Here is a 461,373-nt window from a genome sequence, read left to right on the forward strand (position 1 = left end):
GAAGAAGGTGCGGATATGGTGATGGTGAAGCCAGGCATGCCGTATCTGGATATTGTTCGTCGCGTGAAAGACGAATTCCAGGCGCCGACCTTTGTGTATCAAGTCAGCGGCGAATACGCCATGCACGTAGCCGCCGCTCAGAATGGCTGGCTGAATCTCGACGATGTGATGATGGAATCTCTGATCTCATTCAAACGCGCAGGTGCCGATGGCATTTTGACGTACTTCGCCGTAGAAGCCGCCAAAAAGCTAAATCAGTAACACGGTAGTGATCAGTGTTCTCATGACTACCGGCAACACTGTCATCGATTGAAGGACAAAAACGTTATGACAACCCAGGCGACAGAAGAAAGTATGGCCACCAACTTGGATCATCCCGAACTTTACATCAACCGGGAGCTAAGCCTGATCAAATTCAATGAGCGCGTCTTAGCACAAGCGATGGATGAGCGTCATCCCTTGCTGCAACGACTGCTGTTTTTGTGCATTTTCAGTTCTAATACGGACGAATTCTTTGAAATTCGTGTCGCTGAATTGAAACGCCAAATTGAATTTGGCCAAGCGAAAATCCTTGCCGATGGTCTGTCGCCAGAACAAACTCTGGAAGAAATCAGCGATCAATACCACCCGCTGGTAGAACGACAATATCAAATTCTCAACGATATTATTCTTCCAGAAATGCGTCAGGAAGGCATACGTTTTCTACGTCGAGAAGAATGGACTGAGGAACAAGAAGCCTGGATTAACGACTTCTTCAACGAAAGCGTGATGCCGGTGATGAGCCCGATTGGGCTCGATCCATCGCATCCTTTCCCTCGTTTGGTAAACAAGACTCTGAACTTCATCGTTGAACTGGACGGTAAAGACGCCTTTGGTCGTGAAACCGGCCTAGCGATTCTACCGGCACCACGTTCATTACCTCGCGTCGTTCGTTTACCCGACGAAATATGCAAAGGCGATGGCGATAACTTGGTGTTCTTGTCTTCCATCATTCACGCCCATGCGGGAGACTTGTTCCCAGGCATGACCATCGATGGCTGCTACCAATTCCGTCTTACCCGGAATGCCGACCTTGAGATCGACGAGAACGAAGAAGACCTCGCTAATGCCCTGCGCAGTGAATTGTTGTCGCGTCGTTATGGCGATGCCGTACGTTTGGAGGTGGCCAACAATTGTCCAAACGATCTGGTCGAAGAACTGTTAAAACGCTTCAATCTTAGCGAAGACGATTTGTATCGTGTTGATGGCCCGGTCAACCTTGCTCGCCTGATGCAAACCTTGAGTTTAGTAAAACGTCCGGACTTACAGTACGACCCGCTGACACCAGGGCTTTCCAAATCCTTAAAGCAGTCCGGCAAAAACAACATCTTCGATGAAATCAAAAAAGCCGATCGTCTGTTACATCACCCGTTTGAATCTTTCACGCCTGTAATTAATTTCATCATGACCGCCGCGAAAGATCCCAACGTTATTGCCATCAAACAAACACTCTACCGCACCGGTGAAGATTCAGACATAGTCAAGGCACTGTGTGAAGCCGCCCGAAACGGCAAAGAAGTCACCGCCGTGATTGAACTACGAGCGCGCTTCGATGAAGAAGACAACATCAACCTAGCGAGTCGATTACAAGAAGCCGGCGCCTTGGTCACCTATGGTGTGGTTGGCCATAAAACGCACGCTAAAATGATGTTGGTTCTGCGCCGTGAAAATCAACATCTGAAACGCTACGCACATTTAGGCACAGGCAACTACCATTCCGGCACCGCGAAATTGTATACCGACTACGGTTATTTAACTGCGGATGATGAAATCACCTACGATGCCCATCGAATCTTTCAACAGTTGACGGGTATGGGCAAAATCCAGAAAACCAAGAAATTGATGCATGCGCCGTTTACGCTACATAAAGGCCTGATCGACATGATCAACACGGAAGCTGACAACGCTAGAGCTGGAAAACCCGCCAGAATCATTATCAAGTGTAATGGGCTAACAGAACCTAAGATCATTCGTACCCTGTATAAGGCGTCTCAGGCAGGCGTGTCTATTGACCTTATTATTCGCAGCATGTGTTCGCTTCGCCCAGGTATTCCCGACGTCTCTGACAATATTCGAGTTCGTTCGATCATCGGCCGTTTCCTTGAACATACCCGAGTGTTCTATTTCGAGAACGATGGCTCACCCAAGGTGTATGGTGCCAGTGCCGACTGGATGGAACGAAACCTGATCAATCGAGTGGAAACCTGCTTCCCGATCGAACCGTCAAAACTGAAGAAACGCGTCATCGATGAATTGAATCTTTATCTGAAAGACAATTGCCAAAGTTGGGAGTTATCCGCGGATGGAGATTATCTTCAGAACCAACCAGCCGAAGACGAAGACGAAATCTCAGCACAAACGAGCCTGCTGGATAAGTTGGCACTGAGAGCTTAACCAACGGAAGCTCATTCTGAGCAATTCATAGTCAATAAAAAAGGTAGCCTAAAATGTGCTACCTTTTTTAATCCACTAATAACTTTTTACCCACTAGCAACGTCGTTTATTCTTCGAGCAGTAAGCTTCCTTCTAAACCTACTTTTGGCCACAAGGTCATTTCTTCTCGAAGCATTTCCAGCGCCAACGGATAATTCTCCGGCCAACTGTCGTTGAATGAAAGACGAATCACGCCTTTATCCAACACCGCTTTTACTTTTGGCGCTTCAGTCATAAATCGAGGCGCACATAACGTAATGGCCGTTCGCAGGATAATGGCCAGACGCTTTAATTCCATCGCTCTGGCGGGTTCAATATTATCGAGCACCACCAGAGAAATCTTACGCCGATGCAAACGTACTAAAATCGCCAGTTCCATTTGCTCGCCTCGCGTGAAGCCAGCTAAATCGGATTGCTCAATTAAATAGGCCCCGTGTTTATGAAACTGACTGTGAGCAATCACTCGACCCACTTCGTGAAGACACGCAGCCCAGCTCAACAACTCGCGATCCTGAGCGTTTAAATCCCAATCGGCTTGCAATTGATCAAACAAACTCACCGCCGTTTGTTCACAGACCGCAGCATGATCTTGAGTTACATGAAAGCGCTTCATTAACGCCAAGACAGTACGTTCACGCACATCTTCATGACTTAAACGGCCAAGCACATCGTAAAGAACACCTTCGCGAAGTGCGCCGTCGGAATATTCCATACGCTCAATTCCCAAAGCATCGAACACGCCCAATAAAATCGCCACACCGGAAGGAAAGACGCTTTTACGCTCAGGCTTCAAACCTTCAATATCCAATTCATCCACATGACGATAGGAAAGAATTAAACTGCGCAGTTTATCCAGCGACTCACGTGTGATGCCGCTTTCAGTCCAGCCTCTGGCCACGACAACACGCTCAATGTTGCGAATCGTGCCCGACGAACCAATCGAATCCTGCCACCCCGTCGCCAAATAGTGATCACGAATACTTTGCAGCTCCATACGTGCCGCCAACACCGCCTGATCAAAGTTTTTGCGTTTGATCTTGCCATCTGAGAAGTAACGGGTGCGATAAGAAACACAGCCCATATGCAGGCTTTCCATTTCTATGGGTTCAAACCGCTCACCAATAATAAACTCGGTACTGCCGCCGCCGATGTCGACCACCAATTTAGCTCCGGCATCATCAGACAAGGTATGGGAAACACCGAGATAGATCAGTCGTGCTTCTTCACGCCCTGCAATCACCTCGATTGGAGAACCTAACATCTCACGAGCTTGCTGAATAAAATCACTGCTGTTCTTGGCAACCCGTAATGCATTGGTGCCAACAATGCGAACTCTGTCTTTCGGAACATTTTTCAATCGCTCAGAAAAACGCGCCAGACATGCCAAGCCTCGTTCTATGGCTTCGTCACTGAGTCGTTTATCTTTTCCTATTCCTGCTGCCAGCTGAACTTTTTCACCGAGTTTCTCTTGAACCCGAATCTCTCCTTGCTCTTCACGAGCCACCACCAGGTGAAAGCTGTTGGACCCTAAATCAATGGCCGCAATGGCATTTGTATCGACAGACATAACTTCTCTTTCGTGACTAAAAGACTTGTAATTCATCTCTGCGCCCATATAGTACAGAGAATCTAGCAATTTAATTGACGGGCTTAATCATGCCACTTTTTGTTTTATTTCGCAGCCGCCCGTTCGAGTATTCCCTTGAGATAACGCAGGGAACTTAATAGTTTTAGCTTTCTCCAATAGGTTAATTGGCATCGAGACAAGCAGAAACTTAAGCAACGAATTTCTTAAATCATTACATTAACTAGTTAGGATACACATCATGAGCGACACTATTGTGAACGTAACCGATGACACTTTTGAAGAAGAAGTTCTTAAGAGTGATCTTCCTGTAATCGTAGACTACTGGGCACCATGGTGCGGCCCTTGTAAGATGATTGCTCCGATCCTGGAAGAGATCGCGAACGATTACGAAGGCCAGATCAAGATCTGCAAATTGAACATCGATGAAAACGAAGCAACGCCACCTAAGTTCAACATCCGCGGTATCCCAACGCTGATGATTTTCAAAGGCGGTAACGTAGAAGCGACAAAAGTAGGCGCGCTTTCTAAGTCTCAGCTGACTGCGTTTATCGACAGCACAGTCTAAGAGATACGTTTAAGAAGCTTAGCTCCTTTAGGGAGTTAGGCTTTAGTTAACTAAGCCCATAAATCGTTCAATACAGCCCCACAACCTCTCTTTTATTTGCATCTACCTCTAAAAGACCTACAATTTGTACAAAATTTGGTAAATTTTTCTGGACTGGCGCCGATTATCCTTCTATATTGGGTTTCGGATGGCCCGAGACTCGTCCAATAGTCTCATATTCACTATAAAAACATCTGAAACCTACCAAATTAAACCTCTTTATATTTAAGTAAACTACTCACAGGAAATTCATGAATCTTACAGATCTCAAGCAAAAGAGCATGCCTGAGCTCTTAGAAATTGCTGCAGAAATGGGTCTCGACAATCTAGCAAGATCCCGCAAGCAAGACGTTATCTTCACTATCCTGAAAAGACATGCTAAGAGCGGTGAAGACATCTATGGCGATGGTGTATTAGAAATCCTTCAAGATGGCTTCGGCTTCCTTCGATCTTCTGGTAGTTCTTACTTAGCTGGCCCGGATGATATTTACGTTTCTCCAAGCCAGATCCGCCGGTTTAATTTGCGTAAAGGCGACACCATTTCTGGCAAGATCCGACCACCGAAAGACGGCGAACGTTACTTCGCAATGCTTAAGGTTGACAAGATCAACTACGACAAGCCAGAAAGCGCCAAGAACAAAATTCTCTTCGAAAACCTCACACCTTTATTCCCTGATGAACGATTAAAACTAGAAGCTGGTAACGGTTCGACCGAAGACCTATCTGCTCGTATCATTGATCTGACATCACCTATCGGTAAAGGTCAGCGTGGTTTGATTGTTTCTCCGCCAAAAGCGGGTAAAACAGTCATGCTTCAGAACATTGCGCAATCCATCACTCGTAACAATCCAGAATGTCATTTGATTGTTCTTCTGATTGATGAGCGTCCTGAAGAAGTAACTGAAATGCAACGCACCGTACGCGGTGAAGTGGTTGCAAGTACCTTCGATGAACCACCGGCACGTCACGTTCAAGTAGCTGAGATGGTCTTGGAAAAAGCAAAGCGCTTGGTTGAACACAAACAAGACGTTGTTATTCTGCTTGATTCCATCACACGTTTAGCTCGTGCTTATAACACCATCGTTCCTTCATCCGGTAAGGTATTGACGGGTGGTGTTGATGCTCATGCATTAGAACGTCCTAAGCGTTTCTTCGGTGCGGCACGTAACGTTGAAGAAGGCGGCAGCTTAACCATTCTTGCAACCGCATTGATCGACACTGGTTCTAAGATGGACGAAGTAATCTTCGAAGAATTTAAAGGTACGGGTAACATGGAAACCCACCTTGATCGTAAGATTGCTGAAAAGCGCGTTTTCCCTGCTATTAATGTTCGTAAATCAGGTACTCGTCGTGAAGACATCCTGACCACAGAAGACGAACTGCAGCGCATGTGGATTCTTCGTAAGCTTCTGCATGAGATGGAAGACATCGCAGCCAGTGAGTTCTTATTGGATAAGCTTAAAGGCTTCAAGACCAATGAAGAATTCTTTATGTCGATGAAAGGCCGTTAATAAACAGACCTTTAAATGACTGTCCTAAAAAGCCGCCTTACAGCGGCTTTTTTTTGCGTCGAATTTACTTTAAACCTTTCATCTGAACGCCAAGAAAAAAGCAAAAAGTAGAACTAAAGTACTACTATCATCAAAAAGCGTGTCCAGAAATCGCTTTTTGTACCATTAATAACAACTTATTGTTCCTTATATGATTCAAAACGGTAAGTATGTCTCGAAAAAAATGGCCTGAACATGAAACATCCACTGCCTCTAATTTTGTTCATTAGCTTTCTTTTCGTATGGGGACAGGTACAAGCAGACAACCCAGATAAAGATTTATCAACTGGGTTGACCATTGACCATACAGTTAGTCGTTTTGGACATGATTTTTACCGATACTTAGCCGACCATCGAAGAACTTATTTTTCAGACGCCACAGAAAACTTGATCATTCGAGAACGACCTTCTGCGCGTTGGGGAAGTATCATTTGGGTAGAGTCGTATGGCAATCAGGTCTACTACAATCGTATCGGGGCCGGCGGTACGGACATTAAAAGCTTAGCAGAAAGCGCTTCCATCCAAATCAATAAGCGTTTACAAAAACTCAAAGTAGAGCGGATGTTTAATAAGTCCGTTGATTTGGCCGAAGATGAAATACAACTATAAAACCAGAGACAGGGGTAATAACATGGACAGTCCACGCTCACTGATACGAGCATCAATTAGAGCATTACTCTTAAGTTCGGGATTCGTTGGAGCCACCTTCTGCTATGGAGGAGAGTTGGTTTATCAACCCGTCAATCCCAATTTTGGTGGTAACCCTTTGAATGGCTCTTACCTGCTGAGTAATGCCCAATCTCAAAATGATTACGATGATCCCGATGCCCGAGGTTCATCATTTTCTCAGAGATCAGCACTTGATCGTTTTACCGACTCTCTGGAGTCTCGTCTACTGAATCAATTACTAACCGATGTCGGAGAAGGAAACTCCGGGACTTTAGTCACTGACGATTTCATTGTTGACATTATCGATGACAGTGGAAGTTTAAGCATTCAGATTGAAGACAGAGTTACCGGCGAGAAAACAGAAATTCAAGTAGATGGGCTGGACCCAACCAACCCATAGCTATCAAGGACGACCAATGAAACGCTTTATATCACTGACATGGGCAACCTTATTTTTAAGCCTTTTAATTCTTCAAGGTTGCTCAACCACTGATGCTTTAATAGGACAAGGCATTCAAACGGCTGGCTTAACACCTCGCTCCAATACTTACCAAGAGTTGGTCGCGCTTCCAAAACCGAAAGGAAAAATTGTTGCTGCTGTCTATAACTTTAGGGATCAAACAGGCCAATACAAGCCAGCACCAGCCAGTAGTTTTTCTACTGCCGTCACTCAGGGTGCAACCTCTTTTCTATTAACCGCGTTACGTGATTCGGGTTGGTTTATTCCAGTAGAACGAGAAGGTCTTCAAAACCTATTAACCGAACGCAAAATCATTCGAGCTACAGAAAAGAATATTAATGAAGACTTTGAGCTACCGCCTTTAATGCCTGCCACGGTTGTAATAGAAGGCGGGATTGTCAGTTACGACTCCAACACCAGGACGGGGGGAGCAGGTGCTCGCTACCTAGGTATTGGAGGGGCTGAGCAGTATCGTCAAGATCAAGTCACCATTAACTTACGTATGATCAACACTCGTTCAGGTGAAGTCCTGGATAGCATCATGACCACGAAAACAATTTTCTCTCAGGAAATTACAACTGGTGTCTTCCGCTTTATTGAGTTTAAGAAGCTGCTGGAATTGGAAACAGGGACAACCACCAATGAGCCAATTCAAGTATGTGTTATGTCAGCCATCGAATCAGCGCTGATTCATCTCATAGCCAACGGCCTGAAGAACAATAATTGGCAGTTAGCTAACCCGGAAGATGTGAATAACGCCATTCTTCAACAGTATTTATCCTCAAGCTCCCCAATCCTCGATCTATAACGCACATCTAAAGATGATCTAAGAAGCCGTTTAAGAAACCGTGTAAAAACCAATATGCATTCTCTTATAACGGCTTTTTCATTATCTCGATTCCTACCTAAGTATTAAGACATATCTCACACACTTAAATAGCCATCTCCCAAATCACCCACTTTTTTAATACTTATTTCTGATACCTAAACCCATAAATCGCCTCCTATAATTAGCCCCATATAAAAAACAATAAGTTCCAATAATGGAACAATATAATATTTTTAGGTTGGAAGATGTTTAGTAAGTCACTCAAAAATCGTGTCATGCTGTTGGCATGCATGCTCGTATTTCTATGCATGCATTCCATTGCCTCAGCCATGGAAGACCTCCTTCCAGAGAGTCGCTATACAACTCTTTATTCTTCCTATAACCACATTGATCTAGTTCAAGAAGGTTACCTGAACGAAGCTCAAATCAGCCAGTTTGGCTACAACAACCTTATCCAAGCAGAACAATACGGCACAGATAACCGATTAGATATTGTACAGAGAGGTACAGCCAATAATTTACTGGCTCAACAATCCGGTTACGGCAATCAGATAACAGCCAGTCAGTTTGGCTTGGAAAATGAACTTGAGCTTTCCCAGCAAGGTTATGAAAACAGCATCTATACCATGCAAGCTGGAACCTTGAACTACGCAAATATTATTCAGTCAGGTTATGACAACCTGGCAGTTGTACAACAATTTGGCTATGGGAACTCGGCAACGATCGAGCAGTACGGAACCGGCCATCAGGCAGCGATTACCCAATACGGCCACAACCAAATCGCTGTCGTAAAGCAGTACTAAAACAATAATTTACTTCGAGATAACCGAGGAAACAAAAATGAAAAACTTAACTCCATTAGCGTTAGCTATTGCTCTTGCTTCAGGCTCTGCATTCGCAGGCACTAACAACCAAGCATCTGTCAATCAAGATGGCAATGACAACTACGCGTCTGTTGATCAATCAGTAAACAGCCAAGACAATTCTGCATCTATTGCACAAGAAGGTAACGAGAACAGCTCTTCAATTGCTCAAGCAAGCACTTCAGAAGCTGAAGCAACGTCTCTCCAAATCGGCAACAACAATACCTCTACCATCACCCAAACAACTCAAACTTCCGGCTCTTTGGCATCTGTTACTTCTGAAGGTAACAGTAACGAAGCTACCATTACTCAAGAAGTTAATAACGGTGATGCGCTTGCAACTGTTGACCAAGTAGGTGACGCTAACATTGCTACCATTTCTCAAAACGATGGCGATCAAGCAATCTCTACCATTTACCAAGAAGGTAATGGCAACACCGCTACTATCGACAACTACTGGTCTGACTTCGCAAACGCATCTATTGACCAGGTAGCAGGTAACGGTAATAACGCTCTTATTAGCCAAAACAACTCTGACGGTGCAACGGCTGAAATCCGTCAAAGCCTAGGTGATGGTAACAGCGCGACCATCAACCAAAACACTGGCAGCTTCAGCTATGCGCCAGAAGCCACTTTCGCAAGCATCGATCAAGAAGGTAATGGCAACTTGGCATTAATAGATCAAGGTAACCTAGCTAACTCGGCTGAAGTTATGCAAATTGGTGACAACAACAACGCTACAGTTAATCAACTAGCATCTTCGAGCTCTACTTCTATTATTCTTCAAGCTGGTTTTGGTAACACAGCAACGACCACTCAAGCTGGTAGCAACCAAAACGCGAATGTTGAGCAAGATGGTGAATCAAACCTAGCAAGCATTGACCAATCAGGTGAATCAAACCTAGCTGATACTTACCAGAACGGCACTAATAACAGTGCAACCGTTTCTCAAGCTGATTTCTCTAACGAAACAACAGTTGAGCAACTAGGTTCTGACAACCTAGCAACAGTCACTCAGATTGGTACAGATAACATTGCTGATGTAGCGCAAGACGGTGCTCTTAACAACGCGACGATCGATCAAGCAAACGAAAACAACATGGCTTCTGTTAATCAAACAGGTAATGGCAACATTGCAACCATCGATCAAACTGCATCTGTATCAGGTCTGGCGTCAGCGGAAGTAAATGGTGGCAACAACAACATGGCTACTATCACTCAAAACGGTGAGTTGAACGAAGCCGCTATTGTTAACAATGGCAGCGGTGCTATTGCTGAAATCACTCAGACTGGCAACAACAACGAAGCATGGGGCGGTACTTGGGGTACAGATACTACTCTTACTATCACTCAAACCGGTAACGACAACTACGCTTACGGTGATTCTTCAAGCAACGCATCTGACGTTGATATCACTCAGCTTGGTAACGAAAACTACGCAATGGTTGAATCTTTCTGGGGCCAGGGCAACGACCTTGACGTTCTTCAACAAGGCGACAACCTAACTGCTAACGTATACAGCAACGGTGACTTCAACACTGCTACCGTTACTCAGTATGAGTCATTCAACACTACGGATGTGACTCAACTAGGTAATGGCAACACTGCTGTTGTAGTTCAAGGTCAACTATAAGAAGACTTTGAGTTGTACATGAGCCGCTCTTAGGAGCGGCTTTGTCGTCTCTACAAGATTGTAGAAGGAAAAAAGTCATGACAATAAAACCTCTGTCTTTAGCCATTGCGATTTGCACGGCAAGTACTGCATTTGCAGATAATCAAGTAACCGCTGTTCAACAGGGTGACAATAACTACTTGTCTGCAAAGCAGCTGAATACACAAGATGCCAGTGCATTCATTGATCAAGCAGGTGAGCGTAACCGAGCTAATCTACTGCAACGCCGTACCATCAACAGTGAAGCGCAACAAACACAAGTAGGTGATCGCAACCGTTCCACTGTTCACCAACAAACTGGCGACAATGTGTTTGCTTCAACCCATCAAGAAGGTTCTCGTAACCGCGCACTTATTTATCAAACAAGCCAACCAGAGAGCTTGGATGCCAGCATTAACCAGTTTGGTACTAAAAACTATGCGCGTATCGATCAAAACCAACAGACTCACTTCAGCTCTGCATCCGTTAATCAAAGCGGTCTAAACAACTACGCTGCATTACGTCAGACCGGTGATGCTCTGAACCTTAACTTGACTCAGTCAGGTGAAGACAACGCCGTCTATGCCTCGAATAAAGTCGGTGACTTTGACGGCGGCCAGTACGGCCAAGATCTTTCCGCATACATTTCTCAAACAGGCAACGGTCAAGTACTGAACTTCATTCAAACCGGTGACTTCCAGTCAGCGAACCTCAGTCAAGTTGGTGATACCAACGTTACAACCTTTTCACAGCAAGGCACTCTAAATACAGCGCTCTTTGCTCAAGAAGGTACAAATAGCCAGGCAAGTATTATTCAAGACGGTTCCGATAACAGTCTTGAATACTTTCAATCTGGCGACAATAACCTACTTACCATCAATCAAATTGGTAACGGAAACGAACTTGTAGGTGAATCCATTGGTTCTGATCAAGAGGTAATCTCCAATCAGACGGGTGACAATTTGCTTGCAGAAGTGTTTCAGGAAGCGGGCAGCCTGAGTGATGCGATTATTGATCAATCCGGTGAGAACAATTACATATATGTGAATCAAGCCGGTCATGATCACATTGCTCACATCACTCAATCCGATGGTCAACAAAACGCCTTCGTGATGCAAACCGGTTCTGGCAATATAGCGACCATTACTCAAGGCTCGATGTAATAGGTGCGGAACCAAACAGGATGCTCCTACCTCTAAGGAGTATCCTGACTCCATAAGGGAAGAGAAATGAACACAGTTAAAATACCGTCACTGACCTTATCTCTTCTTTTCATTCTTAGTGTATTTGCCGCCAAGGTGACTGCTATGGAAATAGAGTTCAATCAAATACTAGAAGACAATCTTCTCACAGTTCAACCCACCGCCGTATGCGATTGTCAACAAACCTTTATTTATAAACTCACATCAAAGAAAAGCGGCTCTTCAGGTACCAGCACCAGTAGCCAATCAGGACGATTTGATACTCAACCAAACCAACCAACAGAACTGTCCTTGTTGCGTTTCAACATTTCAGCTGACAGCCAATATAAGTTGGAGCTCACAGTTACCGATATAGAAGGTAAACTGATGGCAGAAAAGACACTAGAGTACCCTTAACCCCCTCCTATTACTAACTCAGTAATATCAAAAATCATACCTCTTCTATAGCTCATATCTGCAACAGTATTTCTAATTACCACCTGTCCGTTCAAGCTAATTTCTCAGCCCAATCTCATATACTTTAGTTACCACTCGGATCACTCATAACTAATTACTTTATGTATTCGAGCAGAGAATGCGAGGCAGTCACAATGGAATTGCCAAGGGTTGGTGTACTTATCTTTTTGGCAAACGCCATTTGTTGTCATGCTCAAGATTTGCTTCCTGATCCCAGATATTCAGGAATTGAATTTGACCGAGCTTATAACGCATTTGGAGGAAATCATTCGATAGACGTCTACCAAGACGGCTCAGAAAATTTCCTACACAGTTATCAGGTTGGCCATTCAAATGATGCATCTGTATTTCAAAGTGGTTACTTGAATCAGATAAGACTTTTACAAACAGGCATTCAACATTTTGCAGACATACAACAGCGAGGTACCAATAACCAGTTAACGAACATTCAAATCGGCATTCATCACATGGTTAATGTCATTCAGGAGGGTCAGAACAATCGGGCATACATTCTTCAAGTAGGCGCATGGAATCGAGCCGAAATACATCAAAGAGGGAGTAACTTAAATGTGTCAGTAAGGCAATACGGTGCATTTCATGACACTTATATATTACAAACTAACTAACAGAGATAAATCGAGGGTAGAATCATGAGAAAAATAACCCTTTTAGCCCTATCCATTGCAGCCAGTTCGCAAGCTTTTGCGGCAGGCAGCACCGCCACCGTCACTCAAACCGGTGGTACAAACACGGCAGCGGTCACGCAAACGGCAGTTAGTGCGGCCGAAGCTACAGTCACACAAGACGGTGATCTAAACTCTGCAACTGTACTGCAAGAGAGTAGCGTCCTGCCTATGTATGCAATTATTGATACAACTGGTACCGGTAACAGTGCTGATATTCATCAAAGAGACTCTTGGCTTTCAACCTCTGAAATCTACCAAGATGGCTCGGATAATACCGCTGAAATCGACCAAGTAGACATTTCGGACTTCACTCTTGCATCCATCAATCAGTTGGGCGGTACATCGCTGGATAGTGCTTACATTTCACAAGATCATGCTCACACATCAACCGCTACTGTTTATCAGCTCTCTAACTTTGGGGCGTTAAATACTGCGACCATTGTTCAAGATGATGCGGATGATTCCACAGCAACGATCACACAAAGCGCGACTCAAGGCGACACAGCCACCATTACACAAACCGGTGACTTCCTAACCGCAACCATCCTACAGGATGACTCCTGGTTCTCAAGTGCAGGCATACATCAATTAGGGGAAGAGAATACAGCAACAATTACACAAACATCCATCAGTGACTTCACATCGGCGACTGTCAGCCAAGACGGTATGTTCTTAATGGCCACGGTTGATCAAACCTTTGCGATCGGCTCTACCGTTATGGTGACTCAATTTGGTGAAGAGAACGTCGCAACTGTCTCGCAGACCAGCGACTCCAGTTTGGTGGATACCTTCCAAACGGATTCACTTAATGAGTTGGATGTCACACAAGACGGTGCATACAACACTACAGACATTGATCAATTTGGCACAGAACAAATGGCTACTGTAGTACAAACCGGGGTAGGAGCTTCAGGTTCCGGCAACTTGGTCAGTGTCACTCAGTCAGGTGCATTGAACACAGCTACCGTGGTTCAAGGTGGAGGTGGCGGTAATACAGCCATCGTCGCACAATTCTAACCTCTCTCGCCTGCCCTTCATGGGCAGGCTTTTCTTTACCTTACCTCATACAAAAACCAATCAAATCACTAAGCCTTTCTTTCACTTTCGGAATCCGCGATAATTCCGCGCTACTGATTAATGTACGAGCAGACCATTACTCTTTAATAAGAGCACTTAATCAGCAGTGCTTGAGATACAGTGCTTAATAATACGTACTTAATAAAAGTAGCATTCGGGTTAGAAACGATTCTTATGAAATACAACGATTTGCGAGACTTCATCGACGCTCTCGAAAAAAGCGGCGATCTGGTTCGGGTAAAAGCAGAAGTTGATCCCAACCTTGAAATGACTGAAATCTGTGACCGGACATTAAGAGCAGGCGGACCAGCCATTCTCTTCGAAAACCCGAAAGGCTATGACATGCCAGTGTTGGCGAACCTCTTTGGTACACCACAACGCGTTGCTCAGGGCATGGGGCAAACCGACGTCACCGCATTGAGAGACATAGGGCAGTTACTCGCATTTCTTAAAGAACCTGAACCACCGAAAGGCCTAAAAGACGCCTGGTCGAAACTTCCGCTATTCAAACAAGTACTCAAAATGGGCCCAAAAGTGGTGTCCAAAGCCCCTTGTCAGGAGGTCGTCATTGAAGGTGAGGATGTTGACCTGACTAAGATTCCGATCCAAACCTGCTGGCCGGGTGACGCCGCACCGCTTGTGACCTGGCCTTTAGTCATTACCAAAGGGCCACACAAAGAACGCCAAAATTTGGGCATATATCGTCAGCAATTGATTGGTAAGAACAAGCTCATCATGCGCTGGTTGTCTCACCGTGGCGGAGCCTTAGATTTTAGAGAATGGCAAGAAACACACCCTGGTGAACCTTTCCCTGTGTCCGTAGCTCTCGGAGCAGACCCGGCGACTATTCTGGGAGCCGTGACTCCGGTTCCAGATACCTTATCGGAATACGCATTTGCCGGTTTACTCAGAGGCAGTAAAACCGAATTAGTAAAAAGCATCAGCAACGATCTGCAAGTCCCGGCCAGTGCTGAAATCGTGCTGGAAGGGTACATTTACCCCGGTGAAATGGCCGACGAAGGGCCTTACGGTGACCACACCGGTTACTACAACGAAGTAGATCAGTTCCCAGTATTCACCGTCGAGCGTATCACTCATCGTAAAAACCCGATTTATCACAGCACCTATACCGGTCGTCCTCCCGACGAGCCAGCAGTGTTAGGTGTAGCTCTGAACGAAGTATTTGTTCCAATCTTCCAAAAGCAATTCCCAGAAGTGGTCGATTTCTACCTACCACCCGAAGGCTGTTCTTATCGACTTGCAGTTGTGACTATGAAGAAACAATATCCGGGTCACGCCAAACGAGTGATGATGGGCGTTTGGTCGTTCCTTCGTCAATTCATGTACACCAAGTTTGTGATTGTCTGTGACGACGATGTGAATGCACGTGATTGGAATGATGTCATCTGGGCGATGACCACACGCATGGACCCGGCACGCGATACCGTGATGATCGAAAATACCCCAATTGATTATCTCGATTTCGCCTCACCTGTGTCTGGATTAGGGTCCAAAATTGGCTTCGACGCCACCAACAAGTGGCAGGGTGAAACAGACCGAGAGTGGGGACGTCCGATTGAGAAAGATCCTGAGATAGTAGCTCGAATCGATGACATCTGGGATAGTTTGGGTATCGACTTACCTGACGGCAAGCCCTTTTAAAGACGGATGACAAACACAACAAACTTTAAGATCACAACCACCAGTTCACACACGTTCTTCTGTAAAGACGATCAGACCGTTCTGGAGGCAGCACTCCAACAGCATTGTTTTGTGCCCAATGCCTGCACCAATGGTGTATGTGAAGTCTGTTACGGTGATCTATTAGCGGGAACAGTTCGTTTAAAGAGTGGACAAACTGTTTCAGCACCACCAACTCAGCATAACCTCTTATACTGTATAGCAACGCCACTTACAGATTTAACCATTGGTATTAAGGCCTTTAGAGGCCCTGGAGAATTTAAATTGCAAACCATAGCCTGCCAGATCGAACAAGTGACTCAATTAAATGAAGACGTCTTCCAAGTTGCCCTGCTTGCACCAGCTGGGAAATACCCTGAGTTTCACGCAGGCCAATATTTAGAACTACTGCCTGAAGATGGTAACAGCTATCCATTTACCATTGCCTGCGCACCAAGAGGCCGCACCATTGAGCTTCACATTCAGGTCCATCAAGAAAACCAAAGCGCGCAATACATCATTGAACAACTGCAAAACCGTCCTTCAATTCGGGTCAAGTTACCTATGGGGAATTGCTATCTCCCAATTGAACGTCATACCCTCAAAAAAGACGTTTTATTAATTGCAGCGGGAACTGGCTTTGCTCAAATGAAAAGTTTAATTGAAGCTCTGGCTGAAGAAACGGATCGACCAACCCTTCATCTGTTCTGGGTTGGTAAACAACCCGCTGATCTCTACGCGACAGAACTAGCACAACAATGGCAAGAACAGGGGTTGATTCACTACTACCCGATTGTCCGTGACACCAATCAAGGCTGGGATGGTTACAGTGGTCTAATCGAAGACCTCATCATGGAACGATTTCAAAATCTATCACAATGCTCTGCCTTCTTTTGCGGCTCACCCAACTTTGTCTATGGCATTCTGGACGCCCTAACCGACGATGGCCTGAACCAACGAGATTGCTACTCAGACGTGTTTGATTACGCTCCTCGTACTTAATCACCCGTCAACTTCACCGCTTTGATTCTAAACTTAAGAACTGAGCTTAGAGGCAAAGCAGTGAACACTTCCCAGATCATCCTGCCTGTTTTTCAGACAACCAGCGCCTCTCCTTACAAACTTTTTGTGACATTTTAATTTCATTTATTTTACACTGCGCGCCAAATGAGCAATCGGCTCCAACTAAAGATGCACTGAGAGTTCTTTTATGGAATTTAGAAACCTAAACCAACTCGAAAAAGCTACAAACTCCTATCAGCCAGAACTTATCCGTCTGGGTCTCTGTTTACTCTTCCTTGCAGGTATTTTCCTGTTCACAGCTTTCCGTACTGAAGGTATTGAAGGCGGTTATCTCTTAATTTTTGCAGCCATGATCGGTGGCTATATGGCCATCAACATTGGTGCTAACGATGTTGCCAATAATGTTGGACCTGCTGTTGGTTCAAAAGCGTTAACGCTCACCGGAGCGCTCATCATCGCAGCTTTATTTGAGGCCGGTGGCGCCTTGATCGCTGGCGGAGATGTCGTCGGAACCATTAAAAAAGGGATCATTAACCCTGAGTCGATATCAGATCCAGACACCTTTATCTGGTTAATGATGGCGGCCTTATTGGCTGGAGCGCTTTGGCTAAACTTAGCAACGTACTTAGGTGCACCCGTTTCGACGACTCACTCAATCGTTGGTGGTGTGTTAGGAGCTGGTATTGCGGCTGGCGGATTCGGCATTGCCAACTGGTCTAAAATGGGCGCAATTGCTGCCAGCTGGGTGATTTCACCGGTATTGGGCGGTCTGATTGCAGCCCTCTTCCTCTATATTATTAAACGCACAGTGGTCACTCGACACAACATGCTGGCCTCAGCCAAGCGAGTTGTTCCTCTCCTGATCATGCTGATGGTGTGGGCGTTCTCTACCTACTTGATCATGAAAGGTCTTAAGAAGATCTGGAAACCAGGCATTGAAGTCGCAGCACTGACAGGGTTGGGTATTGCTTTCGCAACCTGGCTAATTTCAAAGCCACTCATCAGCCGAAAAGCAGACAAGATCGAGACTAATAACGTTCTGGAAGAAAAAGACGGTGTAAACAGCCTCTTTACTGTTCCCCTAATCATTGCCGCTGCGTTGTTAAGTTTCGCTCACGGTGCAAACGACGTAGCTAACGCGATTGGCCCATTAGCAGCCATTAATGAAGCGGTTCTTAGCCAAGGCGTAGTGACCAAAGCTAGCATTCCTTTATGGGTCATGATGGTGGGAGCATTGGGTATTGCCCTTGGTTTAGTCTTGTTTGGCCCTAAACTGATTCGCACTGTCGGCACAGAAATTACTGAGCTAGATAAAACCCGCGCCTTCTGTATTGCGATGGCGGCAGCGATTACCGTGATCATTGCATCCCAGTTGGGCTTGCCAGTAAGTTCGACCCACATCGCCGTAGGTGGCGTATTCGGTGTTGGCTTCCTTCGTGAGTATATGAAAACCAGCTACGCGAGCCAGCTTCACACTATCGTTGATCACCACGAAGGCGCAGAAAAGGAACGTATCGAACATTTCCTGGCAGACTTCAAGAATGCGTCCGTTGAAGAAATGGCACAAATGATTCGCCAACTGAAAAAGCGCAAGACAGATGTTTTCCTGAGCAAATCAGAAAGAAAGCGTCTAAAACGTGTTTATAAGGAAGAGTTGGTGAAACGTTCTGCTTTGATGAAAATTGCTGCGGCATGGATCATTACCGTACCTGCGTCAGGTATCTTAGCAGCCATCATCTTCTTCACCATTCGTGGTATGGCATCCAGCTAATCTAAGTTGTCATCATGATCAAAAAAGCCACCGTTAGAGGTGGCTTTTTTATTTCATCTTCATATGTACCCAACCCTAATCAAAGAGCGTATCAACTTACTCTTCAAGATCAGGATTGAACTCAAACTCACCCACGCCACTTCTAGGTTTAGGCATAGGTAAATCAGGTAAACCGTCCGTCATCATGGAAACGGCCTGACGAAAATATTGGTTGGATTTCTCGTACTCGCCTAAGTGACCGAGCAAACGGCACATTTCGCCGTAAATCTCGGCATTCTGATCCAATCGTAAGCTGATTTCGAAGTACTCGCGCGCTTTACCCCACAGCTGATTCGCCAAACACAAACGACCAAGTGTTAACATCAGCACCGCACTGTGAGGACGTTCCTGTAACCAGCGTTCTGCTTCTAAAAGCTGACGCGCCACATCATCACCTTTGATTTGACCGTAGAGGTAAACTAACTTATCCACCCACTCATCCCGCAGGAAGTGACGAATCACGCGCTCTGCCTGAGCTTCCTGATCCACTTGCCGCAAGAAATTCACATAATGGATAACAGTGCGGGAGTCAGTCTGCATAGAAACAGGCAGCGACCGCCAAAACCTTTGAAGCTCCTGATACGCTTCTTCCTTATCCGAGGATTTAGACACGGCCTGCATTTTATCGGTCAGGAAGGACTTAGTGATACGACGTTCCAGTGTGTTGATTTCACTGTCCGTCAGCGCCTTACGCTTCTTCAGCTCTGGTAATAAGTTTTTAAGGTGCACCCAATCTTTGAGTTTCAGATATGCGGTGCTTTGTAGTTTCAACAGGTACCTATGATTCGGAGCCAATTCACGCGCTCGGACTAACGTAGCCAAAGCCTGTTCGTACATCCCTCTGTCCAGCTGAATTTCCGCCTGTGCCAGATAAATAGCCAACTCATGCTTGGGACATTCGTTCAACGCTGTAGCCAACAAGCTGTCGCATTCCTCAGTTTTACCTTGTTCTTGAGCGGCCCGAGCCATCGCTAAGTAATGGATAATCCGGTGCTTGGAATCTTTTAAACTGCCTTTTAATAGCTTCTCCGACTTACTCCAGTTGGCCTGAGTGTATTCCACCAGTCCTTCCATCGCAGTAAATAAGGCACGCTTCCGAATACGCTCTTTATTCCAAAAGCGAATGGTTTTTGGGGCTAATACCAAGATATTAAAGACACGGATAACACAGTAAAAAATACTTAAACCAACCAAAGCCATTAAAAGCGCGAACCAGAAGCTGGTCTCGAACGTATAACCAGAGTAACTCAGTAATACATAGCCTTTGTCATCACTGGCTAAATAAACGAAACCGCCACCAATCAACAGGAACGCAACCGCAAACAGCACGATTCCTCGCATATCAGTTTCCTTCTTCCTTGTTGCCGGATGACGAAGCCTCACCCTTTCCTTGAATCATAGAACGTTGTACTTGTTCATAAATCGCACGCTGAGCTTCTTCAAGATACGCCTTAAGCACTTTATGAGAGCCACTGATATCCACATCCGCCATAGTTATCTGGCGTGTTTGCAACTCAGAAAGCTGTTCAATAAAAGATTGAGTGTCTTTACGCCCTAGATAAAGAGTGTCGACCAACTCTTTGGCTTGAGCCAAGGCACTGTCATAGACTTTTTGATCTTCAGACATGAGCGCCTGCTGGGCATGCAACAAACGCAAGGTCAACATGGCATTAAATTGCGCCTTGGCATCTTGTGATAACCAACTGGCTTTCGGTTTGACTTCGCTGGCCGTAATACGCACGAGGCCTTCCAGCTTTTTGGACACCCAATCCACAAAGCCCATTGAATCGGCAGAGGCAATTTCAACAGGCTTAACTTCGAACTGTGGCTTATCCGGTTGTAAGGACGGGACGTAATCAATCAAGGCATCAAGGGCAAGATAAGTACCGGCACGATCACCACGCTCAACCTGATTCAACAGTAATAAATCTTTAGCCACCTGCTTACGAACTGGCAATAACCGTGGGTCATCAAGTGTGGTCAAATAAACGTCAGCCGCCAACAACGTAGATTTAGCCCCTTCAAGATCACCATCTAACTGCAACCGCTGGGACGCTAGGCGTAACAGGTATTCTAAGCGGGCAATTTCCCAATCTTGACGACGGACACCGGTCAAACTGGCCATCTGTTCAGACAAATATACCATCTGCTTTTTCTGGCGCTCATTATCAACCATGAGCTCTGTCAGAGATGCAACCGATGCTGTTTGGCCAGACGACAACTGTTGAACGCCCTGATCATGGTTATTTACGGTAAGCTTAAGCTGGGCTTGAGTATTTTTAAGAGTAACCAGTTCATCCTGGAAGCTTTGTAGATTCATCCACAACCAATAACCCACGCCACCCATAGCCATCAGCAGCACAAGTAAAGCCCCCACCAGCAAGCCAGAAGCCTTATTCGAAGATGTCGGTGGTACCGACCGAGAGGTCGCGGAAGCATTATGAGATGCACCAGGTTTTGGCGCTGTAGGTTGTATAGGCTTAGTCGATGTATTCTCGGCCGCGGCAGATGCCTTGTCTGGAGACGTTATCGATGTGTCAGACGACGCCTTAGACAACGAAGGCTCATTTTGTTGATCCGTTTTAGTATCATCTGATTTGTCAGTAGAAGGGTTATCAGAGGCTTGTGAGCTATCCTCACGATTATCATCCACCTGATCAGGCTTATTCTGTTTATCTGAATCTTGCATCCAAGCGCCTCTCCTTCAGCCAACACATTCATCTAAAACAATCATATCGGGAATGAACCGCTCATACTCGCGGGTTACACAACACATGATACGTTATTAGCAAAGTATAACCTTGTCGTGTGGAATTAAGCGACTTTTAAGCCACGTCTTTTGATAGGTAAGCTCTCAATGATTCGCTATCAAACCTTCAACAGCCGTTAACACTGCGTCGTTGGAGGCACCATCACAAACTCTAATCGCAGATTCGGGAATACCGTTGGATACCAAAACTTGAGCAACGCGTACACTCGGAACCAACCAACAGAGTGTGGAAGAATACAGACATTGACGATCTATTCGCCCTTCCAGCATAGCTACCATATTCAAAAAGCTGTCGCCACTGGCCACCTGAATGATGTCCAAAGGTTCGCGGAATGCCTCTGCTAAGGTTTCGGCATGTGCCATTGCAGGCTGTCGTTGGTAGAGCGGTAATTCCGTCACCTTGGCGCCTCGTTCGACAACAGTATTTCGAATCAGGTCACGACCACCTTGGCCTTTCACCAACAACGCCTTCTTATCTTTTAACGTCTGAAACACATCGAGATGCATCAAAGCTTCACTGTCAGTGCCACTGGGCACATGAATGTCTGAAGCCACCAGTTCTGGAATGTGTTTGGATAAGGCATTGGCCGTCGCTTGGCCGATCGCCACCCATTCAATACCAATGGGTAACTGTGGCCAGTAATGATCAATGTGCGTGGCCAATAATTCAGCGGCATTAGCACTGATCACAATGACGATATCAAACGTATCGAGATTAAGTAGCTGACTTTTGGACACCCCGGACAAGGCGAGAGGCTCAATGACCATCACTGGAACATGAAATGTATCGACGCGGATGGATTGCGATCCCAGCTTTTGGAGCGTATCCGAAAGCTGGGTTGCATGGGGTTCAGAACGAGTGATCAGTAATTTCATAGGATGAAACTGAGGATGTTTGGAGTCAGATCAAAAACGACTTACTCCTGATCTGAATTATAGACTTCATCAAGAATATCTTGCGCACCTTGCTTGAGTAATTCCTCAGCAACCTCAATGCCTAATTTTTCAGGATCAGCAGCATCACCACGTATTTCATGACGAAGCACCGTTGTTCCATCCGGCGAGCCAACTAAACCTCGTAACCAGATTTGATCACCTTGCAACTCGGCATAGCACGCAATAGGTACCTGACAACCGCCTTCCAAACGACGATTCATGGCGCGTTCTGCATAAACACGAGTCGCTGTCGCGTCATCATGCAAGGGCTTCAGCAATTCAATGGTCTCGGCATCATCCACTCGACATTCAATACCAACTGCGCCCTGACCACCTGCGGGCAAACTGGTATCGGTACTGATGCGTTCCGCAATGCGATCTTCCATCTTCAGGCGTAACAGACCGGCAGTTGCCAAAATGATCGCATCGTACTGACCGTCATCCAGCTTCGATAACCGGGTTTGAACATTACCACGTAACCACTTAACTTCCAGATCCGGGCGTTTCTGCATCAACTGACACTGACGACGTAAACTTGAAGTGCCCACCACGGACTTTGGTGGTAACTCATCAAGGCTCTTATAGTGGTTCGACACAAAGGCGTCTCTTGGGTCTTCGCGCTCACAAATCACCGACAAACCTAAACCTTCAGGAAACTCCATCGGCACATCTTTCATTGAGTGCACGGCAATGTCGGCTTCGCCGTCTAGTAGACACCGTTCCAACTCCTTCACAAACAAGCCTTTGCCACCGACTTTAGCCAAAGGCGCATCCAGGATTTTGTCGCCACGTGTCGACATCGCAACCAACTCAACAGTTAATTCTGGATGAACAGCCAACAAGCGTTCTTTCACGTATTCCGCTTGCCATAAAGCCAAAGGACTTTTGCGCGTTGCAATTCGAAGGGTTTTGGTAGTCATAGTATTCTCAAACCAATATTTCTAAAGAGACCCTATGCTACCAGAGAGGTAAGATCAGTAAAAACTGAAATACTGACAGACATCAAAGAGTTTGCATCAATTTTCTCAAACCAGAAACGTGGCGACGGCTGACATCCAAACTTTCATCCAGCCCACGAATCTTTACTTTGTGCTGGCCTTGCGTTGATCGTTCCATGGCTTCCAAGTGATTCACGGAAACCAGACAGTTCCGGTGAATGCGATAAAAGCGCGCCTCAAGCTCTTTTTCGAGATCTTTTAGGGTTTCATCAATTAACACTTCACCGTGATGATGATGAACCGTCACATACTTCTGATCGGCCCGAAAGTAGAAAATGTCTTCAATCGGTATGAGCTCCAATCCTCGATGAGTTCGAGCACTGATATGCGAACGTGCAGGTACTTCCTCTTGATCCTTAGACGGTTTACCTAGAGCTGAAAGCTGTGCTTTATTTAACTTTGTGGCTCGCGCCAGCGCCTGGCCCAACTCTTCTTTGTTCACAGGCTTCATTAAATAACCTAACGCCTGGACATCAAAGGCTTCGACTGCATATTCGTCATACGCCGTACAAAAAATCACTGCCGGGGGGTGCTTCTGATCAACCAATTTAGCAGCCGCCTGTAAACCATCCATTTCCGGCATACGAATGTCCATTAACACTACTTCTGGGCGAGCAGATTCCACTTGTCCAATTGCATCATTACCATTTTCGGCAGTGGCAACGACCTGATAGTCAGGTAATTCATCCACCATTCGTTTGAGTCGTTCACGAGCTAATGGCTCATCATCAACAATTAGAACTCGCATATACTAATCCGTACCTATTCCGTAATTCTTGGCTCGTATTCTTGAGGGATCAAACATTGGGATTTGCACTATTTCAAAGAATAGATGATTGTCGACACATAACAATCTTCCGTATTGCGTCCTTCGACTTTAGCACTCTCGCCATATATTGCTTTTAGTCTAGCGCGAATATTATTGAGCGCCATGTTCTGGCCTTTATGCTTAATATGAGCCGTATCAGGAATGGAGTTCGATACCACGATAATAACGTTCGAGTCGGTCTTATCGTAGCTGGCTTTCACTTTGATCCAACCCGGCTGTGACGAGGTTTGAATACCGTGGTAAATGGCGTTTTCAAGAACTGGTTGCAGAGTAAGTAACGGGATCGGCGTAGTTTTAGAGAGCCCGTCAATGTCCCATTCGATGTCAAGACGATCCCCGAGCCTTAAACTTTCCATCGACAAATATTTTTTGCACAGACTGACTTCTTCAGAAAACGCCACCTGAGACTTGTGTTCTCCCAAAGTGGCCCGAAACAAACTCGACAGGTCTTCTACTGCGCGCTCTGCTTTTTCTGGATCAACCATTATTAAGCTGGCAATAGTGTTCATACTATTGAACAAAAAATGTGGTCGAATTCGCGATTGCAAAGCATCGACTCTCGCTTCAAGTTCTGCTTTGGCCCGTTGAGTCAACTCTGCTCTGACATACAAATAGCGAATCAATAAGGCACTGATCAGTGCAGCAACCAAGCCATTCTTAAACACATGCGTCCAATCGATGGCATCTTCCTGCAACCACACTAACAACATGGACATGATCATAACCACGGCAACAATAACAAAATAACTAATGACCGCCGAAACCGCATCCGGCAATTGCATCAGGTATTTCCGCATGCTACAAAGCAACGCCGCACATGTTAGTGTGACCCATTGCAGGAACAACGAAAGCCAGCCTAACAACTCAAGTGAAATCTGATCCCACGGTTTTAACAACAGCACCACAAACGCAATGGCTTCAGCAAGGATCACTAGTGCGCCCAGGCTGGCACTCTTACATAAGTCAGGTAAGAAATAAGTAGGATTCTTACTGTCCATTTTGTACCCATCCAATATTAAAAATGCCAGAAACCAATAAATAAGTTCCCTAAATATCAACAACCTACCGCAAATGGTAATACAAATCCGGAATTAGGTTTAACTTTCAAACCCGAAAAACCCAAATAACGAAACACATAAAAAAACAAGTAGACTAAACTGTAGAAATTGATTCTCATTCAAATTTAGTTAGTAGCGCATTCATTCACCACTAAATTGCCAGATTCTTTTGAAAAGGACTTTTTATGTCTGTGCTTAAGAACTACAGAACGTTTAGTTCCCTGTTCAAGAACGCATCAAAGCTAAGTATTTTCCTTTTGATGCTTGCATTGCCATTCACCGCTACAGCAGCCAAAGACCACCTAACCCAAGGGGCTCCCATTGCTGTTTGTGATGATGAAAATCTGTGGCCACCTTACGCGTTTACCAAAAACAAGCAATTGACAGGTGCCATGATTGACGCAACTGAAGCGATATTTACAACCGCCCAGCTTAATTATCAAATTTACCTCAAACCATGGAAGCGCTGTCTTTCCCAAGTGGAACATTTCTCAGGGGAACCGGCATTCGAGGTCTTTATTAATGGCTCATACAGCGAAGAAAGAGCCCAAAAGTTTTTAGTGTCAGAACCGGTTTACAGTACAGGCAATGCCTACTTCTACTCAAATACTATGTTCGATGAAAAACCACACATCAATAACCTGGCAGACTTAAAAGACTTCTCCGTGTGCGGTGTACACGGATTCAACTATGAAATGTATCAAATCAAACCCAGTCAGCTGTCTGTTGTCGCAAGCGACCTGCATGCGGCCTTTCGTTTACTTAAAAGCGGACGCTGTGAAGTAATACTAAACGCCTATGCTGTGCCTTTTGGTTCTCAGTTCACTGATAGCCCGATGATTGATGACACCATCAAGGCCGAGATTTTTGATGAACTGCCGTCACAGAGCTTCCATGTCTTTGTTTCTCGGAAAACCCCGCGGGCCAGCTTCCTTATTGACCAAATCAACACCGCAATTCAACGCTTAAAAAAAGATGGCTCGCTCGATAGAATTTTCCGAACCTACCTACCGGATTGTGGTGCAGAATGTTAAAACTGTGTTTTTATCGGCCAGAACGTCAAGTTTTCGTACACAAATAAAATAAATTAATGTCAAAGAATGAACGTCCGATATACATATGTAACAGGCCTCAATCTTTTTTTGTATTGGTACGAAAAACCAGTTAAATTGAGTACTGTCGTCTATATTGTCAGTATCAGGGCTAATTTCTACGAAGCTATCGCAGGGATGCTTCAAAGGGAATTACATAATACTTAGCTAGCCGGTCAGAGTTGTATAGTGGGTGTAGAAAAAAAGATTCAACTTTCTCGAAGAAAATTCCTGGAGTACGCTACTTCTGCGTCTGCAGTTGCTTTCGGCAGTGCCTATACCATTTTAAAGCACGGCAACCCTCCTGTACCTGAAATTCAGGTAACGCCTCAAGTTGTTGCGACACCAGAAGTTCCAGAAATTATTACTCCACCAGAAACCCCGATCATTGCTGATGCCTCTCAAGCCATTGAAGAAGCAGAACGTCAACGCATGCTAGAGAAAGTTCAGCGCTTTGACGAAGATCTGGAAGGCGATATCTGGGTGACAGAACAAGAATGGAAAATTCTTAAAGCAACTTACGCCAGAATCGAACGCGTCAAGAAACACGTTGGTTATGGTCATTTCAATATTCTGTCTTTCGATGACATGCTGAAATACGCCAAAGCTGCACCGTCCATTGGTGAATTCACCAAGACCGAGCTCGCTCTTCTTGAAGGCTCGTTCTACCGAGAAGCCCAAGAACTTGGCTTTATGGGTACCAAAGTTGTTAAGAATCTCACCAACCAGATCAAATCGTCACAAGTAGTTAAAATTCCAGGTTCCGGACATTACCTATTTAAAGGCGACTCAGAACACTTCTTAGCGACGCTGCAAAAGAAAGTCGGCGACGACCTCATTCTCACCTCAGGTGTACGCAGCGTTGTTAAACAATATCAGCTCTATTTCCGAAAAGTCATCGACCGCAAAGGCAACCTATCCCGCGCCTCACGCTCTTTGGCGCCTCCTGGATACTCCTTCCATGCATCAGGCGACTTTGATGTTGGCCAGCGTGGCTATGGCAAGCTGAACTTTACCGCCGAGTTTGAAAACTCAGTTGTCTATAAAGAGTTGAGCAATCTAGGCATTATTCGTATTCGATACACCGCAGACAATATGCTGGGTGTGCGTTACGAGCCATGGCATATTCAACTGGCGTAAATGCGTTAGTTAAAACCATTCTCGCCTGCTGGTTTATCCCTCCCCTTAGCTCTTATCCAACTCATGAGCATGAGCTTTTATTAGTTGATCTGCCCGTTTTTGATCTTTAGTTAACATTAAGGTCTTTAGCGTGGTCTCTAATGCCGTGCTATAATCCGCCGCAATTTTGAGCATATGGGACGAGAAACTGAGTTATGTCTGATTCATCCAACACACCAAAAACAACAAATACCCAATGGGGCGGACGTTTTTCTGAGGGCGTTGATGCATTCGTTGAAAAGTTCACCGCGTCAATCGAATTCGACCAGCGTATGTATCGTCAGGACATTGCCGGCTCAATCGCCCACGCCACCATGCTAGAGAAAGTAGGCATTCTCACTTCCGATGAACTTAACCAAATTGTTCAGGGCTTAAACGAAGTTCAGCAAAACATTGAAAGCGGCAATCTTGAGTGGTCCATTCCACTAGAAGATGTGCACATGAACATTGAAGCACGCTTGACCGATAAGATCGGTATCACAGGTAAAAAGCTGCACACCGGCCGCTCAAGAAACGATCAGGTTGCCACCGATATTCGTCTTTATGTTCGTGACGAAATCGATTTCATCTGTCAGGAAATCACACGCCTTCAAGAAGGTTTAATCATGCTGGCAGAGCGTGAAGCCACCAGCATTATGCCTGGCTTCACTCACCTTCAAACGGCACAGCCGGTTACCTTCGGTCACCATATGATGGCGTGGAATGAAATGTTGGAACGTGATTTCGAGCGTTTCCAGGATTGCCGTAAGCGTGTTAATCGCTCACCACTAGGTGCAGCGGCGTTGGCCGGTACAACCTATCCAATTGACCGCCACATGACAGCAAACTTGCTTGGCTTTGACGCGCCTACTGAAAACTCACTGGATTCGGTCAGTGACCGTGACTTTGCCATCGAATTCTGTTCGGCGTCATCACTTCTGATGACTCACCTATCCCGTGCATCTGAAGAGTTAATTCTTTGGACTTCAGCTCAATTTAACTTCATCGATCTACCAGACCGCTTCTGTACAGGTTCTTCCATCATGCCTCAGAAGAAAAACCCGGACGTACCAGAATTAGTGCGCGGTAAGACAGGCCGAGTTAATGGTCACCTGGTCAGTTTGCTGACACTGATGAAAGCGCAACCACTGGCGTACAACAAAGATAATCAGGAAGACAAAGAACCGCTGTTTGATGTAATTGATACCGTGAAAGGCTGTTTACGCGCGTACGCCGACATGGTGCCTGCCATCCAGGTAAACGAAGAGGCCATGCGTGAAGCCGCACGTCGAGGTTTCTCGACCGCCACTGATCTTGCCGATTACCTGGTGCGTAAAGGCATGCCATTCCGCGACGCTCATGAAGTGGTTGGTAAGTCAGTTGGTTACGGCATAGAACAAGGCAAAGACTTGAGCGAAATGTCGTTGGAAGAGCTTCAACAGTTCTCAGACACCATCACCGAAGATGTGTTTGATATTCTGACACTGGAAGGCTCTGTCAACGCCCGCGATCACATTGGCGGGACCGCACCAGCACAAGTACTGGCGGCGGCAGGCCGAGCCAAACAGAAGCTGCAAGCCCGATAATCCTCAGGGTTTAAAGCCAATTTTTGGCGGTGTCGTATTCTGCGACATCGCCATGTCCTGTTCCATTATGTTATTCCTCTTTACATGCCTCCTCCTTTTATCCATCAAAACTCGCCATTCCTCTTCTTTTTAATTTTGTGCCTTTAAAAGCCCTTACACTTGGTCGATATATCTGTAAGAATCGAATCATTTTCAAGTGAATAATCACCCTGGTTTGCTGTAGGAATCTCCATATTTCAGGATCTACGGCTATACTCAGGTTAGCAATCAATCTTTACCCTTCTCCGGAGTGCGTGTGCAGGAACAACTTGTGGAATTGCCCGATATTAATGCCATTCAGGACATTGAGGACACGTTCCTACAGGTTAATGCACTTCGTTTACAGCGCACCCGTGACTCACTGACCATCAGACAACAAGGTTTTATCGACTTACTGCCACTGTTGTTCCACTTTAACAATCCGTCACTGCCCGGCTATTGCCATAAAGATACGCCTTGCGGCATCAGTCGTTATCGCCCAGGACGGGAATCACTGTCATTGCCTCGCAACGTCACCATGTCCTTGAAACGGCAAAAACAGCAACGAGGCCACAGAGCCATTGAGGCCATTTATCTGATGGGCAGCACCGGCACCATTGCTCATTCCCGACGCAGTGACTTTGACGTCTGGATTTGTACTCACCCAGAAATGCCTCTGGAAGAACAGGAACTGTTAAGTCGTAAGTGTGAAAAGATTACTGAGTGGGCACAAAAACTTGGCGTCGAGGCCTATTTTTTCCTGATGGACCCAATAAAGTTTCGTTCAGGTTTACAAGGCGAATTGACCGAGGAAAGCTGCGGCAGCACCCAGCATTTTTTACTCCTAGATGAGTTCTATCGCACTGCCATTCTGGTGGCTGGAAAGAAACCGGCATGGTGGTTTGTCCCCTTATCACAGCATCATATTTACGATGCCTATGTGAAAGACATCTTCGATCGTCGATTGGTGGAACCCGAAGAGTATTTGGATTTTGGCCCGATCAATGAATTCCCCATCAGTGAATTTCTTGGCGCCGGCATGTGGCAGCTATATAAAGCCATTGATTCACCCCATAAGTCCGCAATCAAGTTGATGATTGCCGATGTTTATGCCTCGGAATACCCCAACACCATTCCATTGAGCCAACGTTTTAAAGAAGCGTTGCATAATTCCAAGCACGAATTGGTGGATTTCGATCCCTACATCATGGCGTATCGAGTCATCGAAAACTTCTTGAAACGCAAACCTGACCTTCCAAGACTGGAAATTGTTCGTCGCTGTTTTTACTTCAAAGTCGGTATTAAAGCCAGTAAGTTTTCGGAACAACCACACCTCACCTGGCGAGAGAACTTACTGCAACAGTTGCTGGAAGAATGGGGCTGGTCACAAGAAAAGCTGGAACAGCTCGACAATGTAGATCATTGGAACGTACATCAAGTGGCCGCCGAGCGTAAAGCCATTGTTTCGGAACTGATCAAAAGCTATACCTCACTCACCGACTTTGCACGCCAATACGGTACTGCGTCTACGATGAGCGCCCGTGACATCAGTATTCTCGGCCGGAAGCTCTACGCCGCCTTTGAACGTAAACCCGGCAAGATTGAGTTTATTAACCCTGGGATCACCAAGTCTCTTGAGCATCAAGACCTCACCTTTAGTTACCACAAACACAAAGAAAGCCAACAGCACATCTGGGAAGTGTACGCAGGTCGCAGTGTCAGCTTAATTACACCGCCCATTTATCGCGCAAAAACCCTGATTAAAACGCTGTCCTGGTGCCGAGTGAACGGTATTCTAAGTAAGAACAGCTACACCTATTTAGACACCAACACCCAAGCCATCAGTCAAACCGATCTCCACCAGCTGGTCGATATCGTGTTGGATCAACTTCCGTTTCCACAGGAAAAGCTCAAACAAGAGGTTTTTTCGCAACCCGCGTATTACAAACAAATCATCATTGTAGCCAACACCGGGAAAGCCCTGCCAACCAACTTGAGTTTAGCCGACAATGCCAATCCGCTCAGTTATGGCAAAGAAAAGGTGAATCTGGTGGAATCGTTGGAACTGGTGATGATCAACTCCTGGAATGAAGTCATCACCAAACACTTCAGCGGTGATTCCGCCATCAAGCAGTGCTTATATCTGCTGATCAACTGCATCCCGAAGCAGAAAGAAAAGCGCCCTCAGATCTCGGTGCGCTGCTTGGGTTCGCAATTTAATGCGTTGATCCGAACCAAGCTCAAACATTTAGCTGAACAAATTTCCCTGATCTACGGGAACATACACAACTCAGAAAATACCCGTCTGATTGTCGAGTGCGGTAAAGAGTATTTAGTCCTTCAAGCCGAAGAAAATGAGGGAAATATTCAGTCCTACCTCAATATCTCGGAGCTGTTTAATGCACTCGGTGCACCCCAATCGAGTTTCAGTCCGATTGCTCTCGACAGCAACACCTTGAAATCTACACCATTGGATGCCATTTCACGTGTTATTCAAAAAGACCATATTCAAGTCTTCTATGAACTGGAACCGGCCATTACCCGCGCCAAAATTTATATTGTCGATGAGTGTGGTTCCTTGTTGTTTTACACCACTCCCTTCAACAACCCGGAGTCGTTACTGAATCCATTGATGCGATTTCTACGATCCGTACTCTTCCGGCAGCAAACACAATTAACCTTAAATGAAAGTCAGCTATTAAGCCGCAACATTCATTTCTGGGAAATTATCCGCACCCAACAACAAAGCTTCCAACTAAGACCCGTGGACATTGCACCGAGCAATAGAATGGACGACTTCTTTAACGTGCAAGCCATTGGTGATGGTTCCACCGAAGCTCGCTTGAAATTTACGCTGTATTGTAATCAGGAAGAGTTTTCTGAACTTGAGTATGGCGACCAGCTTTACACTGAAGTGGCTAAATACATTCTCTCAATTCGAAAAAATAAAGAGCGTTACCCCTGCTACCTTACTGATCTCGAATTGGCTAAGTCGGACAGCACACCGTTTCCTCCGGGTAGCCTGCAAACCATTCATTACCTCCGACAAAAAAGTCGCTTAGAAAAGCGCCTGAATCACGCTTTACAATCCGTTAAAATATAGCTTTCTGATAACACAGAACGGTTCGAGATATTTAAACTCTTCTGAATGAGTCGCTATCGAACCTTTCTTAACAAAAGTTATCGAAGGAAAGATCCCTAAAGTGGAGAATATGCGTCTATTCTTACTCCATAAAAGAATATTGCTGTCGCCGTCCTGGCGAACATCTCCATCGGTATACATTGAAAAGGAATATCATGACTATTCGAAGTAGAGTCCTAGGCTGGGGCACCTATGTTCCGCCTCGTATCGTAACCAATCAAGACCTCACCCAATGGATGGAAACCAGCCACGAATGGATCGTCGAACGTACAGGTATCGAACAACGCCATTGGGTTGAAGAAGGCGAGTCCGGTGCAGGTATGGCCGCCAAGGCCGCGAAAAAAGCCTTAGCCGAAGCTCAAGTTGAAGCCGATGAAATCGATATGATCATCTACGCCACCTTATCACCAGACGTCGACTTCCCGGGCACTGGCGTGTTTTTGCAACGCGAGCTGGGCTTGAAACCGCTGTCTGCTCTGGATATTCGTCAGCAATGTACCGGCTTTATTTATGGGTTATCGGTTGCAGATAACTTCATCAAAACCGGCATGTACAAAAAAATCATGGTGGTAGGTTCAGAAATCCATTCCACCGGTTTGGACATTTCAACCAAAGGTCGTGATGTCGCGTCTTTATTCGGTGATGGTGCCGGGGTTGCTATTGTTGGCGTCAGCGATGATCCTGAGATGGGTATTTTGTCCTCGCATCTCTACGCTGACGGTACTGATGCTGAAGCCCTATGGTTGGAAAAACCAGGCAGTAAGTATTTCCCAAGAATCAGCCATGAAGACATTGATGCTGGTCGTCACTTCCCGACCATGCAAGGACAGAAAGTCTTCAAGCAAGCGGTAACACGTTTACCACAGGTCATTTTGGAATCACTGGAAACCAATGGCTATAGCATTAATGACTTAGACATGCTGATTCCTCATCAAGCCAACCTGCGAATCAATGAGTTCGTCGCCAAAAAGCTGAAACTGGATGATACTCGTGTTCACAACAACATTCAGAAATACGGCAACACCACAGCAGCGACTATTCCTCTGTGCTTCAATGAAGCCTTGGAAGCCGGCAAGATCAAACGTGGTGACCTTGTCTGTTGTGCCGCCTTCGGTTCCGGCTTCACCTGGGGCTCAGTACTGATGCGTTACTAATACCGCGCCCTTTCAGCAAAGCTAAGGAACCTCATTCCTTAGCTTTGCAGGATCTTTCTCCTACCCAGTTACGCCTGTCAAAAATAGTGCTAGTGAATTTTCGCTTCAAGGCTATAATCCCTAGAATGCCAACTTATTGATTCTAATAGCCTATACCAGCACTTATGATCACCCTGTATCAATTCACCATATCTCAGTTCTGCGAGAAAGCCCGTTGGGCACTCGACCATAAAGGATTGATCTTCACCACGGAGAATTTATTACCGGGAACTCACGCGCGTAAAGCCCTGAAAGTGGCCAGCAGTACGCAACTGCCGATTCTAAGACATGGAATGAATTACATTCAGGGATCCGGCAACATCATCACCCATCTTGATGACGCCTTCCCAACCCGCCTTCTCACGCCCGAAGACCCAGAACTCAGAAAAGAAGCCTTGGAACTTGAGCGCCGATTAGACAAAGACGCCGGTTTACACCTTCGTCGCTTCTTCTACACCTATATGCTGCAAGACTCTCGACAACTGAGAAAACTGATCACCTTATATGGCCCGTGGTACAGCAATAACTTCTATACCCTTATGCTGCCAACCATTAAGAGTCGACTGGTCAGAGACATGAAGCTGAACGCATTAGAAGCCGAACGCTCTCGACTCATTCTTAATAATTTGTTGGTGCATCTGGATCAAAAACTCGAAAACAAAGAGTATCTCGTCGGTGATCGATTCACACGTGCAGATTTAACGGCCGCAGCCTTGCTAAGCCCGATCTGCCAACCGCCAGAACACCCTTACCACACAGAGAATTTACGGCTTCCCCATGACTTAGCCGAATTCCAGGATCGCCTCAAAGACCGCCCTTTCTATCATTGGGTGCAGCGACTCTATCAACAGCACCGCTGGGAAGTAAAACCCGCAGACCGTTATATGCTTTAACGCTTTCGGCCTTATCGAAACACCACCTCAATTTAACGATTTTTTCACTAAGCGACATTGAAATTCCCTAATCCATTTATATAGATTTGCTGATATAATCGACGACATTTCGCTTTCGGATGTATAAGACTATGACACATGCCACTTCACCATTTAGCGCCTTAAAGCCCATCTCCGGCCTGTTTGTCATTCTGGTACTTTCACTGTCATCCGGCTGTGGTCAAAAAGGTGGCCTGTATATTCCTAAAACAGACTTACCAGAAGCACAGACCACACAAACATCCGAAACAGCTTCTCAAGAGACAAAGAAAAAAGCTCAATCCGCCTCTTCAAACGATTGATACTTAAAGACTACGGCCTCCAGGACACGAAAAATCTATCATGACTCAAGCATTTGAATACCGAAACAACCAGCTTTTTGCAGAAAACGTAGCCGTTCAAGACATCCATCAAAGTTACGGCAGCCCTTGCTATATTTATTCACGCGCTGCGTTCGAGAACCATTTCCTGGCTTATGAGAACGCACTGCAAGATGTACCTCATTTGGTTTGCTACGCAGTGAAAGCCAACTCAAACATTGCGGTATTAAATGTATTGAGCAAACTTGGTGCAGGCTTTGACATTGTTTCCGTAGGCGAGCTAGAACGTGTAGTGGCTGCCGGTGGTGACACCTCCAAAGTCGTGTTCTCGGGCGTTGCTAAAACAGAAGCTGAAATCAAGCGTGCCTTAGAGCTCGGTATCTACTGCTTCAATGCGGAGTCTGATGCAGAATTGGATCGCATCAACAAAGTCGCCGGTGAGCTTGGCAAAGTGGCTGATATTTCGCTACGAGTGAACCCTGATGTCGATGCCAAAACGCACCCGTACATCTCGACCGGCTTGAAAGAAAACAAGTTTGGTATCAGTGTCGATCAAGCCATCGCCTGCTACCAACGTGCACACGCACTAGACCACCTTAATGTTGTTGGTATGGACTGCCACATCGGCTCTCAGTTGACTGAAATCCAACCCTTCATTGATGCCATGGATCGCTTATTGAAGATCATCGACTCACTGGCTGAACAAGGCATCGTTATTGAGCATTTGGATTTAGGCGGCGGCTTAGGCGTAGTCTATGACGATGAACAACCGCCTGCTGTTGCTGACTTCATTGATGCCATCAAACAACGCATTGAAGGTCGTAACCTTAAATTAATCTTTGAGCCAGGTCGTTCGATTGCGGCCAATGCAGGCATCATGACGACACAAGTCGAGTTCCTGAAACCTACCGAACATAAGAACTTTGCCATCATCGATGGTGCGATGAATGACCTGCTTCGCCCATCTTTGTACGGCGCCTGGCAAGCCATCGTTCCGGTATCGATTCGTCCGGACGCAGAACAAGATACCAAGCTTTGGGATTTAGTCGGGCCTGTGTGTGAAACTGGCGACTTCCTAGGTAAAGATCGCGAGCTGGATCTACAAGCAGGCGACTTGTTGGCCGTTAAATCCGCCGGTGCTTATGGTTTTACTATGAGCTCAAACTACAACAGCCGTAATCGCGCAGCCGAAGTGATGGTCGATGGCGACAAAGTACACTTAATTCGTCAACGTGAAACCATCGAACACCAATTAACGGGCGAACAACTGATTAACGACTAAGGCGCATTCTTAAGCGCTGAATGGAAAGATCTCAATGCGATTAAAGTTTACAAAGATGCACGGTTTAGGCAATGACTTCATGGTGATTGACCTGGTGACTCAACATTACAAAATGGACGAGGACACGGTTCGCCAGTTAGCAGACCGTAACTTCGGCATTGGCTTTGACCAAATGTTGATCGTCGAACCCCCGACGTCGCCCGATGTCGACTTTACTTATCGCATATACAATGCTGACGGCAGCGAAGTTGAACAGTGTGGTAATGGCGCTCGCTGTTTTGCTCGCTTCGTCAAAGACAAGCGCCTTACCGCCAAGAATGAGATCAAAGTCAGCACCAGCAGCGGTAAAATCACCTTACATCTCCAGTCCAATCGTGAAGTGACTGTGGATATGGGTGAACCTGTGTTGGAACCCAAGGCCATTCCTTTTGAAGCGGATCAATTTGCGTCCGAGTACGACTTCGAAGCCAATGATCAGCAACTCACCCTCGGTGCCGTGAGCATGGGTAACCCCCATGGCGTATTGGTCGTTGATTCCGTTAAAACAGCACCTGTAGAATCACTTGGCCCAATCATCGAAAGTCATCCACGGTTTCCGCAGCGAGTGAATGTTGGCTTTATGGAAATTGTCAGCCGCAACGAAATTAACCTTAGGGTTTACGAGCGTGGCGCTGGGGAAACCTTAGCCTGCGGTACAGGCGCATGTGCGGCCGTGGTTTCCGGGCAATTACGAGATTTGCTCGATCCTGGTGTTAAGGTTAATCTACCAGGTGGTAGCCTGTTCATTGAATGGGCCGGCAAAGGTCACCACGTCAACATGACAGGCCCGGCAACGAGAGTCTTTGAAGGTCAGATTTATCTTTAAGTACGAAAATCACAGTACACAACTTCATCTGGCGGGCATTACAAAATAATAACGCAGAGCAGTAAGCATGACGGAACAGCTACAAGACATCACCGATCAACAGGTGGAAGACTACTTAAATAAACACCGGAACTTCTTTGTTGGACGAGACAAGCTCCTCTCCAAGATGCGTATCCCGCATGCTACTGGTGGCGCTGTTTCGTTGGTTGAACGTCAGCTTAATTTGTATCGTGAGCGACACACACAACTCGATCAACACATGCGCGACATGCTGACCATCGCCAGAGAAAATGATCGTTTGTTTGAGAAGACTCGACGCCTGGTACTCGATTTACTAGACGTTCAGTCATTGGACGATTTGTTCCTCTCGTTGGAAAACAGCATTCTTTACGATTTCGAACTCAATGCCTGTTCACTGTTTGCGTTTGGCATCAGTGACGATCAGCCAAGAGAACACAGCACCAACAGTTATATGAGAATTGTGCTGCAATCGGAACTGCCGGAAACCTTGGCACGCTGGGTTGCATCTGGTCAGCCTTACTGTGGCGTGTTGGACGAAGACTTAACCAAGTTCCTGTTCCCACAAGGATCGGATAAAATTCAATCCGCAGCAGTAACCCCCATCCGCCGAGGTCACGACCTGGGAATTTTTGCTATCGGCAGCGAACACGATGATCGATTCAGTGCAGGCATGGGTACGTTATTCCTGAATTACATCAGCGATGTATTGGCGCAAGTGTTACCACGCTTTGTACAACACGCATTGGACGAGCATTAAATGGCCGACAGCGTATTCAACTCCGCACTCAACGAGTTCTTACGCTATCTGACCGATGTTCGACAGGTCTCTCAACACACCATCAGTAACTATCGCAGAGACCTGACTCGTTTCATTCAATTCCTTGAAAGCCAAAAGCTTAAAGCTTGGGAACGGGTCGATGCAGGCCACATTCGTTTCTTCAGCGCATATTTAAAACGGCAGAACCTTTCCAGCAAAAGCATTCAAAGAAACTTATCTGCCTGTCGTAGTCTCTTTAGCTATCTCAATAAAGAGAACATTTGCAAAACCAATCCTGCGCAAGCCGTCAGTGCCCCCAAAGCCGATCGAAAGTTACCCGGCACCTTCGACGCAGATCAAATTAATGCCCTGTTAGATTTCATCCCAGAAGACTGGATCGAGTTTCGCGATAAAGCCATTATGGAACTGTTTTATTCATCCGGTTTGCGTCTCTCAGAGCTGGTAAGCCTTAATGTCCAGGACCTTGATCTCAGAAGCGGCCAATTGGTGGTCACCGGTAAAGGACAAAAGACACGCGCCTTGCCCATTGGCCGACATGCTGTTTCAGCGTTACAAGACTGGATTGAACAACGGCCATTGGACTCAGGACATGCCCTGTTTACTACACAACAAGGGCAGCGACTCAAGCAGCGTAGCGTTCAAGAGCGTTTAAAACACTGGGCAATGAAACAAGGCATATCAGGAAACCTTCATCCCCATAAACTCAGACACTCGTTTGCCAGCCACATGCTGGAATCGAGCAGTGATCTCCGAGCAGTCCAGGAATTACTCGGGCATGAAGATATTTCAACAACGCAAATCTATACCCACCTGGACTTCCAACACTTAGCCCAGGTTTACGATAATGCGCATCCCCGCGCGAAGCGCTCTAAAAAGTAAGCACTAACGATACAAAGGCCATCCAGTGATACAACTCATTACCTTCGACCTCGATAACACCCTGTGGGATTCCGATCCCGTTATTTTGTCGGCAGAGCAGGCCTGCTGGGATTTTCTATCCCAATATTACCCGAAGATAAATGATCACTTCACCAAGCTAAGTTTACGAAAGCTGAAGTTTGAATTGGCCGATGAGATTCCAGCTTTGGCACATCGCGTCAGCGAAATTCGCCGTTTTTGCCTGCAAAAAGCCTTGGAGCGAGCAGGCTATACCCAAGCTCAATCCGAAGAAGGCAGTCAATTGGCGTTTACAGCGTTTTTAACAGAGCGCCAAAACATTGAGCTCTACCACGATGCACTTGAAATGCTTAATGATTTAGCCAAGAGTTATCGCCTCGCAGCCCTGACCAATGGCAACGCCGATCTCAGCAAATTAGGCTTGGAAATGTTTGAATTTGGGCTTAACGCCGAGAATTTTGATGCCGCTAAACCTGAGCCCTTTATCTTTGAGGCCGCATTGCAACGCACAGGCTTACAGCCTCAACAAGTACTGCATATCGGAGACCACCAAGAGCACGATGTTTATGGGGCAGCTCGATTGAATATCCATACGCTGTGGTTTAATCAACACCATGAAATGTGGGAACGGGATGATTGCCAACCAGATCTGATCGCGTCCACACTGTCAGATATTCCCGAGCTAATCAACCAGTATCTTAAGACAATACCTTAAAACGACGTAACTGATCAGCTGCCTTTGATGCGATCCAGCGCCTGAACACGTCGAATTTCATTGTCTTCGAACAGGCGCGTTTGCAAGCTTTCTATTTGATCGGTCTGCGCCGCTTCCGAAAGACCTTCACTTTCGATTTCGGCCTTTTGATCAAGATAGTCCTGATACCTCGAGTCCCATTGCGCTTGCGCTGTCTCTACCTGCTGTAAGCGTGTCGCAGCGTCTTCACCTAGAACCTGCGCACGAGCTTGAAACACCTCTTCATCACTGGCTCCAGAGGCTTTTAAACTTGCCACTTCGACATTCAACTTTTGCATCTGATAATCGTCTTCTAAGCGCGGTTTAATGCTTTCAGGTGCGTCTTCCATCAGCTTCACTAACGCCTCTGATCGCTCAAGATCAGACAGCTCGGTATTGCCATTTAATGCCATTTTGTCGAGCATATAACGATCAAAATCTTCATTCTCACCAAAGAACGCACTCGCCGCCTCATCACCCAAATACTGAGTACGAAGACTACTCAACATATCCAGCCGAGCTCTATGTTGTGCCAGTGGTGAATCACCGTATTGAGATAAACCTTCTCCGACCTCTTGCTCTAGATCCAACAGCGCCCGTTTGAGTGCAATGTAGTTATTCAATAGCTGCACGGCTTCTTCTTTGGCTGGCGATTCCAGCCGGGATTCAATTAAGGCAACCATGCGATCAATAACTTGTTCTAAGCTTTCTTCACCCAGAGTGGATAGGAAGTACTCGAAGAAATCTTTATTGGCTTTGGACAGAATTAGGTGACCATCAGGGCCTACCTCAAACCCTCCATTAATATCCGTCCCCCTCAAAGAACGAGGTAACGACTGCAAGATTTCCTGCTCTCGTCGCAATTTCACCGTATCATTTGAGGTAATCTCTGCACGAACAACAGATTGGTTATCAACAATAACCTCAGGTGCAGGAGCCGACACATGGTTATCAGAAATGTAATTGAAATCGGACAGATCACGAACGTCTGGTTCGGACTGGGTAAACCAGAAACTTAATCCACCTAATGTCAGAAAAAGAAGAGCGAGAATAGAAAGGGTAATTCGCATGGGCTACTGCTCCACTGCCCAATGCGATGTAGCAAGCTAGATGGGGCGACTTCCGTATTTACTTTCAGGCTTTTTCGGTGGATCCGCCATAACGTTGGGTTCAACCACCGTTACTGCGCCTCCGGCCTTCAGAAAATTTTCGATATCGCTCTCCAACTGAGCTCTCAGGTCTACATGATTGGACCTTGATTTTTGTTGTTCGTCATTCGAGAAAAAATCTTTGTCGTTATAATTTGCCATAAACTTCCTCGCTTCTCCGTAGGCATTCAGTTACCAACTAAGCAATATTAAGTTATAGACAATTTTCTCGAATTTACTAAATGTTTGTACGATTTTAGAGTGATTTTCACTCAATTCAGACGTCTTCGTCCATCTCAGAATCGTCCATTACACCAAGCATCTGTTGCTTGAAGTCTTTGCTGACAGGCTGAGGGCCAATCCAGACTTTCAACAAGGCGTCATAGAAATCTTTGCCTTCCAGAACCGCATCCTCACGACCAGGCATATGAACTATTGTTCCTGTTCCAGGGACATAATCAATGGTCACTTCATCCCCTTTATGCAAACGGATGTCATCAAATAAAGACAAGAACAGGTCAATTTGAGGCTTTAAGACTTGATGCTCCTCCTTGCTGATATTGATAACCAAGGCTTCGTTCAAAGCATTAGCCACCTTCCGGGCACTTACGCGCTTAAGCAATACATGAAACATCATACGCTTATAAGTATCCGCACTGATGATGGTGTCGGGGTCTTGAGATGCTTCTTCCAGATACAAACCGCCAATGTAGACATCAACAATCAGGTATTTTTTCCTGAGCGCGGCGCCATTCAGAACCAACTGAGTCTGTCCACTTTCTAAAGAAACGGTATCCGCAACTTCCACATCAGAAATAAGCGCAGCATGGAGAGACCATGAACACAAAAGCACAATCACCAGGATCGCATTTCGAAACCAGAACATGAGAGGAACCTCGTTAGCATTTATTGTTATTATTTTCATGCGACATCTAACTACAGCCTTTAATCCAGCTTTATGACGCTTTGATTAATTTTCAAACACATTGTGCCCATGTGCCGACCGAAAGGACAGAGTATAACGACATTTTGTGACTGCAATCACATAGCAAGCGCCAAGATCCTAAGCTTATCCGACAACAGGTAAAGATCACTTGACGCAATTGGTTGGTACTATTGGTTGTTGCCAAAGTTATGCACCACCTCATATTCATCTGCTCAATGCAGATACGCACTTACCGACCTAGGCAGTACCGGACAGAAAACTGAGCTGAACCCGTTCTACTTCATCGCGCACATGCTGTTTAAGATAAGGTCGCTCCAACGCAAACACCTGGTAGATTCCACGACGAAGACGATCACGTGTAATCTGATCTTCCAGAGAGATATCATAATCAGCGGTTCGTAAATAAGTTGCCCAGGAAGTCGCCACTAACCAGCTATTAATAGCCAACGCCTTAATCTCTTCATCTGAAATTTCAATGATACCGGCACGTCGCAGCCCATGATAAATAGCTCCGACTTTTTCAAGACAGCGACGACTGAACTCTGTGTAACGCTCTCTCAGTCGCTCATCGTTATCGATGAAATAGGCCAGATCCCGATGTAAGAAACGAAACACCCACATACCTTCAAAAACCGCTTCCAGATAGTGCGCTTTATCTTGAATGGTTAGGTCATGATCGTCAGGAACGTCAAGTGTTTGATCCACCAGCTGTTCATATTCTTGGTAGATTTCATAAACAATCTCGGATTTATTCCGAAAGTGATAGTAAAGATTTCCCGGTGAAATCCCAAGATGCGCAGCAATATGATTGGTGGTGACATTACGTTCACCCTGTTCGTTGAAGAGCACCAAGGCCGCTTCGAGAATTCGTTCTTTAGTATTCATGTAATCGCTTAATTGCCTACATCACTAGGATAAGATTAGAGCCCAAGCTCTATCTTCACTTATCTTATCGCTAGGGTCAAAGCTTATGCTTGTGATTACGCTGACTCTCTTCATACCACTCACCCCGATTGAATATAAAATAAGCAAAACAGTTGCATTTCTCATTTAGAGCAATTACTCTAAACAACATACAGGGTAAATTTTGACGGTTTGTCGCATCCACGAGTTATTGAATAACCGTGATCTACAGCCTAGAGAGGAGCAATATTATGGTTGCCAACGTTGTTGCATTATCGGAATCAAAACGCGAAATTCAGAACCTAAATCAAGTACTTAGCACTCAAAAGCAAGCATTTCGAGAAAATCCAATGCCAAGTCTGAACGAACGTTTGGCCAATCTAAAACGCCTCAAGGCCATGGTATTGAAATATGAAAACGAAATTTGCGATGCCATCAATGCTGACTTTAGCAGCCGTTCAAAAGATGAAACGCTGATTGCAGAAATCATGTCGGTTGTCTCTGGTATCAACTATTGCATGAAGAACCTCAAACAATGGATGAAACCTGAAAAACGCCACGTCAATCTGCTCTTCCAACCAGCGTCTGCCAAAGTGGTTTATCAACCTAAAGGCGTTGTCGGAATTGTTGTTCCTTGGAACTACCCTGTGTTCTTATCGCTTGGCCCACTGTGCTTCGCTTTAGCCGCAGGTAACCGAGCTATGGTTAAGATGTCAGAGTACACACCTCGCACATCGGCGCTATTGGATAAGATCATTGGTGAAACCTTTGATAAGAGTTTAGTGAGTGTTATCACCGGTGAAGCCGATGTAGCCCAAGAATTTACCAAGAAACCGTTCGATCACATTCTATTTACGGGCTCAACGCTAGTCGGCAGCCATGTAATGCGTGCCGCAGCAGAGAATCTGACCCCTGTGACATTGGAGTTAGGTGGTAAATCTCCTGCGATCATTGCACCGGATGCACCAATGCACGATGCGGTTGATCGCGTGTGTTTCGGTAAGTCATTCAATGCAGGTCAAACCTGTGTAGCTCCGGACTATGTGCTGTGTCCAACTGATAAATTGGATGAATTTGTAGATTACTACAAAGAGACCTTTGCTCGTCTTTATCCATCGATTAAAGACAACCACGATTACACTGCGATTGTAGATGACCGCCAATATCAACGCCTCAGAACCTGGATCGAAGATGCACGCAGCAAGGGTGCACAAATCATCGAGATCAACCCAGCAAACGAAGACCTAAGCTCAGGAACACGCAAACTGCCGTTGCATATCGTGCTTAATCCAACCCCAGATATGACAGTGATGCAGGAAGAAATTTTTGGCCCCATCCTGCCAGTGATTACTTACAACAGCATGAATGAAGCGATCAACTTCATTAATGATCGTCCACGTCCATTAGCCCTTTATTACTTTGGCTACAACGTTGAAGAACAAGAGCATGTGTTGGCTAAAACGCACGCGGGTGGTGTGTGCTTGAACGATGCCATCATGCATGTAGCGCTTGATGATCTACCATTTGGCGGCATCGGCCCATCCGGCATGGGCGCCTATCATGGTCATGAAGGGTTCTTAACCTTTTCCCACGCTAAGTCAGTATTAAGTAAACCTCGCCTGAACAGTGGCAAACTGGCCTATGCCCCTTATGGGAAGATGATTCATAAAATGATTTATAAGTTCTTTATTCGTTAATCCGTTTCGAAAACCTCTGTCCCTGGAGTGTATGCCGACATCCACTGGGTGTCGGCATTTTTTTATCCCAATCCAGATAAGAGCAAACTAATTAACGAACTAAATCGATAAAAAAGTTACCAATCCTTTGATTTGGAGCGAGGAAACTCCTCTGAACTCTTACCAAGCGCAGTAAATTTCGGTAACATGCCCGTTCAAATCTACAGCGTTTATGCGGAATCATATATGAATATTGTCGTTTATCCGGGTACTTTTGATCCTATTACCAATGGCCATGCCGATTTGATTGAACGTGCAGCTCGCTTGTTCGACAAAATTATTGTGGCCGTCGCCGAAAGCCCGAAGAAACGTCCTACTTTGTCTTTGGATACTCGTGTTCAGTTAGCGCAAGAAATTACCGCGCATCTTGATAACGTTGAGATTGTAGGTTTTAGAAACCTATTGGCAGACTTTGTAACCGACGTGAACGCAAATGTTATTCTGCGAGGCTTAAGAGCTGTATCGGATTTCGAATACGAATTTCAGCTGGCCAATATGAACCGTGTATTAGCGCCGACTGTAGAGAGTATGTTTCTAACGCCAGATGAAAAAAATTCCTATATTTCATCTACACTAGTAAGAGAAATTGCCGCACTTGGTGGAGATATTTCAAAATTTGTTCACCCGAAGGTTGAACAAATTTTACGAGAGCACGTGAGCAAGAACTCAAATTGAAGCACTGCAGACTTTTAAATTTAGCGCTTCAATTTAAACTTTATACTGCCACATGCTTTCAACAGCCAAGTCGCAGGAGACTTCAGTATGTCGCTTCTAATTACTGACGAATGCATTAACTGTGACGTTTGTGAACCTGAGTGTCCTAACGCAGCCATTTATCCTGGAGATGTGGTCTATGAAATAGACCCTTCCATGTGCACTGAATGCGTAGGCCACTACAATGAACCTCAGTGTATTGAAGTATGTCCAGTAGATTGCATCCTTATAGATCCGGAAAATCCAGAAACCCAAGACCAGTTAATGGACAAGTTCAAGAAACTGACCGGAAACTAACACTATTGAATCGCTTGTTAACGCCCTCTGTTAAGCAGCACTTCATCTTCCTTATTTTTGTCAGTTTCGTCTTTAGCAATCCGGTCATTGCCTCCAACTCTGAGACACCACCTCAGAGTGCCATAGCATCGGCACATCCTCTGGCCACACAGGCTGGCATCAAGATTCTTCAGCAAGGTGGTAATGCCTTTGATGCAGCCATCACCGTTGCTTCTGTCCTAGCCGTGGTCGAACCTTACAGTTCTGGCTTTGGCGGTGGCGGCTTCTGGCTAATTCACGATGCAAAACAGCAGCGTAACGTGTTTATTGATGGTCGTGAAACGGCACCCCAAAAAGCCCATCCAAAGCTTTACCAAAACAATCAGAATGAAGTTATCCGCTCATTGTCCATCAATGGACCGCTCGCCGCAGGTATCCCAGGACAAGCGGCAGCATTAGCCCATCTCGCTAAGCATTACGGCAACCTCCCACTTTCTACAACACTATCAGATGCTATTCACTATGCCGAACAAGGCTTCCCTGTGGATAAAGTCTATCGGAAACTGGCTGCCTACCGCCTTAAAGCGATGCAGGAAGAAAGAACAACAAACGCAATCTTTTTAGTCGACGGAAAAATACCTGAGCTTGACCACCTCATTAAACAGCCCGCCTTGGCCCAAACCTTAAAGCGACTAGCTAAAGCAGGCCACACAGGTTTTTATCAAGGAGAAACAGCTCAGTATTTAGTAAAAAACATGACAGATCATGGTGGCATCTGGACATTAGAGGATTTAGCGAATTATCAAGTGATCGAACGCGCCCCCATTGAGTTTGATTATCAAGGTTATCATTTCATTTCTGCACCACCACCTTCCGCAGGTGGTATCGCACTGGCTCAAATGTTCGGCATGCTACAACACCATACCATGCCTCAACATCAAAGCGTCGAACAGATTCAGTTACTGGCCGAAGTAATGCGTCGCGCTTATCGAGACAGAGCTGAATACCTGGGTGATCCCGCGTTTACTGACATCCCCAGCAAATTAACGAGCAGCTCTTACCTCCAACAGCTCAGCAATTCGATCACACCGAACAAAGCAACACCGAGTAGCGAATTAAAACCTGTGCTTCCGCCTAATCAAGGAACCGATACTACGCATTATTCTATTCTGGACGACCAAGGAAACCGAGTGTCTGCCACGCTAAGCATCAACTTACCTTTCGGTTCAGCTTATACCGACCCAGATACTGGATTACTCTTGAACAACGAAATGGATGACTTCTCTAGCCAACCAGGCGTACCTAACAGTTATGGCCTAGTTGCAACTGAGGCGAATGCCGTAGAAGCAGGTAAACGACCATTATCCAGTATGACTCCTACCTTCATTGAAAGCCCAGATTCACTCGCCATACTTGGAACACCTGGTGGAAGCCGCATCATCACCATGGTCTTTCTAGGAGCCTTGGAACACCTCAATCAAGCGCCAGTGGAAAACTGGGTAAGTCGCCCGCGATTCCATCATCAATATTTACCCGATGTAATTCAACACGAGCCCGAAACCTTTAGTTCTGCAGAGAAGAAACAACTAGAAAGGCATGGCTATAAATTAAAGCCCGTTGGCCGAACATATGGCAACATGCAGGCCATACTCTGGAATCTAAAGGAAAAGAAAGTCACTGCAGCTTCCGATCCGAGACGAATCGGAAACTCTTTAACCTTAAACCATTAAACGAAGGGCTCTACTAAAAAGCATAGACCAGCATAGCTTTGGCAGTTAATGCTGTAAAAGTATAGTCTTTGGTTAGGTAACTGGTCGCGTTTTGACTAGTAGAAGCCTCTAAGTTAAATGTTGTTATATCTAGCTCAGTTCTAATCCGGAAGTTTTGGTTGATATAGAACTGACTTCCTCCGCCTAAGATAAAAGATTCCGATGTCTGGTCTTCACCCACTCCGAACTGAGCTTGTCTGTACGAAAAGTCCGATTCGCCAAATCCCAACTTACCATACAAATCCAACTTCCCTAAAAAAGTTTCTTCGAAGGGTAAAGCCATCAAACCTGAAATATGCCATGCTTGCATATCAACATCACTTAATGAATCCACACCGTATTCATTGTAATCATAATCCTGGTAACTCCATTCTATTGAAAAGTTGTTGGAGAATTTATAACCAGCAACAAAGCCGTATGCGGTGCCAGAATCATCCCAATCACCATTGCCCTGATTATCTTCAATAAAGCCATCGTCATAAAACTTAGTGATACCAGCACCAATGCCAACATATGGGCCCATTTCGGCATGAACAACAGATGCGAAAGGCAAAATAGAAACAAGTGATAAGCAGGCCAGCGTTCGAGTAGTTATCATTATTTTTCTCCTTAAGTGCGAACGCTGGCTATTGTCACACAGAAAAAAGGCCTCTTACGAGGCCTTTTCCACAATTTTTTGGCTTACAGAATATTATTCAGCAGGCGCTTCTTGTTTTACCACTTCATACTTTCGCTCTGGCGTGGAACAACCAAGACAACGAATAAAGGTCATTTTAGCTGGCTTCACAACCAATTCATCCGCTGCATCCTCTAAATTTCCACCTAACAATGAAAACGGAGACGTTACTATGAACACAGCCGTACCCAAGATAGTCAAACCAAGCATAATAGGGCGAACCACAATGCCATCAAGCACCATTTCAGCCGGGCCAGGTTCATTCAGTTGCTTTTGCTTAGATATAGAATTTGCCATCGCCTGAGTTGGCAACATAAGCTGAATCATCAGCACAGACATAGCTAAGAATTTGGCAATTCGGGTAAATAATGTGTACATAGTTCTTATATTCCTTCAATCTGTACTCGGTGACATCTAGAAAACTAGTTCATCCCCTAAATAATTATGAACTAATAATAGGCCTTAAAAAGAATCTTTGTCAGCTTTTTTAGCGACCTTTTTGGCATTTTGGACAATAAACGCTAGATCGGCCCTGCATACGGATTTCTTCTAAGACGTCACCACAAACATAGCAACTTTCTCCTGCGCGACCATAAACTTGTAACTCCTGTTGAAAATACCCGGGCTTACCGTCACCACCAACAAAATCTTTTAAGGTAGTACCGCCCTCTTGAATCGCTTTACTCAACACCTTTTTAATACACAACACTAAACGTTGATAGCGAGTATAACCTATGGCATTGGCACTCAATGACGGTCTGATTCCAGCCATGAATAAAGCTTCATTGGCATAGATATTACCGACACCGACCACCACCTTGTTATCCATGATCAGCTGTTTCACTGGAACCGTTCGCTTTTTGCTCTGTTTGTGCAGGTAATAGCCCGTGAACTTATTTGATAACGGTTCTGGCCCTAAATGCTTTAGGTAATCTGATTCTTCAACGTTCTCAAGCCATAACACCGCACCAAATTTTCGAGGGTCATTGTATCTCAGAGTTACGCGCTTCTTACCTTTTTTACCTTCAAATACGATATCAACATGATCGTGCTTGACTGCAGGCACATCGTCTTTCAACACGCGTAAACTGCCTGACATTCCAAGGTGAATCAGTAACGTGCCATGCTCAAACTCTAATAGCAGATACTTCGCACGGCGATTTACCGCCAATAGTTCACGCCCAACCAACTGAAATTCTAAAGAATCAGGAACAGGCCAACGCAATTTGGACTCTCTAACAACAACAGAGTGAACCGTCTTATGAATAATATGAGGACGAATTCCCCTTCGTGATGTTTCAACTTCAGGTAATTCAGGCATAACACGTCTCTCAAATAGATAGGCGTAACAAGCTAAGTTACGGCCGTATGAACTGGGAATTCAGCACAATGACGTTACTATTTCGTTTCACTGTATTTCTGAAATAGTTGCACCTCACTCAGGTAATTGCCACTGAATAGGCGACTGACCACGCTGAATTAAATACTGATTTAACGTTGAGAAATGTCGGCATCCCAAAAAGCCACGATGTGCTGACAATGGTGAAGGATGGGTCGTTTCAAGCACCAAGTGTTTCGTTCTATCCACCTGCTTCCCCTTTTTCTGAGCATGGCTGCCCCACAATAAGAACACCAGTCCTTCGCGATTATCGCTTAACGCCTGAACGGCTTTATCGGTAAAGTATTCCCAACCCTTGCCCTGATGAGCTGCCGCTTGCCCTTGCTCAACCGTTAACACACTGTTCAGTAACAAGACACCTTGTTTAGCCCAACTTTCAAGGTAGCCATGAGTCACAGGGTGAATATGCAAATCCGCTTCCAGCTCTTTGTAAATATTTCTTAAAGAGGGCGGAACCGCCACACCAGGCTTTACAGAAAAACTTAAACCATGAGCTTGGCCTGGACCATGATAAGGGTCTTGCCCTAACACCACCACCTTAACCTGATCGAACGGGGTATAGTTAAAAGCATTAAAACAATCATCAGACTCAGGATAAACCACCGCACCAGCGCGTTTCCGTTCCTTTAAAAAAGATCGTAGTTGTTGCATATAGGGTTGTTCAAATTCACCACCTAAATGATGCATCCAACCCTGTTCTAGATTTACTGAAGACACTCTTTTCTATCCTGCTGTTTATTGTTTTCAGGGCAATATCTTACATTCTTTAGTAATGCCCACCCACATACCTTTGATCATGCTGATACTATACTCAATAATGTTTCTCATTTGATCATAGATTCCGGTTGATTCTTATAGTGAAATCAACGTATAACAGAGGCATTCTACCTCTCATTTCAAGGCTAGGACGGCCACTTATTATAAGGAAGTAGGTAACGATGTGGAGTCTCGATAATCATTATAAGGTTTATAAAGACTTACTTAACGGCCGAGTCAAATTACCTTCACTCAGCAAGCACTTCATTACGCTGAAAACAGAGGTTGATGATCTATCGAAACTGTCCCCCCTAAATTCTCATCCGGCAATTCTTGAGAAGTTATCAGCCGATCCTGACTTATGTCAGTTACTGGTAAATGCCGCCAACTTTGATCGATATTACGGAGCGCCAGCGCTAAGCACCATAGAACAAGCGCTGGAAAACCTATCCGCAGCCCAGGTGTCCGAATTCATTACACTGTTCGGTATTCGCAACCTAGTGTTAACAGACAACCTACCTGCAAAACATACAATTCGCCAACTGTGGGAAGAAAGCCTACAAATCGCTTCTATATGTACAGCACTCTATACCCGCTTGGGGCAATATAACCATATGCCTGCAGAACCCAGCATGTTGGCTGGCTTAGTTTATCATTTAGGTACTATGTTGCTGATCAACAGCTTTCGCAATAAAGGACTTGCCACACCGAATCTGCAAGACGCTCAAAACATTCCCGCACCACTGGCCAGTAACATGTCTTCTTTAGCAGCCATTCAATGGCGGTTGCATTCGTCAGTCTGTGAATGCGCACTGCAACGCAATTACTTCCAGGAAGTTAATCGCCAACCGTTCAGCATGATCGACATTTTTCACATGGCCATAACCCATCATCAAAACTACAACAAACAAAACCCGAACGTTGTAGCCTTAAAAGACAGTCTGCCGTTTATTAAAGCGGTTAAAGAAAAACTAATTCGAGAAGAAGCCCAACACTTTACACAAATGGTCGATGGCCACGCATTAATCATCTTCCGAGGCCTATCGCCTCTGATCAACAAATTTCCCATTACCTCCTTTTCAGCTAACTACTCACCCAACTACCGTCAGTTTGGATAAGTTCAATCTATAGAACCACTTTGTGCAGCTCTTCTACTGACAGATTTGTTGGTAAAACTGCTTTTTGTTTTCAAACGAATGTTTTAGTATGAAGTGCATGTCTAATAATTATTCATGACAACTAGAAAAAATAATAACAATAAATAAAAAGAACAAACGCACTTGGGAAAGTGAATTATGTGGCGCTCAGGCATTCAATTTAAGGTTTATCAGGACATTCTCGCCGGGAAAATAAAGCTTCCGAATTTACCCGACACCACCATGAAGTTAAGACATACCTTAGCCAACCCCAATTTCCGGGTTAAGGATCTGCTACCGCCATTACACGCCAACCCTGAAATCGCCTCGGTTATTATGCAGGCAGCCAATTCAACGGCTTTCTATGGCACCAGACCCTCTTCCGATCTTAACGGCGCCATCATTCGTCTAGGCACAACCTCGGTGACCTCCATTGTACTGACGCACTCAATGGAAACGACCTTCGTTAAACGCAGTTTACCTTCCCGTCATGTCATTCGTGCATTGTGGCAAGAAAACTTACGTATCGGCAGTTTGAGTTCAGCCATTGCCAGTCGCATTGCGGACTACGGCGTACGAGTGGATGCTGACTTAGCACTGTTAGCCGGTTCCATGTACCACGTGGGCACCTTGATGTTGCTGTCCTATTTGCAGAACAACAAGATGGCGGTTCCGTCCCCAGAGGAAATAGACGACATTCCGTCTCAGATATCATCCAACATTGGGGTCGTCCTCGCCAAACATTGGCAGATGGATGAGCAGGTCGTGAATTGCATCCGCCATCGAGATCAATTTGAAGAGCTGACGTCCGGACCATTCAATCTGGTGGATGTGTTCCAGTTCGCCACCTTAATTCATCGTATTAGAGACAAGAACGATCTTAGTCTGCCTCAATTGGAAAAAACTGTGCCTGTTAAGAAAGCCGCATTACACGGCATTTTGGGAGAATCATTAGATCACTTCGTTACGTTAGTCGATGCCAAAGCCAACTTATTACTTAATACCTTATCCGGTAAAGGCAATGCAATGGAACAACCCCCTGTCACGTCTGCGGCCGACCGCTATGGACTTACCAGCCAATCATCAACATCCGACTCGCAGTCGTCAGGAAAAGTTACACCGATCAGTGCCGCTCGCCGATACTGCGCCTGATAACACCGTCGATGTCTCGCGCAAGGGTCGAACGCCAAATTCGGCGTTTGTTATGAATATCCTATGAAGCTAGGGATTTTCACTTGTTCCAAGTCTAACCCCCCCTTAGAATTTCACTCATTACATCGTATCAATAGATTCCTTCATCAGAATACTCTTATAAGGACACCCCATGTTTCTTGGCGTTGACACTGGCGGCACATTCACTGATTTCGTTTTATTTGATGGGCAGAGCATCCAAGTTCATAAAGTCCTCTCAACGCCAGATTCGCCCGACCGCGCAATATTACAAGGTATTCAGGAACTCGGCCTTACGTCTCTCATAAAAGAAGGCAAGATCATTTTAGTTCATGGCAGTACCGTGGCGACCAATGCGGCGCTTGAAGGGAAGGGCGTACGAACCGCCTACATTACCAATCATGGTTTCAAAGATACCCTGAGCATTGGTCGCCAAACTCGTAAAGAACTCTATAACTTGACTCCCAGTGAACAGGCCCCGCCAGTCTCAAAAGCGTTATGCCTAGAAACCGGAGGTCGCCTTGACGCAAATGGAGAGGTGTTCGATCCGTTAACCGAGGCTGATGTAGAAGAAATCAAAGCCCAACTTAAGACACTTAATCCCGAGGCCGTGGCCATTAATTTCTTATTCTCCTTCTTGGATGATCGCCATGAAAAAGCGCTGGAAGAGGCCATCAAAGACGATTACTACGTCAGTCGTTCATCCTATGTTCTGCCGGAATATCGTGAATACGAACGCGGTATGGCCACTTGGCTGAACGCTTGGTTAGGGCCTTTAGTATCAAACTACCTTACACAACTCAGTGACAATGTCGCTCCGACACCGCTTTCGATTATGCAATCCTCTGGCGGCACCATTGATGCTTCCCAGGCAGCTAATCGCGCCGTCAACCTGTTATTGTCTGGACCTGCAGGAGGATTAGCCGCCGTCCGCGCCTTGGCCAAAGACATCAATGAAGAGCGCTTACTGACCTTTGATATGGGCGGAACCTCCACCGACGTCGCAGTCATCGACGGTGATATTCGTTTGACCAATGACGGACACATTGGAGACTATCCGGTCGCTGTTCCCATGGTCGACATGCACACCATTGGCGCTGGCGGTGGCTCAATTGCCTATATCGATCAAGGCGGTCTCTTGCAGGTTGGGCCCGAATCCGCTGGCGCCTTTCCCGGTCCGGCGTGTTATGACCGAGGCGGAGAACAGCCAACGGTGACCGATGCGAATACCGTGCTAGGACGACTTCGCCCGGAAGCTTTTCTTGGCAAACAAATGACCCTGGACCTCGAAAAAGCTCGTCAGGCGGTCAGCACCCTTGCAGAACCACTAGGGCTCACCGTAGAACAAGCTGCGTTAGGCATATTAACCATTGCCAATGAACACATGACACGCGCACTGCGAAACATTGCCGTAAAGCGCGGTGAAGATCCCAGGGCATTTCGTCTAACCTGCTTTGGTGGTGCAGGGGGCTTACATGTCTGTGACATTGCTGAATCACTCAACATTAAATCAGCGCTTGTTCCTCGACTCGGCGGGGTATTGTCTGCCTACGGCATGTTGGTTGCACCCCACGAACGGCAATTATCCAAGACCGTCAATCAAGATTCATCGTCTCTAAACTGGGACAAGCTCACCGAAACCATCGATATCTTGGCCGAGCAGGGCAAATCCCAACTGCTCTCTGAGGGTGTTCAGCAAAATCAGTTAGAGCAACACATCTCGGCAGATCTTCGTTATCAAGGGCAATCGTTTACGATTAACCTTCCGATAGGTCCTAAAGAGTCCATCATTGAACGTTTCCATCAAGCACACCAAGCTCGTTTTGGGCACAGCATGGAAATGAATGTTGAATTAGTGACGCTAAGGGTACGCGTCTTTGCCTTCACCCACAGCATCAGCATGCCACTATTAACGAGTGCTGAAGAGGGTACAAAGAGCACCCCCAAAACACCAGCTCCAGATGGGCTGGTAGATCTCTATCAACTCTCAGATAAAGTGCCTCGCTATCAACGAGATACACTGGCAGCCGGCTGTATCATTAGCGGGCCCGCGCTGATCAGCGAACAGGTCTCTACTACACTGATAAAACCTGGCTGGACAGCCACGGTCAGCAAGCATGGACACCTTTTATTGGAGCAGCATTAGTAGCTAAGGCAATGACAGAGTTAATCATCTACGGTTTGGATTTATTCGGGGTTGCGGTGTTATCGGCATCCGCCACCTTAGCTGCACGCGGCAAGGGCATCGACTTTTTCGGTCTGATCGTATTGGCTTTGGTGACCTCTGTCGGCGGCGGCACATTCCGCGATCTTGTGCTAGGGAACACCCCTGTATTTTGGGTGAAGAACAACATCTATGTATTCGTAGTGCTGTCATCTGTGATGCTGACGGTGTTATTCGCCAACCACATCCACCGTAAGCGCCAATGGTTGCTTTACATGGACGCCATCGGTCTAGCGACCTTTAATCTTATCGGTATTCAAGTCGCTCAATCTCTGGATGTCAGCCCAACCATTTGCATCATCATGGGAGTCATGACAGGCACGGTCGGAGGAATGATTCGGGATGTGCTGACCAATGAAATTCCACTGGTTCTACGAGAAGAGATTTACGCGTTAACTGCGATTGCTGGCAGCCTGTGTTATTTCTTAACCGAAGCCATCCTTGATGAAGAATGGCGACTGTTAATGACGTTCTGCATTACTTTCGCGTTGCGCACTGTCGCTATTCGCAAGCATTTGAGTCTGCCAACTTTCAGCACGAAAGGTTAATACAAACCCAACTTACATGCTTTGTGACTGGACGTAGTGCACCACACCGTCCAGGAACATTTGTACAGAAACCATCACCAAGATCATCCCCATCAAACGCTCAATGGCCGCCAGACCACGTTGTTTCAGCAATTTAAACAACGGCTTGGAGGCCAGCAGAATAATCGATGTTAATAACCAGGCACAGAATAACGCCAACGCCCACTCCAATTGGCGCTCCGGTTCGTTATTCACAAACAAGATCAGCATCGCCAATATCGAAGGACCGGCAATCATCGGGGTTGCCAGTGGTACAATGAAGGGCTCGCCTTCCGGTTGCGCGCCCATGACACCACCACGCCCAGGAAAGATCATTCGAATGGCAATGATAAACAGAATAATACCGCCGGCAATGCTGACGGATTCTTGTTTAAGACTTAATGCATTGAGAATCGCCTGACCCGCAAACAAGAACAGCATCATGATTGCCAAAGCAATCAATAGCTCCCGACGTAATACTGCTGAACGACGCTCTTCCGGCACCGACTTCAGGATCGACATGAAAACAGGCAAATTCCCCAACGGATCCATAATCAAAAACAGCATCAGAAACGCATTGAGAAATTCCATATTCACCTCAATCAATTCATTCTCAGGAACAGTGTAGACAAACTCTGGGTAACAGAGAGAGATTAACGCGTATTATAAATCGCAGAAACGAAAAAACCCGGCATAAAGCCGGGTTCTCGCTGGAAGCTTAAATCTTACTTGATTTTAGCTTCTTTGTAGATCACGTGCTTACGAACAACAGGATCGTACTTTTTAAACTCCAACTTGTCTGGAGTGTTACGCTTGTTCTTGTCCGTAGTGTAGAAGTGACCAGTACCAGCAGATGAAACTAGCTTGATTTTATCACGCATGGTTCAGGCTCCTTAAATTTTTTCGCCACGAGCACGAAGGTCAACAAGTACAGCCTCGATGCCCTTCTTATCAATGATGCGCATACCTTTAGTAGATACACGTAGCTTAACGAAACGCTTCTCACCTTCAACCCAGAAACGGTGCGTTTGCAGGTTTGGCAAGAAACGACGCTTGGTTTTGTTGTTTGCGTGTGAAACGTTGTTACCAGTGACTGGACGCTTACCAGTTACTTGACAAACCTTAGACATTGTTTCGCCTCCAACGAATTAAATTCGTCGTCATAAATTCTGTTAACTAATGATGCCTCTGTATATTAAACCGTCGAATTTCAGTCAATCCGACTAATATTTTGGGCGCCGACATAAATCGAGCGGGCATTTATACCAGAGCGACTACCCAATAGCAAGTTTTATTGCGTATTTCCTGTACAAATGGGTAGATTACCATGGAATTCAAGACAGAGGGTCGCTTCATTGTTCTCTGATGGTTCTCTGGTCAATTTGATCGATTAAAACGTTATTTATTAAAAGAACATCCTCACAGAAGACCCCGTTCCGCAAAACTCACCAACTCAAGATCTCCCACCACAAAATGGTCCAACACTCGAACCTCAATTAACGACAACGCCTGAATTAATTGCTGCGTGATTTGACGATCCGCTTCGCTGGGTTCGGCAACGCCACTGGGGTGATTGTGCGCAAAAATCACGGCACTGGCAGATAGTTCCAAGGCACGGCGCACCACCTCTCTGGGATACACACTGGCAGCATTCACCGTTCCCCAAAACATCCGCTCAAATGCAATCACTCGATGCTGATTATCCAGAAACAGACAGGCAAAGACTTCCCGCACCTCATCTCGTAATTCGCTAGCGATGAGCTCTCGCGATTGACTGGGTGAGGTAAGTGACTCCCCTCGGTTTAATCCTGTCGCCAACACCCGTTTACTCATTTCCATTACAGCCTGCAGCTGTACATATTTGGCTTGCCCTAAACCATGGGACTGGCAAAAGCGCTCCTGAGACGCTTTCAGCAACACGCGCAAGTCGCCGTATTCGCCCAATAATTCCCGGGAAAGATCCAGAGCTGTTTTTCCTTTCACTCCGGTTCTTAAAAAGATCGCCAATAATTCAGCATCCGATAAAGCATCGGCACCGCGTTCCAACAGTTTCTCTCGGGGGCGCTCGGCCAACGGCCAATGAGTAATTGCCATAATTTATATTTTCCTTATTTAGCTCGATCCTTGTCATACCCTGTTAGTCAGTATCAGCTTGGGTTAACAGAGAACATCCGCTTATTGTCTGAATTTATCCTCAGCCGTGATATATTTTGCTCTTTTAGATCATAGATAGGACGGACTACTCGAATGAACTCAGGAAATCTTCTGTCTCGTTTGCAAAACAAACGCATTCTATTAGGCATCACTGGCGGGATTGCCGCCTACAAATGCGCCGAACTTGTCCGTCACTACAAAAAAGCCGGCGCCGAAGTACATGTGGTAATGACTCGTTCAGCTCAAGAATTTGTGACGCCTCTAACGCTGCAAGCGTTGTCGGGGAATCCGGTTCATACCAGTCTGTTAGATCCCGAAGCCGAAGCAGGCATGGGCCACATCGAACTGGCACGATGGGCCGATTTAATGGTCATCGCACCTGCTACAGCAAATTTCTTGGCAACCTTAGTGCAAGGCAAGGGGGATGATTTACTCAGCACCATTTGCCTCGCAACCAATGCCCCGATCGCACTCGCCCCCGCCATGAATCAACAGATGTGGTTCAGTCCGGCGACACAAAACAACCTATCTCAGCTCAAAACCATGTTTGATCCCGAGCGCTTAATCTGGATGGGACCAGCCGAAGGCGAGCAAGCGTGTGGTGATGTTGGGCCTGGGCGTATGTTAGAGCCGGAACAAATTCTTGAACTCAGTGCAGCCTACTTCGAAGAAGGAGCCTTCACAGGAAAACATATCGTTATCACTGCCGGCCCAACCCAAGAAGCCATTGATCCTGTTCGCTACATTTCTAATCACAGTTCCGGGAAGATGGGGTATGCCCTGGCGCAAGCAGCGGCAAATCAAGGCGCTCGTGTGACTCTGATTTCAGGCCCAACCAATTTACCTTGCCCTGAACGCGTCGAGCGCATTCAAGTGAAGAGCGCAGAGCAGATGCTCGAAGCCAGTTTGCAGCAGATCGGCGAAATGGATATTTTCATTGCATCTGCAGCTGTCGCCGACTATCGTCCGTCCGAAATCGCCGAACACAAGATCAAAAAGGTTGATGGTGAAGAACAGATGATCATCAAACTTGTCAAAAATCCGGACATCGTCGCGACCATCGCACAACATCCGGAACGCCCATTCACCGTTGGTTTTGCGGCAGAAACCCAAGAGGTTGCGCAATACGCACAAGCGAAGCTGGCGCGCAAAAAACTCGATATGATTGTGGCGAATGACGTCTCTAATACCAACATTGGTTTTAACAGTGATAATAACGCCGCCACTATCTTCTGGGCTCAAGGCAGTCACGACTTAGACTTCATGTCCAAGAGCAACATGGCCAATGAAATCCTGGCCTGCATAAAAGCGCAACTGTCGTAAGGGCTCACTATCATTACAACGCCAAGCAAATCACATGTTTAACTAACTGATTCGGCTACAAAATCATACAATTTTGGGCATTCATTTTTCGATCCAAAATGAAATACTACTCACACTTTGAACATTTAAGGGTACATTTATGTCAGTCACCGTTGACCTGAAAATTTTAGACGACCGTTTGGGCCACTCCATTCCAATGCCAACGTACGCTACGGATGGCTCTGCAGGATTGGACTTACGCGCCTGTCTAGAAGAAGCGTTGACGCTTAATCCTGGCGACACACATCTAATTCCAACCGGCATGGCCATTCATCTCGACGATCCTGGGTTGGCAGCGATGTTGCTACCGAGATCAGGGCTTGGCCATAAACACGGTATCGTATTGGGCAATTTAGTGGGTTTAATCGATTCAGACTACCAAGGACAACTGATGGTATCTGTATGGAACCGGGGCAACACTGCCTTCACCATCGAAGTGGGTGAACGTATTGCACAGATGGTCATCGTTCCGGTAGTCCAGCCAGAATTTAAGATAGTGTCTGATTTCGATGAATCCGACCGTGGCGAAGGCGGCTTTGGCAGTACAGGTAAACACTAATCATTAACACCCAATACACACCATTCACATTGAAGTGGTTTGTATATTTACCCAGCGATTAGGGATAAGTAATTTAGACAGTAAATAATAAGCTATGCTTATCCCTTACACGGACTCAGTAACTACGCAATTAAGGACGGTAACGTGGGCCTGTTTAAGAAAAAAGACGCAGATACAGACATTCAGCAACCAGAGAAAACACCCAAGCCTGCAGCCACTAAGAATAAGCAAAAGAGTGGGCTCATCGGCCTTGTTACCTTGTTAACAGGCTTCATTCTCGTTGCCATTGTTATCAGTACCGGCGTACAGTTTTTTAATGCCAGCCAGGCCAATCAACGACATCTGATAGAGACTCAAAACGCACTGGGTCAAACTTATCTGAATCAACTGAATGCCAACCTGACTAATATCCAGCAATCAACCGAGCAAACTGCGGCTCAGGAAAGTCTGTTCTTGCTCTTAAGAGTTCAAGACAAAGCCTTGAAACAACGGACGGAACAACAAATTACGGCGACCCTGCCATTTGCTAAGAAAACACGCATTATTCCGGTAGGACAAGCACAGCTCGATACTCAATCTGAAATGCCATTGACCTTTGCCGGACTAGATATGGTCAAGCGATTAGAAAAAGGACAGTCCGTTCCTTTAGAGTTCCATCGCCTGAACAACACCTATTACCTGCAAAGCATTGCGCCGATTAAAAACGATCAAGGGCGAATGGTTGCTTCGTTATTGGTGACCTATGAAACCGTTGCCATTTTTGGGGCTTTCTTTGAAATGGACACGTCACTTGGTGAGTTACTGATTGAACAGACCTTTTCCAACAACGCACCGACCATGTTGTTTGCACAAGGGGAAGGCAACAAGGATAAGCTAGCATTCAGCAAAGCCTCTAACGTTCCCCATCTGACACTGACCTATAAAATCTCCAGCACTCAAATCAATCAGCCACTGATTAATCAAAATCAAACCTTCATTGCGGGCTTGATTGCGATTTTGCTAGTACTGGTGGGTATGGCTATGTTCCATTATGTGATGAACAGCCGTCTAAATAAGAACATGCACTTGTTGTCAGAGTTCACACTCTCAATTGGAAGTGGCCGAAAACCTAAAATACCAGACTTCACATTGGGCCAATTTACGACCTTTGCTCAGGCTCTGTTCCAACAAACCCGTCGCAGTAATTCCAGTCTTGAGGAAAGCATTATTCCCGATGCTTTCTCTAACTCAACACCAGAACATTACGAAGAGTCCAACGACCTGCACCTCGACCTGGATCTCGATGAAGAGTCCATGGAACTTGAAGAAGCCGAAGAAGGTGCAATTTCGCAGCAAATTTTCCGAGCCTATGACATTCGTGGCCGCGTTTCCGACCAGTTAACGCCGGAAGCAGTTGAGTTAATAGGCCAAGCCATAGGCAGTGAGGCTTATGAGCGTGGACAACAAACCATTTATGTTGGTCACGATGGACGGTTATCCAGTCCCGATCTCGCTAATGCCCTAATCCATGGACTGAAGTCCACGGGTCGAGATGTCATCGATATCGGCCAGGTAGCGACACCTGTAGTGTACTTTGCCGCGTACACCCAAGACTCAAACTCCGGCATCATGATTACCGGCTCTCATAACCCACCGGAATACAATGGCATCAAAGTCGTGATTGATGGCGAGCCATTGCATGAAGACGGGATTCATCGCTTGTATAACCGCATTGTCGAAAACGACCTGCTGTCCGGTGAAGGAACTTATCATAAGATCAACCTCGACCAGGAATATATGGATCGCGTGATCTCTGATATTGCCGTCGCTCAGCCACTGACTGTCGTGATTGATGCAGGCAACGGGGTTGCAGGCCAATATGCACCCAAATTGTTTGAAGCCATCGGCTGTGATGTCATTCCCCTGTATTGTGATGTTGATGGTAACTTCCCGAACCATCACCCTGATCCAACCATTGAAAGCAACCTGAGCGATTTAATTGCTACGGTGCAGGGCAAACATGCCGATCTCGGCATTGCATTTGACGGCGACGGTGATCGCATCGTCGTTGTCGATAACGAAGGACACATCATTCAGCCTGATCAGTTGATGATGCTGTTTGCTAAAGATGTATTAAGCCGTTGTCCAGGCACCGACATTGTTTATGATGTGAAGTGTTCAAATAAATTAGGGGCGTATATTAGCCAACATGGCGGTCGCCCTGTGGCCTGGAAATCCGGTCACTCCTTAATTAAAACCAAAATGCTGGAGCTTGGTGCGACCTTTGGTGGTGAAATGAGCGGCCACCTGGTCTTCAACGAACGCTGGTATGGCTTTGATGACGGTCTTTATGCGGCTGCACGGTTATTGGAACTGCTCAGTACCGACAATCGTCCTGTTAACGAAGTCTTTAAAGACTATCCTTTAGGCTTGATCACACCGGAATATCACATCGAAACCAGTGAACACGCCAAGTTTGAAATCGTCGCCCGGCTTAAAGACTTGCTTAGCTCTCCTGCCGCGACGTTGACTGAAATTGATGGCGTACGAGTGGATTATGACAATGGCTGGGGTATTGTCCGAGCCTCCAACACCACGCCGTCACTGACACTGCGCTTCGAGGGTGACGATCAAGACACCCTCTCGATGATCATGGATCAATTCAAGGATGCCATTACTCAAGTGGATCCAGCGTTGCAAATTCCATTCTAAGGGGGTTTAATCCCCCTCCCAACCGAATCAAACTATTATCGTAGCCAACCTGAGTTTCAGGAGTCATCATGACCCTCGACAGAGCACAAGCACTTAACACAGCCCAAGTACTTAGTACCGCCCTTCCTTATATCCAGAAATTTACTGGTAAGACACTGGTAATCAAATACGGCGGCAACGCCATGGTCGATGAAGAATTAAAAACCCAATTTGCCCGTGACATCGTGTTATTAAAAACCGTGGGTATTAACCCTGTGGTTGTACACGGCGGTGGCCCACAAATTGGCGACCTCCTGGAAAAGCTGAATATTGAATCCAAGTTCATCGACGGTATGCGCGTAACCGACAGCGCCACCATGGATGTGGTTGAGATGGTGTTAGGCGGTCAGGTGAATAAAGACATTGTGAACCTGATTAACAATGAAGGCGGCAGTGCTATCGGTCTGACAGGTAAAGACGGTAAATTAATCACCGCTGATAAGCTGAAAGTGTCTCGCAAATCACCCGAGATGCAACAGCCTGAGATCATCGATATAGGCCATGTTGGACAAGTTCGTTCCGTCAATACCGACCTGATTAACATGTTGGTAAACAGTGACTTTATTCCCGTGATTGCCCCCATTGGGGTCGATGAAAAGGGCCAGTCCTATAACATCAATGCGGATTTGGTCGCCGGTAAAGTTGCTGAAATTCTAAAAGCAGAGAAACTGATGCTACTGACCAACACACCAGGTTTGCTGAACAAGCAAGGCGATGTGTTAACCGGCCTGAATGCCAAACAGGTTGATGACCTGATCGCCGACGGCACCATTTATGGCGGCATGCTTCCTAAGATTCAATGTGCTCTTGATGCCGTGAGAGCTGGCGTGAAGCGCGCGCATATCATTGATGGACGCCTCTCCCATTCAATACTATTGGAAATTTTTACCGATCAAGGTGTTGGCACCCTGATCACCAACGAGAACCTGAGCTAATTGCAGGCCGTGCAGCATTCGGAGACATGCCATCGAATGCTGCCTTTCTCGAAACGCTTTAGAACCGAACACATGAAAAAGACTCGCTGACGCCTTATGGCTAGGCATTCAAAAAAGATAAGTTCCAAGCTGTAACGTTCACTATTCCGATCAAGGACACTTAATCTATGACAGACACCGCCAAGAAACCCTCGCGTAAGTTGCAAATTCTGGAAGCTCTGGCAGCCATGTTAGAAAGCAGCCCAGGCCAAAGAATTACCACTGCCGCACTTGCGAAAGAAGTCGGGGTTTCAGAAGCAGCGCTTTACCGCCACTTTCCCAGTAAAGCTCGCATGTTTGAAGGCCTGATCGAGTTTATTGAAGAAACGCTGTTTTCAAACATCAATCGCATTATGCAAAACGAGACCAGCACTCTCACGCGTTGTGAAAAGGCGCTTAGCCTAATTTTAATGTTTGCTGAGCGTAATCCGGGCATGTGCCGAATTCTTAATGGCGAAGTGTTGGCTGGCGAGAAACCTCGCCTCAGAGAACGCTTAGAGCAGCTCTATGAGCGCTTGGAAACACAGTTTAAGCAAATCCTCAGGGAAGCAGAAATTCGGGATCAAAAAACCACACGCGCGGGCGTTCAGGAAACGGCTCAGCTGTTACTCTCCTTCGCAGATGGTCAAATCAACCAATACGCTCGCAGTAACTTTCAAAAGAAACCGACCAGTAATTTTTCCGCCCAGTGGGATGTGCTACAACAAGGCCTGTTGATCACTAAATAATGCGCCGGACATAAAAAAGGCTGAGCAAACGGCTCAGCCTCATACTTCCAATCACCGCACTATTCCACTTCACTTAACCGACGCTGCAGCCTCTTCTGATGCTCTTCATTGAAGATTTCAATCATTCGGTCGATGTCTTTTTGGAATTGAGCTCTCACCGTATCCTTACTGGCTTCAATGGTAGCAATGTAGCGGTTAGCTTCTTCAATTTGTCGGTTAAAACGTTCGATTTCCTGAATCGTTTGTTCTGACACCGAGCGACCAGAACGTTCACGCTCTGCCGCGATTTCTTCAAGCCTGGCTTTTTTGCTTTTATAGGTGACCAACTGACCACGTTTTCGACTGATCTGATAATCAATTTCTGCCAACTTACGTTCCATCGCACGCTTGGCGTCGTCCGGATGGCTATACAGCTTCTTTAAGCGCTCATCGACTTGTTGCTGCACCACTTCACGCTTTCTCTCTTCAGCTGCTAACCGCTTGGCTTCATCCCTGGCTGCCAGTTCTTCTTCGGTTGGAGCAGGGGGTACGGTTTTAATTATCTGTCCTCTTGGCGTGATCACGTCGTAGCCATACTTTACGAATTCCGGCGGGATATAGGTATTAATGACCTGAACACCATTCTTGTCTTTATATCGATAATATTCTTCTGCTTTGAGCGACGTACTCACAAACGTCAGTCCCCACGCAAGCAGTGAAATCAAAAGGTATCGAGTTGAAGACAAATATTTATTCATAAAACCGCAAATAAGAATTCAAACGTGTTCATGGGGTTGCATGTTAGACTTGCCAACCATCGACCTAAAACCTTGTTTAGATGCAGATATTTGCCAGCCTCCTAGCGCATCTAATTACTATAGCAATACCAATACCTTATGACTATTGACCTAACCTTAATTATTGCCTTGTTTGTCATTTCTTTTATCGCCAATGCCTTTTCGGCTATGGCCGGAGGAGGAGCAGGGTTACTGCAACTGCCGGCATTACTCTTTCTGGGATTAACCTTCACACCGGCTTTGGCCACCCATAAAATCGCCAGCGTCGCTCTCGGTATTGGCGCCACTATACGACATATCAAAGAGGGTTCGATCAACTGGCGTTTCTCGGCCTTTATTTTAGGCTGTGGACTGCCTGGGGTAATTCTCGGCGCCAGCGTTATCATTCACATTCCGGATACCTATGCACAATTAGCACTAGGGCTGCTGACTGTCGGCCTGGGCATTTACTCCGCAGTAAAACCCGAGCTAGGCAAAGAAGCGAAGCTTATTCCCTACAATACCGCCCGTTACGCGTTTGGCGGCGCAGTCATCTTCTTCATTGGCTTTCTGAACGGCTCTTTAACGTCAGGCACAGGGCTATTCGTCACTCTATGGTTAGTTCGCTGGTTTGGCTTGGATTACCTACGCGCCGTCACCTACACCCTAATCTTAGTCGGTCTCTTCTGGAACGGTACCGGGGCACTGACCTTAGCGTTGCAAGCCCCGGTGGAATGGTTATGGTTACCGAGTTTGTTACTCGGTTCATTGCTGGGCGGCTATGTTGGAGCACATTTATCCATTGCCAAAGGCAATAGTATGATTAAGCGGGCTTTTGAGTGGATGACGATAGCCACCGGCCTGAGCTTAATAGTGAAAGCGCTTTGGGTTTAAATCTACAATACCGCGACTACAAAAAAGGCCGATCACCAGATCAGCCTTTTAATGGAATTTGCTTTGCTCTACACGCCATAAGTATCGCGATAAGCGCGTACGGCATCCACATGCGCAGCTAAGGCTGGCTCACCTTCGACGAACGCCAGCACTTGCTCAAGATTAACAATGCTCGCTACCGGCATTTGATAATCGCGCTCCACTTCCTGAATCGCAGACAACTCACCTTTACCGCGTTCCTGACGATTTAAGGCAATCACCACGCCGGCCGGTTCTGCACCATTATCTTTGATGATCGACATCACTTCTCGAATGGCGGTGCCCGCGGTAATCACGTCATCAATGATCAATACTTTACCTTTCAGCTCAGCACCCACCAAGGTACCACCTTCGCCATGCGCCTTGGCTTCTTTGCGATTGAATACGTAAGGAATGTCGCGCCCATGGAACTCTGCCAAGGCAAACGCCGTCACGGCAGCAAGAGGAATGCCTTTATAGGCCGGCCCGAAGATCACATCAAATTCGATTCCTGAATCAACTATCGCTTGTGCATAGAATTTGCCCAAGGCGGCTAACGCTGCACCGGAATTGAACAACCCGGCATTGAAGAAATAGGGACTGATCCGACCGGATTTTAGAGTAAACTCACCGAATTTAAGGACTTCCTGGTCGATCGCAAACTTGATAAATTCCTGCTGATAGTCTTGCATGAGAAGTAGGCCTCTTTTTTGCTGTGAGCGTATTATGGTGATTCCAGCCCCACAAGCAAGTAGAGAAGAGCTGGGATACAATTAATTAACAATAAAAATAAGCTTTTTTGACTCGGATTATTAATCTCAAGCAACGAGTCAGGTATTATACGCACTCTCGAAATTGGGAGCTTTCAATGAGGATAATCAGTCTTAACGTAAACGGCATCAAACAAGCAGCCGAAAAAGGCTTTTTCGAATGGATGATCAAACAAGATGCGGATGTAGTTTGCGTACAGGATCTACAGGCTAAAGAATATCAGCTCAGCGAAGAGATGATTAACCCTGGCAATTACTCAGGGTACTTTTTCGACGCTGATGAAGATGGCTTTTCTGGGGTTGCGGTTTACTGCAAAGAACCACCAAAAGCCATTATGTTTGGGTTAGGCAACCCGGAATTTGATATGGAAGGACGCTTCATTCAGGCAGACTTTGAAAAAGTGAGCATTGCATCGGTGCTTTTCCCATCGGGAGTGGCAGGCACACCACTGCAAGACCACAAGTTTCAATTTATGAAAGCCTTTATGGGCCACTTGAAGAAGACATTGCGTAAACGCCGTGACTTCTTATTCTGTGGCACCTTCTATGTCGCTCACAAAACCCACGACGTGCATGACTGGAAAAACCAACAAGGTAAATCCGGCTTTATGGACGAAGAACGCGCCTGGATGGATCACATCTTTGGCCCGATGGGCTATGTCGACTGTTTCCGTGAAGCCAATTACGACCAGGATGAGTTCTCCTGGTGGCCACAGGAAGAAGGCGCATGGGAACGCAACGAAGGCTGGCGCATCGATTATCAGCTCGGCACGCCTGGGCTAAAACGTCGTGCCGCGCAAGCTAAAGTCTATAAGAACAAGCGTTTCAGTGATCACGGCCCAGTTATCATTGATTACGATTATGAACTGAACGGTGAAGAAGACTTCGATTTCTTCTGATCTGGCAACATTCGTTTCGACGAGCAGTTCATAAAAAAGGCAGCTCACTCGGCTGCCTTTTTTCGTTACTCGGTTTTTAACCCTTTTCCAACAGCCCTCTAAACCATTTCCAGTAGATCTTCATTGACCTTAGCAAACGAACAATTCCGGCCGCTTTCCTTGGCCTGATACAAATACTTATCAGCCACTGAAATCATGTCATCCCATCCACAATGTTCCGTCGAAGACACAACCCCGGCGCTCACCGACAATTGCAGCGCATGACCGTTGATTTCAAATGCAGTCGCCGCCAACTCATAGCGCATTCGTTCGATGATATTGATGCCTTCTTTAATGTCAGTATTTGGCAATAACACCAAGAACTCTTCACCGCCCCAACGCACTACCACATCGCTGTCACGCAACGAGTGTTGTAGCGAAATTGCCACCTGCTTTAACACCTTATCACCAATTTCATGACCGTATTGATCGTTAATTTTCTTAAAGTGATCAACATCGCAAATAGCCAGTGTGGTTTGCTTTTCGATACGCTTTTCGAAGATGTTGCGAATGGCTCGACGGTTGTATAAACCAGTCAATTCATCGCGCGTCGCCATAGTCTTCAATAGCGCATTCGCGCGATTACTCGAACGCTGCGCCTTCACGCGAGAGGTCTCCATCAGATATCCCAAGGCAATCACAAACAACATAGAACCGATAAAACGCAGTTTAATATCCAAAGAATAATTCGCCTGTAGCAAGCTAAATTCCGGATACATTAAGATAATCACCGAAAGTAAGTACACACTTACAGAAAGTATCAAGCCCAGCCTAGCCCCAAGTAAGGTAAACACAATTAAAGGGTAAGTGTAGAACCACAAAAAACCGGTATCGCCTTCGCCACCAGTATGCAGTAAGAAGAGATTGATCACCGTAAAACCAACGGTGATGGTGAAATGTAAAATCTTTCGATTACCGGTGTAGCCGAAATACAGCACCAGAGCACTGGCACCCACGGCAAAAATACCCAAGGTCAGGCCATAACTGTATAGCCCAGCAAGATAGGACTTTACTGCAAATAAACACAGAAAAAAGGCTCCCAACACGCAGATCGCAATGCAAAATCGATCATTGCGTTTTTCATAATCCTCGATGGCTACCTTATTCTCGAGACTCGATAACACTCAATACACTCCAAGCCACACTACTACTTCTAAGCTTCGAATATACGTTGTGATGGAGTTCACACTCCATTTGGTTTTAGTGAACAAATGTAAAACACTGTTTCCAACAAATAAAAACTATTGCAGAAGCGTTACGGTTGCGCAGCTTCAAATGGATCACACTGAATATCCTGCATCTTAACGCCCCGCATAAAACACGCCTTTTTCAATTGCTCCACCATTGTCGGCGCACCACAGAGATACACTCGATAATCTTTGAGAGAGGAGTGTTCTGCTAACACCACATCCTCAACATGCCCCTCTTTTACTTCTTCAAGTGCTGCCTCTTCGAGTACTGAATCTCTACGTCGCACCACTTTGTGCAGACGTAGCTGGGGGTAAGCCTGTGCCAAGGCCTCCAATTTATCCAGATAATAAAAGCCCTGATAGTCTCCTGAAGCCACATAGAGTTCAATTTGACCTTGATGATGATTTGCTAATGCCTCTTTCAACACCCCATAAATGGGTGCCAATCCAGTACCTGTGGCGACCATCAACATATTCTGCTGATAACAGGCCGGGTCGTAGACACACTCACCAAATGGAGCTTCGATACGGAGTCGATCTCCCACTTTCAGTTGATGTTTCGCCCACTGCCCAAAGCGCCCATCCGGGTATATTCGTATGTGCAACTCCACTACACCATCCATAGGCCGACTGGCGATGGAGTAGCTACGAATCACGGTATCGTCTTTCACACAATTAATCACTTGCCCTGCTTGCCATTTGAAGTCCGTATCTAAGCGCAGACACAACACATCGGCATTCAACATAAAATGATCCAGCACCTGCGCTTCATGACTGATTCGAGCCGTATCCACCAACTGAACGGAAATATTCGACGACGGGAAACAACAACATGCCAGAAAGATTCCGGCATCGCTTTGTGCTGCAGGCAAACCTTGTTGCGCCTGCGGATTAATCACACCATCCACCAACTGAACCTTACACGCCTGACAAATCCCGGCACGGCAAGAGTTTGGAACTTGATGACCGCGATTCAACAGATTTTCCAGCACACTCTGAGACGAATTCATCTCGAACGTATCATTTTTGAAGGACAACTTAGGCACGGGCAAAAACCTTTAAAATGTAAATAGGCTTATCCAAACGAAGAAACCTCTGAGTCAGCCTCTTAAAGAACCACAAGCACTATAAGAGTGCATTTTAATTCTGGTTTGTTTGGATCTCAGATATAATGACCCCAAATTTTCTACTGGGATATCGCCATGATAAAACAAAAGATAGTGATTGTCGGTGGTGGAGCAGGAGGCCTTGAACTAGCAACCAAACTAGGTAACAAGCTAGGCAAAAAAGGCAAAGCAAACGTAAAACTGGTGGATGCCAGCGATACGCACCTTTGGAAACCTCTTCTCCACGAAGTCGCCACCGGGTCCATGGACTCAGGCATCGACGAACTCAGTTATCGAGCGCACGCTTATAACCACGGGTTCACATTCCATCTAGGCCGCATGGCTGGTTTAGATCGGGACACCAAAGAAATCATCCTTTCCCCCATCATGGAAGGCGACAAAGAAGTCCTTCCCGAACGTCGACTCAACTACGACATACTGGTCATGGCCATTGGCAGCGTTACCAACGACTTTGGCACTCTAGGCGCATCGGATAACTGTTACTTCCTCGACAGTCGACTCCAAGCCGAGCGCTTCCACAAAAAGCTCCTCAATACCTACCTCAAAGCCAATGCTGAAGCCAAAGGTCGCGATGACTTTGCCCTTAATATTGGTATCGTCGGAGCAGGCGCTACCGGGGTTGAGCTGGCGGCGGAGTTACACAATACCGCAGAACAACTCGCGGCTTACGGCCTCGATAACTTAAAACAAGATCAGTTAAAAGTGACCGTGATTGAAGCCGGAGAGCGCATTTTACCCGCGCTGCCGCCACGGATTTCCGCATCAGCGCACCGTGAGCTCGAAAGCCTGGGTGTAAAAGTTGCCACCAACACCATGATCACTCAAGTGACCGAGCAAGGGTTTGAGACCAAAGACGGTAGCTTGATTGAATCGGATCTGCGAGTCTGGGCCGCAGGTGTCAAAGCGCCTGAGTTCTTAAAAGACATTGGTGGGCTGGAAACCAATCGCGTCAATCAATTGCACGTTAAACCGACGCTGCAAACCACTCGCGATGATGACATTTACTCGATTGGCGATTGCTCATTCCTATTACAGGACAATGGCAAGCCAGTACCGCCGAGAGCACAAGCGGCTCATCAGCAGGCCAGCCACGTCTATAAGAACATCATGAATCGCTATAATCATAAGCCTCAGACAGACTACAGCTACCATGATCATGGTTCTCTGGTATCACTGAGTCGTTATTCGACGGTGGGCAGTTTGATGGGCAACCTAACTAAAGGCTCGATGATGGTGGAAGGGCGCATCGCACGCATCGTTTACATTTCATTGTATCGATTGCATCAGATTGCGTTACATGGCTACTTCAAGACCTTGCTGATTGGACTTTCCGGTCGCATTAACCGAGTGATTCGTCCTCGCCTGAAGTTGCACTAGCCATTGTTGACTGGATAGCGTTGCTGGATCGCGCTTCTGCAGGTGTTTTATTTTAATTAAACACCTCACTTTAAAGCTGGTTTGCCGCATTCCTCTGCGGCAAACGAGCTTCAAACCCAAGCCGTTTTAACCCCAAATCGGATTAAAACCCAAGTTCATCCAGATTTTGGATACAAACGAATCAATCCCTGTTTGCCCACCAAATCCGGGATCAGCCAGATCTCATGAAAGGGATGAATCTTTGGCACTTTCAGCTTTGATATCGCTACCTCAAAGTCTCGCCGCTGCCATTTAGGCGAGGCATTACGAATCACTAACCACGGATTCTGACTGCGATAATACTTGGTGGATTTTTTATTCAGCAAATCAGATAAGGCATCAAGAAGATTGGACTGTAAAGGCGTCAACGGCACCATGCTTCTGATCGACAACAGTGTATTATCGGGAAGGGAGGGATCAACCAAACTTTTCAATTGCTTGGCTTCTTCTTCGTTACTGTAAAGATGCGCGATCTCAAGATCTTGCTCCTCGCCATCAATGCTGACCGTGACATCCGGCTTACGGGGCATATTTAAATGCTCGAACGACGCCGGCACCCGATACATCCCCGAATAGGCTTTGCAGAAGGTGTGAGCTGCGGTCACTTCTAAATACTCTTTCTCATCCATGAGTTTTAGCCTCTGGCGTGTTGAAGGCAATTACCTCACGTTAGCAATCAATCCCAACGTCATACGTTCATTTTTATAAAGTCAGACGTATGCTTTAAGCATGGCACAAAATTTCACCAATGGCAGACTTCTATATCAGACTTCTGCGTAACGATCCCCATGGCCAAGCCAACGACGGATTAATGGATTGACTCGATCAGGCGCATGTCTGATCAACCAGTCGGCGGCCGTTTTAACATCGTTGAGCATGTCTTTATCACGCAATAAATCCGCAACACGCATACTGACCAAACCGGTTTGGCGTGTGCCCATGACTTCACCAGGGCCGCGAATTTCGAGATCTTTCTCCGCGATTTTAAAACCATCGTTGGTTTCCCGCATCACTTGCAAACGTGCCTTACCGTGATTGGATAACGGCGCATGATAAAGCAACACACAGAAGGACTCGGTAGCTCCCCGACCGACCCGACCACGCAGCTGATGGAGTTGCGCCAAGCCGAGACGTTCCGGGTTTTCAATGACCATCACACTGGCATTAGGCACGTTCACCCCCACTTCAATCACGGTCGTCGCCACCAACACTTGAATAGTGCCCGCTTTAAACGCCGCCATCACATCGGCTTTCTCTTTCGGCTTCATACGACCGTGCACCAAGGCCACCGACACATCCGGTAACGCTTGCTGCAACAAAGCACAGGCGTCTTCTGCGGCTTGCGCTTCCATTTCTTCATTTTCTTCGATCAGCGTACACACCCAATAGGCTTGGCGACCTTGCTGGCAGCTGGTTCGTAACCGGTCAATGACCTGATCTCGGCGTTGATCTGAAATCGCCACCGTTTCCACCGGCGTTCGGCCTGGCGGTAACTCATCAATCACAGAAACGTCGAGATCTGCATAGGCGGCCATAGCCAGTGTGCGGGGAATCGGGGTTGCCGTCATCACTAACTGATGTGGCCGTAAGTGTTGGATGTGATGACTTTGATCGTCTTCCAGTTGTTGGTCGCTCATAATGCCCTTATCCCGCAGCGCCATACGCTGATCAACACCAAAGCGATGTTGCTCATCAATCACCACCAAGGCTAAGCGATCAAACACCACGTCTTTTTGGAACAACGCATGCGTTCCTACCATGATGTCGAACTCGCCGTTCGCTAACTGCGCCAAGGCTTTTTCGCGTTTCTTGCCTTTGACCTTGCCAGCCAACCAGCCCACTTTAATGTTGAGTGGTTCGAACCATTCACAAAATTGCTGATAATGCTGCTCCGCTAGAATCTCCGTCGGCGCCATAATCGCCGCCTGTTGCCCGGAACTGACGGCATAGAGCATCGACATCGCCGCCACCGCTGTTTTTCCTGAGCCCACATCCCCTTGTACTAAGCGCAACATCGGATGACCGGAGGCTAAATCTGAAGCAACTTCCTGAACAACACGCGCCTGTGCATTAGTGAAGGTAAAGCCCAGCTGATTCATAAAAGCGTGTTGAGTATCAGGCACTATATGAAGCACTTTAGCCTGATCTTTTCGCGTCTTATGACGTAAACGCAACAAACTCAGATGCTGCGCCAACAACTCTTCAAACGCCAAGCGACGCTGGGCCGGATGCATTCCATCCTGAATCGAGTGTTGATCCACATCTGGCGGAGGTGCATGCAATAAACGAATACTGTCATGCAGGCTGGGTAACTGCCAATGTTGTAATAACTCATCGGGCAAAAAGTCGAGAATCGAGTAGGGGCTGAGCTTCTTCAACGCTTGCTCGCAGAAACTGCGCATCCTCGGCTGTTGAATACCTTCCGTCAGCGGGTAGAGTGGCGTCAGATGATCTTCGACCGGCTTGCCTTGCTCTTCTTTAATGATTTGATACTCAGGGTGCACCATCTCCAAGCCGTTCGGGCCTGGACGAACCGAACCATAGCAACGCATCTTAGCACCCGGCGTCATCTGATTCTTTTGTGCGGCAGAGAAATGAAAGAAGCGTAAAGTCATGAAACCAGAGCCATCACGAACCTTACACAGTAAGCTGCGACGACGGCGCATCACCACATCAGCCATCACCACTTCTGCTTCGATGACCACATCCATGCCCGGAGACAAACTGCCAATGGGGTAAATACGGGTTCGGTCCTGATATCTCAACGGCAGATGAAACAGCAAATCTTCGTAATTCGCTAAGCCAAAACCTTGCAGTTTTTCAGCCAGTTGCGGCCCAACGCCTTTGAGCTGACTGACTGAAATCGACGAGAGCGGCTGGGACATATCAGGTTAATCCTTTAACTCAACTCGTCTTCGTTAATCCGCACCAACCACACGACACTGACGCGTCGCCTGTGTCAATATATCAATGGCTTTCGGGCGTGCAAAGCTGACGCGCCAAGCCAAGGCAATCGAGCGATAAGGCTGAGGATTAGTTAACGGACGGGTAGTAATAACATCGTCGGAATAACTGGTCATGCCCGTTGCGGTATATGGCAACAAGGTGATTCCGATACCAGACGCCACCATGTGACGCAGAGTTTCAATGGAGCTGCCTTCGGCAATGCGGGTATTGGTGTCGCGATTGCGCTCAATCAGCTTTGGACAAAACTCAAGAATTTGATCCCGCATACAATGCCCTTCGCCAAGTAGCATCACGTCTTCACTGGTTAAATCTTCTATAGCAAGGGATTTCTTTTTCGCTAAGGGATGTTGTGCTTGCATCAAAACTTCAAACGGCTCGTCGTACAGCGCTTGAGTCACCACTTCCGGTTCATGGAACGGCAGCGCAATGAAGATGGCATCCAACTCACCTCGGCGTAGCTTTTCACGCAGTACAGCGGTGTAATTCTCTTCAATGTACAACGGCATACCCGGTGCTAAACGACGAACTTCAGGCACTAAATGAGGAAAGAGGTATGGGCCAACCGTATAAATGGCACCGACTTTCAATGGCCCGCTCAATTGATCTTTACCGGCATGCGCTAATTCTTGAACGCGTTTGGTTTCCACCAGCACTTTTTCAGACTGTTGAACCACTTGCTCACCCACTTCGGTCAATCGAATCGAGCCTGAACTACGTTCGAACAAGGCGACGCCCAGTTCATCTTCCAGCTTTTTAATCGCCACACTCAGGGTTGGCTGACTGACAAAACACTTACTGGCCGCTCGACCAAAGTGAAGCTCTTGGGCCAAGGTGACTAAATATTTCAGTTCGGTCAGAGTCATAATCGTTCGTCCGTTTACTCAATGGATTAGCAAGGCTCGAAGGCGCATCGCCTAAAGCTGTATGTATAACCAGTTTTTAATTGCAAGACAAGTTAAAATATTAAAAAAATCTATTGAAGTATCGTTTCTGATAGATAAAGAGACAAGCGATAATTTTGTATCTCAGTTACCCTGCGTCTTCCCGTACCAATTTCTTTTAGGAACCTCAGACATGGCTGCCTCTCTTTCTGTACTCATTGCCGGATTTGGCGACATTGGTCATCGAATTGCCGACGCATTAACCGACCAAGCTGAGGCCGCCACCATTCCTATCACCCTAACTGCGATTCGTCGCCAACCAGAGCAACACCCTCAGGTGGAAGTACTTAATTGGGATATGCAGTCTCCGGCCATTTCATTACCTACAGTGGATTACGTCATTTTTTGCGTCTCCGCCGACGAACTCACGGAGCAAGGCTATCAACGCAGCTATCTGGATGCGCAAACCCAACTCATTAACGCACTGACAACACAGAATGTACCGGTACAACACTACTTCTTTTGTTCCAGCTCCAGTGTCTATGGTCAGAATAACCATGAATGGGTGGATGAACAGAGCCTAGCCGAACCTACGCGCTTTACCGGCAAGAAGATGTTAGAAGCCGAAGCTATAGCGTTTAACTCGCCATGGCCGAGCACAGCCATCCGAGCAACGGGGTTATACGGGCCGGGTCGAACTCGAATGATGAGCCAAGTACTCGAAGGAAAAATCGCCGCTGCAGAGCCCGAGTGTTACAGCAACCGTATTCATGTAGATGATCTTGCGGGCTTTTACGCTCACCTGATCATCGAGCATCACACGCACAATTTAGAGCTCGCACCCATCTATTTAGCCTGCGACGATGCCCCTGTGGCGTTGCACCAGGTCCAAACCTGGATGGCCGATCAATTAGAAATAACACAACGGGAAGAAGTCCCTGCAGGCAGAACCGGCAGTAAACGAATCAGTAATGCGTTAATGAAGAGCACGGGGTTTCGCCTAACATACCCCAGTTATCAGGAAGGCATGCCACCGTTATTGGCTGCGCTGAAGACTGAAAAACAAGCTTAATCGGCTTCTCGTTGGTTATTGGAGTTATTGGGGGCTTTTGAATCAGTGGTACTTGAATTGCGTGCTCTGAGACGACCATACGTCAGTTCCAGCAACGCCATGCCAACCCCGGCCAAGCTCCCGAACAGATGCGCATCAATGGCCACCATGCCACCGATTTGAGCTTCGGTGGCGGCATTAAGCTGCGGCCACACTTGTTCTACTAACACCTTCATCGCCACTAAGGTTAAGAACAGTGCCTTAATCCTTTTCGGTAGACTGTGATCAATCAACGCTCCGTAGAACAACAGGCCATAGAGCACACCGGACATACCGACATAGCCATCTAGGTCGGTCGCCAACAAACTGATTCCGATCACCAGGCCTATGCCCACAAAGCCCAATAGCCATCGCGCTTTGAGCAACAACATCGGCAGCAGCCAAAGAATCAGCACCAACCCCAGCTGATTCATCAACCAATGATTCCAACTGAGATGCAACCAATGGCCGGACAACACCCGCCAATAGTCACCTTGGTATATCAAACGCTTTTGCCAGGACACATCTAACCAGCCCTGATCAAAGGACAGCATCAGCAACGAACTAACGCATAGACACAACGCACTGACCCAGCACCAGGTTTTCAGGTGGCTCTGCGGAAGATCAGTCGTGTTGTGATCAGTCATGGGTTTTGAAGAAGTCACAAAATCTTGGTTCAACATAAATGAAAAAGTTACGGCCAACGCCCCAGACGAATGAGATCTTCTACTTTTGAAATACTGTCACTCAGATCCAAACCATGAGCCGCCAACCACTCATCGTTGTAATAGGTATCGAGGTAACGTTCACCCGAATCACAAATGAGAGTCACGATACTGCCCGCTTCGCCTTGTGCTGCCATGTCAGCAGCTAAACTCAAGGTTGCATAAAGATTGGTACCGGTCGAGCCACCGCATTTACGATTGATCAAGGTCTCCAGCACACGAATGGTCGCCAACGCATCGACATCCTCAACTCGCATTCCATGGTCGATCACTGACGGGATAAACGACGGCTCAACTCGCGGCCGCCCAATGCCCTCGATGCGAGACGAGCTGGTTAAGGTAAGATCGGGATCACCGGTTTGATAGTGCTCTAAAAACACCGAGTTTTCCGGGTCGGCCAAACACAGCTGAGTCGGAAAGCAACCATAACGGATATAACGCCCGATGGTCGCAGTGGTACCGCCTGTGCCAGCACTCATCACCACCCAGCTTGGAATCGGAAAGGGTTCGGCCGCCATCTGGGTAAAAATCGACTGAGCTATATTGTTATTGCCTCGCCAATCCGTTGCTCGCTCCGCGTAAGTGAACTGATCCATGTAATGGCCGTTGAGCTCTTTGGCTAAGCGATGCGATTCGGAATAAATATCTTTGGCATCCACCAGATGGCAACGCCCGCCATAAAACTCAATATGATCGATTTTCTCTTTGGAAGTGGTTTTGGGAATCACTGCAATAAAGGGCAATTGCAACAACCGAGCAAAGTAGGCTTCGGATACAGCGGTACTGCCGGAGGAGGATTCAATAACAGTGGTGCCTTGCTTTATCCAGCCATTACACAAACCATAAAGAAACAGTGAACGCGCCAATCGATGTTTGAGGCTGCCGGTAGGGTGCGTCGACTCGTCTTTTAAGTAGATATGAATGTCTTTGAACGCAGGCAGATCTAACTTGATCAAATGAGTATCTGCTGAACGATTGAAATCCGCATTAATGGCCTGAATGGCCTGTTGAACCCAGACATCCATGTACTATTCCTCTTGGCTATGAATTCACTTACAGCACAGTATAGATGTAAAAAAGGCTCTTTTGAGCGAGTCCCAAAAGAGCCTTTAATGATCCAAGGAACCTCTGAGCTAGAGCGGACTTATTCAGAGGTTCCCTAGCATCAATACGTATTACATAGAGAAGTGATCTGACGACGAGCTGCCCACTTCCAGGATACCGTCCATTTCCACACCAGCACCTTTTGGCAAAGCCGAAATCTCAATGGCCGCACGTGCAGGGTAAGGCTGTACAAAATGCTTCGCCATAATCTCGTTGACCTTAGCGAAGTTGCCTAGATCTGTTAGGAAAATGTTCAGTTTCACCATGTCCTGAAGCGACCCACCAGCGGCTTCCGCTACAGCAGTTAGGTTCTTAAAGACCTGCTCGATTTGATCTTCAATGCCAGTATCAACCAACTCCATGGTTTCAGGAATCAGAGGAATCTGACCTGATAGATACACAGTCGTACCCACTTTCACCGCTTGTGAATAAGTACCAATGGCTTCTGGTGCTTTGTCCGTTTTGATGATGGCTTTGTTTGACATGATTTCCGTTCTCACAAATGTATGAATTCAACCAACCCAGCATAGCGATCTATACCAGATTATCTAGGATCAGTACGCTCACGCGAAATACTGACCACAGCTTTATTAACTTTCAAACGTTTCATGACCCGCGCTAAATGCTCGCGGCCCTGAACGTTAATAACCAGATCGACCACGCGAATTCGTGCGTCATGATCTTCCAGCGTAATCGATTCAATGTTGGCATCCGCTTCCGTCACTGAGGTTGCAATGCCTGCAACCACACCACGGACGTTTTCAACACCGACTTTCAATTCCACCGAGAATTCTTGTTCGAGGTTCTTCTCCCAGGTCAGAGAAACCAGCTTCTCATTGTTACCCCGGAATTCGTTCAGGTTCTTACAAGCTTCATTATGAATTACCAAACCACGGCCTGAACTCATGTGGCCAACAATCGGATCACCCGGAATCGGACGACAACACTTAGCGTACTTGATGACCATGCCTTCGGTACCGGTAATCATCAATGGCGCTGGCGTGTTCTCCGCCCCCTCTTGTGGCTGATTCAATTCCGTTTCGGCAAGTTCCATCAACTGTCGCGCAACCAAATAGGCCATGCGATTGCCTAGGCCAATTTCTTCCAGCAAATCCTCAAGCGTCTTAAGACCGGCTTGTTCTAACCAACTGTCCGTGACTTTCGAACTAATATCATCCAGATTAAGTTCAAAATGATTCAGCGACTTGTTCAACAAGCGACGTCCCAGCTCCATAGACTCAGAACGTTTCTGATTCTTAAGGAAGTGACGAATGGCACTGCGCGCTTTTGCCGTCACCACAAAATCCAACCATGCAGGGTTTGGCTGAGCCCCCGGCGAGGTAATGATTTCTACCGTTTGCCCCGACTGCAAAGGTTGACTCAATGGTGCCAAATGGCGATCGATTCGACAGGCCACACAGCTGTTGCCGATGTCGGTATGCACGTTGTAAGCAAAGTCCACCGCCGTCACGCCCGTAGGCATTTCGAGAATGTCGCCTTTCGGCGTAAACACATACACCTCGTCTGGGAACAGATCCAGCTTAACGTTCTCAATAAACTCAAGAGGATTACCGGCGTTTTTCTGAATTTCGAGCAGGCCTTTAACCCATTGACGCGCACGCGCATGGTGGTTATGCAGCAGGCCGTTCGTTTCATCCGGCTCGTCTTCATTCTTATAGAGCCAGTGGGAGGCGATCCCCATATTGGCAACCGCATCCATTTCTTCAGTACGAACCTGAACTTCAATGGGAATACGATAAACACCAAACAGCGTGGTATGCAGCGACTGGTAGCCGTTGGCTTTCGGAATTGCGATGTAATCTTTGAAACGATCCGGCACCGGCTTGAACAGATTATGAATCACACCCAAGACACGATAACAACTATCGACGGTGTCCGTGACAATGCGGAACGCAAACACATCCATGATTTCATGGAACGACTTTTCATGACGATCCATCTTTTGATAGATACTGTAGAGATGCTTCTGACGCCCTTCGACTCGACCAATCAAGCCTTCACTTTCAAGTCGATGTTCAATGTCGTGTTTAATGTCCGCCACAATTTCTTTGCGATGGCCAGAAATCTTATTCACCGCTTTTTGGATCATCCGGGCACGCATCGGATACATTGCCTGGAAGCACAAATCTTCCAGCTCAACGCGGAAATCGTTGATCCCTAAACGGTGCGCAATCGGCGAATAAATATCGAGCGTTTCACGGGCGATGCGGCGACGCTTATCCGGACGAAGCGCGCCCAACGTCCGCATGTTGTGCATACGGTCGGCCAGTTTCACCAAGATCACGCGAATATCACGCGACATCGCCAAGGCCATTTTCTGGAAGTTCTCAGCCTGAGCTTGTTCCTTACTCTCGAAATGAATCTGTGTCAGTTTCGAAACGCCATCGACGATCTCAGTGACTTCCTCACCAAATTGCTCCAACAAGGCCGCTTTCGGCACTTCCGTATCTTCAATCACATCATGCAACATGGCCGCCATCAGGCTTTGATGGTCCATACGGATTTCGGAGAGGATCTGGGCAACTTCCAATGGATGGATAACGTAAGGCTCGCCGCTTCGGCGTTTCTGACCTTCGTGCGCTTGTTCGGCGTAATAGTAAGCTCTGCGTACCAGATTAATTTTATCTGGCGGTAAATAACTGGTTAATTGTGTCGCAAAGTCATCTATCGTTAGCAATCTGGCAAACCTTTCAAGCGAGGGAGTATAACTCTAATTAAATAACCTATTTGTGGTACTGAGTCTAGAAGGAAGTGATGTCAGGCAGAGACAAAAACGCCGACTCAGAAAAGTCGGCGTTCAATAACTATTACTCAGCGGAAGCGCGTTCTGCAGCTTCGATCATTGCAGGAGTCATAGTGCCTTCAGCAATCTCACGCAATGCGATAACCGTTACTTTATCGTTATCTTCAGGAACCGTAGGCTCTTTACCACCTGTGGATATCTGACGAGCGCGCTTGGTCGCTACCATCACTAATTCAAAACGGTTATCTACATGATCCAAGCAATCTTCTACTGTAACTCGAGCCATTTCTGGGTAATCTCCACTGTATTGGATATTAATATCGACCGCAGTAACAACAGCAATCGACTAAATTCGGAAAGACCTGACATTTTAGCTAAGCAACTGAACAAATACCAGACAATTCAGCGGCTGTTTCAACGTCTTTCCTGTGATTTAGGCCAATAAATCCGCCATTAACGCACCTTGCGCCGTTTGCTGCTTCTCGATCGTCAATCGGCTGGCCGTAAATATTGCCTGCAATTGGCTTAACGCCGTATCGAAATCATCGTTAACAACTAGGTAATCAAACTCCAAATAATGGCTCATTTCAGTCTGCGCTTCGGACAAACGACGCGCGATAACATCGTCTGCGTCCTGACCACGGTTGGTCAAACGACTGCGCAATTCGTTAATGGACGGCGGCACGATAAAAATGCTGATCGCTTCCGGCACCAACTTACGTACTTGCGCTGCACCTTGCCAATCAATCTCAAGGATCACATCCACGCCTTCCGCCAGCTTCTGCTCCACCACTTTGTGAGAAGTGCCGTAGTAATTACCAAACACCTCAGCGTATTCCAGGAAGTTCGCTTCTTTGATTTCATCTTCAAATTCATCTTTAGACACAAAATGATAATGAACACCGTTCTCTTCACCGTTACGCATTGGGCGTGTGGTATGAGAAACAGACACCTCAATTTCCGGCTGACTTTCCACCAGCTTACCAACCAAACTGGTTTTCCCCGCACCGGACGGTGCTGAAATAATAAATAACGATCCGCGTTTCATGACTTTCTCTAAAATTTAAACAGTATTTTTTCTGATTAATGAGTATCTAAAAATGTGTACGTACAAAACCAATTATTCAATGTTTTGTATTTGCTCTCTCATCTGCTCGATCAACACCTTCAACTCCACCGCACATTGCGTGGTTTCGGTAACGATGGATTTCGACGACAAGGTATTGGCTTCGCGATTCATTTCCTGCATCAAAAAATCCAAACGACGACCTACCGGGCCTTTTTGATCCAACACACGAGTGACTTCTGTAACGTGCGCATCCAGACGATCCACTTCTTCGTCCACATCGGCTTTTTGAGTCAACAACACGATCTCTTGTTCGACGCGCTGATTATCCAGTTCGCCCGACAGCTCATTAAGCTTCTCTTGAAGGTTTTCACGTTGACGTTGAAGGATATCCGGCATCTTTGCACGCACTTGCGTTGTGATGTCAGCAACACTTTCCAAACGTTGTTTAATGAAGGTCTTTAGTTCCGCCCCTTCACGAGCACGGGTTTCTTTAAGCTGCTCCAAGGCGTCATTAAGTACTCTCGCTGCATCGGCCAGAATCGCTTTACGATCCAGCTCCGGCAACACCTGCACGCCCGGCCAATTCAAAACGACAGACGGGCTGATCGAACCAGCTTTCGGCAAGAACTCATTCACTTTCGATAACGCAGTAATGACTTCCTGAGCGCGTTCGCTGTCCACCTCAATGGCAGCACTGGCGTCAAGATTGGTCTGAACTTTCAGCTGAAGTTCGACTTTGCCTCGATTCAGATACTTACGAACGGTTTCACGCACCACTTGCTCAAGGTCTCGATACCCCTCGGCCAACTTTGGATACACTTCCAAATAGCGATGGTTAACCGATTTCAGCTCCCAAGTAAGCGAACCCCATTCAAAAGTGCCCTCGGCGCGAGCAAAGGCGGTCATACTGCGTGTCATAGTAATTCCCATTTACTGGTTCGGTTGTCTGTGTCGTTATGAATAACACCGCATAACAAACATGCCGTTTATCGAACCCGTATGTATAAATGATGATTTATGGATAAAGCGTGTGCTGAATTGTAGCGGTTTTCTGGCAAGACTTCAGGTCAATGTTATAATGCCGCTCTTTTATAGATTTCATCGTTCAAACTTTTCACACTTCAAAATAGGAATTCTCTATGCGCCCAAGCGGACGATCTACCGACCAATTGAGAGACATCAAAATCACTCGTAACTTCACCCGTCACGCTGAAGGTTCGGTGTTAGTTGAATTCGGTGACACCAAAGTGATTTGTAACGCCAGTGTTGAATCGCGTGTACCAGGTTTCTTGAAAGGTCAGGGTCAAGGTTGGGTAACGGCAGAATACGGCATGTTGCCACGCTCAACAGGTAGCCGCATGGTTCGTGAAGCGGCAAAAGGCAAGCAGAGTGGTCGCACAGTTGAAATTTCTCGATTGATTGGTCGCTCACTGCGCGCAGCGGTTGATTTGGAAGTGTTGGGTGAAAACTCCATCACCATCGACTGTGATGTCATTCAAGCCGACGGTGGTACTCGTACGGCATCCATCACAGGTGCTTGCGTAGCCATGGCTGACGCAGTAAACCACATGCTGAAAGAAGGCATGATTAAGAAGAACCCGATCAAACAAATGATCGCGGCGGTTTCTGTGGGTATCTACAATGATCATGCGGTATTGGATTTGGATTATCCGGAAGACTCTAACGCCGAAACCGACCTGAACGTGATCATGGCGGAAGACGGTGGTTTTGTGGAAATCCAAGGTACGGCAGAAGGCAATCCGTTCCGTCCTGAAGAGCTAACCGCGATGTTAGATCTTGCCAAGAAAGGCATTACTGAAATCGTAGACGTTCAGCGTAAGGCGCTTGATGCAGAATAAGTACTGCCATCATACCTGACCCAAAAAGCATCACTCTCGTGGTGCTTTTTTGTACCTGCTCTTTTATCTCTAAACGGCAACAAGACGTTTTGCCAACTCGATGCTACTCATTCCGATTCTAAGCCAGCACAACAAAACGTTACGCTTGAACTACACTTTTCATTCAGGCAATTCATTAAACTTTCCAGGCGAATTGGCCGATAACCCCTAAACCTCTGAATTAATTGGCTTAATATTAACAAGCTCAAACAGCATCACGATTGCGAGTAGTCTATGTCCGAACGCTGGCGCATCAGCCTTATTCTTACTGTTGTTATTCTGATGTTGTCGGTACTGTCCGGTGGGCTGATCAATCATCTTCAATCTCAGTTTGTCGACGAACAACTACTGCAAAGCAAACAACAGGAACGCAATCACTTCGATCAATTGGTGGCTCGCCAAGTCAATGCTCAACTGGATCGCTATGCACAAACGCTCAACGAATTAGCCAGCCAGGATTGGACTCGAGATGCCTTCACCCATTTTGAAATGGGCATTTCCTTTTTGAACAACATGGCTCTCACCGAAGATCAATTTCTTACTGCCTTCTATCAACGCGAAACCAGCCAACTGTTCGCTCAATCCAATACATCTAACACTCAGTGGTTACATTCACTTGATGACATCGCACAGCAGTTGCAGATTCGATACCTCGCTGGAAATATCTACTCAGCGCAACAAGCCATCAACTTCGAAGGGCCAGACAATCAAGACGACTATGATAAAGTTCATCGTACGTTTCACCCGGCGTTTGAGCGTGTGGTGAAACTCAGTAACGCCAGTGACTTGTTACTGATCGATAGAGAGCTACGGGTTATTTATTCCGCCAAAAAGCGCATCGACCTAGGCAGTCATCTCAATAAAAGCCCAAGTACCGATAACAACCTAGCGTCCTATGTTCAAACGCAATTGCAAAAGCGCAGTAACCTCAGCGTACACAACATTCCTTTTGGTCGATATCTACCGGCAGGAAATCAGCCACATGCCTTTATGTTGGTGAAGCTCGAACAAGACCGTCAAACCCAAGGTTATCTTGCGCTCAGTTTTTCTTTGGAGGCCCTGATTCAAACGATCTCGTCTCATCCTTTGCCTGACAGTACTTATCAACTGAAACACGCCGAGGCAGCCAACGATAACAGCGTTCGTCTATTCAAGACCTGGCATCTCGATCTGACCGCCAATCACCAGGCTATCCAAGTGGACGCCTCCAACAACCTTTGGACTTGGCTAATTAGTATCACTTCGGCGTTGATCACGCTTGGTATTGCGCTGTGTCTGATTCGAAATCTTCAGCATCAATCATCACACGCGACGCAAGCAGACTCGTCTAAGTCACCAACACCAGAACCAGCGTCTGCTGCCATCGACACACTCGCAGTAGAGCAATTAGCAGATTTAATAGCAGAAGCGGAGACCATCCACACTGAGCTAGGCGCTGCCCCAGAAGCACCTCAACAGCTGATTACAAAATCCCAACAAGACTTGCTTCGTACCTTATCGCAATTGGCCGAAGACATTACTACGTTAGAGTCCTCACAAGCGGCATTAATTGCAGCACACACCGAACAAGAAGCTCTTAGACAGGCGCAGTCTCAAACGTTGGAAGCTCAGATCTCAGGGTTAGATTTCTCGGACGCTTGGAACAGCATTCTGGAGCCAACCTCGGGCATGGAAACCGAGCTGAAGAGCATTCAGGAAATAGCCGATCAAACCAACTTACTGGCTCTGAACGCAGCCATCGAAGCCGCGCGAGCCGGCGATCAAGGCCGAGGTTTTGCCGTCGTTGCCGATGAAGTTCGTAAACTGGCTCATAAATCTCAGGAAGCAGCGCTGACGGTGGAAAGCCACATCAAACAGTTAAGAGCCGCTACCGATCAAGTCAATCAGACATTAAGCAACAGTCTCAATCAACTTAACGCGCATTTCAGCACGGACAGGGAACCAGAAACCACAGACCAGGAGCGTTCATCATCCACTCACCCTGAGTTTCATAGCGTTCACAGCCTGCTCAAAGAGTTAACCATTCTGGTAAATGAAATCAGTTCCTATAACGACCAGCCAGAGCCACAGCAAGACCGCATGCGCCTAGTAATCGCCTCCATCAAAGATCAACTGGATCAAATAATCTCCCTCCACAACCAAAATTAATTGAAGAATTAGTCTAAACTAAGGTAAGTTATTTTTTTGATCAGAAGTTGATCGTAAGACGTTGTTTGCCGGAGCTTATATGTCAATTGCAGCCTCATTAAAGCTGTTACTTACCAAGAATCAGATCGAATATACCGTCGAAGACCAATTACAAAATCTCGACGGTCTTATTCAGGAAGATCAAGTGTTACGCCACTGCACTCGTTCTACCATCTTAGGAGACCAAGTAGGGAAAGTTCAGGTTATTACGCCCTACAACAGTTTTCTCGATCTAACCTTATTGAACAATGCCACCGGCCGACAACTGACGCCATCCAAGCAAGACACCATCACTCGTATGTGTAAGACCATTAACGTCGAGAGCTTACCTGCGGTACCGGCGCTAACGCGTCTCGATGTCATTATTGATAGAAGTTTGCTTGAACTGCCGTATCTGTATATCGAATCCGGCAAAGACAATAACTGGATTCGCCTGGATACGCGTGACTTCCTGAAGCTGTGCCCTAAAGCGCGCCCGGAACACATTACCACCACAGTCGAAATAAAAAACTGCGGCATACAAGATACCACCCATGAGCAAGATCGCGAGACCATTCAGAGTGCGGTAATAGCCTTCAATCCAACACGTATGAAACAGCGTTTGGAAGAAACCATGGAGATTCCGCCGCTGCCAACCTCGGCACAACAGATCATTAAACTGCGTACCGACCCTAGCGCCGACATCGACAAACTCACTGAAATCATCGAAACCGACCCAAGCTTAGCGGCTCAGATTGTCAGCTGGGCTTCGTCTCCGATTTATAATCCCCCAGGTACCGTGCGCTCTGTCCATGACGCCTGCATGCGGGTATTGGGCTTCGACATGGTATTGAACTTATCTCTGGGTCTGTCCTTAGGGAAAACCTTACCTATGCCCAAAGAAGGCCCGAACGGCTACACCCCGTTCTGGTACGAATCGGTGTTTGTTGCTGCCTGCATTGGTGGTTTAGTGACCGCGATTCCACGAGAGAAACGACCTTCATTCGGGCTCAGCTATCTAACCGGTCTTCTGCATGAATTGGGTTATCTGGTGCTGGCGTATGTCTTCCCACCGCACTTTGAAAAGCTGTGTCGTCATCTTGAAGTGAATCGTCACTTACCGGATGTCGCCATTGACGATAAAGTTGTGAATGTAAATCGCTATCAAATTGGTAGCTGGCTGATGAACTATTGGCAGATGCCGGAAGAGATTTGCTACGGCATGAAGCACCAGCTTGATCCTAACTACGATGGTAAATTCCACACCTATGCCAACCTGATATATCTGGCTAAAGCCAAGCTAAAACAGCAAGGCATCGGAAATGCGGCGTCAGGATATGTGCCACCAGCACTCTATGATAGACTGGGCCTTGATCCAGAGAAGGTCGATGAAATCATCGAAAAAGTGATCGAATCCAGTACCGATCTGAAGAATATGGCCCAAGCATTGATGAAATAATTGCGTTAACGCCGACTTCTCCAGACACCACTCTGGAGAAGATTCCAAACGCGCCACTCATCCTACAGCAGTAAACATCCAGTACTCCCTTACATGGCAAACGACAAACGTATTTATTTTTTACTCAGCCAGGCTCAACATAAAATGAGTCTTCAGGTGGATCGCGCCCTGATGCAAGTGTCGGGCATTTCCGGCCCACAAGCCGGCGCGTTATTCTATTTAGAAAAACACGATGGCTGCCAACAGAAAGACATGGCTAAAGGTCTAAAGCTTGATACCTCGGCCATTACCGGCATGGTTGAACGTCTTACCAAGAAAGGACTGATTGAGAAACAACGATCGGAACTGGATAAACGCGCCTTCACCTTACACTTAACCCAGGAAGGCAGAGCGGCATTGAACAAGGTTCAGCCGATGTTGGATCAATTCAATCAACACATGCTCGACAAATTTGGTAAAGAGAAGCTGGAACATTTTTGTGAAGTGCTTACTGAGCTGATGTCTCTGGGTCAGAAAGGCTGTTTTTTACCCGCAAACGCTGAAAATGAAACGTCAGTGCCTTCCGAATAAGCGCTAACATAGCCTGATATTGTTCATGCTCGTAGTACGCAATGGCTTGTCGTATCTGCTGATCACTGACATTGCGTAGCACATAGGTCAGACGATTAATCACCTGATGATAATTTTGCGTCTGAAAGTTATCTTCCTGAACATCAATCTCCGTCATTAACCAATGATTCACCTGATCTTTTAAATCGCCATCAAGCGCTTCCTGATTATGAAAGCTCCAGCGTTCCGCTTGCTGAACCATGTAATGACCGATGAATTTCCGGGTCTCTAAACGCAAGCGATAATTAAGGCTCGACAAGCCATACACTTCATCCAAACGTCGAATCAGATAGCGACGAGCTTCACGCATTCTTACCCACATTAAACGACGAATATAAGCATCAACTTCTTGCTCGTCTACGCTCAGGGTTTGATGCAAGATTTTCGACAGACTTTGATCGGAGTGCGTCTCAAGATGACCATAGAGGCTGGATAATTCCTTACCCCGTAATTTCCTACGTACGTAGCGCGCAGCATAATGATTGAGATCTTTTGAAGCGATCAGCTGATAGCCATCCATGTAGGTGAGGTAGGTGGGAGCGTCCTGCATTTCCATCAACAAGTTCGCCCAGGACTCCATTTGCGCTTCAAATTGAGAAACCACCATGGGGTTGGGCGAGTGATTGACAGCAGATGCAGACTTACAGATTCGATCACAATCGGTATCCGCACGGGACACCGCTGCGATCAGCACCAAACCAATAATCAGCATCCATTGCTTTAAGTTCATAATGATTTAGTGACTAGAGGGTTATTTATCGTTGTAGGCGTCCAGCTTATCCTGACTGGTAATCTGACGATCCAAAATACCCACATCCAAGACCGGCGAAGCATCAATGTGCTGGGCATCCATCATATGAGCAACACGCTGTAAGGAAGCAATAATCATCGTCTGCTCCCACTCCTGCAAATCATTAAACTGCTTGGCAAAATGATCTTGCAATGGCGTTGGCGCATCTTTCAGCATTTCACTGCCCGCGTCCGTTAAAAACGCGTGTACTTTACGTTTATCGGTAGAAGAACGTTCACGATAAATCAATTCACGCTTTTCCAAACGATCCAGAATGGTGGTTACCGTTGCTTGGCTGAGACTAACTTCCGCCGCCAGTTCACCAATGGTCACTTGGCCTTTATCGCGGATGGATTGCAATAATAAGATCTGCGGCGCGGTTAATCCGGTCGTCTTTGATAAGTACTTTGAATGCAAATCGGTTGCACGAATGACACGGCGTAGAGCCACCAAGACTTCATCAATGTTTTTCAATTCATCAACCTCTGATACAGCACTTTTCTTTAATTCCAAGAAGTATACCTCAGCTATCTACACAGGTAAGTAAAAAACACCAAATGCCACCGCTAATCAGTGGTATTACATAATTCACAGCCTGTCGGCATGAGCTATGCGATGTTCTCATCAGAATTCTTTCAACCAACGGACACAGGCTTTCCCACAATCCAGAACAATCATTAAGCGTTCATCAAAATGCATCGTTCCCTGAATCAAATCGGAGTCTGTTTGCTGGGTATTACGATCAATATCCTCAGCTTCAAAGTTCACTAAGACATCCACCGAATCTACGATCAAACCAAAGCATCCATCAGGATAATCAAACAAGATAATGCGCCATTGCTCGCTTGGCTGCACATCGGGTATGCCAAGCAAACGCCGACCAGAAAAGATCGAAACCGGCTCACCACGAACATTCAGAATTCCAAGCATGCCTTCAGTGGCACCAGGCACTTCTTGCGGTTCTTCATACAGAACAATGCTTTTGATGCTCGTTACATCGTGCACATAGCACTCATCCGCAATGATAAAGCTTAGCCACTGTTCACTTGAACTCGTTTCGCCCATAAATTTTTCCACTAAAACAATAGATAAATTTGACTAATATTATTTAGTACACAATATTTATAACACTAAACAAACATTCGGATTTTAGGAGGTTTTTAGACTCAAAATCAAACAAATTGGACATAATAGACTAAATTACATACAATATTTTGCGAACTTATCAAAAAGAGCGCAAATTAATATTTAGAAATCTAAATATTTGACGTATAAACAGATGGATATTAATAAGATAACCTTAAAGGTTCCAAACGCAGGACTGGGTTCTTTAGTACACAAACTTATTTCTGAGTGCCCACCACTCGATACAAACTCGATGTACTGCAATTTATTGCAAACACATCACTTCGCGGCGACTTCCGTGGCTGCCATCCACCAATCACAACTCATCGGCTTCATTTCTGGCTACATCATTCCTCAAAGACCAGACACCTTGTTTATCTGGCAAGTCGCAGTATCACCAAAAGCACGAGGAATTGGCTTGGCCTCCAGAATGCTGAGCGACATATTGCAACGCCCGGAATGCATTCATATCAACAACCTTGAAACCTCTATCACGGCATCGAATACCGGCTCCTGGAAGTTATTCGAACGCCTGGCCAGAGATCTGAATGCGCCTCTCGATAAATCGATCTTGTTTGATCGCTTCCATCACCTCAATGACGAGCACGATACGGAACACTTGGTTCACATAGGGCCTTTCGAGAAAGAACACATCGCTGCACTTAATTCATAAGTTGTTGAACAGAATAAGGACACTCCAAGGAGTAAAATATGAAAATTTTTGATGAAATTGAATCGGAAGTACAAAGCTATGCACGCTCTTTTCCACGAGTATTTAACCGCGCTCAAGGCGTTCACATGTGGGATGAAGAAGGCAATAAATATCTAGACTTCCTGGCCGGAGCAGGCACGCTCAACTACGGACACAACAACCCTAAATTTAAAGATGCCCTCATTAATTACATCCAGAACGACGGCATTACTCACGGCTTGGATATGCACACCAAAGCCAAAGGCGAATTCCTGGAAACGTTCAACGAGCGCATCTTAAAGCCTCGCGGCATGGAATACGTAATTCAGTTCACTGGCCCTACAGGCACCAATGCCGTAGAAGCAGCCATGAAGATTGCGCGAAACGTTACCGGCCAATCCAACATAGTAACCTTCACGAACGGTTTCCACGGCGTGAGTCTGGGCTCATTAGCTGCAACTGGTAACTCTCACCACCGTAATGCTGCTGGCGTAAGTCTGAATGGCGTCCACCGCATGCCATACGACGGTTATCTTGGCGAAGACATCGACACCACCGCCTATCTTGATAAAGTCTTGAGCGATTCCAGCAGTGGTATTAACTCACCAGCTGCTGTGATTGTAGAAACCGTGCAAGGCGAGGGCGGCATTAACGCAGCCAGTGTCGAATGGCTCCAAAACCTACAAACGGTGTGTCGTAAGCATGGCATCCTGTTAATTGTTGATGATATTCAAGCGGGTTGTGGACGCACCGGGGATTACTTCAGTTTCGAAGAAGCAGGTATCGAACCTGACATCATTACCCTATCTAAATCGTTAGGCGGTTACGGTCTGCCATTTGCCGTGGTACTGATGAAACCGGAAATTGACCAATGGAAACCCGGTGAACACAACGGTACCTTCCGCGGCAATAACCTGGCGTTTGTGACCGCTAAAGAAGCATTGGATCATTACTGGGCCGATGATAGCTTCTCAAAAGAAATTAAACGTAAGGGAGAATACATAGGTCAACGCCTTGAAACCATCGCATCACAATACGGCGAAGGTAACTTCACGGCAAAAGGTCGAGGTATGTTCCGAGGCATTAACTGCGTCAACGGGGAATTGGCCAGCAAGATTACCAAGAAGTGCTTCCAAAGCAATTTAATCATCGAAACCAGTGGTGCCGATGACCACATTGTGAAGTTCCTTTGTCCTTTGATCATCAGCGATGAAGATCTGAAAGCAGGCATCGACATCGTAGAGCAGGCCATTAAAGAAGTGTGCGCTAAAGAGGATTCCATTCCTGAAGAGTACGACTACTTCGATCAGAGCCACAACAGTAACGCAGCTTAAATCGACCTCCTAAGCATTGCGTAGAGCTCTATGCCATTACTGCCTCATCTTTTTATGAGGCAGTAATTCACAACAATAACTCAATGAAAAGAACATTATGATCGTACGTACGTTACAAGAAGCAGAACAAAACAACCGTCATATTAAAGATCCTAAGGGTAATTGGGACAGCACTCGCCTATTACTCAAGGACGACAACATGGGCTTCTCATTTCACATTACTACTATCTATAAAGGCGCTGATTTCCAGATGCACTACCAAAACCATTTGGAATCTGTGTACTGCATGTCAGGCGAAGGTGAAGTTGAAACTCTGGCCGATGGTAAAGTTTATCCGATTAAACCAGGCACCGTTTACATCCTGGACAAACATGACAAGCACATTCTACGTGCCTTCTCCGAAATGAAGATGGCCTGCGTATTTAACCCGCCACTGAATGGCAAAGAAGTACATAACGCCGAAGGGGCTTATGAACTGACAGCGGAAGCTATTGACTGATGCTACAGCAAACGTTATCTGACAAACCACTCAATCAATCTAAAAGGAGCACATTACTTTATGTCTGTCTCAGAGCTCAGCCCACTGAACTCTACATCCGATCTTTATCCGTCACGTAAGGGCAAACCGGCAAAGATCATTACACGACAAGACCCCATTATTTATGCTGACCGTCCAGACACGTCTGTATTAAACCAAGAGCACCTGGATTTTTATCAGCAAAACGGTTTTTTGGTGCTGCATAATTTCTTCTCTGCAGAAGAAATAGAGCTCTTCAATGAAGAGCTCTCCCGTCTTTCTGGTCTATCGACCAAAACTGCCGATTCAAGATTCATTCTTGAGAAAGACTGTCAGAATGTTCGTTCAATCTTTGAAATTCACGTTATCAGCAACGTATTTGAAAGACTATGCAGCGACCCTAGACTGACTCAATTAGCTAAACTCATTCTGAACGATGACATCTACATCCATCAATCTCGCATTAACTACCAACCTGGCTTTAAAGGAAAAGGGTTTCAATGGCATTCAGACTTTGAAACCTGGCACACAGAAGATGGGATGCCAAGGATGCGTGCGGTCAGCATTTCTATTCCGCTGACAGCTAATACCCCAAGCAACGGTCCATTGATGTTTGTTCCTAAATCTCATAAACACTTTTTAAGTTGCAGCGCTCAAACACCCGCAAACAACTTTATTTCATCGCTCAAAGAACAACGCATTGGTGTACCAAATGAGAGACATATTTCCGACTTAGTGCGGCAATATGGTATCGTTCAGGCCCTAAGTCAGCCTGGCAGCATAATCCTATTTGACTGCAATACATTACATGGTTCAAACAGCAATATATCTCCATTACCAAGATCGAATCTGTTCTTTGTATATAACGCAGTCAGTAACCAACTGGTTAAGCCATATGATGAGGCACCTTCCAGACCGGAATACCTTGCCGCCAGAAGGTCAATGCGACCGCTTGAATAGGAGTGCCTCATGACACGTGAAGAGCACAAAGAGATCAGGGAACTTATTGAACTCAGAGTTCATTTGTTACAGACATTGGTTGAAGAAAATATTCAATCCGCCAGCAACACCACAACGGAGGGCTGGCCTCTGTCTCCCAAAGACCCTCTACCAAGCGTCGAACAAAAAGTCATTGAAAATGCTCAACATGAAATTTTAGAGCTGACTCAAACTCTTATATGGCTAGATACAGAACACGCCGGACTTTGTGAACAATGCGGCAACGCCATTGAGTTAGACAAGCTTAAGTCAGCACCAACCAATCGTTGTTGCGCATACTGTACCGAACAAAATAGCTTAGAAACTATAGGTAAATCATGAATCAACATAGCGTAGAAAAGATCGGCGGCACGTCCATGAGCGACTACCCAGCCGTACGAGACAACATCATCAAAAAGCACGGCTCAGATTCACCCTATGGCAGAGTCTTTGTAGTTTCTGCTTACGGCGGCATCACCGACAAACTGTTAGAACATAAAAAAACCGGCCAACCAGGCATTTATGCGCTGTTTTCTGACAGCATTAATGACAATGACTGGCTCAACCAGTTAGATGCGTTACAACATCAATTGTTGGCGATTAATAGTGACCTATTTATTAACGTGGAGCGCCGACAAGAAGCCAATCGTTTTATCGAAAGCCGGATCAAAGATGTACGGGATTGCCTAAGCAATTTACAAACGCTGTGCCAGCATGGTCATTTCTCTATCAGCGAACACCTCGACACAGTACGTGAAATGCTTGCCAGCTTAGGGGAGGCGCACAGCGCCTGGAACATGGCTCATTTACTTCAGGAAGATGGTTTCAATGCCCGCTTTGTAGATCTCACTGGCTGGGATACCGACAAACAAGTCTGCCTCGATGAGCGCATCAAAGCGGCTTTCGAAGACATCGATATTTCCACAGAACTTCCGATTGTCACTGGCTATGCCCATTCCGAAACTGGCCTGATGTCGACCTTTGATCGGGGTTACAGCGAAATGACCTTCAGTCGGATTGCGGTTGTAACCGAAGCGGCCGAAGCGATTATCCACAAAGAGTTCCACCTGAGCAGTGCCGACCCACGCTTGGTTGGTGAAGGCAATGCGGTTCCGATTGGACGCACCAACTACGATGTTGCCGATCAATTAGCTAACCTAGGGATGGAAGCCATTCATCCAAAGGCGGCCAAAGGCTTAAGACAGAACGCCATTCCACTACGAGTGAAAAACACCTTTGAACCTGAACACACCGGCACCCTAATCACCAGTGATTACGTCAGCGACATTCCAAGAGTGGAAATCATTGCAGGCTGCAAAGGCGTCTATGGCATCGAGCTCTTTGACCAAGATATGGCAGGCAACATCAGTCCTTACGACACCCGCGTTTTAGCCATCCTGCAACGCTTCAAAACAGGCGTCATTGCCAAAGACATCAACGCCAATACCATTACCCATTACGTTTCAACAAATCTGAAAACGGTGAAGCGCATTGTTAAAGCGTTGCAAGAAGAATTCACCGATTCAGAAGTCAATCAGCAAAAAATTGCTATAGTTTCAGCTATCGGTAGTGACATGCAGGTACCAGGGATTCTGGCTCAAGCCGTAGACGCCCTGGCCGAACAGGACATTTCCGTGTTAGCAATGCACCAATCAATGAGACAAGTGGATATGCAATTTATTTTAAATGAGGCAGACTATGATAACGCTATCCAGGCACTTCACCGTCGTCTGGTAGAAATTCATGACCACGGACAGGCCATATGTCTCGCTTCCTAATTGCACTGTTTTTTGTCTCACTAACATTCATGGGGAGAGCCGAGACGGCTCCCTCCACTGAAAAAGATTCTTCCGCGATCAATGAAGAGATCATCGAAGATAAAATCAACGAGCTTGAAAAACCACTCTACAACCCCTTTGTTGAACGCTATGTACTCGATGAATTAAAGCAACTGCGAGTCGAACTGGCCGCACAGAAAGCGGAATTGATCCAGCAAATCGTCGACCGGCAAATCAACTCTATTGACCGTGGTGTCACCTATGCAACCGACACTGTCACGTACTTTTTCTATCTGATCGCCGCAGCCAGTTCCGTGCTGGTGTTGGTGGGCTGGAACTCCATTCGTGATATCAAAGACCGTGTTCACTCCTTAGCCGACGAGGAAATCGCCCGACTGGTCAAAGAATACGAAGAACGTCTGTTTATGATTGAGAAGCAACTCAACCAGAAAACCCGTCATATTAAAGAAAACAAAGAGGAGATTGAGTTAACTCAGGAAATTCAATCCCTGTGGTTACGTGCCGGCCAGGATAATAATATCCACAATAAGATCACCATCTATGATCAGATTCTTAAGTTGAAACCTGAAGATTGCGAGGCCATCACCTATAAAGCCGATGCCGTTCTTGAGCTTAATGAACCGCAATGGGCAGCCAATCTATGCCATCAAGCGTTAGCCATTGATCCGGAGAACAGCCATGCCTTTTATCAATTGGCCTGTGCTTATGCCTCTCTCGATCGCCCTGACGAAGCCATGCAATACCTCAATGAAGCACTAAAACGTTCTGACACCTATAAAGAAAACTTATTGTCTGACGAAGCATTAACACCATTGAAAGACCTTCCTGAGTTCCAAGAGCTAACCACCAGCTAAATGCATAGTCCTGAAATGTTTAGTACACTATAAATATAATCTAAACATTGGGGGAATTATGTCTGACCAATTCGCCACCGATCATGAGATCGGTGAGAACAACGTCACTATCATGGGGTTTGATATTCACAACCCCGTCTTTGCAGTCAGCGCACTGCTAGTCATTCTCTTCGTAGCCGGCACGCTAATGATGCCCGCCGAAGCCAAAAGCATTCTCGATGCCGCTAAATCCTTCTCCATCAATAACTTTGATTGGTTATTCATGTCGGCCAGTAACATCTTCATTCTGTTCTGTTTTGCAATCATGATCCTGCCTACCGGTAAGATTAAAATTGGCGGAGAAGATGCCACCACCGAGTTCTCATTGCCATCTTGGTTTGCCATGTTATTCGCCGCAGGCATGGGTATTGGCTTGATGTTCTGGAGTGTCGCTGAACCCGTGGCATACTACACCGACTGGTGGGGCACACCATTCAACGTAGACCCTAAAACCGCCGAAGGGGCAGAGATGGCGATGGCTGCCACCATGTTCCACTGGGGGTTCCACCCTTGGGCGATATACGCCATCGTCGGCTTATCTCTCGCCTTCTTTGCGTTCAATAAAGGCATGCCACTGACCATTCGCTCGGCGTTTTATCCTATCTTTGGTGAACGAGTATGGGGTCGAATAGGCGATATTATCGATGTACTGGCGGTTCTGGCGACCATCTTTGGCCTGGCAACGTCACTAGGTTTAGGGGCACAACAGGCATCCAGTGGTCTGCATTTCTTGTTTGATACACCAGACAGCATCACTACTCAAATCCTGATCATTGTCGCCGTCACCAGTGTTGCCATCATTTCAGTGGTTCGCGGTTTGGAAGGTGGGGTCAAAGTCTTGAGCAACATCAACATGATGCTGGCCTTAATCTTGTTACTGTTTGTGTTATTGGTCGGACCGACCTTAACTATTTTGAGCTATATAGGATCCACCAGTATCGGCTACCTAGAAAACATTATACCTCTAAGTAATTGGATCGGACGTGAGGACGATAAATTCTTCCACGGCTGGACAGTGTTCTACTGGGCATGGTGGATTTCCTGGTCACCATTCGTTGGTTTATTCATTGCTAGAATTTCAAAAGGTCGTACCGTTCGAGAGTTTATCTCAGCAGTATTAGTCGTACCGGTTGCCGTGACCGTGGTATGGATGGCGGTATTCGGCGGTTCAGCTCTGGAACAAACCATGAGTAACGTGGGTGAACTGGCTAACGGCATTGGCAGTGTCAGCCTAGCCATGTTCCAAATGTTGGAGAACCTGCCGTTCGCAACGATTTCATCCTTTATTGCGATCTTCCTGGTATTAGTTTTCTTCATCACCTCATCCGATTCAGGATCACTGGTGATCGACAGCATTACCGCCGGTGGCAAGCTTGATCCACCAGTTCCACAGCGCGTCTTCTGGGCCGCGATGGAAGGGGCGATTGCAATCGCCTTGCTGTACGGCGGCGGAAAAGAAGCCCTGAGCGCATTGCAAGCAGGAGCGATTGCCACCGGCCTGCCTTTCACCGTTGTCCTACTGGTGATGTGTGTCAGCTTGTATAAAGGTCTAAATGCAGAACTTAAGCCTGCATCCTAACAACCGCTTTGCCTCTGAAATAGAAAGCCGACATGGCTTTCTATTTCTTCTTTCGTAAAGCGTCAGATTATCTACCTGTGACAGTTGCCAGCAATTTCTTTGGTTCAATAAGGCTGTGTATGGGTAAGCCATCTCGAGAAATATAAGCACTGACAATGTGATCTACATGTACATAGCCATTGATGTCTTCTGTGGATGACACCACTTCATCTGTAGAGCACTCAAGAATGCCACTGACTTCATCCAGCTCAATCGCGAACATCTGGTCATTGGCTTCTAACACCACCAGCACAGGACGAATCATATCGTTCAGTCGTTGTGCAGCCTCATCAAATAAATCCAAAAGCCGCTTTAAGGTGGTAGTTCGCTCAATACCTAAGCGTCGAATCGCTTCCTGCTTTTCTCCAGAAGAAGACAAAGATAACAATATCTCAGCGCTGCCATGAATACGCTTATGAGGCTCATCGAATTTTTTGAGAATATCCGACAACAAATCGTCATCGGTTTCAAAGGCATCGTACCAAAGGCCGAAAGCACATTGATCGGGATCGGTCGCCTTACTGAACGGTTCATCAGTCAGTAAGCAGTGTTCCAAGGAATCAAGCCAACTGATGTGATCTTGTCGTCGTTGCTGCAAGAGCTTAATGACCCTCCGAACTTCCTCCACTTGAGAACTCGCACCAATCAAACGACTAAAATCAATAATCTGAATGACCTGACCATTGAAGTCCATAGCTTTGCGGGTCTGATGATCGGTTGAACGCAAGTTTACGTTGTTGCCCTGTTCCGACATGATGTAATTCACAGAGTTTATTGGCAGCGCAAAGAAACGGTCATTACACCGAAACGTTAATACAGTACAACCTGCAAGTTCTATGAGTGCAGAATTGGCCATAGGATCACCTCTTATAATTATGGAAGGCATTCTTGTGAATCACGTTCTGTCTTATCCAGTTTAATAACAGAGGCAGATTGCAAACATAAAAAAACCGGGCAATCGCCCGGTTCTTCTCGATACAAATACTATGGCAAGATCGATTAGTTCACAGCTTCTTTTAAAGCTTTACCTGCTTTAAATGCAACATAATTACTTGCAGGAATTTTGATCGCTTCACCGGTTTGTGGATTTTTACCGGTACGCTCGTTACGACGACGTGTTTCAAATGTACCAAAGCCAATCAACTGAACCGCATTACCATCACTTACCGCACGAGTGATTTCATCTGTTAACGCAGTAAGAACTTCGTTTGCTTTAGTTTTGGATAGCCCAGTGGATTCTGCAATTGCCGCAGCAAGTTCTGGCTTACGCATAATGTTCCCTTCTTTATTGTTATCAAAGTAGCACTTAATCTTTTGATCAAGTATTTCTGATTACACCTCATTCCAAATGGAATGTATAGAGCCTAGAACAAAAAGATTCATTTACCAAAAATAAAATGAAAAAAATGCGATAGCCATGGGCTTGATGCAGTAATTGAGCATTAAAAAAGGGAAAGTCTCACATCAACTTTCCCCTTTCACTGAAGGCACTAATCTACCGAATATTAAGCTAATAACGGCGGCAATTGCTTCGACAAATTCAACTTATCAACCACCTTAGCACCTGTTAACACAAAGCCTTTCAGATTACCTTCGGCATCCAGGAATTTACAACTTAAATCCTGGCCTTCACCTTCCACAACCCATTCACCTGCTTGATCCACAGGCGCAGCAATCACAGTTGGACACGCCGGCGTTTTAACCACCACAGGCATGGCACCGTACTGAACATCTGTAACATCGCCATTCAGAGTTTTCGCCAAAGCTCGTGCCGACGCCATCAGAGGCAGCACATACAACAGCACTAAGCCATCTACTTCTGCACAGTCACCCAAGGCGTAAATATCTTGCTGGGATGTCTGGAGGGTTCGATCAACCACAATGCCTTTGTTGTACGAAAGGCCAGCTTTGCTCGCTAATTCCACACGCGGTGTCAAACCAATCGCGGATAATACAAGATCCACTTCGAGTTCTTCACCGTTGGACAAACAGACTTTCACGCCATCGTCTTGGGTCACAACGCGGTTAGCGAGTGCTCCCAAATGAAAACGAACGCCTGCAGCTTCCAGACCTTGCTGTAACACCTGCGCAGCAGCCTCAGGCAACATGTTAGGAAGTACTGTCTGGCTTGGAGCCACCACATCAACGTCGTAGCCGCCGTTTCGCAAATCGTTTGCAAACTCACAACCAATCAAGCCAGCACCGATAATGGCCACTTTCTTTTTACCAATGGCCGCTTGACGGAAACGATCGTAATCCACCAAGTCATTCACAGAGAATACGAAATCGCTGCCATCGCCTTCAATAGGTGCTTTATGCGTCTTAGCACCCATTGCCAAGACCAACTTACTATAAGGAATTTCTTCTTCGCCCAGAGAAAGGATATGGGCCTCAGTATCAATTGCTGTAACTTCTGCTTGTGTACGAATCGACGCTTTTAGCTGAGTAGCCATCTCCCCAGCATTTGCCATCGCCAACGCCGCAGCCGTTTTATCCTTGGTAAAGCCTGCTGAAAGCATCGGCTTGGAATAGGAGCGGCCATCATCGTGCGTAATGATCAGTAATGGCGTTTCTGTATTTAACTTACGAAATTCTTTCGCAACACCATATCCGGCTAAGCCCGAACCAATGATTACGATAGGCAGTTCTTTGTTGTCTGTCATGCAGTCACCCTTAGTTAGAAATAATAAAGCGTGAAATCAGCGCTTCATTTCAAGGAGGATCTTTGGATGGACACAGTTTCGCTTTTGACGAATTTCCTTTGTGTCTGAAATTGCACCAAGGGTAGTGGGTTACGCAATTTCTATCATTTCGAAGTCTTCTTTACCAACTCCGCAATCTGGACATTCCCAATCGTCCGGTACATCTTCCCAACGAGTGCCAGGTGCAATTCCTTCTTCAGGACAGCCCAGCTCTTCATCATATACCCAGCCACACACGACACATTGCCATTTTTTCATACAGCTTCCTCAGAGTTTTAATAATTATGTATTCCAGGAGAGGGTATCCCATTGATGCCTTTAATGAAAAACACCGTAAGAACAACATCCTCACGTAAGGAGTGCCGTGACATTCTAACTTTAATTAACAGATCAGATGTGAAAACAGCTAATACCTAAAGTAGATGTCGGCTCGTGGTTGAGGCACTATATCACCTGAAATTTGTAAGCGCATTCTAATTCAATCAATATTGTCTTACAATCCTACAAAAGATAATCTCCTGAAACTCCAGTATACTGCGACCTCCAAAGCAAACCAGATAAACGGAATTTATGGCGTCGGTTATTCATGCCTGAAACACCTCATTACATACATCGTTGGACATCAGCGTATAAAAAGTACGCCAACCTTTGGTCTAATTCCCAACGTAGCTGGCTGTTACATCGAGGCTCATTGACCAAACGTCTGATGGCTCAAAGCACTTCCTCTTTTGAAGTAAAGGTTAATAAAGAAGGCATCAATAAACTCTTCCAACATGAAAAGAGCGTTTTGGCCTGTTCTTCTGACTTCGGCTGGATCAGGGAAGTCGACCTAATTGTGGATGGCGCTGTCTGGGTCAGAGCGCGTAGTGTTGTGCCTCTTTCGACGTTAACCGGACCTGACATCAAGCTCCGACATTTAGGCAGTAAGCCGCTCGGTCATTTACTCTTCAGTAGCCCGCGATACCGAAGAAAGCAGTTTGAGATAGGGCGTTATCAAAAAAACCGGGAAATTCACTGGGGTCGTCGATCAATTTTCACCTGTAATGGCAGCCATAAAACCTTATTGGTAACGGAAACCTTTATGCCCGTTGTCTTTTCTCGGCAATCCTCCTAGTATTCCCATGATCAAAACGGAGTACGCAAGTTTAAGACAATGGACAATCTAGCCAAGCACATCAAACTACAATTTCCTGAATACCTACAATTGATGCGCATTAATAAGCCCATCGGTATTTTTCTGTTGCTTTGGCCGACTTTATGGGCACTGTGGGTAGCTGCAGAAGGCGTTCCACACGTTTTAAATTTAGTGATCTTCGTTCTAGGTGTCGTGTTTATGCGTTCCGCCGGCTGTGTTATTAATGACTACGCCGATCGCGACTTTGATTTGCATGTTCGCAGAACTCAAGATCGTCCTTTGACATCAGGCCGTGTCACCACCAAAGAAGCCTTATTGCTCTTCGCTACGTTAGTGTTCACATCGTTTGTATTGGTGCTTTTTACCAACCTAGAAACGATCTATATGTCTTGTGGCGCACTCTTCTTAGCGGCACTTTACCCCTTTATGAAACGCTACACCTACTTCCCGCAGGTGTTTCTGGGTGCCGCATTTGCCTGGGCTGTGCCAATGGCCTTCACCGCAGAAACACAATCGGTTTCAGAAGTCACTTGGTTGTTGTACGCCGCAACCTTATTATGGACAATTGCCTACGATACCCAATACGCCATGGTTGACCGTGAAGATGACTTAAAGATCGGCATCAAATCAACGGCCATTCTATTTGGCGACATGGATAATATCGCCATCATCAGCCTTCAGGTGCTGACCCTCTGCACGCTGTTATTAGCAGCAAACCAGTTATCCGCAGGTATTTTCTTTTATCTTGGATTACTCGCCGCCACCGGCTTCTTTGTCTATCAATACACCCTCACGCAACACCGTGATCGCGATATGTGTTTTAAAGCATTTCTGAATAATCACTGGGTTGGCGCAAGCATTTTTACCGGTATTTTTATCGACTATTTAGTACGCTGATTAACTGGCTTAAACCGCGGATGGGCCATACTTATGGCGTATTTACGCCCTCCAAAAACCAAATGCTTGACTCTACTTTGTGCAAGCTTTGCAATTAATGTCATACTTCTGTAACAAAACTGTCTTCTAATACGCTTGTCTTAAATTTTTGTTATTCAATAACCCAACACAGGCATGAGTGATGGCGGGAAAAAAAGTTCTAATTGTTGATGACGAAGCCCCGATCAGGGAAATGATCATGGTTGCGCTGGAAATGGCTGGCTATAACTGCCTTGAAGCCGAGAACACGCAATCTGCGCATTCAATCATCGTCGATCAACAACCAGACCTAATTCTATTGGATTGGATGCTGCCTGGCGTATCCGGTATTGAGTTTGCACGACGACTCAAGAAAGACGAATTAACCTCGGATGTACCTATTATTATGCTCACCGCGAAAAGCGAAGAGGATAATAAAATCCAAGGTTTGGAAGTGGGTGCTGATGATTACATCACCAAACCTTTCTCACCACGAGAACTGGTTGCTCGTCTTAAAGCGGTACTTCGCAGAACCACGCCTCAAGGCGTCGAAGAAACGGTCAGCGTTAATGGTCTGGAGTTAAATCCGGTGTCTCACCGCGTTTTAGCCCACGGAGACTCCATTGAGATGGGGCCAACCGAATTTCGTTTGCTGCAATTCTTTATGACACACCAAGAACGTGCTTATTCACGCAGTCAATTGCTGGATCACGTATGGGGTGGCAATGTGTATGTTGAAGAGCGAACCGTAGACGTACATATTCGTCGTCTGCGAAAAGCACTTGCGGTGACAGGGCACGATGGCCTAATTCAAACCGTTCGCGGAACCGGTTATCGCTTTTCGACAAAGGCTGCTTAGAGTAAGCTGTCAGCAACAATAAGGATAAGTACTGCAATCGACTTATCCTTTCTTTTTATCTTGTGGCTGTTGAGGGCACTCGGTGTTAAGTAATTGGTATATTGAATTACAGCGGGTAACGCTGCTGGTACTGGCTACATCTCTCATCGGATATTTCTTTGGTTTTCCTCTGGTCGGGCTCATTTTAGGTCTTGCGGCCTATGTACTGTGGAATATCCGTCAGATGTCCCGTTTGGAATCCTGGTTACAACATCAAGAGCTGGATAAGCTCCCTCTCAGTGAAGGTCTGTGGGGAAAACTCTTCGACTCCATCTATCGGCAAGAGAAAGAACACCAATCAGGCAAACGCCGCCTTCAAACCATTATTGATCGTATCCAGCAATCTACGGCAGCACTGCAAGATGCCGTCATCATGGTCGAATACGATGGCACACTGGAATGGTGGAACCGTTCAACAGAGGCCTTGCTTGGCTTTCGTTCACCAGATGACGGAGGCCAACAGATCACCAACTTGATTCGTGATCCCGACTTTGTGGAGTACTTTGAGTACGGTGATTACACCACGCCTTTGGTACTCAACAGCCCGATCAACCCCACGATGGTCTTAGAGATCTCAGTAACACCATTTGGTAACGACGATAGATTGATCACCGCACGAGACATCACTCACATTGAACACCTCGAACGCATGCGTAAGGACTTTATTGCCAATGTCAGTCACGAACTTAAAACTCCGCTGACGGTACTGATTGGCTATCTGGAAACCTTAATTGACTACACCGACGACAATGATCGTTGGCTACGCATCTTCCATCAAATGCAAACACAAGCTACCCGTATGCAAGATCTGGTACAAGATCTGTTAATTCTGACGCGTCTTGAAACCACTGAAATCAATCTTGAAGAGCAACCGGTCAATCTCAAGCATCTGCTGGATAACATTTCCGCGGAAGCAAGAACTTACAGCAACGGCGAGCATGAGATTATCCTAAGCTGTGAAGACAACATTGAAATGAGCGGCAGCTATGACGAGCTACGCAGCGCCTTCAGCAACTTAATCATCAATGCCGTAAAATACACTCAAAGTGGCGGACGCATTGAAGTCAAAGGCTATCATGACCGAACCAGTATCCACGTAGACGTGATTGATAACGGCCCAGGCATCGACCAAAAACACATTCCGCATCTGACCGAACGCTTTTACCGAGTGGACGAGAGTCGTAAATCGGATACTGGCGGAACGGGGTTAGGTCTCGCCATTACCAAGCACATCATTATTCGCCACAATGGTCATTTAGGCATCGAAAGCCGCCTGGGCTACGGCAGTAAATTCAGCTGTGAATTCCCACTCTCGTTATTGAGCCATCACTGATCATTGAATCTCAAAAAGGCCTCGATCAGTTGTGAGTTCAATGCCGGAATGCGGTTAGTGAGTGGTACGATCCATCAACTTAACCCCTTGCGGTAAGCTGACATCGATAGCGACCGGTAAATGGTCTGAAATTGGATGATCCAACACATCAATTGCGTGTGTTCGTAAGGTCGGACTGATAAGAATATGGTCCAGCCCCTTCTGAGGCGCCCAGCTTGGAAAAGTACTGATTCCATCCGTCGCCAACATAAGTTCACTGTCTTTTAACGGCGAGTTTTCTACCAAGCGCTCTGCATGGCAATTCAGATCCCCCATCACAACAACATGCTGATGATCCTGCACGCGTTCTTTCACATAGGCCAACTGATTCATTTGCGCCCGCTGAGACAACGACAGATGCATCATTACCACTAATAAAGGCTCATCGGTGTTGGTCTGGAACTCGATAAACATCGCCCCTCGGCCAGGAATTAAGGAGGGTAAAACATGGTTATCCACCGATTTCGGAACGATGCGACTTAACACGCCATTGCCGTGTTGTGCCAACAAACCAAAGTCACGGTTCAATTGTTGATGCCAAAAACTGAATTGACCGCGATCCGCCAGATACTTCACTTGGTTAACAAAACCGCTGCGAAGACTGCCGCCATCCGCTTCTTGCAAAGCAACAATATCGAAGTGTGATAACACATCGGCAATGCGATCCATGTTATCGATACGATTAGAGTAGGGGAAAAGATGCTGCCAGCTGCGAGTCAAATAGTGGAGATAACGTCCCACTGAATTGCCCACTTGGATGTTGAAGGAGATCAGTCTCAGGTGTTCAAGACCATCATCTTCAATGACTGGCAGATACTTTTGAACGGGATAGTCAACTTGAGCGCCAGCGACGTCTTTATACACAGATAAGGAGCGGATCTCATCCACCGCTTCCTTTAGCTGTTCAACGCGTTTTCTGACCTTCTTCAGCATCATTATCCCTTAATAAATCACCCAAATCTGTGGTCTGTGTGAGCGACTACTTATTTAGCAGCACGCTCTTTTTCAATCAGGAAATCCACCACTTTAAGCATACGCTCGAAGCTGCCTGCAGAACGCGTATCAACTCGATATTTGCCATTAACAACCATCGCAGGAACACCTGTAACACGGTAACTTCTGGTACGCGATTGTGCCATGTTTACCTTACTTTGAACTGAGAACGAATTCCAAGCTTTAGTATAGTCTTCTTCAGATACACCGAGCAGCTTAAAGAAGGCAATACGCTTTTCATCACTACGCAACTTACTACGCACCACATGATATTCGTTAAACACCATGTCGCGACCTTTTTCCAACACACCCAGTGCTTCCATGGCATAGTGCAGCTGCGTTTCAGTAGCCCAGCCACCAAAGTCACCAGGCTGTTGGTAGAAATCTACGTCGTCCGCTACCGTTTTGGACCAGGCATGGACCATCGGCTCAAACTTAAAGCAGTGACCACAGCCATACCAAAAAAGCTCAATCACTTCGATTTTGTTTTCATCACGCGTCGGAACCGCGTAAGGCACCTCCTGGTAGTCTTTCCCGGCAACAAAACTTTCAGCAGACACAAGCTGCGACATCACAAGTAAAGTCGCTGTGAGAAGAGAAGTGAGCAAGGCTTTCATTAAATACTCCTATTATTGATCGTATCATCAAACCGCATCAGTCGGATCGAACCTTTCAGGTTGATCCCTTCAGGTCGAATCCTTTCCATATCCAACCATCTGGCCAGAAAATAAAGGGTCAATGTAGCTTTTATCCAGACAAAAGAAAAGGGAGTCTAAGACTCCCTTTTGGTAGGATCATTTGCTTGGAACTTGGTTCCTTTTAATCCCGGTCAACGCCTCAAAAAAAATGATTCTTTGTTGACTTGGATCAATCGAGCAAAGGCACTAAAGCTTAGTGAAGACCCTGAATGTACTGAGAAACCGCTTCGATTTCATCATCACGCATAGTGTAGATGTTGTCGCGCATCATGCCATTTGGATCGTTAGCACGCTTTGAGTCGCGGAAATCTTTCAACTGCTTAACCGTGTACTGTGCGTGTTGACCACCCAATGCAGGGAAACCTGCAGGGGCATTACCTTTACCTGTTGGCGAGTGACAACCAGCACAAGCAGCAATTCCACGGTCTGCAATCCCTGCACGGTAGATCTTTTCACCCAGCGCGGCTTTCTCTTTGTCCGCATAACCTACAGTACCGTTCTGAGATGCAAAGAACGCAGAGATATCCGCCAAGTCTTGATCGTTAAACCCGTTTAAAAGGCCCGTCATCTCTAGCACTGCGCGGTCACCCGATTTAATTTCTTTCAACTGCTTCAACAGGTATTTTTCACCCTGACCAGCCAATTTCGGGAAGTTTGGAGCAGCACTGTTACCATCAGCACCATGACAAGCGCCACATACAGCAACCTTTGCTTTACCCGCTTCGGCATCACCAGCTGCGTGACCATAGCTAACAACACCCATTGCAATTAGAGCAGTCAGAATGATTTTCTTCATTGTTAAGACCCGTTTATTGTCTCTAACGTGTGAACGGAATAGGCGTATACTCGCTTTTTCCGCTCTCCTCATCGTTATATTTCTCTCGATCCTGGTACTATGCCAAGACCCCGCCAAAAAAGTGCGGGTATTATATACTATCTATTCTAAGTTCCAAAAGGTTATTCCTAAGCGTACTTAATCCGTTTTTGCTCATTCCGTTCAAATATTAACCAAACAAAACACGAACAACTGCTGAAACCTCTCTGTATTCCGAGTATCATTCCCGCACATTTTCTTTGGATGAACACCTATGTCTGATCGAATCACCATCAAATTCAATGCTGCCCAGTTTCTTACGAGTGCACCGACACTCAAACACTGCCCACCCGACACCGGTGCAGAAGTGGCATTTGCAGGTCGATCAAACGCAGGTAAGTCGAGCGCGATCAATACCTTAACTCAACAAAAGAAACTGGCTCGAACCAGTAAAACCCCTGGTCGCACTCAGCTGATCAACTTCTTTACCTTAGGGGAAGAACAAACCCGCCTGGTGGATTTACCGGGTTATGGTTTTGCCAAAGTCCCTCTGGAACAGAAACTCGAGTGGCAAAAACACCTCGCCAAATACCTCGAAGAGCGTAAATCACTAAAAGGGTTGGTGTTAGTTAGTGACATACGCCATCCACTTCAAGAGTTTGACCGCATGATGATTCAGTGGGCTGAAGACAGCCAAATGCCACTGCATATTCTGTTGACCAAAGCGGATAAACTTAAAAAAGGGCCTGCTAAGAACACCATGCTGGATGTGAAACGAGCACTTAAAGATTTCCAAGGTGAAGCCAGCGTTCAAACCTTCTCTGCACTAAAGAAAGAAGGATTAGATCAACTTAAAAGTCGCCTGACTGAGTGGCTTACCCCCGACGAAGCCGATCAAGCCATCGAAGAGCTCATCGATCAAGACTCTGAATAAGACGGAACAAGAGACAAAAAAAGCCCCGATATAATATCGGGGCAACTACCTGAAAACAGAGAATAACGAGGAAAACACTACACACTTAATTTGCTGCGACCCTTCAAATGCTTGACTATCTTCGGAATCACTCAGATTCAATGTGAGTTACTAGGTTAGAAGACCAAACTGTCTATTAGTTCAAACTTTTTCCTCATTAAATTAAAACGCCTGTTTAAATACTAAATAAGCATCCGATTGAGCACAAAACGCCAGTTCAACAATCAAAGAAGCGTCATGAGCGTAGGCTAGACTAGGCAAAAGTCAGCGAAAAAACGGAGTCTACATAGAGTAAATGAGTATTTTAAGCTGACTTTTAACAACGTATAGTCGAGCGCAGTAGCTTCGAATTAAATGTTAATGGGCTTCATCCCAGGAATCACCGACACCCACATCAACTATTAATGGCACATCCAACGACGCGGCATTCTCCATGCGGAAACGCACGCCATCACGCACCAATTCCACATCCGCTTCAGCCACTTCCAACACCAATTCATCGTGTACCTGCATCACCAACTTGGCATCCACCTTGGCTTCGCGTAACCAGTTATGCACATCGATCATCGCCATCTTAATGACATCGGCCGCCGTTCCCTGCATCGGCGCGTTAATCGCCGTACGTAATGCACCTTGCTTGACCATTTGATTGGATGAACGAATACCCGGCAAATACAAGCGACGACCAAACAGTGTTTCAACATAGCCTTTATCTTCGGCTTCGCCACGGGTTTGATCCATGTATTCTTTAACGCCTGGGTACTTCTCGAAGTAGCGCTTTACGTACTCTGCTGCTTCACCACGGGGAATGTCCAATTGCTGAGCCAAACCAAAGGCCGACATCCCGTAGATCAAGCCAAAGTTAATGGCTTTCGCTTTACGGCGTTGATCCGCCGTCACTTCGTCCAATGTTTCGTGGAAAACCTCAGCAGCGGTGGCTCGGTGCACATCCAGATCGTGTTTAAAGGCATTCACCAAACCTTGGTCGCCAGACAAGTGCGCCATAATACGCAACTCAACTTGAGAATAATCCGCCGCCATGATTTTGTAGCCCGGGCGCGCCACAAAGGCTTTACGGACTTTACGGCCTTCTTCGGTACGGATCGGAATATTTTGAAGGTTGGGATCGGTCGACGACAAACGTCCTGTGGCGGCCACCGCTTGTTGATAAGTCGTGTGCAGACGCCCCGTTTCAGGTCGAACCAACTCGGGCAGGGCATCGGTATAAGTAGACTTCAGTTTCGCCAGACTACGATGTTCGAGAATCAACTTAGGCAGTGGAAATTCCTGCGCCAATTCCTGAAGCACCGGCTCTGCAGTAGAAGGTGCACCTTTCGGCGTCTTTTTCTTCACCGGTAATTCAAGCTTCTCATAGAGAATCTCACCGATTTGTTTTGGTGAATTCATATTGAACTCTTCACCAGCTAGGTCGTAGGCCTGCGTTTCAATAGTTGCTAGCGTTTCTGCCAGATACTGGCTTTGATTGTGTAATTCCGTCTGATCCAGCTGTACACCATTGGCTTCGACATCGGTTAATACCGGCGAGAGCTTACGTTCAATCCATTGATACACCCAATCCAACTGCGATTCTTGCTTTAACTTCGCCAACAACACCTGATAAGCACGCAGTACCATATCCACTTGAGCACAGGCAAACTCAGCCATTGCATCAATTTCCAGCTGACTCGGTGCTAACCGCTTCTTGCCTTTGCCTAGAATCGCTTCGTCGTTCTTGAGCGTTTCATTGAGATGCAACGACACGATTTCGCTCAGTTCATGTTTGCTCTCTACCGAGTTCAATACATAAGACTGCAGCATCACATCATGAATCTGTCCTACAAAGCGCTGTTGATAGTTTGCCAACACATGGGCCACACGTTTGGCGTTGTAAGCCACCTGATTAATGGATTCGCCTTTCAGCAGAGGAGCAAGAATCTCTAGCGCTTTTTCTGGGTCGAGCTGCTCAGGCGCTCCCACATAATCGTGCGTTAACGGAACATAAACGGCTTTGCCCGGCTCAACACTGATGGCTAAACCAATAAAGTGTGCGGCGCGATAATGGTCGTCAGACACCACAGGATAAAACGCATAAATCGGTTTAGCTGCAGACAGGCTGACCCAACTCTTTAATGAAGCTTCATCTAACAGCGTCTGGTACTCAGTCTCTGATACCTCAGGAATCACGACTTCCTGAGCCTCATTACTTGCTTCACTATCAGCACCTGAAACAGCACCTGACACAGCAACATCCGCCGCTTTTACGCCTTTATTTTTGAGCTCTTCGGCCCAACTTTTAAATCCAAAGGTATTGAAGAAACCAAGCAGAGCTTCGTCGTCGATATCACCCAATACCAAATCTTTTGGCCCTTGATCCAACTCGACATCACACTTAATCGTGGCCAAGGCTTTCGACAACGGCAGCTGTTCTAGATTCGCGCGAAGTTTCTCGCCAATTTTTCCTTTGATTTGTTCAGCATTGTCGGTGAGGCTTTCCAGCGTCTGGTATTCAGCCAGCCACTTCACTGCTGTTTTCGGGCCACACCCAGGTACACCAGGGATGTTATCGACTTTATCGCCCATCAACGCCAGATAATCGATGATCTGTTCAGGCGCTAAGCCAAACTTCTCAATCACCCCTTCGCGGTTCATGGTGGTGTTGGTCATGGTATTCACCAGCGACACATGAGCGCTGACCAACTGCGCCATATCTTTATCACCGGTCGATACTATGGTGTCGACGCCTTGTTCGGTGGCTTGAAGACAGAGCGTTCCGATCACATCATCCGCTTCCACCCCTTCTATGACTAATAGCGGGATTCCCATAGCACGAATGATTTCATGGATCGGCTGGATCTGGACTCTCAAATCGTCCGGCATGGGTGGACGATTAGCTTTGTACTCTTCATACATGTCATTACGGAAGGTCTTACCTTTGGCATCGAAAATCACCGCCATGTGACTGTCCGGGAAATCCGCCATCATCCGACGCAACATGCTGATCACCCCTTTTATGGCCCCGGTTGGATGACCGTCTTTATTGGTCAATGGTGGCAATCCATGGAAAGCCCGGAACAAATACGATGAACCATCAACTAGAATTAAAGGAGCAGGGCTTTGATCAGTCATAGCAAAGAAATATCCGTAGGTATCAGAGGGAATTCGGTGTACACCGGCCATTCATGGCCGTATTATCGGATGCAGGAACCGTATCATTAAAAGCACCAAATAGTAGCAGACACACGAGGGATAGACCATGCGTCTACAGACTTCACTCAGACTCAAAAGAATACTTCAGGCGTCTCTAATGATGCTTGCCATGGTTGTAAGCGCGCCGAATTACGCGGAAACCGAGAACGACATTTCTGAGCCAGAAGTCATCATTAAACAGACGGATAGTAAGAAAATTTCGGAATACTATGTGAATGGAATCTTGGTGGAGATCAAGGTCGAGCCGAAGAATGCACCCACCTACTATTTGATACCTGCTGAGAATGGTCAGATGCTTCGAACCGATGAGTCGCAACTGTTGATTCCAACCTGGAAAATTCTTGAATGGTAACAGCCAAACGAGCCCTACAGGCATAGCTAATACTGTCTGCCTGATTCTTCCACTTTCTGTAAAACTCTGCATAGCGATACTCAACCATGTCCGTGTATACCCAGCTTTCCCAACAAGACTTTGGATTCATCTGCGAAACTTACCAGCTGGGTGAAGTCGTCAGTTTTAAAGGCGTCGCGGACGGCATTGAAAACACCACCTACTTCTTTATCTCCGAAAAAGAAGGGCTTCAAAGTGAGTGGGTATTCACTTTGTTCGAATACACTCAGGAACAAGCCCTGCCATATTATTTGGAACTGTACGATCATCTGTATCAGCAAGGGGTGCCTGTGCCCGATCCGTTATTGAACACCGAAGGTTCACGACTCATTACTCTCTATAACAAACCCGGTGCAGTTTTTCCAAAGTTGCCAGGGCGTACTCCGAAACAGCTGACGGCGGACTTATGCCATCAATGCGGCGTTGAGCTGGCTAAGTTCCATCGTGCCGGAGAAAGCTACAAACAACATCACCAGTGTCCGAAAGGCTTGGCCTTCTGGCAACACAGTGTCGAGCACTTTGATGAGTTAAGCAGTGAAGATAAAGCCCTGATTCAAGACGGCATTAAGCGTTACCAAGACGCCGCTCAAGGTTTGCCCAAGACATCCGTTCATGGCGATTTATTTCATGACAACGTTTTGGTAGATAACAACAAGATCACTGCAATAATCGACTTGTTCAATGCAAGTTATGACTATGCAGTCTACGATCTAGCCATCACTTTGAATGACTGGACTTTAGATGAACAACACCACATCCTTCGTGATCGCTACCAAGCCATGTTAGACGGCTACGAAAGTGTGAGACCCTTATCCGATAAGGAGAAAACCGCGCTTCCTATCATGCAACAAACCTCGGCCATGCGTTGGTGGTTAAGCCGCATCGACACGGCACGAACCTTCCAAACTCAACAAGGCGACGACACCTCGTCTAAAGATCCGAACCAAATGAAGGCACAATTGCTAGCGCTGCACAAACAGCTCGGCTAATCACCGCTCGAACCTGCCATGACATTCCCGGATAGCATAATCATCAATTAGTTTCATTCCCTATAGGAATATCAACTAATCTAAGGATTCATTTTTTTCTCCGTTCACGACTCGCTAAATTACCCAAAACCCAGATGGGAACCTCTAAGCACAAGGGTGACATTATGCGACGTAAACAGAATAACAACAGCATTACCAAGAAACATCAAACGCGCAGTAAAGTACGACTATCGATGGCTGGCGCATTAATCTCCGCCAGTCCATTGTTCACATCGCCTGCCCATGCAGTCGGTCTTCAGCTGATGCCCGGCTCTTCAAACTTCGGTACCGCCGGCGCAGGACACGCAGCAGAAGGTAACGGCGCAGGCTCAAGTTGGGCAAACCCGGCCACCATGTCATTGGTAGAAGGCAACCAAATAGGTTTTGGAGCCATCGTCGCCGACACCGACTTACAATTCGACGCAGCAGATTCAACCCAAGAAAGTGGCGGCGATTCCGGTAGCACCGTATTCATTCCCTCCTTTGCCTACGTTCACAGTCTCAGTGAAGACGTAAAACTGGGCTTTTCAGTCTTGGCTCCATTCGGCAGTGAAATCGATTACGGCGGCCAATGGACCGGCAGTAATGCGGTAACCTCCGCCAGTGTACAAACCATTCAGGCACAGCCAACAATTTCTTATCGAATCAACGACCATTTGTCCTTAGGGGGTGGAGTTAACATCAACTACACCACTGCCGAACAAGAATTGTCACCAAGCTTTACTCAGAACTTACCAGGCCCAATCGATCCGACAGTTGAAGCCGATATGGCCTTGGACGCACACGGTATCGACTATGGCTGGACAGCGGGGGCTATGTGGGAATTCAATCAGGATCATCGCATAGGCGTGGTCTATCGCTCCGAAGTGGAAACCGATTTGAAAGGCGACGCCGACATTACGGCTAACATTGGCGGAACGCCCTTAATGGACAGCAGTGCCACCACGCGTCTGAACTGGGAAAATCCAGCCAGTGCCGTAATCAGTGGTTACCATCAAGTGACCGACAAAACCGCACTCTTATGGGACTTAGGCCGTACCTTCTACAGCAACTTTGAAACCACCACCATCAGTGCCGATTTGGGCGGTGGCTTAGACATTCCGATCGAACGCAATTGGCAAGACGCCAACCGTTACGCCATCGGTGGTCATTACCAGTTAACTCAAGATCTGACCCTACAAGCCGGTTTCTCGTACGACGAAAGCCCGGTAGAAACGGAAGACCGCACCGCGGATCTACCGTTAGATGACATCAAGCGCTACACCCTGGGCGCCATGTATCAGATGAACGATCAAACCCAAGTCTCACTGGGTGTGGAGTACGCTGACCTTGGCAACACCAAGATTGAAGAACACGAAGGCCTATTGGCCAGCCCAGCCGGCGACTACGACAACAGCGCCATCGCAGGCTCACTGTCGGTGAACTACAAGTTTTAAACAGCAACGCAACCTTTCTATGTAACCCCCTTACTAACCATTTTGCCCCGTGATTTGCTTCCTTATCACGGGGCTTTTTTGACTGCGACATAGAAATTACTCACACTATCTCTTCTGTTTCATTATCACTTTCTATCAATACATTCACTATCAGCCCAATAATTAATCCATTTTACAATATCGAATAATTATGATTCGTAACTGCGCATTGACCTCACCGGGTAGTTCTACAAGGATGTGTGGCTTATATAGCCCACAGGAATAACCTAATTCCAATTGAAGACAAGGATCACGTCTGATGAAGTCGAATGTATTAACTCCTGCCTTGCCATTTAAAACCCTCGCATTAGCTTCTGCGTTGACCTTAGCCGGTTGTGGCGGAGGCGGTGGAAGCTCCAGTGGCGGCGGCACTCCAACGAATCCAGGCACATCGAATCAGGATATTACCGTCATCGACGGCTACTTAGAGAATGCCCAAATCTGCATCGATCGAAATCGCAACTCAAGCTGCGATCAGGGTGAAACACTGGACGAGACGACCAACGCTCAGGGTAAAATCGCCATTGATGACGCGGATAAAGAGTATCCGATCATCGCTCGTATTATCGCGGGTCAAACGCAGGACGCCGACCACATTGGCATGATCAGCAACTCCTACGAGTTGGTTGCCGAAGCTGGCTCAAGTGTTGTTACTCCCTTCACAACCTTGGCCAAGCAACTGAATCTATCGACGGCTCAACTGGCAGCCTTGTTAAATGTTCATGAATCCGTGGTTGCAGAAGATTACGTTGAATTGAAGGCAAATGCCGACCTCGCCGACGATGCGCGTCAAGCCCATTTATTTGCTCGAAGTATTATTCCGGCTCTGTCAGAAGAAATGGATGCAGACGACTTTAATACTCTGGTAACTCAGTTTGCGCAGGCACTGGTTAATCAGCAAAACTTGGGGACAGATCTTGATTCCATTCGATTCAACTTATCAGAAACCGGCGCGGAAGTAGAACCTGTCGATCAATCTGTCGAACACTTGTTTGATCGGCAACTCTGGTCACTAGTGCACCTTACTAGAATCATTGGGCTCAAAGAATTTCACAACAACATCACCTTTGAAGACGGAAACGTGAACGGAATTCTTACTATCCCTGCACCTTACGAATTCGATGGCCATCGCCTAATCTTTGGTAATAATGATGAATATTCCCATGAGGTCGTTTATCAGTCTGAGAACCTGATCCTGATCTTTGATGATCGAGACCAACCTTACACTTACATCCCTACAGACGCACCGAACTACTTTTATGGGAAGCCCTTAACCGCTGAGCACTTTGCCGACCAAACCTGGTATCACTTACGAGATATCCAAAGCGATGTAAATAGTAACGAACCCATTATAATTTTTACTCGGATGGAATTTACTGACAACACCGTAACACTAACACCGGATGGCTACCCCCCAATCGAAGCTGACTGGGAAATTGAAACGCACGACGACACGGCAGATACTCTGACAATCCATTTACCCACCAGAGAACATGAAGCCTTCCCCGGAGAAGAAAAAGTTACCTTGTTAGCATACTCTGACACTGACGAAAATGTACTGCTGGTCTTTCATGATTCAACACAAAAATACGTGAATAACTTATTGTTTAAAGATCAATCCATGGCCGAGGCTGTCACCACGCGTTGGAGAGCGGCCCCGCCAATAGAGTTTGATGAGTTACGAAGAATAATGCAGTAATTCAACCTTGTTTTGACGTAATTCAATCATTCACCCCCCAGGAAACAACCGTTGATGGATCTGGTTTTCAAACCGGGTCTATCAAACGGCCCCCACATCCGTCTACACTAGACAAACATTCATAAAACACTTAACCCACACCATGAAACTCGAAGAACTGGCTCGATACGACATCAAACTGTTAGTGGCGTTCCAAGTATTACTTGAGGAGCAAAATGTTTCTCGTGCGGCAGAGCGAATGCACGTCACACAATCCGCCATGAGTAAAATGCTAGCGCGTTTGAATGATATGTTTGGCGAAGAACTGTTCTTTCGCACCACACATGGCATTCAAGCTACTGATCGAGCCTTGGTATTAAGAGAGTCTCTGTACAATACCTTGGAGCAACTTAAACAGCTACTTGATCCCCCGGTATTTGACCCACTGCACTGCGACCGAACCTTTCGCATCTCGTTGATGGACAACCTTGCCGCGCGTATTTGTCCCGCGCTAATGCGACAACTGAGTCAAATTGCACCGAATGTAAAAGTTCAGGTAGTACCTTGGTCTAAAGACAGCATGGACGAGCTCAGCGTTGGTCAACTGGATCTGGCGATTAATTTAGTAGACGTGGAACGAGCCAACTTTTATCAACACAGCTTTGCTAATATTTCGCCTTGTGTACTGGTTCGCAAAGGACATCCTCTGTCCACCAAAGAAATCATTACCTTAGATGAATACCTTTCTTATCCTTTCATAAAGCTGGTAATTCCCGAATTTAACGACACCCAGCAGAAAGACCGGGAAGCCCTAGAACGTTTAGGGCGTAAGCGCAATATTCTGTTAGAGACCCATAATCTCAACAGCGCCATACAGACCTTACTCGTCACAGATTTTGTGATGCTGGGAGGAAAAGGGTTCAATGAACAAGTGTTTGAGCAACTGGGCTTGGCTACGTTGAAGTTACCCACTGAATTAGAGGCCCCCTCCTTCAATTACAAAATGATTTGGCACCAAAGACAGCACAAACCAGAAGAGCAAAAGTGGTTTCGAACATTGATTGCTAACAGCTTGTCTTTACTCAAGGAACAGGCTTCTTAGAAAGCGTTTAGACATTTCGTTCTAACAGCGCCTTTCAGCGGATTAATGGCATAATTTCAACCGATTGACCAATTTTCTATATACTCAACTAGTTAATCCTTATTAAAATCGCCCCTGCTTAACCTTCTGCCTCTATGACTAAGGGAAAATTTTATGAGTAAACTAGCCGTTCAATTTCTCTTAGGTCTGGCATTTTCCCTGTTTGGTATGCTGAGTTATGGTTATGAGCTGACCATTAAAAATCACGAAACAGCACTCCACTTATCTCAGGAACAACTAAAAGACCTGACTCAAGAGACACTTAAAACCATCACGCCATGGACAAATGAGCCCGAAGTTTACTCGGGGGTCAGCTTGAGCGCCTTAATCGCACATTACCAAATTCAGGCAACTAAGGTACGCGCCAGGGCACTTAACGATTATCAAGTCGAGATTGATCTTCAGCAAGCGATCAATTCGGGGGCATTTATCGCATCCCATGCCGAAGGACAACCTATGAGGTTAAGAAACAAAGGGCCTTTTTGGATCGTATTTCCCTGGAGTAAATATCCTCACTTAATCGAGCGTAAATACCAAGACTGGTCGATTTGGCAGCTAACCGAACTATCCTTTTACTAATATTCTTGTTTAACCTGTAGAAAAGTCTGCCTACGAATGAAGCGGTATAATTTCATTAATTTCTGGTTCTTGATTTTGTTTACGGTCACCATCTGGTTAGCCGTCATCTTTATCCGTATCTCCGGCGAGATTCAGCAATACTCAGAACAAATCACCGATAACCGTCCTTGGCATCTCTCACAATTCCAACTAGAGCTGGAGCGACTCAACAGTTCGCTCATTCAATACATTCACCTCAGCAACGAAGAAAATCGTAATCGAGCGGTCTTTAAGCTGGAGTTGCTGTGGAACCGAGCGGATATCCTGGTCGGAGGTGAAGCAGGCCAGGAGTTAAAGAAGTACGATCAAACCTCTTTTCGCTACCTTAAGAACATTCAAACCTACTTAAACACGCATGAAGCGCAACTCTATGAGATGTCGCCTGAGTACGCGATAGCGCTTCAAGAAGTGAACAGTGCTTGGTCGCAAGAATACAAACACCGAATTCGGGAAATCTTTCAGCGCAGTTATCAAAATTTCCATGACGTTTCCAAGAAAGTGTTAGAAACCTATGAGCTCACACGGGTGCTCATTCTGGGGCTGGGTTTGGTGATTTTCGTGCTGACCTGGGTCTTGTACCGCGAGTTCAAACGCAGCAACCACCTACGGATTACAGCCGAAAACGCCAGTCAGGCTAAGAGCCAGTTCCTCGCTAACATGAGTCATGAAATCCGCACGCCTCTCAATGGCATCATCGGCAGCATTCAATTAATGCGAGCCTCGGAAGACGTCAGTGATTGCGCCGACTTAATGAAAACCCTGGAACAATCGTCTGAAGCCTTGCTCGCTCAAATCAATGATGTGCTTGATTACAGCCGTATGGAATCGGAACGTCATGTTGTAGAACAGGTCCCCTTCGATGCCATCAGTTTGGTTCGCTCTGTCACCTCTATCTACAACGCTCAAGCCAAGAACAAACTCCTGACGCTCAGATTCAACGATGAGACACAACCTCATCAGGTTGATAGCAACCAAAATCATGCATTGCTGGTCTTGGGAGACCCCAATAAGCTTCGACAAATATTGTTAAACCTGATCAGTAACGCCATCAAGTTTACTCATGAAGGTGAAGTCTCAGTCAATCTGCGCCTGGAAGAAGATCGCCTAATAATCTCCGTCTCAGACACTGGCATCGGCATCGCACCGAATAAACGCGAAGCCATCTTTAAACCGTTCGGACAGGAAGATTCTTCCATCAGCCGACGCTTTGGCGGCTCTGGTTTGGGCTTAGCCATCAGTAAGAAACTGGCTGAAATTCTCGATGGTGAACTACAGGTAAGCAGTGAAGTAGATCAAGGCAGCACCTTCACCTTGTCGATTCCTTACTTACCTGCCCAGCAAGAAGATGTCTATCAAGACACACCTGAAGATCAAAGTAATGCGGCTATGAAACTCTCGGGCAAAGTACTGCTAGTCGAAGACAACCCGGTAAATCAAAAGATAGCTAATGCCATGCTGAAGAAACTGGGTCTGGAGGTTTCTCTGGCTGGTAATGGTGATGAAGCCGTCGATGCAGTGACCATGGAGCATTTCGATCTGATTTTGATGGATCTACAGATGCCAGAAAAAGATGGCTTACAAGCAACGCAAGAAATACGCGCTTTAGGTCACACCATGCCGATCATCGCATTAACCGCTAACAGCACCATTGAAAGCCAGCAATCGTGTTTTGAAGTCGGAATGGTCGGCTTTATCTCTAAGCCGTTTAAGATGGAATCCCTGTATCAAGCGATTCAAATGCATTTAGGTCAGTTCGCCTGATCGTGATGGATCAGGCGAAAGCGGCTCCAGACTTAATCCTTCTAAGCAAGATCCCCACGTAAGTCTTTCACCTTACTTTCCAGCAACGGCGCAGACACCTGCTCAGCCGCCACCAGGTCACCGGCCCAGATATCCACTTTTGACCAGAAACGTTTGGGAGGACTGGCCAAAGCAGCACCATTCCCATGACTGAAGAAAGACCCCCACAGACCGCGTAGCGCCACAGGCAACACAGGTACCGGGTTGCGTTCAATAATCAACTCAATACCTCGGCGGAAGGTGTCGATTTCACCGTCCCGGGTCAGACGACCTTCCGGGAAAATACACACCACTTCACCATTGGCTAACGCGTCACTGACCTGATTCATCGCTGCTTGATAGGCCTCTGGGTCACGTCGCTCAGAGGTAATCGGAATGGTCTTAGCCAACTTAAAGAACCAGTTCAAGCCTTTGCTCTCATAGATCGGCTTATCCATCACAAAGCGTAGCGGACGACGACAAGCACCAGCGATCAACAGCGCATCCACAAAGCTGACATGGTTCGCCACGATTACCGCAGCACCTTCATCCGGTAAATTTTCCAGGTTCTTATGGTTTACCCGGTACATGGTGTGAGACAGCATCCAAATGTAGAAGCGCAACACAAACTCCGGCACTTGCGCATAGATATAACCAGCCACCACAAGGTTCATAATCGCCAATACACAGAAGTATTCAGGAATGGTCAGTTCCAAAACACTCAAGAACAGGATCGCAAACAGGGCACTGGCCACCATAAATAAAGCCCCAAAGACATTACTGGCGGCAATCACCTGAGCACGTTCTTTTTCATCCGAGCGCTCTTGAATTAACGCATTCAAAGGTACGATGAACAAACCAGAAGAGATCGATAACAGCAACAAGTCCGCCATTAAACGCCAGTTGTCAGGATTCTGAATAAAGGCAACCGCACCAATATCGGCAACCGTTGTCTCCGGAACGGCAAAGAATAAATCAATCCCGAAAACACTCATCCCCAACGAACCAATTGGCACAATGCCCAACTCAATTTTTCGCCCGGACAAGCGTTCACACAACAAAGACCCCAGAGCGATACCAATCGAGAACAATGTTAATAGCAAGGTCACAACCTGCGCATTGCCTTGCAGTACGTCCTTAGCAAAGTTCGGGAATTGCGTTAAATAGCTCGCCCCCATAAACCAAAACCAGCTGATCGCCATGATCGACAAATACACCGAACGGTTATCAAGCGTGCGCTTCCACACATCAATCAGTTCGGTTGCCGGATTCCAATTAATTTTCAGTTCAGGCGATGGTGCTTCACCTTTTGGAATGCTGCGACACGCGAGATAACCAAGTACGGCAAACACCATCACCGAGATAGATACCGTCACCTTGGCATCAGTGGCATCCACCAAATAGCCCGCCAAAATGGTACCTAACAGAATCGCCAGGAAAGTACCTGTTTCTACTAAGGCGTTGCCACCCACCAGCTCATCTGAGCGCAAGTGTTGAGGCAGAATGGAGAACTTCACCGGCCCAAAGAAAGCGGACTGTGTTCCCATGGCGAACAAGAGTAAGATCATGCCCATGATCGACTCTTGCCAGATCGCGAAACACGCCAGCGCCATCACACCAATTTCAAACAATTTGATCTTACGAATCAGCTGCGATTTTTCGTACTTATCGGCAAATTGCCCGGCTAACGGAGAGAAAATAAAGAAAGGTAGTATGAATAAGCCTGCCGCCAAATTATTAATCAGGTTCTTATCCATTCCTGATCCATCCGACGTCATCGAGCTAAAGGTTCCAAACGCAACAAATAAGAGGAGGGCGTTTTTATAGACGTTATCGTTAAACGCCCCGAGTGCTTGGGTTAAGAAATAAGGCAGGAAACGGCGCTTTTTCAACAGCGCAAATTGCCCTTGCTCGTCGCTTTCCTGAGTACTCATATTGCTAGAATTATGATCCGTCATCATGCTCTCCTTATCGTGACTCAGTATCCGATAACCAACCCGTTAGATAGTTTCTAATCAAGGTCGTTACCATCTCAGAATGATTAAGTTTGGCAGGTGAGAAGAGTTTATCTTCTACCGCCAGAAAACTAATGCCATGAACTCCGGCCCACATAATACGAGCCGTTTGTTCAATTTCCCTATTCGAGGCGTCAGGCTTTATGCCAGTCAGTAAGCCTTTTACCTGATTCAACAGTTGATCAATTCTCTGCTGTTGCCAGTCAGGAATATCCTCGTCCGTCGCCAACTTTAATTCAAAGATCAATCGCCAGCGCTGGGTGTGCGCCATAGCAAATTCAAGGTAACACAAGGCCATTGCATTCAACTGCTGTTCCGGCACCGTATCATTGGTGCTGGCAGCTTTCATCTGTTCAGAAAGCTCATCCAAGGTATCAGCATTTACCCTCAATAGCAGATAGCCATAACTACCGAACAGATTAATTAAGGTACCCGGCGAATAGCCTATGCCTTTCGCCACCTTGCGTAAACTTAAACTATCAGACAAATCGCTCTGCAAGTGGTGTTTCACCCATTGCAATGCCATATCGGTTATTTCTTCACTGCTGTGATCAAAGCGTCTAGCCATCATTTCACCGCGATCGTTTAAAAACTCGGACCTTGTTAAGCGTCCAACTCACTTAATTGAACACTGTTTAATTTGAGGCTATTGAACACCGTTCAAAATAAGATTGCAAGCAGTATTTGGATGTTTTTTACTCTACAAACTGCAACACAACTTCCTTGATGTTTCCTTATTTCCTTTCATTTTCGTGCAATTTGTTCACGTAGAGTGAGTTGTCACAGAGCATAAACCGCTTGGCTTGAATGAGGGGAAATCCCATGTACAGCACAATAACAACGAAAACGAATACAGACGTGCAATCACACTCTATTAAAGAACCTAATCAAGAACAGAACCAATACATATCTGCAGTCACTGGGTGGATTAAATGGCCACTACTGATCTCATCTTTTGCCATTCTCACCGCGTGTGGAGGCGGAGGCGGCAGCGGCTCAGACAGCACTACCACATCAGAAGACACCACCACAGCCGCAGACGAGGAAACAACGGTAGAACTGACCGCAAACGATGAAGCCCTGCTACAAATCATCGCCGACAGTAACCTCGATCAAAGCTCTGTCGATGAACGAAATTTACCAGACATCGAATCACCAATGGCCCAACTAGGGATGAAACTCTTCTACAGCAAAAGCTTAGGCGGTGACTTCGACAGTGCCTGCGTTACCTGTCATCACCCAGTACTGGGTGGCGGCGATGATTTATCTCTGCCAGTGGGAGTGGAAGCCGTATCAAGCGATCTATTGGGAGAAGGGCGAGAACATCAAGACGGTTTACCCTTGGTGCCCCGTAATGCGCCCACTGTCTTTAACATTGGCTTCTGGGACACCGGCCTGTTCTGGGATTCCCGTGTGGAAAGCTTAGGGCAGGAAGAAAATGCCAACGGTGCCAGCTCCGGTATTCGTACACCAGACACAGCCTTTGGTGTAGCCGATACTAATGCAGGTAACAACTTAGTGACTGCTCAAGCACGCTTCCCAGTCACCTCGGTCGAAGAAATGAAAACAGCAGCTTTTGAAAACGGCAGTGACAACAACACCATTCGAGATCACTTAGCAGCACGTATTGGGGATTATGATGAAGGCGAGGGTGAACTCACCACCAACGCCTGGTTAAGTGAATTCCAAACCGCCTTTGGCGTTACTTCGGATGCGTCCACGCTGATCACTTTCGACAATATTGCCGAAGCCATTGGCGAATATGAACGCTCTATGGTGTTTGTGGATACCCCATGGCGCAACTATCTGGACGGCGATACCACCGCCCTGAGCGAGAACCAAAAAGCCGGTGCTATCTTGTTCTTTACGCGTGTCAGTGAAGGTGGTGCAGGCTGCGCTGCTTGTCATAGTGGTGAACTCTTTTCCGATGGCGATCATCACACCGTCGCCTTCCCACATTTTGGCCCAGGCAAAGGCGATGGCAACGACGATGACTTTGCTCGTGAACGCGAAACCGGTGACTCTACGGACAGATACCGTTTCAGAACGCCGTCACTTCTAAACATTGCGACTACTGCACCCTATGGTCACGTTGGCGCTTATCAAACACTGGAAGAAGTGGTTCGCCACTATACCAATCCTACAGGTCGTGTCAGAGACTTCTTTGACGACGGCGGTTGGTGCCAATTACCTCAGTTTGAAGAGGTAACTAATTGTGCCTCTCTCTATCCTAATGCCGAAACAAACTCCAACTTGGCACTGAATAAACTGGCTCAAGATCGCGCCAATGATGATACCCGTTTCCCAGAAAACCCGCGTCTGAATAACACCGAAGTAAATCAGCTCGTAGCCTTCCTCGAAGCACTGACCGATCCATGCGTGGAAGACAGAGCGTGTTTAGACCCATGGATTCCGGATACCTCAGATACCGGCCCGGATGGCAATCAACTAAATGCCATCGATCGAAACGGAGAGTTGCTGTAATTACCGCCATCCATTGATAATCAATAAATCACTCAATACCTGCGCGGAGAAACCACCGTTCCTCCGCGTAAACTTTGCACTGTTAAAAGTCTCTTTTGTAAGTATCTCTTCGAGATAATTGCCAACCAACGTCTTTACACACGTCTGTAGAATTCACGATAAGCGGTCAAACACGCAAGTCAGGTTACCTATACTTGTATTACTAACGTTACCTGCTTATCTAAGGTTCGCCATGCAACGCAGCCGTTGGAACATCGCACCATTATTACTCAACCTCGTCATCGGGTTGGCTTGTGCTCATGCGGTTGCAAACACACCCGCCCCCTCAACTACCGCACCATCTCAGTTAGTGTTTTGTCATGAAAACGCCAATGCCTTTCCTTGGGTAATGACTGTCGGAGGAAAATCCGAAGGTTTGGACATAGAATTACTAAATCTCCTAGCTCAAAAGCTTCACATTCAGATTGATTATCTATCATTGCCCTGGAAACGCTGTTTAAAACATTTGGAGCAAAATAAAGTGGATGGCGCCTTTGCTGCCAGCTTCAAACAAGAACGACTGAATATGGGTCGCTACCCAGTCACAACCAAAGGAAACCTGAACGCTAATAAACGGATTCATACCTCAGGCTATTCGCTGTATATTCCAAAGGGATCAAATCTGGGATGGAATGGCGAAACCTTTATCAACCTAAACGGTATCATTTCCTATCAGAACGGCTTTTCTATTGGTGATCGACTCACTGCTTTAGGCATTAAAACCGCCGAATTTCATGGGCCCTATGCCAATTTAGTCAAAGTGAAAGAAGGGCGAGTGGCAGGCACCGCCTTACAAACAGATCGCGCTGATCAGGTGCTTAACAACAGCCCTGAATTGGCCAGTACACTCCTTAAGTACCCCATTCCCATATCCAGCAAACCTTATTATCTGATGCTGTCGTTCCAACTGGTGCGATCTTACCCTGGGTTTGCCGATCATCTATGGGATACTCTAGCTGAATTACGTGATTCACCCGAGATGAGTGACATCAGAGAGCAGTTTTATTCAACTCACCAATAAATTCAGCCGTTTCAGCAGTCGATGAAAATTACCGCGATCCACTCCCAGAGCTTTCGCCGTTTTAGATTTATTGCCCTCAAAATGGGTCAGTAATTGCTGGATGTATTGGCGCTGATTAATGTCCACCCACTCCTTCAACGGAAGTATGTTGTCACTATCACCGACGCTTACTGAATCAAACATCGATGTAACCGCTGGTTCGAGCGCTTCAGTATCGAGATCCAAGTGCTTGGGTTGGATCTCAATCAGCCGTTGCTGATCAGCTCGTTCGGCGTAAGCTTTTAATGACGCCCGATGAAGCAAGTGCTCCAACTCCCGAATATTTCCTGGCCAGTGATAATGATAGAGTGCGTGTTCCGCCTCGGAGGACATCGCCAAAGTAATGTGCCCAAGCTTGCGTTGAAACTGACTCAGGAAATACCCCGCCAATGGGCTGATATCATCACGACGTTCGGCCAAATCAGGGACCTTAATCGGATAAATACTGAGTCGATGGTATAAATCCGCACGGAATCGACCTTCGGCCACTTCTTGGGATAAGTCTCGGTTCGTTGCGGCAATGATACGCACATCCACTTTGAAAGTGTTGTCGGCGCCAACCCGCTGAATCTCACCTTGCTGAATGGCCCGCAGCAGTTTGGCTTGCACCACCAACGGCAATTCTCCGACCTCATCCAAAAACAACGAGCCACCATCGGCCAGTTCAAACTTACCGCTGCGATTCTTGGTGGCGCCGGAAAAGGCACCGGAAACGTGACCAAACAATTCACTTTCCACCAGATGCTCGGGCAGAGCGGCACAGTTCACCGCCACCATGGCATTGTGATGACGGGCGGATTGATGATGAATGCTCTGCGCCACCAACTCCTTACCGACGCCGGTGGCACCGGTAATTAATACCGTTAGGTCAGATTCAGCCACCGTAGTAATGTCTCGCTCAAGCCGTTGAAAGGCCGCACTGCGACCCACCATCTTAAAGTCGCTGTGTTGATCAGACATGGCTTGAACCACCTGTGTTTGATGTTCAGCGCGCCGTTCCAGGTTCTCAATCAAGTCCGCAGTTTTGATGGCCGCTTCGGTAATCCGCACTAAGGTGTGTAACAGCGTTGGTTCCACCTGATCAAAGGTACCGGGAATTAACGCATCGAGCGTGATTACTCCCCACGGTTGATCGTCAATGTACAACGAAGCCCCCATGCAATCATGGACATGCAACAAGCCATCGTCGGTAGGAATCAAACCATCGTACGGATCAGGAAGGTCTGAATTGAGATCGAACCGCACGTATTGGCGGTTGTGTAAGATCTTGGCCAGTCTCGGGTGCTCAGAGACACGAAACTGACGACCGATTAAGTCCTGACCAAAGCCTTTTACGGCGCGAGGAATCAGCTGCTCGCCTTCCAGTTTCAACAATGCACAGGCATCGCTGGGCACCAATTCCAACCAAGCTTTCAGCAATTTTCGATAGCGTTCATCACTGCCAATGTGCTTGGATAAATCACCAAGAATTTCTGCCAAGACTTGATACAAAGACGTGGTCACTCACCATTCCTTATTTAGCGTAATGTCAGACCCAACTCTTTTTGTGCAATCAGCCGCGCGATGTAACTGAACTTGAACAGGGTCGCTAATACAATATTAGCTAGATGAAAGGCTATGGTAAGCGCAAACGACTGCAAGGGTAAAACAAAGGCGCAGAATAAGGAGCCCACAAACAAGATCAACGACAACACCATCATTCGATTAGAACAACTCAACATCAATTTATAGTTCATTGTTTCTTCCTCATCACAGGAAACAGAGGCTGACGCTAACTCAGCCTCTGTTATCGTTAGAATAATCAGGCGGTTTCAAACACCTCATCAGCAGACTTAAACACCACCTGTTGAGCTTCAGGCTGTATTTCTTCTAATGGCCCAAAGAACTCGTAATGTATCTGATCTTGCGGAATGCCCAAGTTAGCCGCCATATTAAGCGCGCATTGCATGAAAGGTTTTGGCCCCAACACATAGAACTCTACATCACTGACATCACCCAGGTGTTGAATGAAATGTGTTTCGTTAAGCAACCCAAAAGCATCCGCTGAACCTGTACTGCCCTTAAGATCCGATGCCAACGGGTCACTGTAGATCACAGTTTTTCGCACACTCGCATCGCTATCAGAGATCCGCTGAACATACTCGCCAAAGGCATGATGCTGACTGTTTCGGGCACAATGGATAAAGTGAATATCGCGACCTTCCATACGATGGTCAGAGGTAGCAGCTGTCAGCATGGAAATGGCTGGAGTAATCCCCACACCCGCCGTCACCAACACCATGGGTTTTGTGTTTTGTTTGAGTACGAAGTTACCGTAAGGCGCTGACACCTTAAGCTGATCCCCCATCTTCACATCATCATGCAAGTGATTAGACCATTGGCCATCTTCTTCACGCTTCACGCTGATTCGTAACGTCGTTTTACCCGGCTTATCGGAGAGGCTGTAATTACGGCGATGCTCCAAACCATCGAATGCCTGCAGCAAGGTAATGTACTGTCCCGGTTCAAAGTCGATCACCTGTTTATCATCGGCCTGAAGTACAAAGGAGGTAATGATCTCACTCTCTTTTTCTTTGGCGATCACGTTAAAGACTTTAAACCCTTCCCAACCACCGGCTCGTTGTTGATGACGAGAATAAATATCTTGCTCCACGCCCATCAAGATATCTGCCAATTGCTGATACGCCGCCCCCCAAGCCGCAATGATGTCATCGTTAACGGCATCACCCAGCACTTCTGCAATCGCCGCGAGCAAACATTCACCCACAATCGGGTAATGCTCAGGCAAGATACCTAATGAGCAATGCTTGTGAGCAATCAGACTCACACGTTCTCCCAACTGATCGAGTCGGTCCAAATTTTTCGCATAAATAATTACCGCATTGGCTAAGGCGTGACGCTGTGTGCCCCGAATTTGGTTAGCCTGATTAAAGTAATTCAAAACCTGTGGATAACGTCCAAACATCAAAGGGTAAAAGGTCGAAGTAATATCAAAAGCGTGTGCTTCTACGGCGGGTAAGGTCTGTTCAATAAGTTGTCGCTGTTGTTTTGTAATCATGAGTCTTCCAAACTGGCAATAAAATAGGTCGGTTTAATGGATGTAGCTTTATCGGATTAAACGTTGCTCGGTGATGGATGCAGACGACGGCCTTGCACCACAACGTGATCACCAATCTGCCATTGCCGATTAGGGGAGCGAACCACCGATACATTTCCTTGATCATCTTTTACTTGGTAGGCGGATTCACTGAAGCCGCTGATCTCCTGTGCTTCACCTCCGACCCACGCACTGGCTAAGCCACCAGCAATGGCACCAACCGGACCTGCAACCGCGCCGCCGAGTAAAAAACCAGACCAACCTCCGAGGGTTTGACCTACGAGATTATTGGGTGCGCGACCCACAACTTCATCGGCGTAACCGACCGTTGCTGCACCATAAAGAAGAACTAACGAAATAAGCGTAGTTTTGTTCATTGTCTAATTCCCTCCTACGAAATCGAGACAACAAACTATTCCAAGAGACGTGCCAGTTATTAACTAACTGTTTTTATTGAGATTATTTATTTATGATGTGTTTTAAACAACACTAGATAAGATGTTAATTACACAACAGGATGTTAATTTGATAACACCAAAATCATCGCCCCACAGAGTGCAGGGCAGAAGAACGGAAAACATGATTTACGCGGACTAAGAGCCGCGTAACTGATCCAACAAGCTTTTAGGCGTCGGAAGCGTGGAGAGCTTAGCCTTAACATCTTCCAGCCCAGGCACCTTACCAGAGATCAATTCTGCAACCGCTGGTACTTTCGGTAAGGTTTCCGGCCAAACATTGACCAGCCCCATCGCATATTTCATTACCAACTTTTGACCAAAGACGAAGCGACCCGCAACACCCAAGCCGAGATTTCTGGCCATTTTCAACGGTACGATGTCGTTACTGAAGGTGTGGTAGAAGAGATCCATAATACGCATCATCATGGCATTTTGTGGACGACGCACACGCTCGTATTGCTGCAATACATCCTCGGCCCAGAATGCCTGACTTTTATCCCGCGCTTCAATAATAATCGAGGTCAGAGTGTTCACATCCTGAAAGCCCAGGTTCACCCCTTGGCCCGCCAATGGGTTAATGGTGTGTGCCGCATCACCCGCCAACACTAACCGATGCTGACAATAGCGCTCTGCATGACGACGAATCAGCGGGAAACTGCCACGTTCCAACACCTCAGTAACTTCCGGCAGATCTTCCGGGAAGCTACGCTGTAACTTCTTCTTAAATGGTTCATCGTTCAGTGTCGAAAGAGACTCAATGTTTTCAGGCAGGTTGTACCACACCAACGAACCATAATGTTCGCCATTGATGTCGGGTAAAGGTAAGAAGGCTTCCGGCCCGGTAGAGGTAAAGCCCTGCCAGGTAATGTCTTCCTGACAACCTTGGTATTTTACCGTCACCACCATAGCGTGCTGCTCGTAAGGTTTGGCCTCAGTCGCAATGCCCGCCCACTGCTTGACCATGGAATTGGCACCGTCCGCACCGACCAGTAATTCACCGGTAAATGTCTGACCATCAGCTAACTCGATACGCACCTGATCGTCGATTTCAATCTGAGCCACTTCCGCCGGAACAATTAACTTCACGTTATCCAGTTGCGCCATTTGTTGATGCAAAGCCAATTGCGTCACTCGGTTTTCAACAATCACGCCCAACATCGGTTCATTCAGTTCTTGCGCATCAAACTCAGTGCGGTTCAATCGGGTGGGGATATCTTTGCCGGTGATTGGGTTTTGTAGTTTTTCCCATACCGCCATACGTTGGTAAGGCGCATAACGCATGGCTTCGATATTCGGCCAGGCTTTCACTTTTTTCAGTAATTCAATGGACGCTGGGCTTAATGCAGAGACTCGTAGATCGGGGGTTTGGTCTTGCTCAAACGCTTTAGGCAGAAAACGATCAAAGACAGCAACTTTCATCCCCACTTGTCCTAAACGACACGCGATGGCACTGCCAACCATTCCACCACCCACAATCAATACATCGAAATGATTCGTCTGCTGTGCGCTGCCTTCCATTACCTCAACCTCTTAATTCACCCAGCCTGTCTGAGCTCGGAATAATGGCAGGCTCGCAGATAGAAATCAAAGCAATCCACTGATGCAAGGCAGGAAAGTTGGAAATAATTGAGGAGTATAAAATCAGGAAACAAAAAAGCCGCTGTTAAAGAGCGGCTAAATAAGTGTATAGCGTGGAATCTAAAATGAGCATCCATGCTCAGCGATCCATGTTAGTTTGCGAAGTACATACCTTCGAAATAGTCTTTCAAGGCACGCATGCTTTCACGTTCGGTTTCGGTTGAGGCTAGGCACACAACAAAGCTGCTTTCGTCCATCATGATAGTTCTCCTGATAGTATTAAGAATTTTGACACCTTTACTTACGCATCAGCCGTACCCAAAAATATTTTTCTCTTGTTTTTCAATCACCTGACTAAATTTTAGCCAATTTATCGAATAAAAATGTGATCAAAAAACGAACTAGTTTTGAACAAGAGTCTGAGTGTATGCACCGATGTGGTTAATTAGTAGACAGGCAAACTATAGGAAGGAATTATGACGCTTTCTTTACTAAATTTAGGAAGAGCCAATGTCTTACAAAGGCTACTGTCAAAACCCTACAAAGGTAGGGCTGAAACGTAGAAATAGGCATCATAGCCAGGATGAATCGGAGCGGTCTTGGGAGATTAAAAACGCCGCTGCACCAAAATGATCAACCGCCTTGCATGTGCCTTAACAGATGAGAAAAGGCTTCGGCAATGCTATCCGCCGCTTTTGGATTCGCTTCCAGTTCCAACCATTGTTTACCGGTTTCGGGATGACGAATCCAACACTGATCACCCACGCTGTCACAGTGCGTTGCCAGATAGGGGTTTACCCCATAAATGGAGAGCTGATCCTGATTGAGACTGTAGCCACCTTGATCGTTCGAGCGTTTTTCCATCACTGAAATTTGACCACGACGCACCTGTACCTGATACAAGCTGCCCCGCCAATCACGATCACTGCGGTAACGACCAGGAATGTATCTGTGGTTAGAAAGCAGGGTATTGATATGCAACTCCAAAGCATCTCTGGCGGAATCCACCAGATACAACTTTTGGAGTTTCTCAAGGTATGAAGAATGACCACGGTCTTCCAACACCAGTTGACTGGCCATCGACGAACGTACTTGCTCTTGTTTTGCCCTATCTTCTCGCTCTTCAATTTGATTCAACAACATCAAACTGTCGCGGTAATGCTGCCCTTCTTTGCCTTCTTGTTCGAGATAGCGCTCCAAGGCCTGACGCGCACCTTTATCATCCGCTAACTGCAACGACACTTGCCCACGGTAAAAGTAAAAGCGTGAGGGTAGATCATCTTCCAACGCCTGAACCGCAATCAACCGGGCATTGGCTTTATCCCATTGCTGTTGTTCAACCGCCGTTTCTACACCTAATAACAAGCGATCAATTTCGATTTCTTTTGGCAGGGCGAAAGATGCACTGCTCCAACCGAAGCTGAGCAAAGCACTCAACAACACAACGCTCTTCACGATAGCGATAAAAAAAGCACCCGAGATATTGCGAGACGTCATGGACTGTTCCTACCTGGTTCGTGGATTATGGAATGAAGATACTATTAGTTTAGAAAACCATCTGGTTTTAGGAAATTGATCCAGTTTAGAAAATAGATCAAAGCTTCGATAGGCATCCCGTCAGATCGCCGACCAAACGACTGATAAACTCGATGTACTGCAATGTATCCGATGACGGTAGCGACTGTTTAGATCCTAACGGATCAAGCAACTGATAATGCAACTGCGCCGTGGTCACACGATCCAATTTTACCTGTTGAAATTCAGGCTCATAAAACACGCACGCCTGCGTTACACCGGACAGCTGACGCGATAACTGACCGAGCTTTTTAGCACTGGGTTTCACCCCAGGGTTCACTGTCAACACAGCCACACTGTCGAGACCCAACTCACGTTCTAAGTAGGCATAAGCGTCATGGTAAACAAAATATGGCTGGCCAATGTAAGGTTTAACTTGTACTTGCCACGCCAAACGAGATTCATCAATGGCGGCCATTAATCGCTCGCTATTCGTTTTGAAATCATGAGCATGGGCAGGCGTCATTGCTGACAAATGATCCCTCAGCACGGCTACATATTCTTGTACCGCTGTCGGACTCATCCACAAATGAGGATCAACACTGTTGTTATGGCCATGATGGGAGTGACCCGCATGATCATCAGATGCGCCATGCTCCTCGTCAGGATGTCGGTGATTTTCTTCACTGGTATGCGCAATCAGCGGCAATGACGTGGCCTTTGAACGATTCACAAAGCGCACCAAGTATTGTTCTAACTCTTGACCGACCCATAGAATCAGATCGGCATCGAGCAACATCTGAATATCCGACGGGCGCATGACTTTATGATGTGGCGACCCATTTTGGCTGATCAAGCGTACATCGGCTTGCTCCCCCATCACATCTTCAGCAATGAATTTTAACGGCGGGATAGACACAACCACTTGCAACTTCTGCGGGGTTTCATTAGCGGATACGTTCAATGTCATAAGACTTACACATACCCCAAACAACACAGCCCACCCAAGGCTAGACCAACAGGCAACAACGCCTTTCGATAGGGTTTGCAGATAACCAGAAAATTGCATTCGATACTCTCACTTGATGCTCTAAAATGTTATAGTATTACATTATCACTTTTTTAGGCGGCTTAAGAAAGATGGAAAAGGCGTTTTCACAACATAACCACCACCACTGCCAAGCCTCGGCCGTAGAGCAGGCCCGTTCTCTTTGCGAGAAAGAAGGCGTTCGCTTTACCAAATTACGGGAACAAGTGTTTGAATTAATCTGGCAAAGCCACAAACCCATTACGGCCTACCAGCTGCTGGATCAAATCAAAGACAGCGACTTCTCCGCAACACCGCCCACGGTCTATCGCACCCTGGATTTTCTTCTTGAACAAGGGTTGATTCATCGCATCAATTCACTGAATGCGTTTATTGGTTGCTGCCACCCGGGAGATCGCCACACAGGTACCTTCATTATCTGTGAAGAATGCGAACAGGCCGAAGAGGTCAACAATCGCGACATTCGCAACGTCATCAAATCGGTATCCGATGCACATCACTTTGAGATGAAAAGTTACGTGACCGAAATCTATGGCATCTGCCCTCAATGTCAGTCAACCGCTTCTGAACATACCTCCGAAGGAAATCACGCATGAGCCTGCTATCGGTATCAGGTTTATCGCTGAAAATTCAAAAGCGTTCAATTCTGCAAGACGTCACCTTCGACATTGAGTCGGGTCAGATCGTTACCTTGATTGGGCCAAATGGGGCAGGTAAGTCATCACTGATTCGCTGTATTTTAGGACTTCAAAAATACCAAACCGGGCGAGTACAACTGGCGTCCAATCTTAAGATCGGTTACATGCCGCAGAAAATGCACGTTGAGCAAAGCCTGCCGATCACAGTAGATCGCTTTCTGGCGCTGGGCCCAAAGACCACCAAGGTACAGCGAGAACAAGCTCTAACCCGTGTTGGGGTTGCCAACATTCAACATTCGCCGCTGCAAACCATTTCGGGCGGAGAGCAGCAGCGCGTGCTGTTGGCAAGAGCCATGCTCAATCAACCGGATTTGTTGATTCTTGATGAACCGGCACAAGGCGTGGATATTAACGGTCAGGCCGAACTGTACGATCTGATCAAATCGATACGCGACGAATACGGCTGTGGCGTGTTCATGGTGTCTCATGACCTCCATCTAGTCATGTCAGCCACAGATCAAGTACTGTGCCTCAACCATCATATCTGTTGCTCCGGTCACCCGGACGAAGTCACCAAAAGCGATGAATACATTTCCATTTTTGGTGAACAACGACTGCACCCGGCGTTGGCGCATTACACCCACCATCACGATCATAAACACGATCTCCACGGTGACTGTTTAAATTCAAACACGTCTGACTCTCTACAGCCAATAACAAACGAGCAGCAACCACTAACAAGCGAACAGCAACCAGCAACAACAGAGTTAAACGCCGACGCCTCACCGGCTTCGGCAACGCAACAGAATAATGGAGATCAACACCGCCATGCCTGAGTTTATGTTATTGGCCTTACTTGGCGGCTTAGGCATCGCCTTAATGGCCGGCCCGTTGGGTTGCTTTGTGGTTTGGCGCAAAATGGCTTACTTCGGGGACACCTTGGCGCACTCCGCCTTACTGGGTATCGCTCTCGGTTTGTTATTAGAGATTAACCTAATGCTGGCAGTCACCGCCGGTTGTGTGTTGCTGGCAACCTCGCTAGTGATACTACACAGCCGCACCATTGCTATGGATACGCTGCTCGGCATCATGTCTCATACCACCTTATCCTTGGGCCTGATCGTCACCGCCTTGATGGAAGACGTGCGTATTGATCTGATGGCCTATCTGTTTGGTGATTTGTTATCGGTGGAACCTGTGGATCTTTATTGGATTCTCGGGCTGGCAGTGGTGATCATCGGCTTACTGATCAAGCTGTGGCAGGGCTTACTGTCGATTACCCTGCATCCGGAATTGGCGGCTGCGGAAGGCTATCCGGTGCAATGGCTACAATGGATTCTGATGGTCATGGTCGCCATCGTGATTGCGCTTGCGATGAAGATTGTCGGTATCTTACTGATTACCTCACTGTTGATTATTCCCCCGGCCATTGCTCGGGTGTTGAGTAAATCGCCCGAACAGATGGCAATGATCGCCACCGCCTTTGGAATGTTGGCCGTCAGCGCCGGCTTAGCCGGTTCCTGGTTTATGGATTTACCCGCTGGCCCCGCCATTGTTACCAGTGCCGGTTTGATGTTCCTGATCACTCACAGCGTGGTGCGTCTGGTTCAACCCAATTAGGCAGCCAAATTAAACCGCCACACTAGACAGTACACTTTAGACAACAGAACTAGGCCACCCTTTTGTAAGCATGTCCTCATCGCACTCGTCCTCCCTTCACCATAGGCTATGGCACCTTGCCTGGCCTATGATGCTCAGTAACATCACCGTACCCTTATTGGGGCTGGTGGACACGGCGGTGTTAGGGCATCTCGACAATGCCAGCTATTTAGCCGGTGTCGCCTTAGCCAACACCCTGTTTACCTCGGTGTTCTGGCTATTTGGCTTTTTACGCATGGGCACCTGTGGCATGACCGCACAAGCGGTCGGCAGTCGCGATGCATCACGGATTCTGGAATTACTGCGTTCCGGCATCTGGTTTGCCATGGTCATGGGCATAACCTTGATTCTATTCAGCCCTTTGTGGCTGGATCTCGGCCTGCAACTGTTAGCCGGCGACCCCAGTAACAATCACGCGCTGAGTAATTCATTCAACCAAGAACAATCACTCAATCAAGACCTATCACTCAATCAGAACCCATTACTCACTCAAAACCAATCACTGATACTGGCTCAAGCGCATCTCTATGCCGAATGGCGGGTTTTGGGTGCGCCCTTTGTGATGATGAACTACTGTTTGATTGGCTGGTTTGTGGGCCGTCAAAACACCCGAGTGCCCTTGATGATGCTGATCACCGCCAACCTCATCAACATCCTGTTAGACGTGATCTTAGTGGTCTATCTTGAGATGGGCGTCACCGGTGTCGCCATCGCCACTCTGGTGGCGGATGTTGCCACCGTCATTCTGGGGGGGCTGTTTGTGCTCTTATACTATCGCCAGGAGCTTCACCAGCTGCATCACTGGCTGCCAAACTGGCCAGTGATTCAGGAAATGGTACGCGTCAATCGCTACATCTTTATCCGAACCGGAACCTTGCTCTTTACCTTCGCACTCTTCACTAGCCAAGGGGCTCGTTTAGGTGAAGACTACCTGGCAGCCAACGCAGTATTGCTGACCTTTCTACTGCTGATTTCCAGCAGTCTCGATGGGTTTGCTCATGGCGCCGAAGCCTTAGTCGGCGAAGCCTGCGGTCAAAAGAATCATCAGCAGGTAAATCGTGTCATTCGGGTCAGCTTGTTGTGGTCGGCGATATCTGCGGTGTTTTTGGTGCTCGCTTTCGGAGTCGGCGGACAATTGCTGATTTCAACGTTGACCGATCTTGACACCATTCGCAGCTTAGCCAGCCAGTATTTGCCTTGGCTGATCGCCATGCCTGTGATTGGGGTCTGGTGTTACACCTTCGACGGCGTCTTTATTGGCGCCACCAAAGTACGTGATATGCAGAACGTGATGCTGTTCAGTAGCTTCCTGATTTTTATTCCTCTGCTCGGCCTTAATCACTGGTTCTTGATCTCGAATGAGAGCGTTGATGAACGCCTAGCCAACCACGGATTGTGGCTGGCAATGATGCTATTTATGTTCTGCCGAAGTACAGGTATGGGATTGATCTGTTGGCGCTATTCAACGCGCCAGAGCTGGCTTAGTCACTAACTCTGTACTCTCATTCTGAGCCATCTTATTCTTAACAACCTTATTCTGAAAAACAAAGGCACGTATCAACTCTGCAGACGCCTGAGGTTGTTCCGCCGGTAACCAATGACTGTTTTCTTCAAAGAAATGCACTCGCTCAGTTCCAAAGGAATGTGCCATATTTCGACTAATGTAAGGGTCTTTGACTCCCCACAGTACCTGCATCGGTACGTCCGAATTTAACGCTTGTAATTGTTGATGCCAGCCTTTGAACTTACGAGGCGACATTGCTCTATACAACTTCAACAAGTTTTTATGAGTGCTGGGCGTTAGTTGATCAAAGCTGGCAACAATATCTTCTTTGGGATAATGAGGCGCCGCACTTCGAATACTGTGGATAAACGCACGTTTGCTCATGCTCTTGAGACTGAACTCTCCCAATAAAGGCGTACGCCAAACTTTACCCAGCGTATGCCAACGATATTCTGGCGTGAAAATGGTATTAAAGATTGTGATCGAACGAATGCGTTCAGGATACATCACCGCCCAGGCCAAACCAAAGAAGCCACCAACATCATGCACCACCAAATGAACAGGCTGATTCAAATCGAGCGACGCAACAAATCGCTCTAGATACTGAGCTTGTTGATCAAGGGAATAATCAAAGCCGTCCGGTACTTGGGATTGTCCATACCCCGGTAAATCAGGCGCAAGACACAGGAAATCACCTTGTAATTCCCCGATAAGACGATGCCACATATAAGAGGTATCGGGATTGCCATGAAGAAACAACATCGGCTCGCCAGAGCCTTTTCTTTCAAAATGAACGTGTTTTCCTAATATCGTATGTTTCATAGCGGTCTCCTTATTGAAGGAAACACAATAAAATAATTGTTACGACATAAGAGATGTAAGAAGCGACAAGGCCGTTGTCAAAAGCGACCTTGTCACATCCATATTGGGATGGGCATTAATGGGTAAGATTAATGCTTAGATTCGGAATTAGAGTGGAATTGCAACACCTGAACTTCTTCATCACGTACCGCTTCTTGCTCCGGCGTCACGCGTGTCGCCAATTCCTGCTGCTGTTCCAAATCTTTCATATTTTCAGAAAAACCACAGGCTACACATTCTTTGGTTTGAACACCGTTATCATCGGTGTACATCACAATCTTGTCCATTTCACTGCAGCGAGGACAAACCGCACCTGCGATAAAGCGTTTTTTCATGATTCTCTCATTTTTAAAGACTCTGTCTTATAGTGTAACGAATCTCATACGCTTGAGCATGTTATTCATCCAACTTAACGCTGATTGAATACCAAAAAGGCGACGGTTAAGCCCTTGGAAAATGAATCCTACAGAACCACCATCGCCTTGATCGTCAGAGACAGACTATCCGAGACTTACTTTGTTATTCCTGAGTGACGCAACAAAGCATCAACCGTCGGTTTACGACCACGGAAGGCCACAAATAAATCCATCGGCGCACTCGATCCACCTTTCTCCAAAATATTACTCAAGAAAGAATGACCTACTTCCGGGTTAAACAAGCCTTCCTCTTCGAAGCGACTGAAGGCGTCTGCCGACAATACTTCCGCCCACTTGTAGCTGTAGTAACCGGCCGCATAACCACCAGCAAAGATGTGGCTGAAACTGTTCGGGAAACGATGCCATTCCGGTGGAATAATCACCGCCACTTTTTCGCGCACCTGATTCAACACCTCTTGAATGTCGGTGCTGTCATCAAAATCACGATGCAGAATGAAGTCGAACAGGCTGAACTCCAGCTGACGTACCATCTGCATTCCAGACTGGAAGTTCTTGGCCGCAATCATCTTGTCGAACAATTCTTTCGGTAACGGCTCACCCGTTTCATAGTGACCCGACATAAAGGCCAACACTTCTTCTTCCCAACAGAAGTTCTCCATGAACTGAGACGGAAGCTCTACCGCATCCCACGCCACACCATTAATGCCCGATACCGCCGAATAATCAATTTTGGTCAACATGTGGTGTAGACCATGACCAAACTCGTGGAAGAGGGTGGTTACTTCATCGTGGGTTAGCAATGCAGGTTGATCGCCCACTGGAGGCGTGAAGTTACACACCAGATAGGCTACTGGCAGCTGCAAAGAACCGTCTTCACGAACACGACGTACCCGACATTCGTCCATCCAGGCACCACCGCGCTTTTTGGCACGCGCATACGGGTCTAGATAGAAACGCGCGATAGCTTCACCGTCTTTTTGAATCTCGTAGAAGTAGACTTGATCATGCCAACGATCAAACTCGCTGATCTCGATGACAGTCACGCCATACAGGCGCTCCACCAACTGGAACATCCCGGCTACTACTTTCGGGAACGGGAAATACGGGCGCAATTGCTCTTGGCTGATGTCGTAACGGGCGTGCTTGAGTTTTTCACCATAGAAACCTACATCCCACGGATTCATCTCGTCGACACCAAAGTTTTCTTTGGCAAAGGCTTTCAATTCATCAAGATCTTGCTGTGCCACCGGCTTGGACTTTGCCGCCAAGTCATACAAGAAATCGACCACCTGATCGGTATTCTCAGCCATCTTAGTGGCCAGTGAACGCTCTGCATAGTTGCTAAAACCAAGCAACGCCGCCAACTCTTTACGACACTTCAGGATGTCGTACATGATTTGAGTGTTGTCGTATTCGTTGGCGTTCGGCCCTTGATCCGAAGCTTTGGTGGCGTACGCTGTGTACATTTCCTGGCGTAGTGCCTGATTTTCACAGTAGGTCATCACCGGCAGGTATACAGGAATGTCCAAGGTCAGGCGATAGCCTTCTTGTTCGGCTTGCTCCGCTTGTTGCTTCATCAAACCCAACGCGGACTCAGGAACACCTGCTAATTCATTCACGTCGGTGATCAGTTTTGACCAAGCGTTGGTTGCATCCAGTACATTTTCTGAGAACTTGCTGGTCAGCTCAGACATCTGCTTTTTCAACTCGGCATAACGCTTCTTTTTGTCTTCCGGTAAATCCACACCGGATAAGTGAAAGTCACGCAGTGCGTCATTTACGACTTGTTTTTGTGCGGTATCTAAATTCGCATAATCGTCACTGTCAGCTAAGGCTTTATAGGCTTTGAACAGATCCTGGTTTTGACCTAGTTTGGTGGAATATTCAGAAAGCAATGGCAGACACGCATTGTAAGCATCGCGCAACTCATCGCTGTTAACCACGGAGTTCATGTGACTGACCGGCGACCAGGCTTTGCTCAGCACATCATCCCATTCATCCGAGACCGAAATCAGGTTATCCCAGGTCACGGTATCGAGTTGTTGCAACAGCTGTTCAGTGTTCTTTTCGTTAGTTTCAATCAATTGTTGAATGGCTGGTTGAATGTGTTCCGGTTTGATTTCAGAAAACTGGGGCAATTCAGGGTTTTGTAATAACGGATTTGCTGGATTCGACATAATGTTCTCTTAACCTGCCTGTCACGGAGACGCGCTAGAAATAGTTCACGGAAAACCGCAGTGTTGGACTATCGTTCACACCATTTATTTATCTAGATGGTATCAGATTCCCCTTATTTCAATAGAGGACTTTTCTTTTATTTATTAAGCTCTAAGGAATCTCTAGAAGGTTTGAGTCTATACTTGATTTCAAAGTTTCATTAATAACTACAATATAATCATAATGACCATTCGCTCTCAGCTGCTCATCAGTTTTCTTATTACTTCACTGCTTCCACTGCTGTTGGTCATGTCGATCGCCTTATATCAGGGTGTTTCAGAAACTCACATGTTAAAACGCCGGGCCATGGTGGCCACCATTGAGCACGGTGCCGAATCCATTAATCGTTTTTTCACCGCCCGCATTGCCGAGCTATCCATGTACTCAGAACATGACGATGTACGTAGCATGGACTTTACCAAGATGCGGCCGTTTTTAATGAACAAGCTAGAACAGCACGACACCATTTACGAGAAGTTTATTGTCGGTACACCGAAAGGTTATTTCTATAACACCGCTGGGGGAAACCCTCATGTACAAGGCTTAAGAACCTTCGACGATACATCGCCCAAAGCCCGCCCCAAACACATTCGAAAACGTGATTACTGGAAGCGAATCATAGGCGAGAACAAAGACCAAGAAGCCCTGACCTATATCTCAAACCCCATGATTTCATACACCACGGGTGTAAAACAGGTGGTCATCGCCTCATCAATTATGGATCAAGACCTCGAGCTGGTGGGGTTACTCGGGGGCTCCCTACCTTGGAAAACGATTCACCAGCTGATACTAGAAACCAAAGCCGAAATTCTTCAGGAATTTCCTGATAACACCCGCTTCATGCTGATTTCCAAGAACGGCACATATTGGTATCACTGGGACCCGGAACGAGTGATCCGGATTGAAACAGATCAGGGCCAAGCCATCAAGAATGACATCGGCGAGAATCAAGAAAGAATCCGTAACATTCTCAAAGAACCCAGCGTACAACTGAGTAATATAGGCAGCAAAATGCTGTCCGGTATTTCTGGATCTGACTTCATCAGAGATCACCGACAAAACCTCGATGGCTATTTATTTTATGCACCAATTAAAAATGCCGGTTATTCGTTAGCTGCTTATGTAGAGGCTTCCGTAGTTCATTCGGCATCTAAAGCCTTGGTGTACTTCTACATAGTGCTGACGCTTGTCACAATCCTGGTTATCGTAAGTCTGTGGTGGTATTTGTCACGACAGATAACTCAGCCCTTGATTCAACTGAATGACACCTTGGAACACCAAATCAATCAAGAAGACTGTTCCCCAATTCCGATCAATGATCCCAAGGAAGTTGAAAACATCAAACATTCGGTGAACGCCTTACTGACTAAGGTTCGTTTTTTAACGTCAGCCAAAAACCAAGCATCGCAACCACACGCCCCGAAGGAAAAGCCTAATGATGCAGAGACCGAGTAAGCCAAACCTAAAGCCATAAAGCTCACATGAACCAAATTGCTACACTTACTATTGCACGCGAATTTAAACACCTACTTAAAAAACGAAGCGCAATACAGACGGAACAACATGGTTAACAACTCAGCCACGACGCACCTCAAATCAAAAAAAACGCGAACCAAACCGACGCGTTTTATTTTGGCCTGTCTGATTGCCGTTGCTGTCGGTCTTTTGATGGTACGCTCACTGCACGTACCTATGCTGCAAGCACAGCAACATCAGTCGTATCACCAAGCGTTGAATTCAGCCGCATCAGACATCGCTCACTTTATTGAGTCCCGCAAAGCCGAAGTACGCCTGCTCGCGGATTTACCTCAACTAGGTACTATGAACTGGCAAACCATTCAGCCTCTGTTAACAACGCGATTGAACGCAAAACATCAGGATTTTGAAAAGTTTGTGCTGGCGCTACCGAATGGTAATTTTTATTCCTCAGTGACAGGTAATCCACGTCAACAGGGCCTTGTCACTCAAAACGACGCAGACCCGTATTCTCCGAAAATTACTTTGTCAGAACGCGATTACTGGCGCGTGGTGTTGCATAATAATCTGGAACATCAACAAATTACCTACGTATCGAATCCGATGATTTCTTACAGTTCTGGAGTCAAACAAATCATGATTGCTTCCAGCATTCATCATCAAGGAAACGTTGTGGGTTTACTCGGCGGCAGCATTTCCTGGGATCGTATCACTCAATTGATCGATCAGATCAGCCCTGAAGCCACTATTGACGCCAGCATGGAAAATCACAAAACACGTTTCATGCTCGTCTCTAAAGATGGCAATTACTGGTATCACTGGAACCCAAAGAAAGTCATTCGCAAACAGACCGATCAAGGCGCTCATAACAACCCACAGGGAAGACCTTCGGCTTTGTTGTTCAATATCCTCGCCGAAGAATCGGAAGCGCTGAAAAGTCTCGGACGAAATATGGTTGCCGGTAAACACGGTCATACTCAGCTCACCCTAGACGGCCGAGCAAAAGAAGTCTTCTACATGCCGATTCAAAACACTAATTACTCATTAGCCCAAGTGGTCGACAGCAGTGAATACAAAACCCTGACTCGGCAATTCAATGTGTACTTACTTGTTGCGCTGATCGCCAGTATGATGGTCTATCTTTTTCTGGTGTATCTCATCCCAAAAGAGGAGGGCTCATGACCACGGATTTTCTCGTCTCTTCAATTCGCAATATTCGCTCATTCAAGAAATGGATCCCTAACTTTGGCACCCGATGTTGGGTCGATCCAAGTGCTCAAGTCATTGGTAATGTCACTATGGGCGATGATTGCTCGGTGTGGCCAACGGCAGTAGTGCGAGGCGACATGCATGCCATTCGCATTGGAGATCGTACCAGCATTCAAGACGCTTCGGTGCTGCACATTACTCACGCCAGCGACTACAACCCGGAAGGGCATCCGTTAATCATTGGCAACGATGTCACCTTAGGGCATCGAGTGCTGTTGCATGGTTGTACCCTCGGCAATCGTATTCTGGTTGGCATGGATTCAGTGATTATGGACGGCGCGGAAGTACAGGATGATGTGATTATCGGCGCGGGCAGTCTCGTCCCCGGAGGTAAGGTCTTGGAATCTGGTTACTTATACATGGGGCGCCCGGCGAAACAGGTGCGACCACTCAAAGAAAGTGAATACGCCTATCTGCTCTACACCGCCAAGAACTATGTGAAGCTTAAGAATGAGTATTTAGCTGAGCGTTAAGGGTGAACACACATTCACCCTTATCAAATACTTATTGCATCCAAACTTCAACACGACGATTTTTAATACGCTGAGTCAGAGAGTCATTACCCGCTACCTGCATCAACGCGCCATTGGCAACGGTCTGAATTCGGCTACGCTCGATTCCTTCTTTGATCAGCTGACGACGAACCACTTTTGCACGTAGTTTGGACAACAACACCGCGTACTCGTTTTTCAGACGAGGATCAGACGAGCCGATCAACACCACTCGTTTACTTTGATTGCCATCCTGGTTCATAAACTCAACCAAACGTTGAACATCGGCATAGGCTTTATTATCCAGTTGAGCCTTACCGTGCTTGAAGCGAAAGTTCATCGACAAACGATCAGCCCCCTCGACAGCATCTTGATAGTAGCTTGGCAAATCAGCGGACACTGCTAGGTTATGAGTTTCAATGTTCTGCGAAATATAACCAATCTCATCCACCAGCAATTGCCCTTGCTGACCCATTGCAAAGTTCAGGAACTCATCAACCATCGGTTTACGGTTGATCGGAGATGCGTATAAAAACAAACGGCGCGCTAGTGGGTAGTCTTCGGTACCCACCGTCAATCGCGTTGGATACATCGCAGGTGACGATTCACCATCGGCCACCGCCAAGAGCTTGCTGTCCCCCACCGAACTCAAACCAGAAAAGCCAATCGCATTAGGGTCTAGCGAGACCTGGTGTGACAACTCGTCGTTCGATACATAACGCTTTGCGGAAGGACTCAACTTATATTTTTTCGCCAAGACCAGGTTTTTGAAGGTATCCCAAGTACCCGATTCGTTATCACGTGCATGCAGATTTACAGGAAGATCCGAGCCGCCCAATTGCGACCAATTGGTGATTTGACCGCTGAACAATTGCGCAATTTCTGTCACCGTCAGAGATTTGATGGGATTCGACGGATGCACAATGATCGCCAAGCCATCAATGCCTATCACGAACTCGGCTTCTTTCGAAGTCATATTGCCCAGCTTCTGTAGCTTATCCACTTCTTTCATTTTGATAGGACGGGACGCCGCGCCGATGTCTGCGGTGCCCTTGACCAAACCTTTAAAGCCGGTGCTTGAACCGTATGACTCGATGCGAATCTGCACGTATTTTCCGGTTTCAGGGTTAACGCCTTTGATGTACTTATCGTACTGATCACGACCTGTGGTGATAGCAATATCCTGGATGCCTTTGGTTCGCATAAAGTCCACCGCAATGGACGGCGTCAACCGCTCACCCACGGTGTTCGACCCCTGCATATGAATCCAGGTCTCTGTTTTTTCTGGTAATTGATGGAAATCCAGTTGCGTCGTTGACGCCAATAACGCTGGTTGCGCGTTTGCATGAGCACTGGTCAACAGCAATGCAATCTGACACATCACCCAGATAAAAGCGGTAGAAGTCCAGATGATGAAATTGGTGATCGTAAGCGAATGTGCTGGTCTCATCGAATGCCCCAATAGTAATGGTTCGTTGAATTCGACAGACAGACAAAAATCTAGCGCTTTCACTTAATGAAGAAACAAATCATGGATTTGCAAGGAAACTTGTTCCAAAAGTAACTCGCGCTGAAGAAACTCAGTCCAACGTCTGAATGTCAGTCAGCGCGAAGAATAAGAAGGTTTTATGAAAGTTTTGTTAAACCCAAGCACTTTTCTCTGAGTTAAAGGTTACGATGTGTAATCCATAGAGATATTTATTCGCCAGATAAAGAATCCGGCTGCGCACTGTTCATCAATCCATTCCAATCACCGCCGCCTAAATACGTCTCATACACCTGATGAATATAACCTTGTTCAATTAACCGCTTTACCAACCGATCGTACTCTTTGATCACCCGGTTCTTCATAGGATGATTCGAGTGTTTCACAATCACATTAAAATAGGGTCGCTCAATGAGAGGCTTAGGCAAGTAAGCTATTTGATCTTGTAATCCCCGACGTTTGAGATCATAGAGTGTTTCCAGGGTATTCATCGGAGCCAAATCAACCCGTGACCTTAGCAGCATAGTAATCAACAACGTATGCTTACTTACCGGCATGATAGTCAACCCAGAATTCCAAAACTCAGGGGTATAGGCCCACTCATTTACTGCACCAATATCAGCACCATGAAGGTCCGATAAGCGCTCAAATTGATAGTTTGAATACTTATCCTTATGCACAAAGAAATGCCAGGACACTTTCTTGTAGGATTGCTGGGGATAAATTAAATAATCGGTTCGGGAGGGCTTAAATGAAAAGCTCATCACCATATCAATTCGACCAAGCTCAGCCTCTCTGATAATACGAGCGCCCGATTCAATCAATTGGATGTCATAATCAATGTCCAATTGTTTCATGATATGAGAGACAATACTGACATCAATGCCTTCAATACCGAAATCGGTCTTCATTTTAAAGGGCGGCTCAGACGTGCCAGCAATAATAAAAGGGGGGGCTTGGGCGGCGGAACTACTCGGGAGAGTAACAGCGGAAGCAAATAAGAGGACAAACACCTTTATCAGCATGATCAATAAACCATGCTTCTTTTTGGATTTTTTGGGGCGAAACACGTACAACACGCCTCTTTGATGATGGATAATAAATCACTCTATCATCAGTCTAGAAGTCTCCATGAATATCAGCAATATAAAGCCTGAATCTATTCAAAGAGACATCCAAGAAAGCGATCAAACCAAGAGCAATCAATTTGCTAATGACGCTCGAAGCGCTTGTAAAACTGGCTGGGTATCAGGTCTGACACCACGCCAGATAAAGAAAGATTCAGCGGCTTGCTCCACCAACATACCTAAGCCATCAATCACTTCAGCAGCACCTAACTGCTGTGCCCATTGATTGAACACCGTCATCTCAGCGCCGTACATCATGTCATAACACACACTGCTTGGCGTAATAACCGAACTCGGAATCGGCGGAAGTTCACCGGCAAGACTGGCCGAGGTACCATTGATGATCAAATCGAAACTGCCTTCTACATCAGCAAAGCCAACCCCCACAAGACAACCTAAGTCCGAGAAGTCGTCTGCCAGCTGCACTGCCTTACTAACCGTACGATTGGCGATTACTACTTCTTGGGGCTTCTCCGCCAGTAGTGGCTCCAAGATGCCCCTCACCGCACCACCGGCGCCCAACACCAACACTCGCTTGCCAGAAATGGCGACCTCATAGTTGACGGTAATATCTCGTACAATACCAACGCCATCGGTATTTTCTGCAAAGACACTGCCGTCTTCTCTAAACACTAGCGTATTCACGGCTCCGGCACGCTTGGCTCGCTCAGAAAACTCAGACGCATAATCAAAAGCATCTTGTTTGAAAGGAACCGTAACATTCAAACCTTGCCCGCCTTCGCTACGAAACGCTTCGACGGAACCCGCGAAGTCCTGTTCATTTCCTAAAACAGCGCGGTATTCAACGGGCTCACCGGTAATCTCGGCAAACTGACCATGAATCCATGGCGACTTACTGTGTTTGATCGGTGAACCAATAACGGCGTATAAGTCTTTGTTCGCAGGTGTCTCTGCCATTTTGTTATACCCAATCCTGTTCTTTCAAATAACGCTCGTACAGCTCAGCTTCTTCGCTGCCAGATTCAGGCTGCCAGTTGTAATCCCAGTGCACAATCGGCGGTAACGACATCAGAATCGATTCCGTGCGCCCACCGGTTTGCAAGCCAAAAATGGTGCCTCGGTCATAGACCAGATTGAACTCCACATAACGACCACGACGATAACATTGGAACTTACGCTGACGTTCCCCATACGGCATGTCTTTACGACGAGCGACAATCGGACGATAGGCCTCGATATAGCTGTTACCTACAGCTTGCATAAACTCAAAACTCTTATCAAAGCCCCATTCGTTTAAATCATCGAAGAACAAACCGCCAACGCCACGAGGCTCATCACGGTGTTTCAGATGGAAATACTCATCACACCACTTCTTGTATTTTGGATAGATATCGTCACCAAACGGTGCGCAGGCATCTTTGGCCGTTTGATGCCAGAACTGACAGTCTTCTTGATTGCCATAGTAAGGCGTTAAATCGTAACCACCACCAAACCACCAAACAGGGGCTTCGCCTTCTTTCTCCGCAATAAAGAAGCGCACATTGGCATGCGATGTTGGAACGTATGGGTTCTTAGGATGAATCACCAAAGACACACCTAAAGCCTGGAAGCTGCGACCAGCCAATTCAGGGCGATTAGCCGTCGCAGAGGCCGGTAATTGCGTACCGAACACATGAGAAAAGTTCACACCGCCTTTTTCAATCACGGCACCATCAGCAATGACACGAGTACGGCCGCCACCGCCTTGCTCACGCGTCCAGGATTCTTCTTGAAAGCTCGCTTGACCGTCTTCCTGCTCTAGGGCATTGCAAATGCGATCCTGTAAATCCAATAAATAGTCTTTAACGAGGGATACCATGTCGGTCATGTTGAACTCCAAAAAGCAGGTTAAAAATGTCTAATGTGAGCAAAAAACTTATGTCTGAAGGGTTAGTTAATACTTACGCGCGATAGACCTGATCGGTCAAAATGTCCCGAATGACCGACGGCTGTGATAAACCTAAGGTTTCACCTGGCATGACATAATCCAGGTACGGATACAAACGTGCATCTAATTGCTGTTTGCTTCGGGCAGGCTCTTTACCCGCCAAGTTGGCAGACGTTGAAATGATTGGGCGCCCAAAGCGATCGCACAGCTGTTTAATCAATGGATGGGATGATACCCGAATCGCCACAGAAGAGTGCTCACCTCGGCTCCATTCAGGCACCCAACCCTCAGGATCAGGCAGCACCCAAGTCACCGGGCCGGGCCAACTCATTTCCAATTTAGACAATTGAGTTTTAGTTAAATGATCCAATAACGGCGCAACTTGCATCATATCGGAAGCCACTAAGATCAGCCCCTTCTGCCATGGGCGTTGTTTCATCTGTAACAGGTCAAACACAGCGTAATCACACCAAGGATCACAACCCAACCCCCAAACGGCTTCCGTAGGGTAGGCAATGACACCGCCATTTTCTATCGCTTTAACAGCCAGACCTAAATGAACAGGAGAAACATACATGCTTGATTACTCTTCAAGGCAACAATTAATTACAAACAATGAATCAATAACAATAACTCAAAAAGCATCTATGAAGATGCTTAACAGCCAATAATGTTAGGTATTAACACAAAGTAGATATACAACTGATACGCATATCAGTGAACATTGTCGGATGATGCCAACGACGCTGCAAGTCCCTTGTTTAAAAACGGCGGTTTACGTTCACAAGAAATCATTCTAAATCACATACAATTGTTCATTCACAATCAGTGCGATTTTAATGCATAGCCACCTTGCTTGGACTCGATCACTCCGGTTAACTCCAGCATCAACAGCTTTTGACTCAATTCAGCCCAGCTCATGCCCGTTCGAACTATGATCTCGTCCGCCGACGCGCCCTGTGAGCCGATTGCTGAGAGGATCGGATCATCAGGTACACTGTGCTGAGATTCAGGCTGCACCGTTGGCTCCACTAAAGATAGCGGTGCCGAATCCACGACTAACTCAGAAGGCACAAGCGTTTGTGACCGAGAAATAATAGGCTGAACTGAAACATCTACTTCTCGTCTATGTTCCGTTTTGCGTTTGAGTTGAGCCTGATGCCCGGTTGCATATTCTTCTAAAATATCCTCCACCGATGTTACCAACTTGGCGCCTTGCTTAATCAGACTATGACATCCTTCTGCTTGAGGATTAGTGATCAAACCAGGCAGCGCAAATACATCCCGGTTCTGCTCTAAAGCACAGCGGGCAGAGACTAAGGAACCACTCTTTTCGGTCGCTTCAATGACAAGCACTCCTTGGCTCAAACCACTGATGATTCGATTGCGACGAGGAAAATAATTGGCTTTGGCTTGCGTTCCTAACGGATACTCACTGATCACACAGCCCGTCTCCATAATACGTTGCTTCAGTTGTTTATGAGAGGAAGGGTAGGTGAGATCCAAACCGGTCGCCACCACGGCAACAGTAGAAACAGCTGCACCTTCTGACACGGCTTGAAGCGCCCCTTGGTGTCCAGCACCATCAATTCCTAATGCCATTCCAGATACCACCTGCCAACCTTGATGCACTAATTGATACGCAAAACTGTGTGCTTGCTCTACACCGTAACGGGTGGCTTTTCTGCTACCAACCATCGCCATAGAACATGAAGCCATAAGACTTTGACGTTGCCCCAGTCCATAAATGATCACCGGCGCATCATAGATTTCTTTCAATAACGGCGGATAGTCCGGGCTTTGCCAATCCAAGACAAAACCGCCTTGTTGAACCCACTCAAGCGTCTGCTCTAACTTTGGTTTAAGCGCAGCGTCTATGTCTTGGCTATGTTCAGCCAACCAGTGCTTAGCCGATTTTTGTAACGGTAGATTCCGCCATTCCCCCGAAGCCAACAGAATTAAGATGTCTTCCGGTTGAGGGTAGACCGTCTGTAACTTCATCAAAGTTCGGCAAGAAATGCCTGGGATCAGGCTCAGCTTGAGCCAGTGTAAGGTTCTAGAAGAAAAGAACAGCGAAGGATCGTGCATGGCGTAACCTGTGATTGCGGCTGAATAAACAACCTCTCAGACTAAGCTGTTTTCTCTGGCTATAAAAAAACCGAAGGCATCAAACCTTCGGTTTTCTTGAAAGGTCATTCCTAGGAATGACCTCAGTTAAGCCTTAGAGCTTACGGATTACGAACTTCATCCAACAAAGAAAGTACACGCTTGGAGCGAAGAACCAGTCCGTAACTCACCTTATCAAATACACGGAAGATCATCAGCAAGCCAGCACGTTCCGCTGGTAATTCAACGGTTTCTTTAGCAAACGGATCTTTCACCAACGCACCTTTACGATAGATCGCAAGTACGTTACCTGGTTTGATCTTCTCACGCTCACCTTTGTTGATCACAACCACATCGTATTGACCAATCTGGCTCACACCACCCGGAACCGCAATGATGTGACCACGAATCTCTTCTTCAGGAGAACTAGGGTGGAAGACTGTTTCCAACTTAGTTTCTTCTGCTTCTAATAAGCGGTCACCAATGCGAATGTCTTGGTTAGTATCCGTTAATAACATGGTCAATACATCGTTGTTCTGTGCCGTTACTTTGGCCGAACCAACGTCCAATGCTTCATAACCCAATAATTCTTTGGTCACCGGATCAACGTATTGCTGACCACCGCGGTAGATACCGTAGCGTTTCAGTGGCTTCTCATCAAAAAGACCGCGAGCATAAACACGGTCATCTTTACCACCAATCAATTGGCCTTCTTCACCAGAAATAATATAAGGCGCTCGTAGCAGCTGTTCTTCCTCAACAATTCGGTTGTTGACGATGAAACTGTCAATTGCATCCATCGGAATAGAAGGAATCGCCGTATCAATTGGCGTGATACGGGCCGTTGGTGTCAGTTTCACTGTTCGGCCTTGCGCGCCTCGACGCAATACCGTGAGCTTGGCTTGGCCATCAATATAAACAAGACCAATGGTATCGCCAGGGAAAATTAAATGCGGATTTTGAATTTGCGGATTAATGTGCCAAATCTCTGGCCACAACCAAGGACTGTCTAGAAATTTCTCAGAAATCCCCCAAAGAGTATCCCCTTTGATCACGATGTATTTATCAGGATGTCCATCTTTCATTGGGTCTTGGGCAGCAAAATCTGCAGCCATGGCATATAAGCTAAGAAAACACCCAATGGCAACAGTGAGAAGCCTGTTCCACATTTCAATTGTCCTTATTGTTGTCTGGTGATGAGATTCATATAAATGAATACTTCGCCACAAGCGCTTTTTGTTTGAGTTCTTGCTAAAATAGCATCAAAACCTAACGAAACGCGCGAAAGATTATTGGCATTGCTTAATATTAGCAGCCAAATCTACAGATTTACTACCTAATTTAAAATCAAGTTATGTCAAAGCTCACAATTTTAGAATTCCCGGATAAAAGATTGCGTACCATCGCGACTCCCGTCGAAACGGTAGACGATGAAATACGCCAAATCATCGATGATATGTTTGAAACCATGTACGACGCACCAGGCATTGGTTTGGCAGCGACCCAAGTGGATATTCATAAACAAATCGTTGTCATTGATGTTTCTGAAGACAAGAATGAACCGCTTGTCCTTATCAACCCAAAAGTCGAAGTGCTTGATGGTGACCCGGAAAGTATGCAAGAAGGCTGCTTGTCCGTCCCAGGCTTCTACGAAGAAGTAACTCGCACGGCACATGTTAAAGTGCAAGCGGTTGATCGCAACGGTGATACCTTCGAGATGGAAGCAACAGGCCTATTGGCGGTGTGTATCCAGCACGAATTAGATCACCTGAACGGTAAACTGTTTGTAGATTATTTATCGACGTTAAAACGCAACCGTATCAAGAGCAAGTTAGAAAAAGAGCATAAGCGTCAGGCAAAACTCGCTTAGTGAATCTGTTGATCGCTAACCTGCATTTTATTGATCTGGGCTGAGCTTTCATCAAGCCCAGATTCCTTCTTTCGCTATCTGAGTATTTTCAGGGAATCTATGTCTGCCAGTCCTCTTAAAATCATTTTTGCCGGCACACCGGAATTTGCAGCCGAGTCTCTTAGAGCGTTACTTTCGGGCCCGGATGACGTCATTGCCGTTTATACACAGCCCGATCGTCCCGCTGGTCGAGGGCATAAACTGAAACCTAGCCCAGTGAAAGAAGTAGCATTAGAGGCAGACATTCCTGTTTACCAACCTCTGAACTTTAAAGAAGAGTCAGATCGTGCTGATTTGGCAGCACTGGATGCCGACCTTATGGTCGTCGCAGCTTACGGATTAATTCTACCGAAAGCCGTGCTGGACACTCCGAAATATGGCTGTATCAACGTTCATGCGTCAATTCTTCCTCGCTGGCGAGGTGCTGCGCCCATTCATCGTGCTTTATTAGCGGGTGACCAACAGACTGGTATCACCATCATGCAAATGGATGTGGGTCTGGATACCGGCGATATGCTGGCTAAAGCTTACACCGACATTCTTGATTCCGATACCAGCGCCAGCTTAGATGACCGACTTGCACAGCAAGGCGGTGAAATTCTATTAACGGCCATTGAACAACTCAAAGCAGGTACGTTAGCTCCGGAAGTTCAGGACGATACTCAAGCGAATTACGCACATAAGCTCACCAAAGAAGAGGGTAAGATTGACTGGACGGACACCGCAGAAAACATCGCCCGTAAAGTACGAGGCCTGTTTCCTTGGCCATCCGCTTATACCTTTATGGATGAGCAGAATATTCGTATTCATCAAGCCTCTGTGGCACAGCAAAAAAGCGGTGAAGCAGCGGGTACTGTCATTCAAAGTGACAAGTCAGGCATTTTCGTAGCGTCTGGTGATGGCGTTGTTTGCCTTGAGAAGCTGCAACTGCCAGGCAAAAAAGCCATGACGGCCGAACAAATTCTTAATGGCAACAAAAACTTGTTTGCCAATCAAAAGACCTTCGCCTAATTCCAAAGTTGATTCTCTTGTATGAAACACGCCTTACTTGCGAAATGCGCTCAACTGATTGCCCCGATCCTTAAAGGCCAGGGCAGTTTGTCTCAAACGTTGGAGCCTATGCTATCCAACCTTGATCCCTCGGAACGAGGTTTGGCTCATCAACTAGTGCTCGGTACATTTCGTCAAGGCCCTCGGCTAGAACGCATCGCCCAACAATTGCTACAAAAACCTCTAAAAGAGAAAGACCAAGACGTCTACGCCCTTATGCTTTTAGGCTTGTATCAGTTGGATTTCATGCGTACCGCCGATCATGCCGCCATCAACAATACCGTCGATGCCACCCAGAGCTTAAAAAAGCCTTGGGCAAAAGCCTTAGTGAATGGTGTATTACGGAATTATCAGCGTGATCAGCAAGCTATCTTTGAAAAGCTGGATAACGACATTTGCTTCCACAGCGCCTTTCCCGGTTGGTTAGCAAAACGCGTTAAGAAATTCTGGCCAGAGCAAAAAGACGCCGTCTATCAGGCAAGTAACAGCCAGCCTGCGGTAACCTTGCGAGTTAACTCATCAAAGACAAATACTGATGCCTATGCTGAACAGTTAAGCGGTGAAGGCATTGAGTTTCAACGTTCTCCCAAAACAGGGGTCATCACCCTCAATCAAGCCATCGACATCACCCAACTACCGGGCTTTGCTGAAGGATTAATATCCGTTCAAGACAGCGCCGCGCAGTTTGCCAGCCAGTTAATGGACTTAGCACCGAACCAGCGCGTGCTTGATGCCTGTTGTGCGCCTGGTGGTAAAACCTGCGCGATGTTGGAATCACAACCCAATCTTTCTCAGATGGTTGCCATTGATCTTGAAGCCGATCGACTGAAGCGGGTTGAGCAGAACTTGAGTCGTCTCAATTTATCAGCGGATCTCATCGCCGGAGATGTCAGCAACACTGAAGCTTGGTGGGACGGCCAATCGTTCGACCGTATTCTATTGGATGCGCCCTGTTCGGCCACCGGCGTTGTTCGTCGACATCCGGACATCAAGTACCTGAGACGTCCAGAGGACATCAATGCACTTGCGGATACTCAATTTCAGCTTCTGAATGCACTCTGGCCTTTATTAAACTCCGGTGGAGTTTTACTGTACGCCACCTGTTCAATCCTGCCGACGGAAAACGAACACGTCATTGATCGTTTCCTTAAACAACACCAGGATGTAAAGATCGTTCCTTTGGATCTACCTCTTGGTTTTGCTCAGCAACACGGTTGGCAGTTCTTACCCGAGCAACACACCGACACCACGCCAGGACATGACGGTTTTTACTACGCTAAGCTAATAAAGGCCTAAGGTTTTCAACGTCAGGCCAATTAAAAAGCGATTAGAAATACGGTTTAAAAAGCGCCCTCGGCCAAAAATAGAACCTTTCCTCTAATCTCCTTGTTTATTTTGAGGGTTAACTGAGTACAATGATTGCCCTTAACGATTTCGTAAACACGAAGAGCCCGAGTATTCATCCCTATGAAGATCATCATTTTGGGTGCAGGCCAGGTCGGCGGCACATTAGCAGCGACTCTGGCAAGTGAAGATAAGGACATTACGGTTGTTGATCTTGACGCCGGTCGCTTAAAAGATCTCCAATCGAAACTGGACATCAGCACCACTCAAGGGATGGGCTGTCATCCTAATGTTCTCAAACAAGCAGGCGCCGATGACGCCGACATGCTGATCGCGGTGACCAATTCCGACGAAATCAATATGGTGGCCTGTCAGGTCGCTTATTCCCTGTTTCGTACTCCGAACAAAATCGCCCGGGTTCGTTCCGCCAACTACACCAACTTAAAAGATGCTCTGTTCAAGAAAGACGCGTTTCCTATTGATCATGTAATCAGTCCGGAAAAAGCCGTCACCAACCACATCAAACGCTTACTGCAATATCCGGACGCTCTTCAGGTTCTGGACTTTGCCGATAAGAAAGTGCAGTTGGTTGCAGTCAAAACCCGCAAAGGCGGGCCACTGGTCGGGCATGAGTTAAAAGACATTCGTGACCACATGCCAAACATCGACACCCGAGTGGCCGCTATTTTCCGTAAAGACAGTCCGATCATTCCTCATGGCGACACCATCATTCAGGAAAATGATGAAGTCTTCTTCATTGCCGCCCGTTCACATATCCGCGATGTTATGAGTGAAATGCGTGAACTTGAAGGCTCTTATAAGCGCGTCACCATTGCCGGCGGCGGTAACATTGGTGAACGACTGGCGAAAGAAGTCGAGAATCTTTATCGCGTTCGTTTGATTGAGCGTAATTACGACCGTTGTGAATACCTCTCCAACACCCTTCATAAAACCATCGTGCTACACGGTGACGCTTCCAACCAGGAATTGCTGCTGGAAGAGAACATCGAAGAAACCGATGTGTTCTGTGCGCTGACCAATGAAGACGAAGCCAACATCATGTCGTGCTTATTGGCAAAACGCTTGGGCGCGCGAAAAGTGATGGCTCTGATCAACAATCCGGCCTATGTAGATTTAGTGCAGGGCGGCGCCATTGATGTGGCCATCTCACCACAGAACAGCACCATCGGCAGTGTCTTGAGTAAGATTCGACGCGGCGATGTAGTGAGTGCTCACTCACTACGAAGAGGCGCGGCGGAAGCAATTGAAGCCATCGCTCACGGAGATAAACGCTCCTCAAAAGTGGTTGGTCGTGCCATTGAAGACATTAAGTTGCCTGAAGGTACCACCATCGGCGCGATTGTTCGTGATGAGGAAGTGATTATTGCCCACCACGATACGGTGATTGAGCAAAATGATCACGTCATTCTGTTCTTGGTGGATAAACGCAAAGTGCCAGAAGTAGAGCGCTTGTTCCAACCATCTTTCATGTTCTTCTAACCACTCAAACAATAATAAACAGGCGCTGCTATGCATCTCGTGCTGACTTCAAGAATCCTGGGCATCTTGCTAATGATCTTTAGCCTGGCGATGCTGCCACCGATCTTAGTAGCCTGGATCTACAACGATGGCGGCATGCAAGCGTTTAGCATCGCTTTCGGCATCAACGTTATTTCCGGTTTCCTGCTTTGGTATCCTGCTCGACGACACCGCAAAGAGCTCTCCGTCCGAGACGGCTTTATGGTAACGCTGATGTTCTGGCTGGTTCTGGCGCTGTTCGGTTCCTTTCCTCTGATGTTGTCAGATAACCCGGGCTTATCCTTCACCGATGCTTTTTTTGAATCCCTTTCCGGGCTCACCACCACCGGAGCCACGGTTATCACCGGCTTAGATGACTTACCCCACTCCATTCTTTTCTATCGCCAACAACTGCAATGGCTCGGCGGCATGGGGATCATCGTATTGGCGGTAGCAATTCTACCTATGCTCGGGATTGGGGGCATGCAGCTGTATCGGGCTGAAACACCAGGGCCGATGAAGGATTCGAAACTGACGCCGCGTATTACCGAAACCGCAAAAGCGCTTTGGTACATCTATCTATCTCTGACCATCAGCTGTGCGTTAGGTTATTGGTTAGCCGGTATGAGTGCTTTCGACGCCATCTGTCATAGTTTTGCCACCGTCGCCATCGGTGGTTTCTCAACCCACGATGCCAGTATCGGCTATTTCGATAGCCAAGCCGTGGAACTGATCTGTGTCTTTTTCATGATTGTGTCCGCCATCAACTTCAGCCTGCACTTTGTCTCTTGGCGGAGAAACACCTTCATCTATTACTGGAAAGACCCTGAAACCCGTTTTTTCCTGAGTATTCTGATCATTGCCGTGCTCATTACCGGCCTGACTCTGGCGACCACTCAGGCTTACCCTGAAAGCCAAGCCTGGAGCCGGGCATTATTTGAAGTCGTCTCGGTTGCAACCACTACTGGCTTTGGCGTCGATGATTTCTCCACCTGGCCAAGCTATTTGCCATTTTTGCTGTTCTCCCTTGCATTTATCGGCGGCTGTGCAGGCTCCACCGGCGGCGGAATGAAAGTGATTCGTATGCTGCTGATCTACAAGCAAGGCTTGCGTGAAATTCGTCGATTACTGCACCCGAGCGCTGTGATTCCGATTAAAGTGGGACGTAAACCTGTGCCAGATCGTGTAATCGAAGCCGTCTGGGGCTTTTTCTCGGTTTACATCATCACCTTCATTGGTTTGCAAATCATGCTCTTGATGACCGGTCTGGATATGGTGACCGCTTGGTCTGCCGTAGGTGCCTGCATCAATAACCTAGGTCCAGGTTTGGGAGAAGTAGCCGCAAATTACGGTGACATTAACGATGCCGCAAAGTGGATTCTAAGTGCAGCCATGCTGCTAGGTCGTTTGGAAATCTTTACCGTACTGGTGTTATTTATTCCTGACTTTTGGGAAAGATAAGGGGAGTGGAGAGTCCATCCACTTCCTCAGTCAAAGAAAAGCATCTTTTTCGACAGAAACCCCCGAATTTCTTAATAAACCCAGGCTTCTCCATTGCAAGGATGGGGGCTTTGTCTTTATCATTGTCCGTTTATTTAATTCGTACAGCGAACAACCAATTCCCGCAACGAATCCGGCAGCAAGCAGCTCTGATGTTTCATTAAATTCAGGGCAAAATCAGTGACCATTTCTCACTCGACGTTATGACATATCTGCCCCATATACTTGCGGAGAAATAATAAAGATCGAACAGTTAAGGGGTCTTCTGTGACCAAACCAACGTATCAAGAACCAGATGTTTTAACTTTCCAGGGCTTAATCGCCGCTCTACAGAATTTCTGGTCACAACAAGGCTGTGTGATTAACCAGCCTATCGACATGGAAGTAGGAGCGGGGACGTTCCACACAGCAACCTTCCTTCGTGCCATCGGCCCGGAAAAGTGGAATTCTGCTTACGTTCAACCATGCCGCCGTCCAACCGATGGCCGCTATGGTGAGAACCCGAACCGTCTTCAACATTATTACCAATTTCAGGTCGTAATGAAGCCATCTCCAAGTAACATTCAAGAATTGTATTTGGATTCCCTGCGCATGATGGGCATTGACCCAAGCGTGCACGACATTCGTTTTGTAGAAGACAACTGGGAATCACCAACCTTGGGTGCCTGGGGTCTAGGTTGGGAAGTATGGTTAAACGGCATGGAAGTAACTCAGTTCACATACTTCCAGCAAGTGGGTGGTTTGGAATGTTACCCGGTAACGGGTGAGATCACCTACGGTCTTGAGCGTATCGCCATGTATTTACAGGGCGTCGACAGCATCTTTGATTTGGTTTGGTGCTATGGTCCGGACGGTTCCAAAGTGACTTATGGCGATGTATTCCATCAGAATGAAGTGGAAATGTCCGCCTATAACTTCGAACACGCCGATACTGATTTCATGTTTAAAGCCTTCGATCAGCATGAGAAAGATTGTGCTCGTTTGATCGAGGCCGGCCTTGCACTTCCAGCCTATGAGCAGGTACTAAAAGCCTCTCATACCTTCAACATGCTGGATGCGCGTGGTGCGATCTCAGTAACGGAACGTCAAGGTTATATCCTGCGCGTTCGTACGCTGGCTCGATCCGTCGCAGAAGCCTACTTCAACAGTCGTGCAGAGCTAGGCTTCCCATTAGCGGAAGAGGGCATTCGTGATGAAGTACTATCAAAGTATCAAGCGGCCAAAGCGAAACAAGAAGCTCAACAGGAGAAAAACTAATGGCAACACGTGATTTCCTAGTTGAGCTAGGTACTGAAGAATTACCACCAAAAGCACTTAAGCGTCTTAGTCAGTCTTTTGCCGATGGCATTGAACAAGGCTTAGCCGAAGCGAATCTGTCTGGCAGTAAGATTGAATTATTCGCAGCACCACGTCGTTTGGCGGTTCGTATTTCTGATCTTCCCGAAAAACAGGAAGACAAAGACGAAGTCGTTTACGGCCCACCGGCCAAAATCGGTTTTGATGAAGACGGTAACCCAACCAAAGCAGCCGAAGGCTTTGCCAAGCGTTCTGGGGTCGATGTCTCCGAAATCAAAACTGGCGACAACGGTAAGTTAATGATCGAGCTGAGCATCAAAGGTCAGGAAACAACGGCCTTGCTACCAGCTATCGTTCAAACCAGCTTAGACAAGCTACCTATCCCTAAGCGTATGCGCTGGGGTGCAAGCCGTACGGAATTTGTTCGTCCGGTGCATTGGTTAGTGATGCTATTCGGCAACGATGTTGTTGATGGCGAAGTGCTTGGCCTGAAAGCGGGCAATACCTCGCGCGGTCACCGTTTCCATGCGCCAGATGATATTCATATCGAATCGCCGAGTGCTTATGAAGAAGCACTTCGTGGTGCCTTTGTGATGGCAAGCTTCGATGAGCGTCAGCAATTGATCAAAGAGCAAGTAACCGCAGAAGGTAAAAAGCTTGGCGGCGAAGCAGTTATTGATGAAGATTTACTCGATGAAGTTACCGCGCTAAACGAATGGCCAGTTGCGTTAGCTGGTAATTTCGAAGAGCGCTTCCTGGATGTACCGTCAGAAGCCTTGGTTTCTTCGATGAAAGAACACCAAAAGTACTTCCACGTAGTCGATGCTAATGGCCAGTTGAAACCAAATTTTATCACCATTGCCAATATCGAAAGTAAAGATCCGGCACAGGTGATCGCCGGTAACGAGAAGGTCATTCGTCCTCGTCTTGCTGATGCGGCATTCTTTTGGGATACCGATCGTAAGCAAACGCTTGAAAGCCGCTTCGATAAACTGAAATCAGTGGTTTGGGTTAACAAACTTGGAAGTATTGCTGATAAATCAGAGCGTATCGCAACATTGGCAAGCAAGATTGCTAACGCAACAGGTAGTGACACAGGGCTTGCAGAACGTGCAGCCAAGCTGTGTAAAACTGACCTTGTAACGCAAATGGTCTATGAGTTTACTGATCTTCAAGGGCTTGCCGGTCAATACTATGCTCAGAATGATGGTGAACATGCGGATGTGTGTGCAGCCATGGTAGAGCAATACATGCCAGCCTTTGCCGGAGACCAGTTACCAGCAACGGCTACAGGTACCGCCATTGCCCTTGCAGACCGTCTAGACAGCCTTGTTGGCTTGTTTGGCCTTGGTCAAATACCGACAGGTACCAAAGACCCATTCGCGTTACGCCGTGCATCTCTGGGCGTGCTACGTATTTTGGTTGAGAAGAAGATCGACCTGGATCTTGGTGAGCTGATTGACTGGGCAATGGACAATGAATGGCCAGTTGCACTGAAAGAGAACACCAAAGCCACTTTAGTTGAATATATGTTGGATCGTTTCAGCGCCTGGTATCAGGACGAAAACATCCCAGCAGAAGTATTCCAGGCCGTTCGTGCCCGAGGCATTACCAAGCCATTGGATATCAATAACCGCGTGCATGCGGTATTTGCTTTCTACAAACTGGACGCAGCACAAGCATTGGCTTCAGCCAACAAGCGTGTATCCAACATTCTGGCAAAAGCAGAGCAGGCCATCCCGGAATCTGTAAATAATGGATTGCTTCAGGAAGATACCGAGAAACAACTGGCAGAGAAGGTAGCATCTGTATCTTCCACGCTGGCACCGGTATTTGCTGAATCTAATTACCAGCAAGCCATGCAAACCTTGGCCGAACTTCGTGAGCCAGTAGATCAGTTCTTTGATCAGGTGATGGTAATGGCGGAAGACGAAGCCGTTCGTAACAACCGATTGGCATTGTTATCTCAGCTTCGTAACCTATTCCTTGAAGTGGCGGATATCTCCTTACTTCAAGCCTAATGGGTTAGATAAGCGAATAAGGTTTTCAATACTTACTGAAAGCCGACAAAAGGGCGAATGAAACTTCATTCGCCCTTTTTATTGATAAACTACTCTAACTTTTCCCGCTATAATCCCCGTCTCTAATAAGAAACTATCACGCTCGCAAAAACTCTAACCAAATATCGCTCTTCCCAATTTTGTTACGGCATCTCCCTCTGCTTGTTAACAAAAGCTAATTATGACGAAGCTCGCTTTGGCGATAATACGAGCCTTTATCTATATATGGGTGTCCTTGCTGTTATGTTGTTAGCACTAATCCGATCGATTATTTTTTATATCATCATCTTTTTCTTCTCGATTGCCCAAAACACATTGGGCATCATTATCGGCTTGTTTTTACCTTATGAGCTGCGCTATCGCTTTATTATCACCACTTGGACTTCCAGCTTCATTTGGCTACTGAAAGTGATCTGCGGTGTACGCTATGAGATTACCGGCAAGCACAACATTCCTGAGCATCCTTGTCTGATCAGTAGTAATCATCAAAGCTCATGGGAAACGTTTTTCCTACAGTCTATCTGTACCCCTCAAACACAAGTGATTAAACGAGAGCTGCTATGGATTCCGTTTTTCGGTTGGGCTTATTCGTTACTCAAACCCATTGCCATCAATCGCGGCGACAAGCAAAACGCCCGAGCACAGGTCTTAGAGCAGGGCAGTCGCTATCTGAATTCAGGCATTTGGGTTTTGATCTTTCCAGAAGGAACGCGTAACCCTCCCAAAAGCTTAGGCCGCTATGCCCGCAGTGGTGCCGCATTAGCGATTAATGCCGGCGTGCCAGTACTACCGATTGCGCATAACTCAGGTCATTTCTATATCAATAAAGGATTTATTAAGTATCCGGGAACCATTCAAGTTCACATCGGATCACCGATTAGCAGTGAAGGAAAAACAGCAGAGCAATTAACTGATGAGGTTCGAACCTGGACAGAAAAATCCTTACAAGTAATTGAAGGGGTAGAGCAGGTTTCTGTAAGCAATAATATTCAACAAATTTCTGGTTAATATAATAAGGCAATATAGATTATGAGAGTCTTAAGTATTATAAGCTCCCTACTATTTAGTAGTTCACTAATGGCTGAATTGAAACCGAATGAAAAGGTCTACCCCCTATTAAAGGCTGCAGACCTTTCAATCAGAGAGCATGTACTGTCTAAAAATTTATTTAATACTGAATCTAACGATCTTCCTATAGTGGTTTATGCACTTAACGATGAGAAAAATTATCAAATTCTAAGTAAATATGAAGAAGGTTTGGATGTAGATGATATTCATACACAAGCGCTCACTAATTTGTGTGAAGAACCGTATGCAATAGAAAAGCTCAACGAGTATTCATTAACCGCTTCAGGTAATGACTTTTCAAGTGAACTAATTTTATGCCCTGATTTTTTAATGAAGGCACAAGCATCTCTCAACGCTGAAAAAATAATTGTCTCTGTTCCTAGAAGGACAGTAATCTATGCAGGCGCTTCAAATATGCCTGAAGAGGAATTCAGAAAGTTTTTGTATCTTTCAATATACACATACCAAGACAACAGTTTTGGCAATGAAGTGATCTCAGATACTTTTTTAGAATTTGAAAATGGCAAACTGGTCAGCAAGTTTACACTCAGAAAGAACTAGTATTTCTCAGTCGCCTCACAACTAAAAAAGCCGGAATGAGAACTCTCATTCCGGCTTTTTTAGTATCAAATAGACCTAATTTCAATAAGAATTAGAAATCCAGATTCGATACATTCAGAGCATTCTTTTCAATGAACTCACGACGCGGCTCAACATCATCACCCATCAGGGTCGTGAACATCTGGTCTGCGGCAATGCCGTCCTCTACCGTTACCTGCAACATACGACGAGAATCAGGGTCCATTGTGGTTTCCCAAAGCTGATCAGGGTTCATTTCACCCAACCCTTTATAGCGCTGGATATTGAAGCCTTTACGCGCTTCCTTCATCAACCACTCCAGTGCCTCTTTAAAGCTGGTCACTTCTTGAGAGCGCTCACCACGCTGCACAAAAGCACCTTCTTCTAATAGCGTAGCAATGTGATTACCCAACTCAACAATCGCGCGATACTCAGGAGACTCAAAGAACTCATGATTAATCACGTAGTCAGAAGTAATGCCATGCTCTGTCACAGCAACTTGAGGTAGGAATAATCCACGCTCTGAATCCTGATGCTGAATGATCTCGTAGAGCGTTCCACTACGCTTTTCAGATTCCAGTTTGCCCTTAAACGCACCAATCCAGTCGTCCATGAACGCTTTGTCTTTTAAATTCTCAAGCGTCACGGTAGGGCGATAGATCAACTCTTCCATTATTTTTTTCGGATAGACACGGGCCATGCGCTCAATCATGCTCATGACTGAGCGGTACTTATCCACGATGGTTTGTAGACCTTCGCCTTTAATACCTGGAGCATCAGAATTAATATGAAGCGATGAATTGTCCAGTGCGATCTGAATCATAAAGTTCTCCAGATCTTTTTCACTGTCGATGTACTGTTCCTGCTTACCTTTCTTCACTTTGTACAAAGGCGGCTGAGCAATATAGATGTGACCACGCTCCAATAATTCACGCGTTTGGCGGAAGAAGAAGGTCAGTAATAGCGTACGGATGTGAGAACCATCCACGTCCGCATCGGTCATGATGATGATGCGATGATAACGCAGTTTGTCTGGGTCAAATTCTTCCGGACCGATACCACAACCTAGAGCAGTAATCAGAGTTCCTACTTCTGCCGATGACAGCATCTTATCGAAGCGGGCTTTCTCGACGTTCAGAATCTTACCTTTCAACGGTAAGATTGCCTGTGTACGACGGTCTCGACCTTGTTTCGCAGAACCACCGGCCGAGTCACCCTCCACCAGGTAAATTTCTGATAGGGCAGGGTCTTTTTCCTGACAGTCGGCCAACTTACCTGGTAAGCCAGCAATGTCCAAAGCGCCTTTACGACGAGTCATCTCACGAGCTTTACGAGCCGCTTCACGGGCACGCGCGGCATCCACCATTTTCTGAACAACTTGCTTGGCTTCGTTTGGATTTTCTTCCAGGAACTCAACCAGTTTAGATCCCATCTCTTGTTCAACCGCAGACTTCACTTCGGAAGACACTAATTTATCTTTGGTCTGAGAAGAGAACTTAGGATCAGGCACTTTTACCGAGATAATCGCTGTCAAACCTTCACGAGCATCGTCGCCGGTAGTTGCCACTTTCTGCTTCTTCTGAAGTTGTTCCTTCTCAATGTACTGATTCAAAGTACGAGTCAACGCAGCACGGAATCCGGCTAAGTGAGTACCACCATCGCGCTGAGGAATGTTGTTGGTGAAACAGAAAATATTTTCAGAAAAGCTGTCATTCCACTGCAGTGCCACTTCAACCGCAATGCCATCGTCACGTTCATTACAGAAGTGGAATACGGAGTTAATCGTCGACTTATTGGTGTTCAGATAATTAACAAAGGCTTCCAGACCACCGTCGTATTTGAAGGTTTCTTCTTTACCAGTGCGAAGGTCTTTCAGGATAATGCCGACACCAGAGTTCAAAAATGCCAGCTCACGAAGGCGCTTAGCCAAATGATCGTAGCTGAATTCAATCCCGGTAAACGTCTCTGCAGACGGTTTGAAATGAATTTCTGTACCCGTAGACTCTGAATCACCCACGGCTTTCAGCGGCTCTGTCGGCACACCATGAACGTATTCTTGTTCCCAGATTTTACCCTGACGACGAATCGTTAATTTTAGTTTCTCAGAAAGGGCGTTTACAACCGAAACACCTACACCGTGCAAACCACCGGATACTTTGTATGAGTTATCATCAAACTTACCACCGGCGTGCAGTACCGTCAGAATAACTTCTGCAGCCGATACACCTTCTTCTTCGTGAATATCAACCGGAATTCCACGACCATCATCAGATACGCTGATTGATTCGTCAGGGTGGATCATAACCTTGATGTCACTACAGTGACCTGCTAACGCTTCATCGATGGAGTTATCTACCACCTCAAATACCATGTGATGCAAACCGGTACCATCATCTGTGTCACCGATATACATGCCTGGTCTTTTTCTTACCGCATCAAGGCCTTTTAGAACCTTAATACTGGACGAATCATATTCTTGTTCTGACATAACATTCCTCTTAGCACATTCTAATCAGTGCTTGCTGTTATCTTCCCTTGTTTCACGTGAAACACTTGAGTCTGTTCTAAAATCGTTCTGCTAAAACCACCGAGATCAACCGATGTCATAAACACCTGACGGCCCATGGCTATCAACTGTTGCAGAACCTTATTACGATGCTCTTCATCTAATTCAGAAGGCAGGTCATCTAACAGCAAGAGTGTTTCGTTGTTTCCATGCCGTTCAAAAAGACGGCATTGCGCCAATACCAAAGCGCAGACCAGAAGCTTTAACTGTCCTCGAGAGAGGACTTCTTTTACAGGTAGACCATTCACTCGAATGATCAAATCAGCCCGATGTGGTCCGTATCGGGTATAACCGGCTTCCAAGTCTTTTTCTAAATTTGCGTCTAGATAGTCCGCATAATCTACTTCTTTAGACCATCCCCTATTATATCTTATCTCGACGTTTTCTAAATCAGTTAATTGCGCTACAACGCGTTCAAATTCATCTTTTAGTGCGCCAAAGTACTCAAGTCGAGCTTCCGACATAGAGTCTGCCAAATTCACCAACTGACGAGTAAATGTTCGAATAAGCGATGGAGCCGCATGAGAACGGAGCAGGGCGTTACGTTGTTTGGCCGCCTTTTTAAATCGAGAGGCCAGCGACCAAAACTCATGTTTCACGTGAAACACCCCCCAATCCATGAAACGGCGACGATATTCAGGGCTTCCAATCACAAGATCAAACGAACCCGGCTCTAACACTATCACAGGTAATAACGAACTGATGGTTTCTTGCGATTTAATCTTTTCACCATTGAGCCGCGCTTCGCCTTTACCATCTTTATTTTTAGTAACACCAATGGCTAGATCAGAGTCAGAATGGGAAAGGTAGGATTTAGAAAATATGGTGTAAGCATCAACCCCTTGTGCAATTAAATGCTTGAGAGAGGAGGAGCGAAAGCTGTTGCCCGTCGCCAAACAATGAATAGCTTCAAGGACACTGGTTTTGCCTGCCCCATTATTACCAATAAAAAGAGAGACTTTTCTGATGGGATCAAAGGACACAGAGCACTGTTTAAGATTACGTAAACCATCAATCTTTAATTGAGTGATGAGCATAGAAAAGGGGCCTTCAATCCATTATTCAACGTCATCCATTCTAACAAACAAACGACAAAAAAAATCCTCATATCTATGACTAGAAATGAGGATTTTTTGTCTGAAGGCCATTCATTCGAAGACCATTTATGGATAACTACAGTTACGATAACTATCTACATCGAACAATGAGTTAGCAAGCACCGTAGAATCACATGATTTACAGACCAGCCTTCTTAAGACGGTTAGCTTGTTGCTCATAAACCGTTACAGGGTCCGTTTCAAACAAGTGATGAACACCGATGAAACCGTTGATTTCGTCAAGGTGATTCATCGAGTAGTTGTCGCGAATTACATCTCCTAAATGCGAACTACAACGACCAACCAGACCATCGTTTGCTTCACCAGATTTCAATGCGAAAGCACCAGAGGCAAGCAACAGGAATGGGTCTGCTGGATCAAACACGTTGGTATAAGGAGAGGTACCACTCCAAGAGTAATAACGTACACCGTTAGATGCTACATGATCACCTTCACCGCAATAATTGCTCGGGATACCTTCTGGGTATTGAGCGTTAAAAGCAGCAGCACCTTCAGAATTCAAAGACGCCAAGGTTGCTAAAGAATCCTGATTACCATCCGTTGGATTATTCGACAGCAAATTAATCAAACTGCCCAAGCCATTAACGATAGCACTCACGGCCACTGTAACCACTTGACTGCCATCTGAAATATCTTGAACTAAGTCAGCTACATCAGAACCTTTGTGTGGGCTGCCAACACTGGTTACAGACGCCACCAAATCAGGACGAACCGATGCCACATAACGTGCCGTTGGCCCACCGTGACTGTGCCCAATCAGGTTAACTTTTTGTGCACCGGTCACTGCAAGAATCTGCTGAACTTGAGTCAGTAATTCTTCACCACGAGCTTCAGACGAATCCAATGCTGTTACTTGCACAGGAAATACCTTAGCACCTTTGTCTTCAAGCGCATCTTCCACACCGTAGAAGTAATCCATGCCTAATACACTGTCAAAGCCCAACATGCCGTGTACGAGTACAATCGGATATTTGGTTTTGGCATAGTCGCTATTGTCATCACAAAAGAACCAGCACCAAGCTGAAGCCGTTGAACTGACAATAGAAAGGGAGATAGCAACCGCAAAGCGAGCTGCCCATTGGGTTATAGCTTTCATGTTGTTTCCTCAATAATTATTTTTGTTACGAGGTTTCTTTTTGAGCAATGCTTGGAATCGAGAGCCAGCACCTTTTTAATGAAGCAATTGAATTCCTTACTCTAATCCTGATTATAGAAAGATATCCCACAATAAACAGGTCAATTCTGACCAATGGTAAAGGATTTCAGGTAGATCGAACCCTACCCAAACGGGTAAGACGAAAGACTAAAAAAGAGAGAAAAGCGTATAAAAGTGCAGAAGCGCAGGGCATAAAAAAGCCGGAACTTAATTCCGGCTTTAGAAGTAGTCTAAGGTAATATTCTAGCTTACAGCTTCATTGGCATCACAACATAAACGGAACTGCCACCGTCAAAATCTTCTACCAACGCACTGCTGTTGGGGTTCGACAACGTTAACTTAACTTGATCGCCCGACAACGCATTTAACACATCTAACAAATAGGTTACGTTGAAACCGATTTCTAAGCGCTCGCCTTCATAATCAACAGTTACGGTCTCTTCCGCTTGTTCTTGTTCCGGGTTATTGGCAATCACCTGCAATGACGCTGGTTCTGCAATCAAACGCACACCACGATATTTTTCATTCGATAGAATCGCAGTACGCTGAAAAACCTGACGCAGTTCTTGGCGAGAACCACACAGCACCTTATCACCGCCTTTCGGGACAACGCGCTCATAATCCGGGAATTTGCCTTCCACCAACTTAGAGGTAAACAGATAATCACCAGCATTAATTCGAATGTGATTAGAACCAACGGTAACTGTGATTAGCTCATCACTCTCACCTAACAAGCGTTGAAGCTCAATCACACCTTTACGAGGCACAATTACTTGCTTCTTATCACATGCAACATCAGCAGTACTGTCTGACATCGCCAAACGGTGACCATCGGTTGCTACTGTACGCACCACACCTTGAGTTACTTCCAACAACATGCCATTGAGATAATAACGCACGTCTTGTTGTGCCATAGCAAAGCTGGTCTGATCAAATTGATTTTTAAGATCTTCGGCTTTCATGGTGAAGTTTAAGTCAGCCGTGCTTTCTTCCACATTAGGAAAATCATCGGCTGGCAAGGTAGCTAATACGAAACGACTGCGACCCGCTTTCACCTGAGCTTTAGCACCGTCTGTAGAAAACTCTATCACCGACTGATCAGGAAGAGATTTACAGATGTCCAGTAGCTTACGAGCAGGAACGGTAATTTGACCGGATTCACCCGGTTCTTCAAGCGACAAAGCACCTACCAATTCCACCTCAAGATCGGTTCCCGTCAACTTAAGTTGACCGTCTTCCAATACCATCAAAATGTTCGACAAAATAGGCAGTGTGTGTCTTCGCTCAACAACCCCTGCAACCAACTGCAAAGGTTTTAATAGAGCTTCCCTGGAAATTGAAAATTTCATTAGCTCCCGCTCTCTTTTTATCTGAAAATATTTTTAAATTTAAAAATAATAATGCGTTCTATTATTCACTAATTTACCGACTGATGCTATCCATCTTCTATCAGCAAACCAAGCTAACTTCTAAAATCAACAAAAGTATAGAGTATCAGTAAGTTAACTGGGTATTTTTAGAAAACCTTATCACTAAGATTTACATCGAATAGAGACGAAGAAGGGCAGCAACCACTCGAAATACATGCGGCATCAAGTTGTCAGCATTCGAATCAACTTGCCGTAGTCATCGGCCATGTCTGCATCCGAGCTCTTCAACTCATTAATCTTACGGCAGGCATGTAAAACGGTTGTATGATCACGACCACCAAAGGCTTCACCAATTTCCGGCAAACTGTGATTGGTTAACTCTTTGGAAAGGGTCATTGCGATCTGTCGCGGTCGCGCAATCGAACGCGTTCGGCGTTTGGAATTAATGTCCTTCTGACGAATGTCGAAATAATCGGCCACCGTCTTCTGAATGTTATCAATACTGACTTGTTTGTCTTGAAGCGCTAACAAGTCCTTCAACGATTCTTTAATAAAGTCAGGGGTGATTTCGCTGCCGGTAAAGTGGGCGTTAGCAATCACACGCTTCAACGCACCTTCCAGTTCACGAACATTGGAACGAATTCGACGTGCAATAAAGAAGGCCGATTCATCTTTCAGATCCACACGTTGTTCTTCGGCTTTCTTCTTAAGAATCGCCACTCGCGTTTCTAACTCCGGAGGCTCGACAGCAAAGGTCAACCCCCAACCGAAACGGGAACGCAAACGATCATCCACACCATCAATTTCTTTTGGAAAACGATCCGAAGTCATGATGACTTGTTGACCGGCTTCCAACAGCGCACTGAAGGTATGGAAGAATTCTTCTTGAGACCGCTCTTTACCAGAGAAAAATTGAATGTCATCAATCAATAGCGCGTCAACCTGGCGGTAGTAACGCTTAAACTCGGTAATGGCATTGAGTTGTAATGCTCGAACCATGTCGGCAACAAACTGCTCAGAACGAAGGTAGAGAATCCGTGCATTTGGATTCTTCTTCAACATATAATTACCGATGGCTTGCATCAAATGGGTTTTACCTAAGCCCACACCACCGTATAAGAACAGTGGGTTATTGCTGCCACCCGGACTTTCCGCCACCTGCAGCGATGCGGCTAATGCTAACTGGTTCGACTTACCTTCAACAAAGGTTTCAAAGGTTAAGTTTCGATCCAGATTGGTTTCATAAGGTTGAGACTTAATTGCAGCATTCGATTCACGCGCCGCCGCCATAGGATTCTGAGTGAGGCTATGAGGATGGTGTTGATTTGAATGACTCTGATGCGAGTACGCATTACTACCAAAGCTTTGTCCTGACGAATGCACGATCGCGGAGGTATTCTCTAATACTGAAGCATATGCCGGAGCAGGGGATGACATATTCATCTGATCGGCATAATTATGCTGATCCCCGAAATCACTTTCTGCATAGTCACGACCTGAAGAAGCCAAGGTCTGCATGGCAGATTCGACACTGATTTCTGAATCACTGTCCGATAGGTTTTCCCTGTCTGCTCGAGGCGCAGAGGAAGTAGCCTGCGCATCGGACCAATTAGGCATACGCTGATTGGAGTACATTCCCTGCGGTGGAGTAAACGCTGGTTCACCGGTATCTGACGATTGAGCATGAGAATTCATTGGCGCGGAGTGTGGCGCTTGTGAATTCGATGCAGAGCTGACTGACTGGTTACTAAAGCGATTATTGGTTGGTCTGCTAGGGCGAGCCATACCGAAGTTAGCACGACCGCCTTGACGCACTTCGAAGGTTAGTCGAGGTGGAGCAGAGCTGGAAAACTCCATCATTAACCCTGAAATCCGACTTAAAAACTTGTCGAAAACCCAGTCTCGAATAAAACGGTTCGGAGCAATGATAACGAGCTCTTTTTCGTCACCTTCCACTTCTAATGGCCTTAACCAGGTATTAAATTGCTGAGAAGGCAATTCTTGCTCTAAGCAACCTAAACAGTGCTTCCATAGCTCAACAGACACAACACACTCCAAATTCAATACAGCCGCAAAATTGTACCTAAAACTATAGTCTAGAGACAACAAAAATCCGCTCTACCAACACAGATATCCACAAATATTTTCACCTCTAAAGAAAACACCAATAACAGTTAATTATTTATATTTCATATACTTACAATAGTTAACAACCCATTAAGAACAGCTTATCAAGAACTTATCCACAATATTACCAACAAACATATAAACAGATTTAAGGTCAAGACTTTCTTGGAACCATTTATCTGAACTACACTCTATTACACGATTTCTCTAGAGCCTGAGTTAAACATCTTTACTATATAGCGCTTTATTTCGGGGAGGGCATTACTACACCTCCTCAATGAACCACAACAAAACAACACAGAGACTTTTGGATGTATTCTCTTAGACCAGCCAAACAAACCGATTTGGACACTATATTGGCATTAGCCTGCAATCAGGGCGTACGCCAAGCCAGTCTGCCGAAAGAAGCCCATCAATTAAGGCTGTTTATTCAACAGAGCGAAGAAGCTTTTCGCCAACCCAACAACGCATTACCGTCTGGCAGCCAAGCCATTAAGACTAAGAATTTTGCATCCAATTACTTGTGGGTGGTTTGTTATACTTCAGAACCTGAACAGGATGCAGTGGTCGTAGGTACCGTTGCCGTTGAACCCTACACAGGCCAAAAAGAACCCTTCTACAGCTATCGGCAAGAAACGCTGATCAATGCCAGCTACCGACTTAAAGTCAAAGAAAAGATCCCTGTTCTGTATCAATCTCACGAACTGGCCGGGTTTTCTCAATTACATTCGATGACGTTATTAGCGGAGCACAGAAACAGTCAGGCCATCAGTTTGATGGTGCAGGGCGTGCTGTTGTATATGGCCGAGCACACGGAACTGTTCAGTTCTGCTTTACTGATCGAATTTCCCGGCTTTAAAGACGAGCGCGGTCATTCGCCCTTGTGGAAAGATCTGGGACAACACTTCTTCCAAATGACCTTGGAGCAGGCTTGTTACCATGCCAGCATTGAAGATAAAGCCTTAATTGCGCAACTGATGCCCAATCATCCGCTCTATAAAAACCTGCTTTCCAACACCACCCAAGCCACTTTGGGCGAACCTCAACAAGATCTGTTGGATTACTACCAACTGTTTCTACGGGAAGGATTTGCACCATCACAACACCTCGATATCTTCGATGGGGGGCCATGCCTGATTTGTCAGAACAACTCAGGCCATACCTTTAATGAGAATGCCCGTATTCGTCTCGAACATTTTCATTCGAACACCCAGCCGTGCATCGTCATGAACACCCAGAAACATCACCCTATGGCCATCTATGGCAACTTTGAAAGTGAGTGGAATTTGGAATCAATAGAAAACGTACTGAACATTAATCCACAAGAATGGATTCGCTATGTGCCTGCTCATTCAGGGGAGGAGACACTATGATCGTACGTCCCATCGCTCACAAAGATTTAGATGCCCTCTATGATTTAGCGAAAGCCGCTGGAGTAGGGATGAACAGCTTACCGGCCGATCGAGACTATTTAGCTCAGAAAATTGATCGTGCAGTAGAATCCTTTCAGCAAAGCATTCCACGTGAACAAGCCAGCTATTTATTTGTCCTCGCCAATGATGACGATCGGGCCCTTGGCGTGTGTGGTATTGAAGCATCGATAGGTTGGGATGAGCCTTGGTATACCTACCGCGTCAGCCAGATGGTACATGCCTGTCGCGACATCAATATCTATACCAATACTCCAACATTATTCTTAACCAATGATCAAATAGGTTACTCCGAATTGTGTTCACTGTTGGTCCACCCTGATGCCCGTGGCCATAAAAACGGTCCGTTGTTGAGTCGCTGTCGCTTCTTATTCATTCGACAGTTTCGTGAATTATTCGGCGAGAAACTTTTTGCTGAAATGCGAGGTTTCAATGATGAACAAGGCCATTCACCGTTTTGGGACGACCTCGGTAAAAAGTTCTTCAACATGGAATTTGAACGCATTGACTTTTTAACAGGACGTGGTCATCGATCCATCATTGCGGAATTGATGCCTAAATATCCTGTGTACAGTCACCTGCTTGCAGAATCCGCGCGCAATTGCATCGGTAAAGTTCATCCCAATACGCAACCAGCTTTAGAAATGCTTAAGCAAGAAGGGTTGAGGTATGAGAACTATGTGGCGATCTTCGATGGCGGGCCTGTGATGGAAGCCTACATCGACGACTTGCGCTTAATTAAGCAGGCTCAACAGTTAACCGCAGTAGCGACTGACCCGGCTGATTTACCGTCGGAACAAGCGCCTATTCTGTTATCTAACCAAAAGCTGGAAGACTATCGCTGTCGTCTATGCTTCAGTTATCGACTTGATGGCGAGCAACTCTATCTGCCGCAGAACATCATTGATGGATTGCTGTTAGAGAATCAAACAGTAACACTGGCCAGCCTCTATGCCAAAGACGCTAACATGCTGAGCTAGTTACGAACAGAGAGGCACATTATGAAAGCCTGTCACGATTTACTTATCAACGGTCAATGGCAAGTCGGTTTGGGCGAGAAATTTATCTCCAAAGAACCGGCCTCCCAGCAAGTCATTTGGGAAGGCTACAGTGCCAGTGGAGATCAGGTAAATCAAGCGGTTCAGGCCGCCCGAATGGCCTTTGAGCACTGGCGAAAGCTCGACATTTCAGAACGTTTGAAATACCTGCATCGTTTTGAACAAGTCATTAAGCAGCATAAGGATGTGCTGATCGAAGCACTGTGCCATGACACCGGCCGCCCATACTGGGAAGCCCAGCTGGAAATTCAAGCGGTCGCAGGAAAGGCCGAACTGGCCTTTGAAGCCTATCTCCAACGAACCGGAGAACGGGTGATGGCCACCTCCGGTGGTCATATTCAATTAAGGCATAAACCGCATGGAGCGCTGGCTGTACTGACATCGTTTGCTTTTCCTGCATCCATCGCTACCGGCTATATAATCCCCGCCTTATTGGCCGGTAACACCATTATTTTCAAGGGCAGCGAGCGCACACCGAAAGTCTCGGATCTGTTGGCGCAGCTCTGGCAAAGTACAGGCATTCCCGGCGGGGTGATTAATGTACTGCAAGGGGATGCCAACGTCGGCCACCACTTAACACATCATCCTGACATTAATGGCGTGCTTTTTACCGGCACCACAACAACCGGTATCTCCATCAACGAAACACTCGCGACAACGCCGGATAAATTAGTCTGTCTGAATATGAGTGCTAACAACCCTTTAATTATTGGGGAAGTGCAGAACACCCAAGCTGCGCTCTACCACATTCTTCATTCCGCATTTATTTCATCCGGACAACGTTGTTCAAACGCACGCCGTCTCTACCTTCCGGACAGCACGTTCGGAGATCACTTGCTTGAACAGTTGATCGAACAGTCCCATCTATTAATGATTGGTCATTATCATGAGCAACCTGCTCCCTTTATGGGGCCTGTGATTAATCTTGCCTCGGCGAAGAGCATACTTAAGCAACAACAACTGCTACTTTCGAAAGGCGCTCATGTCCTACTCAGTGCACATCAAGCCGATGAAAAAAGCGCATTTATGAGCCCTGGTTTGCTGGATATCACGTCCATTAAAGAGACATTCGATCAGGAAATATTTGGTCCTATTCTCCAAGTGTGCCGCTATTCATCGTTTGACGAAGCCATTGATCTCGCCAATAAAAGTAAGTACATACTTACTTCCGGTTTAATTAGTGATAATCAGGCTCAGTTTGATGAATTTGATTGCACAATCCAGTCGGGTGTAGTTAACTGGAACCAACCGATTACTGGCGTGAGTGGGGCAGCACCCTACGGCGGCGTGGGACTAAGCAGTAATCATCGACCAGGGGGATGGTATTCGGCCGACTATTGCGCGTATCCAACCACAACCATGTACCAACATGGAGTCTCTTTTCCATCCTCACCGATACCAGGCATTAACCTGAAAATAACGCCTTAATGACACAAGTCAGAGGTCGGACAACAAACATCCCAACAGCCAATCCTTAACGAACATTTTTTATTGAGGTCTGTATAACAATGACGAACAGATCGACATTCGATGATGTCATGGTTCCTAATTATTCGCCCCTTGCTGTTGTGCCTGTACGTGGCAAAGGCAGCCGAGTATGGGATGAAAACAACAACGAATACATTGATTTAGCCGGTGGAATTGCAGTTTCCTGCCTAGGCCATTGTCATCCTAAGTTAGTTCAACGACTGCAACAACAAGCCGAAAACCTATGGCATGTCAGCAACGTCATGACCAATCAACCGGCGTTACGATTGGCCAAAAAACTCACCGAATTAACCTTCGCAGAAAAAGTCTACTTTGCGAACTCCGGTGCTGAAGCCAATGAAGCGGCATTAAAACTGGCTCGTAAGTATGCCTTCGATAATTTCGGGGCTGAAAAAACTCAGATAATCTCCTTTGAGAGTTCTTTCCATGGCAGAACCTTGTTTACCGTTTCTGCCGGTGGCCAAGCTAAATACTCTGACGGTTTTGGTCCTCTGCCAGCCGATATTAATCATGCCACGTACAACGACTTATCGTCGGTTGAAGCGCTGATTTCAGACAACACCTGCGCAGTGATCATCGAACCGATTCAAGGCGAGGGTGGTGTAAAAGCGGCATCGAAAGACTTCCTGAAAGGCTTGCGCGAGTTGTGTGATAAACACAATGCATTATTGATCTTTGATGAGATTCAAACCGGTGCCGGTCGAACGGGTGAACTATACGCCTACCAAGGTTATGACGTCGTTCCTGACATTTTAACCACTGCCAAAGGCATTGGCGGCGGCTTCCCGATTGGCGCCATGCTCACTACCACTGAAATCGCGAGTGCTCTTGTAGTGGGTACTCATGGCAGTACTTATGGGGGGAATCCTTTAGGTTGTGCCGTAGCCGAAGTTGTGGTGGATATCATTTCCGACCGTCAATTATTGGATAACGTTAAAACCAAACATCGTAAGTTTATGGATGGTTTGGATCGTATCAACGAACGTCACAAGATTTTTTCTGACATTCGTGGCTCTGGATTACTGATTGGTTGCGAACTGAAAGAAGCCTTCCATGGCAAAGCAAAAGACTTACTCAGCGAAGCACTGGAACAAGGCTTGATGATTTTAGTCGCCGGCCCGAACGTGATGCGTCTGGCTCCCTCGTTGATCATTCCGGAGGAAGACATCGAGCAAGGCTTAATGAGCCTAGATAGTGCGATTGCCAACTTCCTTTCGAAACAAGACGCTTAAGCCATTAATGTTTTGACCCGCTGCTGATACACCCACGTATCAGCAGCGCCTTATTTCTTATCCAATTAATCAACATTTTATCCACCTGAAAGCAATCAAATACCCTGATCAGTCGTCTAGAGAAAACAACGGTTAGGGGAACTCAATGGCGATCCCAACATCTCAGTAAGCATGCTCTAACAACTCAGACACCTCGTGTCTCTACAAATAACGAGCATTCAAACCTGGGAGGGGATGAATCATGTTTAATGAACAACAACTGAACAAGCTGTACCAATACGCTTATGCTTTGACTCGTAACAAAGACGATGCCTATGACTTGGTCTACACCTGCGTCGAACGTTACCTGCGATTGAACTCCCCAAAACAAGAGGCGATGGCGTATCTTAAACGTTCAATAAAAAATGCCTTTATTGATCAAATTAAGTCGTCAGCCCACCAGAAAGAAGTGTTTTATGAGGAAGCAGTATCGGCAAAACTTCATGATAACGACAAGCAATCCACCTCCACCGTAGACAATTTTTTGGAACTGGATACCAATTGTTTGGAAGAGCTTCTCATCAATGAGCAGGAAGTCATCGCCTTCACTGAACACCTCAATGCGGAAGAAAATGAATTACTTTATTATTGGGCTGTGGAAGGCTATACCGTTCAGGAATTATCGGAAGTAACCGGTAAACCAAGAGGCACCTTATTATCCAAATTACACCGGATTCGTAAAAAAGCAGAACAATTTTTAGCCAAACATGAAGCAATACAAGCGAGCTTACATCATATTAGATCGAATACATGACCGAGAAGAAAACCCTAAAACAGGCGTTAAAAGCCCACTATCAACAAATCAAGTTAGATGATGAACAACGAACAGGTTTGGATCATCTTCAGCGCAGCTATCAGCCGAAACAGGAAACGGCGGACAGCCCCTCTCCTGCGCCTGAAGAAAAGGGCAGCAGACGGTCACTATCTTTAGCAATTGGCTTGTTCTCGGTACTTCTAGTTGGTTTTGTCTCTGGCCATCTACTGTCCAAATACCATTACCAAAAGCAACTGACAGAACACGATCAACAAGTTACTCACAACACAACTGTGTATAACACCAATCAGTTAATCCGCGATATCGCAGAAGAAATCACCTTCAATCATAGAAAGCTGAAGCCGCTGGAACTTAAAACAAATCATTTTGAAGAGCTGGTCAGCTACTTTGACATGCTCGACTTTCGACCTTATCACTCGCACCTCTTTAAACCGCAAGGTACGCTTATCGGCGGCCGATATTGCTCCATTGGTACTGTCAGTGCGGTACAGATCCGTTATCAAACGGAGCAAGGTGACGTAACCACGCTTTTCCAAACCACTTACAACCCGGAACACTTCAAAGGCTTACCCAATATCGAAGCAGGTGATCAACCCGTTACTCAATATTTGAACGGTTACAAAGTCACTCTTTGGATTGAAATGGGCATTGTCATGGCGAGCGTGTCGTCGCCCGATTAAACCAAACTAACAATTCCTGACCTCTATCAGTTCGCTATTCTTAAAGTTAGCTATATACTTGCCCAGCTAATTTGAAGGTGAGTCCATGAGCAAAGAAGAAATCAAAGAATACCTCCACAAAAATATTCCACTCGCGAAAGCCATGGGTGTGGAAGTGGTTGATATTGGTAAACGCTCACTCACTCTTAAAGCCCCATTAAGCAATAACAGCAACATGCACGGCACGGCCTTTGGTGGCAGCTTATCATCCATCGCATTGCTTACCGGATGGACTCTGATTCATACCAAAGTCTCAGGACAGTGGTTGCCTCAAGGCGATTTAGTCATTGCCGAGGCACACATTCATTATCAAAAACCTGTCGCGACCGACCTGGTAGCTCAGGCAAAAATGGACGAAGCCCAATTCCAACAGTTCATTGAGACCTATAAAGAGAAAGGAAAAGCGCGCCTAACCGTTGAAATAGAAGTAAAAACAGACAAAGGCCCAGGTTGTCGTTTGGAAGGTATCTACGCACTAATTCAAGCTTAAACAGCCTTTATTTCGGCGACCATCAAGCAACTGAACTATCGTTAAATAGACTTTTTAGGCGATAAATGGCTCGTTTTATCCAAGAAATTGAATATTTTTTAATCCCTACTTGCCTCTTAGTTGATATTTCTCTAGAATTCACGCCCTCAAATTTGAAATGTATACATTAAATTTGCCTTACATAGGTAGCTAGTTATGAAAAGAACTTTTCAACCTTCAGTACTTAAGCGTAAGCGTACACACGGTTTCCGTGCACGTATGGCAACTGCAAACGGCCGTAAAGTCCTTGCAGCTCGTCGCGCTAAAGGTCGTAAGTCTCTAACTGTTTAATTGCAGTTTTTGCTTACATGTCTGGTTATAGTTATCCCAAACAGTTAAGACTTTTAACCGCGCGGGACTATAACCAGGTCTTTAACCACTCTCAGTTTAAAGTCTCTGGCCCACTCGGCCTCTTCATCGCTTCTCCTAATCAACACTCTCATCCCCGTCTTGGTTTCGTTATTGCCAAGAAAAAAGTCAAACTCGCCGTTGATCGCAATCGTGTTAAACGTGTCATGCGCGACTGTTATCGTCTTAACCAAGACAAATTACCCGGCATTGATATCGTCTTTATCGCTCGTCCAGGTCTTGGAAACAAAGACAACATTGCGATTTCTAAGTTCTGCAAATACGCCTGGCACAAATTGTCGGAGCAACACAAGAAAGCAGCTAAATCCGAAAACTCCGACTAATTTTTATTCTATCGATCAATTTCGTAGCTTATTTCTGGCTCTTCGAGTGACAAATGAATAAAATGTGCGCTTTTCAAGAAAAGCTTACGTGATCCGTTACTCAGAAATTGACTCGTACGAACGCATTTAATTTCCAACGTACCATCACACTTTTCACAAACTCATAGATAACAGAAGTTTGGCCTATATTATGGATTTTCAAAGAGTCGTATTGGTTCTAGGTTTGGCTATCGTCTCATACCTACTGGTTCTGCAGTGGAATGAAGACTATGGACAACCTGCTCAAACCCAACAAGTTTCATCGGCTGCTGTCGTTGCGGATAGCTCAACGGCGTTACCAGCAGAAGATACGGTTGTTGAAAACAGCAGTGATGTTCCTACCGTAATCGAAGAACCTGAAGTTGCACCGCAAGCCGCACAAGCTACCAAAGAAAACACCAGCCGTGTAATTCGTGTGGTGACTGATACTCAGGAAATACTGATTGATACTTTGGGTGGCGACATCATTGAAGTTCAACTGCCTCTCTATCCGGTATCACTTGAACAAAAAGACACGCCATTCCGTCTACTTGAACAAACCGCTGCGCGTACCTACACCGCACAATCGGGTTTAATCGGCAAAGATGGGCCAGACAAATCCTCTAAAACCCGTCCGGTGTATCAAACCTCAGCAAGCGAATATCGTTTGGACGAAGGCCAAGATAAGTTAAGCGTTGATTTAAGCTACACCAAAGACAACATCACCATCACTAAGCGCTACATCTTCACCCGTGGCGATTATCTGGTTCAGGTTGAACACATCGTAAATAACCAAACGGACAAAGATTGGAATGCAAATGTCTTTGCCCAGTTAAAGCGTGATAAAAGCGCAGATCCAAGCCAAGGAACTGCAATGGGCATGCAAGCCTACCTTGGTGCTGCCTTGTACATGCCAGATCAGCCATACACTAAAATTGATTTCGATGACATGGACGAGAGCAAGTTCAGCGAAGAGATCAAAGGTGGATGGTTAGGTATGCTTCAGCACTACTTCGTCAGTGCTTGGATACCAGTATCTAAAGAAGAATATACCTATCAGACTCGCGTTTTGAAAAACCAAGGTCTGTACATCATCGGTATGACAGGAAAGCGTTTTACCGTTGAGCCTGGCACCACTGAAACGGTTGGCCTTCAATTTTTTGCGGGTCCTAAAATTCAGGATCGCTTAGGTGAAATTTCAGAAGGCCTAGAATTAACCGTGGATTACGGCTGGTTGTGGTTTGTAGCTCAACCTCTGTTCTGGTTATTGGATATGTTCCACAACCTCGTACAAAACTGGGGTCTGGCCATCATTCTAGTAACTATCGTGATCAAAGCCGTCTTCTTCCCGCTATCAGCAGCCTCTTACCGTTCAATGGCCAACATGCGTCGTGTGGCACCTAAACTGCAAGAGCTGAAAGAACGTTATGGCGATGATCGTCAGAAGATGTCTCAAGAAATGATGTCTCTGTATCAGAAAGAAAAGATCAACCCGCTCGGTGGCTGTCTGCCTATCTTGGTACAAATGCCGGTGTTCATCGCCTTGTACTGGGTACTGCTTGAAAGTGTTGAGATTCGCCAAGCTCCATTTATGTTGTGGATTGTGGATCTGTCGGTGAAAGATCCGTTCTTCATTCTTCCTATTTTGATGGGTGTGACTATGTTCATTCAAACGTCATTGAACCCAACACCGCCAGACCCAACTCAGGCGAAAGTAATGAAGATGATGCCAATCATGTTCACCTTCTTCTTCATGTTCTTCCCGGCTGGTTTGGTACTTTACTGGTTGGTGAACAACATCTTGTCGATTGCCCAACAGTGGTACATCAACAAACAAATTGCCGGTTAATCATTAGATCGGCAGTATAGAGAGGCTCCTTCGGGAGCCTTTCTTGTTTCTAGAGAACCTCTCCAAAGCGTATGGGTTTATAGCAGCTTCAAACCATTGACTGCATGGATGCTGTTATTTGAGCGTCCAGGGATGTATTACAGCCTGTTTGAAACGCTATAATCCATTATTCTCATTGAACCAAAAAGCCGTATTGACCCATGTCTAAACTTTACACTGAAGATACCATTGCTGCACAAGCCACTGCTCCCGGTCGCGGAGGCGTCGGCATCATCCGTATTTCCGGCCCCAAAGCCAAAGCTCTTTCAGAACAGCTCACACAGAAAAGCCTGAAACCAAGATATGCGCATTACGGCCCGTTTTATGATCTTAACGGAGCTCAAATAGACGAAGGCATTGCCTTATTCTTTCCGGGGCCCAACTCTTTTACTGGTGAAGACGTACTTGAACTGCAAGGCCATGGCGGGCCTGTCATTCTGGATATGCTACTTTCCACCATTGTTGCTGCCGGTGTTCGCATGGCCAACCCGGGCGAGTTTTCGGAACGCGCCTTTCTTAATGACAAAATGGATCTTACCCAGGCTGAAGCCATTGCTGACCTGATCGATTCCGCATCGGAACAAGCGGCCAAATGTGCACTGCGTTCACTGCAAGGGGAGTTCTCAAAACGTGTTAATGCCTTAGTGGAATCTCTGATTCAATTACGTATCTACGTGGAAGCCGCCATTGATTTTCCCGAAGAAGAAATCGATTTTCTTGCCGATGGAAAAGTGGAGGGGGATCTTAGAAACATTCAACAAGATCTGTTTAACGTACAAGCAGAAGCTAACCAAGGCGCATTGATGCGCGAAGGTATGACGGTAGTGATTGCCGGACGCCCCAATGCCGGTAAGTCGTCATTGCTGAATGCGTTATCCGGTAAAGACAGCGCCATTGTCACCGCCATTGCCGGCACCACTCGCGACGTTTTAAGGGAACATATCCACATCGACGGCATGCCTCTACATATCATAGATACCGCCGGTCTGCGCGAAAGCCCGGATGAAGTAGAGCAAATTGGCATTCAACGCGCATGGCAAGAAATTGAAAAAGCAGATCGCATCTTGCTGATGGTCGACAGTACCGAAACTGAATCCGATGACCCAGAACAGATTTGGCCAGAACTGGTTCATCAATTACCAACGCGCATTCCCATCACCATCATTCGAAATAAGATCGATCAGTCGGGAGAGTCCTCCGATCTAAAGGAAAACGACCAGCAACAAACCGTAATTCGTCTATCAGCCAAACAACAACAAGGCATTGATCTGCTGAAAGATCACCTGAAACAAAGCATGGGCTTCCAAAGCACCACCGAAGGCGGCTTTATTGCTCGTCGCAGACATTTGGATGCATTAGATCGAGCGGCAGCCTCTATTGAGAAAGGGCTAGATCAACTGGTGATGATGGGAGCGGGGGAATTACTCGCGGAAGACCTCAAAGATGCACAAAATCACTTATCCGAAATTACCGGTGAATTCACCCCCGATGACCTGTTAGGTCGCATTTTCAGTAGCTTCTGTATCGGTAAATAACGTTCAAACCTTCCTTTTTCTTCAATATTTTGGGCAGTCGGCTGTAACTCAATGAACAACGCCGTATTGCCCATCCGCTTGCTCTACAACAACCCCATATTACAAAAAGCAGTTATTCATAGTTTTATCCACATTTTTTATTTCAGCTATTCATCAATAAATTCAGTCGATTACAGCGATTTTTTAAAGTTCTATAAGCTATACATTGAATTTTATTCACAGGTAAAAACCAAATAACAACAAAATCCCCTAATGTGGAAAAGACTTTCACAATACCCGGTAAAAGTTACTCACAACCCCCCGGATGAAATGTGGAAAACATGACAATGTGCATAACATAGGAGTTATTCATCTCGCTATACATAGCTTCTGCACGGCTTATGATGAGCTTATGTAACGACTTATAACTTCAAAAAACACATACAAAACAATAAACTAAGATACTTATCAACAGAAATTCGGTACTCAATAAATAACAAAGATCTACTAAAAACAAATAAATATAAAACACTTATATATAAGAGAAGATATAAAGGTATTTAAATTCTAAAAAGAACATTCAAATAAAATTGGTCATTTATTAACCTTGCTATATAATGCGCCATCTTTTCAAATCTTAACCGACTAATACAGTTGGTCTTTATCACCTAAGAGTTTCCGAGGTAACACGAGTGGATTTCCCAGAACGTTTTGATGTCATTGTCGTCGGTGGTGGTCATGCAGGAACTGAAGCTGCATTAGCTGCAGCTCGTATGGGCAGTAACACCTTATTGTTGACGCATAATGTAGAAACCCTGGGACAAATGTCATGTAACCCAGCCATTGGCGGTATCGGTAAAAGTCATCTAGTCAAAGAAGTGGATGCACTGGGTGGTGCCATGGCAACGGCAACGGATTTGGGAGGAATTCAATTCCGAGTACTAAATTCCCGTAAAGGCCCTGCAGTACGTGCCACTCGTGCGCAAGCAGATCGTCAGCTCTACAAAGCGGCCATTCGTTCCATTCTTGAAAACCAAGAAAACTTGCAGATCTTTCAGCAATCCGCCGATGATTTGATAGTGAATGGCAACACCGTTGAAGGTGTCGTAACCAATATGGGCGTGAAGTTCAGAGCCCCTTCTGTGGTATTAACCACAGGAACCTTTCTGGGCGGTGTGATTCATATTGGTTTGGATAATCATCCTGGCGGACGTGCCGGTGATGCCCCTTCCATTGCGTTAGCAAAACGCTTGCGCGAGCTGCCTTTCCGAGTTGATCGTCTTAAAACCGGAACACCTGCACGTATTGATCGCAGAACCGTTGATTTCAGTGTGATGACGGAACAATGGGGTGATACGCCAACTCCAGTGATGTCGTATCTAGGATCTCGTGAGCAACATCCGCAACAAATCTGTTGTTACAGTACTTACACCAATGAAAAAACCCACGACATTATTCGTGGTGGTTTAGATCGTTCTCCTATGTACGCCGGGGTGATTGAAGGGGTTGGTCCTCGTTATTGCCCGTCCATTGAAGATAAAGTGATGCGGTTTGCGGATCGCGATCAACATCAGGTGTTTGTGGAACCCGAAGGTTTAACCACCAATGAGTTGTATCCCAACGGTATTTCCACCAGTTTGCCGTTTGATGTTCAGATCGAGTTGATTCATTCCATTAAAGGGTTTGAAAATGCACACATTGTGCGTCCTGGCTATGCCATCGAGTACGATTATTTCAATCCTCAAGACCTAACGTCTTCGTTGGAAACCAAACATATCCATGGTTTGTTCTTTGCCGGGCAGATCAATGGTACCACTGGTTACGAAGAAGCTGCGGCACAAGGGCTGTTAGCTGGTGCGAATGCATCACTTCGGGCACAACAGAAAGAAGCTTGGAGTCCTCGTCGTGATCAGGCGTATATCGGTGTGTTGGTTGATGACTTAATTACCTTGGGCACTAAAGAACCGTATCGCATGTTCACCAGCCGTGCGGAATATCGCTTGGTATTACGTGAAGACAATGCCGATCTGCGTTTGACTGAAGAAGGTCGTAAACTTGGCTTGGTGGATGATCACCGTTGGGCGGTGTTCTGTGAAAAACGTGAAAACATTGAAAAAGAAAATCAACGTTTGGCGTCTACTTGGGTATTGCCTGACACGCCCGAAGCGGAACGGATTAATCCAAAGCTTAAGAATCCATTGTCTCGAGAGTATTCTTTACTCGATTTAGTGAAACGTCCTGAAGTTGGCTATGACGACGCCGCTTGTTTGAAAGGTGAGCCGGTAACGCAGGATCCTCAAGTGGCAGAACAGGTGGAAATTCAGATTAAATACGAAGGCTACATTGCTCGTCAGCAAGAAGAAATTGAACGTCTTCGTAAAAATGAAAACACCAAGTTACCAGAAGACTTTGATTATGAAGGTATTTCTGGTCTATCTAATGAAATTAAGGCCAAGCTGCAACAGCTTCGTCCTGAGACATTGGCTCAGGCATCGCGGATTTCCGGTGTCACTCCGGCAGCAATTTCGTTGTTACTTGTGTATTTGAAAAAACGCGCGTTAGTTGAAAAGCAAAGTGCGTAAGTGAATTTCTAAGCTCTGGAATAAAATTAATGGAAGCGCAATTATTGCAAACCTTGAAGCGTGGCATTGACACGTTGGCTTTGGATTTAACTGACACACAGGTAACCAAGTTAGCGGATTACATTGATCTTTTGGTGAAATGGAACAAAGCCTATAATCTAACGGCGATTCGTGACCCGGAAGAAATGGTGGTTAAGCACCTTTTGGACAGCTTGGCGATCATTCCGCACATCGATCAAAGTCCATTATTGGATGTTGGTACCGGTCCGGGTTTACCCGGTATTCCGTTGGCAATTACGCGTCCAGAGCTGGACATTACTTTGTTAGACAGTAATGGTAAAAAGACCCGTTTTTTAACTCAGGCGAAAGTGAGTTTAGGGTTGGATAATGTCACTGTCATCCATGGGCGAGTGGAGCAGGCGGTCGCTGATCAGAAAACGGATAAAAGATTTCAGGTCGTCACTTCAAGAGCCTTTGCATCCTTATCAGATATGGTTACACTGGCTCGTGAAACGCTTGCCGAAGACGGCCGTTTTGTCGCAATGAAGGGCGTTGTCCCAGAAGACGAGATGGCTGAGCTGCCAGAATGGGCTAAAGTGGAGCAGATCATTCCACTGGCTGTGCCTAATTTACAGGCTGAGCGTCACTTAATCGTTCTCTCTGATCAGAAATAATCATTAGCTTGAGTTCTTATCCATAAGTTCAATGACGTTTGTGATTGGCATGGAGCATGCTGTTCTTAAAGGAAATTGTTCTTAACTGACTCTCGTCTACTTGGACCGAATAAGAACCCATTTAAGGAATCTGACTGTGGCTAAAATCATTGCGGTAACCAACCAAAAAGGCGGCGTGGGTAAAACCACGACATGTGTCAATCTGGGAGCTTCGCTGACCGCGACCAAACGTAAAGTGCTGGTTATCGATTTGGACCCACAGGGTAATGCCACCATGGGCAGTGGTGTCGATAAGCACGATTTGGAATTATCTGTATATGATTTGTTGGTGGGCAATGCACATATTTATGACATCATCAAAAAGCAAACGCCTGCAGGTTATGATCTGATTCCGGCCAACGGTGATTTAACGGCCGCCGAAGTTGAGCTACTGGAAACGGATTTTAAAGAACTGAGATTACGAAATACCTTGAATGATGTGCGTGAACTGTACGATTACATCATCATTGATTGCCCACCATCGTTGAACATGCTGACGGTGAATGCATTGACTGCAGCCAGTGGTGTGGTGATTCCGATGCAATGCGAATACTATGCGTTGGAAGGATTAAGTGCCTTGATGAGTACCATTCAACAGATCTCTGAGCGAGTTAATCCCGCTTTGAAAGTCGAAGGGATTATTCGCACCATGTTTGATCCAAGAAGCAGTTTGACCAATGATGTGTCGGATCAATTGACTGAATACTTTGGTGATAAAGTCTATACCACGGTTATTCCTAGAAACGTGCGTCTGGCTGAGGCGCCAAGCCATGGTTTGCCCGTTATTATGTACGATAAAAACTCTAAAGGCGCTAAATCCTACTTGGCGTTAGCGGGCGAAGTGAATCGAAAAACGAAAGAAGAAAGAGACGCCTTGGTGCCGGCGTAATATTTATTCGTCTTATTTGTACCAAGGATTGCACAACAAAGGTGAAAGTAGAGGCAATGACAACGAAAAAACGAGGATTAGGGCGTGGTTTGGACGCTTTGCTGGGCGCTACTGGCAATGTAAAAGCTGACACCAAAGATACTGCCAAGAGTGCTTTGTCTCAGGATGGTGCCTTAACTCATGTTCCAGTGGAATTTATCCAGCGAGGCAAATATCAACCTCGCATGGATATTGATCCGGCCTCTTTAGAAGAACTGTCTGCATCGATTAAAGCCCAAGGTGTTATGCAGCCCATCGTTATTCGTCCGATTAAAGCTAATCACTATGAGATCATTGCGGGTGAGCGTCGTTGGCGCGCTGCGCAAATGGCTGGCTTGGATAAAGTTCCGGCCATTGTTCGTGAAGTAGCGGATGAAGCCGCTATCGCTATGGCGTTGATCGAAAACATTCAACGTGAAGATCTTAATCCTATTGAAGAAGCCCGTGCTTTATCTCGTTTGCAGGAAGAGTTTGAGTTAACGCAGCAAGAGGTGGCAGAAGCCGTTGGTAAGTCTCGTACTGCAGTAACTAACTTACTTCGTCTAATGAATCTAGAGGAAGAGGTGAAAACCTTACTGGAACGTGGTGATCTCGATATGGGTCATGCGCGTGCATTATTGTCGTTAGAAGCCCAACTACAAACTGAAGTGGCTCGTAAAGTGGTTGCGGACAGTCTGACTGTTCGTCAAACCGAAGCTTTGGTGAAGAAAATTCTAAGCGGTGAAGAAACCAAACCGTCTCCGTCCAAAACGGTTGATCCGGATATTATGCGTTTGGAAGAAAACTTAGCTAAGCGTTTAGGGTCTCCGGTTAAAATCAATCATGGGAATAAGGGTAAAGGTAAATTGACCATCAGTTACTCAAGTTTGGATGAGTTAGATGGTATTTTGAGCCACTTAAAGTAACCAAATCACGATTCCCAACGCTAAATATTTCCTTTCTTTTCTTGAATATAGTGGAGTAAATGACCGCTTACTCCCTATATCTTGTGTTTGTTTAGAATTTAAACAGAATTCTGCTACATTTTTTCCCACAATTGTTGAACCTGCATAGCAATATCAATATACTTTGCGAACCCAAAATCAGGGGTACTGGAATCGGTCGCCTGTTTTCGTGTTTTTGAGTCGAGAAATCGAGTGGATTGGTAGGGAATTTTTGTTGTATGCAGTCAACCATACCTACCCCTAAAGTGCTTCGAATTATCCTCGCTCAATGTGTTGTAACCTGCTTGATGGCAGGTTTATTTTTGGTTTTTAAACACGAAAATGCAGCCTTATCGGCATTATTTGGCGGCATGATATATACGATTCCCAATGCGTATTTTGTAAGAAAGGCCTGGCAGTATACCGGTGCGAGTCAAACCGCTCATGCAGTCAGGTCTTTTTACAAAGGTGAAACATGGAAGATGGTATTATCTGCTTCGCTGTTTGGCTTGCTGTTTAAAAGTTATCCTCAAGCCGACTTGATAGCCGTGTTTATGACCTTTGTGGCAGCCATGATGTGTAACATTATGGCGCCTTTATATGTAAAGTTTTGATAACTACTAACCTTTAGGACGTTGAGAGAAACTATGGCCGGAGACGCATTAACCTCTACCGAGTATATCCGACACCACTTGCAAAACCTGACCTATGGTCAAAAAGCAGATGGTACTTGGGGCTTTGCTCACACTGCTCAAGAAGCTTCCGAAATGGGCTTTTGGGCGATCCATGTAGATTCCATGTTCTGGACTCTAACATTGGGTGTACTTTTCCTTTTCTTATTCCGTAGCGTTGCAAAGAAGGCTGAAACTGGTGTTCCTACCGGCTTCCAGAACTTTGCGGAAATGATCCTTGAGTTCATTGACGATACGGTAAAAGGTTCATTCCATGGTCGTAACCCGTTGATCGCTCCGTTGTCATTGACGATCTTCACTTGGGTATTCCTGATGAACCTGATGGACCTTATTCCTGTAGATTGGATTCCACACGTAAGCACGATGTTGGGTATCCACTTTATGAAGGTTGTACCTACCACTGACCCGAACATTACGTTGGGCATGGCGTTGGGTATCTTCGCTCTGATTATCTACTACAGCATCAAAATCAAAGGGATTGGCGGTTTCTCTAAAGAGCTTGGCCTACACCCATTCAATCACCCAGCTATGATTCCATTCAACTTGGTGCTTGAGCTTGTAAACCTAATTGCAAAACCTATTTCTCTTGGCCTACGTCTGTTCGGAAACATGTACGCCGGTGAAATGATTTTCATCTTGATTGCACTTCTATACAGCGCCGGTTGGGCTCTGGGTGCACTAGGTGGTGTATTGCAATTGGGATGGGCAATTTTCCATATTCTGGTCATCACGCTTCAGGCTTACATCTTCATGGTTCTTACCGTGGTGTACTTAAGCCAGGCGCATGAAGACCATTAATTAAAAACCTTAAACTTTAACTTAACTAACCTTTAAATTTAGGAGAAGAAAATGGATGCAGGTTTGATCTATATCGCAAGCGCATTGTTGATCGGTCTAGGTGCACTAGGTACTGCAATCGGTTTTGGTTTGCTAGGCGGTCGTCTACTTGAAGGTACTGCGCGTCAACCTGAGTTGGCTCCAATGCTTCAAGGTAAGATGTTCCTAATGGCTGGTCTATTGGATGCTGTTCCAATGATCGGTGTTGGTATCGCAATGTACCTAATCTTCGCAGTAGCTTAATTAATTTTTGGTTTACCCGAAATTTTTGGTTACCGAAAATAAATTCACTGTATTAGGGGTGTTGGCGTGAACATTAACTTGACACTGATTGGCCAAACTATCGCGTTTGCGGTTTTTGTCTGGTTCTGCATGAAGTATGTGTGGCCACCTTTGATGGCTGCCCTTCAGGAGCGTCAGAAAAAAATTGCTGATGGTTTGGATGCAGCAAATCGCGCTGAACGTGATCTTGAACTTGCTCAAGAAAAAGCAGGTCAACAATTACGTGAAAGCAAAGAAGAAGCTGCGCAACTAATCGAGCAAGCCAACAAGCGTGCAAATCAAATCATCGACGAAGCAAAAGAAGCTGCTCAAGCGGAAGGCGACCGTATTAAAGCGGGTGCTCAAGCTGAGATTGAGCAGGAAGTGAACCGTGCGAAAGAAGCACTTCGTTCACAAGTAGCGGCATTGGCAGTAGCTGGTGCAGCACAGATTCTTGAGCGTTCGGTAGATGAAAGTGCACATAAAGAGCTGCTCGACAAACTTGCGTCGGAGCTATAAGCAGAGGTTGATCAATGGCTGAATTAACCACACTAGCGCGGCCGTACGCAAAAGCAGCTTTTAAGTTTGCTCTTGAGAACAGCCAACTGGATCAGTGGTCAGCGGGCTTGGGCATGAGTGCTCAGGTTGTCGCAGACGAAGACGCGGCTCGCGTTTTGTCGGCGCCACAACTGACTGCCGACGAGAAAGCAAAACTGGTTATCGATATTTGTGGTGACAAAATTACAGACGGTCTGAAAAATTTCTTGTCTGTGTTATCTGCAAACCATCGTTTGGCATTATTGCCAGAGATTTCCGTTTTGTTTGATAAATTTAAAGCCGATCAAGAACAATCAATTAATGTGGATATTACATCTGCATTTGATCTGGCGAATGAAGAACAACAGAAGCTGGCACAAGCATTAAGCCAGAAGTTCAATCGTGAAATTAATGTATCAGGTCAAACTGACAAAGCATTGATTGGCGGTGTTGTCATTCGTTCAGGCGATATGGTTATTGACGGCTCAGTGGCTGGACGACTCAAGAAGTTGGCCGAAGCGATCAATTCCTAAGTTGCCTTTGAGCATTGAGGATAAAAGCATGCAGCAACTGAATCCATCAGAGATCAGCGATATTATCAAGAAGCGCATCGAAAGCTTGGATGTATCTTCTGAAGCCCGTAATGAGGGCACAATCGTCAGCGTATCTGACGGTATCGTACGTATTCACGGCCTAGCGGACGTGATGTACGGTGAAATGATTGAGTTTGACGGTGGTATTTACGGTATGGCGCTTAACTTGGAGCGTGATTCTGTAGGTGCAATCGTATTGGGTGACTACCTAGGTCTACAAGAAGGTCAGAAAGCAAAATGTACTGGCCGTATTCTTGAAGTACCAACAGGTGAAGGTCTACTAGGTCGCGTTGTTGACGCACTTGGTAACCCATTGGACGGTAAAGGTCCTATCGAAAATCCAACAATGGCCCCAGTAGAGAAAGTTGCTCCTGGCGTTATTGCTCGTCAGTCTGTTGATGAGCCTGTGCAAACAGGTCTTAAGTCAATCGACGCAATGGTTCCAGTAGGTCGTGGTCAGCGTGAGTTGATCATTGGTGACCGTCAGACTGGTAAAACTGCGATCGCAATTGACGCTATCATCAACCAGAAAGGTACTGGCGTTAAGTGTATCTACGTTGCCGTAGGTCAGAAGCAATCTTCTATCGCGAACGTGGTTCGTAAGTTGGAAGAGCACGGTGCAATGGATCACACCATCATCGTTGTCGCTTCTGCATCTGATCCAGCATCTATGCAGTTCCTTGCTCCATACGCTGGTTGTGCTATGGGTGAATACTTCCGTGACCGTGGTGAAGACGGTTTGATCGTATACGATGACTTGACTAAGCAAGCTTGGGCATATCGTCAGATCTCTCTACTTCTTCGTCGTCCACCAGGTCGTGAAGCATACCCAGGTGACGTTTTCTACCTTCACTCTCGTCTACTTGAGCGTGCGTCTCGTGTAAACGCGGACTATGTAGAAAAATTCACTAACGGTGAAGTAAAAGGTCAAACTGGTTCATTGACGGCATTGCCGATCATTGAAACCCAAGGTGGTGACGTATCTGCGTTCGTACCTACCAACGTAATTTCTATTACTGACGGTCAGATCTTCTTGGAAACTAACCTATTTAACTCAGGTATTCGTCCAGCGATCAACGCCGGTCTTTCTGTATCACGTGTAGGTGGTGCGGCTCAGACTAAAGTAATTAAGAAACTAGGTGGTGGTGTTCGTCTAGCATTGGCTCAGTATCGTGAATTGGCAGCGTTTGCTCAGTTCGCATCTGACCTTGACGAAGCGACTCGTAAGCAGCTTGAGCACGGTCAGCGTGTGACAGAGCTTATGAAGCAGAAGCAATATGCTCCACTTAGCGTTGCGGAAATGGCTGTGAGCCTATTCGCTGCCAACGAGGGTTACCTCGAAGACGTTGAAGTACCTAAAGTTGTAGCATTTGAAGCGGCTCTATTGAGCTACGTAAATGCAGAACACGCAACTTTGATGGCTCAGATCAATGAGAAAGGCGATTACAACAATGACATCGCTGCTGGTCTGAAAGAAGCTATCGAGAAGTTCAAAGCTACTCAAACTTGGTAATCAATGAGGCTCATCGCCAAGGCGGTGAGCGCATCATTACTGAGTGTTGTGAGTAGCCTGGATCAACGTTAAAAGGCAGTGACATCATGGCAATCGGAAAAGAGATTCGCACGCAAATAGGTAGTGTTAAGAGCACGCAGAAAATTACTAACGCAATGCAGATGGTTGCGACTAGTAAAATGCGTAAAGCTCAGGACAGAATGGCTTCCAGCCGTCCTTTCTCTGACCGTATGCGTTCAGTGATTGGTCACGTTGCGGAATCCAGTCCAGAGTACAAGCACGCTTTTATGCAAGAGCGTGAGGTCAAGCGAGTTGGCTATATTATTGTCAGTTCTGATCGCGGTTTGTGTGGTGGCTTAAACTCTAACCTGTTTCGTAAAGTGACTAACGATATGAAACAGTGGGTTGACCAAGGTGCGGAAGTGAGCCTTTGTACTATCGGTACAAAAGCGCAAAGTTTTTTCCGTGGTTTGGGCATAAAGATTGACGGCTCTGTTAATCAATTGGGTGATACTCCATCCATTGATCAATTGGTTGGTGCCGTTAAGGTGATGCTGGATGCGTATGCAGCTGGCGAAATTGACCGTCTTTATGTGTCATTCAACACCTTTGTGAACAGTATGACTCAGAAGCCAACGGTTTCTCAGTTGCTTCCTTTGCCAAAGGCAGAAGAAACGACTGAACGTGCTCACAACTGGGATTACATTTATGAGCCTGAAGCAAAAGAACTTCTTGAGAAGTTACTTCAGCGCTTTGTTGAGTCTCAGGTGTACCAGGCTGTTGTTGAGAATAATGCGAGTGAACAAGCTGCTCGTATGATGTCAATGAAAAACGCAACCGACAACGCAGGTCAGTTTATTAAGGAGCTTGAGCTTCTTTATAACAAAGCACGTCAGGCAGCGATTACCCAAGAGCTTTCAGAAATTGTGGGTGGTGCTGCAGCGGTATAATGATCAAAGAGATCATTCATACGCTTGGCGATTGTAAACGAATATATTTGGTTAATGAGGAACCAATATGAGCGGACGTATCGTACAGATTATCGGCGCCGTCATCGACGTGGAATTTCCACGCGACAATGTACCTAGAGTGTACGACGCGCTGAAAGTTGTAGGCAAAGAAACTACGCTTGAAGTTCAGCAGCAATTGGGCGACGGCATCGTTCGTACCATTGCAATGGGTTCAACTGAAGGCCTATCTCGTGGTCTTGACGTTGAAAACACTGGAGCTCCAATTGAAGTACCTGTGGGTGTAGAAACTCTAGGTCGTATCATGGACGTTCTAGGTGACCCAATCGATGAGAAAGGTCCAATCGGTGAGAAAGAGCGTTCAGCAATTCACCGTAAAGCGCCTTCTTATGAAGAACAAGCAGCTTCTAACGAGCTACTTGAAACTGGTATTAAAGTAATTGACTTGGTTTGCCCATTCGCTAAGGGTGGTAAAGTTGGTCTATTCGGTGGTGCTGGTGTAGGTAAAACTGTAAACATGATGGAGCTGATCCGTAACATCGCGATCGAGCACTCAGGTTACTCAGTATTTGCTGGTGTTGGTGAGCGTACTCGTGAGGGTAACGACTTCTACCACGAAATGACTGACTCAAACGTAATCGACAAGGTTGCGCTGGTATACGGTCAGATGAATGAGCCACCGGGTAACCGTCTACGTGTTGCTTTGACTGGTCTGACTATGGCTGAGAAGTTCCGTGACGAAGGTCGTGACGTACTATTGTTCGTTGACAACATCTATCGTTACACGCTTGCTGGTACTGAGGTATCTGCACTTCTAGGTCGTATGCCATCAGCGGTAGGTTATCAGCCAACTCTTGCAGAAGAGATGGGTGTACTTCAGGAGCGTATTACATCTACGAAAGAAGGTTCTATTACTTCTATCCAGGCTGTATACGTACCTGCGGATGACTTGACTGACCCGTCTCCAGCAACCACCTTTGCTCACTTGGACGCGACTGTTGTACTTTCTCGTCAAATTGCTGAGCTTGGTATTTATCCTGCGATTGACCCTCTGGATTCAACGTCTCGTCAGTTGGACCCGCTAGTTGTTGGTCAAGAGCACTATGAAATTGCTCGTGGTGTACAGACAGTTCTTCAGCGTTATAAAGAACTGAAAGACATCATTGCGATCTTGGGTATGGATGAGCTTTCTGAAGAAGATAAGCAAACTGTATCTCGCGCTCGTAAGATCCAGCGTTTCCTATCTCAACCATTCTTCGTTGCTGAGGTATTCACCGGTGCACCTGGTAAATACGTTTCTTTGAAAGACACTATCAGTGGCTTCAAAGGCATCTTGGCTGGTGACTACGATGCATTGCCTGAGCAGGCATTCTACATGGTAGGCGCGATCGAAGAAGCAGTTGAAAAAGCAAAGACTATCTAAGTAACCGGTAAGAGAGGCAACTAACATGGCTATCACCGTACACTGCGATATCGTCAGCGCCGAAGAGACTATGTTCTCTGGCTTGGTGGAGTTAGTGGTTGCAGCCGGTAAAATGGGTGACTTGGGTATTGCCCCAGGTCACGCCCCTTTGCTGACTGAGTTAAAGCCTGGTCCTGTTCGTGTTATTAAACAGAACGGCGAAGAAGAAGTATTCTTTGTTACTGGCGGCTTTATGGAAGTTCAACCTAATCTGATCAATGTATTGGCTGATACAGCATTACGTGGTGAAGATTTGGATGCTCAAGCTGCAGAAGAAGCTCGCAATCTTGCTCAAAGTGAGCTTGAGAACCGTGGCGATGACTTCGAGTACTCAGTTGCTGCGACAAAACTTGCTGAAGCTACGGCTATGCTTCGTACCATCTCCGAACTTCGTAAGAAGGTTGGCGGCGGTCATTAGTACCGGGCAGACGCAGAAAAAGGTGACTTCGGTCGCCTTTTTTTTTGTCTGATTTTTGTGATGTAGTCATTCTGCTCCGTGCGCTTAGACACTAACTATGTATAATGTTGCGGTTAAATATTCGTTACTCTGTCTAATAGATTGGATCTATTTCTTATGACCTTAAACGTCGTTGTTCTTGCGGCCGGCCAAGGAAGCCGGATGAAATCCTCCTTGCCTAAAGTACTTCACCCGATTGCGGGCCTTCCTATGGCTCAGCGCGTGATTAATACCGCTCAATCTTTGGAACAAACCACCATGCACGTGGTGATTGGCCATGGTGCCGATACGGTAAGAGATACTCTTGTTGGTAATGATTTACGTTGGTATTTGCAGGAAGAACAATTAGGTACTGGTCATGCCGTGATGCAAGCCTTACCTGGATTAGAAGGCCAATCAGGAGTAACTCTGATTCTATATGGTGATGTGCCTTTAACCCGTCGAGAGACGTTAGCCGAATTGATGTCAGAAGTGGCAGATAAAGATCTGGTTTTACTGACTTTGGATATGGACGATCCAACCGGTTATGGCCGTATAGTGCGCTCTGAAGATGGTTCGGTTCAGGCGATTGTAGAACATAAAGATGCAACGCCGGAACAACGTAAGATTACAGAGATTAATACCGGAATCATGGCTGTGAAAACTGAGTTACTGGCTCAGTGGTTACCAAAGTTGTCCAATGATAATGCTCAACAAGAGTATTATTTGACTGATCTTGTCGAAATGGCTGTAAGTGAAGGTAAGTTGGTATCTGCGACCCAGCCAGATTTTGCTTGGGAAGTAGAAGGGGTAAACAGCAGAGTTCAGTTGGCTGCTTTGGAGCGTATTTATCAGCAAGTTCAGGCCGAAGAGTTACTCATTAATGGCGTGACTCTGATGGACCCTGCTCGTATTGATCTCCGCGGAAACATTCAGTGTGGTAAAGATGTCACCATCGATGTGAATGTGATTCTGGAAGGTGATGTGGTGATTGAAGATGATGTCATCATCGAAGCAAACTGCATTATTAAAGATTCTGTGATTCGCAAGGGAACCCATATCAAGGCTAACTCAATGATTGATGAGTCAGAGGTTGGAGAGTCTTGTGATATCGGGCCATTTGCTCGCTTGAGACCAGGCACCAAGCTGGCATCTAAAGCGAAGATTGGTAACTTTGTAGAGACGAAGAAAGCCAATATTGGTGAAGGCAGTAAAGTAAATCACTTGTCGTATATTGGTGATGCCGAAGTTGGTGCTGGGGTAAATATTGGTGCCGGCACTATCACTTGTAATTACGATGGTGTGAACAAGTTTAAAACTGAAATCGAAGACGGTGTTTTTATCGGTTCGAATACCTGTTTGGTGGCTCCTGTAAAAGTCGGAAAGATGGCCACCACGGGGGCTGGTTCAGTGATTACTAAAGACGTTGGCGATAATGAGTTAGCCATTGCCCGTGGCCGTCAGAAAAACTTATCCACATGGAAACGCCCAACAAAACAGTCTTAGGACGGATTGGGTAAATCATTTTGGTAACGGAATAAATTTGGAATAGAGTATGTGTGGCATTGTAGGAGCGATTGCTCAGCGTCCTGTTAAGGACATCCTCATTGAAGGATTAAAACGCCTTGAATATCGTGGTTACGATAGTGCAGGAGTTGCCTTGCATCAGGGTGATCAGATAACGCGGGTACGTGCTGCCGGAAAGGTGGCTGATTTGGAAGCCGCGGCTGAAGAGCTTGTTCAACAAGGAAAGCTCGATGGTAAGCTGGGTATTGCTCATACCCGCTGGGCAACGCATGGTAAACCAACAGAACGCAATGCGCACCCTCACATATCTTTCTCAGATAACGGTGGTCCTAAACTGGCGATCGTTCATAACGGTATTATCGAGAACTATGAAACCATTCGTGAAGAGCTGAAGGCGAAAGGTTATGAGTTTACATCGGATACAGATACTGAAGTCGTCGCGCACTTGTTGAATAGTTTAATGGCGTCAGGTTTAGATCTGATGGCAGCGGTACAAGCTGCAGTTGCTCAGTTTGAAGGAGCCTATGCATTAGGTGTTATTGAATTATCTAATCCCGAACGTTTAATTTGTGCTCGTTTGGGAAGTCCTTTAGTGATCGGCGTCGGTTCGGGCGAAAACTTTATTGCTTCGGATGCTTTGGCACTTCTTCAAGTGACGGATCGTTTTATCTACCTTGAAGATGGTGATGTTGCTGAATTAACACTGGAAGGCGTTTCAATCCTTGATAGCAATGGCGACGCAGTAGAGTACCCAGTGACTAAGTTTGAACACGGTGTGGATTCTGCCAGTAAAGGCGAATATCGCCACTACATGCTGAAAGAAATTTATGAACAGCCTGAGGTGGTTAAGCACACGTTAGAAGGTCGTATCAGCCAAGATAAACTTCTAGAGCAAGCCTTCGGGCCTAAAGCCGCTGAATTGTTTGATCAAACCAAAGCCGTGCAAATTGTTGCCTGTGGCACCAGTTATCACTCCGGGCTAGTGGCCAAGTATTGGATCGAAGAATTAGCAGGGATTCCCTGTAATATCGAAGTAGCCAGTGAGTATCGCTATCGTAAAACTGTGTTGGTGGATGGCACCTTGTTCATCACCATTTCCCAGTCCGGTGAAACGGCGGATACCCTCGCGGCATTAAAAGAAGCGAAGAAGCGTAACTTGATGGGCAGCCTAGTGGTTTGTAATGTACCGGGCAGTTCACTTGTACGTGAATCGGATTTGTGTATTTTGACTAATGCGGGCCCTGAGATTGGTGTGGCTTCAACTAAGGCGTTTACTACACAATTAGTTTCTTTATTAATGATCACCATTGCCTTGGCTCGTCGCAATGGTCTGGCGGAAACCGCTGAAACCGAATTGGTTCGTCAGTTACATAAGTTACCTCAGCTGTTGGCGGATTCTTTAGAACTGGATCAAGCAATTCAGAAAGTTTCCGAACAATTTGCGGATAAGCATAACGCGCTGTTCTTAGGTCGTGGCATCATGTATCCGGTGGCATTGGAAGGTGCACTTAAGCTTAAAGAGATCTCCTACATTCATGCCGAGGCCTATCCTGCCGGTGAGCTTAAACACGGCCCTCTGGCGCTTGTGGATGCTGACATGCCAGTAGTTACTGTAGCGCCGAATAATGAGCTGTTAGACAAGCTACGCTCAAATCTCGAAGAAGTACGTGCGCGTGGTGGTCAGCTATTCGTAGTGGCCGACGATAAAACCGTAGGGCATTACTCGGATGACCACACCATTACCCTGAATGAAATGCACTCAATTCTTGAGCCGATTGTATTCACTATTCCGTTGCAGCTGCTGTCTTACCATGTTGCTGTGCTTAAAGGCACGGATGTGGATCAGCCTAGAAACCTGGCTAAATCGGTAACGGTTGAATAGGGTGGATAAATAACTGAACATAGAAAAGAGAGCTCCGGCTCTCTTTTTTTATTGCACTAGATTAAGTAACTAAGCTTAGGTGTTTTCATCTCAATCCCCTCAACCTAAACCTCAGGAAAGCTTGTTGCAAACAATGAGCTTAGCCATTCATATAAGGCATCGATTTTTTCTTTATGTCGGCTGTCTTTGGGGGCAACCAGCCAATAGCCATAGTGGCTATCTCGAACAGCCGAGCCGAGTATGGTAAGACGTTGGTTTACGACCCAGTTATTGATCACCGGCAGCATGCCTATGGTAATGCCTAATCCTTCTTCTGCAGACTTTACTGCCGAGAAATAAGAGTCGCAGATAACTTTTTCAGTGGGGTTGAGGTTGGGAAATAACTTTTTCCAGTCACTGAAGTGTTCGTTGGTTGAGATCAGGATATGACTTTCCAGATCGGATTGCGTGAACTCGGTCTTGGAGGTTAATTGGTGTTGCAGACTGTAAGCGGGGCTAGAGACGAACACGACGTCGATCGGGCACAGCTTACGACACTCCAATTCAGGCCAATGACCCTCGCCAAAACGGATAGCGGCGTTGATATCGTCACTGTCAAAGTCAACCAAATGATTGCCGGTATTGATACGCAATTCGGTATCCGGTGAATACTGACGAAAGCCAAGATAATGGGGAATGAGCAGTTCCTGTGTGATGAATAATGGAACGCTGATTTGTAGGGTCGGATTTTTAAAGGTGCGCTCAAAATTCCGATAGCCTTTGTGATGACTCTGAATAATGTCTTTGGCGATTTGATAGTAATAATCGCCCACAGGTGTCAGTTTCAGGCGACGTTCGCTGCGGTCGAATAATGGCTCTTGTAAGTAGTCTTCAAAGATTTTTATTTGTTGGCTTACCGCAGGAGGGGAAACGCACAGTTCTTCTGCTGCTTTTTTAAAACTCAGCAGCCGCGCGGCGGCTTCAAACACCGGGAGCCATTGGATTGGCGGTGCTTTGTGTTGCATACAGATATCCCGTTAGAGTGTTCATTAGATAAGTTCAGCTTATCTAAGCATCAGCTATAGTGAATTGTCACGCACCTTTTTTGCGAATAATGTAAACGGCAAGACGTTTATGCATCCCGGATAGCTTCTTATCCGTTGAATATGTTCTGTTGCCGATGAAGATCGCACGATAACAATAAGGTAATAGCTGATGAGCCGAACCGAAGCCAATAGCCAACAAACGCATGCGACCGCCTGCATTCTTTGCTCCCGAAATTGCGGTATTAGCATCACGACTGAAGGGGATCGCTTTACAAAGATCAAAGGAGATAAAGCCCACCCAATGACGGAAGGCTATATCTGTCAGAAAGCAGCGCGATTAGAGCATTACCAAGAACACGCCGATCGTTTATCGCACCCTCTTAAGCGCCAGGCTGACGGCTCCCATCAACCCATCAGTTGGGATCAGGCATTAACCGAAATCGCAGAACAATTATTAAGTATTCGCGATCAACACGGTGGCGATGCCTTTGCTTTTGTTGGCGGCGGTGGTCAGGGTAATCATTTGGGCGGCGCTTATGGGCAGCAGCTCAGACTGGCGATGAAAAGTCGCTATGTTTATTCCGCGCTGGCACAAGAGAAAACTCAGGATTTCTGGGTTAATGGTCGGTTATTTGGGGATCAGCGCTGCCACATCACCGAAGACGTAGAACACTCAGATTACGTGTTGTTTATCGGCTGTAATCCTTTCCAATCGCACGGTATCCCCAACGCCAGAGATACGCTCAAAGAACTGAAGAAAGATCCGAGTCGTACCATGGTGGTGGTTGATCCGCGCCGTTCTGAAACGGCCAAGATGGCTGATGTTCATTTGCAGGTTAAGCCCGGCACCGATGCGTTTTTAATGTCGTCGATTCTTGCCATTATTGTTCAGGAAGGACTGCACGATCAGGCGTTCCTTAACCAACATTGCACTGGGTTTTCGGCTTTAGAGCAAGAATTGTTAGCGATTCCGGTGGAAGACTATGTTCGGCAGACCGATTTAGCGTTGGAACAGGTTCAGCAAGTGGCGAGAGGTTTCGCTCAGGCAGAGCGTGGTTGTGTGCGTATTGATCTGGGCATTCAACAGACGTTGAATACGACACTCAATTCGTATTTGGAGAAAATGCTGTACGTGGTGACAGGTAACTTTGGTCGCCAGGGGGTGAACAACCTGCATAGCTTCCTGATACCACTTCTGGGTAATTCGGATGAACGTGCTGAAGCTAAGGGCAAACACATTCAACGCACCGCACATCATAAGATGATTCCCATTGCGGGCCTCTACCCACCGAACATTCTGCCCGATGAAATCGAGCACTCTGGCGATGACCGCATTCGAGCCGTTTGGGTGGACAGCGCCAATCCGTTGATGACTTACGCAGACACCCCTGCGTACGAACGCGCATTCAGTAAGTTGGAGTTATTGGTCGTTGTCGATGTGGCTTATACCGAAACGGCGCGTTTGGCGCATTACGTATTGCCAGCGGCGTCTCAGTTTGAGAAGTTTGAAGCCACTGGCTTTAACCTTGAGTTTCCGAAAAACTTCTTCCATTTACGTCACCCCATTAACAAACCCTATGCGGAATGCTTACCTGAACCGGAAATCTATACTCGTTTGTTGGAAAAGATGAAGCTGATACCGACTCGTTTTCCGATCCTGGAGCGCATTGCCAAGAATGAGCCTGAACTGACAAGCTATCAGGTCTATCTTGCGTCTTTGATGGCGACCCTTAAGTTGAACAAACAGTGGATGCGCTACGCACCGTCGATCCTGTATCGCACGCTAGGTGCTGCCTTACCGAATGATTCGGCTGCCGCAGCTGTATTGTTGCCGCTGGCGATTCAATACGCGTCTAAGCACAGCGAGGCCGTTCAACGAGCAGGTATTTCGGGGAATAAAGTGACCTTAGGGCCGAACTTGTTCCGAAAAATTTTGGCGTCCAAATCCGGTATGGTGATGAGTCAGCATCGTTATGAAGACGTCTGGTCCTTAATCAAGAATAAGGACGGTAAGATTCACTTAGCCATCGAGGAAATGCTCAGTGATTTAAGTGCCTTGAAGACGAACACACCTGCGGCTTCTGATCGTCCGTTTATTTTGATGGCGGGTGAACGTCGAAGCTATAACGCCAACCAGATTTATCGTGATCCTAAGTGGCGAAAAGTTGATAAAGACGGCAGCTTGCGTATGCACCCAGAGGATGCCCAACAGCTGATGGTCGACAGTGGTGATTCGGTGATCGTGCAATCGGATCGCGGTGAGCTGAGCGTGGTGGTTGAGGTGGATGACTCGGTTCGTACCGGCATGGTGACCTTACCCCATGGCTATGGCATGCAATACGATGGCGATGAGCGACAGGGCCCGGCTGTTAACTTGTTAACGGCGGCGGATCATTGCGACCCGTTCTCCAAAGTGCCTTATCACAAGTATGTGCCGGTCACGCTGTTAAAGCAGGTAAGTTAGTCTTAATGTGTTTCTTGGGAGAGCAGTAACGCTAGTTACTGCTCTTCGCTTTGCTTTCCGCCTTGTGATTAATCACCAACCCAAGCACCACCAGCCCACACGCCATCAGTTGATACAAGTTAAGGCGCTCATCCAACACCACAAAGGCGATCATCACGGTAAATACCGGAATCAGGTTAATAAAGGCGGACGCTTGTGTCGCAGGGACATACGCCATGGCGTAGTTGTATAAACCATAGGCGCCAATGGAAACAAACACCCCCAGATAAAGGATCGAGCCAATGGCGACCACGCCGATTTCGTCGGGCATCGGGAAATACAGTGCCGGGCCAAGGAAGAACAGCGCGCCAGTCCAGGATTGCAGCGCCGTTAGGAAGAGGGCGGAATAACGGGTGATCAGGTGCTTGACGATCAAGGTATAGCCCGCCGCGCAGACCATGGCCAAAAATTCGAAGAAATTACCGAGAATGGGGTTAGGAGCCGATTCAGTGCTGTCGCTGGTCAGGCTCAACAATACGGCGCCGACCATTGCCATCAAAAAGCCAATCCACATGATCGGATTCATTCGTTCTTTTAGGGCCAATACCGCGCCAACGGCAGTCAGTAACGGCAGTAAAGAAGTTACTACGCCTGCTTGAGAGGCGGTGGTGTTCTGTAGAGCGATGGATTCGAAGATAAAGTAGAGGCACGGCTCCATCACCACCATAGGTACAAAGAATTTCCAATCGCCCTTTTGATATTGAATCGGACGCATCCAGCGAATTAACAGCAGAAAACAGACACTGGCCGACAGCATTCGGAAAAATAATACCTGCGCCGGGTGCATCACATCAAAGCTGATCTTCAACGCAATAAAGGAACTGGCCCAGATGAACATGGCTAAGACTAAGGCGATAAACGGCGTTCTGGTGTTGGCTGTAAGGTGTCGATTCATAAAGGTACAGATCTACAGGAAAAAGCGAATCCTAGAGGCTTATATGGAGCTGATCAATGGGATTTTTATGTCAAATGGTAAACCCTGACCAATGGATCAGACCGCCTGTAAATTTATTGATCAAAACTCAAGCATAGCGACCTCTTCTATGGTATCGTGCCGCGCTTTCTTACTGGTCAGCTTTCCTGTTTTTAAGCCTTCTGTAGCGCAAGTGTATGGATGGTTGATGAATTGCCTGTTGACTGGAAAATGAACCCATTTGAATTCGAGAAAGAAGAATGAATGCAGTTGTTGTAGCAGTGGTACTGATGCTGGCTTTGAGTCTGGCACGTATGCACGTCATGTTGTCGATGATAATTGCGGCCTTTATTGGTGGCTGGGTGGGTGGTTTGGATCTGAAAACCACTTTGGATGCGTTCAACACCGGCATTGGTGGCGGCGCTAATATTGCCTTGAGCTATGCCTTATTAGGTGGCTTTGCGGTGGCGATTTCCTTGTCAGGGTTACCGCACTTACTGGCCGATGCCATTTTGAAGCGTCTGAACAAAGACGCATCCGGAACTCAAGTGATCTGGTTGAAGAACGGCTTATTGACGATGTTGCTGATTGCGGCAGTGTGTTCTCAAAACCTGATCCCGATTCATATCGCGTTCATTCCAATCTTGATTCCACCATTGTTGTTGGTGATGTCCAAACTGCAATTGGATCGCCGCTTGGTGGCCTGTGTGCTGACCTTTGGTCTTGTCACCACTTACATGTTCTTACCGGTTGGCTTCGGTAATATCTATTTGAACGACATCTTGCTGGCGAAAGTCGCTGACGGTGGCCTGAACGTGGAAGGCGTGTCGGTCGTGACGGCGATGGCGATCCCGGCGTTGGGCATGTTGGCTGGTTTAGTGTTGGCGATGCTGGTGAGCTATCGTGGTAAGCGCCAATACGATCTTTCTGTGATTGAAAAGACCGAACACACCGATCGTCAGTACGATAAGAAATCCTTGTTGGTAGCAACGGCAGCGATTGTTGTCGCTTTTGTAGTACAGCTTTGGTTGGGCTCTATGGTTTTGGGTGCCATGGCCGGTTTTGTGATTTTCTCGGTAACGGGTGTCGTGCGCTGGAATGAATCCGAAGGTGTGCTGGTGGACGGTATCAAGATGATGGCCTCTATCGGCTTCATTATGATTGCCGCGTCAGGTTTTTCGGAAGTACTTAAGACTACAGGTCACATTGATACCCTGGTCAATGGCGCGACCGGTTGGTTAGACAATAATAAGCCATTGGCCGCTTTCTTGTTGTTGGTTATTGGTTTGTTATTAACTATGGGCATTGGCTCGTCTTTCTCGACCATTCCTATCATTGCTGCGATCTATGTGCCGCTGTGTATTCAAATGGGCTTCAGCCCATTGGCGATTGTGGCCCTGATTGGTACGGCGGGTGCGTTGGGTGATGCAGGCTCTCCGGCGTCGGATTCAACACTGGGGCCAACCTCAGGTTTGAACGCTGATGGTCAGCATAACCACATGCGGGATACTGTGGTTCCGACCTTCTTGCACTTTAACTTACCGTTATTAGTGGCCGGTTGGGTGGCTGCGATGGTCTTGTAGGCCATCGTGTAGCCTCTCGATTTAACGTCAATAAAGCCTGGCGAATGCAAACGTCGTCGGGCTTTAGCTGTTCTCCAGATCTCTTTATCGTTTAACTACATTTCTCGTACCACTCGGAAACCGACCTTGTCTGAGCGTTCATTTATTGAGAACGCGTGTCGTGATGTCACCCGGACGTTTAAGTGGCCACTATTCCAGTGTCCGCCGCGAATAGTGCGTTGACTACAGCCTGCCGTGAGATACGCGCTGCTATCAGAAGTCGCGCCGTAATAGTTGGCCTTCCAACAATCTTGCGTCATTTCAGCGACATTACCCAACATATTAAACAGCCCAAAGCCATTAGCTGGGTAGCTGTTGACCGGGAAGCTTTTTCCGTCGTGAATCCAGGAGAAGCAATGACGGCAATTGATTCGAATGGCCTGTTTTTGTTTGAGCTTGTGAGCGCAGAAGGGCAATTGGTTGTGCTTGAATTTACGGGCGTCATCAATGCGGCTGATGGGCAGTTCCGAACATTGTGGCAGCTCGTCACTCCAGTGGTATCGGTTTGTCGAATTAGCACGCGCCAGGTATTCCCACTCGCTTTCACTCGGCAACCGATATCGCTGGCCGGTTTGTTGGCTTAACCACTCGGTGTAATCGACGGCATCTTGCCAACGAATATTGATGACCGGTTGATCGTCGCGCCCCCATGGGGCTGATGGGCTGGTTCGTTGTGTGGCTTGGCTGAAGCGATCGTAGTCGGCAAACGAGATTTCATGAGCTGATACCGCAAAGGGCGCATTGATCGTCACTGCATGGACGGGTTTCTCCTGCTTATTGCCGTCGTTGGAGCCCATGTCATAGCTGCCTGTGCCTATGGTCACCATCATTGGGCCTTGGCTGCCATTTTTCATTGCGTCCCGAAAGCTTGTCCAACGGTAGGCGTTGGGAGGGGGGGTGATCGGCGTTTCCAATGTTTTTAGATCTGGCAGAAGCTGCTCAGTTGGTTCCTGGTCTGTTACGTGAGCTGCTATGTGAGCTGTTTGAGAGGCTATTGGTGGAATGGGAACGGGCACTACAGACGCTGTCGAGGTTGAAACGTCGGTGGGTTGGAAATAAAAGTCCTGCGTTAACGAGGAAGAAATCCACGGTACTTGCTGTCCTTTGGTGGTTTTCTGTACTCGGTTGGCGATGTCCTGGAAGGTTAACAACACATGTTGCCCCGGCGTTTGAATGCTGGACATCAGGCTTTGCGCATACGGGCTGTTTTGGCCATCGCCATCCAGAGCCACTTCACCGGGTGAGGTGGAATAGGCAATGAGTAAGCCGGTGGGTGTCTGCTCCAATCGTGCTAAACCTCGACTGGCGGAACGAAAGCTGCGGGTCAGAGGATTATTGCGACAGGCATCGAGAATCACAATGTTGAGTGCGTTATCGGCGGCATCCATGGCGGCGATGATGCGATTGACGTTGATGGCATCAAATTTCAAATCCCGTTCCCGTTCGATGGTGTTTTTGACCGGTAGCAGATAATTGATGCCTTGGGATTGAATGCCATGACCAGCGTAGTAAAACAAGCCAACTCCGCCGTGTTTATTGAGGGTATCTTCAAATTCGTCGATGGCTTGTTCCATGGTGCGTTGGTTGGCGTTGAGCCTGAGTTGCACTTCGAAACCAAGGCGTCGCAGCACTTGCGCTAAATCCCTGGCGTCTTGAGTGGGATTGCGTAAGGGCGCCTTTGCGTACAGCCCGTTGCCGATGACCAGCGCGGTTCTAGCATGACCCTGGTGCGTTGGCTGATTCGCATAAGCTGGTTGATTAAACAACAGCAGCCCGAACAGGGCTGCCAATGTGAAGGGGTGAGTGATCGATTTCATCAAGTAATCGAATGATGCGACTAATTTTTCAGTTCTTGACGTTGAATGATGTCACCCGCTGGTGTCAGAACCAGATGGTAGTTATTGACACCAGATTTGAACAAATCAAAGCCGTCTTTATAGCCCGGACGGCTGAACTTCAGCTGATCAGTATGTTTGAGCGGGTCAGAGGTATCCATGTAATAGGTAAACGGCGTCACGCCCAGGTGCTTCCAGTGATCGAGGGTTTTCTTCTCGATTTTCTTGGTGTCCGGGTTAAACACATCGCGTTCTTTTTGGCGGAATACATAAACGTGCGAGCCTTGAGGATCGGACTGGAACGAAATCTCTTTGGGCTGGCTGCGCATGGTGATCTTGACCGTCATCTCTTCACCGATCGGCACAGTGATGTTCTGGTATTCGTTTTCATAACCAGGACGAGAGGATTTCAGCGTCAGGTCAATGTTGCCGGAGTTCCAGAAGGTATCGCGTTTGTACACTTCATCGTAGGTGAACTTACGAATGAACGGCGTTTTTCCTAAATACCCAAAGCTGGCGCCCGATACATTGCTGACGTCTTCCACCTCCACGCCATCAATGTCGCTGATGATCTTAATGCTGGTGTTAAACGGCTTGAGTTTGTAGGAAAAACTGTTGGACTCGTCCGGACGAATGGATATGTCATGCACTTCCGGGTTGTAGCCCTGCTTTTCAATGCGGATTTTGGCAATGCGATTGAAGAAGTTGTTGGCCGTTTGCGTGGTGTACTTCTGATCAAAGGGCGTTACTAAATTATTCTGTTTGATGGCTTTGGTGGTGTGGTCAACATCGCGTAGATGGTCTTCAATACGACTGGCTAGGTTGGGGTTTCTGACTGAGACGAACTCTTTGGCCAAGAACGGAATTTCGCGATTGCGGGTATCGTAGAATTTCACGGTAGCGCCCGGTGGGCTGGTTTCGATGGAAATGTCGGTGCTGAGTGGATCCAGTCTTACGATCGGCGAGCGCTCATTCTTCTCACCCAGTCTTAAACGAGTGGAGCTCAGTTGTGGTTTGTAGCCTTCCTTGATGGCCAGCATCAGAATGCTAGTGGTTTCGCTGTCTCTATCAAAATAATCTTCTTTATTCTTAACCACATAGTTAGTGTCTGAGTGAACGCTGTCTTTTTGTTCGCCCTTCTCGTTGAAGAGATAGACCTTGGCACCAGAAGGTTCGGTTTTAATGGTGACGGCGGTTTTGGCACAGCTGGTGAGAACCAGTGCGATGAGAATTGCATACGCAATATTGAGTTTGCTGAACATAATGGGCTCCTGAGCTTTCGCTTCTTTCCTTAGGGGTTTCCAGAGTTCCATTCCAAGGGTTAGGTTAACGTTCTTCCAATTCGATCAGTGTTACCGGGTTGCGCTTGTAGAGATAAAACTCTTGAATCAGGCTTTTCTCTTGGTAGTTATTTTTCTTCACTGTCAATTGCAGATTGACCGACGAGGTTTCCAACGCATCGTAGTCCTGTGACAGGCGTACTAATTTGTCCCATTTGAAGTCAAGTTTCAGGGGAGTGCGGCCTAAGAAACCAAGAGTTCGTTCATACACTTCGGCGCCACTGGGCATGGAATTGACCTGCAAGGTGGCAATGATTTCATTGAGCTGAAAGGAGAACCGGTTTTCCTTATGTGGTTCAATTTTGATTTCACGAGTCACTGGTTTATAGCCTTTTTGTTCTAACTCCACCCATAAAGTGCGGGTGCTGTCTGGGATCTCGTAGCGGCGGTTGGCAAAGTAGGCTTGTCGCGACAGTTTAGAGGTGTCTTCGAAATTCAGTTCCCCGCCTTGTTTGTCGTGCAGTTTCATTTCAGCACCGGGCGGAATGGTCTCGATATAGAGATAGGTCGGTGCCGAGTGCAGAGATACTAATATCGTTTGGCTGTGTTTGATGTTGAGAATATCGCGCTTTTCTTCCAAGTAGCCGGGCTTACTGAAGGTCAAATTAAGAGACTCGCGGGATTTCCCGGACGTGGAATACTTATCCGAAGCGACATATTCGAAGTCGGTTTCGCCCAAATAGCCTTGCTTAAGATCGGTGACTTTGGCGCCCGGCGGGTCACTCTTGATGGTGATGGTGTGGTTGTTGGAGCAGGCGGCCAGCAGAATACCGAGCACACATAAGGTCAGCCATGAGGGTTTTCTGAATCGACGAGTCATTGCTTCACTAGGCATAGAGATACTGCTCTTTTTTATCTAACGGTTAGTCAGGGTGACCAAAGATAGGGTCGCCTTGATAAGAAAAGCTTAAGAGATTCCTTAGGTGATTCTTTAATTGAAGTTGATCTGAAGGGTTTTATTTGTGGTTAATTGCTCATAACCGTGTGAGAGATTGACGGTATCTCAATTCAGGAAGGCATTAGGGAAGAGGGAGAAAAGGCAAGCAGAGCCGCTTGCCTTATGGAGTAAGTTATTGATTTGCTATGAAACGATCGAATAAGAATTCAGCCTGTTGCCCATCGATGACTAAGTTATAAAGTTCTTTCAACAGAGACGCCAATAGCTCAGGAGTGTCTATCTGGGTAATCTGTGTTTGACCGGCTTCGATGACAAATAACTGATTGTTTCTTAAAGACCAAATGGTGTCGTTTTCTTTGCGGCAAGCCACTAAATTATTCACAAAGCCGGCTGTGGGAAACTTGTAAGAGTAAAAGTTCCCCATGACACAATCGGCTTCGTTGTATTGATTCAAGTCGAAGGTGTACAGGGTGAAGAACTCCCCATCTTTGATCAGCTGGTACAACAAACGGCCGTCGTCGTGCTCGACAATGCGGTAAGTGTCGCTGAGTTGAGCTTGAGACTGATCACTCAATTTCACCGGGAACCAGGCACCGTAATGACCGAAACCGCAATCGACGATGTAATCTTCGCCGTCGAGGGTGACTAACGTCAGTCTGTGGGTACGTGGCGCGTCTGCATCCAGGTTGTTATAGACCACACGCGCCATCAAGATACGCGTTTCAAAGCCCAAATGAGTTAACACATCGTAGGCCAGCTTATTGTGCTCGAAGCAGTAACCGCCATTGCCTTCTTGTACTATTTTCTGGAATACATCGTTGCTGTCGATGTCAATGTCTTTGCCTAGTACCACAGCCAAACTGTTGAAACTGAACTCTGCAATGTGGCGGCTTTGGAGTTGATTCAGAAACTCAATACTGTGCTGAGGCTCAGGTAAATTTAGTGCTTGAAGGTAGTGTTCGGTGATTTTTTGAATATCCATTTTTTCATTCCTTATTCAGGCGTTCCTTGAATCTTCGACGCTGTATTTGGTTAAGATGATGACACTCTAACCCTTACTGTTGATAGTATGAAATTGATAATATTTAGTTAGTTGATAGGAATTTTCTATTTCTAAGGATGGGCATGCGTTCTACTCCGCAACCTTGGTACATCCCTCTAGGAAGCTTCTCTTGCTCTATGCTATGGTTGCTTCACGGATAAATACTGATCAACTGATCAAGCTAAGGAATCAGCACATGTTTGCAACCAATAGACTTTCTGCCATCGCCGCAGCCATTTCGTTGGCGTTGGTATCTCAGACTGCCTTGTCGAACGATAAGTTCGATGCCGATCGATACGATAATAATTTTTCAGAACTGGATAAATCGGTCAGTTGCAGTGTTCAAAAACAAGACGCATTGACGCAACAAAATCAACAACTGCAACAGCGCACTGAGTTACTGGAAAACCAACTGGCGAACTTGCAAGGTAAGCTGTCGGAATTGCGCAAGCAAGGAAAGCAGGCGAGAGGCTTGTCGCAATCGCAAGCTCAGTTGGTGGAAGAGAATCAACGTCTCTCTGATGCACTGGACAACCTACGCATCAAGACCGATCAATATCTGTTGGTGTGCAATGACTTTAAGAACCGTTTGGATAAAACCACCGAACTGAACGACACCCTCAAAGACAACCTGTCGTTAAAAGATCAGCGCATTGCTCAGCTTGAACACGGTCAGGTGAGTGGGCGTGATTGTCCAGCGCAACCTGAATGCCCGTCAAATCCGCCGTCTTCAAACATTGGCGTTTACAGCGAAACACTTCAAGCCGGTATTGGTTCACACAGTTATCTGAAGTTAGATGGTGTCTATCGCCTTCATAACGATAAGCGTGCCGACGCGATTCTCTCCGTACGTAAGTTCTTGCCAATGCCGTTGGATAAGCCAACTTACATGAAGCTGGTGGGTGAAGGGTTCTCTGATGATAAGTGGAATTGGGACGTGCGAGCCGAAGCAGCCAAACATCTGATTCGTTTCCGCCCTCGTGACCTTTCTTCGGCAGACATAAAGGCATTATTGGTGTCATCTGTGAATGAAAAACGCAACGCAATCCTGCAACACTTGTTAGCGGGGGCTCAGTACCCAATGATGTTCGATGGGGCGTTGTCTCTGATCGCGGGCTATTACGACCAAACCGATTACGCCCAAGATCGTAAAGCCGAAGCCATTCAGATGCTGTCATTTTACCTGCCGCGTAACCTCAATCGTGATCAGGTATTTAAGTTACTCACCGGCTTGACCGGGAAGGCCCGCTCGAGTGCGTTAGAGAGCCTAACCTCTCGTATTAGCACCAACCTCACTCATGAAGACAAACAACGCTTATTGGACGGCTTCTACAGCCAAAGTGATGCTGGTAAGAAGCAGTGGAATCGTGGTTACGATGCCCTGTCACCGGAAAAGCGCAGTTTTGTGTTTTAAGGTGTTTTCTCAAAATATCAGTTTTTTATTATTAATAGCATGACATGACACGGGCTTCACATAGTCAATCAATATGTGGCTCGTGTGCTTGTTTATGATCTTTGAACTCAAAACAACGGTGCCAACCTTCCTTTTTCGATCTCCCAACGATGTGATTCATCACACGTAAGACTGCTGAACCACCAAAAAAGCAGTTTTTATCACCTCTTTATTCTCCTTCTGTTCATATCGTAACCAAAACGTATCCTTGACTTTTCTATAAACCGCTTTGTCATTCTCGTTCGTACACACTTTTCAGATATTGGCACAATCCTTACGTATTTCTTGCACATTTTGCTTTTAGTCTTATAGGTCGACGTAGAGCAAAACCGAAAAAACGCAAAGTAAAAACTGTCTGCAAGGTCTCATTTTACTTTGTTGCTGATGCGGGAATCTGGTCTAAGCTGAACTATTCAATTGATTCAATTTAGGTTGCATGCAATCCGTTTCAGCCTTCAGGGAAACAACAATAATTAATTAGGACGAGTTAATTGGAACATTTGATATCTCCTATCTCTGACGAGAGTTCGTGTGGTGAATATCTTAAAGACAACCGGACGGTGTACCGGGGTCTGAGAAACCACTTCAACATGGCGCAATCGTCATTTCGCCAGTTACTTGAAACCCCGGATGCTACTGCCGATGAAGAGCTATTAAAGCAAAACTCGGATAACTGGCATGAGCTGGCTTCCCAATGCGATCAAATTTTAAGTTCTACGTCCAAAGACGTTGAAGTGTTTTGCTGGTTCATTACAGCTCAAATGTTCACTAATGCGCCGATGGCTAATACCGCAAAAGCGCTGGACGTGTTTGCCCAAGTGGTTCAAAGCTTCTGGTCTGATCTTCAACCGATCCTTCCGGAGAAGAAGCTTAAGTCTGAAGATGACGCTGGACGAGCAAAGGAAATTACTGAGTTTCGAATTAAGCCATTACTGCAGTTAGTGGGTGAGACTGAAAACAGTGGTTTGCTGTACATGCCACTGCAGCTACAGAGTTTAATCGGGGACATTGATTTTGCTCGTTACGCTCATGCTGAACGCAGTGGTCAGTTGGCTACATTAAAAGCGGAAGCGACCAAAGCGTTAGCGTCAGATCGTCAAACCGTGACAGCCACCGTGGTAGCGCTGGGCGATATGCTTCAACACCTTGAAAGTATTGAGCGTTTTATTGCTGAAGAGTGCCAGAAGATAGGTGCGCAAGGGTTAAGTTTCCGTTTTGTTAAGAAGAACGTCGAGAGTCTTATCAATGCCATCAAATATTTGGTGGGTGATCAGTTAAATCCTTGGCCTCTGGATAAACATCAGCCAACGGCAGAACAACCTGTGGGTAATTCTGAGCCCAGTGAGGTTGTCAATCAGGATGCCGGTGAGCCTACTGGCGCTAACTCTAACAAGGTGGTCAATGTTGTCACCAACGGCGAGATCGTCAGTCGGGATCATGCCTTCAATGAATTACGCAAAGTCGCGGATTACTTCTTAAAGACCGAACCTCATAGCCCGGTGTACATGCTTATCGAACGAGCCATTCGCTGGGGCTATATGCCTTTGCCTGAGCTGTTGCAGGAATTGGTCGGTGATAACGATGCCGTGATGGGGCGAATTACCAACCTGGCGGGGCTGGAAAGTACCAATAAGACCGATATTCCTCAAGTAATGGTGAGTGCTCAGGCGGTAAGTCAGACGGCTTCTGGAGCAGTAGCCGATGCTGGTTCTGAAAATAGTGAGTCAGAAACAGCAAATACAACAAGTACCACAGCAAATGATTCAAGCAGTTCTTCGGAATCCGAAGGCAGTATTTCGAATTTCGAATGGTAGTTTCTTACATAAGAGCAACACGGCTTTGATTGTAAGTGAGTAAGTTTCTTTTAACACAGCAGTTGAAATTCTTATAAATATTTGGAGAAAAACATGGCTTCTATTTTTATGCGCATTGACGGAAAAGATGCAATCAAAGGTGCTGCAACTATTGGTGATATTGGTGGTAAGAAAGGGTTCTTCGCCATCGATACTGTTTCTTGGGGTGCCGTCCGTGGTGTGAGCGTGGATGTAGGTAATGCGAACAATGCTGATAAAGGCATGGTGGCATTAGGGGAAGTAAGCATCTCTCGTACCTCAGACGGTGCTAGCCCACACTTGACAACGTTCTTATTTTCACCGGGAACCGAAGGTCAAAAAATTGAAGTATTGATGACCAAACCGTCACGTGAAGGAAACGGCGTTGACCCTTACATGATTCTGACGCTTGAGAAGGCGCGTATGTCATCTTACGACGTGAGCTGTTCAGGTGGCGATACCCCACAAGAAGACTTCAATTTGACTTACACCAATCTGAGTATCACTTACTACTATGAAGGCGATGGCGGCAAGATTGAGAAGGGCGACACCATTAAATATGACACGCTCACTGCAAAACTAGAATCTAAAGCCAAGTAGTTACCAGGCTCAGTGAGTTTCTGAAGGTTAAACAGGAGAAGGGAATATGGCTCTTAATGCACAGCATAAAAGGGTAAGTAAAAACCGCGTTAGTATCACCTATGACGTAGAAACGAATGGCGCTGTAGAAACCAAAGAACTGCCGTTTGTTGTTGGCGTTATGGGTGACTATTCGGCTCATAAAGAAGACCGTGAAGAGTTGGAAGATCGTCAGTTCTACTCGGTCGACAAAGACAACTTTGATACGGTCATGAAGCGAGTTGGGCCTGAACTCAAACTGAAAGTTGAAAACACCCTGAGTGATGATGACAGTGAGATTGAAGTGAATCTTGACTTTAAATCCATGAAGGATTTCGAGCCGGATGCCATCGTCAGCAAGGTTGATGCCTTACAAAAACTGGCGGATACCCGTTCGCAGTTAAAGACCTTGTTATCCAAGGCGGATCGCTCCAGGGATTTGGAGAAACTGTTGAAAGAAGTTCTGCAGAGTGCGGACACCATCAATGCATTGTCTGGTGAGTTAGGTCTTAACACGGAGGGGGGTGAGTAATGAGTACTGAAGAGAATCAAGAAGCGCAGGTCGCAACTGAAGAAGGCACACTGAGCTTTCTGGATCGCGCCATTGAAGCCACTACCCAAACACCGGCCGACACCACCAAAGAGCTGTTTTCTGTATTAGCAGAACAGGCATTGAGAGGCACAGTGGTTTGGGACAAAAACCTGACCAAGACCATCGAAAACGCCATTGCTGAAATTGATAAACAGATGTCGAAACAGCTATCGGCGATTATCCAGAAAGACGACTTTAAAACCCTTGAAGGGTCATGGCGTGGTCTGCAGAAGTTGGTGAAAGAAAGTGAACTTGGTCCGAGCTTGAAAATTAAGCTAGTGGACTTCAATAAAGAAGAGCTGCTCGAACAGTTTGAAGACGCGCCAGCGGTAGATCGCAGCCCGTTGTTTGATGCCTTGTACCAAAAAGAATACGGCACCGCTGGTGGCGAGCCGTATGGCTTACTGGTGGGCGATTATAACTTCACTCAGAAAGACGAAGACGTTGCACTCTTGCGTTACATGGGCGAAACCGCCGCTGCCAGTCATGCACCCTTTATTGCAGCTGCTGCCCCGGAAATGTTCGAGTTTGACTCGTTCGAAACCTTTGATGAGGGCAAACCGGTGGCCGCTGGTTTTGACTCCCCAAGTTATGCGGCTTGGAATGCTTTTCGTGAAAGTGATGAAGCCCGTTACGTTACATTGACGTTGCCAAAAACGTTAGCGCGCCTTCCGTATGGGGCGAATGGTCTGGGTACCAATGCGTTTGATTTCGAAGAGCTTTCGGTAGACAGCGCGGGCAACCCTAAACCAAAAGACAACAGTGAGTTAGTGTTCTCTAACGCTGCTTACGAGCTGGGTCTGAAAATGACTCAGGCCTACACCCAGTTTGGCTGGTGTACCGCTATTCGAGGCATGGACAACGGCGGTAAAGTGGAAGCGCTGCCTAACCTGACCTACCTGTCGGATGCGGGGGATATTCAACAGCAATGTCCGACCGAAGTGAACCTAACCGATGAACGAGAAAAAGAGCTGAGTGATCTCGGTTTCTTACCGCTGGTTCATTACAAAAACACCAACTATGCGGTGTTTATCGGCAGTCAAACCACTCAAAAACCGAAAACCTTTACTGACCCGGATGCGACCAGTAATGCCGCTATTTCTGCGCGCTTACCTTACATCATGGCCAGTAGCCGAATCGCTCATTATCTGAAAGTGATGGGTCGAGACAAACTGGGTTCCAACCTGGAAGCACCGGACATTCAACGTGAACTGCAAGCCTGGATTGATCAATACACCAACTCAGGGGCGATTGGTAACGAAGAACGTTCTAAAACGCCGTTAGCGGAATCCGTGATCAGCGTGGTTGAGCAGCCAGGTAAACCGGGCGCTTACTCTGCGATTGCGCACTTACGTCCTTGGTTGCAAATGGAAGAATTAACCACATCGGTCCGTATGGTCGCGAAGATACCGGGTTAATTTAAGTTAAAAGGAAAATTGGCCGACTGAGGTCGGTCATTGGGTGATCTATGTTTGGTGAAAACTGGCAGCAAGAGTTCAATGATCTAACGCTGGAGCAAGGCGATGAAACAGCCTTACGTCAAGCGCTTGAATTATTGCGTCAGTTGGACCCAAGTGCCTTGGAAAGCGTGGATGCCTTTCGAAGCTTTGTCATTCGAAGCATTGCGCAGTTAGATCGACAATTATCTAAACAGCTTTCTGCGATTATTCAGAACGACGAGTTTGGTCGCTTGGAAGCCCGCTGGCGGAACCTGCATTCGCTGGTCAGTTTACCGGTTAATTACCGACGCATATTGGTGAAGCTGTTGGATGTTTCCTGGGCTGAGATGTCTAGGGATTTAAACAATGCCAACACCATTAATCGCAGTACGCTCTATAACTTTATCGGTAATAAAGAATTGAATACCCAAGGCGGCTTACCCTTTGGGTTAATCGTGATTGATCATTATGTCTCGGTCGATATGGGTTATGACGATGAGTTCGATGATCTGTTCACTCTGGAGTTGGTTGGAAGCTTAGGAAAGTTGTGTTTGTGTCCGTTCGTGATGGCGCCTTCCTCCGAGTTTTTTGGCGAGCTCGGTGCTGATTGGTTATCGGACATCAAACGGGTTGAGAAAATTTTAGACGGGCCAGATTATCAAGGCTGGCAACGCTTAAGAAAGCATCCTGAAGCGCGTTACATTGGTTTAGCCATGCCAAGAGTGAAGTTAAGAAGCCGTTATCAGGATTGCCGAATCGGTTTTATTTTTGATGAAGAGGATACGAGCTCTTCTAAAGTGCCTAGTGGCTTATGGGGCAGCGCGGCATTTGCGTTTGCCTCCATCGTTATTCGTGAATTTAACCGCTTGTGTTGGTTCGGGTTTTTAAAATCCCGCTGGCAGGATTTGTATCAAGGTGCGGTGATTAATCTACCACCATCCAATCTGGCGCGAGCCAAATCCGGTCATCTTCATTTGGTGTCGCCGGATCCGGAAGTGCGTTTGTTTGGCAATTTATCGACCTTCTATGCCAAGCAAGGATTTATCCCGCTATCCAAGAGTGCTCTGACGGATAAATATTATTTTACCAACAACAATTCGATATGGCGTTCCGGCCAAAGTGACGACGATAAAGTAATTGCGCAACTTCAAACCACACTTTTGGCCTGCCGTATTGCTCATTATTTGAAAGTACAAATTCGCAGCATGATTGGTAACTTCAGCACCGCCAGTGAATGTGAGTTGTTTTTGAATCAATGGCTCGATAACTATGCCGGAAATGTCGTCGGTGAGGATGATCAAATACTGTCGAAGTTCCCATTGCGTAAAGCCTCTGTTGAAGTGAAAGAGGTCGTAGGTGAGTTAGGCGTATTTACCAGCGAAGTGGTGTTACAGCCTCAATATCAGTTCGACCACTTTGCGGGAGAAATTGTATTGAGCACCGATTTAGGGAAGGCGAGTTGATATGATTTTCTGGCGCGCCTTTTTAGCAAAAAAGAGCTATGACGATCCTCGACAAGAGTTGATTGAATCGGTTCGCTATCACTTAACCCGCTTGCTTGAAACTGAAGCGCCGTTGGTGGCGTTATCACCGAAATTGGTGGAATGTGAAACGTCGAGTTTTCGCTTTGGTATTGAAAATATTCAAACCATCAGTAGCCAAATGGATAAGGATCAGTTTGCCAACCAAGTGGAAAACTGGATTAAAACCTTTGAGCCTCGGTTGTCCGAAGTGGTCACCGAGGTGTTTGAACGAAATGACGACAGCAATGCCATTGATTTTTCGCTGTCTGTGCGTCTGAACGACGAACGAATAGAAAACGAGAAAGAGAGGGAATTGTCTTTTGAATCAAGATTAAGCCTTGCTCATCAGCAAATCAGTATGGAGGAGCAAGACTTTGGCTGAGACATTAATGCGCTATTACGAGCGTGAACTGGCGTATATTCGAAAGGCATTGACCGGGTTTGCTCAACGACACCCGGAACAGGCGGCGAAACTTCAGGGCAAACACAATAACGCAGAAGACCCGAACATAACCCGTTTGCTGGATGGTATGGCGCTATTAACCGCTAAAACAGAGCTGCGTCTGGATGAGCAGTTCCCTGAAATTGTCGAAAGCCTGTTAACCATTCTGTATCCAGGCTATACCCAGATTTTGCCAAGCTATACCAATTTAACCTTGGCTCCCGATCCTGAGCAGTTACAAAAAAGCCTGACGTTACCGAAAGGTAATCAATTTGTGGTGGGCTCGGGTGATCAAAACGAATGTGTATTTACCACCGTTGCGGATTTGGAAATCCATCCGTTTGTGTTGTCAGGCGTTGACTGCGACGTGGCGCCCTTTACCTTTATTCTGCCGGAAGGGGTGGAAATCACCGATGCGGTGATTCATTTGACGCTGAGTTGTTGCGACCCTGATGCCCGCTTCGATCAGCTTTCGTTTAATGATTTTGAATTTTTTGTAAATGGCTTCGAGCAAAACGCGTCTACCTTGATCGAGTTGCTCTTGCAGGATACCGCGTCGATCACGGTTTCCAACAGTGATTTTACCGACTTCACGGTCATTGATACCGACCGTCTACAGTCCAGAATCAGTGATCCTGAATTTCAGTGGTTACCGCGTTACGGTAACCAATTTGAAGGCTTTGATGCGCTGCGCGATTACTTCACCTATTCGGATAAGGGCGCCTATTTCCGAATCAAAGAGCTTGGTAAAGAGATTGGTCAATATCGCACCAACAGTGTCGTGATCAGCTTATTCGTGAAACAGCTGCCGATTGAATTTCTTCGGTTATTCGATACCCATGTATTCCGCTTGTACACCGTACCGGCGGTGAATGTGTTCGAGCAAGTGGGTGAACCGATGAGCTACGACTTCACTAAGTTATCGGTGCCTGTGGTGGCGGACTCGTCTAACGACACTGACGTTGAAGTGGTGTCTGTTAAGAAAGTACAGGAAGTTAAGTCTGATGGCAGCCGGTTCATTCAGCCTCTTTACGGTGAGCGCTACCTGACGGCCGGTCAGTCCTCAAGCCCTTTACATTGGCAAGCTAACCAGCATTGGAATGAGCTTGGAAAGCTGTGTATGGATCTGTCCATCGGCGGGATTCAAGCCAATAACCTGACAGAAGAAGCGTTGGTGCTGGCGTTAGACTTGGTGTGTTGCAACGGTACCTCGCCTTGTTTGTTGGTGGCCGGTACGGAAGCCGAATGTTTGGCGAGGGTTGATTTACCTGGTTCAGTCACGCTACTGACCACACCTTCGGCGCCAGTGTATCCGGTATTGGATGAAACTCTGGGTTGGCGGTTTATTTCATTATTAAACACCAATTTCCATTCGCTGTTGCATACGGATAATCCAACGCAGGCGTTAAAAGAAGTGCTAACCCTGTGTTGTCCGAGCGAAAGCTGTCGACAAGCGGACGCGGTTCGCAGTGTCAGTTACTTACCTCAAGTGGCAGCCATGCAAGTGTGTGGGCACAACATCTTTGCATCCGGTACAGAAGTGGTGGTAACTCTGGATGCGAGTCTCTTAAATGGTCAGATTGCGTTATTTGCTCAGGTACTCAATGCCTTGTATCAGCAATTTTGCAGTTTTGATCGTTTTATCCAGGTCAGTGTTCACTGTTTTGGCAGTGATGATTCAAAAATGATTTTTCCTAGAGTGCACGGGAGCCAATTATGTCCCTAGCGCTTAAAAAACAACGCAAGCAGACGGTTGTTAAACAATTGATTCAGCAACCAGAACGGTTCGAATTTCAACAAGTGGTGCGCTTGCTACACGCGATGGGACGCACCGGTGAGATTCAATGGACTGCTGATGCGATGCCGCATGGCGGTGACGATCAGGTAATGGCGTTCGAAGCGTTAGGTACGGTCAATAAAATCACGGTATGCATGGAAGCGCTTTCCGGGGCGAGAGGTGTATTACCGGATTACCTCTACGAAGAGCTATTGGCAAGTTTGCATGATGAAGAAGCTGGCTTGCATGATTTTCTGGACATCTTTAATCACCGGTATTACCAGTTAATGCACCGGACTCAGGTGAATGAATCACTGGTGATTCGTGCCGAACAACAAACACGGAAAGGTGCCCGTGTTCAACAAAGTGCCACTGGAAACACCTGTCTGACGCAACTGTCTGCGCTGCCGGACACAACCGGAGATCGAACCGGCTTGTTGCGTTTCAGTATTCTCATGGGATTAAAAGTTCGAAGCATCAGCAGCTTACGACAGCTGTTGAGTGAGTACTTCCCGTACAAAATTCATATTGAAGTAACACCGGCGCGAAAACAGCGTTTAACGGCGTCATCGTTTACCCGTATTGGTGTGTCTCAGGCACAAAACAATCAGCTAGGTTTGGGGTTTTTGTTGGGTAAAGAATGCAGTTTGAACTTTCAGCAGCTGCAAATCTTAATTGAACCTGCTTCGCGTGAAGAATTTGTTCAATTGAAGAATGATCAGAATTTCTCTCAAACCATACACACATTGGTGCGCGCGTATTTACGCGAGTCAGCGGATGTTCTGTTTTATCTGTATGTAAAGCGGGCATTTCTTTCTTTGCCGGTTTTGTCTGCTAATGCCGCGACTGCGGTTCAATTGGGCGAAAGCAACTGCTTGGAGCCTCAGGCAAAGCCGGAAGAGTACCAGAAAATTCTTTTGAAATAGGATAGGGCTGTCATGTCGAATGTGAAGTTAGGGAACTTGGTTGGTAAATTGGATACAGGCTTGAAAGAAGCTCTGGAACAAGCCGCCGCTGCCGCGATGAATCAGCACGTGGCTGCTATTGAGATTGAGCATTGGTTGGTTCAGATACTCGCTTCTCAAGACAAACACTTGAGTCGCTTCATTGAGCAACAACACATCGACTCTGAGCGTCTGTTGGCCGAATTAACGACGGTATTAGATAAGCTCCCGAAAGGTGCGAATGGTCAGCCAATGTTAAGTGGCCCGTTAGCGGACGCTATGAAAGACAGTTGGTTGTTGGCCTCGGTCGATTTCGGGCATGGTCAGGTCGTCAGTTTGCACTTGTTGCTTTGTTTGCTGCAACCGGATGCCTTTGGTATGCGAGCGTTGAGTTTAGTGTCTCTCAGTGAGGTGTCTCTGGAGACACTCAAAGCTCAAATTGAGCAGTTGGGGTCTCTTGGGGTGACTCAGTCGGGCGCGGCTCCCGTTATGACGGACGGTGCCGGTGGCCCTGCGTCTGGGCAGGCATTGGCGAAGTATACCGTGAACCTAACCGAGCAAGCCCGTCAGGGTGAGATCGACCCTATTTCCGGCCGTAACGGTGAAATCCGTAAAGCCATTGATATTTTGTGCCGTAAACGTCAGAACAATCCGATTCTGGTGGGTGAACCGGGTGTTGGTAAGACCGCAGTGGTGGAAGGCTTGGCCTTACGCGTTGTGGCCAACGAAGTACCTGCGGTGTTGCAGGGCGTTGAAATTCATTCGTTGGATCTGGGCTTGCTGCAAGCAGGCGCGAGTATCAAAGGTGAGTTTGAAAATCGCTTAAAAGACGTCATTAACGAAGTTAAAAATTCACCGACCCCGATTATTGTGTTTATTGATGAGGCTCATACTCTGATTGGCGCAGGTGGTACAGCGGGCCAGAACGATGCCGCTAATTTGCTTAAGCCTGCACTGGCACGGGGTGAGTTTCGCTCTATCGCGGCAACCACTTGGGCGGAATACAAAAAATATTTTGAGAAAGACCCAGCGATGACTCGTCGTTTTCAGGTCATCAAAGTGGAAGAACCGACGCCTGAAGATGCAACCCAAATGTTGCGAGGCATTGCCGCGTCTCTGCGTGAACATCACGGTGTATATATTCGTGATGATGCCATTGATGCAGCTATTCAACTGTCCATTCGCTACCTTCCAAGCCGTCAATTACCAGATAAGGCGATCAGCTTGTTGGATACCGCCTGTGCCCGCATTGCGTTGACGCAGGGAGCGAAGCCGGAAGTCATCGAAGCCTTGGGTCAGAAAATCCGTTATCTGGAAAATGAACTGGCCACGCTAGAGCAGGAAAATGCCCAGTTCAGTCATGCCGATCCAGACATTGCTGAGTTGAAAGAACTGCTTGAGCAGGAAATCGAACGAAAAGCAGAACTTGATACGCGCTGGGAAGAAGAAGTCAAACTGGTCGATCAAATCAAAGAAACCCAGAGCAAGATTTCAGAGGATTACGGCACAGGTACTGTGAATGCTGAAGATCAGAAAACCCTTCAGGATTTATTAACGCAGCTTGAGACAATACAGGGTGATACTCCTTTGGTCCAAGCGATGGTCGATAAGCAAGCCATTGCAACCGTCATTTCTAATTGGACGGGCATTCCGGCAGGCAATATGGTCAGTGATGAAGTGTCCAAACTACTGAGCCTGGAAGAGAAGCTTCAGGATCGTGTGATTGGTCAGACCGTCGCAATTTCCGAGTTGGCGAAGAGCATCCGAATTTCCCGTGCGGGTCTGACGGATAGCCGTAAGCCTGTCGGTGTGTTTTTGATGTGTGGCCCAAGCGGCGTTGGTAAAACCGAAACGGCGATGGCGTTGGCAGATCTGGTCTATGGCGGCGGTGATAACTTGACGGTCATTAACATGACCGAATTTAAAGAAGAGCACAAAATTTCCATGTTGTTGGGTTCGCCTGCCGGATACGTGGGATTTGGTGAGGGTGGTGTGCTGACCGAGGCGATTCGTCGAAACCCTTACTCTGTGTTGTTGCTGGATGAAATGGAAAAAGCGCATCCAGGCGTACACGACTTGTTCTATCAGATTTTTGATAAAGGCAGCATCAAAGACAGTGAAGGCCGCTCCGTCGACTTCAGAAACACCATCATTATCATGACTTCCAACGCAGCGGATCAGGCCATTTGTGATTATTGTGACCAACACGGTGATCAACATGAGAGCCGTCCAGAGCACAGCGAACTGGTGGAACATATCCGCCCTGATCTTCAGACCTTCTTTAAACCGGCTTTCTTGGGGCGTGCCACGATTGTCCCTTATTACCCGCTGAACGACGAAGAACTGGCGAAGATTTCTGAAATCTCATTGAACCGGATTCGTAACAAGCTGAAAGAGCAGTATCAGGCCGAGTTTGTTTACGATCAGGCGCTGATTGATTACGTGGTGGCGTGTAATACCGACCCGACTACCGGTGGCCGAGCCATTGAGCAAATCATCAATCGTACTTTAATGCCGAGACTTGCCGAGCAATGCATTGTTCGACTCAGTGAAAGTTTACCTATTACTAAAGTTACGGCGTGCATCAAAAATGGTACGTGTGAGTTAGAGATTGAATGATCTGTGATGCCGGGAATTTAACATCCATGACCAGAAAGCGTGACCACCATTTATCGACGATAGTTCTCTCCGGCTTGTTGTTTCTATTGAGCAATACGAGTCTGGGGGCTGAACGCTTGTTGTTGGCGACTCAACTTTGGCCGCCTTATCAAACCTATGATCATGGAAATATGGGGGGTATCGCGGTGGAGCGTGTGCAGTGCGCATTACAACGTATGCAGCAGCCGTATCGCTTCACCATGACTCGTTGGGATAAGGCCCAGTTGTTGGTTGAAAGTAATCGTATGGACGGCTTTTTTACCGGTTCGAACAACGCGTCCCGTAACAAGTACGCGGTGATGTCGACCCCTGTGATTAATGAAGAACTGACTTGGTTTATGGCGCCGGACGTGACCCTTGATCCCGAAGAAGAGTCGGCCAAATATCAGGCACGCTACGGTGCAAAATTTAACAGTACTAAGTGGCTGTATCTTAAGAAAAATGGCTACAACGTTGTTAAAAAGCCCCGAGATGCAGATGTGTTGTTGCAGATGTTATGGCAAGGCGATTTGGATGTGGCACTTGAGTACACAGGCGTATTTGAGCACTCCATTAAAAAGTTGGGAATACCCATGGATTACTTCCAGCGAGCACACCACAGCAATAAAGACCTGGGCGTCCATTTTTCAAGACAGTTTTTAAAACTAAATCCAGCGTTTCTAAATACGTTTAATAGCGCAATGGAACGTTGTAAAAAGAGTTCACTATGACCATAAGCATTCAACTTGTTGAAGTGCCTGAAAACGAACAAGTGCTCACCCGTCAGGTCGCTTTTCCCAGTATGGGGGGCACCATTGGACGCGCTTTCGATTGTACTTTGGTATTGCCAGACTTTAGTCGTTTTCTATCGCGGGTCCACGCTGAAATAGTGCCCTGCGCTGATGGCTCCGGTGGTTATGAACTGATTAACCGAAGTGCGAATGGCTTAACCGTCAATGTACAACCGTTAAGTAAAGGAAAGCGTATTGCCCTGTTTGATGGGGATGTGATCAAACTGGGTGGCTATGTGTTGTTGGTCAGTGATCTGAATTCAGCGTTATCTAAACCTTCGCCTGTAAAAGCATCAGGTGAATCCAATCAGACGCCGCTATCCCAGCCATCAACAGAGCAACCAACAGAGTCGCCATTTAAGCATAACCTTGTAGATCAGGATGATTTTATGTCGCCGTTCGGCCAAGAAGAAACTTTAGTCAGTCCATCAATGAGTACGGAAGAGCAGTCCGTCGGTGAATTTTCGGTAGAGCATGTTCAGTCCGATGATCCGTTTGGAGATGATCCGTTTTCAGAAAATGACATGACCTTAAAAGAACCCAGGGACACACGAGCTGACATGCTGGATGACGATTTGAATATTCCGGTGTTGGAGGCTCAGTCATTAGCGCGTGAAACTTCGCCATCGTTACGTTCCAGAGAACAGCAAATGTTCCAGGAAAATCTCAAGTTATTAACCAAGCTGGTGGAACAACAAAAGCCTGCCCGAAGAGAAAACATTGGGCGAGAAAAACTGATGGCGTGTTTGCAAGTCACCTTGGATCGTTTTTTAGAAACGCTGACCCCTCAAACTCTGGAAGAAGAGTTTGATGATTATCTGTCGGGGTGGGGTTCTAAAGATAAAAAGTATTGGGATTTATATCGCAAGCAATTTAATCGCAAGCTGAAACAGGGGGACTTCCGTAGACAGTTCCTTGCCATGTTTGTGGAAGAGTTGCGGGAAAAGGATCAGCAATCGTGAACAGGCTATTGAATTTACTCATCACCAAAAGCGCCGTTAAGTCGGTGTTTCAGATGGCGATGTTCGCTGTCGTGGTGGCTCTTTCGGGGTGTTCTTCGAATGATCCAATTCCACTGATCGTCTCACATAAGGTGATTATTTCAGTGGGCGATGAAGTAAATCCTTACGGTGGTAATAAGTCGCATCCGATTGTGTTGCGGGTCTATCAACTGTCGGAGTCGGGCACCTTCCAAAAATCCGGGTTTATTGATCTATACCGCAAAGACATTGAGGTGTTGGGGGGCTCTCTGGTGGATGTCCATAACGTACCGCCTTTAGTGCCGGGAGAACAATATACACTGGCGTTGGATATTCATCGTCAGTCACAGTATCTGGCGGTGTTTGCCGAGTTTGCAAATTACGACAACGCCAAATCAAAAGCTGTCATTAAGTTACCTCAAGACAGTGAGGCGCAATTGGTTATTCGGGTAAGTGGCTTATCGGTTTCGATTACCGAAGCAACGGACGATTAATCAGGACAACGTCAGGAAGAGACAAGAGAGGAAGCCTTTGGAACTTGAGCATAAAATCGTTTGGAGTGAGGGGATGTTTATCGCCCCTCAACACTTCCAACAACAAGACCGTTATTTTCACGATTACATCAGCAAATATACGTCTGCTGCTGGTGCGGGTCGCAGTGTCGGCTTGACCGAGCTACAGATTGATTTGGAACGGTTAAAAATAGGCAAGATTGCGGTAAAAAGCTGCAGTGGTTTGTTTCCGGACGGTGGCTATTTTCAGTGTTCAAGAGAGGTGTTGTTGGATGTACCTTCAACCACGGTAGATAAGCGTATTTATCTGGCGTTACCGATTTCAGTTCAGGGTGAACCTGAATACGGTGATAAAGGCGAGCGCCATCGTTATACGCTGGATTCGGTCAGCTTGTATGACGCATGCGATGCTACCAGCCGGGCCATCGACGCCAGCGTTTCGAAAATCAATATTGAATTGCTGATCGAAGGCGATGATATGACCGGCATGACCGTATTGCCGATTGCCCGCGTGCTGGAATGCCGCGAAGACGGCAGTGTCATTCTTGATCAACGATTCATTCCGGCGTGTCGCCATTATGGCGCGTCGACCTTCATTACCGAGCGTCTTAAAGAAATGCAGGTGCTGTTGTTGAGCCGCGCCAATATGGTGGTGAAGCGCATCAAAGCCGGTCAAAAGCATCAAAGTGAACACAGTTTGTTGCGTGATTATTTGCTTTTACAAACATTAAACCGATATGTCCCTTGGTTTAAGTTAACCCTGGAAAATACCTCAGTGCCCACCGAAGAAGTCTATGAGCAGTTATCGACGCTGTCGGCGGAGTTATGCAGCCACCAGCCATCGGTGGCAGACGATATGGAGTCCTTTCAGATTTCAAACATGCACCCGGCCTTTAACCAAGTGTTTTCAAGGCTACGTGAGCAGCTATCGCTGACACAAAATGACAGTGTTATGGAGTTTAAGTGGGATACCTCGTTATTCCAGAAACGTCGTTTGTTAAGGGTGGCGATTCAGGATGTGGCGGTACTGACCAACAGCCGCTTTATTTTGTGTGTGGAATCGAGCATGGGCTCGATGATGCTGGCTCAGCGTTTCCCGGAAGCCTGTAAGTTAAGTGCCAACAGCCAGATCGCCGAAGTGGTGCGCAACAGTTTGTCAGGCGTGACTCTAACGCCGTTATCGGTGGCGCCGAGCGAGTTAAAACCGAAGTCGGATGTCACCTATTTTGAGATCGATACGCATCACCCGTACTGGAAAGACATTGTTGATCGACGTGAAGCCATTGCTCTGCACGTCGACCTGAGCATTCCTGATCTTGAACTAACCTTGTACGCATTGGGGTAGGGATATGAGTTCGGATTTTCTGGATGAAGATACCATTGTTTATGACCAAAACGGCGATCCGGTTGGGCAGTCATCGCCTCAGAATCGTTCTACGGTCAGGCCCGATCCGGTTGCCGGTCAAGCCAAGCCCAGATCAGAGGCCAGGCCGGACACTTCGTTCGCTGGATTCAGTGCGGATCAGTTTGCCTCGGAAGACTTCAATAGTGATGTAAATGACGACTTTGCCCAGTCTCACTATCGTCCTACCGACAGCATTCGCATTCTGCTGGAAGGCAACGATGCGCTAAAGAACCAAATGAGAAACACCCAGGCACTGCAACACTATGGTCACAGCAAGAATAAGTTGCTGAACGCCTGTGCTGAAATGTTATCGATGTGTGTGGTGGTGACTCGAATACCGAAACCGGACGATTTACATCAACATCAGCAGGTACTTAAGGGCGCGATCAGCGACCTTAAACAGCGGATTGCGGCGCTGGATTACCCGCCATCGGTGGCTGATAAAACCTGCTTTTTGTTTTGTGTGGTGTTAGATGAATTCATCATGCATTGCGAATGGGGAGAGGACAGCGGTTGGGAAAACCATACCTTGCTCAGTGAATTGTTTGGTATGCGTAATGGCGGTGAGCAGTTTTTCCAGGTAACGGAAAAGGCGTTGCGCCAGCCAAATCAACTGATGGACTGGCTAGAGCTGGTGTATATCTTCTTAAAAATGGGGTTTCGGGGGCAATACCGTCTTCGGGGACGGGAAAAGCTCGATGCTTTGATGCATCAGTTAGAGCAGCTGTTGAACCCTTATCGTAAAGCCGAATCCATGGCGCCGGTTGCTCCGTTGGAATTGCCTTCTGTGCGTAAACCGCATCGCAGAGCTCGTTTCGGAGGCCAATTGTTGGTGTTCTTCGTCGCGATAGGTCTGATTTGGGGCGGTGCGTCATTCTGGTATCAGAATACCCTGGAACAACGGGCTCGCAGTTTCATTACCTTACCTAAATTCAGCGCCAACTATTTTGATGTCGGCCACGATACTGAATTCATCTATGACAGTACTGAAGAAGAAATGGAACGAGCGGAAAGGTTGTATGGCAAGCCGACAGAACAGCGCAATGATGCTGATGAATAATAGAAAAAATGACTCCCAATGGAAGGCTGGGCTCTGATTGATGAAGCGTTCAAAAATTGAAATAGTACTCTATGTCGTGCTTGCCTTGGTGCTGGCTGGGCTGTGTTGGTGGGCGTCAAACCTACTTGGCTGGTGGTTCTGGTCAAATACGTTGGAATTGGCTGTCAGTGGTTTGCTCTCTCTATTGTTGGGTGGCTTGGTGACGTGGTGTATTGCTTGGGGCATGAGTAAGGTCGCCGGTAAATCTAAGTCGGATGAACAGACTCAACGAGATAAAGACAAGCTGGATCAAATGTTGAGTGTGATCGAAAGCGATTTTCATCAACTTTGGCAACAAAGCCAGCGACACAAAGGAAAAAACAAATACGGCTTAATGCCTTGGTATTTCTTGTTGAATGAGCAACCTCAACAAGATGAAGTGTTGCTGAATCAAATGGGCTTTCAGATCGTTCAGCAGGACAAACTGAATTTGCCGATCACCTTCTGGGTCAGTGATTTTGCCATTGTCGTGGGGACGCACACCCGAGCTTGTTCTGACGTTGAGCTGGAAGCCTGTTTAGAGCTTGTACTGAAGTTGCTGAATCGCTATCGCCCAAGACAAGCGGCCAATGGCGTGCTGTTTACTTTGCCGGCAGCCAACTTATTGAATCTGAATAATGAAGAAGTCAGCACCAAAGCCAAAGAGCAACGCAATCTTCTGAACCGTCTGAACAAAGCCTTTGGTTTGAACTTGCCGGTGTATAGCGTCTTTACTGACATGGTCGAATTAGCCGATTTTTGTCAGTTCTTTTCTGTCATTGATGAACAAAAACTGGAACAGCCGTTTGGCGCTATGATGCCAGTGGCGGAGTCGACGGGTTATCAAGCGGAGTGGTTTAGTGATTCATTTGATCAGCTGCAAGATACGCTGTCGTCTCAGGTCTATTCGTTTTTACGTTTGCAGCTAAATACCGACTATCGCAAATCGATTCTGGTCGCACCGTATCAGTTCGGATTGTTGAAGACCGAAATCGAGTACTACTTTCAACAACTGTTCTTGGAAGAGCACTTTTCAACGGCTTTGAATTTCCGAGGCTATTACTTTGTGAATGCCAGCCGTGAAGGGATACCGGTGGATCGCCTTTCAATGTTGTTGGCGTCTCGGCTGGGCAATCAAACGGTTTCCGCAAGCAGCAGTGTGGTGTCTCATGGCAGCATGTTTGCGAAGAAGCTGTTCAGTCAGGACATCGTGCGTGAAGCCGGTCTGGTTGGAGTTAATGGTCGGCGTGAAAACTTATACACGCTGCTACGGTTTGGTGTCAGCGGCAGTTTAGCGATGACACTGGCCGGGTTTGTGTGGTTGTTGTGGGCAAACTTCGAGTATTACCAAGGGCTGGATGCTCAGGCGCTGAACCGGCTCGACAGCTATAAGAGCTCGATTACGGAAGGCAAGTTTAAGAGTGAGGACTTGCAAACAACGATCTTCAGCTTGTCCGAATTGCGGGACATTGCCCATGTCTATGATCAGCCTAAACCTTGGTATGTGGTGTCCTGGTTGCCTGATCCAAGCATTGCACAAGCGGTGGATCAGGCGTATCGCTCTGAGTTACAAAATATTCTATTGATTGCTCTTCGTGACTACCTGCGCAATGACCTGTATATCTACAACAAGCTAGGCAACAAAGTTGAAACGCTGGTGTTGTTTAACTTGCATCAGTTGTTGAACGATCATCAACGCGCGACCATTGAACCTCTAGTGAATTATTACCTCGGATCACTTCGTGAAGAAGGCGAGAGCGATGGCCCAACGTTAATACGTTTTAAAGAGTTAATTGAAGACTTGCTGAAAACCGGCGTGGTGCCACCAGAAGGTGATCAGGCGCTGATACAAGTGGTGCAAGAGTCGTTGTCGAATGAGAACGTCAGTGATCTGATGTATCAACACATCTTGGAACAACCGCCGTTTAATCGCCGTGTGGATTTACGGCCACAGCTGGGCAGTAGCTTTACCGAAGTTTTCCGCTTTAAAGATGGCTTCAGTGGCTATTTGGCGCCGTACATTTTCACCCGTGAAGGGTTTGAAGCCTTGATGTTGGATACCGATTTCCTGTTGGTTGAGAAAGCGCTCAAGGCTTATGAAAACATGGCCGGCAGCTCAGTCAGTAAGGCCGAGCTGAGCCGCATCACCCGCCAACTTAAGCGTCGCTATGTGGAAGAATACATTGCCTACTGGAAAACCTTCGCAGACAACATTGAAAGTGTAAACGTTTACAGCTGGAATGCCTTGTCTGAGCAACTCACCGCTACCGTTGACCCTGTGTCCTCGCCGGTGCGAAGTGTCTACGAAATGATTACCTTTAACACCCAACTGACCTCTGTGTTCGAGAGTGCTGAAACTAACAAGGCATTAGCGGCTCAGGTGGTGTCGGACAATATTGATGTGGCGAGTTTGTCCGAGAGCTTACCAGAAGGCGTGCTAGATAAAAGCGAATCCATCCTGGCGCAGAAACAACAAGACAAAGTCAAAGTCGCTAACACCATCAGTCAGCCTTTTAAGTATTACCATCAACTGATTGAAGCCGATAAGGCCGGTCAAAGCGCCTTGGATAAATTGATCCAGCATTTGGCCAGCTCGGCGGAGTGGGTAAAACGGGCAATGTTAAGTGAGGATCGCGGTAAGTTCTTCTTTAAGCAGTTGTCAGAGGCTGGCAATAACAACCCTCTCGCCCAGTTACAGAGCCTGTCGGATTACGACTACGATGTTCTGCTGCAAGGCATAACACTCTCTGTGGCAGAGCGCACCAATCAGTTTGCCATGGAAGATGTAAGAACTTATCTGAATAAGCGTTGGCAGGATCAGGTGGTTCGTTTTTACAGCAATAACATTCGTGCTTTGTACCCGTTTAATGCTAAGGAAAAATCGGGTGTAAATCTCAATGATTTCAAAACCTTCTTTGGGCCTCAGGGTACTTTGGAACGCTTTTCCAATACCTATCTGGGCAGTTTTGAGACACGAGACAATGGCTCTCCGGTTCAAAAATCTTTCTTACCTGGTGTCACTTTCGAACTGGCTTCGGGCTTTTGGAAAGCACAAGCCGATGCGCATCGTATTCAAAAAGCCTTATTCGAAGCAGACAACTTTACGGTCGATTTCACTCTGAAAACACAAAGTATGAGTTCCGGGCTGACGGAGTTCTCGATTCGAAGCGATACGCCATTGTTTGTTTATCGACATGGTCCGGCGTTCTGGACTCGCATGACCTGGCCTTTGGCAGAAACGCAAAGCAGAACCTTGGATGTCTGGTTAAAGAACAATGAAAGTACGCTGAGTAGTCAGTCGTATCAAGGCGATTGGAGCTGGTTCCGTTTGGCGGAAGCGATGGATGGCAAGTTAACCCGAGAGAAGAACATCAGTGCTTTAATCACTAAAAAGGATGGTCAATACATTGAGCTGCAGTTGCAGGTGGAAGGCGAAGTGAATCCATTTGTGAAAGGCTTCTTCAATCGCTTCCGGTTGCCGGAGTCTATCTAGCATGACTGCACTCATAGAGGTTCGTAATGCTTTGATCTCAGAGACTACTGGTTTGGCTCATGAAGAGGCGTTTGCGGAGTATCAGTCGTTACCACTTCCAATCGGTAAAGGGGTGTGGCGCTGGTGGCATATACCTTCGCAGCAGTGGCATTGCATCAAGGTACGCAGCGATAAGAGCGGGCGCTATTTGCTAGACCATGAATGTGAGGTTCTGGCTCAGATACAGCAGCCTTGCGCTCCGCAGTTGATTCAAAAAATAGTAACCCCGCATCAGACGATCATGATTACCCGTTACGTTGAGGGCAACACCTTGGCTGCGGTTATTCGACGCAAAGGACCGGGCTTCCAAGGTCATCAGCAGGTGATGATGCACTTGGTCGATGCTTTGGTGGAATGCCACAAGTCGCACATCGTTCATGGCGATATCAAACCGAATAATCTGATTCTTGCTGTTGGTGATGCTAGCGGTGTTGGGAATGGTGTGGGTAATGGTGATAGCGATGATTGTGATAGCACCGTCCGGCTGATCGACTTTGGCCATGCAATGGCGGTGGGTAGTAACTTGAGCCAGCTTTCTTACCGGGGCTTTAGCCCGTCGTATTCACATCCTTCACTCAAACAGGGGCGTATTCGAGTTACACCGGATCTTGATTGGTACGCCTTTTTCGTGGTGATGCATGTGACTTGCCATGGAACATTACCGACGTTGAATTGGGCTTCGGAGCAGCCTTTGATTGATGGCTTTTTGTCCATGATCCAAGGCAGTGGACTGCCAACATTCTATCAACGCTATCTGAGTCAACGACTGGCTGATCTGGATCTGTCGGTTAGTCATGAATTGGGTTTAAACAAACACAGGAATCAATGTAGTGAGTAATTGGGTTGTTCTAAACATCATGCTCAGAGCCTGCAGGCAGAGTGTCAGTGCGCTACTCGTTAGCCTTGCGTTATGCAGCATAACGGTATCCGTGCAGGCGGCAGATCGGGATATAAGTTGGTTGACGTTTTCAGAGGTTAATCATAAGCACTGGCGATCAAGCTTCGACATCATGGATTCCTCCAAGCTCTTGGTTACCCCCAAAGGGCAATCGCCGAGTGATGATTTGCATAAAATTCTGGTGGTTGTGGCCAAAAAATCCGGCAGTTATAAGTTGGCGATGAACCGATTGCTTGAGGTGTTTCATCAAGAACGGTTTCTGTCCGAGTTTGAAGTCATCAACATTAATCGTGACGAGATTGTTGGTCGACAATTATTGAACGATGCTCAGCAACGAGGCTTTGATCTGGTCTTCACCATGGGGTCGGAAGCGGCGGCGTTGGTGCATCGTTATTATAAAAACGGCCCCTTGCCCGTCGTAACATCCATCAATAAAGACCCGGTGACCTTAGGTCAGGTTAGCTCGTATAAAGAAGGCACAGGCACCAACATCGCAACCACAACACTGAATGTGCCCATCGATATACAACTGAATTATTTGTTCGAATTGAATCCAGAGTTGAAACATGTGGCCTTGCTTTACAACAAGAATCACACACAAGTGGTGAAGACCGAGGTATTGCCGTTTCGCCGAGCAATGGAAGCACAAGGCATTCGGGTGATCGATGTCACGGTGAACAGCAGAGAAGAGGCCAGAGCACAGTTATCCGAAGGCTTACCTGAAACGGTGAGAACACTGGAAAAACTTGATCCAACGTTAAAACACAGCTTGATGTGGATGACCAGCAGCACCGCCATTTTCTCCAACCTGGATATGGTCAGTGAGTTATCCAATGGCATTCCCATTGTATCAACTAACCCCAATGCGGTGAGAGAAGGGCGTCAAAGTGCGGCCGTCGCCATTGGTATTGATCGCAGAAATAACGCGCACTTGGCGGCAGTGTATGCGTTACGTATTTTGCGAGATGGCGTTGATCCTGGGAGTCTGGAAGTGGGGGTGGTTACTCCTCCGGATATTGCTCTGAATTTTTTAGTGGCCAGGGAGTTGGATTTAAAAGTGCCGTTTACCTTCTTGGAAGGCGCGGATTTTGTGTATGGCTATCGGGGTGAGTTGGTTCGGTCATTTGGCCAAAACCTCTGATACATCCAGTAATAACGATAACTCACCCTGAACCCACGTCGGGCTCATACCCTTCGAGAGTAGACACCAGGGTACGTAGTGATAGTAGTAGTGATTATGGTAGGTAGTGGATTCAATTTATGATCAAGCGTTTAAGAAACATTCGGTATTGCGTACCGATGTTAGTGATCGTATTCAGCACGTTGATGCTGTTGACTTATATTGGTTACAACGAAGCAAAGTTGAAGTATTTGCCGTTTCAATTGAACAAAATGTCGGCGCAAAGTGAAATTGTTAAAAACGGCTTTGACAGCTATCTGAATGCCGGACTTCCAGTCAGTCAGTTTTCCGGGTTTCGCACCCTTGCTTCAACGCTGATGAAGTCCGATGACAGTATTCTTAACATTCGTGTGATCGATCAAAATGGCGCGATCATCTTTTTTGAGTCCAAAGACGGAACGAAACAGGAAGATGTTAAACCGAATCTGGACGAGTATCGGGCTAACCCGATTGAGTTTGATTTTCCGGCATTTCAGAGTTTGGAAACTGAACGTAGTTATCTGATTTCACAGCAGCTCACCAGTAAGTTTGGCCCTGTGGGGGAAGTTCAGATTGAAGCTGACAAGACGCTTTTGGTGTCTGAACTGGATAGGCAATTTGCCTTGCCGTTTCAGGCGGTAATTGGCCTGACACTGCTCTATTTGGTGGTGATCGCCATTTATGAGCTGAGAACTGCCAGCTCTTCAAGTCGGTTGCGGGTACTCAAAATCACGTATGTGGTTTGCTACATGGCTTTGTCGTTGGTAATCAGTAAAACCGTATACAACGTGTATGAGCATGGTGCTAATGCCACCACGCGGGCGATGACCGATTCCATGGTGCAGCGGCTGACGTCGGTGCGTGATGTCGGTGTTCATCTTGAAGACTTGGCGGGCATCGATCGAATGCTCGATAAATATAAATCCGGTAACCGAACCATTGAAGCTATTGCCTTAATCAAAGGTGATACTAACTTGGCGCATACTGATCCCTCTCAAGTGGGTAAGCCCTATCAGGTATTGGAAGACTGCTACGAATACGTTAATGACCTGGGTCGCGAACAGGGTGAAAACATAAAGTTTCGGGTGGCGGTTAATATCCCAACGGATGTACTGATTCGCACCATCTTATCCAGTACCAAGGCCTTCATAGTATTGTTCATTGCCTGTGCCTTGTTGGCGTGGATCTTCCTCAATGCCGGCACGTCTTTGATTGAATTATTGGATAAACGCGCCCAGAACGCAGCTTCTCATCCTAATACTGATAGTAACGCGTCCACAGGGGCTGAAGACAAGGAAGGCAGTATCAGCTTTGAGATTGGTTTAAACCTAGTGCAACCGGCGTATTTTATGGTGGTGCTGGTCAATGCGCTATTCGTGCCTTTCTTACCCAAACTGATCGCGGACATGGCCGCCACTAGTGGCTCCAGTTTTGCGACGGCGTCCATGCCATTCACCTTGTACTACCTGTTTTTTGCCTTGGTGCTGATCCCCGCCGGTCAATACGCAGAACGAGGCAACCTGAAGAAACTGATGACCGTCGGTTTTCTGGCCGAATTCATTGGCATGATGCTGATCTTCCTCAGTGATGATTACTGGATTGTGGCCTTGGCGCGAATCTTCTCGGGCATCGGACAGGGGCTGTTCCTGATTGGTCTGCAATCCTATGTGATGGTGATTACGCCGAAAAGCCAGCGCAGTCGAGGCCATGCGGTGAAAGTGGTGGGCCGGAACTCTGCGCTCATTGCTGGTACCGCCATTGGCGCCTTGCTGTACGCCTACATCGATTATCGGATGATCTTCCTGATGGCGTCAGTGGTCAGCTTATTGTCCATTGCGTACCTGTGGAATCTGGTACCTCGGGCGGAATCCATTGCCGGTAATGTGGCTCAAGAAGTAACTGAGGAGAGTAAACACCCTTGGGAAGCGTTGCGCAGGAATATCGTCTCTGTGGTTAGGGATACTGAGTTTATGCGGACTCTGACGCTCATCGGGATAGTGGGCAAGATGTCGATTGCCGGTGTGGTGATGTTTGCCGTGCCTTTGGTGATGCTGGGGCAGGGCTATAAAGCCGATGACGTTGGCCTGATGTTAATGATTTATTACGTGGCCAGCATGGTGATGACTAAATACGTGACCCGTTTGGTCGATGGTCCAGGAATGTCCCGCCGAGTCTTGATTTGCAGTGCTATTGTCGGTGGCGTCGCGACGGTGTTCGTCGGTTTTGTTAGTCAGTCGGATGCTCATGTCGCTGGGTTGATGCCGGGGATGGAGTCGTTGTTGTGGTTGTCGAATCAAGCGAATGCGCTCGGTATTGGCGGAAATTCTCTGGTGCTGTACACCGCGATCATCTTTTTAGGCATTTCAAATGGGCTCTTAGCTGCCCCTGTGATGACGCACATTAATAATACCGAGGTGTCACAGCGCGAAGGTGTTAAGAAGATTGCTGCAACCTATGTCTTTCTTGAGCGATTTGGTCATGTGGCCGGTCCGGCGGTGATTGCGCAATTACTGTTCTTAAATAATAACTCGCCACTGGCTATGTCGTTGTTTGGCATTTTATCGGTGGTACTCGGCGTGCTGTACATGTTCTTTTCTCATTCGGGAAGACCAGTAGCCTTGGCTGCCAAAGAGGCATGAAGGGAGCATGAGTTCGATATGAAAATAAAAATAACAGGGTAGGAATTTCCAGAAAAGGGCCGTTGTTGATGATCTGCGATGGCGTTAATAAGGAATGAAAATAGGAATTTAAAGATGCCAGAACTAAAGATTCAGAATAAAGAAACAGTGAACTCGTCTTGTAAAGTATTGATGTCGGCGGCCAGTTTTAAGAGCAGTACAAAGTTGAAAGTGACATTGACGGGAAAGAGTCGATCGAATGAGAAACTGCTGAATTTCATCGATGCCAAGTTAACCACCATTAATAAGATTCAGGAAAAAGACGCCGATGCTAAGTTTGGCGCCGATGCTTTATTGATTATGGCTGAGTTGTATTATGCGCTGGATCGTTGGCTGGTACTGGCCGGCCGAGAAGATGAGTCAGTGAATACCCGACGTTCAAAGGGGGTGAATGCCTTGTTTGCTCAAGTGGTTAAATTGCTGAGTTATCAGCTGGATACGCCAATTAACCAGCTTCCCAACTGGTTGCAGGATAACTTCACAGTGGGTATGACCGATCACGGTTACGAAGTCGACTTTCAAAAGAAATCAGCGCTCTATTACAAAGAAAAAGACCGCGAAATGTACCGCTTGAAGATCAAAAATGGGGTGGTCTATCAGAAGAAGTGGTGGGTCTCTAAAGATTCGACGAAATGGGTGAAGATGAATTCGGAATTCACTCAAAGTACTGGCAGTAAAAACACCATTTCTGACAAACATTGCGGTTATGTGTTGTCGGTGGTGGGCGATTTTTACAGTGGCCCGCACTTATCGGGCACCACCTACAAGGAAACTGGGCAATACCACTCCAGTTACATGGGGGGCAAACCTGTCTTGTGTGCCGGTGAAATTGAAGTGGTGGATGGCAAGATCAAGCACTTAAATACCGGCAGTGGTCACTATGGTCCGGCGAAAGGATACTTGTTGAATGTGATCAATGCGTTGACCCTGTGCGGGGTTGATCCTAAGAGCTATAAGGTTAATTACCACGGCTGTAAGACGGCCTATACCGGCGCCAAAATGCTTGAGAAGATTGAGACAGAAGATAAGAAAGTGGGTGATGATAACGTCAGTCATCATAAGAGTAAGATCGCGGCTAAATACAACAACGGTGTATTGGGTCGACTGAAAGATAAGATGAAGAAAATTGAGGATCAGTTGGCGGTAATTGCTCACTTTGGAACCTCAGAGCATAAAGATGGCGTTAAAAAGATCAGTTATTCCAGAAGGGCGGTATGTGATATTTGCCGTAAAGCCAATTTGGATACTCAGCATCAGCAAAACCAGTACAAACAACGTGATAGTAAAGCGCTTCAGCTGGAATATGAAAAGCTTGAGAAGATAGTGGCGCGTATTAAGTAGTATTGAAATTCTTAAGTAGACGTTATTCATTATGATCCGCTGTATGGGCTGTGAGAGATTAGTTCATACAGCGGATCAAACCAAAGTGTTTAATTTCCTGCGTTAACCACCCACTAGCACTGTAGGCATTCCTACTACCACCGAGCCGCCGTGGCTACTGGTGTCGCCCATCCGAACACAAGGACGATTACCGATCAGGACGGTTGCACTGCCTTTGGCCGTAGCGTCAGGTGGACCGACACATACACATATATCGCCCACTACAGACGCAGGCATGTTGCCAATTAACACCGTAGGTATGCCTGGTCCTGAGATGGGGCCGCCCACATGAGGAATAGGTGGCGTGCCCGGGGTTTGCATACTGCAGACATGCATGTCGCCGACGCGTGATGCGGGTGTACCCATAAGTGATTTCCTTCCTATTCAGGTAATAAATAATTTAAGTTACAGGATTAAGGTTTAATAACCTCTGAATACGTTTAATGGATATTCCCCGAGCCGCCATTGGCCAGGTCTAATCCGATTTTAATGACTTTCTGGTAATACTCGTTGCTGCCATCCCAGGCAGGCATTACGGAGGCCATATTGATCGCTCCAGCCGCTGCTTTGGCGTAAAGATTTTCCGGTGGCATCACTGCCGGTTTTCCGACATCGGTGATGCTGCCACTGCCATTCCAAAACACTGCTTGTGCCAACCAACCCGGGGCACAATCGTGACCAATTTTATTGACGATATGTTCCGCCTGACGACGATGGGCTTCGTCTGGTTCTTTTACCCAACCTTTGGCACAGGTAATGGCGTTGGCTTGTTGAGGTGTCCAATCCTGCTGTCGAAGTTCCAATGCCAGACAGGCCCACCAAATGACTTCTCTGACCGGTAAGGCATGGCACAAGAACTGAACCAGATCATTGTCGAGTTTGGCGCTTTGTAACTGATCAATGACTTCAGCGGGTGGCATGGTGCCATTAATGAGCGCCAGACAGTCTTCACTGACGTCATAGCGCTGCAGAATGCTTAAGGACTGGTCTAACGGAATTTTTTTATACATTACTTAGCTCGTATTTCTACCTGATTAGTAGCATCTGACGTTAATAGGGGGCCTTTAATTGATCTTAACAATGGCCCCTTTGACTTCCGACATAACACTGCCGGAGAGTGACGCTTTGAGGTTGGATTTCAGTTCGGCACTCATTGCCCCCTGTGCCGTTAACGAGGCTTTAGAATCTAGCTTCACTGAGCCCTTACTGGTGAGCTCTGCGCTGCCGGAACCGTCCAGGGCTAGGGTCGTACCACTGGCTTTAAAGGCCGAGCTAGCGCTGTTGGTAATGTTCATAGCAGAGTTCTTGAGAGCACTGCTGGCGTCCACCGTAATGTTAGTGCTTTCAATTTTGATCGAAGAACTGGTGATGGTGATCTTACTGTCACCCACTTTCAATTGGATCTGGGTGTCGGCTTCCAATGTAATGTTTTTACCTTTCTCGCTGATGTCATCGGTAGCGGTCAGGGTGAAATTCTTTTTGGTGGTTTGGTTAATGTTCTCTGTGGTGGTCAGGGTGTAGTTCTTTTCTGTGGTGAGCGATACGTCTTTGGTGACGGTGGTCTTTTGTTCGCCGGTCACGGTTTTCGTGGCATCGTTTTCCACTTCCGTGAGCATGTCTTTGGCGGCATGAAAATACAGCTGTTCGTTGTCTTTCTTATCATCAAAGCGTATTTCGTTGGATTTACCAGCCAACTGGGTTTTGATCCCCGATTGTGTGGTGTCGGTGGTTTTATACGGCGGCGCATGTTTGCTGTTGTAGACCGTGCCGGTCACTACTGGCTGGTCGGGGTCGCCATCAATAAAACTGACCAATACTTCTTGTTCGGCGCGGGGAATGAATTGAAGACCGTAGCCATTACCGGCCATAGACTGAGCTACCCGTACCCAGCAACTGGTTTTATCGCCTTCAGCATCGGTATCCCAATGGAATTTGATGCGTATTCTGCCTTGGTCATCGCTGGCCGGTTCGTCTTCTTTTTTGCCTGCGACCACCGCACTTTGCATGCCTTGCACTTTTGGTTTTGGAATCGATTCCGGGTAATGGCCGTTGTCTTTAGGGACACAGGTAAAGCGGCCCTGATAGCTAAACGCGCTGGAACTATCGACGAAAAATACTTGCTCGACTTCGGTGATCAGGTAATCGCCTTGTTGGCTTTTATCGGGGTGCGAATTCACTGATACATAACGGCCCGGCACCAGCTCAACACTGTTGGTTTCTGCGTCAATCAGCTGGTAATTGCGTTCTGCCTGAGCCAACCGGGATTTCACCAAGCGGCTCGCAAGATCGTCCATCAGCCCTGAGACACTGGGGGTTGGAAAGTGCGACTGGGTTAACTTGGAGCTGTTGGAAATATTATGTTTACTGGTTTTGGTTTTACTGGTGGTCAGCTTGGTTTTGCTGTAATCGTAATTGGACAGTTCTACACCTGAGGTATGGAACTGAAACTTGGGTTGCCAGCTTAGCAGAATTTCATTGCTTTGCGTGGCGGTAAGCTTGTGGTCGAGGCTAATCTTACCGGACGTATCAAATGGCAGGGAGGCGTCATGCAATACCAGTTTATGGCTGCTGCTGTCTTGTTCAAAGTAGTAATGAATGCCTTCTTCGGCGAGTAAGCGCTCGACATAATCTTGATCATTTTCTTCAAATTGCAGGCAATAGGCGCGTTTAGTGGAAGGCAAGGAGCCGGTCGAGTATTTGCCCTTGAAGCCTAGGTCGCTGAAGATGCTGGTGACTATGTCTTCGGTGGATTTTTCCTGAAAGACCCGATTGCCACAATTGAATTCGAGTAAGGCAAACCAAGGCTTTAAGGTCAGGCGATGCAGCAAGTAACGTTGAGATTCACCGGCTGACAGGATTTGCGCTTCGGTGACGACACCGTGAAACTCTCTTTCAGCGTCTCTGGAAGTGCCTAAGGTATCGTAGTAATTGCAGTTGAATTCCTGACCCAGCCAAGATGATGCATCGGTTTCCTGCGCATACAAGTCTATTTCCAGAGTATAGGGTTCGGAGAGTGCGCCCCGGTAGACCAACCTACTGACTACGTATTCTGTGCCTTTGCTGCTTTTTGCGACAAGATTACTACCTTCCGGTTTTAAAAAATCGGTCATTACTTAATATCCATTTAAAGGCAGCAAAGACGTTTTCTGTTGTTAAGAGATGTCTTAATTTATAGGCTGAAACGTCAAAAACTGTATAAAAATCAGAGTGTAAAAAACTGAATGGAACCTCCTATTTCTAGTTCAATATAGGCACTCGGTCAAGCAAACACGGCCGCTTGACGATTGTTTTCACATTTGTAGAAACCGTAGTAGGGAAGCATGTACGAGTTGTTGAACTTGGATGACGTATTCATTGGATGACGTATGCAGAGGCTTCTTAACTTACATGACTCGTTGAAAAGTCACATTGTTGAAAGAGTTGCTGAATCTTATAGCGGTCTTCACTGAGGACTTTCTTACAGTGATCGCCAAACCATTCCAGTGAGGCATCCATGTTTAGGAATTTAGCATCGGCGTATTCTCTTAGGTAATTCAAAAAGCGTGAGTAATCGACTGCTCCTTCAAACAGTGGTACCAGCCCTTCGCGGCTGCCGGATGCCGAATAAACGTTGGGGGGTGAGAAGACACTTAATAAGTCGGCCGAGCTGATGTTTTTGAGATGAAAGTGTTCGATGTGGGGTTTCAGAACATTGAAACCATCGATCGGGTCTTCACCGGATTCCCACACGTGCAACACATCAAAGTTGATTTTGAGGTTGGGTTGATTCACTTCTTCCAGTAGTTGCAGTGTTGATGCCATGGAATCGGCCAGGGTGCCGGGGTGGGTCTCGACAATCAGAGTGATACCGTGTTGCGCCGTCCATTGGCAGATGTCTTTCATGCGGCGGGTGATGTCTGCTCGTTCCTGAACGGTGACGTCCTGGCTGCCTTTGTTGCTGGCAAAGGTGCGCAATTTGGTGGCACCCCAGTGTTTTGCCAGTAAGCAGAGTTGCTGAACTTTGTTGAAGGCGTCGGTTTCCGGGCCTTGCAGCGGCAGGTAATCACTGATCATCGAGGTGGTGAGCCCGAATCCGGCCAGCCACTCTTTATTGTAGCTCGGTTGTTCGGCAAGGTTCTTGGCATGCACCCCCCAAAGCTCGATGCTTTGGAAATGGTTGGCTTGCGCCCATTGCACCAGTTGATCGATGGATACTAACTGATGTCGGAACGAGATGGTGCAGATTGACAGTTTCATGCAGGCTCCGCCTCCGATTGATCCGTGTTTGCTGATACCGCATGGCCAGTTTGGCTGTCGACATTGAAGGTATCGACATTGAAGGTGCACTGACACCATTGTTCAAACAGCTGGTTAAGACGGCTTTTGACCTGAAACTCGCGGGCGTCCTGTTCATCCAGAATGGTTTGAATTTCATCCAGCAGTTGTTGTTCTTGATCACCAAAGGTCTCGGCTTTGGCCAGTTTCATCGCCCGGTATTGCACCAGCTTATAGCTCTCGACCAGCTGCTCAATGACGACACACAGGTCTTCAAACTCGTTGTCGTGTTCTGCGCCGAGGTCGTAACCAAGCGCGAGGTAGAAGAACGCAAGACCATGCTCGTAGGCGTATTTACGAATGGCCAGTACTGGCAGTTGCTTTAAGGCATCGGGTAAGGCGTCAAAGCGACCACTGGCTTGATGATGTTGCACCACCTGTCGAGCCGCATCAGTCATCGGGTTGTGATCCGGGTTGAAGCTGTCGAGGTAATAGTCACGAATGGCGGTGTTGGACGATGGCTTTATTTGCTGACTGTCGAACAAATAGCCTCCGGCCACTGCCGGTGATGCAATGGCGTGCAAAATCTTATCTTTCGGCAAACGGCCTTCCCAACGGAAATCGGGATCGAGCATCATCCATTCGTCCGGATCTTCGGTCTTTTCCAGCATCACATAATGCGGGAAAGGGTTCTGATTGAACTTGTTTTCACGCTCCGGTAAGCGGTACATATCAATCATCACCATCACTCGTTGGAGATCGCTTTTGGTGTCAAGCAGCGACAGTAAGGTGTTTATGTTGGCTTCTTTACTTTGTGACGCATCGTACCAAGGCTCGACGTCCACCGAATACAAGGCTTTGTACCAATGACGGAAGTTGTCATGATTGATGGTGTCTGAGTGGTAATCCAACTGATGTTGATCGTTGATCACGATTTCGGCGTCCCAGACCCCGAAGTAAAACGGACGATGGTCCACCAGCGGGCTTGGTTTCAGAATGTCGCAAATGCAACTTACAAAGCAATGGACTTTGATGTCCAGCTCTTCTTCGGACTCGTCAGACGATGCGTCTTGCACAGCCGTTTGTGCAACCATAGTTGATGGTTCGGACATCGCTGTTGATGTTTCTGACGTTGCCGCTTCGGTGTCATCCTGATGCTTCTTGGCAAGTAAAAAGTCAGCAAGATTTGCAACGGTTTCAAAGTCGTCTTTGGTCAGGGCGTCGTCGGGGATATCGAGACCAAGTTCGGTTTCCAGATTCAGGATTAGCTCCAAGACCAATACCGAATCGAGGTATAAATCCTGATTGAGCAGGGCGTCTTCGTGAAAGGCATCAATTTGCGGAATCATCATGTGCTCATTGAGCACGTCATAAATCGCGTGAATGATCTGAGCTTTGGTCAGTGTTGGTACTGTATTCATTTGGGCGTCCTGATCAGACATTTGTCATTGCTATCATTGGGTGCGTGCTGGTTTTTAATGCTGACGCTAAAGTAGCTAGGATCAGCATGTCGGCCCCCGTTCTTTTGGTGACGGGGTACCTGTTTTGTAACGGTTACGCCGGTTGAGTGGCTGTTTGCTTGAGCTCTTGTTTGGGCTCTTGTTTTAGCTCGGGTTTCGGTGGCTGCTTCGCCCTGGCCTCGGCTTTTTGTGCTTGTGCTTCCTGGAAGACTCGAGCGATGTGCTTGCGATTGACCTTACCATTGGCCAGACGCTCGATCTGTTCCACCTGATCGAAGTACTGAGGAATCTGGAAGCTGGCGAGGTTGGCCTGACACCAGGCTCTAAGTTCAGACGGTTCAAGATGTTGCTGTGCCGTGAACTGCAGGCCTACGCGCTGTCCGGCGTATTTGTCTTCCACTTTGAAAATGACCGCATCCTGTATCTCGGGGTTTGTGAGAACGATGTCTTCCACTTCTTGCGGATAGACGTTAAGGCCAGCCACTATGATGGTGTCATCAAGGCGAGAGACAAAGCTCAGCATGTTCTGACCATCGTCCTGTTCATTGAGATAGCCGAGATCGTTGGTGTGAATCTGATGGCCCGCTTCGGTGGTTACCACCACCTCTGCAGGCTGATCACTGTTGGCGCCAGCGGTTACCGTTAAATGTGGCAGTGGTGTCCCCACTTCGATGGCCGACGTCATGCGCTGATTAATGGCGATACAGCCGGCTTCTGAACAACCGTATTGTTGGAAGAAGTGCTCGATACGAGGTGAGAACTGATCAAAGGTATGTTTTGGCAGAATCGTGCCCGACGACATCGCTGCGTGTAATTTTTGCTCTTTGGGCAGTAAACGTAATACCCCTTGCAACATGGTGGGTGAGGTATAGAGCAACGGCTTGTCTGCCGCCTGAATCGTTTTTACCAGGTATTTCGGGTTGATGTTGGTAATGACTTTCGGGGTTTTACCGCGAGCTAGGGCCACCAACACGCCACAGATCAAACCGTAAGAATGGGTCACCGGGCAGGCGATCAGAGGAGTCATCTCATTGGGCAAGGTGAACACGGAAAGGTAGCTTTCAATTTCACGATCGATGGACGCCCAGCTGCGATCAATGCATTTGGGTTCGCCGGTGGTTCCGGAGCTCATCTGAATCAGCACACCGGGTTGATTTTCTTCGTGGTGTACACTGCCTGTTTCTATAGCTATCGCTTCTGATGGATTCAAACTGTGGAAAAACAGTGTGTGGCAACCGGCTTTCTTTGCCATACGCAGCGCAGTATCTTTCGGCATGGCCGGATGAATCGGCATCACTGAGGCGTTGATCGATTTGAGGTATAAACACAGCGCTAACCACTGTGCATTGTCTTCCAGGCAGACGGCAATTCTGGAAGATGCCTTCAAATGGAGCGCTTCGAACGATTGATGTTGAGTGGTCACGTACGTTTGATCGAAGAAATCATCGTTAATAAAAAACATGTCTTTACCTATAGGAATTAAACCGTCAGAGCAGGCTTGTTAGCAAAAGGGTTAGCGATCTGATGGTGAAAATGATCGGCTTCGATATCTGCCAACTTTTTCTTGATTAAGGACTCGGTGTAAATGGTCGGTTGATTAATTGGCATGCGATCCAGTCGTGCCTGGCTGCAGTGCCCTTGTTGAGCGTACTCCTGCAGACGTTGATAGATGGTGTCCCAGAAGCGGGCTTCGGAATAATCAAAGTGGCGTTCCAAAACACAGGCCAATTCGGATAAGTTAAATACGAAGAGGGTATCTATGATCAGTTCGCGCAATGCTTCGACCGATTCCATCCAGTAATAGAGGTTATCCGGGGCATTTTGATAGCAGGGGTTGATTTGGTCGAAATCAGGTTTGAGCTCGGGATTGGCCAGATAATCGTCGACGTATTCCACACTCTCATGGAAGTCTCTTAACACCACGGCGCTAGGCCAGCCATCCTGATGAATTAACACCATATTTTGGCCATGCGCTTCAACCGCTAAACCGTGTTTGACCAACAGATGCCACACCGGAATCACGGTGACATCAATCAGCTGGATCAGCCAGGTTTCTAGACCATATTGTTGAATGATTGGCTGAATGAAAGGTTGGCCTGTGGTTTCTTCCGCATACAGGGCGGTAAATGGCATGGCCTGTTGTCCGATATGCAAGTAAGGATCAATACTTTCACGGAAGATAACACCTAATTGGCCTCGTAACTGAGTTTGCCAGGCATGGTCATCGTTATTTTCCGGGATCAAGATACCGGCGTATTCATCCAGCAAAATCATCGGATGGGTCAGATAGAAATCGTCGTTTCTGACCACCTGTTTTAGCCAATGTGAAATAGCTGGCGCGGTGCATACCGAATGAGGTTCCAGTTTACGCAGTGACGATGTGTTGATCATGCTCAGCGGCAGTTTAATGTGCGCTTTTTCCGGATGCGTGATGTTGATCAAAGTGCGCACTGAAATAGTGGCTTGGTAGTGATCACCTGCGGCACCAAGATAGACAAGCTCTGCATTCTCAAGTGCCGGTCTGAGATGATTGTGCTGAAAGCGTTGCCATTGCCAAGGGTGGATTGGAAGCAGTGTGTAGTCTTGCCATGAAAGTTTGGCTGCTTGCATGGCTTGCTCAAGGTCTGACCAAGCTTCTGCCCCTACTTCCTGTTGCCAAAAGGCCAGGTCTGATTGATCTGACACAGCGCTTGGCAAGCTCTGCTGAATGTGTGTTCGTTTGACTGCTAACCAGTGCAATTGAATCGGCTGGGCGCATTCCGGGCCATAGCGCTGGTGGTCTTCCAAAGAAAAGCCGGTGCGTGCCTTAAAACATGGGTGGTACGGGTGGCCTTCGTCCAATTGCGATTCGAGATCGAGATAGTCCAGACCATAGCGGGAGCTGAGTTTCATCAGGTGATCCGCATTCCATTGGCACAAGAGTTGGGTTTGCTGCAATTGCTCGGTCAGCTTGTCTTTGATGGCTGCGGTGGTGGGGAGTTCTTCAATCACGTCATTGAGTTGAACTGGCTGAAGTACTCCATCGAGTCGTCTGTATAGACTGCTCGGGTTTAAGCGAATGCGGCTATAGCCCGCAACGTAACCTTCAACCTGGTATTGCGTTTTCCCCAGCGTGAAGTAAAAAAACGGCTGGTCATAGTGGTGCTCGATGACTTGCTCGAATAACAGCGCTTCGAACAATTGCTTAAGAATACGACGTTCCACAAGAAGCGTCGTTTCTGGTTTTGATTCAAGGCGCATAGGGGGATGGCTCGGGATCTGTGTATCAAACGGACTCACACGGCACCCTTTCTAAATCTTTGGCTAGTTGATCTTTGGCTAATGCGGCTTTTTTCGAGGCAGAAATCAGTGCTTGTAACCCATTCTCGGCGAACGCTTGATTATGACTTACTTTGTTCGGTGTCTCTGACGAGGCATTGGGATGAGCCGTGTCTGTAGCAGTCATGTGCTTGGACAGCGCAATGTCGCGGAATGGATTTCTGATTTTGGTATAGACCGCCAGTTCTTGATCGGACTGAAGTTCATCTACATCGTGAATCCGTGTTAACAGATTACCTTTGAAGGCGATGTCTTGTTGACAGAGGATCACTTCAACCAGGCGTTTTCCTTGAGCTGAGAGCGCGGGCTTTAACTCCGTTAGCAGTTCAACACAGCGTGTCAGGGTCTGCTGCTCTGGCAACAACTGGTCATTGCCCAGGCGGCTGATCACGGAGAACAATTGGTTAGCTATTAAGTAATAACTGAAGCGATTGATGATCATGTCGTCGTCATAGAACAGATCGTCGGTCTTCGCCAGAATTGGTTCCATGGCGATCAGCGATTCTTTATGGCTTTTGGAGAGATAGAAACCTTGGTTATCGCGGAAGAAGTAGCGTGATGGGTAGCCGTGGGTAACATCCAGAAGCGAGTTCTGCTGATGCGCTTCGAGAGCAATACCGTGTTCATCATAGAGGCGAATAGCGGGTTCTATGGCACTGATCCAGTATTGTTCGAACCACTCCTGAGCAACGTACTGAAGATCGGCGTGTTGAAGGTCCGAATGTTGCTCTTCTGCGATAGTGTGAATAAGACTGGCCAATCGCGATGGCTTTTCGGGATCAAGGCTGTCTTGAGTCAGAGCGGCTAAGGACACTACGGCCTGACGTTCAACTTCTGGCTGACACGCGCTGAATGGGTTTTCACGGATGATCAGTTCGAAACCACTTTCCTCTTGTTCCGGTAGGTTCAAGGTCAGATACGCCGGATCATCAATGGTTTGGAATCTAGGATAGGTAGTGCTGAACTGGGTTTGTCGGAACAGGCTGGCGACGGCAACACCTGCTTCCAGCTCATGGTGCATATTGATGCGCATGGAGTTGGTGACTTTCACTGGGATCGACAGCTTGATCATGAACCCCAGAGACTCGCAATATAGGGTGCGTACCGAAGACGTCGGTGTAAAACGGGCTCCTAATGGCCCAATGTCTCTAATTTTGCCACTTTCAAGATAGCCCTGTATGTAAGCTTGATGCAGTAACCACTGAGCCTGGAGCGGATGTGTCGGGACTAACATCATGTGTTCGTCTAGCTGCGGCAGTGTGTTGCTGTTCTCAGACGAAAGAACCTGATTAAGAATCTCTTCAGCGCTTTGACTCAGAATTGAACCTTGTTCAACTAAGGCGCGATCCACCGCAAAGTAATGCAGTTGGAAGTGGCCACACAGTTCGGGGGTGTAATCCTGATGTTGCCACTCATGAATGCCTTGTCGAGATTTAGGAGTAGGGTGTAGCCAATGACCAAAAAGAATGGATTGCTCTGAGTCGATAAAGCGGTTGCTGAATAATCTCTGATCTTGGTTTCTGGTTTCAAGATAACGCGTCATCACTTGTTGGCTTTCAATCAAGCGCGCCAGCAACTCCAGTTCTTGAGTCTTTTGAAGGTCGTTTTGACCTTGCCCTGAAGCCGGTGCGTAGATTTCTTTTACTAACAATAACATCACTGAAAAGAAATCGAGGGGCTGCCAATGAAATTGGTGCAAGGCTTTTTGATGAGCTTCGATCAGGGTGTGTCGTCCTACAATCGAGCGATAACTGATACCCAGAGCCAGTGTTAAATTCTGGTGGGGTAATTTAAGTTCTAGAACATGTTGGCATTGAGGTGACAGGGGTTGTCCGGTTTGTTGTTGCCAGCATTCTTTGTGATGCCAGACGCCAGGATCAACCTCCTTTAAATAACTGTTCATAAAGGCTTGAAAGGAGGCGTTATCTGCAATTTCGCGAGCTGACAGGGGCATGAGGTTTCCTCGTTTCCTATTTGAAATGGGGGAGCAGATGAATAATTCGTGCCACTTTAATGAGAATGCTTATCAATTGCAATGCTGTTTACAATTGTTACTTATGCCTCTGGTAAAAGGTTGAAGAGTGCTGAACTTAGAGGTTGTTTTGGCTCTTGTGCGTCACTATGACTGCTCGTTCGCCTGCACTTGAGGCCGATATTGATAACACAGTGTGAGTGCCAGAAGAAACGCCAGCCATTCGGCGATGGGGAGAGCAGTTAAAAATAGCCAGCCAGGAAACAGCCAATAGAAGCTAAGCAACAGCAGCGCCGGGAGTATGAGTGTGCGTGAGGCCGCGATTAAGGCCGAAGGATTGGGCTTGTGAATTGCGGTGAGATAGCAGGATAAGATGATGTTAATGCCGTTTACCAAGAACAATGGCCAGATCAATAAAATGAGTTGCTCTGACAGCGAACTGATGTGCTTCTGATCGGCGTCTAAAAAGCCTTGGATAATGGTTTCTCCCGCTAACAGTAGGGTGGTCACCAGCAGTAACCCGATGGTCAATACGGAAGCAAAAGCCGTGAATAAAAAATGACGAATTCTTGAGAAGTTCTGGGCGCCGTAGTTTTGGCTCACTAATAAGTGCAGTGCATCTGCTACGCCATAAGCCAGCATTAAGCTCAAAAAGATCAGATAGTTAACAACCGAGAATGCCGCAACACCGTCTACCTCCAAACGGCTGATGATCAGCCAGTTGAGCAAAAATATGATGATGCCCGCCGAAATTTCATTGATGAACTCAGACACACCATTGTAGGCGCTGGTCAAAATTTCACGCCAGTTATGCTGAATGAATGAAAACGACAAAGTGCGTTCTTTGCTTCGGAAATAAAGAGATAGAGCCGTTAGCTGTAGAACTTGTGAAATGCCCGTTGCGTAGGCGGCACCGGCTATCCCCCATTCCAGATAAGCAACAAAAACAATGTCCAGAATGATGTTGGTAGTTGCGCCTATGACTAATGCTGTGGTGGCGAGCACGGGATGTCCGTCGGCACGGACAAAATAGTAAAGCACCATGGTCACCAGTTGCAGGATCAAGATCCAGGTGATGACTTCAAAATAGCTTTGCATGGTATTGAAGAGGTTTTCCGGTGCCCCGAGAAGACTGAACAGGGTGTGAGACCCGAATGTACTGAGGATGGCAAAACTAAGGGCGATCAGGCCTGTAACGATCAGAGACTTACTAAAGACTGAAGAAGCTGCTTGTTGGTTATCTTCACCTATGTATTTCCCGGCGCTGACGGAGCCTCCGATGGCGAGCATTAAGGCAATGCCAAACAGTAAGGTGAAGTAAGGAATGAGTAGAGAGATTGCGGCCAGTGCGTCAGGGCCAATGACATTACCTACAACCGCGCCATCAACCAGATTGGCGGTTGTTATGGCGATCAGACCTATGATCGAAGGCACTACGTAATAGAAAAAGGTTTTAAGAATGGGACCCGTAAATACAGGATTTGATGTCGCCTGGGCTACTTCATCATGGGAAGTCTGGTGTGGGTCATGACTAGCGGAAGCGTCGAGTGATGGTAGCTCTGGAGTAGTGGACATGTGACTCTCTGTAGTGGCGGTGTATTGCTTTTACTGTAGAACTTGCGCATTTAGAACGTATTCAGGGGTTCCCTTGGTCTTTAGGCAATGGCGGGCATGGTAGTGAGAATATTAATTGAAATCAATAATCATTTTCATTTGTGATGTACGTGGCGAAGCTGAACGGTTAATATTGAAAATGAAAATAATTCGCATTAACATTTCCGGTCTTAGCACTTATATAGCACTTATATAGCACTTACTAACGCATTCTAATAAGACAAATCAGGCCACTATGATGACTGCAAACGCTCCCTCAATTTTAATTATTGAAGATGATCGTACTTTAAATAATCAGCTTGCTGATCTTCTTCAAGGTCGCGGCTTTAATACGCATCAATGTCATGATGGTGAACAAGGTTTGTTGAGCGCCTTAAGTGATAAGTTCGATTTGATCTTATTGGATGTGCTCTTACCTACAATGGATGGTTTTTCGGTCTTGAACAAATTGCGCAAGAGCAAACACACCCCGGTAATGATATTAACGGCGTGCGGTGCTGAAGAAGAACGTATTCAAGGGTATTCCAGTGGCGCGGATGATTATCTTCCGAAGCCCTTCAATTTTACTGAGCTGGTATTGCGAATTGATGCTCTGCTTAGACGTTCACTGGGCTTAATCAAGCCTCAGGCTCAGGCCAATTGCCAAACCGTCGACTTACTGATGCTGGATCGCATTCGCCAAGGGGTTACTTATGACGGAGAGAGCATTAGCTTAACGCCAATTCAGTTCAAACTGCTGTGGATCTTGGTTGAAAATCGTCATGAAGTGTTGTCCAAACCGTATTTGTATCAGTTGGTGCTAGAGCGTGAATTCAGTCGCTATGACCGAAGTTTAGATATGCACCTGAGTCGAATCCGTCGCAAGTTAATGGATGCCGGTATGCCAGCCGATCGACTCACTACCGTGCATGGTAAGGGATACAGCTTTACCTAGTTACGATTACTCAAGAGTTCCTGATTGCCTCAAGAGTCCTCTAAGAAAAGTAAATATGAATAGACCGTTAATGTGGAAACTGTGCTGGACCATCGCGGCTGGCACAGTAGCTTTGTTCTGGGCGATAGATTTATTAATCAATCGCACCGAACATCGAATGAGTTACATAGATCAAGAATACCAGGAAGAGTTATTGGCGCTAGGGCTTGAAGCGGAACACATTCTGACAACGCAAGGTGAGCAGGCGTTAGGTCTATGGTTAGAGGCGTTGCAGCAGCGGGAGAATACATGGGCTGGGGTTATTAAAGCGGATATTGAGGCGATTGCGAACAGTCATATTCCGCAACAATACCGAGATAACTTCCGTTTGGGACGAAATGTAGAGTGGAAGATTCATCTCTACTTCGAATGGAACCCGATCATGGATGTTACCTATCCAGGAGGCACCTTCGCAGAACAGAACTTATACCTGTTGGTTCAGTTGCCTCAGCGTATGCGTCCAGGTGCGTATATTCAGTACACCAATTGGATACTCAAACTTCTGTTGCCATTTTTGTTGTTGACTGCTTTGGCGTTGATTCTGTATCGCCATGTGATGTTACCGTTGAAGCAGCTTGAGAAAGCGACCCGACAGTTTTCTTTGGGGAATTATGATGTTCGCGTGAGGTCATGCTTGGGTAATAGAAACGATGAATTGGCTGCTTTGGCAGGAACCTTTGATGGTATGACTGAAAAAATAGGCTCGCTCATCATTACCCAACGTCAGTTGATTGCTGACTTGTCCCATGAATTAAGAACCCCGCTGGCCCGTATTGATATGGCGGTGGAATGCATAGAACACCAGATTAACCCTGGAGAGTCGATGGAGCGACTGAAAAAGGAATCGTCGACCATGCGTCATTTGGTGGAAGATACTTTGACTTTGGCTTGGCTTGAAAACGAAAAGCCGAGCTTGAATGAGGAAGCGGTGGACCTCATCGAGTTATTAGATTTGTTGGTCGAAGATGCACGCTTCGAATACCCGGATCGCGAAATTACTACCCACTTTACTGATCAGGCTGTACTCGAAAAAAGCAGCCACCGAGCTCTTGCTCAGGCGTTCGAGAACATTATTCGCAATGCGCTTAAGTATACCCCTGCGGGGGGCACGGTGAACCTTGCAATATCAAGACGCAACGACCAGTTTCTGGTGGAAGTCATAGATCAAGGCCCTGGTGTTCCGGCTGAATATATCAAAGACATCTTTAAACCCTTCTTCAGAGTAGAAAAGTCTCGACGGGGTAATCATTCAGACGTTGCTAACTCAGGACAAACCGGAGGATTTGGCCTTGGTTTGGCGCTTGCCCGAAGGCAGATCGAAGCCGTAAGCGGTTCAATTGAAGCTGTTAACTGTAGCGAGCCTGATGCCTCTTGTGGGCATAAAAAGGGACTCAAAATGCGTATCTGTCTTCCTATTCAATAAACCCAAATGTTACGAACAAAGTGAAATTAACTATGACTCATCAAGTTATTACCCATCAAGCTATGGACGATCAAAATAGCGCTGATCCCACTACGAAGAGGGATACCTCTCAGAACCGCGTACGGGCCTTCGATTTTGCTCGTGGCTTGGCTGTGCTGTTTATGATCATGATCCATGTATTGAACTCTTATGGTACCTCTGAAGTGCATGAAAGTGGCATTGGTATTGGTCTACAGGCCTTTATTGATTGGCCCTCGGCATCGGTATTTGTGTTTGTCATGGGCGGCTTGATTGTGCAGGCTTCTAAGGGCAGTTTATCCGCAGGATTGAAGCGGGCGTTGGGTTTGTTCTTGTTGGGTTACTTACTTAACTTCATGCGCAGCTCCTTGCCGATGTGGCTTTCCATTCAGATGGGGCTGGTAACTTATGAGCAACTTGGGAAATATACGCCAACCAGTGAATTTTTTGTCGGTGATATTTTTCAGTTTGCCGGCTTCGCTTATGCCTTTTGCATTACGATACGACACTACTTGCCCGATGCCAGATATTGGTTGGCGGCAGCAGTGCTCATAATGTTTGGTTCTCCGTATCTATGGGATCTATCTGTTGACTGGGGAGCAAGCAATGAGTTCTTCAAGTTGTTATGGGGTGACACCAGCCAGGGTGCGGTATTCCCGTTCTTTCCTTGGGTAACCTACTGTCTTGCCGGTATGTGTTTTGGTCAGTGGTTAAAACGATCTCAGGATCATCATGGTGTGTTTAATAAGGCCTTGTTGCTTGCTGTTGTGTTAATGGCAATAGGCGCTGCCATCATTTGGACAAACCCTGAGTTTCATGCGCCTCATCATTTACGTGCCGGCCCAGGTTTGCTGATCACGATTTCTGGTTATGTGCTGTTGTGGATGTTTATTTGTCAGCAAGTAGTTGTCCGAGTGCCGCCTGGTCGCTTTCTTGATACCTTCTATTTTTGGGGTAAGAACGTCACCGCTTTTTACATCATTCACTGGTTACTGATCGGTTGGGGGCACATGCTGGTGGGCGCTAATAGATTAGATACGACCAGCACTTTGCTATCCATGGTTGGTGTTCTGGTGGTGTCGCATTTCATTCTAAAGGGCTGGGTGGCGTTTTCAGAGGCTAAAAATTCAAAGGCTAAAAAAGCTGAGGTGGCCTCAAGATCCACACAAACACCTGCTTAGTACAGGTACTGCCAGAAAGTGTTCATGATTTAGTTTGACTCAGTCATCCAGGGAGGCCACTGTCTGTGGCTTCTTGTATTGTCGATAATTTCGACACTATTCATCTGCTCGTCGGTAAATATAATTTAGCGCTACGGTTTTTTCTCGACAACGTCAAAGCCTAGTACGGAGTTTACTTTGGTACTCATCATATGATGCGCTTTTTCATGGCGAAGGGCCGACTTTCTGGGGTGGAGGCGATGTGATGGACACTATCGTAACCCTCTGTATTTTGATGCATTTATGAGAGAAAAAAATCGGTTTAGAAATGTAACACTTGTAAAAGTTGTTCAAATTTTAGCTTTATTAATGATAATGGCCGCAATTGATAATAATTATCATTAACGAGGTAAACATGTTCCAGCTAGCACAAGCATCCAAACAATATAAGCTCAGTCTTTTAGCAGCATCTGTGGCTGCTGCAATGACAGCAACATCCGCATTCGCCGAAGAATCTCAAGAAAACGTTCAAGAAACTAACATGATTGAGATTAAAGGCCAGGCTACAGCAGGTCTTGATAGTTTGGTAACGCAGGAAGACTTGGAAAAAACAACCGCTTCTGACTTGGGCGAGATTTTCCGTTTAGACCCACAAGTTAATGCGGGTGGCGGCGTTAGCTTAGGACAAAAACTGTACTTGCGTAACATTGGCGAAGACGCACTGAACATTTCAGTAGACGGTGCGGAACAAGCGAACGCTATTTTCCACCACGCAGGTCGTGTTTCTGTTGAGCCTGAATTGTTAAAGCAAGTAGAAGTTGAAGCAGGCCCAGGTAGTGCGACAGCTGGTTTCGGTGCGCTAGGTGGTGCGGTTCGTTTTGTAACCAAAGACCCTAGTGATCTACTTGAGCCTGGCGAGCAAGCGGGTGCTCTGATCAAAGGTACTTATTACAGCAATTCAGAAGGCTATAAAGCATCATCTTCGGTATATGGACGTGACAGTTCAGATTCATTAAGCGTGTTAGCTACCTTTGTTCGTTCTGAGCATGATGTTTCTGAAGACGGTAATGGCGATGACATTAACGGTTCAGATGCGGATCAGAAGATGAGCTATGCCAAGTTGGTTGCCAACATGAGCGATGAGCAGAAGCTATCTATCAGCATCGAGAACATGGATGACAAAGGCGACATGCCATACCGTTCAGAGTGGATTGCGCCAACAGCAAAAAATACGATTAGCCCTACTGAAGCAAATCGTAGAACGGCAATTCTTAACTATGAGTATGACTCTATAAATAACGATCTGCTTGATTTGATGGTTAACGTTTATCAGACCAAAAATGAGCAGAATCGTTTTGCTGAGGTTGATGCTACTGCATTAGGCATAGGCGTTATTCCAACAGACAACCTGGGTGAAGTAGAAACCTTCGGATTCACTGTACAGAACACTAGTTTAATCGCTAACCATAAGCTTATTTATGGTGTGAACTACCGCGATGATGAAAGTTCTTTGACTACTACTAGAACTGCAAGTCTAGGTGTACCAGCGGTTGATGGCATGCTTGATGCTGCTTTTGAGATGCAAAGCAGTGAGGAAGAGGGTAAGGCTAAGGCGTTATACCTTCAGGATGTGATTGATGTAACAAATGACTTGGTTGTTTCTTTGGGTGTCCGTTATGACGACTACGAAGTTGATCAGGTTTCAGGTGAAGTTTCGGATGATGCCATTAGCCCGAATTTGAGTGCTAACTTCACTGTAAATTCTAATCTAAGTGTCAGTGCGGGTTACTCCCAAGCTTTTCGAGGGCCTGAAGTAGTTGATGCTTATCGTGCTTATGCTGCTGTACCAGCCTTCTTTGAAGACGCTGCACCGGCTCGAGACGAGAATATTGAAGGTGAAAAGTCTAATAACTTTGAAATAGGTTTTGACTTTAATTATGAGAACTTCGGTCTGTCTGCGGGTGCATACGTCTTAACAATTGAAAATGCTGTTTACCTTGAATATGACGCTGGACCAATTGGATTCAGAGGAAGACCAGTAGGTGAATACCAAAATATGGATGATGACATTGAAACTACCGGTTTCTATGTTAAAGCAGACTACCACTGGGAAGGTTTAATGGCAGCTTTGAGCTTCCATAGTGCTAAAACAGAAATCGATGACCAAGAAGCGTATCGTAATATTACCGGTTCTACGGCCACGTCTATCGGTGATAAGGTGATTGCTGATGTTTCGTACGAGTTTAATAATGATCTTCTAATCGGCTGGACAGGGGAGTTTGTTAAAGGCTTTAACATTTCAGTTGATGATGAGTGGAGCGAAGGTGCATATGATGAAGTGAACAAGCCTGGTTATGGTGTTCATGATGTTTATGCGCGTTGGTTGCCAACATCAGATGAAGACTTATCTTTAACCCTGACGGTTAAGAACATATTCGACAAACAATATCTAGATCATGCTAGTTCAGAAGACTTAACGAGCACATATCCATGGATTGTGGGCCAAAATGAGCCAGGTCGTGATGTTCGTCTAACTGCAGCGCTTCGTATCTAGTCGATGCGCTGAACCAATCAGCTTCTGAGATGGTTTGCTCTTTTAGAAAGGTTTTCTCAGGGACTTTTCAAAAGAGCATCTCAAATGGCGATGTTTCCTCCGATTATGCATCTCTCTTGTCGCCATCTTGGAAGCGCCTTTTCCTATTAAGTCGATCTTACCCTGATCAGGATGATTAAAGGGGTTTGGGTGAATCAGATCGTTAGAGCTAGGAAGCTCTAAAACGACACGCCCGTATTTTTACACAGGCTTCATAAGTGATATGAGAGATCTGTGATAAACCCTCCGAACCATTGGATGGGCATTTCCGTGATATTCAAATGATGAGTGATAGTGATGAGCATTCTGTTAAACCGCAGTGAGCTAAGTGGTATGTGTTATATGATGAATTTAATCAGGGCTATTTGTTTGTTCCCCATGGTTTTGTGTTCCGTGGTGTTTGCAGGGGAAGGACAGACAGTGACGGACTTGGCTGGTCGTGAAGTGGTGATTCCTGCCAACGTTGAACGAATTATTCTTGGCGAAAGCCGCTACATACCGGCTTTGGCCATACTGGATGAACAGCCGATCTCAAAAATCGTAGGGATGTTGGCAGATTTTATACAGACAGATCCTGCAAGTTATCGACAATTTAGCCGCAAATTCCCTGAAATTGATGACATTCCACAGATTGGTCATACCTCGGCAGATTCGTTCAGTGTGGAACAGGTACTGACCTTGAATGCGGATGTGGCGATTTTTGGCCTGGAAGGGCATGGCCCAACGGCGCGTCATGCTCATGTGATCCAACAGTTGGAACGTGCTGGTGTTGCGATCATTTTTGTGGATTTTCGTCGTGCGCCTTTGGTGAATACGCCTAAGAGCATGGACATTCTGGGTAAAGTGCTGGGTCGTGAAGATCGGGCTAAGGCCTTTAATCAGTTTTATCAGGCACAATTACAGCGTGTTCAAGAGGGGCTTGCCAAGAGAGCCGCTCAAGATCAGCAAGAGCATGCCCCCCGTGTCTTTATTCACAGCCGAGTTGGCCTACAGGATTTGTGTTGCGAAACCATGGTGAAAGGCATGATGGCCTCCTTTGCCGATACCGTAAATGGCAGGAATGTGGCTAAAGACATTGTTCCGGGTGCCGGTGGTGTGATGAATCTTGAGTACCTGCTGACCAATCAGCCGGATGTTTATATCGCGACCGCGATTGGTTCTACAGATACCTGGAAGCGCGCACATGAGGGTGACGATGCCAAAGGAGGATCTGAAGACAATGTACCTCCTTATATTGTGTTGGGGGCTGGTGTTTCAGAAGCCGTGGCGCGCCAGTCGTTTAAAAATGCGCTGCAGGCCTCCAGTTCTCGCGGTTTACAACAATTAGCTGCTGTGAAAGAAGGGAAAGCCTTTGCTATTTGGCATCATTTTTACAATACACCGATGAATGTTGTTGCCGTGCAGGCGTTTGCTAAGTGGTTGTACCCGGAAGCCTTTACGGATTTGAACCCGAAAGCAACCATGGCGGAGCTGTTTGAGCGTTTCCAACCAGTGCCTTTAAATGGGACGTACTGGATAAGCCTGGAAGAGCAAGATCTCAAGGTGACTGCTTCAAACTCATCTCAGCTGACAGAGGTGGCGGATGAGCAATAACGCCAAGGTCGCTGAATTAGCGGAAAACAATCGTTCAGATCAAGATAGCTTGTCTGGGCGTGATTTATCCGAGCGTTCTCTCTCTGGACGTACTTTATCTAAACAGTATCGCCAGTTCATTTGGAAGCGCCTGCTCTTATTGTCGATGCTGGTGCTGGCGACTTTGTTGTCTCTGGTAACGGATATTGCCACCGGGCCGGCTGATTTGTCCTTTATGGATGTGGTGTCTGGTCTGCTGACCGACAGTAAGGATGCCACCACCGATGTGATTATCTGGGATGTGCGCTTGCCCTACGCTTTGATGGCGCTGGTGGTGGGGGCTTGTTTGGGGCTGGCGGGCGCTGAAATGCAGACGGTTCTGAATAACCCGTTGGCCAGTCCGTTTACCTTAGGGGTGGGTGCAGCTGCGACGCTGGGGGCATCGTTAGTGATTGTGCTGGATTTGTCCTGGTTAGGGTTGAGTTTTACCGTGTTGTTACCTGCGTCGGCCTTTGTGTTTGCGTCGGCGGCGTCGATTTTGATTTTGGTGTTGTCACGTACGTTGGGCGCCAGCATTCATACCGTAGTGCTGTTTGGTATTGCTCTGATGTTTGGCCTTAACGCCATTGTCGGGTTGTTGCAGTTTGTGGCAGACGCCAGCTCATTACAGCAAATTGTGTTCTGGACGATGGGTAGTTTAGCGCGAGCCAGTATGGATAAGGTGACCATTGTCGCCAGCGTCTTTGGTATTTGTCTGTTGTGGAGTCTGACTCACATCTGGTCGATGACAGCGTTACGAACCGGCGAAGATCAGGCGCGCAGTATCGGCATTAATGTCGAGCGGGTACGTTTGGTGGTGCTGTTACGAGTCAGCCTGTTAACGGCCATCGGGTTAGCCTTTGTGGGTGAGATTGGCTTTATTGGCTTGGTTGGGCCTCATATTGCGCGCATGATGCTGGGCGAAGATCATCGATTCTTTTTACCGGGCAGTGCTTTAGCGGGTGCTCTATTGTTATCGCTGTCATCGATTGCCTCGAAAGCCTTGGTGCCTGGGGTGATTCTTCCGGTCGGTATTGTTACGGCCTTGGTGGGCATTCCTCTGTTTATTACTCTGATCATGAGTCGCGGTAGAGGGGCAGCGGTATGACGTTATCTGTCTCTGGTTTGAATATTAGCTATGGCTCGCGTCGGGTTATTTCAGACATTCATTTACCGGCACTACCTAAAGGGTCGCTGGTTGCTGTGGTTGGTCCGAATGCGGTGGGGAAATCGACGTTGTTGAAATCCTTTGCCGGGTTAGTGAAATATTCGGGTGATATTCACTATGAACAACAAACTCTGTCGGCCATGCCAAGAGCGCAATTAATTCGAACGCTCGGGTATTTGCCGCAAGCATTGCCTCAGGCCATCAGTTTGGTGGCTTATGAGGTGGTGTACAGTGCCTGTCGTGCAGTGCGAACGGATTTGACTGCTGCTCAGGTAGAAGCCTCGATAGAACAGGTGTTTGATCGACTGGGAATACGAGATCTTGCGTTAAGACGCCTGAGTGAAATGTCGGGGGGACAACGCCAAATGGTTGGGTTGGCACAAGTATTGGTCAGACAACCTAAACTGTTGTTGTTGGATGAACCAACCAGTGCATTGGATCTACACTGGCAGTTGAATGTGCTGGAGGCAATTCGTGATGAAACGGCCGATGCTGGTGCCATAGCATTGGTCGCCAGTCACGATTTGAATCTGGCGCTGCGGTTTTGTGATTATGTGTTGATTTTGGCCCGACAAGGCCTATTGGCATTGGTGAAGCCCGAGGAATTAACACCTGCGCATTTGGAAGAGGCGTATGGCGTTGAAGGGCGAATTGAAACCTGTTCTCAAGGATTTCCCATCGTCTTGGCCGACAGAGCTCTTAGTCGATAGGTATTTGAAACTAAAACAGTTTGAGACAGAAAACAGCTTGGGATCCTCTAAATAAGGAAGGTATTCATGGTGCAGAAAAAAGGGGCGGTTACAACCTCTGACGGTGGACGATACATTCATAAGTTGTGCAAACATTTTACCCACAGAGTACCTGCGACTTGGTCGGAGTATGAAGGTACGGTGAATTTTGACATGGGGGTTTGCGTGATGACGGCCGAAGCACAAACATTGACCTTTGTGTGTGAGGCCGAAAATAGCAGCGATCTGTCTGAAATATTGGACACCGTGAAAGGACATTTTGATCGTTTTGCGGTGAAAGATCAGTTGGTTTTAAATTGGCTTTAAAACCGCTAAAAATCTGGTCGACTGTGGTGTAAAAGCTGATAGAATCCGCGCCTCGAAAGACACACAATGCGATGCAACGAAGACGATCTTTCGGGATGTTGATCGAGAGCCGATTCAGAAGAGCATTCTGAACGGGTTCGATCAATAAAAGGCAACATTGTTGTTCTAAACTACCTACCTTGTAGGTCACTGATATTTGGAGTGTCTGGACTATGAAATCCACGCCGTTTAGCCATTGGGGTATCCAAACTGCCAAAGAAACTTATGGCATTGATCATTGGAGTAATGGTTACTTTGATGTATCTGACCAGGGTGAGGTGATAGTGACCTGTCCGGTGAATGGTCATACGGTGAATGTGTCCTTAATGGACATCATTGAAGGAATGAAAGACCGCGAGTTGCACATGCCGGTGTTGCTCCGAATTGAAAACCTGCTGGATCATTCGATCAGTCGCATCAACGAAGCCTTCCGTGGCGCCATTGAAAAGCTTGATTACCAAAACGTATACCGTGGTGTGTTTCCAATTAAGGTGAACCAGCAATGCCACGTGGTGGAAGAAATTGCTCAGTTTGGTAACCGCTACAGTCATGGTTTGGAAGCCGGCAGTAAAGCCGAGTTGATCATTGCCTTGGCCTATCTTGAAAACGAAGACAGTTACATCGTTTGTAATGGTTACAAGGACGAAGAGTTCATCGACCTTGGGTTGCGTGCTGTGCAGCTAGGGCGTAAATGCTTTTTCGTGGTGGAAAGCCCGACCGAAGTGGAAGTGATTATTCGTCGCAGCCGTGAATTGGGTGTTAAGCCGATGATTGGGACACGAGTGAAGTTATCCACCACCGTTGAAGGTCATTGGCAGCAAGACAGCGGTGATCGCAGTATCTTTGGTTTGAACAGTCTTCAGTTGTTGGAAGTGATTGATCTGCTGAAAGACGCCGACATGATTGATTGTCTGGAGATGTTGCATTTCCATCTGGGCTCACAATTACCGAGCATCCATAACATTCGTCAAGGTGTTCAGGAAGCCTGTCGTTATTACATCAGCATGATTAACGAAGGCGCACCTATGGGCTATTTGGATCTGGGTGGCGGTTTGGCCGTGGACTACGAAGGCGTCCATCAGAAAGGCAATCACAGTAAGAACTATAACCTCAACGAGTATTGTATCGACATTGTTGAGGCGGTGATGCAAACCCTTGATCCGCTTGATATTAGACACCCGGTGCTGATTTCGGAGTCCGGTCGCGCGACAGTGGCATATTCAAGCTTGTTCTTATTCAATGTGTTGGATGTGGCACATTTTGATCCGGTGTTTGTGATCGAAAAGCCAGAAGATGATGCCAATGAAACGTTGAAGAACCTCTATGAAGTGACTGAAAGCATCAGTGCCAGAAACCTTCAGGAATGCTACAACGATGCGATTTTCTATCGTGATGAAATTCGTCACCAGTTTAATCGGGGCCAGGTAGATCTGAGAACGCGGGCGATGGCAGAAAATCTGTTCCTTAATATTGTGCAGAAAGTTCAATTATTGGCGCCGTCTGTTGAGCATCTTCCGGATGAACTTACCAACCTTCGTGAAGACTTGGCGGACATTTACTACGGTAACTTCAGTGTTTTCCAGTCTTTGCCGGATGCGTGGGCGATTGGTCAGGTGTTTCCGATGTTACCTGTGCACCGTCTGAATGAGATGCCGACTCGTGAGGCGATGTTTGCGGATTTGACCTGTGATTGCGATGGTAAGATCGATCATTTCATTGGTGGCCGTAAAACCTTACCGCTGCACCCGTTGAAGAAGAACGAAGACTACTATATTGGCACCTTCTTGGTGGGCGCGTACCAGGAAACACTGAGTGACCTGCACAACCTGTTCGGTGACACGAATGTGGTCAGCATTCGCATTAATGCCGATGGCAGCTATGATTTCATGCGAGAGTTGCATGGTGACAGCATTGCTGACGTATTGAGTTATGTGGAATATGAACCGCGTTGGATACGTGATCGTTTCCGTAATACCGTTGAGAAAGCGGTACGCGGTGGCAAGATCAGCGTATCGACGCGTCAGGAAATTTTGGCGGCGTTCTCCGCCAGCTTGAACGGTTATACCTATTACGAACACGATTAAGTTCGTGCTCGTACAACGAAAGAATTTATGACTGAAATCCTATTTGCGATGTTTGGCTCGAAAGATTTGATGGACGGGCAATGCAGATGGATTTCTTCGAGACACTGTGTCTGACCTTGATAGATAAGGAACTATTATGGCTAAAGTTATGATTATCGGCGCTGGTGGCGTTGGTGGTGTGGTTACCCACAAGTGTGCTCAGTTATCTGAGGTGTTCACGGATATTATTTTGGCGAGTCGTACTGAAGCCAAGTGTCAGGCGATTGCTGAACAAGTGAAAGAAAAGACCGGCGTAACGGTTCGCACCGCGCAAGTGGATGCCGACAATGTGCCGGAACTGACGGCGTTATTAAAAGCCGAGCAACCGTTTATGGTGATTAATGTGGCGTTGCCATATCAAGACCTTCACATCATGGATGCGTGTTTGGAAGCGAATGTTCACTATCTGGATACGGCCAACTATGAGCCGCCTGAAGAAGCCAAGTTTGAGTACAAGTGGCAGTGGGCGTATCAGGAGAAATTCCGCGAGAAAGGCTTAATGGCGTTGTTGGGGTCAGGCTTTGATCCGGGCGTAACCAACGTGTATACGGCGCACATGGCGAAGCACCACTTCGATGAGATGCATCAGTTGGACATCATCGATGTGAACGGCGGTGATCACGGTCATCCGTTTGCGACCAACTTCAATCCGGAAATTAACATCCGTGAAGTGACTGCTGAATGTCGTCACTGGGAAGACGGTGACTTCCGCCCAACCGATGCGATGTCGACCAAGGCGGAGTTTACTTGTCCTGAAGGCGTGGGTACCTACAACATCTACCGTATGTACCACGAAGAGTTGGAGTCCTTGACCAAGCACTTCCCAAGCATCAAGAAAGGCCAGTTCTGGATGAGCTTCTCCGAGAACTACCTGAAGCACCTAGAAGTATTGGAAAACATCGGCATGACATCAATCGAGCCTGTGATGTATGAAGGCACGGAAGTGATTCCGCTTCAGTTCCTGAAGTCAGTACTTCCTGACCCTGCGAGCCTTGGTCCACGTACCAAAGGTCGTACCTGCATCGGTTGTATCGTGCGCGGTACTAAAGATGGCAAAGAGAAGTTGGTCTATGTGTACAACATCTGTGATCACGAAGCCTGCTACGCAGAAGTGAACTCTCAGGCGATCTCTTACACCACCGGTGTTCCTGCGATGATCGGTGCCAAGATGATGGTCGAAGGCAAGTGGATGAAAGAAGGTGTTTGGAACATGGAACAACTTGATCCAGACCCATTCATGGAAGACCTGAACAAGTACGGTTTGCCTTGGACAGAAGTTGAGTTGTCTGAGCATCCGCTGGAGAAGTAGTTCTTCGGTTACGGTTCCTTTTAAGGGATAGCGCATATTTATTTTCTTACGCCCGTTTCGAAGGCACATCCCTGTGCCTCGAAACATCCGTCCCATCCATGGGACTGCTTCAGAAAGCTAAATAGGCCCTATCCCTTTTATAGTTCGGAGCGAGATTCCAAGTTATCGCACTGAACCCTGCAATTAATCAGCGTGATTAATAATGTGTGTGAGTCCCAATGCTTTCCAAATCCTTTAAAAACTTCGATCCAACCCGAGTGCCGTCCCCGTGTTTTGTGGTGGATGAAGTAGCGGTTGAGAACAATCTGAAACTGTTGAACAAGGTTCAGCAAGAATCCGGTGCGAAAGTGCTGTCGGCACTGAAGGCCTTCTCCATGTGGAGCCTTGCCCCTTTGGTGAAGAAGTACCTCTCTGGTAGCTGCGCCAGCGGTTTAAACGAAGCCTTGTTGGGGCATCAGGAATACGGCGGTGAAGTGCATGTGTTCTCGGCGGCTTATTCTGAAAAAGATCTGAAAGAGATTTTAAAGATCGCCGATCACTTGCTGTTTAACTCCTTTAATCAATGGTATCGCTTCAAAGGTTTGGTGGAGGAAACGCAAAAGCAACGTGGCGGTAAGCCGCATGTGGGCTTGCGTATTAACCCGCAGCACTCCGAAGGCGAAGTGGAAATCTACGACCCTTGTGCGCCATGTTCGCGTTTAGGCATTCCTTATGCCGAGTTTGAAAAGGCCAAGGCGGAGAAGGGCGAAGGGTATTTGGATGGCATCTCAGGGCTGCATTTTCATACTTTGTGTGAACAAGGCTATGAGCCGTTAGACCGGACTTTAGCAGCGGTGGAAGAACGCTTTGCTGATCTGATTCCGACCATGGACTGGATCAACTTCGGTGGCGGGCATCACATCACCAAGCCGGATTACAACGTTCAAGGCTTAATTACCCGCGTCAAAGACTTCCGCGCAAAGTACGACGTTGAGGTGTATCTGGAGCCGGGCGAAGCGGTAGCGATCCACACAGGTGTTTTGGTAACGGAAGTGTTGGACATCGTTCATAACCAGATGGATTTGGCGATCCTTGATACCTCGGCTACTTGTCACATGCCGGATACGTTAGAAATGCCATACCGGCCGGATGTAATGAACGCAGGGCAAGCGGGTGAGTTAGCGCATACCTATCGTTTTGGTGGCATGACCTGTTTAGCGGGTGATGTGATTGACGATTACAGCTTTGCAGAGCCATTAAAGGTCGGTGATCGAATCGTCTTCGATGACATGTCACACTACACTATGGTGAAGACCACGACCTTTAACGGTATCAACCTGCCATCGATTGCGATCTGGAACAGCGAAACGGATGACGTTCGAGTTGTAAAACAATTCGGCTATGAAGATTTCAAAGAACGTTTGTCCTAATGGTGTGATTGTAGAATTTGCTGTTGGTGGTATTAAGTCGTTTTCTTCGCCGCTTTGAAGGCACATCCCTGTGCCTCAAAGCTAACGCGACATCCATGTCGCTGCTCTAAAACGATCTTTAATACCTCCAACTTGGCACCCAGCTAGATGAGAGTGATGAATTAAATGACCAAAGAACTAACTTACCCAATTTTCTTGGGCTCCGAAATCGAACAACCTAAACCGGAAGAAGCCTTGTTCCACATTGTGCCTGTTCCATTTGAGCGCACCGTATCTTACGGCGGTGGAACCAATGAGGGGCCATCGGCGATTCTGGAAGCTTCCTGGCAGCTGGAAGAGTGGGACGGCAAGAGCAAACCTTGTGAACTGGGTATTTACACTCATGGCCCTGTGGATTGTGATGCCGATGCAGACCAAGTGATCGAAAACATCGCAGCGGCGGTAAAACCGATTTGCGAAATGGGCAAAATGCCGGTGGGCATTGGCGGTGAACACACGGTTACTTACGGCATTATCAAAGGCATGCTGGATGCGGGCATCAAAGACTTTGGTATCGTCCAAATCGATGCACACGCCGACTTACGTGAAGCCTATGAAGGCGACAAATACAGTCATGCTTCCGTAATGAAACGCTGTGTGGACGAAGGCATTCCTCTGTATCAGTTAGGGATTCGCGCGTATTGTGAAGAAGAAATCGAGATTCGCAAAAAGCACGGCGTGTATTACCAAGACGCAGACGACTTGGTGCCTCAAAACATCAGTGCCATCGAACTGCCGGAAGACTTCCCGAAAAAAGTGTTCTTCACCTTGGATATTGATGGCATGGATCCATCCGTGTTCCCATCCACAGGTACCCCTGTACCGGGCGGTTTAGGCTGGTATCAAACCCTTGGATTATTCGAATCCGTTGCCAAACAACGTGAGATCATTGGCTTCGACGTAATGGAATTTGCACCGATTGCCGGCTTCCACGCCTATGACTTTGCTGCGTCTTTGCTGATGTACAAAATGATGGGGATTATTGAGCGGAGTCGTTGATTTTAGATAAAAACGTTGTGTTTATTAGTTAAGGTTGTTGTTATTTGAGATATTTATTTGTAGTTCTTTCTCTTATTAGCTCAATGTCTTTTGCTGACATTGAGCTATGTAGAAAGCCTGTCCCGTCTTTTATTCCAGCGTATTTAGATCAGGTATTTGGAAGAGATGTAATTTTAAACGCATTTCATAATGATAATCCTGAATTAGATATACTATTTCAAGCAATGACGGGGGTAGAGTTTGGATCTGTTCCCTCAGAAACAAGTGATTCGTACGGTTATTACTTTTTCCTTTCTAAAGGGGGTTATAAGGGAAACTATAGTGAATTTTTACAAGACGAATCATTGTATTGGGCTAAAAATAATGTGTATATCCTTGAATATTTTCTAGAGAATAATAAGGTCGATGATGCTTCCTATAAGGGCTTTATAAGTGGCTACGTTAGCTACGCTTTTAGCCCAAACCCTCATAGGTATCAAGACCTGTGGAAAATAATAAGTGGCAAACAAGGCGATAATATTACTGTCATTTCATATGTTTATTTATCAGCAAAGTATGGTTTGGAGGAGTCGATTTTAAAACTAACAGAGCTTTATAGAGATCACGATTGTTCTAATCAATATTTAGTAATGAACAAGTTATTATTTGAGTTCAGGAAAAATAAGTCTGTCCTAGGTAACGTTGAAAACCTAGCAAAGCCAGATAACAAATCCGAGTAGAGGCTTTCGATCTAAATCAGATATTCATGATGAATTGGATATCTGATTATCTCCATTTGCTAGTCGCAACACAGTTATCCCCATCAGAACCGGTTATGCTCACTCTGTCTGATCTTATGGAAAAGGACTGATTCTGTGGGACATAAACACATAACCGATCAATATCTTGAAGCATGGAATAACCACGATGCAGATGCTATTTTGGCTTGTTTCCACCCGGATGGGGTGTATATCGATGCCAACCTTGATGATGAAATTCCGGCGTCGTTGTTTGCGTTGCGTGCACAAGAGTTGTTTGATTGTTTCCCGAATCTGACCGTCACCATTGATCAACGGAATGTTCAGGGGGAAGGTTTGGTGGCTTCGCCCTGGCGTCTTTCTGGGGTGCTGCCGGGAAAAGAGTTATCCGGGGTGGATATGCTCTGTATTCGAGAGAATAAGTTGCAGAGTGTGCAGGTCTATTTTAGCCATTCGACAGGTCGCCTGTTTGCCAAAGTGCCTTCCTTGCATTTGAACTACCGTCCTCATCAAGCGGGTGAAAAAGACGAGGCAGGGGCTCAATCAGCAGAAAAGTACCGCACTTCTGGTTTAACCAGGGAAGCGATGTTGTCCATTCAGCAGCAACTTGAAACGGTTATGGCTCAGGACAAGGTGTTCCTGCAACCGGAGTTGTCTTTATCCCATTTGGCAGATCAGCTATCAATATCGACTAATCACTTGTCACAAGTGGTGAACAGCCTCTATCACAAGAATTTTCACGAGTTTGTTAACCACCATCGCATTGCATTTGCAAAACAATTACTCGATAACGACCACGCGCAACGGCAGACATCCTTGGTGTTGTCGTTGGAGTCGGGGTTTCGTTCGACGTCCACTTTCTACAGCGCCTTCAAAAAAGAAACCGGTGTAACGCCGTCTGAGTATCGTCAGTCGCTGATGTTGGAAGACGATAGCCAACAATAAAACGCTCCTGCTTAACCTTGTGTCCGGTTCTATAGAGCCGGACGATTCCTTTGTCTTGTGCTCATACACTCAGGGTTCAAATGACGACTAGGGGAGAGCGAGATGAATGCACAACTTCAGCAATGGAAATCTCAGGGACACTACTTTGAGTATCTTGGGCATAAGGTGTTTTATCGGGACGATGGTTCAGCCGAAAAACCCTGTGTGATTTGTATTCATGGCTTTCCCACATCCAGTTGGGATTGGCACCATATCTGGCCGGAGCTTTCGGAACACTATCGTCTGATTGCTTTGGATCAGCTAGGGTTTGGCTTTTCAGATAAGCCTAAGCAGGGTGAGTATAGTGTGATGGCTCAGGCGGATCTTGTGGAAGCCTTACTGCAGAGCCTGGGTGTTGTGGAATACCACGTGATTGCTCATGATTTTGGCACTTTGGTGGCTCAGGAGCTATTGGATCGTGGAAACCACCCGGAACAGACAAACACCAAAGGTAGTGCACCTTATTTACTTAGCCTGTTCGCAATGAGTGGCTCCATTTTTCCTGAGCTTTCGAATCCAAGGCTCATCCAGAAACTGCTGATTTCGAGAGTGGGCTTTCTAATTTCTTTGATGTTTAATCAAAAGAAGTTTGACCGAAGCATGCTGCGGGTATTCTCGCAAACCTCGAAAAGCCAATTGACGGAGATCGGTATTCGCCAACTGTTAAACAGTTATTGGCAATTGCTGGCTCTTCAACACGGTAACAAACAACTGCACCAGTTGAACTTCTTCTTGAAAGACCGTCAGATTCACGGTGAACGATGGGCTCGCGCTTGGCAAGAATCGGATGTGCCGATTCGCTATGTGGTTGGAGAGGCTGACCCCATGTATGGCAAGGATGTCTTCAAAAGATTGCAGGGGTTATCCCGAACACAGGATCTGCACTCGATTCTTGACGTTGGGCACTTTCCTCAGATCGAATCCCCACGTCAGGTAATTGGATTGCTGAGAGGGTTTCTTCCTTCAAGTGAGTCTACAGAAGGTCTGACATAAAACAGAGTAGGCGATTTAGGAGGATCATTCTTCCCCCGAACTCTCCATCTTCTTCAACCGCTTACTCAGCGCGGGCTGGGAAATCCCGATCAGTGAGCAGGCGATGGATTGATTGCCTTCGGCACGACGCATGGCTTCCTGAGCCAGTAAGTCTGAGACTTCTGACATTTGTGGCAAAGGTTCATCCAGATTGAAGACATTTCGAGTGGTCGTTTCGGTGGCTGAAATGGTCGGCATTGTTCCGTCGCTGGTGGCGTCGATGGCTTTTTTGAAGGCGTTCATCGAGAGCATTCGGGATTTGTGCAGGCTCATGGCGTCAAAGGCCATGGCGCGGAGTTCCCTCACATTGCCGGGGAAGTTGTAGTTCTTCAGTAACACCAGCAGTTCTTTGGGGATGCTGGGTTTGTTCTTTTCCAGTTCGTTCGCCGCTTCGTTGAGAAAGTGTTCAAGCAGTAACGGGATGTCGTCCTGGCGTTGGCGCAGCGCCGGGATTTCTACATGGTGGGTTCGCAATCGGTAGTAGAGGTCTTTGCGGAATTCGCCGTTGGCTTGTTTGTCGGTGAGGTTTTGATGGGTGGCGACCACTATGCGGGCGGACAGCGTTTTCGGTTTGTCGCTGCCCAGCGGGAAGTAATCGCCTTCCTGCAACAGTCTGAGCAGTTTGACCTGGGAGGCCATGCTTAGATCGCCGATTTCGTCGAGAAACAGGGTGCCGCCAGCGGCTTGTTCAATTAGGCCGGGGCGTGCGCGATCCGCGCCGGTAAAAGCGCCTTTCTGATGTCCAAACAAGGTGTCTGAGAAGACGTTGTCGTCGAGCCCGGCCACATTGACGGTAATCAGTGGGCCGGTTTGTTTGCTGAGTGCGTGGGCGGCTTTGGCAAACAGTTCTTTACCGACACCACTTTCACCGGTGATCAATAACGGTTGTTGGCTGGCGGCGATGGATTCGAGATATTGAAACACCGAGCGCATGCCTTGATCGGCGGTGATGATGTTCTCAAAAACCTCCGGGTTCTCAAGGGTGTTGTTGAGTACCCGTTTGCTGAGTTCCTGATTCTCGTGTTTCAGCTCTAAGACTTGAATCGCACGATTAATGCCTTCCACCAAACGGTCTTCCTCGGTGGTTTTGACGAAGTAATCAAAGGCTCCGAGATGAAGGCAATCCACCGCTGTTTTCACCTGATTTAAGCCGCTTAAAATGATCACGCTGATTTCCGGGTATTGCTCGGTGATCTGTTCCAGCAGCTGATCGCCAGAGAGATGGGGCATGGTGAGATCAAGAATCACCAGGCCGATGTGTTCCCGTTTAAGAATGTCCATGACCATACGGCTGTCTTCACATCGGTGAAGGTTATTAATACCGCTACGACGTTCCAACATCATGCTCAGACTCCGAAGAAACGGGGCTTCGTCGTCTACCAGCAATACGCCAAAGGAAGGAAAGGTGTTCTTGGTCATGGTGTGTTAACTGCCTGTTGGGCTATTTAAAGTTTAATTAACGAATACGTTATTCAATGGGTAAGGATAGAGTAACGGTGGTGCCTTGGTCGCTTTTTGAGTTGAAGGTTAACGTACCTCCGTGTTCCCGAACAATCCCGGACGAGACGGAAAGCCCCAAACCCGTGCCGCCGGTTTCCCGTTTGGTGGTAAAAAACGGATCACTCAAGGACGAGAGGTTCTCGGGCGGGATGCCACAGCCCTGATCGATTACTTTTAACACCAGTTGTTGGGTACTTTCCCGGTAATAGGTTTTAAGTTCAATCTTCTGGGATTTGTCTTCCAACGCCTGACAGGCATTCACCAGCAAGTTAATAATGACCTGCTCGACACGTTGAGCATTGCCTTTAAAGGTCGGTAGGTTGTTACCCAGTTCAGCATGAAAGCTCTCAGTGGATTTGCGCAGGGTATTATCCACCAATCGTATAGCGGCGGTGGTAATGGTGTTTAAGTCCACTTCCTCTTTGATGGTGGAGGTGTCTTGTCGTGAGAAGTCGCCCAGATCATCAACAATGCGTTTGATGCGCTCCACGCCAGCGAACATTTCATCGAGCATGGCCGGTATTTCTTCTCGCATTCGTGAATAACTTAGGCCGCCTAACTCAAAGTCACCATGAGTTTGGTAGTGCTCTTCCAGTACGGTGAGGGCGTCCTGATAGGAATCCCGAAGGATCGGAATGTTGAGCATTAACAGGCCACAGGGGTTGTTAATCTCATGCGCCACGCCGGAGACCAAAATACCTAACGAGGTCATTTTATCGGCCTGAATGAGTTGTTGTTGGCGCAGTTCCAGTTCTTTACTGCGGCGTTCCACTTCTCTGGCTAGGGCGCGGTTCCAAAAAACAATAGCGAGAATAACGAGTGAGATGACGATGGCGGCGGTGACGAATTTACGCCACGGGAATTTTTTCTCCTCCAATGGCCCCAGCCACTTATCGTAGATCTCCTGATAGCGTCCGGTGTTTTTGAGAATGGCTAAGCCTTCGCTGAATTGGGCCAGTAAGGATTCATTGCCCTTTTTTACTGCGTATCCGTATTTTTGCGCTTCGAAGGCTTTACCGGAAAGGACGATGTCTGAAATGCCCAGCTTTTGGCTGAGGTACAAACTGGGTAGGTTAGCGACCAAGGCGTAATCGTGTTTGCCGGAGGCCAATAACCGAATGGCATCGGCGTGAGTATCTACCAATACTAATTCTGCGCCGATGTTGTGATCCAACAAATAGTCGTGCATTACCCCTTGGCGTTGCACCACCACCGACTTGCCTTTGAGGTCGGAAATATCATCAATTACCGGGTTGCCTTTACGAGTAAAAATGGACTGGTGAACATAGGCGTGCGCCGGTGAGAAGGTGTATTTCTGGGCGCGCTCGTCGGTGTAGGAAATGCCTTGCAGAATATCGACATCGCCAGTTTCCAGCGCTTGGCGCATAGCGCCCCAGTCGCCTAACTGAAAGTTCACCTTGATGCCCATGACTTCGGCAATGGCTTGAGTCAGTTCGACGTTATAACCCGCAGGGTTGCCATCGGGGTCGAGAAACTCATAGGGCGGGTAATTGAGATCACCGCCCACCTGAATCACTCGATTTGGGTCTTGCAGATTGGCGTGTGCGATCCCGGAAACCGTGTACATAGCCATAAGGACAGCGCAGAAACGCAACTTCGAAAAAATCCGTTCAGCAAATCTCCGCCATACAATTGTCTGAAGCGAAACCTTAGTCATGGCTAGCGATGCTCTTAGGCGTCTGACTAGTCTTAGGGTTTTGACAGCTTTTAGGGTTTTGACTGCTAATAGAGACTTCAAAGCGGGCTTGTAGGGTTTGCCATAGTTTCTCCGAGCTTGGGGAAAGCGCGCGATCACAGCGATACAACCAGATATCCAACGGCGCCTGCCAGGTGTCATCGCCACAAATCATTAAATGGCCTTGTTCGAGTTCTCGCTTCACTGAATAGGCCGGCACCCAGGCGATCCCTAAGCCTTGCATCGCCATCATTTTGAGGCTGTCGGCCATCGGCGATTCAAAGGTCTTCTTTAACGAGGTGGTGTGTTGGCTTAGCAGCCGTTTGACTTGTCGCCCGAGAAAGATGTCTTCGGGATAGGCGAGATAGGGAAGTGCTTCGGCGAGCGCAGAACCCTCAGAGTCGTTTGCTTGCTTTAAGCTGTTTAGTGAATAGAGAGGCTGGCCGTTGTCGTTGGGAATGGATACCGGAACCAGAGATTCGGTTGCGAGCGTAAAGCCAGTGAAGCGATCCGATTCCACATGTTGCCCGCCATACGCGATCAGAAAATCACAGATGCCGTTCTTCAATGCCTGAAAACTGTCATCGACATTAGCGACCAGTTGTCGCGTATGGGTGTTACTCAATTCCGCTTGTAAGGACTGAATAAAACTGGGGAAGAAGGATAACGACAAAGTGTGCGACACCGCAAAATCCACCACTTGATGTCGCGCTGCTAGGGCTTGGATATGCTCGATGCTGGATTTGAGTTGATCCAGGGTGTTGCTGGCGGTGATCTTAAATAACTGGCCTTCGGCGGTGAGTTGAATCGGGGTGTGATTACGATCCACCAAGTGGCAACCGACGGCGGTTTCTAAGGCTCGAATTCGTCGACTAAAGGCGGGTTGGGTGACGTGCCTTGCTTCTGCGGCTTTGGAAAAACTTTGAGTTGCCGCCAGAGAGAGAAAGTCTTCCAGCCATTTAGTTTCGATGTTCATGGTCTTATTTACTGCTCGATTGTTTTTGTTATGACAATTCAATTCTAAACCAAATTCCTACACTGCCTATCAATTCTTAAGCGTATGCATTTAAAGAATAGCTTATGTTGTTTGAGTATGAGGTTTCTATCGTATTGATTTTATTGGACTTAATTGGTGATGTGAGAAGGCTATGCGTTTTACGTATGGTGAGTGTTGTTTTGGCATTGGTAGCCATGAAGCGAGGTTTTTATGTTGAGAGCTATTCGTTAACCCGCAGAGTAGATCTCAAGATGAACAATCGATTCAACACTCCCCTGAACTCCGACAGAAAAATCAACATGCGCCATCCCGTGGGTGGCAAGATGTATGACAAGGTATGCGACAAAGTGGGCATATTAGGTGGTATGGGGCCGCTGGCTACGGTGGACTTCATTCAAAAAATCATCTCCAAGACGCCGGCACAAAGTGATCAGGATCATATTCCGCTGTTGATTCATTCGGTTCCGCAGATTCCCGATCGAACGGCTTGTCTGATGGAGGGGGCTGCATCGCCATTGCCAGCCTTAAAAATGGGCTTGGATACCTTGGTGCAAGGAGGGGCGGGCTGTATCGCAATTCCCTGCAACACCGCCCATTACTGGCATGAGGCCTTAGCCAAAGAAACTCACATCCAGTTATTGCACATTGCTAAGGTCTGCGCCGAGCGCATTGCCCAAGATTCGGCTGTCCGTTGGGTGGGGGAGCGTCGGGTTGGTCTGTTAGCCACCGATGGAACGCTAAAAGCAGGATTCTATGAACGGGAGCTCGCGTCGTTTGGACTAGCCTGTACGTTGCCAGCGAATAAAGATCAGATGTCGGTGATGGAAGGCATCTATCTGGTTAAATCCGGCAAGGTCAACGAAGGCGCAGCGCTCTTGGAATTGGCGATGCAAAAACTGTTGGATAACGGCGCGGAGCGGGTGATCTTAGGGTGTACCGAGATTCCATTGGCGTTGGAGTCGATCCATTCGCCGTTATTGCCGTTGGCGGTGGATGCCACCGGCGCACTGGCGGATGCTTGTGTGGCTTGGTATTTGAATAGGAATGAGCGCTTGGTAGCGTAGTTATTTCCCTAGTAACAGTTAACCTTGTTCGTCCCTTTTTGGCGCTTCTTCGAAGCGCCTTTTTTATGCCCGTCTGTTTGGTTTTTTCTGTATCGTTTCCTGTGTCTTTGCTGTCTTACGTCTTCTTTTTTATCTACCCGAAAACGCGTTCTCAAAGGGGTATAACCTGGAGAAAGGTTATAACTTGTGTGGTTATAAGCTAACCCATTGAATTTAATTAATAAATCAAGTTTCTATGTCTGGTTTGGCTTCACTTTTCGCCCGTAGGTTATACCCCTTTGGACTCGAAAGTTCTCTTCCGGTGATCAATAAAACTCCTTTTAAAACAGTCTATTAAAGCGATTTTTTGTGTTTGGCATTCATATTGCGATTGTTATGGACGGTTTGACTGTTCTCAACAGACAAATAGACAGCAGGCCGAAGCACAACAGCGGTTAATGCCCTTGGTTGATAAAAAATAACGATTAGGTGCCGAGTGATGAGTACGACATACGCGATGAACATGACATCTCCCTTCCGTAAGGAAAAAGATTTGCTGGGTGAAGCCCAGGTGCCAGGGGAGGCGTATTACGGTATTCAAACCCATCGTGCGACGCAGAACTTCGATTTGAGTGGGGTGCCACTCAGTCACTTTCCTCAGTTGGTTCGTGCTTTAGCCATGGTGAAGCTGGCGGCGGCGAGAGCCAATAATCAGTTAGGCCTGTTGGCTGAGTCCAAGACCAAGGCCATTGAAGCGGCAGTTGCCAAGTTGTTGGAGGGCTATTGCCACGATCAGTTTGTGGTCGACATGGTGCAAGGCGGCGCAGGAACCTCGACCAATATGAACGCCAATGAAGTCATCGCTAATATCGCGTTGGAACACTTGGGTCATCCAAAAGGGGACTACCAACACTTGCATCCAAACAATGATGTGAACATGTCCCAATCCACTAATGATGCCTATCCCACCGCCGTTCGTTTGTCGATTCTGTTGAGTCATGGCGATCTGGTCAATGCCTTAGCCTCGTTACAGCAAGCCTTTTTGAAGAAAGCTGACGAGTTCAAACACATTTTGAAAATGGGCCGTACCCAGTTGCAGGATGCGGTGCCAATGACCTTGGGTCAGGAATTCAATTCCTTCGCTACCACGTTGGGTGAAGACATTGATCGTGTGGCGGGCTTAACCGAGCTGTTGAAAGAAGTGAATCTCGGCGGCACCGCCATTGGCACCGGAATCAACACCGACCCGGAATACGCCAAGTTGGCGGTTGATCAGTTGTCTGAAATCAGTGGTATCCAATTCAAGTCGGCGTCGGATTTAGTAGAAGCCAGTTCTGACATGGGCGCGTTTGTGTTGTTCTCGTCGATGCTGAAACGCTTGGCGGTGAAGCTTTCCAAAATTTCCAACGATTTACGCTTATTGAGCATGGGGCCACGTTGTGGCCTGAGCGAAATTAATCTGCCTGCGCAACAGCCGGGCAGTTCGATCATGCCGGGCAAGATTAACCCGGTCATTCCAGAAGCGGTCAATCAGGTGGCTTATCAGGTCATCGGCAATGACTTGGCGGTAACCATGGCGGCGGAAGCAGGGCAATTGCAGTTGAATGCGATGGAGCCGTTGATTGCCTACAACGTGCTGGAATCCATCCGCATGTTATCCCGTGCTATGCACATGCTCGAAACCCGCTGTGTCTCCGGCATTACCGCCAACGAAGAGCATTGCAAGAACATGGTCGATCAGAGCATCGGCAGTATCACCGCAGTGAGCCCGTACATCGGCTATGAAAACGCCACTCGAATTGCAAAAGAAGCCTTGGCCAGTGGTCGGGGTGTACTGGAACTGATTCGTGAAGAAGAGCTGATTCAGCCAGACGTGCTGGATGAGATTTTAAAACCCGAAAACATGATCAGACCTCAGCGCTGGTTGCGCTGAGACTGATCTTTCTGCAACCAACCCACTACAACAACTATAGGGTGATGTTATGCAACCATCATTGACTAATGAAAGTAACAAGGGAATTTGGGGCCAAATGGCCTTATGGAAAAAGATCCTGATTGGGATGACGCTTGGTATCCTGGTCGGTGCCATTTTTGGCCACGATGCGGAAGTGTTAAAACCCATCGGTACCCTGTTTATTCACGCGATCAAGATGTTGATTGTTCCCTTGGTTTTCTGCTCGTTGATTGTGGGCGTGACCTCCATGCAGGACACCCGAAAGATGGGCCGGATTGGTTTGAAGTCGGTGTTCATTTACCTAGGCACTACCGCTGTGGCAATCACCATTGGTATGGTGCTAGCGACGGTATTAACGCCGGGAGATGGCCTTAACATGGTCGCCAGTGCTGCAGCCGATGAAGGCAAGAGTGCCCCATCGCTGGTGGATACCATCATTAACCTGGTGCCTAAAAACCCGGTAGACGCACTGGCTGCGGGTAACATTCTGCAAATCATCGTGTTTGCTTTGGGCCTCGGTATTTCTTTTAACTTGGTCGGTGAAAAAGCCAAGCCAGCAGTCGCTGTGTTTGAGAGCTTGGCGGAAGCCATGTACAAGCTGACTGAAATCGTTATGAAGTTCGCACCTTACGGTATCTTCGGTCTGATGGCGTGGGTATCTGGTAAGTACGGTTTGGACATTCTCATGCCGTTGATCAAAGTGATTGCCGTGGCCTACATCGGCAGCATCATTCATGTGGTGTTTGTGTACAGTGGCATCATCAGTGTGTTCGCACGATTGAATCCGATTCGTTATTTGAAAGCCTTGGTTAACCCGGCGGCGGTTGCATTCACCACCACAAGCAGCTCAGGTACTTTGCCTGCGACCATCAAATGCGCTCGTGAAGAAATGGGCGTATCCAAAGGCATCTCCAGTTTTGTTCTTCCGTTAGGTGCGACCATCAATATGGATGGTACGGCTCTGTATCAAGGTGTGACGGCATTGTTTGTGGCTCAGGCGTTTGGTGTGGATCTAGGCATGGCGGAATACGTCACCATCATTCTTACTGCGACTTTGGCGTCGATTGGTACCGCAGGTGTACCGGGTGCTGGCTTGATCATGTTGTCTTTGGTCTTAACTACCGTTGGTTTGCCGATGGAAGGTTTGGCGATCATTGCCGGTATCGACCGAATTCTTGATATGGCGCGCACCAGTGTCAACGTCTGTGGCGACTTGATGGTGTCTGTATTGGTTGGCAAGAGTGAGAACGAGTTAGATACCGCTGTATACAACAAAGAAGCGACGGCTACCCCAGAGTTTCAAGTTCAGGGTCATCAGTCTTCGTATTCAAACGCTGACGCCAGTTAACTCCTCTTAAGAATACGGTTGTTCGATCCCCGTTGAGTGACCGTTTGCTGCGCCTGCAATGGGCGCGGCGTTTTAAGCCGTCGTAAGAAAAAACAGTCGTAAGAAAAATAACATTCCCAATCATTCAATGAATAACATTCATTAGGAGAAGTAGTAGATGCTAGATGATTCAGATCCGGTCGAAACGCGCGAGTGGTTAGATTCCTTAGAGTCGGTTATGGAAACTCAGGGCATCAATCGCTCGAGTTATCTGCTTACCCGATTGTCTGAGCGTGCAACGCGCGAAGGCACCCAGTTACCGTATTCCATCACCACACCGTATCGAAATACCATTCCTGTCAGCAAAGAAGCGCCGATGCCAGGCGATTTATTTATGGAACGACGCATTCGTTCTTTGATTCGCTGGAATGCCTTGGCGATGGTGATTCGAGCGAATCAGCGACCGGGTGATCTGGGCGGACACATCTCGACCTTCTCCTCCATTGCGACCTTGTACGATGTGGGCTTTAACTACTTCTTCCATGCCGGTGATGAAACCCGTGATGCCGATTTGGTGTATATCCAGGGGCATACGGCGCCGGGTATCTATGCGCGTTCCTTCCTCGAAGGACGGATCAGTGAAGAACAAATGGATAACTTCCGCAGTGAAGTGGATGGCAATGGCTTGTCGTCTTATCCACACCCTTGGTTGATGCCGGATTACTGGCAGTTCCCGACCGTTTCCATGGGCTTGGGGCCGTTACAGGCCATTTATCAGGCGCACGTGATGAAATACATGGAAAGCCGCGAACTGACCAATACCTCGGATCGTAAAGTGTGGTGTTTCGTTGGTGATGGCGAGACGGATGAGCCGGAAACCTTGGGCTCCATTGCCTTGGCCGGTCGTGAAAAACTCGACAACCTTATTTTCGTGGTGAACTGTAATTTACAGCGCCTCGATGGCCCGGTACGTGGTAACGGCAAGATCATTCAGGAACTGGAAGGCGTCTTCCGTGGTGCTGGCTGGAACGTCATTAAAGTGGTGTGGGGTCGCCGTTGGGACCCGCTGTTCGAGCAAGACAAAAACGGCGCCATGCAAAAAGCGATGGACGTCGTGGTCGATGGCGAATTGCAGAACCTCAAGAGCAATGGCCCGGACTATATTCGTAAACACTTCTTCGGCAGTGATCCAGCACTAGCTAAGTTGACCGAAGGCTTAACCGATGAAGACATCGCGCAATTGAATCGCGGTGGTCACGATCCGTACAAAGTCTATGCCGCGTATCAAGCCGCGACCAAACACAAAGGCCAGCCAACGGTTATTCTGGCGCACACAATTAAGGGTTATGGCTTTGGTTCGGCCGGTGAAGCGCAAAACACCACCCATTCTTTGAAGAAGCTGGATCAGGACACGCTCAAGTCGTTCCGTAACCGTTTTGGTATTCCGTTAAGCGATGAGCAACTGAAAGACGTGCCTTACTATCGTCCGGCGGAAGACAGTCCGGAAATGCTGTACATGAATAAACGCCGACAACAGTTGGGTGGCTTCTATCCAAGTCGTCGTGCCAAAAGCCAGCCGTTAACTGTGCCTGAGCTGGATGTTTTTGAAGGCCAATTGAAAGGCTCGGGTGAACGTGAAATTTCCACCACTATGGCATTTGTGCGTTTGTTGTCGTCGCTTACCAAAGACAAGCGAATCGGTAAACGGATAGTGCCGATTGTGCCGGATGAAGCTCGTACTTTCGGGATGGAAGGGATGTTCCGCCAGCTCGGTATTTATACCGCCGAAGGTCAAAAATACGTGCCGCACGACCGCGATCAGATGATGTACTACCGAGAGGACAAGCAAGGCCAGATCCTCGAAGAGGGCATCAACGAAGCCGGTGCAATGTCGGCTTGGGCGGCGTGTGCTACCTCCTACAGCACCCATGATTATCCATTAGTGCCGTTCTATATCTTCTATTCGATGTTCGGTTTCCAACGCGTGGGCGATTTGGCCTGGGCGGCCGGTGACATGCAGGCGCGTGGTTTCCTAATGGGCGGCACCGCCGGACGCACCACGCTGAATGGCGAAGGGTTACAGCACCAGGACGGCCACAGTCATATTCTGGCGGGCACGGTTCCAAACTGTGTGGCCTATGACCCGGCTTACGCTTACGAGTTGGCGGTGATCATTCAGGACGGCTTGCGCCGTATGTACGGTGAGAACGAAAACGTCTTTTATTACCTCACCATTATGAATGAAAACTATCGTCAGCCGGAAATGCCGGAAGGCGTTGAAGACGGCATCATCAAAGGCATGTATCTATTTGAGTCTGTGGAAGCGGACGCCGGAGACAAAGGCAAAGATGCATCCGGTTTAAGAGTGCAACTGCTCGGTTCAGGGGCGATTTTGAATGAAGTTCGTGCCGCCGCGCAGTTACTGAAAGATGACTTTGGCATCAGTTCAGATGTGTGGAGTGTCACCAGCTTTAATGAACTGGCTCGCGATGGTCAGCACGTTCGACGTTGGAACCTGCTGCACTTGGATGAAGCACCTAAAGAAGCCTTTGTAACTTCGTGCTTGAAAGATCAACAAGGGCCGGTGATTGCCTCCAGCGATTACATCAAACTCTATGGTGAGCAGATTCGCGCCTATGTGCCGACCGACTTTACGGTGTTGGGCACCGATGGTTTTGGCCGAAGCGATACTCGTCAGAAGTTGCGTCGTTTCTTCGAAGTGGATCGTCATTACGTGGCGGTTGCTGCGTTGGAAGCGCTGGCCAATCGCAATGAGATCGACAAGTCGGTGGTGCTGGACGCCATGCGTAAATACGACATTGACCGAAACTTACCAAACCCGGCTCGCCGTTAAGGCAGCGTGATCAATATAAGGAGCTTGATATGAGTAGTGTTGAACTCAGAGTCCCTGGCATTGGTGGCGGCGCCGATGTTGAGGTCATTGAAATCAGTGTGGCAGTGGGCGATCGAATTGAGGTCGAAGATGCGGTGATTGTGTTGGAAACCGATAAGGCCACGATGGAAATCCCTGCCACGGATGCAGGTGTCGTCATGAATATGAATTTGGCGGTGGGGGACAAAGTTTCCGAAGGTGATTTGATCCTCACCTTGGACGTGGAAGCCGATGCGAGTGCTGGTGGCGATTCTCAGTCTGGCGTTTCAGAGCCTGTGGTTGATCAGAAGGAAGAAGCCCCAGTCGTTACTGATACTTCGTCATCATCTTCGAACATGACGGTACGTGTTCCGGATTTGGGTGGTGCGGCTAAGGTCAGTGTCATTGAAGTGTCTGTGTCAGAAGGCGATGCGGTGACGGAAGAAGACTTCCTGATCGTGGTGGAAACCGATAAGGCGTCGATGGAAATTCCGTCGCCATCGGCAGGAACCATCGCCAAATTGTTTGCCAAAGTCGGTGACGAGCTGAACGAAGGCGACCCGATTGCCGAGTTAACTGGTGTGGGTGGTGTTGCTGAATCCGCTTCTGTTAAAGACGCGAACAGTGAACCTCATGTTGAAGCCTCCGCATCAGAAAAATCTGCTCCGGTTTCTCAACAGACAATGATTCAACAGACGGTTGCATCAACGGATACGCCATCGCTGACCACAGCTGTAGCTGAGAAAGCGGCCTCTGAGTTGAATCAGTCGTCGGGCAAAGTTCATGCAGGCCCGGCGGCGCGTAAGATTGCTCGTGAACTGGGTGTCGATTTGACCTTGGTAAAAGGCTCTGGGCCAAAACAACGCATTGTCAAAGACGACGTTCAGGCGTTCGTAAAAGCTCAGATGCAGAAAGCGCAAAGCGGCGCTTCGAATGTGGTTGCTGGTTCCGGTATTCCTGCGATCAAGTTACCAGACTTTAGTCAGTTCGGTGCGGTCGAACGCCAACCCATGAGCCGTATCCATAAGATTACCGCTGCGAACATGTCTGCCAATTGGTTGAACATTCCGCATGTGACTCAGTTTGATGAGGCGGACATCACCGAATTGGAAGCCTTTAGAAAACAACAGAAGAAAGTGGCGGAGTTACGTAACGTCAAACTGACGCCGTTACCGTTCATTCTGAAAGCCTGTGCATATGCCTTGGCGCAATACCCTCAGTTCAATGTGTCGCTCGATATGGACAAAGAGGAATTAATTCAGAAATCCTACATCCATATTGGGTTTGCGGTGGATACGCCAGACGGACTGGTGGTGCCAGTGATTCGGGATGTGGATCAAAAGGGCATCTGGCAGTTAGCCGAAGAGTGCATGGCGCTAGCCAAGAAAGCCAAAGATAAGAAACTGCTGCCGTCTGATATGCAGGGCGGTTGTTTTACCATTTCCAGTTTGGGCAGTGTTGGAGGAACAGCCTTCACTCCCATCGTAAACGCACCTGAAGTCGCAATTTTAGGGGTATCTAAAGCTGCGATGAAGCCGGTTTACGATGGCGAAGGTTTTGTTCCTCGCTTAATGTTGCCGTTGTCACTGTCTTACGACCATCGGGCCGTAAACGGTGCCGACGGCGCTCGATTTACCTCACTGTTAAGTGAGTTGCTGGGTGACATTCGTAACCTGGTTTTATAGTTCTTCCCTTGGTTATGCGTCTGGGGATAGCCGGCGCATAACTTTTTTTGATCTGCTATCTTCCTTCGTTTGAGCCTGCATTTTTAGATGCGGGCTTTTCTTTATCTTCAAACCTGAAATCCTGGCTACTGGCCGCTTTGCTGATTCCAGACAAAATTAGGGTGAAACGCCTAATTTATCATTCCAACATGATTAGTTACTTTTCTTGATCTGCGTCTCGTGTTAGAGTAATTACTCTAATTTGGATGATTAGCATAAAGCTAGCGCAGTATCACGGGTTTTTGGAATGCTAAAAGGGTTAAAGAACATGTTATTTTCTCTTCAAGTGAAAGGTTATCGTGGTGTGATGAACGCACTGAAAGTGGCGGCAAAAGTACTTCCAATGCCTAAGCCGACGTTATTCAGTGGTCCTGGCTCATCATTGGAATTGTGTGAAGCCATTGCTCAAATGGGGACGCAGAACGTTCTGATCGTAACGGACGAAGTGCTTCATAAATTGGGCATCTTGGACAACATCAAAAAATCCCTCGAAGAGAACGGCATTAACTTCGTCGTTTACGACGGCATTCTTCCTGACCCAACCTATGATCAAGTCGAAACAGGCTTGGCGATGTACAAAGAGAATGGCTGTGAAGCGATTCTGGCTGTCGGCGGTGGTTCGCCAATCGATGCGGCGAAAGTGATCGCAGCACGTGTGACTAACGATCGTCCGATTAAGAAGTTGTCTGGTTTCTTCAAAGTGTGGAAAGCGCCAGCACCTTTCTTTGCTATTCCAACAACTGCAGGTACCGGTTCTGAAGTGACCATTGCTGCGGTGGTATCTGATCCGGTGACACACCAGAAAACGCCATTAATGGACCCGAAATTGGTGCCTATGATGGCGTCTTTGGATGCGTCTTTGATGACGGGGCTTCCACCTCATGTAACCTCTGCTACTGGCATGGACGCGCTGACTCACGCCGTTGAGGCCTACATCTCGATGAACGCTAGCCCGGACACCGACAGCTATGCGGTGGCCGCGACGCGCCTGATCATGCAGAACCTTGAGAAAGTGGTTGAGAAGGGTGATGACATCGAAGCTCGTCAAAACATGGCATTGGCTTCTTACTATGCGGGCTTGGCGTTCACCAAAGCAAGCCTTGGTTATGTGCATGCGATCTCTCACAACTTCGGTGCTAAATACGGCACGCCACACGGTTTAGGCAACGCGATTGTTCTTCCGTACGTGTTGGATTACTCCAAAGAAGCGGCGGCTGAGCGTTTAGCTAAATTGGCAGAAGTGAGCGGTTTAGCCGTAGGCGGTGAGACGGATCTGGAATTGGCTCAGAAGTTTATTGATCGTATTCGTGAAATGAACAACAAGTTTGGTATTCCTGCTCATCTGGAAGCGCTGAAGAAAGACGACATTCCAGCGATTGCGAAATTGGCACTGAAAGAAGCGCATTTAAACTACCCTGTGCCGCGTTATATGGATCAACCAACCTGTGAGCAGTTTATCCGTCAGATGTTGGCGTAAGTTTTAGTACGAGTTCTGAAGGGCGTATCTTAGGATCACGCCCTTTTTTTATGCCTGGAAAATAAGAAAAATGAACCGTTTTGGGGCGCCGCTCATCTTGGATTTCCATCCGCTGATCTTGGCTGTAGCAGGCAATGAGAGCAGGTTCACACCAAACCGCTAAAATTAACCTAATAGGTCAATGTTTATACAATACGTAATCCAACTGTGTTAACGTTTGTAACTAATAATAATTCCTAACATCCATGCAAAGTGGTTTGGCCTTTTTGAAAGACATTAATCACTCCGAAGTGTGCATAGGATTGTGCTCAAATTTCGAGAAATAGAGAAACAACACTATGGAAAGTAAGACTCGATGGTCAGGTGTGGCTAGAGCAGCTTGCACCTCTGCCGTTGTCGCTGTCTCACTAATGGGAGTGACTGCGGTAAAGGCTGATTTATCAGCTACAAACGAACACACCTTCAGCTCACCAATCTACCAGTCCATTGCGACTGATAATATGTGGACGTTGTTTCAGCGTGCCGAAAAATACGATGCCGAATATTTACAAGCATTAAGTAACCATAAAGCGGCGTTTGAAAGCATTGAGCAGGCTTACGGTCGGATGCTACCAAGCATCTCACTGGACGCCAGAAAAACCCGAACCCATCAAGAGATCAAATCCAGCGATAACCAAGTTTTCGGCAGTGGATCAACTGCGTACAACTCCAAACGTTACGGTGCCAATCTGACCCAGCCATTGTTCGATTGGGAGCGCTTCTCTCAAATTGATAAAGCAAAACAGCAGCTATACAAGGCCGATGCCGAGTTGGCTCTGGCGCGCCAGGAACTCATTCTTCGAGTCGCTGAACGTTACCTGACGGTACTCGGTGCTCAAGACAATCTTGAGTTTCTTCAGAAAGAGGAAGCGGCGGTTAGAAAACAAGCCGAAGTGGCTGAAACCCGAATGAAAGCCAAGTTGGGTCGTGAAGCCGATTATCTGGAGGCCAAAGCGCGTTTGGCCAGTGTTTTTGCAGATCGCCTGGAAGCAGAAACCACCCTTGACGATGCCATTGAAGCATTGCGAGAAATCAGCGGTGCCGGTGCTGAGAAGTTTATCCCGCTGAAAGAAGAGATTGCATTGCAACAACCGACACCGGCGATTGTGGGTGACTGGTTGGATTCTTCAATGAAAGGCAACCTGCGGATTCAGCTTCAATATCGTGCTATGGAAGAAGCAAGAGAAGAGATTGAGCGTCAGCAGGCCGGCCATTATCCAACCCTACAGCTAGTGGGTGGTTGGAATCGTGAGGACGTTGACGGTTCTTTGTTCGGTGGCGGCAGTGATGTTGAAACCGGTGAAATTTCATTGCAGTTGCAAGTGCCGCTGTTTGAAGGTGGTCAGGTCAGTTCCAGAAAGCGTCAGGCGACCGAACTGTATCACGTAGAAATTGATCGTCTGCATCAGGAAAAACGGGCGGTGACGCGTGAAACACGTCTATCTTTCCAGCAATTAAATACATCAATCAGTCGCGTCGAATCCTTGAAGCAAGCAATGGATGCGCAAGAAGTGTTGGTGGTTACCAAACGTAAAGGTTATCCACGTCTGTACACCAGTATGGACGTGCTGGATGCAGAGCGGGATCTGTATTCTGCTAAGCGCGATTGGGCAAGGGCACGATACGATTATTTGCTGGCAGATCTTAGATTGAAAGCAGCGGCGGGCAGTCTGCAAGCCGGTGATTTAGAACAGATGAATCAACTGTTCAATTAACAGAATGTTGGCTGGGTTTGTTGGGGAACGAATCTGGCCGATGCAGAAACAGCCTTAGAGCGGTTTCTGCCACACCAATAATGACAGCCAAAAGTAGACTGGCTAACAAGCTACCAGCGCAGTAGCTTTTCTGGTCTCGGAGGAGGGGGTTCTCATGGCTAAGAATAAAAAGCAGTCTAAGAAGATTGCTAGCAAGTCTGTTGACTTAAAAAACGACATTGATTTAAACCTGGATCAGCAAGACGACGCGGGTAAACAGCGACGAAAACGGGTTCAACTGGAAGCGTTGGAGCCCAGGATTCTATTATCTGCGGATCTCGGTATACCAATGCCGTTAGATGACGACACAGGGCAGTATGTAGCCCCGGAAGAGTTGATCATCGAAACCGACGTCCAATTGCCCGAAGACGATTCTCGGTTGATTATTGAGGATCTGGATCAAGACATTGTGGTGCCGGAATCGATTTCGAGTTTGGTGGATCAGTCTTTTGATGATGCTCAGGCCTTCACCAGTACACAAGATACTCCGCCATCTGAGTCTGATACTCAACAAGCTAATTCCTCCGATGATTCCATAACTGAAGACTCCGCTCAAAATTCCCCAGATATTCCCCCGCAAGCCGCAACTCAAACCCCCGATGAGTTACTTCAACAACAGTTAGCCTACCAGTTAATACAACAATCTGCGGCCTCCCCAGCAGCGGATGCTTCATCTGTTCCCCCGCAGGTGATCGTGGTCGATAGCTCTGTAGAAGATTACGTTGACCTGATTAAAAACGCGCTGTTGTCGATGGGCTTTGACTCTGCAGCTGCCACTGTTCCCACCCCCGAAGCAGGCAGCACAGAGAACGCAGCGTTCAGCGAGTCCGATTGGAGCGCTTTTGAACATCACTTTGATGCCACACCACAGCAGAGCTTTGCCATTCAAGGGCAAGCGGTCAGTGTTCATGTAATTGGTGGAGAGCAGGATGGCCTCGATCAGTTGAGCGATATTCTGGCCAGCTATGAAGGTTTGGCGGCTGTTCACCTCTTATCTCACGGTAAGGCAGGACAATTGCGTCTTGGTAATACCAATGTCTCGACCTCCGAGCTGAATCGTCGTCAAAGCCAAGTGAAGGCTTGGGGTGAATCATTGACCGATCAGGGCGATATTTACCTATACGGTTGTGACGTGGCTAATGGGGCATCAGGCATCGAATTTGTTGATGCTCTGGCGTCGCTGACCTCAGCGGATGTGGCTGCTTCTAACGATTTAACCGGTGCCGATGGTGACTGGGCGTTGGAGTATCAAACCGGCTCCACCGAGCATCAATTAGATCAGCGTCAGTTGGCGGCGTATCTCCATAACTTGGATGCAACCACTGATATTTCATCGGCGATCACTGCGTTATCCAGTTTGGTTAATAACATCCCCAGTGACTTAGCTTTGTTGGGCGACAGTTTTGGTGGTTCTGTTGACTTGAGCGCGATGAGCTCCGAGGTACAGGATTTGTTCACCTCTGGCCTAACCGAAGCGTTAAATGGCGCGCAACTCTCAGGTTGGATTTCAGGGTTGGCGGATCAGACCGTGGGCGGTTTGGCGTCAGAGCTGCAAAGTCAGTTAAACAGTTTATTTGCGGCCGGAGAAACCCCGTTCACCGTCGTCGGTGATACTAATGCTGACGGCTTCCTTACCTTAGATTTTGATTTCGCCGTAGAGCGTGTGTTGGGGCTGACGGACGTACTGACGGATGATGCATTGGCGTCGCTCAATCAGATTTTGTCTGAAATTACCGGTGCCGACAGTGCCGGTTCGACCTTACCGGACGAAGCTAAAAAGCTGCTGGAAGACATCTTTGGGGTTGCCGCAGATTCGACCCTTGAGTTTAGTCTCAGCGAGACTCTTGAGATTTTAATGGCCGTGAAGGTGGATGCGGCCTTTAGTCTTACTTTGGGTGGAATTGATTTGTCGGATGGCACTGGCACAGGCTCGGTGCTATTGAATGTGTCCAACATGACCGCCGAAGCCGAGTTGCGGGCCAATAATCTTGGCTTTGAATTATCGGAAGTACCAAACGGTGGTACGGCCTCGCCACTGTACAGTTTTTCTGGGGGGGCATTTGTCGCTGGTATTGCTGCTTCAGCACAGTTTGCTGCCGACATTGATTTGGTGGCGACGCTGCCTGCGAACGCCTTTGACTGGTCAATCTCGGGCGACTCTTTCAATCTGAGTCTGCCGTTTGATGTATCAAACTTACCGTCAGGGATCACCACCGCGTTGGCGGATGTCTTGCCTGTTGGGCAGAACCTGTTTGATTGGATCATGCCCGTGGTGTCTTTGACGGGAACGAACGACGGTTCTGGCTTCAGTTTTGATGGTCTGAGCATGGATCTTGGGCTAACCAGTGATTTTGTCACGGATCTGTCTGCGCTTTATGGCAATTTGGATAACCAGATTGCGGATTGGGTCGGTCAACTGACTGGGACGGACTTGCCGTTCGATGTCTCACAGCTGATTGACACCATCAAAGGGTTATTACCCGACATTCCCGGCCTTTTGGAAGGGTTCTATGCGCTCAAGTACAACATTTTTGATCTAAACCATCAGAGTAATAACAGCGCTAATCATACCTTCCTAAGCGATTTGGCTGGCTGGCTGAATACTGCGAATGGCTCCAGTTTAGTGAGCTTTGATTTAGATACGGATTTGGCGGCGTTACAAACTTGGCTTGGTAACTTCTACGGCATAGATCTATCGATGTCTGCCGCTGAATTCCGTGCCAGCTTACCGAGTTACAGTCTTGAGTTTTATCGTCTCTTCGAACACGGCAAGAGTTTTGATTTTGAGGGCTGGTTTAGAGGGTTAGATGTCTCTGTTCTTGACGCTTTTGCCGTTGAGCTCGGCGCAGGATCAACGCCTGCGTCGGAATCTGAGTGGCTTTCTGCTCTGGAAACAGCACTCAATGCTCGTTTTAACATGTCGCTGGATTTCTCTGGCTTCACGGCACTGAGTGACTTGGGTGCTGATCTGAATATTTATCTGCATCGGCTCTCGGTGGAGTTCGGTGAGGGCTCCAACGGTAATGGCTTTGAGCTTCCTCAGATAGACATTAACTTTGACGCCATTGCATCGAATTTGGCATCGATCTTTGATTGGGCAAGTGTGCCAACCTCCTTGGATGAATTACGGGGCTTGACCTTCCCGCAGTTCAGTTTACCGAATCTGTCAGGTACGCCATCTTCTGGCAGTAATGGACTCAATGTAGGTGATTTGTTCGGTGGTTTGCCTTCGCTTTCCGGATTCTTCGAGTATCTGGGCAATCTGTCGATGCCGAGTTTCTCGTTACCTGGTGGCGGTTCCTCCGCTGATTCATCAGGCACAGGCAGCGGTGCAGGCTTTAACTTCAGCTTTGATAATCCGTTTGCTGGCGGTGTTTCGCTGGATGCGATCAAGAATTTCTTCGATCAGGACATTGCCTTCACTATCAATATCAACCCGGTGATTGATACGCAAGACATCGTTGATGCCAAAGCGGCTTTAACGACGTTATTTAATGATCTTAATACCAAGATCACCGACATTGAAGCCAGCTTGAGCGGGGCCGAATTAGCCACACTGGAAACGGTGAAAGCCTCGGTTGAGGATGCCATTTCTCAGACGGCTACTTTGTTATTGAATACCTTGTTGGGTGGTTTCAGTCAGGTTGATGCGCTGAAAGCGGAATTCGATCAACTGGTGTCTGACTATACGTCGCCAATTACCGACATTATTGGTGAGGCAGATCCATCAACGGCTTTGGCGGAGATGGATAGCTTTATGTCGGGGGTGAATACCGACATCAGTGATCTGGTAAGTGAATATGCATCTCAGGCGAGCGATGTTGTTCAGGCCTTGTTTGATCTGATTGAAGGTCAATCGGAAGGTATCTTCTCTCAGTTGCAAGGCATTGATTTTCCAACCTTGCCTGATCTCTCGGATCTTGATTTAGGGCCATTGGAAGAGGGTCTGCGAGTGGTGGCTGAGCTGCTGCTTAATATGGATGTGAATCTGAATTTTGCCAAAATCTTTGATGGGGATGCCACCACCGATGGTTTCTCGACTGAGCTGCATGAGTTAGAGATCCATGCTCAAGTGGAAGGTCTGGATCTGAATGCCGGGCCGATTGCGCTTGAAGATGCGGCATTGCGCTTTGATTTAGTCCGAGCCGATGGCTTTACCCAAGTAGGCTTTGGCACGGATTTACCGTTCGATTTGTCCGCCTTGGATATCAGTGGCTTTGATTTGTCGACCTTTGGCAGTCCGGTGATTTCATTGGCTGCGGACGACCTAAGTCAAAGCCAAACCTGGGCCGCAAGTGTTGATCTACTGATCACCGATGAACTTCGAAATGCGGTGAGCAGCGCATTCAACAGTCTAACGGGCGTTAGCATTAATGGTGGCGATCCGAGCAGTTTGGGGCTGCCTGTTGATTTATCCGCGCTGGGCGATGCGGTGCCTGATTTCCTCACCGATTTTCTAACTCAGCTTGAGAGCGTCTTCGATTTCGACTTAATGAAGTCGTACGCCGACGTTTACTTCGCGGTATTGGATGTGCAAGCAGCGGCGGATGCCGACGCAGCCTACACTGGTTTACTGGCGGACACGGTTACAGCAGATACGTTGGCGAGTATTTTGGGTATTGAGCTGCCGAGCTCCTACCAAGAATTTGCCAATTACTGGACGGCGAAAGTGGGTAGCTTGCCGACCGTCACCAACTTGATGACCTTTTTACAGTCGGCGTTAGCGGAAGCCTTTGGCTACAGTGCGAATGCTGGCCCTATTGCGATTTCTGCCGATTACGATGCTGAAGCCCAAGAGCTGTTCCTGGATTTTGATTTGAACCTGGAACAAGTAATCAGTGAAAATTTTGACGATCCGGCGGACTTTGCTGCGTTATTCGCTGATCTTGAAGCTAAAATTCAGGAACTTGCAAGTTCAGGTGGCGATTCACTGGCTGCCGTCGAGAGTATTCTTGAAACCTTAGGCGTTGACCTTAACAGCTTTGATATTGGTAATGATTTCACCTTGCCGTTTGATTTGGCCCTGGATCTGAAACTGGTAGGTACTCTGGATGCCGGCGTTCGAGTCGGGATGGAGTTAGCCGATCTGCTCTCGGGGGCCATTTCGGATCTGGGCACTGACGATATCTTTATCGAGCTCAAAGAAACCAAAGCTGCTATTGCTGCCAATATCAGTGATTTGGTGGCGGAATTACCGTTTGGTCTGGCTACCAATCCGTCTGTGGTAGGTGGTGTACTGAGTGTTGCCGGTGAACTATCGGCGGCGCTTACCGGCGGTCGTGTCTACCTCAACGAGATTTTGGCTGACATTAATAATTTCGATCTCAGTTGGGACAGTGATTATAACTTTGGTCTGAGTCTGCCGTTCGATACTGCTTTTGTGGATACGTTGTTGGCCGACTTAAGTGTTGATTTGCCGGCAGGAATTACGCTGGGCGACTGGATCTTGCCGGTGTTTAGCTTCACTGGCAGCGAAACAAATGGCACCGACGTATCGTTGGATATGGGCATTACCCGTGCCTTCTGGGATACCTTGGTTGGTCTGTTTGACGATCTTGGCAATAACCTTAATGGCTATGTTGGAGATTTGTTCAACGTCGATCCGGCCGATTTACCGATCGACATCAACGACATCATGAACGCGCTGGAAGGCATTTTGCCAGACCTTCCGGGCATGCTGCAGGGGTACTTCGCGCTCAACTTTAATATCTTCGATAACGGCTTTAATGGTTTTGCCGATGACGGAGAAAATTACTTCCTCACCTTGCTGGGTGATTGGTTGTCACTCGGTGGTCAGTTTGAATTTGCGAACGACGTTCACATAGCGTCGTTGGGTAATCTTCTGAACAATCTATATGACTTACGCATCGACTTATCAACACCGCAAGCGATTGAGACTTTCCGAGGTAAGTTACCGCAATACAGTTTGGAATTATTCCGTCTGTTCAAGAGCTTTGGTTCACCAAGTGATGACAGCAGCGCGTCCGGTTTCGATTGGTCTGCGGCCGCCAGTCTGGAATGGCTCGATGGCGTTTTGGCGCTGGGGGCGAACTTTGATATTTCGGATCTGGCAATTGATGGCGATGTTTATCAGTTGGGGGCTTGGCTCAACAGTAAGTTCAGTCTTGATATTGATCTCAGTGATCTCTCTGCCGTGTCTGCGCAATTCCAGGCCGGTGATTTTGATGTGTATCTGTTGCCGTTGTTTGCTCAATCAAGCTGGGGCATTGATCTTGATTTCGACATCAGCGGTTTGCTTGGGTCTCTAAGCAACCTACTGCAGTTGCCTGACGTGGCCACTGATTTTGACAGCATCCGTAGCCAAATTTTCAGCGGCTTCGATATTAATGTACCGGACGGATTAGGCGGTAACGTCAATATTGGCAATCCGTTCAATGGCTTACCAAGCCTGAAGTCGATGTTTAATTTCCTTGGCAATCTGTCGATGCCGAGTTTCGGTGGCGCTGAATCCAGCGATTCGTCGGCCAGTAAAGGCTTCTCGCTGAGCATCAGTAATCCATTCCAGGGCAGCCTGTCGATGGATTCGTTGAAGGATTTCTTCAATCAAGACATCAACTTCACCATCGATATTAATCCGGTCATTGATACGCAGGAAATCGTCGAAGCCAAACAAGTGCTGGGGGATTTATTTGATCAGATCAATACCACCACTGCGGCATTAGAAAGCTTCCTGAGTGATGGCGGTCGGTTAGGCGAACTGGATGCCGACCTGCAATCCTTGCTGCAAAACATCGATACCATGGCTGAAGGCTGGCTGGATCAATTGAGTCAGATCTTCCTGACTACCATTACCTCCGGTTTCAGTAATCTCGATGATGTGAAAGCGGCCTTCCTGAACATAGTGACTGGCTATGTGGGACAATTCGACAGTCTCACCAATAACCTGTTGGGCTTGGATTTGGGCGCGGCGGATGTCACCAGTGAGTTGCTGAATAGTGAGGTCGGCAAGCTGGAAACGTTGTTGGATGGCGTGAGCGCTGACATGAACCAAATCGTCACCGACTTTACCTCGGGTGCCGATGATATGGTTCAGGCGGTGATCGACCTGATTGGTGAGCAAGCGGCCGGTTTGCTGGATTCGCTGGAAGACATCAATTTCCCTGAGTTACCGGATTTAAACAGCATTTCATTAGGGCCTTTGGAAGATGGCTTGCGTGTGGTCGCCGAATTGCTGTTGAACATGGACGTGTCCATCAATCTTGCGAAGATTTTTGATAATGACGCTACAACCGATGGCTTTGCTACGGACCTGCATGAGCTGGGAGCCAAGGCGCGTGTTGAAGGCTTGGATTTTGAAGTGCCGCTTGGGCCGATTACGGCGGGTATGCAGGACGCTTCGTTCAATATTGAATTCCTACGCGAAGAGGGCTCTAACTCCGCCGCTTTCGACGTGTATTTACCGTTGACGTTTGAAGTCAATGGCAGTTTTGATCTTGAAGAGTATGGTCTGCCGATTTTAAGAGTCTCAGGCACTGAGCTTCTGACTCCGGATGCAAGCTATGCTGGCAGTATTGATGTCTTACCGAACGTCACCTTCATCAATCAGTTGGTGGATTTGCTGCAAGGTCAATCGCAACCGGATGTGGGGTCGAGCTTTGATTTGGGTATCGACTTCTCCGGCATCGATCTAGGCGAAGGCTTTGATAGCATCGTTGGGCCATTGGCCGATATGGTCGATGACATGTTGAATGTCTCGACCATTCTGCAGAGTTTTGAAGATTTCTTCGATCTGTATCAGGCGTTAGATCTGTTTGCGCAAATGGCAGAAGACGGCTTTGCCGTTCCGACGGATGCAACGGAATTTGCCGAGTTTGTGGCGCTTTATGGCAGTGCCATTGTTCGAGTGAACAACGAAGCCGACCCTGCTAACAGCCTGGATATTAATAATACCGATGCCAATGAGCTTAGCAGTGCGCTCAATGGGTTTGATTTGGATGCATTAACTGAGGCCTTTGCAGATACCTTTAACGCCTTCTTTGACAGCATTCCGGAGACCTTGGAAGGCATTGCTGAAAGCATCTACAGCAGCTTTGGTAATCTGCCAACCTTGAGCAATATGCTGGCCTACAGTTCCAGCTATCTGACCTATGTGTTGGATCATTCCGATGCGCCAATCCGTATCTTTGCCAATTTCGATACTGAAACGCAAGAAATCATCTTCAGTGCACAGATCAATTACGCCGCTATTTTCGAAGGTATTTTTGATCCGGTCGAATTGTATGATGCGGTGACCGGAGCCTTGGACGGTATCACTGAAAATGCCTTGTTCCAGCAATACTTCGGCAGTGTTGATCTTGATTTACCAACCCTTGATCCGGCTTCAATTCCGGCAGAGATTCAAAACTTCCTGGATGACTTCTTCTTAGCGGCTCAACTGGAATCCGAGTTCAGCTTTGGAATTGGTTTATCCGACTTGTCCAACCTTGGTTTGGACGACGTGTTTGTCTCAGTGGATGAGTTCCAGGCAACACTGACGCTAGGCAATAACGATCTGGTGTTGGAAATCCCGCTAGGCGATGGTAACAGCTTTGGTGTGTTCAACGGTTCCTTGGATGTCACTGGTGAATTGGGGCTCGAACTGGCCAATGCCGATGCTCAAACGGGTCGAGTTACTCTCGATCAAGCCAATGCGCTGGCGTTCAACAAAGACTACAACCTGAGTCTCGATGCGACCCTGCCAATTGATGTCACCATTGGTGATATTGGCTCGCTCAGTGATTTGGGCACGCCGGTGATTTTGCTCAATGACCCAGAGTTGTTGAGTGATGAACAGCCAACACTGAACTTTGATTCCTTTGAGGTCAGTCTCGATTTTGAAATCGGCGACGGTCTTCAGGATGCCATTGTCGATGTGCTGGATAAAGCACAGCAAGGTCTGGACGGCCTGCGTGACATCATTGCCGGGATCAACATTGATATTCCGGGGACCGACTTCGAAACCGAGCTTCTGCAAAGTTTTGATGATGCCTTAGCGCAATTGAACCTCAAGGCTACGGCGGAAAATTACTTTGCGCTGTTGCAGGCGATGAGTTACGACTTTGAAACGCCTGAAGCGCTGACTTCGTTGGGTAATATCCTGAGTTTAGGCGGTGATTTTGATTTTACCGATGTGAGTCTGAGCGGCCATCTGGCGCAATTAGCAGAGAAGCTCAATTTCGATTTCGGTTTAGACATTGATGTTTCTAGCGTCGATGCCATTCAGCTGTTCAAAACTCAATTACCAAGCTATGCGTTGGAAATGTACAGCTTGGTCAGTGTCGATTTAGGCAGCTTGCCAGATTTCAACATTGCCGACTTCCTGGATGAACTGAAATACGGGTTGGGCATTGACGATGTTAATGCCACCTTGGATGACATTCGTGGTGAAGTAGAAAGCTTCCTGCGCAGCTTGCCAACGCTGCAAGGGCTGTTGAATTACCTCAGTTCGATTAAGTTACCGTCGCTGGAAGGTTCTGTTGATGCCGGGCCGTTTAGCTTCTCCGGTGGCTTTGATGCCGATACCAAAGAACTCTACTTTGATTTCTCACTGACTCCGGGTTTCACCAAGTCGCTTGATGATCTAGTGACCTTGTTTAATGAGTTTGCCGGTTCTCTTGGCGGCTCAGACATTCTGGATCAGCTGTTCGATTCGCTTGGTAGTCTGGGTGTGACTGAAGACGACTTTGCTTCTCTTGGAAATATTGAATTATTTGCCAATGCCAATATTTCACTGGGCGCGGTACTGGATTTATCGACCATCGATTTGAGGAATCCGGGGGCCATTGATACCGACAATCTTGCTTTTATCCGATTGGATGATGTGAGCTTTGATGCCGGTCTGGTGGGTGACGGTATCGACTTTACGATGGGCGATCCGTCGTCAGTAGAAATTGGTGTTGATGATGCAAGCATTGCCGTATTGGTGTCCGCTGAATTGGATGAAGATCCTGCGGCAGACTTGTCGGCGATTACCAGTGAAGGCCGTATTCTGGCCGATGAAGCCAATGCTGAAGGCGTTCGTATCAGCTTCAGTGACATTACCAGTCTGAAAGATTACCTCGATATCGTATTAAGTGGCTCGTTAGAAGCGGTATTGCCGTTGACGACCACCATTGCCGGTTTCAACGTAACCAACTATGCGGCGCCGACCTTACGTTTCACAGATGACAATGTCTTTGAAAAAGCGGCGCCAACCTCGGGCAGTACTTTTGACCCGGCGATGCAGCTGGACGTTGAAATGGATCTCGATGAATTGCTGCTGCAACCGCTGGAAGATCTGATCGCCACCATTTTGCCTGAAGAAGCAACCAGCCCGGATCACTTCACGAACTTTGATATTCCGTTCCTTGATCAGAGTATTCAGGATTTAACCGGGATTCGAGGTTATCTAGAGGCGCTGTTTGCCAGTATCGACCGCGATAATTTTGCCAACTTTGGTATTGAGATCATTGCCGACTCAACGGCACCGAACGGCATCATCATTCAATTGAATGACGCCGGTGAAGCCATTCTCGATCAGCTGGAAGACGCCATCGAAAGTGCCTTTAATTTTGCCGAAGATGCGATGAGCTTCGTCTTCGAAAACGGTCAGTTCAGTGTCGATCTGGTTCAGGACTATGCACTGGATAGCAGTTTCAACTTTGGCTTCGACGATGCCGATCTCGATGCGTTCTTACCGGCAGGTATCGGTGATTTCTTCGATCTGGAAACCAGCGCCGACTTTGTCATCGACGGGGTCGCTCAGTTCGTGCTCGACTTTGACGTCAATCTCTTTGGGGCTGATGTCAGCGCACCAGGCTTTGTGATGAACGAAGGCACGGGTGTGAATGTGTCTTTCGATAAGCTGGGTGTGGATGATTTGGATGTGCTCACCGCCATCCGAGTCGGTTTACCGGCAGGTTTCGACGCTATTTTGGATCTGCTACCAGATGACATCAAAGACACGGTTTATGACGAAGCTACCAATGAACTTAAAGTTGAATTCAAAGTGGTGGATGGTTTTGTCGATCTCTCCGACAGCTTCTTCGATTTGACCTATGGTAATGCCGGCTTTATTGCCGATTACGGTTTGGGCTTCGACTTTGCTCTGCCTCTGTATTTCTCCGATGACATCAAAGTCACGGAATTCCTCGTCAATGTAAAAGATCAGACCGAGAAAACCATTCAGTTGGCCGGTGGTGGTTTGAGCTTAAGCGATCTGAACATAGACATTCCGTCCGCTACCGATATCAAAGACGATCTGATCAACAGCGCTAAATTGTTCGTGTTGATGAATGCGCCGGAGCTGATGACTGACGGTATTGTCGGCTTCTTCGAAGGCATGGCGTCGATGACTGGCGGCAACGCCTTAACCGGTCTGCCAATTATTGGTGATGAATTGTCGGCGGTCAGTCAACGCTTTACCGATATTGCGAACGATATCGAAACCACCATGAATGGCATTTTAGGCAAAGGTGGTGATGAATCGGGTGAAGTGAAAACCACGCTTGACCTGTTGGTTGAAGGCTTGGAGTATCTCTTTGCACAAATGCAATCGGTGGATATTGATCCGTCTGCCGACCGTTTCCGCCCGTTGGTGGAAAACTTCGAAGTCATTGTTAATGAAGCCGCCTTTGAAAACGGTCAGGTGTCTCTGGACTTCGTCATCGACGGCATGCTGTTCGATGAGTTGATTCCAATTGATTTTGGTGCCGCGTTGCCGGGCATGGGGCTGGATATCGAGTCGGATATTCTGGCACAACTGGCATGGCAATTAGGGCTGGGCTTCGGGGTCGATCTTAATCAGAACGATTTCTTCTTAACCACGCAGCGTGATAAAGCCGATGGCACCACTGTCTTCAATGAATTGGAGATGAATTTAACGCTTGGCCTGCCTGAACTGGAAGGTGAGGCGTGGTTGAGCTTCCTGCGCGCACACATTGAAGGTGTGGAAGGCGAAAATGCCATCGCGCTCACCGCCGATCTGGTGGTGGATCTGCAAGATTCCAACAGCACGTTAGACCCTCAAGACGGTGTTGATGATGGCTATTTGAACCTGGGTGAGATGAAAGGTCATAGCTTCGTAAACGATTTTGTTTACGCGACGTTGACCGGAGCGGCCGATGCCAATTTGATGGGCGTGATGGGATTAGGCGATTATGATTCCAGCACCGGCACCTTTGATGGCGGCTTCTTCCAGGTGGGAACCACTCTCGACTTCCATCAGGACATCGTCAAAGGCTTTGGTAAAGCCAGTGGCGTTACCGGTGGCAGTAAGTCTCTTGAGTTCATCGATACCTATCTCGACTTGGGCAGCTTCATTGAAGACTTTGTGGGCCCATTATTGGATACCCTGAAAGACATCACCGATCCGATTGCGCCGTTGGTTGAGCTATTGACCACGGAACTACCGGTGATTTCTGATCTGGGTGGTCCGGCGACTTTGCTGGATCTGGCGAAAATGCTGGGCAAAGCCGATCCTCGTGTGAAGGCGGTTGTCAAAGTAATCGAAGCCATTGCCGAGCTGGTCACTGTGATCCAGTCCTTCCCGGATACCAGTGGCGGTCGTTTGTACTTCCCGGATTATGCGGTGAACTTTGGTGGCGATGGCGCTCCACAGGAAGCGAGCGAAGATGACTTTGCCGACTTCGACTTATCCACAGCCATGGCCAACTCCAACACCGGTGGTAATAACAACCAGGGATCGCAGAATTCGCAAAGCTTTATCAACAACTCGTTGACCAAGAAAAAAGCCTCGCTTGAGTTCCCAATCATTAATAACCCGACTTCCATCTTCAATATGTTCATGGGCAAGGACGTGACCTTGTTCTTGTACAACCTACCGTCTGTCGGTCTGCAGTTTGAATACGATAAGAAGTTCAACGTTGGCGGGCCGCTGGTGGTGGGTCTTGGTGGTGCCATTGATATCGGTTTCGATCTTGGTGTCGGCCTGGATACCAAAGGCATTCGAGTATTGGTGGATGGCGTTCGTAATGCCATCTCCGGTTCCGGTGATCAGTTGAATTGGGGGGATGTGGATAACATCCTGTTCGACGGTCTGTTCCTCGATGACCATGTTTATGACAGCACAGGTACGGCTCTGTCGGGCAGTGCCACTACAGTCGATGAAAAGTACAATGAGTTACACGCGTTCGATCCGTCCAAGAGTAAAGATGAGTATGCGGAGCAGGTAAAAGAGAAAGCCGACAGTAACGATATGGTCACTGTCTATGACCTGCCGGAAGCCTGGGCAAGGGTGAATATTGAAGCCTTTGTCGGTGCCGGTATTGCTGGGTTAGTGGAAGTGGGTGTCTTTGGTGGCATCTTCGCTGAAATTGAGCTGGATTGGGCGGAAAGCATGTTCCAGCTGCAAGGCGGCGATGTGAATAACCAGGAAGGCCTGCGCTCTCAGGAAGAAGGTTACAAAGACAGTAAGATTCGCATCGAAGAAATGATCGACCGTCTTACTAATTACGACGGACCTCATTGTTTGTTTGATGCTGCGGGTGCGTTAGAAGCTTACTTAGGCTGGTCGATCTGGGTCGGTATCGATCTCGGCTTCTTAGGTAAAGCGACCATCTATCAGGCTCGTGATGAATTGCTGCGTGTAACGCTAGCAGAGTTTGATCATCATTGTGCGCCAGTGAAACAACCGTCGGTTGCGCATGTGAATAGTGATGGTCAGTTGGTACTGCACATTGGTGAAAACGCCGATGACCGTTATAACCGTCGCAATGAAGTGCCGGGCAACGACGACAAAGAAGATTACAACCCGAACGATGAAGATTTTGCTGATACCGTTCGTGGTACCAGTTCCAGTATCCCTGCCAGTGTCAAAGTCAGTCAGGTTACAGCCGATGATGGTCTTGATTACATCAAGGTCGAAATGAATGGTGTAACCCAATTCTTCGAAGCAAGTCAGGTCACCGAAATTATTGGTTTGTCTCAAAGTTTGGCTGATCAAGCCGGTGATACGGTACTGATCCATAAATCTGTCTCCGAAGATATTGATGTCTTCCTCCGCGGTGGCGATGGTATGGACAGCTTCCGGGTGGACAGCGGCGGTACTGCCTATCTCTTTGGGGGCGCAGGTTCTGATGCCTTGATCGGTGGTACGGGAACCGACTATCTCTATGGTGGTGCCGGTAATGACGCCATTGTCGGTCAAGATGGCAATGACTTCCTGTACGGTGGTGCCGGTGACGATTCCATCGATGGTGGCGCCGGTAATGACTTTATGGAAGGTGGCGTTGGCAGTGACAGTCTCAAAGGTGGCGATGGCGATGACTGGGTGTTCGGTTATGGCGATACCACAGGTGCTTTCGATGGCGGTGCCAGCCACAACAAAGATTACATTGCCGGGCAGGGCGTCAACAGTGATGGGTTTGCCGTCACTGACATCTTAGGTGGCGCTGCCAGCAGTGACGGTGGCGATTCCCTGATTGGTGATGGAACTGCCGGTTTTGAAGAGCAATACTGGATTCTCGATGTCTCCGGTAATCGTGTTTCCCAGGTATTCCTGATTAACCCTCAAGACCCGGACGCCGGACAACAAGAGTTTGAGTTTGATGTCTTTGATGACGCGGCCGTTGCGGAAGAATATACGCTTTCTGATCTAACCAGCGGTACCACCAGTAAGTTTGGCTATAAATTGTTCGATGCGGCGGGTAATGTTATCGACACCAGTCTATCCATCGAATTGGTGCAATTCGCTGTCGATGGCACGGGCAACGACCACCTGTACGGTGGTTATGGCGACGATGAAATTTCTGGCAGTGGCGGAAACGACAGCATCTTTGGTCAAGAAGGCAATGACTCCATCAATGGTGGTGCCGGAGTTGATCAGATTTATGGCGGAGCCGGTGCCGATACCATTAACTGGTACGACGGGGACGGTCAGGACTCCGTGGTTGATGCCGGTGATTCCACCGGGCCACAACAGCGTTATCAAACCAATGCCGATGGTAGCTTTGTCTTCGACGGTGACGGTAACCTAGTGCTTGAGACGTACACAGGTCAGGATCAAGACTTGTTGGTGGTGAACGGCGTGGGTGTGGTGGATGACTACATTCGCATCACCAAGGACTCGAGTTCTGATGCCATCCGTATGGACTGGGGCTCTTCCGCTGCGGCGCTAAGCGTGTCTGCCATGAAGTTGAGTGGTTTTGAAGGATTACGCGTTACCACAGGTCATGGTGCTGATGATCTGGTTATGGATGATCTGGCCGGTTCTTCGGTGAATACCGTTTCCATTGAATTCGGTGGTGATGAAGTTTTCCGTTATTACGATGAAAACGGCGTATTGCTGCGCGATGAAAACGATGATCCGCTGGAGTACAACCCTGGCGGCTTGGCCTCCAATCAAGTTAAACGGGCTATCGAACCGGACAATGACCCGGATACGGTGACTCTTATCGGTAACGACGGCAGCGATTCCTTTATCGTACTGGATGAACTCATCGGTTATGGCGTGCTGTGGCAACCAAGTGGGGCCGATGCCATTGCTTTCCATGTGACGCAATCCGATTTTGATGCCGATAATGTCTCGATCAATGACCGTATAGTCATCGAATCAAAAGGCGGTAGTGATTACATCGATGCTTCGGATATTCAGCAACGTTCGGTGTTGCCTGATACCGGTGCGATTAACCTTGATGAGCAAGTACCCCCACAAGCGCTGCCTATGATGGAGTTGACCTTAGACGGTGGTGCCGATTCGGATCGCATCATAGGTTCGTCTTACCGCGATACCATCATTGGTGGTTCTGGTGCGGATACCATCACCGGTGGTCGTGGCGTTGATTATTTCTATGAGCAGTCCATCAGCGGTGACAGCGATGATGGCAGCATTGACTTGTTGTTCGAAACCGCAGACGCCGATTTCAAACTGACCACAGACGATGTGGTCATTCACACTGTTCAGGAGAATAGCGCAGAGATCAGCCGTTACTCCGACACCTACGACTTGACTCCGGGCTACTACGAAGCAGAGCACATCATTGGTGTCTTTGAAGATGTGAAACTGATCGGTGGTAAGCACGACAACGTGGTGGAAGTCAGTGACTGGGCAGCGCATGCCTATCTGGATATGGGCTATGGTGCCGATACCTATGAAGTTCGTCTGGGGTCTGATTCGATCAATGGCAGCGGTGCTGTCTATGAAATTCTCGACAGTGCAGTAACACCTGTCGCCAATGGCCCCGATTTAGTGGGCTTAGGTCAAACCGATATTGTGAAAGTGATCGGTAGCCGTAACGACGACGGTTTCCACTTCGATGCTTCTCGTACAGATCTTGGTAATAACCAGCTTGAAGAACAAGGCTACGTTGATTTCTATCAGGATAAATCCGCCATCGAAAGCGGCTTTAATGCATTGAATGCGGATGCCTTGGCGGATGATTTCGAGAACCCGAGTGATGATGTAACCTCGGCAGTGGTTCGTGATTTGGCGGCGTCGTCATTCGATGCTCGCGTGATCTATCAAAGTGCCATTGTCAATGTCGATGCCGACGGTAACACCCTGTCCAAAGAAGGCGTTGCCGGCGCGGAAGAAGTTCAGATTCTGGGTAGCTTAGGTAACGACCTCTTTATCAGTGACGACAATACCGTCGCGTTAAATGTCTTTGGTCAGGCCGGTGATGACAGCTTCTTCATTGGTAACGTGACCGGTGTCGCCACCGAAACGGTGGATGGCAAAGACATTCAATACGTGACCGACATTACTGCCGGTATTTCGGTGGCGTCGCAATTCCACGGTGGTGAAGACGAAGATTACTTCGAAGTGAACCACAACGTAGCGGAGTTGTGGCTATACGGGGATAACGGTGACGATACTTTCTTCCTGAAAGCGCACATCACCAAAAACGACGACATTGCTCAGAACGAAGACGGTGAAGAGGGTGAGATTGCCTCCGAACGTACCAACGTTACCGGTGACAGTGCCGACGGTGATGAAGATAAAACCGCGCAGGATGCCTTGTTCAGTTATGTGAAGAATAACAAGGTACATATTCTTGGCGGTGGTGGTTTCGATACCTTGGTGATTGCCGGTACAGTGCTTGATGATACTTTCTATGTGTTCGTAGAAACCGTCACCGATGATGAAGGTAATCTGGTTGAGGTTCAGCGCATTTACGGCGCAGGTTTGGTGATCGAAGAAATCGACAGCATCGAGCGTTTGATGCTGCTGACCGGTGGCGGTAACGACACCATTTACATGTACGGTACGCTGGACGGTCAGGAATTGCTGATCAATACCGGTACCGGTGATGATGAAGTGCACTTTGGTGGTGGCGAATTAAACTTCAATGTCACCATTCCTGAAGCGGAAGTGGCTGAACAAGTGCTTCTGGATGTGGTGACGCAACAAGATCCGCAACTGGGCGAGACGTCTTCAACCTGGAGCCAGTATGAGCCGAACTGGTTAGGCGATGCCTGGGGCATCGACGATGTCTTTAACAGCAACGATTACATTACACCGTTCAACTTCCCTTATTACTTTGCCTGGAACTGGGTCAATGATATCTGGTGGAATGGCTACTACCGTTATGGTCTGGTGGGTTGGGGCTTCTGGTGGTGGCACTGGGATTACCGTGATTTCGTCGACGACGTATTGACCTATCTGTACGATCAGAACGTGGTCGATGCGTATCGCGAAACCGATCAGTACTTCCCGCTGGAGCAGAAGATCGAAACCTTCGGCCCGACCGTGCCTGAGTATGAGTTGGAAGTCACGGTACCGGCGAACTTTGATCTAAGTAAGTTGCAAGGAGCGGTGTCGCTGTTTGGTGTTCAGGGCAACGACAGCATTTACATCAACAATCAGCAGTACAAGTCTTCGGGCGATGATCTGGAATCATCGATTCAGACGGCGGATGTTGTAAAAGCGCGTTTCGATATCGACAGCTCGGTATTGCAAACGATGTTGGCGGGCACCTCGGTGGATTACCAATTGGTGGCTGATGCTGCGGCCAGCACCTTGTATCGCGATAATCAGGTACGCCGTCCGGGTGTTGTTAACGACATGCTGGATAACCCGAACGGTCAGACGGATGTCACTTTGGTGGCCGGTCAGAAGATTCAGGAATTTGATCAGGTCGATGCAACGGCGATCAATACCCGTATCAGTAACGATGCCAGTCTCAAGCAATCGTTGGAGAACGAAGGCTTGTCCGTTGATATGGCGGGTGCCCTGGAATACTTGGGTGTACAGGAATTTATCGATCGTTACGGTGATTTAGTGGCGGTTGCCTCTGGTTTGGATTTGGATCAATACCTGTCGAACTATGGCTATAGCTTCTCGCCAGAAGTGACTACGGCCAAGACCAATGACCAGATCAATGTTTTCCAGACTACCTTGGACATCAACGAAGAAGACGTCAAAATCGTTCGTCATTACGATGAGTACGATAACCTGTTGTGGGCGGCGATTTTTGAAGATGGCTATGATCAGGTCGCTGATCTCGGAACGGACATTAACGACATTAATATCGTGGCTGCACAGTCCGAAACTATTGCCGTCTTTAACAACGAAACGGCCTTATTGAACTACTGGGCGAATAACTTTGTGCGTCAGCAATATTTCAGTTACGCCAGCTATAAGTTCGACGTCAATGGCAACAAAATTCAGGACAAAGTCTGGATCTATCAACGCGGTGATGACACCACATCCGATACCTTGCTGACGGCAACGCCGTTGTTGGCGGAAGATTCCGGCGGCGAGTGGACGGCGTCTGAATTGAAAGATTATCTCAACAACGTTTTGGGTGTCTCTGAAACACTTGAGGTGCGTACGCAGTACGCCTTTGTACCGGACTCGCCAGTGCAAGCGCCTGTGTCTTATGTGAGTAGCACGGATACCTTGGTCGGTGAAATTAACATTGCCTTGGTGGAAGACGAAAACGGCAATGTGATCGGTTTCAATGTGTACGCCTCTGAGGCCTTAACTCTGACCGTCGATAATGATTTCGTGTCCGGTCGTTCTGTGGATGTAGATGACATCGACGAAGACGGTGATACCTCTGAATTCATCGAGTGGAAATCGACAACCTATGACACCTTGAGCGGCTTTGGCAGTCGTTACGACATCTATATTCGTGGCTTTGAAAATCTTGATATTAATCAAGGCGATGAAAATAACACCGTTCAACTCAATAGCGTTGCTGAGATTGAAACACTGACTCTGAATACCGGTGCGGGTTCCGATGAAGTAATCGTCGGTGAAGACCTTATTGGATCGGGTGACAGTTCCACGCAAGCCATCACTTTAACCGACCTGACGCTGGATTTAGGAAGCGGTACGCAGGATGTGTTGCGTGTTCAGGATACGTCCAATACGTCTGGTCGCACGGTGTCTCTGGTTAATGGCACCATTACCGGTGCGATGAATACCAGCAGTAATCTCAGCGGTTTGATTAGTTACTCTGGTGTTGAGCGTTTGAATATCTTCTTAGGCGGCGGTGCTGATCAGGTCACGGTTGAAGAGACCCGCGCTGAGACCTACCTCGAAACCAACGGTGGTGATGATGTTATTCGCGTTGCTGACAGCAGCAATACCACCAATCAGTTAGCTCAGGATCTGCACCTTGATGCGGGCACGGGCAATAACTCTCTCGAAATCGATGACACCGGCTCTGCAACGGCTAAGTCCATTACCTTCTCACGTACAGCGTCTGAAGAATTGATCTCAGGCTTTGCGGCGGGCGGTATTTATTACTCGGCCTTGGGTGAATTTGATCTTGGCTTGATCGTTCGAGGTGGTTCCGGTGGAAACACTTACGTTTTCAATTCGGCGTTTACTGGCAGCCATACCGAGCTTTATGCCGGTTTGGGCAATGACGACATCACCATTAATAACTTTGTGTCTTCTGCCGAGACGCAACTGACGGTGTATGGCCAGATGGGCCATGATGTTATTGATGCCAGTGATTCTCCGATTGCGGTGAGTCTGTATGGTGAAGAAGGCGACGACACTCTTTGGGGCAGCCGTCATGCGGATGTGATTGTCGGTGGTGCCGGAAATGACATCATGGTGTGGCGTCGTGGTGATGACAGCGACATCGTGTTCCGTGGTGGTCTACGGGATGGCTTGATAGGCGACGGTACTGACACTGGTCGCGATACTGTGGTCTTGGTGTCTGCGCAAGGACTGTCGGCGTCCGGTGAAGGCCTGGCCTTGACTGGTGTGAATGCGGATCAACTGGACATGAGCTGGCAAGCGGCGGGCTCCAACGGTGCTGAATCCGTTGAACTGTTGGAGTTTGAGAATCTCTTCGTTAGTGGTTCTGACGGTGCAGATGTCATTCGTCTTGAAGACATCGCTAAGACTAAGATCGACAGTTTAGCGTTGGATCTTGGTGGCGATATTGTTCGCCGTTATTTGGATGCTGCATTGTTGCCATTGGCGTTGAATCCGGCATTAGTGGCGGCGTCGCGTGCGACGACCGCGTCTAATCGTGATGGCAAAGTCGATCAAGTGATTTTCACTCAAAGTGATGACTTGATGATCGACGATGTGATGACCATGACCAATTCGGCCGAGCAATACATTGTCGATTGGTCATTAAGTGGTACCGACTTCAATGCCAATACCCCAAGCTCTCGTCAGTTCTATCTGGGGCGTACTGATCTCAGCGATGAGTTGGTGTTCGAGTTGGGCGGTGGAGATGATCGCTTCTATGCCGGTGAATGGAATGCGGATTTTGCAGAAGTTCCGGATATTACGGCGTCTGCGGAAGGTATTGATACGCAGTTAACGCAACTGACGCTTGATGGCGGCACAGGTAATGATGTGTTGGTGGGCTCCGATTTCTCCGAAACCATTGTTGGCGGTGAAGGTGCCGATATTGTGGTCGGTGGTCGCTCGGTGGATCTCTTCTATGAAGTATCCGTCGGTGATACCACCACTGATGACGGTGAAGTGGATTCTCTGATCGAGCAACGCAATGCCAACTTCCGTTTGGAAGCGTCGGCGGTACAATCGGCGGATGATCCTTTGGCCGTAGGTGCAGGCGTAGATGCGGTAAATACGCTATTGATTGCTACTCAAGACGTGTCAGGTAATGCGCTCTTTGCTGATGAGTCGGCCTATTATGAGCTTGAAATTCTGCGTGATGTCTTTGAGCAAGTCACCCTAACCGGTGGTCAGGGGATTAACGACTATCAGATTCATGACTGGCAGCATACGGCGATTCTGGATGGCGGTTACGAAGGCGATACCTATGACATCTATTACGATGTGAATGGTGGTGTCACGCAAGATTCATTGATCGATATCCGCGACAGCGCAACTACCTATCTGGCCGATGGCTCTGAAATCACCGAAGTGGGCACCGTATTGATTGATCGGGTTCGCTTATTCGGCACGAACGATGCTGACTTGTTATTGTTTGATGTGGATACGGTTCAGCGGGTTACCGGCGATATTACGGCCATTCAACAGCAGTTCTCAGCGGTTGGACAAGAGCAATTCAGTACCGATGTGACTACTCGTGATACCGACCAGGTTGGTTCAGGCAATATCTTCTATCAAACCGTGAATTACGGTTCCGCTGAGGATCTGCAAGTCTATGCCGGTGCCGGTGACGATACTTTGATTGTTGATGACAACAGCGAAGGCATTGAAATGCGTACCTTTGGTGAAGCCGGCGATGATCTCTTCTTCATCGGTAATGTGCTCTCGACCAAGCTGGCTAATGATGTGACCTATGGTGCGATTGAAGTGGTGGATGAGATCACCGATGGGGTGAGCTCGGAATCCTGGTTCTATGGTGGCACCGGTGATGATTACTTCGAAGTAAACCACAACATTGCTGAAATCTGGCTGTACGGTGAAGAAGACGACGATACCTTCTTCCTGAAAGCGCATGTGACGACGGCGGGTACGGAAGAATCGACCGTTGCCAATGTCGGTGCGGGTAAAGAGGATCAAGAAGAACCGGATGAAAATACCACGGACATTCTGAGTGTCATCAATGGTGCGCCAGTAAATGTATTGGGCGGTGGCGGCTTCGACAGTCTGGCCATTTCAGGTACTGCCTTGGCCGATACTTTCTACATCTTCGTGGAAACCATCGATGATGGCATGGGCGGCACCAAAGAAGTGCAACGCATTTATGGCTCTGGTCTACAAATAGAACGCATCGAATCCATTGAGCAGTTGCTGGTCATGACCGGTGGTGGTGACGATACCGTATACATTTATGGCACGTTGGATGGCCAGACCGTTCGGGTAAATACCGGTACTGGTGAGGATGAAGTCTACTTTGGTGGCGATGCACTGGACTTCACTGTGATCGATCAAGGCCGCTCAGTACTTGAGAAGTTCTGGGATGATTTCGACACCACTTACGTTACCCAAGAATTGGTGGAAGAAGCCCATACCGAATGGGTTCTGAAGCCGGTTTACCTGAGCTGGATGCGCGACAAGTATTCGCATTTAGCGGGTGGATTAGATCCGCAAGTGATCTCTTCATTGACTCCAACTTCTGCGGCGACGCACCCTTATTGGACGGCGCTAGTGGCGGAATTCGGTGCTTGGTACACCGAAGAGGAGTTGCTCGATATTCTTTATGATCGCATCGACGTACCGGATGAATACCAGGATGTGGTGGTCACAGAAACGGACAGCCGTGTGGTCGGGGCGAAATTGCCGTTACCCACCGTGGTTAAGAACATCCATGTGGATGCAAACTACAACCTCGACGGCATTCAAGGTGCTGTGACGATCGAAGGCGCCTTTGGTCAGGATCGTCTGATCATCAATAATCAATTGGGTGATGGCGATGGCAGTATGGAACGCCGTGAGATCGCCCGTCCTGATTTGGTGACCGATGCGTCCGCCTTGGATGGCAGTTTGCCATTGGGTGTTTCGTCAGATGCCATAGCTGAAAGCATTCAGGAACAAATCGTTCGCTTGAATGAGATCCAATTTGCGGCGGGGAATAATGGTCGCACCACGGATTTAGTCTCTGAAATGGTCAATGACCCTTCCGGTACCACGCAAGTTGAAATCGTTGATGGAGCCTTTATTAATCGCTTCAGTTCTCAAGCAGATTTGGATACGTATCTTGCGTCCTTGGGGTATGGCTTGATTGATGCGCCGACCGACACCTCTTCGGCGGCTCAGGAAGATCAGTCTGCACTCTACAGCAAAGCAGGTACAGACACGCGTTACGCTACCTACTACCGTTACAACGACGATGGTTCGTTGATCGCCGCTTACGTGTATCTGATGACGACGGTGGATGGACAACAGCAAGGTGCGTTGGAAGAAACTTTTGCCACCGAAGCGGAAGCAGAGGCGTATTTGGCTGGCTTGGGTTATGCCGAGATTCCTCAAGCACCGATTCCTGTCGAGCTGTTGGTAGATCGCAACTACTACGAAACGGCAAATGGTGCTGCAATCAGTCACATCCATACCGTTCGTACCGTCAACAGTGCCGGTAATGTCGAATGGTTGGTGTATGCGGATGTGCCGTTAACCTTGGATGTTGCTAACGACTTCATCGTTTCGGCGACAATCAGTTCATCGAACCTGTCCGATACCATTCAAGGGTTGGGTACTAAATACGGCATCTACTACAGCAATATGGATGTAGTGGAGATCAACCTGGGTGACAGCGATGATGACTTCACTGTAGTTGATACCGCAGAGCAAACACGCACTATCATCAATGCCGGCGGTGGTAATGACACCATCCGCATTAAAGGCATTAATGATCGTACTGAAGTTCATGCCGGAGCCGGTGAAGACCGCATCATCGTTGGTAACGCTCAAGGAACCGTCGATGATCTTGATCTGCAGTTGGATGGTCAAAGCCTGTTGCCACAAGAGCTGGTGTTCCAGCTGTTGAAACTCGACGGTGGCGAAGGCGTTGATAGCATTGAAATACTTGATACTGGCGACAGTTCTGCTGACAACGTTCGTGTCACGCAAACCAACTCGGTGGAATCGACTCGTCAGGATGTGACCATCGCAACCGGTCGTTTGGGTCGCACCATTGAGTACAGCTACGACGCCGAAACTCAGAAAGGCTTGTTGGGTGATAGCGAGTTGGGCGACTTCTTTGTGGTCAGTGCGTATCGTGTGATTACTACCACTGTGTACGATGACGGCCGTTCGCCTACTCAAACTGTCACTTTGTATACCACCGATCCAGATCGTTACGATTACCTATCCGGTTCGATGGACATTCAGTTATTGGCCAGCCCATTAACCCTGATGTCGCGCTCTGAGTTTGACGCGACCTTCGCGGACATTGTTAATCAACGTGTTGAATCGGGTGTTCTGATCGATGAAACCACCCGTTTTGAAATGATCGACTTCACCGAAACGCAGGTGACTAATAACATCTCTGTTACCGGTTTGGGCATCGAACGTGCTGATATTACGGTGAATTACGACACCATTGAATCGCTGACCATTCGTACCGGTTCCGGCGATGATCAAGTGTTTGTGGAAGGAACCTCTGAACATGCCATTACCCTAGTGGATACAGGGCTTGGTAATGACACCATTTTGGTCGGTAATGACCAAAATGCGGCGTATCGTGAAAGCGGTGACACGGCCAATATGGAGTTATCCACAATCCTTGGCAAGCTGGCTGTGGATGGTGGCGAAGGGGCTAATCGCTTAACCATTACCGATGTTGCTGATACTTCTGGCGACACGGTTGTGATGAGCAGTGCAGAACAACTGCTGGGTGACTCAGAAGCAACCTCACTTGGTTTGACTGGTTATACCGGACTGACGGGCTATACCGCAGGTGATATTTTCTATCACTCCTTAGGCGGTGATTTCAGTGAAGGCTTGACCATCTACAGTGGCAGCGGCGGAAACGACATCACCATTTCCAATATTCATGCGAATGATCACACCGAGCTGTTCACAGGTACGGGTGATGACGACCTTCGTATGACTGACTTCGAACTTAATGGTCGAACTCCAAGCTTAACCATCCATGGCCAAGACGGTGACGATGTCATTGATGCTTCGGCGTCACCATTAGGCATCACCATTTTGGGCGAATTGGGCCATGACACTATCTACGGGTCTAACTTTAATGATGTGATCTCTGGTGCGGAAGGCAATGATTTAATCATCGCCAACAATGGCGACGATAACATCACGTCAAGCACGGGCAATGACATCGTGATCGGTGACGGTGGTCATGTAGTTAACGCGGCGGGTGATGACATTACCATGCGCGATATTGATCAGTTGGCGATGATCTATTCAGATCTGGATACTTTTGGCAATGATACCATTGATGTGTCGGATGGCCTGGATCTAGTGATTGCTGGTGGCGGTGCAGATTCCATCACTGCGGGAGCGGACACCAACTGGTTATTGGGCGATAACGGTGAAGTGGAATTATCTACCTTGGCTGCGGTTACAGCGGTTCGGGTGAGTACCACATCTCGTGATGGTAACGACCAGATTACGGGTGGCTCTGCTACGGATGCGTCTATCCATAACGTCATCTTCGGTGGTGGTGCCGATGATCAGATCACCAGTTTACTGGGTGACGACATCCTGTTTGGGGATGGCGGTCAGGCATTGTTTAACGCAGCAGGCGTGCTGACCTCGGCTTCTGCCGAGTCCGAAGCCTCTAACGATCAATTTAATGGTAATGACACCATCAATGCCGGTGATGGCAACAATCTTGTGATTGCAGGCCTTGGTAATGACGTTGTGACCACGGGGGCTGGCAGTGACATAGTTCTGGGTGATCTGGGTCGAGTGGATGTAACTGATACCACGTTGGATGTGGTATCGATTGCTCAATCCACCGACTATGACGCAGATGATACCTTGAACGTCGGCGACGGTGACAACATCGTCATTGCTGGTCTGGGCGATGACGTAGTTACATCAGGTACCGGTGTTGACCACATCCTCGGTGATAATGGCGAACTCCATTATGTGGTTGGCAACCTAAACCGAGCCTTTACCACGCAGGAAGAAGATGGTGGAAACGACACCATTGATGCTGAAAATGGCGATAATGTGATTCTGGCTGGTGTTGGCGCCGATACCGTCACCACGGGCTCTGGCAATGATCTAGTGATGGGCGACATTGCTTCCATTACGTTGGAGACGAATGGCGATGCCAGTTTCATAGCTTCGACACAAACTTCAGCGGATAACGACGTGCTGAACGTCGGTGACGGCGACAACATCGTCATTGCTGGCCTGGGTGACGATACGATCACTTCCGGTGATGGTGCTGACCATATCCTTGGGGATAACGGCGAGCTGCATTATGTGGTTGGCAACCTAAACCGAGCCTTTACCACGCAGGAAGAAGATGGTGGAAACGACACCATTGATGCTGCAAGTGGCGATAATGTGATTCTGGCTGGTGTCGGTGCCGATACCGTCACCACTGGCTCTGGCAACGATATTGTGATGGGAGACATTGCTTCCATTACGTTGGAAACGAATGGCGATGCCAGTTTCATTGCTTCGATGCAAACTTCAGCGGATAACGACGTACTGAACGTTGGCGACGGTGACAACATCGTCATTGCTGGTTTGGGTGATGACGTAGTTACATCAGGTACCGGCGCTGACCATATCCTCGGTGATAATGGCGAGCTGCATTACGTTGAAGGTAGCCTAAACCGAGCCTTTACCACGCAGGAAGAAGACGGTGGAAACGACACCATTGATGCTGCAAGTGGCGATAATGTGATTCTGGCTGGTGTCGGTGCCGATACCGTCACCACAGGGTCTGGCAACGATATTGTGATGGGTGACATTGCTTCCATTACGTTGGAAACGAATGGCGATGCCAGCTTCATAGCTTCGACACAAACCTCTGCTGACAACGATGTTCTTAATGTCGGTGACGGCGACAACATCGTCATTGCTGGTCTGGGTGACGATACGATCACTTCCGGTGATGGTGCTGACCATATCCTCGGTGATAATGGCGAACTGCATTATGTGGCTGGTAACCTAAACCGAGTCTTTACCACTCAGGATGACCCTTCACAAGAACACATGGGCGGAAACGACACCATCGACGCTGCAAACGGCGATAACGTGATTCTGGCCGGTGTCGGTGCCGATACCGTCACCACGGGCTCTGGCAATGACTTAGTGATGGGCGACATTGCTTCCATTACGTTGGAAACGAATGGCGATGCCAGCTTCATAGCTTCGACGCAAACTTCAGCGGATAACGACGTATTGAACGTCGGTGACGGTAACAACATCGTGATCGCAGGTCTGGGTGACGATGTAGTTACATCGGGTACGGGTGCTGATCATATCCTCGGTGATAACGGCGAGCTGCATTATGTGGCTGGTAATCTAAACCGAGTCTTTACCACTCAGGATGACCCTTCACAAGAACATATGGGCGGAAACGACACCATCGACGCTGCAAACGGCGATAACGTGATTCTGGCCGGTGTCGGTGCGGATACCGTCACCACGGGCTCTGGTAACGATATTGTGATGGGGGACATTGCTTCCATTACGTTGGAAACGAATGGCGATGCCAGCTTCATTGCTTCAACACAAACTTCTGCTGACAACGATGTTCTCAATGTCGGTGACGGCGACAACATTGTGATCGCAGGTCTGGGTGATGACGTAGTTACATCAGGTACCGGCGCTGACCACATCCTCGGCGATAACGGCGAGCTGCATTATGTGGTTGGCAACCTAAACCGAGCCTTTACCACTCAGGAAAACCCTTCACAAGAACACATGGGCGGAAACGACACCATCGACGCTGCAAACGGCGATAATGTGATTCTGGCTGGTGTCGGTGCCGATACTGTCACCACGGGTGCTGGCAACGATATTGTGATGGGTGACATTGCTTCCATTACGTTGGAAACGAATGGCGATGCCAGCTTCACAGCTTCGACACAAACCTCTGCTGACAACGATGTTCTTAATGTCGGTGACGGCGACAACATCGTCATTGCTGGTCTGGGTGACGATACGATCACTTCCGGTGATGGTGCTGATCATATCCTTGGCGATAACGGCGAGCTGCATTATGTGGCAGGCAACCTGAACCGAGCCTTTACTACTCAAGAAGCAGACGGTGGAAACGACACCATCGACGCTGCAAATGGCGATAATGTGATTCTGGCTGGTGTCGGTGCCGATACTGTCACCACTGGGTCTGGCAATGACTTAGTGATGGGAGACATTGCTTCCATTACGTTGGAAACGAATGGCGATGCCAGCTTTATAGCTTCGACACAAACCTCCACAGACAACGATGTTCTTAATGTCGGCGACGGTGACAACATCGTCATTGCTGGTCTGGGTGATGACGTAGTTACATCAGGTACCGGCGCTGACCACATCCTCGGCGATAACGGCGAGCTGCATTATGTGGCTGGCAACCTAAACCGAGTCTTTACTACCCAGGAAGAGGACGGTGGTAACGATACCATCGGCGCTGTAAATGGCGATAATGTGATTCTAGCCGGTGTCGGTGCCGATACCGTCACTACAGGTCAGGGTTCAGACATTATCTTTGGTGATATAGGTCGTGTGACCCGTACTGAAGATCAATTGCATGCGGTTAGCTCATTGCAAACAACGGTGGCTGATGCTGATGTGATTGCGGCGGGTGATGGCGACAATCTCATTATTGCCGGTCAGGGATCGGATCAGGTGACGTCTGGTTCAGGCGATGATCGTATCTTGTTGGATTCAGGTGAATATCATAGAACCAATATCGCTACTCAGATGTTCAGCACTCAGGAACTGGATGGTGGTAATGATTCAGTAAACGCTGGTGATGGCGATAACTGGGTGATTGCTGGACTGGGCTCAGACAGCATAGTGACGGGCGCTGGCAATGATCAAGTTTTGGCCGATATAGGTGACATTATTGAAGACGGTAATGCACTATCTCTTGAAGCGTCTGTTCAACCTGTGCCAGCCGAAGCCTTTGCTACGGCTGTGTCCAATATCGGGCTCACGGCGGATGATCAGTTAAACCTAGGTGATGGTGACAATGCCGCCATTGCAGGTCTGGGTGATGATAGCGTGAGCTCAGGCAGAGGTTCAGATGTTCTTCTTGGTGATAATGGCGACTTGCACTTCCAGGCGGGTCTCCTACAGCAAAGTGTTACTCGACAAAACCCATTAGGCGGCGATGACCAGATCAACTCTGGTGATGGCGTTAACCTCGTGATGGGTGGCTTGGGCAATGATCAAATTACGACGGGCAATGACCGAGACATCGTCTTTGGTGATACTGGCGTGGCAGACTTTGCCAATGGGGTAAATCTGATTGCCCAGAATCAACCTCCTGGTAGCGCAAATGATGTGATTGCAACCAATGGTGGCAACGACATAGTGATTGCGGGGCTTGGTAATGATCAGGTCAGCGGTGGTGCAGGCGAAGACATTCTGATTGGTGATCTTGGCGTGGTTCAAGGTGCTGGTGACTTTGCTTCTCTGGAACTGAGCTTCGTGAACGATCTTCAACCTAATGAGGGTGGTTCCGATGTTATCGAGGGCAACGACGGCACGGATATGATCATCGGTGGTGCAGCGGGCGATACTCTCTCGGGTGGCGCTGGCAATGACTTCATTTCTGGTGATGGTGGCTTGGCTCGTCTGGATAGTGGCAGTTTACGGGAGTTTGCTACCGATAATTCCTTCATTGGTGGTGCTGATACGTTGGAAGGTGGCGAAGGCAGCGATGTACTGCTGGGTGGCTTTGATTCTGATACCTTCATAGGATCTTTCTCCAGCGACATCATGGTCTTCGAATACGGTAAAGCAACGGTTGAGCCCGCTCAAACCCCTGAAGAAGGTTTGATCATCAAGAACGTTCAACGCTTTGGACCGGGTCAGCTGGACTTGGCTGGACGTGAGATGTTCAAACTCTATGGTCAGGGTGCAAACGGTTCACAGCAAAACTTCCCAGGTAATCGTCCGAATGATGGCAATCCTGGTCAACGTCCAAATAACACTCCTGGTGGTGGCACTTCGTTTGGTCAGACAAATCGAGAAAGTCTATCTACGTCTGACTCTTACGATCAGAATGGCGGTAGTTCGATGTCAGAGAACGAGGTCATCATTAATGAGTTGAATCAGCTTCCAGCTACGGCCGCCGGTCAGCCGGTGGAAGTCGATGGCAAGTTTTATGTTCTTGATCCTGAGACCGGTCAGCTGGTGCCGTACAACCCTGACATGGTTGAAGAACCGCCGGTAGAAGAACCAATCCAAGAGGGTCAAATTGAAACGGATGGAAAAGGCCATGTTCCGGCTGGCAATCCTCAGGCTTCGACTGCTGACACGGAAGGATTGCAGCGTGAAGACGTGGCATCGGCCTTGTTGGCACTGGGTGGCTGGAAAGTGTTGTCCAATGCCGTAGCCAAGCCAAATCAGGGCCAAGCAACGGGCAGCATGACAAAACAGCAACGCATCAGTGCCAAAGTTCATAATTGGTTAGCGATGCAGAATGTTGACTGTGAAGCCTTGAATCAGGATGCTCAGAAGCGCAGCTTTATTCGCTGGGAAGACGGTCAATTGGTTTCCAATGATGCATTAAAGAACAAGATTGGATAGGATCGAATACAACCCTTTGTTCCTGCTGTTTATTCATTTGTGATTGATGAGTAAGTGTCAGGGCTGAGGGTTGAATCACTTTACACACAAAAGGAAAGTAAAATGAGCGAAGAGAAAAAAGACGAACAAGAACAAAAACGTCAGGTTCGCATTGTTTGGGACGACAGCAAGATGGAAATGAATTACGCCAATGTGTGTAACGTGTCGAGCACCAAGGAAGAGTTCAACCTGTTATTTGGGGCAAACCAATCTTGGGCGATGGGTCAGCAGGATGTTCGTATTGCTTTGTCTAACCGCATTATTCTTGGGCCTCATGCAGCCAAGCGTTTGTCGTTACTGTTGAACAATGCCGTTGCTCAGTACGAAGATAAAATGGGTGAAATTGTGATTGATCAAGGCCAGCCCCAGCCAGACATTGCTGATCAAAAGCACTAATTCGCGTTAAGGTTCGGCGCTTAACTTCTTTACTGAGGTTAAGTGTTGAGCCTGACAAAACGTGTCATGGACGAAGTAAATAAATGACCGAACAGCCTCAACCTTCCTCGAAATCTGCAGCCTCTTCTGCTCCTAAGAAAGACCCGTTAACCTTAATGAACCTGATCAATCAGGAATTAACCCTGGCGGAGTATTGTTTTCATTGGTTGGAGATTCAATGCAACTCGTTAACCTCGGTGCGTTCCGCCGTGTTGTTGATTCGCGATGAGCAAAAGAATTCGTTCAAACCCATCGCCAAATGGCCCTTATCGGCCGAAGTGATGGAACTGTCGGTGGTGGCTTATGGTGTCATCGATCAGGGCTGTGGTTTGTTGCTGACCATGGATGAGCAAGGTCAGAAGTATGCGGCGGCGTATCCGGTTCATGTGAATAATGAGTTACGTGGCATTGTTGCTTTGCAGCTAGAGACGCAAGATGTGGCGCAACTTCAAGCTGCGATGAGCCAATTGCAGTGGTCGGTGGGTTGGCTGGAGCTGTATTTTAATCGTAAGCGATTGACCAGCAGCGAGCATCACCGAGCTCAAGCTAACCAATCGATGGAGCTGCTGGCCAAAGTACACAGTCAGGAAGACTTTCTGGCGTCGGCGATGGCATTTGTTACCGAGCTTGCCAATCGCTTCGAGTGTGAACGTGTCAGTATTGGCTTCCCGAATGGGCACAAAATTCATGTCGAGGCTCTTTCGCACAGCGCGCAGTTTGGTAAGAAAATGAATCTGGTGCGAGCCATTTCGCAAGCGATGGAAGAAGCTTTGGTAGCGGGGCAAAGCTTGCGCTATCCGGGGCCCAATACCGAACTGTCCGCGCCGGATCATCACTGGTTATTGGAAGTCAGTGAGTGTGCTTCGGTGATGTCGTTGCCCATTTATGTTGCGGATAAATATATCTGTGTGGTGACGTTTGAGCGCACCGCCGATGAGAACCTGCAACCAAGGCCATTTAGCGACGATGAGCTGTCTTACTGCCAGAGCATCAGTGTGTTGTGTGCGCCAGCGCTTGAAGATAAGAGACTCAATCGACGAAGCTTGTTTCGGGTTGCAGTTGATCGGAGTAAACAACAGTTAGGCCGTGTCATTGGCGTCGATTACATGGGACGTAAGCTGGCCTTATTAGCTCTGACAGCAATGATTGGTTTCTTCTCTGTGGCGACCGGTGAGTATCGTGTTGCTGCCAATGTTGTATTAGAAGGCGAAGTTCAGCGGGTCGTGGCTGCGCCTTACAACGGTTATATCAAAGACGCCTTTGTAAAAGCCGGAGATGTGGTGGAGTCCGGGCAATTGTTATGTCAGTTGGATGATCGTGATTTGCGCTTGGAACGGGAAAACTGGTTGAGTCAGCGTTCCCAATATCGTCATCAATACAACCAGGCGTTTGCCTCGCATCAACGCTCGGAAGTGAACATCGCCAAAGCTCAGATGGATCAGGCGATGGCGCAGTTGTCGTTGGCCGATGAGAAATTAGCGCGCAGTCAATTAGTGGCACCGTTTGATGGTGTGGTGATTTCCGGCGACTTAAGCCAACGGCTGGGCGGCTTTGTCGATCAGGGTGAAGTGCTGTTTGAAGTCGCGCCGCTGGATGGTTATCGCATTATCTTGTTGGTGGATGAGAAAGAGATTGCAGAGATCTCAGCTCAGCAAGCGGGTGATTTGGTGTTGTCGGCGTTCCCTGAATACACCTTTCAGTTTACCGTGTCTCGCATTACACCGGTGACGGTCGCAGAAGAGGGCGGTAACTTCTTCCGGGTAGAAGCTCAGCTTGTTCAGTCTCAGGATCAACAAGGCGCGAAAGAGTTACGCCCCGGCATGGAGGGTGTCGGTAAGATTGCGGTAGATGAGCGTAAGTTAATCTGGATCTGGACGCGTAAGTTGTTGGTGTGGGTTAAGTTGACCCTGTGGGAATATCTGCCTTAGGGTAAGGATGCGCTATGAGTGATTCCTTATTCAGTCAGTCCTGGTATCGGGTTGAAAAACTCAAGCCGCAATTGCGATCACACACAAAAATACATCGTCAGAAGTATCGCGGTGAAACTTGGTTTGTGTTGCAGGACGATATTGGCGGGAAGTTCAGCCGGTTCTCTAAAGAAGCCAAGCTGATCATCGAGCTGATGGATGGACGTCATACCATGCAGCAGATCTGGGAACGGGCCTGTGAGCAATTGGGCGATGACATGCCGACCCAGGATGAGTTGATTTATTTGCTCGGCCAGCTCTATAAGTTCAATGTATTGCGCTCGGATACCTTGCCGGACATCGCCGATCTCAATCGTCGTTTTCAGGTGGAACGCAAGAATAAACTGGTGCAATACGTTAAGTCGCCGCTCTCCCTTAAGATTCCTTTGATTGATCCAGAAGTCTATCTCAAGCACACGGCTTGGGTTGGCCGTTGGTTGTTTAATCGAGTGACGGCACTTATTTGGTTGACGGTGGTGATCACCGCGCTGATTCAGTTGGGTATTCATTGGAAGGCGTTGACTGAAAACTTTACCGATCAGGCGTTTTCTACCGGTAACTTTATTGCGTTGGCCTTGGTGTATCCGGTGATTAAGCTGATTCACGAACTGGGCCATGCTTATGCCATCAAACGCTGGCAAGGCGAAGTGCATGAGCTGGGTTTGATGTTTCTGGTGTTTATTCCGGTGCCCTATGTGGATGCCTCCAGTTCGGTGGGTTTTCGGTCCAAATATCAACGGATGCTGGTGGCGGGCTCCGGTATCTTGGTGGAAGCCTTTTTAGCGGCCGTGGCTGTGCTACTGTGGGTTAGCGTGGAACCTGGATTATTTCGTGCGTTCTTGTTCAACGTCATGCTGATCGGTGGCATTTCTACCGTCCTCTTTAATGGTAATCCGTTGCTGCGTTTCGATGCTTATTACGTATTATCGGATTGGTTGGAAATTCCCAATTTAGCCACACGAAGTAATGGCTATGTGGGGTATTGGTGTCGTCGCTATCTATTAAGAATTGAAGAACTGTCGCCCTCACACAGTAAACGGGAAAGCTGCTGGTTATTTTTCTACAGTATTTTGGCGTTCTGTTATCGCATATTTGTGATGGTGACAATTGCGCTGTTTGTGGCAGCCAATTTCTTTATTATTGGTGTGTTGCTGGCCTGTTGGTCGATTTATAACGGGGTGTTGGCGCCTCTCAATAAAGTGGTGAAGTACTTATGGCAGGATGCGGTAATGAAACGTTTTAGAACTCGGGTGGGTGTCGCTGTTAGCAGCTTTTTGGCGCTGTTGGCGCTCTTGCTATTTGTGCCTCTTCCGAGCTTTACCGTGGTACCCGGTGTGTTTTGGGCACCAGAAAAAGCGCAAGTACATGCCGGTGCCGATTGCTTTGTTCAGGCCGTGTTAGTGGAGCCGGGGCAATCGGTCACTGCCGATCAAGCCTTGATTCAATGTGCTTCCCCGGAAATCCAAGCGAATGTTGCCATCGCTCAAGCGCGTTTGGCGGAATTACAAGCCAAGCACCGAGCAACCATAGGCGTTGACCAGACTGAAGCCAATATTCTGAAAGACGAGATGCAACGCACCGAAGCCGAACTGAGTTTGGCCGAGGAACAATTAGCGGCCATGGTCGTGCGCGCTCCTGTAACCGGTATTACTCAAATCAAAACACTGAATGATTTAGTCGGACGCTTCTTACCGAGAGGCTCATATTTGGGTTATATCCAGCAGCAGGAACAAGCCAGAGTTCGGGTAAGTGTGTCGCAGGATGATATTCACAAAGTGCGTTATGACCTCAAAGGCATTACGGCTCGTCGCGCTGATCACATCGATCAGGAAGTGGTTGCAGAAATGATTCGTGAAGTCCCAGCCGGTAGTCGTGCGATTCCTGATCCCGCTCTGACGCTTGAAGGTGGCGGTGATATTGTGGTTGATCCTGCGGTACAGAGTGATCAACCGCAAGCTCTGGAAAACTGGTTTCAGTTCGATTTACGGATACCGAATGACACTCAGCCCAGAGTGGGCGAGAAAGTTTATGTGCGCTTTGAACACAGTCCAACCGCCATTGCAGAACGTGTGTACTTGCTGGTGCGTCGCTTGTTCCTGAAAGAGTTTGCGGTGTGATGATTGAGTCCAAATCAGCAGAGCAGGTTTCCAATACCCGGATCAAGGTTACTCGTAGAGCGAATTCGAGTAACCTTGATCGATTTCGGCCTGCGAGTCGGGCTGCGCGTGCTGAGCGTAAAGAGATTAAACGTGATGGACTGAACCTGTGGGGCTGGCAATGGTTTGGCCGGGTGTCGAATCTTTGGAAATGCCGTTTATACCCATTTCGCCGTTTTGTACCTAAAGTGCATGCCGAAGCAGAAGCATTAACCTCGTTGTCTGATCAGCAATTAAAAGCGCGAATTGCTGAACTTCGTCGATTGTTGCGTTCCGAAGGGTTTACCGACCCTGTGGTGGCCAAAGCCTTTGCCCTGATCCGGGAAGCCTCTGGCAGAACCTTGGGGATGCGTCATTTTGATAGCCAGATCATCGGTGGGCGCGTCATCCTATCTGGCATGTTGGCGGAAATGCAGACCGGTGAAGGCAAAACCCTGACAGCGGCTTTACCCGCTGCAACAGCGGCCTTGGCCGGTGTGCCAGTGCATGTGGTCAGTGCCAACGATTATCTGACTGCGCGTGACGCTGAGGAGATGACGCCGGTTTATCGTTTCCTGGGGTTATCGGTCGGTTGTGTGACTGGCGAAACTGATCACAAAGATCGTCCCGCGCAATACGATTGCGATATTACTTATTGCAGCAACAAGGACCTGACCTTTGATTATTTGCGGGATTTGATGGCGTTGGATAAGGTGCGTCATAATCTCGAACTTCAAGCGAGTAGTCTTTATGAAGGCCAAGACCCAACCCAACAAGTGATGCAGCGCGGGTTGCACTTTGTCATTCTCGATGAAGCCGACAGTGTGTTGATTGATGATGCCAAAACACCTTTGATTATCTCCGCCAATCGGGGTGGCGAAGAAGAAGAGACCTTTCTTCGTCAGGCTTGGCAGCTGGCGCAACAGCTGGAAGAAAAGGTGCATTATGTCATCCATCGTGGTCTGCGTTCCTTATTCATCAATAATGCAGGGCGTGAAAAAATCGCAGAATTGTGTGATGGCTTAGGGCCGTTGTGGGTCGGCAAGATCCGCCGCGAAGAAGTGGTGCGTCAGGCATTAACCGCTCGTGAACTGTTCCATAAAGATCAGCACTACATTATTTCAGACGAAGATAAGATTCATATCGTTGACGAGAATACAGGTCGGGTGATGCCGGATCGAGCCTGGGAACGCGGCTTACATCAGCTGATTGAAATCAAGGAAGGGGTGGAAGTCAGTAAGCAACGCGAGACGCTGGCTAAAATCAGTTATCAGCGTTTCTTTCGTCGTTATATTCATCTGTCCGGGATGACCGGGACCGCTCGAGAAGTGCGTAACGAGTTGTGGACCATTTATGGGATGCGGGTGATGCCGATTCCTACTCATCAACCTTCGAAACGTCAGTACTTCCCCGTAACCGTATGCGAAACACGAGAGCAACATTGGCAGGCCATTATTAAGGCGATTGAGGATGTTAATGATACTGGTCGACCTATTCTAGTGGGCACCTGTTCAGTTGCGGCGTCTGAACATTTGAGTGAATTACTCACTGATCACGGGTTGGAACATCAGCTGCTCAACGCCAAACAGGATCAGCAAGAGGCGAGTATCGTTGCTCAGGCCGGGATGCAGGGACGAATTACCGTAGCGACTAACATGGCTGGCCGTGGCACTGACATTAAATTGGAACGAGAAGTCAAAGACTTAGGCGGTTTACATGTTATTCTGATGGAGCGTTTTGAGGCTGGTCGGGTGGATCGACAGCTGGCTGGGCGCTGTGCACGTCAGGGCGATCCGGGAAGTTATCAGGAAATCTTGTGTGTCGAAGATATTGAATCCACTCATCATGATCTAAACGGTATGGTTGCAGTGGTCTCTAGAATTCTGGGAACACGTTATGGCTTAGGCCGTTGGTTTGGCGTATGGGCCATTCGGGTATCGCAAAAGCGTTTGGAAAAGCGTCATGAAAAGATGCGTATCACCATGTTGAAGCAAGATGAACAGCAACGAGAATTGCTGGCGTTTACCGGAATTTTGGAATAATAGACGGTCTGTTCGGTTAATAGTGATGAGTGGTTAATAGCATTAAATGGATAACAACAATAAACAAAGAATGAAAGGTTTTAAGCGCCAAGCATGGTGGATGACAGTTGTGCTGACCGTCTCGATGAATGTGATCGGGCTGTCGACGGCTCAAGCAGAAACATTGTCTCTTACAGAAGAGGCGTTGGATTGCATTCTGGAACCAAATAAGAACATCGACGTGTCCAGTCCAGTCGAGGGCGTGGTGGATGAAGTCATGGTGGAACGTGGCAGTTACATCAAGAAAGGCGCGCCGGTGCTGACGTTACGATCCGAATTGGAAGCCGCTACGGTGAATTTGGCTAAGGCCAGAGCCGAGTTTGGTTCCCGTACCGTTGAACGCAACGACAAACTTCAGGATTTAATTTCCGACCATGAGAAGGATGAAATTGCCACCGATGCTCAGATCGCCCAATTGGAACTGCAAGAAGCCAAAGTGCGGTTAGCAATGAAAACCATCTACAGCCCGATTTCCGGCTTGGTGATTGAAACGCTAAAAGAAGAAGGGGAGTTTGTTTCTGCCGATCCGATAATGACCATTGTTAGCATCAATCCGCTGCACGCTGAAGTGATTGCGCCGGTCTCATACCTCGGAAAAGTACAGAAGAAACAGAAAGCGAAGGTTGGTTTAGAATCTGGCCCTTTCAAGGGCGAATACCAGGCCAGTGTAAAAACCGTTGACCCTGTGGTTGATCCCGCCAGTGGTACCTTTCGAATTCAGTTAACCTTACCCAACCCGAGAAATAAAATACCCTCAGGTTTAAAGTGTCAGGTGCGCTTTTAAGGAGTAAAATGAATTCAATGATTCACGTGAAACTCTTAGCTGTTTAATCTAACTTGGCATTATAAGTTGTTGATTTAAGGAAGCTTATGGCAAGCTCTAAATCCAATCCAGAATATCAGAAGTTGTTCGCGGCCTTTGAACGCGAACTGGGGACAGGTGCGGCTGATTGGTCTGAGTTGGGCACCAAGTTTGTATATCGCGAGATGAAGCCTCAAGAACATTGGATTCAGGCTGGTGATGTCTGTAATGAATTCTGCTTTATTCTCGAAGGTTTATTGCGCGTCTATTACATCGATGACGCCGGTAATGAAGTGAATCAGCATTTCTATCAAGCCAATGAAGTGATTGCTCCGATCAGTGCCATCATCAGTGATGAGCCTTGTCAGTACTACATTCAGGCGCTGGAACCCTCTAAGTTAATGTTGGCGGATTATAACCAGCTCTCCGAATACGGTGATCAGCACCCACAATGGCTACGCCTGGAAATTAAGATGCTGCAACGGGTGTTTGTGAAGAATGCCCGCCATGAAGCGCGACTACTGCTCGGCAATGCCGAACAGCGCTATCGTTGGTTCTGTAAAGAATACCCTGAGTTGCTGGAACGCCTTCCGCAGTATCATATTGCGTCTTTTTTGGGGATAACTCCTGTGTCTCTGTCCCGCTTGCGGAAGAAGGCGGAAGTGAAGTAGGGCGATATTTATGCCCGTAAATAAGGCAGGCTTTCAAGCCTGCCTTATTCGTTTTGTTTACTCTAATTTTGAAGATGACAGGGTAATTAGAGCGTCATAATGTATTGAACCAAATCGCTCACTTCTTCTGAGTTATCAGCACACCACGGGTGTGGTGCCGCTGGCATACCAATCGGCTCCGGTGTGCCCATTTCATCTGGACCATACTCGGCGCGCATCTTCTGATAATCCCAGTAGTAGTGATCCTCATCCCATTCCACAGTGCTGAAGTATTTGTGGCGTTCAATGAATAGGTTGCGCTTGTAGCCTCTGTCCAGTTTGGTTAAGTAATCCGATTTTGGTACTCGGAAGACATCGCCACGGCGGTTGAGGTCAGGGTGGGTCATGGGTTGGTCTACCGAACCGGGCTCTGGACGAACTGGTGCATGCAGAGTGTAGTATTGCTGATAAAGTTCAGACGTGTCATCACATCGGGCTGGATCAACCAAGTCGGTCATATTTCGCACGTGACCGTCTGACAAAAGTCCGCGATTTTGCACCCAATACATGTCGCGTAGGAAGGTCGCGCGAATGGATTCGGTTTCTTTTTGATAGATGGTTGGAGCGAAGAAACGACCCACTTGATCCAAACGAACCATCTTCTCGTTGGAGTTCAAACCGATACCGTCGTTGTGGCAGCTGCCGCAATCTCGGTCAAAGGTAGATTTCCCCCGCTCAACAGCGGCGACAACACTTGGGTAAGACTGCCAACCAGCGTCTAAGAACTCACCTTCCTGCAATACTGGCACTTCACGGGTTTTGGTGACTTCCAGGTCCGGTTGATCCACCCAGATACCTAACCAGTTCCTTTTCTTCGGTTGCGGCACCATTTCCGTGTAAGTTTCGGTACGCATTTCGGTGCCGGTTTGCTCTGCTAACAGCCCTTTCTGGTTCAACCAACGATACATACCGATGTCTCTTAATAGGTCATCGTCTTGATCCAGTTGCGTCATATAGGCCGTCAGTTGTTCCAGCGGTGCTTTTCTCATCGCGCCTTGTGCACCGTCCGGCTCTTCAGAGTGAATGTAAGAACCCTCAAAGCCAACGTATGACTCAGTGTGCGAAAGCGAACGACGAACGCCCATGTAGTTGGTGACATTAGGAATGGCAATTGGAGAGAATTGATAGTCGTTGTCGGTATGACTGCCTTCGCCCTTGATGCGTACCATATTGTGCTCACCGGCTCCGGATGGCATGTGGTAAAGCAACATGTCTTTAGCGACGCGTTCATCGCCTTCAGCCCAAACAGGTCCTGGTTCCTTCTCATAGATGCCTTTGAATTTCTTAAACAAGGTTTGAAGCACCGTCCATTTCATCGACCATTCCGGGTTTGGAAGGCCAGGGAAGACTCTAGTGACTTCTTCACCAGAGGTATCTTGATAGGAAATCTGGTAGCCATGGCAGGAGGCACAGTTAAAACCAATGAATTCTCCTGGGCCTGTGTAGGGTGCGTTACCTTCCGCATAGCGATAACCGACCCAGCCGGTGTCTTTGGTGTTGCCTTCAAACTTTGCTGGCGCCAGAGTTAGGAAACCGGGGATGGGTGTTGGCATGGGGTAGGCATCGAAATAGACATCCTGGATGGCTTCGTCGGGGACTTGGCCTTCGACGGTTTTATAGGCGCCGAACAGTTTTCTGGGATCGGCATAGCCACCTGCAATGGGGTCAAAGGCGCGGTAACTGAAAATCGCTGGCCAGTCGAGATTACGAACCCAGTGGGCGACCCCAATGTTGTAATCATAAGACCAAAAGATCTCTCTGCCTTTCTGAACAAGCTGGTCAAAATCGGGGTTATCCACAGTCACAGGAATCGGATCGCTGGCTTTGGCTGCGCTCAGACCGGAGACAACATCACATTGATGTTGAAAGGTGTCGCTGATGATGCGAGAGGTTTGTGCATCAATGACATTATGCGGCTCGCCAGGGTTAATGAGAGATTCATTCGATCCAATCCGTTTTTGAACCTGCACGATCAAAGGGCCGGTACTGGCATGGTCGGGAACGCGAAACTGAATTTCATGGGGTTGCCAACTCAGAATATTCTTCGGCCAGCTGTCCACTTGTTCTTCGGTTTCGTAGTTTACCTGATCGGCTGTGGATAACTTCTGGTCGAACATCCGCAAGTCGGTTTCGAGAATACGGGTGTTGCCGAGCATGATCTTGCTGAAGTCGATGTCAGTGCCTTGTCCGAAGCCGCTGCCAGAAAGCGTAACCACATCTCCTGGAGTCAGACTCAGTTGCTGACCGCCGAGGCGAGTCCAGGCGACCTCATCATGCACGTTGATCACATCAATTACGGGTTGTGGAAACGCTTGAGCCGCTGAATCTGCACGTGCTTGTTCCCGAGCGTAGTCGGTGGAGCAGAGCTCTTCCTGATGAGGAAATTCACCGGGTAAGGGAGTAAGAATAGAGGCTGAGGAGTAACCAGAAGCCAGAGCAATGGCTAGCCCAAGTGTACTGTATTTTCCTTTTCTATGATTGGATCTATCTCTAAATCGTTGAGTCATGGTGTGTCCCTGATAATTGTTATTTTTATTGGCCTGGTCACTTATTGTCCAGTTTTAAAACTCTATGAACCTTGGCGCCTTTGAACAATGTTTTGTGTAGCCGTCAGCTGTTTCTCTGCGACAGATTGCCGTGAGAAATGTTAAGTAGTCGACAATTCACACCGGTGGTCGTGTATTCCTAACTTTGACGATGAGCCCTATTGTTAAGCTCTTTTGGAAATAATAAATATAAGGATGCAGCCTATGAGATGGTTACTATTGAAAACCCTGGTACTGACTTGTGTGCTAAGTGCTTCTTCCTTTGTTTCTGCCGACCCTATTTCCAGATTGTTTTGTGTGTTTGATCCGGTTGGACATAAAGGCCCTTTGTTCAACTTAATGAAAGAAGCCAAGGTATTGGCATTGGACTGGGGCATTGAGCTTAAGATGACGGCCTATACCGATGAAGGCGTGGCTGAGTCAGATTTCCGAGCGAAGCAATGCGACGCAGTGTTATTAACCGGCACTCGCGCGCGAAACTTCAACAAGTTTACGGGGTCCATCGAAGCCATGGGTGCGATTCCCACTTTGGATGGTATGAAGATGGTGCTGCAAACCTTGATGCAGCCGAAGGCTTACCCGCTGATGGTTGAAAATGGCATTGAAGTGGCGGGGATTTTCCCGGCAGGGGCTATCTATCTTTTGACCCGAGATCGCAACATAGATCATGTCACCAAGATGCAAGGTCAACGAGTTGCTACTCTGGAAAATGACGCGGCGTCTTTGGCGATGGTGCGCTATGTGGGCGGCTCAGTGGTTCATGCCAGCTCCGCCACCTTTGCTGGATTATTCAATAACGGCACTGCGGATATTGCTTATGCTCCTTTGGTGGCTTTTGAGCCGTTAGAAATGGAAAAAGGGGTACGAGACAACGGCGGTATTTTTAATTACCCCATCGCGCAGATGAACTTCCAGATGTTGATTCATCCCGATCGCTTCCCACCGAGTTTTGGTCAAAAGGCCAGAGAGCTTGCAGTGCCAAGATTCGACATGGCCTTTGACATTGTAGCTACGGCCCAGAACCGAATTAACAAAAGCTACTGGATTGAGCCGGAGGAAGAGAATCGCAATTCATACAACATGATGCTCAAAGAAGTGCGCTTAGCCTTAATGCGAGATGGCGTGTATGACCGTAAAGCATTGAAACTGTTTAAGCGTATTCGCTGCAAACAAAACCCAAGTAGCTCAGAATGTTCGGATGGGAGAGAGTAATCATGAAACGTCTAGGATCTATTTTCGCGACATTTATATTGGTGCTACTACCGATTGCTCATAGCCTGGCATCAACGACTCTCAATACCGGTTTGGACCTGGATTCCATTGAGCTCAAAGATATTCCAGCCCGTCACTGGTATTACGGTGAATACAGCATTCAACAAGCCAAAGACCAACCGACCACCGAAGCCTTAGCCAAACGTATGGCACAGACCATTGCCTTCCAAACGTCCACAGAAATTGATGGTGCATTTTCGTTGGTTGTCGAAGGCGCCACGGTGGACTCGATTCTTAAAGAAGATACTGTGATTCAACTGGGTTGGTGGGTGAAGCGCGAAGGTGAAGCCAAGGATGAATTCAAATCCGAACTCAAACCAGAAGCCCACTGCCTTGTTGCACAATTTAAAGGCAACCAAACCGAGCTTATGTTGGCTTGGCATCAGCTTTACTTAACGGCTTTAGACCGAGGGTATGAAGTAGTGGGCAATGGCCGTACCCTGATTAACTTGCACAGTAATACAGGGTACATGATGGCTGAATTGCAGCTGGTTATTGAGTGATACGCTGTCTTGGTTACGGCAACGCAATAACCAGCAGTCCTAAACATGCACCGAAGCCGACAGCCCAGCTAAGGCTGCGCAAAAAATGAACATCCGCCCAGTAACACAGGGTGTAGACGAGGCGAGCGCCTGCATAGGTTAGTGCGAGGATTTCTATATTGTTGATGTCGGCTGAACCGATAAGGGCTATAACCAGAGAACCGATAAACACAGGCAGAGATTCAAAGTGATTCAGGTGGGCGGCTAGGGCACGTTGGCCAAATCCGGTCAGTTGTTTTTGCTGCTCTCTTGGGTAACGGTTGTTATAGCCCTTTTCTAGTTTTGCCATGGCAAGGGCTACAGGAGCTTTAGTAATCACGATCATTAAGATCGCAAAAATCATTACGCTTACTACGATGGTCATGCATCATCCTTATCTTTTTGTTGTTCTTGGGTTATGTCCCCAGATGTAATTTCTTCGGCGTTTTCATAGTAGATCGGGCCGTTGAGAATGGTGCCCATCATAGGAACAAACTTATAACAGAGCATGACGATGCCGCCAGCAAATAACCAACTAATAGGCGACATAAGTTGTTGAACGGGGAATCCGTTTTTGGTCAGTAGATAGATGCCTAATATGATCCCCGCGCCTCCCAATCCCATCATTATTCTGAGCATTAACAGGCGTTCACCGTTGGAACTGACTAATTTGGCCACTTTGGGTGTAGTGGGGTCAATGTATACGCTAGTGGAATCACCTATCTTTAAATAATGCTGCTGGGCATCTACTTCTGCTGTGAAACGATAGGTCTTCTTGTCTTGATAATACTCAACAATCGGTGCGTAATAGGAGTAACTTCCACTATTGCGGCTTCGATCTGTTTTAAGCACCAGTTCTTTAACCGTTCCTGGTATTTCAATACTCTTTTCCAGAAATTCATGATGCTTTTTCCAAAACGTCCGTCCTAGAAATACAAAGAATATTCCTACCAATAAAAAAGCGATGGCTCCCATACTCGCCTCCCTGCGGATCAACTTTAGTTAGAGCATAACTGGATGATCAGTGTTTATACAGAGCGTGCTTGGTCATCTATCAGGCGGAATGGTCTGCTAATCGGTTAGATGTGTGCTTATTTTGATTTCCAGCAAAAAGACAAAACGGAAACTGGCTACACTTAAGTGATTCTTTTGATTGGATGAGCTTATGCATTCTCTTAATTTGGAACGAAAATTAGATACCAAACCTTTGTTCGCTTTTGACGCATTTACAGAACCGGATTTGATTGTGCGTTGGTTTGCTCCTGGTGATATGACGGTGCCAGATGCCGTGCTGGATTTCCGGTTGGACGGTGAATTTACCATCATCATGCAAGAGCCAACCGGCGAGACCTGTACGGTGCGTGGTCGCTATCTTGAAATTATTGAAGATGAAAAATTAAGGTTTAGCTGGAAATGGGATCATGGTGAAACCACTTCTGAGGTTACGGTTCTATTTGCTGAGTTGGAGAACGACAAAACATTGGTCACTTTGATTCATCAAGGGCTTGCTGAGGAAGAGCATAAGGATAACCATCTTAAAGGCTGGAATGGTTGCCTGGATAAGTTACAAGCAATGTTTTCCATACGTTAAGTGATTAAGTTAAAAGGTTTTTCTCTCGAATTAGGGTATAAAACAGCCTTAATAAAAACCAGTAGATCTCGGGAACCTCTGAACAAGTCCGCTCTAGCTCAGCGGGCGCTGGAAGCCTTGTCAGCCCGAAAACGTCAGAACAAGGCGAGCTTCGTAGAGAATGTCTAGACCTTTTCAAGAAGTTCAACGATGTTATAACGTTTTTTAAGCCCCGCCCTTCGGGGCCTTAAGAGAAATCTCTCTTTTTTGTTGCGGCTTCTTGACGTAACCCGTTATGCCTTTAAAACCGCGCCTCAAATAGATATTTCTCTTATAGGCCTGAGCAGAGAGGGACTTATTCAGAGGTTCCCTAACACAAGGAAAATAAGTTGAGCATGGATGCTGTACAGACAAAGAAAACACCACTTTGGAAGTGGGTATTACGAATCATAGGGTTGTTGTTTCTGGCGTTTGTTTTATATGCCGGAAGCTGGAAATTGTACCACTGGTATTTTAGTTATGACCGCGCGTACTTGATGAACGACGATTTTGCGCTCAAGTACATGAAAGAGCGCCCGAACAGCAGGTTCAGGGAAGTCACGATGGATACCATCGAGCGGGTTGTGAAGAGGAAGGACTACCCGCTGGCGTGCGAGGCGATTCACTCTCGATATGAAACCGATTTCAGAGCCGATTATTACCTGATAAAAGATGTGTTAGAGGCAAACGATGAAACACTGAATGCTTGTTTCTTCGGGCATCCTCAGTTCAGTGGTGAAGTGAGTTATTGGGGACAAAATGGCAATGGCTATGAAATAGAGCATTTTATCCGTGATGGTGATGAACAGGCGATACAAGTGTTCTTAAAGCATGGCTTGGACATCAATCAAGCGTTTTATGACTTTCGCGATAATGACCAATTTCGTGAACAAGTGGATCGTTCTATGCGACCGGTGGTTCGGAAGCATCATAATTTTAATGACGAAATTCTACCTAGATTTCTGAAATACCAACCAGAATTTTTTCCGGTGACAGCGGCAGCCCAAGTATGGAATAAGGTTTCCGATCCGGAGCGTTTCATTCGTTACTATTATCACCCCAAGATGAATGCGCATGATCCCTCTCAGGATGCCTATGCTAAACGCTTTGAATATAAGCTGATTGATTTGGCTGTTGCCAATGACATGTACGAAGTCTCCAAAACGCTCTATAACTTGGGAGCCAGCGTTAACTCTAAAAGCTCGATTTACTATAACTACCCCGAAGATATTGTGGATGCACGGCTGCTGTCGTTGATTCAACAGCAGCTAGTGAAAGACTTTGAAATATCACAAATTATGTTCAAGCAGAGTTGGACGAAGCAAGAAGAAGCCTCCTTTAGGGACTTTGTTAATAAGGATTCGACACCGTTAGAGTTGGTTCTGGAAGCCGCTGTGAGGGGAGGTGGCTTAAACGCCGTTAGGCACTTAATCGAAGACCGAGGTTTGGCTTATCGTTGGAAGATAGATCAACTGCTCACCTGGTCTTTCAAAGCCCCAGAACCTTGGGTGACGGGCTATCTGGCAGGGCTGGATGGAGGTTATAACAACATTCAATCCTTATCAGAGAAGAAACGCGCAGACTTAATGAATGCGGTGCAGCGCTTAATCTTTAAGCAAAAATATCGACACGCCTTCGTCTTTTACTCGACTATTAATCAGTGGCAAGACATCCATTACTTGGCCTCTCTGAATCGGGTGGATGAGATAAAGAAACTGATTGAAACAGCCCCTGAAACCGTCGATCAATTAACCCGCACGGGCAATACACCACTGATGATTGCTATTGAATACGGTGCAAGCGAAGCTGCAAATCTGTTGCTCACCAAAAGTAAGGCATTGAACCACATCAATGAAGCCGGGCTGACGGCTTACAGTTTGGCAATCGCCTCATTGGATACGGAGACTGCTGATAAATTGGAGCAACATAAGGTCAAGCTGCAAGGGACGTCTGGCTGTGCCGTGGCTCTTCAGGTAGCGCAGTCAAATCTTTCCTCTTGGGAGGGCTTAGTCCGTCAGGTCAACTCAAGAAAGTACAGTCGTCGCTCTGAGCAGGTAGCACTGAATGAGCAGATGAGAAGCATCATGATTACCGCCAGACTCTATGCTGAAAAACAAAAAATTAGTCAGTGCTTGTAACAGGCCGTTTGGTTGAACTAAAAAAGCTCCATCACCTGTCGGTGATGGAGCTTTTCTGTTGGGAGTGACTATCCAAACAGAGGGGTTGTGATTAGTTGGTTGTGATTAGTTGGTTGTGATTAGTTGGTTGTGATTAGTTGGTGGGAAATACAACCTCTATGCTTGGAAGCTCAGAGTCATTGCCAAAACTCCAAGTTGAGATAATTTGAGTCTCTTCATCATTATCATGGTCGATGGCATCCCACTCAGAATACAGTGTTGCGCTTGGGTTAGAAGCAACACAGCCTGTAGAATCAGCAGACGTTGGGCAGGCCAGTTCTTCTTCAAGTGCCCCAAAGCTATTGACCTGATTGGTTCCATTTCCTGTCCCTACCGCTTGTGCTAGACCAGACGCGTCGGTCGCCCAATAGCTGGCACTCACTGTGGTTGCAGACTCATCCAGACCGATTAAACCACCAAGGTTTTGATTGCCAGTAACCTGTGCAGTGGAATAGCTCTTTATGAGTGTCTCACCGTCTTCAGCGTTTCCAGAATCTGCAATATGTCCTACAAGCCCGCCGATGGATTGAGTAGCTTGCAGTGCTCCTGTTGCATAAGAGGCTGCGATGTATAGGTCACCAAGGGAATACCCTACCAGCCCACCCACTTTGGTATCGCCAGTGATATTGATATCGGAAGAACTGCCGTGGATCAGTAGATTATCTGAATAACCCACCAAGCCGCCTAGTTGACTGCCAGTGTTTGCAGACACAATGGTGCCACTTGAGGCGGCCAGATTAATCAACGAGTGTCCGTTGCTACTGCCAATGATGCCACCTAGTTGATTTCCGCCTGATAGCTCAGTATTAATCAACACTGAGGATATAAAGGTGGTATTCCCATCTTCGTTTTCTGATAAGCCAATGACGCCACCGGCGACTCCGTTGTCACTGTTAATGGTGGCGGTGATGTCTATGTAGGCGATGAGCGCATTATTGTTAAGGTGCCCAACTACCCCTCCGCTATTTGAGGCGGAGTTGTTAATTACACCATTAAAATCTGTACGTAGGATGGTCAGGCTTTCGCCTTTACCCACCAATCCACCGCTTGACCCGCTTGCGGTGATGTCAGCGGTTACGCTTGCTTTGGATATGGAGACGGAGGTGTTTCCTTCACCAATCAGGCCACCTGCGTTACCGCTAAGTGAGATAATATCGCCAGAAACTGAACAAGTATCCAAAGATACTCTGTATGCTTGGCCGATCAGTAAACCGGCATTGCCGGATGCAGCAGAAACAGAGGTAAGGTCTCCGGATATATTGAGGTTACTGATTGCTATAGTGGATGCTTGGGCATCATTGCCAACCACACCGAATAACCCAACATTGCCAGATCGGTTGATGTAGAGGTTATTAATGGTGAAGCCGTTTCCTTCGAACTCGGCAAGGAAGGGGGTAGTTTCATCTCCAATCGGCAGCCAGCCTTTATTGGAACTGTCGCCATCCGGGTCAAAATACTGATCATTGGCATTCAGTACGCCATCGCCATTGGTATCGAAATTGAGATCATTCGATAATTCGTAGCCATTACAGTTTGTGCAGCCCGTGGTGGAAGCGGTTGTGCCGTTATGACGAGCGCTACCTGTGAGGTCATTGCGCACCCAGTCCAGCTGCTCCAGGGTTGAAATCTCAATCAGTCCATCGCCATCCAAATCGACGTCGAGTTCGTTGGCAACGCCATCGTTATCGGCATCGTTATCACATACATCGCCTTGGCCGTTGTTGTCGGTATCTTCTTGGTTGGGATTAGCTATGTTCGGGCAGTTGTCTAGTTGATCATCAACGCCATCGTTGTCTGAATCAAAGTCGCAGGCATCGCCAAAATCGTCGCCATCGGCATTTTCTTGATTTGGGTTAGCCGTTAATGGGCAGTTATCAACATTGTCATTGACGTTATCACCGTCGTCGTCCGAGTCTGCGACATCGCCGGTGCCGTCGTTGTCGGTATCGACGGATTCAGTTTCGTCCAATGGAAAGTCATCGTTGTTGTCGTTAACGCCGTCGCCATCATCGTCGTTATCGGCATTGTTGCCGATGCCATCGCCGTCGGTGTCTAGCGTTTCATTACCATCCAATGGGAATGGATCGGAGGTATCTGGAACACCATCGCCGTCATCATCGGTGTCTGTGTTATTGCCGATGTTGTCGTTGTCGGTATCCGTGGTTTCGTTGGGGTCATTCGGAAAAGCATCTTGGTCGTCGTTGACGCCATCACCATCGCTGTCTTGTTCTGGCTCTGGTGGTGGAGGCGTTGTTTCTTGGTCAATTTGACCGTCGCCGTCGCCATCTAACTCGTCGGATAAATCAGGTAGATTAAATTCTAACGATGCTGCTTGGGCATAAAGATGATCCACTGCTTCTTGAGTATCAATCAAGTCGGTTTCACCAAGATTATTCAGGAGGGTTTGAAGTAACGGGTCGTCTTCAAAGTCTGAAATGGATTGGTTGAGATCGAGGCCTGAAAGATCAAGGCCGGTTAAATCCGGGATTTGGATAGCGTTTTTATCAGCGTTGGTATCAATGGTCTGTATAAAACGCGCCAGATTCACCACTTCCTGATCAACGCTCGGGTTCGATAACAGGTCGATGATGCTGATTAATGGCTTAGAAGACGTTGAAGAAAAGTTAAAGTTTCCAAGGCTGAAGATAATGTTATCGCCCGAGTGGTACTGGAACTCGCCTTGTGCGTTGGTCGTCTTGGTCACGCCGTCGATGGTATACGACATATTAGCGATAGGCGCATCAAACAGTACGCCGGTTTGAGTTTGCGGTGTGGTTGATCCGCCGGTGTTGTTATCCGAGCTGCCGCCCCCGCCTCCGCCACCACCGCAAGCGGTCAGTAGGATGCTGGAAGAGATAAACACGAGTTTCAATCCGTTGAAGGTCATAAGGCTATCCAATCTATTGTTCTTTTAGTTATTTTCAGAGGAGTAATAGTTATAGAAATGACGCACTACTTCAAGGCATGGTACGTATAGATTTTAAAGAGTGTCGCCTAAGAGAAATATTGGCGCGAATAAGCAGTGTGGTCGGATTTAAATTAAAAAAGCCCCATCACCTGTCGGTGATGGGGCTTTCTGCTGCACAGTTTGGCAGGGTGTTTAGCTGTAGATTAGATCTCAGCCGCTAAACGAGTGCCCTGATCGATGGCGCGTTTCGCATCCAGTTCAGCGGCTACGTCTGCACCACCAATTAGGTGATGTGGCTTGTCCAAGCCTTCAACCAGCTCACGTAGTGGCTCCTGACCGGCACAGACGATGATGTTGTCCACTTCAAGCACTTGCTTCTGATCGCCCACTTCTACGTGTAGGCCTTGATCGTCGATCTTCACATAAGAACAACCCGGTACCATTTGAACGCCTTTGTTCTTCAGACCCGTACGGTGAATCCAGCCTGTGGTTTTGCCTAGTTTGGCGCCCACTTTGGATTTCTTGCGTTGAAGTAGGAAGACTTCGCGTGGTGAAGCATGAACTTCTGGCTCAACGCCTTCGATACCACCACGTGCTTTTAGCGTCATGTCCACACCCCATTCCTTCATGAAGGCCTCAATGTTCTGGCTGGTGGCTTCGCCTTCGTGGGTCAGGTATTCAGACACGTCGAAACCAATACCGCCGGCGCCAATCACGGCGACTTTCTTACCAACTGGTTTCTTGTCTCTTAATACATCCAGGTAGTTCATCACTTTCGGGTGATCAATGCCTTCGATCTCCGGAGTACGAGGAGAAATACCGGTCGCGATGACAACTTCATCGAAGTCGCCATTGTTTAGGTCTTCGGCTGTTACGCGCGTGTTCAGTTTCAGTTCAACGCCCGTCAGCTCGACTTGCTTACCGAAGTAACGAATGGTCTCGTAGAATTCTTCTTTACCTGGGATTTGCTTAGCCACATTGAACTGACCGCCGATTTCAGCAGAGGCATCAAATACCGTTACCTTATGGCCACGAGAGGCTGCAGTGGTTGCGAAACCAAGACCTGCAGGGCCTGCACCAACAACCGCGATGTTTTTGATTTCTTTTGCCGGTTCGATGACGATTTCTGTTTCGTGACAGGCACGAGGGTTCACCAGACAGCTGGTCATCTTGCCGCTGAATACGTGATCCAAACACGCTTGGTTACAACCGATACAGGTGTTGATTTCGTCGCTGCGACCTTCTTCTGCTTTCTGAACGAAGAACGGATCCGCCAGGAACGGACGCGCCATCGATACCATGTCAGCGTCACCACGTTCCAACACTTCTTCAGCCACTTCCGGCGTGTTGATACGGTTAGAGGTGATCACTGGAATGCTCAATTCGTTACGGAATTTCGCAGTTACCCAAGTAAAGGCTGCACGCGGTACTTTGGTGGCGATGGTCGGAATACGCGCTTCGTGCCAGCCAATACCTGTGTTAATGATGGTTGCACCGGCTTTTTCGATCTCTTTACCTAGCTCAACCACTTCTTCGTACGTGCTGCCGCCTTCAACCAGATCCAGCATCGACAGACGATAGATGATGATGAACTCTTCACCAACTGCTTCACGGGTACGACGAACGGTGTCGATCGCTACTTTCATACGGTTCTGGTATTCACCGCCGAATTCGTCGTCACGTTGGTTGGTACGTTGTGCCAAGAACTGGTTAATGAAGTAACCTTCAGAACCCATGATTTCTACACCGTCGTAGCCGCCTACTTGCGCGTATTTAGCCATTTGAACGATGTCTTGGATTTGCTGATCAATGCCGTCTTTATCCAGCTCTTTTGGTTTGAATGGGTTGATAGGAGCCTGAATCGCAGAAGGAGCCACCGAATTTGGGTTAAACGCGTAACGACCGGTATGAAGAATCTGCATACAGATCTTACTGCCTTCAGCGTGCACCGCATCGGTAATTGGCTTGTGCTTCAGGGCATCTTCATCGCTCTTGATCAGATTGGTGTGTGGGTGCGTTGCGCCTTCGGCGTTCGGGCCGAAACCACCGGTTACGATCATGCCAACACCACCACGCGCACGTTCCGCGAAGAACGCCGCCATACGGTTGATGCCGTCTTTGTGTTCTTCAAGGCCGGTGTGCATAGAGCCCATCAAGACACGGTTTCTAAGTGTCGTGAAACCTAAATCGAGTGGCTCCATCAATTTTGGGAAGTGTTGATTGGTCATAACTTTTCTCCTTCACAAGCCTTTCTTGGTAACTGCGGCTTTCTTCTAGTCTGTTGTTTGTCTCGTCTTTGCGAGATCCGTATGAAGCGTGCTTTTTCTGGGATTCATTTGCTAAAGAATTATCAAGCTTTTCTCCAGAAAATGAACGAATGCTCATACCTGATGGTGAGCAAGTATCTTCGCAGAAACCGTTTTGATCCTTAACATTTGTTAAAGCTCGGCGTTTTTTCATGTGCGCATTAACGTTGGAATATCTCGACGCCTACGTCATCGGCGTGAATGGAAAAGTCTCCGTTAATCGAGACTGGGATGGTTTCTTCGAGCTGCACGCTGCTGTCTAAATCGAAATCCAGCTGCACCGGAATGCCTTCATTCAGATTGATACTGACCGGCACCTTAGAGGTGATCGGTAGGCTCATCGTCTGGTTGAGCGGTACATCGACAACCCGTTTTATCGGAACGGTGACCGAGCCATTAACATCCACTGTCCCTTTGATGGGGATACTGGCTTTGACGGGCACCGAGCTTTGTAAGCGGGCGTCGAGATGGCTGATGTCAGCGCGAATGTCATCGGCGACTTGGATACGTTGTTTGATCGGTACACGTACATTGATGGGGATATTGGCCTGAATCGGTAAGGTCACGCCTGCGACGGTGGTGACTTCGGTGTCCACAGGCAGCATGGTATTGACTTCGATTTCATCGTCGATCATGACGCCATCGGTCAATGCAACGGTCAGTTGGTTAAAGCTTAATTGCTTTTCACTGACCGGTATGTCGATGGGTAATTCAAGGTCCAAATCGGTGGTGGTTTCAAAGTTAAGCGTGGTATTGAGTGATACATCCAGCTCAAAATCCAATGGCACTTGCAGGGTATCGTTGAGGGCAACATCAATGTTGTTGTTCAACATGACATCGCCTGTTAACCCTTGAGGAACGTCGATGAGTAGATCCTGACGGATGTTGGTTTTAATCGGGATCTCTTGATCGAGAGAGATGTTCACCGGTTTATTGAGTTTGAGATTGAAGTTCAGGAAAAACAGTGGATTAAACAAGGCAAAAAGAACGAGTATGCCCAGTAGGACATTGGCAGCAATGCTGTACCAGATGAGGTTCGACTTCTTCACGGGTTATTCGCTTCTTATTGTTATTGGTGTATGAACTATGTTGATGTACGAAGTAATTTTGGCGTATCAGTTGATGGGCCTTACTGTAAAAGAATGCGCGTCCGATGTCGAAAGCGTGGACGTCGAATTCTTCTTCAAAATCGACATCAAACCAGTGTCTAAAGTCATTTCGGTCTGTTTACGTTTAGGTCCTTTAGGTGTGTAAATGCATGGGGTGTTGGGCGAAACTGTCGAGGTTATTGTGAATGTATTCCAGCAAGGCTGACATGGCGGGTGTCGGGTGTTTGGCTTTGGGGTAAACCACACACCAGGAACGTTTTAGCGAGAAGCCTGGAATCTCCACTTCTTTTAGTAACCCCAGTTTAAGTTCTGGCAATATCCCCAGCTTGGGTAACACGGCGACACCAAGCTCAGCTAAGACACCGTGTTTTACCGCATCGTTGGAGCCTAATTCCATGATCGGTGTATAACGAATGCGGTTTTCGTGGCAGTACAGCTCAAAGGCCAAACGACTGCCCGAGCCCACTTCTCTTGAGAGCAGTCCGACATTGATGAAATCCTGAATACTCGGATTCGTTGCTTGATGAATTGGGTGATTAACATGGGCTACGGGCAGAAACTCATTGTCCATAAAGGGGAGGGATGCGAGCGGCTTTTCTTCCGGCACCATACCCATGATCACCAAATGATCCTGATTTTTGTTCAATCGTCGTATTGCTTCCAAGCGGTTAACTACACTGACTTTGATGTTCAAATCCGGGTGATCAGATAGGAAATCTTTTAACAGGTAAGGCACCACATATTGCGCGGTGTTGACTGCTACCAGATTCAAATCACCGGCCACCTGGCCTTTCATTGCGGCTAAGTTGGATTGCAAAAACCTTAGTTCATCAAAGATCACCTGAATGGAGCCGGCGAGTTTCTCTCCCGCGGCAGTACAGTAAAGTTTTCGTCCGACATACTCGAACACCGGCACGCCTAAGGCAGTTTCCAGTTGTCGGATTTGACTGCTGACGGCCGGTTGACTGAGGCCCAGTACTTCCCCGGCCTTGGAATAACTCTTGGCCTGATAAACCCCTAAAAACACCTGCAGTTGTCGAAACGTCAGGCGGTTGACTAATTTTTGTACGGAAAGTGGCATCGTGAACGTCCTGACGTACTTGTTGCTCTGGAAATCTATATATAAGTAATAGCTTATAGCTAATCAAATAAATATCAATTTTACATTATGCAGATCGGCTCTATTCTTAGCAAAAAATGACTTGATGCCCTTAATGGCCCATTCGATGACTCTCTGGAGTGTGCGGGGTTAGAGGGAAATCTTTAGAGGGAATAGACCATGTTGAAGAAAATCTTGATCGCTAACCGAGGTGAAATCGCGGTGCGAATCATTCGGGCGTGTGCCGAAATGGGGATTCGCTCGGTGGCGATTTATACCGAACCGGATCGATACGCCCTGCATGTAAAGCGGGCGGATGAAGCGCACTCGTTAGGGGATGACCCCATCGCAGGGTATTTAGACCCTCACAAAATCGTGAGTACAGCCAAGCAACTGGGCTGTGATGCCATCCATCCTGGCTACGGCTTTTTGTCTGAGAATGCTGAGTTTGCACGCTTGTGTGAAGAGCAGGGCATCACCTTTATCGGGCCCAAGTCCGACGTTATCCACAAGATGGGCGATAAGACTCAGGCGCGAGACAGCATGCGCGCAGCGGGGGTTCCGGTGACGCCAGGGTCAGAGGGTAACCTAAAAGATCTTGAGGAAGCGCTGAAATTAGCCGCAGAGATTGGCTATCCGGTGATGCTGAAAGCGACTTCCGGTGGTGGCGGTCGAGGTATTCGTCGTTGTGACTCGGCGGAAGAGTTGAAGATTCAATACCCGCGTGTGATCAGTGAAGCTACCAAAGCCTTTGGCAGTGCCGAAGTGTTTTTGGAGAAATGCATTGTCAATCCGAAACACATCGAAGTGCAGGTGTTGGCGGATTCCCACGGCAATGTCATTCATCTCTACGAACGCGATTGTTCCATTCAGCGTCGTAATCAAAAGCTGATTGAGATTGCGCCAAGTCCGCAATTAACCCCGGAACAACGCAATTACATCGGTGAGTTGGCGGTGAAAGCGGCGCAAGCGGTGGGCTATGAAAACGCTGGTACGGTGGAGTTTTTACTGACCGGTAATCAGGTGTATTTCATGGAAATGAACACCCGGGTTCAGGTGGAGCACACCATTACCGAGCAAATTACCGGTGTTGATATTGTTCGTGAGCAAATCCAGATCGCGTCGGGATTACCATTGAGCTATCGACAAGAAGACATCCAATACCGGGGTTATGCGTTGCAGTTCCGAATCAACGCGGAAGATCCCAAGAATGATTTCCTACCCAGCTTTGGCCGGGTCAGTCACTACTATGCACCGGGTGGTCCGGGGGTTCGAGTCGATACCGCGATTTACACCGGCTACGACATTCCGCCGTATTTCGACTCCATGTGTTTGAAATTAGTGGTGTGGGCACTGCGTTGGGACGAAGTGATCGCCCGTGGTCAACGTGCATTGGATGACATGCGTTTACACGGCATTAAAACCACTGCCAACTATTACAAAGAGATTCTCGGGCATGAGGATTTCCAGGGTGCGGAGTTCAATACCAGTTTCGTACCGGAACATCCTGAGTTGTTGAAGTACTCAGAGAAAACACATCCTAGTGAGATTGCGTTAGCCATCGCCACGGCAGTAGCGGCACATGCCGGTTGGTAGGTGGTGGCTGGTAGACACCGATAGGTTGTCGGTGGTTAGTAACGACGGATTCAACAGAATTAGAAATGACAAAATTTTAAGGACACTCTCATGACTGCGAGTAAAAAAATTGAAGTTACTGATGTAATTCTACGCGATGCCCATCAATCCTTGATCGCTACGCGTATGCGTACGGAAGATATGTTGCCAATCTGTGAAAAGCTGGATCAGGTGGGTTATTGGTCTTTGGAAGCTTGGGGCGGCGCAACTTTTGATGCGTGTGTGCGTTTCTTGAAGGAAGACCCGTGGGAGCGCTTACGTAAACTGCGTGAAGCCTTACCGAACACACGATTGCAGATGTTGTTACGCGGCCAGAACCTTCTGGGCTACCGTCACTATGCGGACGATGTGGTGGAAGCCTTCGTTCAGAAAGCGGCCGACAATGGCATGGATGTGTTCCGTGTGTTCGATGCACTGAATGACGTACGTAACCTTGAAACGGCGATGAAAGCGGTGAAAAAAGCCGGTAAACACGCCCAAGGCACGCTGTGCTACACCACCAGTCCGGTGCATTCTCCTGAGTCGTTTGTGAAACAGGCGAACACACTTAAAGACATGGGCGCGGACTCCATCGTGATCAAAGACATGGCGGGTCTGTTAACGCCATATTCTACATACGATTTGGTGAAAGCACTGAAATCAGAGCTGGATTTACCAGTGGTTCTGCACAGTCATTCAACCGCTGGTTTGGCCGGGTTGTGTCAGTTGAAAGCCATTGAGGCAGGTGCAGACCGAATCGATACCGCCATTTCTTCTTTCGCCAATGGCACCAGTCACCCTTCAACGGAATCTCAAGTGGCTGCCTTAAAAGGTACCCAATACGACACTGGCTTGGATTTGACCTTGCTGGGTGAGATTGCGGATTACTTCCGTGAAGTACGCAAGAAGTATCACCAGTTTGAGAGTGAGTTTACCCACGAAGACGTTTCGGTACAGATCAACCAAGTTCCGGGCGGTATGATGTCCAACTTGGCGAACCAATTGAAAGAGCAACATGCCTTGGATCGCATTCGTGAAGTGTTTGATGAAATCCCTCGTGTTCGTAAAGACTTAGGGTATCCGCCGTTAGTGACACCAACCTCTCAAATTGTTGGGACGCAGGCGGTGTATAACGTATTGAGTGGCGATCGTTACAAAACCATCACTAATGAAGTGAAACGCTATTTACAAGGCGGTTACGGTCAGGCGCCAGCGGCGGTTGATGCGGAGTTACAGAAGCGTGCGATAGGTAATGAACGCATTATTGAAGGTCGCCCGGCGGATCATTTGGCTCCTGAAATGACTAAGCTCAAGGCAGAAATTGGTGATCTGGCACTTTCTGAGGAAGACGTGCTGACCTATGCGATGTTCCCGGACTTAGGTAAAGAATTCCTGGAACAACGTCGTGACGGTACGCTTCAGCCCGAAGTGTTACAGCCCATTGGTTCGGGTCAGGTGCCACAGGCTCAAGGCGGTACACCGACTGAGTTCCGCATTGATGTTCATGGCGAAACCTATGAAGTGGCGATTACCGGGGTCGGAGAAGCCGACAGTGGTAAGCGTAAGATTTATTTGTCTTTGGATGGCATGCCTGAAGAAACCTTGTTCGAGCCGCTGAATTCCTATCAAAGCGAAGGCGGCAGTAAGCGTCGTAAAGCCACCGATCCGGGACACGTTACAGCGGCTATGCCTGGAAACGTGGTGGATGTTCTGGTTAACGAAGGCGATCAGGTGAAAGCCGGTCAGGGCATCTTGGTGACGGAAGCGATGAAGATGGAGAATGAGATTCAGGCCAGCATCGCAGGAACCGTTGCCAATGTGTACGTGAAGAAAGGTGATCGTGTGACGCCAGGTGAAATTCTGGTGGAAATCACGCCGGAGTCGTAAGTAATGCCTGATATTGTAGTCATGTTCTTTGTGCTCGGTTTGGTCGCTGGGCTGCTCAAGTCTGACTTGAGCATTCCCAAAGCGGCCTATGAAACACTGAGCCTGTTATTGATGTTAACTATTGGCCTTAAAGGGGGCATGGCGCTCCATGATTCTCTTGAATGGGCTTTGGTGTTTGAACTGTTGATGGTGGCGTTGCTGGGCGCAATTATTCCCTTGATTGTGATCCCGGTACTCACCAAGCTGGCAAAGGTCGATGGTGCCAATGCCGCGAGTTTGGCGGCACACTACGGCTCGGTCAGTGCCGGTACCTTTGCGGTGGCGTTGGCCTATGTGGACACACTGAATCTACCGATTGATCCGGAAGTGACACTCTATCTGGTGATGCTTGAACTGCCTGCTATCTTGGTGGCGTTGACCATCTACCGAAAGTTCAGCAAAGACAAACCGGATACCGGTGTAGTTCAGAGTGAGCTGTGGCGTGAAACCTTCACCAACCGAGGTGTTGTGCTGCTGACCGGCGGCGTCATTATTGGCTTTATGTACGGCCCGATTCAAGGTGCCGGTGTGACCGAATTGTTCACCAGTGCCTTTAAAGCGGTGTTGGCCTTGTTCTTATTGGAAATGGGCTTAACGGCAGCAGAGACTTTGTCGCCGGTACCTTGGAAGAAATGGCGTCTGCTGTTGTTTGCGCTGTTAGCTCCGCCGAGTTTGTCCTTACTTGGGTTAAGTGCCGGTATGGCGATGGGCTTGGCCGAAGGTTCTGTGGTGGTGTTGGCAACCCTAACTGCCAGTGCATCTTACATTGCGGCGCCGGCCGCGATTCGGACCGCTATCCCTAAAGCCGATATTGGTTTGGCGATGTTGATGTCATTGGGGATTACCTTCCCGTTCAATGCCATTGTCGGGATTCCGCTGTATCACCATATGATCACGGCATTTTAACAACATCATTTTACCCCCGGCCATGCTTGGTATATTTTGAGCATGGCCTTTTTCCTTTTCAGAGCCTCCTTTCTTTTCAATATCCCGTCGCTTAACAAATGTTAAGGCTGATTCTTTCGTTGTTCCTGATAATCCGCTCACTAAGAAAAATTACGAACGACAGTGAGGAGCCAGTCATGGCGGAGCAATTGCCAGAATATCGAGTCCCTTTGAAGGACATGCAGTTTTTGTTGAATGAAATGTCGGACGACCAGTCTTCCAGTGATGTTTCTAATGAAGACTTGTTCTTTATTCTGGAGCAAGCAGCGCGCTTCGCCGAAGAAGAACTGGTGCCGATCAATCAGGATGGTGATACCAACGGCTGTGTCTTCGACAATGGCAAAGTGACGTTGCCGGCCAAGCTGCGTGATGCCTTCCGGACCTACGCCGAAGGCGGCTGGATGGGCTTGTCGATGCCGGAAGAATTCGGTGGGCAAGGGCTGCCGGAGCGTTTGTCTACCTTGGTGGGTGAAATTCTGACCTCGGCTAACCATTCGTTCAGTATGACACCGGCGCTGACTATGTCTGCTTCGCGCGCGATCATTGGTCATGGTTCTGATGAGCTGAAAGACACCTACCTTGAAAAGTTATTAACCGGCACTTGGACAGGCACCATGTGTCTGACTGAAGCCCATTGCGGTTCAGACTTAGGCTTGATTCGTAGCTCAGCCGAAGAAGTGTCTGAGGGTGTATACAGCATCAAAGGCAATAAGATCTTCATTTCGTCTGGTCAACACGATGCGGCGGATAATATTGTTCATCTGGTATTGGCGCGTTTGAAAGATGCACCGAAAGGCATTAAAGGCTTATCGCTGTTCTTGGTGCCTGCCAAGTTGAAAAACAAAGCCGGAGTCTGGAACAAGAAGAACGAAGTGCATTGTATTGGCATCGAAGAAAAAATGGGCATGCACGCCAACCCAACCTGTTCGATGAGCTTCGAAGGAGCCGAAGGTTACCTGATTGGTAAACCAAATCGTGGTATTAATGCCATGTTCACCATGATGAACGAAATGCGTTTGGGCGCCTCGTTACAAGGCATTGGTTTGAGCGAGCGCAGCTTCCAGAAGAGCCTTCAGTATGCGATTGAACGAACTCAGATGCGTAGCTTGGGCGGAGTGAAAGCACCGGAAAAAGAAGCCGACCCGATCATCGTTCACCCGGACGTTCGTCGTATGTTGCTGACGCAGAAAGTGTTGGCCGAAGGCGGTCGTGCGATGGCGCAATTCTGTGCTGATCTGTTGGATGAATCTCATCAGCCGGGTGCGGACAAAGAGCGCGTCGAACTGCTTGGTTTACTGACACCGATTGCCAAAGGCTTCTTAACTGACACTGGTTTGGCTTCGGCGGATCTGGCCATTCAAATGTACGGTGGTCATGGCTTCATTAAAGAAACCGGCGCAGAGCAGTTATTCCGTGATGGTCGTGCATCGACGTTGTATGAAGGCACCACAGGCATTCAGGCGCTGGACTTGTTGGGCCGTAAAGTACTGGCCAATCAAGGTAAGAGCCTGTTGAGCTTTACCAAGCTGATGCACGTATTGAGCAAGAAGACCTCAAGCGAGCAGTTAGGTGATTTGGCCGATACCTTGTCTGGATATTCAAAAGAGTGGCCACAGTTGGCGAAACAAGTCGGCTCCAAAGCCATTGGCGATTTTGAAGAAGTGGGCGCTGCCAGTTATGACTTCTTGATGTATTCCGGCTATGTCAGCTTGGCGTACTTCTGGTTAAAGATGGCCAATGTGGCGCAAGAAATACTCGACGGTAAACGTCATCCAAACGGCGAACCCTTTGATCGTGATTTCCTTGACGCCAAAGTGAAAAATGCCCGTTTCTATTTCGAGCGAATTTTACCGAGAGCGCGTGCACATAAAGACATGATGTTGGCCGGCAAGGCGAGCATGATGGAGATTACTGAATCTCAGCTAATCGGTTAGACGATTCTCGGAACTGTTTGGAACACATTAAAGTACACAAATTTTCTCTTCCTTCGTGATACTTCTTCCGGTGATTTCGATCACAGGGGAAGTTCCTCACCATTTAAGCTCCGTCCCTTAGCCAGGGCTCGGAGCGTTTTTTTATTTGCCGAGATCAGACGGCTCCTGTTAAGTGAATGAGAGATCGGTGCTATGCTGGCCGCTCATTGTAAAGTAGCAACCCTTAACAGTAGTGCGCCCGTGATCAATCTTCGTTTAATAGCCTTGGCTCTGTTAGCCATCTTCACCATGGGCTTTGTGCCTGTGCTTATCTATGGTATTTCCGCCAATGAAGCCACCATTGGTTTTGTACGTTTGGCGATTGCAGCGGCGGGCATTGCCTTGATTATGCTGCTGGGACGACAGTTTCATAAACTCAGTCGACGCGATTGGTTTTGGTTGGCGGTGTTAGGGCTGACTTTTACCGTTCATTGGTATTTGTATTTTTATTCCATCAAACGGGCGGGCGCTTCGTTAGCGGCCATTGCGGTTTGTACTTTCGGCATTCATCTGTTGTTCGTGAACCGTTTGTTCTTTAAAGAACCCATTCGCAGAGCCGATTTTCTGGCGGTGTGTGTGGCCTTTGCCGGGGTGTATATTGCAACGCCGTTTGAAACTGGTACTGAAATTCAGGTGTATGGCTTTTTGTCTGGTGTCTTGAGTGGCTTCTTGTACGCTTGTTTACCGCCGATTAATCGACAGATCGCACACCTATCCACAAACTACCGGGCGTTAGGGCAGTTTGGTTTCGGTTTTTTGGGATTCTCTTGCCTTTGGTCAATGACTGAGTGGGATCTGACATCGCAAGACTGGTCGGGATTGATTGTGTTGGGGCTGATGTGTACGCTCGTGGCGCATACCTTGTGGAACAAGGTGAGTACTGAAATGCCAGGTCATATTACGGCGGTGATTTATTATTTGTACATTCCTCAGGCGATGATTATGAGTGTGATTTTTCTGGGCGAACAAATCACTTGGCAGATGGTGTTGGGCGCGACATTGATCGTGTTGGCCAATGTGCAGGTGGTGCTGTCGCATCGAGTGCTATCACACCGAACACAGTCGTCCTGAGCACTGTCGTCCCGAGCACTGTCGTCCCGAAAGCTGTAACATCGGCGAACATAAAGGTAAGTAATCTAAATCGTTTTGGAATTTGGATTTTTTACTATAGTTATGAGTACGCAAGTTATATGTACTGAAACGAATCGAGTAAACGCAATGAATAAACTGCGCTTAGTGGGCTTGGCGTCGATGTTTCTGATGGTGTCGACTGCAAGCAGTGCCAATGTGTCAGTTCAACCGACGTGTGAGCGAATCAAGGCTAGCGGTAACGCTGAGTATCCTCCGTATCTATGGCGTGAGCCGGATCATCCGAAACGCTTTAATGGTGCTATCGCTTTTTTAATGGAAGATATCTCCGCGTACTTGGGGATTGAGATTGATCTTCATTACGAGGGATCGTGGGGGCGGGTTCAAGCGGAAGTAGCTGCAGGTTATATCGACATGATTACCGGAGCATTCTTTACAACGCCGCGAGCCGAGTACATGGATTATATCTACCCTGAATTTCAGGGAACCAATACAGCCGTATGGGTAAATAAAGACAAGACGTTTGCTTATAAAGAATGGAAAGATCTGATTCCTTATCAGGGGATCACTGTGATCAATAACAGCTTTGGCGAAAAATTCGATGAGTACGCAAAACAGTATTTATCCATTGAAGAGGTGGGCCAACTAAATCAAGGCCTGGGCATGTTGAGCCTTAAACGGGTGGATTACCTGATTTATGAAGAGAATCCAGGGTTGGCTTACATTGAGCGCCAGGGCATTACTAATCTGGAAGCGTTACCGGTTAAGGTTAGCAGTGAAAACCTGTATATAACCATCTCTAAAAAGTCGAGCTGTAACACTCCGGAAATTAAGCAAGCGCTGTCCAACATTGTTGCAAAGTTCAATCAGCAAGGACGCATGCAATGGTATTTAGATCGTGCGTTGAAGTTGTGGAAGCAGCAGCAAAAAGCGGCTCAGAAGTAACTTACCTTACGATTGTTTAAAAGGCTATTCGTCGATAGTGGATCGGTAGTTTTGGGGTTTGAACCTAGGAGTACAGACGCACAAAAAGACCAAATCCTGATCGCTTTCATTGGCGATACTCTGGGGCTCATCGGCGGGAATGACAATGGTGTCTTTTTGCGAGAGTAAGGTGCCAGCGAGTGTGCCGCTCATGATCCGGCCTTCACCTTCCAAAATAGTGTAACGCTCGATGGTGCCGATTAGCTGATGCACTTCCGTTGTCACTCCGGGTTTAACGCGAGCCAACGCAATGGAACAATCCTTATCGTCGGCCGAGTTACTCAACTCAGTGATATAACAGCCTTCGTCGGTGTAGAACTCTGTCTCGGGTTGATATTTAAATAGCTTGGCCATCGGCTGCTTTACTCATGCTTCTTACTGGTTGGTTAACAGGTTTAGTTCCCGTGCTTTGGCGACGGCGGCGGTGCGATTTTTCACGTCCATTTTTCCATAGATGTTATGAACGTGTGTTTTCACCGTGGTGATGGACACAAACAGTTGGTCGGCAATTTCTTGATTCTTCAAGCCTTCAGCAATCAGCCCAAGAATTTGATTTTCACGTTTACTCAATGGTTCGACCAATTCAGAGGACGTAATGATTTTGTCGCTGTTGTTTAGCAATGACTCGGCAGTGACTGCCTTTGTGGTTTGAGTGTGGTCTATGAATCGTTGCTGATGTTGCTCAAAGGTGGTCAGCAACAAGTCGACATAGTCTGGGTTTGATGCATAGGGGCGAGCCATTTGCAGCAGTGGGCCGATGTGTGGGCCCTCATCCAAAAGTAACTGAGTAAACCCATGTTGTTCACACAACAGTAAGGTGGTTTGTAGGTACTGCAAACACTGCTCAAAATCGTGCTGGTCTGCGGCGCAGGTGGTCAAGGTCGCTAAGGCTTTGGCCTGATTAAGTACCCGGTGGCCATCTTCCGCGTGGCGAAGAATGTTCTCGCACAGCTGCTGGCAATCCTGATGACGGCCCACTGCCAGATAGATCTTGGCTAAAAACAGGCGCTCCGATTCGGATAAGAAGTCTGTTCGATCTTTTAATTCGATTTCGTTATTGCTAAGCCATTCATTTAAAGGGGCTTCTCTCTGATGAATCATAGCGTCAAGCAATAGCAGACTGCTTAAACGAGGAAAAGAAAACGGCCAATCATCCGGTAAGTGTTGTTGCTGAACCAACAAGCCTTGTTGCAGTAGGTGCTCGCTGCGTTCCATCTGAAAGTTGCAACGATAGATGTGCGCTGCGATGGCGTAGATAGGAATGATTTGAAATGGGTCTGTGGTGTCTGGAATATAGTTCAATAAGGTCTGAACCCGTTCCAGGGCTTCAGGCAATCGGGCTTGTTCTCTGAATATTAAGGCGCGCATGCCGTCGATCCACGGTGCATAGGGTGAGGGTACCGGTAACTGCGCGTGCCAGTCCTCCACTTGATCCAGTAATTGCAGGGCGTTATCGAGCTTGCCTAAGATCATGTAGGTGGGAATGAGATTGGATATGCCGATCAGCACGGGAAACGGAAGCGCATCGTGCATGCCTTGCCGAATAATGGCTTCGGAAAGGTGCATGGCTTCGGTCAGCTTACCTTGATGAATCAACGCATGACACATGGGCATTTGCGCAAAAAGATCGAGATGTTCGGTTCCTGATGGCGTTGCCAGCGCGGTTTTTGACAGCGAATGAGCGCTTTGGAAATCGCCTCGGAACATGGCTACGAACGATTCCATGATAGTGATTTCTTTACCGGTGTCTTCTAAGTCGGACTCAGTCAGTTCCGCTTCGGCCTGCTTTTCAGGGGAGTTGCGATAAATTTCCAGCTGTCGTTTCGCTTTATCAAGGTGCTCCGCAGCTTCTTCTGTGTGGCTGTTCGTGAGAAAGATGGCTGCCCGTAACAGAATTAAGCGTGGTCGATCCTGCTGCATGTCATTCGGCAGAATTCGCAACCAGCCATCGACGGTCATGTGTTCGCCGTTGGTGAGCTTGGCTCTGGCTTCCAGATTCATCAATCGAGTGATGCGTTGCCAGTCCTTGAGCGGAATGCATTGGTCAATGGCACGAGAAATAAAGCCATTGGCTTCAAACCAATCAATAGCACGACGTCGATGACGTTCGGTCACTTGGTTGTGGCTGTTCAAGGCCTCTTTAAAGAGATCATGAAAGCGCCAGGTTTCTCCGTATTTCACCAGAAACAGATTCTTTTCATTCAGCTGTTCGATGAGGCGATCTGAATGATCAATCTCTAATACCGCATCACAGAGCTGCGGGTGCAGCCAAGGTAAAAATGCGGTGTTGAGCAAAAAGTGCTGCAGTTCCGGTGGTAAGGTCGCCAGCACTTCATCGTCGAAGAAGGATATGGGAGTGCTTAAATCCAGGGTATGTCGCTTTTGAGCTTCCTGATCGAGCACAATCGACAAAAGTTGAATCCCTGCAGGCCAACCTTCGGTTTTTTGATGGACGTTCTTGAGCGTGTGTGATGTCACCTGATGATCCACCAGATGCGTCAGATAAGCTTCGCTTTCTTGTTCGGTGAATGCCAGTTGTGCTTGGGTAAGCTCCAGTATTTGATGCTTTGAACGGCGTCTCGACAACTTTAAGTCGGGATACACCTGACTGGTAATCACCACATTGAGGTTAGTGCTCAGAAAATCCAACAGCTCATTCAATTGGCTAAGAATGGTGTCATTGGTGATGCATTGAAAATCATCAAGAATCAGAACAAAAGGCGTTTGTTGTGTATAGGTTGTATCGCTGCTGAGGGCTTCAAAGGCGTTAATGATGGTGCTGGGGCAATGCTCGGCAATGAGTTCCGGTGTCAGCTCGGGCAGTGAAATGCCTTGATGGGATAGGGCTGAAAAGACATAGCGCCAGAAGCGACCGGGGTCGTTGTCTTTATGATCGAGCGTGAGCCAAGCAAAGTCCCGCGCACTTTGTGCCAACCATTGACTGACCAAGGTGGTTTTTGAATAGCCGGTCGGTGCCGCCAATAGAATGAGTTGACCACCCTGAGAGGTATTCAGTCGTTTAATCAGGCGTTCTCGCTCGACCAGATTATGGAAATGGGCGGGCGGCGAGATTTTTGTTTTTATTAGCATACTTCGTAACGCGCTATTGATTCTTGTGTTACTTACCATATCAAACCTTAGTAGTGACGCCTATGAGGTGGACAAAAAAATGCGCCATGTGTCTAAATCAACACCGGCGCGAAGAGGCAATACGAACAATTTAGGAGTATTACTTTTTGGAAACTTCGTTAATTCAATGGACTAAATGAGATTGCTGAGTTTAAAGCAGGCTAAGAAAGCTTTAAGCGGTAAGGCTTTGCGGCTGGCCACATAGGTGGTGTGTTCTTCCCCCCGAAAGCGCTGCTTAGTGAACTGAATGCCCTGGAAATTATAGAAACGCTGACCAAAGCGTTGGGTGAGCAGAAACATCCGGGTCAGTGGTCGGGACGAACGGATACCAGGCACTTCGTCGGTGTTTGGCCCCTTGAGATGCAAGGGTGACAAGCCAAGGTTTATGAGCTTAATCCCTTCTTTTCGGAACTGTTCCAAGGCGACCGCCATGATGGCGTAGAACAAGCCTTGTTTGAATAAGTGATTGGCGCGCGAAATATTGGGCACATAGCCAATGACGTTGCCCTGTTGGTAAATCGGATCAAAGTGCACAAAGCCAATAGGTTGTAAGTCTTTGTAACCATAGAAACGGCGCACGTCTTTTTGATAAGGCATGTCTTTTGGGCGAATTAAGAAACCAATTTCGTTGTTCTTACAGCGGCGGGTACTTAGCCAGCTATCTGAAACGTAATCGTCATGGAGATGAGAAAAGGTCTCCATGATTTTGATGCCGAGCTTATCGGCTTGATTGAGTGCCGTTCGAAAGATCTGTTTCTTCTTGCCTTTGAGTGACCAGGATGCCAATGGAATAACCGTTTCCTGACCAAATTCGGTGGTGTACATATTGAATTGTTGCGCCAGGATCTGGGCGACCGGTGACGTGACTTGGACAAAACTGGTGCGTTTGGGTGATGCTTTCAGGAACTCTGCAATGAGCAGCACCTGCAAATGCGGTGGACAAATTGGGTCGGACAACACAACTCGTTCTCCAAGGGCATCACGGTAAGCGATAAATCCTACGCCGGGTAAATCAAAGTACTGCATGTTTGGTTGCAGTGTTGAATACGACATGCAATGACCGCCGTACGCTTCCAGCCAATGAATACGTTCTTCCTCGGAAAAAGCAGGAAGATCTTCCGTGGTTGATGTGCGGGCATGAGTTCGCGGAAAGGTCAGTACCTGAGCAGATACTGAGCTCGTGTTCGTAATTGGATCGCGAGCGTTAAGTCGCGATGTATTGATCGAATCTTCCAGTAACGTCTCCATGAGTCGTCCCTCTATGTCGTATGTTCTCTGATTGATGCCCGGTGATCTTGTGGATAAAGGTGTCTAATGACTGAATCACCGACTAACGACATCGTTTTTTTATTGTTATTAGGGGCTGTTGTAGTGAGATCTTAGGTAGATCTTTCATTATGTGACCATACTAAAACGGGATAAGGATGAGCTGATCCTTCCAAAGGTGGATATTGGTTGGAAAAAGGATGAGTTTTCGCTGAGAAGGGTTTTCGGTAGAATGCCTGCTTCGATAGAAGTTCACCATCTGTAGGGAATGTTATGGCTATTCAGTGGTATCCCGGGCACATGCACAAGGCCCAGAAAGAAATTCGTCAGATCATGCCGCAGGTGGATTTGGTCATTGAAGTGTTGGATGCTCGAATTCCCTACAGCAGCAATAACCCGATGGTGCCTTCATTACGAGGCGAGACGCCGTGTATCAAGATTCTAAACAAGAGTGATCTCGCTGACCCTGAAAAGACCAAAGAATGGCAGGCTTATCTTGAATTGGAACAGGGGGTGAAAACACTCGCTCTTACCGCCGAAGAACCTTCACAGGTACACCAGATTTTGGACCTGTGCCGTAAGATGGTGCCGCAAAAAGAGAGCTCCTTTAAACCGATCAGCACCATGATCATGGGCATTCCTAACGTGGGTAAATCCACTCTCATCAATACCTTGGCTGGAAAAGTGATCGCCAAAGTAGGGAATGAACCTGCAGTGACCAAGCGTCAGCAAAAAATCAATCTTGGCAATGGCATTCTGTTATCCGACACTCCGGGGATTTTGTGGCCGAAGTTCGAGAACCCGGACAGCGGTTATCGCCTGGCGGTTACCGGTGCGGTAAAAAACACCGCCATGGAATTTGAAGATGTGGCAATGTACGCCAGTGCTTATTTGCTTCGAGCCTATCCTGAGCGTGTCCAGGAACGCTATAAACTTGATGAATTACCGGGCAGTGATCTAGAGCTACTCGAAGCGATTGGCAACAAACGCGGCTGTCGTCGTTCCGGCGGCATGGTGGATCTACACAAAGCGTCTGAAATTCTACTGAATGAACTGCGTTCCGGCATGTTGGGTCAGGTAACCTATGAAACGCCTGAGATGGTTCAAGCCGAAGAAATCAAAATGGAAGAAGTTCGCGCTCAAAAAGAAGCCGAGAAAGCTGACAAAGCCGCTAAGCGTAAGAAGCGCCGACGCTAATGCGTTAGAGCGCTTTTTCCTCTTTTAAAGATTCCTTCGGCGGAAACGCCTTCATTAGTTCAGTGATTGCCAGACCAATTGTTTCTTCCCTTTCTTGCGGCGTTGCGCCTTCACTGACCCGTGAACCCACGATTCCTCGCCACTGTAATTCATTGGTTGTTCCGTCGTGAATGTCTACGATGATCGAGCCGTATTGGTATTCGTCGACATAGGTTTCGTATCTGGCGTGGCTGCAACCAACCCAAGGGCATCGGTGATTATAGAAACGATGTACGTCGATTTTGGGCTCTACCAGAAAAAAATAGGAGATGTGGAAGTCGGCGGTTTTGTTTTCGGTTAAGTTGAATCCTTTGGCTTGTAGCTCTTTATTCATCGCGTTTACGATGCGTTGGCGGGTTAAGTCGCTGTCGTAAGGGTCTTTGGGAGAAATGTCAGCCAGTTGCCAACGATAGTTTTTCCAGTGGTCGGTGGTGAGTTTCGGGTTGTAATCCGTAGAGACATTGAAGGTGGAGCAAGCACTTAGTATCAGCGCCAGACACAGAGTAAAACAGAGTTTGATGGCACGCATGAGTCGACCTTATTTTGGTACGAAAAACCCGTTAAATCAGGTGAGTATATTACTAAGGTTAGTCCTTATTTTTGGCGGAAGGTTTCATTAAATAACAAAGAAAACAGCAAGAAAGCAGGGACAAGAACACTAGCCAACACCAAAGATTGGAAAATGATCCTTAACACTCACAAACCTGGCAACATCAGGGGTGTGATTGCAATCACGCAGAGATCTAATGATGTGCGGTGACTGTATTTGCGAAGTTACTCGTCAAATGGGAATTCTTCGATTTGATGTCGAAGTTCCTGTTGTTCACGATAGAGCTCAATGGATAAGCGAGCGGCACGCATTTTCTTGCACTTCTCCTGCTCACGCGCTTTTTTACCGTCTAGCTCCACATGCATACTTGCGTTCAGTATTTCGGTTTTCACTTCGCTTACTTTTTCGCCATTGATCATAGTCGGCCTCCTTGGTGATCAATAATTCGAAATTTTAAAAGCTGAATTGTGACGGTCTTATGTAATCTCTATTACTTTTTAATACCAATGGATTGTATAAAAATCAAACATTATGCTGATTTTTAATTGATCTCTGTGAAATATTTCCTTCTTTTCTTACAAAAAGCCCGGTAATAGGGAATCAGCGGTCGTTTTCTAAAGGCCGTTTGAAAAGATGTTGGTGCGAAGATGAATAGAAGTTGGTTGCTTTGTGAGCGGTTTGAAGTCGGTGATTGAGTACTTTTTATTAGGCGGCGAAATTGGCCAGCATGGTTTGCATTTGATCATTCGTAAGTGGACGACTGACCAGATAGCCCTGGATGAGGTCGCAGTTTTGATCTCGCAAGAATTCACGGGACTCGATGGTTTCAACCCCTTCGGCAATTACGCGTAAATCCAGGCTATGGGCCATGGCAATAATGGCCTTGGTGATGGCGGCATCGTCCTGATTGGTGTTGATTTCACGAATAAAGGATTGGTCGATCTTAAGAATGTCGATTGGGAATCGCTTAAGGTAACTCAGGGACGAATAGCCGGTGCCAAAGTCGTCGATGGACAGACCGACGCCAAGGTCACGGATGTCCTGAAGCTGGCTGATGGTAGTTTCGACATCGTCCATCAATAAACTTTCGGTGATTTCAAGAATCAGGCGGTCCGCTTCGAGATTGGTTTCTTTGAGGATTTGCTTCAACAGCGCCATAAAGCCGTCGGCTTTCAATTGCTGGGCGGACAGATTTACCGAGACTTTGAGATCGCCAAAACCTTTCAAAGACCACCAACGCGCTTGCTGACAGGCGGTTCGCAGTACAAATTCCCCGATCTTATTGATTAATCCGGTTTGCTCGGCCAGAGGAATAAATTTGGCCGGAGGAATGAGACCGTGTTCTGGGTGGTTCCAGCGAATTAATGCTTCAGCGGATTCAATGCAATTGTCTTTAAGATTCTGTTTTGGCTGATAAAACACCTCAAACTGTTGTTTGACCAGTGCATTATGTAATTCATTTTCCAGATGTAAACGTTCAGCTGAACTGTCATTAAGGTGTTCAGAGTAAAGATAGAAAACGTTGCCGCCCATGCCTTTGGCCTGATTTCGTGCCAACTCGGCTTGGTTCATCAAGGTATGCATATCTTTGGTGTGGTTCGGGGTGATGCTGATCCCGATACTGGCTGACAAGATTAGGTCTTTATCTGAAATATTGACCGGTAGATTGAGCACTTCAATGGCTTTACGTGCCTTGGTTTGGATCGCTCTCAGATCGTCTGAGTATTCAATGGCAATGGCAAATTCATCACTGTTGTAGCGAGACACGGTATCGGCATCGCTAAAGATCTGGGACAGGCGTTCGGCGGCAGTACGTAGAACCTTGTCGCCAGCATTATGACCAAAGGTATCGTTAATCAGTTTAAAGCGGTCGAGGTTGATCAGAAACAGCGCCAAAGGGCGTTCGGTGCGATGGCTGTGTTGCATTGAAGCGTGTAGACGATCGAGAAATAGGTCTCGATTCACCAGACCGGTGAGCTTGTCGTAATGCGTCAGGTAACGCAGCTTGCGGTCGATTTCTTTACGCGCGGTGAGATCCGACAGCAAACAAATGTAATGCGATGGTAAGCCACTCTTATCACGGACTAAATTAATCTTGAGCCACATTGGGTAGGCCGACCCGGACTTTCGGTAATCGGTGATTTCGCCTTGCCAGAAGTCGTTATGGGCCAGCTCACGACCAATGGCTTTTAACGTTTCCAATTTCTCTACCGAGTCGTCCAGATCCACGGAGGTTTTGCCGATGACTTCGTTCAGTTCATAACCCGTCATGGTGATGAAGCTGTTATTGACGGTCATAAAGCGGAAGTTTTGGTCAAGAATGGCAATGGCTTCAGTGGTGTTTTGGAATACGATATTCCCGAGACGTAACTTCTCGGTATGCTCCATTTCTCGGGTTACTTCACGGCGCGTACCCAATATCCGGGTTGCTCGGCCTTTTTCATTCCACTCCACCGCTTGTCCGGAATCTTCAAACCATAACCAACCGCCGTCCGGCTGACGAATACGGTAACGCACCAAGTATTGCTCGGTATTGCCGCGCATGTGTTCAATCAAGGCTTTGCGGGCGGCACGAAAATCTTCGTGATGGGTGTTGGCTTTCAGGTGTTTCAGGAATTGGTTGGTGGTGGTGTTACTGCTGCCAAACAACTTGTGGAAGTGCGAATGGTAAATACAATCGTTTTCAAGATCCCATTCCCATAAGCCTAGTTGGCTAACTTCCATCGACTTGGAGAGGCGATTCTGGCTGTCCAAAAGTTCTTTGGTGGTGTTTTTATGCAGCGACATTTCCTGCTCGAGCAGGTGGTTGGTTTGTTGCAACTCTTGCGTTCTATGATCGACGGTTTGTTCCAATTGCTCATGCGCGCGCTTGAGCTTTAATTCTGCCGCTACTCGCTGTTGGACCTCTTGGATCAACTCCTGATTAAGCTCATCGGATTGGGTCATTGCATGTGTAAGATTATTAATCAGCGCCTCTTTATCCGCGCGATACTTGAGCGCGATCACGGTAGAACGATTGATGCGTACGGCACTGTAAAACACGAATACCGAGAACAATCCGGCGACAAAAATTAGGTTGCTGTGAGCAAAATCCTGGATGTTCACCAGATGAATAAAAGGCGCGGCTAGAATAGCAACGGCAAAGCCGATGAACGCTGGCATATAGGCCGAAAAGGCGGCCGTAGAGTAGACGGCTAGTGACGCAATTAAACTGAACAGTAAGGCTTGATCATTGGTTGAGGTGGGATTGATAGCAAAGAACATCCCGCCCCAAGCTAAGCCTGACAGCGCTGAACCCAGAGTCGCAAGAATACTCTTGGTGCGCATAGCGACTTGGCGATTATTGGCGATGAAAGAGTAGAAGCCGAGTTGGCCTAACGGTAAACAACATTGCAATACCAACCAGCCAATGGTGACCGCCGGAGGAAGATGATGCCAAAAGGTAACCACGACAACCAAGCTGGCCAGTAACGACAGGGTGTAAAAGGCCTTAGACTCGACTGCTAACCGTTTTAGCTGAGCCTTAAGTAGCTGACTTTCACCGGAAGGCGCTTCGTCAGGCTGGGAGACATCATTTACTGGTGCCGTAGTTGCTTGATTTAGTGATTGCATAAGCTGAAATCTGGCTATTCGTCTTTGTGTGCTGGTGGCCGATCTGGTTTTGTTAGATACTTGTCGGCTTTGTATGTAGTCTCGGATTATCTGAGTAATCTTGGGCTACTAAGTTATTAAGCAGTAAGTCACTGCACCAAAGACATAGTTATTATTTGTCTTCAGGATAATGACTGAATTCTCAGTAGTTGTAAACTTATGTAACTAGATATTCGGATGAAGTCGAAGAGTTTTTTATAACTGCTTGAAAGCAATGGAAAATAAATCGTAAAAATTCGCCAAAAGTCGATAACTCGGCAGGAACCAGTTCTCAATTATGGATATTAGCCATCTCTTAGATCATCTCAACGACGCTCAACGTCAGGCCGTTTCTGCAGAACAGGGCAGTGCACTTGTGCTGGCCGGCGCCGGTTCGGGTAAAACCCGTGTGCTTGTACACCGTATCGCCTGGTTAATGCAGGTAGAGCATGTGTCACCTTATGCCATCATGGCAGTAACCTTTACCAACAAGGCGGCTCGGGAAATGCGAGGCCGTATCGAAGAGATTTTAGGTACGTCGATTCAAGGGATGTGGGTTGGCACCTTCCACGGGTTAGCGCATCGTTTGTTGAAATTGCATTACCAAGACGTGGGCTTACCTGAGAACTTTCAGATTCTGGATTCCGATGATCAATTGCGTTTGGTGAAGCGTATTCTGCGTGAACAGCAGATGGATGAGTCGCAATGGCCACCGCGTCAGGTGCAGAGTTACATCAATTCGCAGAAAGACGAAGGGCTGCGTGCTGATCATATTCCGCCGTCTTATGATCCTTACTACAACCGCATGATCGAGTTGTATAAGTCCTATGAACAAGCCTGTGAGCGCGGTGGCATGGTGGACTTTGGCGAGTTACTGCTGCGTTCTCATGAGCTTTGGTTAAAACGCCCGGATGTATTGGCTCATTATCAGAAGCGGTTCAGCAACATTCTGGTGGACGAATTTCAGGACACCAACACCATCCAATACGCTTGGTTGCGTGTGTTAGCGGGCCAAAACGTTCATTTAACGGCGGTTGGGGATGACGATCAGTCCATTTACGGTTGGCGTGGTGCCAAGATCGAAAACATTCGCCAATTCCAGACCGACTTTGCCGGCTCGGATGTCATCCGCCTGGAGCAAAACTACCGGTCTACTGGCAATATTCTGAACGCCGCCAATGCGGTGATCGAGAACAACCCGGATCGTCTTGGCAAGAAGCTGTGGACGGACGATGGTGAAGGCGAGTTGATTGACCTCTACGAAGCCTTTAACGAACAAGAAGAAGCGCGTTTTATTACTGAGCGCATCGACGAATATCAGGCCGATGGTCATCGTCTGGATGAAATTGCCATTCTTTACCGTTCGAATGCGCAATCGCGAGTACTGGAAGAATCTTTATTGCGCTCCGGTACTCCGTACCGTATTTATGGCGGTCAGCGTTTCTACGATCGCTTGGAAATCCGTAATGCCATGGCGTATTTGAGACTGCTGTCTAATCGTCATGATGATCCCGCCTTTGACCGAGTATTGAATGTCCCCGCGCGAGGCATTGGCAATAAAACCGCGGAGCAGATTCGTGATTTTGCCCGTCAGCAAAATGTGTCTCTATGGCATGCGGCCAATGAAATGTTATCGCTGAAACTGTTATCGGCTCGGGCGGCGAACGCCTTGGATGGTTTTATTCAGCTGATTGATCAGATGTCGCAACACACCGACGGCTTACCACTTGATGAGATTGTGAGCCAAGTGGTTGAGCGCAGTGGCTTGATCGAACACCACCTTAAAGAAAAGGGCGAAGCCGGTCGCAGTCGTGTGGAAAACATGCAGGAGCTGGCCAGTGCCGCCAAGCAATTCCGTAATGAAACCGAACATTCCTCTGAGCTGGTGGCTTTCCTCGACAGCGCCGCACTGGATGCCGGTGATACGCAAGCCAGCGAATACGAATCGGCGGTGCAAATGATGACTTTGCACTCAGCGAAAGGCTTGGAGTTCCCATTGGTGTTTATGGTGGGTATGGAAGAAGGTTTGTTCCCGCATAAGATGTCGGCCGATGAGCCGGGCCGTTTGGAAGAAGAGCGCCGTTTGGCTTATGTTGGCATTACTCGTGCCATGAGTAAGTTGGTACTTACTTATGCGGAGAGCCGACGGCTGCATGGCAAAGAAAACTTCAATCGCTTATCGCGGTTTGTGAATGAGATTCCGAGCGAATACGTACATGAGCTACGAGTGAAAACGCCGATTACCAAGCCTGCCGCTTCTGGGCTAGGCTTGTCGGCCGGACAACCGGATTCGACCTTGATTCCGCTAGGGCAACGGGTCTATCACGAGATCTTTGGTGAAGGCATTGTATTGAACTGCGAAGGTCGTGGTGGAAATGCTCGTGTTCAGGTAAATTTTAGCGACGAAGGCAGTAAGTGGCTGATGTTGGCCTATGCTAATCTTCAGCTACTTTAGGAATTCTGAAATAAAAATAACGAATATAGAGACAAGGAGAAGCGTATGAAACGTCGTGATCTATTAACGGCGGCAGGTATTGGTGCCGCTGCAGTAGCGTTGTCAGGCTGTCAGAAGCAAGAATGTGATGAGCAGGCTGCAGCAACTACGTCCGAGAAACAAACCTTCGAGTGGAAGTTAGTGACTTCCTGGCCAAAGAACTTTCCTGGTTTGGGCATGGCACCGGAACGTTTGTCGAAGCTGGTAGATACCATGTCTAACGGACGTTTAAAGATCAAAGTCTATGGTGCTGGTGAGTTAGTGCCTGCATTGGAAGTGTTTGATGCCGTTTCTCGTGGAACCGCGCAAATGGGGCACAGTGGTGCTTATTACTGGAAAGGTAAAGTGCCTGCGGCGCAGTTCTTTACTTCCGTGCCTTACGGTTTGACTGCGCAAGAAATCAACGCCTGGATCAATTACGGTGGCGGCCAGGAGTTGTGGGAAGAAATCTACGCAGAGCATGATGTTTATCCGCTTCCTGGTGGTAATACCGGTGTGCAAATGGCCGGTTGGTTCAATAAAGAAATTAACTCCATTGAGGATCTGAAAGGTCTGAAAATGCGTATTCCGGGCTTGGGCGGTGAAGTACTTAAGCGCGTTGGTGGTACGCCGGTTAATATCCCAGGCGGCGAGTTATTCACAGCCCTGCAAACGGGGGCAATTGATGCCACAGAGTGGGTTGGCCCGTACAACGATTTGGCGTTTGGTTTTTATAAAGCGGCGAAATTCTGTTATTACCCAGGCTGGCACGAGCCAGGTTCTATGATGGAGTTCTCCATTAACAAAACTGCGCTGAATGGTTTGCCTGCTGATCTTCAGGAAATCCTGAAAGTAGCGACTAAAGCCATCAACCAAGATATGTTGGATGAGTACACGGCGCGTAACAATGCGGCATTAAGCGAGTTGGTGAACAAGCATAATGTGGAAGTTCGTCGTCTACCGGACGAGGTCTTGGCAGTGTTGAAGACAACCTCCGATGAGGTGGTTTCTGAAGTGGCGAAAACGGATCCTCTAACCCAGAAGGTGTTTGATTCGTTCATTGCCTTCCGTGACGGGGTTAGCAATTGGCATGCATTGTCTGAACAAGCCTACATCAATGCACGTTCCGGTTCTTAAGTTATAGACTTGCAGGAAAGCAGAAGGCGATCGTCGGGCATTTCTAGTCCCAGATCGCCTTTTTTTGGGCTAATTTATGGGGATGAACTACCCTTAAATTGCCTTCATAACCCATTAAGGATGATGTGATGAATACTCTTTTACGTTTAGGTGCAGTGGTATTTGCCTTCTGTACTGTGTGGTCTTCTTCAGTGCTTGCGGATACGTTGACCGGTACTTTGGTCTCTCAATGGATCAAAAGCCAACCTGCGGTGGAAGCTTTTGGTGATAAACACGAGTCCACACTTTCCCCGTATGATGCCAACATTGAAAAGCAAGGTTCGTTAAGCGATGCCTTTAAACAAGGTGTTGTGGCTCTCAAGAAAACCGGCTTGTACGGTGAGTTTGAAGATGTCATTGAGGGCTATGGCTTTGATTCGCCGGAGCAATGGTCTCAGGTGGGCTCTCAAATCATGATGGCTTATATGGCGTTGGAAATGAAGAAACAAGGCCCGCAAATGCAGCAAATGATGGAGCAAATGCAGGCGATGATGAACAACGACCAAATTCCCGCCGAGCAAAAACAAATGATGATGAATGCGATGAAACAAAGCAAAAACATGTATGAATCATCGAAAGATGTGCCTCAGGCGGACATTGATGCGATCACCCCATATTTGCCGCAACTGCAGAACCTGGGTGAAGATTCTGAACCGGCCATGCAGTAGATCTTGATTGTGCCGTAGTTCGTGACTGTAAGTCTTGGACCGTAGGCTCGGATAACCTGCTTGAATAAAAAAAGGGATCGCTTGTGATGGCGATCCCTTTTTATGTGACTTAACTCGAACGAATCAAATGACTTTTGAGAAGCGTTGTTGCAACTCTGGGTTCATGTGCGCATCAAATGCCATACAAATGGAGCGAATTAATAACCGCCCTGGTTGCATGATCTGCAATTGATCTTCGCCCAAATCTACCATGCCGTCTTCCGCAAAGTGCGCTAGTGAGGCTAATTCCTTGGCAAAGTACTCTTTGAAATTGATGTCGTATTTTTCTTCAAACTGGGTGTAATCGAGCTTGTATTGGCAAGCCAGGGTCATGATCAGTTCTTTACGCAACTCGTCGTCTTCATTGAGCTGATACCCTTTTTCCGTTGGCAAAATGTCTTGCGCCAGGAAGTTTTGATACAGCTTCAGGCCTTTGGAGTTTTGACTGTACAAGCCTTGCACCAAGCTGATCGACGACGAACCTAAGCCCACCAAATCCAGTTCATTGTGCGTGGAGTAGCCTTGGAAGTTACGTTGTAACGTGCCCGAGCGCTGTGCCACACAAAGCTCGTCGTCGGCTTTGGCGAAGTGATCCATGCCGATGTAGACATAACCAGCTTCCATCAACTTACGAATGGTTAAGTGCAATAAATCCAATTTCGTTGCGCTGCTTGGAATGGCGTCTGCATCAATGAGCTTTTGCGCTTTGAAGCGATCCGGCAAGTGCGCGTAGTTGAAAACGGCAATCCGGTCTGGATTGAGCTCCACCACCTGATCCAAGGTTTTGGCGAAGGTGTCGGTGGATTGATACGGCAAGCCGTAAATCAAATCGAAACTGATTGACTGATAACCACACCCTCTGGCCGCCTGAACAATTTCATCCACTTCTTCATAGGTTTGAACGCGATTGATGGCGTCCTGTACTTTTGGATCGAAGTCCTGAATGCCCATGCTGATACGGTTAATACCGAGCTTGCGGTAATGGGAGACTTGTTCTGTGGTCAAGGTTCTTGGGTCAACTTCGATGGAGTATTCGCCGGTACGGGTCATGTCCAGATCGAAGTACTTCTCCAGATAGCTGATCACTTGCTGGAACTGTTCTTTGGTCAGGTAGTTCGGCGTGCCGCCACCGAAGTGCAACTGATGTACGGGGCGATGCTTGAACGACGGACTGGTGATTTCCATTTCCTGTTTCAGTGCCGCAATATAAGGATCGGCCTTTTCTTTCTGTTGTGTCACGATCTTATTGCAGCCGCAATAAAAACACAGGCGTTCACAAAACGGGATGTGCACGTACAAGGAAATCGGGTCGGTAACGTCCTTGCATTGCGCTGCATGATTTAGGAATTGATCGTGCTTGATCGGAGTAAAACTCAAGGCCGTTGGATACGAGGTATATCTCGGGCCTTTCCCTTCATAGCGACGAATCATGTCATCGTCCCAATGAAAGTTAGAGAAATCAGTTGATAGTTCTGTCATAGCCCGTAGCCTCACCACATATTATGTACGGTTAATTGTAGTGAGGCGGGACTAAGGCGTTTTGATATGTATCAACGACTGAGTAAGTTTAGAAACTGTGATGCCTTAAAGGAACGACAAATACTGATTCAGCTTGCTTGTGGATAAGTTTGCCGGGTTCATACGATCGGCGATGCGCAGCGCTACGGACAGCTCATCCAGGGCTTTCTTCTCGTCGTCCGTCAGTTTCTCTGCATCGTCACTGTTCAGATAATTGGCCAGCTCGGCATTGACCGAAGAAATATCCTTTGCCAACTCACTTGGATTAGAACCATCGAGATTGTTCAGAATGGCACCAGAACGCTTCAAAATGTCGATCAATGAGTCACTGCTATCAATCAGTTTGACACGATCTGAAATGATGCTGAGGTTGTTCGAGATATTTTCTAGGTTCTTAGGCAATTCTGAATCGGCAATGCGGCCGCCCAGATTCTCGGCCTCTGATTGAGAGATAAAGCCGTAATCGTACAAACGTTGAATGAAATCGCCAGTAATACGCAAACTGCCCGGCCCGTTCGGGAAAAATTCTTCATTCAGTTTCTGAATCTTCTGCGCGCGTGTGGATAACTTGATATCGTCCTGATTATTTGCATCTTGCTTTTGCTCTGTTGCCGAGTTCGTTCCTGTGGACGTCGCAGCGCTGTTGGAGCTGTTGGTGTTGTTCACCAAATTGTTATTGAGTTGAATGGCCATGGCAAATCCTTGCAGTCTGAGCACATAAAATAAGTAGGTTTGAGACCCAGAAGCATTTTGTGTGCCGAGATCTAGGAAATTGATCGATTCACTTCCAAGATCCGCGCTTTTTGGTAATACTCCCCAGCGGGAAATTCATCGGATGACGTTACATGGAACAGTCCTTGGTACAGTTAATTGATTATTTTCGTCGTTGTTATCGGGCCGATAACTACGGTATTTCGATCAGTGATGTCACAAAAATTGCGGGCTCGCGGCAATTAGTGATCGAAGGGAATGACGAACTGGCCTGTGGTGACTTACCGAAACTGCCGTTAGTGGACGACAAAGTTGAGCCATTGGTGGCTCAGGTTGAGAAATACCAGAAAGAACGTTTGTTGGTCTACGGCTGCTTCTTTGTTCAGGGCAAGGTCAGCAGCACCGGGTTCTCGGCGTCCCGAACTCTGAATTCGCCCTTGATTTACTTTCCCGCGCGTATTTCAGCAGAAGACAGCACTTATTATCTTTCCATTGATCACTCGGATTTACGCATCAATCGCCCTTTATTACGGCAATTATTGAAACCGGAACTGGACAGTGCTGCGCTCGAAACCTTTCCATCGATGACTTGGCCGATTGCCATTGAGGATGTAGCACTGTTATCCAAGTGGCTCAGAGACAACACCGTTGTTGTCGAGAGTGAGGAAGTCGGGCGCTGGCCGAGACTGCAAAGCTTATCGACAGAAGTGTCCAAGACGGTGTCAATCGTCAGTGCCTGTTCGTTGATTTTGGCCGAACGCTCCAAAGGGTCACGAGGGGTGTTGCATGAGCTGAATCAGTTGGTGAATACGAATTACCTGTCACCGGCGTTGTCTAGTTTATTGGGCGGGCAGCCTGCAGAGTTTCTGGCAAAAGCCAGTGAACCGGATTTGATACCCGGATTGCTCAGTCAGCCGCAATTAACCGCGTTGAACAATGCGGCCGCTGAAACGGTCAGCCTGATTTCCGGACCACCGGGGACCGGAAAAAGTTACACCATTGCTGCAGTTGCTATTGATCGCATGTTACATGGTGAGTCGGTGCTGGTGGTGTCGAAGAGCGAGCAGGCGATTAATGTGGTCGGTGAGAAGCTGCTTGATGCGTTTAATCTGAAACAAGGCTATGTGCATACGCCGGAGCGTAACTTCCAAAAATCGATGAAAGAGTATTTGGACGGGGTGCTGTCGATGGGGGTGACCCCGAAAGACAACCCAGAAGAAGTAAAGCAAGCGTTAACCAAGGTGAGACATACCTTGGATCAGGCATCTCATGCGTTTCAACGCAAACTGCGCTTGTCTCGTTGGATCAGCTCACACTTAGCACAGACCTCCGGTGATTGGTGGCGGACGTTAACTCGACCTTTGTTACAGTGGCTAAGCGGCTGGTCATCGCCTTCGGCATTATGGCAATACCCGCATCAGGTTGGGCAATTACAAGCCGAACGCGAAGCTTTATGTGCCCAATACATTAATGCTTACCGGGAACAGCAGTTACAGGGCTTGTTAGACAATAAGCGAGGTGAGCTGTCGAAGTTTCTACAAGCGTTGAAAGCGAGAAATTCAAAGACGCAAAAAGAACGCTTCGATCAAACAGATTTTGACACCGTATTGGATGCCTTTCCGATCTGGTTGGTGAATGTTAATGAATTGAATAATGTGTTGCCGCTACGGCCGGACATGTTCGATGTGGTGATTTTCGATGAAGCCACACAATGCGACATGGCGACGGCGATTCCTGCGTTACAACGGGCCAAACGCGCGGTGATTGTGGGGGATGGCAAGCAATTACGGCATGTCTCCTTCGTATCGAGGCGAGAGCAGCAGGCGTTGTTTGAGTTCTGTCAGCTCGATCCGGCGTTGGAGCAGCAATACAGTTATCGAGACCAGTCGGTGTTGGATATCGCATCCGATGCCATTCAAAGCCAGAAAGCGGTGTGCCTGTTGGACGAATATTACCGGGGCAAGGCCGATTTAATTTCTTTCAGTAACGCCCATTTCTATCAGGATCGTTTAAAGGTGATGCGCAGTCGTCCGGGCGAATTGATTGAACCGGCACTGGGTTTCACCAAAGTCGACGGTGAGCGGGCGCGTACCGGTAGGAACAGCGAAGAGACACAGCGCATTCTGCAACACATTCAATCGGTGATTGAGGAATGTGCGGATGCACTGTTGAAGCCGAGCATCGGAGTTTTGTCGCCGTTTCGTGAACAAGCTCAGTTTCTGGAGAAAGAGATTCTAGCTTCCTTATCGGACGACACCATTCAAGCGCATAAATTGCGGATCGACACGCCTTATGGTTTTCAAGGTGAGGAGCGTGACCTGATGCTGTTGTCGATGGCCATTGATGATCGTTCAGGGCGAGCGTCGGCGTATCTCAATCGTGAGGACATGTTTAACGTGGCGGTGACGCGCGCCAAAGAACGGATGCAGGTGTTCTATTCGGTTGACCCTAAACAGTTATCCACAGACAACCTGTTCCGTCGTTACTTGGAACACAATCATCTGCCAAACGCCAACATTGAAAGTGATGAAGCGCGCTGCGAGTTCGCCAATTCGCTGGCCCAGTCGTTGTCTTCATCCGGTTATCAATGCTGGTTAGGGTTTGAGATTGCCGGGGTGGAAATTGATGTGCTTTGTCAGAAAGATGGGCGCTTACTTGGGGTGGACTTGATTGGCTTCCCTGGCGATTTTCAGGACTTTTACGATGTGGATACTTACAAGAGTTTGTTCCGCTCGGGCATCAGTGTCTTGCCTATGCCGTACAGTGCCTGGCTTCAAGATCAACATGGCTGCCTCAATTGCATCGACGAGTATTTTTCACAAAGCCTCTAGTGGGGTTCCTTGCCAGGTGATGTTTCTCGTTGAGCTTTTTAGCTCGTTAACTGTGTCTGTGTCCAAAACTGTCACACTTTGAACAGGGTACTTTGGCAGCGTTCATGGCACCATTAGTTCGGTACAAACAAGAGTGTTGTGTAAAGAAAAGCGCAGTATAAACAAGATTGAACGATTATGGATAACTTTGCATTGGATACGCCGGCCTATCGACTATTGCTGGTGGAAGACGATCAGGAATTAGCGGGCTTAATCCGAGAGTTTCTGATAAAGAGTGGCTTCGAGGTCGAGCACCTAAGTAATGGTGCCGAAGCGGCGGAGTACATTCTTCAACAGCAACCGGATCTGGTGATCTTGGATGTGATGTTGCCTGGGCTTTCCGGGATGGAAGTATGTAAGCGCGTTCGGCCTTCTTTCTTACAACCCATTCTGATGCTGACGGCGCTGGATGAAGACATGGATCAAATGCTCGGGCTTGAGCTCGGCGCGGATGATTATGTGATTAAGCCAGTAAAGCCGAGATTGTTGTTGTCGCGAATTCGTGCCTTGTTACGTCGTGTGGAGACGGATCGTCAAATGGCACAAGCCACGTCACATACAAGTAGTCACCAAGCTTCGGCAAGCGCATCGCCGATAACTTCTTCCCACTCGGATTGTTTGGTGATTGATCTCAGTGCCCGTTCGGTGGTGTGTTGTCAGTCGCTGGTTACTCTGACCACAGCGGAATTTGATCTCCTGGTATTGTTGGCGGAACATCAGGGCGAAATCGTCTCTCGTGATGACATTGTTCGTAACTTACGAGGCTTTGATTATGACGGCTTGGACCGTTCCATCGACCGTCGTATCTCGCGGGTACGAAAGAAGTTGGGTGATGATTCTTCTGAGCCAAACATCATTAAAACCATTCGCGGTAAAGGTTACCTGTTAAGCCTGCCGGTGGAGATGTGCTAGTGATTAAAGCCTTTTTTCGTATCTGGATTCTGGTCTTTATTCCCTTAGGGTTCTTATTGTTCTCGGAATCCATGAATCCGATCAAAATGATGAATCACTGGTTTGTTTCGGATCGAGTTAACGAAACCTTTAAAGGTACTTTTTACCTGATCGAACAGCGCTTGGCCGCGCTGCCTGAAGAACAGTGGCAGGCGGAGATTCATGCCTTGGCCGATTACTTTGGCTATGAGCTGTATTTATTGTCTCAAGAGCAAATTCAGCAGGCGGAGCAGGATGCCTCTCAAGCACAGGTCGGGGTGGTCTTGAGTGAGGATAACCAAACCGCTTTATTAGCCTTGCCGCCGAACGAAACCTTGTTGATCTTGGCGGATAATGACAGCGATGTCTTGGTGAAACGGCTTGATGCTTCTTCCTGGTGGCTCTATATGATGCTGGATGAATCGGAGTATCTCGACACCTTGAACCAGAGTCGAGGCACTTTGCATTTGTTGATGGCGCGTTTTCAAGAAACGGATTCGTCCTATTGGCCGGTGTTGATTGCTCAACTGCAGCCGGAATTTGGTTTTGAGCTGGCTGTTTCACCCTTGAGCCAGTTAGGGCTTTCCCCTGAGCATCACCGCCAGTTGCTGGAACAGGGCATTGCATGGTCGCTGAAGGAGGACGCATCAACCGTCATTTATCAGCGCTTACCTGATCAACATACTGTTGAAGACCCGATGATTTTAGTGGCTGATCGCATTCCGTTACCGGGGCCAGAATTAACCATTCTGGCGCTGGCCTTGATCATTTTGGTGGGCAGCATCAGTTTGGGCATCTTCCTGTTTATCTTCGTGCTATGGCGAGAATTGAATCGTCTAAAAGCGGCGACGTCGGAATTTGGAAAGGGCAATTTGCAGCATCGGGCGGAAGTGAAGAAAGGCTCGATGATTTCAGAGTTGTCTCAGACTTATAATCGTATGGCCGATCAAATTGAAGGCATGATTCAAAGTCAGCGGGAACTCACTAATGCCATGGCTCATGATCTGCGTACGCCTTTGTCTCGGGTGAGTTTCGCCTTTGAAATGTTGCAGTCGGCGGATACCACAGAAGAAGAGCAAGCGCGTTATCGTCAAAGCATTGCGTCTGGCATTGATACTCTGGATCACCTGATTCAGCAGATTCTGGCCTTGTCTCGCTACAGCCGGGTGGCCGATATTACTCAGTTTCGTGAGGTTGCTTTTGCAAAGCTGTTGGAGCAAGAAATTGTACAGAGCCGTATTGAACATCCGCAACTTAGCTTTGATTTGAGTGTAGCGCCAGAACTGAGTGATCAACTCATCAAGCTCGATGCCAGAGCCATGGTTAGGTTGGTGAACAACCTGCTGGCCAATGCCTGCCGGTTTGCGGCGTCCAACATTCGCGTAACTCTGACAGTTGAAGGAAACTCTTATCTTCTGAACGTGGACGATGATGGTCCGGGCATTCCTGAAAGTGAGCGTTATGCGGTGTTTGAACCCTTTAAACAACTCAATAACGAGCAGCGTGAAGTTTCAAAAGAACATGGTCTGGGGTTAGCCATCGTCCAGCAAATTATCTATTGGCATCAAGGGCAAGTGTGGGCGGAGGAAAGCGATCTAGGTGGCGCGCGTTTCTGCGTTCGTTGGCCCATATTGTGCCCATGACACCTCACATTATCCTTTTGGGAGCGTTGAGCTTCATTAAACGCTCTTGTCACATTCTGTCCATTAATTGCGGCTTTTGTCCCAAAAAGGCTACAGACCACAAGCCTGTGAATCGTCATCATCACCTTGAATAGCGTAATCGAATAAGCGCTTTAGCAAGCAAGGAGAATAGAATGAAAACGGTAAGTATGATGAAGGTGTTTAAAAAGCCACAATGGATGAGGAAAGACGTAGGGCCGTTCTGGTTATCGGCGCAGTGTTTTAATGGACTGTGTTTCAATGCACTGTGTTTTAGTGGGTTGCTGGGGATGGGTTCAGTGGTTCATGCAGATACCATGGATATGTCGTCGAATGACGCACAACTATCCTTGGGCGCCTCGGCAGGTGTGCTTGGCGTTGGGGTGACGGCAACCGGAACGACCGATTGGCATGTGAAAAGCGGTGACCGTATTCAATGGCGTGCGATGATCAGTGGTATGGATCTGGAAGTGGACGATGGTGATATCGAGTTTTCGGACATTGAATACGAAGATACGGATTATTCGATTACGGCGATGCAGTTAGGCCTCGATTGGTATCCAATCGCATCACAAGGTTGGACGGGCGATATCTTTTTCTCTGGCGGTTTGATGTATGTGGATACGGACTTTACTGCTAACGCCGACATGGATAAGCGCTTCAGCGTTGGTTCTACCACCGTTAATCCTGGTGACATTGATGCACTGGAAACCGAGGTTGAATCCAGCGGTGTGTTGCCATACATCAGCTTGGGCTGGGGCAACAAGATTACCGGTGAAGTAGGCTTCGACTTTATGGTGGAGCTCGGGTTGGCTTATCAGTTGAATGATCCGGATGTGAAGCTGGTGGCGGTTGATCCTACCGGGCATTTAAGCGCTGGCGATTTGGATGACGAGGCTCGTGACATTGAAGATGAAGCCGGTGGCGTTCAAGCGTTTGGCACCATCACCGTGGCGTATCATTTTTAACTCGTACCGCTTAATTTGTACTGTTTCTTACGTTGTAACTGCCTTTAGTAGTGTTTTTTGTGCCAAAAGTAAAACGCTCCCAATGGAACAAGACCATGGGAGCGTTTTTACATATCAAAAAATTCTAGAGAGTCTCTGAACAAATCCCTAGTTACCATACACCTGTTCTGGTAACCAAGTGGCCAATTCCGGCCAAATTGCCAAGCCTATCAACAGCAGTAATTGAATGATGATGAAGGGGATTACGCCCTTATACATATCTGAAGTGGCCACCGATTTCGGTGCGACGCCGCGTAAATAAAACAGCGCGAAACCAAACGGCGGCGTAAGGAAAGAGGTCTGTAGGTTGATGGCGATCATAATGCCTAACCACACTGGATCTAAGCCCATCGCCAACAGAATTGGCGCGACGATCGGTACGACTACAAAGGTAATCTCGATGAAGTCGAGAATGAAGCCCAACAGGAAGATCACCAGCATCACCACCAACATCGCGCCTAAGGGCCCGCCTGGAATGTCGTTAAAGACCGATTGAATCAGTTCTTCACCCCCAAAGCCTCGGAACACTAAAGAGAAGATGGCCGCGCCAATGAAGATCATGAACACCATGCAGGTGACTTGCGTGGTCTGCTGGCAGACATCGCGCAGGGTTTCCAGATTAAGCTGTCTGCGCAGTGTTGCTAACAATGTTGCACCAAAAGCCCCCACAGCAGCCGCTTCGGTCGGTGTTGCAACTCCGGCAATGATCGAGCCCAATACAGCGATGATCAGTAACAATGGTGGAATCAAGCCGAATAGGATGATTAAGCCAAGATGATCGTGTTTGCTTTGTGCAATCAGTTCTTCGCGTTTCACTGCTGGTGCTGCGTTGGGTTTGAACAGCGCCACACAATAGATGTATAAGCCATACAGCAATACCAGAATCAAACCGGGGATGATGGCACCAACGAATAGATCACCCACCGAGACAGTTTTTGGTGAGAAGATGCCCATGCTTAGCTGGGCTTGTTGATAAGCACTGGACAGTACATCGCCAAGAATTACGAGTGCAATGGATGGCGGGATAATCTGACCCAGAGTGCCGGTGGCACAGATCGCCCCCGTGGCCAGTTTCGGGCTATAGCCTTGTTTGATCATGGTCGGTAATGAAATCAGCCCCATGGTGACGACAGTAGCACCAACAATGCCGGTGCTGGCTGCCATCAGCATACCTACTACGGTCACTGAAATACCTAAACCGCCAGGCCAACGGCCGAAAAGAATGGACATGCTTTCCAGCAAATCTTCGGCGATTTTCGACTTTTGAAGCATCACGCCCATGAAGACGAAGAATGGCACCGCCATTAAGGTCTGGTTACTCATTAGGCCGAATAACCGGTTCGGTAGGGCCTCTAAGAATGCGGGATCAAAGGTGCCGGTTAGAATGCCGATGCCGGCAAAAGCGAGGGCGATACCGCCCAGGGTAAAGGCCACCGGAAAGCCAAGCATCAATACTAGGCAAATACAGATGAACATGATCAGAGGCATGAATTCCATTATTTAGCCTCCTTCTGTGCGTGTGGATTAAGCAGTAATGCTAAACAACGACAGATCTCCGCAATACCTTGCAAAATCACTGTAAAGACCATACCGAGAATCATTGATTTGAGTAGATAAACGAAGGGTAAGCCTCCGGCTTCTTGGGATTTCTCCTGCATCGACCAGGAAAAACTGATGTATTCCCAACTGATGGCGCCGATAAAAATCATCATCGGCAGTAATAGAAAGGTACAGCCGAAGAGATTCACCAAGGCTTGCTTTCGTTCTGTCATTTCCCGGTAGAGGATATCAACCCGAACGTGTTCATTGGCTTTAAAGGTGTAACCGGCTCCAAGCAGGAACACGATAGCGTGTAGATAAAGAACCGATTCCTGCAGAAAAATAAGGTTGAAATTCAAGGCGTATCGCAATACCACCAGACTGAACATAACTAAGGTCATGACCAAGGTCAGCCAGGATACGGTGCGACCGATGAAGTCGGTAACCGACGACAGCCGATGATGAAGGGCTGTGAATACTTCGTACATAGGGAAAATCCAACGGAAACGTTATTTTTTGCAAGCATTATAGGGAAGCTGCTAATGAAGTGATAGAAGCGCTGTTTTCTGACTAATAAATAATCATGGCAAAAGTGACAAACTCGACTTTACTGTAACATTGCTGTCATAAACCGCTTGTATCTTGACCGTCATCAAATAGTTATTGAACTAAGTATTAATAAATTTTCCTACTTATATTGGAGAGTAGTTATGAAAATGAAGAAGGTTTTCGCAGCAGTTTCTCTGTTTGCCGCTGCTACTTTCGGTGGTCAAGCAGTTGCAGGCGCTAAAGTAGACGCAGACATCCCAGCATACTCAAAAACGTCTGGTGTCTCTGGTAACTTCAGCTCTATGGGTTCTGACACTTTGGCAAACCTAATGACACTTTGGGCAGAAGACTTCAAACGTTTCTATCCAAACGTGAACATCCAGATTCAAGCAGCAGGTTCTTCTACTGCGCCTCCAGCACTGACTGCTGGTACCTCTAACTTCGGTCCTATGTCTCGTAAGATGAAAGACAAAGAAGTTGAAGCGTTCGAAAAGAAATTTGGTTATAAGCCAACGGCTATCCCGGTAGCGATCGATGCGCTAGCGGTATATGTAAACAAAGATAACCCAATCAAGGGTATGACTATTGCTCAAGTAGACGCAATCTTCTCCAACACTCGTAAGTGTAAGAACCCGACGGAAATCAACACTTGGGGTCAAGCTGGCCTGAACGGTGAATGGACTAACCGTGACATCCAATTGTTCGGTCGTAACTCTGCATCAGGTACTTACGGTTACTTCAAGAAAAAAGCACTTTGTAAAGGTGACTACAAGTCGAGCGTAAACGAGCAACCAGGTTCTTCTTCAGTAGTTACGGGTGTTTCTGAGTCTATCAACGGTATTGGTTACTCAGGTATCGGTTACAAAACGTCAAGCGTTCGTGCGCTACCACTAGCGAAGAAAGAAGGTCAAGCGTTCGTTGAAGCGACACCAGACAACGCTGTAAACAAAACGTACCCGCTTTCACGTTTCCTATACGTTTACGTGAACAAAGCGCCTAACAAAGCTCTGTCTCCAATGGAAGCTGAGTTCTTGAAAATGGTGCTTTCTAAGCAAGGTCAAGAGATCGTAATCAAAGACGGTTACATCCCTCTACCAGGTAAAGTTGTTAGCCAAGTATTAAATAAAGTGGGCCTATAATCGTCAGATTATAAGCACCAAGAAAAGGGGAAGGAAACTTCCCCTTTTTTTTGAATGTACTCTGTAATATTTCTGTAACACAATTGTCTTATTTTGGCTGCCTCTAAGCTAAGAGATTAGTAACCGTTACTTATTAACCCCTGAGATATTTGCCCATGAGCTCAGCGAATCTAGATCTTAACTCTCCTGCACTTAAGCGAAAGCGTAAGCTCCGCAATTTAACGGATAAAATTGCCTCCCACGGAATTGGGGTTGGTGGTATCAGCGTTATCGTTACCATCATGTTGATTTTCTTATATCTGCTTTATGAAGTGGCGCCTATGTTTAAGTCGGCGTCGATTGAAGAAGTGTCTGAATATTCAGTACCGGGTCTGTTGGTTGATGATCCAAGTACTAAAACCGTTTATATGGCGACAGAAGAGCAGGCTGAGATCGGTATGCGTCTGACAGCTGCGGGCCAAGTGCTGTTCTTTGATTTGAAAGAAGGTGCTCTGCTCAATGAAGTCGACTTGCTAGACGGTGAAGACAGCCGTGTCAGCTATGTCACCGAAGGGCGAATTGGTAGCCGCACTTTGGTGGTTGGCCTTGAAAGTGGCCAAGTGAAAATCTTTAAACATAATTACCGTGCTGAGTATGACCAAGATGCGAATCGTACTTTGCACCCTGAAATTTCTTACCCATACGGTGAAGAGCTAATCGACATGATCGATGAGCCAATCGTCTCTTTGGCAATGAATGAAAACGAAGAGAACATGGTATTGGCCGCGGCGGGTAATTCATTGTCGATTCAAATGGTGTCGTTCACTAAAGAAGAAGACCTCTTTGGTGATGGATTTGAAGTTGAACGTTACGATCCGCCTACCTTTGATGTGGCACAGCGCGCCGATTTTCTGGTGATTGATGCAGAGATGGATCGCCTGTTTGTGGCCAATCGTTCTGGCGTAATGCAGCGTTTCAATATTGAAGACGTGGACGCCGTTGAAGCGTTTGAGCCTAAGCGTTTGATTTCAAAAGGTCAGAATCTGACGCAATTCCAACCGTTGTTGGGCGGTATTTCTATTCTTGTGGCTGATACGTCGGGCAAAACAGCTCAGTGGTTCATGGCCAGAAACGAAGAAGGTGAAAAAGATTTCACCAAAGTTCGTACCTTTGAAAGTGATGAATTGGACGCAGCGATTGAATTGGTTGCGATTGAAGAGCGTCGTAAAGGCTTCTTTACCATCACTGATGACGGTGTGCTGGACATATACAACACTACAGCGCACAGAAACTTGCTGGAAGAGCAGGTGATTGAAGGCAAAGCGGACTTTATGATCGTTGCCCCGCGTGCGGATGCCTTAATGATTGAGTCCGATGGCGTGTTGAAAGTCTGGGAAGTTGAGAACAAACACCCTGAAGTGTCGTGGGGTTCGCTATGGAATGAAATCTGGTATGAGAACTACGATGAGCCGGATTACATCTGGCAATCCACTGCGGCTACTACCGAATTTGAACCTAAAATGAGTTTGACGCCATTGGCGTTCGGTACCATCAAAGCGGCTTTGTATGCAATGTTGTTCGCAATCCCGTTGGCGATCTGTGGTGCTATCTATACTGCCTACTTCATGGCCCCGGAATGGCGTCGTAAAGTGAAGCCGGTGATTGAATTGATGGAAGCTTTGCCCACCGTGATCATTGGTTTCTTGGCGGGGCTTTTCCTGGCGCCATTTATTGAAACGAACCTGACCGGCGTCTTCGCGATTTTGATTATTTTGCCAATTGGCATCTTATTGTTTGGTTTCACTTGGGCCAATTTGCCTAAAGCGATTCGTCATCGTGTTCCTGATGGTTGGGATGCTGCACTGTTGATTCCTGTACTGCTTGTCTTGGTGTGGGTGAGTATGGCACTAGCTACGCCGATTGAAGTGGCGTTCTTTGGCGGTGACATGCGTACGTGGATTTCCAATGATTTGGGTATCGACTTTGACCAGCGTAATGCCTTAGTTGTGGGTATTGCGATGGGCTTTGCGGTGATTCCTTCGATCTTCTCCATTGCTGAAGATGCGATCTTCAGTGTACCTAAGCACTTGAGCCATGGTTCTTTGGCCTTGGGTGCAACGCCTTGGCAAACGTTGGTGCGTGTGGTTATGCCAACGGCCAGTCCGGGTATCTTCTCTGCAGTGATGATCGGTATGGGTCGTGCTGTCGGTGAAACCATGATCGTATTGATGGCAACGGGTAACACGCCTGTGATGGATTGGAATATCTTCGAGGGTATGCGTACCTTGTCGGCCAATATTGCAGTAGAAGTGGCGGAATCTGAAGTACACAGTACCCACTACCGAGTTCTGTTCCTAGCGGCCTTTGTGCTCTTCATGTTTACCTTTGTGGTGAATACTGTGGCTGAATTAATTCGTCAACGTCTACGTAATAAATACGGTTCGCTGTAAACCGGTCGCTTGGATAAAGGTATTTAAAGATGAATGTATCAGTAAAAGATTGGTTTAAAAGCGGCTCACCTTGGGTGTGGTTGAACGCAGGGGCGGTATCACTGTGTGTGATCATGGTTATCGGCTTGTTAGGGCTGATTGCAGTCCGAGGTTTAGGTCATTTTTGGCCTAGTACCATTTATGTCACTGAGTATGAGAATCGTGCCGGTGAACATACGGTGCTGTTGGGTGAAATTGCCGATACCACCATGGTATCGGCGGTTCAGGTGACCTCTGCAGGTTACGATGTCCCTGACAATATGGAATATATCCCACGTCAATTGTTGAAAGTGGGTAACCGTGATGTGTATGGCCAGGACTTCCAATGGGTGTTGGAAACCAGTATTTCCAAGCAGGAAGTACGAGAAGACCTGATCGTTCTTGAGCGCCGTGAGTGGGGTAACTTCTACGGCGAACTGGTTGCTGTTAAAGAGCAAGGTTCTGAAGTCTTTACTACGGGTAAAGACGGTTTTGACGCGACTTGGGACGAACTGCAACAGCGCATCGAGCGTGCACTTCAACTGCATGATGAAATTCATGACATTGAGACTGGTGTTATTGGTTCGATTAACTACGGCCTTGAACGTCTTCGTCTTAAAGAGCGTGGCTTAGAGCTGCAAGGGGTTACTGACCCGATTCAATTTCAGGCATTGGCCGAAGAGCGTGCGGAGCTGAATGCCGAATACGATGTTTTGAAAGAGCAACTGGGTGGTTTGTATCAGCAAGCTCAACGTGACCAGGTGGTTGTAAAGACCATTGATGGTAAAACGGTTGAAATGGCGTTGAGCAAAGTTGTTTTGGCCTATGCTCCGAACAACTTGAACGTTTTCCAGAAAATGAGCCATTACGTTGGTAAGTTGGGTGAGTTCTTGTTGGATGATCCGCGTGAAGCCAATACTGAAGGTGGTATTTATCCAGCGATTTTCGGTACTGTGATGATGGTTTTGCTGATGTCGATCATGGTGACGCCGTTTGGTGTGGTTGCTGCTGTTTACCTGCGTGAATACGCAAAACAAGGCCCTGTGACTCGTATCATTCGTATCGCTGTGAACAATTTGGCGGGTGTTCCTTCGATCGTATATGGGGTATTTGGTCTTGGTTTCTTCATCTACTTCCTGGGTGGTTCGATTGATCAGTTGTTCTATCCTGAAGCGTTACCGGCCCCGACGTTTGGTACGCCTGGTTTGTTGTGGGCATCATTAACACTTGCGATTCTGACGGTTCCAGTGGTGATTGTTGCGACAGAAGAAGGCTTATCTCGTATTCCTCGTGCAGTCCGTGAAGGTAGTTTGGCATTGGGTGCGACTAAGTTTGAAACACTATGGAAAGTGGTATTGCCAATGTCCAGCCCGGCGATTATGACTGGTGTGATTCTGGCGATTGCCCGTGCGGCGGGTGAGGTTGCGCCTTTGATGTTGGTGGGTGTGGTGAAATTAGCACCATCGCTCCCTCTGGACGGTAACTATCCGTTTTTACACTTGGATCGTAAGTTCATGCACCTAGGTTTCCATATTTATGACGTTGGTTTCCAAAGCCCGAACGTAGAAGCGGCTCGTCCTTTGGTATACGCAACGGCACTCTTATTGGTCGTCGTTATTGCTACTTTGAACTTGGCCGCTGTCGCGATTCGAAACAGCTTGCGTGAAAAGTACAAGTCTCTAGAGCACTAACGGTAAGAACGAACGCCTAGTAAAACAGTATTTAGCAAAAACAGCATTTAGTAAGATACAGGCCTGATATCAGGCCTGTATGAAAAACGAATTTTAAAGAATTAACCGATTATTTAGGTATATCGCTATGACAGATCAGGCTATGACAGATCAAGCTACGAATGAAAAACCAGCGCACGCGGTGGATATTTCTGCGTTGGGTCGCGATACGGAACAACGTGATTTGGCAAAAGAAGAAATGTGTCTGGAAGTTAAAGACCTTCAGCTGTATTACGGTGAAAAACGTGCCTTGCATGGCATCAACATGCAAATTCCTAAGAACCGAGTGACGGCCTTCATTGGGCCATCTGGTTGTGGTAAATCCACGCTGTTACGTTGTTTTAACCGCATGAATGATCTTGTGGATATTTGTCGTATCGAAGGTAAGATCATGCTCGAGGACGAAAATATTTACGATCGTTCTGTGGATGTGACAGACCTTCGTCGTCGCGTTGGTATGGTATTCCAGAAGCCAAACCCATTCCCGAAAAGCATTTATGAAAACGTAGCTTATGGTCTGCGTATTCAGGGCATCAACAACCGTCGAGTATTGGATGAAGTGGTTGAGCAGTCTCTACGTGGTGCGGCACTGTGGGATGAAGTAAAAGATCGTCTACATGACAGTGCATTGGGCATGTCGGGTGGTCAGCAGCAACGTTTGGTTATCGCTCGTACCATTGCAGTAAAACCGGATGTATTACTTTTGGATGAGCCGGCATCGGCACTTGACCCGATTTCGACGTTGAAAATCGAAGAGCTGATCAACGAATTAAAAAATGAATATACCATCGTCATCGTAACCCATAACATGCAACAGGCGGCACGTGTGTCTGACTACACCGCATTCATGTATATGGGTGATTTGATTGAATTTGGTGATACGAACCAGATTTTCACTAATCCGACTCAGAAACAAACGGAAGATTACATCACAGGTCGATACGGTTAATCACTGCATCGATATGTTGGTTTGCCGGAAGAGCTTGATCTTCCGGCAAGAAGAATTCGGTTAGCATTTTTGGTTATCTGACACATAAATTTCATACAGAAGCTAAAATATGCGTCTATTCTTATAAAATGTATATACAAAAATAATTGAATAAGACGCGCATTAAGCGGTGGGAAAACAATGGATACTATTAAAGACGCACATACGCATCACATTTCTCAACAGTTTAACGAAGAGCTCGAAGGGGTTAAAAAGAGCATGTTGGAGATGGGGGGCTTGGTTGAGAAACAAGTCCGTGATGCGATTCGTTCATTGATCAATGCTGATGTTCAGCTGGCAGAGCTAGTTCGAGAGCGTGATGATCTGGTGAATAACATGGAAATCACCATTGATAAGGAATGCACTCAGATTCTGGCAAAACGTCAGCCTGCAGCCAGCGATTTACGCTTGGTATTGGCTGTATCCAAATGCATCAGCGACTTGGAACGTATTGGTGATGAAGCTTCAAAAATTGCTCGTTTAGCGATTGAACTAAGTGGGCAAGGTGACTCCCAGCAAGGGTTTGTTGAAATTCGTCACATCGGTGATGAAGTATCTTCAATGATTCAGCAATCATTAACGGCTTTTGCACGTTTGGATGTGGACTCTGCCTTAAAAGTGGCGCATGAAGATCGTACCGTGGATATGGAGTATCGCAGCACGGTTCGTGAACTGATCACTTACATGATGGAAGATCCTCGTAGCATTTCACGCGTGCTGAATATTATCTGGGCGTTGCGTGCTCTGGAGCGTGTAGGCGATCATGCCATGAATATTGGCGAATACGTTATTTATTTGGCCAAAGGGCTGGATGTGCGTCATATGGACGTTGAGCAAGTGGAAGACCGATTGGAGTCTGTTGAAAAGTAATAACGCTTGTTCAAAACGCCGAGAAGCCGCAGAATACTGCGGCTTTTTTATGTCTTGAGATTTTTCAGGTCTTCAGGTTTCTAATGTGTCGAAGGAGGATGTATGGATTGGTTATGGGCAATGAACTCGGACTTATCGAGTTGGTTTTGGGGCCATCGACAGTTATTGATTACCTCCTGGGTCGCTGTGTTATTGGTGATCTACGGCGGTGAGTTAAATGCCGCTGTACGTCGAATTATGCAGCCATATCATTTCTTACTGCGCATGGCTGCGTTCATTTTGTTATGCACCTTTGGTTATGGTGCTATTGCTGTCTATGGTCAGTTGGGGATTAACTTCGGATTGTTGCATCTGGATAAGAACTGGTTTGCCAGTATTGTGATCGGAACCTATTTGATATTGAGCTTTTTGGCTGAACGTAAGCGCCATGCTTAGTGGCATTAGAACGTAGGGATTAGTGAGAAAATCAGTGAAGAAAAAGAGTATTCGGTGACAAACGTCACCGATCTCTTATGTTAGGCTACACCACTTTGTATCGTTATTATTGGGTGGTTTTCCATTCCTTAGGTCAATCCATGACCTTGTCGCCAGTGTTGCGTCCTGCAGATGCCGCTCTTCCTGAGCTTGCTGGCGTGGGCTTCCTGTGCCAATTTCCTTTTTGTGCTTAATCTAAAGCGTATCCTTGTGAGTAAGTTGTCCTTTACTTACTCGTCGACGTCCTGTCGATAGGTGTAATTTAAATGGTTTCAAATGACAGAATTGTGACGTATTTCGTGCTTTGTTAATGATTCTCGTTTGAAAAAATTAATATTCTTTAAAAACAATGGGTTAGGTTTTTTAGGCGGGCTGGTTTTCAGACATTTCAGCCGGTTTCTATGGCGAATGTCTTACATGGTTTTTTTGATGAGAAAGCATTAGAGTGAATTTTTAGCTTTCAAGGGCTTTAAATGCATTGATTTAATGCCTATAAATACCCTGCATCCACAAGTATTGAAGGTAATACATGCTTGCTTCTTTAAAACGTTCGTTTTCATTATTGATTAGCGAAGATCTGCGCTGGTATGTGTTAGGTCCGTTATTAATCAATATCACGTTGTTCTCTGTTCTGGGCATTTATATCTTTAGTTGGATTCCTGATTGGGTTCATGCCGCACAAGGTGTTTTTCCTGAGTGGTTAGCATGGCTTAGTTGGTTGGTGGCGCCATTGGTGATATTGGCTGTGGTGGTCATAGGAATATCTACCTTTAATATTTTAGGAAATATCATTGCAGCGCCGCTTAATGCGTTTCTGAGTGAAAAGGTTGAGCAGCTAGAGTTGGGGGATCAATATCAGGCGCCTGACGACAGAACGTTGTTTGAAGAAGCTGTGCATGCTGTGATTCGAGAATTTCGAAAGTTGCTGTATTACTTACCGAGATTTTTGGTGGTGTTGATTATTTCTTTTATTCCCGGTGTGAACTTGGTGGCGCCTTTCTTGTGGTTTGCTTTTGGTGCTTGGCTGATGGCGTTCCAGTATTTTGATTATCCGTTGGATAACCGTCGTTATGACTTTGCGGCCAGTAAGCGCTGGATTCATGCAAGACCGGTACGTACGTTGTCTTTTGGTAGCGTTACCAGTGTGTTGTTTATGATTCCAGGGGTGAATCTATTTATGATGCCGTTGTGTGTGGTGTGGGCAACGTTGATCTGGGTAGAAGAAAGTAAGTAAGAGAAATAGGTTTTGAGAAAGTAGAGAAGGGAAATAAGTAAGCTGCTGATATGACAATAAACATTTCGTAAACGCTCATTATCATATCAGCTACCGCATTCCTTTTGCGATCAGCTTCCTGCCGATATCATCCGTACTACAAGAGACCGTTCCGTCGATCTTAGGATGTGTCTTCAGGCAGACAATAAACACCGTCCGGTGTGTGCATTCCGTGTTGTTATTCTTTGCTATCCGTACCTGACTCAACCTTGAGTCTGTATCAATCCTTGATACGTCCTTGTTAAGCAGTGTCCTTGCTAGACCTCATCCAGAGGTTGTTCCTTACAAGTCCTTTTGTTGTGGTCTGTTTCCAAATCCTTGACCACGAGAGAAATAATATCAGTTCACAGGCGCTTTAGAAGTACGCTTATTACTCTAAAAGAAAGTTCACTTCTCGATGGCTAATAATTATTCCTTTTTAAATCAATTAGTTGCGATTTGTATGTAAGGGAATTTCGGCATTTGATGAGTAAATTAATAGTAATTTCTTACTTTTATGTAAGATATATCTCACGTTGCACTGGGTGTATATCTGTTGGTTGTATAAAAATCATACAGTTATAGGCGGAAGTTAATGTCTATTGATGGTAGTAAAGTGTGCATTTTGAACATAAAAAGCCGTCGTATGGGCCAATTTTTTCTATGTTGGATTTCAGTATAGTGATTGTGATGGTTTAATTTGAGGTGATTATGAGCTTATCCACTGAAGAAGTAATTGAGATATTTTCAAAAGGATTCCCTGAAAGTAAGGCGATAATTGAAGAGGTTGGTAACAACATGGCGATCATGCGGTTGCCCGCTAATACGAAGCATTTAAGACCGGGCGCAACGGTTTCTGGTCCTGCAATGATGACGCTGACTGATGCGGTGATGTGGGTTGCGATTATTGCTCAAAAAGGTATGCAAGGCTTTCACAGTGTCACATCCAGTTTAAGTATCAACTTTTTAAATCGTCCTAAACACGGTGATTTGATTGCTAAGGCAGAAATCCTAAAACTGGGTAAACGTCTGGTGGTGGGTGAGGTTCGGTTGTTCAGTGAGGGAGACGAGGAACCTGTGGCGTTTTCCACGGTGACTTATGCGATACCGCAGATAAAGTGATGCGGATCACGTTCTTGTAGCGGTTTTCTGTAAGCGGACTGTAAAAAACTTTTTTCCTGCCGTGAAGGATTGTTAATCTCTGCTTTTCATCACACTTTTAAAGGCTATATTTAGAGTAAGTTTAAGGCTCGATACTAAGGAACCTCTGAACAAGTTCGCTTTAGCTCAGTGTTTCCTAACCTTTCCTTTAAGAAGAGTGTGCTGAGAAGCATTATGAATGAAGAGCAAGCTAAAACGAACGAAGACCTGATTTGGAACTTAGATGAATTTGCCAAGCAACAATTGGCAAAGCAGTTTGCTATGCTCTTTGAAAATCGCCTGTGTGTTTATTCGGAATCTGTGGAGCAGCTTTACACCAACTATTCGATGAATTTTCCGTCGGACAATAATTCCAAGATGGTGGTGTTACCCAATCCTTATGCCTATCATGACACCATCAGTCATATTAATTGCGAAGCAATTAAGCCGACGGGCATTGTGGTTGTGCCTGGAGAGCTGATTGGCAGAAGTGGTTTGCATGTGACTGTGTTAGTGAAAAATAAGCATGTGACTAACAAGCCTGTCCCGTTTAAGAAAGCTATTGCTCATGTGGTAAATAGTCACAAAAAGGTGGGTGATACGTTTCTACCTGTCCTGGTTAAAGGTGATCTCAGAGAGTTCAATCAAAAATTACCTTACATGCACTTGCATCGTATTCGGCCAGATTTTTTGGCCAAATTATCAGAGTTTGATCGTACCGATATCCAACGGGTTGTTTCCGACAAGCTGAAGCGTTTGTATGTGGATTCAGATCGCGTCGTGTTAAATGCGGCGTAAACAATTTATTGCAGCCAAAAACAAAAATGCCGCTGGTTACTTGATGGACTCCCCAAAAAGTAACCAGCGGCATTTTTAGATGTTGCGGAATAGGTGGTGATTAGCCTACGTTCGCTTTTAGTTCTTCAATGCGGTCAATGTAAGTCTGCATTGCTTGCTCAGAAGATTGACCTTTTAGTTTTTCCCAAGCGTTCCATTTAGCGCGACCAACAAAATCAGTCATGCCTGGTTTTTTACCGTTCACATCACCTTCAGATGCCTGCTTGAACAATGCATAAAGTTCTAATTTAAGATCGTTAGATGGTTTGAAATCACCTTCAGCAGTTTGAACATAGTTTACAGCGGCTTCGAAGGTTGCTTTAAGATCAGACATCATTATCTCCTTTTGTAATTATGCCGAGACACTGTATTGGCTTGATATTCTAAAACAGTGTCCATTGCTTCTAACGGTACGTGTACATATACGACGAGTTTGTCAGATAGGCCAAACATTGTAGCCAGACCTTGCGTACTTGCAATGACTTCAACGGTCAATAACGGGAATATCGGCCATTCCTATGTCGGGTTATCGTAATCTTTATTGAAGATCTACTTAAAAAAGCAGGTATGAAATGACTGATTGCTGGGGGCGAAGTGCCCAATGGTTAAGGTTTGACCCAATTTGTCGCTTAAATGTCACAATCTGACCTCATGATTTGCGCTCCCTGATCATAAACTAATCAACTGAGGGGCTTCTATAAGCTCCTAATAAAAATAATTAGAAAAAACAAAAATAAGGAAGCATTACCATGGCTCTTAGGCAATTACTTCTTCTGATTGGATTCGTTCTCAGCCCGTTTGTCTCGGCAGAGAGCTACATCTATTTAACTAACAATACGATGGAAACTCTGTCCATCGACACTGTTCAAACCGGTCACAACAACATTACTCACGGTAATGAGTGGCAGCAATTAGCAACGGAAGTGCCACCATTAGGCACTGTAAAGTTCCTTCGTTTCAATCGTGATGACGGTATCAAGTGGGGCAAAAGCTACTATTTCACAACGACCGTAAATGGCGGTGGTGAAAGTTACACGCTAAGGCAAAAACTGGAAGGTACCATGACCTTCTCTAAAATGTGGCTGTCTGCAGAATCAGACCCTTGGCACTACGATCGTGAGATCCATACAATCCGTATGAATAATGACGGTGCCGGTACGGAGTTGGCATTTAAGTCTGAAGTAGCGCGTATTTCTGGCGATGACATTCGCTATGTGATCCACAACAACTTCGAGAAAGAAACGACGGCGGATTACAGTAACCAGTTGAAAGTATTGAACTACAACACGTGGGCACTGCTACCTGGCATCATTGCTAAGAACACCGGTGATCGTCTGGATACTATTGCGGAGTACGTAAAAGGCTACGATGTAGTGGTATTCCAAGAGGTGTTTGATCCGATTCTGACGGCGCAATTCCGTTCAGCGTTGCGTGATGAATACCCATTCCAAACCGATATTCCGTGGAAGTTTGGCAAGATTCTAAACGGTGGTTCGTTCATTGCCAGTCGCTGGCCAATCGTAGCGCAAGACAGCGATGTCTACGATGCGTGTCGTAAAGATGGTTGTTTGGCGGCAAAAGGTATTAACTACGCGAAAATTGTCAAAGGCAGCAATAATTATCATATCTTTGGCACACATACCCATGCATATACCGGTGCGGAAGACATTGCGGTACGTTTCCAGCACTTAGCGCAATACAAGGCGTTTGTTGATGCGAAGCAGATTCCGTCGTATGAGCCAGTGATCATGTCGGGTGACTTCAATGTTGATAAGATCAACTACCCTGCAGAACATCAGGACTTCTTGACGGTATTGAACGCGACTGAGCCAGAAGCAATTGGTGAGTACGAGTACTCTTACGCAGGCCCTGTGAATGTATATGCGGATGATGAATACAACGAGTACTTGGATTATGTCCTTTACTCTAATGAACATTTGGCACCGTTCTATTCAACCAACAAGCTGCTTACGCCTCGCAGTATTGAAGAGAAGCACTGGGGGTCTTGGGACCTGTCTGATCACTTCCCGGTGGCGGCAGAATTTGAGTTCCCATTGCCTAGTGAATACGTTGGCAATTAATCCTGAATAACGACTGCGTTATTTACTTTCCATATCTTCATTTGGCCATCACTTAGCTGATGGCCTTTTTTCATTTAAAAACTGATGATTTGATTGCGTCCGTTTTCTTTCGCCTTGTAGAGCGCTTTATCAGCACGGTCAATCAGTGACGTGCTGCTGTCGTCGGGATCAGCACAGGATAGACCGAGTGAAGCGGTCACTTTCGACATGGCGGCGCCTGACTTTTTATCCTTAAGGGTCAACGACGATATTTTCTTAAGAATATTCTCGGCGAGTATTTTAGCTTCTCGCATGGTGGATTTTGGTAGGATCAGGGCAAATTCTTCGCCGCCAAAACGGCACGCAATGTGATTGGTGTCGACACAGCTATCGGTTAATACTTTAGCGATGGTTTTTAATACCAAGTCGCCCATCAGGTGGCCGTAGTTATCGTTAAATTTCTTAAAGTGGTCGACATCGATCAGAATGAGAGCCAAAGGCTCGCCCGCTTTGTGATTAATGAGGGCCGTTTCCATGCTGTTATCAAAATAGCGTCGGTTGTAGAGCTTCGTCAGCGGGTCTTTTTCGGCTGCGGCGCGAGCAACTTTCAATTCTTCTTTGAGTCTTGTAATTTCAGACTGCGCATCGTTTAAAACATGGCGAAATTCTCGGGTTGTCTCACTCACTAATCTGGTTTTTTCGGCAATAGTGTTGATGACTGTCATCAGCTCATCGCTTGTGTTGGAGTTTTCAAGATGACGTAATGAACGTATAAGTTGTTGTTCAAGATTTCCGGTGCTTTGTTCGGTCTTATTGGCAGACTCGCTGACGCTGTCCATTACGGATTGGTAACTGTCTTCAAGCTTCTTATCTACTACCAGTAAGTCATTAATGACAAATTTCTTGAACAGTTCGATGCTTCTTTCTGGAGTCAGTGGTTCGTTTGAATCGTAAATACGCTTGATTTCTTTACTGAGCGTGGGAGATGACCCGGTGAAATGCGTATACCAGAGTCCATAGTTGTATGGATTAACCGCCACTTTGTGCTGTGCCATATCAGGCACTGCAGATTTTAGGATATCAGCTGCATCTTTTAACGTTTCAGAAAATTTCATAGCATCCGGTCATAACGACAAAGAAAGAGAAAGCCAAAGTAAGTACACTAGAGCATCCCTGACTTAATTCAGAGATGTTCTTTAGTTTAGTCAATCTTTGTTGAAGTGAGTTTGATTAATATCATTTAGGAGACTTCCATGGCCCGGTTAACATTAGAATTACCTGACCACTTTGTTTTTTCATGCAAGCAGGTGGTTCGAGTGACGGATTTGAACTACGCCAACCACCTAGGCAACGATGCCATGATTTCCTTATTGCATGAGGCTCGTTGCCAGTTTCTTGATCATCATGGCTTCTCAGAATCGGATATTGGTGGTTTGGGTTTAATGGTGACGGACTTGGCTACCATTTATAAGTCGGAGTGTTTCGCCGGAGAGGAGCTGACCTTTGAGGTTGGGGTGATGGATTTCAATAAATACGGCTGTGATGTGATTTACCGAGTCACAAAAAATCAAGGTGAAACCTTAGTCGCGAACGCCAAAAACGGGGTGGTGTTTTTTGATTATCACCAGCGTAAATTAGCGCATGTGCCAGAGGTCTTTCGGGCAGCTTTTCCATAGCGGGTGTTCATAGCTCCATTGCCTTACTGGCACCTCTCTCTTTTCTGATTTTAAATTCTGCTGTAAATACAGCTTTCAGCCTCGTAATTCGCCATGAGTTCGGTATCTGTCTTGTGGCGTTCAACGCACATTCCCATTTATGCCCGTTCCTGTAACTTGAACTATGCTTTGGTTTAGTGATAGCTTTACCTTTACGTTAACGTAAATTAATTTAAATAATATTGGGTAGTAGTAAATGAGTAAGTCGAAGACCTATTCGATCAGTGAGTTAGCTTCAGAGTTTGATATCACGCCACGGGCCATTCGCTTTTATGAATCCGAGGGCTTGTTAAACCCTGAGCGAGCAGGGCAGAAACGTATTTATCATCAGAAAGACTATGTGTTGTTGAAGCTGATATTGCGTGGCAAGCGCCTTGGCTGGTCTTTAGCAGAAAGCAAGGCATTACTTGATCTCTATAACCCGGAAGAACGTAACCGAGAACAATATCGACAAGTGTTGGAGAAGATTGAAGAGAGCCGCCAACGCTTGGAACAGCAACGTCGCGATATTGAATTATTGATGTTGGAGTTGGATGAGCACCAGGAGCGTATCAACAGCGCCATGTTGGACAGCTAAGCAACGTCAACACCCCCTAAGATCTAACAATAAAAAGAACCGTTAAATAACGGAGGGCACCCATGAAAAGTCAGTTTACCAGTTTAAATTTTGGTCTTGGTGAAACCATCGACCTGTTACGTGAGCAAGTGAATGAGTTCGCTGCGCGTGAGATTGCACCGATTGCCGAGCAAGTGGATAAAACAAACGAGTTCCCGAACGAATTATGGCGAAAGTTCGGTGATATGGGGCTGTTGGGGGTGACCGTTTCCGAAGAATACGGTGGTGCCAACATGGGGTATTTGGCGCATGCGGTGGCGATGGAAGAAATCAGCCGAGCATCGGCGTCTATTGCGTTGAGCTACGGGGCGTTTTCTAACTTGTGCGTGAATCAAATTTATCGCAACGGTAATGACCAACAGCGCGCTAAGTATTTGCCGAAATTGCTGTCTGGTGAGTGGATTGGTGCGTTGGCGATGAGTGAGCCTAATGCTGGCTCCGATGTGGTGAGCATGAAGTTATCCGCTGAAGACAAAGGCGATCACTATGTGCTGAACGGCAGCAAAATGTGGATTACCAATGGCCCGGATGCCGATGTGCTGGTGGTCTATGCCAAGACCGATGTCTCGAAAGGGCCGCACGGTATGACGGCCTTCATTATCGAGCGTGAATTTGAAGGCTTTTCTACCGGTAAGAAACTCGACAAATTAGGAATGCGTGGTTCGAACACGGCGCCGTTATTCTTTGATGATTGCGTTGTACCGAAAGAGAACGTGCTTGGGGAAGTCGACAAGGGCGTTGCAGTTCTGATGAGTGGTTTGGATTACGAACGCGTGGTGCTTTCCGGTGGCCCAACCGGAATCATGCAGGCGTGTATGGACGTGGTCGTGCCTTACATCCATGAGCGTGAGCAGTTCGGTAAGCCGATCGGTGAGTTCCAGTTAATTCAGGGCAAGGTGGCCGACATGTATTCTCGCATGAACGCCTCGAAAGCCTATCTTTATGCCGTTGCGGCCGCTTGTGATCGTGGCGAAACCACCCGTAAAGACGCTGCAGGCGTGATTCTTTATACCGCAGAAACGGCCACGCAAATGGCGTTGGATGCGATCCAGATTTTGGGCGGTAATGGCTACATTAATGATTATTCGACAGGCCGTTTGCTACGCGATGCTAAGCTGTATGAAATCGGTGCCGGAACCTCGGAAGTGCGTCGTATGTTGATTGGTCGTGAGCTGTTCATGGAGTCGTAATTCAAGTCCAGTGACTCAGAATTTAAGTGAAGTATGAATACCCTATTTTTTCAAAGCAGCGACAGGATGTCGAAGCGGCGAAGAAAAGAATAGGGTGTTCATGCTGAGTGATTCGACTAGAACGATAATTAATAATGAATTGTTGGAAGGTGTAAGTTGCAAATTACCAGCAAGATAGATACAAAATTCCCGACGTTTGCAGAAAATAAACAGAAAATGCAGGCATTGGTGGATCATCTCAATACCTTGGCGACCAAAATCGCTGAGGGCGGTGGTGAGGCGGCGCAGCAGCGTCATCTAGCGCGAGGTAAATTGTTACCTCGTCAGCGTATCAATGAGTTGCTCGATCCGGGCAGTCCGTTTCTCGAAATTGGTCAGTTAGCGGCACATGAAGTGTATGGCGAAGATGTGCCTGCAGCAGGCGTGGTTGCAGGCATCGGTCTTGTCTCCGGGCAGGAGTGTATGATCGTTGCTAATGACGCGACTGTGAAAGGGGGCTCTTACTATCCGTTGTCGGTGAAGAAACACTTAAGAGCGCAGACCATCGCCGATGAGAACAACTTGCCATGTATCTATCTGGTGGATTCCGGTGGCGCCAACCTTCCAAGACAAGATGAAGTGTTTCCTGATCGGGAACACTTTGGTCGTATCTTCTTTAATCAGGCCAATATGTCGGCCAAAGGTATTCCGCAAATCGCCGCAGTGATGGGTTCCTGCACTGCAGGTGGTGCCTATGTGCCAGCGATGGCGGATGAGTCGATCATCGTCAAAGAGCAAGGCACGATTTTTCTGGCTGGGCCGCCGTTAGTAAAAGCGGCCACGGGTGAAGAAGTGACCGCTGAAGAGTTGGGTGGTGCCGATGTCCACTGTAAAACCTCCGGTGTTGCCGATCATTACGCCAACAATGATCACCATGCGCTGGCTTTGGTGCGTCAATCGGTGAGTCGCTTAAATCGGGTGAAGCCTCAGCAGCTGGACGTTACTGAGACTAAACCGCCGAAATACGACCCACAAGAATTGCACGGTGTAGTTCCTACGGATCTGAAAACCCCGTATGACGTGCGTGAAGTGATCGCGCGCGTAGTCGATGACTCCGAATTCGATGAGTTCAAAGCTCTGTTCGGCACCACCCTGGTGTGTGGTTTTGCGCGTATCTTTGGCATGCCGGTGGGCATCGTTGCTAATAACGGCATTCTGTTCTCAGAATCCGCTCAGAAAGGCGCGCATTTTGTGGAATTGTGTGCCCAACGCAAAATCCCGCTGGTGTTCCTGCAAAACATTACCGGTTTCATGGTTGGTAAGAAATACGAGTCGGAAGGCATTGCCCGTCATGGTGCGAAGATGGTGACGGCGGTGGCCTGTGCCAAAGTGCCTAAGTTTACCATTGTCATTGGCGGCAGCTTTGGTGCCGGAAACTATGGCATGTGCGGTCGCGCCTACGACCCTCGCTTTATGTTCATGTGGCCCAATGCCCGGATCTCGGTGATGGGCGGTGAACAGGCGGCTGGGGTACTTGCACAGGTGAAACGCGCAGGCATGGAAAAACGTGGTGAAAGTTGGTCTGATGAAGCTGAACAAAGCTTCAAACAGCCTATTATTGAAGGTTATGAGCAACAAGGTCATCCCTATTATTCCAGTGCCCGTTTGTGGGATGACGGGGTGATTGATCCGGCAGAAACCCGCAATGTGTTAGGTATGTGTTTGTCGGCGTCGTTAAACGCACCGATCGAGGAAACTCGATTCGGCATTTTCAGAATGTAAGGGGAAGTCGATGTCTTTGGTACTTGCAGAACAAAAACAACCGGGCGTGCTTTGGTTAACCCTTAATCGACCTGAAATACACAATGCCTTTAACGACGAAGTGATTAATGAGTTGCTTGATCAGCTTGATAAAGCCGAAAGCGACCCCGAGATCCGGGTGTTGGTGCTGGCGTCTTCAGGGAAAAACTTCAGTGCCGGTGCCGACTTAAACTGGATGAAGTCGATGAAAGATTCCTCCTATGAAGAGAACATTTTCGACGCCTTGCAGCTGGCGAATCTTTTGTATCGTCTAAATCATTGTTCCAAACCTACCATTTGTCGTATCCAAGGTGCGGCCTTTGGTGGCGGCGTGGGGCTGGTCAGCTGTTGTGATATGGCGGTGGCGGTGAAGTCGGCGACCTTCGCTTTATCCGAAGTCAAAATCGGCTTGATTCCTGCGACCATCAGCCCTTACGTGGTGCGTGCCATGGGTGAACGCAATGCCCGACGTTTCTTCCAAACCGCTGAAACCTTCACCGCTGAACGCGCCAGCGCCATGCGCTTGTTGCATGAAGTGGTCGACACCGATGAAGAAATGGATGCACAGATTCAACGCTGGATCGATGCGTTATTAGCCAATGGACCACATGCGATGTCTGAATCCAAACGGCTGATCAGTGATGTAGTGGCGCGTCCTTTATCCGAAGACATTCTGCGTTGCACATCGGAATGGATTGCCAAAGTGCGTATCTCACCGGAAGGACAGGAAGGATTGAACGCCTTTTTGGATAAGCGTAAGCCTGATTGGCAAGCGCACACCAATGTGCCTGGTTTGAAGGAGAATCCTTAATGTTCCATAAGATCTTAATTGCGAACCGTGGGGAGATCGCTTGCCGAGTTATACGTACTGCTAAGAAACTGGGCGTTCAGACGGTGGCGGTGTATTCCGATGCCGATGCTAACGCTCAGCACGTGCAGTTGGCTGATGAGGCTGTGTATTTGGGAGCAGCGCCTGCCAAAGAAAGTTATTTGGTGATGGATAAGGTGATTAATGCGGCCAAACGAACCGGCGCTCAAGCCATTCATCCCGGTTATGGTTTCTTGTCAGAAAATGCCGACTTTGCTGACGCCTGTGATCAGGCCGGTATTAAGTTTATTGGCCCCAGTGGAACCTCCATTGCGGCCATGGGTTCGAAATCCAAAGCCAAGGCGTTGATGGAAGAGGCGAACGTGCCGTTGGTGCCTGGCTATCATGGCGACATCCAAGATCCGGACGTACTTAAGCAACACGCGATGGACATCGGATTTCCGTTGCTGATCAAGGCCAGTGCTGGCGGCGGTGGAAAAGGCATGCGTGTGGTGCATTCCGGCAGTGAATTTATAGCCGCGTTGGACGCCGCCAAACGTGAAGCGATTAATGCGTTTGGCGACGATAAGGTGTTGTTGGAACGTTACGTGCTCGACCCGCGTCATGTGGAAATCCAGGTGTTCTGCGATCAGTTTGGACACGGTGTGTATCTGTTTGAGCGGGATTGCTCGATTCAACGTCGACATCAAAAAGTGGTGGAAGAAGCTCCGGCACCGGGCGTCTCTGAAGAATTAAGACAGCGTATGGGCGAAGCGGCCTTACGTGCCGCTCACGCCATTGGTTATGAGGGGGCTGGTACGGTCGAGTTCTTGCTGGACAAGTCCGGCGAGTTCTTCTTTATGGAAATGAACACTCGTTTACAGGTAGAACACCCGGTGACAGAAATGATCTCGGGCGTTGACCTGGTGGCATGGCAGTTGAAAGTTGCCAATGGAGAAATCCTTCCTAAGACTCAGGATCAATTGTCGATTCGCGGGCATGCCATCGAAGTCCGACTGTATGCAGAAGACCCGGACAACGAATTCTTGCCGTCGGTGGGGCGTATCGAGCATCTGCAGTTTCCCCAAGCCTCACATCGAGTCTGGGCGCGTGTGGACTCCGGTGTGGTGTCTGGTGATGAAGTGTCGATGCACTACGACCCTATGATTGCCAAGGTCATTGCCTGGGGGGAAGATCGCAGTCAAGCGCTGGAACGCCTCAAAGGCATGTTGCGACAAACCTATCTGGTGGGGCCGACCACCAATCGCGATTACTTGTTGCGGATTCTTTCGGTGCCGGCGTTTGCGCAGGCCGAGTTAACCACACATTTCATTGAAGAGCATCAGCAAGCGTTAGTTGAGGCTGAGCATCCCGCGTTGGATACAGCGATAGCGATTGGTAGCGCATGGTTGGTCGATCAAAGGCACACCGAAACCGCGTCGAGTCATCCGTTAACCAACTGGCGCATGAATTTGCCCGCTACAGAATCTTTGGTATTGAAATCTCATGATGCCAATTATCCGGTGACTGTAACCGTTAATGAGCAAGGGTATCGGGTTGCTCGCATTGGCAAAGGCCATCAGGTTCGTATCGAAAAAAGAAAGGGCTTTGATCATGCAATTTGGATTGATGGACAGAAGATTCCAGTGCATATTTACTATGATCAAGTACAAGCGCGTATCGCCTTATTTTTTGATGGCAGCCAATTGTTACTGGAACAAGCCAAACCTGATTTAGGCTTGCAAGATCACAGTGCAGACGATCATGGCATTACCGCCCCTATGCACGGTAACGTGGTGTCTGTGTTGGTGGCTGAAGGTCAGCAAGTCGAGAAAGGTCAGGCACTGGTGATTATGGAAGCAATGAAGATGGAGCATACCCTCACAGCACCGCATGATGGGGTGGTCTCTCACATTGCTTACCGTGACGGCGATCAGGTGGAAGAAGGGCGTGCGCTATTAGAGCTAGATGAGCTCACAGAAATGGCTGAACAGCCCCAAATAATTGGATCAACAAATCAATCAACAGCCCGGGAGCAAGAAACTCCTGAAGAGAATGAAGGTATCAGCTGATGACGGTTCTTGCTTCACAACCTTTACCAGAGCAAGTGCGGATTGTGGAAGTTGGTGTTCGTGATGGTCTGCAAAACGAAAAAGAGATCATCACTACGGACGCCAAATTACGATTGATTGATGGTTTAGTCAGTGCCGGAATTACTCATCTTGAAGCGGGCAGCTTTGTCTCTCCCGAATGGGTACCGCAGATGGCAGATACGACCGATGTCTTTGAGCGCATTCATCGTAAAGAAGGTATTCGTTATGCCGCGTTAACGCCGAATCTGCAAGGTTTGCAAGCGGCTATCGACGCCGGTGCTTCGGAAGTGGCGGTGTTCGGGGCTGCGTCCGAAGCCTTCAGTCAAAAGAACATCAACTGCTCTATTACCGAAAGTTTGGCCCGCTTCTTACCCGTAATGAAGTTGGCGGATGAGCACGACATTCCGGTGCGCGGTTATGTGTCCTGTGTTTTAGGCTGCCCTTACGAAGGGAATATCGCCTTCGAAAAGGTTGCGGAGGTCAGTGCGGAACTGATGGAGATGGGCTGCTATGAGGTCTCGCTGGGCGATACCATTGGTGTTGGTACGCCATTGAAAGTGCAGCAATTGATTCAGGCGGTTTCCCGAAAAGTCTCCTCTAAACATTTGGCGGTGCATTTTCATGACACCTACGGGCAAGCGTTGGCGAATATTCTTGCGGCACTGCAAATGGGCGTGAGTGTGGTGGATTCATCCATCGCAGGTCTAGGTGGTTGTCCGTATGCCAAAGGTGCGTCCGGTAATGTCGCTACGGAAGATGTGGTCTATATGCTACAAGGCTTGGGCATAGAAACGGGCGTCGACCTGGATCAACTGATGAAAGTCTCTGAACGTTTCTGTCGAGAGCAGTCTTTAACTCAGAGATCCAAGGTGACATTGGCGAAAGCAGACGCCAGCTGAGGCGTATTGTCTTAAAGCTCAATTTTGTCATCAATTCCATAGGTGTTAGATGCGAGGTTCTAGGCAAAGGCAAAAGACGGCTCGGATCGTTTTGCGATGTTAGAGTCGTTAGTGCTCGTGTACACCGAACTCTTTTAAAAAGGCTTACTCTTAATCGGAGTAGGCCTTTTTTGTGATTAATTGAATTTAATTATTTGACCAAATGGTTAATACTTGTCAGCAGTTAATTTCTAGCCGCTCATCTGTGCTTTAGCCTGCTTTGTATTACCTTCTTTGTGTTAAAGGCTTGCTGGTAAACGTTTATAAAGCTTAAGCGCTCTTGCTAAATGCAGCGGTTTAATAAAAAGCCTCTTGCTTTCGAATCTAAGGCTTACTAACGTAAAGCTAACTATTTTTTGTACACATAATAAAGATTTTATCTTAAGGGAAGTTGTTACCATGTCTGGCTTATTACCTGATGTTGATCCGGATGGATTGCTCGAATATTCAGTTGTTTTTACCGATCGTGCTCTAAATCACATGTCTCAAAAGTTTCAGGGTGTGATGCGCGATATTTCTTCAATCATGAAGGATGTCTATAACGCGGAAGCGGTGGTTGTTGTACCTGGCGGTGGAACCTTTGGCATGGAATCGGTAGCGCGCCAATTCGCCACCGATCAGAAGTGCTTAGTGATTCGTAACGGTTGGTTCAGTTTCCGTTGGAGTCAGATTTTCCAGATGGGCAAGATTCCATCCAGTGAAATCGTAATGCAAGCCTCTCAGATTGAAGAAGCCAAAGATGCGCCGTTTGCTCCGGCACCTTTGGACGAGGTGGTGGCAACCATCAAAGCTGAGAAACCAAGTTTGGTGTTTGCACCACACGTTGAAACGGCGTCGGGTATGATTCTGCCGGATGAATACATCAAAGCTGTGGCTGACGCAGTGCATGAAGTCGGTGGTTTGTTTGTGCTGGATTGCATTGCGTCCGGTACTTTATGGATCGACATGAAAGCCATCGGGGTGGACGTGCTGTTGAGTGCTCCGCAAAAAGGTTGGAGCTCATCGCCATGCGCAGCGCAGGTGATGCTGAGCGAAAAAGCCCTTGCTCGCTTGGAAGAAACCACCAGTACCAGCTTTGCCTGTGACCTGAAGAAGTGGTTGGAAATCATGCGTGCCTACGAAAATGGCGGTCACGCCTATCACGCAACCATGCCGACCGATGCCTTGGCGGCGTTCCGCGATACCATGCTGGAAACGCAGGAATACGGTTTTGAACGTGTTAAAGAAGAGCAACAAGCCTTGGGTGATGCGGTACGTGCGATGCTGGAACGCAAAGGCATCAAGAGTGTGGCGGCTGAAGGCTTTAAAGCACCGGGTGTGGTGGTGAGTTATACCAGCGATGCGATGATGCACAACGGGAAGAAGTTCCTGGAAGCCGGTTTACAAACGGCGGCGGGTGTTCCGTTGCAGTGTGGTGAGCGCGAGGACTTTATGACTTTCCGTATCGGTTTGTTTGGTTTGGAAAAACTGCACGATCCTAAGACCACAGTTGCGAATTTAGAAGCAGGCTTGGATAAGGTATTGGCTGGCTAAGGTTTTTATCTCTGCTCTGTGTGATGTTAGCCGTATGATGTTAGCTGTGTGACGTTAGCCTGAAGTAATCGTTAGGCGAGCGTCACACGCGCCAACTCATTTTGATTGCGTAAGGCATCGTTAGCCGAAGGGAAAAGCTGAATGACGTTGGGTGTGACCAGAACGGCTTTACCATCCACCAAACCAATAAAGCCGGACTGGTATTGCAGTACTAGTTTCCCTGCTTCAACCGCGAGTTTGTTGTCTTCACTGAGCTGAGTACTGGCAATCAATCCGTTCCCCAGTGGGTCATGCACTTGTTCCAACGTTTTAAACATCGCCAGCGTGTGTTCAGACAGGACTAACGTCAGGTCGTTATGAAAGACCAAGGCTTCTGCTGGTTCTCCATTTGAGAGCTGAATCTGAGTATGCGATTGGATAATGCTGGAACTGTGTTGATGAATCATAATGGCTTTCTTAAATGGCATTTCTTGAATGCGCTTTCTTAGATGAATAGTGTCAGGAAGGCCATTGTACTGACTTTGACCTCTCGCAACAAAGTGCGCGATTCAAACAAATGGATACATCATCGCCCTTATAAGTGTTGCTTATAATCCCTTATAATCTCCGTTCTTTCCAAGATCACCGTCATTGCACGTAATTTACACAAGGTAGCAGTCGTTTGAGTTCAGAATCCATATTGAAGATAGGTATCGCTGGTGGCGGATTATTGGGGCGCTTGTGTGCCTGGCGTTTAGCATTGGCTGGTTATCAGGTTACGGTCTTTGATGCGGCTACGTTCGAGCAGCCGACAGGTGCCTGTTGGACGGCAGCGGGTATGATTTCGCCGTTGAGTGAGTTGGTGCACAGTCCGCGAGAAGTCTATGACAAGGGCTTGGAATCGCTGGCAATCTGGCCTAGATGGTTGAAAGAGTTGGAAGCCACGCAACACAAGACCATGCATTTCCGACACGCCGGTTCGTTGGTGGTGGCGCACCCACAGGATCAGGCCGAACTTGAGCAGTTTTATCTCGATCTCAAGCATAAGTTGGCCGACGAAGAGGCCAATGGTCGCCCTGGACTGGATGAACTGGTTGACCCGTTAAACCATGTGGGGATTCGCACTCTGGAGCCTGCGTTATCGCATTTTGATCATGCGCTGTTTCTCAAGCCGGAAGGGGATCTCAATAATCGTCGAATTTTGCATGGACTGTTGGACGACCTTAAGCGTTTAGAGGTGACGCTGGTGCCAAATACCAAGGTGCGTTGTGAACCAAAGGTCATTATCGACGAAGATGGCGCTCAACATAGGTTTGATTTGGTGTTGGATACGCGGGGACTCGGCGCCAAACCTCAATTGCAGGAGTTGCGAGGAGTGCGTGGCGAAGTGTTGAATGTCGAGTGCCATGAGATCACCTTGAATCGACCGATTCGCTTGATGCACCCACGATACAAGCTGTACGTGACGCCCAAACCGAATAACCACTTTGTGATCGGCGCGACCGAAATTGAAAGCAGCGATATGTCACCAATGAGTGTACAATCCAGCCTGGAATTAAGCAGCGCTTTGTATACTATTCACCCTGCATTTGCTGAAGCACGCATCGTCGAGCAGCCGGTGAATTGCCGACCTGCTATGCTGGATAATCTGCCTGTGGTGAATGCAGAATCTGGCTTGATCCAAGCCAACGGTTTGTATCGCCACGGTTATTTATTGAGCCCGGTGGTGGTCAACCAAGTATTGGCTGAGATTGATCCTGCATTGGTCGATTAAAAGACCGGTTGAAAGGTTAATTAGTTTTTAGAGAATGAATAAAGAATAAGGTAACGGAATGGAAGTTCTGGTTAACGGTGAAACCAAACAGGTATCTTCAGGCACCTTGCAATCACTTCTTCAGGAATTAGCGTTTGAAGGTGATTTTGCTGTGGCTGTGAACAGTGAATTCGTACCTCGTTCATTGTATAGCGAACAAGTGATTCAGTCGGGCGATCAGATTGATGTGTTGTCACCGATTGCAGGAGGCTGATAATGACTAAAGACGCTCTTACTCAAGACACTGATCCTTCACAAGATCTATTAACCCTCTACGGTGAAAGCTTCTCCAGCCGAATGTTAATCGGTTCGGCGTTGTACCCGTCTCCTGCGATTATGAACGAAGCCGTTCAGGCCTCGGGCTCTGAAATCATTACCTTATCGTTACGTCGTCAAATGGCCAGTAACGCGCCTGCTTCTGGCAGTGGCGGTTCGGGAATCGGAGCAGCTGCTGCTCAGCGTGAAGCTAATGAAATCTGGCAGTACATTCAAAACATGGGGCTCAAATTACTGCCTAATACTGCCGGCTGTAAGACGGCCAAAGAAGCCATTACCTTGGCTGAAATGTCCCGTGAAATCTTCAAAACCGATTGGCTGAAATTAGAAGTGATCGGAGATGATTACAACCTGCAACCTGATCCGTATGGTTTGATTGAGGCGGCCTCTGAATTGATCAAACGAGGTTTTAAAGTCTTACCTTATTGCACGGATGACCTGATTGTCTGTCAGCGTTTATTGGATGCCGGTTGTGAAGTCCTGATGCCGTGGGGCGCTCCCATTGGTACAGGCCAAGGGTTACTCAATAAGTACAATCTAAGTGCGATTCGTGAACGCATCACTCAGGTACCGTTGATTATCGATGCCGGCATTGGCGCACCTTCACAAGCGGCCGAAGCGCTGGAGATGGGTTTTGATGCGGTGTTGCTGAATACCGCTGTTGCCAAAGCGGCAGAGCCGGTGATGATGGCGCAAGCCTTCAAAGCCGCAGTGGAATCCGGGCGTTTGGCCTATAAAGCCGGATTGATGTTGAAGCGCCAGACCGCCAGCCCAAGTACGCCGACGGTGGGGATGCCGTTTTGGCATCAACAATAACGTCTGAAAGCTATTGCGCTTGGCTATATGAATCAATGGGGTCAGAGTAAGTGAATTTGATAGTTGAGTCAGGGGCTGACTTTGTTTTGTCTGGATTGTTCTTACTCTGACCCCAATTGATTCTTGGAAGCGTCTCCTGCTTATCCTTCCCTTTGTTGTTGCCTTAATCGCCTTTCTAATTGCTGTCGTTCCTGCCTCAGTATTTCAATTTCATGAAGTTGCCATTCATTCATTTTGTCTGAGTTTTCATCTCCCTGATAGACAGTGATGGGAGTATGAGTCTGCACGTTCGGAACGGACGATTCAGGCATGTGAAATCTCCTTATTCATCATATTGGGAAGATAACTATAGACAATGGCTGTGATCCGTTGGCGAACGAAATGTAAGAAATTGACTCTAAATCTTGTGGTTATTTTGCTCTTATTTTTCTTTATCGCCTTGAATTGAGGATGAACTAATCAATGAGAGTTTTGATCCAAAGAGCGGCTTGACGACGTAAAGCTACAATAAAGAAGGGTAAAGCCGCTTTGAATAACTTTAAGTCTGTGGTGGAATGAACTCTTTAGTATAGATTCATTCTCATTTTCAACTTCCACGTATTCTGAACAGATTAGCAAATCCCAATGCCTAGATATTCGAGTATCAAATGTACATTCAAGCCTTTGATTTCAATGATGCTTGTTAGCTTTCTAAGTGCCTGTTCGATCTTGTCTCAAACGGTTGATCAGACTACTACGGGTGAAACTTTGTCTGGCTTTGAGATCCCAGAGAAGTGGTCTGAAGATGCTGATCACAGTGTCGCTCAGGGGTGGCATCAGGTGATTGAGTCTGACCAATTGGATGCCTTGATCAGCGAAGCTTTGACACATAATCAAGACCTTCAGGCGTCTGCATCTCGCGTACTGGCGGCTCGTTCACAGGCGGAAATCACGTCCGGGCAGTTATTACCTGAACTTGACGTGACATTGGATGGTTCTCGTCAGCGAGCGGCTTCCGGCATTGAAACCGACAGTTACTCATTGGGTTTGAATTTGAGTTGGGAATTGGACATCTGGGGGCGGTTGTCCGACGCCGAGCAGGCGGCCTTGATGAGTTATCAGGAACAGGAGTTTCTATACCGTTCGGCTAAACAATCGCTAGCTGCCCAGGTGGCCTTGGCTTGGATTGAAGCCATTGAAAGTAAGCGTCAGTATCGCCTGGCGCAAGCGCAGGAACAAAGTTTGAAAGACAGTCTGGAAGTGATTGAGGACGGGTTCAGTTCAGGCATCCGAGAAGCCTTGGATGTCTACTCTGCGCGAGCCGAGCGGATTAATGGCCAGACAGAAGTGTTGGAACGTAAACAGGCTGTTAATCAAGCGTTGAGAGACTTATCGGTACTATTGGGGCGCTATCCCTCGTTGATTGACGATATTCCTGATGCCCTGCCTTTGGCGTTATCGACATTGCCAACGAATTTGTCGTCTCGTTTATTGGAGGCTCGCCCAGACGTGCGTGCCGCCTATTCAACGGTGATGAGTCAGCAGTCGAATGTGTTGTCGGCGGGGGCCAATCGTCTGCCAAAATTTACTTTAACCGCCAGTGTGGGGGCCAGCAGTGATTTGTTGTCGGACGTGCTTCGTGGTGATGAGTTGGTGTGGAATGCCTTGGGTGGGTTAACCGCGCCCATTTTTAATGCTGGCAAGTTGCAGCAAGAAGAGCTGCGTCAGCAACACTTATTGGAAGCGGCCATTGCGGATTATCGTCACACGGCGCTAACCGCGTTTTCTGAAGTCGAACAAGGCATCGATAACGATCATTGGATTGCTCAGCAATTAGCGACGGCCAAAGAGGCGGTGGATGTCTCCAAACAAGCGGAACAGCAAGCCTTTGAAAGTTATTTGTCGGGGTTGGATAACCTCAATACCTGGTTACAGGCGCAACGCACTGCGTTTGAACGCACCAGCCGTTTGATGCAGCTAGAGACCAGTTATTTTCAGAACCGCATACAATTACATCAAGCATTGGGTGGGCAGTTTGTCGTTTTTGGCGATGCCTCTCAACAAGCTGCTTCTGTTGATCTACAGGCACCATAGACGTTTATTTAGGAATTATTGATGTCGACTCCATCCAAATTGATTCGTTTGTCTCTACCGTTAGTCATTATCGCGTTGACCGCGCTGGTGTTGTATTTGTTGGTGGCGATGAAGCCGGAAGCGAAAAAGCGTCCGCCGAAAGCAGAGACCGTGATTCAGGTGGAAACGGTGATGAGCCAAGTGTCGGACTTTCAGGTTGAGATGCCCAGCCGTGGTTTGGTCAAAGCACAGACAGAATCCACTTTAGCCGCAGAAGTGGCGGGTACTGTGGTGGCTATTTCTGAGCATTTACGAAAAGGTGGCCGTTTTAAGCAGGGCGATTGGTTGCTGACCATTGATCCTAGAGATTACGAAGTGGAAGTGAAACTGGCGGAAGCCAATCTTCGTCAGTCGCAGCTGGCGTTGGACGAAGAAAAAGCAAAAGCGGCACAGGCATTACGAGATTGGACGCGGTTATCCAAAACCCTCGATAAAGCATCGAACCCGCCGGATTTGGTATTGCGTAAACCGCAATTAGCCGCCGCCGAAGCGCAGCTGGCTTCGTCCCAAGCGCAACTCGAAAAAGCTCAGTTAGATCTGGAGCGGACTCGCATTTTGGCACCGTTTAATGGTTATGTGCTCAGTCAATCGGTGGATCTTGGTCATTATGTCTCGCCGGGTAATCAATTGGCCGAACTGTCCGGTTTGCAGATGGAGATTACGCTGCCTATTTCTGCGCGTTGGCGCCCTTTGCTGGATTGGCAGGCAATCCACACGGATAAACAGGGCAATGCGGTCAATGAAGTGATTTTGGAAGTAGGTGAGGGTGAGCACCGTAAAGAGTGGAAGGCTCATGTGGTACGAGACAGTGGTGAGGTGGACGCTCAGAGTCGTCAGTTGCAACTGATTGCCCGTATTGAACCGCAGTCGGATGCTCAGTGGCCGTTGTTGGCCGGCGACTATGCGGTGGCCCGTATTCAAGGCAAACGACTGGAGAATGTCATTGTGCTGCCAAGAACGTCATTGGTGGACGGTACGTATGTCTGGAAGGTAGTGGATCAACGGTTACAAAAGCAAGATGTGGATGTGATTTGGCAGAACAAAGACGTGGTCGTGGTAGCGAACGCGCCTAAACACAATCAAAGCATTTCAGCGCAAGATGAAGTGGTGTCGTCAGCGCTTAGTTATGCCATTTCAGGGACCAAAGTTGCGGTGATTCGTCGTAATGGTGAGCAAATTGCGCAGACCGACACAAACTTCGAAAACGCAAGTTCAGCGGGAGCGAAACCATGATTGCTTGGTTTGCCCGAAATCACGTTGCCGCCAACTTGCTGTTGCTCAGTATTGTCATTGCGGGCGTTTTCATCATGTTGCGCGTCGTGCCGGTAGAGGTGTTCCCGAGCTTTGAGCTGGAAACCGTGAATGTGTCAGTGGCTTACCCCGCTGCGACTCCTGAAGACATGGAAACCGGGGTGGTGAATAAGATTGAAGAAGCCATTGCCGATTTACCCGACATTGAATCGCTTTCGTCACGGGCATCTGAAGGCTCCGCAACGGTGACGGCGGAAGTGCGTGCCGGAGCCGATCCTCAAAAACTGCTCAATGACATTAAATCACGAGTCGATGCGTTATCGACCTTACCTGTGGATGCGGAACGTCCCGTAGTGGAACGTCCGTTGATTAAACGGGAAGTACTAAGCGTGGTGGTATCGGGTGATTTAGATGAGAAAGAACTCAACGAATTGGCACGTCAGGTTCGGGATGAATTAGTACGCCTGCCTGCATTGACTCAGACTGACCTTGAAGGGGTCCGTCCGTATGAAATTGGCATTGAGGTATCAGAACATAAGCTGCGCGAATACGGCTTAACTCTGAGCGAAGTTGCTAATGTCATTCAAGCGCAATCTATTGATTTGTCGGCTGGGCGAATTCGCTCTCCGTCTGGGGAAGTACTCTTGAGGGCCAAGGCACAAGCGTATTACTACGGTCAATTTGCCAGCATAGTCGTCAAACGTTTTGACGATGGTTCGGAACTGACATTGGGTGACCTGGCGACCATTGATGACGGTTTCGAAGAAGACCCAATCTTTACTCGTTTTAATGGCAAACTGGCGGCGGTGGTCAATGCGTACCGAGTGGGCGATGAAAGTGCCATTCAGGTGTCTGATGCCGTGCATCAATACTTGGAAGACAACCGTGATCGTTTTCCACCAACCGTAGATATTGGTATTTGGGACGATGATGCCTCGATCATTCGTGCCCGCTTGCAAACCTTATTAACCAACGCGTGGCAAGGGGCGTTGCTGGTAAGTATTCTGTTGGGCTTGTTCTTGAGACCTGTGATTGCCTTCTGGGTGGTGGTCGGTATTCCGGTGACCTTTATGGGGGCCATCGCCTTGATGCCGTATTTGGGGGTGACCGTCAATATCCTCAGTTTATTCGGCTTTATTCTGGTGTTGGGTGTCGTAGTAGACGATGCCATCGTAACCGGTGAGAACATCTACAGTCATTACAGTCGCGACCCGAACGGGCTTGCGGCAGCGATTAATGGCACAAAAGAAGTGGCGGTGCCAGTGGTATTCGGCATCTTAACTACAGTGGTTGCATTCATGCCGTTTATCTTTATCGAAGGGCGGTTGAGTGTGCTTTTTGCGCAAGTGGCATTCGTAGTGATTCCGGTACTGCTCTTTTCGTTGTTGGAAAGTAAGCTGATTCTTCCGGCGCATTTAAAACACATCAAGCAGCTGAAAGACTATGGCAGTCGTCCGCCTTTGTTGGTGCGAGTTCAGCGTTCCTGTGCGGATGCCTTGGTGTGGTTTGTTCAGCATGTTTACCGCCCGGTGGTGAATGCCTGCTTGAATCGTCGTTACCTCACCTGGTTCAGTTTTGTCTGTGTGTTTGTGATCACCATTGGATTGATTTCACAGGGCTGGACGCGCTTTGTGTTCTTCCCGCGGATTCAAAGTGAAACCGCGCGTGCGACCTTGTACATGGAAGAAGGTACGCCGCTCGTAGAAACACAAAAGGTAGTGCGCCGTATTGAACAGGTGGCCTTTGATCTTCAGAGCAAGTATATCGACCCGGTGACTGGTGAGAGCATCATTGAAAACGTTCTAGCGACTGAAGGAGTGGCGCGTGGCGGTTCATCGGGGCAGTCTCATGTGGGCTCGGTGCGTTTTGAAATTACCCCGCCGGAACATCGCAGCTTATCGGTGGACAGCTCGACCTTGGTTCGTGAATGGCGTGAGAGCATTGGCCCAATTGTTGGCGTTGATCAGTTGAATTTTCGTGCCGAAATTGGTCGGCCGGGTGACCCGATTGATGTTCAATTAGTCGGGCAGGATGTTAATGATCTGAATGCCGTGGCTGAAAAGGTGAAGGCTAAGTTGGCCTCGTACGATGGCGTGTTTGATATCAGTGATAACCTGTCGGACGGTAAGCAGGAACTTCAGATTGGTCTGTTGCCGGAAGCGGAACTGCTTGGTTTTACACTCAGCGAGGTGACTCGCCAGGTGCGTCAGGCATTCTATGGCAATGAAGCGCAACGCATTCAGCGTGGCCGTGATGATATCCGGGTTATGGTGCGTTATCCCAAAGATGAACGTGCGTCGTTGGCGGACTTGGATGAGCTGCTCATCACTACCGCTGATGGTAATCAAGCCCGTTTTGGCGATATAGCGACAGCGAAGTGGGGACGTTCACCGTCGGCCATTTATCACGTAGAACAGGATCGTGCGGTTAACGTCATTGCGGACATCGATAAAACGTCAGTGAATATGACGTTATTGACTGAAGATTTGGTTAGCTACCTCGATGAGTTATTACTGCAGTATCCTCGTGTACAAGTGACACTGGAAGGCGAAGCGGCAGAACAACGGGATTCGTTCACTACCATCGTATGGGGTGGCGCCATGGTGCTGTTTGCCATCTATGCACTGCTAGCGATTCCGTTTGGCTCTTACAGTCAGCCGTTTATTGTGATGTCAGTGATTCCGTTTGCCTTCATTGGTGCCATCGGTGGCCATTGGTTGATGGATAAGGATCTGTCGATGATGAGCATCATGGGCATGATGGCGTTGGTGGGCATCGTAGTGAACGACAGTCTGGTATTGGTGGACTTCGTCAACCGAAAAGTCAAAGAAGGCATGCCGATTGAGCAAGCGGTAAGGGAATCGGGCGCGGCGCGTTTCCGTCCGGTGATCTTGACCTCGCTAACCACCTTCCTTGGGTTATTACCTCTGCTATTTGAAACCAGTACTCAGGCTCAATTCTTGATCCCAATGGCCATTTCGTTAGGCTTTGGGGTGCTCTTCGCCACCTTCATTACTTTGATTCTGATTCCTTGCCATTATCTGATTCTGGAAGATATGCAGGCAGGTATCGCCAGAATCAAGGCGTTTCTATTGGGACAAGAATCTTCGCCAAAAGAACCAGTGAATAATCCGTAAAGGGACAATTGGAGTTCAAACCTCTTATCTGCCAAGCCTTGGTTCGCTAAAGCGCAGATGATCTGGCAGCTATACTTAGAAAAGCATATAGAGAGTCGTCGAATAGCGTCATCGCTTTTGAGCGAAGTGAGTATGACTGACTCAAAAGCGATGACGCCGATAGCTCTCGATAGTGAGTAGAGGAGCCTGAACATGAGTGCGTTTAAGCGGATGTTACCCATGGTCTTAATACCTATGACCTTGATCAGCTGTAGTGGTGGAGGTAGCAGTTCAGGCTCTGCTTCGACTTCTTCTGGAAATGGTACTTTCACACTCTCCATTACCGATGCTCCGGTTGATAACGCCGACAGTGTGGTGGTGGAGTTTACAGGCGTGGAAGTTAAACCGGCGGAGGGTGAAGCAATCTCGTTTACTTTTGATTCTCCAATGAGTATTGATTTATTGGCTCAGCAAAATGGCAATTCGGCCGAGTTGGTCAGCGATGAAACCTTGTCTGCCGGGAGTTATAACTGGATTCGACTTGCAGTTAACGCCGAAGAAGATGGCGTTATGGATTCCTACATTGAAATTTCGGGCACTCAATTTGAATTGGACATTCCTAGCGGCTCTCAAACCGGCTTAAAACTGAATTCCGGTTTTACTATTACGGCGTCAGGTAATGCTGACTACACCATTGATTTCGATTTGCGTAAGTCTGTCGTCCTAGCCAGTGGCGACTATAAATTAAGACCATCCCTTCGTTTAGTAGATAACGCCGAAGTTGGTTCCATTTCAGGGGAAGTGGATGCCACCTTGATTGCAACTGCTTGTGCTGATGCCAACACCTACAGTGGTGTGGTTTACGTGTTCTCTGGTGCAGGAATAACTCCTGATGATCTTGACGGTGCTGATCCTGAGCCCCTCAGTTCTGCCACGGTCAGTTTCGATGAAGACGATGCGGTCTATACCTACACCGCTGCCTTTCTGGAAGCGGGTGACTATACCTTGAGTTATACCTGCGACGAGGATGATGGCGAAGTCGATGATACCTTGATCTTCAACGGTACATCGGATGTAACATTAGCGGCTGGTGCCACAGGAACATTGGATTTCTGATCATTAGTAGTTGCTCTTTGTGTATTAAAAACCCGGCTTATACGCCGGGTTTTTTGTAGCCCTTTAAACCTGATTGAGCAGCACCCTAAAAAACTAAGGCGTCAGTACCGTGTCGGTACGAGCGCTCAGGTTCTGGATTCGGGTGTCGTCTGCCAGTGCTGTTTCTGCTTGGTCAAACGGGGTGTCGGAGTCAGGGTAAGTCGCTATCAGGTATTCCGCCAGAGCATCTTGTTCTGTGCCCGGTTCAGCAAAAGTGGCTTCGCCAGCATCGGTTAAGGTGTCTTCCAGTTGTACTTCATTGACCAGCGGGAACGCCCAAGGGTAGCCGTCACCGCCGACACCATCATTATCTGTAGCGAGGAAGCCAAGGGTAACAATGCGGAAGGTACGTGCGGCATTGCCTTGCAATACCCCATTCTGAACCACGGTATCTATGATGTTGCCATCACTATCAATCACGGCAACAGTGCGTACGCGCTCTCCTGCTTGGGTAACAGTGGTGCCGTCGGCAATACGACCGTTACGTGTTGGATCAAAGCTGAAACGAATACCGGCAACCTGAGCAAAGCGGCCAGACACCCCTTCAACATTGGACACGGCGTGCTCTAACACATCGAGCAGCGTTTGTGCGGTGATGTCCATGATGGTCAGGGTGTTGTTGAATCTTAGTGTGCCTTCAATATCAAACTGGGAAATATCCCCTTCGGCCTTGCCTACCAAGTCATTGGCCGGGTTGGTTGTAAAGGTTAGGTCGTCTTCGCTGGTTGATCCCGGTGGGAAGGTGACTAAACCAATATCATCACGAATGCCGCCACCGTTTTTGATGGAGATTTGAACCGTGTTATCAAATTGTTGGGCAAGCCACAGGTTGGCGTCTGCGGTCAGGTTACCCATGTTGGTTTCCTGAGTTCGCACCTGGCTACGACGACCATCAATATAGACACTGGCGTTGCCTAAGATGTTGCCATCACGCTCTGCCAGCACCAGTTCCACACCGGTTTTTATGGTGGCAACGTCGGCATTCACATGGCCATTGAGGTTATCCACAGTGGTTTGATCTGCAGCGTAGGCGCCATTGACGGTATTATCCAGGCTGTCGGTTTGAAGAATACCGTCCTCATTAAACTCGGCCACTAAACGACCCAGATACTTGTAATCGCCGTCGGTGTTGACCACCAAGGTTGGGTTACCATCGGCATCGCTGAATTGCAGTGGATAGGTATCCGCCGCGGTATCGCCGACGAGCAAGCGATCATTGTCATCCGCGAGCAGCGTGTTCGAACCGCCAGCCACAATGATGTCGACATTGCTTAACAGGGTCGCCAATTCACGTTCTACGGCGATGTCCTGCATGTGGGCTAACAGAATCACTTTGTTGATGCCTTGCGCAACCAAGGCATCGACGGCTGGCTGAATTTGCGCGGCCAGCGCGGCATTGTCATTGGTGCTGTCCGGCAGTACGTCAATATCACCGGTACTGGTGATGCTGGCTAAGGTCGGGGTGGTAGCGCCGACAATTCCAATCTGCTCGCCATCAACTTCAATAACCGCTGATTGAGCCAGCGAGTTGGTCATGTCACTGGCCGCTTGACCATCGTCTGTGACTAAGTCGGCGAGATTGTCATCAGGGGTGAAATCCAGTGTTGAACTGAGGTAAGGGAAGTTGGCACCTGGGTAGTTGCCACTTGCATTGATGATACTGGCAAATTCTTCGGTGCCACCATCTAGGTCGTGATTCCCAACGGCCGACGCCTGATAGCCCATGGCATTCATAAAGGCGATGTCTGCACGACCGTTACCGGCTTCATTAACTCCACCAATGAAGCTCATGCTGTCATCGGACGCGGCTAGATAACGCGGCCCAGGAATGTAGTTGTCCCCAGAGCTGAGAAGTACGGTGTTGTCTGGGTACTCAGCGCGTAATGCGGTGACGATCGCTGAAAAGGCTTCAACGTTATCTAGTGCGCCGGTAGCACCATCCATATCGGCATTATGGAGCAGTTGTAGAGTGAAATTTTCTTGTTCGCTTGGCGTGCTGTTGCTGTCGTTGTCGCTGCATCCTGCCAGTGTGACGGCCAGCGCCATGGTTGCTATGCCGAACTTCTTATAGTGGGTCATCATCAATCCTCTTTATTTTTTGACCGGAACGGCAAGTATCCTAAAGCGGCTGTATGACGATAGATTTCAGTCAAGGTGACGTTTAGATGAAATTTTGGCGAAGAAATGGTGACTTGGGGGATTCATCACATCACCAATTCATCGACTTTTTGTTAACCCAGGTTGTATTGACTTAGATCCATAAAATAATATAAGAATAAGCTAAATTAGTATAATCTAATTTAATGCCGTTTTATTTTTATGAGAGGAGTCACCGTGAAAAGAACCTCAACCTTAATTTCTACTGGTTTATTCAGCCTTATTTGCCTGGGGATGTCCTCGTCGGTGTGGCCGCAGGAGCAAGATGAAAAGGTGGTGGAGCAGCTTACGATGGAAGCGCGAAGCAAAGTAAAAGCCTTTGCTTCGCAGTTAAAGTCGACACTGAAACAGGAACTGAAAACCAATGGCTCGATCAGTGCCGTTAAGGTGTGCAATCTGGATGCCCCAGCCATTGCCGATTCCGTCAGCACCGATGGCTGGCAGGTGTCTCGAACCGCGTTTAAAGTGCGTAATCCGTCCAACAAACCAGACACTTGGGAAAAGACGGTACTGGCAGATTTTGATGCCTTGCTGGCGCAAGGGGCTGCTCCACAAGCCATTGAATATGCCGCAGTCGTGGATGACCAGTTCCGTTATATGAAAGCGATTCCTACCGGCTCGGTATGTCTTGCTTGTCATGGCTCAGAGATCAATCCGGAGTTAAAACAACAAATTCACACGCTGTATCCAGAAGATCAGGCGACCGGGTTCTCTGTCGGGGATCTGCGAGGAGCCTTTAGTTTAACCAGAGAGCTTAATTAAGGATCTCAATCAAATATCAGTTTAATAGATTGTTTTTGTCTATTTAATGTATTTTTAATCGGTTAATTCGATCTCTATTATGTCTCCTATCGCGTTACGACGCACACAAACACTATTAGGAGACGATCATGAGTGTATTAAACAAAGCGTTCTTTAAACAACTTCTAGCAACTGATGCAGGCATTGCTTCATTGGCATTGCGTATACCGGTGGGGATCATCTTGATAGCTCACGGGGCGCAGAAACTCTTTGGTGCGTTTGGTGGCTACGGTCTGGAAGGCACTGGACAATGGATGGCATCCATCGGCTTGGAGCCAGGTTACTTGATGGCGCTTTTGGCGGGGTCGGCGGAGTTCTTCGGTGGCTTGGCCTTGATCCTTGGGTTGCTGACTCGTCCGGCAGCGATTGTGGCTGCGTTTACTATGCTGGTGGCGATTATCACTGTGCACTTGGAAAACGGCTTGTTTCTGAGCAACAACGGCTATGAATTTGGCTTAGCGCTGTTGGCGGCCGCGGTGTCTTTGATCTTTGCTGGCGGTGGTAGTTTGTCCATCGACAATGCTGTAGCGAAACGTTTGGCTTCTGACTAATCAGAAGTCTTCTTTCTTAATTGTTAAAAAGCCAATTAGTTAAATCGTTAATTGTTAAAAAGCTAATTAGTTAAATCGCTAATCGTTTGAATTGCTAACCGTTTCGATGACAAACGTTCGAAATCAAAAAAAGTAAGGGTGGAAGCTATGGGTTTATTAGTTGAGGGTAAATGGGTTGATCAGTGGTATGACACTAAGAGCTCAGAAGGCAAGTTCGTTCGTGAAGCCAGTAAGTTTCATAGCTGGGTAACTGCCGATGGCTCTGCCGGGCCAACCGGTGACGCCGGTTTGAAGGCGGAGAAAGGGCGTTATCACTTATATGTATCCTTAGCGTGTCCTTGGGCTCATCGCACCTTGATCTTCCGTGCCTTAAAAGGTTTGCAAGATTACATCGACGTCACCGTAGTTAGCCCGGACATGCTGGAAAATGGTTGGGAATTAAAGTCTTACCCTGAGCGTGAAAACAACGAACCTTTGTATGGGTTTGAATTCATGCATCAGCTGTACACCAAAGCCAAGCCGGATTACACAGGTCGCGTCACCGTTCCTGTGTTGTGGGACAAGAAAACCGAAACCATAGTTAGTAATGAATCGGCCGAGATCATTCGAATGTTCAACAGCGCCTTTGATGAGCTTACCGGCGATACTCAGGACTTCTATCCAGAAGCTCTACAGGTCGAGATTGATGAAGTGAATGCGCGGGTGTATGACAGTATCAACAATGGTGTCTATCGTGCTGGTTTTGCAACGACCCAAGCGGCTTATGAAGAGGCCTACGACGAGCTGTTTTCTGCATTGGACTGGCTGGAAGCGCGGTTGAGCAAGCAACGTTATTTGGTGGGGGATCAAATCACCGAAGCGGATTGGCGATTGTTTACCACGCTAATTCGTTTTGATGCGGTCTACTACGGTCACTTTAAGACCAACAAGCAACGCCTAGAAGACTACCCGAATATTTCAAACTACGTACGCGAGTTGTTTCAGGTGCCAGGCGTTAAACAAACGGTCGATATGGAACACATCAAGCGTCATTACTATTACAGCCACGCTACCATTAACCCAACGCGGGTAGTGCCAGAAGGGCCACAATTGAACTACGACAAACCACACGATAGAGAACGGTTTGCTAAAGTTGCCGCTTAATACGCCGATCCTCTTAAAAGCTGTTGGTTAAGGAACCTCTGAACAAGTCCGTATGAGCCAGCAGCTTTTTCGTTGGCAGCGGATGTTCAATTCATCATTAAGAATAAAAAAGTGATTGGTTATTGATCTAGTTCAAGTGGAATCACAAATCTTAACCAAACCGTCCAGATGTTTTCGTTATCCTGCTGACCTACAAAAGACCTAACCAAAAATGAGGGTATTATGTTTTCAGGTATGTCGCTGGCTCACAGGATTCAACTGACGTTATTAGGTATTGCCCTAATTTTATTGAGTTCAACAGTGATCTTTTTCTATTACGACGAAAAAGCGCTGACAGAGGATCTGGTTGAACAAAATCTCGAAAACATGGCGTTGAATTACTTCGATTCGATCAATGCCATGATGTTGACTGGCACCATCGCCAATCGCCAAATCATGCAGAAAAAGATGCTCAGTCATGAGTCGATTGTGGAAGCGCGTATTCTTCGTGGCACTGGTATTACTAGCGTGTTTGGTGCAGGTCACAGTGATCAGGCGGCCAAAAGTGCCTTTGAGCGCAGTGGTCTTAACGGTGAGAAATCTTTCGAAATTTTTGAACTCGACGGTCAACGTCTGATGTCGTTGATTCTGCCGATCAAAGCCACCGATGACTATGCTGGAACCAACTGCTTAACCTGCCACCAAGTGAATAAAGGTGAGATCTTAGGTGCGGTCAAATTAACCTACGATTTGACCGATGTGGACGAGTCCATCGTCAGTTCTGTGACCAAAGCAGCGCTGATGCAGCTGCTGTTCACCCTTATTGGCTTCACGATTTTGGGCGTTATCTTCAATCGCTTGGTACTGTTCCGCTTGAAGCGGTTACAGAAAACCATTAAGTCGGTGGAAGATAACCTCGACTTGAATCAGGAAATCATCGTCCATCATGACGATGAACTGGGTGCGGTCAGCAAAGCACTGAACAGCATGATGCGTAAATTCAAAGAAAGTTATCTGTTTGTGGCCGATTCTGCCAACCGTTTGGTGGATGCGGCTGAAACCGTGGATGAGATTTCCGACCTCACCAAGAACTCCATGATCAACAACAAAAAAGGTACTGATTCGGTCGCGGCGGCGATTGTTGAGTTGGATGCGTCGGCCACCGAAGTACAACAAAACACCCAAGTAGCCTCGCAAAAATCGGAAATGGCCAATCATAAAGCGGCCGAAAGTTTGAGTTTGGTGGAAGACGCCAAGAACGGCATTAATCATCTACGAGATCAGGTCATCGAGAATACTCAGAAGATTACCGAATTGAGCGAACGTACTAATGAAGTAGGCAGTGTTTTGGAAGTGATCAACGGCATTGCTGAACAAACCAACTTGTTGGCATTGAATGCGGCCATCGAAGCGGCACGCGCCGGAGAACAAGGGCGTGGGTTTGCGGTCGTAGCCGATGAAGTACGTTCGTTAGCGACCCGTACTCGTGAATCCATCGACACCATTCAGCAAACCATCAGCCAGTTGCAGCAAGACGCCGGGAATGCCGTGGAATCCATGACCTCGGTGAGTCAGCAGGCCAGCGACAAGGCCGAAGATGTGACCAATGTGGCCAGTTTGCTGGTGGAAATTACCAGCCAGATTGAAGAGTTGGATGCGTTGAATTGTCAGATCGCCAATGCAGCGGAACAACAGAATTTGGCGGCCGAAGAAATCAATCAAAGTACGGAACGCATCAGTGAAGTGGCGGATGAGTCCAGCAAAGACGCCATTCGCGGTAAAGAAGTCAGTGAACAGATGCTGGCATTGGCCAATGAGCTGAAGGTGCAGGTGGCCAAGTTCAAGCTGTAACCCGTCTCATCAAACATTCTCTCTGAGGAGGTTCAATCCTGAACCTCCTCATTCTGTTTTCTAGAAACTTTCGAACGATTTTGCGTTTGCTTCCATCCTAGATATCAATGGGTATATTGCTGCCCATCACTTAAGGTAGTCTTTATTCGAAGTAACTAAGACTGAAATAGCTAAGATTAAAATAACTAAGAGTGAACGAATATGGCGCATGAAATACATGTGGGTGTGAGAGTGGAAGACGAAGCAGGGTATCAGGCTTATCGCGAAGCTATGTACCCAATTCTTCAGAAGTATCAAGGCGATTTTGTGTTTGATCTGTCTGTGGATAAGTTGTTGAAAAGCCCTTTACAAGAAGTGGTTAACCGTGTGTTTATCATTCGATTCAGTGACCAGGAAGAGAGAGATGCCTTCTTCTCTGATCCCGAGTATTTGGCGGTTAAGCATAAGTATTTTGAAGCTTCCGTGGGTTATTCAGCCATTCTACGAGCCTATGATATTTAGTCAGGGAACGAGGATTGAGTGTTATGCCGCAGAGACACAAGCAAAGGGTTAACAATTGTTATTTATTCCAAGCTGGAACCTATTAAACTATTGCCTTTGAATTAGCCGCATAAAGTAGGTCATCAGATGATTCCAGAATTAGAGCCTTGGTCGTATCAAGTCCGTACCGGATTTAATTTGAGAGGTTGGCGTACCCGTTTCAGTGGTAAACCGATTATTCATTTCTTGCACGGCAATGGCTTCTGCGGACTCACTTACTTACCTATGTTGAAGCCGCTGTTAAACGACTTCGATCTCTTGATCACCGACTTGCCGGGCCACGGTGACAGCGATACCGGCGGTCGTTTTATGGGGTGGAATAAGTGCGCGAGCTTGGCTTTGGAAGTCGTTCACCATTTCTCCGGGTTATTACCACAAGCGGTGCCTATCTATGCGGTCGGGCACAGTTTCGGTGGCGTGATTACCTCCTTGATGATGGCCAAAGATAAGCACTGTTTTGATCAGGCAATTTTGCTCGACCCAGTGATTTTCCCGCCGGGGATGTTACGAGTGATGGCAACCATCGACTTATTCGGTCTGCTTCAGCAATTACCTTTGGCGAAACAAGCACGCGTTCGCACACAAGAGTGGGATAACCGCGAAGCCGCTTACGATTATTTCCATGAACGTGGCACTTTCAAAGGCTGGCAGCCTGAATGCCTTCAAGCCTATGTGGATTATGCGTTGCAAGACACTCATGATGGTGTCAGCTTGAAGTGTCCGCCGAAGCGCGAAGCCGATATTTTTTCGTCCTACCCGAAACGTTTGTGGCCGTCGTTGAAACGTATTTCCACTCCGACCGAAATCTGGGCGGCCAAGAAAACCTATCCGTTCATTGCCCGTTCCATTGAGCGCTTGAAAAACCACACTGCCTTTCATGCAGAAACGGTGGAAGGTGGTCATTGCTTCATGCAGGAACGCCCGGAAGAGATTGCTGAACGTTTACGTAAGCAGCTATTGGGCTGATTGTTAATGGTTCGCTAGACTGATTGTTTATGAACACCTTACATCTCAAAGCCCTGTTGTTAGCCATTGAAACCGGTTCCATTTCTGCGGCGGCGCGTAAGTTGGGTAAGACGCAGCCCCAAGTCAGCCAGTGGATCTCGGATCTGGAATGCGATCTGGGTGTGACCTTTTTTGAGCGTAGCGGCAATAAGACCTCGTTAACTGAGGATGGGCAACGCCTGTTGCCTGCACTCACGCACAGTCTTGGGCAATTGGATCACTTCATCGACAGCGCTTATACCTTAGCAAAAGCGGAGCCGACGGTACTGAATATCGGCATTGAACACTTCCTACCTGAAAGTGCCTTCTTGCAACCGCTGACTGAGATACTTAGCTCCTCTGAAACGGCGTCGTTGAATGTGGATGTCTATCGTGATGACAAAGTAGGCTTAGTAGCAGCCTTAGCTGCTGGTGAGGTGGATTTGATCCTGATTCATGAGTCGGAGATCGTCCATCACTCACAGTGTGAGTATTGTCGTTTGGGCGGTTATCACGAAATCTTGGTGTGCGGTGTTGAACATCCGCTCGCCAAGGAGACAACGGTCTCTACCGCGTTGTTGAGCCAGTATCGTGAGTTAGTGTGGGGCGACGCAGATGCCGATTCGAATGATGGTTTTAGCCCAAGCTATGGCGTCTTTTCAGACGTCTCCACCGTCACTCAATTACTTATTCAACACCAAGGCTTTGCCTTTTTGCCGAAAGACGCTGTGAAGTCTCTGATCGACAGTGGTCAGCTGGTGGCGTTGGACTGTGATTTTGAAACCCAAACCATCGCGCGACGAGTGGAGCTGTGCTGGCGCAACGGACTGGCCTTGTCGAAGCGAGGCAAGGCGGTGATCACTGCTTTTCAGCAGCATCACCAGTTGGTGACCGGGTTGCAGCGCTAAGAGCGTCCCACCAATCAAAGACATACAGCGCGGCATAAATGGGCAGCAATGCCCAGAGCAGCGGATCATCCCATAACCAATGCGTGGTGCCGATCGTCGCCAAGGCGAGAATCATTAATTCACTGATTCCGATTAACAGAAACAACTTGGTGAAATGCACCAGATGGCGGTGTATCGGGTTGCTCAGTGTTGTTTTCTGGTAGGTAGCTTCAAACAGGCCGACAATGCCGGCTGCCATCAATAATCCCACCACGGCAAGAATGGCCGACTGATTTTCCTGCTCCATGTGGCGCATGCTGTCGAAGGTGTTGGCGTATAACCAAGGACCTATCATTAGCAGTAACAACACCTGCTTGGTCGCTACTTCGACGTAGAAACGTTGTACGGCCATACTGGCTTCCTTAATAAAAAGTTCCTTAACAAAGAGTTCCCTTAATAAAAAGTCCCTTAATCATCAATATCAAACACTATCTTGCCTTGCAGCATCGTCATCCAGATTTCGGTCTTGGCAATTTGGTTAATGGACAGCTGTGTGATGTCTTTTTCCAAGATCACCAAGTCTGCGGATTTACCCACATCCAAAGATCCGGTGATGTCCTCAATGCCCAGGCTCTTGGCGGCATTGATGGTATAGGCGTCGATGGCGGCGTGAACATTGGGTAAGCCGGTTTTGGCCATTTTCAAGCTGTTGGCGATACCAACCAACGGGTTGATGCTGTGGACATTCCAGTCGCTACTAAGCGACAGGTTGGCACCGGTGTCGTAGATGGCTCTGAGGTTCATCATCGCAAGGGTGCGCATTTTACCGAGAAAGAATTCGGCCCAGCCGTGATCGTGTTCCGCTACATAGTCCGAACCGACCTGAAAATCGGCAGTGACATCCAGCTCAGCAAAACGTGGTACATCCTTCGGGTTCACTAATTCAACGTGCGTTAGGGTGTAGAGCAATTTCGTGGCTTGTTGTTTCGTGCTTTGTTGTTTCTCTTGTGTGCGCTTTACATGTTCAATGGCGTTGAGCGATTCGCGAATGGCACCGTCACCAATGGCGTGAATATGGGCGCTGTAGCCCAGTGTTGCCAGCTCGCTCAACCAGGTTTTCATCTGATTCGGTGGAATGTAGTTAATGCCAAACGGCTCATCAGGAATGTGGGTATCATGATAAGGGTCAAGCGTTTTGGCGGTGCCGTTAACAAAGATGCCATCACTGTACATCTTGACTTGATTGGTCAGCAGCAAGCCGGAACGATCCGTGGTGTGGATGGTTTTCAAATAGTCCAATTGAGGGGCCATGGCATCGGTGGGGTAAATCCACGGGCGAAGTGAAACGCGGGCAGTGAGATCACCGGCTTTTTCGGCCTCTTTCCACACCTCGTACCAACCGCGTTTCCAATACAAACGACCATCGCCAATAGTGGTAATGCCGTGGGCAGCGGCTTCGGCCAAGCCGATCATTAAGCCCTTATAACTCTGATCGAATTGATTCTTGAGGCTGTTCCAGGCCATTTCCATCACAATGTCACCGGCGTTATCCAACAGGATACCGTTTAGCTCGCCGGTGGTTTCATCTTTCAGAATCTTTCCGCCTTGAGGTTCTGGCGTCCGTGAGGTGATGCCTGCCTCCGCCAGCGCAACCGAATTGACCCACATGGAATGGGAGGTCTGCTCCATGATCACCACAGGCTGATCCGGAAAAATTCGGTCGATCACTTCCAGCGGCGTGTGACGATTATCTTCATGCAGTACGGCATCAATCGAAAAACCGTAACCTATCAACCATTCATCAGGGTTGGCATGACGCCGACATGCTTTGAGATAGGGAATTTGCTCATCCGCAAGAGCATCCATATCCAGCTCGCAGTTGCCTCCGGCTTCGGATGCTGCTTCAAATACATGATTGTGGTTGTCGATAAAACCGGGCATGACAAAAGCGTATTCGAGATCAATGACTTCGGTGTTGGCAGTACGGTAGCCCGCCAACGCTTCACTATCACCAATATCGAGGATTTTCCCGTCGAGAATAGCGATGGCATCGGCCTGTTCGTATCCGTAAATCGTAGCGTTGGTAAGCAGTGTATCAGCGTGATCGCTGGCAAAGGTGTTGAGACTCATAGTTAAGCAAGCCATTAGTTTGAGTGACGTTGGTAAGTGCATGGTGTGTTCCTGACCCTCTCAACAGAGCAGGGCGTAAAAAGAATGAATTTATGACGTGCTGAAAATTACCATAGCTCAAAGCTGAGCAAAAAATAGTCACTATATGGGTTTTGGGATGGTGGGGTTAGGAAAGTGCAGAGTATTGATGTGGTAGGAGTTGGAGTAGATGAGCTTTATTTTTTAGTAACGGTATTCTTGGCTTTGTTAGATTTGAGGCTAGCAACAAAATTAATATTCATCCTTGAGCTAAATGTCTTCATTCGATGAACTGTCTTGATGAAATATAACCTGTCGTTCTGGAAATTCTTTTGCGTAATCTTGAAGGCACTCTATAAAGCCGTCATGCAATTCTGGGAGAAAACCCTTTAGAGCTGCGAGACCTTTTATTTTCAAGGTTTTTGGCATAGAAGATTGATCGTTATCTGTGATGCAAGCCCAGAATGCATCTAGGTTATTTCCATAATAGTCAGGAAGGTTGAGCGTCTTTGATATGTACTTATGAAACGCTTCTTCATCCATAATACCTGTTATATTTATGAGTAATTCTTCATTCATTATTTTGAGTGCTAATAGCTAGCTTACTAAGCAAAGTGTGTCGTCTGGTTAACTGTTTCAACCCTCAGAATTGATGTTCGGCCAGTCTTTAATTTGTTTATGCTTGTGACTTACCGAAAAATAGTACCAATTTTGCCACCCTTTACCGAATACATCGATTAACTTACTTTCAAGTTCTTCCGATTTTGTCTGTTCATACACGTAACCCAACAGGCGAATTGTATCTGGGTTTACTGTTAAGCTAGCAAAAAGATCATGCATACCCCTATGACTTTGCTCCATCAAAACAATATATGCATCACAAGATAAATCACTCCAATCTTTTTGCCACTCGGGGTTACCATCGTATATTTCATCGTAATCGCTTACCCATATAAATTCGGAATTTGCCCAAGAACCGCAAAAAGTTTCACTAAACAAACCTTTTGGCTTATCACGGATATGAGGTTCACTGATTAGGTATAAAACTGAAGACGATAAAAACCAGTCATTAACAAGATGTGATATAGAGCTATGACTGATATATGGAGATGGGCGTATATACTCTTTCTTTGTTTTATTTGCTAATGCAACATAATCTAATCCCATACGATCCTCATCAGACGGTTAACGCTTTTTATTAGATGCTTTAGAAATCAAAGGAATCATCTAGATTAATACTCCCTTCATCATACTTTTTCTGAATTTCTTCTGCACTTATAGCTTCTGCTCCTATTACCTTAAAGCTTCCGAATAGAGCACTATTAGGATCACACAATAAATGCTCAAGTTCTGCACTATCAATGTCTACTGTTTTATATTCTGGATCTAACTCTTTTCCTGTGCTGTCTGTTCTTTGTTTTCTTAAGACTATTCTAACTGGGTGTTCCATCTTGTCCTCTCTCTAATCAAAAAATATATAACGCTGTGATAAATGGTGAGTAATTTCTTAACCAGTACACACATATCATTAAAACAATAACCTAATACATGCTGACAGGTATGTTAACCACTAATTTTATCAACAAGCTTTATTCCTGAAACGAGATAGTGTTTCAGCGAATAATCACACTGGGACAAAAGCAGAGTTATATTCTCTGAATTCAGGCGAAGATAGAGGATGAAGAATGCGTAACCGAATTCGATTCGGGTGAGCGAGTTCAGATACACAGAAGAGGACGTTGAACTCACTCAGTCAAAGCTTCCTGAACGGCTGCTGCAATGGCAGTCTGCTTGGGCATTGATACCTATGGTGATGACTGGCATACATGCGCTCATATATCTACTGATTAAAGGGCGAAAGTCTCAAGGTTTATTCGTAAGCTTTTCATTCTTATAACTATACTTTTAGGGATATTTTGGGGGTCTGAATCGGCCTCTCCTTTGTCCTATGTCTTTCCATCCTGTATAGAGTTTGAATGATGCTTAAAAAGCGACTGTCCCGAGCTAGTCTGTACTCGTTGTGTGCCTTAGCGATTGGATTGATTGCCCTGATTGGGCGGGTGTTTGAAATCTCTGTGCTGTATCAGGTCGTGGCCGGTTTTCCAGAGACTTCCTTCAATACCATTACTATGATTGTGTTGATGTCGGCAGCCTTGCTGATTCGAGACACAGTGTCCTCACACACCTGTTCTTTCTGGGCGGTATTTTCCTTGGCCGGAATCGTGGGTTGTTGGTCGTTGATGAACCTGATTGAGTTTGTCTCGGGCAGTTATTATGGCTTGGTACAGTTGGACGTCTCAGGGGAATTACGATTGGCTTCGCTGGTTTCCTCGCCTCACACCAGTTGGCTGTTTTTCTTATTGTCATCCGCGATGTTGACCGGCTTGCTTGTCGACCCAAAACAGGCGTTTCATGGCGAGCAGTTGCTGGTGATCATTGCTGCCTTCTTTGAACTGATCTTTTTTACCGGTTACCTCAATCAAATGCCTCTGTTTTACTCGGGAGAGTTTTCGTTAGGTATTTCACTGGTGACCTTGAGTGCCATGGTGTGTTTGACCGTTTCGGTGTTGTTGCTGCATAGAGATAAAGGGTATATGAAGACTCTGTTCCAGCAGCGAACAGGCAGCTATCTGTTACGCCGAGGGTTGATCTTTGTGCTGGTAGGTTTGGTGACGTTATCCCAACTGCGTAACTTGTTGACGAGTTATGAACTGGTGATTTCCGATGGCATTGTGATTGCGCTGTTGTTAGCAATGGCGTTGGTTTTTCTTTATAGCTATGCCGTTAAGATTAATGCCATCGAAGAAGGCAAAGACCGTGTCGAAGGTTATTTTGAAGAGGTTTTTAACGCTTCGCCTAATGGCATGGTGTTGGTAGATCGCCGTGGTGAAATCTTGTTGGTCAATGAGTATCTTGCAACGCTGTCCCAGTATTCAGCTAATGAGCTCAAGGGCATGGCTATTGAAACTCTGGTACCCAAACACATGCGTCGACAACATCAAATTGATCGTGAAAATTATGTCCAGAACCCTCGACGACGGCTTGCTGGCACAGGAAGGCGTTTAGCGTTGCTGAAAAAAGACGGTAGTAGTTGCCCGGTAGATGTGTCGATTTCTCCGGCGCATATCAATGGAAAGCAGATTACCGTTGCCGCCGTGGTGGATTTAAAGCACCGAATCAAACTGGAAGAGAACCTTCAATATCTTGAACGTAAAGCCTATTTGGATGCATTAACGCAAATCAACAATCGTGAATGGTTTGAAGAATCGATCCATTTCTTTCTGGAAGGGGCGCGTCGTTTAAATAAAAAGGTGGCGTTTTGTTTTTGTGATCTTGATGGCTTCAAACAGATTAACGATGACCATGGTCATGGTATTGGTGACGATGTTTTAATCGAAGTGTCCAAGCGCATGAAGCAGGTGACGAGAAAAGGCGATGCGGTCATTCGCTACGGTGGTGATGAGTTCCTGATCATTCTTAACCACATTAGTCAGGCCAGTGATGTCGATCGGGTAATGAAGGCACTGCTGAATGTTATGAGTACGCCTATCGTGATTGGCAACCTGGCGCTAACCTGCAGTGCTTCTATTGGTGTCAGTTTATTCCCGGATGATGGTTTGGAACCACAGGAATTAGTCGAACAGGCAGACCATTCGTTGTATAAAGTGAAAAGCGAAGGCAAGAATAACTACGCCTTCGGATCGCCTAAAGTGAAATAGCCAGTAATGAACTCTTTCACGGATTTGGCTCTATGGTTTGGTCAAAGTTGGCTATCTTAAAAGCTGTGTGTATTTCTTTAATGAAGGATCTTTAAATGAAAATCAAAGACGTGATGACTTCCGACGTTGCAACCTTAAACGCTAATGCTACCTTGGCGCAGGCACGTGAGTTAATGGAGTCGAAACGCATTCGTCAGATTCCGATTGTGGATAAAGAAGGCAAAGTTGAAGGCATCATCTCTAAGCGTGACATCTATGCTGCCAGTGTCTCCAATCTGTCGGAAAACTATGAGCGCAGTAAAAATCTTTTGGAAGGCCGTCTTCAGATCTCGGAAATCATGACCACCGACGTTGAAACCATTGAGGCGTCTGAGTCTTTGTCTTCGGCTGCGGTTAAGCTTCAAGAATTGCGGGTCGGTGCACTACCGGTTGTGGAAAATGGCAAGCTGGTAGGAGTGATTTCAAGCTCGGATTTCTTGGGCATCGCGGTGATGTTGTTGGAGAAGTAGTCGCTTCTTACAAAAATGATGAAGCTTGGAAGCTGTCTGTCATACTCTTTTAAGAACTTGAATTAATTTGTCATGCTTGAGCATCTGGTGATCAGTTTAGTACTTGGTGTATTTATGGTTTTGAGTATAAAAATTGTTCAAACGATCGTTTAATTTTCTTGAATGCTGCCGACGTTCTGGTATGTTTCATATCCAAGGATTGGATATGATCAATTTCAGAAGCTTTGTGTGACTAAGGAAAGTCTGATTTGCTCTGCTTTTGATTAGGTTTACGAGGCCTAATCCCTTTATCCCCGCTTTTTCTGAACTCCCTGTTTTCTAGGGATGATCGTTTTAAATTCCTGCCAAATAATAACGAAATAGCACAGTAGCCAGTTTTCTAAGTACGGCTTGTTCATCCGTATCTTTAGGTGCTGCTAACGAAGGTGATTCTATGAATACGTCCAAGAAATTGATGATCTGTATGCTGGCTGGAAGTCAGCTTGTAGCCTGTGGTGGAGGCGGTGGCGGCTCCAGCTCTGGAGACAATAAGGAGAAACCGACACAGTCTTTTTCTACTCAAACCAAAGCTAACCAATACTATGTTCAATTGGCGAATTCGTCTTACAGCGGCGAGACTGAAGTTGCTAGTTTGTCGGAACGAAATTTACTGGAATTCACCTCATATTTATTTGGCCCAGAAGGTAATGATGTTGAAGAGCCAACAGGCCCTGTATTAGCCAGTGTTTCCAGCAGTCAAAGTACACTGTCTTCAATAAAAACACTTACTAAGTTAAATATTGGCTCTCTAACTACTGCAACGAAAAAGAGACTTGCTGGCTCTTCTTCAAAAATTGAAACGTCAAAGTCAGCTGAACTATCCACCAGTGCAATTAGTGCTTCTGAAGTGATTCCTGTTGATGATGTGGTTAATTGTGATACAGGTTCAATTAGCTATAACGGCAATGTTGATGAATATGGCGTGGGCGTTGTTAATATTAGTTTTAATGCATGTCAGTACGATGATGCAACGACCAATGGCAAAGGACATATTTCTTATAATTCAGAGAATTTTGAGGATTACACGTTTTATTATGATGGAGTAACGGTAACTTCTTCAGAAGGCGTTTCTATCCTGGATGGTTACATCGAAAACTCTTATGCACTTGGCTTATATTCTTCCAATCACAATTTAACGGTTACGGATACCAATATATCTCTTCAGGTTCACTATAAGAACTTTATTGAGTCCATAGACCCTCATACGCAAGCATTATCTTTAAATGGGAATATCTATTTAAGTGAAGTCGGTTATGTAACTGTTTCTACCCAAAATGCCATTACTTATAGCAATAACTCTTTGAAAAGTGGCGGAGTAACTTTTTCTAATGGTACGCAAAGCGGCCAAATTAATGTTCATTCAGAACAGAATATTGTTGTCTCTCTGGATAATGATAATGATGGTTACCTAGAAACAGGAGTATTGCTGAATGATACGTCAGAATTAATAGATGACAATATTGGTAACCTCCAGTTTATCCCATACGATAACATCAATATGATACCTATCGTAGATAGTCCAAGTATTTACTTTCGTGACTATGCGAGAGATACACGCTTCCCTATTTATGTTGATAACCCCTCCGTTTCAGATTTAGAAAATGATCCTATTACCTTCTTAGAATATCGTTGGTACGTTAACGAAGAGTTAGTACTTACGACAAATACAAATGAATTTCCTCCGTTTACGGCTTTTTATGGTGATGAAGTAGGCGTTCGTGTTTTAGTCTCTGATGGACATAATCAAGTACTGTCTGAAGTAGCTACTATCCAAGTTGAAGATGCTCCGAGAGTACTGGAGGTGAGTGACGTTCCGGCGAGTTTTACTCCTGGTGATGTTGTAAGTTTTACGGCGGCAATGATTGATCCTGATACACCAAACCAGCCTATCAGTGCTGTACTGGAAGGTGTTCCAGAAGGAATGACCATTGATGATGAGGGGCAAGTGACATGGATGGCTGTTGAACCTGAATTTGGTGGGATATCTTTATATGAATTGAGAGTGTTATCTCCTAATAATTCAAACTCGTTTATTGATATTGAGTTTAGGGTTGAACGTTCTATTTCTACTTCAGTGATTGCTAGGTCAGAGACAGCTTTTTCTTCTGTGAATCATTCGCTACATGTGGCTGACTTTGATGGTGATGGTAACAATGAAATTCTTACAACAGATGGTAGTAAGAAAGTGATGCTGTTGGCTCAAGAAGGGGATCAGTATGTACAGGATTGGCTTTATCCTTATTCGTTACCCACGGAAGGTCTTATCAAGCAGTTGCAGGCATTTGACGTCGACGGAAATGGTGTTCAGGACATTATTGTTGGAACAGAGTACGGTGTATCCGTGATCTATGCAGAAACTGCAAGAGCAGAAGCTTTGCTTAATTTAAGTATTCCTGAGCGTTTAGTGGCTTTAAGCGTAGGGAAGCTTACGACTAGTGGGAACCCTTCATTGCAAATTTTACTAAGAGATGATCACTTTGATTGGTTTGTGGAAGTAAGAGATATTGTTACTAATGCTTCCGAGCGACTTCCCGTGGGAGATGATGCTTTTGAAGTTACAATTGGGAATGTAGATAGTGATGAAGCTTTGGAAATTATCACTAATAACGGTTATGTCTATGATGGGGCCACGTTTGCCAATCAATGGTTTTATCAACAAGGGTTTGGACAGTTTATATCTATAGGAGATGTAAATGCGGACAATATTTCTGAGATTGTAGCAGTAGATAATTCTGATGATGAATTAAGAATTTTTGATGCCGTTTCCAAGGAAATTTCTTTGAAGAAGGATCTGGTTGATTCTTACGTGGAATCAATATTTGTTGGGAATATTGATACTGATCCTCAGGAAGAGTTGATTGTAGGCTATGACTATTGGGATGGTGGGACAGTAGCTTATGATGTTAGTTCTGGAAATCTTGAGATTGAAGCTAGTTGGCCTTTGGAATGGAATAATCGAGCTTCTGTATTTACGATGGGAAATATTGATCAAGATCCTGATAACGAAATACTTTTTAAGTATGGCTATCATTTGGTAGTTGTTGATAATTCAATCCTGTCGACTTATCAAGTCGACGGTTTTGGATCATCTTTTGTAAGTTTCGGATGGGGCACTGTTGATAATGATGATAAAGCTCTATATATGAGAGCTTCAAGCAGCATAGATAGTTTGGACTTCCATATAGGGAGAGAGTCTATTCGTTCTACTGGGCTCGATCCGTATGGGATAACAGCAGGAATAGTCCTTGACTACGATGCAGATGATACGGATGAGTTGTTTTTAGGTCTTTCTGGTGGATATCTAAACCCAACAGATTTATTAGTTCTAAGTATTGATGATGTTATAACAGAGTGGAGTGGTGAAGTTGATAGCGACTCATCAGGGGTTGAGCGACTAAAATTATTGAAAGCTAATAGAGATAATATGTGGGATGTTATATATGCCCAAGGAAGTAACATCAATATTGTTGATATTAAGAATGATGTTTTAATTAGTAATAACTCATCCTTTTCTAATGATATCTCTGACATTGTAGTTGCAGACTTTAATAATGATGGTTTGGATGATTATGTCGCATCATCCTGGGGTAAGACACAAATATTGACGCAGGTTACTAGTGGCTTTGAGTTATTTGCCGAAGCAGATATATATTGTAGAAGGATGGAAGTCATTAATATTAATAATGACCAAATACCTGAGATTGCTTGTGTGGATGGTCCAGGACACTCTTTATTAAAAATATTGGATGCGAATTTACAGGGAATAAATGAATTTGATCTAGACAATAACATTATTGAGATTGTTGCTGATCCTCTTGATACGTCTGCAATATTTGTTGCTCAATCAACGAACTTTTACAGACATAGCCGCCTTTCTAAAATCTCTGCGATTTCTGGCAATGTCTTATGGAATGGCTTTGACATTTTAGGGAGTGTCAACAAAGACAGTTGGCACATTCGCTCTGCTGAAGAAGCAAATGGCGGTGCGAGAATGTCTATTGGCACAAGCGAGGCTATGTACCTCATTCAGTAATTCCGTTACTGGTAACAATAAACCGAGCCTAAGTGCTCGGTTTTTTGTATCTCACATTTATGTCTTAACTATTTCACGCAATCTAGTCGTTGTTCATGGATGGAACCACGACTGATTCACAGTTCAATGGCTTAACGGTTCAGTCTATCCGAATGGGTAGTTAGCGGACTGGTTGGCCTCTTCTAAGATCCACCCCTCACCAAATAACAATAAAAGGGGTGTCTCATGATTTATCGCTTAATTCTTGTTTTATCTACATTGCTGTTCAGCCAGGTGTCTTTGGCGGGGGCAGCGTCTACTCAATATCCTATTGTCATGGTACCGGGTGCGGCTGCATTTGATACTGCGTTAGGCATTGATTATTGGTATGGCATTACGGGTAAGTTGCGTCGTTATGGTGCGGAAGTGTATGTCACCAATTTGAGTTCAATTCAGTCTAATGAGCAACGCTCAGAGGAACTGATTGCTGATCTGGAAAACATTCTGGCCATTACCGGTGCTGAAAAAGTCAACTTGATTGCTCACAGTCAGGGTGCATTGGCGGCGCGTTATGCGGCGGCGGTTATGCCAGATCGTATTGCGTCTGTAACCACTGTGTTCGGTATGAACCGGGGCACGCATTTCTCCAACGGTTTCCGTAACGCGATTGAAGAAGGCAGCTTCTTGGAGTCGGTGGGAGCGTTCCTGATTGATAATACCTTCAACTTTATCGAGTTCTTGTCAGGTGTACCGCAAGACGGCAGTTACAACAGTGAGCAACGAGGTCAGCAAAGTATCCTGGCATTAGCTGAAGCGACTGACATCAACAAGGTTGCTGAGTTTAACCGTCAATACCCACAAGGCTTGCCTTCGAAAGATTGCATGGATAACCAAAACGGTACCCAAGGGGAAGTGTCGTCTAAGTACTTTGTGAATCAGACTGTGAATGGTGTCCGTTACTACTCATGGGGTGGTGTGAAGTCTCGTACTAACTGGTTTGATCCGTTGGATTCTATCTTTGTGACGGTGGTGTCGTTGTTTGTGCCAGGTGATTTTGTGTGGGATGGCTTAGTGCCAAACTGTGGTCACGGCTTGGGTAATGGTTTGAAGATGAATTATAAGCACAACCACTTCGATGCGATTAACCAAACCATGGGCTTAGGCCATTGGTTTATGGATGTGCCGTCTTTGTATCTGACACACGCTAACCGCCTTAAGAATCAAGGTTTGTAAGCACTGAATAGGTTCCAAGAAGGTTTTGAAAGGCTTTGGTGGTCTTAGACCGCCAAAGTTTTTCTGTGAAAGAAGGGCAGGTTTATGAAAACGTCTTTGAAAGTAACCGTATGTGGGTTGATGGCTGTCATGGCCGGTTTAGCTGTGATGAGCATGACATTTGAAAATCAACGTGCGTCATCAGATAGTAAATTCAGTGAGAGCCATAGTCTTAATGAGAGGGAGGTTGTGACTTCTCGTGAGAATATTACGGATGCTGCAGGCAATCTTAAGCCCGAAGCTGTAGTTTCTGATAATAAAGGGGCTCAGCAAGTCATTGAATGGCAAGCAGCGTTACCCTCTCAGTTTCAGGGAACCCGTGTGGTTGGTGCGTTAGAGGTTGATGAACAGGGAAATCTGATCGTTAATTCTCAGGCCAAACAGGTCCTAGATTATTTCTTTACCGCACAAGACGATGCGTCCATCGAGGAAATTACCACTTGGCTGGAAGCCTATTTTTCTGAGCAATTGGTGTCGCCTGCGCGAGAACAGGCCTCTCGGTTTTTAGCCCAGTACATCGACTACAAGACGCAACTGAATCAGTTAGCCGTTGAACCGGACGTTTGGGGGCGGTTGTACGATCCCGGTCAGTTGGTAACGCCATCGGATCTGACCTCGTTAACTCGCGTGTTTCATGAGCGAGAGGCATTACAGTCCCAAGTGTTTGATCAAGCCACTCAGGCTGCCTTGTTTGGTGAAGAAAACGACTATGACGAGCTGATGCTGAAACGCTTACACGTCAGTTTGTCAGATGCGTCAGAAGCAGAGATTCAACAACAGCTAGCTAGTCTCGATCAGCAATTACCACAAGTACAGCAAGTCGAGCGCGAGGCCAGTCAGTTAGCTATTCATCATAAGGAACTGTCTGAAGACATAGCAGGGAGTGATTCCGCAACACAATACCAGGCGTATGCTCAAACGTATGGCGATGAAGCAGCGGCTCGTCTGATTGCATTGGCCGAGAGACGTAAAGCGTTCGATCAAAAAAGAGCGCTTGTTGAGGCATATCGAGATGCGTTAGGAGAGAACGCCAGTGCTCAAGCGTTGAATGACTATATGAAGTACGAGTTGGGGTTGTCGAACGGTGATATCCAGCGAATTAATACGTTGGAACAGATTGCCAAATAAGGTTCTGAGGTTCCTTAACATTCGTCTCTGGTTTAGATGAATATTCATGCGTGTTTTGTATTATCATGACGGGATTGAATATGAGAGTCAGAGACGGCTATGGATATTATCAACGGATTGTATTTGGATGTTAAAACGGCCTCAAAGCGAGAAATGGCTTTGTCGGTGGATGATCAGGGAATGGTCTCTGTGCCAACAACCCAACGAAAAATAGATTTCAGACAGTTGGAAATCTCACCTCGAATCAAAGATTCGACCCGCTTCATTACCTTTCCTGGTGGTGTGTTATTTGAGACTGAGGACAACGATCAAGTGGATCGTTTGGTTGCTCAATTTCCTGCTCAGTCCAAAGCGTTCAGTATCGAGCCTTCTTTGATGCTTCGTTTAGCGATCTTGGTCTTGGTATTGTTACTGAGCTGGGCGGGGATTCGCTATGGAATTCCGAAGGTGTCTTATGAGACGGCGATGTTGGTTTCTCCTGAAACGTTAGTGCACCAAGGTAAGGCGGCCTTTGAAGGGTTTGATGAAGACTACTTTGAAGAATCGACCTTGAGCAAAGAGCGTCAAGATGAGCTGCAATCGTTGTTTAATGAGTTGGTGCCGGATGAAGGTGGTATGTACGATTTTCGATTGCACTTACGGTCTTCGAAGATGCTTGGTGCAAACGCATTTGCCATGCCGTCGGGAGATATCGTACTCACCGATGAGTTGGTTAAGCTGGCGGAAAATGATCATGAAATTCGCTCGGTGCTTCTTCATGAAATCGCCCACGTGGAGCTTCGTCATGGTACGCAATCTTTAATTCAAACGTCGGCACTTGTATTGGCCGTTGTGGTGTTTACCGGTGATATTACCAGTGTGAATGCCTTGTTGTTGGCGACACCGGCCTTATTGTTGAATTCAGGCTACTCTCGTCGTTTTGAAGAGGAAGCGGATCAGTTTTCCTTGGATCACATGCGGCTGATGGATATTGATCCGATACACTTTGCAACTATGATGGAGAAGCTTAAAGAAGCGCACGGGGAATCGGAAGAAGAGCATTCCAAGTACTGGTCGAGCCATCCATCCAGTGATGATCGTATTGAGAAGTTTGAAAAAGCCAGTGCAGAATTTAATGGCTAGAGAACGCGCTCTAGGTCGGTAATAAGAGAAATAAAAAACGTCGCGTAATGCGACGTTTTTGACTGAAGGATGAAAACTTAGCTATCGCTTCGAGATAACACGTCCTTCAGCACCCGTTGCCCGGCCTTGTTGTTGTGATCTAACACAATGGCTTGGGAACGGAACAGCTCATACAGTTCAAAAACAGAAATTCCAATCAAGAGCGCAACACCGACTTCGATAAAACCATACCAAAGCAGCGCGATACCGCCCCAAAAAACGAGAATATTCATCAAGCCTAAGCCCCATTTTCCAAGGTAGAAATGGTGCAAGCCGGCAATGAATATGTAGTTTAAGGTTGCGTAGGTATCCGGGTCTTTGATGGCTTTTTCAGACAGTCGATAGTAGCTTGCGCGTTGACTGTCTGACAGTTCACGAACCTGCCGTCTCAGTTGTTCTTGCTGTTCTTCAAGAATGTCTTTTTTTAGCATGAGTGAGCCTTAGGCAAATGATTATCGACCCAGTGTGATGATCACTGCTTCACGCTTCCAGAATAGAAGCAAACGCTTTTGCTCAACGATCTGGAACACTACTTGCCAACCGTCTGCAACTTCTTTGTTTAATGCGGCTTCCATTTTTTGAACCGGGATACTAGAAGCACCTAAAAAGATTGCACCTAGACCACCTTCCATAACAGTAATTACTTTATATTCCTTGTGCATAATTTCCTCTAAAATCAGTTTGTTAGGCCAGCAGCAAGATAACAGACTTGTAACCCTGAATCCATAGACCAAGGGTGTTAAATAGCTGCCTGAACGGCCAGATTTACAGAATAAAACAAATTTCTAGTGTGTTAATGGCATCTAATGGAGATGCTTGAGGCATTTTGGATAAGCCCCTTATATTACCAAGCGTCCGAAAGTTCATCCTGAATGTCACTTTTTAGTTCAGACGGCTCAATAACCCAGACGGATTTATCGGAAGCAGGGAAAACCCCCACTTCCAAACCGTCGTTTTGAAGCCCGGAAATCCAGCGATTCAAAAACTCAGGCAGAGCAATGCTTTTTGGTGTTAATGCTTCACCATTGGCATCGGCGTAATCTTTTGCGGTTTCTGAGGTGGGCCATACCGGGAGATATTCGAAGTCTTCCTCTTCAGAGAAGATTTTCAAAAATTGATTATCGTTATTAATCAAAATCCAAATTTCTCGTTCTTCACCGACCATGCTAAGAAAGAAGTCATAGCGACTTTCGCAGTCGAGTTCACTTGCATCCAGGGATTGTTCGTCGCTCATACGGGGAAACCTTTTATGTCAGAAGATGGTGTTGATCAATTGCGCCAGATAAGGCGTAAACGTTGGCATTGTAAGCGACCAGGAGGAAACACTCATTCGCTTTTTTGAGTGTAGTGCAATGGACAAGTGTTGAAGGTGATTTTTCTACGAGTGATGGTGTCGAATAACACCAACGGATAATGGTCGAGCGTAGAAAAATACATGACGGTAGAAGCTCCGTTGGCTGCTACCGCTTTTTATGATTCAGAAGGAGCTGAATTATGATTTCGGATGCGTCTTATCGTATTCCTCGCCTTCTTTCTTCATTTTTGAAATGAACATGTGACCACAATAAATGCCCATACCAGTAGTGAACACGATAACGAACAGGCTGAGCAGTCCGGTTAAGTTTGCGAACAAGTCAAAGAATGTATCCATGGTTTTCCCCTCATTGAATTTTTTAATCTAAGACCATTCTATAAATGCGGTTTTTCGGAGTTCTGATGTAGATCAATATTTGAGCGGACTTGTTGAGTGATTTCTTATTGGAAGGGAATCTATCAAGGTTTCTGGTTTTTTTAAGACTCTTTCCTTCACGTCATTAAAGTTGTGATACCCAAGCTCTGAATTATTTTCGAACTTTATGGAAATATGGGCCACTTACCAAACTATGTTCAACGTCACATTTTATGATTGATAGGTGAAAGCATGTCGCAGCGAGATTATCCAGAACTCACAGAGTATCCAATTTTTGACCGTTGGCCTGCGTCGTCGCCTGACAAAATTCAGTTGTTTTCGTACCCAACTCCGAATGGGGTAAAGGTGTCGATTGCATTAGAAGAGTTAGGATTGGCCTATGAGCCACATTTAGTCTCACTGGCAGACGAAGATGTGAAAAGTGAAGCCTTTCTTTCGCTAAATCCAAACAACAAAATTCCTGCCATTATTGATCCCTGCGGCCCGGAAGGTAAACCCATCAGTTTGTTTGAGAGCGGCGCCATTCTTATCTATCTAGCTGAGAAAGCGGGTAAGTTACTGGGATCTAATTCAGTTGAAAAAGCAAAAGTAATTCAGTGGTTAATGTTTCAAATGGGGGGGATCGGGCCCATGTTTGGACAGCTTGGGTATTTCCATGTCTACGGGGGTAAGAGCATAGAAGATCCAAGACCTAAAAACCGTTATGTTCAGGAGGTAAAGCGATTACTTAACGTATTGGAAGGGCAGTTGGATGGACAAGCATGGGTGGCTGGGGAGTTTTCCATTGCAGATATTGCCATCGTTCCCTGGTTACAAACCTTGTCAGGTTTTTATGAAGCAGAGGAGTTAACTGAGCTCAATCGTTTCCCAAATTTGGTTGCGTATATTGATCGATTTGCACAGCGGCCTGCTGTTCAACGAGGTTGGAAAATTCCGGCAAGAGATTAGGGTATCTATTCAGTGGTTCACAAAACCAAGCTATCCAATAAAAATGAAAAGTCCGATCTGGAGTTCCTGATCGGGCTTTTTTTTGAGCAATTATTTTTGATTGATACGAATAAAGATTTATTTGAGTTAGCGCATCTGTTCAGACGTATCTTCACGTAGCATACATCACTGTATTTTTATTGCCTGTTAGCACTCGTTACCAATGGTGTATGACCAAGTGTTCAGTGATATTGCGATGATGTGGCCATTACGGGGGGCAATAAAGCTGAGAAGAATCCAATAAAGTTGGGTATTTAGTCAGAAAGTAATGAAATCTTATTAAGATGAGAATGATTACTATTTATATTCTTTTGTGTTTTCAGTATCATGCAACCGCTTGTTTGAGCAGGTTAATAAAATATAATGAGATTCATTTACAAATACTTAGGTGATAACTGTGCTATCTAAGCAGAAATTAATCGCGGCTGTTGCATTTGCTATGTCTTTGGGGCTTGTGCCATTGAATGGCGCTGCCAGTGAGCAACCAAAACAAAATTCGGTGGGTGTTGATCAGCTTCATGGTGCCTTATCCAAAAGCTATCAAAAGTCGTCCAAGGTGCAAGCGCGTATTGATGCGTTAGATGAACAGACGAGACAAGACTATTACGAGTATCTGCAGACAGTTCAGCGAGCAGAACAAATTGAGCGCTATAACCAGCAGTTGGAAACCTTAATTGGATCACAACAGAGCGAGCTGCTTGATTTGGAACGCCAGTTGTTGTCTTTGAAAGAAACTGAACAAGCGGCGCTTCCTTTACTTAGCGATATGTTGTCGACGCTAACGCAGTTTGTAGCGCGTGATTTGCCTTTCCTTGACGACGAACGTTCTGAGCGTTTAGCTCGTCTGACTGAGTTATTGGCTCGTGCCGATGTCAGCGTTGCCGAAAAGTATCGTCAGGTGTTGGAAGCTTATCAGATTGAAGTGGAGTATGGTCGTACGTTGGAAGCCTACAGTGGTGTATTGGCCATTGACGGTCAGCCGGATCGGGATGTGACGTTCCTGCGCCTGGGCCGTGTTGGTTTGTATTATCAAACGTCCGATGGTCAGCAATCTGGTCAGTGGGATGCGCTGAACAAAACCTGGAACGTGTTGGACAGCTCGCAAAACTGGTCGGTTCAAAAGGGCATTCAGTTAGCGCTGAAACAAGCGGTGCCTGAACTACTTGAATTGCCAATTCAACGCACTGCAGGAGGCAAATAAGATGTCATTGTCCCGTTGGATTTTATCAGCCTTTCTTATTTTGAGTTTTGGTACACACACTGTTGCAGCTGAAACGGGGTCACTCGATGACCTGCTGAAGCAAGTGCAGGGCAGTATTTCGCAAGACCGTTCGGTGGATCAGCAACGTCTGAATACTTTCTTAGCGGATCATAAGCGCCAAGCTGCGTTATTGAAACAAGCCAAGCAGAGACTGGCCAATGCTGAAACGCGTCAGGAGCAACTAAAGAATCAATACGACGAGAATGAACAGGCACTGCGTGAACAATCGGAATTGTTGACTCAGCGCAGTGGTCAGTTGGGTGAAGTGTTTGGTGTGGTGAAACAACAAGCTCAGGACTTAAGCGGTGTCTTACAGGATTCGTTGGTCACCAGTCAGTTTCCTGAACGCTTAAACAGCATTGGTTTTGCGGATCAAAAAAGCATTCCAACGCTCTCTGATCTTCAAGGGCTTTGGTATTTGTTGCTTCAGGAAATGACCGCAACGTCCGAAGTGACGACCTTTGAACAGCAAGTTGCGCAGCCAAACGGTATTTATCAAGCCTCTCAGGTATTGCGTGTTGGTCCGTTTGTGGCCATTGATGAACAAGGCCGTTTCCTGAAATACGACGCTAACAGTCAGCAATTGGAAGTGTTCGCTCGTCAGCCAGCCTTGTCCTCTGTATCCCAGGCTAAAGCTTTCTTCGACGGTCAGGGTGAGCAACTACTGGTTGACCCAAGCCGTGGCAACTTGTTAGAGCTGATCGGTCGTACGCCAACCGTTAAAGAGCGCATCGATCAAGCGGGTATCATTGGTTACATCATTATTTCTTTGGGTGCGTTGGGGATTCTTGTTGCGCTTTGGCGAATGGCCGCTGTGCTGATCGCTGAGTTGAAAGTGAAGAGTCAGTTTAAATCGTTGGATACATTGTCCGATCGCAATTCCTTGGGTCGCGTAGTGAGCGCGGTTCGCAATGCCTCTTTGGATGAAAAAGACACGACCAGTACTGAAATTCGAGTGGATGAAGCGCTGTTAAAAGAAGTGCCGCGTTTAGAGGTGGGGCTGACCTTCCTAAAGCTCTTGGCTGCCGTTGCGCCACTGCTTGGTCTGTTGGGAACTGTGACCGGGATGATTGGTACTTTCCAGAGTATTACGGTGTTTGGAACCAGTGATCCGAAGCTGATGGCGGGAGGCATTTCCCAAGCGTTGATGACGACGGTATTGGGCTTATGTGTAGCGATTCCATTGTTGTTCTGTCACAGCTTGATCTCGGCGCGGGTGAAGCGTTTGGTACAGCTACTTCAACAAGTTGCGTTTGCTACATTGGCAGAATTTATGGAGTCTAAAACCACAGTGACTCAGGATTTGTCCAAAGTGATGGATAAGCAACAACCGGCAAAGGCCCCAGCATCTAATGCCGTGGCAGAAGTTGAACGCAGCTAGGGCTGGACATTCATATGTGGTTAGACCCTGGTTTTTGGCTTGATGCCTTAGAGCAGTTTTTTAAATCCGGTGGTTGGGTGCTGTTTTTACTGGCATGGACGGCCTTGGTGATGTGGAGCCTTTTGCTTGAACGCGCTTGGTTCCGCTTCCGGGAATTCCCTCGTTCAAAACGTCAATGTCTCAACAGCAAGCGCGGCGGTGCGTCCCAGAGTGAGTTAATTACTCAGGTGGGTCGATTACAACGGGATCTGCAAAGTTCTTTAGGGCTGATTAAGACCCTGGTTGCGATATGCCCGCTGATTGGCTTGCTGGGGACTGTGACGGGGATGATTCAGGTGTTTGACGTGCTGGCGTTTCATGGCACCGGCAACAGCCGTTTAATGTCGGCCGGGGTGGCCAGAGCGACCATTCCTACGATGGCTGGGATGGTGTTAGCGGTATCAGGTTTATTGATTTACACCTGGTTGCAACGCTGGAGTCAATTGCAATTAACCGCTTTGGATCGGATTAACAACTAACGTTCGTACCCCAACAGGTGTGGCGTAGTTAAGAGAGAAACAAACATGAGAAGTCGTGTAAATCTAACACTTGATCAGAATGATTCAGACATCGATATGACGCCTATGTTGGATATCGTATTCATCATGCTGATCTTCTTTATTGTCTCTACTACTTTTGTGAAAGAGTCCGGGGTGGAAATCAATCGTCCGTCGGCCTCAACCGCTGAAGAACAGGAAAGCACTGGTATTCGCGTTGCGGTAACCGCAGAAGGTTTGGTTTGGCTGGATGGTCAGCAAACGGATATTCGTATGGTGCGTCCTAAACTGGAGCGAATGAAGGTAGAGCAGCCGGATTTAGCCGTATTGCTACAGGCGGATGAGGATGCCAAAACCGGCGTGCTGATCAAGGTGATGGATCAAATTAAATTGGCGGGTATCGATCAAATGGCCGTCAGTGCAGATAAGGCGAACAACTAGTGAAGGCGGTTTGGTTTTTTCCTCCGGCCCTGTTAGTCGTGGTTGCGTTGTTTATGTTTATGGCGCAATTGGCGAATCCGGGTACTCGTTATCTGGCAAAAGCAGAACAAACGCTGGATCTGAACATGTTGAGAATGCGTTTTGATTCTGATGTTCAGTTGCGTGAGCGGGAATTACCACCACCGCCGGAAGAAATTCCGCAGCCACAATCGGTAGAACCCGCAGTCAGTTCTCCGATGCCAAACATCGATTTACCGCAGCTTGATATTCCGGATGTCAGTCTGGATGCAACGATGAATTTCCAGGTGGCGCCGCCGTCATTACCGACCATTGCACCGCCAACCGATCTGGCCAATACCGTTCAGCTGGAAATGGGACAGGTACCCAAGAAGCGTATTAATCCGCAATACCCAAGACGCGCCTTACAACGAAAGGTTGAAGGCTATGTGGTGGTTGAGTTTAAAGTTAATGAACAGGGCCAGGTAGATACTTCTAGTCTGGTATTCGTTGAATCTCAACCTCAAGGCGTGTTCGAGCGTACAGTTCGTAAGTCGGTGGCTCGTTGGCGCTATCATCCTCTGATGCGTGGTGGTCAGGCAATTGCCTACAAAACCCGTCAGCGGTTTGAATTCAATCTGGATAAATAATAGCGATGTTTCAGTTTATGATTCAGTCTCAATCAATGATTCGATCCTTGGTCTTGCTGTTGATCCTGGCGTTCAGTGCGTTAACGGCTGTTGAAGTGCAGGCTAAGAACAGCATGCGACCGGCGATGTATAAGCGCATTGTCGAGATTCAAAAAGGCTTATCGCCAGAAGCGCCGGAAGGTTCTACCTTAGTGCCAGAGGTGGATAAGAAAGCAGTTCGTACATTGATTGATGAGTTTCTTGATCATTCCCCTAACGACTATGAAGCTTCGTTGGTCTATCAGTACTCGGCCAGTCTCAGTTTGTTGGATGAGAACTATAAGGCCGCCTATCAGGATTACAAAAAAGTCCATGAGCTCAACCGGTTACCGCTCAAAAACCTCTTACAGATTGAGCAGGCACTAGGCCAACTAGCCATGCAAAACGAGGCTTGGAAGACGGCCATAGGGCACATCGAACAGTGGATGAAAAACCTGTCTCAGGCGCAGGAACAGCTGAAAACGGAAGGCAAGCTGAAAGACCCCATCCTGAATGAAAAAATCATCGATAAAGATTACATGATGTTGGCGCAGGCTCATAACCAACTGGAACAATGGCCGGAGGTGGTGGTGGCCATTGATCAAGCATTGGCCCTTCATGCCGAGCCAGTGGCGCCTGAATCCTGGTATCGGATGAGGTTGGCGGGTCTGTTAAGTCAGTTCAACGCGCTGACAGAAACGAAACCTAAATCCAAGCCTTGGTGGTCATTGCATTTGCAATCAGTTCAACAGCTTCAACTTTTGGTAACGCATTTCCCAAACATGAATTACTGGCGTCAACTGGCAAGTATGTATCAGCAGGCTGCGTTGAATGCCAAGGAAAACTCAAAACTATCTTTAGACAGTTACACTCAGGCGCTCTCCACGTTGCACTCTGCCTATGTTGCGGGGTACTTATCCACAGAACAAGATCATCTGTGGATGTTGCGTTTGATGGTTCATCAAGGAAAGTATCATCAAGCCGGGCGCATTTTAGAAAAAGCGCTGAAAGATAAAGTCGTCAGTGATGCCAATGAGCACCTGAAGATGTTAGCTGATGTTTGGGTGATGTCCCGTGAATACAGTAAAGCAGAAACGACCCTGAAAGCCTTGATCGCCAAAAGCAATAAGGCCTCGTATCAGGAGACCTTGGCGGACGTTCAAGCGTTATTAAAAGCTAAGGTTCAGGGTTAGCCTTAACCTGAAGATCACCCATAGTCAGTGGTGTTAGGTGTTGCTTTTTCTAAAATGAGAAGGTCAGGAGTATGTTCTCCTGACATCCATCAGCTTATGCAGACAGTTGGTGTTTAAACACATCGGATTCATAGAACGACGCCAAACGTCGGCGTATCACGGCTTCTAACAAACCAGAGTTGCTCAAGGTTGTTAGCAGTTGCGGTGCTAAACGTTGAGCTCGCTCGATCACGGTTTCTTCTGTGATTTCCAAATCCTCAAACAAGGTTGCTAGTGGTTCGTCACCGTAGCGTTGATAGAGGAAGTGCACCACCGATTGATAGCAATGTGCGAAGTAATCGGATTCACGAAACTCCAGCCAAAATTCATAGCCTAAGACCACAAACTCGGATAGGTCGATGCTGTCCATGCCTTCCTGAAGTTCACGCAGGGTTTTGTCTTCCACTTCGTCCCAGAAATCCATAATGGACGACTCTAAATCCTCGCTGCTCAAGGATTCCATCAGGTAGGTTTTGCTTTCCTGTTGAAACAGGCTGAGGTTGTTGCTGATATAAGTTTTAACGCTTTCTTCCATCGCGCCACTGATTTTCGGTGCCGCTTTATTCATTACGTTGCGACTCATCTTTAACATCGAGGAGACACCCGGTACGTGCTTGCTGAGCATGTTGTCTTCGTAGAGATAACGAGTGATCGCTTTGTAGACCACATTCGAAATCAATGAACGATAGACTGGCAAATCGATGATTTGATGAATGATTTGATGGCGTTGAGTTTCCAGTTCCAGAATCTTAGACACAAAGCCTTGAAATTGCTTGGCGGTCATGATGTCTTTCAGGCGGCTGTCCAGATGCGGGTCAGATTTAAACAAAAACGTCGCGGCATCACCGGCAATTTCGGCAATGGCGCCTGGAATCGGATGAGAAACGACCTGATCATGAATGATTTGATTAAGCTGTTCTTCGCTCAGCAGCTGATTCAATGGAATATGAGACAGGGCGTCCAACACCGGTGTGGTTTCATCACTCAGCCAGGCAAGAAAATTATCCGGCGTCAGAGTGGCCATTTCATGCTGAACGTGCAGCTCGAGTAATTCATTAGCCAATTCGGACATGGACTATTCCTTATTCTCGGTCATAGTGGTTTTGTTCATCGCCTGATCTGCGGTTTTGCTGTCTTCGATGTTGCCAAACAGCTCAGAGGCCAAGCCTCCAAGCTGTGCGTTCACTGAACGGATGGTTTGGTAGACCTGACCGGATACTTCATCATGACGCTGTTTTAGATCCTCCATCAAAATGGGATTTGCAGGCGTCAGCTTAGCGATTTCATAGCTGGTATTTGCAATGGTGTTGTGTGCGCTTTGAACCGTGGTGATGGTTTGATCGATCATGGTTTGCGCGAAATCTTTGGCGATCTCAATCCGGTTGATGAGCTTGTTCATGGGGGCCTCCCAATAGTGTTGTCTGCTTACATTGCTTTCTTGTGAGCAAATGTTGAGGTTAACCCGGTAGCAGTTGGCCAGCTGAATTGTCGTTATTGTCCTGCGGCTTTTTCTTATCCGGCAGTGAATACTGAAGAATACGTTTCAAAACACTGAGATACTGTTTACCGAAGCTGTTCGTGTTGTAGGGTACCCCATACTTATCACAGATCTCTTTGACTTTAAGCGACATCTTTGGGTATCTGTGCGCTGGTACGTCCGGGAACAGGTGATGTTCGATTTGATAACTGAGGTGACCGCTCATGATGTGTAACCAGCGGCCACCAGTGAAGTTACTCGAACCCAGCATTTGACGTAAATACCAAGCGCCCTTGGATTCATTTTCACACTCTTCCTGCGTGAAGGTATGCGCATCTTGAGTGAAGTGACCACAGAAAATGATGGTGGATGCCCACAGGTTACGCCCTAGATTCGCCAGTGCGTTGCCTGCTAACACTTTCAAGGCGAACGGGCCGGCCAGTAATGGGAACAAGATGTAGTCTTTCAACACCTGACGAGACGCTTTTTTACTGATGCGTTTCAAGAACGGGACTTTGTCTTTGACTTTAATTTCACCCCGACGGATGCGCTCCGATTCCAGCTCATGCAAACCTACGCCCCATTGGAAAAACACGCTTAACAGCCCGTAGTTGATGAACTGGAACAGGTGTCTTGGTTTCCATGGCGTGTCATCACTTAAGCGAAGTACTGCGTAACCATAGTCGCGGTCTTTACCGAGAATGTTGGTATAGGTGTGATGCTCGTAGTTGTGGGTTTTACGCCAGGAATCAGAGTCACACACGGTATCCCATTCATAGGTTTGGGAGTTTAATTTCGGATCGTTCATCCAGTCATACTGACCGTGCATGACGTTGTGTCCGATCTCCATGTTTTCCATGATCTTAGAGACTGACAACAAACCAACGCCGGCTAACCAGGTAATCGGGTTGATACTGAAATGAATCAGCGCGCGACCTGAAATTTCGCACATGCGCTGTTTACGGATAATACCGCGAATGTAATCCGCGTCTTCCTGACCTACTTCTTTTAGAGTCTCTTCGCGCAAGGCGGTGAGTTCGTTACCGAATTCTTCCAGTTGTTCATCCGTCATCCAATGGTTGAATTTGGTCGTCGTTGCCAATTCTTTTTTAGATGGTTCTAAATTTTTGCTGGATGATGATTCTTGTTCTGCTAACTGAGTATTAACAATGCTGTTCATAATTCTTTCCTCTCTCTTTGCTTAGTTCCACTGACTAACAACCAAATCGCTGGTGGCATAGGTAACACAAGGTTGAATATGCGATTGGTCGTGTGGAATGGCTTCGCCGGTTTGGGCGTCGAGTAGTTCGCCTGCTGGACGTTTGCATTTACATTCGTGACAAATACCCGCTCGGCATCCGTATTTAGGGTTTAATCCCGCTTCTTCCGCCATTTCCAGTAACGACTGTTCACCTTTGTTGACCAGTGTTTGTTCCGTCGGCTCAAAGTAAGTGGTGATTTTCCCCTTAGTGCTTTTGATGGCGGGTTTGGCTGCACCAAAGCGTTCGAGTTTGATGTGATCTTCGGCAATGCCCTGCTTTCTGAGGCCTGTTTGCATGCTGTCCATGAACGCACTGGGGCCGCAAATAAAGGCGTCCGTCGTGCTTGGTTCGTTGATCCATTGGCGAAGTTGCTTGGCCGTTAGATAGCCGTGGTCATCGCTGGCATGGAAATGAAGATCAAAATCCGCTTGGTATTCTGCAAGTTGACGAAGACGTTCCAGATAAATGGCGTCGCTTTCGTTTTGTGCGGTATACACCAAAGTAATCTTTGGCTGATTAAATGTGCGGTCTACGATCAGCTGTTCGATCATCGACTTGATCGGTGTGATACCGCTGCCGCCTGCCAGGAACAGGTAGTGGCTTGGCTCTTCTTGGATGTCTTGCGAGCGTTCTTTATTGCTAGTGCTGTCAGACAGTTGATAGCTGAAGATACCTTGAGCATGGGAAAGGTAGACCAGATCGGACTCGCTTAAGTGATCTTTCACGTAATTGGACACCTTCCCGTCGGTGATGGCTTTCACGGTGATGCTGATCAAACCTGTTTGCTCAAAGCTTTCTGGGCTGTTGGACAGTGAATAGCAGCGCTGAACACGACTGCCATCAATTTCACATTCCAGCTGAACGTACTGGCCTGGTTTAAAGCCTTGCCACTTTGCAGGTGGCTTTAACCACAGCGTTGTGGAGTTGGCGGTTGGATGTTCTTTCTTAACAATTTGAGCGGCCATGCGTTGTTGATCCCAAAGTGGGTCGGCTTCGCACAGCAGGAAATTCACGTAATCCTGAAGTTGGCCAGAGCGGTTCCAAAAATAACCGCCCAGTTTGTACAGCCATGTGTAAGTCCATGCCATACCTATGATGGGTAGTAGCCCGGATTCTTTGCGATTCAATTCTGTTGTCATGAGGTTGTACTCCTTTGTGCTTTTTGTTGTGCACCTCTTTGTGTACATCTGTGCACTAACTTAGGAGTCTGATAAAATTCAGTCAACACTTGTACACTAACTTTGGCGCTGTTAACCAAAGAGTTGTCGTGCTTGAGTAGCTAGCCTTTGCTTTATATATAGATACGATCACGGGATGGATTTGTTGACTGCTATGAATACTGACGTTTTGAGAATAAAACGGTCGTATTTTGATTTTTATTTGGTGTACACTCATGCACAAAGTTCGAAATGAGAAGTCATCATGAGTCGAGAAGAACGCAAACGCCAGACCCGAAAGTCCTTGTTGGACTCCGCGCTCGGGTTAATAGAGCAAGGACAACACTTTTCCAATATCTCATTACGAGAAGTGGCGAAAAACGCTGGCGTGGTACCCACTTCCTTTTATCGCCATTTCCAGGATATGGAAGAACTGGGGTTAAACCTGATCGATGAGTTCTCGGTTCTATTACGACGAACGCGCAGTGAACTATTGTCTTCTGACGAGTCTTTAAGCATTGAGCGCTTGTTGACGGTGTTTGTGGAGATTATTCAGACAAATACCGCCATCTTTACCTTTATTCCGCAATGTCGAACCAGTGAGCATTTGGAAATCCGAACGGCTATTCGTCGTGAAGCGCAGGGGCTGAGTGATGAATTGGCATCGGAGCTGAGAGTGCGCTATCCCAATCTTAACCGTCACGAGCTAGGGCAACTAAGCCAAGTGATTGTGCATCTGTTGTTGGATGCCATCGTGGATGTGTTAGATCAATTAGGGCGGGGCAAGGCGACAGATACAGTGGCTGACGAGTATGTTCAGAAAGTGGCGCTATTGGCAGGCTTGTTGAAGTAGGTGCAGAAAGGCAAAATCAATGAGGGATTGCCCCGGAAGCCTGCTCAGGCCTCCGGGACGGTATCATCAGAAGTTGTAACGGGCTGAGATCTGGTAATTTGCCGGATCGCCGTACATCGCTGATGGAGAGTATGTGCCTTTTGCCTTTAGGCTGGAGTAGTAGACTTTGTTCGCTACGTTATTGGCGTTGGCCTGAACCGTAAGGTTATCAGTCACGTCATAGCTGGCCATCAAGTTGATTACTGCATAGCTGCCTTGACGGGTTGCCACTTCTTGACCAAGGGTTGAGGTGTTTGTACGAGAGATGCTGTCCTGCCAGTTGATGCTGGTACCGACTTTCAGCTTCTCCAAGCTTGGTACACGGTAGATGGTGGCAAAACGCACCAGCTGCTGTGGTGTGTATTTGGAAAGTTCTTTACCTGCGTCATCGCTGCCATCCAGATCTTGGTAGGTATAACCAAGAGTCGTGTGTAGATTGTCAGTGACTTCACCTACGATTTCGAACTCAAAGCCTTTGCTGTTTAAGCCTTCGGCGGCTTTATAGGTTTGACGACCGTCAACCATGATGTCTTCAACGCCCACGTTGTCTTGCTCAATATTAAAGTAAGCAAACGAAGCGGTGAGTTTGTCGTTCATCAGACTGGTTTTAAAGCCTGTTTCGTAGGCAACGCCTTCCACCGATTCCAACAGATTGTTGTTACGGTCAATCTTATTCTGTGGATTGAAGATTTCGGTGTAGCTGGCGTAGAAGGTCAAAGCTTTGGTGACATCAAAAGTGATGCCTGCATATGGGGTAATGACACCGGAGTCTTTACTTTCTTGAGGGGCGCCATAGTAGTCACCCTTGGTATGCCAGTCACTGACACGGGCACCTAGAATCAAGTTAAGGGGGTCAGTCAGACTCAAGTTTAAAGCACCGTAGCTTGAAAGCTGGCGATCTTTATAGTCTGCCAGACCGCGATCCACCGCGCGAGCATCGAGGTTATCACCTAAGTTACCTGGCATAGTATCCAAGTCGTTGAATGGTATTACACCTGTCGGGTTCAGCAGATTACTGATGTTTGCTGAACCATAATATTGTGCGTTGGTGATGCCTTTGGAGTAACTACCGCCAACGTACGCCTGATGTTCGCGACCGAAGGCTTTGAAGGGGCCAGAGGCATATAGGTCGAAGTTGTTCTGCTCTTTTTCTTCTTCAAACGCAAAGGCTGCAAGCATGAGCTCAAAAGACGCAAAAGGGTTGGGGATAAAACCACCTGCTCCGTCTGGAAAGGCTGGAACGCCGTAAATAGGGTTGGCATCTACATAGGATAGCTTGGAGCTCAACTTCTGTTTGGTATGTAATGCAACGGCCTTGGCCTGCCAGCCATTACGGAAGTTATGAGCCAATTCTGCAAACAATTGACGTTGTTCTAAGTCGTAGTAGCTCCAGTCTGTCCCTGTGCTTGATGAACGTTGGAAATCCGTCGGCGAACCATCACTTAAGAACAGTGGTTGAGCACCCCACATTGGGCTGTCCGTTTGGCTGTTCTCAATAGAACCGCCAACGGTGAACACAGTGCTTTCACTGAGATCCATGTCAAGCACACCGTAGACCACGTTTTTTTCTTGGTTGTAACGGTCAATGTAGGCGTGCTTGTCTTCAACCGCAGTTACAAGACGGCCTCGTACCTTGCCAGAGTCAGTGAGTGCACCGGAGACATCTGCTTCTGCACGGTATTTATCCCAGGAACCGGCGGCAACAGAAACGCTGCCCATGAACTCTTCGGTAGGACGCTTACGAACCAGGTTGATGGTTGCTGAAGGGTTACCCGCACCCGTTGCCAGACCGTTGGCTCCACGAACTACTTCAACGTGATCGTAGATAACGGTGTCCATGTCGCCTTTAAAGATTGAAGCGGTTTCAGTATTTTGCAGACCTACACCATCCAACTGAATATTGGTAATGTCAAAACCACGGGCACTGTAATAAACACGATCCGTCTCGGTGCGCTCAGCAATTAAGCCTGTGGTGTTTTGAACCACTTGTGTCAGGGTATCGATGTTGAAATCGTCCATGCGGGCACGGGTCATTACTGAGACAGACTGGGGCGTTTCCATGGCCGATAATTTGAACTTGGTGGCGGTGCCCATTTCCTCAATGGCATAGGTATCGCTGCCTTCGGTGACGTTGGTTAGTTCATTGCCAACGATCTCGATTTTTTCTGCGGTTTGAACCTGAAGTTCTTCAGGGGTGTTGTCCGCGTGTACTAAGTTAGCGGAAAACAGCAGGTTGCCAGACATCAGTGCTGTAATGTAGGCGGCTAGCTTCTTCTTTTGAAAGTGCATTTCTCGTTACCATTCTTTTGCTAAGTATTAGGTGGCAACTGATGTACTCCGGTGTTGATATCGTGCCTTTCCTTAGCCCGTCTCAATAATAACGATGGTATTGAGATTTATATCAGTTGCGAAAATAGCGCGAATCATAATGAGAATTATTGTTATTTGCAAATAAAAACTCGGAGGCCCGGTCAGAAAAGCTTTATCTGTTGATCTAAAGCAAACCGCTTTACAAACAGTGAGTTACTGGCTCGTGAAGAACAAGGGAACCTCTGAACAAGTCCACTCTAACTCAGCGGGCACTTTAAACACGTTAGAACAAGGCGTTCCTTTGGACTCTTTGGTGTCTAATATTTAGATCAGCTTGAAAGAGTGGTGCAGACACATTTCTGGTCTTGATTCTCTGCATTCACTTTGTATGAAGTTCTCTGATATTGGTTGTATGCGTTAACTGGCGTCTCGTGTTTGACGGGGAGACACGAGACGATCTTTGAACGTCGATAGTAAGACGGCGATGAAGTAGTCGAGAAGTAATGAGCACAGGTTCGTTGTTGATTGGGCTTGTTTTATAAGCTCTTCGCATTCTTACTGATATAACCGACGATATCGATGAGATCCTGAGTCGACATGTCTTTCAAGCGTTCAACCATCTTACGATGATGCTTGGTTTCTTCTGCAAATTTGCGTTGCTCTGTCTGCATTGCTTTCAATTGTTGAAGAATATAGGGGGCTTCTAGAGGTGTAATTTCCGGACCATCGCTGAGGAAGCGGCCAAAAGCGCTGGTATGGCAGTTAGCACACTTGTCTTCGAACAATAGCTCTCCGTTATTAAGATTCGATGTATCACTGAGCGTGAGGTCACTGAATCTGTGCTCAAGCTCATCATAGTAATCAGCAACTAACGAAAGGGTGTCGCCGCTAATGGCTTCTTTGCTGTGGGCCTGTTGGATGCGTTCAGCGTCCGGGCCTTGTCCTGTGCGGTAGCCTAATTGAAAGTTAGCAAGTTGTTGTTCGATGTACCAATCGGACATGCCATTCAATACCGGAGCAACACTGCTTGTGTGGCTGTTAGCGTTGTGTTGATCTGAATGACAAGCATCGCAGGCTTGTACGCTAGATTGAATCTGGTTCGGTACGTCTGATGCTGCTTGGCTTGTGGCGGTGCAGACCAGTAACAAAAGTGCGAGCAAGGGTTTACTCATAATGACCTCATCATCTCCGATCTTGGGTATGTCGGATTATTTGGAACTCTGGATAGGTTCTCTAGCGCGTAGCTTAACGGTTAACGACTAAAATGTCCTGCTTATTCTCTGAGGCAAGAGTACTAACACAATTGATATTATTTCATGAGTTAGGGTCTTGTCAGTGAGACAGCTGGTTAGCAAATTGTGATATCGCATCAACGACCTTTTTGGCACCGTCTTGTATGTTATTGATGACATCACCCGCTTGAGCGGAAAGCTCTTGAACCTGTTCGGCTTGTTCCCGACTTTCTTCGATGATTTTCACGGAGTCCGCTGTCAGTGTTTGGTTCTTCTTCATTACCGTAATGATTTCTTCGGTCGCTTCTGAGGTACGAGAAGCAAGTTGTCGCACTTCGTCGGCAACTACGGCGAAGCCTCGTCCTTGGTCACCGGCTCTTGCTGCTTCAATGGCGGCATTCAATGCCAGCAAGTTAGTTTGCTCTGCGATGCTGCTGATGCTCTGAATAATGGTGCCTATGGTTTGAGACTGTTGATCCAGACTATTAATACTATCGGCGGCTTGAGTCATTTGGCTGGTTAGTTGACGAATCACCTCAGCAGTGTTGTGCATAACTTCAATACCGCGTTTGGTGCTGGCATCGGTTTCCTGAGAAGTTTCATAGGCAAAGCTGGCCGCGTTAGACACTTCTATTTCCCGCTTTACTTGATCGGTAATCAGGCTTGCAAATTTTACAACCTTATAGCACTTGCCTTGGGCATTGGTGATCGGGTTGTAGGAAGCTTCCAACCACACTTCATGGCCTCGGCTATCGACACGTTTGAAGCGATCGGCAATAAACTCACCGCGACGGAGTCGGTTCCAGGATTCTTCATAATCCGGTGATTCATAAACGTCTGGCGGGCAAAACATACGGTGATGCTTACCCTTGATGTCGTCCAATGAATAACCCATAGCATTAAGAAAAATGTCATTGGCTGTGAGCACATGACCTGTCATATCAAATTCAATGACAGCGGTTGAGCGTTGCATGGCTTTGATCAGGTTTTCAAATTGTACGGAAGCATCAATCGTGCGGGTAAGGTTGTTTGCATAGAGCATGTAATATTGAATGTTTCCTTGAACATCTTTAACAGGAGACAACACGGTTCTTAGCCAAAACTCTTCATCTTTGGTGTTCGTAATTTGCCAGGCTCCAATCCACAACGCTTTGTTTTCTAAAGCAAGAGACATGCGTCTGAAGTGTTCAGTGTTTTGAAGGTGTGACGGCACCAGTTCTTTAATGTTTTTGCCCGTTAGATCATCAATAGTGAGACCGGTTTCTCCGGTAAATCTTGCATTGACGCTGGTGATTCTTCCCATGGGGTCGAGATCCAAAGACAGCATTTCTTGTCCAAGATCTGAATGGACTTGCTTTAAAGACGAGAGTTCTTGTTTAAGTGCTTCATTTTCTTGTTCTAACCGACGATTGCCGAACATCACTGCCTCACCTAATTACTTACAGCTGATTTAAGTAGGTTATACGTCTGATTAACTCTAGCAGATTATTCGCCAATAAAGTTGTTCACTATGATCAATGATGATGGTCATATTGTCAGTTAGTATTTAATCAAGCGCTTGCTTGGTTATGTTGGGTGGGCACATTGGATATGACGGAAAACGGAGCAGAATCAATGAGCACTCAGAAGGACGTTTTACAACACTACTTTACTGAAGAACATCACATGTTGCGGGAAGCCACTCAGAAGTTTGTGGCTAAACACATCACGCCTTTTATTGGGGAATGGGAAGAGCAAGAGACGTTTCCCAGGGAGCTCTATCAATTAGCTGGTGATGCTGGCTTTCTGGGGATTGGCTATCCAGAAGCTTTTGGTGGCAGTGCTCAGGATGATCTCTTTATGAAAGTCGCTTTTACTGAGGAGATCATGCGTACCACCTCCGGTGGTTTGGTGGCGGGGTTAGGTTCGTTGGATATTGCGTTGCCACCCATTGTGAACTGGGCACCGGACGCGCTTAAACAACGGATTGTCCCCGAGGTGCTGTCTGGCGAAAAGATCGCAGCCTTGGCGATCACCGAACCGGGTGGTGGTTCTGATGTGGCTAACCTCAAAACCCGTGCTGTGCGAGAAGGAGATCATTATCGCGTCAACGGCAGTAAAACCTTCATCACCAGTGGTGTGCGTGCGGATTACTATACCGTCGCGGTGCGAACAGGCGGCGAGGGTTACCAAGGCATCAGTTTGCTATTGATTGAAAAAGGCACGCAGGGCTTTTCCGTGGGTAAGAGCCTAAAGAAAACTGGGTGGCGAGCCAGTGATACCGCAGAACTGTTTTTTGAAGACTGTTTGGTGCCTGTGGATAACTTAATCGGACAGGAAAACGCAGGCTTCATCTGCATCATGAATAACTTCCTTAAAGAACGCTTGATGCTGACCATTATGGGCTACATGACCGCGCAAATCGCATTAGAAGAATCCTTGGCTTACGTGAAAGAACGTGAAGCTTTTGGCCGCCCGATTGGTAAGTTCCAAGTGACTCGTCATAAGTTGGTGGATATGGCGACGGAGATCGATATTGCCCGTGAATACACCTACCGTGCGGCTGCGAAGATGCAGGCTGGTCAGCATCCGATCAAAGAAATCTCGATGGCAAAGAACTTCGCGACCGGCGTTGCTGAACGAGTGACTTATCAAGCAGTACAAATCTTCGGCGGCATGGGCTACATGCGTGAGTCGGTAGTGGAGCGTTTATCTCGGGATGCGCGCTTACTAGCGATCGGCGGCGGTACCACGGAAATCATGAAAGAGATGATCGCCAAGCAAATGGGGTTGTAGAAAACCTGTTTGCTATCTCAGAAAAGAGTGCGCTTCGAGTGATTCTCAGCGCATTCTTTCTTTTAGACTTTTGACAAACCGTTTATCGCCAAAACTTTCTTTGGACAAATACAGAATAAAGTTAGAGCCGTCAGTACGAGTAATGGTTAAGGTGCTATCGTCTAACGTTGATCCAGTAGATTGATCCAGGGAGATGTCATCGATTTCATCAAAGTATGCGTACTCTCGAACCAGTTGGTTATCTTCTTTCCAATAGCTGAAAACTTTTCTGTCAGTTAATCCATTGCCGTCTTTCTGAATAGAGAAAAGGTCAGAGGAATAGAATAGGCCCAGTCGTTCTCCTGGTTCCAGAATTTTTGCTCGATACATAAACTTCAAGTCGTTATCCCATATTTTATGGCCGTCAACAACGTGTGTGCTGGGGATAAAATAAATAGATGTCGCAAAGGTGAATGCGAGGAATATGCTCAGCGGTATTGCTGCAAACAAATGACGTATCCGCCATTTAGAATTATGAAGGTAGCCGGGTGACCTTACCGGGTTTTGCATGTTTACCAGTAGAACTAAGAAAAATACGCAGAAGATTTGAAACGCGAGACCCAGAAAAACATAAATACCCTGAGTATTGGAGATAAGGTATCCGATGATGAATGCGACCAATAACAGGGAAATTATCGCGTGATCACGTTTCGTTAGCTTGTCTTTGTTGATCAGAAAAATCTGTTTCGCCAGAGGGTAATACCAAATGATCGAGAAGATGGCTCTCGCTAGAGGCATGATGTTACTTTGATCTCGCTCTTTGATGTATTGCCAGTTTTTATATAGCCAGTAAACGGTGTAAACACCGAATGTCATGAAGGACAGAGCAAGGTACTTAATATTATCAACGGGGTAAAATTTGGCCTCGTAATCATCAGGTCGTTTTTCTCTGATCAGCATTATGAACGCCAAAACAAGCAATAAGGCCCCAACTGAGAAGTAACCAATAATGAAATAAGGGAGGTAATCGGTTTCTTCCATGGTGGGCGCAGGGAGATGCCAGTAAAGCCCATAATTGGTTAGATCGTAAGCGTTATTAAGATCTTTTAAGAAGCCAGAGAAATCATCCACCGGTACGGTATTTTGATGGGTTTGGTAATGGTATTTCAGGGTCAGTTGGTTGGTTTGATGATTAAATGAAACTTCTCTGTTCAACGTAAAATAGGCATTACTTACTTGATTGGTTTCGTCGTACAGATTCCAAGAGTCTTTATGAAGATTAACCTTAATCGTCTGCTCTATGTTTACCGGGTGGGTTAAGGAATAAGGAGACGTGCGAATCGTTGTGTTAGGTTGTTTTAGAAAGGGTGAGATTGCGTTCGCATAGAAGTCTACTTCGTGTTGCTCTCCCGAAAGAGTCCAAGGCTTAGGAAGGCGGTATTGCTCAACAATGGAGAATGCATCGTCAGCATAATCGGTCGTAAACGGGCTTAAAGGCGTTAGATCCGGGTAGTAATAGTTGTAGAAATTGAGATAACGCTTGGATATTTGCTCCACCGTGTTGGCTTCTATCTCGCGTCGAAAGAGTTCTGCTTCATACCCTGTTAATTTTGTGGTGATTGTATATTGACCATCTTGTTCAATACCTTCTGAAAGATCGATGACCTCCTTTACTTGTTTGAGCGTTGAAGAGTACTGGCTGTCCATCATGGTCAATTGCTGTTGACCTGGTTTCAGTACTAAGGCCTCACCGTAATCTGGTTGATAGAGTTTATCGAGATTCGTTTCCTGATTGTTAATGGTTGGATCTAACCAATACTGTTGGCCATCAATAAATGCCGTGAGTAGTACGTGATTGAATGCACTAATACGAACGCCATCTGCGTTGAAGGTAGTGATGTAATTGTTGTTCACTAACGCCGGATAACTTTCAATGTTAAGCCGATCTAACAAGTTAAGAAGTAACAGGGTTTTACCTTTACAGTCTCCGTAACGTTTTTCCAATGTAGAGGCAATGTTGGCCGGTACCAGGCTGTGGTTGCCAAGCTCAAGACCAAGATAGCGGATATTGTCCTGAACATAATGCAGTGCTGCAGATGCCTGATCTTTGATGGATGAATGCTTCTGACGGATGTCTTTGATGATGGGATCTAACAACGGAGTATCGGTATCCAAGGCATACAGAGGTAATGCCCAATCAACAATGTTAGCCCACTCGTTGTTGTTCGACAGGCTGACTCTGGCGCGAGGGTTGTACTCATAAGGTGTTTGACTGTCTAAGGTGAGAGGTTCGGAATAATCGAGCTGAAGATTAATGCGCTTATAATCTTGTGTACTGGTTTCTGAAATCTCAATGTCTGTATTTGTTTTTTGGATATAGATGGATTTCTCGTTAGGCCACAGTAATGAATAATTCAGTGACTCTAAGGGAGTGCCCCACTGTAAATCGATGTATTCGTAGAAATTATCTTCTAGAGCCGGGTTCTGGCCTGTGATGGTATAGCTATAATCGATTATGTCGCCGGGTCTTAGATCTTCCAGAATGAAAGAAGCGGACAGCTCTCCGTTATAAATCAGCCCTTCAGCTTCTGTCTCTCGATGCAGAACGTTGATTTGTTCCGGTTTTAACTGATTGATTTTTTGACCGTCTCGAATGATATCAAAGCGGTGAAACGTAAGAGTCTCGAAGCTTGGCGCAAAATTGAAAAAATGCTGACCGTTGGTTTCTACGGATGTTTCGTTCAATACCTGAAAGGCAAAATGATAATAACGAGCGATGTTCTCAATGGCATTGGTCTGGCGATCGTACAAAATGTAGCGAGTGTCGCCTAACTGCTCAGTATTAGAGGGTGTGTTTGGATCGTACTCAGTGACGTCAATCCATTTGGCGGGTTTTGAGATTTGATACTCTTGATCTGCGTACAATTGGTTGATGAACACCATGGATAGCAGAATCCAGATAAGCTTTGTTTTAAAGTCCATTTTACTATTTCGTATAATTATTTTTGTCAAATTGTATGGGAAAAGGCTTCCCTAGAACACCTCTGGATGAGATTTGCTTAAATATTCAAATGCCCAAGGATAGGTTTATATGTTAACTCTGACCGAAAGCACTTCTTTTAAATCAAGGCGTGATACGCCATGGAATCAACGACTGCTGCTTCTATGTATCTTGCTTTTAGTGTCAGTGTTCAGCAACGCCGGCATCATTTCCGGTCTAGCCAAGTTGGGCAAAGCGGGCAAGCATGCCGATGTGGATGTGAATCTTCCGAAACTGGATTTGCCGGATGGCATAGATGCTGATGCAGTAGCCAAAATCAAACCGCAATCCGATGGTTCTTGGCACGTTGAACAACCGGACGGTTCAGTCAAAGTATTGAGTGCCGCCGAAGGAGCTATTGTTGGCGTCGATCATCTTACGGTTGGCCCGAAAGCTTTGTTGATTGATGCCTTTGATCTTCCCAAAGATTTATCCGCATTCGAGCGTTTGCCAAAGGGCACGCCCATTCTGATTCGTTCGAAACACAATGAAGTGTTTGAACTGACGCCACCATCGGATAACGGCGCTGGTTGGATGGTGAAGCAACGGCAGGTTCAAATGTCTGTTACTGATACCAGTCAATTAAAGAACGCCTTGTGGCATCTGGAACGCCCGCTTATTTCTTCACAACCTAATGTCTTACAGTTAGCAAAAAGCAGCAATATGCCATTAGCAGAAAAGGCTTATGGCAAACCCGGTACTCGTGATGTGGGTTTGAATCAGCTGGTCGATGCTTTAGATGATATGAAACGAGAAACGGTGGTGCTATCGGCTTCCCTTCGGGATGGGGTGATTGTCCATAAAGGAGAGTCGCTGCCGGTTCATGAATTGCTCATAAAGGCTGAAAAGAACGACATCAACTTGGTGTTATTAGATTCAGCTGAACCGACGAAAAGTACCAAGGCATTAATGAAACGTTTGAACGAGCGCGAACCTGATGTGGGCTGGACTACCGCCCAGTTTTTTAATCAATTCAGCGACCCTAAAGGGCCTGCGTTGGATCTCTCGGTACATGCTTCGGGGAACAGTCAATCTTTGGTGCAATGGCAGTCGAAAACAGTAAAGACTGAAACGCCTAAATCACCTGAAGGTTCACTTGCGGAAGATCTCACAGCGCATCTAATCTCCCATGCAGTAGTACGAACCATTCAAATTCATCACCCCGATGAGGAACGCAGCTCTGAATTGGATGCTCGGATCATCCCCTGGTTGCCCAGCGGGTTACAGATGTACATGCTGGTCTCCGGTTTCTTAGGCATATTGGCCTTAGCCACGACTTGGCGAACCTGGCAACGGCTGTGGACGATTCGTAAACCACAGCAAGCCGTGGGGTGGTTGTTAATTATCGTCACTTGGCCGTTGCACAAATTGTTATTTCTTTTGCTGTTCTTACCGTTCGCGGGCTTCTTCTGCTTTTGGTACGTGGTGTTAACTGTACTTTGGCGAGTCGTAGACTTCTTGGTGGTACGACCAATTAGCTGGATGTTATTGAAGGCGAGAGTGAATCGGATGAAGAGGCGTGGTTGAACCTATTCTTGATCGCTTTGATTGGTCGCCAAGCTGTTCTTAAAAAGCATAAACATGTCTTCTGGTTTTTTACCGTAAACCGCTATGAATGCTTGGTTAAAGCTGTCGCCATTTTCAAGTGCTCGAATGAGTTCAACCCCACCACGAGGATGAAGAAACTCATAAAATAGAGCGGCTTGTAGGTAATTCATGTGTTGTTGGTACCAAGGCTTAGGCCAATCTGTTTTAGAAACATCGTAGTTTAGTGGCCAGGCTTCACTGAAAGGAGAGCTGTCATCAACAGCGACTATGTGTTTTCCTTGTTTTATATAGTCGATGGCCTTTGCCCGAGTCATTTGGGTAGCTCCGCCGCCACTTGACAAGTAGGTGGCTAAACCTTCTTGGTACCATGAAGGGATAAAAGTGGCTTCGAAGGTGGAAATTTGTTGGCGTAGGTGAACATGAGAGAGTTCATGGCCTAACCAGCGTTTGTAATCCTCATGAGTAATAACATAGGGCTTTAAAAACAAGCCGTTTGTGCTGACCGCTGCAATAACACCACTCTTGATTCCTGTATATTTGGCAAAGCATTCCCTTGTGTCACATAAATGAACAATGGGTGGATTAACGAAAGGTTTACCGTGTACTTCTTCAACGATTTTAATCTGTTCATTCAGAACGCTCTGAATGAGTAGTGCTTGCGATTTCATACCTTGCTTGTACAAAACCCGGTTATCTTCGGCTAATGCTATAAAATCGTCTTTTGCAGGCGAGTGTTTGGCGATAGGGAAAAAATCTGAACAACCAACTAAACCCAGTAAGGCGATGGTCATGATCCCATGCTTAAACTGAGATAGGTATTTCCGGGAAGAAATCATGCAAGTTAAGCCTTGTTTTGTGTTCCCGGTCGAGCCGTTAGCGCAAATGGAATAGCGATTGGCCCTAAAAGTCCTGCCATTAAAATATAAAACACACTATTTAAATTTCGCTTCTGTGCGATGGAAGCGCAAATTACCATGCTAACAAGCACTAAAATGAATATAAGTCCCATCATCTCTTAACTCTCCATGTGTATTGATTTCATGTATTAAGGCCGCCAACACCAGAGATCTTGTCCTTATCGTAAAAAGATCTCTCTTAATCTACTGCAGCCTGAGCCGATTGTAAGCCTAGAACACAAACGAACACCACAAGTATTGGTTTTTTCTTGTGTTCAGTGATTCCTTAATTATTTGCTAGTGCCTTCAATCAGAACCATTCATGATCAACGTCTGCTTTCCATGCAGAGCCTCACCACTGGTCTATAGTAAGACGATTCCCAAAGAAAGGACTCTCAATACAGCACGAGTTTCGTGGGGCGGTCGTATGCATTATGAAACCGGTTTACTTGTTCTGATCTTTGTTATTCTGGCGCTGTTCATTGGGGCCAGTGTTCGTCATCTTTTAAAAGGTACGCAGGTGCCTTATACCGTGGCGTTGTTGGTGATTGGTCTGGTGCTCGGGCTGATTCATCGAACCGAGTTGTTTTCGATTCATGTGCCGATGATCGCGGAAACCCTCGATCTGGTGGTGGATATCAGTCCGCATTTGATTCTCTTTGTATTTCTCCCGACGTTAATTTTCGAAAGTGCCTTCGCCATGGAAGTGCATTTGTTCCGACGTATGTTTGTTCAAATCGCGGTGTTGGCGGTGCCGGGGTTGATTGTGGCGACCATGTTGACCGCAGGTTTGGCGCAATGGGCGTTTCCTTTCGATTGGAGCTGGGCCTTGTGCTTGATGTTTGGTGCCTTAATCAGTGCCACTGATCCGGTGGCGGTGGTGGCGTTGTTGAAGGAAGTGAGCTCGCGCAAACGGTTGGAAACCTTGATCGAAGGGGAGTCCTTACTCAATGACGGTACAGCCATCGTGTTCTTTAGCTTGTTCTACGGTTGGGTGTTAATGGGCATGGATCAGGACGTCAATGTCTTTGCAGTGGCGGCGGAATTCAGTTGGGTGGTCAGTGCCGGGTTGTTGATTGGTTTGGTGGTCGGTGGCTGGAGCATCATCTGGTTAGGGAGAGTGTTTAATGACCCAATGATCGAGATTTCGTTGTCGATCATGGTGGCGTATTTGGTGTTTTTGTTAGCTGAAAGTATCCACGTATCGGGTGTGGTGGCGGTGGTTACTCTGGCACTGATGTACGCCAGTATTGGCCGGACACGTATCTCACCGGAAGTAGCGGGTTTCCTTCATCATTTCTGGGAAATGATGGCGCACATTGCCAATACCTTGATCTTCTTGCTGGTGGGTGTATTGGTGGCGGTACGGGTGCCGTTGACGAATCTCGATCTGTGGCAGGCGCTGATTATCCTCTATGTCGGCATCATGGCAATTCGTAGCTTTGCAGTGACCTTATTCATGCCGATTTTGAAACGCATCGGGATTGGCATTAATCGTGAGAAAGCCATTGTGCTGGTATGGGGCGGTTTGCGTGGTGCGGTGTCGTTGGCGTTAGCCTTAACCGTTGCGGCCAACGATCAAATTCCCAAGGAAATCGGTGATCAGGTAATGTTCCTGTGCGCTGGCATTGTAGTGCTGACGATTCTGATTAATGGCACGACGATGGGGCAAGTGTTGCATTGGTTGGGCTTGGATAAGTTGCCTTCGGCGAAGCAGGCCACGGTGGATAAGGCGCAAGGGGAAATCAATCATACCCTCAATCAAATGCTGCCAGAAATGATGACCAGTGAGTTCTTGAAGGGAGCCGATTGGGACAGCGTGAAAGAAACGGCTCGATTACAAGTCACGACCCAACCGACGACGGTAGCACTGGATGAGTTAGTTGGTTCGTCAGACGTTACTCAAGGCATATCACAACAAGACCTAGCCGTTGCCTGTAAACGGCGGTTGCTGGAAACCGAACGTAAGCATTATTGGAGTCAATTTGAGCAGGGAACGTTAGGGAAAGTAGCAACCGCGAAGCTGGTGGAGGCGGTCGAACATGCGCTCGATGGCGACCCTGAAATTGGCCCGAGAACCGAACTCTTTACTGCTTGGAAAACACCGAAATGGATCGCCATGTTGCGAGAGTTTAAAGGCATGAAACGACTGGCCACCAAATTGGCCTTTGATCATTTGGCGCAAGGGTATGATATGGCACGGGGCTTTTTACAGGCGCAGGATGCCTTGGCGGAACACATTGATGTATTGGCGTCGGATGAGAATGTCGCTGCCCAGGTGCGGTTGGATGTGGAGGCCAACAAAGACGCGACTTTACAGCATATCCAGTACCTCAGAGACAGTTTTCCGGAAATCATTCATGCCTTGGAAACGCAGGCGGCGACACGGTTGTTACTCAATCGTGAGCGGGCGTTAATTCAGCAACAGCACAAGTTGGCGGTGCTCGATAAGCCGGAAGCCGAACGCATGATCATGGATGTGGAGGCGCGGATGATGTCGCTTCAGCGTACACAGGTGTCCGAAGTCATTCGTTCTGACCAGCTGGTGGATTGCATGCCGTGGAGTCGGCAGTTAAGCCAGGATTCTAAAGCACAGTTGTCGCAAATGATGCAGTCGACCATCTACAACGAAGGCGACGTCATTGCTGAACAGCACAAACCACAGCACGCGATTGGTGTGATTGTGCGCGGTACGGTGGAAGCCAGCCTTAAGGTGGGTGATGTGCAGTCCTGCACCACTTATGGGCCAGGGGAAACCATCTCTGCGTTAGCGATTTTGTCTTCAAAAAGCCCGGCGACCTATGTGGCTGAGTCGCCGGTTGAAATCAATTGGTTTGCGTTGGAAAAACTTAAGGCGCTGATGTTACGAGACAGTCAATTGGCCTGCGCCATAGCCCCTCTGATTTCCAGTGATAAAGCGGTTTGAGGCCGTGATTATAGTGTCATTTTAGCGTCATGGTTACTGACTGAAATTGGTTTCCACCACCGAAGGCGCCGCCGGTCGACCAGTCAAATAGCCTTGCACCAGATCACAGACCAGCTCTTCGACATAACCCAATTGTTCAGTGGTCTCGACACCTTCGACCACTACTTTTAAATTCAGGTTCTTGGCGATGCCGGTGATGGCTCGAATTAAGGTGTCACTGGTTTCACAATCGGGCACGTTCCGAATAAAGCTGGCGTCGATCTTAAGCTCATCCAAAGGTAATTTGGCCAGATAACTCAGGCTTGAATAGCCGGTGCCAAAGTCATCCAAAGCAATGGACAGACCAAGCTGTTTGATGGTCTGCAGTTGCATAATCACGCAATCCATATCGTCGATAAAGGCACTCTCGGTGATTTCAATCTGCAGCAAATTTGCAGGCACTTGATGGCGTGTCAGAGCTTGTTCAATCAAGGTGGCGAGATTGCGATGACGTAAGCTGATGGGCGAAATATTAATGGCCACAGGAACCGGCTTGAGCCCGCGATCCCGCCAGGTGCGAAGTTGTTGGCAGGCAGAATCAATAACCCATTGGTCGATCTGTTCAATCAAGCCGGTTTCTTCTGCTAAAGGAATAAACTTCGCCGGAGAGACTGCGCCGAGTTGCGGTTGATGCCATCGGAGTAACGCTTCCATGCCCATCATTGCGCCGGTAATGACGTCCACTTTGGGTTGGTAGTGTAAGCTCAGTTCATTGCGTTCGATGGCGCTTCTTAGGTTCGCTTCCATGGTGAAGTGTTGCATCGAACGTTGCGCCATTTCCTGGCTGAATAGCTGCAATCCATTACGGCCGCTGGCTTTTACCGAATACATGGCGGTGTCGGCGTGTTTCAGCAAGTCCTCTACAGTGGCGCCATCGTCCGGGTAGACGCTGGCGCCGATACTGACGGTGATTTGCTTGTTATGATCCTCAGACAATAAGAACGGGTCGGTTAATACTTCGTTAATACGCTTGCCGAGGCTGATCACGTCTTCGTAGTCGTTAATGGAGGGCATCAGAATCACAAACTCATCACCACCAAGACGCGCCAAGGTGTCTTCGTCGCGAGTGATGTATTCCAGCCGTTGCGCTAATTCAGTCAGCACTTGATCGCCGACATCGTGACCAAAGTTGTCATTGATGTTCTTGAATTGATCAAGGTCGATGAACATCACCGCCAGTTGGTGCTCATTACGGTGTGCGCCGGAAATGGCCATGGACACACGATCTTTCAGTAAACGACGGTTCGGTAAACCGGTGAGCTCATCGAAATAGGCGAGGTGTCGAATTTTTTCTTCTTGTTTACGAATCTCGGTGACATCACGGAACAAACCGGTGAAGTGGCTGATGTTGTTGAACTCGTCGTGTACCGATGAGATGGTGAGCCATTCCAGAAACAGTTCGCCATTCTTACGCTTGTTCCAGATCTCGCCGCTCCACTGGCCTTCCTCGTTTATTTGACGCCACATTTCCTGATAGAAGCTGGGTTGATGTTTGCCCGAGGCGAGCACACTCATCGTCTTACCCACCACTTCGTGCTCTTCGTAGCCGGTCAGTAAGGTAAAGGCCGGGTTGATCCGAATGATTTCGCCATTGGGATCAGTGATCACGATCCCTTCCATGGCATGTTCGAAGACGCGTTCGGCAAGGTTTAGATCCTGCATTGAACGCTTGAGGGCTTCATCACGTTTAGAGAGCGCGTCTTCCAGTTGCGACGAATATTCCATTTGCAAAAACTGCAAAATATGACGCATGGAGATCACGCCTTCGACACGGCCTTGCTGGTTGGCCACCACCAGATGACGAATCTTATGGTTCATCAAGGCGTCGCGTGCTGAAAGCAAGGTGTCTTCGTTATCAATTAAGACCAATTCTTTTAGTGCTACCGCTGCCAGCGTCGGACAGCTGTTTTCGTCAGCCAATACCTTCAACAAATCCGCCTGCGTGATGATGCCAATCGGTTTGAGGTCATCATCTATGACCACGGCGGCATCGGTTTTCCGAAGGCGCATGGTTTCAACGGCTTTGGCAAAAGAGGTGTCTTGTTTCAGTGTCAGGCATAACTCCTGAGCGGCTCTGACTTTGCACAGGGTTAGGAAGTGATCGATGTTGATGTTCAGCGTGATGTCGGTTTGGCTGATGATGCCGGGTTGCTCGTCTGGCCCGTAATCCACCAAGCAATGGCGGTAGCCGCGCTGACGAAAGATCTCAACCACTTTGCCCACGCGTGTGTCGTGCGAGACAAATTCAACCGGGCTGGTCATAACCTGTTGAATCTGCTGTTGAGCAATACCGGGCTCACGGTAGTTCAATTTAATGGCGTCGGCTTCGGTCCAGATACCGACAATGGTGTCCTGATCTTTGATGATGATCGAACTGCATCTTTGTTGCCGCATCATGCGGGCAGCGTCTTGAAGGGTATGCGTACTTGAACAAAACAATAGATTACGGTGCGCTACTTCACCAACGGGCGCATCAAAATGCATGGGTCAATTCCGAACAGTAATAGTCCTTGAAATACCAGGACTTAAGTTAATTGTGCTTGGGTTAATTTGCTCACATTAACCAAGCTTATGAAAGGAGCATGGCAGTGTATCCAGCTGTTTTGTGTGGGTATTGATATAGATTAATAAAATCTCAATTACTGTCCGAAGTGTTGAATTTTGGCATTCCGAGTTCATTGCTTATGTGGCAATGAACTCCAATGACTATTGATAATCCAGTGAGACAGGTGTTGTTTTGTCCTGATGGCAGGGCGCAATCAGTGGTATTTCAATCTTAAAATCGGTCCCTGAATTTACCCCGCCGTAGCGACTGTTAAGTGTGATGTTTCCACCTAAAATACCGGTTACGATGGAGTGCACGATGTGTAGGCCGAGACCGCTGCCACCTTGACCGAGTTTGGTGGTAAAGAAAGGGTCGAACACCTTTTTCTGGAAATTCAATGGAATACCATGGCCGTTATCGCTGACGGTAATTACGATCTGGTCACTCACCGGTTTGGCAGTGATGACAATGGTGCCTGCGTGATCTTTTCCGAAGCCGTGGTTAAAGGCGTTTTGGATCAGGTTGTTGAGTACTTGCACCAAGGCACCTGGGTAGGAATCCATATTGGCGTCTTGATCCACCATGGCTAAGAGTTGTATCGGGCTGTCTGAGAGTAAATGTCTGTGGGTTATGGCCACTTCATCCAGGGTTTTCTTCAGACTAAAGGTGCGGCGCTGTGCGCTGGTTTGATCCACTGACAGTTGTTTAAAGCTGGATATCAGTTCAATGGCTGCGGTTAAGGAGCGGTTCAAAATGGAGGCGGATTCTTGCAAGTCGAGCAGATAGTTTTCCATTGCCCGTTTCCGTAATGAACCGCTTTGGAAGTCATCATTGAGTTGATGGACGTGCTCTTCGAGCGTGGTCGTAACGGTTAATGCTGTCCCTATGGGAGTATTGAGTTCGTGTGAAATACCCGCCACCAAAGAGCCCAGCGAAGCCAGTTTTTCGGACTGTACCAGGCTTTCCTGTGCGGATTCCAATTCCATGGTTTTCTTGGTGATGGCATCGGCGAGGCTTTTGTTGAGCGCATTCAGTTGGGTTGTCGCTTCTTCGGCACGTGCTTTTTCATGAGACAGCTCTTTCTGTGCCTGAATGATGCCGGTGATGTCAGTGGAGAAACCGCCAACGTAGATCAACTGACCATGGCGATCTTTGATTGGGAATTTCACGGTCAGAAAGGAGAAGGTCTCATTGTCTTTAATTAAATCTTCACGGAAATTGAGCACACGGCTTTCTTCGATGACCCGTTGGTCATTGTTGGTGAGTTCTTTGGCAACGGCTTCCGGAAAAATCTCCTCATTGGTCTTTCCTTGAACTTGCTTCAATGACATCCCGGTCACGCATTCAAACTCGGTATTGACGAATTGGTAGCGGCCATCGAGGGATTTTATGTACACCACGGAGCCAGAGTTATTCAGAATGTTTCGGTACATTTCTTCATTGCTGGCAAGGTCTTGAATGGCTTGTTCCAGCCGGTGGCCGACATGATTGATTTCCAATATGGGGGTGGTTTGGAAATCGGGGGCTGTCGCGCCATTGGTTTGCTTGTCGGCAAATTGGGTTAAGTAACGAAGTGAGCGGCTGCTGATGCGTGTTGCCAGTAGGGATAATCCGAGACCAATTGAGAGTACTAGGGTAACGACAATGATCAGGGTGCGCTGGAAGCGCTGTTGGTGACTGCTTACATACGGCTCATCTTGCCACAACAGCAGTTGCAGTTGGTTATTCTGGTGACGGTCTTGTTGAAGACTTTGATAATGAATGGATGGCGATAGTGCGACCTGAGTGACATGCTCATTGGTCAAGACGTCCATAAGTTGTAAGGCGGTTACCGCATCGGACGCCAGTGTCAGATTCAATGACGCTAACGTTCGAATGCGTTGGTGTTGCGTTGCTTGTGCCACACCAGGGCCTAAAACAAAGGCGGCACCATCGGCTTCCGTTGTGTTCAGAATGTTTCTCAGCAACTGCGTATTGTTATTGAACAGGGTGATGCCAAACAAGAAGCCTAGCCGTTTGTTGTATTTCCCACCGACTAACTCTGTGCCGTAAGCAATTCCCGATGCGAGGTCGTGCGTTGCCAGCTTTGTGATGGCTTGAGGTGTGTCGGAGGATGCGGCTGAACGGTTCGCTTCATCGTTTGGGTCGTGAGTGCCAGGAGAAAATAACACCGCGCCGGTGTTAGGAATAAAGTTACGGACGGTGCTAATCAACTGATCCAGCTTGTATTGGCTGTGACCTGCAATGATCTCTTGGCCGTCACGAATAGGCAGAAAGAGCAGTATATCGAGATCGGTCGAGTATTGGATGATCAGTTCGTTCAGGCGTTGTTGAATGGCAGTACGGGCTTGTTGCTGTTCCGTCAGGGGGGTACTCGAGCTTTCGTTTGAATGTCCTTTTGAGAACGGTTGGCTTTGTTGATGTGCGTACATCATCAGTCTTGGGTCGTGCTGAATCATCGAGACGATATGACCCATGTCTTTCTTAAGGTGGTCTAACTCTAATGATGTAAGGCGCTGTAATTTAAGAGAGTACTCGTTGGCGCCTTCTTTCAGTACTGCGTTGGTGTCCTGGTAGTAAAACCACAGGCAGACTGAGGCGGTGATTCCTAGCGACAAGCAAAGCGAGGCGGCGATCAGACGATGAAAAGAAATGCCTTCTGCGGGTAACAGTCGCTCTAAGTAGTTTTGAAGACGAGTTAGCAGCATGGTTAATGAGTCTCCGATGATAGGTTGGAATATCGGAACGCTCGGGATTCAAAGCGATTCAGCTGCTTAGGTTTGATGGTTTGGTCGACCAGCCTGAAACTTCCGGAATAAATGGTGGGCACCTGATCGGACTTACCCAATAAATCCAAGCCGATGGCTTCGGCCATGGCGACACCGTTATCATCGTTCATGCGCATCACGGTAAAGCTCAGTTCTTTTGCTTTTAGGCTGTTTAACTCGGAAGAACCGCCGCCCCAGCCATTAATTTGGATGTCTTGCTCCA

General features: G+C 47.2%; 361 protein-coding genes and 2 pseudogenes (2 of these 363 running past the window's edge). 233 read left to right on the forward strand and 130 right to left on the reverse strand.

What is annotated here, in order from left to right; genetic code table 11:
• Both hemB and ppk1 read left to right on the forward strand, forming a co-directional pair.
• Window positions 1–261, forward strand: partial view of a porphobilinogen synthase gene (gene hemB / locus ACFOEK_RS15935; protein WP_386722459.1) — the 3' portion only. The gene continues 747 nt to the left of window position 1, outside the view; the window shows 261 of its 1,008 coding nt (coding positions 748–1,008); the start codon falls outside the window, past its left edge; the stop codon is at window positions 259–261.
• A 66-nt stretch (window positions 262–327) separates the two neighbouring features.
• Entirely contained in the window at window positions 328–2,433 is a 2,106-nt protein-coding gene (gene ppk1, locus ACFOEK_RS15940; protein ID WP_386722460.1) for a polyphosphate kinase 1, read from the forward strand.
• 106 nt (window positions 2,434–2,539) lie between these two features.
• Here ppk1 and ppx read toward each other — a convergent pair whose 3' ends face one another.
• Window positions 2,540–4,039, reverse strand: coding sequence for an exopolyphosphatase (gene ppx / locus ACFOEK_RS15945; protein ID WP_386722461.1), 1,500 nt, complete (start codon window positions 4,037–4,039; stop codon window positions 2,540–2,542).
• 259 nt (window positions 4,040–4,298) lie between these two features.
• Between ppx and trxA the strand changes: the two genes are divergently transcribed.
• The 14 genes from trxA to ACFOEK_RS16015 all read left to right on the forward strand — a co-directional run bounded on the left by trxA (window position 4,299) and on the right by ACFOEK_RS16015 (window position 18,581).
• The gene (trxA, locus tag ACFOEK_RS15950; RefSeq protein WP_386722462.1) at window positions 4,299–4,625 is read left to right on the forward strand and encodes a thioredoxin TrxA; all 327 of its coding nucleotides are present in this window, start codon (window positions 4,299–4,301) and stop codon (window positions 4,623–4,625) included.
• 290 nt (window positions 4,626–4,915) lie between these two features.
• Window positions 4,916–6,175 (forward strand): transcription termination factor Rho, encoded by a 1,260-nt coding sequence (gene rho / locus ACFOEK_RS15955; RefSeq protein WP_386722463.1) that lies wholly within the window; start codon window positions 4,916–4,918, stop codon window positions 6,173–6,175.
• 234 nt (window positions 6,176–6,409) lie between these two features.
• Entirely contained in the window at window positions 6,410–6,823 is a 414-nt protein-coding gene (locus ACFOEK_RS15960) for a CsgE family curli-type amyloid fiber assembly protein (RefSeq protein WP_386722464.1), read from the forward strand.
• Between the two features lie 22 nt (window positions 6,824–6,845).
• The gene (locus ACFOEK_RS15965; RefSeq protein ID WP_386722465.1) at window positions 6,846–7,283 is read left to right on the forward strand and encodes a curli assembly protein CsgF; all 438 of its coding nucleotides are present in this window, start codon (window positions 6,846–6,848) and stop codon (window positions 7,281–7,283) included.
• 16 nt (window positions 7,284–7,299) lie between these two features.
• Window positions 7,300–8,151, forward strand: coding sequence for a CsgG/HfaB family protein (locus tag ACFOEK_RS15970; RefSeq protein ID WP_386722466.1), 852 nt, complete (start codon window positions 7,300–7,302; stop codon window positions 8,149–8,151).
• 266 nt (window positions 8,152–8,417) lie between these two features.
• On the forward strand, window positions 8,418–8,975 hold the full coding sequence (locus ACFOEK_RS15975; protein WP_386722467.1) for a hypothetical protein: 558 nt from the start codon (window positions 8,418–8,420) through the stop codon (window positions 8,973–8,975).
• A 37-nt stretch (window positions 8,976–9,012) separates the two neighbouring features.
• Window positions 9,013–10,668 (forward strand): hypothetical protein, encoded by a 1,656-nt coding sequence (locus ACFOEK_RS15980; RefSeq protein WP_386722468.1) that lies wholly within the window; start codon window positions 9,013–9,015, stop codon window positions 10,666–10,668.
• Window positions 10,669–10,745: 77 nt separating this feature from the next.
• Window positions 10,746–11,849 carry a hypothetical protein gene (locus ACFOEK_RS15985; protein ID WP_386722469.1) on the forward strand — a complete coding sequence of 368 codons (1,104 nt, stop codon included), beginning with the start codon at window positions 10,746–10,748 and terminating at the stop codon, window positions 11,847–11,849.
• A 66-nt stretch (window positions 11,850–11,915) separates the two neighbouring features.
• Window positions 11,916–12,284 carry a curli-like amyloid fiber formation chaperone CsgH gene (csgH, locus tag ACFOEK_RS15990; protein WP_386722470.1) on the forward strand — a complete coding sequence of 123 codons (369 nt, stop codon included), beginning with the start codon at window positions 11,916–11,918 and terminating at the stop codon, window positions 12,282–12,284.
• Between the two features lie 194 nt (window positions 12,285–12,478).
• The gene (locus ACFOEK_RS15995) at window positions 12,479–12,970 is read left to right on the forward strand and encodes a hypothetical protein (protein WP_386722471.1); all 492 of its coding nucleotides are present in this window, start codon (window positions 12,479–12,481) and stop codon (window positions 12,968–12,970) included.
• Window positions 12,971–12,994: 24 nt separating this feature from the next.
• Window positions 12,995–14,047: a hypothetical protein gene (locus tag ACFOEK_RS16000; protein ID WP_386722472.1), complete on the forward strand. Its 1,053-nt coding sequence runs from the start codon at window positions 12,995–12,997 to the stop codon at window positions 14,045–14,047.
• A 234-nt stretch (window positions 14,048–14,281) separates the two neighbouring features.
• Window positions 14,282–15,769 (forward strand): 4-hydroxy-3-polyprenylbenzoate decarboxylase, encoded by a 1,488-nt coding sequence (ubiD, locus tag ACFOEK_RS16005; RefSeq protein ID WP_386722473.1) that lies wholly within the window; start codon window positions 14,282–14,284, stop codon window positions 15,767–15,769.
• 6 nt (window positions 15,770–15,775) lie between these two features.
• Window positions 15,776–16,789: a 2Fe-2S iron-sulfur cluster-binding protein gene (locus ACFOEK_RS16010; protein ID WP_386722474.1), complete on the forward strand. Its 1,014-nt coding sequence runs from the start codon at window positions 15,776–15,778 to the stop codon at window positions 16,787–16,789.
• A 208-nt stretch (window positions 16,790–16,997) separates the two neighbouring features.
• Entirely contained in the window at window positions 16,998–18,581 is a 1,584-nt protein-coding gene (locus tag ACFOEK_RS16015; RefSeq protein ID WP_386722475.1) for an inorganic phosphate transporter, read from the forward strand.
• 96 nt (window positions 18,582–18,677) lie between these two features.
• Here the strand turns inward: ACFOEK_RS16015 and ACFOEK_RS16020 are convergent, their stop codons facing one another.
• From ACFOEK_RS16020 to ACFOEK_RS16045, 6 genes are all read right to left on the reverse strand, one after another.
• Complete coding sequence (locus ACFOEK_RS16020) at window positions 18,678–19,961, reverse strand: heme biosynthesis HemY N-terminal domain-containing protein (RefSeq protein WP_386722476.1); 1,284 nt, start codon at window positions 19,959–19,961, stop codon at window positions 18,678–18,680.
• Between the two features lies 1 nt (window position 19,962).
• Window positions 19,963–21,309: a uroporphyrinogen-III C-methyltransferase gene (locus ACFOEK_RS16025; protein ID WP_386722477.1), complete on the reverse strand. Its 1,347-nt coding sequence runs from the start codon at window positions 21,307–21,309 to the stop codon at window positions 19,963–19,965.
• A 165-nt stretch (window positions 21,310–21,474) separates the two neighbouring features.
• A complete protein-coding gene (locus ACFOEK_RS16030) occupies window positions 21,475–22,266 on the reverse strand; it encodes a uroporphyrinogen-III synthase (protein WP_386722478.1) in 792 nt (263 codons plus the stop codon).
• Window positions 22,267–22,307: 41 nt separating this feature from the next.
• Window positions 22,308–23,246 (reverse strand): hydroxymethylbilane synthase, encoded by a 939-nt coding sequence (gene hemC / locus ACFOEK_RS16035; protein WP_386722479.1) that lies wholly within the window; start codon window positions 23,244–23,246, stop codon window positions 22,308–22,310.
• An 82-nt stretch (window positions 23,247–23,328) separates the two neighbouring features.
• Complete coding sequence (locus ACFOEK_RS16040; protein WP_386722480.1) at window positions 23,329–24,072, reverse strand: LytR/AlgR family response regulator transcription factor; 744 nt, start codon at window positions 24,070–24,072, stop codon at window positions 23,329–23,331.
• Window positions 24,073–24,140: 68 nt separating this feature from the next.
• Entirely contained in the window at window positions 24,141–25,151 is a 1,011-nt protein-coding gene (locus ACFOEK_RS16045) for a histidine kinase (protein WP_386722481.1), read from the reverse strand.
• 245 nt (window positions 25,152–25,396) lie between these two features.
• Between ACFOEK_RS16045 and ACFOEK_RS16050 the strand changes: the two genes are divergently transcribed.
• The 12 genes from ACFOEK_RS16050 to ACFOEK_RS16105 all read left to right on the forward strand — a co-directional run bounded on the left by ACFOEK_RS16050 (window position 25,397) and on the right by ACFOEK_RS16105 (window position 39,209).
• The gene (locus tag ACFOEK_RS16050) at window positions 25,397–26,245 is read left to right on the forward strand and encodes a substrate-binding periplasmic protein (RefSeq protein ID WP_386722482.1); all 849 of its coding nucleotides are present in this window, start codon (window positions 25,397–25,399) and stop codon (window positions 26,243–26,245) included.
• A 246-nt stretch (window positions 26,246–26,491) separates the two neighbouring features.
• Window positions 26,492–27,442, forward strand: a complete 951-nt coding sequence (locus tag ACFOEK_RS16055; RefSeq protein WP_386722483.1) for a M15 family metallopeptidase — start codon at window positions 26,492–26,494, stop codon at window positions 27,440–27,442.
• A gap of 194 nt (window positions 27,443–27,636) precedes the next feature.
• Window positions 27,637–29,046, forward strand: coding sequence for an argininosuccinate lyase (argH, locus tag ACFOEK_RS16060; protein ID WP_386722484.1), 1,410 nt, complete (start codon window positions 27,637–27,639; stop codon window positions 29,044–29,046).
• 295 nt (window positions 29,047–29,341) lie between these two features.
• Window positions 29,342–32,167 (forward strand): class I adenylate cyclase, encoded by a 2,826-nt coding sequence (locus tag ACFOEK_RS16065; RefSeq protein ID WP_386722485.1) that lies wholly within the window; start codon window positions 29,342–29,344, stop codon window positions 32,165–32,167.
• A gap of 194 nt (window positions 32,168–32,361) precedes the next feature.
• A complete protein-coding gene (locus ACFOEK_RS16070) occupies window positions 32,362–33,360 on the forward strand; it encodes a 3-oxoacyl-ACP synthase III family protein (protein WP_386722486.1) in 999 nt (332 codons plus the stop codon).
• Window positions 33,361–33,524: 164 nt separating this feature from the next.
• Window positions 33,525–34,292 carry a glutathione S-transferase family protein gene (locus ACFOEK_RS16075; RefSeq protein WP_386722487.1) on the forward strand — a complete coding sequence of 256 codons (768 nt, stop codon included), beginning with the start codon at window positions 33,525–33,527 and terminating at the stop codon, window positions 34,290–34,292.
• Window positions 34,293–34,423: 131 nt separating this feature from the next.
• A complete protein-coding gene (gene lptM / locus ACFOEK_RS16080; protein ID WP_386722488.1) occupies window positions 34,424–34,633 on the forward strand; it encodes an LPS translocon maturation chaperone LptM in 210 nt (69 codons plus the stop codon).
• A 40-nt stretch (window positions 34,634–34,673) separates the two neighbouring features.
• Window positions 34,674–35,933 carry a diaminopimelate decarboxylase gene (gene lysA / locus ACFOEK_RS16085; RefSeq protein WP_386722489.1) on the forward strand — a complete coding sequence of 420 codons (1,260 nt, stop codon included), beginning with the start codon at window positions 34,674–34,676 and terminating at the stop codon, window positions 35,931–35,933.
• A gap of 34 nt (window positions 35,934–35,967) precedes the next feature.
• On the forward strand, window positions 35,968–36,798 hold the full coding sequence (gene dapF / locus ACFOEK_RS16090) for a diaminopimelate epimerase (RefSeq protein ID WP_386722490.1): 831 nt from the start codon (window positions 35,968–35,970) through the stop codon (window positions 36,796–36,798).
• Between the two features lie 67 nt (window positions 36,799–36,865).
• A complete protein-coding gene (locus ACFOEK_RS16095) occupies window positions 36,866–37,576 on the forward strand; it encodes a DUF484 family protein (protein WP_386722491.1) in 711 nt (236 codons plus the stop codon).
• Window positions 37,577–38,476, forward strand: a complete 900-nt coding sequence (xerC, locus tag ACFOEK_RS16100; protein ID WP_386722492.1) for a tyrosine recombinase XerC — start codon at window positions 37,577–37,579, stop codon at window positions 38,474–38,476.
• A 25-nt stretch (window positions 38,477–38,501) separates the two neighbouring features.
• Window positions 38,502–39,209 carry an HAD family hydrolase gene (locus tag ACFOEK_RS16105; protein WP_386722493.1) on the forward strand — a complete coding sequence of 236 codons (708 nt, stop codon included), beginning with the start codon at window positions 38,502–38,504 and terminating at the stop codon, window positions 39,207–39,209.
• 14 nt (window positions 39,210–39,223) lie between these two features.
• Here the strand turns inward: ACFOEK_RS16105 and ACFOEK_RS16110 are convergent, their stop codons facing one another.
• The 4 genes from ACFOEK_RS16110 to ACFOEK_RS16125 all read right to left on the reverse strand — a co-directional run bounded on the left by ACFOEK_RS16110 (window position 39,224) and on the right by ACFOEK_RS16125 (window position 42,206).
• Window positions 39,224–40,297, reverse strand: a complete 1,074-nt coding sequence (locus ACFOEK_RS16110) for a lipase secretion chaperone (protein WP_386722494.1) — start codon at window positions 40,295–40,297, stop codon at window positions 39,224–39,226.
• A 36-nt stretch (window positions 40,298–40,333) separates the two neighbouring features.
• Window positions 40,334–40,537, reverse strand: coding sequence for a hypothetical protein (locus ACFOEK_RS16115; protein WP_386722495.1), 204 nt, complete (start codon window positions 40,535–40,537; stop codon window positions 40,334–40,336).
• Between the two features lie 115 nt (window positions 40,538–40,652).
• On the reverse strand, window positions 40,653–41,261 hold the full coding sequence (locus ACFOEK_RS16120) for a chalcone isomerase family protein (protein ID WP_386722496.1): 609 nt from the start codon (window positions 41,259–41,261) through the stop codon (window positions 40,653–40,655).
• Window positions 41,262–41,558: 297 nt separating this feature from the next.
• On the reverse strand, window positions 41,559–42,206 hold the full coding sequence (locus ACFOEK_RS16125) for a TetR/AcrR family transcriptional regulator (RefSeq protein WP_386722497.1): 648 nt from the start codon (window positions 42,204–42,206) through the stop codon (window positions 41,559–41,561).
• A gap of 269 nt (window positions 42,207–42,475) precedes the next feature.
• Here ACFOEK_RS16125 and ACFOEK_RS16130 point away from each other — a divergent pair, with 269 nt between their 5' ends.
• The 4 genes from ACFOEK_RS16130 to ggt all read left to right on the forward strand — a co-directional run bounded on the left by ACFOEK_RS16130 (window position 42,476) and on the right by ggt (window position 46,680).
• Window positions 42,476–43,921 carry a coniferyl aldehyde dehydrogenase gene (locus tag ACFOEK_RS16130; protein WP_386722498.1) on the forward strand — a complete coding sequence of 482 codons (1,446 nt, stop codon included), beginning with the start codon at window positions 42,476–42,478 and terminating at the stop codon, window positions 43,919–43,921.
• Between the two features lie 225 nt (window positions 43,922–44,146).
• Entirely contained in the window at window positions 44,147–44,635 is a 489-nt protein-coding gene (gene coaD / locus ACFOEK_RS16135; RefSeq protein ID WP_386722499.1) for a pantetheine-phosphate adenylyltransferase, read from the forward strand.
• Window positions 44,636–44,722: 87 nt separating this feature from the next.
• A complete protein-coding gene (locus ACFOEK_RS16140; protein WP_386722500.1) occupies window positions 44,723–44,971 on the forward strand; it encodes a YfhL family 4Fe-4S dicluster ferredoxin in 249 nt (82 codons plus the stop codon).
• Between the two features lie 5 nt (window positions 44,972–44,976).
• Entirely contained in the window at window positions 44,977–46,680 is a 1,704-nt protein-coding gene (ggt, locus tag ACFOEK_RS16145) for a gamma-glutamyltransferase (RefSeq protein ID WP_386722501.1), read from the forward strand.
• A 13-nt stretch (window positions 46,681–46,693) separates the two neighbouring features.
• Here the strand turns inward: ggt and ACFOEK_RS16150 are convergent, their stop codons facing one another.
• From ACFOEK_RS16150 to ung, 4 genes are all read right to left on the reverse strand, one after another.
• Window positions 46,694–47,317, reverse strand: a complete 624-nt coding sequence (locus ACFOEK_RS16150; RefSeq protein WP_386722502.1) for a porin family protein — start codon at window positions 47,315–47,317, stop codon at window positions 46,694–46,696.
• A gap of 93 nt (window positions 47,318–47,410) precedes the next feature.
• On the reverse strand, window positions 47,411–47,773 hold the full coding sequence (locus ACFOEK_RS16155; protein ID WP_386722503.1) for a hypothetical protein: 363 nt from the start codon (window positions 47,771–47,773) through the stop codon (window positions 47,411–47,413).
• Between the two features lie 109 nt (window positions 47,774–47,882).
• Entirely contained in the window at window positions 47,883–48,716 is an 834-nt protein-coding gene (mutM, locus tag ACFOEK_RS16160) for a bifunctional DNA-formamidopyrimidine glycosylase/DNA-(apurinic or apyrimidinic site) lyase (RefSeq protein WP_386722504.1), read from the reverse strand.
• Window positions 48,717–48,830: 114 nt separating this feature from the next.
• Complete coding sequence (ung, locus tag ACFOEK_RS16165) at window positions 48,831–49,511, reverse strand: uracil-DNA glycosylase (protein ID WP_386722505.1); 681 nt, start codon at window positions 49,509–49,511, stop codon at window positions 48,831–48,833.
• Between the two features lie 221 nt (window positions 49,512–49,732).
• On the opposite strand from ung, the gene ACFOEK_RS16170 reads away from it, so the two are divergent.
• The 4 genes from ACFOEK_RS16170 to ACFOEK_RS16185 all read left to right on the forward strand — a co-directional run bounded on the left by ACFOEK_RS16170 (window position 49,733) and on the right by ACFOEK_RS16185 (window position 54,628).
• A complete protein-coding gene (locus ACFOEK_RS16170; RefSeq protein WP_386722506.1) occupies window positions 49,733–50,668 on the forward strand; it encodes an HDOD domain-containing protein in 936 nt (311 codons plus the stop codon).
• 177 nt (window positions 50,669–50,845) lie between these two features.
• Window positions 50,846–51,838 (forward strand): HDOD domain-containing protein, encoded by a 993-nt coding sequence (locus tag ACFOEK_RS16175; protein WP_386722507.1) that lies wholly within the window; start codon window positions 50,846–50,848, stop codon window positions 51,836–51,838.
• A gap of 172 nt (window positions 51,839–52,010) precedes the next feature.
• On the forward strand, window positions 52,011–54,002 hold the full coding sequence (locus ACFOEK_RS16180; protein ID WP_386722508.1) for a hydantoinase/oxoprolinase family protein: 1,992 nt from the start codon (window positions 52,011–52,013) through the stop codon (window positions 54,000–54,002).
• 11 nt (window positions 54,003–54,013) lie between these two features.
• A complete protein-coding gene (locus tag ACFOEK_RS16185; RefSeq protein WP_386722509.1) occupies window positions 54,014–54,628 on the forward strand; it encodes a trimeric intracellular cation channel family protein in 615 nt (204 codons plus the stop codon).
• Between the two features lie 12 nt (window positions 54,629–54,640).
• On the opposite strand, the gene ACFOEK_RS16190 is transcribed toward ACFOEK_RS16185, so the two are convergent.
• The 4 genes from ACFOEK_RS16190 to radC all read right to left on the reverse strand — a co-directional run bounded on the left by ACFOEK_RS16190 (window position 54,641) and on the right by radC (window position 56,740).
• The gene (locus ACFOEK_RS16190; protein WP_386722510.1) at window positions 54,641–55,237 is read right to left on the reverse strand and encodes a YhgN family NAAT transporter; all 597 of its coding nucleotides are present in this window, start codon (window positions 55,235–55,237) and stop codon (window positions 54,641–54,643) included.
• Between the two features lie 134 nt (window positions 55,238–55,371).
• On the reverse strand, window positions 55,372–55,527 hold the full coding sequence (gene rpmG, locus ACFOEK_RS16195) for a 50S ribosomal protein L33 (RefSeq protein WP_284383238.1): 156 nt from the start codon (window positions 55,525–55,527) through the stop codon (window positions 55,372–55,374).
• Between the two features lie 12 nt (window positions 55,528–55,539).
• Window positions 55,540–55,776, reverse strand: a complete 237-nt coding sequence (rpmB, locus tag ACFOEK_RS16200) for a 50S ribosomal protein L28 (RefSeq protein ID WP_386722511.1) — start codon at window positions 55,774–55,776, stop codon at window positions 55,540–55,542.
• A 289-nt stretch (window positions 55,777–56,065) separates the two neighbouring features.
• Window positions 56,066–56,740 (reverse strand): RadC family protein, encoded by a 675-nt coding sequence (gene radC / locus ACFOEK_RS16205; RefSeq protein ID WP_386722512.1) that lies wholly within the window; start codon window positions 56,738–56,740, stop codon window positions 56,066–56,068.
• A gap of 171 nt (window positions 56,741–56,911) precedes the next feature.
• Between radC and coaBC the strand changes: the two genes are divergently transcribed.
• The 5 genes from coaBC (at window position 56,912) to slmA (ending at window position 63,153) form a co-directional block, all read left to right on the forward strand.
• Window positions 56,912–58,123 (forward strand): bifunctional phosphopantothenoylcysteine decarboxylase/phosphopantothenate--cysteine ligase CoaBC, encoded by a 1,212-nt coding sequence (coaBC, locus tag ACFOEK_RS16210; protein ID WP_386723076.1) that lies wholly within the window; start codon window positions 56,912–56,914, stop codon window positions 58,121–58,123.
• Window positions 58,124–58,262: 139 nt separating this feature from the next.
• Window positions 58,263–58,721: a dUTP diphosphatase gene (gene dut, locus ACFOEK_RS16215; protein WP_386722513.1), complete on the forward strand. Its 459-nt coding sequence runs from the start codon at window positions 58,263–58,265 to the stop codon at window positions 58,719–58,721.
• A gap of 144 nt (window positions 58,722–58,865) precedes the next feature.
• Window positions 58,866–61,412, forward strand: a complete 2,547-nt coding sequence (locus ACFOEK_RS16220) for a hypothetical protein (RefSeq protein WP_386722514.1) — start codon at window positions 58,866–58,868, stop codon at window positions 61,410–61,412.
• A 68-nt stretch (window positions 61,413–61,480) separates the two neighbouring features.
• A complete protein-coding gene (argB, locus tag ACFOEK_RS16225; protein ID WP_386722515.1) occupies window positions 61,481–62,386 on the forward strand; it encodes an acetylglutamate kinase in 906 nt (301 codons plus the stop codon).
• Window positions 62,387–62,553: 167 nt separating this feature from the next.
• Window positions 62,554–63,153 carry a nucleoid occlusion factor SlmA gene (gene slmA / locus ACFOEK_RS16230; protein WP_386722516.1) on the forward strand — a complete coding sequence of 200 codons (600 nt, stop codon included), beginning with the start codon at window positions 62,554–62,556 and terminating at the stop codon, window positions 63,151–63,153.
• 59 nt (window positions 63,154–63,212) lie between these two features.
• Here slmA and ACFOEK_RS16235 read toward each other — a convergent pair whose 3' ends face one another.
• Window positions 63,213–63,824 carry a hypothetical protein gene (locus ACFOEK_RS16235; RefSeq protein WP_386722517.1) on the reverse strand — a complete coding sequence of 204 codons (612 nt, stop codon included), beginning with the start codon at window positions 63,822–63,824 and terminating at the stop codon, window positions 63,213–63,215.
• Between the two features lie 204 nt (window positions 63,825–64,028).
• Here ACFOEK_RS16235 and ACFOEK_RS16240 point away from each other — a divergent pair, with 204 nt between their 5' ends.
• Entirely contained in the window at window positions 64,029–64,802 is a 774-nt protein-coding gene (locus tag ACFOEK_RS16240; RefSeq protein ID WP_386722518.1) for a sulfite exporter TauE/SafE family protein, read from the forward strand.
• A 68-nt stretch (window positions 64,803–64,870) separates the two neighbouring features.
• Here the strand turns inward: ACFOEK_RS16240 and pyrE are convergent, their stop codons facing one another.
• Window positions 64,871–65,512, reverse strand: coding sequence for an orotate phosphoribosyltransferase (gene pyrE, locus ACFOEK_RS16245; protein ID WP_386722519.1), 642 nt, complete (start codon window positions 65,510–65,512; stop codon window positions 64,871–64,873).
• A 176-nt stretch (window positions 65,513–65,688) separates the two neighbouring features.
• Here pyrE and ACFOEK_RS16250 point away from each other — a divergent pair, with 176 nt between their 5' ends.
• Entirely contained in the window at window positions 65,689–66,489 is an 801-nt protein-coding gene (locus ACFOEK_RS16250) for an exodeoxyribonuclease III (RefSeq protein ID WP_386722520.1), read from the forward strand.
• A gap of 98 nt (window positions 66,490–66,587) precedes the next feature.
• On the opposite strand, the gene ACFOEK_RS16255 is transcribed toward ACFOEK_RS16250, so the two are convergent.
• Together ACFOEK_RS16255 and ACFOEK_RS16260 are read right to left on the reverse strand one after the other, a co-directional pair.
• Entirely contained in the window at window positions 66,588–67,652 is a 1,065-nt protein-coding gene (locus ACFOEK_RS16255) for a GGDEF domain-containing protein (protein ID WP_386722521.1), read from the reverse strand.
• Between the two features lie 131 nt (window positions 67,653–67,783).
• Entirely contained in the window at window positions 67,784–68,764 is a 981-nt protein-coding gene (locus ACFOEK_RS16260; protein ID WP_386722522.1) for a 2Fe-2S iron-sulfur cluster-binding protein, read from the reverse strand.
• Between the two features lie 156 nt (window positions 68,765–68,920).
• On the opposite strand from ACFOEK_RS16260, the gene ACFOEK_RS16265 reads away from it, so the two are divergent.
• Window positions 68,921–70,222 (forward strand): NAD(P)/FAD-dependent oxidoreductase, encoded by a 1,302-nt coding sequence (locus ACFOEK_RS16265; RefSeq protein WP_386722523.1) that lies wholly within the window; start codon window positions 68,921–68,923, stop codon window positions 70,220–70,222.
• A gap of 155 nt (window positions 70,223–70,377) precedes the next feature.
• Here ACFOEK_RS16265 and ACFOEK_RS16270 read toward each other — a convergent pair whose 3' ends face one another.
• The 3 genes from ACFOEK_RS16270 to ACFOEK_RS16280 form a co-directional block, all read right to left on the reverse strand.
• Window positions 70,378–70,890, reverse strand: coding sequence for a hypothetical protein (locus ACFOEK_RS16270; RefSeq protein ID WP_386722524.1), 513 nt, complete (start codon window positions 70,888–70,890; stop codon window positions 70,378–70,380).
• A 135-nt stretch (window positions 70,891–71,025) separates the two neighbouring features.
• Window positions 71,026–73,146 carry an ATP-dependent DNA helicase RecG gene (gene recG / locus ACFOEK_RS16275; RefSeq protein ID WP_386722525.1) on the reverse strand — a complete coding sequence of 707 codons (2,121 nt, stop codon included), beginning with the start codon at window positions 73,144–73,146 and terminating at the stop codon, window positions 71,026–71,028.
• Window positions 73,147–73,179: 33 nt separating this feature from the next.
• Entirely contained in the window at window positions 73,180–74,091 is a 912-nt protein-coding gene (locus tag ACFOEK_RS16280) for a hydrogen peroxide-inducible genes activator (RefSeq protein WP_386722526.1), read from the reverse strand.
• A 211-nt stretch (window positions 74,092–74,302) separates the two neighbouring features.
• Here ACFOEK_RS16280 and ACFOEK_RS16285 point away from each other — a divergent pair, with 211 nt between their 5' ends.
• Window positions 74,303–75,181 carry an NAD-dependent epimerase/dehydratase family protein gene (locus ACFOEK_RS16285; RefSeq protein ID WP_386722527.1) on the forward strand — a complete coding sequence of 293 codons (879 nt, stop codon included), beginning with the start codon at window positions 74,303–74,305 and terminating at the stop codon, window positions 75,179–75,181.
• On the opposite strand, the gene rrtA is transcribed toward ACFOEK_RS16285, so the two are convergent.
• The 7 genes from rrtA to ACFOEK_RS16320 all read right to left on the reverse strand — a co-directional run bounded on the left by rrtA (window position 75,178) and on the right by ACFOEK_RS16320 (window position 81,779).
• A complete protein-coding gene (rrtA, locus tag ACFOEK_RS16290) occupies window positions 75,178–75,846 on the reverse strand; it encodes a rhombosortase (RefSeq protein WP_386722528.1) in 669 nt (222 codons plus the stop codon). The two genes, ACFOEK_RS16285 and rrtA, sit on opposite strands and share 4 nt — an antisense overlap.
• 47 nt (window positions 75,847–75,893) lie before the next feature.
• Window positions 75,894–76,949 carry a PLP-dependent cysteine synthase family protein gene (locus ACFOEK_RS16295; RefSeq protein ID WP_386722529.1) on the reverse strand — a complete coding sequence of 352 codons (1,056 nt, stop codon included), beginning with the start codon at window positions 76,947–76,949 and terminating at the stop codon, window positions 75,894–75,896.
• 150 nt (window positions 76,950–77,099) lie between these two features.
• Entirely contained in the window at window positions 77,100–77,513 is a 414-nt protein-coding gene (locus ACFOEK_RS16300; RefSeq protein WP_386722530.1) for a RidA family protein, read from the reverse strand.
• A 59-nt stretch (window positions 77,514–77,572) separates the two neighbouring features.
• Window positions 77,573–79,726: a bifunctional GTP diphosphokinase/guanosine-3',5'-bis pyrophosphate 3'-pyrophosphohydrolase gene (gene spoT, locus ACFOEK_RS16305; protein WP_386722531.1), complete on the reverse strand. Its 2,154-nt coding sequence runs from the start codon at window positions 79,724–79,726 to the stop codon at window positions 77,573–77,575.
• A gap of 130 nt (window positions 79,727–79,856) precedes the next feature.
• Complete coding sequence (gene rpoZ, locus ACFOEK_RS16310) at window positions 79,857–80,078, reverse strand: DNA-directed RNA polymerase subunit omega (protein WP_386722532.1); 222 nt, start codon at window positions 80,076–80,078, stop codon at window positions 79,857–79,859.
• 147 nt (window positions 80,079–80,225) lie between these two features.
• A complete protein-coding gene (gmk, locus tag ACFOEK_RS16315; protein WP_386722533.1) occupies window positions 80,226–80,840 on the reverse strand; it encodes a guanylate kinase in 615 nt (204 codons plus the stop codon).
• Window positions 80,841–80,912: 72 nt separating this feature from the next.
• The gene (locus tag ACFOEK_RS16320) at window positions 80,913–81,779 is read right to left on the reverse strand and encodes a YicC/YloC family endoribonuclease (RefSeq protein WP_386722534.1); all 867 of its coding nucleotides are present in this window, start codon (window positions 81,777–81,779) and stop codon (window positions 80,913–80,915) included.
• Window positions 81,780–82,000: 221 nt separating this feature from the next.
• Here ACFOEK_RS16320 and rph point away from each other — a divergent pair, with 221 nt between their 5' ends.
• The 4 genes and pseudogenes from rph to ACFOEK_RS16340 all read left to right on the forward strand — a co-directional run bounded on the left by rph (window position 82,001) and on the right by ACFOEK_RS16340 (window position 86,954).
• Window positions 82,001–82,720, forward strand: a complete 720-nt coding sequence (gene rph / locus ACFOEK_RS16325) for a ribonuclease PH (protein WP_386722535.1) — start codon at window positions 82,001–82,003, stop codon at window positions 82,718–82,720.
• Between the two features lie 1,641 nt (window positions 82,721–84,361).
• Window positions 84,362–84,754 (forward strand): annotated as a pseudogene (locus ACFOEK_RS16330) (methyl-accepting chemotaxis protein); the annotation flags it as partial.
• 232 nt (window positions 84,755–84,986) lie between these two features.
• The gene (locus ACFOEK_RS16335; RefSeq protein WP_386722536.1) at window positions 84,987–86,384 is read left to right on the forward strand and encodes an HDOD domain-containing protein; all 1,398 of its coding nucleotides are present in this window, start codon (window positions 84,987–84,989) and stop codon (window positions 86,382–86,384) included.
• Between the two features lie 93 nt (window positions 86,385–86,477).
• Window positions 86,478–86,954, forward strand: coding sequence for a MarR family winged helix-turn-helix transcriptional regulator (locus ACFOEK_RS16340; RefSeq protein WP_386722537.1), 477 nt, complete (start codon window positions 86,478–86,480; stop codon window positions 86,952–86,954).
• Here ACFOEK_RS16340 and ACFOEK_RS16345 read toward each other — a convergent pair.
• The 3 genes from ACFOEK_RS16345 to ACFOEK_RS16355 all read right to left on the reverse strand — a co-directional run bounded on the left by ACFOEK_RS16345 (window position 86,872) and on the right by ACFOEK_RS16355 (window position 88,848).
• Window positions 86,872–87,723, reverse strand: coding sequence for a hypothetical protein (locus ACFOEK_RS16345; protein WP_386722538.1), 852 nt, complete (start codon window positions 87,721–87,723; stop codon window positions 86,872–86,874). The two genes, ACFOEK_RS16340 and ACFOEK_RS16345, sit on opposite strands and share 83 nt — an antisense overlap.
• Before the next feature lie 21 nt (window positions 87,724–87,744).
• Window positions 87,745–88,296, reverse strand: coding sequence for a MarR family winged helix-turn-helix transcriptional regulator (locus tag ACFOEK_RS16350; RefSeq protein WP_386722539.1), 552 nt, complete (start codon window positions 88,294–88,296; stop codon window positions 87,745–87,747).
• Window positions 88,297–88,407: 111 nt separating this feature from the next.
• Complete coding sequence (locus ACFOEK_RS16355; RefSeq protein ID WP_386722540.1) at window positions 88,408–88,848, reverse strand: chemotaxis protein CheW; 441 nt, start codon at window positions 88,846–88,848, stop codon at window positions 88,408–88,410.
• A 214-nt stretch (window positions 88,849–89,062) separates the two neighbouring features.
• Here ACFOEK_RS16355 and ectA point away from each other — a divergent pair, with 214 nt between their 5' ends.
• The 8 genes from ectA to ACFOEK_RS16395 all read left to right on the forward strand — a co-directional run bounded on the left by ectA (window position 89,063) and on the right by ACFOEK_RS16395 (window position 96,699).
• A complete protein-coding gene (ectA, locus tag ACFOEK_RS16360; protein ID WP_386722541.1) occupies window positions 89,063–89,581 on the forward strand; it encodes a diaminobutyrate acetyltransferase in 519 nt (172 codons plus the stop codon).
• A 38-nt stretch (window positions 89,582–89,619) separates the two neighbouring features.
• On the forward strand, window positions 89,620–90,933 hold the full coding sequence (gene ectB / locus ACFOEK_RS16365; protein ID WP_386722542.1) for a diaminobutyrate--2-oxoglutarate transaminase: 1,314 nt from the start codon (window positions 89,620–89,622) through the stop codon (window positions 90,931–90,933).
• Window positions 90,934–91,030: 97 nt separating this feature from the next.
• The gene (locus ACFOEK_RS16370) at window positions 91,031–91,432 is read left to right on the forward strand and encodes an ectoine synthase (protein WP_386722543.1); all 402 of its coding nucleotides are present in this window, start codon (window positions 91,031–91,033) and stop codon (window positions 91,430–91,432) included.
• A 60-nt stretch (window positions 91,433–91,492) separates the two neighbouring features.
• Window positions 91,493–92,410: an ectoine hydroxylase gene (thpD, locus tag ACFOEK_RS16375; RefSeq protein WP_386722544.1), complete on the forward strand. Its 918-nt coding sequence runs from the start codon at window positions 91,493–91,495 to the stop codon at window positions 92,408–92,410.
• Between the two features lie 9 nt (window positions 92,411–92,419).
• A complete protein-coding gene (locus tag ACFOEK_RS16380) occupies window positions 92,420–92,770 on the forward strand; it encodes a hypothetical protein (RefSeq protein ID WP_386722545.1) in 351 nt (116 codons plus the stop codon).
• A complete protein-coding gene (locus tag ACFOEK_RS16385; protein WP_386722546.1) occupies window positions 92,767–94,206 on the forward strand; it encodes an aspartate kinase in 1,440 nt (479 codons plus the stop codon). The genes ACFOEK_RS16380 and ACFOEK_RS16385 overlap by 4 nt, the downstream gene beginning before the upstream one ends.
• Complete coding sequence (locus tag ACFOEK_RS16390) at window positions 94,191–95,081, forward strand: TPR end-of-group domain-containing protein (protein WP_386722547.1); 891 nt, start codon at window positions 94,191–94,193, stop codon at window positions 95,079–95,081. The genes ACFOEK_RS16385 and ACFOEK_RS16390 overlap by 16 nt, the downstream gene beginning before the upstream one ends.
• A 58-nt stretch (window positions 95,082–95,139) precedes the next feature.
• Entirely contained in the window at window positions 95,140–96,699 is a 1,560-nt protein-coding gene (locus ACFOEK_RS16395) for a BCCT family transporter (protein WP_386722548.1), read from the forward strand.
• A 67-nt stretch (window positions 96,700–96,766) separates the two neighbouring features.
• On the opposite strand, the gene ACFOEK_RS16400 is transcribed toward ACFOEK_RS16395, so the two are convergent.
• From ACFOEK_RS16400 to ACFOEK_RS16415, 4 genes are all read right to left on the reverse strand, one after another.
• Window positions 96,767–97,594, reverse strand: a complete 828-nt coding sequence (locus ACFOEK_RS16400; RefSeq protein WP_386722549.1) for a CZB domain-containing protein — start codon at window positions 97,592–97,594, stop codon at window positions 96,767–96,769.
• Between the two features lie 143 nt (window positions 97,595–97,737).
• A complete protein-coding gene (locus tag ACFOEK_RS16405; protein ID WP_284383165.1) occupies window positions 97,738–98,010 on the reverse strand; it encodes an HU family DNA-binding protein in 273 nt (90 codons plus the stop codon).
• Between the two features lie 233 nt (window positions 98,011–98,243).
• Window positions 98,244–99,401 carry an NAD(P)/FAD-dependent oxidoreductase gene (locus ACFOEK_RS16410; RefSeq protein WP_386722550.1) on the reverse strand — a complete coding sequence of 386 codons (1,158 nt, stop codon included), beginning with the start codon at window positions 99,399–99,401 and terminating at the stop codon, window positions 98,244–98,246.
• A 129-nt stretch (window positions 99,402–99,530) separates the two neighbouring features.
• Complete coding sequence (locus ACFOEK_RS16415) at window positions 99,531–99,698, reverse strand: rubredoxin (RefSeq protein ID WP_386722551.1); 168 nt, start codon at window positions 99,696–99,698, stop codon at window positions 99,531–99,533.
• 328 nt (window positions 99,699–100,026) lie between these two features.
• On the opposite strand from ACFOEK_RS16415, the gene ACFOEK_RS16420 reads away from it, so the two are divergent.
• The 4 genes from ACFOEK_RS16420 (at window position 100,027) to phoR (ending at window position 103,721) form a co-directional block, all read left to right on the forward strand.
• Window positions 100,027–100,554: a chorismate--pyruvate lyase family protein gene (locus tag ACFOEK_RS16420; protein WP_386722552.1), complete on the forward strand. Its 528-nt coding sequence runs from the start codon at window positions 100,027–100,029 to the stop codon at window positions 100,552–100,554.
• 39 nt (window positions 100,555–100,593) lie between these two features.
• Window positions 100,594–101,472: a 4-hydroxybenzoate octaprenyltransferase gene (gene ubiA, locus ACFOEK_RS16425; RefSeq protein ID WP_386722553.1), complete on the forward strand. Its 879-nt coding sequence runs from the start codon at window positions 100,594–100,596 to the stop codon at window positions 101,470–101,472.
• 181 nt (window positions 101,473–101,653) lie between these two features.
• The gene (phoB, locus tag ACFOEK_RS16430) at window positions 101,654–102,349 is read left to right on the forward strand and encodes a phosphate regulon transcriptional regulator PhoB (RefSeq protein ID WP_386722554.1); all 696 of its coding nucleotides are present in this window, start codon (window positions 101,654–101,656) and stop codon (window positions 102,347–102,349) included.
• Between the two features lie 82 nt (window positions 102,350–102,431).
• Window positions 102,432–103,721 (forward strand): phosphate regulon sensor histidine kinase PhoR, encoded by a 1,290-nt coding sequence (gene phoR / locus ACFOEK_RS16435; protein ID WP_386722555.1) that lies wholly within the window; start codon window positions 102,432–102,434, stop codon window positions 103,719–103,721.
• Between the two features lie 54 nt (window positions 103,722–103,775).
• On the opposite strand, the gene ACFOEK_RS16440 is transcribed toward phoR, so the two are convergent.
• The 3 genes from ACFOEK_RS16440 to ACFOEK_RS16450 form a co-directional block, all read right to left on the reverse strand.
• Window positions 103,776–104,693 (reverse strand): endonuclease/exonuclease/phosphatase family protein, encoded by a 918-nt coding sequence (locus ACFOEK_RS16440; protein WP_386722556.1) that lies wholly within the window; start codon window positions 104,691–104,693, stop codon window positions 103,776–103,778.
• A gap of 50 nt (window positions 104,694–104,743) precedes the next feature.
• Window positions 104,744–105,370: a thiol:disulfide interchange protein DsbA/DsbL gene (locus ACFOEK_RS16445; protein ID WP_386722557.1), complete on the reverse strand. Its 627-nt coding sequence runs from the start codon at window positions 105,368–105,370 to the stop codon at window positions 104,744–104,746.
• 274 nt (window positions 105,371–105,644) lie between these two features.
• Window positions 105,645–106,247 carry a c-type cytochrome gene (locus ACFOEK_RS16450; protein ID WP_386722558.1) on the reverse strand — a complete coding sequence of 201 codons (603 nt, stop codon included), beginning with the start codon at window positions 106,245–106,247 and terminating at the stop codon, window positions 105,645–105,647.
• Window positions 106,248–106,539: 292 nt separating this feature from the next.
• On the opposite strand from ACFOEK_RS16450, the gene yihA reads away from it, so the two are divergent.
• Window positions 106,540–107,199 carry a ribosome biogenesis GTP-binding protein YihA/YsxC gene (gene yihA / locus ACFOEK_RS16455; protein ID WP_386722559.1) on the forward strand — a complete coding sequence of 220 codons (660 nt, stop codon included), beginning with the start codon at window positions 106,540–106,542 and terminating at the stop codon, window positions 107,197–107,199.
• Between the two features lie 396 nt (window positions 107,200–107,595).
• Here yihA and polA read toward each other — a convergent pair whose 3' ends face one another.
• The gene (gene polA / locus ACFOEK_RS16460) at window positions 107,596–110,364 is read right to left on the reverse strand and encodes a DNA polymerase I (protein WP_386722560.1); all 2,769 of its coding nucleotides are present in this window, start codon (window positions 110,362–110,364) and stop codon (window positions 107,596–107,598) included.
• Window positions 110,365–110,491: 127 nt separating this feature from the next.
• Between polA and ACFOEK_RS16465 the strand changes: the two genes are divergently transcribed.
• The 7 genes from ACFOEK_RS16465 (at window position 110,492) to ACFOEK_RS16495 (ending at window position 118,537) form a co-directional block, all read left to right on the forward strand.
• On the forward strand, window positions 110,492–110,797 hold the full coding sequence (locus ACFOEK_RS16465; protein ID WP_386722561.1) for a DUF2782 domain-containing protein: 306 nt from the start codon (window positions 110,492–110,494) through the stop codon (window positions 110,795–110,797).
• 86 nt (window positions 110,798–110,883) lie between these two features.
• Entirely contained in the window at window positions 110,884–111,825 is a 942-nt protein-coding gene (locus ACFOEK_RS16470) for a homoserine kinase (protein ID WP_386722562.1), read from the forward strand.
• A gap of 164 nt (window positions 111,826–111,989) precedes the next feature.
• A complete protein-coding gene (locus tag ACFOEK_RS16475) occupies window positions 111,990–113,300 on the forward strand; it encodes an OmpP1/FadL family transporter (RefSeq protein ID WP_386722563.1) in 1,311 nt (436 codons plus the stop codon).
• A gap of 298 nt (window positions 113,301–113,598) precedes the next feature.
• On the forward strand, window positions 113,599–115,038 hold the full coding sequence (locus ACFOEK_RS16480; RefSeq protein ID WP_386722564.1) for a hypothetical protein: 1,440 nt from the start codon (window positions 113,599–113,601) through the stop codon (window positions 115,036–115,038).
• Window positions 115,039–115,180: 142 nt separating this feature from the next.
• Complete coding sequence (locus ACFOEK_RS16485) at window positions 115,181–116,119, forward strand: LysR family transcriptional regulator (protein WP_386722565.1); 939 nt, start codon at window positions 115,181–115,183, stop codon at window positions 116,117–116,119.
• Window positions 116,120–116,272: 153 nt separating this feature from the next.
• A complete protein-coding gene (locus ACFOEK_RS16490) occupies window positions 116,273–116,737 on the forward strand; it encodes a molybdopterin-dependent oxidoreductase (RefSeq protein WP_386722566.1) in 465 nt (154 codons plus the stop codon).
• A gap of 36 nt (window positions 116,738–116,773) precedes the next feature.
• On the forward strand, window positions 116,774–118,537 hold the full coding sequence (locus tag ACFOEK_RS16495) for a response regulator (RefSeq protein ID WP_386722567.1): 1,764 nt from the start codon (window positions 116,774–116,776) through the stop codon (window positions 118,535–118,537).
• Between the two features lie 41 nt (window positions 118,538–118,578).
• On the opposite strand, the gene ACFOEK_RS16500 is transcribed toward ACFOEK_RS16495, so the two are convergent.
• Complete coding sequence (locus ACFOEK_RS16500) at window positions 118,579–120,513, reverse strand: MFS transporter (protein ID WP_386722568.1); 1,935 nt, start codon at window positions 120,511–120,513, stop codon at window positions 118,579–118,581.
• 10 nt (window positions 120,514–120,523) lie between these two features.
• Entirely contained in the window at window positions 120,524–121,138 is a 615-nt protein-coding gene (locus tag ACFOEK_RS16505; protein WP_386722569.1) for a TetR/AcrR family transcriptional regulator, read from the reverse strand.
• A 254-nt stretch (window positions 121,139–121,392) separates the two neighbouring features.
• Between ACFOEK_RS16505 and ACFOEK_RS16510 the strand changes: the two genes are divergently transcribed.
• Together ACFOEK_RS16510 and ACFOEK_RS16515 are read left to right on the forward strand one after the other, a co-directional pair.
• Window positions 121,393–123,054 carry a cytochrome-c peroxidase gene (locus ACFOEK_RS16510; protein ID WP_386722570.1) on the forward strand — a complete coding sequence of 554 codons (1,662 nt, stop codon included), beginning with the start codon at window positions 121,393–121,395 and terminating at the stop codon, window positions 123,052–123,054.
• A gap of 232 nt (window positions 123,055–123,286) precedes the next feature.
• Window positions 123,287–124,114, forward strand: coding sequence for a substrate-binding periplasmic protein (locus ACFOEK_RS16515; RefSeq protein WP_386722571.1), 828 nt, complete (start codon window positions 123,287–123,289; stop codon window positions 124,112–124,114).
• On the opposite strand, the gene norR is transcribed toward ACFOEK_RS16515, so the two are convergent.
• From norR to ACFOEK_RS16550, 7 genes are all read right to left on the reverse strand, one after another.
• Window positions 124,100–125,656: a nitric oxide reductase transcriptional regulator NorR gene (gene norR / locus ACFOEK_RS16520; RefSeq protein ID WP_386722572.1), complete on the reverse strand. Its 1,557-nt coding sequence runs from the start codon at window positions 125,654–125,656 to the stop codon at window positions 124,100–124,102. The genes ACFOEK_RS16515 and norR overlap by 15 nt on opposite strands.
• A gap of 14 nt (window positions 125,657–125,670) precedes the next feature.
• The gene (locus tag ACFOEK_RS16525; protein WP_386722573.1) at window positions 125,671–125,889 is read right to left on the reverse strand and encodes a hypothetical protein; all 219 of its coding nucleotides are present in this window, start codon (window positions 125,887–125,889) and stop codon (window positions 125,671–125,673) included.
• Window positions 125,890–125,954: 65 nt separating this feature from the next.
• A complete protein-coding gene (hmpA, locus tag ACFOEK_RS16530) occupies window positions 125,955–127,211 on the reverse strand; it encodes an NO-inducible flavohemoprotein (protein WP_386722574.1) in 1,257 nt (418 codons plus the stop codon).
• A gap of 56 nt (window positions 127,212–127,267) precedes the next feature.
• Entirely contained in the window at window positions 127,268–127,627 is a 360-nt protein-coding gene (locus ACFOEK_RS16535) for a hypothetical protein (RefSeq protein WP_386722575.1), read from the reverse strand.
• Window positions 127,628–127,843: 216 nt separating this feature from the next.
• The gene (locus ACFOEK_RS16540; protein WP_386722576.1) at window positions 127,844–129,226 is read right to left on the reverse strand and encodes an FAD-dependent monooxygenase; all 1,383 of its coding nucleotides are present in this window, start codon (window positions 129,224–129,226) and stop codon (window positions 127,844–127,846) included.
• A gap of 693 nt (window positions 129,227–129,919) precedes the next feature.
• Window positions 129,920–130,783 (reverse strand): hypothetical protein, encoded by an 864-nt coding sequence (locus ACFOEK_RS16545; protein WP_386722577.1) that lies wholly within the window; start codon window positions 130,781–130,783, stop codon window positions 129,920–129,922.
• 97 nt (window positions 130,784–130,880) lie between these two features.
• Complete coding sequence (locus ACFOEK_RS16550; RefSeq protein WP_386722578.1) at window positions 130,881–131,870, reverse strand: metal ABC transporter solute-binding protein, Zn/Mn family; 990 nt, start codon at window positions 131,868–131,870, stop codon at window positions 130,881–130,883.
• A 71-nt stretch (window positions 131,871–131,941) separates the two neighbouring features.
• On the opposite strand from ACFOEK_RS16550, the gene ACFOEK_RS16555 reads away from it, so the two are divergent.
• From ACFOEK_RS16555 to ACFOEK_RS16570, 4 genes are all read left to right on the forward strand, one after another.
• The gene (locus ACFOEK_RS16555) at window positions 131,942–132,445 is read left to right on the forward strand and encodes a Fur family transcriptional regulator (RefSeq protein WP_386722579.1); all 504 of its coding nucleotides are present in this window, start codon (window positions 131,942–131,944) and stop codon (window positions 132,443–132,445) included.
• Window positions 132,442–133,323 carry a zinc ABC transporter ATP-binding protein ZnuC gene (gene znuC / locus ACFOEK_RS16560; protein ID WP_386722580.1) on the forward strand — a complete coding sequence of 294 codons (882 nt, stop codon included), beginning with the start codon at window positions 132,442–132,444 and terminating at the stop codon, window positions 133,321–133,323. Before ACFOEK_RS16555 ends, znuC begins: the two co-directional genes overlap by 4 nt.
• Complete coding sequence (locus ACFOEK_RS16565) at window positions 133,316–134,107, forward strand: metal ABC transporter permease (RefSeq protein WP_386722581.1); 792 nt, start codon at window positions 133,316–133,318, stop codon at window positions 134,105–134,107. Before znuC ends, ACFOEK_RS16565 begins: the two co-directional genes overlap by 8 nt.
• A 127-nt stretch (window positions 134,108–134,234) precedes the next feature.
• Window positions 134,235–135,638: an MATE family efflux transporter gene (locus ACFOEK_RS16570; protein ID WP_386722582.1), complete on the forward strand. Its 1,404-nt coding sequence runs from the start codon at window positions 134,235–134,237 to the stop codon at window positions 135,636–135,638.
• On the opposite strand, the gene ACFOEK_RS16575 is transcribed toward ACFOEK_RS16570, so the two are convergent.
• The 3 genes from ACFOEK_RS16575 to prlC form a co-directional block, all read right to left on the reverse strand.
• Complete coding sequence (locus ACFOEK_RS16575; RefSeq protein WP_386722583.1) at window positions 135,609–136,472, reverse strand: alpha/beta fold hydrolase; 864 nt, start codon at window positions 136,470–136,472, stop codon at window positions 135,609–135,611. The two genes, ACFOEK_RS16570 and ACFOEK_RS16575, sit on opposite strands and share 30 nt — an antisense overlap.
• Window positions 136,473–136,600: 128 nt before the next feature.
• Window positions 136,601–136,846, reverse strand: a complete 246-nt coding sequence (locus ACFOEK_RS16580; protein ID WP_386722584.1) for a YheV family putative zinc ribbon protein — start codon at window positions 136,844–136,846, stop codon at window positions 136,601–136,603.
• A 176-nt stretch (window positions 136,847–137,022) separates the two neighbouring features.
• Window positions 137,023–139,065 (reverse strand): oligopeptidase A, encoded by a 2,043-nt coding sequence (gene prlC, locus ACFOEK_RS16585; protein WP_386722585.1) that lies wholly within the window; start codon window positions 139,063–139,065, stop codon window positions 137,023–137,025.
• A gap of 223 nt (window positions 139,066–139,288) precedes the next feature.
• Between prlC and ACFOEK_RS16590 the strand changes: the two genes are divergently transcribed.
• The 3 genes from ACFOEK_RS16590 to ACFOEK_RS16600 all read left to right on the forward strand — a co-directional run bounded on the left by ACFOEK_RS16590 (window position 139,289) and on the right by ACFOEK_RS16600 (window position 142,323).
• Window positions 139,289–140,560 (forward strand): HAMP domain-containing protein, encoded by a 1,272-nt coding sequence (locus tag ACFOEK_RS16590; protein ID WP_386722586.1) that lies wholly within the window; start codon window positions 139,289–139,291, stop codon window positions 140,558–140,560.
• A gap of 108 nt (window positions 140,561–140,668) precedes the next feature.
• Window positions 140,669–141,763 (forward strand): cache domain-containing protein, encoded by a 1,095-nt coding sequence (locus ACFOEK_RS16595; protein ID WP_386722587.1) that lies wholly within the window; start codon window positions 140,669–140,671, stop codon window positions 141,761–141,763.
• A complete protein-coding gene (locus ACFOEK_RS16600; protein WP_386722588.1) occupies window positions 141,760–142,323 on the forward strand; it encodes a gamma carbonic anhydrase family protein in 564 nt (187 codons plus the stop codon). The genes ACFOEK_RS16595 and ACFOEK_RS16600 overlap by 4 nt, the downstream gene beginning before the upstream one ends.
• Window positions 142,324–142,354: 31 nt before the next feature.
• On the opposite strand, the gene ACFOEK_RS16605 is transcribed toward ACFOEK_RS16600, so the two are convergent.
• The 7 genes from ACFOEK_RS16605 to ACFOEK_RS16635 all read right to left on the reverse strand — a co-directional run bounded on the left by ACFOEK_RS16605 (window position 142,355) and on the right by ACFOEK_RS16635 (window position 150,117).
• Window positions 142,355–143,791, reverse strand: coding sequence for a substrate-binding domain-containing protein (locus ACFOEK_RS16605; RefSeq protein ID WP_386722589.1), 1,437 nt, complete (start codon window positions 143,789–143,791; stop codon window positions 142,355–142,357).
• 248 nt (window positions 143,792–144,039) lie between these two features.
• Window positions 144,040–144,897 carry a substrate-binding periplasmic protein gene (locus ACFOEK_RS16610; RefSeq protein WP_386722590.1) on the reverse strand — a complete coding sequence of 286 codons (858 nt, stop codon included), beginning with the start codon at window positions 144,895–144,897 and terminating at the stop codon, window positions 144,040–144,042.
• Window positions 144,898–145,029: 132 nt separating this feature from the next.
• Complete coding sequence (gene aroE / locus ACFOEK_RS16615) at window positions 145,030–145,872, reverse strand: shikimate dehydrogenase (protein WP_386722591.1); 843 nt, start codon at window positions 145,870–145,872, stop codon at window positions 145,030–145,032.
• A 4-nt stretch (window positions 145,873–145,876) separates the two neighbouring features.
• Window positions 145,877–146,782, reverse strand: coding sequence for an oxygen-dependent coproporphyrinogen oxidase (hemF, locus tag ACFOEK_RS16620; protein ID WP_386722592.1), 906 nt, complete (start codon window positions 146,780–146,782; stop codon window positions 145,877–145,879).
• Between the two features lie 73 nt (window positions 146,783–146,855).
• Window positions 146,856–147,419, reverse strand: coding sequence for a Sua5/YciO/YrdC/YwlC family protein (locus tag ACFOEK_RS16625; protein ID WP_386722593.1), 564 nt, complete (start codon window positions 147,417–147,419; stop codon window positions 146,856–146,858).
• Window positions 147,420–147,667: 248 nt separating this feature from the next.
• Window positions 147,668–148,930, reverse strand: a complete 1,263-nt coding sequence (gene dprA, locus ACFOEK_RS16630; RefSeq protein ID WP_386722594.1) for a DNA-processing protein DprA — start codon at window positions 148,928–148,930, stop codon at window positions 147,668–147,670.
• A gap of 140 nt (window positions 148,931–149,070) precedes the next feature.
• Complete coding sequence (locus ACFOEK_RS16635; protein WP_386722595.1) at window positions 149,071–150,117, reverse strand: LysM peptidoglycan-binding domain-containing protein; 1,047 nt, start codon at window positions 150,115–150,117, stop codon at window positions 149,071–149,073.
• A 185-nt stretch (window positions 150,118–150,302) separates the two neighbouring features.
• On the opposite strand from ACFOEK_RS16635, the gene def reads away from it, so the two are divergent.
• The 9 genes from def to ACFOEK_RS16680 all read left to right on the forward strand — a co-directional run bounded on the left by def (window position 150,303) and on the right by ACFOEK_RS16680 (window position 161,254).
• Complete coding sequence (gene def, locus ACFOEK_RS16640; RefSeq protein ID WP_386722596.1) at window positions 150,303–150,818, forward strand: peptide deformylase; 516 nt, start codon at window positions 150,303–150,305, stop codon at window positions 150,816–150,818.
• Between the two features lie 99 nt (window positions 150,819–150,917).
• Window positions 150,918–151,868 carry a methionyl-tRNA formyltransferase gene (gene fmt / locus ACFOEK_RS16645; RefSeq protein WP_386722597.1) on the forward strand — a complete coding sequence of 317 codons (951 nt, stop codon included), beginning with the start codon at window positions 150,918–150,920 and terminating at the stop codon, window positions 151,866–151,868.
• A 21-nt stretch (window positions 151,869–151,889) separates the two neighbouring features.
• A complete protein-coding gene (gene rsmB, locus ACFOEK_RS16650) occupies window positions 151,890–153,203 on the forward strand; it encodes a 16S rRNA (cytosine(967)-C(5))-methyltransferase RsmB (protein WP_386722598.1) in 1,314 nt (437 codons plus the stop codon).
• 171 nt (window positions 153,204–153,374) lie between these two features.
• Window positions 153,375–154,751: a Trk system potassium transporter TrkA gene (trkA, locus tag ACFOEK_RS16655; RefSeq protein WP_386722599.1), complete on the forward strand. Its 1,377-nt coding sequence runs from the start codon at window positions 153,375–153,377 to the stop codon at window positions 154,749–154,751.
• 30 nt (window positions 154,752–154,781) lie between these two features.
• The gene (locus ACFOEK_RS16660; RefSeq protein WP_386722600.1) at window positions 154,782–156,230 is read left to right on the forward strand and encodes a TrkH family potassium uptake protein; all 1,449 of its coding nucleotides are present in this window, start codon (window positions 154,782–154,784) and stop codon (window positions 156,228–156,230) included.
• A 306-nt stretch (window positions 156,231–156,536) separates the two neighbouring features.
• The gene (gene glyQ / locus ACFOEK_RS16665) at window positions 156,537–157,526 is read left to right on the forward strand and encodes a glycine--tRNA ligase subunit alpha (protein WP_386722601.1); all 990 of its coding nucleotides are present in this window, start codon (window positions 156,537–156,539) and stop codon (window positions 157,524–157,526) included.
• Window positions 157,526–159,586, forward strand: coding sequence for a glycine--tRNA ligase subunit beta (glyS, locus tag ACFOEK_RS16670; protein WP_386722602.1), 2,061 nt, complete (start codon window positions 157,526–157,528; stop codon window positions 159,584–159,586). The genes glyQ and glyS overlap by 1 nt, the downstream gene beginning before the upstream one ends.
• 282 nt (window positions 159,587–159,868) lie before the next feature.
• A complete protein-coding gene (locus ACFOEK_RS16675) occupies window positions 159,869–160,633 on the forward strand; it encodes a lysophospholipid acyltransferase family protein (protein WP_386722603.1) in 765 nt (254 codons plus the stop codon).
• 69 nt (window positions 160,634–160,702) lie between these two features.
• Window positions 160,703–161,254, forward strand: a complete 552-nt coding sequence (locus ACFOEK_RS16680) for a hypothetical protein (RefSeq protein ID WP_386722604.1) — start codon at window positions 160,703–160,705, stop codon at window positions 161,252–161,254.
• Between the two features lie 91 nt (window positions 161,255–161,345).
• Here ACFOEK_RS16680 and gyrB read toward each other — a convergent pair whose 3' ends face one another.
• The 6 genes and pseudogenes from gyrB to ACFOEK_RS21245 form a co-directional block, all read right to left on the reverse strand.
• A complete protein-coding gene (gyrB, locus tag ACFOEK_RS16685; RefSeq protein ID WP_386722605.1) occupies window positions 161,346–163,760 on the reverse strand; it encodes a DNA topoisomerase (ATP-hydrolyzing) subunit B in 2,415 nt (804 codons plus the stop codon).
• A gap of 20 nt (window positions 163,761–163,780) precedes the next feature.
• A complete protein-coding gene (gene recF, locus ACFOEK_RS16690; protein ID WP_386722606.1) occupies window positions 163,781–164,875 on the reverse strand; it encodes a DNA replication/repair protein RecF in 1,095 nt (364 codons plus the stop codon).
• Window positions 164,876–165,074: 199 nt separating this feature from the next.
• On the reverse strand, window positions 165,075–166,052 hold the full coding sequence (locus ACFOEK_RS16695; protein WP_386722607.1) for a lipase family alpha/beta hydrolase: 978 nt from the start codon (window positions 166,050–166,052) through the stop codon (window positions 165,075–165,077).
• Between the two features lie 308 nt (window positions 166,053–166,360).
• On the reverse strand, window positions 166,361–167,461 hold the full coding sequence (gene dnaN, locus ACFOEK_RS16700; RefSeq protein WP_386722608.1) for a DNA polymerase III subunit beta: 1,101 nt from the start codon (window positions 167,459–167,461) through the stop codon (window positions 166,361–166,363).
• 243 nt (window positions 167,462–167,704) lie between these two features.
• Window positions 167,705–168,919, reverse strand: coding sequence for a chromosomal replication initiator protein DnaA (dnaA, locus tag ACFOEK_RS16705; RefSeq protein WP_449280230.1), 1,215 nt, complete (start codon window positions 168,917–168,919; stop codon window positions 167,705–167,707).
• 432 nt (window positions 168,920–169,351) lie between these two features.
• Window positions 169,352–169,528 (reverse strand): annotated as a pseudogene (locus ACFOEK_RS21245) (DnaA N-terminal domain-containing protein); the annotation flags it as partial.
• A 392-nt stretch (window positions 169,529–169,920) separates the two neighbouring features.
• Here ACFOEK_RS21245 and ACFOEK_RS16710 point away from each other — a divergent pair.
• The 26 genes from ACFOEK_RS16710 to glmS all read left to right on the forward strand — a co-directional run bounded on the left by ACFOEK_RS16710 (window position 169,921) and on the right by glmS (window position 196,845).
• Window positions 169,921–170,982, forward strand: coding sequence for an arginine N-succinyltransferase (locus tag ACFOEK_RS16710; RefSeq protein ID WP_386722610.1), 1,062 nt, complete (start codon window positions 169,921–169,923; stop codon window positions 170,980–170,982).
• The gene (gene astA / locus ACFOEK_RS16715; protein WP_386722611.1) at window positions 170,979–172,019 is read left to right on the forward strand and encodes an arginine N-succinyltransferase; all 1,041 of its coding nucleotides are present in this window, start codon (window positions 170,979–170,981) and stop codon (window positions 172,017–172,019) included. Before ACFOEK_RS16710 ends, astA begins: the two co-directional genes overlap by 4 nt.
• 21 nt (window positions 172,020–172,040) lie before the next feature.
• Window positions 172,041–173,525 carry a succinylglutamate-semialdehyde dehydrogenase gene (locus ACFOEK_RS16720; protein WP_386722612.1) on the forward strand — a complete coding sequence of 495 codons (1,485 nt, stop codon included), beginning with the start codon at window positions 172,041–172,043 and terminating at the stop codon, window positions 173,523–173,525.
• A gap of 80 nt (window positions 173,526–173,605) precedes the next feature.
• Window positions 173,606–174,817 (forward strand): aspartate aminotransferase family protein, encoded by a 1,212-nt coding sequence (locus ACFOEK_RS16725; RefSeq protein WP_386722613.1) that lies wholly within the window; start codon window positions 173,606–173,608, stop codon window positions 174,815–174,817.
• Window positions 174,818–175,058: 241 nt separating this feature from the next.
• Window positions 175,059–175,610: an RNA polymerase sigma factor gene (locus ACFOEK_RS16730; RefSeq protein WP_386722614.1), complete on the forward strand. Its 552-nt coding sequence runs from the start codon at window positions 175,059–175,061 to the stop codon at window positions 175,608–175,610.
• Window positions 175,607–176,311 (forward strand): hypothetical protein, encoded by a 705-nt coding sequence (locus tag ACFOEK_RS16735; protein ID WP_386722615.1) that lies wholly within the window; start codon window positions 175,607–175,609, stop codon window positions 176,309–176,311. The genes ACFOEK_RS16730 and ACFOEK_RS16735 overlap by 4 nt, the downstream gene beginning before the upstream one ends.
• Window positions 176,312–176,396: 85 nt before the next feature.
• On the forward strand, window positions 176,397–176,840 hold the full coding sequence (locus ACFOEK_RS16740) for a YiiD C-terminal domain-containing protein (protein ID WP_386722616.1): 444 nt from the start codon (window positions 176,397–176,399) through the stop codon (window positions 176,838–176,840).
• Window positions 176,841–177,035: 195 nt separating this feature from the next.
• On the forward strand, window positions 177,036–177,170 hold the full coding sequence (gene rpmH, locus ACFOEK_RS16745) for a 50S ribosomal protein L34 (protein WP_284383084.1): 135 nt from the start codon (window positions 177,036–177,038) through the stop codon (window positions 177,168–177,170).
• A 17-nt stretch (window positions 177,171–177,187) separates the two neighbouring features.
• Window positions 177,188–177,571: a ribonuclease P protein component gene (rnpA, locus tag ACFOEK_RS16750; protein ID WP_386722617.1), complete on the forward strand. Its 384-nt coding sequence runs from the start codon at window positions 177,188–177,190 to the stop codon at window positions 177,569–177,571.
• A gap of 190 nt (window positions 177,572–177,761) precedes the next feature.
• Window positions 177,762–179,438 carry a membrane protein insertase YidC gene (gene yidC, locus ACFOEK_RS16755; protein ID WP_386722618.1) on the forward strand — a complete coding sequence of 559 codons (1,677 nt, stop codon included), beginning with the start codon at window positions 177,762–177,764 and terminating at the stop codon, window positions 179,436–179,438.
• A 200-nt stretch (window positions 179,439–179,638) separates the two neighbouring features.
• The gene (gene mnmE / locus ACFOEK_RS16760) at window positions 179,639–181,012 is read left to right on the forward strand and encodes a tRNA uridine-5-carboxymethylaminomethyl(34) synthesis GTPase MnmE (protein WP_386722619.1); all 1,374 of its coding nucleotides are present in this window, start codon (window positions 179,639–179,641) and stop codon (window positions 181,010–181,012) included.
• 671 nt (window positions 181,013–181,683) lie between these two features.
• Window positions 181,684–183,573 (forward strand): tRNA uridine-5-carboxymethylaminomethyl(34) synthesis enzyme MnmG, encoded by a 1,890-nt coding sequence (gene mnmG, locus ACFOEK_RS16765; protein ID WP_386722620.1) that lies wholly within the window; start codon window positions 181,684–181,686, stop codon window positions 183,571–183,573.
• Between the two features lie 29 nt (window positions 183,574–183,602).
• Window positions 183,603–184,247 (forward strand): 16S rRNA (guanine(527)-N(7))-methyltransferase RsmG, encoded by a 645-nt coding sequence (gene rsmG / locus ACFOEK_RS16770; protein ID WP_386722621.1) that lies wholly within the window; start codon window positions 183,603–183,605, stop codon window positions 184,245–184,247.
• 136 nt (window positions 184,248–184,383) lie between these two features.
• On the forward strand, window positions 184,384–185,175 hold the full coding sequence (locus tag ACFOEK_RS16775; protein WP_386722622.1) for a ParA family protein: 792 nt from the start codon (window positions 184,384–184,386) through the stop codon (window positions 185,173–185,175).
• Window positions 185,176–185,231: 56 nt separating this feature from the next.
• Window positions 185,232–186,119, forward strand: a complete 888-nt coding sequence (locus ACFOEK_RS16780) for a ParB/RepB/Spo0J family partition protein (RefSeq protein WP_386722623.1) — start codon at window positions 185,232–185,234, stop codon at window positions 186,117–186,119.
• Window positions 186,120–186,376: 257 nt separating this feature from the next.
• A complete protein-coding gene (locus ACFOEK_RS16785) occupies window positions 186,377–186,751 on the forward strand; it encodes an ATP synthase subunit I (protein ID WP_386722624.1) in 375 nt (124 codons plus the stop codon).
• A gap of 33 nt (window positions 186,752–186,784) precedes the next feature.
• A complete protein-coding gene (atpB, locus tag ACFOEK_RS16790) occupies window positions 186,785–187,627 on the forward strand; it encodes a F0F1 ATP synthase subunit A (RefSeq protein ID WP_386722625.1) in 843 nt (280 codons plus the stop codon).
• 51 nt (window positions 187,628–187,678) lie between these two features.
• Window positions 187,679–187,909, forward strand: a complete 231-nt coding sequence (gene atpE / locus ACFOEK_RS16795; RefSeq protein ID WP_284383072.1) for a F0F1 ATP synthase subunit C — start codon at window positions 187,679–187,681, stop codon at window positions 187,907–187,909.
• 66 nt (window positions 187,910–187,975) lie between these two features.
• Entirely contained in the window at window positions 187,976–188,446 is a 471-nt protein-coding gene (locus ACFOEK_RS16800) for a F0F1 ATP synthase subunit B (protein WP_386722626.1), read from the forward strand.
• A 14-nt stretch (window positions 188,447–188,460) separates the two neighbouring features.
• Window positions 188,461–188,997 (forward strand): F0F1 ATP synthase subunit delta, encoded by a 537-nt coding sequence (locus ACFOEK_RS16805; protein ID WP_386722627.1) that lies wholly within the window; start codon window positions 188,461–188,463, stop codon window positions 188,995–188,997.
• A 28-nt stretch (window positions 188,998–189,025) separates the two neighbouring features.
• Complete coding sequence (atpA, locus tag ACFOEK_RS16810) at window positions 189,026–190,570, forward strand: F0F1 ATP synthase subunit alpha (RefSeq protein WP_386722628.1); 1,545 nt, start codon at window positions 189,026–189,028, stop codon at window positions 190,568–190,570.
• 86 nt (window positions 190,571–190,656) lie between these two features.
• Window positions 190,657–191,520, forward strand: a complete 864-nt coding sequence (atpG, locus tag ACFOEK_RS16815) for a F0F1 ATP synthase subunit gamma (RefSeq protein ID WP_386722629.1) — start codon at window positions 190,657–190,659, stop codon at window positions 191,518–191,520.
• 67 nt (window positions 191,521–191,587) lie between these two features.
• Window positions 191,588–192,961, forward strand: coding sequence for a F0F1 ATP synthase subunit beta (gene atpD, locus ACFOEK_RS16820; RefSeq protein ID WP_386722630.1), 1,374 nt, complete (start codon window positions 191,588–191,590; stop codon window positions 192,959–192,961).
• A 25-nt stretch (window positions 192,962–192,986) separates the two neighbouring features.
• Window positions 192,987–193,418, forward strand: a complete 432-nt coding sequence (locus tag ACFOEK_RS16825) for a F0F1 ATP synthase subunit epsilon (RefSeq protein WP_386722631.1) — start codon at window positions 192,987–192,989, stop codon at window positions 193,416–193,418.
• Window positions 193,419–193,574: 156 nt separating this feature from the next.
• Window positions 193,575–194,942, forward strand: coding sequence for a bifunctional UDP-N-acetylglucosamine diphosphorylase/glucosamine-1-phosphate N-acetyltransferase GlmU (gene glmU, locus ACFOEK_RS16830; protein WP_386722632.1), 1,368 nt, complete (start codon window positions 193,575–193,577; stop codon window positions 194,940–194,942).
• A gap of 49 nt (window positions 194,943–194,991) precedes the next feature.
• The gene (gene glmS / locus ACFOEK_RS16835) at window positions 194,992–196,845 is read left to right on the forward strand and encodes a glutamine--fructose-6-phosphate transaminase (isomerizing) (RefSeq protein WP_386722633.1); all 1,854 of its coding nucleotides are present in this window, start codon (window positions 194,992–194,994) and stop codon (window positions 196,843–196,845) included.
• A 104-nt stretch (window positions 196,846–196,949) separates the two neighbouring features.
• Here glmS and ACFOEK_RS16840 read toward each other — a convergent pair whose 3' ends face one another.
• The gene (locus tag ACFOEK_RS16840) at window positions 196,950–197,849 is read right to left on the reverse strand and encodes a LysR substrate-binding domain-containing protein (RefSeq protein WP_386722634.1); all 900 of its coding nucleotides are present in this window, start codon (window positions 197,847–197,849) and stop codon (window positions 196,950–196,952) included.
• Between the two features lie 190 nt (window positions 197,850–198,039).
• Here ACFOEK_RS16840 and ACFOEK_RS16845 point away from each other — a divergent pair, with 190 nt between their 5' ends.
• Window positions 198,040–200,334, forward strand: a complete 2,295-nt coding sequence (locus ACFOEK_RS16845; RefSeq protein ID WP_386722635.1) for a molybdopterin-dependent oxidoreductase — start codon at window positions 198,040–198,042, stop codon at window positions 200,332–200,334.
• A 31-nt stretch (window positions 200,335–200,365) separates the two neighbouring features.
• On the opposite strand, the gene ACFOEK_RS16850 is transcribed toward ACFOEK_RS16845, so the two are convergent.
• Entirely contained in the window at window positions 200,366–201,268 is a 903-nt protein-coding gene (locus tag ACFOEK_RS16850; RefSeq protein ID WP_386722636.1) for a DMT family transporter, read from the reverse strand.
• A gap of 278 nt (window positions 201,269–201,546) precedes the next feature.
• Here ACFOEK_RS16850 and ACFOEK_RS16855 point away from each other — a divergent pair, with 278 nt between their 5' ends.
• Window positions 201,547–202,869 carry a Na+/H+ antiporter family protein gene (locus ACFOEK_RS16855; RefSeq protein WP_386722637.1) on the forward strand — a complete coding sequence of 441 codons (1,323 nt, stop codon included), beginning with the start codon at window positions 201,547–201,549 and terminating at the stop codon, window positions 202,867–202,869.
• Between the two features lie 95 nt (window positions 202,870–202,964).
• Here the strand turns inward: ACFOEK_RS16855 and ACFOEK_RS16860 are convergent, their stop codons facing one another.
• From ACFOEK_RS16860 to ACFOEK_RS16875, 4 genes are all read right to left on the reverse strand, one after another.
• Window positions 202,965–204,725 carry an SUMF1/EgtB/PvdO family nonheme iron enzyme gene (locus tag ACFOEK_RS16860; protein ID WP_386722638.1) on the reverse strand — a complete coding sequence of 587 codons (1,761 nt, stop codon included), beginning with the start codon at window positions 204,723–204,725 and terminating at the stop codon, window positions 202,965–202,967.
• Between the two features lie 20 nt (window positions 204,726–204,745).
• On the reverse strand, window positions 204,746–206,005 hold the full coding sequence (locus ACFOEK_RS16865; protein ID WP_386722639.1) for a hypothetical protein: 1,260 nt from the start codon (window positions 206,003–206,005) through the stop codon (window positions 204,746–204,748).
• 64 nt (window positions 206,006–206,069) lie between these two features.
• Complete coding sequence (locus ACFOEK_RS16870) at window positions 206,070–206,918, reverse strand: hypothetical protein (RefSeq protein ID WP_386722640.1); 849 nt, start codon at window positions 206,916–206,918, stop codon at window positions 206,070–206,072.
• A 235-nt stretch (window positions 206,919–207,153) separates the two neighbouring features.
• Complete coding sequence (locus tag ACFOEK_RS16875) at window positions 207,154–207,963, reverse strand: arylamine N-acetyltransferase family protein (RefSeq protein WP_386722641.1); 810 nt, start codon at window positions 207,961–207,963, stop codon at window positions 207,154–207,156.
• Window positions 207,964–208,219: 256 nt separating this feature from the next.
• Between ACFOEK_RS16875 and ACFOEK_RS16880 the strand changes: the two genes are divergently transcribed.
• The 20 genes from ACFOEK_RS16880 to ACFOEK_RS16975 all read left to right on the forward strand — a co-directional run bounded on the left by ACFOEK_RS16880 (window position 208,220) and on the right by ACFOEK_RS16975 (window position 235,654).
• The gene (locus ACFOEK_RS16880; protein ID WP_386722642.1) at window positions 208,220–209,437 is read left to right on the forward strand and encodes a hypothetical protein; all 1,218 of its coding nucleotides are present in this window, start codon (window positions 208,220–208,222) and stop codon (window positions 209,435–209,437) included.
• A 530-nt stretch (window positions 209,438–209,967) separates the two neighbouring features.
• Entirely contained in the window at window positions 209,968–211,290 is a 1,323-nt protein-coding gene (locus ACFOEK_RS16885) for a type VI secretion system protein TssA (RefSeq protein WP_386722643.1), read from the forward strand.
• Between the two features lie 93 nt (window positions 211,291–211,383).
• Window positions 211,384–211,908, forward strand: coding sequence for a type VI secretion system tube protein Hcp (locus ACFOEK_RS16890; RefSeq protein ID WP_386722644.1), 525 nt, complete (start codon window positions 211,384–211,386; stop codon window positions 211,906–211,908).
• A 46-nt stretch (window positions 211,909–211,954) separates the two neighbouring features.
• A complete protein-coding gene (tssB, locus tag ACFOEK_RS16895) occupies window positions 211,955–212,458 on the forward strand; it encodes a type VI secretion system contractile sheath small subunit (protein ID WP_386722645.1) in 504 nt (167 codons plus the stop codon).
• Window positions 212,458–213,936 (forward strand): type VI secretion system contractile sheath large subunit, encoded by a 1,479-nt coding sequence (gene tssC, locus ACFOEK_RS16900; protein WP_386722646.1) that lies wholly within the window; start codon window positions 212,458–212,460, stop codon window positions 213,934–213,936. The genes tssB and tssC overlap by 1 nt, the downstream gene beginning before the upstream one ends.
• Window positions 213,937–213,986: 50 nt before the next feature.
• A complete protein-coding gene (locus ACFOEK_RS16905; RefSeq protein ID WP_386722647.1) occupies window positions 213,987–215,420 on the forward strand; it encodes a type VI secretion system contractile sheath domain-containing protein in 1,434 nt (477 codons plus the stop codon).
• 1 nt (window position 215,421) lies between these two features.
• Entirely contained in the window at window positions 215,422–215,862 is a 441-nt protein-coding gene (gene tssE, locus ACFOEK_RS16910) for a type VI secretion system baseplate subunit TssE (RefSeq protein ID WP_386722648.1), read from the forward strand.
• On the forward strand, window positions 215,855–217,648 hold the full coding sequence (gene tssF / locus ACFOEK_RS16915) for a type VI secretion system baseplate subunit TssF (protein ID WP_386722649.1): 1,794 nt from the start codon (window positions 215,855–215,857) through the stop codon (window positions 217,646–217,648). Before tssE ends, tssF begins: the two co-directional genes overlap by 8 nt.
• Window positions 217,639–218,625: a type VI secretion system baseplate subunit TssG gene (locus ACFOEK_RS16920; protein WP_386722650.1), complete on the forward strand. Its 987-nt coding sequence runs from the start codon at window positions 217,639–217,641 to the stop codon at window positions 218,623–218,625. Before tssF ends, ACFOEK_RS16920 begins: the two co-directional genes overlap by 10 nt.
• 12 nt (window positions 218,626–218,637) lie before the next feature.
• Window positions 218,638–221,262, forward strand: a complete 2,625-nt coding sequence (gene tssH / locus ACFOEK_RS16925; RefSeq protein WP_386722651.1) for a type VI secretion system ATPase TssH — start codon at window positions 218,638–218,640, stop codon at window positions 221,260–221,262.
• Window positions 221,263–221,288: 26 nt separating this feature from the next.
• Window positions 221,289–222,011: a transporter substrate-binding domain-containing protein gene (locus ACFOEK_RS16930; RefSeq protein ID WP_386722652.1), complete on the forward strand. Its 723-nt coding sequence runs from the start codon at window positions 221,289–221,291 to the stop codon at window positions 222,009–222,011.
• Window positions 222,008–223,033 (forward strand): type VI secretion system-associated FHA domain protein, encoded by a 1,026-nt coding sequence (locus tag ACFOEK_RS16935; protein ID WP_386722653.1) that lies wholly within the window; start codon window positions 222,008–222,010, stop codon window positions 223,031–223,033. Before ACFOEK_RS16930 ends, ACFOEK_RS16935 begins: the two co-directional genes overlap by 4 nt.
• The gene (gene tssJ / locus ACFOEK_RS16940; protein ID WP_386722654.1) at window positions 223,030–223,545 is read left to right on the forward strand and encodes a type VI secretion system lipoprotein TssJ; all 516 of its coding nucleotides are present in this window, start codon (window positions 223,030–223,032) and stop codon (window positions 223,543–223,545) included. The genes ACFOEK_RS16935 and tssJ overlap by 4 nt, the downstream gene beginning before the upstream one ends.
• A gap of 37 nt (window positions 223,546–223,582) precedes the next feature.
• Entirely contained in the window at window positions 223,583–224,908 is a 1,326-nt protein-coding gene (tssK, locus tag ACFOEK_RS16945; protein WP_386722655.1) for a type VI secretion system baseplate subunit TssK, read from the forward strand.
• A gap of 4 nt (window positions 224,909–224,912) precedes the next feature.
• Window positions 224,913–226,028, forward strand: coding sequence for a type IVB secretion system protein IcmH/DotU (gene icmH / locus ACFOEK_RS16950; protein WP_386722656.1), 1,116 nt, complete (start codon window positions 224,913–224,915; stop codon window positions 226,026–226,028).
• Window positions 226,029–226,068: 40 nt separating this feature from the next.
• The gene (gene tssM, locus ACFOEK_RS16955; RefSeq protein ID WP_386722657.1) at window positions 226,069–229,539 is read left to right on the forward strand and encodes a type VI secretion system membrane subunit TssM; all 3,471 of its coding nucleotides are present in this window, start codon (window positions 226,069–226,071) and stop codon (window positions 229,537–229,539) included.
• Window position 229,540: 1 nt separating this feature from the next.
• On the forward strand, window positions 229,541–230,416 hold the full coding sequence (locus ACFOEK_RS16960; RefSeq protein ID WP_386722658.1) for a protein kinase domain-containing protein: 876 nt from the start codon (window positions 229,541–229,543) through the stop codon (window positions 230,414–230,416).
• Window positions 230,409–231,617 (forward strand): ABC transporter substrate binding protein, encoded by a 1,209-nt coding sequence (locus ACFOEK_RS16965; RefSeq protein ID WP_386722659.1) that lies wholly within the window; start codon window positions 230,409–230,411, stop codon window positions 231,615–231,617. The genes ACFOEK_RS16960 and ACFOEK_RS16965 overlap by 8 nt, the downstream gene beginning before the upstream one ends.
• Before the next feature lie 119 nt (window positions 231,618–231,736).
• The gene (locus ACFOEK_RS16970) at window positions 231,737–234,274 is read left to right on the forward strand and encodes an MFS transporter (RefSeq protein WP_386722660.1); all 2,538 of its coding nucleotides are present in this window, start codon (window positions 231,737–231,739) and stop codon (window positions 234,272–234,274) included.
• Window positions 234,275–234,388: 114 nt separating this feature from the next.
• Window positions 234,389–235,654, forward strand: coding sequence for a hypothetical protein (locus tag ACFOEK_RS16975; protein ID WP_386722661.1), 1,266 nt, complete (start codon window positions 234,389–234,391; stop codon window positions 235,652–235,654).
• Between the two features lie 102 nt (window positions 235,655–235,756).
• Here the strand turns inward: ACFOEK_RS16975 and ACFOEK_RS16980 are convergent, their stop codons facing one another.
• The 9 genes from ACFOEK_RS16980 to ACFOEK_RS17020 all read right to left on the reverse strand — a co-directional run bounded on the left by ACFOEK_RS16980 (window position 235,757) and on the right by ACFOEK_RS17020 (window position 248,272).
• Complete coding sequence (locus tag ACFOEK_RS16980; RefSeq protein WP_386722662.1) at window positions 235,757–236,059, reverse strand: PAAR domain-containing protein; 303 nt, start codon at window positions 236,057–236,059, stop codon at window positions 235,757–235,759.
• Window positions 236,060–236,133: 74 nt separating this feature from the next.
• Window positions 236,134–236,703, reverse strand: a complete 570-nt coding sequence (locus ACFOEK_RS16985; RefSeq protein ID WP_386722663.1) for a DUF6931 family protein — start codon at window positions 236,701–236,703, stop codon at window positions 236,134–236,136.
• Between the two features lie 54 nt (window positions 236,704–236,757).
• A complete protein-coding gene (locus tag ACFOEK_RS16990) occupies window positions 236,758–238,803 on the reverse strand; it encodes a type VI secretion system Vgr family protein (protein WP_386722664.1) in 2,046 nt (681 codons plus the stop codon).
• A 268-nt stretch (window positions 238,804–239,071) separates the two neighbouring features.
• The gene (locus ACFOEK_RS16995) at window positions 239,072–239,929 is read right to left on the reverse strand and encodes a sugar phosphate isomerase/epimerase family protein (protein WP_386722665.1); all 858 of its coding nucleotides are present in this window, start codon (window positions 239,927–239,929) and stop codon (window positions 239,072–239,074) included.
• Complete coding sequence (locus ACFOEK_RS17000) at window positions 239,926–241,368, reverse strand: DUF6005 family protein (protein ID WP_386722666.1); 1,443 nt, start codon at window positions 241,366–241,368, stop codon at window positions 239,926–239,928. The genes ACFOEK_RS16995 and ACFOEK_RS17000 overlap by 4 nt, the downstream gene beginning before the upstream one ends.
• Window positions 241,369–241,501: 133 nt before the next feature.
• On the reverse strand, window positions 241,502–242,869 hold the full coding sequence (locus ACFOEK_RS17005) for an AMP-binding protein (RefSeq protein WP_386722667.1): 1,368 nt from the start codon (window positions 242,867–242,869) through the stop codon (window positions 241,502–241,504).
• Window positions 242,870–242,886: 17 nt separating this feature from the next.
• Entirely contained in the window at window positions 242,887–244,686 is a 1,800-nt protein-coding gene (locus tag ACFOEK_RS17010) for an IucA/IucC family protein (protein ID WP_386722668.1), read from the reverse strand.
• A complete protein-coding gene (locus ACFOEK_RS17015) occupies window positions 244,673–246,679 on the reverse strand; it encodes an IucA/IucC family protein (RefSeq protein WP_386722669.1) in 2,007 nt (668 codons plus the stop codon). The genes ACFOEK_RS17010 and ACFOEK_RS17015 overlap by 14 nt, the downstream gene beginning before the upstream one ends.
• Window positions 246,680–246,844: 165 nt before the next feature.
• Complete coding sequence (locus ACFOEK_RS17020; RefSeq protein ID WP_386722670.1) at window positions 246,845–248,272, reverse strand: MATE family efflux transporter; 1,428 nt, start codon at window positions 248,270–248,272, stop codon at window positions 246,845–246,847.
• Between the two features lie 277 nt (window positions 248,273–248,549).
• Here ACFOEK_RS17020 and ACFOEK_RS17025 point away from each other — a divergent pair, with 277 nt between their 5' ends.
• From ACFOEK_RS17025 to ACFOEK_RS17095, 15 genes are all read left to right on the forward strand, one after another.
• Complete coding sequence (locus tag ACFOEK_RS17025) at window positions 248,550–249,245, forward strand: response regulator transcription factor (RefSeq protein ID WP_386722671.1); 696 nt, start codon at window positions 248,550–248,552, stop codon at window positions 249,243–249,245.
• A 55-nt stretch (window positions 249,246–249,300) separates the two neighbouring features.
• The gene (locus tag ACFOEK_RS17030; RefSeq protein ID WP_386722672.1) at window positions 249,301–250,707 is read left to right on the forward strand and encodes a histidine kinase sensor domain-containing protein; all 1,407 of its coding nucleotides are present in this window, start codon (window positions 249,301–249,303) and stop codon (window positions 250,705–250,707) included.
• A 32-nt stretch (window positions 250,708–250,739) separates the two neighbouring features.
• The gene (locus ACFOEK_RS17035) at window positions 250,740–251,906 is read left to right on the forward strand and encodes a heparan-alpha-glucosaminide N-acetyltransferase domain-containing protein (protein WP_386722673.1); all 1,167 of its coding nucleotides are present in this window, start codon (window positions 250,740–250,742) and stop codon (window positions 251,904–251,906) included.
• Between the two features lie 394 nt (window positions 251,907–252,300).
• Window positions 252,301–254,439 (forward strand): TonB-dependent receptor domain-containing protein, encoded by a 2,139-nt coding sequence (locus ACFOEK_RS17040; RefSeq protein WP_386722674.1) that lies wholly within the window; start codon window positions 252,301–252,303, stop codon window positions 254,437–254,439.
• A 336-nt stretch (window positions 254,440–254,775) separates the two neighbouring features.
• Window positions 254,776–256,071, forward strand: a complete 1,296-nt coding sequence (locus ACFOEK_RS17045; RefSeq protein WP_386722675.1) for an iron ABC transporter substrate-binding protein — start codon at window positions 254,776–254,778, stop codon at window positions 256,069–256,071.
• Window positions 256,061–257,197: a FecCD family ABC transporter permease gene (locus ACFOEK_RS17050; protein WP_386722676.1), complete on the forward strand. Its 1,137-nt coding sequence runs from the start codon at window positions 256,061–256,063 to the stop codon at window positions 257,195–257,197. The genes ACFOEK_RS17045 and ACFOEK_RS17050 overlap by 11 nt, the downstream gene beginning before the upstream one ends.
• Window positions 257,194–257,967 carry an ABC transporter ATP-binding protein gene (locus ACFOEK_RS17055; protein WP_386722677.1) on the forward strand — a complete coding sequence of 258 codons (774 nt, stop codon included), beginning with the start codon at window positions 257,194–257,196 and terminating at the stop codon, window positions 257,965–257,967. Before ACFOEK_RS17050 ends, ACFOEK_RS17055 begins: the two co-directional genes overlap by 4 nt.
• Before the next feature lie 66 nt (window positions 257,968–258,033).
• Window positions 258,034–258,312: a DUF2218 domain-containing protein gene (locus ACFOEK_RS17060; RefSeq protein WP_386722678.1), complete on the forward strand. Its 279-nt coding sequence runs from the start codon at window positions 258,034–258,036 to the stop codon at window positions 258,310–258,312.
• A 212-nt stretch (window positions 258,313–258,524) separates the two neighbouring features.
• A complete protein-coding gene (speA, locus tag ACFOEK_RS17065) occupies window positions 258,525–260,435 on the forward strand; it encodes a biosynthetic arginine decarboxylase (protein ID WP_386722679.1) in 1,911 nt (636 codons plus the stop codon).
• Window positions 260,436–260,571: 136 nt separating this feature from the next.
• The gene (locus tag ACFOEK_RS17070) at window positions 260,572–261,783 is read left to right on the forward strand and encodes a saccharopine dehydrogenase family protein (protein ID WP_386722680.1); all 1,212 of its coding nucleotides are present in this window, start codon (window positions 260,572–260,574) and stop codon (window positions 261,781–261,783) included.
• Window positions 261,784–262,001: 218 nt separating this feature from the next.
• Window positions 262,002–263,192, forward strand: a complete 1,191-nt coding sequence (gene nspC / locus ACFOEK_RS17075; protein WP_386722681.1) for a carboxynorspermidine decarboxylase — start codon at window positions 262,002–262,004, stop codon at window positions 263,190–263,192.
• A gap of 165 nt (window positions 263,193–263,357) precedes the next feature.
• Window positions 263,358–264,230: an agmatinase gene (gene speB / locus ACFOEK_RS17080; RefSeq protein WP_386722682.1), complete on the forward strand. Its 873-nt coding sequence runs from the start codon at window positions 263,358–263,360 to the stop codon at window positions 264,228–264,230.
• A 44-nt stretch (window positions 264,231–264,274) separates the two neighbouring features.
• Window positions 264,275–264,949, forward strand: a complete 675-nt coding sequence (locus tag ACFOEK_RS17085) for a hypothetical protein (protein ID WP_386722683.1) — start codon at window positions 264,275–264,277, stop codon at window positions 264,947–264,949.
• Between the two features lie 135 nt (window positions 264,950–265,084).
• On the forward strand, window positions 265,085–265,912 hold the full coding sequence (locus ACFOEK_RS17090) for a helix-turn-helix domain-containing protein (RefSeq protein WP_386722684.1): 828 nt from the start codon (window positions 265,085–265,087) through the stop codon (window positions 265,910–265,912).
• A 102-nt stretch (window positions 265,913–266,014) separates the two neighbouring features.
• On the forward strand, window positions 266,015–266,944 hold the full coding sequence (locus tag ACFOEK_RS17095) for an alpha/beta fold hydrolase (RefSeq protein WP_386722685.1): 930 nt from the start codon (window positions 266,015–266,017) through the stop codon (window positions 266,942–266,944).
• Window positions 266,945–266,968: 24 nt separating this feature from the next.
• Here the strand turns inward: ACFOEK_RS17095 and ACFOEK_RS17100 are convergent, their stop codons facing one another.
• The 3 genes from ACFOEK_RS17100 to ACFOEK_RS17110 all read right to left on the reverse strand — a co-directional run bounded on the left by ACFOEK_RS17100 (window position 266,969) and on the right by ACFOEK_RS17110 (window position 271,155).
• The gene (locus ACFOEK_RS17100; protein WP_386722686.1) at window positions 266,969–268,402 is read right to left on the reverse strand and encodes a sigma-54-dependent transcriptional regulator; all 1,434 of its coding nucleotides are present in this window, start codon (window positions 268,400–268,402) and stop codon (window positions 266,969–266,971) included.
• Between the two features lie 49 nt (window positions 268,403–268,451).
• A complete protein-coding gene (locus ACFOEK_RS17105; RefSeq protein WP_386722687.1) occupies window positions 268,452–270,077 on the reverse strand; it encodes a transporter substrate-binding domain-containing protein in 1,626 nt (541 codons plus the stop codon).
• A 76-nt stretch (window positions 270,078–270,153) separates the two neighbouring features.
• Complete coding sequence (locus tag ACFOEK_RS17110; protein ID WP_386722688.1) at window positions 270,154–271,155, reverse strand: LysR substrate-binding domain-containing protein; 1,002 nt, start codon at window positions 271,153–271,155, stop codon at window positions 270,154–270,156.
• A gap of 104 nt (window positions 271,156–271,259) precedes the next feature.
• Between ACFOEK_RS17110 and ACFOEK_RS17115 the strand changes: the two genes are divergently transcribed.
• From ACFOEK_RS17115 to ACFOEK_RS17180, 14 genes are all read left to right on the forward strand, one after another.
• Window positions 271,260–272,240 (forward strand): aspartate/glutamate racemase family protein, encoded by a 981-nt coding sequence (locus ACFOEK_RS17115; protein WP_386722689.1) that lies wholly within the window; start codon window positions 271,260–271,262, stop codon window positions 272,238–272,240.
• A gap of 478 nt (window positions 272,241–272,718) precedes the next feature.
• Window positions 272,719–274,152 carry an aspartate ammonia-lyase gene (locus ACFOEK_RS17120; protein WP_386722690.1) on the forward strand — a complete coding sequence of 478 codons (1,434 nt, stop codon included), beginning with the start codon at window positions 272,719–272,721 and terminating at the stop codon, window positions 274,150–274,152.
• 49 nt (window positions 274,153–274,201) lie between these two features.
• Entirely contained in the window at window positions 274,202–275,521 is a 1,320-nt protein-coding gene (locus ACFOEK_RS17125) for a dicarboxylate/amino acid:cation symporter (RefSeq protein ID WP_386722691.1), read from the forward strand.
• A gap of 157 nt (window positions 275,522–275,678) precedes the next feature.
• Window positions 275,679–278,354, forward strand: a complete 2,676-nt coding sequence (gene aceE, locus ACFOEK_RS17130) for a pyruvate dehydrogenase (acetyl-transferring), homodimeric type (protein WP_386722692.1) — start codon at window positions 275,679–275,681, stop codon at window positions 278,352–278,354.
• Window positions 278,355–278,383: 29 nt separating this feature from the next.
• Entirely contained in the window at window positions 278,384–280,057 is a 1,674-nt protein-coding gene (gene aceF, locus ACFOEK_RS17135) for a dihydrolipoyllysine-residue acetyltransferase (RefSeq protein WP_386722693.1), read from the forward strand.
• Between the two features lie 307 nt (window positions 280,058–280,364).
• On the forward strand, window positions 280,365–281,573 hold the full coding sequence (locus ACFOEK_RS17140; protein ID WP_386722694.1) for an iron-containing alcohol dehydrogenase: 1,209 nt from the start codon (window positions 280,365–280,367) through the stop codon (window positions 281,571–281,573).
• A 338-nt stretch (window positions 281,574–281,911) separates the two neighbouring features.
• Entirely contained in the window at window positions 281,912–283,327 is a 1,416-nt protein-coding gene (locus ACFOEK_RS17145) for a TolC family outer membrane protein (RefSeq protein WP_386722695.1), read from the forward strand.
• Between the two features lie 154 nt (window positions 283,328–283,481).
• Window positions 283,482–313,904, forward strand: coding sequence for a DUF4347 domain-containing protein (locus ACFOEK_RS17150; RefSeq protein WP_386722696.1), 30,423 nt, complete (start codon window positions 283,482–283,484; stop codon window positions 313,902–313,904).
• Window positions 313,905–314,006: 102 nt separating this feature from the next.
• Window positions 314,007–314,339 carry a DUF3467 domain-containing protein gene (locus ACFOEK_RS17155; protein ID WP_386722697.1) on the forward strand — a complete coding sequence of 111 codons (333 nt, stop codon included), beginning with the start codon at window positions 314,007–314,009 and terminating at the stop codon, window positions 314,337–314,339.
• A gap of 83 nt (window positions 314,340–314,422) precedes the next feature.
• Window positions 314,423–316,306, forward strand: coding sequence for an efflux RND transporter periplasmic adaptor subunit (locus tag ACFOEK_RS17160; RefSeq protein ID WP_386722698.1), 1,884 nt, complete (start codon window positions 314,423–314,425; stop codon window positions 316,304–316,306).
• A gap of 14 nt (window positions 316,307–316,320) precedes the next feature.
• Complete coding sequence (locus ACFOEK_RS17165; protein WP_386722699.1) at window positions 316,321–318,462, forward strand: hypothetical protein; 2,142 nt, start codon at window positions 316,321–316,323, stop codon at window positions 318,460–318,462.
• Window positions 318,462–320,522 carry a preprotein translocase subunit SecA gene (locus ACFOEK_RS17170; RefSeq protein WP_386722700.1) on the forward strand — a complete coding sequence of 687 codons (2,061 nt, stop codon included), beginning with the start codon at window positions 318,462–318,464 and terminating at the stop codon, window positions 320,520–320,522. Before ACFOEK_RS17165 ends, ACFOEK_RS17170 begins: the two co-directional genes overlap by 1 nt.
• A gap of 46 nt (window positions 320,523–320,568) precedes the next feature.
• On the forward strand, window positions 320,569–321,345 hold the full coding sequence (locus tag ACFOEK_RS17175) for an efflux RND transporter periplasmic adaptor subunit (protein ID WP_386722701.1): 777 nt from the start codon (window positions 320,569–320,571) through the stop codon (window positions 321,343–321,345).
• An 86-nt stretch (window positions 321,346–321,431) separates the two neighbouring features.
• Window positions 321,432–322,034, forward strand: coding sequence for a Crp/Fnr family transcriptional regulator (locus ACFOEK_RS17180; RefSeq protein WP_386722702.1), 603 nt, complete (start codon window positions 321,432–321,434; stop codon window positions 322,032–322,034).
• A gap of 86 nt (window positions 322,035–322,120) precedes the next feature.
• Here ACFOEK_RS17180 and ACFOEK_RS17185 read toward each other — a convergent pair whose 3' ends face one another.
• Window positions 322,121–324,580 (reverse strand): hypothetical protein, encoded by a 2,460-nt coding sequence (locus tag ACFOEK_RS17185; RefSeq protein ID WP_386722703.1) that lies wholly within the window; start codon window positions 324,578–324,580, stop codon window positions 322,121–322,123.
• Between the two features lie 243 nt (window positions 324,581–324,823).
• Here ACFOEK_RS17185 and ACFOEK_RS17190 point away from each other — a divergent pair, with 243 nt between their 5' ends.
• Both ACFOEK_RS17190 and ACFOEK_RS17195 read left to right on the forward strand, forming a co-directional pair.
• Window positions 324,824–325,831: a putative solute-binding protein gene (locus tag ACFOEK_RS17190; protein WP_386722704.1), complete on the forward strand. Its 1,008-nt coding sequence runs from the start codon at window positions 324,824–324,826 to the stop codon at window positions 325,829–325,831.
• A gap of 2 nt (window positions 325,832–325,833) precedes the next feature.
• The gene (locus ACFOEK_RS17195; RefSeq protein ID WP_386722705.1) at window positions 325,834–326,394 is read left to right on the forward strand and encodes a hypothetical protein; all 561 of its coding nucleotides are present in this window, start codon (window positions 325,834–325,836) and stop codon (window positions 326,392–326,394) included.
• Between the two features lie 13 nt (window positions 326,395–326,407).
• Here the strand turns inward: ACFOEK_RS17195 and ACFOEK_RS17200 are convergent, their stop codons facing one another.
• Together ACFOEK_RS17200 and ACFOEK_RS17205 are read right to left on the reverse strand one after the other, a co-directional pair.
• The gene (locus tag ACFOEK_RS17200) at window positions 326,408–326,797 is read right to left on the reverse strand and encodes an MAPEG family protein (protein ID WP_386722706.1); all 390 of its coding nucleotides are present in this window, start codon (window positions 326,795–326,797) and stop codon (window positions 326,408–326,410) included.
• Window positions 326,794–327,387 carry a DUF3592 domain-containing protein gene (locus tag ACFOEK_RS17205; RefSeq protein WP_386722707.1) on the reverse strand — a complete coding sequence of 198 codons (594 nt, stop codon included), beginning with the start codon at window positions 327,385–327,387 and terminating at the stop codon, window positions 326,794–326,796. The genes ACFOEK_RS17200 and ACFOEK_RS17205 overlap by 4 nt, the downstream gene beginning before the upstream one ends.
• A 190-nt stretch (window positions 327,388–327,577) precedes the next feature.
• Here ACFOEK_RS17205 and ACFOEK_RS17210 point away from each other — a divergent pair, with 190 nt between their 5' ends.
• Together ACFOEK_RS17210 and ACFOEK_RS17215 are read left to right on the forward strand one after the other, a co-directional pair.
• Window positions 327,578–328,003: an SRPBCC family protein gene (locus ACFOEK_RS17210; RefSeq protein ID WP_386722708.1), complete on the forward strand. Its 426-nt coding sequence runs from the start codon at window positions 327,578–327,580 to the stop codon at window positions 328,001–328,003.
• Window positions 328,004–328,377: 374 nt separating this feature from the next.
• Window positions 328,378–330,159, forward strand: coding sequence for an ankyrin repeat domain-containing protein (locus ACFOEK_RS17215; RefSeq protein WP_386722709.1), 1,782 nt, complete (start codon window positions 328,378–328,380; stop codon window positions 330,157–330,159).
• Between the two features lie 133 nt (window positions 330,160–330,292).
• Here ACFOEK_RS17215 and ACFOEK_RS17220 read toward each other — a convergent pair whose 3' ends face one another.
• The 3 genes from ACFOEK_RS17220 to ACFOEK_RS17230 form a co-directional block, all read right to left on the reverse strand.
• Entirely contained in the window at window positions 330,293–333,085 is a 2,793-nt protein-coding gene (locus tag ACFOEK_RS17220; protein WP_386722710.1) for a thrombospondin type 3 repeat-containing protein, read from the reverse strand.
• Between the two features lie 224 nt (window positions 333,086–333,309).
• Window positions 333,310–335,334, reverse strand: a complete 2,025-nt coding sequence (locus ACFOEK_RS17225; protein ID WP_386722711.1) for an oxidoreductase — start codon at window positions 335,332–335,334, stop codon at window positions 333,310–333,312.
• 239 nt (window positions 335,335–335,573) lie between these two features.
• On the reverse strand, window positions 335,574–336,461 hold the full coding sequence (locus ACFOEK_RS17230; RefSeq protein WP_386722712.1) for a hypothetical protein: 888 nt from the start codon (window positions 336,459–336,461) through the stop codon (window positions 335,574–335,576).
• Window positions 336,462–336,504: 43 nt separating this feature from the next.
• On the opposite strand from ACFOEK_RS17230, the gene ACFOEK_RS17235 reads away from it, so the two are divergent.
• Window positions 336,505–336,666 carry a hypothetical protein gene (locus ACFOEK_RS17235; RefSeq protein ID WP_386722713.1) on the forward strand — a complete coding sequence of 54 codons (162 nt, stop codon included), beginning with the start codon at window positions 336,505–336,507 and terminating at the stop codon, window positions 336,664–336,666.
• Here the strand turns inward: ACFOEK_RS17235 and ACFOEK_RS17240 are convergent.
• Entirely contained in the window at window positions 336,655–337,602 is a 948-nt protein-coding gene (locus ACFOEK_RS17240) for a LysR family transcriptional regulator (RefSeq protein ID WP_386722714.1), read from the reverse strand. The two genes, ACFOEK_RS17235 and ACFOEK_RS17240, sit on opposite strands and share 12 nt — an antisense overlap.
• 198 nt (window positions 337,603–337,800) lie before the next feature.
• Between ACFOEK_RS17240 and ACFOEK_RS17245 the strand changes: the two genes are divergently transcribed.
• The 6 genes from ACFOEK_RS17245 (at window position 337,801) to ACFOEK_RS17270 (ending at window position 346,112) form a co-directional block, all read left to right on the forward strand.
• A complete protein-coding gene (locus ACFOEK_RS17245) occupies window positions 337,801–339,216 on the forward strand; it encodes an acetyl-CoA carboxylase biotin carboxylase subunit (protein WP_386722715.1) in 1,416 nt (471 codons plus the stop codon).
• Between the two features lie 90 nt (window positions 339,217–339,306).
• Window positions 339,307–341,121 carry a sodium-extruding oxaloacetate decarboxylase subunit alpha gene (gene oadA, locus ACFOEK_RS17250; protein ID WP_386722716.1) on the forward strand — a complete coding sequence of 605 codons (1,815 nt, stop codon included), beginning with the start codon at window positions 339,307–339,309 and terminating at the stop codon, window positions 341,119–341,121.
• A gap of 3 nt (window positions 341,122–341,124) precedes the next feature.
• Complete coding sequence (locus ACFOEK_RS17255; protein WP_386722717.1) at window positions 341,125–342,066, forward strand: sodium-dependent bicarbonate transport family permease; 942 nt, start codon at window positions 341,125–341,127, stop codon at window positions 342,064–342,066.
• A gap of 188 nt (window positions 342,067–342,254) precedes the next feature.
• Entirely contained in the window at window positions 342,255–344,039 is a 1,785-nt protein-coding gene (locus tag ACFOEK_RS17260) for an acyl-CoA dehydrogenase C-terminal domain-containing protein (protein ID WP_386723077.1), read from the forward strand.
• Window positions 344,040–344,231: 192 nt separating this feature from the next.
• On the forward strand, window positions 344,232–345,149 hold the full coding sequence (locus ACFOEK_RS17265) for a DMT family transporter (protein ID WP_386722718.1): 918 nt from the start codon (window positions 344,232–344,234) through the stop codon (window positions 345,147–345,149).
• 147 nt (window positions 345,150–345,296) lie between these two features.
• Window positions 345,297–346,112, forward strand: a complete 816-nt coding sequence (locus ACFOEK_RS17270; protein ID WP_386722719.1) for a substrate-binding periplasmic protein — start codon at window positions 345,297–345,299, stop codon at window positions 346,110–346,112.
• A 24-nt stretch (window positions 346,113–346,136) separates the two neighbouring features.
• Here ACFOEK_RS17270 and ACFOEK_RS17275 read toward each other — a convergent pair whose 3' ends face one another.
• The 3 genes from ACFOEK_RS17275 to ACFOEK_RS17285 all read right to left on the reverse strand — a co-directional run bounded on the left by ACFOEK_RS17275 (window position 346,137) and on the right by ACFOEK_RS17285 (window position 350,528).
• Window positions 346,137–346,505 carry a cupin domain-containing protein gene (locus ACFOEK_RS17275; protein WP_386722720.1) on the reverse strand — a complete coding sequence of 123 codons (369 nt, stop codon included), beginning with the start codon at window positions 346,503–346,505 and terminating at the stop codon, window positions 346,137–346,139.
• Between the two features lie 21 nt (window positions 346,506–346,526).
• Entirely contained in the window at window positions 346,527–349,241 is a 2,715-nt protein-coding gene (locus tag ACFOEK_RS17280) for a LuxR C-terminal-related transcriptional regulator (protein WP_386722721.1), read from the reverse strand.
• A gap of 171 nt (window positions 349,242–349,412) precedes the next feature.
• Window positions 349,413–350,528 (reverse strand): DUF2156 domain-containing protein, encoded by a 1,116-nt coding sequence (locus tag ACFOEK_RS17285; RefSeq protein ID WP_386722722.1) that lies wholly within the window; start codon window positions 350,526–350,528, stop codon window positions 349,413–349,415.
• Between the two features lie 291 nt (window positions 350,529–350,819).
• Between ACFOEK_RS17285 and ylqF the strand changes: the two genes are divergently transcribed.
• Window positions 350,820–351,743: a ribosome biogenesis GTPase YlqF gene (gene ylqF / locus ACFOEK_RS17290; RefSeq protein ID WP_386722723.1), complete on the forward strand. Its 924-nt coding sequence runs from the start codon at window positions 350,820–350,822 to the stop codon at window positions 351,741–351,743.
• A 4-nt stretch (window positions 351,744–351,747) separates the two neighbouring features.
• Here the strand turns inward: ylqF and ACFOEK_RS17295 are convergent, their stop codons facing one another.
• The 3 genes from ACFOEK_RS17295 to ACFOEK_RS17305 all read right to left on the reverse strand — a co-directional run bounded on the left by ACFOEK_RS17295 (window position 351,748) and on the right by ACFOEK_RS17305 (window position 355,944).
• Window positions 351,748–352,311, reverse strand: a complete 564-nt coding sequence (locus ACFOEK_RS17295; protein WP_386722724.1) for a DUF4136 domain-containing protein — start codon at window positions 352,309–352,311, stop codon at window positions 351,748–351,750.
• 245 nt (window positions 352,312–352,556) lie between these two features.
• Window positions 352,557–352,751: a PA3496 family putative envelope integrity protein gene (locus ACFOEK_RS17300; protein ID WP_386722725.1), complete on the reverse strand. Its 195-nt coding sequence runs from the start codon at window positions 352,749–352,751 to the stop codon at window positions 352,557–352,559.
• Window positions 352,752–353,037: 286 nt separating this feature from the next.
• Window positions 353,038–355,944, reverse strand: coding sequence for an EAL domain-containing protein (locus ACFOEK_RS17305; protein WP_386722726.1), 2,907 nt, complete (start codon window positions 355,942–355,944; stop codon window positions 353,038–353,040).
• 316 nt (window positions 355,945–356,260) lie between these two features.
• On the opposite strand from ACFOEK_RS17305, the gene uvrD reads away from it, so the two are divergent.
• The 3 genes from uvrD (at window position 356,261) to ACFOEK_RS17320 (ending at window position 360,279) form a co-directional block, all read left to right on the forward strand.
• A complete protein-coding gene (gene uvrD / locus ACFOEK_RS17310; protein WP_386722727.1) occupies window positions 356,261–358,417 on the forward strand; it encodes a DNA helicase II in 2,157 nt (718 codons plus the stop codon).
• Between the two features lie 45 nt (window positions 358,418–358,462).
• Window positions 358,463–359,572 carry a TRAP transporter substrate-binding protein gene (locus tag ACFOEK_RS17315; protein WP_386722728.1) on the forward strand — a complete coding sequence of 370 codons (1,110 nt, stop codon included), beginning with the start codon at window positions 358,463–358,465 and terminating at the stop codon, window positions 359,570–359,572.
• Window positions 359,573–359,700: 128 nt separating this feature from the next.
• Window positions 359,701–360,279 (forward strand): hypothetical protein, encoded by a 579-nt coding sequence (locus ACFOEK_RS17320; RefSeq protein WP_386722729.1) that lies wholly within the window; start codon window positions 359,701–359,703, stop codon window positions 360,277–360,279.
• 123 nt (window positions 360,280–360,402) lie between these two features.
• Here the strand turns inward: ACFOEK_RS17320 and hemN are convergent, their stop codons facing one another.
• Together hemN and ACFOEK_RS17330 are read right to left on the reverse strand one after the other, a co-directional pair.
• Window positions 360,403–361,797, reverse strand: coding sequence for an oxygen-independent coproporphyrinogen III oxidase (gene hemN, locus ACFOEK_RS17325; RefSeq protein WP_386722730.1), 1,395 nt, complete (start codon window positions 361,795–361,797; stop codon window positions 360,403–360,405).
• 105 nt (window positions 361,798–361,902) lie between these two features.
• A complete protein-coding gene (locus tag ACFOEK_RS17330) occupies window positions 361,903–362,529 on the reverse strand; it encodes a hypothetical protein (protein WP_386722731.1) in 627 nt (208 codons plus the stop codon).
• A 152-nt stretch (window positions 362,530–362,681) separates the two neighbouring features.
• Between ACFOEK_RS17330 and ACFOEK_RS17335 the strand changes: the two genes are divergently transcribed.
• The 4 genes from ACFOEK_RS17335 to ACFOEK_RS17350 all read left to right on the forward strand — a co-directional run bounded on the left by ACFOEK_RS17335 (window position 362,682) and on the right by ACFOEK_RS17350 (window position 368,976).
• Complete coding sequence (locus ACFOEK_RS17335; protein WP_386722732.1) at window positions 362,682–365,378, forward strand: DEAD/DEAH box helicase; 2,697 nt, start codon at window positions 362,682–362,684, stop codon at window positions 365,376–365,378.
• Between the two features lie 177 nt (window positions 365,379–365,555).
• Complete coding sequence (locus ACFOEK_RS17340; RefSeq protein ID WP_386722733.1) at window positions 365,556–366,329, forward strand: response regulator; 774 nt, start codon at window positions 365,556–365,558, stop codon at window positions 366,327–366,329.
• A complete protein-coding gene (locus ACFOEK_RS17345; protein ID WP_386722734.1) occupies window positions 366,329–367,990 on the forward strand; it encodes an ATP-binding protein in 1,662 nt (553 codons plus the stop codon). Before ACFOEK_RS17340 ends, ACFOEK_RS17345 begins: the two co-directional genes overlap by 1 nt.
• A gap of 173 nt (window positions 367,991–368,163) precedes the next feature.
• Window positions 368,164–368,976: a hypothetical protein gene (locus tag ACFOEK_RS17350; protein ID WP_386722735.1), complete on the forward strand. Its 813-nt coding sequence runs from the start codon at window positions 368,164–368,166 to the stop codon at window positions 368,974–368,976.
• Between the two features lie 147 nt (window positions 368,977–369,123).
• On the opposite strand, the gene ACFOEK_RS17355 is transcribed toward ACFOEK_RS17350, so the two are convergent.
• Both ACFOEK_RS17355 and ACFOEK_RS17360 read right to left on the reverse strand, forming a co-directional pair.
• The gene (locus tag ACFOEK_RS17355) at window positions 369,124–370,515 is read right to left on the reverse strand and encodes a TRAP transporter large permease (protein WP_386723078.1); all 1,392 of its coding nucleotides are present in this window, start codon (window positions 370,513–370,515) and stop codon (window positions 369,124–369,126) included.
• Window positions 370,512–371,042, reverse strand: a complete 531-nt coding sequence (locus ACFOEK_RS17360; RefSeq protein ID WP_386722736.1) for a TRAP transporter small permease subunit — start codon at window positions 371,040–371,042, stop codon at window positions 370,512–370,514. The genes ACFOEK_RS17355 and ACFOEK_RS17360 overlap by 4 nt, the downstream gene beginning before the upstream one ends.
• A 222-nt stretch (window positions 371,043–371,264) precedes the next feature.
• Here ACFOEK_RS17360 and ACFOEK_RS17365 point away from each other — a divergent pair, with 222 nt between their 5' ends.
• The 10 genes from ACFOEK_RS17365 to ACFOEK_RS17410 all read left to right on the forward strand — a co-directional run bounded on the left by ACFOEK_RS17365 (window position 371,265) and on the right by ACFOEK_RS17410 (window position 381,941).
• Window positions 371,265–372,242: a PstS family phosphate ABC transporter substrate-binding protein gene (locus ACFOEK_RS17365; protein ID WP_386722737.1), complete on the forward strand. Its 978-nt coding sequence runs from the start codon at window positions 371,265–371,267 to the stop codon at window positions 372,240–372,242.
• A gap of 155 nt (window positions 372,243–372,397) precedes the next feature.
• Window positions 372,398–374,671: an ABC transporter permease subunit gene (locus ACFOEK_RS17370; protein ID WP_386722738.1), complete on the forward strand. Its 2,274-nt coding sequence runs from the start codon at window positions 372,398–372,400 to the stop codon at window positions 374,669–374,671.
• 29 nt (window positions 374,672–374,700) lie between these two features.
• On the forward strand, window positions 374,701–376,380 hold the full coding sequence (gene pstA / locus ACFOEK_RS17375) for a phosphate ABC transporter permease PstA (RefSeq protein ID WP_386722739.1): 1,680 nt from the start codon (window positions 374,701–374,703) through the stop codon (window positions 376,378–376,380).
• Between the two features lie 127 nt (window positions 376,381–376,507).
• Window positions 376,508–377,368, forward strand: a complete 861-nt coding sequence (pstB, locus tag ACFOEK_RS17380) for a phosphate ABC transporter ATP-binding protein PstB (RefSeq protein ID WP_386722740.1) — start codon at window positions 376,508–376,510, stop codon at window positions 377,366–377,368.
• A gap of 180 nt (window positions 377,369–377,548) precedes the next feature.
• On the forward strand, window positions 377,549–378,277 hold the full coding sequence (gene phoU, locus ACFOEK_RS17385) for a phosphate signaling complex protein PhoU (protein ID WP_386722741.1): 729 nt from the start codon (window positions 377,549–377,551) through the stop codon (window positions 378,275–378,277).
• A gap of 102 nt (window positions 378,278–378,379) precedes the next feature.
• Entirely contained in the window at window positions 378,380–378,712 is a 333-nt protein-coding gene (locus ACFOEK_RS17390; protein WP_386722742.1) for a DUF3392 family protein, read from the forward strand.
• A gap of 77 nt (window positions 378,713–378,789) precedes the next feature.
• Entirely contained in the window at window positions 378,790–378,945 is a 156-nt protein-coding gene (locus tag ACFOEK_RS17395; RefSeq protein WP_386722743.1) for a hypothetical protein, read from the forward strand.
• A gap of 335 nt (window positions 378,946–379,280) precedes the next feature.
• Window positions 379,281–379,985, forward strand: coding sequence for a sulfate transporter CysZ (cysZ, locus tag ACFOEK_RS17400; protein WP_386722744.1), 705 nt, complete (start codon window positions 379,281–379,283; stop codon window positions 379,983–379,985).
• Between the two features lie 729 nt (window positions 379,986–380,714).
• A complete protein-coding gene (locus tag ACFOEK_RS17405; RefSeq protein ID WP_386722745.1) occupies window positions 380,715–381,125 on the forward strand; it encodes a PaaI family thioesterase in 411 nt (136 codons plus the stop codon).
• Window positions 381,126–381,338: 213 nt separating this feature from the next.
• Entirely contained in the window at window positions 381,339–381,941 is a 603-nt protein-coding gene (locus ACFOEK_RS17410) for a hypothetical protein (RefSeq protein ID WP_386722746.1), read from the forward strand.
• A 100-nt stretch (window positions 381,942–382,041) separates the two neighbouring features.
• Here ACFOEK_RS17410 and ACFOEK_RS17415 read toward each other — a convergent pair whose 3' ends face one another.
• Window positions 382,042–382,314 carry an acyl-CoA-binding protein gene (locus ACFOEK_RS17415; RefSeq protein ID WP_386722747.1) on the reverse strand — a complete coding sequence of 91 codons (273 nt, stop codon included), beginning with the start codon at window positions 382,312–382,314 and terminating at the stop codon, window positions 382,042–382,044.
• Window positions 382,315–382,729: 415 nt separating this feature from the next.
• On the opposite strand from ACFOEK_RS17415, the gene ACFOEK_RS17420 reads away from it, so the two are divergent.
• The gene (locus ACFOEK_RS17420; RefSeq protein ID WP_386722748.1) at window positions 382,730–384,061 is read left to right on the forward strand and encodes a sphingomyelin phosphodiesterase; all 1,332 of its coding nucleotides are present in this window, start codon (window positions 382,730–382,732) and stop codon (window positions 384,059–384,061) included.
• A gap of 74 nt (window positions 384,062–384,135) precedes the next feature.
• Here ACFOEK_RS17420 and ACFOEK_RS17425 read toward each other — a convergent pair whose 3' ends face one another.
• A complete protein-coding gene (locus tag ACFOEK_RS17425) occupies window positions 384,136–385,155 on the reverse strand; it encodes a GGDEF domain-containing protein (protein ID WP_386722749.1) in 1,020 nt (339 codons plus the stop codon).
• Between the two features lie 138 nt (window positions 385,156–385,293).
• On the opposite strand from ACFOEK_RS17425, the gene ACFOEK_RS17430 reads away from it, so the two are divergent.
• From ACFOEK_RS17430 to ACFOEK_RS17465, 8 genes are all read left to right on the forward strand, one after another.
• Window positions 385,294–385,716 carry a thioesterase family protein gene (locus tag ACFOEK_RS17430; protein WP_386722750.1) on the forward strand — a complete coding sequence of 141 codons (423 nt, stop codon included), beginning with the start codon at window positions 385,294–385,296 and terminating at the stop codon, window positions 385,714–385,716.
• A gap of 235 nt (window positions 385,717–385,951) precedes the next feature.
• Complete coding sequence (locus ACFOEK_RS17435; RefSeq protein ID WP_386722751.1) at window positions 385,952–386,332, forward strand: MerR family transcriptional regulator; 381 nt, start codon at window positions 385,952–385,954, stop codon at window positions 386,330–386,332.
• Between the two features lie 62 nt (window positions 386,333–386,394).
• The gene (locus ACFOEK_RS17440) at window positions 386,395–387,561 is read left to right on the forward strand and encodes an isovaleryl-CoA dehydrogenase (protein ID WP_386722752.1); all 1,167 of its coding nucleotides are present in this window, start codon (window positions 386,395–386,397) and stop codon (window positions 387,559–387,561) included.
• A gap of 216 nt (window positions 387,562–387,777) precedes the next feature.
• Entirely contained in the window at window positions 387,778–389,322 is a 1,545-nt protein-coding gene (locus ACFOEK_RS17445; RefSeq protein ID WP_386723079.1) for a carboxyl transferase domain-containing protein, read from the forward strand.
• Window positions 389,323–389,332: 10 nt separating this feature from the next.
• Complete coding sequence (locus ACFOEK_RS17450; RefSeq protein WP_386722753.1) at window positions 389,333–390,151, forward strand: enoyl-CoA hydratase/isomerase family protein; 819 nt, start codon at window positions 389,333–389,335, stop codon at window positions 390,149–390,151.
• Window positions 390,151–392,220, forward strand: a complete 2,070-nt coding sequence (locus tag ACFOEK_RS17455; RefSeq protein ID WP_386722754.1) for an acetyl/propionyl/methylcrotonyl-CoA carboxylase subunit alpha — start codon at window positions 390,151–390,153, stop codon at window positions 392,218–392,220. Before ACFOEK_RS17450 ends, ACFOEK_RS17455 begins: the two co-directional genes overlap by 1 nt.
• The gene (locus tag ACFOEK_RS17460) at window positions 392,220–393,140 is read left to right on the forward strand and encodes a hydroxymethylglutaryl-CoA lyase (RefSeq protein WP_386722755.1); all 921 of its coding nucleotides are present in this window, start codon (window positions 392,220–392,222) and stop codon (window positions 393,138–393,140) included. Before ACFOEK_RS17455 ends, ACFOEK_RS17460 begins: the two co-directional genes overlap by 1 nt.
• 438 nt (window positions 393,141–393,578) lie before the next feature.
• The gene (locus tag ACFOEK_RS17465) at window positions 393,579–394,712 is read left to right on the forward strand and encodes an aminotransferase class V-fold PLP-dependent enzyme (protein ID WP_386722756.1); all 1,134 of its coding nucleotides are present in this window, start codon (window positions 393,579–393,581) and stop codon (window positions 394,710–394,712) included.
• A 71-nt stretch (window positions 394,713–394,783) separates the two neighbouring features.
• On the opposite strand, the gene ACFOEK_RS17470 is transcribed toward ACFOEK_RS17465, so the two are convergent.
• A complete protein-coding gene (locus ACFOEK_RS17470) occupies window positions 394,784–395,179 on the reverse strand; it encodes a hypothetical protein (RefSeq protein ID WP_386722757.1) in 396 nt (131 codons plus the stop codon).
• A 194-nt stretch (window positions 395,180–395,373) separates the two neighbouring features.
• Between ACFOEK_RS17470 and ACFOEK_RS17475 the strand changes: the two genes are divergently transcribed.
• The 3 genes from ACFOEK_RS17475 to ACFOEK_RS17485 are packed head-to-tail and all read left to right on the forward strand — an operon-like array spanning window position 395,374 to window position 397,596.
• Window positions 395,374–396,465 (forward strand): FAD-dependent oxidoreductase, encoded by a 1,092-nt coding sequence (locus ACFOEK_RS17475; RefSeq protein ID WP_386722758.1) that lies wholly within the window; start codon window positions 395,374–395,376, stop codon window positions 396,463–396,465.
• A 58-nt stretch (window positions 396,466–396,523) separates the two neighbouring features.
• On the forward strand, window positions 396,524–396,718 hold the full coding sequence (thiS, locus tag ACFOEK_RS17480) for a sulfur carrier protein ThiS (protein WP_386722759.1): 195 nt from the start codon (window positions 396,524–396,526) through the stop codon (window positions 396,716–396,718).
• 2 nt (window positions 396,719–396,720) lie between these two features.
• Window positions 396,721–397,596: a thiazole synthase gene (locus ACFOEK_RS17485; protein ID WP_386722760.1), complete on the forward strand. Its 876-nt coding sequence runs from the start codon at window positions 396,721–396,723 to the stop codon at window positions 397,594–397,596.
• A gap of 140 nt (window positions 397,597–397,736) precedes the next feature.
• Here the strand turns inward: ACFOEK_RS17485 and ACFOEK_RS17490 are convergent, their stop codons facing one another.
• Entirely contained in the window at window positions 397,737–397,907 is a 171-nt protein-coding gene (locus tag ACFOEK_RS17490) for a hypothetical protein (RefSeq protein WP_386722761.1), read from the reverse strand.
• Window positions 397,908–398,268: 361 nt separating this feature from the next.
• Between ACFOEK_RS17490 and ACFOEK_RS17495 the strand changes: the two genes are divergently transcribed.
• The 4 genes from ACFOEK_RS17495 to ACFOEK_RS17510 all read left to right on the forward strand — a co-directional run bounded on the left by ACFOEK_RS17495 (window position 398,269) and on the right by ACFOEK_RS17510 (window position 405,191).
• Entirely contained in the window at window positions 398,269–399,669 is a 1,401-nt protein-coding gene (locus ACFOEK_RS17495; RefSeq protein ID WP_386722762.1) for an efflux transporter outer membrane subunit, read from the forward strand.
• Between the two features lie 21 nt (window positions 399,670–399,690).
• On the forward strand, window positions 399,691–400,941 hold the full coding sequence (locus ACFOEK_RS17500; RefSeq protein WP_386722763.1) for an efflux RND transporter periplasmic adaptor subunit: 1,251 nt from the start codon (window positions 399,691–399,693) through the stop codon (window positions 400,939–400,941).
• Window positions 400,938–404,096 (forward strand): efflux RND transporter permease subunit, encoded by a 3,159-nt coding sequence (locus ACFOEK_RS17505; RefSeq protein ID WP_386722764.1) that lies wholly within the window; start codon window positions 400,938–400,940, stop codon window positions 404,094–404,096. The genes ACFOEK_RS17500 and ACFOEK_RS17505 overlap by 4 nt, the downstream gene beginning before the upstream one ends.
• A gap of 192 nt (window positions 404,097–404,288) precedes the next feature.
• A complete protein-coding gene (locus tag ACFOEK_RS17510; protein WP_386722765.1) occupies window positions 404,289–405,191 on the forward strand; it encodes a DUF4382 domain-containing protein in 903 nt (300 codons plus the stop codon).
• 93 nt (window positions 405,192–405,284) lie between these two features.
• On the opposite strand, the gene ACFOEK_RS17515 is transcribed toward ACFOEK_RS17510, so the two are convergent.
• Window positions 405,285–407,309 (reverse strand): bifunctional metallophosphatase/5'-nucleotidase, encoded by a 2,025-nt coding sequence (locus tag ACFOEK_RS17515; RefSeq protein ID WP_386722766.1) that lies wholly within the window; start codon window positions 407,307–407,309, stop codon window positions 405,285–405,287.
• Between the two features lie 255 nt (window positions 407,310–407,564).
• On the opposite strand from ACFOEK_RS17515, the gene ACFOEK_RS17520 reads away from it, so the two are divergent.
• The 7 genes from ACFOEK_RS17520 (at window position 407,565) to ACFOEK_RS17550 (ending at window position 414,144) form a co-directional block, all read left to right on the forward strand.
• Window positions 407,565–408,149, forward strand: a complete 585-nt coding sequence (locus ACFOEK_RS17520; protein WP_386722767.1) for a Tll0287-like domain-containing protein — start codon at window positions 407,565–407,567, stop codon at window positions 408,147–408,149.
• 128 nt (window positions 408,150–408,277) lie between these two features.
• Complete coding sequence (locus ACFOEK_RS17525) at window positions 408,278–408,739, forward strand: DoxX family protein (protein ID WP_386722768.1); 462 nt, start codon at window positions 408,278–408,280, stop codon at window positions 408,737–408,739.
• 147 nt (window positions 408,740–408,886) lie between these two features.
• Window positions 408,887–409,882 carry a glutathione S-transferase family protein gene (locus ACFOEK_RS17530; RefSeq protein ID WP_386722769.1) on the forward strand — a complete coding sequence of 332 codons (996 nt, stop codon included), beginning with the start codon at window positions 408,887–408,889 and terminating at the stop codon, window positions 409,880–409,882.
• Between the two features lie 222 nt (window positions 409,883–410,104).
• Window positions 410,105–411,712: a methyl-accepting chemotaxis protein gene (locus tag ACFOEK_RS17535; protein WP_386722770.1), complete on the forward strand. Its 1,608-nt coding sequence runs from the start codon at window positions 410,105–410,107 to the stop codon at window positions 411,710–411,712.
• 201 nt (window positions 411,713–411,913) lie between these two features.
• Window positions 411,914–412,213, forward strand: coding sequence for a DUF1330 domain-containing protein (locus ACFOEK_RS17540; RefSeq protein ID WP_386722771.1), 300 nt, complete (start codon window positions 411,914–411,916; stop codon window positions 412,211–412,213).
• Between the two features lie 126 nt (window positions 412,214–412,339).
• Window positions 412,340–413,218, forward strand: coding sequence for an alpha/beta fold hydrolase (locus ACFOEK_RS17545; RefSeq protein WP_386722772.1), 879 nt, complete (start codon window positions 412,340–412,342; stop codon window positions 413,216–413,218).
• Window positions 413,219–413,247: 29 nt separating this feature from the next.
• Window positions 413,248–414,144 carry a LysR family transcriptional regulator gene (locus ACFOEK_RS17550; protein WP_386722773.1) on the forward strand — a complete coding sequence of 299 codons (897 nt, stop codon included), beginning with the start codon at window positions 413,248–413,250 and terminating at the stop codon, window positions 414,142–414,144.
• Here the strand turns inward: ACFOEK_RS17550 and ACFOEK_RS17555 are convergent.
• From ACFOEK_RS17555 to ACFOEK_RS17575, 5 genes are all read right to left on the reverse strand, one after another.
• Window positions 414,095–414,535, reverse strand: coding sequence for a hypothetical protein (locus ACFOEK_RS17555; protein ID WP_386722774.1), 441 nt, complete (start codon window positions 414,533–414,535; stop codon window positions 414,095–414,097). The genes ACFOEK_RS17550 and ACFOEK_RS17555 overlap by 50 nt on opposite strands.
• 56 nt (window positions 414,536–414,591) lie before the next feature.
• A complete protein-coding gene (locus tag ACFOEK_RS17560; protein WP_386722775.1) occupies window positions 414,592–416,295 on the reverse strand; it encodes an amidohydrolase in 1,704 nt (567 codons plus the stop codon).
• 246 nt (window positions 416,296–416,541) lie between these two features.
• Window positions 416,542–416,850 carry a barstar family protein gene (locus ACFOEK_RS17565; protein ID WP_386722776.1) on the reverse strand — a complete coding sequence of 103 codons (309 nt, stop codon included), beginning with the start codon at window positions 416,848–416,850 and terminating at the stop codon, window positions 416,542–416,544.
• A gap of 57 nt (window positions 416,851–416,907) precedes the next feature.
• Window positions 416,908–417,438 (reverse strand): hypothetical protein, encoded by a 531-nt coding sequence (locus tag ACFOEK_RS17570; RefSeq protein ID WP_386722777.1) that lies wholly within the window; start codon window positions 417,436–417,438, stop codon window positions 416,908–416,910.
• Window positions 417,439–417,478: 40 nt separating this feature from the next.
• Window positions 417,479–417,721, reverse strand: a complete 243-nt coding sequence (locus ACFOEK_RS17575) for a hypothetical protein (RefSeq protein ID WP_386722778.1) — start codon at window positions 417,719–417,721, stop codon at window positions 417,479–417,481.
• Between the two features lie 526 nt (window positions 417,722–418,247).
• Here ACFOEK_RS17575 and ACFOEK_RS17580 point away from each other — a divergent pair.
• From ACFOEK_RS17580 to ACFOEK_RS17605, 6 genes are all read left to right on the forward strand, one after another.
• Complete coding sequence (locus ACFOEK_RS17580; RefSeq protein ID WP_386722779.1) at window positions 418,248–419,990, forward strand: diguanylate cyclase domain-containing protein; 1,743 nt, start codon at window positions 418,248–418,250, stop codon at window positions 419,988–419,990.
• 95 nt (window positions 419,991–420,085) lie between these two features.
• A complete protein-coding gene (locus tag ACFOEK_RS17585) occupies window positions 420,086–420,499 on the forward strand; it encodes a CBS domain-containing protein (RefSeq protein WP_386722780.1) in 414 nt (137 codons plus the stop codon).
• A gap of 433 nt (window positions 420,500–420,932) precedes the next feature.
• Window positions 420,933–424,571, forward strand: a complete 3,639-nt coding sequence (locus ACFOEK_RS17590) for an FG-GAP repeat domain-containing protein (protein WP_386722781.1) — start codon at window positions 420,933–420,935, stop codon at window positions 424,569–424,571.
• A 225-nt stretch (window positions 424,572–424,796) separates the two neighbouring features.
• On the forward strand, window positions 424,797–425,783 hold the full coding sequence (locus ACFOEK_RS17595) for a lipase family alpha/beta hydrolase (RefSeq protein WP_386722782.1): 987 nt from the start codon (window positions 424,797–424,799) through the stop codon (window positions 425,781–425,783).
• 84 nt (window positions 425,784–425,867) lie between these two features.
• Complete coding sequence (locus ACFOEK_RS17600; RefSeq protein WP_386722783.1) at window positions 425,868–426,950, forward strand: lipase secretion chaperone; 1,083 nt, start codon at window positions 425,868–425,870, stop codon at window positions 426,948–426,950.
• A gap of 99 nt (window positions 426,951–427,049) precedes the next feature.
• Window positions 427,050–428,072: a M48 family metallopeptidase gene (locus ACFOEK_RS17605; RefSeq protein ID WP_386722784.1), complete on the forward strand. Its 1,023-nt coding sequence runs from the start codon at window positions 427,050–427,052 to the stop codon at window positions 428,070–428,072.
• Between the two features lie 77 nt (window positions 428,073–428,149).
• Here the strand turns inward: ACFOEK_RS17605 and ACFOEK_RS17610 are convergent, their stop codons facing one another.
• From ACFOEK_RS17610 to ACFOEK_RS17625, 4 genes are all read right to left on the reverse strand, one after another.
• On the reverse strand, window positions 428,150–428,542 hold the full coding sequence (locus ACFOEK_RS17610; protein ID WP_386722785.1) for a hypothetical protein: 393 nt from the start codon (window positions 428,540–428,542) through the stop codon (window positions 428,150–428,152).
• 21 nt (window positions 428,543–428,563) lie between these two features.
• A complete protein-coding gene (locus ACFOEK_RS17615; protein WP_386722786.1) occupies window positions 428,564–428,773 on the reverse strand; it encodes a DUF4177 domain-containing protein in 210 nt (69 codons plus the stop codon).
• Window positions 428,774–428,955: 182 nt separating this feature from the next.
• Window positions 428,956–429,345, reverse strand: coding sequence for a DUF2750 domain-containing protein (locus tag ACFOEK_RS17620; RefSeq protein WP_386722787.1), 390 nt, complete (start codon window positions 429,343–429,345; stop codon window positions 428,956–428,958).
• A 258-nt stretch (window positions 429,346–429,603) separates the two neighbouring features.
• Complete coding sequence (locus ACFOEK_RS17625; RefSeq protein ID WP_386722788.1) at window positions 429,604–429,762, reverse strand: DUF3149 domain-containing protein; 159 nt, start codon at window positions 429,760–429,762, stop codon at window positions 429,604–429,606.
• 270 nt (window positions 429,763–430,032) lie between these two features.
• Between ACFOEK_RS17625 and ACFOEK_RS17630 the strand changes: the two genes are divergently transcribed.
• The 7 genes from ACFOEK_RS17630 to ACFOEK_RS17660 all read left to right on the forward strand — a co-directional run bounded on the left by ACFOEK_RS17630 (window position 430,033) and on the right by ACFOEK_RS17660 (window position 436,265).
• A complete protein-coding gene (locus ACFOEK_RS17630; protein ID WP_386722789.1) occupies window positions 430,033–430,749 on the forward strand; it encodes a glutathione S-transferase family protein in 717 nt (238 codons plus the stop codon).
• A 436-nt stretch (window positions 430,750–431,185) separates the two neighbouring features.
• Window positions 431,186–431,989 (forward strand): DUF3450 domain-containing protein, encoded by an 804-nt coding sequence (locus ACFOEK_RS17635; RefSeq protein ID WP_386722790.1) that lies wholly within the window; start codon window positions 431,186–431,188, stop codon window positions 431,987–431,989.
• A gap of 1 nt (window position 431,990) precedes the next feature.
• The gene (locus tag ACFOEK_RS17640; RefSeq protein WP_386722791.1) at window positions 431,991–433,430 is read left to right on the forward strand and encodes a MotA/TolQ/ExbB proton channel family protein; all 1,440 of its coding nucleotides are present in this window, start codon (window positions 431,991–431,993) and stop codon (window positions 433,428–433,430) included.
• A 14-nt stretch (window positions 433,431–433,444) separates the two neighbouring features.
• A complete protein-coding gene (locus tag ACFOEK_RS17645; protein ID WP_386722792.1) occupies window positions 433,445–433,948 on the forward strand; it encodes a MotA/TolQ/ExbB proton channel family protein in 504 nt (167 codons plus the stop codon).
• Window positions 433,949–433,993: 45 nt separating this feature from the next.
• Complete coding sequence (locus tag ACFOEK_RS17650; protein ID WP_386722793.1) at window positions 433,994–434,407, forward strand: ExbD/TolR family protein; 414 nt, start codon at window positions 433,994–433,996, stop codon at window positions 434,405–434,407.
• Window positions 434,407–435,054, forward strand: a complete 648-nt coding sequence (locus ACFOEK_RS17655) for an energy transducer TonB (protein ID WP_386722794.1) — start codon at window positions 434,407–434,409, stop codon at window positions 435,052–435,054. Before ACFOEK_RS17650 ends, ACFOEK_RS17655 begins: the two co-directional genes overlap by 1 nt.
• A gap of 17 nt (window positions 435,055–435,071) precedes the next feature.
• The gene (locus tag ACFOEK_RS17660; protein WP_386722795.1) at window positions 435,072–436,265 is read left to right on the forward strand and encodes a hypothetical protein; all 1,194 of its coding nucleotides are present in this window, start codon (window positions 435,072–435,074) and stop codon (window positions 436,263–436,265) included.
• A 94-nt stretch (window positions 436,266–436,359) separates the two neighbouring features.
• Here ACFOEK_RS17660 and ACFOEK_RS17665 read toward each other — a convergent pair whose 3' ends face one another.
• The 4 genes from ACFOEK_RS17665 to ACFOEK_RS17680 are packed head-to-tail and all read right to left on the reverse strand — an operon-like array spanning window position 436,360 to window position 440,182.
• Window positions 436,360–437,376, reverse strand: a complete 1,017-nt coding sequence (locus tag ACFOEK_RS17665) for a hypothetical protein (RefSeq protein WP_386722796.1) — start codon at window positions 437,374–437,376, stop codon at window positions 436,360–436,362.
• Window positions 437,377–437,379: 3 nt separating this feature from the next.
• Window positions 437,380–437,703: a hypothetical protein gene (locus ACFOEK_RS17670; protein ID WP_386722797.1), complete on the reverse strand. Its 324-nt coding sequence runs from the start codon at window positions 437,701–437,703 to the stop codon at window positions 437,380–437,382.
• A 58-nt stretch (window positions 437,704–437,761) separates the two neighbouring features.
• Window positions 437,762–438,961, reverse strand: coding sequence for a fatty acid desaturase family protein (locus tag ACFOEK_RS17675; RefSeq protein ID WP_386722798.1), 1,200 nt, complete (start codon window positions 438,959–438,961; stop codon window positions 437,762–437,764).
• A gap of 21 nt (window positions 438,962–438,982) precedes the next feature.
• Entirely contained in the window at window positions 438,983–440,182 is a 1,200-nt protein-coding gene (locus ACFOEK_RS17680; RefSeq protein ID WP_386722799.1) for a flavin reductase family protein, read from the reverse strand.
• A gap of 283 nt (window positions 440,183–440,465) precedes the next feature.
• Between ACFOEK_RS17680 and ACFOEK_RS17685 the strand changes: the two genes are divergently transcribed.
• Window positions 440,466–441,053 (forward strand): TetR family transcriptional regulator, encoded by a 588-nt coding sequence (locus tag ACFOEK_RS17685; protein WP_386722800.1) that lies wholly within the window; start codon window positions 440,466–440,468, stop codon window positions 441,051–441,053.
• A 66-nt stretch (window positions 441,054–441,119) separates the two neighbouring features.
• On the opposite strand, the gene ACFOEK_RS17690 is transcribed toward ACFOEK_RS17685, so the two are convergent.
• The 3 genes from ACFOEK_RS17690 to ACFOEK_RS17700 all read right to left on the reverse strand — a co-directional run bounded on the left by ACFOEK_RS17690 (window position 441,120) and on the right by ACFOEK_RS17700 (window position 446,054).
• Window positions 441,120–443,381, reverse strand: coding sequence for a TonB-dependent siderophore receptor (locus tag ACFOEK_RS17690; protein WP_386722801.1), 2,262 nt, complete (start codon window positions 443,379–443,381; stop codon window positions 441,120–441,122).
• 557 nt (window positions 443,382–443,938) lie between these two features.
• Entirely contained in the window at window positions 443,939–444,574 is a 636-nt protein-coding gene (locus tag ACFOEK_RS17695) for a c-type cytochrome (RefSeq protein ID WP_386722802.1), read from the reverse strand.
• A gap of 160 nt (window positions 444,575–444,734) precedes the next feature.
• Window positions 444,735–446,054: a methyl-accepting chemotaxis protein gene (locus tag ACFOEK_RS17700; protein ID WP_386722803.1), complete on the reverse strand. Its 1,320-nt coding sequence runs from the start codon at window positions 446,052–446,054 to the stop codon at window positions 444,735–444,737.
• 194 nt (window positions 446,055–446,248) lie between these two features.
• Between ACFOEK_RS17700 and ACFOEK_RS17705 the strand changes: the two genes are divergently transcribed.
• Complete coding sequence (locus ACFOEK_RS17705) at window positions 446,249–447,409, forward strand: acyl-CoA dehydrogenase family protein (RefSeq protein WP_386722804.1); 1,161 nt, start codon at window positions 446,249–446,251, stop codon at window positions 447,407–447,409.
• A 45-nt stretch (window positions 447,410–447,454) separates the two neighbouring features.
• Here the strand turns inward: ACFOEK_RS17705 and ACFOEK_RS17710 are convergent, their stop codons facing one another.
• Window positions 447,455–450,370, reverse strand: coding sequence for a DUF3857 domain-containing protein (locus tag ACFOEK_RS17710; RefSeq protein ID WP_386722805.1), 2,916 nt, complete (start codon window positions 450,368–450,370; stop codon window positions 447,455–447,457).
• A gap of 109 nt (window positions 450,371–450,479) precedes the next feature.
• Between ACFOEK_RS17710 and ACFOEK_RS17715 the strand changes: the two genes are divergently transcribed.
• Window positions 450,480–451,955 carry a hypothetical protein gene (locus ACFOEK_RS17715; protein WP_386722806.1) on the forward strand — a complete coding sequence of 492 codons (1,476 nt, stop codon included), beginning with the start codon at window positions 450,480–450,482 and terminating at the stop codon, window positions 451,953–451,955.
• A 2-nt stretch (window positions 451,956–451,957) separates the two neighbouring features.
• Here ACFOEK_RS17715 and ACFOEK_RS17720 read toward each other — a convergent pair whose 3' ends face one another.
• On the reverse strand, window positions 451,958–452,812 hold the full coding sequence (locus tag ACFOEK_RS17720; RefSeq protein ID WP_386722807.1) for a hypothetical protein: 855 nt from the start codon (window positions 452,810–452,812) through the stop codon (window positions 451,958–451,960).
• 487 nt (window positions 452,813–453,299) lie between these two features.
• Here ACFOEK_RS17720 and ACFOEK_RS17725 point away from each other — a divergent pair, with 487 nt between their 5' ends.
• A complete protein-coding gene (locus ACFOEK_RS17725) occupies window positions 453,300–455,798 on the forward strand; it encodes a cation:proton antiporter domain-containing protein (RefSeq protein WP_386722808.1) in 2,499 nt (832 codons plus the stop codon).
• Window positions 455,799–455,831: 33 nt separating this feature from the next.
• Here the strand turns inward: ACFOEK_RS17725 and ACFOEK_RS17730 are convergent, their stop codons facing one another.
• The 3 genes from ACFOEK_RS17730 to ACFOEK_RS17740 all read right to left on the reverse strand — a co-directional run.
• Complete coding sequence (locus ACFOEK_RS17730) at window positions 455,832–458,321, reverse strand: EAL domain-containing protein (RefSeq protein ID WP_386722809.1); 2,490 nt, start codon at window positions 458,319–458,321, stop codon at window positions 455,832–455,834.
• A gap of 222 nt (window positions 458,322–458,543) precedes the next feature.
• Complete coding sequence (locus ACFOEK_RS17735; protein WP_386722810.1) at window positions 458,544–461,090, reverse strand: PAS domain-containing sensor histidine kinase; 2,547 nt, start codon at window positions 461,088–461,090, stop codon at window positions 458,544–458,546.
• Between the two features lie 2 nt (window positions 461,091–461,092).
• Window positions 461,093–461,373: the final stretch of a substrate-binding domain-containing protein gene (locus tag ACFOEK_RS17740; RefSeq protein WP_386722811.1), read on the reverse strand. The gene runs 844 nt beyond the window's last position; 281 of the gene's 1,125 nt are visible here — the last part of the coding sequence; its start codon lies beyond the right edge, outside the window; its stop codon occupies window positions 461,093–461,095.

This window comes from Litoribrevibacter euphylliae, assembly GCF_042646085.1.
GTDB classification, from domain to species: Bacteria; Pseudomonadota; Gammaproteobacteria; order Pseudomonadales; family Litoribrevibacteraceae; genus Litoribrevibacter; species Litoribrevibacter euphylliae.

What these genes read in the sequence shown, in the direction of transcription:
- ACFOEK_RS17695 (WP_386722802.1), bottom strand. Translation starts at nt 444,574, where the DNA reads ATGAGTAAACCCTTGCTCGCACTTTTGTTACTGGTCTGCACCGCCACA.
- ACFOEK_RS16990 (WP_386722664.1), bottom strand. Translation starts at nt 238,803, where the DNA reads ATGACCGATTTTTTAAAACCGGAAGGTAGTAATCTTGTCGCAAAAAGC.
- ACFOEK_RS17220 (WP_386722710.1), bottom strand. Translation starts at nt 333,085, where the DNA reads ATGACCTTCAACGGATTGAAACTCGTGTTTATCTCTTCCAGCATCCTA.
- ACFOEK_RS16475 (WP_386722563.1), top strand. Translation starts at nt 111,990, where the DNA reads ATGCGACGTAAACAGAATAACAACAGCATTACCAAGAAACATCAAACG.
- ACFOEK_RS17625 (WP_386722788.1), bottom strand. Translation starts at nt 429,762, where the DNA reads ATGGATACATTCTTTGACTTGTTCGCAAACTTAACCGGACTGCTCAGC.
- ppx (WP_386722461.1), bottom strand. Translation starts at nt 4,039, where the DNA reads ATGTCTGTCGATACAAATGCCATTGCGGCCATTGATTTAGGGTCCAAC.
- ACFOEK_RS16570 (WP_386722582.1), top strand. Translation starts at nt 134,235, where the DNA reads ATGATGCTCAGTAACATCACCGTACCCTTATTGGGGCTGGTGGACACG.
- ACFOEK_RS16730 (WP_386722614.1), top strand. Translation starts at nt 175,059, where the DNA reads ATGTTTAATGAACAACAACTGAACAAGCTGTACCAATACGCTTATGCT.
- ACFOEK_RS17060 (WP_386722678.1), top strand. Translation starts at nt 258,034, where the DNA reads ATGGTGCAGAAAAAAGGGGCGGTTACAACCTCTGACGGTGGACGATAC.
- ACFOEK_RS16590 (WP_386722586.1), top strand. Translation starts at nt 139,289, where the DNA reads ATGACCATTCGCTCTCAGCTGCTCATCAGTTTTCTTATTACTTCACTG.
- ACFOEK_RS16600 (WP_386722588.1), top strand. Translation starts at nt 141,760, where the DNA reads ATGACCACGGATTTTCTCGTCTCTTCAATTCGCAATATTCGCTCATTC.
- dnaA (WP_449280230.1), bottom strand. Translation starts at nt 168,919, where the DNA reads ATGTCATCCCCTGCTCCGGCATATGCTTCAGTATTAGAGAATACCTCC.
- argH (WP_386722484.1), top strand. Translation starts at nt 27,637, where the DNA reads ATGTCTGATTCATCCAACACACCAAAAACAACAAATACCCAATGGGGC.
- prlC (WP_386722585.1), bottom strand. Translation starts at nt 139,065, where the DNA reads ATGTCGAATCCAGCAAATCCGTTATTACAAAACCCTGAATTGCCCCAG.
- ACFOEK_RS16335 (WP_386722536.1), top strand. Translation starts at nt 84,987, where the DNA reads ATGTCAATTGCAGCCTCATTAAAGCTGTTACTTACCAAGAATCAGATC.
- ACFOEK_RS17560 (WP_386722775.1), bottom strand. Translation starts at nt 416,295, where the DNA reads ATGCACTTACCAACGTCACTCAAACTAATGGCTTGCTTAACTATGAGT.
- tssE (WP_386722648.1), top strand. Translation starts at nt 215,422, where the DNA reads ATGATTTTCTGGCGCGCCTTTTTAGCAAAAAAGAGCTATGACGATCCT.
- ACFOEK_RS16405 (WP_284383165.1), bottom strand. Translation starts at nt 98,010, where the DNA reads ATGCGTAAGCCAGAACTTGCTGCGGCAATTGCAGAATCCACTGGGCTA.
- aroE (WP_386722591.1), bottom strand. Translation starts at nt 145,872, where the DNA reads ATGGCAGAGACACCTGCGAACAAAGACTTATACGCCGTTATTGGTTCA.
- ACFOEK_RS16040 (WP_386722480.1), bottom strand. Translation starts at nt 24,072, where the DNA reads ATGCGAGTTCTAATTGTTGATGATGAGCCATTAGCTCGTGAACGACTC.
- uvrD (WP_386722727.1), top strand. Translation starts at nt 356,261, where the DNA reads ATGGATATTAGCCATCTCTTAGATCATCTCAACGACGCTCAACGTCAG.
- ACFOEK_RS17515 (WP_386722766.1), bottom strand. Translation starts at nt 407,309, where the DNA reads ATGACCCACTATAAGAAGTTCGGCATAGCAACCATGGCGCTGGCCGTC.
- ACFOEK_RS16295 (WP_386722529.1), bottom strand. Translation starts at nt 76,949, where the DNA reads ATGGATGTCTGGGTTCAACAGGCCATTCAGGCCATTAATGCGGATTTC.
- ACFOEK_RS17445 (WP_386723079.1), top strand. Translation starts at nt 387,778, where the DNA reads ATGCAGGCATTGGTGGATCATCTCAATACCTTGGCGACCAAAATCGCT.
- ACFOEK_RS16395 (WP_386722548.1), top strand. Translation starts at nt 95,140, where the DNA reads ATGTCTGACCAATTCGCCACCGATCATGAGATCGGTGAGAACAACGTC.
- tssM (WP_386722657.1), top strand. Translation starts at nt 226,069, where the DNA reads ATGAAGCGTTCAAAAATTGAAATAGTACTCTATGTCGTGCTTGCCTTG.
- ACFOEK_RS16170 (WP_386722506.1), top strand. Translation starts at nt 49,733, where the DNA reads ATGTGGAGTCTCGATAATCATTATAAGGTTTATAAAGACTTACTTAAC.
- ACFOEK_RS17255 (WP_386722717.1), top strand. Translation starts at nt 341,125, where the DNA reads ATGCCTGATATTGTAGTCATGTTCTTTGTGCTCGGTTTGGTCGCTGGG.
- ACFOEK_RS16580 (WP_386722584.1), bottom strand. Translation starts at nt 136,846, where the DNA reads ATGAAAAAACGCTTTATCGCAGGTGCGGTTTGTCCTCGCTGCAGTGAA.
- ACFOEK_RS16075 (WP_386722487.1), top strand. Translation starts at nt 33,525, where the DNA reads ATGATCACCCTGTATCAATTCACCATATCTCAGTTCTGCGAGAAAGCC.
- atpA (WP_386722628.1), top strand. Translation starts at nt 189,026, where the DNA reads ATGCAGCAACTGAATCCATCAGAGATCAGCGATATTATCAAGAAGCGC.
- yihA (WP_386722559.1), top strand. Translation starts at nt 106,540, where the DNA reads ATGTCTGATCGAATCACCATCAAATTCAATGCTGCCCAGTTTCTTACG.
- pstA (WP_386722739.1), top strand. Translation starts at nt 374,701, where the DNA reads ATGAATGTATCAGTAAAAGATTGGTTTAAAAGCGGCTCACCTTGGGTG.
- ACFOEK_RS16855 (WP_386722637.1), top strand. Translation starts at nt 201,547, where the DNA reads ATGAATGCAGTTGTTGTAGCAGTGGTACTGATGCTGGCTTTGAGTCTG.
- rpmB (WP_386722511.1), bottom strand. Translation starts at nt 55,776, where the DNA reads ATGTCTAAGGTTTGTCAAGTAACTGGTAAGCGTCCAGTCACTGGTAAC.
- atpE (WP_284383072.1), top strand. Translation starts at nt 187,679, where the DNA reads ATGGATGCAGGTTTGATCTATATCGCAAGCGCATTGTTGATCGGTCTA.
- ACFOEK_RS17500 (WP_386722763.1), top strand. Translation starts at nt 399,691, where the DNA reads ATGTCGACTCCATCCAAATTGATTCGTTTGTCTCTACCGTTAGTCATT.
- ACFOEK_RS17640 (WP_386722791.1), top strand. Translation starts at nt 431,991, where the DNA reads ATGTCATTGTCCCGTTGGATTTTATCAGCCTTTCTTATTTTGAGTTTT.
- ACFOEK_RS17160 (WP_386722698.1), top strand. Translation starts at nt 314,423, where the DNA reads ATGACCGAACAGCCTCAACCTTCCTCGAAATCTGCAGCCTCTTCTGCT.
- hmpA (WP_386722574.1), bottom strand. Translation starts at nt 127,211, where the DNA reads ATGATTACAAAACAACAGCGACAACTTATTGAACAGACCTTACCCGCC.
- ACFOEK_RS17690 (WP_386722801.1), bottom strand. Translation starts at nt 443,381, where the DNA reads ATGCACTTTCAAAAGAAGAAGCTAGCCGCCTACATTACAGCACTGATG.
- coaD (WP_386722499.1), top strand. Translation starts at nt 44,147, where the DNA reads ATGAATATTGTCGTTTATCCGGGTACTTTTGATCCTATTACCAATGGC.
- thpD (WP_386722544.1), top strand. Translation starts at nt 91,493, where the DNA reads ATGTCTGTCTCAGAGCTCAGCCCACTGAACTCTACATCCGATCTTTAT.
- ACFOEK_RS16920 (WP_386722650.1), top strand. Translation starts at nt 217,639, where the DNA reads ATGTCCCTAGCGCTTAAAAAACAACGCAAGCAGACGGTTGTTAAACAA.
- ACFOEK_RS16845 (WP_386722635.1), top strand. Translation starts at nt 198,040, where the DNA reads ATGAGCCGAACCGAAGCCAATAGCCAACAAACGCATGCGACCGCCTGC.
- ACFOEK_RS17210 (WP_386722708.1), top strand. Translation starts at nt 327,578, where the DNA reads ATGCATTCTCTTAATTTGGAACGAAAATTAGATACCAAACCTTTGTTC.
- ACFOEK_RS16625 (WP_386722593.1), bottom strand. Translation starts at nt 147,419, where the DNA reads ATGTATGTTTCTCCTGTTCATTTAGGTCTGGCTGTTAAAGCGATAGAA.
- ACFOEK_RS16695 (WP_386722607.1), bottom strand. Translation starts at nt 166,052, where the DNA reads ATGAAAGCTATAACCCAATGGGCAGCTCGCTTTGCGGTTGCTATCTCC.
- ACFOEK_RS17510 (WP_386722765.1), top strand. Translation starts at nt 404,289, where the DNA reads ATGAGTGCGTTTAAGCGGATGTTACCCATGGTCTTAATACCTATGACC.
- ACFOEK_RS16975 (WP_386722661.1), top strand. Translation starts at nt 234,389, where the DNA reads ATGCCAGAACTAAAGATTCAGAATAAAGAAACAGTGAACTCGTCTTGT.
- ACFOEK_RS17435 (WP_386722751.1), top strand. Translation starts at nt 385,952, where the DNA reads ATGAGTAAGTCGAAGACCTATTCGATCAGTGAGTTAGCTTCAGAGTTT.
- ACFOEK_RS17735 (WP_386722810.1), bottom strand. Translation starts at nt 461,090, where the DNA reads ATGCTGCTAACTCGTCTTCAAAACTACTTAGAGCGACTGTTACCCGCA.
- atpB (WP_386722625.1), top strand. Translation starts at nt 186,785, where the DNA reads ATGGCCGGAGACGCATTAACCTCTACCGAGTATATCCGACACCACTTG.
- ACFOEK_RS17630 (WP_386722789.1), top strand. Translation starts at nt 430,033, where the DNA reads ATGTCGCAGCGAGATTATCCAGAACTCACAGAGTATCCAATTTTTGAC.
- pyrE (WP_386722519.1), bottom strand. Translation starts at nt 65,512, where the DNA reads ATGCAAGACTATCAGCAGGAATTTATCAAGTTTGCGATCGACCAGGAA.
- ACFOEK_RS16450 (WP_386722558.1), bottom strand. Translation starts at nt 106,247, where the DNA reads ATGAAGAAAATCATTCTGACTGCTCTAATTGCAATGGGTGTTGTTAGC.
- ACFOEK_RS17365 (WP_386722737.1), top strand. Translation starts at nt 371,265, where the DNA reads ATGAAAATGAAGAAGGTTTTCGCAGCAGTTTCTCTGTTTGCCGCTGCT.
- ACFOEK_RS16605 (WP_386722589.1), bottom strand. Translation starts at nt 143,791, where the DNA reads ATGAGACCAGCACATTCGCTTACGATCACCAATTTCATCATCTGGACT.
- ACFOEK_RS17055 (WP_386722677.1), top strand. Translation starts at nt 257,194, where the DNA reads ATGACGTTATCTGTCTCTGGTTTGAATATTAGCTATGGCTCGCGTCGG.
- ACFOEK_RS16780 (WP_386722623.1), top strand. Translation starts at nt 185,232, where the DNA reads ATGACAACGAAAAAACGAGGATTAGGGCGTGGTTTGGACGCTTTGCTG.
- ACFOEK_RS17320 (WP_386722729.1), top strand. Translation starts at nt 359,701, where the DNA reads ATGAATACTCTTTTACGTTTAGGTGCAGTGGTATTTGCCTTCTGTACT.
- ACFOEK_RS17190 (WP_386722704.1), top strand. Translation starts at nt 324,824, where the DNA reads ATGAGATGGTTACTATTGAAAACCCTGGTACTGACTTGTGTGCTAAGT.
- ACFOEK_RS16320 (WP_386722534.1), bottom strand. Translation starts at nt 81,779, where the DNA reads ATGACACGCAGTATGACCGCCTTTGCTCGCGCCGAGGGCACTTTTGAA.
- ACFOEK_RS17105 (WP_386722687.1), bottom strand. Translation starts at nt 270,077, where the DNA reads ATGGCTATGTACACGGTTTCCGGGATCGCACACGCCAATCTGCAAGAC.
- mutM (WP_386722504.1), bottom strand. Translation starts at nt 48,716, where the DNA reads ATGCCTGAATTACCTGAAGTTGAAACATCACGAAGGGGAATTCGTCCT.
- ACFOEK_RS17285 (WP_386722722.1), bottom strand. Translation starts at nt 350,528, where the DNA reads ATGGAGACGTTACTGGAAGATTCGATCAATACATCGCGACTTAACGCT.
- recG (WP_386722525.1), bottom strand. Translation starts at nt 73,146, where the DNA reads ATGTCCCAGCCGCTCTCGTCGATTTCAGTCAGTCAGCTCAAAGGCGTT.
- ACFOEK_RS17240 (WP_386722714.1), bottom strand. Translation starts at nt 337,602, where the DNA reads ATGCCACTTTCCGTACAAAAATTAGTCAACCGCCTGACGTTTCGACAA.
- ACFOEK_RS16270 (WP_386722524.1), bottom strand. Translation starts at nt 70,890, where the DNA reads ATGGATGAGAAAGAGTATTTAGAAGTGACCGCAGCTCACACCTTCTGC.
- ACFOEK_RS17595 (WP_386722782.1), top strand. Translation starts at nt 424,797, where the DNA reads ATGATTTATCGCTTAATTCTTGTTTTATCTACATTGCTGTTCAGCCAG.
- rpoZ (WP_386722532.1), bottom strand. Translation starts at nt 80,078, where the DNA reads ATGGCTCGAGTTACAGTAGAAGATTGCTTGGATCATGTAGATAACCGT.
- ACFOEK_RS17035 (WP_386722673.1), top strand. Translation starts at nt 250,740, where the DNA reads ATGACTCATCAAGTTATTACCCATCAAGCTATGGACGATCAAAATAGC.
- ACFOEK_RS16495 (WP_386722567.1), top strand. Translation starts at nt 116,774, where the DNA reads ATGAAGCGGTATAATTTCATTAATTTCTGGTTCTTGATTTTGTTTACG.
- phoU (WP_386722741.1), top strand. Translation starts at nt 377,549, where the DNA reads ATGGATACTATTAAAGACGCACATACGCATCACATTTCTCAACAGTTT.
- ACFOEK_RS16865 (WP_386722639.1), bottom strand. Translation starts at nt 206,005, where the DNA reads ATGTTCAGCAAACTCAATATTGCGTATGCAATTCTCATCGCACTGGTT.
- ACFOEK_RS17330 (WP_386722731.1), bottom strand. Translation starts at nt 362,529, where the DNA reads ATGGCCATTCAACTCAATAACAATTTGGTGAACAACACCAACAGCTCC.
- ACFOEK_RS17370 (WP_386722738.1), top strand. Translation starts at nt 372,398, where the DNA reads ATGAGCTCAGCGAATCTAGATCTTAACTCTCCTGCACTTAAGCGAAAG.
- ACFOEK_RS17525 (WP_386722768.1), top strand. Translation starts at nt 408,278, where the DNA reads ATGAGTGTATTAAACAAAGCGTTCTTTAAACAACTTCTAGCAACTGAT.
- ectA (WP_386722541.1), top strand. Translation starts at nt 89,063, where the DNA reads ATGGATATTAATAAGATAACCTTAAAGGTTCCAAACGCAGGACTGGGT.
- ACFOEK_RS16565 (WP_386722581.1), top strand. Translation starts at nt 133,316, where the DNA reads ATGCCTGAGTTTATGTTATTGGCCTTACTTGGCGGCTTAGGCATCGCC.
- polA (WP_386722560.1), bottom strand. Translation starts at nt 110,364, where the DNA reads ATGACTGATCAAAGCCCTGCTCCTTTAATTCTAGTTGATGGTTCATCG.
- ACFOEK_RS16280 (WP_386722526.1), bottom strand. Translation starts at nt 74,091, where the DNA reads ATGACTCTGACCGAACTGAAATATTTAGTCACCTTGGCCCAAGAGCTT.
- oadA (WP_386722716.1), top strand. Translation starts at nt 339,307, where the DNA reads ATGACTGCGAGTAAAAAAATTGAAGTTACTGATGTAATTCTACGCGAT.
- ACFOEK_RS16185 (WP_386722509.1), top strand. Translation starts at nt 54,014, where the DNA reads ATGACAGAGTTAATCATCTACGGTTTGGATTTATTCGGGGTTGCGGTG.
- ACFOEK_RS15965 (WP_386722465.1), top strand. Translation starts at nt 6,846, where the DNA reads ATGGACAGTCCACGCTCACTGATACGAGCATCAATTAGAGCATTACTC.
- fmt (WP_386722597.1), top strand. Translation starts at nt 150,918, where the DNA reads ATGTCTGCCAGTCCTCTTAAAATCATTTTTGCCGGCACACCGGAATTT.
- ACFOEK_RS17095 (WP_386722685.1), top strand. Translation starts at nt 266,015, where the DNA reads ATGAATGCACAACTTCAGCAATGGAAATCTCAGGGACACTACTTTGAG.
- ACFOEK_RS16095 (WP_386722491.1), top strand. Translation starts at nt 36,866, where the DNA reads ATGACGGAACAGCTACAAGACATCACCGATCAACAGGTGGAAGACTAC.
- ACFOEK_RS17495 (WP_386722762.1), top strand. Translation starts at nt 398,269, where the DNA reads ATGATGCTTGTTAGCTTTCTAAGTGCCTGTTCGATCTTGTCTCAAACG.
- ACFOEK_RS17470 (WP_386722757.1), bottom strand. Translation starts at nt 395,179, where the DNA reads ATGCCATTTAAGAAAGCCATTATGATTCATCAACACAGTTCCAGCATT.
- ACFOEK_RS17490 (WP_386722761.1), bottom strand. Translation starts at nt 397,907, where the DNA reads ATGCCTGAATCGTCCGTTCCGAACGTGCAGACTCATACTCCCATCACT.
- ACFOEK_RS16575 (WP_386722583.1), bottom strand. Translation starts at nt 136,472, where the DNA reads ATGAAACATACGATATTAGGAAAACACGTTCATTTTGAAAGAAAAGGC.
- ACFOEK_RS17270 (WP_386722719.1), top strand. Translation starts at nt 345,297, where the DNA reads ATGAATAAACTGCGCTTAGTGGGCTTGGCGTCGATGTTTCTGATGGTG.
- slmA (WP_386722516.1), top strand. Translation starts at nt 62,554, where the DNA reads ATGACAGACACCGCCAAGAAACCCTCGCGTAAGTTGCAAATTCTGGAA.
- ACFOEK_RS17275 (WP_386722720.1), bottom strand. Translation starts at nt 346,505, where the DNA reads ATGGCCAAGCTATTTAAATATCAACCCGAGACAGAGTTCTACACCGAC.
- ACFOEK_RS16050 (WP_386722482.1), top strand. Translation starts at nt 25,397, where the DNA reads ATGTCTGTGCTTAAGAACTACAGAACGTTTAGTTCCCTGTTCAAGAAC.
- ACFOEK_RS16180 (WP_386722508.1), top strand. Translation starts at nt 52,011, where the DNA reads ATGTTTCTTGGCGTTGACACTGGCGGCACATTCACTGATTTCGTTTTA.
- ACFOEK_RS16070 (WP_386722486.1), top strand. Translation starts at nt 32,362, where the DNA reads ATGACTATTCGAAGTAGAGTCCTAGGCTGGGGCACCTATGTTCCGCCT.
- ACFOEK_RS16930 (WP_386722652.1), top strand. Translation starts at nt 221,289, where the DNA reads ATGACCAGAAAGCGTGACCACCATTTATCGACGATAGTTCTCTCCGGC.
- ACFOEK_RS16785 (WP_386722624.1), top strand. Translation starts at nt 186,377, where the DNA reads ATGCAGTCAACCATACCTACCCCTAAAGTGCTTCGAATTATCCTCGCT.
- tssB (WP_386722645.1), top strand. Translation starts at nt 211,955, where the DNA reads ATGGCTCTTAATGCACAGCATAAAAGGGTAAGTAAAAACCGCGTTAGT.
- dprA (WP_386722594.1), bottom strand. Translation starts at nt 148,930, where the DNA reads ATGCACGATCCTTCGCTGTTCTTTTCTTCTAGAACCTTACACTGGCTC.
- ACFOEK_RS17570 (WP_386722777.1), bottom strand. Translation starts at nt 417,438, where the DNA reads ATGGGATTAGATTATGTTGCATTAGCAAATAAAACAAAGAAAGAGTAT.
- ACFOEK_RS16265 (WP_386722523.1), top strand. Translation starts at nt 68,921, where the DNA reads ATGATAAAACAAAAGATAGTGATTGTCGGTGGTGGAGCAGGAGGCCTT.
- ACFOEK_RS16555 (WP_386722579.1), top strand. Translation starts at nt 131,942, where the DNA reads ATGGAAAAGGCGTTTTCACAACATAACCACCACCACTGCCAAGCCTCG.
- ACFOEK_RS17580 (WP_386722779.1), top strand. Translation starts at nt 418,248, where the DNA reads ATGATGCTTAAAAAGCGACTGTCCCGAGCTAGTCTGTACTCGTTGTGT.
- gmk (WP_386722533.1), bottom strand. Translation starts at nt 80,840, where the DNA reads ATGAAACGCGGATCGTTATTTATTATTTCAGCACCGTCCGGTGCGGGG.
- ACFOEK_RS15970 (WP_386722466.1), top strand. Translation starts at nt 7,300, where the DNA reads ATGAAACGCTTTATATCACTGACATGGGCAACCTTATTTTTAAGCCTT.
- ACFOEK_RS17440 (WP_386722752.1), top strand. Translation starts at nt 386,395, where the DNA reads ATGAAAAGTCAGTTTACCAGTTTAAATTTTGGTCTTGGTGAAACCATC.
- ACFOEK_RS16000 (WP_386722472.1), top strand. Translation starts at nt 12,995, where the DNA reads ATGAGAAAAATAACCCTTTTAGCCCTATCCATTGCAGCCAGTTCGCAA.
- ACFOEK_RS16825 (WP_386722631.1), top strand. Translation starts at nt 192,987, where the DNA reads ATGGCTATCACCGTACACTGCGATATCGTCAGCGCCGAAGAGACTATG.
- ACFOEK_RS16490 (WP_386722566.1), top strand. Translation starts at nt 116,273, where the DNA reads ATGAGTAAACTAGCCGTTCAATTTCTCTTAGGTCTGGCATTTTCCCTG.
- ubiA (WP_386722553.1), top strand. Translation starts at nt 100,594, where the DNA reads ATGGACAATCTAGCCAAGCACATCAAACTACAATTTCCTGAATACCTA.
- ACFOEK_RS17420 (WP_386722748.1), top strand. Translation starts at nt 382,730, where the DNA reads ATGGCTCTTAGGCAATTACTTCTTCTGATTGGATTCGTTCTCAGCCCG.
- ACFOEK_RS16370 (WP_386722543.1), top strand. Translation starts at nt 91,031, where the DNA reads ATGATCGTACGTACGTTACAAGAAGCAGAACAAAACAACCGTCATATT.
- ACFOEK_RS16130 (WP_386722498.1), top strand. Translation starts at nt 42,476, where the DNA reads ATGGTTGCCAACGTTGTTGCATTATCGGAATCAAAACGCGAAATTCAG.
- ACFOEK_RS16045 (WP_386722481.1), bottom strand. Translation starts at nt 25,151, where the DNA reads ATGGACAGTAAGAATCCTACTTATTTCTTACCTGACTTATGTAAGAGT.
- ACFOEK_RS17025 (WP_386722671.1), top strand. Translation starts at nt 248,550, where the DNA reads ATGACTGCAAACGCTCCCTCAATTTTAATTATTGAAGATGATCGTACT.
- ACFOEK_RS17700 (WP_386722803.1), bottom strand. Translation starts at nt 446,054, where the DNA reads ATGTTCGGCAATCGTCGGTTAGAACAAGAAAATGAAGCACTTAAACAA.
- rsmB (WP_386722598.1), top strand. Translation starts at nt 151,890, where the DNA reads ATGAAACACGCCTTACTTGCGAAATGCGCTCAACTGATTGCCCCGATC.
- ACFOEK_RS17295 (WP_386722724.1), bottom strand. Translation starts at nt 352,311, where the DNA reads ATGCGTGCCATCAAACTCTGTTTTACTCTGTGTCTGGCGCTGATACTA.
- ACFOEK_RS16190 (WP_386722510.1), bottom strand. Translation starts at nt 55,237, where the DNA reads ATGGAATTTCTCAATGCGTTTCTGATGCTGTTTTTGATTATGGATCCG.
- ACFOEK_RS17205 (WP_386722707.1), bottom strand. Translation starts at nt 327,387, where the DNA reads ATGGGAGCCATCGCTTTTTTATTGGTAGGAATATTCTTTGTATTTCTA.
- ACFOEK_RS17030 (WP_386722672.1), top strand. Translation starts at nt 249,301, where the DNA reads ATGAATAGACCGTTAATGTGGAAACTGTGCTGGACCATCGCGGCTGGC.
- ACFOEK_RS16400 (WP_386722549.1), bottom strand. Translation starts at nt 97,594, where the DNA reads ATGGCCAATTCTGCACTCATAGAACTTGCAGGTTGTACTGTATTAACG.
- csgH (WP_386722470.1), top strand. Translation starts at nt 11,916, where the DNA reads ATGAACACAGTTAAAATACCGTCACTGACCTTATCTCTTCTTTTCATT.
- rnpA (WP_386722617.1), top strand. Translation starts at nt 177,188, where the DNA reads ATGTCTGGTTATAGTTATCCCAAACAGTTAAGACTTTTAACCGCGCGG.
- hemC (WP_386722479.1), bottom strand. Translation starts at nt 23,246, where the DNA reads ATGACTACCAAAACCCTTCGAATTGCAACGCGCAAAAGTCCTTTGGCT.
- ACFOEK_RS16535 (WP_386722575.1), bottom strand. Translation starts at nt 127,627, where the DNA reads ATGAACAAAACTACGCTTATTTCGTTAGTTCTTCTTTATGGTGCAGCA.
- ACFOEK_RS16410 (WP_386722550.1), bottom strand. Translation starts at nt 99,401, where the DNA reads ATGACAGACAACAAAGAACTGCCTATCGTAATCATTGGTTCGGGCTTA.
- ACFOEK_RS16020 (WP_386722476.1), bottom strand. Translation starts at nt 19,961, where the DNA reads ATGCGAGGAATCGTGCTGTTTGCGGTTGCGTTCCTGTTGATTGGTGGC.
- ACFOEK_RS16415 (WP_386722551.1), bottom strand. Translation starts at nt 99,698, where the DNA reads ATGAAAAAATGGCAATGTGTCGTGTGTGGCTGGGTATATGATGAAGAG.
- ACFOEK_RS17425 (WP_386722749.1), bottom strand. Translation starts at nt 385,155, where the DNA reads ATGAAATTTTCTGAAACGTTAAAAGATGCAGCTGATATCCTAAAATCT.
- ACFOEK_RS15975 (WP_386722467.1), top strand. Translation starts at nt 8,418, where the DNA reads ATGTTTAGTAAGTCACTCAAAAATCGTGTCATGCTGTTGGCATGCATG.
- ACFOEK_RS17685 (WP_386722800.1), top strand. Translation starts at nt 440,466, where the DNA reads ATGAGTCGAGAAGAACGCAAACGCCAGACCCGAAAGTCCTTGTTGGAC.
- ACFOEK_RS17615 (WP_386722786.1), bottom strand. Translation starts at nt 428,773, where the DNA reads ATGCACAAGGAATATAAAGTAATTACTGTTATGGAAGGTGGTCTAGGT.
- ACFOEK_RS17460 (WP_386722755.1), top strand. Translation starts at nt 392,220, where the DNA reads ATGACGGTTCTTGCTTCACAACCTTTACCAGAGCAAGTGCGGATTGTG.
- ACFOEK_RS17670 (WP_386722797.1), bottom strand. Translation starts at nt 437,703, where the DNA reads ATGAACAAGCTCATCAACCGGATTGAGATCGCCAAAGATTTCGCGCAA.
- ACFOEK_RS17465 (WP_386722756.1), top strand. Translation starts at nt 393,579, where the DNA reads ATGTCTGGCTTATTACCTGATGTTGATCCGGATGGATTGCTCGAATAT.
- ACFOEK_RS17665 (WP_386722796.1), bottom strand. Translation starts at nt 437,376, where the DNA reads ATGTCCGAATTGGCTAATGAATTACTCGAGCTGCACGTTCAGCATGAA.
- mnmE (WP_386722619.1), top strand. Translation starts at nt 179,639, where the DNA reads ATGTCTAAACTTTACACTGAAGATACCATTGCTGCACAAGCCACTGCT.
- ACFOEK_RS16595 (WP_386722587.1), top strand. Translation starts at nt 140,669, where the DNA reads ATGGTTAACAACTCAGCCACGACGCACCTCAAATCAAAAAAAACGCGA.
- ACFOEK_RS17125 (WP_386722691.1), top strand. Translation starts at nt 274,202, where the DNA reads ATGCAACCATCATTGACTAATGAAAGTAACAAGGGAATTTGGGGCCAA.
- ACFOEK_RS17150 (WP_386722696.1), top strand. Translation starts at nt 283,482, where the DNA reads ATGGCTAAGAATAAAAAGCAGTCTAAGAAGATTGCTAGCAAGTCTGTT.
- ACFOEK_RS17535 (WP_386722770.1), top strand. Translation starts at nt 410,105, where the DNA reads ATGTTTTCAGGTATGTCGCTGGCTCACAGGATTCAACTGACGTTATTA.
- ACFOEK_RS16385 (WP_386722546.1), top strand. Translation starts at nt 92,767, where the DNA reads ATGAATCAACATAGCGTAGAAAAGATCGGCGGCACGTCCATGAGCGAC.
- ACFOEK_RS17390 (WP_386722742.1), top strand. Translation starts at nt 378,380, where the DNA reads ATGGATTGGTTATGGGCAATGAACTCGGACTTATCGAGTTGGTTTTGG.
- ACFOEK_RS15960 (WP_386722464.1), top strand. Translation starts at nt 6,410, where the DNA reads ATGAAACATCCACTGCCTCTAATTTTGTTCATTAGCTTTCTTTTCGTA.
- atpD (WP_386722630.1), top strand. Translation starts at nt 191,588, where the DNA reads ATGAGCGGACGTATCGTACAGATTATCGGCGCCGTCATCGACGTGGAA.
- ACFOEK_RS17115 (WP_386722689.1), top strand. Translation starts at nt 271,260, where the DNA reads ATGTTGTTTGAGTATGAGGTTTCTATCGTATTGATTTTATTGGACTTA.
- ACFOEK_RS17415 (WP_386722747.1), bottom strand. Translation starts at nt 382,314, where the DNA reads ATGTCTGATCTTAAAGCAACCTTCGAAGCCGCTGTAAACTATGTTCAA.
- ACFOEK_RS17540 (WP_386722771.1), top strand. Translation starts at nt 411,914, where the DNA reads ATGGCGCATGAAATACATGTGGGTGTGAGAGTGGAAGACGAAGCAGGG.
- ACFOEK_RS16420 (WP_386722552.1), top strand. Translation starts at nt 100,027, where the DNA reads ATGCCTGAAACACCTCATTACATACATCGTTGGACATCAGCGTATAAA.
- ACFOEK_RS17155 (WP_386722697.1), top strand. Translation starts at nt 314,007, where the DNA reads ATGAGCGAAGAGAAAAAAGACGAACAAGAACAAAAACGTCAGGTTCGC.
- ACFOEK_RS17360 (WP_386722736.1), bottom strand. Translation starts at nt 371,042, where the DNA reads ATGTACGAAGTATTCACAGCCCTTCATCATCGGCTGTCGTCGGTTACC.
- ppk1 (WP_386722460.1), top strand. Translation starts at nt 328, where the DNA reads ATGACAACCCAGGCGACAGAAGAAAGTATGGCCACCAACTTGGATCAT.
- ACFOEK_RS17610 (WP_386722785.1), bottom strand. Translation starts at nt 428,542, where the DNA reads ATGCTAAAAAAAGACATTCTTGAAGAACAGCAAGAACAACTGAGACGG.
- trkA (WP_386722599.1), top strand. Translation starts at nt 153,375, where the DNA reads ATGAAGATCATCATTTTGGGTGCAGGCCAGGTCGGCGGCACATTAGCA.
- ACFOEK_RS16710 (WP_386722610.1), top strand. Translation starts at nt 169,921, where the DNA reads ATGTATTCTCTTAGACCAGCCAAACAAACCGATTTGGACACTATATTG.
- ACFOEK_RS17100 (WP_386722686.1), bottom strand. Translation starts at nt 268,402, where the DNA reads ATGACCAAGAACACCTTTCCTTCCTTTGGCGTATTGCTGGTAGACGAC.
- ACFOEK_RS17140 (WP_386722694.1), top strand. Translation starts at nt 280,365, where the DNA reads ATGTTATTTTCTCTTCAAGTGAAAGGTTATCGTGGTGTGATGAACGCA.
- ACFOEK_RS16340 (WP_386722537.1), top strand. Translation starts at nt 86,478, where the DNA reads ATGGCAAACGACAAACGTATTTATTTTTTACTCAGCCAGGCTCAACAT.
- ACFOEK_RS16725 (WP_386722613.1), top strand. Translation starts at nt 173,606, where the DNA reads ATGACGAACAGATCGACATTCGATGATGTCATGGTTCCTAATTATTCG.
- ACFOEK_RS16805 (WP_386722627.1), top strand. Translation starts at nt 188,461, where the DNA reads ATGGCTGAATTAACCACACTAGCGCGGCCGTACGCAAAAGCAGCTTTT.
- ACFOEK_RS17340 (WP_386722733.1), top strand. Translation starts at nt 365,556, where the DNA reads ATGGATAACTTTGCATTGGATACGCCGGCCTATCGACTATTGCTGGTG.
- rrtA (WP_386722528.1), bottom strand. Translation starts at nt 75,846, where the DNA reads ATGACTGATCACAACACGACTGATCTTCCGCAGAGCCACCTGAAAACC.
- ACFOEK_RS16740 (WP_386722616.1), top strand. Translation starts at nt 176,397, where the DNA reads ATGAGCAAAGAAGAAATCAAAGAATACCTCCACAAAAATATTCCACTC.
- ACFOEK_RS17020 (WP_386722670.1), bottom strand. Translation starts at nt 248,272, where the DNA reads ATGTCCACTACTCCAGAGCTACCATCACTCGACGCTTCCGCTAGTCAT.
- ACFOEK_RS17675 (WP_386722798.1), bottom strand. Translation starts at nt 438,961, where the DNA reads ATGAACAGCATTGTTAATACTCAGTTAGCAGAACAAGAATCATCATCC.
- ACFOEK_RS16960 (WP_386722658.1), top strand. Translation starts at nt 229,541, where the DNA reads ATGACTGCACTCATAGAGGTTCGTAATGCTTTGATCTCAGAGACTACT.
- ACFOEK_RS16890 (WP_386722644.1), top strand. Translation starts at nt 211,384, where the DNA reads ATGGCTTCTATTTTTATGCGCATTGACGGAAAAGATGCAATCAAAGGT.
- ACFOEK_RS17175 (WP_386722701.1), top strand. Translation starts at nt 320,569, where the DNA reads ATGGATAACAACAATAAACAAAGAATGAAAGGTTTTAAGCGCCAAGCA.
- ACFOEK_RS16525 (WP_386722573.1), bottom strand. Translation starts at nt 125,889, where the DNA reads ATGAACTATAAATTGATGTTGAGTTGTTCTAATCGAATGATGGTGTTG.
- pstB (WP_386722740.1), top strand. Translation starts at nt 376,508, where the DNA reads ATGACAGATCAGGCTATGACAGATCAAGCTACGAATGAAAAACCAGCG.
- ACFOEK_RS16440 (WP_386722556.1), bottom strand. Translation starts at nt 104,693, where the DNA reads ATGCTGAAGAAGGTCAGAAAACGCGTTGAACAGCTAAAGGAAGCGGTG.
- rpmH (WP_284383084.1), top strand. Translation starts at nt 177,036, where the DNA reads ATGAAAAGAACTTTTCAACCTTCAGTACTTAAGCGTAAGCGTACACAC.
- ACFOEK_RS17405 (WP_386722745.1), top strand. Translation starts at nt 380,715, where the DNA reads ATGAGCTTATCCACTGAAGAAGTAATTGAGATATTTTCAAAAGGATTC.
- ACFOEK_RS17225 (WP_386722711.1), bottom strand. Translation starts at nt 335,334, where the DNA reads ATGACCAATCAACACTTCCCAAAATTGATGGAGCCACTCGATTTAGGT.
- ACFOEK_RS17555 (WP_386722774.1), bottom strand. Translation starts at nt 414,535, where the DNA reads ATGGCCGTACAACGTTTCTACGTCGAAGTAGCGACCAAGCAGGTGTTG.
- ACFOEK_RS17070 (WP_386722680.1), top strand. Translation starts at nt 260,572, where the DNA reads ATGGCTAAAGTTATGATTATCGGCGCTGGTGGCGTTGGTGGTGTGGTT.
- icmH (WP_386722656.1), top strand. Translation starts at nt 224,913, where the DNA reads ATGAGTTCGGATTTTCTGGATGAAGATACCATTGTTTATGACCAAAAC.
- def (WP_386722596.1), top strand. Translation starts at nt 150,303, where the DNA reads ATGTCAAAGCTCACAATTTTAGAATTCCCGGATAAAAGATTGCGTACC.
- ACFOEK_RS16110 (WP_386722494.1), bottom strand. Translation starts at nt 40,297, where the DNA reads ATGCGAATTACCCTTTCTATTCTCGCTCTTCTTTTTCTGACATTAGGT.
- ACFOEK_RS17600 (WP_386722783.1), top strand. Translation starts at nt 425,868, where the DNA reads ATGAAAACGTCTTTGAAAGTAACCGTATGTGGGTTGATGGCTGTCATG.
- speA (WP_386722679.1), top strand. Translation starts at nt 258,525, where the DNA reads ATGAAATCCACGCCGTTTAGCCATTGGGGTATCCAAACTGCCAAAGAA.
- ACFOEK_RS16545 (WP_386722577.1), bottom strand. Translation starts at nt 130,783, where the DNA reads ATGACGTCTCGCAATATCTCGGGTGCTTTTTTTATCGCTATCGTGAAG.
- cysZ (WP_386722744.1), top strand. Translation starts at nt 379,281, where the DNA reads ATGCTTGCTTCTTTAAAACGTTCGTTTTCATTATTGATTAGCGAAGAT.
- ACFOEK_RS16175 (WP_386722507.1), top strand. Translation starts at nt 50,846, where the DNA reads ATGTGGCGCTCAGGCATTCAATTTAAGGTTTATCAGGACATTCTCGCC.
- ACFOEK_RS17395 (WP_386722743.1), top strand. Translation starts at nt 378,790, where the DNA reads ATGTTAGGCTACACCACTTTGTATCGTTATTATTGGGTGGTTTTCCAT.
- ACFOEK_RS16285 (WP_386722527.1), top strand. Translation starts at nt 74,303, where the DNA reads ATGGCTGCCTCTCTTTCTGTACTCATTGCCGGATTTGGCGACATTGGT.
- ACFOEK_RS17315 (WP_386722728.1), top strand. Translation starts at nt 358,463, where the DNA reads ATGAAACGTCGTGATCTATTAACGGCGGCAGGTATTGGTGCCGCTGCA.
- ACFOEK_RS16155 (WP_386722503.1), bottom strand. Translation starts at nt 47,773, where the DNA reads ATGTACACATTATTTACCCGAATTGCCAAATTCTTAGCTATGTCTGTG.
- ACFOEK_RS17145 (WP_386722695.1), top strand. Translation starts at nt 281,912, where the DNA reads ATGGAAAGTAAGACTCGATGGTCAGGTGTGGCTAGAGCAGCTTGCACC.
- ACFOEK_RS17410 (WP_386722746.1), top strand. Translation starts at nt 381,339, where the DNA reads ATGAATGAAGAGCAAGCTAAAACGAACGAAGACCTGATTTGGAACTTA.
- ACFOEK_RS17430 (WP_386722750.1), top strand. Translation starts at nt 385,294, where the DNA reads ATGGCCCGGTTAACATTAGAATTACCTGACCACTTTGTTTTTTCATGC.
- ACFOEK_RS16980 (WP_386722662.1), bottom strand. Translation starts at nt 236,059, where the DNA reads ATGGGTACACCCGCATCACGCGTCGGCGACATGCATGTCTGCAGTATG.
- ACFOEK_RS17215 (WP_386722709.1), top strand. Translation starts at nt 328,378, where the DNA reads ATGGATGCTGTACAGACAAAGAAAACACCACTTTGGAAGTGGGTATTA.
- ACFOEK_RS16485 (WP_386722565.1), top strand. Translation starts at nt 115,181, where the DNA reads ATGAAACTCGAAGAACTGGCTCGATACGACATCAAACTGTTAGTGGCG.
- ACFOEK_RS16300 (WP_386722530.1), bottom strand. Translation starts at nt 77,513, where the DNA reads ATGTCAAACAAAGCCATCATCAAAACGGACAAAGCACCAGAAGCCATT.
- dut (WP_386722513.1), top strand. Translation starts at nt 58,263, where the DNA reads ATGTCAGTCACCGTTGACCTGAAAATTTTAGACGACCGTTTGGGCCAC.
- ACFOEK_RS17120 (WP_386722690.1), top strand. Translation starts at nt 272,719, where the DNA reads ATGAGTACGACATACGCGATGAACATGACATCTCCCTTCCGTAAGGAA.
- ACFOEK_RS17045 (WP_386722675.1), top strand. Translation starts at nt 254,776, where the DNA reads ATGAGCATTCTGTTAAACCGCAGTGAGCTAAGTGGTATGTGTTATATG.
- ACFOEK_RS16880 (WP_386722642.1), top strand. Translation starts at nt 208,220, where the DNA reads ATGTTTGCAACCAATAGACTTTCTGCCATCGCCGCAGCCATTTCGTTG.
- ACFOEK_RS16720 (WP_386722612.1), top strand. Translation starts at nt 172,041, where the DNA reads ATGAAAGCCTGTCACGATTTACTTATCAACGGTCAATGGCAAGTCGGT.
- yidC (WP_386722618.1), top strand. Translation starts at nt 177,762, where the DNA reads ATGGATTTTCAAAGAGTCGTATTGGTTCTAGGTTTGGCTATCGTCTCA.
- ACFOEK_RS16875 (WP_386722641.1), bottom strand. Translation starts at nt 207,963, where the DNA reads ATGGATATTCAAAAAATCACCGAACACTACCTTCAAGCACTAAATTTA.
- atpG (WP_386722629.1), top strand. Translation starts at nt 190,657, where the DNA reads ATGGCAATCGGAAAAGAGATTCGCACGCAAATAGGTAGTGTTAAGAGC.
- ACFOEK_RS17645 (WP_386722792.1), top strand. Translation starts at nt 433,445, where the DNA reads ATGTGGTTAGACCCTGGTTTTTGGCTTGATGCCTTAGAGCAGTTTTTT.
- ACFOEK_RS17450 (WP_386722753.1), top strand. Translation starts at nt 389,333, where the DNA reads ATGTCTTTGGTACTTGCAGAACAAAAACAACCGGGCGTGCTTTGGTTA.
- rsmG (WP_386722621.1), top strand. Translation starts at nt 183,603, where the DNA reads ATGGAAGCGCAATTATTGCAAACCTTGAAGCGTGGCATTGACACGTTG.
- ACFOEK_RS16025 (WP_386722477.1), bottom strand. Translation starts at nt 21,309, where the DNA reads ATGCAAGATTCAGATAAACAGAATAAGCCTGATCAGGTGGATGATAAT.
- lptM (WP_386722488.1), top strand. Translation starts at nt 34,424, where the DNA reads ATGACACATGCCACTTCACCATTTAGCGCCTTAAAGCCCATCTCCGGC.
- ACFOEK_RS16660 (WP_386722600.1), top strand. Translation starts at nt 154,782, where the DNA reads ATGCATCTCGTGCTGACTTCAAGAATCCTGGGCATCTTGCTAATGATC.
- ACFOEK_RS17565 (WP_386722776.1), bottom strand. Translation starts at nt 416,850, where the DNA reads ATGAATGAAGAATTACTCATAAATATAACAGGTATTATGGATGAAGAA.
- ACFOEK_RS17245 (WP_386722715.1), top strand. Translation starts at nt 337,801, where the DNA reads ATGTTGAAGAAAATCTTGATCGCTAACCGAGGTGAAATCGCGGTGCGA.
- ACFOEK_RS16345 (WP_386722538.1), bottom strand. Translation starts at nt 87,723, where the DNA reads ATGAACTTAAAGCAATGGATGCTGATTATTGGTTTGGTGCTGATCGCA.
- ACFOEK_RS15980 (WP_386722468.1), top strand. Translation starts at nt 9,013, where the DNA reads ATGAAAAACTTAACTCCATTAGCGTTAGCTATTGCTCTTGCTTCAGGC.
- rph (WP_386722535.1), top strand. Translation starts at nt 82,001, where the DNA reads ATGCGCCCAAGCGGACGATCTACCGACCAATTGAGAGACATCAAAATC.
- ACFOEK_RS17575 (WP_386722778.1), bottom strand. Translation starts at nt 417,721, where the DNA reads ATGGAACACCCAGTTAGAATAGTCTTAAGAAAACAAAGAACAGACAGC.
- ACFOEK_RS16125 (WP_386722497.1), bottom strand. Translation starts at nt 42,206, where the DNA reads ATGAATACTAAAGAACGAATTCTCGAAGCGGCCTTGGTGCTCTTCAAC.
- ACFOEK_RS17530 (WP_386722769.1), top strand. Translation starts at nt 408,887, where the DNA reads ATGGGTTTATTAGTTGAGGGTAAATGGGTTGATCAGTGGTATGACACT.
- ACFOEK_RS17620 (WP_386722787.1), bottom strand. Translation starts at nt 429,345, where the DNA reads ATGAGCGACGAACAATCCCTGGATGCAAGTGAACTCGACTGCGAAAGT.
- ACFOEK_RS17000 (WP_386722666.1), bottom strand. Translation starts at nt 241,368, where the DNA reads ATGAATACAGTACCAACACTGACCAAAGCTCAGATCATTCACGCGATT.
- phoB (WP_386722554.1), top strand. Translation starts at nt 101,654, where the DNA reads ATGGCGGGAAAAAAAGTTCTAATTGTTGATGACGAAGCCCCGATCAGG.
- ubiD (WP_386722473.1), top strand. Translation starts at nt 14,282, where the DNA reads ATGAAATACAACGATTTGCGAGACTTCATCGACGCTCTCGAAAAAAGC.
- ACFOEK_RS17300 (WP_386722725.1), bottom strand. Translation starts at nt 352,751, where the DNA reads ATGATCAATGGCGAAAAAGTAAGCGAAGTGAAAACCGAAATACTGAAC.
- ACFOEK_RS17705 (WP_386722804.1), top strand. Translation starts at nt 446,249, where the DNA reads ATGAGCACTCAGAAGGACGTTTTACAACACTACTTTACTGAAGAACAT.
- ACFOEK_RS17715 (WP_386722806.1), top strand. Translation starts at nt 450,480, where the DNA reads ATGTTAACTCTGACCGAAAGCACTTCTTTTAAATCAAGGCGTGATACG.
- ACFOEK_RS17280 (WP_386722721.1), bottom strand. Translation starts at nt 349,241, where the DNA reads ATGCTAATAAAAACAAAAATCTCGCCGCCCGCCCATTTCCATAATCTG.
- ACFOEK_RS16015 (WP_386722475.1), top strand. Translation starts at nt 16,998, where the DNA reads ATGGAATTTAGAAACCTAAACCAACTCGAAAAAGCTACAAACTCCTAT.
- ACFOEK_RS16250 (WP_386722520.1), top strand. Translation starts at nt 65,689, where the DNA reads ATGAGGATAATCAGTCTTAACGTAAACGGCATCAAACAAGCAGCCGAA.
- ACFOEK_RS17350 (WP_386722735.1), top strand. Translation starts at nt 368,164, where the DNA reads ATGAAAACGGTAAGTATGATGAAGGTGTTTAAAAAGCCACAATGGATG.
- dnaN (WP_386722608.1), bottom strand. Translation starts at nt 167,461, where the DNA reads ATGAAATTTTCAATTTCCAGGGAAGCTCTATTAAAACCTTTGCAGTTG.
- znuC (WP_386722580.1), top strand. Translation starts at nt 132,442, where the DNA reads ATGAGCCTGCTATCGGTATCAGGTTTATCGCTGAAAATTCAAAAGCGT.
- gyrB (WP_386722605.1), bottom strand. Translation starts at nt 163,760, where the DNA reads ATGTCAGAACAAGAATATGATTCGTCCAGTATTAAGGTTCTAAAAGGC.
- ACFOEK_RS16675 (WP_386722603.1), top strand. Translation starts at nt 159,869, where the DNA reads ATGTTGTTAGCACTAATCCGATCGATTATTTTTTATATCATCATCTTT.
- ACFOEK_RS17005 (WP_386722667.1), bottom strand. Translation starts at nt 242,869, where the DNA reads ATGTTTTTTATTAACGATGATTTCTTCGATCAAACGTACGTGACCACT.
- ACFOEK_RS17015 (WP_386722669.1), bottom strand. Translation starts at nt 246,679, where the DNA reads ATGCCCCTGTCAGCTCGCGAAATTGCAGATAACGCCTCCTTTCAAGCC.
- ACFOEK_RS15995 (WP_386722471.1), top strand. Translation starts at nt 12,479, where the DNA reads ATGGAATTGCCAAGGGTTGGTGTACTTATCTTTTTGGCAAACGCCATT.
- ACFOEK_RS17720 (WP_386722807.1), bottom strand. Translation starts at nt 452,812, where the DNA reads ATGATTTCTTCCCGGAAATACCTATCTCAGTTTAAGCATGGGATCATG.
- hemN (WP_386722730.1), bottom strand. Translation starts at nt 361,797, where the DNA reads ATGACAGAACTATCAACTGATTTCTCTAACTTTCATTGGGACGATGAC.
- dapF (WP_386722490.1), top strand. Translation starts at nt 35,968, where the DNA reads ATGCGATTAAAGTTTACAAAGATGCACGGTTTAGGCAATGACTTCATG.
- ACFOEK_RS16995 (WP_386722665.1), bottom strand. Translation starts at nt 239,929, where the DNA reads ATGAAACTGTCAATCTGCACCATCTCGTTCCGACATCAGTTAGTATCC.
- ACFOEK_RS17725 (WP_386722808.1), top strand. Translation starts at nt 453,300, where the DNA reads ATGCATTATGAAACCGGTTTACTTGTTCTGATCTTTGTTATTCTGGCG.
- aceE (WP_386722692.1), top strand. Translation starts at nt 275,679, where the DNA reads ATGCTAGATGATTCAGATCCGGTCGAAACGCGCGAGTGGTTAGATTCC.
- ACFOEK_RS17585 (WP_386722780.1), top strand. Translation starts at nt 420,086, where the DNA reads ATGAAAATCAAAGACGTGATGACTTCCGACGTTGCAACCTTAAACGCT.
- ectB (WP_386722542.1), top strand. Translation starts at nt 89,620, where the DNA reads ATGAAAATTTTTGATGAAATTGAATCGGAAGTACAAAGCTATGCACGC.
- tssH (WP_386722651.1), top strand. Translation starts at nt 218,638, where the DNA reads ATGTCGAATGTGAAGTTAGGGAACTTGGTTGGTAAATTGGATACAGGC.
- ACFOEK_RS17040 (WP_386722674.1), top strand. Translation starts at nt 252,301, where the DNA reads ATGTTCCAGCTAGCACAAGCATCCAAACAATATAAGCTCAGTCTTTTA.
- ACFOEK_RS17605 (WP_386722784.1), top strand. Translation starts at nt 427,050, where the DNA reads ATGGATATTATCAACGGATTGTATTTGGATGTTAAAACGGCCTCAAAG.
- ACFOEK_RS17660 (WP_386722795.1), top strand. Translation starts at nt 435,072, where the DNA reads ATGATTCAGTCTCAATCAATGATTCGATCCTTGGTCTTGCTGTTGATC.
- ACFOEK_RS17110 (WP_386722688.1), bottom strand. Translation starts at nt 271,155, where the DNA reads ATGAACATCGAAACTAAATGGCTGGAAGACTTTCTCTCTCTGGCGGCA.
- aceF (WP_386722693.1), top strand. Translation starts at nt 278,384, where the DNA reads ATGAGTAGTGTTGAACTCAGAGTCCCTGGCATTGGTGGCGGCGCCGAT.
- ACFOEK_RS17335 (WP_386722732.1), top strand. Translation starts at nt 362,682, where the DNA reads ATGGAACAGTCCTTGGTACAGTTAATTGATTATTTTCGTCGTTGTTAT.
- ACFOEK_RS16870 (WP_386722640.1), bottom strand. Translation starts at nt 206,918, where the DNA reads ATGCCTAGTGAAGCAATGACTCGTCGATTCAGAAAACCCTCATGGCTG.
- ACFOEK_RS16115 (WP_386722495.1), bottom strand. Translation starts at nt 40,537, where the DNA reads ATGGCAAATTATAACGACAAAGATTTTTTCTCGAATGACGAACAACAA.
- thiS (WP_386722759.1), top strand. Translation starts at nt 396,524, where the DNA reads ATGGAAGTTCTGGTTAACGGTGAAACCAAACAGGTATCTTCAGGCACC.
- ACFOEK_RS17545 (WP_386722772.1), top strand. Translation starts at nt 412,340, where the DNA reads ATGATTCCAGAATTAGAGCCTTGGTCGTATCAAGTCCGTACCGGATTT.
- ACFOEK_RS17680 (WP_386722799.1), bottom strand. Translation starts at nt 440,182, where the DNA reads ATGACAACAGAATTGAATCGCAAAGAATCCGGGCTACTACCCATCATA.
- ACFOEK_RS16500 (WP_386722568.1), bottom strand. Translation starts at nt 120,513, where the DNA reads ATGACGGATCATAATTCTAGCAATATGAGTACTCAGGAAAGCGACGAG.
- ylqF (WP_386722723.1), top strand. Translation starts at nt 350,820, where the DNA reads ATGGCTATTCAGTGGTATCCCGGGCACATGCACAAGGCCCAGAAAGAA.
- ACFOEK_RS17235 (WP_386722713.1), top strand. Translation starts at nt 336,505, where the DNA reads ATGTACGAAGTAATTTTGGCGTATCAGTTGATGGGCCTTACTGTAAAA.
- ACFOEK_RS16935 (WP_386722653.1), top strand. Translation starts at nt 222,008, where the DNA reads ATGACCATAAGCATTCAACTTGTTGAAGTGCCTGAAAACGAACAAGTG.
- ACFOEK_RS16860 (WP_386722638.1), bottom strand. Translation starts at nt 204,725, where the DNA reads ATGAAATCGATCACTCACCCCTTCACATTGGCAGCCCTGTTCGGGCTG.
- ACFOEK_RS16120 (WP_386722496.1), bottom strand. Translation starts at nt 41,261, where the DNA reads ATGTTCTGGTTTCGAAATGCGATCCTGGTGATTGTGCTTTTGTGTTCA.
- ACFOEK_RS16550 (WP_386722578.1), bottom strand. Translation starts at nt 131,870, where the DNA reads ATGCAATTTTCTGGTTATCTGCAAACCCTATCGAAAGGCGTTGTTGCC.
- ACFOEK_RS17730 (WP_386722809.1), bottom strand. Translation starts at nt 458,321, where the DNA reads ATGCATTTTGATGCGCCCGTTGGTGAAGTAGCGCACCGTAATCTATTG.
- ACFOEK_RS16030 (WP_386722478.1), bottom strand. Translation starts at nt 22,266, where the DNA reads ATGAAATTACTGATCACTCGTTCTGAACCCCATGCAACCCAGCTTTCG.
- tssC (WP_386722646.1), top strand. Translation starts at nt 212,458, where the DNA reads ATGAGTACTGAAGAGAATCAAGAAGCGCAGGTCGCAACTGAAGAAGGC.
- ACFOEK_RS16355 (WP_386722540.1), bottom strand. Translation starts at nt 88,848, where the DNA reads ATGGGCGAAACGAGTTCAAGTGAACAGTGGCTAAGCTTTATCATTGCG.
- ACFOEK_RS17050 (WP_386722676.1), top strand. Translation starts at nt 256,061, where the DNA reads ATGAGCAATAACGCCAAGGTCGCTGAATTAGCGGAAAACAATCGTTCA.
- ACFOEK_RS16540 (WP_386722576.1), bottom strand. Translation starts at nt 129,226, where the DNA reads ATGGAAGGCAGCGCACAGCAGACGAATCATTTCGATGTATTGATTGTG.
- glmS (WP_386722633.1), top strand. Translation starts at nt 194,992, where the DNA reads ATGTGTGGCATTGTAGGAGCGATTGCTCAGCGTCCTGTTAAGGACATC.
- ACFOEK_RS16985 (WP_386722663.1), bottom strand. Translation starts at nt 236,703, where the DNA reads ATGTATAAAAAAATTCCGTTAGACCAGTCCTTAAGCATTCTGCAGCGC.
- ACFOEK_RS16150 (WP_386722502.1), bottom strand. Translation starts at nt 47,317, where the DNA reads ATGATAACTACTCGAACGCTGGCCTGCTTATCACTTGTTTCTATTTTG.
- ACFOEK_RS16480 (WP_386722564.1), top strand. Translation starts at nt 113,599, where the DNA reads ATGAAGTCGAATGTATTAACTCCTGCCTTGCCATTTAAAACCCTCGCA.
- hemF (WP_386722592.1), bottom strand. Translation starts at nt 146,782, where the DNA reads ATGACCGACATGGTATCCCTCGTTAAAGACTATTTATTGGATTTACAG.
- glmU (WP_386722632.1), top strand. Translation starts at nt 193,575, where the DNA reads ATGACCTTAAACGTCGTTGTTCTTGCGGCCGGCCAAGGAAGCCGGATG.
- rpmG (WP_284383238.1), bottom strand. Translation starts at nt 55,527, where the DNA reads ATGCGTGATAAAATCAAGCTAGTTTCATCTGCTGGTACTGGTCACTTC.
- ACFOEK_RS16390 (WP_386722547.1), top strand. Translation starts at nt 94,191, where the DNA reads ATGTCTCGCTTCCTAATTGCACTGTTTTTTGTCTCACTAACATTCATG.
- ACFOEK_RS16840 (WP_386722634.1), bottom strand. Translation starts at nt 197,849, where the DNA reads ATGCAACACAAAGCACCGCCAATCCAATGGCTCCCGGTGTTTGAAGCC.
- ACFOEK_RS17195 (WP_386722705.1), top strand. Translation starts at nt 325,834, where the DNA reads ATGAAACGTCTAGGATCTATTTTCGCGACATTTATATTGGTGCTACTA.
- ACFOEK_RS17305 (WP_386722726.1), bottom strand. Translation starts at nt 355,944, where the DNA reads ATGCAATCACTAAATCAAGCAACTACGGCACCAGTAAATGATGTCTCC.
- ACFOEK_RS17180 (WP_386722702.1), top strand. Translation starts at nt 321,432, where the DNA reads ATGGCAAGCTCTAAATCCAATCCAGAATATCAGAAGTTGTTCGCGGCC.
- ACFOEK_RS16850 (WP_386722636.1), bottom strand. Translation starts at nt 201,268, where the DNA reads ATGAATCGACACCTTACAGCCAACACCAGAACGCCGTTTATCGCCTTA.
- glyS (WP_386722602.1), top strand. Translation starts at nt 157,526, where the DNA reads ATGGCAACACGTGATTTCCTAGTTGAGCTAGGTACTGAAGAATTACCA.
- ACFOEK_RS17710 (WP_386722805.1), bottom strand. Translation starts at nt 450,370, where the DNA reads ATGGACTTTAAAACAAAGCTTATCTGGATTCTGCTATCCATGGTGTTC.
- ACFOEK_RS17185 (WP_386722703.1), bottom strand. Translation starts at nt 324,580, where the DNA reads ATGACTCAACGATTTAGAGATAGATCCAATCATAGAAAAGGAAAATAC.
- ACFOEK_RS17550 (WP_386722773.1), top strand. Translation starts at nt 413,248, where the DNA reads ATGAACACCTTACATCTCAAAGCCCTGTTGTTAGCCATTGAAACCGGT.
- ACFOEK_RS16445 (WP_386722557.1), bottom strand. Translation starts at nt 105,370, where the DNA reads ATGAAAGCCTTGCTCACTTCTCTTCTCACAGCGACTTTACTTGTGATG.
- ACFOEK_RS17165 (WP_386722699.1), top strand. Translation starts at nt 316,321, where the DNA reads ATGAGTGATTCCTTATTCAGTCAGTCCTGGTATCGGGTTGAAAAACTC.
- ACFOEK_RS16635 (WP_386722595.1), bottom strand. Translation starts at nt 150,117, where the DNA reads ATGTGGAACAGGCTTCTCACTGTTGCCATTGGGTGTTTTCTTAGCTTA.
- lysA (WP_386722489.1), top strand. Translation starts at nt 34,674, where the DNA reads ATGACTCAAGCATTTGAATACCGAAACAACCAGCTTTTTGCAGAAAAC.
- ACFOEK_RS17265 (WP_386722718.1), top strand. Translation starts at nt 344,232, where the DNA reads ATGCTGGCCGCTCATTGTAAAGTAGCAACCCTTAACAGTAGTGCGCCC.
- recF (WP_386722606.1), bottom strand. Translation starts at nt 164,875, where the DNA reads ATGCTCATCACTCAATTAAAGATTGATGGTTTACGTAATCTTAAACAG.
- argB (WP_386722515.1), top strand. Translation starts at nt 61,481, where the DNA reads ATGACCCTCGACAGAGCACAAGCACTTAACACAGCCCAAGTACTTAGT.
- ACFOEK_RS15985 (WP_386722469.1), top strand. Translation starts at nt 10,746, where the DNA reads ATGACAATAAAACCTCTGTCTTTAGCCATTGCGATTTGCACGGCAAGT.
- trxA (WP_386722462.1), top strand. Translation starts at nt 4,299, where the DNA reads ATGAGCGACACTATTGTGAACGTAACCGATGACACTTTTGAAGAAGAA.
- ACFOEK_RS17485 (WP_386722760.1), top strand. Translation starts at nt 396,721, where the DNA reads ATGACTAAAGACGCTCTTACTCAAGACACTGATCCTTCACAAGATCTA.
- ACFOEK_RS16510 (WP_386722570.1), top strand. Translation starts at nt 121,393, where the DNA reads ATGTACAGCACAATAACAACGAAAACGAATACAGACGTGCAATCACAC.
- ACFOEK_RS16465 (WP_386722561.1), top strand. Translation starts at nt 110,492, where the DNA reads ATGCGTCTACAGACTTCACTCAGACTCAAAAGAATACTTCAGGCGTCT.
- ACFOEK_RS17170 (WP_386722700.1), top strand. Translation starts at nt 318,462, where the DNA reads ATGATTGAGTCCAAATCAGCAGAGCAGGTTTCCAATACCCGGATCAAG.
- ACFOEK_RS16505 (WP_386722569.1), bottom strand. Translation starts at nt 121,138, where the DNA reads ATGGCTAGACGCTTTGATCACAGCAGTGAAGAAATAACCGATATGGCA.
- ACFOEK_RS16735 (WP_386722615.1), top strand. Translation starts at nt 175,607, where the DNA reads ATGACCGAGAAGAAAACCCTAAAACAGGCGTTAAAAGCCCACTATCAA.
- ACFOEK_RS16470 (WP_386722562.1), top strand. Translation starts at nt 110,884, where the DNA reads ATGTCCGTGTATACCCAGCTTTCCCAACAAGACTTTGGATTCATCTGC.
- ACFOEK_RS16140 (WP_386722500.1), top strand. Translation starts at nt 44,723, where the DNA reads ATGTCGCTTCTAATTACTGACGAATGCATTAACTGTGACGTTTGTGAA.
- ACFOEK_RS17590 (WP_386722781.1), top strand. Translation starts at nt 420,933, where the DNA reads ATGAATACGTCCAAGAAATTGATGATCTGTATGCTGGCTGGAAGTCAG.
- speB (WP_386722682.1), top strand. Translation starts at nt 263,358, where the DNA reads ATGACCAAAGAACTAACTTACCCAATTTTCTTGGGCTCCGAAATCGAA.
- nspC (WP_386722681.1), top strand. Translation starts at nt 262,002, where the DNA reads ATGCTTTCCAAATCCTTTAAAAACTTCGATCCAACCCGAGTGCCGTCC.
- radC (WP_386722512.1), bottom strand. Translation starts at nt 56,740, where the DNA reads ATGGCAATTACTCATTGGCCGTTGGCCGAGCGCCCCCGAGAGAAACTG.
- ACFOEK_RS16240 (WP_386722518.1), top strand. Translation starts at nt 64,029, where the DNA reads ATGACTATTGACCTAACCTTAATTATTGCCTTGTTTGTCATTTCTTTT.
- rho (WP_386722463.1), top strand. Translation starts at nt 4,916, where the DNA reads ATGAATCTTACAGATCTCAAGCAAAAGAGCATGCCTGAGCTCTTAGAA.
- ACFOEK_RS16970 (WP_386722660.1), top strand. Translation starts at nt 231,737, where the DNA reads ATGATCAAGCGTTTAAGAAACATTCGGTATTGCGTACCGATGTTAGTG.
- ACFOEK_RS16515 (WP_386722571.1), top strand. Translation starts at nt 123,287, where the DNA reads ATGCAACGCAGCCGTTGGAACATCGCACCATTATTACTCAACCTCGTC.
- ACFOEK_RS16680 (WP_386722604.1), top strand. Translation starts at nt 160,703, where the DNA reads ATGGCTGAATTGAAACCGAATGAAAAGGTCTACCCCCTATTAAAGGCT.
- ACFOEK_RS17455 (WP_386722754.1), top strand. Translation starts at nt 390,151, where the DNA reads ATGTTCCATAAGATCTTAATTGCGAACCGTGGGGAGATCGCTTGCCGA.
- ACFOEK_RS16380 (WP_386722545.1), top strand. Translation starts at nt 92,420, where the DNA reads ATGACACGTGAAGAGCACAAAGAGATCAGGGAACTTATTGAACTCAGA.
- ACFOEK_RS17650 (WP_386722793.1), top strand. Translation starts at nt 433,994, where the DNA reads ATGAGAAGTCGTGTAAATCTAACACTTGATCAGAATGATTCAGACATC.
- ACFOEK_RS16905 (WP_386722647.1), top strand. Translation starts at nt 213,987, where the DNA reads ATGTTTGGTGAAAACTGGCAGCAAGAGTTCAATGATCTAACGCTGGAG.
- ACFOEK_RS17505 (WP_386722764.1), top strand. Translation starts at nt 400,938, where the DNA reads ATGATTGCTTGGTTTGCCCGAAATCACGTTGCCGCCAACTTGCTGTTG.
- astA (WP_386722611.1), top strand. Translation starts at nt 170,979, where the DNA reads ATGATCGTACGTCCCATCGCTCACAAAGATTTAGATGCCCTCTATGAT.
- xerC (WP_386722492.1), top strand. Translation starts at nt 37,577, where the DNA reads ATGGCCGACAGCGTATTCAACTCCGCACTCAACGAGTTCTTACGCTAT.
- ACFOEK_RS16010 (WP_386722474.1), top strand. Translation starts at nt 15,776, where the DNA reads ATGACAAACACAACAAACTTTAAGATCACAACCACCAGTTCACACACG.
- ACFOEK_RS17200 (WP_386722706.1), bottom strand. Translation starts at nt 326,797, where the DNA reads ATGACCATCGTAGTAAGCGTAATGATTTTTGCGATCTTAATGATCGTG.